This is a genomic window from Streptomyces sp. NBC_01304 (genome assembly GCF_035975855.1).
Classification (GTDB): domain Bacteria; phylum Actinomycetota; class Actinomycetes; order Streptomycetales; family Streptomycetaceae; genus Streptomyces.
This window is the reverse complement of the sequence record NZ_CP109055.1, coordinates 3,678,080-4,139,452: the sequence shown is the minus strand read 5'-3', so window position 1 is coordinate 4,139,452 and position 461,373 is coordinate 3,678,080. Positions and strand designations below refer to the sequence as shown.

Genomic DNA, 461,373 nt, shown 5'->3' with positions numbered 1-461,373 from the left:
AGCCTGCTGTCACTCGAAGGTGCGAATACGCGGCCGTAGAAGCCGTTGAATCATGCGATCGCATCATTCGCCCCACGAACCCGCTCTATTCTCCTGAAGCTTGAGGCTTGAACGCCGAAGGTTCCGGACTGGTTGCCGGTTCATGGGGAGGAGAGCGCCATGCGGTCGGTTCCTCCATGGGCCCGCGCCTATATCGCCTGTGTCGCGCTCGGGGCCATCGGCTGTGTGGCACCCGCTCTGACGTTACGTACCGACTGGGGCGCCGTCGCGCTCCTCGCCTTGCTGTACGCGGGGTGCGAGCAGCTCACCCGGTGCCGCTTCGTCGGCGCCCGCGCGCCCCGGGGGATGGCCGCCTTCTTTCCCGTGCTGCTCGCCGGGGTCTTCCTGCTGCCGCCCGCCGCCGCGGCGCTCGTCGCCGTGCCGGAAGCCCTCCTCGCCCGGGTCGAACAGCGGCCCTCGGGGCCGCGCCGGATCTGGCGGGCGGGCCAGCTCGCGGTCGCCTGCTGGGTGGGGGCCACGGTCCATGTCGGCCTCGGCGGACGGGAGTTGCTCGGCATCGGCGGCCCGGCCGCGCCGGACTTTCCCGCGGTGCTCGCGCCCGCCGGGGCGGCCGCCCTGGTGTTCTGCGTCGTCATCGCCGTGCTCGACGGCGGCATCCTGCTCACCGCCGAACGCCTTCCGGTGCGCACCGCCTGGCGCGGGCTCTTCGTGCGTTCGCTCGCGCCGACCTGGGTGCACGGCCTCGCGGGGCTGATGATGGCGGTGCTGTGGCGCAGCCCGTACGGGCCCCTGTCCGCGCTGCTCGTGCTCCTCCCGATGTACATCTCCTGCTGGGTGTTCGCCCAGTACCACCGCGAGCGCGCCGCCCACCAGGCCACCATCCGGGCCCTCGTCCAGGCCGTCGACATCAAGGACGGCTACACGCGCGGGCACAGCGAACGCGTCGGCAAGGCATCCGTGCTCATCGCCCATGAGCTGGGCATGGCGGACGAGCGGGTGGAGGTCCTTCGCTTCGCGGGCATCCTGCACGACGTCGGCAAACTCGGCGTCCCCACAAGGCTGTTGAGGAAGGACGGGCCGCTCACCCCGGAGGAGCGCCGCATCATCGAGCTGCACCCGGAGTACGGGCACGAGATGGTGCGCGGCATCGGATTCCTGGGCGAGGCCCGCGCCGCGATCCTGCACCACCACGAGCGGCTCGACGGCAGCGGCTATCCGTACGGCCTGACCGGCCGCCAAATCCCGGAATTCGCCCGGGTGGTGGCCGTCGCCGACGCCTTCGACGCGATGACCTCGACCCGTTCCTACCGGCGGGCCCGGCCGATCGCCGACGCGCTGGCCGAGCTCAAGCGGTGCGCGGGGCGGCAGTTCGACCCGCAGATGGTGCGGGCCCTCGCCCGGGCCCTGGACCGGCACGGCTGGCACCCCTCGGTGACCGCCGACGAACCCGAGGTCCCGGCGCCGAGAGGAAACGTACCGCCACCTGGCTCGTCCGACCCCAGGGGCGCCGCGTCCGCCCCCCGGGCCTTCCCCGAGCAGCCCGCAGGCACCGCGGACGACCCGTCGACCGCATTAGCGAACGCCGCCCGCAGCGACGCCCCGATCGGGGACGCCGCCCGGTGAGGCCGACCCTCCTAGGGCGTGTCCGCAAAGTCCCGTCTATGGCGCGACGCCTGGCACGCACTCTCGCCGCACCGGGCAAAGGCCCAAGTACGTCCGGTCCATCGACGGAGCCCTTCGCCCGGCACGCCGAGAGCACGCACCAGACGCCGCTCCGTCCGCCCTTCGGGCGGACGACGGGACTTTGCGGACACGCCCTGGTGGTGTACACGGCCGCGGCCGCGCTCACCGCCCTCGCCCTCGGCCACACCCTCTGGTTCGGCCTCAGCGACCGCTCCATCGCCCTCGCCTTCGGCGCCCTCATCACCGTCGGCGAGCTCACCCGCTGGGGCGGCTCCGGCAGCGAGGAACGGGAGCCCGCACCCCTCGGCGCCGCCGGCGCCCTCGCGTACGCCCTGCTCGGGGAGAACGCGGGGCACGCCACCTACCACGGCGTCCTCGAGGTCGTCGCCGTGGTGGCCGCCGCCTCGCTGGCCGGGTCCGTGCCGCACGTCGCGCTCGGGCGGGGGCCGAGCCTCGACCAGATGGCGCGGCGGGTGCTGACCGTCGCCTTCGCGGCGGTGTGCTTCCAACCCCTGTACAACTCCGGCAAGTTGGCCCAGTGGGTCGGCCACGGCCCCTACTACGCGCTCTGGCTCGTCGCCCTGCTCATGCTCACCGCGCTCTGCGACGCCGTGCTCGCCGCCGCCATGGTGCGCGCCCGCAACCGCTGGCCGCTCGGGCCGCTCCTGCGCGACCAGCTGCGCGCGATGCTCGGCATCGGCTCGGCGGTCGGGGCCACCGGTGCGGTCATGGCGCTCGCCGTCGCGGTCGCGGGGCTGTGGGCGCTGCCCGTGTTCAGCCTGCCGCTGCTCCTCACCCAGCTCGCCTTCCGCCGGTACGCGGCCGTACGCACCACCTACCGCCAGACCATCACCTCGCTCGCCCGGGCCACCGAGATCGCCGGCTACACCCCACCGGGCCACGCCCGCCGCGTCGCCTCGCTCAGCCGCGCCGTCGGACGCGAGCTGGGCCTCGCCGAAACGGAGCTGGATGTCTTGGAGTACGCGGCACTTATGCACGACATCGGCCAGCTCTCCCTGCTCGACCCCGTCCCGGCCGGCGCCACCGCCGCCCTGCCGCCCGCCGAGCAGCGCCGGATAGCCCTGCTCGGCGGGGCCGTGGTGCGCCAGACCGGGGTTCCGGCCGATGTCGCGGTGGTCGTCGAGCGCCAGGCGGATCCGTACCGTGACCAGCCCCTCACCGCCCGGATTGTGCGTACCGCCAACGCATACGACGAGATGGCCCGGGGAGAAGGCCCTGGCGGGCCGCTCACCGCTCTGGAGCGGCTGCGCCTGGGCACCGGGCACGACTATCAGCCCGAGGTCGTGGAATCCCTGGCGAGAGTCCTTGCCAGGGGTGGTCTCACCACGGTGTGAACGTGCTGCACAAGGGCATGGGACCGTTGGCCCCCAAGGGCTGCACGGCCCTTGTCTGACCCGGTCCCGGCCTGGGTAACCCATGGGTAATGAGCGGGCGTCCGATCCGGCATGGTTGGATGCGAAGAGGCAGGCTGTCCGGGGGCACAGGCCCGGCACAGCCACTGAATCCGGCACACCTGGCAGGCGGGAATCGTGAGGATCTTCGGCAAGGGACGGCACCGGCCCTCCGCCTCCTGGCGGCAGGCGACCGACCGCGCCTTCACGCTGATCGGCGACGGCCGGTACGAGGACGCGGGCGCACTTCTCACGCGCGCGGCGGACCTCGAACCCTGGCTGTCCGAGTCCTGGTTCAACCTCGCACTGCTCCACAAGTTCCGGCACGACTGGGAGCAGGCGCGCGCCGCCGGCCTCAGGGCCGTCGCGCTGCTCGACCGCGAGACCGGCGCCCCCGACTGGTGGAACGTCGGCATCGCGGCCACCGCCCTGCAGGACTGGCCGCTCGCACGGCGGGCCTGGCAGGCGTACGGACTGAAGGTTCCCGGCGGTGCCGTGGCCGCGGGCGAACCTCTCGGCATGGAGCTGGGCAGCGCCGCCGTCCGGCTCTCGCCCGAGGGCGAGGCCGAGGTGGTGTGGGGCCGCAGGCTCGACCCCGCCCGCGTCGAAGTGCTCTCCATCCCGCTGCCGTCCTCCGGGCGCCGCTGGGGCGAGGTCGTGCTGCACGACGGCGTCCCGCACGGCGAGCGGACCACCGCCGCCGGACAGTCGTACCCCGTCTTCGACGAGATCGAGCTCTGGGCGCCGTCCCCGGTCCCGACCTGGGTGGTCCTCCTGGAGGCCGCCACCGAGGCCGACCGGGACGCCCTGGAGCGCCTCGCCGCCGAGGCGGGCTTCGCGGCCGAGGACTGGTCGTCGTCCGTACGGCTCCTGTGCCGGATGTGCTCCGAGTCCCGGATGCCCTCCGACGAGGGCGACGGCGAGCACCTGGACCCGCACGACCACAGCGAACCCGGCCACCCCGGCCCCCTCGGCCACCGCACCGCCGGCGCCCTGTGGGTGCCCGAGCGCGAGTGCGGCATCGCCGCCCCCGCCGGCCTCGTACGCGGGCTGCTCGACGGCTGGGTGGCGGACAGCCCGGACTCCCGTGACTGGCGGGATCTCGAGGAAGTCTGCTGAGACCCCGAGATGGGGGCCCCGCGCTGCCCTTAGGCTGTATGCGGATTGACCACTTGGGTTTGCTGAGGAAGGCGTACGGCGGAATGAGCGAGCAGCAGCAGGCGGCAGCCGGGGTTCTCCCGGTCGACGACGAGGGCTTCGTCATCGACACGGAGGACTGCGAGGAGCGCGAGGCGGCCTACCGTGAGCGCGGCACCGCCCGCCCGATCACGACCGTCGGCAACCCCGTGCTGCACAAGGAGTGCAAGGACGTCACGGACTTCGACGACGAACTGGCCAAGTTGGTCGACGACATGTTCGCCAGCCAGCGCGCCGCCGAGGGCGTCGGCCTCGCCGCCAACCAGATCGGCGTCGACCTGAAGGTCTTCGTCTACGACTGCCCGGACGACGAGGGCAAGCGGCACACCGGCGTCGTCTGCAACCCCGTGCTGCAGGAGCTCCCGGCCGACCAGCGCTCGCTCGACGACTCGAACGAGGGCTGCCTGTCCGTCCCGACGGCGTACATGTCCCTCGCCCGCCCTGACTACGCGGTCGTCAAGGGCCAGGACGAGAAGGGCAACCCGATCACGGTGCACGGCACCGGCTACTTCGCGCGCTGCCTGCAGCACGAGACGGACCACCTGTACGGCTACCTGTACATCGACCGCCTCTCCAAGCGGGAGCGCAAGGACGCCCTGCGCCAGATGGAAGAGGGCACGCCGCGTTACGAGACGGTTCCCAACGCCTAGTCCTTCCTGGCCAGTTGGGCATCGCCGTCGCTGATGGCGGTGGCGTAGGCGCTCCAGATCTGCTGCGGGAAGGCATTGCCCCGCTCGGATCCGCTGCCGCCCACGCCCTGCATCGGCAGCAGCTGGGGCGTACCCGGCTTGCTGCGGAACATCGCGACGGCGGTGGTCAGTTCGTCCGTGGTGCCCATCGACGCCGTCCCGATGAACCACGCCGACTTCATGCGATCGCCCGCCCCGGTCCCGCCCGCCGCGACCGGGGCGAGCCGTTCGGCGGTCCTGGGTGCCAGGGTCTTCCAAGCGGTCGTTCCCAGCGCGGAGTTGACGTTCCCGGCCACCTCGGGCGTGAGGACCCGGCGGACCGTCGGCTTGTCGAAGCCGGGGAGCGGCTGATCGTCCAGGAGCACCCGGGTCACCGAGTACGGTTCGGCCCGCTTGCCGTCGTTCGCGAACGTCCCGTAGGCGTGCGCCATACGGATCGCGCTGGGCGTCGAGGTGCCCAGCGAGAACGTCGGCTCCAGTTCGGCCAGGCTCCCCTCGCGCAGCCCCGCCGAGATCGCCGTGCGCCGCACGTTCGCGAGGCCCGCGCGGAGTCCGGCCTCGCGGAACGCCGAGTTGGGCGCCGCCGTCAGATCCATGGCCGACAGGGGAGTGCGTACCGCTCCGGCACGGGGGAAGTCGTCGGGCTTCGGGCCCTGGTGGGCCAGATCCGCTGCCAGCACGAAGGGCTTGAACGCCGAACCCACCGGCACCCCTGACGTGTCCGCGTTGTTGGTGAAGTGCTTGACCGCGTCGGAACCTCCGTACGCGGCGACGACGGCCCCGTCCTCGGGGCGTACCGATGCGGCGCCCACTTCCACGTACGTATCGGTCTTGGCCCGCTTCTTCGGGTCGATGTTCTTCTTGCGGACCTGCTCGACGGCCTTCGTCAGTTCCTGGACCTTCTTCTTGTCGAAGGTCGTGTGAATGCGGTAGCCGCCGTGGGCGATTTCCTTGTCGGTGAGGCCTGTTCGCGCCTTGATGTATTTGTTGGCGATGTCGAGGAGATAGCCGGTCTGGCCCGCCTGGCTGGTCGGCTTGGCGGGCTTCTTCGGCTCTGGGAAGGTGCGGTACCGGTCGCGTTTCTCCTTGCTCAGGGCGCCCGTTGCGACCTGCCGGTCCAGAATCCACTCCCAACGCTCCTCGGCCCGCTTGTGATTGGCCGCGCTGAGCCCCGGATCGTACTCCTCGGCGCCCTTGAGCAGGGCCGCGAGCAGGGCCGACTGGCTGGGGTCGAGTTTCGAGGCGGGGATTCCGTAGTACGTGTACGCGGCTGCCTGAATGCCGTACGAACCACGCCCGAACCAGCTGGTGTTGAGATAGCCCTGCAGAATCTCCTGCTTGGACTTCTGATTGCTCAGCTTCAGCGCGATCACGAATTCGCGGGCCTTGCGGGTGACCGTCTGTTCCTGCGAGAGATGGGTGTTCTTCACGTACTGCTGGGTGATGGTCGAGCCGCCCTGGGTCTCCTCGCCGGTCGCGATGGAGACGGCGGCGCGGGCGATTCCCTTCGGGGAGACACCGGAGTCGCTGTAGAAACTCTCGTTCTCGGCCGCGATCACCGCGCTCTCCAGGGAGTCGGATATCTCGTCCAGCGTGACGTTCTGCCGGTTCACCGCGCCCACGCTCACCATCGGCGAGCCGTCCGACCAGTAGTAGACCGACGCCTCCTGGCGGGCCTCGGCGTTCTCGTCGGGGATGTCGACGCTGACGTACACCGCGACGAAGAGGCCGGTGAGGGTGAGCACGAAGAACGCGAACGTGCCCAACTGCAGCCGCCAGGACGGCAGCCAGCGCCGCCATCCGGTGCGGCCCCGTCTCGGGTAGTCGATCCGCCGCTTGCGCCGGCCGGCACGGGCATGGCTGCGTTGCGCCATGCTTCCCACCTCCTCGATCCGGCGAGGAAGAGGGCGAGGCTCCGGTTCCGGTTGTCCGGGTGTCTGCTTGATCCACTTATGCTGCGCGTGTCGGTCCCGGTTCGGTCATGCGGTGTGTGTCGGCCTCAGTTCGGTCATGCGACGCGTGTCGGCCCTTGGAACGTACGCCGGTACGCATTCGGCGTGGTCCCCAGCGTCCGCAGGAACTGATGGCGCAGCGCCGCCGCCGTGCCGAAGCCCGCGCGGCCCGCGATCGCGTCGATCGTCTCGTCCGTCGACTCGAGCAACTGCTGTGCGAGCAGCACGCGTTGGCGCAGGACCCAGCGGTACGGGGTCGTCCCGGTCTCCTGCTGGAAGCGGCGGGCGAAGGTACGCGGCGACATGTGGGCACGGATCGCGAGCTCCTCGACCGTGACCTCCTCGTCGAGGTGGCGCTCCATCCAGACCAGGACGTCACCGACGGTGTCGCACGACGAGATCGGCACCGGCCGCTCGACGTACTGCGCCTGCCCGCCGTCGCGGTGCGGGGGGACGACCATGCGCCGGGCGATGGCGTTGGCCACCTGAGTGCCGTGCTCCTGGCGGACGATGTGCAGACAGGCGTCGATGCCGGCCGCGGTGCCGGCCGACGTGATGACCGGGCCGTCCTCGACGTAGAGCACATCGGCCTCGACCCGGGCCCGCGGGTACTCGATGGCCAGCTCCTTGGCGTACCGCCAGTGCGAGGAGCAGCGCCGCCCGTCCAGGAGTCCGGCCGCGCCGAGGACGTACACGCCGTTGCAGACCGAGAGGACGCGGGCCCCGCGGTCGACCGCCCGGCGCAGGGCGTCGAGGAGTTCCTCCGGGAAGGCCCGCTTCGCGAAGTTCTCGCCGGCCGGGACCGCGATGAGGTCGGCCTCCTCCAGGCGCTCCAGGCCGTGCGCGACCGTCATGGTGAACCCCGCGTGGGTGCTCAGGGTCGGGCCCTCGGCGGAGGCCACCGCGAAGTCGTACACGGGCAGCCCCTGATCGCTCCGGTCGAGGCCGAACACCTCGCAGACGACGCCCAGTTCGAAGGGATGCACGCCGTCGAGCAGTACTGCGACCACGTTTTTCAGCATGCTCCGCAGTCTGCCGCAGAGTTGGCAGGATGTCGAGGTTGTATGGCAGTCCTGCCACTGCCCCCGCGGGGCTCCGAGCGGGAAAGTAGAGCCATGAACACATTCGCAAGCACCGCAGCCGAACTCCTCGTCGTCGCCGGGATCTTCCTCCTCCTGGCCCTCCCTTCCCTCGTCGGTCACGCCCGCGACCGCCGCATCGACCGCGAGCTGCGCGCCGCCGAGCAGGGCCGGGCGGCCGTCTCGCACGAGCCCGTCGCTCCCGTCTCCGTGCCCCTGCGGAGCGCCGGCCGCCGTGCGGAGCACCTTGCCGCCTGAGGCCGCGTGCGGCCGGCCGTCATCGAGGAGGGCACGCCCCCGACACTAGATGTGGGTGTGCCCTCAACTCCCCGCCACAAGATGTATGCTCGTGCTCGCTGTCGCCGCAGGGGAATCCGGTGCGAATCCGGAACTGTCCCGCAACGGTGTACATGTGCGTATCTGTGAACCCCGAGGGTCGTGCACCCCCGGGCCCCGCAGCTCCGCACTCCCCAGTCCGAGCACCTGCCGGCAGCGCACCCGTACCGACCGGTCCGGGTGCCGATGACGTCCGGGCCTCGCGGAATGGGCCGGTGGACGCGACGCCGTGCGCTGCCCGAGGCAGTACGTACCGCCCGTGTGCCCCTCCTCCCCGCGATGGCCCCGAGCCGAGCGAGGGAGTGCTCCACGTGACCATCGCGCCAGTCGACCCTGTCTCATTGCAGGCCGAACAGGCCCGAGCGGAAGACGGCCCCGGTACCGCGCTGCTGCGGACCCTGACCAGCCTCACCGCCGACCTCCCCGACACGGACCCCGGCAAGGTGGCCGCCAGCGCCCTCCGCGGCCGCAACGCCGCATCGGACGAGGCCGAACTGCGCGAGCTCGCCACCGAGGCCGCCGCCGGCCTCATCTCCGAGGACCCGGCCTACGCCCGCCTCGCCGCCCGGCTCCTGACGATCACCATCGCCGAGGAAGCCGCGTCCCAGGGCGTGCGCACCTTCACCGAGTCGGTCTCGCTCGGCCACCGCGAGGGCCTGATCGCGGACCGCACCGCCGAATTCGTCTGGGTCCACACCGCCCGGCTCGACGCGCTCATCGCCGCCTCGTTGGACGAAGGTGCCGACGACCGCTTCGGCTACTTCGGCCTGCGCACCCTGCACTCGCGCTACCTCCTGCGGCACCCGATCACCCGCAAGGTCATCGAGACGCCGCAGCACTTCATGCTGCGCGTCGCCTCCGGCCTCGCCGAGGACGAGTCGGACCGCGCCGTCGACCAGGTCGCCGCGCTGTACGGCCTGATGAGCCGCCTCGACTACCTGCCGTCTTCGCCGACGCTCTTCAACTCCGGCACGCGCCACCCGCAGATGTCGTCCTGCTACCTCCTCGACTCCCCGCTGGACGAGCTCGACTCGATCTACGACCGCTACCACCAGGTGGCGCGGCTCTCCAAGCACGCGGGCGGCATCGGACTCTCGTACTCCCGCATCCGCTCCCGGGGTTCGCTGATCCGCGGCACCAACGGGCACTCCAACGGCATCGTCCCGTTCCTCAAGACCCTCGACGCCTCGGTCGCCGCCGTGAACCAGGGCGGCCGGCGCAAGGGCGCGGCCGCGGTCTACCTGGAGACCTGGCACTCCGACATCGAGGAATTCCTGGAGCTGCGCGACAACACCGGCGAGGACGCCCGGCGCACGCACAACCTCAACCTCGCGCACTGGATCCCGGACGAGTTCATGCGCCGGGTCGCCGCCGACCAGGACTGGTCGCTGTTCTCGCCGGCCGACGTGCCGGACCTCGTCGACCTGTGGGGCGACGAGTTCGACGCCGCGTACAAGAAGGCCGAGGCGGCCGGACTGGCCCAGAAGGCCATCCCCGCACGGGACTTGTACGGCCGCATGATGCGCACCCTCGCGCAGACCGGCAACGGCTGGATGACCTTCAAGGACGCCTCGAACCGTACGGCCAACCAGACGGCGGAGCCGGGCCACACGGTCCACTCCTCCAACCTCTGCACGGAGATCCTGGAGGTGACGGACGACGGGGAGACGGCCGTCTGCAACCTGGGCTCCGTCAACCTCGGCGCGTTCGTGGACGGTTCGGCTCCCGAAGGCATCGACTGGGAGCGGCTCGACGCGACGGTACGCACCGCCGTGACCTTCCTCGACCGGGTCGTCGACATCAACTTCTACCCGACCGAGCAGGCCGGCCGCTCCAACGCGCGCTGGCGCCCGGTCGGCCTCGGCGCGATGGGCCTGCAGGACGTCTTCTTCAAGCTCCGCCTGCCCTTCGACTCGCCCGAGGCACGCTCCCTCTCCACCCTGATCGCCGAGCGCATCATGCTCGCCGCGTACGAGGCCTCCACGGACCTCGCCGAGCGCAGCGGCCCGCTCCCGGCCTGGGAGAAGACCCGCACCGCGCGCGGCGTCCTGCACCCCGACCACTACGACGTGGACCTGCACTGGCCCGAGCGCTGGGCCGCCCTGCGGGAACGCATCGCGGTGACCGGCATGCGCAACTCGCTCCTGCTCGCCATCGCACCGACCGCCACCATCGCCTCGATCGCCGGCGTCTACGAGTGCATCGAGCCCCAGGTCTCCAACCTCTTCAAGCGCGAGACGCTGAGCGGGGAGTTCCTGCAGGTCAACGCCTACCTGGTGGACGAGCTCAAGCGGCTCGGCGTCTGGGACGCGCAGAGCCGGGAGGCGCTGCGCGAGGCCAACGGGTCGGTGCAGGGCTTCGGTTGGATCCCCGCCGAGGTGCGCGAGCTGTACCGCACGGCGTGGGAGATCCCGCAGCGGGCGCTGATCGACATGGCGGCGGAGCGCACGCCGTTCCTCGACCAGTCGCAGTCGCTGAACCTGTTCCTGGAGACGCCCACCATCGGCAAGCTCAGCTCGATGTACGCGTACGCCTGGAAGCAGGGCCTGAAGACCACGTACTACCTGCGTTCACGGCCGGCCACGCGCATCGCGCGTGCGGCGTCCGGGGCCCAGTCCGGGGCGTCGGCCAACCCCATCCCCGTACAGGCGAACACGCCCGATCCCGAGGCGATCGCCTGCTCCCTCGAAAACCCCGAGTCCTGCGAGGCATGCCAGTAATCATGAGTAACAAGAACCTGCTCGACCCGGGCTTCGAACTCACCCTGCGCCCCATGCGCTACCCCGACTTCTACGAGCGCTACCGGGACGCGATCAAGAACACCTGGACCGTCGAGGAGGTCGACCTCCACTCGGACGTCACCGACCTCGCCAAGCTCTCGCCGGGGGAGCAGCACATGATCGGCCGCCTGGTCGCGTTCTTCGCGACCGGCGACTCGATCGTCGCGAACAACCTCGTCCTCACGCTCTACAAGCACATCAACTCCCCTGAGGCGCGGCTGTATCTCTCGCGCCAGCTGTTCGAGGAGGCTGTGCACGTCCAGTTCTATCTGACGCTGCTCGACACCTACCTCCCCGACCCGGAGGACCGCAACGCCGCCTTCGCCGCCGTCGAGAACATCCCCTCGATCAAGGAGAAGGCCGACTTCTGCTTCAAGTGGATGGACTCGGTCGAGTCGATCGACCGCCTGGAGTCGAAGGCCGACCGCCGCCGCTTCCTGCTGAACCTGATCTGCTTCGCGGCGTGCATCGAGGGGCTGTTCTTCTACGGGGCGTTCGCCTATGTGTACTGGTTCCGGTCGCGGGGGTTGCTGCACGGGCTCGCCACGGGGACGAACTGGGTCTTCCGGGACGAAACCATGCACATGAACTTCGCCTTCGAGGTCGTGGACACCGTCCGCAAGGAGGAGCCCGAGCTCTTCGACGACGAGCTCCAGCAGCAGGTCGTCGACATGCTGAAGGAAGCCGTCGAGGCGGAGCTGCAGTTCGGGCGCGACCTGTGCGGCGAGGGCCTGCCCGGCATGAACACCGAGTCCATGCGCGAGTACCTGCAGTGCGTCGCCGACCAGCGCCTGCAGCGGCTCGGCTTCGCTCCGGTGTACGGCTCGGAGAACCCCTTCTCCTTCATGGAGCTCCAGGGCGTCCAGGAGCTGACCAACTTCTTCGAGCGCAGGGTGTCGGCGTACCAGGTGGCGGTGGAGGGCTCGGTGTCGTTCGACGACGAGTTCTGAGGGGACCCGGGCTCAGCAGGCAGCTGCTACAGGCTCAACAGATAGGTGAGCAGCGTGACGTCGGAGACGGGCGACCAGTCCCGCTCCGGCGTCCGTACGAAACCGAGCCGTGCGTAGAGCCGGTGGGCGGCTCGCATGTCGGGTGCCGTGGACAGTCTGACCCCCGAGCACCCGGCGTCCCGCGCCCGCTGCACGCAGGCCTCCACCAGCGCCGCCCCCACGCCCCGGCCGCGCCCCGCCTTCGCCACCGCGAGGGCGCGGAACTCGGCCTCGCCCGGCTCGGAGACCTGCGCCTGCACGCTCCCGGCGAGGGCGAAGGCCACGCCGCCGAGGAGGCTGCCCGCTTCGTCCACGGCGACCAGGGTCTCGGCGCCCTCGGCGCGGGCCGCCACATCGCGCAGCACCATCACGTACGGGTAGTCGGGGCCGGGGAAGAGGCAGTCGTCGAGGTAGGCCTGCACGGTGAGGTCGCCGAGTGCCGGGAACTCCTCGGGGTCGGCCTGTCTGATCACGTAGTCCATCCCGGCAGTGTGCCGGACGGGTACGACAACCGTTCGGCCAGGTACGGCAGGTACGGCAGGTACGGCAGGTACGGCAACGGGCCGTCGGATTTCTCCGACGGCCCGTTGCCGTAAGGGGGTTGAGCCCCCGAGCTCAGTGCCCGATGTCAGTGCCCGGCGCCCGCCGTCGCCTTCGGCAGCTCCGTCTTGACGCCCGGGTCGCCCGCGTCCGCCGTGTAGTCCGACGGCGAGGTCTCGTCGATTCCGTCCGGGGCCTTGACCGCCTTGAGGACGAAGGTCAGGACCACCGTGACGACGACGTTGAGCACGAAGGCCGTCAGACCGATGTAGCCGATCTCGCCGATGCCGGGGATCTCCTTCGAGGAGCCACCGAAGTGCTTCTGCGTGGGCGAGGCGACTCCCCAGGCGGCCAGCGTGCCGTAGACCATGCCGACCGCCCAGCCCGCGAGCAGCGCCCAGCGGTGGAACCAGCGCGTGAACAGGCCGCCGACCAGGGCCGGGAACGTCTGCAGGATCCAGATGCCGCCGAGCAGCTGGAAGTTGATCGCGACCGTCTTGTCCATGGTCAGGACGAAGACCAGCGCGCCCACCTTCACCAGGAGCGACACCAGCTTGGAGACCTTGGTCTCCTGCGCGGGCGTGGCGTCCGGCTTGATGAAGTCCTTGTAGATGTTGCGCGTGAAGAGGTTCGCCGCCGCGATGGACATGATCGCCGCCGGCACCAGCGCGCCGATGCCGATCGCCGCGAAGGCCACACCCGCGAACCAGTCCGGGAACATAGTCTCGAAGAGCTGCGGGATCGCCAGCTGCCCGTTAGCGACCTTGACCCCGGCCGCGATCGCCATGAAGCCGAGCAGCGCGAGCAGGCCCAGCATCAGCGAGTACAGCGGCAGGATCGTGGTGTTGCGGCGGATCACCTCGCGGCTGCGCGAGGACAGCGTCGCGGTGATCGAGTGCGGGTACATGAACAGCGCGAGCGCCGAGCCGAGCGCCAGCGTGGCGTACGTCCACTGACCCGCCTCGGGCGGAGCAATCGCTCCGGTGGGCTTGCCGGTGGCCGGGTTCGGCGTCGCGAACTTGTCCTGCGCCGCGCCGAAGATCGCGTCGAACCCGCCCAGCTTGATCGGGATGTAGATGATCGCGACCACGATGACGATGTAGATCAGCGTGTCCTTGACGAACGCGATCAGCGCCGGGGCCCGCAGGCCGGACGAGTAGGTGTACGCGGCCAGTACGCCGAAGGCGATGAGCAGCGGCAGGTCCTTGATGAACCAGTGGGTGCCCTCGCCGCCGCCGACGCCCATCACGTCCAGGACGGCCTGGATGCCGACGAGCTGCAGCGCGATGTACGGCATCGTGGCGAGGATGCCCGTGACCGCGACGGCCAGCGACAGGCCCTTCGAGCCGAAGCGCCCACGGACGAAGTCCGACGTGGTGACGTACCCGTGCTTGTGCGACACCGACCACAGACGCGGCAGGAAGGTGAAGATCAGCGGGTAGACGAGGATCGTGTACGGAACGGCGAAGAAGCCCGCCGCGCCCGCCGCGTAGACCGCCGCGGGGACGGCCACGAAGGTGTAGGCCGTATACAGGTCGCCGCCGAGCAGGAACCAGGTGACCCAGGTGCCGAACGAGCGGCCGCCGAGGCCCCATTCGTCCAGGCTGTCGGTCTCGGCCTTGCGCCAGCGCGAGGCGAGGAAGCCCATGACCGTGACGGCCAGGAAGAAGAAGATGAAGACGGCGAGTGCGACGCCGTTCACGCCGTCCTTCATGCCGACGCACCCCCGCCCTGAGTCTGGGCCTGAGCGGCCTGAGCGGCGGCCTTGCGGGCGCGCTGGTCACGGTTCCACAGCGTGTACGCGGTCATCGTCAGCACGGTGGAAATCAGCACCCACAGCATCTGGTACCAGTAGAAGAACGGGATGCCGCCGACCGTGGGCTCGGTCTTCGCGTACGAACCCACCCAGAGCATCGCCACGAACGGCGCGAACAGGCAGAGCGCGATGACGACGCGCACCGGTGTCACCACCGGCGCTGGTCTTGTCACTTCAGGCGAACCTGACTCTTCGGGCATTCCGTGGCTCCGTCCCCTCGCTGATCACCTGTGTAATGCGCAGGCAATCTAGGGGACGCTTTCGCGCCACGGAACCCCCTGTCCGCATATCGGTCGCTGGTTTCTGAAGTCGCGTTCCCGCGTCGACGTCGCCGAGTCCGCTAACAGCAGCGGAAGCCCCGCCTGGGGTCGGCCTCCTGCATCTTCGTACGCATCCGCTCGAACTCCCGCCGTGACGGCACAGAAGCCCCCGGATGCCCCTTCCGGAGATGCGCGACATACCTGTCGTATGCCGACTCATCAGTCAATTCCCGTACGTACCAACGGACGTGCCTAGCTGCCCGGCGGAGCACCGACAGCATCGCGTGCCTCCTCCCGCTTCTCCTCGGCCGTGGCCCAGAGCCCGGCCGGTGCCTTCAGCTTCGACTCGACGTACGGCGCCTCACTGAGCCGGGACGCGTCCGGATTGCGGACGTGCCGGATGCAGACGCGGGTCGCGTCGGCGATGACGATCACGATGAGGAGCGCGAGCACGGCGGAAAGGACGCCGTCCACCGTGGAGTTGGTGACGATGGTGCGTGCCTTCTCGGCAGTCATGCCCGGCGGGAACTTCCCCGAATCGAGCATGCCCTGGTACAGGTCGCGCTGGGCGAAGAAGCCCAGCCTGGGGTCGCCCGAGAAGACCTTCTGGAAGCTCGCCGTCAGGGTCACTGTCGCGTCCCAGGCGAGCGGAATCCCGGTGATCCAGGCCCACTTGAGCCGGCCGGACTTGATCAGCAGGGTGGTGCAGACGGTCAGCGCGACCGCCGCGAGCAGCTGGTTGGAGATGCCGAAGATCGGGAAGAGCTGGTTGATCCCGCCGAGCGGGTCGTTCACGCCGGCCCACAGGAAGTAGCCCCACAGGCCCACCACGGCCGCGCTGCTGATGAGCAGACCGGGCTTCCAGCTCACGTCGCGGAAGGGCTTGACGACGTTGCCGAGCATGTCCTGCAGCATGAACCGGCCGACCCGGGTGCCGGCGTCGAGCGCGGTCAGGATGAACAGCGCCTCAAACATGATCGCGAAGTGGTACCAGAAGGCCTTCATGCCGGACCCGGTGACCTTGGAGAAGATCTCCGAGACCCCGATCGCGAGCGTGGGCGCGCCACCCGTGCGGTGGTTGAGCGAGGCCTCCTCGACGTCCGCCGCGGCCTTGGCCAGGTCGGCGGGGGAGATGGAGTAGCCGAAGTTCGCGACCGCCTGCGAGGCGGACTTGACCGTCTCCCCGACGACCCCGGCCGGGGCGTTCATCGAGAAGTAGAGCCCCGGGTCGATGATCGAGGCCGCCACGAGCGCCATGACCGCGACGGACGACTCCATCAGCATGGAGCCGTACCCGATCATCCGGATCTGCGACTCCTTCTCGATCATCTTCGGGGTGGTGCCCGAGGAGATGAGCGCGTGGAAGCCGGAGAGGGCACCGCAGGCGATGGTGATGAAGACGAACGGGAAGAGCGAGCCCGCGAAGACCGGCCCGTCGCCGCGGCTCGCGAAGTCGGTGATCGCGTCCATCTTCAGGGTCGGCGCCGCGATGACCACGCCGATCGCGAGCAGCGCGATGGTGCCGACCTTCATGAAGGTGGAGAGGTAGTCACGCGGGGCGAGCAGCGTCCAGACCGGCAGCACGGAGGCGACGAACGCGTACCCGATCAGCCACCAGACCAGCGTCTTGGCGTCCAGCGTGAACGTATCGGCGAGCGACGACTCGGCGACCCACCGGCCCGACACGATCGCGAGCAGCAGCAGCCCGACGCCGATCAGCGAGACCTCGGAGACCCGGCCCGGCCGGATCACCCGCAGGTAGAAGCCCATGAACAGCGCGATCGGAATGGTCATCGCGATGGAGAAGGTGCCCCACGGCGACTGGGCGAGAGCACCGATGATCACAAGCGCGAGCACCCCGAGCAGGATGATCATGATGGAGAACGCGGCGAGCAGCGCGGCGGCCCCGCCGAACGGCCCGATCTCGTCGCGTGCCATCTGGCCGAGGGACTTGCCGTTGCGCCGAGTTGAGAAGAACAGGACGACCATGTCCTGTACGGCCCCCGCGAAGATCACGCCGACGATGATCCAGATGGTGCCGGGCAGGTATCCCATCTGGGCGGCGAGCACCGGTCCCACCAGCGGCCCGGCGCCCGCGATCGCGGCGAAGTGGTGCCCGAGCAGCACCCGGCGGTCGGTCGGGTGGAAGTCGATGCCGTTGTCGAGGCGTTCGGCCGGGGTGGCGCGGGTCTTGTCGACCTTGAGCACCCGGTCGACGATGAACTTCGAGTAGAAGCGATAGGCGATCGCGTACGAGCCGAGGGCGGCGGCGACCATCCAGGTGGCCGACACCTCCTCGCCCCTCGACAGCGCGAGCACGGTCCATCCGGCGGCGCCGACCAGCGCCACGAGCGACCAGATCACGATGGTTCTAGGACTTGCAGTGCGCACCGGGCAGCCCTCCCGTTCATGCGACGACGTACGCGCCTCATGTGACGACGTACGCGTCGTGCGTCATGCCATGCCGGAAGGAACGTAGAGCAGTGAGGTCAACTGCGCTACGGGGTACGCAAGTTCAGGTTGCTTATCAGTCGTTCGGGCGCTTCAGGCGCGTCACGAACCGGTAGCGGTCGCCCCGGTACACCGACCGCACCCACTCCACCGGCTGCCCCTGTGCGTCGAGCGAGTGCCGCGACAGCATCAGCATCGGAAGCCCGACGTCCGTGCCGAGCAGGCCGGCCTCGCGCGGGGTCGCGAGGGACGTCTCGATCGTCTCCTCGGCCTCCGCGAGCCGTACGTCGTACACCTCGGAGAGTGCCGTGTAGAGAGAGGTGTACTTGACGAGCGAGCGGCGCAGGGCGGGGAAGCGCTTGGCCGACAGATGGGTGGTCTCGATCGCCATCGGCTCGGCGTTCGCGAGGCGCAGGCGCTCGATGCGCAGGACGCGGCCGCCGGTGGTGATGTCGAGCAGTTCGGCGAGGCGGTCGTCGGCGGTGATGTAGCCGATGTCCAGGAGCTGCGAGGTGGGTTCGAGGCCCTGTGCCCTCATGTCCTCGGTGTACGAGGTGAGCTGGAGCGACTGGGAGACCTTGGGCTTGGCGACGAAGGTGCCCTTGCCCTGGATCCGCTCGAGCCGGCCCTCGACGACGAGCTCCTGCAGGGCCTGGCGCACGGTGGTGCGCGAGGTGTCGAACTCGGCGGCCAGGGTGCGCTCCGGCGGGACCGGTGTGCCGGGCGGCAGCGTCTCGGTCATGTCCAGCAAGTGCTTCTTGAGCCGGTAGTACTTGGGCACGCGCGCGGTGCGCCCGGCGGTCGCGGACTCACCCGATGCGCCGCTCGCGGTGTTCACTTCGGGCTGCGTCCTGCCAGCGTCGGTGCCCATGCCCCGCCTTCCCGGCTCTTGGGTTGTTGCCGTCACCGGCTCCTCCGTCTGTTGCGGCTCACATGGTGGCACGGCCCGGCCCGGACCGGCCGCGCTCGCTCAGGTGTCGGTCAGGTAACGGGATGTGGGACCCCTCTTATACACCCTTGACACCCCTAAAGGTCTAGGCCAAGCTCCCCGTACTGGTCTACACCATTAAAGACCAGGTCCCGGCCCCACGGGCAGTACTTGGCGTATGTCACCGCGGTGGGCAGGGGGGTAGGCGGGGTTTCCCTTGAGGAGAGTGGCATGAAGCGCAAGCTCATAGCGGCCGTGGGTGTCGCGGCGATGATGACCGGAATCGCGGCCTGTGGTGACGACGGTGGCAGCAACTCGTCGAAGAACCCGAAGGACCGCGACGAGACCCTGACCGTCTGGCTGATGGTCGACGCGCAGAGCACCTGGCCGGAGCTGGTCGAGGACGTCAACGCGCAGTTCAAGAAGAAGTACCCGAACGTCAAGGTCAAGGTGCAGTACCAGCAGTGGGCCGACAAGGCCAAGAAGCTGGACACCGCGCTCGGCGGCGACAAGTTCCCGGACGTCGTGGAGCTCGGCAACACCGAGACCATGCAGTACATCCTGAACGGCGCGCTCGCCGAGGTCGACCCCAAGAAGTACGACAACTCGGATACCTGGATCCAGGGCCTCAAGGACACCTGCTCCTTCGAGGGCAAGCTCTACTGCGTCCCGTACTACGCGGGCGCCCGAGTGGCCATCTACAACAAGGACATGCTCAAGAAGTCGACCGGCAAGGACACCCTGCCGACGACCGAGGACGAGTTCCTCAAGGCGATGGACAAGGTGCAGGCCGAGTACGGCGCGAAGGACAAGCGCTTCTCCTCCCTCTACCTGCCGGGTCGTTACTGGTACGCGGCGCAGTCGTACGTCGCCGCGTACGGCGGCAAGATCGCCGAGTACGACGAGGGCGCCAAGGAGTGGAAGGCCACGCTCTCCAGCCCCGAGGCCAAGAAGGGCCTCGAGCACTACATCAACCTGGTCAAGAAGTACAACAAGGCCGACCAGACGAAGGACGAGCAGGACCACGCCAACGTCATGGCGAACGAGAAGGCCGCCGTGCTCTACGGCAACGGCTGGGAGGCCGGCTCCGTCATCGACGGCAAGAACAACGGCAACCCGAAGCTCAAGGACAAGATCGCCACGACCGGTATGCCGGGCCCGAACGGCAAGGCGCTGCCCTCCTTCATCGGCGGCTCCGACCTCGCGGTGACCAGCAAGTCCAAGGTCGCCGACCTGGGCGAGGAGTGGGTCTCGATGTTCACCTCGGAGAAGTCCGAGGGAGTGCTCGCGTCCAAGAACATCCTGCCCAACAACACCAAGCAGCTCGAGCCGCTGAAGACCAAGCCGGAGACCGCCGCGGTCGCCAACGCGGTGCCGGACGCCTGGTTCACGCCGATCGCCCCGGGCTGGACCGCGATCGAGAAGTCCAACGTTCTGGAGAACGTCCTCCTCGACATCCTCAAGGGTGACTCGATCGACGACGCCACCAAGAAGGCGGACGCGAAGATCAACGAGCTGATCAACAAGGAGTAGCACTCCTGGAGCCGTGAGCGGACGCAGGGCAACCTGACCCGCAGGCTCCCTGGCGGCGGGCGGGTCCGGCATCAACGGGCCCGCCCGGCCGCCCCTTTCGGTGCACCGCGTCCGCTCAGCGACCGGTGCAGAGAGACAAACGGAAGGTCAGCCACCGTGACTGCCGCCGATACCAAGGCCGCCGGTCCGCCGGTTCCGGTACCCCGCACCACCAAGGAGAACAGCCCGACGCCGTCGGGAAAGAGCACCAAGAGCAAGAGTGGCAAGAGCCCCTCGCGGCGCCGCATGAAGGGCGCGCTTCTCCCGTACCTCCTGATCCTGCCGGCGATCGTGGCCGTGGCCGCGGTGTACGCCTACCCGCTCTGCAAGACCGTGATCATGTCGTTCCAGGACATGGGCCGGCGCGAGCTGTGGACGGGCGACGACCCGCCGTGGGTGGGCTTCGAGCAGTTCACCAACATCTTCAAGGACCCCGAGTTCTGGGATGTCACCGGCCGCACCGTCCTGTTCATGGGCGTGTGCGTGACCCTGACCATGGCCCTCGGCCTGCTGATCGCGCTGCTGATGATGCGGCTGACCACCTGGGTCCGGCTCGTCCTGACCGTCGCGCTGATCGCCGCCTGGTCGATGCCGCTGATGGTCGCCACCTCCATCTTCCGCTGGATGGCCGACTCCGACTACGGCCTGGTCAACACCCTCATCGCCAAGGTCGTGGGCGAGGACTGGCTCGGCCACAACTGGTTCCTCGACCCCTGGCAGGGCTTCGGCGTCATCACGGCCCTCGTCGTGTGGGGCGCCATCCCGTTCGTGGTGATCACGCTGTACGCGGCCCTCACCCAGGTCCCGAAGGAACTGGAGGAGGCCGCCTCGCTGGACGGCGCGGCAGCCTTCGGTGTCTTCCGGTTCGTCACCTGGCCGGTCATCAAGCCGGTCTTCACCATGGTCGCCACGCTCTCGGTGATCTGGGACTTCAACGTCTTCGGCCAGATCTGGCTGCTGCGCGGCAACGAGCCGGAGCCCGAGTACCAGACCCTCGGTCTGTACTCCTACTCCAAGGCGTTCGAGTCCACCTCGTTCAGCCAGGGCACCGCGCTCGCCCTGATCACCGTGCTGCTCCTGGCCGGCGTGGCCGTGTACTACCTGCGCCAGCTCATGAAGACAGGAGAGGTCGAATGAGCACCTCCACCTCCACCGCCCCCGCCGGCAAGACCGGCGACGCCGCCGAGCAGCAGGTACTGCGCCCCGACCGCAAGAAGACCCGGCTCAGCTACAACATCCTGGGCCTGCTCATCTCCGTGGTGATGGCCTTCCCGGTGTACTGGCTCGTCATCAGCTCGGTGCGCCCGAACCACGAGATCCGGTCGTACGACCAGACGCTGTGGCCCTCGTCGTTCACCTTCGACAACTTCGCGCGTGCGGTGAAGCAGCCGAACTTCGGCACCGCGGTCGAGTCCAGCCTGATCGTCTCGGTCACCGCGGTGGTCGGCGGCATGGTCATCGCGACGCTCGCGGCGCTGGCCATCGGCCGGTTCCGCTTCTTCGGCCGCAAGTCGCTGCTCATGGTCCTGATCCTGGTCCAGATGCTGCCGCCGACGGCGATGCTGATCCCCATCTACGCCCAGCTCAACACCATGGGCGGACTCAACGAGTACTGGGGCCTGATCACCGTCTACCTGGTCTCCACGCTGCCCTTCGCGGTGGTCATGATCCGCGGGTTCGTGGTCAACATCCCGGTGGAGCTCGAGGAGTCCGCGATGGTGGACGGCTGCACCCGCATGGGGGCCTTCCGCCGGGTGATCTTCCCGCTGCTCGCCCCGGGACTCGCCGCGGCGTCCATCTTCGCCCTGGTGAACGCGTGGAACGAGTATCTCTTCGCGTACATCCTCATGAACGACAACGAGAAGTACACACTCAATGTGTGGCTGATGACGTTCACCACCGAGCGCGGAACGGACTACGGCGCCCTGATGGCCGCCTCCACCCTGATCGCACTGCCGGTGGTGATCTTCTTCATGGTCATCCAGAAGAAGATGGCCACGGGCCTCACCTCCGGCGCCGTGAAGGGATAACCCCCGCCATATGACGACACTCACCCGCGGCACGGACACGCTGACCCGTGACGCCCTCACCGTCCTGCAGCCGGGCTTCGTCGGCACCAGCGCCCCGGACTGGCTGCTCCGCCGCATCGGCGAAGGCCTCACCTCCGTCGGCCTGTTCGGCCGCAACATCACATCCTCCGAGCAACTGGCCGCCCTGACCGCCCAGTTGCGGGCCGAGCGCGACGACGTGCTCGTCGCCATCGACGAGGAGGGCGGCGACGTCACCCGCCTCGAGGTGCGGGCCGGCTCCTCCTTCCCCGGCAACCACGCGCTCGGCGCGGTCGATGACGCGGACCTGACCCGGGCGGTCGCCCGCGAACTCGGCCGCCGCCTCGCTGCCTGCGGGGTCAACCTCAACTGGGCGCCGTCCGCGGACGTCAACTCCCACCCGGACAACCCCGTCATCGGCGTACGTTCCTTCGGCGCGGACCCGACCCTCGTGGCGCGGCACACCGCGGCCTACGTGGAGGGCCTGCAGTCCTCCGGAGTCGCGGCCAGCACCAAGCACTTCCCCGGCCACGGGGACACCGCCGTCGACTCGCACCACGCCGTGCCCCGCATCGACGTGGGCCTCGACGTGCTGCGCGAGCGGGAGTTGGTGCCGTTCCGCGCCGCGATCGCGGCCGGCACCAAGGCCGTGATGAGCGCGCACATCCTGCTGCCCGCGCTCGACGCGGACCGTCCCGCGACGCTGTCGCCGCGCATCCTCACCGGACTGCTCCGCGAGGAGCTCGGCTTCGACGGCCTGATCATCACCGACGGCATGGAGATGCAGGCCATCTCGGCGACGTACGGCATCGAACGCGGCACCGTCCTCGCCCTCGCCGCGGGCGCCGACGCGATCTGCGTCGGCGGGGGACTGGCCGACGAGGACACGGTCCTGCGCCTGCGCGACGCCCTGGTCGCGGCGGTCCGCGCCGGCGAACTCCCCGAGGAGCGCCTCGCCGACGCCGCCGCCCGGGTGCGCGACCTGGCCTCCTGGACCGCTTCGGCGGTACGTGAACCCGGCACGCCCGACCCTTCGATCGGCCTGGTCGCCGCGCGCCGGGCGCTGACGGTCACCCGCTCCGCCGAGTTCTCAGCCCCGCTCACCGAGGCCCCGTATGTCGCGGCCTTCACCCCGCTCGCCAACATCGCGGTCGGCGACGAGACCCCCTGGGGCGTGGGCGCCGAGCTGGCCCGGGTGCTGCCCGGCACGGAGACGGGGAGCTTCACCGGGGACGGCGCCGGGGGAGAGGCCCTCGCGGCGGCCGGCTCCCGCCGCATCGTCGCGGTGGTCCGCGACGAGCATCGGCACGCGTGGATGGCCGGGGCCCTCGACGCCTTGCTGGCGGCCCGCCCCGACACGATCGTGGTGGAAATGGGCATTCCCCAGGCCCCGGCCCGGGGCCCTCTCCACATCGCCACACACGGCGCGGCCCGCGTGTGCGGTTTGGCTGCGGCGGAGGTCATCGCGGGGGCTTAGGAGCCCCAGGGGCCTCAAACGCCGGACGGGCTGATTCATCTCTGATGAATCAGCCCGTCCGGCGTTTGAGGACATCAGTGACAGTCGTTGAAGCCGGCGGCAGCCTTACGGGAAGGGGTGGGGTGGGGAACAAAAAGACGCCGAGCCCCCACCCACGGGAACCCGGCGTCCAACGCCCAGCGGCGAGGCCGGAGGCCTCAAATACCCTGCCAAGCAGGCTTGTTGTCGAAGGCGTGCCGGAAGTAGTCCGCAAGCTTCAGCTTGGACGCAGCAGCCTCATCAACCACAACCGTCGCATGCTGATGCAACTGCAGCGCCGACGCCGGAACGAGCGCGGAGATCGGCCCCTCCACAGTCTGCGCAACCGCATCCGCCTTGCCCTCACCCGTGGCAAGCAGCACCAGATGCCGGGCCTCGAGGATCGTCCCGATGCCCTGCGTGATCACGTGATGCGGAACCTGGTCGATGTCGTTGTCGAAGAACCGCGCATTGTCGATCCGCGTCTGCTCGACGAGCGTCTTGATCCGCGTCCGCGAAGCCAGCGACGAGCAGGGCTCGTTGAACCCGATGTGCCCGTCCGTGCCGATCCCCAGGATCTGCAGATCCACCCCACCGGCCTCGGCCAGCGCCTTGTCGTACGCCAGGCACGCGGCCTGCACGTCCTCGGCGCCACCGTCCGGCCCCATGAACGATGCCTCGCTCAGCCCGAGCGGCTCGACGACCTGCCGCAGCACCGTGGCCCGGTAGGCCTCGGGGTGCCCGGCGGGCAGGCCGACGTACTCGTCGAGCTGGCAGATCCGCGCACGCGAGGCATCCACGTCACCGGCGGCGACCTTGGCGGTCAGCGCCTCATAGATGGGCAGCGGGGTAGAGCCGGTGGCAACGCCGAGCAGCGCGTCGGGCTTGCGGCGCAGCAGGGCGGCCATGGCCTCCGCGATGAGCTCTCCGCCTGCCTTGGCGTCCGGGACGATGACAACTTCCACGCTGGGGCCATCCGATCTGTTCGAGGGGTCCAGGGCACAGATGTGGTATAGACCAATCTAACAGAACTGGGCCGCCCCCGCGCCCGCTATTGCTCCTCTCGCGCATACCCGCTCGTCAGCAGGATCGAGCCACCTCACGGACCGCGCCTCAGCGGGTCCTCTCGGCGGGTCGCCTCAGCGAGTCGCCTCAGTGGGTCTCCGTCACCTTGGCCAGAGCGCGCGGGGCGTCCGGATCCTGACCGCGCGCGATGGTCACCTCGTACGCGAGCAGCTGCAGCGGGATGATCTCCAGGATCGGCTGCAACTCCTCCCGCACGCCTTCGCTCGGCAGCACGAACCCGGCCGAGGCCTGCTCCACCTGCGCCTTCGGCCCTACCACCACCAGATCGGCACCCCGCCCCCGCAGCCGGTCAAGCACCGGCTGCAGCGCGGCCCCGCCCTTGCCGTCCGTCACCACCGCGATCACCGGCGAGATGTTGTCCACCATGGCCAGCGGCCCGTGCAGCAGATCGGCGCCCGAATAGGACAGCGCGGGGATGTAGCTCGTCTCCATCAGCTTCAGCGCCGCCTCCTTCGCGGTCGGATAGCCATAGCCGCGTGAGGTGATGACCATGCGCTCGGCGAACCGATAACGCGAGGCCAGCTGCTTGATCTCCGCCTGCCGGGCCAGCAGCCCCGCGGCGAGCTCGGGCAGCACCCGCGCGGCGGCCCCGTCGCCGCCCCGCAACCCCTCGACGAAGAGATACAGCGCCAGCAGGGAAGCGGTGTACGTCTTGGTGGCGGGAAGGGCCTTCTCCGGTCCGGCCAGAATGTCGATGTGGAACTCGGAGACCGCGGCCAACGGCGAATCCGGGTTGTTGGTCACCGCCAGCGTGATCGCCCCGGCCTCGCGCGCGGCCTGTGTCGAGGCGACCAGGTCGGGCGAGCCGCCGGACTGGCTGACCGTGATGACGAGGACGTCCCGCAGGTCCGGCTTGGCGCCGTACGCGGTCGTGGTGGACATGGACGCGAGGCCGCAGGGCAGGCCCAGTTGGATCTCGAGCAGATACTTCGCGTACAGCGCCGCGTTGTCCGACGTGCCACGCGCCGTGAGCAGGACGAAGCGCGGCTTGCGGGCGGAGATCTCACCGGCGACGGCACGGATCCTGGGCGCACCCTTGTCGAGGATGCGGCGCAGCACGGCGGGCTGCTCGGCCATCTCGCCGGACATGATCCGGCCCGGGCGCTCGCTCTGCGGGGCCGGTGTCGAGGCGGACATCGGGCTGCCTCCCGAGTGGTGGCGGGGATGGGGCCTGCGTCCGGCACGGCCTGGCGTGACTGCGCCGGGGCGTACCCCAGTCGACCACGCGGTTGCGCCGGCCGCTAGGTGGGGCGGGGTCTGCCGGGGCTTGGCCCCGGGCCCCGTTGGGGGCAACCGCTGAGAGTTTCGGGGCTGGCCCCGGTCCCTGTCGAGGTCGACCCTGGTGGGTGGCCCCGATCCCCGGTCGTGGTCGACCTGGTCGAGGTCGCGGGGGCGCCGCCCCCGGACCCCCGCTCCTCAAACGCCGGAGGGGCTGATTTTTGCCCCGTCTGCCCGTCTGCCCCGCACACCCATCACCCGGAGCCCCCTTTGCTCAAACCCCCAACGCCGACCCCCCAGTCGCATCGATGACCTGCCCCGTCACCCATCGCCCGTCCTCCGACGCCACGAAGGACACGATGTCCGCCACATCCGAGGGCCGGCCTATGCGGTTGAAGGTAGAGTACGCGGCCATGCCCGTCTTCTGCTCGGCGGGGAGCCCGTCCAGTGCCTCGGTGTCGATGATCCCCGGCGCCACCGCGTTCACCGTGATTCCTCGCGGACCCAGGTCCTTGGCGAGCGTGTGCGTAAGCGTGTTGATCGCGCCCTTCGTCATCGAGTACGCCACCGTGATGGGGAAGGCGATCCGGGTCACGCCCGACGAGATGTTGATGATCCGTCCGCCGTCCCGGAGCCGGCCGAGCCCCTCCTGGACGATGAAGAACGGCGCCTTCGCGTTCACCGCGAACACCCGGTCGTAGTCAGCCTCTTGGACGTCCGTGATCGTTCCGTACAGCCCGATGCCCGCGTTGTTCACCAGGACGTCGACCCCGTCCGCATGCTTGTCGAACTCCGCCCACAGCGCAGCCGCGTCCCCCGGCACCCCGAGCTCCGCCCCGATCGCGAACGCGGAACCGCCCGCCGCCTCGATCGCGGCCACGGTCTCCTTCGCGGCCACCTCATTGCTCCCGTAATGCACGGCGACCCGCGCGCCGTCGCGCCCGAGGCGCTCCGCGATGCCTCGCCCGATGCCCCGGCTGCCACCCGTGACCAGTGCCGTCTTGCCTGCAAGCGTGCCCATGGCGACGCCCCCTTATTTCTCTAGCGGTCGCTACAGAAAGAACCGTAACCCGATCCCTCTCCGTTTTTCTAGTGCCCGCTATAGAATTCACTCCATGGTGACGAAGAAGCCCGCTGACCAGGGCCGGGACGTGACGCGGCAGGAGGAGCGGCCTGTGGGGCAACCGGTGAAGCAGCGCGGCCGCCCCCGCTCCTTCGACCGTGAGGCGGCGCTCGTGAAAGCGATCGAGACGTTCTGGGAGCGCGGATACGAGGCCACCTCGGTCGCCGACCTGACCCGCGCCATGGGCATCGGCCCGCCCAGCCTGTACGCGGCCTTCGGCGACAAGCGCTCCCTGTTCGCGGAGGTCGTCGTCGAGTACGGAACGCGGTACGCCTCCTTCGGCCGCCGCGCCCTCGACGAGGAGCCGACCGCCCGCGCCGCCATAGGGCGCATGCTGCACGAGGCGGCGACCGCGTACACCGAATCCGGCCACCCGCACGGCTGCCTGGTCATCCATGCCGCCACCAACTGCACGACGCCCGAGGTCGAGCAGTCCCTGCGGGACCGGCGCAACGCCAACCTCGCCGAGTTCGAGCGCCGCATCCGCGCGGACATCGCCGCCGGTGGGCTCCCGGCGGACGCCGACGCCCAGGGTCTCGCCCGCTACAGCGGGGCCGTTCTGCAAGGAATGTCCCAGCAGGCACGCGACGGCGCGACGCGGCAGGAGCTGGAACGGGTGGCGAACTTTGCCATGCAGGCATGGCCGGCCCCGGTGAGCGCCTAGAGTCGACCCCGGACGGCGTCGACTCGGAGAAAGAAACAAGAACAAACCCCGGCCGACGCATGGACATCGGAGAATGGTCTAGTCCACAATGCACAGGTAAAGCTGTACAGAAAGCTTCCGCTCTTCCCGCACAGAAGGGCGGATCGGGGTTCTCGCGCTCTCTGCCCTGACTGCGCCGAGATCTCCCACCGACCGCACGGGACCGCACACCCGACGGTCGGCAATGCTCCGGGCTGCGGTGCCGGTAGGGCTGAGGGTCCCTCCCAGGCGCCGCGGCCCGCGGGTGTTTGTGGGCCCTGACGAGAGCGCGGGACCGGCTTGTCCGAGCCGACAGGTACGCTCGCACACGTGCCCTCCATGAACGACCTCGTACGCCAGCACACCGCCCTCGGGGACACCGACCTCGAGTGGCTCCATCTGCTGGTCTCGGAGTGGCAGCTGCTCTCCGACCTCTCCTTCGCCGACCTCGTCCTGTGGGTCCCCACGCGCGACGGCACCCGCTATGTCTCCGTCGCCCAGATGCGCCCCAACACCGGCCCCACGTCCTACCAGGACGACATGGTCGGCCACCTGGTCCCGCGCGGCCGCCGCCCCATGCTGGACGCCGCCCTGGACGAGGGCCGCATCGTGCGCGAGGGCGACCCGGAGTGGCGCGAGGAGGTCCCGGTCCGCGTCGAGTCGATTCCGGTACGCCGCGAGGGCCGCGTCCTCGGCGTCATCGCGCGCAACACCAACCTGCTCACGGTGCGTACGCCGAGCCGCCTGGAACTGACCTACCTGCAGAGCGCCTCCGACCTGGCCCAGATGATCGCCGCAGGATCGTTCCCCTTCCCGGGTCAGCAGGTCGACATGGACGCCTCACCCCGCGTCGGCGACGGCCTGATCCGCCTGGACGCGGACGGCACGGTGCAGTACGCCTCGCCGAACGCGCTGTCCGCGTACCACCGCCTGGGCCTCGCCGCCGACCTCGTCGGCCACCACCTCGGCAAGGCGACCGCCGAACTCGCCCCGTCCCGCGGCCCGGTGGACGAGGCCCTGGTCAAGCTCGCCAGCGGCTGGGCCCCGCGCGAGACGGAGGTCGAGGGCAATGACTGCGTCATCCAGCTCCGCGCCATCCCGCTCAAGCCCAAGGGCACCCGCATCGGCTCCCTCGTACTCGCGCGCGATGTGACCGAACTGCGCCGCCGCGAGCGCGAGTTGATCACCAAGGACGCCACCATCCGGGAGATCCACCACCGGGTGAAGAACAATCTGCAGACGGTCGCCGCCCTGCTCCGCCTCCAGGCCCGCCGCATCGACTCCGACAAGGGCCGCGAAGCGCTCGAAGAGGCCGTACGCCGCGTCGGATCGATCGCGATCGTCCATGAGACGCTGTCCCAGAATCTGGACGAGCGGGTCGAGTTCGACGAGATCGCGGACCGTGTGCTCGCGATGGTCGCCGAGATCTCACCGGGCAAGGTCACCGGCCGCCGCACCGGCCGCTTCGGCATCCTGGACGCCGAAGTCGCCACACCGCTCTCCATGGTGCTCACCGAAGTGCTGCAAAATGCCCTGGAGCACGGCTTCCGTGAGGGTGATCAGGGCAACGTCGAGGTCTCCGCGGTCCGCGGCGGCACCGGCAAGGACGGTCGCCTCCTCATCACGGTCCAGGACGACGGCGTGGGCCTGCCCGAGGGCTTCGACCCGCAGCGGGCCGGCAATCTGGGCCTGCAGATCGTCCGCACCCTGGTGGAGGGCGAGTTGGGCGGCACCTTCGACATGGTCCCGGCGCCCGAGCGCGGTACCCAGGTCGTGCTCGACATTCCGGTCCGCAACGACAAATAGGGCGTACGCGCTCTGTGGTGAGCGCCCCGGTCAACTCCCGCACAAATTCACAAAGATCACGGGCACAAGTGCACAAATAAGCGCCCTGTAAAGGGAATTGGCCCGGAACAGCAGTAAGCCCCGGACCTTACTGCGGTCCGGGGCTCAAGGCTCACGTTGCTATGCGCATCGGGGGTACTGCGCGCTGCGGCTCGGGGGCGGGAGATGCGTACCAGCCGTACGCGCCGCCGGGCTCAGGCTCGTTGGGGCTTCAGGCGCTCGCGTTGCGCGCCCGGTTGCGAGCGGCGCGGCGCTTCATTGCGCGGCGCTCGTCCTCGCTGAGGCCACCCCAGACGCCGGAGTCCTGGCCGGACTCGAGCGCCCACTGCAGGCACTGCTCCACAACGGGGCAGCGGCGGCAGACGGCCTTGGCTTCCTCGATCTGCAGCAGCGCAGGACCGGTGTTGCCGATGGGGAAGAAGAGCTCGGGGTCTTCTTCGCGGCAAATGGCGTTGTGACGCCAGTCCATGGCTGCTACCTCTCTTTGGTATTACATGCAGGTTGCTTGTGAATGTGAACGCTTTCACGAATCCCTCCGCAAGGGAAGGGCCGACTGCCAGTTACCTGGTGAAGGTCCTGTGATGTGGAGGAGGATTCGGACTCTCTGTGGGGCCGGTGTTGCGGGCCGCGTCGAGCGCCAAGAAGAGATTCGCAAACCTCGGCTGCGGATACAACCCCTTCTGGAAAGTTTTTTTTGATTCCTCGGTGTCGACTGCCTCACAGCCGTACTTCCATGGGGTGGACCCTGGTCTAAACGTTCGAGTGAAAGGACTTTAGGCCCTTCCACTCACACAATCACACGCAGTGCGCGGCGTACGCCTGTGAACGTCACGCTCGTACGCAGCCCCAGGTGGTCACCGTCCATCTGGAAGGGCAGTGGGGCCTTTGATTGCAAGGTGAAGTCCGTCAGGTCATGCAGCGTGACCGCGTGCTTGCCCTGAGGTCCGCGCTCGGGGGTCGAAGTGAGCAGCTGCGTCGCGTAACGGGTCACCGCGGGGGTGGTCAGTTTGCGCAGACCGAGCACGTCGAGGCCGGTGTCGAAGGAGGCCTGCGGGGAGGCGTACAAGGGGCGATTGCCCAGGTAGCTCCAGGGAGAGGTGTTGCAGACTATCGACATCACCAGGTCGTCCACCGGGTCCTCGCCGGGGCGCTCCAGGGTGACCAGGCCGTGCCGGCGGTTGGGTTCCTCGAGGAACTGCCGGACCACCTGACGCACGTACAGCGCATGGGTCGAGCGCTTGCCGCGTTCCCGCTGCTGTTCGACCCGGCCCACGACTCCCGCGTCGAAGCCGAAGCCCGCGCAGAAGGTGAACCAGCGCTCGGGGACCGCTTCGTCGTCGGTGCCGGGTGTGCCGGCCGCGAGGCCGAGCCCGACCGTTCGTTGACTGCCGCTCCGGAGCGCGTCGAGCAGGGCTCCGGTGGCCTCGACCGGGTCGTTGGGCAGGCCGAGGGCGCGGGCGAAGACGTTGGTGGAGCCGCCGGGGACGACCGCGAAGCCGGGCAGGTTCTCGCGCGGGCCGTGGTGGAGGAGGCCGTTCACGACCTCGTTGACCGTGCCGTCGCCGCCGAGGGCGACGACCAGCTCGATGTCCTTGCTCTCGGCGGCCTGCCGGCCGAGGTCGCGGGCGTGGCCGCGGTACTCGGTGGTGACAGCCTCGAGCTTCATCTCGCTGGCCAGTGCGTGGATCAGTACGTCCCGGGTGCGGGCACTGGTGGTGGTGGCTGCCGGGTTGACCACGAGGAGTGCGCGCATGCGAAGCAGAGTACCTATCGCTCTTTACGTGGCCCAGACCGAGGTTGGTTCGAGTTCGGTCCGCTGGTCAGGGCCGGGGTCGGCTCTCGGGGTCAGGATTCGCGCGGGCCGATGCCCAGCGCCTCGGTGGTGGTGGGGTTCACCAGGAGGACGAGGGTCGTGACGGCCACGACGGCGAGGGCGATTCCGGCGGGGATCATGATGCTGTTCACCTGCAGGAGCTGCCAGGCGACGGGGAGCGCCAGGATCTGCGTGATGATGGCCGGCCCGCGGCTCCAGCTGCGGAGCTTGAGCAGTCCGCGTGCGGCGAGCAGCGGGATGGCGGCGAGCACCATCATCGTGACGCCGCCTGTGGCGGCCTGCTGAACATCGTCGGGGTCGCCCGCGATGCCCACGATCAGCATGTACGCGCCCGCGACGAGCAGCGCCAGGCCCTCAAGGGCGGCAAGGGCCGCCGCGGCGGTCAGCCGGGGCGGTCGCGTGGCTTCGGGGGTGGGGTTCTGATCGGCGCTCACCCCTGCAGGGTAGCCCCGGCCACTGACAGGGCTTCCGTGGAGGTGCGGCCCAGGGGGCCCGTGGAGGTGGGGTCCGGCTTTGTGGCGACGTATGCCTGACGGCATTGCTTCGCAGACGGGCGCAACGACGCCCGCACGGGCCGGACCCGCGCCTCGATCCTCGGCAGGACTCGCGTCCTACTCCTCGACCAGCAGCTTCTCCCGCAGCTGCGCCAGCGTCCGCGCGAGCAGGCGCGAGACGTGCATCTGCGAGATGCCGACTTCCTGGGCGATCTGCGACTGCGTCATGTTCCCGAAGAACCGGAGCAGCAGGATGCGCTTCTCGCGCGGCGGCAGGTCCTCCAGGAGCGGCTTGAGGGACTCGCGGTACTCGACGCCCTCCAGCGCCTCGTCCTCGGCGCCCAGGGTGTCCGCGACGGCCGGGGAATCGTCGTCCGTGTCCGGGACGTCCAGGGACAGCGTGGAGTACGCGTTGGCCGACTCCAGGCCCTCCAGGACCTCTTCCTCGGAGATCCCGAGTTTCTCGGCGAGTTCGTGCACCGTGGGTGAGCGCCCGTTCTGCTGCGAGAGCTCGGCGGTCGCCGTGGTGAGGGCGAGTCGCAGCTCCTGCAGACGGCGCGGGACGCGGACGGCCCAGCCCTTGTCGCGGAAGTGCCGCTTGATCTCGCCGACGACCGTGGGGGTCGCGTACGTCGAGAACTCGACGCCGCGCTCCGGGTCGAAGCGGTCCACCGACTTGATCAGGCCGATGGTCGCGACCTGGGTCAGGTCGTCCAGCGGCTCGCCGCGGTTGCGGAAGCGGCGGGCCAGATGCTCGACCAGCGGCAGGTGCATCCGCACCAGCTGGTTGCGCAGCTCCGCGTACTCCGCGCTGCCGTCGGGCAGCTTGCGCAGCTCGACGAACATCAACTTCGCGCCGCTGCGGTCGTGCGGATCGTGTTTGTGCCCATGTTCTGTCATGTGTCCCGCCCGTCGCCCGCCGCCGACCTGGCCGGTGAGCGCTGTGCGCTCGCCCCTGTCATCGCGCCTCGCCTGCTCCGCCGCACTCGCGTCCGGCTCCTGTGGGTGCGGCCGGGCCTGCTGCTCGGGAATGCCCGCGGTGCGCGGTACCCCGCCCCCGCCGTCGGTGCTCTCGGCGGGGAGACCCCATGCGCTGCGCTCTTCGTCCCGCACCGGACCGTCCCCGTCCCTCACGCCGGCCCGGGTCCGGCGCCGCGCTGTTTGTGCAGGCTGATCGAGACGGTCTTGTCCTCGTCGACGTGCGAGTCGACCTGCCCCGCGAGGGCGGAGAGCACCGTCCAGGCGAAGGTGTCCCGCGCGGGTGCGTGACCGTCGGTGGTCGGGGCCGAGACCGTGACCTCGAGCGAGTCGTCCACCAGCCGGAACACACAGCTGAGTACGGAGCCGGGTACGGCTTGCTGGAGGAGGATCGCGCACGCCTCGTCGACCGCGATGCGCAGATCCTCGATCTCGTCCAGGGTGAAGTCCAAACGCGCCGCGAGACCGGCCGTGGCCGTACGCAGCACCGACAGGTAGGCACCCGCAGCGGGCAGCCGGACCTCCACGAAGTCCTGTTTCCCGGGCTCGCCTGCGAACTGGGACACCCTCACCTCCAAGGCGGTACAAGCACGTTCAGCAATCCGTGCTGTTCTGTTCGGGGTTGTGAACCAACCAGGCCGCCGCTGGGCGGTGGTCCGGCACAGCGTCGCACGGGTAACGCGCAGCGTGGCTCAGCGGTGACGCTATCGCGCTCCCAAGGTCTGTGTCCTGCAGGGGCGGTCCGCGGCCCCCGACCCATATCTGTCACTCATAGTAAGCCTACGGGTACGGACAGTGGCTAGGGGTCTGCGGGCCCAATTGGAAACAGCGCGCGCCGGGTTGACGTACCCAGGCGCCGTACGGTCCAACCTTTTCGGCCTTCTCGGTTGATCGAAACCGTCTTTGGCGTCGGTCGGTCGAACTGTCGCGGACGTCGGTCGGTCGAGCCGTCTCAGACGATCGATCCGTCGGCGAAGCACCAGCGCCAGCTCTGACCCGGCTCGAAGCTGCGCATCACCTCGTGCCCGGTCTCCTTGAAGTGCCCCGTCGCGTGCTGGAACGGCGAGGAGTCGCAGCAGCCCACATGTCCGCAGGCCAGACAGAGCCGCAGCTGCACCGGGTGGCTGCCGGCGGCGTCGCACTCGAGGCAGCTGGGGCTCAGGGGTGCGGGTTCGGGGTGCGGCAGCAGGGAGACGTGCGAGCACTCGTTCATGATTGCCAGGTTACGACGCGTGACTGACACCTGCGGTCGCGCACGAAGGATTGGGGACGGCTCAGCCGATGGAAGCCTTGCCATTGCTGTTGTTGGTCGCGGGCAGTGCGGCCGTCGCCGGGATCGCGCGCCGCACGCCGGTGCCCGCGCCGCTGCTGCTCGTCGCTGCGGGGCTCGTCCTCGCGTACGTGCCCGGGGTGCCGCAGTACGAGCTGGACCCGCACATCGTGCTGCCGCTGCTGCTGCCGCCCCTGCTGTACACGGCGGGCGTCGAGAGCTCCTACCTCGATCTGCGGGCCAACTGGCGCCCGGTGGCGCTGTTGTCGGTCGGCTACGTGCTCTTCGCGACCCTCGTCGTCGGCTACGCGGTGTATCTGATCGTGCCGGACCTGCCGCTCACCGCCGCCCTCGTGCTGGGTGCGGTGATCGCCCCGCCCGACGCGGTCGCGGCGACGGCGATCGCCAGGCGGGTCGGGCTGCCCTCGCGCATCACGACGATCCTGCAGGGCGAGTCCCTGGTGAACGACGCCACCGCGATCACCGCCTACAAGGTCGCGCTCGCCGCCGCGGTCGGCGAGGGCGCGAGCTGGGCGGGCGGCATCGGCGAGTTCGCGCTCGCGGCGCTCGGCGGGATCGGGGTCGGCCTGGTCCTGATGGTGCCGCTGCACTGGCTGCGCACGCACCTCAAGGAAGCCCTGCTGCAGAACACGCTCTCCCTCCTGATCCCGTTCGTCGCGTACGCCGCCGCCGAGGAGGTCCACGCCTCCGGGGTGCTTGCCGTGGTGGTCGTCGCGCTCTACCTGGGCCATCGCTCCTGGCAGGTCGACTTCGCGACGAGGCTCCAGGAGGCGGCGGTCTGGAAAATGGTTGCCTTCGTTCTCGAATCCGCCGTCTTCGCGCTCATCGGGCTGCAATTGCCGGTCGTCCTCAAGGAGTTGGGCGAGTACGAGGGTGCGCGTGCCGCCTGGTACGCGGTGGCCGTCTTCCTGGTGGTCGTGGCGGCGCGCTTCGTGTGGGTGTATCCCGCGACCTTCCTGCCCCGCCTCCTGTTCAAGCGGATCAGGGAGCGCGAGACCAATCCGACCTGGACCGGGCCGCTGATCGTCGGCTGGGCGGGGATGCGCGGGGTGGTGTCGCTGGCTATCGCGTTCTCCATCCCGAAGGTCCTGGACGACGGGTCGCCCTTCCCGGCGCGCAATCTGGTGCTCTTCCTGACCTTCACGACGGTCATCGGGACGCTGGTGGTGCAGGGACTCAGCCTGCCCGGCCTGATCCGCCTGCTGCGCATCCCGGGGCGCGACGAGCACGCCGAGACGCTGGCGGAGGCGCAGGCCCAGAGCGAGGCCTCGCAGGCCGCTGTGGCGCGTCTGGAGGCGCTGCTCGCCGATGAGCGCAACGCGCTGCCGAGCGCACTCGCCGACCGGCTGCGGACCGTCCTCGAGCGGCGCCGCAATGCCGTCTGGGAGCGGCTGGGCGCGCCCAACGCGGTGACGGGGGAGTCGGCCGACGACACCTACCGGCGGCTGTCCCGGGAGACCCTGGAGGCCGAGCGGGAGGTGTTCGTGCGGCTGCGCGACGAGCGGCGCATCGACGACGAGATGCTGCGCACCCTGCAGCGCAGGCTCGACCTGGAGGAGGCCGCGGCCTATCGCGAGGCGTCGGGCTGACCCGTGATCACCGCGGCGAGGCGGGTGCCGGGCGGGAAGGCGCCCTCCTCGGCGAGGACGGTGAGGCCGTAAAGCAGTTTGGCGACATAGAGACGTTCCACCGGCAGGCCGTGGCGCTCCTCGAAGTCGGCGGCAAAGGCGTCGAGTTCGGGTGACGTACGCGCGTACCCGCCGAAGTGGAAGCGGTCCGCCAGGCGCCAGTCGCCCTGCCGATCTCCGAAAGTGGCCACCTGCAGGCGCTCGATTTCGGCCTCCAGGAAGCCGCCCTTGAGCACGGGTATCCCGATCGCCCGCTGTCCGGAGGCGAGCCCCGCCGCGAGGCCGGCCAGGGTGCCGCCCGTGCCGCAGGCGACGGCCGCCGTGTCGGCGGCGCCGCGCAGCTCCTCTCCGAGGGCCGTACAGCCGTGTACGGCAAGGGAGTTGCTGCCGCCCTCGGGGACGACGTACGCGTCCTCTGCGGCCAGGGTGCGCAGGAGGCCGGCGAGGGCCTGGGGGTCGGCCTTGGTGCGGTACGTCGTCCGGTCCACGAAGTGCAGCCGCATGCCGTCGGCCGCGCACCGCGCGAGGGACGGGTTCAGGGGGCGCGAGGCCAGCTCGTCGCCGCGTACGACGCCGATGGTCGGGAAGTCGAGCAGGCGGCCCGCGGCGGCCGTGGCGCGCAGATGGTTGGAGTAGGCGCCACCGAAGGTGAGGACGGGGCGGCCGGCGGCGGCCCGGAGGTTGCGGGCGAGCTTGCGCCACTTGTTGCCCGCCAGCTCCGGATGGATCAGGTCGTCCCGCTTGAGGAGCAGCCGGATGCCGTGGCGGGTGAAACGCTCGTCGTCGGCCTCCTGGAGCGGGGACGGGAGTCTCGGCTGCAAGGAGGCCAGGTCGACGGGGGTGTGCGCGTTCACCCGCCCATTGTCACGCGCGGTTCACTTCAGGCGCTCGCCGATGCGCTCGCGCATCGCGTCCATCGTGAACCCGCGCGGGTCGATCTTTCCGGGCTGCCACTCCAGGTGGCCGATGACCGAGCGTTCCGTCCATTCGTGCACCCGGCAGACAGCGGCCGACACCTGCTCGATCGCGACCAGCTGGGCGTCGGTCCACGGGTCCTCGCCGTCGCCGAGGTTCTCGCACTCGAAGCCGTAGAAATGGCGGTTGCCGTCGGTGTTCGCCTCGTTGTCGGGCGGCAGCCGCTTCTCGGCGATCACCGCCCGCAGCACGTCGTCGTCGCCGAAGCCCGCGTGGTTGGCGCGGCCGTACCCGACGAGGTGGACGCGGCCGTCCTTGGTGATGACGCCGTGGCACAGCGGGCCCGGCAAGGTGGCGTGGCCGTCGCGGCAGATGCGTACCGTCGCCTCGCTGCCCGAGGTCACCGTGTGGTGGATCATCACGCCGTGCACCGGGCCCCAGGGGCCCTTGTGATTGCGGTTGTGCTCCCGCCAGTTGCCCACTTCGACGACGGTGGCGCCTTCGTCCGTGAGTGCTTGCAGAAACCTGTCCGCGGACATGGGTGGGGCCATGCCGCCTCCTTTGTGCCGGATGCGGCGGACGCCCGGCGCGCACCGCCTCTTATGACCTGCTTTTACCGGAACGCCGGTTCCAGAGCCAGTCGTTCGAGGCGCGTGCGAGCCGATCCGGACAGTGCGCGGGAGGGTGGGCTCAGCTGCTGCTCTGCAGGAATCCGTCGCCGTTCGCCGCGATGTGCGACTCGACCGCCTGCAGTGCCTGCTGCGTCACGCGCGGGTCGCCGCTGCCGCGCTGCTCCGCGTAGTACGCGGCGCCCAGCTTCTTGAGGAGGTCCTGGCCGGCGCGCTGCGCCTGGACCTCGTCCACCTTCTGCTTGCCCTGGGCGAGTGCGCTCTGCGCCTGCTCTTTGGCGCGGTCCAGGAAGCCTGCCATGGGTCGTCTCCTGTCGGTGGTGCGGTTCGTACCGTTCGGTGCGATCCGTGTGCTGTGTGAACGGTTGGGGCGATCTTGGGGTTCCCCGTCCGCGCCCGTCCCTACCCGTACCCGTCGGCCGAACGAGTGGACGGAGGGGTGTTCCCCAGCGTGGAGTGATCCATTCCCATTCGTTTGTGTAATAGCGCGGACACGCTCCGTACTGAAAGGGTTGATCACGCACGCTTGCGCACAAAAGCGCAGGTCAGCGCTTGATCTGGAGGGCAATACATGTCGGTAGGCGAAGAGATCCGTACGGATTCGGGCAAGCCGCAGCAGAGTCTCGGTACCGATGCCGCACGGAATCTGGCCACCACCACCAAGTCCACCCCGCAGATGCAGGAGATCAGCTCGCGCTGGCTCCTGCGGATGCTGCCCTGGGTCCAGGTGCAGGGTGGTACGTACCGGGTGAACCGCAGGCTGAGCTACTCCGTCGGTGACGGCCGGGTGACGTTCGTGAAGACCGGCGACCGGGTGCAGGTCATCCCGGCCGAGCTCGGCGAACTGCCCGCACTGCGCGACTACGAGGACCAAGAGGTGCTCGGCGAGCTCGCCCGGCGGTGCCAGCAGCGGGAGTTCGCGCCGGGTGAGGCACTTGCCTCCTTCGGCAGCCCGGTGGACGAGGTGTACCTGCTTGCCCATGGCCGCGCCGAGAAGCTCGGCACCGGCCCGTACGGCGACGACTCGGTGCTCGGCGTGCTTGCCGACGGCGCGTACTTCGGCGACCAGTGCCTGCTCGATGCGGAGTCCATCTGGGAGTACACCGCACGCGCGGTGACCACGTGCACCGTCCTCGCGCTGCCCCGTTCGGACTTCGAGCAGGTCGCGGAGCGCTCCGAGTCGCTCCGTGCCCAGCTCGGGCGGCTGCGCTCCATCCCGGGCCAGCGCACCAACAAGTACGGCGAGAAGGAGATCGACCTCTCGGCCGGCCATGTCGGTGAGCAGGAGATCCCGGGCACGTTCGTCGACTACGACGGGGCTCCGCGCGAGTACGAACTCAGCGTTGCCCAAACGGTTCTGCGCATCCACACGCGCGTGGCCGACCTTTACAACCAGCCGATGAACCAGACCGAGCAGCAGCTGCGGCTGACCGTGGAGGCGCTCAAGGAGCGCCAGGAGCACGAGCTCATCAACAACCGGGAGTTCGGACTCCTCAACAACTGCGAGTACGACCAGCGGCTGCAGCCCCACGACGGCGGCCCGAGCCCCGACGACATGGACGAACTCCTCAGCCGCAGGCGCGGATCGAAGCTCTTCCTCGCCCACCCGCGCGCCATCTCCGCCTTCGGCCGCGAGTGCAACAAGCGCGGGCTCTACCCGGACTCCGTCGAGGTCAACGGCCACCACGTGCCGGCCTGGCGCGGTGTGCCGATCTTCCCGTGCAACAAGATCCCGATCAGTGACGCGCGTACGACGTCCATCATCTGCATGCGTACCGGCGAGGACGACGCGGGCGTCGTCGGACTGCGCCAGTCCGGCATCCCGGACGAGATCGAACCCAGCCTGTCGGTGCGCTTCATGGGCATCAGCGAACAGGCGATCATGTCCTACCTGGTGACGGCCTACTACTCGGCGGCGGTCCTGGTGCCGGACGCCCTCGGCGTTCTGGAGAACGTCGAGATCGGCCGCTGGAGGTGAGCACCGCGGCCCCCGCCGAGGGGCAGGAGGCCGTCGACCTGCTGGAGCGCACCCGGCAGGCCGTCGACCCCGAACTGCGCAGAGCCGTCGCGTCCCTGCCCGGTTCCATACGCCGGATCGCCATGTACCACTTCGGCTGGGAGCACGCCGACGGCCGGCCCTCGACCGGGGCCGGCGGCAAGGCGATCCGTCCGGGGCTCGTGCTCGCCGCGGCGCGGGCCCTGGGCGGAGCGCCGACGATGGCCGTCCGGGCCGCGGCCGCAGTGGAGTTGACCCACAACTTCACGCTGCTGCACGACGACATCATCGACCGCGACCGCACCCGGAGGCACCGCCCCACCGTCTGGACGGTCTTCGGGGACGCGGACGCGATCCTGGCCGGCGACGCGATGCAGGCGCTGGCCCTGCGGCTGCTCGCCGACGATCCGCATCCGGCGGCCCCCGCGGCCGCCGCCCGGCTCGCGGCCTGCGTGATGGAGCTGTGCGAGGGGCAGCACGCGGACACGGCCCTGGAGGGGCGTGCCTGCGACGAGGTGACGCTCGGCGAGACCCTCGCCATGGCCGAGGCCAAGACCGGGGCGCTGCTCGGCTGTGCCTGTGCGCTCGGTGCGCTGTACGCGGGCGCCGGGCAGGACGAGGTGGACGCCATGGACGGCTTCGGTCGCGAGGCCGGGCTCGCGTTTCAGCTCATCGACGACGTGATCGGCATCTGGGGCGACCCGGAGCGCACAGGCAAGCCCGCGGGCGCCGATCTCGCCGCGCGCAAGAAGTCCCTGCCCGTCGTCGCCGCCCTCACCTCGGGCACGGCGGCGGGCGGGGAGCTCGCCGAGCTGTACCGCCGTCCTATGGAGGTGGCCGATCTCGACCGCGCGGCGGACGCCGTGGACCGCGCGGGCGGCCGGGACTGGGCGCAGGCCGAGGCGGCCGACCGGATGTCCCGCGCGGTGCATCTGCTGTCCCGCGCGGTGCCCGATCCGGAGGCGGCGGGCGGGCTGCTCGCGCTCGCGGAGTTCGTGACGCGGCGTACGTACTGATGGTGCGTACGCGGGAGTTGGTGGCCTGCGCGGCAAGAAGGAAAGGCAAGCAGAAGAGGTGACCAGGAGGAGGGAGACGGGGAGCGGCGGGGCGACAGGACGACGAGATGATGACGGGGAAGTGGGCCTGGCGCGCCCACGGGCAGCCCCAAGCGTGGGGGTGAGGGCATTCAGGGGCTAGAACGGCCAGGATTGTTACCCCTGGAAGGAATTGCCATGATTTCCCCCCGGAAGGTTCTGGGCGCCGCCACCTCGGCCGCCCTCGTCGTCCTCGCCGCCCCCGCCGTGGCGCAGGCGGACGATGCCCCGAAGTCCCTTGCCAATGCGACCGTGCCCGCGCTGGCCGAGGTGAAGAACCCGGTTGCCGGCCAGGACGATGCGCTCAAGTCGCTTCCCCAGGCCATGGAGAAGCTTCTGGAGAAGCTGGCCACGAAGCGGGACGACCGCGTCAAGCAGGATGTGTTCGGCGGCTGATACGCATCGGCTGCCGACACCTACAGGCGGAGCCCCGCACACCGGCGTACAGGAGGCCGGGGTGCGGGGCTCCGCCGCGCGGCGGGGGCGGGGCTCGTGGTCGTGGGGCGGGGCCTCTGCCGAGGGTCTGGTCGGCCGGTCGCTGCCGGAATAGCCTGGAGGCATGGCCGAAGAACTGGTCTGCCCGGTCTGTAAACGGCCCGTGCAGACCGTCGTCAAGCGCCGCAAGGTCCTTGGGGCCTTCGTCCCCGTCTGGGGACCCGGGCCCTGTCGGCACGCCGACTGCGCGGCATACGTCGAGGACGAAGAGGCCGGGGCCGGGCACGCCAGGCATTCCCGGAAGCGGCACAAGCGCGGCGGGCTGAGCGGGCTGGGGCAGCGGCAGGCGAAGCCAGAGGATCTCGGGGTGCCAGGGACGGCCAGTACGCCGTCAGAGGCATCGGAGGCCAAGGTGTCCGAGGCTCAGGTGCCCGAGGCGTTGGAAGAGCCCCCGCAGAGTCCCTAGGGCACCCTGGAAGCAGTCCCTGGAGCGACTGCGGAAGATTCTTTCGTGCGCCGTGTCGAGAAGGCCGGGCCCGCTCCGACGTCTCCTGTGAGTCGCCCGCAAGGGGCGGCCGGAATCGAGGAGTGGACCATGAAGTACCTGGTGATGGTGCAGGGCTCGCAGGCCGACTACGAAGCGATGAGCGGCAAGACGTCCGTGCACAGCCCCGCCGCATGGAGCGAGAAGGACCTGCAGGCGATGTTCGCCTTCATGGGCGAGCTCAACAACGACCTGGCGGAGTCCGGCGAGCTCGTCGATGCCCAGGGCCTCAGCGAGCCCGCACAGACCCGCTTTGTCAGCCGGGACAAGGAGGGCAAGCCCGTGGTCAGCGACGGCCCGTACCCGGAGACCAAGGAGCTGCTCGCCGGCTACTGGGTGCTCGACTGCGCCAGCCTGGAGCGGGTCACCGAGATCGCGCTGCGGGTCGCGGAGTGCCCCCAGCCGGAGGGCGCTCCCGACTACCCGGTCGTGATCCGGCCCATCCCGGACGCAGCGGGCGGGGCCTGCTGACCGCCCGCGCGCGACGCCGATTTGCGGGAACCTGGGGGTGATGGGCCCACCCGGGCCCGCAGAGGTGGCGTACCGCCCGTGAGACGACGTACGAGCGACATCGAGGACCTGCTGCGCCTGCACGCGCCGCAGGTCCTCGGCGCGCTGGTGCGCCGGTACGGGCACTTCGACCTGGCCGAGGACGCCGTGCAGGAGGCCTTGCTCGCCGCGGCCGGGCAGTGGCCCGAGGAGGGCACGCCCGGCAACCCGCGCGGGTGGCTGATCAGGGTCGCCTCGCGTCGGCTCATGGACCAGCTGCGCAGCGAGGAAGCGCGCAGGCGGCGCGAGGAGAGCGCGGCCTCGCTCACGCCGCGGGACGCCTTCACCATGCCGGCGCCGGGTGAGGCGCGGGCGCCGTCCGAGGACGACACCCTCACGCTGCTCTTCCTCTGCTGCCATCCGGAGCTCTCCCCGGCGGCGCAGATCGCGCTGACCCTGCGGGCCGTCGGCGGGCTGACCACGGCCGAGATCGCACGGGCCCATCTGGTGCCCGAGGCGACGATGGCGCAGCGGATCAGCCGGGCCAAGGCGAAAGTGCGGGGCGTGCATTTCCGGCAGCCTTCGGGGGCTGACCGTGACCAGCGGCTCGCTGCGGTCCTCCAGGTGCTCTACCTGATCTTCAACGAGGGCCATACGGCGACATCGGGTGCCGCACTGCACCGTGCGGACCTCGCGCGGGAGGCGATCAGGCTGACGCGGGCGGTGCGCCGGCTGCTGCCCGCCGAGGGCGCGGTGACCGGGCTGCTCGCCCTGATGCTGCTGACCGACGCGCGCAGCGCGGCACGCACCGGGCCCGCGGGCGAGTTGATCCCCCTGGACGAGCAGGACCGCTCCCGCTGGGACGCCGCCGCGATCGCGGAAGGCGTGCGGCTCGTCGAGGAGGCGCTGGGGCAAGGGCCCGCCGGGGCCTACCAGTTGCAGGCCGCGATCGCCGCGCTGCACGACGAGGCGGGGCGGGCCGAGGACACGGACTGGCCGCAGATCCTCGCGCTGTACGACCTCCTGGTGCGCCTCGCGCCGGGGCCCATGGCCGAGTTGGGGCGCGCGGTGGCGGTGGCGATGGTGCACGGGCCGGTGGCGGGGCTTGCCGAGGTCGACAAGCTGGAGGCCGGGCTTGCGGGGAACCACCGGCTCGATGCGGTGCGGGCCCATCTCCTGGAGAAGGCGGGGGACGCGGGGGCGGCCCGGGAGGCGTATCGGCTGGCGGCGGGGCGGACGTTGAGCGTGCCGGAGGCCCGGTATCTGCGGATGCGGGCGGCTCGGCTGGGTGGGGGCGAGGGCGGGAGTGTGTTCGGGGAGGTGGAGGGGTCAGGAGGGTCGGGGGAGCGTGGCGGGTCGGAGGAGCTGGAGGAGCCGAGCAAGGTCGGGGAGGTGGAGGGGCAGGAGGGTTGAGGGAGCGTGGCGGGTCGTCGTAGCCGGAAGTGCCAAGCGGGGGCGGGGAGGCGGAACGGTCAAGGGAGCCAGGGAGTGTGGCGGGTCGGAGGAGCTGGAGGAGCCGAGCAAGGTCGGGGCGGTGGAAGGGCCAAGAGGGTTCGGGAGGCGGAGGGGTCAGGAGGGTCGGGGAGCGTCGCGGGCCGGAGAAGCCGGAGGCCCCGGCCGGGTTCGGGGCGGTGGAAGGCCCAGGGGAGTCGGAGGTGCCCAATGGGGTCGGGGAGGTGGAAGGGTCAGGAGGGTTGAAGGAGCCTGGCAGGTCGGAGTAGCCGAGGGGGCCAGGCGGGTCCGGCGAGGTGGCGAGGCAGGGGGCGGAGAAGCCTGGCGGGGCGGAGGGCCATGGTGGTGCTGCCGGGGGGACCGGGCGCGGGGACGGGCATCTTCGACCGGCCCGGGCCCAGCACGCCGGACACGACGGCCGATGGCCGGGCCGGGTCGGCGAGTCAGGCGGGGTTGGGGGCGGCTGCGAGACCGGGGAGTTGAGGGGCCGGGGGGATTGTCAGTGGTGGCCTGCATGATGGACGCATGACCGAACTTGAGATGTCCGATCGGGTGGACGGCACCGTGGTGGGGGCGGAACGGGACCGTGCCGAGCAGGCCGGGCCCGGCGGCGCCGCGTCCGAGCCGGCCGGCCGCGGGTCGCTGCCTGCGGGCGTGGACGCCGAGGGCCTGCTCGCGCTCGCCGAGGGCCATCACGCGCGTGGGGTAAGGGCGTTGGGGATACGTCACCTCGGTGGGCATCTCGTCAAGGTGTACGCCGTCGAGGCCCCGGGCCGCACGATCGGCGAGCCGGTCGAGGCAGCCGCGCTCCGGCTGGCCGGGGCCCAGCTCGAGCTGGACCGGGCGCGCGGGTCGCTCGGGCTCGGGGTGCTGATCCTGCACGCGGGCGGGGACGGCGACTACGTGCTCGTGCACAGCTGGATCGAGGGCCACATGTCGAACCTCGCGATCTTCACAGGACCGGCGGACGACCCCGGCCAACTGCGCCCCGGGCGGCTCGGCCTCGCCCCGTGCGTGTGGGAGGCGGCGGTGTTGACACATGAGCGTGACGCCTACGTCCGGCACGTCCTCGACGGCACGGGGCCGCTCGCCGAGCGCCTCGACGCGTGGGGCGCCGACGCGTTGCAGGGAGAGGTGCGATGAGCGGGGTCAAGGACGGGACTCAGGGGGTCCCGCGGGTCCGGCATGCCCGGGTCGAGGACCTGCCGGAAGTCGCGCGGCTCGCCGCCGAGCACGCCGAGTACGAGAAGGCGGCGCCGCCCGCGGCCGACCTCGCGCAGCGGCTCGCCGGACCTCTCTTCGGCGGCGACGGGCCGCCCCGGCTGTACTGCCTGGTCGCCGAGTCGGCGGACGGGAAGCTGGTCGGATATGCCACTTGCGCACCGGAGTTCTCGACCTGGGAGGGGCGCGCCTACCTGCACATGGACTGCCTCTTCCTGCGATCGGGGCAGCGCGGGCACGGGCTCGGGCCGCTCCTGGTCGAGGCGGTGGTGGCACAGGCGAGGACGCTAGGGCTCGACGAGGTGCAGTGGCAGACGCCCGTGTGGAACGAGGGGGCGATCCGGTTCTACGAGCGGTTGGGGGCCACGGGCAAGGAGAAATTGAGGTATGCGCTGAAGGTGGAGTGAGTGGAGTGTGGAGTGAGCGGAGTGAGGGGGCTCCGGGCTCCCTCAGGGGAACTCATTGATTTGCGCGCGGTGTTGAAGCCCGGTCCGACGGTCTTCCCGTACTGCTCCACAGCCTCGCGGCTCCACGGCCTCGCGGCCTCGCGGCTCCAGAGCCGCGCGGCTTCACGGCGTGCGGGCGGCGACGCCCTTCCGTCGGGCCAGCCGGACCACGATCAGGCAGTACAGCGGCGCGAAGATCAGCTCCAGGACGAGCGCCTGCCAGGCCGCGTCCGCCGCCGAACCCGTGTCGTCCAGCTCACCGGTGACGGCGAGCAGCGAGAAGGCGATGAGGTTGTTCACGACGTGCGCCGCGATCGTCGCCTCCAGGCCGCCCGTCCGCAGACACAGCCAGGCCCACCAGGCCGCCGAGTAGAACAGCAGGGCAAATCCGGAGAGTTCGCCGAACCCGTGCGCGAGGGCGAACAGGAGGGAGCTGATGACGATGCCGGGCCAGGGCGAGTTCCAGTGCGCCCCGAAGATCTGCTGGAACCAGCCGCGGAACACGTACTCCTCGGCCGCCGCCTGGAACGGCACCAGCGCCCACAGCACCACCAGACTCAGCAGCAGCGAGGACCATCCGGGAAAGCTCACCCCACCGGCATCCAGGTCGTCGTCCGCCGTGAAGGAGGCCCACAGGATCAGCAGCCCCGTCTGCAGAACCATCAGCGGCGCCGCCACCCCCGCGCACGTCGCGAGCCACCGCCACCGCAGCCGCCCGGTCACCGACGACAGCGTGCCCGCCGGCCGCAGCTGGAGCCAGCGCGCGGCGAGCATGACGGAGGGGATGAAGAGGGCCAGCGAGACCAGCCCCAGTGCCTGCTCCGCCAGAGGTGCGTCGAAGACCTCCTCGTTGTGCGGGCGCGCCGGCTGCAGCCCGGACTCTTCGGCGAAGGCTTCGGCGGCCACGTACAGACAGAGCGTGACCACCATGGCGCCGAACAGCATCACGACCGTGCCGAGGACCTGCCGCCACCAGCGCTGCAGCCCGTTCCTGGCCTGCCTGTCGTACGGGGTCCCGGGCGGCGCGGGGACCGGGCCGACGGGGCGGCGCCCGGGCAGGCCGGGTGCCCCGGGTGTTCCGGGCGGGACGGCCCAGCCGGGCCACTGGTCGGGGCCTGCGGGTCCAGCGGGTCCGGTGCTCACGCCCCCAGTGAGCCATGGCGGCCCGGCGCCCGCATCTCCGCCCGCCCGCCTGAGCCTGCCCGCGACCCTCTACGGTGACCGCATGCCTGAACTCCTGCACCTCACCGAACGCGCCCTGTGGGACGCCGCCCGCGCGAGTGGCACGTACGAGATGTCCACCCGTGGCCGCACCCTCCAGGAGGAGGGCTTCATCCACTGCTCGGGCCGGCACCAGGTCGCCGCCGTCGCGGCCTTCCTCTACGGGGACTGGACCGGGCCGGACGAGCTCGTGCTCCTCGTCATCGACGGCGAGCGGCTGACGGCGCCCGTGAAGTACGAGGCGATGAAGCCGGGCGGGGAGGAATTCCCGCACATCTACGGGCCGTTGCCGGTGGACGCGGTGGTGCGGGTGGAGCCGTGGACAGCCGGGGGAACGGAGAGGGCGTGACGGTGCGAGGGTGGGGTGTCGCCGCGCTCGCGGTGGGGGCGGCGCTGGTTCTTGGGGCGTGCGGGGCGAAGGGGGAATCGGACTCCCGCGCGGATGGCGTACGCGAACTGCCGTTGGATCGCTACGAGTTGAGTGCCAAGGAGTACCGCCGGGCGACCGAGGCGCAGGCGCGGCTGGCTCAGCGGTGCATGGTGGACCTCGGGTTCGCGGACTTTCCGCGGCATCCGAAGGAACCGAAGAGCCGTGAGCCGGGCAGGGCCCTGGTAGCCATCGGGTGGTCCGCGCTCGGCGGCCAGGATCTGGAACATGCCAGACGCTGGGGCTATGGCTGGAACGAGAAGAAGGGGCTCACGCCCAAGCCCGACGGCCGCCGGATGACCGAGGAGGAGTACGCGGCGTACAACGCCGGCCCCGGCATCCGCGAGCTCCCCGCAGACGGCGAGTCCGGCGGCAGGGCCGTCCCGGAGGTCGGCTGCAACCAACAGGCCGCGCAGCGGATCTACCGGGGCATCGAAGCCGGCAAGCGCCCGTGGACGTACACCCGGGAGCGCACGGCGGCCCTGGAGAAGCAGGCCACGGGGGACCCGCGCATGCGGGAGGCCTTCCGTACCTGGTCCCAGTGTGTGCAGGACAAGGGATTCAAGCGGTACGCCCGCCCCGTCAAGGCCGCCCAGGACCCGGCCTGGAGGCCGAAGTACAGCAACAACACCACTCACGGCAAGCGGGAGTTGGGGACGGCCGTCGCGGACATCGAGTGCAAGCGGGAGCACGGTACGGCCGACGTGTGGTCGACGGTCGTCGCCGAACTCCAACGGGCGGACCTGAAGCGGCACAAGTCCCAGTACGAGGCGGCCAAGCGGGAGCACGACAAGGTGCGTGCCCGGGTGCGGGCGGCCCTTGGAGAGGCCGGCGAGGCGGGCTGAGCGGGGCATTGTCAGTGGCGGGTGCCAGGATCTTCACCAGGGACTCGAATCCGTGTTCCGGTTCATGCGCGTCCGTGTCCTGGTTCACGCAAGTCCGTGTTCTGGTTCATGCAAGGGAGTTGATGATGCACAGCACCGCCGTGACCCCCGAGGGCGACCGGATCCGCTGGGTGGAGCTGCCGGGCGAGGAGCCCGCCCGGGTCTACCTGCACGGACTCGGCGCGACCTCACCGGCGTACTTCGCGGCCGCGGCCGTGCACCCGCTGCTCGCCGGGCGGCGCTCGCTGCTCATCGACATGCTGGGCCACGGTCACAGCGACCGGCCGACCCACTTCGACTACTCCCTCGAGTCGCACGCCGACACCGTGGCCGCGGCCCTGACCTCGGCCGGGGTCACCGGGGCCGAGGTCGTGGCGCACAGCATGGGCGGTTCCGTGGCCATCGTGCTGGCCGACCGGCACCCGGAGTCGGTGTCCCGTCTCGTCCTGGTGGACGCCAACCTCGACCCGCTGCCGCGCGTCCCCGGCTCCGGCGGCAGCAGCGGGATCGCGGCGTACACGGAGGAGGAGTTCCTGGCCGGCGGCCTGCAGGAGACCTTGGACCGGGTGGGACCGCACTGGGCGTCGACCATGCGCCTGGCCGGCCCGGAGGCGCTGCACCGCAGCGCACTCCGACTCGTCAAGGGCACGGACCCGACCATGCGGGAGCTGCTGCTCGACCTGAAGATCCCGCGTACGTTCCTGCTGCCGGAGGCCGACCTGCCGTTCCCGGGGACGGCGGAGCTCGAGGCCGCGGGGGTGGGCGTGGTGCCGATACCCGACTGCGGGCACAACATCATGCTGGACAACCCGGAGGCCTTCGCGCGGGCCACCGCGGAGGGGCTCGGCAGGGACTAGCGGCAGGCGACTGACGGCAGAGGGCAGGGCAGCAAGAGACAGGGCGGCCCGGCTCAAGCGCCAGGGGGGCGGCTCGGCTCAAGCGCCAGGGGGCGGCGGCCCGGCTCAGCCCTTCTTCAGCGCTTCCAGGGCCGCCCGGGTGTCGGTCTCGAGCATCTTGGTGACCTCGGCCTCGGACGGGGGCTTGGTGTCCTCGTCGGAACCGCCGTACCAGCTCCACTGCATCGTGAAGGTGAACCAGCCGTCGCGGACCGCGAGCGTCATGCCGCCGAGGGTGTCCTTGCTCGTGCCGCGCTTCTCGGTGATGAGGTACGCCTCGTCACCGAAGCCGTCGACGGACTTCGTCTTGTACTCGTAGTCGTCGGAGGTCTGGTCCTCGCGGGCCTTGTGCACCGAGGCGAACTCACCCTGCGGATCGGTGACCTTGTGCCACACCGCGTCGGTGTAGATGTAGGCGCTCGAGTAGTCGGTGTCGCTCGCTTCCTTGTCCTTGAAGCTCCGGCTGCACGAGCTCTGGTCGAGCCCCGACTGGCGGGAGCCGTAGTCGTTGTCGGGGTCCCCGCTGTCGTTCTGCTCGTACCGCTCGCGGAACGCCTTCAGCTCGGCGACGCTGCACAGTTCCTTGTCGAACTTGTAGCCCGCGAAGTCCGCCTCGGCCTCGTCCCCGCCCAAGCCGCCGGTCGCGAAGAGCGTCCCGGCCCAGATCGCGGAGGCGAGCACCGCGCCGCCGACGGCCCAGAGCCAGCCCGGCACCGGCTTCTTCGCGGCCGGGCCGGGGCCGACGGGCGGCGGCGGCCCGAAGTGGGGCTGACCGGGCGCCACCGGCTGCCCGGTCGGCATGGTCGGCTGGCCGTAGGGGTTCGGCGGTACCGGGCCCTGGGGCTGGGGCTGCTGGTAAGGGTTGGGGCTGTGCTGGTACGGATTCGGCTCTTGGCCCGGTATCGACATAGCGCGAAATGTAACGCGTCCGGGCGGCGGGCCGTCCGGCGCGTCCGGGCTCAGGCCCGAGGGTGGGCGCAGCTCCAGACGCGGTGAGCGCAACGACCTTGTTCCGCCGGGGAGTCGGAGCCCGGATCACGGCCGGGTCTCACGGGCTCCGCATGCCCTTGATGACGCGAGCCACGTGCGCGGGGGCCTGTGCCGCGTCCAGGGGGGCGTGGCCGACGAGCAGGCGGTACCAGAAAGTCCCGAAGACCTGGTCGACGGCGAGGCCCAGGTCGGTATCGGCGGAGAGCTCGCCCCGCTCGACGCCCTTGTCGAGCAGCTGCCTGACGACGGCGCGGCGGGTCTGCACCCACTGGCGGAAGGGTTCCTCGAAGGCGGGGTCCAGCTGCGCCTCCGCCATGAGGCCGCGAAGTGCCTTGATCCGCAAGGGGTGTTCGGAGACCCGGTAGAGCTCGGTGACGAACGCCGTCAGATCGTCGGCGACGCTGCCGGTGTCCGGAGTGGGCATGCGCTGGTCGACGGTCTGCTGGTAGGCGTCCATGACGAGGGTGGGCTTGGACTTCCACCAGCGGTAGATGGTGCTCTTCGCGACGTTCGCGCGCTTGGCCACGCCCTCGATGGTGACGCCCTGGTAGCCGACCTCTTCCAACAGCGCGGCGGCGGCGGCCAGTACGTCGTCATGCGCGCCCTGACTCCGCACGCGGCCCCCGGTACGCGGGGGTGCGGAGGCGGCCGAGGCGGCTGAGCGGGTTGTAGGGGCTGCAGGGGTTGAGGAGGTTGCGGGGGAGGGGCCGGTGGGGGGCTTCTCTGCGGACACCTCGTCACCGTAGCAGTGTGATACGTTCCTATCGAAACGCGACGCAGCGTTTCGATTAATGGATCTGATGCATGCGTTCGCATTCGGTCGATGAGTCCTAAAAGGTGGGGGAGACCATGAGCAGGATCGTCGTTTCGCACGGGTTCGCCATGAGCAGCACGGACCACTGGTACCCGTATCTGGGCGCGGAGTTGGGCGCTCTTGGCCACGAGGTCGTCGTTCCGCGGCTGCCGGACCCTCAGGCTCCGCAGGCGGATGCCTGGCTCAAGGCCCTGACCGCGCAGGCATCGCAGGGCCCGGCCGCCGACACCGTACTGGTGGGGCACAGCCTCGGCGGCGTCAACGTACTGCGTCTGCTGCAGCAGCACGACGTCGAGGCCGAGGGGCCGTACGCCGGAGTCGTCCTGGTCGCCTCGATGGCGGGAGACGTCGGCTACGACGCGCTGGCCGCGTTCTTCGAGCCGGACGTCGACTGGGCCCGCATCCGCCGGGCCGCCAAGTCCTTCCGGATTCTGCACGCGGCGAACGACCCGGTCACGGGCGCGGCGACCGGCGAGCACATCATGAAGTTCGTGACCGAACTGGGCGCCACGGCCACCGTCCCGGCCGAGGGAGGGCACTTCCCCAGCACGGACGGCACCCAGCAGCAGCTGCCCGAAGCCCTCCGCCTGGTGCGGGACGTCCTGCCTGCTTGACCTCAACTGCGCTTCACATCCCAGGGTGTTGCCCGGAAATCGAAATCAAGACCGGGCAACATCCTGAGGAGTCACCATGAGCGACAGCCGCATCGTTCTCGTCATCGGCGCCACCGGAAACCAGGGCGGCGCCACCGCACGCGAGCTGCTCTCCCGAGGCTGGGCGGTACACGCCCTCGTACGCGATCCGGACAAGCCCGAGGCGCGCGCCCTCGAAGCGCGAGGGGCGGTGCTGGTGCGGGGCGATCTGGACGACGCCGACTCGCTGCGTACGGCGATGCGGGGCGCGTACGGCGTGTTCAGCGTGCAGCCGCTGGCGTACGAGCCCGAGACCCTGGCCAACGAGATACGCCAGGGCAAGGCGGTCGCCGACGCCGCCAAGGGGGCCGCGGTCGCGCACCTCGTCTACAGCTCGGTGGGCGGCGCCGAGCGGAACACCGGCATCGACCACTTCGAGACCAAGGCCGAGATCGAGCGGTACATCGCGGAGTCGGGGTTGCCCGCGACCGTCCTGCGCCCGGTGTTCTTCATGAACAACCTGCTCCACTACGCCGCAGCCGACGCCGACGGGGAGCGGGTCATGCGGCTCCCGGTCAAGGCGGAGAAGCCGATGCAGCTCATCGCCACCGAGGACATCGGCGTCTTCGCCGCCGACGCCTTCGACGAACCGGACGAGTTCATCGGCCGGCAAGTGGAGATCGCCGGCGACGAGATCACCTTCCCCGAGGTCGCCGAGATCTACGAGCGGGTCACCGGAACGCCGACGCGGTTCGAGGCGCAGCCCATCGAGGAGCGCATGTTCGCGTGGTTCGCGGAGGAGGGCTACCGCGCCGATCTGCCCGCCCTGCGCGAGCGGCACCCCGGCCTGCTGACGTTCGAGGAGTTCCTGTCCCGGCGACTGTCCTGACCGGTGCCGCAGGCGGCACCGGTCAGGACAGCACCGGACAGCACCAGGCCCCCTGACCTGCGAAAGCAGGTCAGGGGGCCTGGTGGGTGAAGATCGAGGCGGGTGGTGACCCGTCCTCGAACCTCGAAGGTCCTGGAAAGTCAGGCCTTCTTGGTCTCCCAGAAGATCCGGTCGATCTCGGCGATCAGCTCGAGAGCCTTCTCGCCGGTCTTCGGGTCGACCGACGCCTTGGCGGCCGAGAGGGCCTTCAGGGTGTCGTTGACCAGCTGGTGGAGCTGGGGGTACTTCTCGAAGTGCGGGGGCTTGAAGTAGTCGCTCCAGAGCACCGAAACGTGGTGCTTCGCGAGCTCGGCGCGCTGCTCCTTGATGACAACGGCGCGGGCCTGGAAGTGGGCGTCGTCGTTCGCCGCCATCTTCTCCTGGACGGCCTTGACCGACTCGGCCTCGATACGGGCCTGGGCCGGGTCGTAAACGCCGCAGGGCAGGTCGCAGTGGGCGCTGACCGTCACCTTGGGGGCAAACAGGCGGGAGAGCATTTGAGCCTTCCTTCCTCGTGATCGTCTTCTCAAGGTGGGAGATTACTCCGTGGGGAAGCGCTTTTTGCGAGTGCCCCCATGGGCTTAGGACAAAAGTCCAGGGTCAGACTGGGACCAGTGGATGATTGGACCGGGCCGCTCCGGTGACCGGTCCGGGACGGCCGGGAGGTGTCTGATGCGGGAGCAAGGGCGCGAGCCGGGTCGCGTGGGGGAGGCGAGAGTGCCGTTCGGAGTGGCCGAGGTGTACGGGCCCTCGATGGTGCCCACGCTGCGCCACGGCGACCAACTGCTCGTACGGTACGGAGCCCGGGTGCGCCCGGGTGACGTCGTGGTCCTGCGCCACCCCTTCCAGCAGGACCTGCTGGTCGTCAAGCGCGCCGTGGAGCGGCGCGAGGGCGGCTGGTGGGTGCTCGGCGACAACTCGTACGCGGGCGGGGACAGTACGGACTACGGGACCGTCCCCGAGGACCTCGTCCTGGCGAAGGTGCTCGCCAGGTACCGGCCGCGCGGCGAGGCTCAGCGGTCGTTGCTCCGGTTGGTGCTCTGGGCGCTCTCCGCGCTGCGGCCGGTCTTCTCGGGCAGGGGAGTGCGGGCGGCCTCCTCGCGCTTGCGGGCGCGGTAGGCGGCCACGTTGGCCCGGGTCGCGCAGCGGTCCGAGCAGTAGCGGCGCGAGCGGTTCGTCGAGGTGTCGAGATAGGCGTTGCGGCACGGCGCCGCCTCGCACAAACCGAGGCGGTCGACGCCGTACTCGGTGAGGTGGAAGGCCAGGCCCATCGAGGCGATCGCCGCGTACCCCGCGGTCGCGTTCGAGGGGTGGTCCGCCAGGTGCATGTGCCACAGCGGGCTGCCGTCCTCGTCCCGGTGGTCGTGCCCGGAGATCTGCGGGCTCACCGGGAACTCCAGGAGCAGTGAGTTGAGCAGGTCCACGGCGAGCGTCTGGTCGCCGCCGTCCGCCGCCTCGAAGACCGCGCGCAGCCTCGCCCGCACCGAGCGGAAGCGCGTCACATCGGAGTCGTTCGCGCGCCGCGCCGCCTGCTGGTTGACGCCGAAGAGGTCGCGCACCGCCTCGACCGAGGTCAGCACGTCCTTGTTGCGGGCCGGCTCCTCGCTGTTCACCAGGCGTACCGCGTAATCCGAGTAATAGGCCAGTTCCACTTGTAGTCCTTACGAGGGCGGTCTATCGTCGTCGATGCGTAGTAATGGTCGAATTTTGATTCAGGGTATTACATCAGCGTACGTCGGGAGGGTTCCCCATGACCGAGGCCACGGACCGTGCCGCCCATGAGGCCGTTGCCGCCACCAACTGGCGTGCCTGGCAGGACAGTTGGGACCGGCAGCAGCAGTGGTATCTGCCCGACCGCGAGGAGCGGTTCCGGGTGATGCTGGACATGGTCGAGGCCGTGGTCGGCCCCGCGCCACGGGTACTCGACCTCGCGTGCGGTACGGGGAGTATTACGGACCGGCTGCTGCAGAGGTTCCCGAACGCCACCAGCACCGGAGTGGATCTCGACCCGGCCCTGCTGACGATCGCCGAGGGCACCTTCGCGGGTGACGACCGGGTGACCTTCGTGACGGCGGACCTCAAGGATCCGCGGTGGACCGCGCAACTCCCGTACGACTCCTACGACGCCGTGCTCACCGCCACCGCCCTGCACTGGCTGCACAGCCCGGACCTGTCCGCCTTGTACGGGCAGCTCGCGGGCCTGGTCCGAGACGGCGGCGTCTTCATGAACGCCGACCACATGCCCGACCCGGCGACCCCGCGCCTCAACGCCGCGGACCGGACTCAGCGGCACGCCCGGATGGACCGGGACAAGGCCGCGGGCGTCCTGGACTGGGCCCAGTGGTGGGAGCTCGCCGCGAAGGACCCGGTGCTCGCGGAGCCCACCGCCAGGCGGTTCGAGATCTACGGGGAGCACGCGGACGGCGACACCCCCTCGGCCGAGTGGCACGCGCGCGTGCTGCGCGAGAAGGGCTTCGGTGAGGCCCGGACGGTGTGGGCCTCACCGTCGGACGCGCTGGTGCTCGCGCTCAAGTAGAGCGCCGGACACGGGCACTCAAGTAGGGCTCCGGGCAAGGAAGAAGGGGCGGTACGGATGATCCGTACCGCCCCTTCTCGAACCTGAGCCCCGAAGCGCTAGAGCACCTTCGCCAGGAACGCCTTCGTTCGGTCGTGCTGCGGGTTCGTCAGGACGTCGCGGGGGTTGCCGGACTCGACCACCACACCGTCGTCCATGAAGACCAGCGAGTCGCCGACCTCGCGGGCGAAGCCCATCTCGTGCGTGACGACGATCATCGTCATGCCGTCCTCGGCCAGGCCGCGCATGACGTCGAGGACGTCACCGACCAGCTCCGGGTCGAGCGCCGACGTCGGCTCGTCGAAGAGCATCAGCTTCGGCTCCATCGCGAGCGCACGGGCGATCGCGACGCGCTGCTGCTGGCCGCCGGAGAGCTGCGAGGGGTAGTTCTTCGCCTTGTCGGCGAGGCCCACCCGGGCGAGCAGCCGCTCGGCGCGCTCGCGGGCCACCGCCTTGGTCTCGCCCTTGACCTGGATCGGCGCCTCCATGACGTTCTCGATCGCCGTCATGTGCGGGAACAGGTTGAAGCGCTGGAAGACCATGCCGATGTCCCGGCGCTTCAGGGCGACTTCGCTGTCCTTGAGCTCGTACAGCTTGTCGCCCTTCTGGCGATAGCCGACCAGCTCGCCGTCGACCGAGAGGCGGCCGGCGTTGATCTGCTCCAGGTGGTTGATGCACCGGAGGAAGGTCGACTTGCCGGAGCCGGACGGGCCGACCAGGCAGAAGACCTCACGCGGGGCGACCTCGAGGTCGATGCCCTTGAGGACCTCGACATGGCCGAACGACTTGTGCACGTTCTCGGCCTTGACCATGGGAGTCGTGGTCATCGGATGCCTCCCGACAGGGATCGCGACGGGATGACGGCGGCCTTCAGACGCTGCATGGGCGTCGGCGGGAGCGTACGCAGCGAACCCTTGGCGTAGTAACGCTCCAGGTAGTACTGGCCGATCGAGAAGATCGAGGTCATCACCAGGTACCAGGCGGCGGCGAGGAAGTACATCTCCACCGTGGCGGCCGAGCGTTCACCGATCTGCTGGGTGACTCTGAACAGATCGAGGTACTGCACTGCCGAGACGAGCGAGGTCGTCTTGAGCATGTTGATGACTTCGTTGCCGGTCGGCGGGACGATCACCCGCATCGACTGCGGGATCACGATCCGGCGCAGCGTCTTGCTGTGGCTCATGCCCAGTGCGTGGGCCGCCTCGGTCTGGCCCTCGTCGACCGAGAGCAGACCGGCCCGGCAGATCTCCGCCATGTACGCGGCCTCGTTCAGACCGAGGCCGAGCAGCGCGGTGAGCAGCGGGGTCATGAAGTCCGACCACTGGTCCTTGTAGAACGGACCGAGGTTGACGAACTCGAAGACCAGGCCCAGGTTGAACCAGACGAACAGCTGGACCAGGACCGGGGTGCCGCGGAAGAACCAGATGTAGAACCAGGCGATGCCGCTGGTCACCGGGTTCTTCGACAGTCGCATGACGGCGAGGACGATGCCGCCGACGACGCCGATCAGCATCGACAGGACCGTCAGCTTCAGCGTCTCCACGACGCCGTCGAGGATGCGGTCGTTGAAGAAGTAGTCGGGGAGTGCACCCCAGTTGATCTTCTCCGCCTGTGCGAAGGCGTAGACGATGGCGACGAGTACGCCGAGCGCGACGAGAGCGGAGACGTACCGCCCGGGGTGGCGGACCGGGATGGCCTTGATGGCCTCCGGTGCGCCTCCCTTGGGCGGTGTCGCGTCGTCGGGCCCGTCCGTCTTGTTGGTGTCAACAGTCACGGGTGTTGCCTTTCAACAGCGGGTGACGGGCCGGTTACTTGCCGCCGTTGATGGTGATCTCCTTGATGGCGCCGTCCTCGACGCCCCACTTGGAGATGATCTTGTCGTACTCGCTGCTCTTGAGGACCTTCTCCATGGCGAGCTTGATCGCGTCACGCAGCTGGTCGTTGCCCTTGGCCACCGCGATGCCGTAGGGGCCCGCCTCGACCTGGTCGCCGACGATCTCGTAGTACTTGCCGTCGCCGCCGTGCTTCACGCTGTACGCGGCGATCGGGAAGTCGGCGGACACGACGTCGGCGCCGCCGCCGCGCATGCGGGTCTCGGCCTCCGGGTTGGTCGGGAAGTCCTCGATCTTCAGCTCGGCCTTGCCGTCCGCCTTGCACTTCTTGGCCTGGTCCTTGGCGAGGTCCAGGGAGAAGGTGGTCTGCTGGACGGCGATGGTCTTGCCGCAGAGGTCGTCCCAGGTCTTGATGCCCTGGGTCTTGCCCTTGTTGGTGTAGAGGGAGACGCCGGCCGTGAAGTAGTCGACGAAGTCGACGCCCTGGCCGACCTTCTTGCCGGTGTCGCTGTCGATGCCGTTCTGGCGGTCCTTGGTGTCCGTCATCGCCGACATCGCGATGTCGTAGCGCTTGCCGGCCAGGCCGCCGATGAGGTCCGCGAACTTGCCGTTCTTGAACTCGAACTCGACGCCGAGCTCCTTGCTCATCGCGGCGGCGATGTCGGGGTCGATGCCGACCGTCTTGCCGTCGTCGTCGGTGAACTCCACCGGCGCGTACGCGATGTCCGAACCGACGACGATCTTGCCCTTGTCCTGGATCGCCTTGGGCAGCTTGTCGAACAGCGGGGCGCTCTTCTTCTTGCCCGCGTCGCCGCCCTCGTCCTTGGTCTGGTCTCCACAGCCCGTGAGGATCAGCGCGCCGGCGACCACGATCGCGCCGACCGCGGCTATGCGGGACTTCTTGGCGGTCGGGCGACAGGTGGTGCGTGCGGTCATTGGGGGGCCTCCGGCGGGATGAGAGGAGTGTCCAGATGGTCGGGCACGGGATGTGTCCGGGGTCGAACACGGGGTGTGTCCGGGGTCGGACACGGGGTGTGTCCAGGGTCGGACACGGCGGGTGTCCAGGCGGGTCGGGCACGCGCCTTCGGGTGTCGCGACCTCGTGTGATGACGGCATCTTGCCATTCGGACATGCCACTTCAGGGGGCCAGCCAGGTCAAAATCGGATAACGGGAGCACCTTGTGGGTGACGGGCCCGGTATTGAGGGGCGGGCGCCGGTGTGACGTAAAGCACCACCAACGAGGCAAACGTTGCCTATCTCGCGATGTGGACCCGTCAAGTGGACCTCTAGGGATAATCCGGGCGTTTGACCTAGCCTCGAATGGAATGCGGCTCGTCTGGCACCCGGCCCATCCTGTAAAAAGAACGGTTACACCCCTCATCCGGGGCTCAGGGCGCGTGTGCGGCGCGCCCGCGCGTACGTTCCTCCCCTTGCGGCGGCGGTCCAACCGCCCCACCGCAAGTCACGGACGCGGTGCCCGCCCACCCCTCACCAGGGAGTGGTCACCCTCAACGAATAAGACTTAAGGGGTCAGACAAAAGTGGCAGCGGAGATCGTCAATCCTCGCAGCGACGCCGGTACCGAGGGCACGGAAGAGCCCTTCGACCCGGCCTTCGCGCTGCACCGTGGCGGCAAGATGGCCGTGCAGGCCACTGTGCCGGTCCGGGACAAGGACGACCTGTCCCTCGCGTACACGCCGGGCGTCGCCAAGGTGTGCAGCGCCATCGCCGAGCAGCCCGAGCTCGTGAACGACTACACGTGGAAGTCGAACGTCGTGGCGGTCGTCACCGACGGCACGGCCGTGCTCGGTCTCGGCGACATCGGTCCTGAGGCCTCCCTCCCCGTGATGGAGGGCAAGGCCATTCTGTTCAAGCAGTTCGGCGGCGTGGACGCGGTTCCGATCGCGCTCGCGACGAAGGACACCGAGGAGATCATCGAGACTGTTCTGCGGCTCGCGCCGTCCTTCGGTGGCGTGAACCTCGAGGACATCTCGGCCCCGCGGTGCTTCGAGATCGAGAAGCGGCTCCAGGAGGAGCTGGACATCCCGGTCTTCCACGACGACCAGCACGGCACGGCCGTCGTGACGCTGGCGGCGCTGCGCAACGCGGCGAAGCTGACGAACCGGACGCTGGGTGATCTTCGTGCGGTGATCTCCGGCGCCGGTGCGGCCGGTGTCGCCATCGCCAAGTTCCTGCTCGAGGCGGGCATCGGCGATGTCTCCGTCGCCGACCGCAAGGGCATCGTCTCCGCCGACCGGGACGACCTCACCCCGGTCAAGCGCGAGCTCGCCGAGCTCACCAACAAGGCGGGCCTGTCCGGCTCCCTGGAGGCCGCGCTCGCGGGCGCGGACGTGTTCATCGGCGTCTCGGGCGGTACGGTCCCGGAGCCCGCGGTGGCGTCCATGGCGAAGAACTCCTTCGTGTTCGCCATGGCCAACCCGAACCCGGAGGTCCACCCCGACGTCGCGCACAAGTACGCGGCCGTCGTGGCGACCGGCCGCTCGGACTACCCGAACCAGATCAACAACGTCCTCGCGTTCCCCGGCATCTTCGCCGGTGCGCTCCAGGTGCGGGCCTCCCGCATCACCGAGGGCATGAAGATCGCGGCTGCGGACGCGCTCGCGGCGGTCGTCGGTGACGACCTCTCCGCCGAGTACGTCATCCCCTCGCCGTTCGACGAGCGGGTCGCCCCGGCCGTCACGGCCGCGGTCGCGGCTGCGGCTCGCGCCGAGGGCGTGGCTCGCCGCTAGTCGGTACGTTCATGACGAAGGGCCCCGCCTTTTGGCGGGGCCCTTCGTCATGTCCTGCGCCCCGGGACGCGTGTCACATCCGTGCGCTGTTCCGCCGGGGCCTCGCGCCGTCCTATCGTCATGGTCATGTTCGCTGCCTACGCCGCCCGCATTGACCGTGATCAGCCGCTCAGCGGCCTCGAGTTGGGGGAGCGCCCGGCCCCCTCGGCCCGGGACGGATGGTCGACCGTCAACGTCAAGGCCGCCTCCCTCAACCACCACGACCTGTGGTCCCTGCGAGGCGTCGGCCTCGGCGAGGACAAGCTGCCGATGATCCTCGGCTGCGACGCGGCCGGCATCGACGCCGACGGCAACGAGGTCGTCCTGCACTCCGTGATCGGCCAGTCCGGCCACGGCGTGGGCCCGAACGAGCCCCGCTCGATCCTCACCGAGCGCTACCAGGGCACCTTCGCCGAGCAGGTCTCGGTCCCCACCTGGAACGTGCTGCCCAAGCCGGCCGAGCTCTCCTTCGCCGAGGCCGCCTGCCTGCCCACCGCCTGGCTGACGGCGTACCGCATGCTCTTCACCAACGCCGGTGTACGTCCCGGGGATTCGGTCCTCGTGCAGGGCGCGGGCGGCGGTGTCGCCACAGCCGCGATCGTCCTCGGCAAGGCCGCGGGCCTGCGCGTCTTCGCCACCAGCCGCGACGAGGCCAAGCGCAAGCGGGCGATCGAGCTGGGCGCGGTCGAGGCGGTGGAGTCGGGGGCCCGGCTTCCGCAGCGCGTGGACGCGGTGATCGAGACGGTCGGCGCGGCCACCTGGTCGCACTCCATCAAGTCCCTGAAGCCCGGCGGCACCCTGGTCATCTCGGGCGCCACCAGCGGCGACCGCCCCTCGCACGCCGAGCTGACCCGGGTCTTCTTCCTGGAACTGAAGATCGTCGGCTCGACGATGGGCACGAAGGACGAGCTGGAGGACCTGCTGTCGTTCTGCGCGGCCACGGGGGTACGTCCCGTCATCGACGAGGAGCTGCCGCTGGACCGGGCGCGCGAGGGTTTTGCTCGGATGGAGTCGGGCGACCACTTCGGGAAGATCGTGCTCACGGTCTGACGAGAGCTGGTCTCCAGCGCCATCCGGCCGGGGCTCAGAACAGCCCCTGCAGCCACCACACTCCGGCGCCGACGAGCGCACTGCCTGCCGCGTACGCGGCGCCCGTGACGAGGGCGAATAGGGCAGTGTGGATTAGTCGGCGGCGGAGTTTTGTGGTTTCGGTGGGGGACATCGGGGCCTCCGTCGGGCTTGGAACGGGGTCGCTGTGCTATGGCACCTCCATGGGAGGCCAGGAATAATTGATGCGCCAGCGGCATCTCATTCTTGCGCCAGGCACATTTAATCTGGGCGGGGAGGGCCTCATGGGGCCGTCTGAGGGCGGATCGCGCGAGCGGCCGGAGTTCATCCCGAAAAAGGAAGTGCCGTCAGGTACGGAAGACTTGACCCCTGACGGCAAGTCGACTTCTGAGCTGCACATCGACTACGAGGCGGGCAAGCCCAAGAAGTTCACGGGGTTCAAGAAGTTGACGGACGGCCTGGAGCCGAGCCCGGCGCCCCGGCAGGGGCGGCGTCTCGTTGAGCCCAACCGGGAGAGCGACGCATTCAAGCAGAAGCCGCACGTCTACGAGCTGAAGTACCACGTCTACAACCTGTTGGCGGACCTGAGTCGTGCTGAGGTTGCCGACCGGTTGCCTTGCGACGCGAGCACGCTGAGCCGATACGTGACCACCGCAACGTGGTGGGAGTGGGAGGCCGTGGAGCGGCTGGTCCGCGCCGCAGTGGAGCTTCATGGCGCAGAGGGCGAAATTCACACTGCGTACGGGCGTCTGCGCGAGGCCTTCGACGAGGCGGAGAAGATCGTTGCCCCGCAGAGCCATGAGATCAAACAGCTGCGGGCCAAGGTTGACTGGCAGGCGCAGCGACTGGCGGACGCGAACAGTCGCCTGGCCGCCGCACAGCAGCAGGCCGCGGCAGCTGGATCCGCGGAGGAGGAGGCGGCGCAACGGCAGCGCATCGCGGAACTCGAGGACGAGCGGGACCGGGCGCGGGCCGAAGTCGGCAAGTTGATGGCGGAGTTGGCCGTACTCCAGGCCAGGCTCAGTGCGGCGGGCGACCCGGACGCCGTACTGGAGGCGGCCCGGTACGCGGCCGACGGGGTGGCCGGGACCGCCGATCCGGAGGAACGGCGAAAGCGGGCCCTGGAAGTGGTCGCGGACCTCGACCGACCGGATGAGACGGCGGAGTTCATCGGCAGGCTTGGTAGACGCGGGTGCGGGGATGCTGCCAAGGCGGTCGTCGAGGACATCGTGCAGCGCCTGCCGGCAGCCCGCCTCGCGGAACTGCTCACCACGTTCGACGAGCGGGTGGGCGGGGACCCGCTGGCACGGGAGGGCGCCGATGCCGGCGGCCTGAGGATGCCGGCCGAGGCCGAGCTGTCCCGCATATACCGGGCGAGCACGGAACGTGACCTGCGCATGGCCGTGTTGAGCCTTCTGGACGCGGAGGGTTTCGCGAGCCTCGTGCATGTACTGCACGCCCGAAGGGCCCCCGAATTTGTTGTCGCGCTGTTGGGCGAGCGGGTGGCGCAGCGCGCTGTCACGGGGATGCAGGAAGACGCGTACGCCCTGCGGCAGCGCGCTCAGGACTATCTGATGCTGGCCCACCGATGCTCGCCCCAGGAGATCGCCGACCTGGTGACCGCACTGCGGGCGGCGGACCAGGACCAGGAGGCGGCCTGGGTCATCGAAGTGGCCGGGGAGCTGCTGGTCGACGTCGTGTACCAGCAGCTGGAGACCCTATTGCTGGCTGCGGGCCGGATCCATGACCTGCGCATCCTGCGGGAGTGCCGGGACCGCCGGAGGCAGGACTGAGCGGGACAAGGCAGGACCAGGCAGCTGACGTCAACCAAAGTTGACGAGCCATGCTTCGTCAACGTAAGTTGACGTCATGACCGAAGCAACGGATCTCGCCGAGCGCGCGGGTGACCGTGATCCACGGGTCGGGCTGCGAGCGGTTGCCGCGCTGCGGCGGCTGCTTGAGCAGCTGGAGGCCGTGCAGGTGCGGGGTGCGCGCAATCAGGGCTGGTCGTGGCAGGAGATCGCCGCGGAGCTCGGGGTGAGCAGGCAGGCCGTCCACAAGAAGTACGGGAGGCAGTGATGTTCGAGCGGTTCACGCAGGGCGCCCGGGAAGTGGTGGAGGGTGCCGTGGCGCACGCCGAGCGGCAGGAGTCGGGGGCCGTCACCGACGAGCACGTGCTCCTCGCGCTCCTCGATGCCCGGGGCAGCAAGGCGGCCTTCGTGCTGTCCGCGCTGGGGGCCGATGCGCAGAAGGACGCCCTGGTACGGGAGTTGGCGGAGGTGCGCCGGCGCGGCGGGGTGTCCGAGGCGGACGCGGAGGCCCTGGCCGGGCTCGGGATCGATGTCGGGCAGATCGTTGCGCGGGTCGAAGAGGCGCACGGGGCCGGGGCGTTGGCGGGGGACCGGAGGGACCGGCGGTGGTGGGGCGGGAAGCACCGGTCCTTCTCGCGGGAGGCCAAGGACACGCTGGAGAAGTCGTTGCGGATTGCGGTGGGGCGCAAGGACCGGTTCATCGGGGATGAGCATCTGTTGCTCGCGTTGGCCTCGCGGCCGGGGGTGGTGCGGGATGTTCTCGGCTCGCACGGGGTGTCGGTCGAGGCGGTGGAGCAGGTGCTCGGCGGGAGTGGGGCAGGTGGGGTGGCTCAGGCGGGGTGACCGCGCGGGGGCGGGGAGGGATTTCCTCCCCGCCCCGCCCCTTCCCGGCTGCGACATCAGCGGCTGCCGCCGCGGGCTGCGCCGCCTTCCGCCCTGCGGGCGGTGTCCTCAAACGCCGGACGGGCTGAAGGAGGAGGCCACGATCACTTCGTGCGCAAAATCGCGCCGATGTGGGCCGCCGCATCCGACAAGTGGCGTCGTGCCTCGTGTAGTTGGGACTCCGTCACCCCGTGGTCGCGGGCCGCGTCCCTGATGTCGTCGCGGAAGCGGTCGAGGAGGCGGTCCAGGTCGCGCGGGGGGTTGCCGGTCGGTGGCTCGTCGGTCCAGTCGGGGGCGGGCGGGGTGTTCGGCTCGGCCTCCTTGTCGAGGTCCACGACCACGGTCGGCTCGGGCGCGGGCTTGCCGAAACGGCCGAACTCCTTGGTGATCTCCGCGAGGCCCTCGCGGAGACCGGTCGGCCAGTCGCCCCGCGAGAAGTGGTCCTGGACCCGGTCCTGCACCTGCTTGGCGATGCGCTGCATCTCCTCGCGCGCCTCGTCCTGCGCGTCCTTCGCCGCGCGGCGGGCCCGCTGGGCCTCCTCGCGGGCCCGGCGCGACTCGTCCTTGGCCCGGCGGGCCTGGTCCTTCATCTCCTGCTTGGCGCGGCGCAACTCCTCCTTCGCGGAGCGCCAGGCCTCCTTGTCGCCGAAGACGGACTCCCAGTCGCCGCCCTGGCCGGACGACTTGGCCTGGCCTGCGGCTGCCCGCATTTCCCGGCGCAGATCGCCGGCGGCACCGCGTACGTCATCCCGTATTTCGGAGGCGAGCTCCGCCACCGACTCCCGGATCTCCAGCTCAAGGTCGGCCAACTCGCCTCTGCGGTCGGCCAGTTCGGCCCGTCCGGCGTCCGTGATCGAGTAGACCTTGCGGCCCCCCTCGGTGGCGTGCGTGACCAGGCCCTCGGCCTCCAGCTTGGCGAGGCGCGGATAGACGGTGCCCGCGGAAGGCGCGTACAGCCCCTGGAAGCGCTCCTCCAGGAGCCGGATCACCTCGTACCCGTGCCGCGGCGCCTCGTCGAGCAGCTTCAGCAGGTACAGGCGGAGGCGGCCGTGGGCGAAGACGGGGGGCATGTCAGAGCACCTTTCCGGTCGGGGCGTCACCTTCGGGGGCTGCGCGGCCCGGGGCTTCGTCGGCGTACCGATCATTCTCGCCCTTCGCGGCCGCCGCCTCGTCCACGTCGTCGAGGGGCGGCCGCAGCAGCAGGGCGACGGAGCCGGAGATCGTCGTCGCCCTGAGCCGGCCGGCGCCCGTTCCGAGCTGTCCGGTGATGCGCTTGGCGCCCCACGTGCCGCCGATCCGGAGGTCGTCGAAGCCGTTGGAGACGGCGCCGGTCGCGGTGCTCGCCTCGATCTGGGCGTCGGTCGGCTGGGCGAGACGGATCGCGATCTCGCCAGAGACGGTGGTCAGCCGGACGTCGGTCGAGCCCGTCGGGTCGAGGTCCAGGATCATGTTGCCGCTCACCGACTCCGCGCGTACGGAGGGGCCCGCGCCCTCGATCACGGTCAGATCGCCGGTGACCGACTTGAAGGACAGCTCACCGCCGACGGCCTGCGCCTCGAGCGCGCCGGAGACCGTCTCGGCCTGGATCTGCCCCGAGGTCCCGACCAGGGTGGTGTCGCCGGTGACGCCCCGCACCGTGGTCGGCCCTTCGATGCCGGAGACCATGGCGGCCGCGCCGACCACACCGACCTCGACGGCCGCGGCGGCCGGGACGGCGAGCGAGATGACCGCGCTGCGGCCGTGGCCCTTGCGGTCGAGCCACTTGCCGATCAGGAAGCCCTTCCAGGGCAGATCGTCGTACGCGACCGTCAGTACGCCGTCCTCGAGGCTCACGGTCAGCGGGGGACCGTCCAGCTCGGTCACCTCCAGGCGGGCCGGGCCCTCCTCGACCCCGACGACATTGACCGTTCCATTGACGCTGCGTACGTGGAGCGCCGTCACGGGTTCGTCGAAGGCGAGCTTCTGTGGCTCGGCGACTGTCCACGGTGACTCTGGCATGGTGCTGACCTCCTCCGGTCCGGTGACGCGCCATATCGCGTATCTCGCAATACACGATATATCGCGGGCTTCGGAAGTCAAGCGCGTCTGTTGGCGGGCGTGCGGGGTGGGGGTGGGCGGCCTAGCGTGAGGGCATGCCCGACATGACTGGCATGTTCCATGACGCGTCATCCGGCGCGCTGCTCCTGTGCGGGGCCGAGCCCGCCGCGGTCGGCCCCGCCGCCCAACTGCTGCGCGAACGCATGCTGCTCGCCCCGGCGGGCCGCGACTGGAGCGTGCTCGTGCCGGACACCGCGCCCTGGCAGGGCGACGCCTCCGCAGAGCCGGTCGACGCGGTCCTCGCGGGCTGGGCCGCGGCCCTCGCGGTGGGCGCGCCCTGGCCGGTGCTCGCGCTGTGGTGGGACGCGGACCGCAGCGGGTTCACGCTCGCGTCGGGGTTCCGGCGCACGGTCGGCTATGTGTGGCTGGCGAACGGGACGCCGGTGGGGGAGGAGGAGGCGATGCGCAGCTTCGCCTCTCGGCTCGGGCTCGATCCGGTGCTCGACATGCAGTCCCTCGAGGCGCTGACGCGGGACGATTCCGCTGCGGACGGGCGGGCCAGGCTGTTGGGGCTCGTGGCCGTTCTTACGCGGACGGGGCTTGCGCTGCCTGCGGGGCTCGGGCCGGGTCCAACTGCCGCTGACCTGCGAGCGGTTGCTCGCGGGCTGCCCGACGCGTCGGTGGTCGAGTGGACCGGGTGGCGGGAAGTGGTGCGGGCCGAGCTCGATGTGGTCGAGGGCGGGCGGTTGGGGCCGTGGATGCGGGGGCCGCGGGCGCGGGCTCTGGCCGGGGTTCAGCTTGCCGCCGGGCTGCCGCTCGCGGCTTTCGGCGTACGCCGCCGAAGTGGTGGCTGGGTTGTGGCGGGAGCCCTGCTTGTGGTGCACGGGGTGCTCGGGCTCGCGTATGACGTGGTGCGGGCGAAGGACTGATTCCCCAGCCCGCCCCTTCCCGAAATCCTCCGGAGGCCGGGGGCTGCGCCCCCAGACCCCCCTTGTCCTCAAACGCCGGACGGGCTGATAAATCAGCCCGTCCGGACTACTCGTCCTCGTCCTCGTCGTCCAGCCGAGCCAGCCACGTCGCCAACCGCTCCACCGGAACCTCGAAGTCCGGGTTCAGGTCCACGAAGGTGCGCAGCTGCTCCGCCAGCCACTCGAAGGTGACCTCCTCCTCGCCACGCCTCTTCTCCAGCTCTTCGATGCCACGGTCCGTGAAGTACATGGGTCCAGGATATGGCGCCGGGCCCGCACCCCGAAAAGGGATGCGGGCCCGGCGACGTACAGCCAGAAGCGGCAGCGACTACGCGTCGAAGACCTCGGTCAGGAGCTGCTGCTGCTCGGCCTGGTGCCGCTTGGCGGAGCCGACGGCCGGCGAAGACCCGTGCGGACGCGAAATGCGGCGCAGGCGCTCACCGTGCGGGACGTCGGCGCCGACCGCCAGGTCCAGGTGGTCGATCAGGTTGAGCGCGATGAAGGGCCATGCGCCCTGGTTCGCCGGCTCCTCCTGGACCCACAGGTACTTCTCGGCGTTCGGGTACTTGGCGATCTCCGCCTGGAGCTCCGCACCCGGCAGCGGGTACAGGCGCTCGATGCGGATGATCGCCGTGTCCGTGGCGCCGCGCTTCTCGCGCTCGGCTTCGAGGTCGTAGTAGACCTTGCCCGCGCAGAAGACGACCTTGCGGACGGCCGCCGGGTTGGTGGTCGCGTCGCCGATGACCGGACGGAAGCCGCCCGTCGTGAACTCCTCCGCCTTGGAGGCCGCGGCCTTCAGACGCAGCATCGACTTCGGCGTGAAGACGATGAGCGGCTTGTGGTGCGGGTTGTGCACCTGCCAGCGCAGCAGGTGGAAGTAGTTCGACGGGAGGGTCGGCATCGCGACCGTCATGTTGTCCTGCGCGCACATCTGCAGGAAGCGCTCGGGGCGCGCGGACGAGTGGTCCGGGCCCTGGCCCTCGTAGCCGTGGGGGAGGAGCAGGGTGACGCCCGAGTGCTGGCCCCACTTCTGTTCCGCCGACGAGATGAACTCGTCCACGACCGTCTGGGCGCCGTTGACGAAGTCGCCGAACTGCGCCTCCCACATGACGAGCGCCTCGGGACGGGCCAGCGAGTAGCCGTACTCGAAGCCCATCGCCGCGTACTCGGAGAGGAGGGAGTCGTAGACGTTGTAACGCGCCTGGTCGTCCGAGAGGTACAGGAGAGGCGTGTAGTCCTCGCCCGTCTCACGGTCGATCAGGACCGCGTGGCGCTGGCCGAAGGTGCCGCGGCGCGAGTCCTGGCCCGCGAGGCGCACCGGGGTGCCCTCGAGGAGCAGCGAGCCGATGGCGAGGGTCTCGCCCATGCCCCAGTCGATCGTGCCGTCCTCGACCATGGCCGCGCGGCGCTGCAGCTGGGGCAGCAGACGCGGGTGGACGGTGACGCGGTCGGGGATGTTGACCTGGGACTCGGCGATGCGCTTGACGACCTCCTGGGAGATCGCGGTGTTCACCGTGACCGGGAACTGCGCCTGGGCGACCGGGACTTCGGCCGGGGTGGAGGCGGCGGTGGCCTCGCGGACCTCGGTGAAGACCTTCTCCAGCTGGCCCTGGTAGTCCTGCAGGGCCTGCTCGGCCTCTTCCAGGGTGATGTCGCCGCGACCGATGAGGGACTCGGTGTAGAGCTTGCGCACCGAGCGCTTCTTGTCGATCAGGTCGTACATCAGGGGCTGGGTGAACGCCGGGTTGTCCGACTCGTTGTGCCCGCGGCGGCGGTAGCAGATGAGGTCGATGACCACGTCCTTGTTGAACGCCTGCCGGAACTCGAAGGCAAGGCGGGCAACGCGGACGACGGCCTCGGGGTCGTCGCCGTTCACGTGGAAGATCGGGGCCTCGATCATCCGGGCCACGTCGGTCGAGTACATGGAGGAGCGCGAGGACTCGGGCGCCGCCGTGAAGCCGACCTGGTTGTTGATGACGATGTGGACCGTGCCGCCGGTGCGGTAGCCGCGCAGCTGCGACATGTTGAGCGTCTCGGCCACGACGCCCTGGCCCGCGAAGGCCGCGTCACCGTGCAGGGCGACGGGCAGGACCGTGAAGTCCGTGCCGCCCTTGTTGATGATGTCCTGCTTGGCGCGCGAGATGCCCTCGAGGATCGGGTCGACCGCCTCCAGGTGCGAGGGGTTGGCGGCCAGCGAGACCTTGATCTGCTCGCCGTCGAGACCGGTGAAGGTGCCGTTGGCGCCCAGGTGGTACTTGACGTCGCCGGAGCCGTGCATCGACTTCGGGTCGAGGTTGCCCTCGAACTCCCGGAAGATCTGCGCGTACGACTTGCCGACGATGTTCGCCAGGACGTTCAGGCGGCCGCGGTGGGCCATGCCGATGACGACCTCGTCCAGGCGCGACTCGGCGGCGGAGTCGATGACCGCGTCGAGCAGCGGGATGACGGACTCGCCGCCCTCCAGGGAGAAGCGCTTCTGGCCGACGTACTTCGTCTGCAGGAAGGTCTCGAAGGCCTCCGCCGCGTTCAGGCGGCGCAGGATGCGCAGCTGCTCCTCGCGCTCCGGCTTGGTGGAGCCGCGCTCGATCCGGTCCTGCAGCCACTTGCGCTGCTTCGGGTCCTGGATGTGCATGAACTCCAGGCCGGTGGTGCGGCAGTACGAGTCGCGCAGCACGCCGAGGATGTCGCGGAGCTTCATCATCGACTTGCCGGCGAAGCCACCGACCGCGAACTCCCGCTCCAGGTCCCACAGGGTGAGGCCGTGCTCGGTGATGTCCAGGTCGGGGTGCTTGCGCTGGCGGTACTCCAGCGGGTCGGTGTCGGCCATGACGTGGCCGCGTACCCGGTAGGAGTGGATCAGCTCGAAGACGCGCGCCGCCTTGGTGACGTCGTCGTCGTGCGAGGCGTCGATGTCCTTGAGCCAGCGGACCGGCTCGTACGGGATCCGCAGCGCCTTGAAGATGTCGTCGTAGAAGCCCTCCTCGCCGAGGAGGAAGTTCGCCACGACCCGCAGGAACTCGCCGGAGGCGGCGCCCTGGATCACGCGGTGGTCGTACGTCGACGTGAGGGTCATCACCTTGGCGATGCCCAGCTTGTTCAGGGTGTCCTGCGACGTGCCCTGGAACTCGGCCGGGTAGTCCATGGAGCCGACGCCCATGATGACCGACTGCCCGGGCATCAGACGCGGCACCGAGTGGACCGTGCCGAGGCCGCCGGGGTTGGTCAGCGAGCAGGTGACGCCGGTGAAGTCGTCCATGCCGAGCTTGCCGTTGCGCGCGCGGCGGACGATGTCCTCGTAGGCCTGCCAGAACTCGAAGAAGTTCAGCGTCTCGGCCTTCTTGATGCCCGCTACAACCAGTTGGCGGTCGCCATTGGGCTTCACCAGGTCGATGGCCAGACCGAAGTTGATGTGCTCCGGCTTGACCAGGGTGGGCTTGCCGTCCTTCTCCGCGAAGGAGTAGTTCATCGACGGCATGGCCTTGATGGCCTGCACCATCGCGTACCCGATGAGGTGCGTGAAGGAGACCTTCCCGCCCCGGGCGCGCTTGAGGTGGTTGTTGATGACGATGCGGTTGTCGAAGAGCAGCTTCACCGGGACCGCGCGCACGGACGTGGCCGTGGGCACCTCCAGCGAGGCGTTCATGTTCTTCGCAACGGCGGCGGCGGGGCCGCGCAGGGTCACGAGCTCGGGGCCGGCCGGGGCCTCGGCCGCGGGCGCTGCCTGGGCGGCGGCGGGCTTCGCGGCAGGGGCGGCGGCCTGAGCCGGAGCGGCGGGCGCGGCAGCAGGGGCCGCGGGCGTCGCCTGGGCGGGCGCAGCCGGGGCTGCGGCGGGGGGCGCGGCCTGAGCTGCGGGCGCCGCCTGGGCAGGTGCGGGAGCGACCGGCGTCGAGGAGCCTGCGGGAGCGCTCGTCGCGGTGGTCGGGGTGCCCGCAGCCCCCGCGGCTGCGGTACCGGAGGCGGGGCTTGCGGCCGGCTTCGCCGGGGCGGCGGCGCCGCCCGGCTTGTAGTCGGCAAAGAAGTCCCACCAGGCTCGGTCTACCGAGTTCGGGTCCTGGAGGTACTGCTGATAGATCTCGTCGACGAGCCACTCATTGGGACCGAACGCGGCTGCAGGGTTCTTGCCCTGCCCCGTTTGGTCGGTCGAGACGCTCGAGTTACTGGGGGACTGTGGCGACACGGCGGTAACCGCCCTCTTCCGCTTCACAAGGTGATGGACAGCGGGAATAAAGGCTACGCCTCATGGGCCGAGAGGTGCAGACCGGGCGGGCCTTTGGTCGTGCAAGTCACATCGAAAATCGCGTTTCGCGCCCTGAAATGGCGGGAAGCAGATGGGGTTCCGATGCGAAAAGGCATGCACGGCCTGCGGGTCGCGGTCCCCAGGACCACGCCCTTGCCGAAGACCGCCCGACCTTTGTACTAGGTGTTCTGCGGGTTGCCCGATCTTGCGGCGCCGCCTCGAACTGCCTCGCACTGGATGGCCTCTGCTTCGAACCCTACGTCAACCTTGTGCCCTGGTGAGGCCCGGAAGTGTGACTTGGATCCGGCAGCCCCGAGCGGATTCGGCCACCCCGATCCGGCCGCCGTGCAGATCCACCGCCCAGCGCGCGATGGCGAGCCCGAGCCCGGTCCCGCCGTCGCTCCCCGGGCCGTGCGGGGACGAGTCGTTGCCCCGGTTGAACCGCTCGAAGACCCGGTGCCACTCCGACTCCGGGATGCCCGGTCCCTCGTCCAGGACCTCCAGGTGCAGCGACTCCGGGGCGGACCCGCGCCGCGCCTTCACCGTGACCCGGCCGTGCGGCGGCGAGTGCTTGACCGCGTTGTCGATGAGGTTGGCGACGACCTGGTGCAGTCGCTCGGCGTCCGCGTGCGCGGTCAGCTCGGGCGGCGACACGTCGAGGTGCAGATGGACGTCCGTACGCGTGTGCCGCCCCGACCCCGAGGCCATGCCCTGCCGCTGCGAGGCGGCGGCGCCCGGCAGCTGGGCCTCCTTGAGGACACCCGACAGATAGGGCCAGACCTCGAAGCGGCGGGCGCGCAGCGGCACCACGCCGTTGTCGAGCCGGGACAGGTCGAGCAGCGTCTCCACGAGCCGGCCGAGCCGCTCGGTCTGCTTCAGGGCGGTCCGCATGGTCTCGGGGTCGGCGGCGGAGACGCCGTCCACCACGTTCTCCAGGACGGCCCGCAGCGCCGCGATCGGGGTGCGCAGCTCGTGCGAGACGTTCGCCACCAGCTCCTTGCGGTGCTGGTCCTGGTCCTCCAGGTCGTCCGCCATGCGATTGATGGTGGACGCGAGGTCGCCCAGCTCGTCGCGCCGGTCGGCGCCGCGCACCCGCCGGGTGTAGTCACCGTGCGAGATCGAGCGGGCCACGTGATTCATCTCATCGAGCGGCGCGGTGAGCGAGTGGGCCACGAACTGGGTGATCAGCAGCGTCGCGATCACCGAGAAGACCGTGATGAACCGGAACTCGGTCTTGGTCTGCACGGCGATCATCAGCAGACCGGTCGTGATGAACACCGAGACCACGACGAGCATGCCGAGCTTGGTCTTGATCGAGAAGGGCCGCAGCCCCTGCAGCCCGAGCAGCAGCCCCTTGTCGAACTTCTCGATCCGCCACGCCTGACTGCCCCAGTACCGGCGTGACTTAAGCGACTTGCGAGGCCCGCGAGACTCACGGGGCTCGCGGGGCTCACGCGGCAAGCTCACGGGGTCGGGGTCTCCAGGGCGTACCCCACGCCGTGCACGGTGCGGATGCGCTCGGCACCGATCTTCCGGCGCAGGGCCTTGATGTGGCTGTCCACGGTCCTGGTGCCGGACGCGTCCGCCCAGTCCCACACCTCGGCGAGCAGCTGCTCACGGGAGAGCACGGCACGCGGGGTGTTCGCGAGGCAGACCAGCAGGTCGAACTCGGTGGGCGTGAGGTGTACGTCCTCACTCCTGACCCGGACCCGCCGCTGGGCGTGGTCGATCTCCAGCTCGCCGAGCCGCAGGATGCCCGAGCGCGGAGTGGTCGCGGCCAGGGCGGCCCGCTCGACCCGCCGGAGCAGCACATGCACCCGCGCCGCCAGCTCACGCATCGAGAACGGCTTGGTCATGTAGTCGTCCGCGCCGACCCCGAGCCCGACCAGCATGTCGGTCTCGTCGTCACGCGCGGTCAGCATCAGCACCGGCACCGGCCGCTGAGCCTGAACCCGGCGGCAGACCTCGAGCCCGTCGAAGCCCGGCAGCATGATGTCCAGGATCAGCAGGTCGGGCTGCCAGGCCTCGGCGGTGTCGACGGCCGAGGGGCCGTCCCCGGCCGTCTGCACCACAAAGCCCTCGGCGCGCAGCCGGGCGGCGATGGCCTCGACGATCGTCAGATCGTCCTCGACCACCAGAACCCGGCGCTGAGCACCCGGTGTGGGCGCCTGTCCGTTGTGGGAGGTGTGTGTCTGCTCCATCGCCCGCCCCTGAGAAGATCCGCGTGTCCGGTCAGCAGAGTACGGGGAGTTACCGTGCCTCGGCTATGTGCCCCTGACCGCGAGATGGACCACGTCCGGGACGCCTCGGGCAACCGGGATCTCTTCGGTACGTACGTTCCGGAATCCGGCATTCCGCAACGACTCTTCGAAATCGCCGGAGGGCTGAGCGGACCAGACGGCGAGCACACCGCCCGTGTTGAGCCTGGCCTTGCAGGCCGCGAGGCCGCTCGGGGAGTAGAGGCTGTCGTTGTCCTCGGTCACGGTCCAGTCCGGGCCGTTGTCGATGTCGAGACAGAGTGCGTCGTACGTCACTGGGGATTGTTGTACGTACGTGACGAGGTCGGCCCGCACGATCTCCGTGCGCGGGTCGTCGAGAGCCGGGCCGGAGATCTCCTTGAGCGGTCCGCCGCGGTGCCAGCCGATGATGGCCTCTTCACGCTCGATGACCGTGATCGCGGCCCAACGCGGGTCCGCCGCGGCGTGTGCGAGGGAGAAGCCGACGCCGAGGCCGCCGATCAGCACGCTGGGTTCTTGCCCGTCGTCGAGGGCGTCCCTCGCGGCGTCGATGAGCAGGCGCTCGCTGCGGCCGTCCGAAGTGTCCATCAGGAACGTGCCGTTGGCGATGATCTGGAGCAGGTCGCCGTGGCGGCGCAGGACCACTTCGCCGTACGGGCCTTCGCGGCGGTCGAGGACGACGGGGGGTTCTGTGTGCGCGTCGTGCATGGGGCCATTTTGCATCCCCGCCCCGCCCCTTCCCGAAAGTCCTCAAACGCCGGACGGGCTGATAAATCAGCCCGTCCGGCGTTTGAGGACAGTCTTTGAAGCCGGCGGCAGCCTTACGGGAAGGGGCGGGGCGGGGAAGAAATCAGACCTGCAACCCGTGCCCCACCGCGAACACCGGATCCACCGTGTCGTTCGGAACGTCCGGGCGCGAAGCGTGAACTGCCGCCATGGACGAGGGCAGTTCGAAGGGGAGCCGTCCCTCGGGGCGGGCCTTGCCGAATGCCACGTCCAGCAGCGCCGCGTCACTCGCCCCGTAGTCCGCGACCAGCGCAGCCGCCCGAGAGGCGATCTCGGGGATGACCGCCGCCCGCTCCAGATTGATGCAGACCAGCGTGGGCACCGCGTCAAGCAGAGCCAGGATCTCCTTCAACTCGGCCTCGTCGAAGGCCAGTGAGCCCGAGTGGAAGAAGGCCTCGAACTTGTTGGGGCGCTCCTCGTACGGAGTGCGGAGCTTGAGGATCGCGAAGTCGGCGGCGGCGGGATCCGGCACGACCTCGGCGTACTCACCGGCCACCGATGCGTCCACGTTCTGCACGTACACCTTGGGCCGCCCGCTCACCGGCAACAGCGAGTCATTGCTCAACACCGTCAGCGAGCGCCGCTGCGCCGCAGCCCCCGCCGCCTTGAACTCGGCCGCGCCCACGATCTCTTGGGCCGCATCCGGGTCGACGTACCGCTGTGCGTCGAAGAGGCCGAGGACGAACTTCTCGCGCAGGAGGCGACGTACCGATGAATCGATACGCGATTCCAGGATCCGCCCGGAGCGCACCAGTTCCACGATGACCTCCGGACACTGCTCGCCCCCGAACTGGTCCGACCCGGCGTCCAACGCCTTCGCCGCCCGCTCGGCCACCGTCAGGTGCTCGCAGCCCCAGGCACGCGCGGAGTGCGGCTCGCCGAAGATCGTGGAGTCGGTGAGCAGGCCCCAGTCCGTGCAGACGATGCCGTCGAAGCCCAGCTCGTCCCGCAACAGCCCTTGGATGACGCCCTTGTTGAAGCCGAAGCCGACCTCTTCCCAGTCCGTGCCGACCGGCTGGCCGTAGTACGGCATCATTTGCGCGCACCCGGCCGCGATCGCCGCCTTGAAGGGCTCCAGGTGGTGCTCGCGCAGACCGCCGGGGTACACCTGCTCCTTGCCGTGCGGGAAGTGCGGGTCCTCGCCGTCCTTCTGCGGGCCGCCGCCGGGGAAGTGCTTGACCATCGCGGACACCGAGTGGGTGCCGAGCTCGTCGCCCTGCAGGCCGCGGATGTACGCCGCCGCCAGTTCGCCGGTCAGTTTCGCGTCGGAGCCGAAGGTTCCGGTCTGCCGGGACCAGCGGGGCTCTGTCGCCAGGTCGATCTGGGGATGAAGCGCCAGGCGGAAGCCGACCGCCAGGTACTCGCGGCGCACCGTGTCCGCGAAGCGGTGCACCAGCTCGGGGTCGCCGATCGCCGCCATGCCGAGCGGCTCGGGCCAGGCGGAGAAGGCACCGGCGTTGAAGGAGGCGCCGACGTTGTCCGTGAAGGAGTGGCGGGGGTCGGTGGAGAGCGTGACCGGGATGCCGAGGCGGGTCGCGGCCGCCATCTCCTGGACGGCGTTGTGCCACTGGGCCATCTCGCGGGCGCCGTACGTACCGAGGAGGTTGAAGTGCGTGAGCTTCTTGTCCTCGATGAGCTCGGGGGTCGCGTACGGCAGCATCGAGCCGTCGGTCTCCATGACGGGCGTGCCGTCCGGGTTCATCATCAGCATGCCGTGGAACATCTGCCCGGCCTTCTCCTCCAGGGTCATCCGGGCCAGGAGGTCCTCGACGCGTACGTCGACGGGGAGGGCGGCGTCCTTGTAGGCGGGGGCGGTGTCGCGGGTGTCGCTCATGGGGTGCGTACTCCTGAAGTCATGGGAGGGGAGGGCTACTTGACCGAGCGGATCAGCTGGACCAGGACCGCGCCGACCGCCGCCGCGATGCCGCCGAAGAGGAACAGCGCGCCGTAGTTCTGGGTGCCGCCGCCGATGCCGAGCAGGAGAGGGGCCATCATCGGGACGAGGGACTGGGGGAGTGCGTTGGCGATGTTGAGTACGCCCATGTCCTTGGCGGTGGTCTCCGGGTCGGGCAGCACCGCCGCCGCGAGCGCCACGTCCACCGCGAGGTAGAGGCCCTCGCCGAAGCCGAAGACGGCGACCGCGAGCAGGAAGGCGTTGAAGGAGCCGGCCGTCGCGATCAGGACGAGGCCGACGCCGATGACGGCCGCGGAGGCCAGGACGAACGGTTTGCGGCGGCCCGCGTTGTCGGAGAGGAAGCCGCCGAGCAGCGAGCCGGCGACCACTCCGCCGACCGTCACCAGGGTGGTGGTGAACATCCTCGACGCCACATCGCCCTCGGCGACGCCGAGCTTGTCCATCAGGAAGTACACCTGGTAGCTGGTGACACAGGCGATGCCGATGAAGACCAGGAAGCGGCTGACGAAGTTCCAGGCGTAGTCGCTGTGCTTGCGGGGGTTGACCCAGAAACTGCGCAGGAACTCCTTGAAGCTGTACGGGGCGAAGGCGCCGGGCCGGGCCGGGCGGTCCCGCATCACGGCGGCCAGGACGCAGGCGCCGACGACGCCGATCAGGGCCGGGACGATGAAGGCCACCGCGATGTTGCCGCTGAAGACCTTCGCGAGGAAGGTGCCGCAGACCATCGAGACCGACAGCATCATGCCGACCAGGCCGGAGACGCGGCCGCGCTGGTGGTCGGGGATCAGGTCCGGGATGCAGGCCGTGACCATGCAGAGCGCGGCGTTGCAGCCGACCTGCGCGATGGCCCAGCCGATCAGGAGCATCGTCACGCTGTTCGCGAGGCCCACGATCGTCAGTCCGCCGAGGGCGACCAGCGAGCCGCCGATCAGCCAGGGGCGGCGGCGGCCGAAGCGGCTGGTGGTGCGGTCGGACAGGGCGCCGAAGAGCGGGTTGCCGATGAGCGCGAGGAGGGCGCCGACGGAGAGGACCTTGGCCAGGGCCGCGTTGCGCTCCGCCTCCGGGGCGATCTGGGCGACCCGCACCTGCAGGGTCACGATGATCGGGGTGAAGACCGCGATGCAGACGCCGAGTTGAGCGGCGACGAGACCGAAGATCAGCTTGCCGGGGGCGTTCGGCGGCTGCGGGGCGCCGTGCGGCTCGGTCCCCGGGGCGCCGGCACTCGGGGATGCGGCCGCGCCGGGCGGGGCGTCGTGGACCAGGGCCATGGCGGCCTCCTGTCGGGGACGGGGGCGGCTTCGTCGCCGCTCCTGTGTCCAAAGGTTAAACACGAAAACCGCGTAGGTACTAGGTTTTGGTTTTGTGGCCTGGATCACGGGCCCGCAGCCTCCCCGGCAGTGCCCCGGTGGGGGCGATTAAAGTGGCTCACATGTCGCAGAGCCAGGGCCCTAAGTCCCAGAAAACCGCAGCTAGAGGCACCTATGCGGTGGGCGATGAGCGACGCGCCCGGATCCTCGACACCGCCGTCGAGCACTTTGCCCAATGGGGCTTCCACGCCTCCTCGTTGGCCCGGATCGCGAAGGATGTCGGGATCACCCAAGGTGGGCTGCTGCACCACTTCCGCAGCAAGGAAGACCTTCTGTTTTCAGTTCTTGAACGCAGCGAAGAACATGACGTGGAGCAGATCTTCCGCACCGAGACCCATCCGACCGAGACCCATCCGGCGAGGGAGCTCTGCGCGGCCGTGCTCGCGCTCGCCGAGGTCAACACCCGGCGCCCCGGCCTGGTGAAGATGTTCAACGTCCTGGTCGGCGAGTCCGGAAACCCGGGCCACCCCGCGCACGCGTACTTCACGGCGCGCTACGACCGGGTGATCGACCAGACCACCGAGGCGCTGCGCCGCGCGGTCGCCGGCGGAGAGCTGAAGGCGGACACCGACTGCCGGGCCGTCGCGCAGGAAATGATCGCGGTGATGGACGGGTTGCAGATCCAGTGGGCGCTGAATCCGCGGGCCATCGACATGATCGGCTCGTTCCGCGGGTACCTGGACCGCTTGCTGCGGTCGATCACGGTGGAGGAGGCGGGACTGTAGTGCGGGACCTGGTCGGGGCCGTGACACGGCGCGAGGAAGTCCGCCCCTGGCGGCAGTTCCTCCGACGCCTGCTGCCCACCCCCACCGCGACGCCCTTCACCTTCGGCTACGCCCTCGTCCTGGCCGTGACCTCGCTGTTCACCGAGTACGCCGACCCGCACCTGGTCGACCGGCTGCTCCAGGTCTCCAGCACGGACGTCGAAGGCCTGGCCCAGGCCCCGGCCCTGGTCATGGTCGCCAGCGCGCTGTGGATCGCCGGCGGACTCACGTCCCCGTACGCCCTCGCCTTCCTGGTCGTCCTCACCGCCCTGGAGCGCCGCATCGGCGGGTGGCGTACCGCCGGGATCTTCCTCCTCGGTCATGCCGCGACCACGCTGGTCACCGAAGTCCCCATCGCCCTCTCGGTGTTGACCGGCCATCTGCCCGACAGCTCCCTGCACCGCCTCGACTACGGCATCAGCTTCGGCGTCACGGCGGCCGTCGGCTCCCTGGCCGGGCTGCTCGTCCCGTGGGCGCGGCTGCTGCTTGCCGGCGGCACGGCGCTCGTCCTCGTGAACGAGCTGATCGCGTTCGCCGACCCGATGGCCGACTGGGGGCATCTGTTCGCCCTGCTCATCGGGGTCGCCTCCTGGCCGCTGGTGCGCCGGTGGCGGCGCGAGCGGGGCGGGCCGGCGAGGGACGTGGGCCAGGTCAGGCGCGTACAGAAGGTGTAGCCGCCCCGTGGGGCGAATTGGCATCCGGTGCCGTCCGCCACCGATACTGCTTCCCTGAAGGGGAGAGGTCGCACGTGAACACGATCCACTGGACGGACGCCGACGACGAGCGGCGCACGGCCCGCTGGTACACCCAGAACGCCACCCCGCCCCCCAAGCGCGTCATCACCGCAGGCGCCCGCATCAGCGTCGCCGCCGCGTATCGCCACGTCAGCGAGGGGACCGCGCTGCTCTGGCAGGGCGACTACCCGTCCGCGCGCCGTCTGCTCACCTCCCTGCGCCGCAAGCTCGACGGCATTGCGCAGCCCAAGTCCGACTCCCTGGCCCAGGCCTTCCACCTGCAGCGCCGTGAGCAGGCGAGGCGGTCCCGGGTCCTCGGCATGCTGCTGATCCCGTACGCCGACGACTGGGCGATCGGCCTGCGGCAGGCGCCCGACGTCCGGGAGGCGTGCGTCCAGGCGTACGGGGAGTGGCCGGGCGGCGACGAGCCCGTGGTGGGCTCGCTGCGTGAACTGCTCGGCATCGTGGGCGCGTACGAATGGCGTCGCAAGGGCGTCGAGATCCCGGCGCTCGGCGCGGGCGCCCGGATCCACCCGCACTACGGGGTCTTCTCGCCGGTCCGTGGCGAGTACGTCGACCTGGTGGCGAAGGCCCCGCTGCCGGCCGGCGCCGACTCGGCCTTCGACATCGGCACCGGCACCGGTGTGCTCGCCGCGCTCCTGGCCCACCGGGGTCTGCGCCGCGTCGTCGCCACCGATCTGGACCCGCGCGCGGTGGCCTGCGCCCGGGACAACGCGGAGCGGCTCGGGCTTCCGGTCGAGGTGCGGGAGGCCGACCTCTACCCGGCCGGCCGCGCCCATGTCGTCGTCTGCAACCCGCCCTGGCTGCCGGCCCGCCCGCGCACCCCGCTCGACCACGCCGTGTACGACCCGGGCAGCCGCATGCTGCACAGCTGGCTCGACGGTCTCGCCGACCACCTCGAACCGGGCGGCGAGGGCTGGCTGATCATCTCGGACCTCGCGGAACGGCTCGGCCTGCGCGGCCCCACGGAGCTGAGCGACGCCATCGACAAGGCCGGGCTGCGGGTGGTCGGGCGCCTGGACACGCGGCCCCGGCACGGGCGGGCGGCGGACCGGGACGATCCGCTGCACGAGGCCCGCGCGGCGGAGCTCACCACCCTCTGGCGGCTGGCGCCGCGGGCTACGTGAGGCGCAGCAGGGTGTGCGGCTCCGGGCGGGCCTCCTGGCGAAGCAGCAGGGTGACGAAGCCGAGCGTGCCGCGGTAGCCGCCGAGCCATTGGGTGCGGTGCTGCTTGGCGGTCGCCAACACCTCTTCGCTCTCCGGGTGTTGGGGGTTGTCCAGGGCCCAGCGGGTGAGGGAGCCGGTCCACGACCACTCGTAGTCGTCCCACTCCTCCTGGGTGCTCACATGCCCGTGGAGCGGGATCCAGCCGTTCCGCTCGACGAGCTCGACGGTGCCGGCGAGGTCGGTGTACTCGTCCTCGGTGAAGCCGACCTGGAGGGTCTCCTTCGTCGGGGGCCGCTCCCAGAAGCCGTCGCCGACGAGGACGGCGCCGCCCGGCGCGAGGTGTTTGCGGGCGGCTTCGAGCGTGGGCAGGAGGCCGCCGAAGGCGTGCGTGGAGCCGACGCAGAGGACCAGGTCGTACGGGGCGTCGCCGTTGAAGTCGGCCGCGTCCTGGTGGTGCAGCGTGATGCGGTCGGCCAGGCCGGACTGGGCGATGTGCTCGCGGCCCCGGGCCAGGGCGGGCTCGCTCAGGTCCACGCCGTCGGCCCGCACGCCTTCGCGGTTGGCCACGGCCCAGATCAGCCACTCGGCCTCGCCGCAGCCGAGGTCCAGTACGCGCTCCGTTCCCCGGGGGAGGGCGTGGGCCAGGAGTTGGTCGACCCTCTGGTCGCTGAGGGGGGCAGCAATGGGGTGCTCGCTGTGGGCGAGGCTGCTGAGGTCGTCGCGGTGCATGGGGGGATTTTGGCCCCTCCCCGCCCCTTCCCGAAAGTCCTGACGGACAGCTTCGGGGGCTGCCGCCCCCGGACCCCCGCCTGGATTACGGCCTTCGGCCTCGTCCTCAAGCGCCGGACGGGCTGGGTTGGCCGAACGGGCTCATCAGCCGAACTGCACGCTCGCCATCGCCGCATGAGTCCGCCACCCCACCGCCTCGTACATCAACCGGCCCTCCAGCGTCCCGACCAGAATCCCGGTCGAGGCCCCGGCGTCTAGCGCGGCGTTCTGCAGCACCCGCATCACCAAGGACCCGAGCCCCTTGCGGCGGTGCAGCGGCGACGTCTCGATCTGGTCCGCCACCGCCGTGGCGCCCGTCGCCGCGATCTGCCCCCGCGCGGCCAGTGACCCGTCCGCGGCCGTGACCATCACGCGCACGACCCCGCCCCGATGCCAGACCCGCATCCGATACCCCTCGGGCACGGCCACCGCGGCCGACCGTTCGAGGTCGAGCGTCATCAGGAACCCGGGCAGGTCCACGCTCCAGCCCGACTCCGCCCCGCCGAGCCACGGCATGATCAGCTCCTCCGCCGCGTCGGGCTGCGCGAGGTCGAGCGTCACCTGGGGCAGGAACACCTTCAGCCAGCGCCCGGCCACCGCCGAGTCCACCGCGAGCTTGCGGATGACGGCCTCGTCGCCGTCGGGAATCAGATGCCGCGCCGTCTCCTTGAAGTTACCGACGGCCACGGTCCAGCCCCAGGGCTCCTCGTCGGGTTCGGCGGCACCGCGGGACACGACCCAGCCGTCGATCCAGGACTTGACCAGCGGTGTAATGGATGAAGTAGGCATGCGTGCATTACATCGTTCTCGACAGCGGCCTCGCGACCCCTGATCGCTCAGAGCGAACACCCTCTGGGGAACATCTCCAGGCTCACAAGCATTGAGTCGGCATAGCTCAACTTGATTGCCGAAGGGGAGATCATGGCATCGACGTCCGCATCCGCATCGCTCACCCTGCCCGTGCTGCCGCTCGACGACGAGGTCGTGCTGCCCGGAATGGTGGTCCCGCTCGACCTCAACGATCCCGATGTACGCGCCGCGGTGGAGGCCGCCCAGGCCGCCGCCCGCAGCGAGCCCGGGAAGCCAAAGGTGCTCCTGGTCCCGCGCATCGACGGGACGTACGCCGCGACCGGCGTGCTCGGCACCGTCGAGCAGGTCGGCCGGCTGGCCGACGGCGACCCCGGCGCCCTGATCCGCGCCCGCAAGCGCGTCAGCATCGGCGCGGGCACCACCGGTCCGGGCGCCGCCCTGTGGGTCGAGGGCCTCGAAGTCGACGAGCCCGTGCCCGACCCGCTGCCCGGCTCGGTGACCGAACTGGTCAAGGACTACAAGGCACTTGCCACCAGCTGGCTGCGCAAGCGCGGCGCCTGGCAGGTCGTCGACCGCGTACAGCAGATCGAAGACGTGTCGGCCCTGGCCGACAACTCCGGCTACTCGCCGTTCCTGACCGTCGACCAGAAGATCGAACTCCTGGAGACCGCAGACCCGGTGGCCCGCCTCAAGCTCGCCATCCAGTGGCTGAGCGAGCACCTCGCCGAGCAGGACGTCGCCGAGTCCATCGCCAAGGACGTCCAGGAGGGCGTCGACAAGCAGCAGCGCGAGTTCCTGCTCAGGCGCCAGCTGGATGCCGTACGCAAGGAACTGCGCGAGATCAACGGCGAGCAGGAGGGCGAGGAGTCCGACGACTACCGGGCCCGCGTCGAGGCCGCCGACCTGCCCGAGAAGGTCCGCGAGGCCGCCCTCAAGGAGGTCGACAAGCTGGAGCGGTCCAGCGACCAGTCGCCCGAGGGCTCCTGGATCCGCACCTGGCTGGACACCGTCCTCGAACTCCCGTGGAGCGAGACGACGGAGGACCAGTACGACATCCAGGGCGCCAAGGCGATCCTCGACGCCGAGCACGCCGGCCTGGACGACGTGAAGGAGCGCATCACCGAGTACCTGGCCGTACGCAAGCGCCGCTCCGAGCGCGGTCTCGGCGTGGTCGGCGGCCGTCGTGGGGGAGCGGTGCTCGCGCTCGTCGGCCCGCCCGGCGTCGGCAAGACCAGCCTCGGCGAGTCCGTCGCGCACGCCATGGGCCGCAAGTTCGTGCGCGTCGCACTCGGCGGCGTACGCGACGAGGCGGAGATCCGCGGCCACCGGCGTACGTACGTCGGCGCCCTGCCCGGACGCATCGTCCGCGCCATCAAGGAGGCCGGCTCGATGAACCCGGTCGTCCTCCTCGACGAGATCGACAAGGTGGGCTCCGACTTCCGCGGCGACCCGGCCGCAGCCCTCCTCGAAGTCCTCGACCCCGCCCAGAACCACACCTTCCGCGACCACTACCTGGAGGTCGAACTCGACCTCTCCGACGTGGTGTTCCTCGCCACGGCCAACGTCCTGGAGGCCATCCCGGAGGCCCTGCTCGACCGCATGGAGCTGGTCCGCCTCGACGGCTACACCGAGGACGAGAAGGTCGTCATCGCCCGCGACCACCTGCTCCCGCGCCAGCTGGAGCGGGCCGGTCTCGAAAAGGACGAGGTGACGCTCGACGAGAGCGCGCTGCGCAAGCTCGCCGGGGAGTACACCCGGGAGGCGGGCGTCCGCAACCTGGAGCGGTCGGTCGCCCGGTTGCTGCGCAAGGTCGCGGCGCAGCACGAACTCGGCGAGCGGGGGCTGCCGTTCACCATCAAGGACGAGGATCTGCGCGGTCTCATCGGGCGCCCGCACCACGTCCCGGAGTCGGCCCAGGACCCGGCCGAGCGGCGCACCGCGGTACCGGGTGTCGCGACGGGTCTGGCCGTGACCGGCGCGGGCGGCGACGTCCTCTTCGTCGAGGCCTCGCTCGCCGACCCGGAGACGGGCGCGGCCGGACTGACCCTCACCGGCCAGCTCGGCGACGTGATGAAGGAGTCCGCGCAGATCGCGGTGTCCTTCCTGCGGGCGCACGGAGCCGAACTCGAGCTCCCCGTCACCGACTTGAAGGACCGGGGCGTGCACATCCACTTCCCGGCGGGCGCGGTGCCGAAGGACGGCCCGAGCGCGGGCATCACGCTGACGACCGCCCTGGCCTCGCTGCTCTCCGGCCGCCTCGTCCGCACGGACGTGGCCATGACCGGCGAGGTGTCGCTGACGGGACGCGTCCTGCCCATCGGCGGCGTCAAGCAGAAGCTGCTCGCCGCGCACCGGGCGGGCGTCACCACGGTGATCATCCCGAAGCGGAACGAGGCCGACCTGGACGACGTACCGGCCGAGGTCCTTCAGAAGCTGGAGGTCCACCCGGTGACCGACGTCCGCCAGGTCCTCGAACTGGCCCTCGCCCCGGCGACCAACGGGGCGAGCCCCAAGGTCCCGATCGCGGCGTGACGGGCGCGATCAGGAGCGGACGGCCCTCCCCCTCGACCGACGAGGGGGAGGGCCGTTTCGTACGCGCACACAGCCGGATGCGTACGCACACGTCCTGAGGGCGGCGGTGGACGTCAGCCGTTGGCGAGGGCCACCACGCGGTCGAGGGCGCCGTTGAACTTGTTGTGGTCGCCGACGATCGGGCCGGACGACGTGTACTGCCAGATCGTCTGGAAGCCCCAGCCGGCCGGGAGTTCACCGGGCGTCGTGTTGTAGCGGGCGATCCACAGCGGGTTGGTGGCACCGAAGCCGCCGTAGTTGCCGGTGCAGTCCTTCCACCAGCTGGTGGCCGTGTAGATCACCGCGTCGCGCCCGGTGCGGGCCTTGTAGCGGTTCAGGAAGTCCCTGATCCAAGTGACCATCGCCGACTGGCTCTTGCCGAAGCACTGCGCCCCGTACGGGTTCCACTCGATGTCCAGCGCGCCGGGCAGCGTCTTGCCGTCACGCGACCAGCCGCCGCCGTTGTTGACGAAGTAGTCCGCCTGGGTGGCACCGCTCGTGGTGTCGGGGGTCGCGAAGTGGTACGAGCCGCGGATCATGCCGACGTTGTACGAGCCGTTGTACTGCTGGGCGAAGTAGGGGTTCTTGTAGTACGTCCCCTCGGTGGCCTTGACGTAGGCCCACTTCACGCCGCTGGACCAGAGGCCGGACCAGTTGACGTTGCCCTGGTGGCTGGAGACGTCGACGCCCTCGGTCTGGACGGCGTTGGGGTCGGCGGGCGGCAGCTGGCCCTGGCCGTCGTGGCCGACGACGCCCATGCCCATGCGGGCCGAGCCGCGGGTGGGCGCGTCGGCGGCCTGGGCGCTGGTGGGGAGGGAGACGAGGAGCGAGAGGGCGGCGAGCAGAATGCCGACCGCGGTGAGGCGCGAGCGGCGTGGTCCGGATCCGGGTCTGTGCACGGGCATTGCGTGCCTCCGAAGGCCTCGGTGGTGCACTGGGTGATGCACTTGGGGGGAACCTGTCGACATACGGACATGCCCTCATGTCGCTGGTGCAGATCTTTGGCTCAGATCCCTGGTGTGGGCATGTCATCCGGTGCAGTAATGAAGCTACGCACGTAGAAGAGGGGTAGGGAAGGGGGCCTTGGGGCTGCCGTTGGTCTACTCCTGCGAAATACTGGCCCAGCTGCGGCAATGGCCGCCGCTGAAAGAAACTTTCAGGATCGGGAAAGCGTCGAATGGGTGCTGACGTGCACGAGAGCGAAGGGGCCCCGGGGGATCACCCGGAGCCGGGAAGTGGTGTGGACCACGAATTCCTCGCCCTGGAGCGGGAGTTGACGGTCTTTCTGCGCCGCGCCCGCGCCTCGTCCGGCGAGATGGCCAGGGAGGTCCACCCCGAACTCGAACCCGCCGCATACGGCCTGCTCGTACGCCTGGAGGAGGCCGGCCCGCAGCGGGCCACCGAGCTCGCCGCGTACATCGGAGTCGGCAAAGCGACGATGAGCCGACAGCTGCGCGCCCTGGAGGAGTTGGGCCTGGTCGCGCGCACCCCGGACCCGCTGGACGGCCGCGCCTCCCTGCTGCACCTCACGGAGGAGGGCCGGGCCCGCTACCGCGTCGTCCGGGACGCCCGCCGCGGCCAGTACGTGCAGCGGCTCGCGGGCTGGGACCGCAGCGAGGTGGCGGAGCTGGCCCGCCTCCTCGGCCAGCTGAACGCGCGCTCGGAGAGCTGAGGGGGGGGCGGGGCGGGCTGGAGCGGGGCCGGGCGGGGCGGACTGGAGCGGGGCCGGGGCGGGCCGGGACCGGGCGGGGGCCAGGGCCGCGGGCCGGGCGGGTGCTCGTGGGGGAAAAGGGGCGTATACGCGACCGAAATGCCCCTTATTGCTGACCCTTTCGCCCCAGTAGCCCCCTACAGCTCGACGAGCGCCGCCGCTGCGTCGTCGTGGGGCTTGCCGCGCGGGAAGGTGGCGCCCTCCGGGTCCGTTCGCTCCAGGGTCCGGACGCGGTCGATCAGGGCCTGGGGGCCCTCCTTACGGAGGACGGCGAAGCACTCCGGCCAGTCGCCCTCGCGGAAGGTCTCGACCCAGCGGGTCACCCCGTCCGTGAGGGCCGCGAGCGAGCGGACCTCCGAGCGGCGCAGCTCGCCCGTCACCGCGCGTTCCGCGACCGAAGGGTCGGCCGCCGCCGTGTAGAAGCCGCCCTCGGCGTTGCGTAGCGCCTCGACCGCGGCGCCGTACTCGCGGCCCAGCGCCGCCCGCTCCGCCGAGCCGCGCGGCAGCGCCCGTACCCGGTCGCGGAAGGCCCGCACCTCGGACGGGAGTTCGTCCAGGCGGCGGTCCAGGACTGCGCTCACCGTGCCGTCCGGGGCCTCGATCAGCAGTGCCGAGTCGGACAGGACCAGATGCTCGACCCGGTCCGTGTCCCAGCGCACGACGACCGCAGTCGCCTGCGGAGTTCGCTGGTGAGAAAGGTCACAGGTGTCCCGGTGGGCGTCCGCCGTGCGGGAGATGGCCGTACTCAGTACGTCGGTCAGCGGCATATCTCGCCGTGAAACCGACAGTTCACCCAGCGCCCCGCCGAGCCGCGCCGTGAACCACGGAACGGAATGCACACAACCGTCGTCGCCCGCCGGTGGTGTCACGCCGTCGAGGAGTACGAGCACCCCGCCCTGTCCTGACGCGGGCAGGGCCACCGACACGTAGTCCTCGTTGGGGCGGGCGGGGTCACCGGGTTCCGTGGCGAGTTCGATGCGCATCCGGCCAGTCTGCACGAGGCCTTCACGACGTCTGTACAAGGGCGTGGGGTGGGGGTGCGTGGCCGGATCCAGCCGCTCCTCGGCCGGTCGGGCCGGACTCGGCGGGCGGGCCCGAGGCCCCCGGGAGGGGTGGCGGGGCATCCTGCCAAAGCGGAGCAGGCCCGTCCAACCGGCGCTCCGTGGACGCCCCCTGAGCCTCACGGGAGAACTTGCCCCCCAACTCCCGTCGATGTTCACTCCTTCGGGTGGCCGCGCAGCTTGTGTGCGGTTACTGCCCAACCTCGCTGGAATGGTCATAAGCCGTACCAGGGGGGCGCTTGGGGGTGCTTGTGGCGATCCATGGGCTGTTGACCATGCGTCACCCAGGGCGTCTCGGGCGAGAACGAGAACATCGAGAATGCGAGCACCGGTGCAGATGCGGCGTCGTTCCGGGGGGAAGACCCCTGAATCCCGGCCGGACCAGCAGCAGGAAGCGGGTCGCGGCGAGGGCGCGGGGAGCGACCCGGACGCCGTACGCACCGAAGGCGCCCGCGTACGCACCGAAGGCTCCCGCACCGAAGGTTCCGGCCGCCGCGCGCGCGTGCGCAACCGGCTGATCATCGCCGTCGCGGTCGTCGCCGCCACCGTCGCCGGCGCGGGCACCCCCGGCATCATGGCTTCCTCCTCCCAACTGGCCGAGTCCCAGCGCCTGGTGACCCTCTCGGAGCTCACCCAGCAGGCCGTCACCCTCGCCCACTCACTGGCCGACGAGCGCGACGAGGTCACCTCGTACATCGCCGCCGGCCGCCCCAAGGGCAAGGCCGCGCAGGGCATCTCGGGCGACAGCACCAAGCGGAGCGGCCGCGTCGACCGCCAGATCGCCGAGCTGCGCGCCGACGCCCCGGCCGCCGTACGCAAGGACCTGGACGCCGTCGCGGACGTCCGCCGCGCCGCCCTCACCGGCCGCGGCTCGGCGCTGGACGCCCACACCGCGTACTCCCGCACCATCGGCGAACTCCACGCCCTCGCCGGGAAGCTCGCCGACCGGCTGCCGCCCCGCGCGGGCACCGGCGCCCGCGCCCTGGCCGACCTGGACCGCGCCGTGGAACAGGCCGGGGCCGCACGCGGACTGCTGCTCGCCGCGCTCGCCACGCCGCAGGCCGCCGCCCGGAGCGTGATCGACCCGGTCACCGGCCTGCCCCGCCTCAGCACCGAGAAGACCCCGGACGACCGCCGCCGCGACGCCCTCAGCTCCGCCGCCCAGCAGGCCCGCCTCAGCGAACAGGCCGCGCTCGCCGACTTCGTACGCTCCGCACCCGAGGCCTCCCGCACCAAGCTCAGCTCGACCGTCACCGGCCCCGAGGTCGCCACCGCCGAGAAGTACCTGGCCCACCTCACCGACCAGCCGGCCCTCAGCCAGGCCGAACTCCGCTACAACCGCGGCAAGGTCGACGCCGCCCTCTCCGCCCGCGTCGAGCAGCTGCGCAGCGTCGAGAACACCCTCGCCACCGACCGCACCGAGCAGCTCGGCCTGCTCCGCGACGACGACGTCACCGCCCTGGAGCTCCGCGTCGCCCTCGTCGGCGTACTGCTCCTGGTGGCCGTCGGCGTCTCCATGGCCGTCGCCCGTACGCTCACCCGCCCGCTGGCCGTCCTGCGGCTCGGCTCGGCCCGGCTCGCCAAGGACCCGGGGACCGGGGAGCCGATCCGCTTCACGGGCCGCGACGACGAGTTCGCGGCGGTCGTCCGGTCCGTCAACGCGCTGCACGACCACGCCGTCAAGCTGCACGAACGCCTCGGCCTCCTGGAGGGCGACCGCAAGCACCTGATCGGGCAGCGCGAGAAGCTCGCCGACGAACGCGAAGAGCTGCGCACTCAGCTCGCCGACGCCACGGCCCGCCTGGAGCGCACCCAGGCCGGTCTGCAGGGCACGTTCGTCAGCCTCGCGCTGCGCACGCTCGGCCTGGTCGAGCGTCAACTGGCCGTCATCGAGAGCCTGGAGGAGCGCGAGCAGGACCCCGACCGCCTCGCCACCCTCTTCAAGCTCGACCACCTGGCGACGGTCATGCGCCGGCACAGCGAGAACCTCCTGGTCCTCGCCGGCGCCGAACACCGGCACACCCACCCCGGCCCGGTCCCGCTGATCGACGTGCTGCGCGCCGCGGTCAGTGAGATCGAGCGGTACGAGCGTGTCCGCATCGCCGCACTGCCGCCGCACGCGCATCTCGCGGGCTTCGCGGCGGACGACGTGAGCCATCTGGTCGCCGAACTCCTGGAGAACGCGACCGCGTTCTCGCCGCCGGACGTCTCCGTCGAGGTCTCCGGGTGGCTCATGGAGAGCGGCGAGGTGATGCTCTCGGTGCAGGACGGCGGCATCGGCATCACCGCCGAGCGGCTGCAGGAGCTCAACTCCCGCCTGGCGGAGTTCGATCCGGACAACCCGGAGGCGTCGTACGACACCGACGGCGAGGACGGCCTCGGGCTCGGCCTCTTCGTGGTGGCCCGGCTCGCGGCACGGCACGGCACGCGGGTCGAGCTGCGCGAGCAGAAGCAGGGCGGGGTGGCGGCGCTCGTGGTGCTGCCCAAGTCGATCCTGGCCGCGGCTCCCGCTGCCGCGGTGGCTCCGCAGCGCACTGCCCCGGTGGTCGGGGCGGCGCCCGCGGTGCATCTGCCCGGGTCCGAGGCGGAGGCCAACTCCAATGTGCTGCCCGGGCGTTCGGGGGGTGAGGCGGCGGGGCCGAAGGCGGTCGAGGATCCGGTGATCGCGGCTGCGGAGCGGGCACTTCGCGAGGCGGAGGCCGAGGTTGTCGTCGAGGCCAGCCCCGAGCCCGTGGAGGTTGCGACCGAGGTCGAGCTTCCCGAGCCCCCCATCGCAGCCGATCCGGCACCTTCGCCTGTGCCCACCCGTCCCGCCCTGCGGGACGACTGCCCACAGGGTGGGCAGGAAGGTGAGCCCGAGCCTGTCGCCGAGCCCGAGCCTGCCGAGGAGCCCGAGCCTGCCGAGGAGCCCGAGCCCGAGTCCTCGACGACGATGGAGCTCCTCGCACCGGCCCCCGCCCCGGCCCTCGACCCCGACCCAGGGCTCGCCCCGCCCCCCACCCCCGAGCCCGAAGAAGCCCACGAGCGCACCCCGGACCCCACCCCCACCCCGGCCCCAACCCCCCGTCCCCCCAAGTGGGAACGCGTCGTCACCGACAAGGGCCTCCCCAAGCGCACCCCCAAGATCGCCGCTCCGGCCCAGGCCCCGACCAGGCCGGCCCCCGGAGCGGTCGACCCCGAGGCCCTGCGCAAGCGCCTCGGCAGCTTTCACCAGGCGGCGAAGGACGGCCGCCGCGACGTACAGGCCGAACTGGCGGAACGTACCGACGAACGTTCCGACGACGGGCCCGCAGCACCCGAAGCACCGGCAACGCAACCGATCACGGACCAGGGGGACCCAGTAGAGGAGGCACGCAGTTGACCGCCGCAAGCGCAGCAAGCACCTACCGCCTCAGCAGTGAAGCCCGCAATCTGCACTGGCTGCTGACCAATCTCGTGGAGGAGGTGCCGGGCCTCCACTCGGTCGCGGTGGTCTCCTCCGACGGACTGCTCCTGCTGTCCTCCGACCCGGGCCACCAGGCAACGGCCGGACCGGCAACCGCCGACGGCCCCAAGGGCTCCAGCGCCGACCTCGCCACCATCGTCTCCGGCATCGGCAGCCTCACCATCGGCGCCGCACGCCTCATGGACGGCGGCGGCGTCAAGCAGACGATGGTCGCGATGGACGAGGGCAGCCTCTTTGTCATGTCGATCAGCGACGGCTCCCTGCTCGGCGTGCACGCCACTCCTGACTGCGACATGAGCGTCATCGCGTACCACATGGCGCTCTTCGTCGGCCGTGCCGGGCACGTCCTCACCCCCGAACTCCGCAGCGAGCTGCGCCAGTCGATGGAGAGCACTAAGTGACCTCGGCGAGACTTCCGGTACGCGGCGGCGATCGCAAACCCGCCCGCGTACGCCCCTATTCGCTCACCGGGGGCCGCACCCGCTTCGGGCACGTGCTGCTGGTGGAGACCTTCGTGGCGAGCACGGCCGGCACGGCCGCGCTCGAAGGGCCCGGTGAACGGCCGGAGTTGATGAAGGGCGCGGCCCGCGTCATGCCGGAGATGCGGGCGATCGTCGAGATCTGCCGCCGGATGCGGACGGTCGCCGAGATCGCCGCGCTGTTGAAGATGCCGCTCGGAGTCGTCCGGGTCCTGCTCAGCGACCTCGCCGACCAGGGCCGGATCCGGGTGTACGGAACAGGTCATGGCCCAGGACAGCCGGACCGCGCACTGCTCGAAAGGGTGCTCAGTGGACTCCGCCGTCTCTGACCTGCTGCCTCCCGCGCTGATAGCGGACGCCGAAGAGGGCGCACAGCCCTGGCAGACCGACCGGACCCGGGCTCCCGTCGCCACGAAGATCGTGGTCGCGGGCGGCTTCGGGGTCGGCAAGACCACGCTCGTCTCCTCGGTCTCGGAGATCACTCCGCTGCAGACCGAGGCGCTGATGACGCAGGCCAGCGAAGAGACCGACGATCTCAGCGCGACCCCGGACAAGGCCACGACCACGGTCGCCATGGACTTCGGCCGGATCACGCTCGACGACGACCTGGTGCTCTATCTCTTCGGTACGCCGGGTCAGCAGCGCTTCTGGTTCATGTGGGACGACCTGGTGCGCGGCGCGATCGGCGCGGTCGTGCTCGCCGACACCCGGCGCCTGGACGACTGCTTCCCCGCGCTCGACTACTTCGAGAGCTGCGGACTGCCGTACGTCGTCGGGGTCAACCACTTCGAGGGCACCGAGGAGTTCGAGGTCGCGGACGTGCGCGAGGCGCTCACGATCCCCGACCGGATACCCGTCGTGATCATGGATGCGCGCCGCCGGTTCACGGTGCTCGAGACGCTCCTCGCGCTGGTCGCCCACGCGCTCGACGCGACACCCGCATAGGCAAGGAGAGCCACCCGCATGCGAAAGATACTGATAGTCGGAGCCGGCCAGTCCGGACTCCAGCTCGCCCTCGGACTGCAGTCCCAGGGGTACGAGGTCACCCTGATGTCCAACCGCACGGCGGACGAGGTCCGCAGCGGGCGGGTCATGTCCACGCAGTGCATGTTCGACACGGCGCTCCAGCACGAGCGCGATCTGAACATCAACTTCTGGGAGTCCCAGGCCCCGCGCATCGAGGGCCTCGGCGTCTCGGTCACCGGCCCCGACTCGGGGCGCGTCATCGACTGGGTCGGCCGCCTCGACGGCCACGCCCAGTCGGTCGACCAGCGCGTCAAGATGGCAGGCTGGATGGAGACCTTCGCCCAGCGCGGCGGCCAGTTGGTCATCCACGGCGCGGCGGTCTCGGACCTCGACTACTTCGCGCAGCGCTACGACCTGGTGCTCGTCTCGGCCGGCAAGGGCGAGCTGGTCTCGATGTTCGGCCGCGACGCCGCGCGCTCCCCGTACGCCGAGCCGCAGCGGGCCCTCGCCGTCGCGTACGTCCACGGGCTCGGCCCGCGCCCCGAGCACCCGGACTTCGACGCGGTGCGCTGCAACCTCGTGCCCGGTGTGGGCGAGCTCTTCGTCATGCCGACCCTGACGACCTCCGGCCGGGCGGACATCCTCTTCTGGGAGGGCATCCCGGGCGGCCCGCTGGACGTCTTCCGCGGAGTCAAGGACCCGGCCGAGCACCTGTCGCTCACCCTGGAGCTGATGGAGAAGTTCACGCCCTGGGAGTACGCGCGGGCGACGAAGGTCGAACTCACCGACGCGGGCGGCACTTTGGCGGGCCGCTACGCCCCCACGGTCCGCAACCCCATCGGCCGCCTCCCCGGCGGCGGTGCGGTCCTCGGCGTCGCCGACGTGGTCGTGGCCAACGACCCGATCACCGGCCAGGGCTCCAACTCGGCCGCCAAGTGCGCCGCTTCGTACCTCGACTCGATCGTGTCCCACGGCGACGGCGCCTTCGACGAGGCCTGGATGCAGTCGGCGTTCGACCGCTACTGGGCCACCGCCCAGCACGTCACCAAGTGGACGAACGCGATGCTGGCGCCGCCGCCGGAGCACATCCTGAACCTGATCGGCGCGGCGGGCGACCTCCAGCCGGTGGCGGACCGCTTCGCGAACGGCTTCAACGACCCGTCGGACTTCGAGAACTTCTTCTACGAGCCGGAGAAGGCGAACGCGTACCTCGGCGAGGTGGCGGCGGCAGCCCACGCGTGACCTTCGCGGCAGCCCACGCCTGACCGCGCGGCTGGAACATCCGGGCCGCCTTATACGTTGTACAGGTCATGGTCTGGGGTCTGCTGCTGTCGTCGGTCCTGGTGATGCTGCCGTTCGTGCTGGCCGTCATCAGGCACCTGGTGCTGCGCACGGGCCGTCCCGCCCGGCTCCGCCGCGCCCTGGCCCGCCGGGCCCGGCCCGGGCAGGGGGTGGGCGTCTCGGTGGCGGACGAGCTGATGGCCGCGCTGAACCCGAACAAGCGGGTCGAGCAGGAGCAGCGCCGGACCGAGCGGATCGTGAAGCACGATGCAGAGGACGGGGCGCCACCCCGCGTGGGCGTCGACCTCGCGTCCGGGAAGGCGGTGATCAGGCGGAAGGCCTGATCACCGCCGCACCCGGGGGTCCGCTCAGACGGCACCTTCCGCGACCGCCTCCGCCACCTCCGCGACCCGCTCCGCCTCCTCGGCGGCGAACCGCTCCGCGTCCAGCTTCTCCGCGATCTCCTCGTCCTCGGCCATCAGCTGATCGAGGTTGGAGTTGCCCATCTCGAAGACGCCCATGTCCAGATACGCCTGCTGCAGCCGCTTCCCCCACAGCCCGATGTCCTTGACGCACGGCACGATCCGCGAGAACAGCAACTGCCGGAACAGCGCCAGGTATTCGGACTGCTCGCTGTACTCATCGGCCTCGGCGGCCGAGATCCCGAAGTTCTCCAGGACCTCGACCCCGCGCAGCCGGTCCCGCATCAAGTAGCAGCCCTCGATGACGAATTCCTCGCGCTCGCGAAGCTCCGCCTCGGTCAGCTGCTTGTAGTAGTCGCGAAGCGCCATCCGGCCGAAGGCCACGTGCCGGGCCTCGTCCTGCATGACGTACGCCAGGATCTGCTTGGGCAGCGGCTTGTCGGTCGTGTCCCGGATCATGCCGAAGGCCGCAAGCGCGAGCCCCTCGATGAGCACCTGCATGCCCAGGTACGGCATGTCCCAGCGTGAGTCCCGCAGCGTGTCGCCCAGCAGGGACTGCAGGTTGTCGTTGATGGGATACACCATGTCGATCTTCTCGTGCAGAAAGCGCCCGAAGATCTCCGCGTGCCGCGCCTCGTCCATGGTCTGCGTCGCCGAGTAGAACTTGGCGTCCAGGTCGGGCACCGACTCCACGATCCGCGCCGCGCACACCATCGCGCCCTGCTCGCCGTGCAGAAACTGGCTGAACTGCCAGGAGGCGTAGTGCCGGCGCAGGTCGCCCTTGTCCCGGTCGGTCATCTTCGCCCAGTGCCGGGTGCCGTACAGCGTCATCGCCTCGTCGGGCGTGCCGAGCGGGTCGTGCGGATCGACCTCGAGACCCCAGTCGATGCGCTTGGCGCCGTCCCACTGCTTGTCCTTGCCCTTCTGGTAGAGGGCGAGAAGGCGCTCGCGGCCGTCGTCGTACTCCCAGCTGAAGCGGGCGTCTCCGCTCGCGGGGACCTCCCAGAGCGGTTCTTGCGGTGCGCGCGTGTAGCGGTCGTACGTCGACACGGAGAGCTCCTCACTACCAGTAACTACCCGTCAGATCCCGATAGTTGGCAGGTTCACACGTTGGTAGACCAGCGGTCAACAAGTGGTGCGCAGGGGATTGACGGCCTTGCTGACAGGCAGTCTCATAAGAAGAAGCATCAGGCGTGACCCCCGGTAACCCCCTGGCAACACCGATCGCGAGGTGGCAGCAGCCATGACGACCACGACGGAAGCCGGTGCGCTCGAAGGACTGCGGGACGCACTCGGCCTGCTCAAGGACCGGGAGCAGGTGGCCGAGCGCTTGCTCGAGTCTTCCGCCAAGCACTCCTTCGACCCGGACACGGAGCTCGACTGGGACGCCCCGGTCGAGGACGGGAAGTGGTTCTGGCCGCCGGAGCTGGTCTCCCTGTACGACACCCCGATGTGGCGCCGGATGTCCGAGGAGCAGCGGATGGACCTGGCCCGCCACGAGGCCGCGTCCCTCGCCTCGCTGGGCATCTGGTTCGAGATCATCCTCATGCAGCTGCTCGTGCGCCACATCTACGACAAGTCGCTGACCAGCAACCACGTCCGCTACGCGCTCACCGAGATCGCGGACGAGTGCCGGCACTCCATGATGTTCGCGCGCATGATCAAGAAGGGCGGGGCGCCCACGTACCCCGTCTCCTGGCTCAACCACAACATGGCCCGCATCCTCAAGACGGTCTCCACCACCCCCGGCTCCTTCGCCTGCACCCTGCTCGGCGAGGAGATCCTCGACTGGATGCAGCGCCTGGTCTTCCCCGACGAGCGCGTGCAGACCCTGGTGCGAGGCGTGACCCGCATCCACGTGGTCGAGGAGGCCCGTCATGTGCGTTACGCCCGCGAGGAGTTGCGCCGCCAGATGGTGACCGCGCCCCGCTGGGAGCGCGAGTTGACCCGGATCAGCAGCGGCGAGGCGGCCCGCGTCTTCTCCATCGCCTTCGTCAACCCCCAGGTCTACACGGACTGCGGCCTGGACCGCCGCGAGGCCCTGGCCCAGGTCAAGGCGAGCGGCCACCGCCGCGAGGTCATGCAGACCGGGGCGAAGCGCCTGACGGACTTCCTGGACGACATCGGGGTGATGCGGGGCGTGGGGCGCAGGTTGTGGCGGGCCTCCGGCCTCCTCGCCTGACCGTGCTGCCGGACTGCCGTACTCCTGACACGGTCGTACGAAACTACGGTTACCCTGCGACCATGTCTCCGGCAGCAACCACGCGCACCCCCGCCTACCGACGCCTCGGCGTCGAGGAGCGGCGTGCCCAGCTCCGCGAGGCGGCCCTCACGCTGTTCGCGCACCGTGCGCCGGAGGATGTCTCGCTCGACGACGTGGCGGAGGAGGCCGGCGTCTCCCGGCCGCTCGTCTACCGCTACTTCCCGGGCGGCAAGCAGCAGTTGTACGAGGCCGCGCTGCGCTCCGCCGCCGACGAGCTGCAGAAGTGCTTCGCCGAACCGCCCGCCGGACCGCTCACCGAGCGCCTCGGCCGCGCCCTGCACCGCTACCTCACCTTCGTCGACGAGCACGACACCGGCTTCAGCGCGCTCCTGCAGGGCGGCTCCGTCGCCGAGACCTCGCGGACGACGGCGATCGTGGACGAGGTGCGCCGGGAGGCCGCCGCGCAGATCCTGGCCCATCTGGGCGTCGACGAGCCCGGGCCGCGCCTGCGCATGATGGTGCGGACCTGGATCACCGCGGTCGAGGGCGCCTCCCTGATCTGGCTCGACGAGGAGAAGCAACCGCCCCTGCCGGAGCTGCACGCCTGGCTCCTCGACCACTTCATCGCCCTCACCACGGCGACCGCCGCCTCGGACGAGCAGACGGCGGGCGCCCTCAAGGACGCCCTCGCCCTCGAACGCCCCGACGGCCCGGCCGGCTCCCTGGCCCGCCGGGTCCTGCCCGTGGTCAGCGAGGCCGCCCACCTGCTCTGACCTTCGCACTCTCCGCGGGCCTGGGGGAGACTGGCCGCATGAGGAGCGAGGACACCCCCTTCGTCGGCGGCCCCCTGGACGGCAGGAAGCTGCCCGTCCTGACCGGCGCGACCGGCCATCCGCCGAAGGTGTACGAGGTTCCGGTGCCGGATCCGGACGGCGGATCCCCGACCGTCCTGGTGTACCGGCGGGTGCCGGCGGGTCACCCGCGGCGGCTCGGCCTCACGCAGGGATGGCGCTACGAGTACGACCCGTCCGGGCGGGCGGGCGGCGGCCTGAAATGGCCGTGGTCCAAGCCGAATCCGACGACCGGGACCGACGAGCCCCCGTCAAGCGGCCACTCCGGGGACACCCGGGACGAGTGACGGATTGGGGCCGCATCGCCCAGTTGTCGGGTGCTCGCATCATCACGCCGTTGCATGCTCCCCCTGTGGGGCGGAGGGCCTGACCCCGCGGCGGAGGTGATGACGTGTCAGTCGGACGGCTCTCCCTGGCCTGTACGGCGACGGCGGCGGCTGTGGCGATCTCCACCCTCGCCGCGCCGCCCACCGCGCGGGCCGTGCCCGGCCCCGGCGGGGAACGCTCGATCACCAAGCTCCTCACGGACCTCCAGACCCTCTACCGCAAGGCCGAGGAGGCGACGGAGGCGTACAACTCCGCCGAGGGGAAGCTGAAGACGAAGGAGACCGAGAACAAGAAGCTCGGCGACGAACTCGGCAAGGCCCGCCTGGCGCTGGGCGCCAGCCGAGCACTGGCCGGCCGCATGGCCCGCCAGCAATACCAGGGGGAGAGCCAACTCTCCGCGTACGTCCAGCTGTTGCTGGCCCGCAACCCCCGCACCGTGCTCGACCAGAGCCACCTCATCCGCCGGGTCGCGGCCGAACGCATGCGGACGCTCGACCGCCTCGCCGCAACCGAGCAGAAGGCGGACGACCTGGCCACCAAGGCCCGTAAGTCCCTGGACGCACAGCAGGTCCTCGCCGCCAAGCAGAAGAAGCAACGGGACGCGGTGGCCAAGCGCCTGAAGGCGGTGGAGAAGCTGCTCGCGGGCCTGAGCATGACCCAGCTCGCCGAGCTGCGAAAGCTGGAGGAGGCCGGAATGGCCGACGCCCAGCGCAAGTTCATGGCCTCGGGCGCCCTGAGCTCGGTCCGCGCCCAGGCCCCTTCGCAGGCCGGCGACAAGGCCCTGCGCTACGCCGTCCGCCAGATCGGCAAACCCTACGAGTGGGGCGCGGAGGGCCCGGCGACCTACGACTGCTCGGGCCTCACCTCCCAGGCCTGGACCCGGGCCGGCCACGAGATCCCGCGCACCTCCCAGGAACAGTGGGCAACACTCCCGCGCATCCCCCTGCGCGATCTCCGCCCCGGCGACCTGGTCATCTATTTCCCCAAGGCCACCCACGTGGCGATGTACCTGGGCGACGGCATGGTCATCCAGGCCCCCCGCCCCGGCGCCCGGGTCAAGGTCTCCCCGATCGCCTCCAACCCCCTCCTCGGCGCGGTCCGCCCCGACCCGGGGGGTACGGCCTTCACGGGGTACCAGCCTCCGAGGCTGCCGAAGGGTGCGATGGAGGGATCGGACCTGGGATACGGGTCGGCGACGGCCCCCATCAGCCCGTCCGGCGTTTGAGGACAATCTTTTGAAGCCGGCGGCAGCCTTACGGGAAGGGGCGGGGAGGGGCAAATATCAAGCGGAGGGCACCCGCAGAGCCGCCGCCATGACCTCCCGGGCCACGGGCCCCGCAATCCCACCCCCACTGATATCCGCCCGATCCGCCGCCGCGTCCTCGACCACCACCGCCACAGCAACCCCCGGCACCGGAGAACCCTCGGCCTGGGCCCACGAGATGAACCAGGCGTACGGCAGCCCCGAGTTGCCGACCCCGTGCTGGGCCGTGCCCGTCTTACCCCCGACCACCGCCCCGGGAATCGCCGCATTGCTGCCCGTCCCCTTCTCGACCACGCCGACCATCAGCTCGCGCAGCAGCGTCGCCGTACCCGGATTGAAGGTCTGCCGCAGCGATTGCGACGCGGCGGTCCCGATCGCGTTGCCCGCGGCGTCCGTGGTGCGCTCGACCAGATAGGGCGCCCGCAGATCACCCCCGTTGGCCACCGCCGCGGCGACCATCGCCATCTGCAGCGGCGTGGCCGTGGTGTCGTACTGCCCGATGGACGAGAGCGCGAGCTGCGCCTTGTCCATCGAGGTGTCGAAGTTGGACCGGGCCACGGGTGAAGGGATGCGCAGCGACCCGTCGTTGAAGCCGAAGCGCATCGCCGTGCCCGCCATCCCGCCGAGCCCGACCTCCACCCCCAGCTTCGCGAAGACGGTGTTGCAGGAGAACAGGAAGGCGTCCCGCAACGAGGCGTCGTCGCACCCGCGGGCGTCATTGACCAGATCGGTCGTGGTCCCCGGCAGCCGGTACGGCGAAGGCGACTTGGTCCGCGCGTCGACATCCGTGATCACCCCGGCGTCGAGCGCCGCCGCGGCCGTCACCACCTTGAACGCGGAGCCCGGCGGATACGTCTGCCGGATCGCCCGGTTCAGCATCGGCTTGCTCGGGGCCCCGTTGAGCCGCTGCCAGTTCCGCGCCACCGAGCGCTCGTTGCCCGAGAGCAGTTCGGGGTCGTACGACGGTGTGGAGACGAGCGCGAGGATCCGCCCGGTCGCCGGATCGAGCGCCGCCACCGCGCCCTGCTTCCCGGCGAGCCCGTCGTACGCCGCCTGCTGCACGGAAGGCTCGATGGTGGTGTGCACCGCCCCGCCGGGCTGCTGCGCGCGCGTGAAGTCCTCCCACAGGGGGAGTGGGGAGAGCAGCGGCGAGGTGCCGGCCAGGAGGCGGTCCTCGGCGGCCTCCAGGAAGGTCGTGCCGTACACCTGGGAGGCGAAGCCGGTGATGGGCGCGTACAACGGACCGTTCTTGTAGGTGCGTTCGAAGCGCAGCTGCTGCCCCGTGTCCTTCGATCCGGTCACCGGCCGCCCGCCGACCAGGATGTCCCCGCGCGGCTGGTCGTAGCGGGCGATCACCCCACGGCGGTTGGCCGCGTTGGCCCCGTACTCGTCGGCCTGGAACACCTGGATCCGGGAGGCGTTGACGAGCAGCGCCAGGATCAGCAGCAGACAGAAGGCGGCGGCCCGCCGGATGTAACGGGTCACGCCCCGTCCTCCCCGTACGCGTCGGGCGGCAGACTGCGGGCCGAGTCGCTGACCCGGATCAGCAGCGCCACGATGAGCCAGTTGGTGACCACCGAGGACCCGCCCTGCGCCAGGAACGGCATCGCCATGCCGGTCAGCGGAATCAGCCCGGTCACCCCGCCCGCGATCACGAACACCTGCAGCGCGAGGATCGAGGCGAGCCCGATCGCGAGCAGCCGCCCGAAGGGATCCCGCAGGGCGAGCCCCGCCCGGCACCCCCGCGCGACGAGCACCGCGTACAGCAGGAAGATGGCGGACAACCCCGCAAGTCCCAGTTCCTCTCCGGCAGTTGCGAGGATGAAGTCCGACTTGGCGGCGAACCCGATCAGGATGGAATGCCCGTCACCGAGCCCCGTCCCGAGCAGCCCGCCGGACGCGAACGCGAAGAGGGACTGGGCGAGTTGGTTGGGTCCCTCGCCCGCGTCGATCGAGGCGAAGGGGTGCAGCCAGTCCTCGACCCGGCGGTGCACATGGGGTTCGAGCGTGCCCACCGCGAAGGCCCCGAAGCCCGCGAGCAGCAGCCCCACGGCGATCCACCCGGTGCGCCCGGTGGCGACGTACAGCAGGATCACGAAGAGGCCGAAGAACAGCAGCGAGGTGCCGAGGTCCCGCTCCAGGATCAGCACGCCCACACTGGTCAGCCAGATCGCCACGATCGGCCCGAGCACCCGCCCGGTGGGCAGCTGCAGCCGCCAGATCCGGCGGCCGGTGTACGCGAGCGCGCTGCGGTTCGCCGCGAGATAGGCGGCGAAGAAGATCGCGAGCAGCACCTTCGCGAACTCGGCGGGCTGGATGGAGAATCCGTCGACCCGGATCCAGATGCGGGCGCCGTTCACGGCGGGGAAGAGGATCGGCACGACGAGCAGGACGAGCGCGCCGACGACACAGAGGTACGCGTACCGCTGCAGCACCCGGTGATCGCGCAGCAGCAGCACCGCCACGATGAAGAGCGCGACCCCGACCGTCGACCACACCAGCTGGGCCAGGGCCGCCTCGTGCTGCGGGGTCTCCTGGTCGAGGCGGTAGATCAGGACCAGGCCGAGCCCGTTGAGCAGCACCGCGATCGGCAGCAGCAGCGGATCCGCGCAGGGGGCCCGCAGCCGTACCGCCAGATGGGCGACAAGGGCGAGGAGCCCGAGCCCGGCGCCGTAGCCGGCGGCGCCGGGCGGGATCGCGTCGTACTTGGCCAGGCCCACGGCGAGATAGCCGTAGACGCTGAGCAGGACGGCGAGGACGAGCAGGGCGAGTTCGGTGCCGCGGCGGCGGGGCACGCGGACGGCGGGGAGGGGCGCTTCCGGCCGGCCGGTGACGCTCTTGACGTCGGCCGCCGCTCCGGTCATCCCCGTACCCGTCATGCCGGGGACCGTAGCAAGCCCTATAGGCTTTTATCCCGCTAAATCGCCGCAAACCACTTGTGTGGGCGACCCTTGCACGGAGCTCCGCGGGCCGCGCTCAACACCAGCGCGGCACCCGCCCGATGTTGTCGATGTACGCCGCCGAACCCCAGGCCCAGGTGCCGTCGGTGAGCAGGTACCAGAGCTCGTTGTTGTTGACCCAGTCGCCCCGTGACTTGCAAAAGATGTGCACGATCTCGCCGTACCCCCGCTTGCCGACGATCCGGCTGCCCCGCGTCGGCTTGTCCCGCAGCAGCAGCCCCGACTTCGCGGTGACCCGCCCGGTGTACGACGGCGGCGGGTTGCCCGGCGCCTCGGCGAGCGCCGGTCCGGCCGCGGTCAGAGCGGTGAGGACTGCTGCGGCGGTGCCTATCGCGAGCCGGCCGGTGATGGAGCGGGGTGAAGCCATGGGGCCTCCTTGGCGAATGCCGCGGCCGCCGCTCGAACGCGACGAGTGCGGCGCCTGGTGCGGCTCACGCTAAGAGCGGCCCCAGGTGATCGCAAAAGGTCACTCTGTGTGCGTACGAGAGGCGTCGTCGCCCGGTCCGACACCGGGAAGCCCCAGGTCAGCGGGGTCACTGGCCTGCGTCCCGCAGCCGGCCTCCGAGCCCTCGGCATAGGGCAGCGTCAGCTGTGCGAGCGCCCCGCCGTCCGGTGCGTTGCGCAGCTCCAGCGAGGCGCCGAGCACCTTCGCCTGGCCGACCGCGATGGTCAACCCGAGGCCGTGACCACGCGCGCCGCCCTCCGTGCGGAAGCGCTGCGGGCCGTGCTCGACCAGGTAGTCCGGGAAGCCGTCACCGTGATCGCGTACGGACACGACCGGCCCGTCGACCGTCAGGATCACCGGAAGGCGGCCGTGCTTGTGGGCGTTGGCGATCAGGTTCCCGAGCACCCGCTCCAGGCGCCGCCGGTCCGTCTCGACGCACACCTCGCGTACGACCCGGACCTGCGTCTCGGTCCCGGAGCCCCGCACCACCCGCTCGGCGAGCGGCGCCAGCGGATGGCAGTCCAACTCGACCTGCTCGCGCTGCGAGTCGAGCCGCGAGATCTCGAGGAGGTCCTCGGTCAGCGTCCGCATCGCCTGCACCCGGTCCCGCACCAGCTCGGCGGGCCGCCCCGGCGGCAGCAGCTCGGCGGCCGCGTGCAGCCCGGTCAGCGGCGTACGCAGCTCATGGGCCACATCCGCGGTGAACCGCTGCTCGCTCTCCAGCTTGCCCTGCAGCGAGGACGCCATGGTGTCCAGCGCTCCGGCGACCGCCGCGACCTCGTCCTGATGACGTGAAGGGTCCTTGGTGCGAGGGTCGTTGACGCGCGCGTCCAGGTCGCCGGCGCTGATCTTCCGCGCGACGGTCGCGGTCAGATGCAGCCGCCGCGTCACCCGCGTCACGGCGAACGCGCCGACCAGGAGCGTCGCGCCGATCGCGAGGACGGACGAGCCCGCGATGGCCCGGTCCAGGCCGTCGATGGTCTTGGCGCTCTGCGCGTAGTCGATCTCCGCGGCGATCGCCTGGCCGCCGTCCGCGGGGCCCGCGGCCCACATCGTCGGCCGGCCGTTGTCGTCGGCGACCATCGTGGCGCGCTTGCCGCTCACGGCGAGCTTGCGCAGCGACTCGGGCAGCCCCGGCGGGTCGACGCCCGCGCCCGGCGGCAGCCGGTCCCCGGCTTCGTACAACCGGGTGACGTCCTGCAGCTTGGTGAGCGCCTTGTCACGGGCGTTGCCGACGGTCTGGCCGGTCACCGCGACATGCACGAAGGCGCCGAGCAGCGCCGCGAGCGCACAGCACATGACCGTGATGAAGACCGCGGCCTTCCAGGTCAGCGTCGCGGTCCAGGCGGGCAGCCGTGGCCTCATGGCTTGGCCGCCGGAGCGCTGGGGGAGGAGCCGGGCCGCACGGGCGAGGGGGCCGGCTTCGGGGTCGGGCTGCCGCTCGGCAGCGAGCGGATGATCTCCATCCGCTGGGGGAGCAGCGCATGCTGGTCCGCGGACCAGGACCAGGCGTCGCGGTACTCGTAGCCGGGGATGTGGGCGGGCGAGCGGATGATGAGGTCGCGGCCCGCGAGCTCCACGCTGAGCACCGGCTGCGACATGCCCATGATCCGGATCAGCTTGCCCTGGTCGAGGCTGTAGACGCGGATGCCGATCGTGCCCTGTTCCTCACCGTCGAACTTGATGCCGACGATCAGCTCGTCCTTGCCGTTGCCGGTCAGATCCCGGTAGTACGCCTCCAGCACCGGGCACGCCTTGTCGTCCGCCTCGCCGGTGCACGCCTTGATGGCCTTGGCGGTCTGCTCGGGCAGCGCGTCGGGGCCGGTGTAGGTGTCCGGGTGGGCCTCGGCCTCGGCCTTGATGATGTCGAGCGGGTCCACGTTGTGCAGATCGGCCTTGGGTACGTCGATGCCCTTGACGACCTCGATCGTCACCTCGTTGAGGCCGCTCTCCTCGTCCGGCCGGGCCGGCTTCAGCTCCGGCCAGAGCCGGGCCGGGCCCACGGCGCTGGGCGTGGGCCCGCCGCTCTTGAGGCCGCCCGCATTGCCGCAGCCCGTCAGGGACAGGGCTGCGGCGAGCAGCGGGACGGCTGCTGCGGCCACGCGGCGTCGGGACACGACTGAGGCACTCCTTGCCTGCCGCGCCGATGCGCGGACGGCTTACTTCACGAGGTCGGCATAGAGAATGATGTTGTCGGTACGGTGGCCGCCTTCGAGGCCGCCGCCGCAGGTGAGGAGCCGCAGCTCGGCGCGGTTCGTCTCCCCGTACACCTTATTAGTGGGGAAGTCCTTCTTGTTCACCTGCTGAACTTCGCGGATCTTGAACTTGGCCGTGGAGCCGTCGGCCCGCGGGACGTCGATCTCGTCGCCGACCTTGACGTTCTTGATGTTCTTCATCAGGGCCGGGCCCTTGGCGGTGTCGTAGTGCGCGACGAGCACCGACGCCCCCTTCTCGCCGGGGGTCGGGCCGTCCTTCCACCAGCCGGGCTGATCGGCCTTGTCCACGGGGGGCACGCCCAGCTCGCCGCTCGCGTCGGTGGTCAGGTCGAGCATCGACTTGGAGTCGACGCCGGCCGAGGGGATCTTGAGGCCGGTCGGCTTGGACGCCTTCAGCGGCTCGGCCACGTTCTTGGCCTGGCTGGTGGCCGAGTTGTCGACCTTGACGTCGGGGCCGGGCTTGTCGCCGCCCTGGCCGCAGGCGAGCAGGCCGCCGCCGAGGGCGACGGTGAGCGCGGACGCGGCGACGACTCGGGAGGTGCGGGCCTTGCGGGACAGGGTGGCGGTGCTCACGGGGACTCCAGTGGGGGCGAGGTGGCGCAGGGGTGGCCGCCGGACGGACGGGGGTCCGCTCCGGCGGCCGGAGATGGGGGGAAGGGAGCGGCGGCCGCGGGGACGGCGCGGCTGCCGCAGGTCTGTGGGAGGTGGGGCTCCCGGTGCGGTCCGCTCTCGGTGCGGTCCGCTGCCGATGCGGTCAGCTGTCGGTACGGCCGCGGCGCAGCATCGCGAAGCCGAGGCCCGCGGCACCGGCGGCCGCCATGCCGCCGCCGGCGGCGAGCAGTGCGGGGTTGTCGCCGGACGTGACGCCTTCGGCACCGGCCTTGACGCCGCCACGGGGGGTCTTCTCGGCGGTGGCGACCCCCTTGCCGTGCTTCTTCTCGCCCTTGGCCTTGTCGCCCTTGTCGCCCTTGATGTCCTTGGCCGGAGTGGTGACCGAGGCGGACGGCGCGGGAGCCGGGGAGTCGGCGAAGGCGGCAGCGGCGGGCATCAGCAGGGCACCGCTGACGGCGCTGACGGCGGCGATGCGGACGAGGGTGCGGCGACGGGTGCTCACGAAAGTTCCTCACGGCTCGGCTGACGGGTCGTGCCGTGCGCTGTGCTCCGGCGACATATACGAAGCTAGGTGGCCGCCATTGCGGCAATTCGGCGGCTATGTAACAGCGGGCCATAGCTGTGCAGGCAGTGCCGTTACTGATTCAAAGTTCAAAGGGCTGAAAACGCTCGCACCCCACCACAACCGGGATATTGCCCCCGGCGTGCGGGCCTGCTCCCATGGTCTGGGGGTGATGCGGCATGGCCGGACTACGCGTCGTACCGACATGGCGGCACGGTCAGGAGCGCTACTACGTACTGCTGCCGGACGGCAGGAACATCGCCTGGTACGACCGCGAGGCCGGCCGCGTGAACCTGCTCGGCCAGGGCCGCCGCGAGGCGGTCCTCAGGGCGCTGGCGCCCTACCTCTCCGGTCCCGTCACCGTGGGCCCGCCCCCTGTGCCGACTCCCTCGGAACTCGTGGGCCTCAGCCTCCACCCGGACGACGACCTGGCCCCCAACCGCCCCGGCGAGGCCCTCCTGGTCGACCTCGACCGCGACCCGGCACCTCCCCGCAGGCTCCGCCCCGACCCACGACGCCGCGAACTGACGGCCGAACAGGCGGTGGGCGACGCCCTGGACCGCCTGGAGCCGGCGGGCTGGCGCATCCTGCACTCGCTGCCGCTGCCCGGCGGCGCCCGCATCCACCACCTGCTGATCGGCCCCGGCGGACTCTTCTGCGTCCACTCCCTCTACGCCCGCAAGCAGCGCGTCAGGATCGGCGACCCCCACATCACGGTGGGCCGAGCCGCCCCGACTCCCCTGCTCCGTCACCTGCGCCACCTCTGCGACCGCGCCTCGCTCGCCCTCACGGCGGAGACCACCCCGGTCCTGGCCCTGGCAGGCCCGGCCGAACTGGACATGGACACCCCGCCCAGGGCAACCCTCGTCGTCCAGGACGAGGACCTGACGGCCCTGGCCACGCTGGCCGGCGTACTGAAACCGGCCGACGTCGAGTCCCTCTACACCCACGCCCGAGATCGCCACGCATGGCTGAGGGTGTGAATTCCCGCCGGCCTCTGGTGTTCTTGGCCTTTGGGCCCCGCCTAGAGCGGCAAACGGAACCGGACCACAGCAACCGTCGCATGCCGAGTCGTCCGCTGCCGCACTTCGACCATCACCTCGGCGGGCACCGTCGTATACGTGATGTCCCCGAGCCCGATCGCATTGATCGGCGCCTCCCCGTCGGGCTCCGGCAACCGGGCGACCGCCTCCGCCCGCACCCCCGCCCCGAGCGGACTGGACAACACCGGGGCGTCGTCCCCCGCCACCACGACCACCAGCGCCTGCGGCCGGGCCCGGCTCCCGGTGAACCCCACGACCACCGCATCCCGGGTATCGCTGTGCCGCAGTTTCAGCCACGACCGCCGCCCGCTCGGATAGGGCTGGTCGACCCGCTTGATCACCAACCCCTCGATGCCACTGGCAGGCAGGGTCTCGTACCAGGTCAGAGCCACCGCCCGGTCCCGCGTCATCGGCACCGGCTGCAGCGGCGGCCCGAGCGGCACCAGCAGATCGACCAGCAGGGCCCGCCGCCGCTCGTACGGCAGCGCCCGCAGATCGGAACCCCCCAGCGCCAGCAGATCGAAGGCGGCGTACGAGGCGGGCCGCGTCCGCGCCAGCTCGGCCGCCCGTGCGGCGGTGGACGCGGCCCGCTGCTGCACGGCGGCGAAGTCGATCCGCCCGCCCGTCCACACGACCACCTCCCCGTCAAGGACGGTCCCCTCGGGAAGCTCCCGCGCGGCCTCGGCCAGATCCACGAAGGCGCTGGTCACCACCCGCCCGGACCGGGCCTGCAGATCGACCCCGGACCCCGCCGCAAGGACCACCATCCGATGCCCGTCGAACTTCGGCTCGTACGCCCACCCGTCCCCGTCCGGCAACGCGTCCACCGACTCCGCGAGCGCCACCCTGACCGGGGCCTCGACCGGTACCTTCGCCCCGGTCACCGATGCCCCCGGGGCAGCTTCCCGGCCCGGTTGAGATTGATCAGCGGCCCGAGCAGATCCCCGTGCTCCCGCAGCCGCGGCGCGATGTCCGTCGCGAGGAACACCAGGTCCTGCGGCGACGCACACCCCTCGACCTCGTCCCAGGTCACCGGCGCCGACACGGTGGGCAGCGGCCGCGCCCGCAGCGTGTAGGGGGCGGCGGTGGTCTTCGCGGCGGCGTTCTGGCTGTAGTCGACGAAGACCTTCCCGGGCCGCAGGCTCTTGGTCATCCGGTGCACCGCGAGCTCCGGCATCTCCTGCTCGGCCTCGACGGCCAGCTGTTTCGCGTACGCGGTGACCTTCTCGGAATCCGTCGGCTCCAGCGGAACCAGCACATGCAGCCCCTTGGACCCCGAGGTCTTGGCGTACACATGCAGCCCGTCCGCCTCCAGCCGCTCCCGCAGCCAGAGCGCGACCTCGCAGCACTCGACGATGCTCGCGGGCTCCCCGGGGTCGAGGTCGAAGACCATCCGGTCGGCCCGCCCCGGGGCGTCGGCCTGCCATTGCGGAGTGTGGAATTCGGTCACCAGATTCGCGGCCCACATCAGCGTCGCCATGTCCTGGACGACAACCTGTTTGGCCGTACGTCCCTCACTGCGCCGGGGCACGTCGGCGGTCCGCACCCAGGCCGGCGTCCCGGGCGGCACGTTCTTGGCGAAGAAGCGCTGGCCGTCGGGCCCGTCCGGAAAGCGGAGAAACGAAACGGGCCGGTTGTACAGATGCGCGAGCAGCGACCCCGCGGTGGTCGCGTAGTAATGCAGCACCTCACCCTTGGTGAAGCCGCAGGCCGGATAGAGCACTTTCTCCAGATTGCTGAGCGCCAGGCGCCGCCCCTCCACCTCTGTGATCGGCGTCATAAGATAAGAATCCCACGCATTCCGCCACTGATCCCTACTTAAGGGGCGAAACGTGCGATCCATATGGAACGGCGCCATCTCCTTCGGCCTGGTCAGCATCCCGATCAAGCTGGTGAACGCGACCGAGAACCACTCGATCTCCTTCCGCCAGATCCACACCTCGGACGGCGGCCGGATCCGCTACCGCAAGGTCTGCGAGCTGGAGGAGAAGGAGGTCACCTCGGCCGAGATCGGCAAGGGGTACGAGGACGCGGACGGCTCGATCATCCCGATCACGGACGAGGACCTGGCGGCCCTCCCGATCCCGACGGCCAAGACCATCGAGATCGTCTCCTTCGTGCCGGAGGAACGCATCGACCCGCTCCAGATGGACGCCGCGTACTACCTGGCGGCGAACGGCGTCCCCGCGGCCAAGCCCTACACCCTCCTGCGTGAGGCCCTGAAGCGCAGCCAGAAGGTGGCCATCGCGAAGTTCGCCCTGCGTGGCCGCGAACGCCTCGGCATGCTCCGCGTCGTCGACGACGTGATCGCCATGCACGGCCTGCTCTGGCCGGACGAGATCCGGGTCCCGGAGGGCGTGGCCCCGGACACCCATGTGACCGTCCGCGACGCCGAGTTGGACCTCGCGGACGCGCTGATGCAGACGCTGGGCGAGGTCGACATCGAGACCCTGCACGACGACTACCGGGTGGCGGTCGAGGAGATGATCACGACGAAGACCTCGGGCGGCACCCTGGCCCCCGCCCCCGAGGCGCCGGCGGGCGGCGGCAAGGTGATCGACCTGATGGCCGCGCTGGAGAACAGCGTGCGCGCGGCCCAGGCGGCCCGCGGCGAGTCCCCGGCGGACACGGACACGGATACGGGCGCGGTCGCCGAGGTGACCCCGCTCCCCACCCGCAAGGCGGCGCCGGCCCGCAAGGCGGCACCCCGCAAGACGGCCCCCGCGGCCCCGAAGGCGGTGGGCGGCAAGAAGTCGACCGCGGCGGCGACAAAGAAGACCGCCGCGAAGAAGACGGCGTCGACCAAGACGGCGTCAACCAAGACGGCGACGGCATCCACCGCGAAGAAGGCGTCGGCGAAGAAGACTCCCGCCAAAAAGAGGGCGTCGGCCTGACCCGAGCCACCCCTCCCGCCATGCCTCGTCAGCCGGACCGGATGGACACGGTTCGGTGACGCCCGGGAACCTTACGCCCAAAACACCCCCATGCAAACCACCACATTTCCGCCCCAATCCTTACGAACAGATGCTTGCCCGTACACAGATCCACTCCCGTCACCGCTCCGGCCCCTGACCGAACACCCCGGATGAGGCGCATACTGAGGTCAATGACGAAGTCACCCGCGCCCCGGCGCCACCTGGCCACCAGCCCCTTCAAAGCACCGGTAGTCCCGCCGGTGAAGCAGTTCGCCCTCGGCGACCGCGTCTCGCACGACCAGTACGGCCTGGGCAGGATCATCGGCATCGAAGAGGGCATCGCCACCCTCGTCGACTTCGGCTCCCGCCAGGCCCGCATCGCCAGCCCGTACACGGGCATGGACAAACTCTGACCGAGCGGCCTGTTCGCTCCCGACGCAACGCACGATGCCCGGCACGCGCGCGTGCTGGGCTGTGCACATGACGAACCTGCCGGCGTCCCGGACCGCCCTGTTGCGGCAGATGTACGAGGCCTTCAACGCCCAGGACCTGGACGCCCTGATCCCCGCCGCCCTCGCCCCCGACGTGAACTGGCCCAACCTCCTCGACCACACCCGCGCCCACGGCCACGAGGAGGTCCGGGCCTACTGGGCCCGCCAGTTCGCCGTCACGCACCCCCTCGTACGCCTGGAAGCCCTGCGCCCCGACCCCGACGGGCACCGCATCATCGCCACGGTCCTCCCGGGCCTGCGAGACGAGTCGGGCGACCACTGGTCCGAGTCGCCCGTCGAACACGTCTACACCTTCGGCGACGACGGCAAGGTGCGCCGAATGGACGTCCGCACCCCCTGATCCGCCCACCAAATACCTGTTCCTGGGCACCCCCTCCGAGCTGGTAGGGTTCTACCCGTCGCCACTCATTCGCGACGAACACGCCCCCGTAGCTCAGGGGATAGAGCAACGGCCTCCGGAGCCGTGTGCGCAGGTTCGAATCCTGCCGGGGGCACTTCGCAGCAAGTGCCCAAGACCCCGTAAACAGCGAAGACGCTGAGTGCGGGGTCTTCGTGTATGCGCGGTGCGGGCCGACTCTGGCGGCAAAGTACGGTGCGCTCATGCCTCCGTCCGAGTCCCCGCCCGCGTGCCCTGAGTGCGCTCGGCCCATGCGGTCCGGCGGTTTGGTGCTCTGCGTGCGCGAGGAAGACGGCAAGCGCACCTGCCGCGGCATCTGGAGGTGTCCTGGGCGGCATGCCTGGTGGCAGTGGGCCGACCGGCCGGGTGAGCCGCTGGAGGTCTGCTCGTACCCTCAACTCTTCGGCCGCTGAGGCTCGCTGCGTCCCTGGCAGGCGGGCCGGCAGGCCCGCCGGCTCACCCCGAACTCCCCACCGGCGGCGCCCGCCCAGCCACCTCCCGAGCCTCTTCGGGCGGCAGTCCGCGCATGCGCAGGATCAGGGCCGCCATCTGCTCGCCCGCCTCGGGGCCCGTGATCTCGCGGCGTATCGACTGCAGTTGCAGCGACCCGCGACTTCCTCGGCACCACCCCCCACCGGCCAGGCTCCGCCAGGTCCTCGCGGCCCTGAGGGAAGACAACGAACTCGATGCCGGCCGGCTGCGCGCACTCATGCGTGCGATGCGTGCATGAGCCCGGGCCCGGCCGGATCGCGTACCCCGCGGGGGGCGGAAGTGGGGAAAACCCGGACGCGACGGTGTGCGCGGACCTACTCTCGAGTTGTGCCAGGGGCGTCCGGCCGGGTGCTTGTTGTGGACGACAACAAGGTCATCCGGCAGCTGATCAGGGTCAACCTCGAGCTGGAGGGCTTCGAGGTCGTGACCGCGGCTGATGGTGTCGAGTGTCTGGAAGTCATCCATCAGGTCAGCCCCGATGTCGTCACCCTCGACGTGGTCATGCCCCGCCTCGACGGCCTGCGCACCGCCGCGCGCCTGCGCTCCGACCCGCGCACCCGGCACCTGCCGCTGGTGATCGTCAGTGCCTGTACGCAGTACGAGGTGGAGAGCGGCCTGGACGTCGGCGTGGACGCCTTCCTCGCCAAGCCCTTCGAGCCGGCCGAACTGGTCCGGATCGTCGCCCAGTTGAGGGAGCGCGGCCGCACCCCGGGCCTCGGCGGCGAGCAGCCGACGGGCCACACCGAGCGAGCGGGCCGCACCGGAGGCTAGTGCGGGGGCCCGCCCCGCCCTGTCCGCATCGCGAGAAGTCCCCGAAACCGGTTCGCCTACCCACCCCCCTCCTCGCCTACGCTTGTCCCGTGACCCCCGCCGATCTCTCCCGTACCGTGCTGCGCGCCGTGCGCCACGCTGTCGCGGAGGGCGAGCTGAGCGTGCCGGTCCCGGAACGGATCGTGGTCGAACGCCCCCGCCCGGGCGGTTCCGGCGACTACGCCACGAATGTGGCCCTGCAGCTGGCCGGTCCGGCCGGAAGCACACCCCGCGAGGTCGCCCGGCTGCTCACCGCCGCACTCGTACGCGAGCCGGGCATCGCAGCAGTCGAGATCACCGGCCCCGGTTTCCTCAGCATCACGTTGGAAGGCGACCAGCAGGTCTCGCTCGTACGCGACGTACTGAGCCGGGGCGAGTCGTACGGCCACACCGAGTCCCTTGCCTCTGAGCGCATCGAGCTGCGCATCCCGGACGAGACCCGGGCCCGGCTCGTCGCCGAGGCCGTCGCCCGCATCGCCGCCACTCAGGGTGCCACCACGGAGATCACCCACGCCGAGCCGGCGAATCTCCGCCCGGTCCCCGCGGACATCGAGGGCCTCGGCCCGGACGCCACCCGCTGGGCCCTGCTCCACCCCGCACCCCACGACCACCCCCGCCTCACCAAGGACCACCTGGTCCAGCGCGAGACCAACCCCCTCTTCCGCGTCCGCTACGCCCACGCCCGCACCCGGGCCCTCGGCCGCAACGCCGCCGACCTGGGCTTCGCCGCCACCCCCGGCGACGTAGGAGACGTACAAGAAGCAGCGAACCTGCTGGCCGCACTCGCCGACCACCCCCGCGTCCTAGAGGCCGCCGCCCGCCACCGCGCTCCCGACCGCCTCGCCCGCCACCTGGTCGCCACCGCCGACGCCTTCCTCGCCTTCCAGGGCGCCGTCCTCCCGCTCGGCGACGAGAAACCCGAGGCCGCCCACCGCGCCCGGCTCGCGCTCGCCGAAGCCGCCGGGACGGTGCTCGCAGGCGGCCTGTCCCTGCTCGGCATCACCGCCCCTGACTACCTGTGATCGCGAGAGAAACATGAGCCGTTCCGCACACCCCGCCGGGCCCCGGCACGCCGATGTCCTGCCCGAGGGGCACTACTCCGCGCCGCCCGCCGACCTCAACACCCTCGACGAGAAGGTCTGGTCGCGCACCGTCAGCCGCAGCGCCGAAGGCATCGCCACCGTCGGCGGCATCGAAGTGACGCGCCTCGCCGAGGAGTTCGGCACCCCCGCGTACTTCATGGACGAGGCCGACTTCCGCGCCCGCTGCAAGGCCTGGCGCGACGCGTTCGGTACCGACGCGGACGTCTTCTACGCGGGCAAGGCGTTCCTCTCCCGCGCCATCGTGAAGTGGCTGTACGAGGAGGGCCTGAACCTCGACGTCTGCTCCGGCGGAGAGCTCGCCACCGCGCTCAGCGCCGGCATGCCCGCCGAGCGCATCGCCTTCCACGGCAACAACAAGTCCGAGGAAGAGATCGAGCGCGCCGTGAGCGTCGGCGTCGGGCGGATCGTCCTCGACTCCTTCCAGGAGATCGTCCGCGTCGCCCACATCGCCGACCGGCTCGGCAAGCGCCAGCCCGTGCAGATCCGCGTGACGGTCGGCGTCGAGGCGCACACCCACGAGTTCATCGCGACCGCGCACGAGGACCAGAAGTTCGGCATCGCGCTCGCGGGCGGCCAGGCCGCGGAGGCCGTACGCCGCGCCCTCAAGCTCGACGGCCTCGAACTCATCGGCATCCACAGCCACATCGGCTCCCAGATCTTCGACATGGCCGGCTTCGAGGTCTCCGCCCGCCGCGTCGTCCAGCTCCTCGCCGAGGTCCGCGACGAGCACGGCGTCGAGCTGCCCGAGATCGACCTCGGCGGCGGCCTCGGCATCGCGTACACCAGCGACGACGACCCGCGCGAGCCGCACGAGATCGCCAAGGCGCTCGGCGAGATCGTGACGAGGGAGTGCGAGTCGGCGGGGCTCAGCACCCCGCGCATCTCGGTCGAGCCGGGCCGCGCCATCGTCGGCCCGACCGCCTTCACGCTCTACCGCGTCGGTACGGTCAAGCCGCTCGAAGGACTGCGGACGTACGTCTCCGTCGACGGCGGCATGTCCGACAACATCCGTACCGCGCTCTACGACGCCGAGTACTCGGTCGCCCTCGTCTCGCGCACCTCGGACGCCGAGCCGATGCTCGTCCGCGTCGTCGGCAAGCACTGCGAGAGCGGCGACATCGTGGTCAAGGACGCCTTCCTGCCGAGCGACCTGGCGCCGGGCGACCTGATCGCGGTGCCCGCGACGGGTGCGTACTGCCGCTCCATGGCCAGCAACTACAACCATGCTCTTCGCCCGCCCGTCGTAGCCGTCAACGACGGTGCGGCCCGGGTGATCGTCCGGCGCGAGACGGAGGAAGATCTCCTGCGTCTCGATGTCGGGTAATGAAATTCACGTCTCAGAATCCGGACGAGGGATAGAAACCCCGTTCCGGTGGGTGAGACTGGACCAACCGTAGAAGTACCGAGAAGTGAGGTCGGATGATGCGTACGCGTCCGCTGAAGGTGGCGCTGCTGGGCTGTGGAGTCGTCGGCTCTGAGGTGGCCCGCATCATGACGACGCACGCCGACGACCTCACGGCGCGCATCGGTGCCCCGGTCGAACTGGCCGGGGTCGCCGTGCGCCGCCCCTCGAAGGTCCGCGAGGGCATCGACCCCGCGCTGATCACCACTGACGCGACCGCCCTGGTCAAACGGGGCGACATCGACGTGATCATCGAGGTCATCGGCGGCATCGAGCCCGCCCGCACCCTCATCACCACCGCCTTCGAGCACGGCGCCTCGGTCGTCTCCGCGAACAAGGCGCTGCTCGCCCAGGACGGCGCGGCCCTGCACAAGGCGGCCGAGGACCACGGCGAGGACCTGTACTACGAGGCCGCCGTCGCCGGCGCCATCCCGCTGATCCGCCCGCTGCGCGAGTCCCTCGCCGGCGACAAGGTCAACCGGGTGCTCGGCATCGTGAACGGCACCACGAACTTCATCCTCGACAAGATGGACTCGTCGGGCGCCGGCTACCAGGAGGCCCTCGACGAGGCCACCGCCCTGGGGTACGCCGAGGCCGACCCGACCGCCGACGTCGAGGGCTTCGACGCAGCCGCGAAGGCCGCGATCCTCGCCGGCATCGCCTTCCACACGCGCGTACGCCTCGACGACGTGTACCGCGAGGGCATGACCGAGGTGACCGCCGCCGACTTCGCCTCCGCGCGCCGGATGGGCTGCACCATCAAGCTGCTCGCCATCTGCGAGCGCGCCAGCGACGGCGAGTCCGTCACCGCGCGCGTGCACCCGGCGATGATCCCGCTCAGCCACCCGCTGGCCTCCGTGCGCGAGGCGTACAACGCGGTGTTCGTGGAGTCGGAGGCCGCCGGACAGCTGATGTTCTACGGTCCCGGCGCGGGCGGCGCCCCCACCGCGTCCGCCGTCCTCGGCGACCTGGTGGCCGTCTGCCGCAACAAGCTCGACGGGTCCACCGGACCCGGCGAATCGGCGTACACCCGCCTCCCCGTGAGCCCCATGGGCGAGGTCGTCACGCGCTACCACATCAGCCTCGACGTGGCCGACAAGCCGGGCGTGCTCGCCCAGGTGGCGACGGTCTTCGCCGAGCACGGCGTATCGATCGATACGGTCCGTCAGTCGGGGAAGGACGGCGAGGCCTCCCTCGTCGTCGTCACCCACCGCGCGTCCGACGCGTCCCTGTCCGGGGTCGTGGAGGCGCTGCGCAAGCTCGACACCGTGCGGGGTGTCGCCAGCATCATGCGTGTTGAAGGGGAGTAACCAATGACCGCCACCCGGACCGGCGCCCATCAGTGGCGCGGGATCATCGAGGAGTACCGCGACCGTCTGCCCGTGAGCGAGACGACGCCCGTGGTCACGCTCGGCGAGGGCGGCACTCCGCTCGTACGCGCAGAGGTCCTCTCGGAGCTCACCGGCTGTGAGGTCCACCTGAAGGTCGAGGGCGCCAACCCGACCGGTTCCTTCAAGGACCGGGGCATGACCATGGCGATCTCGAAGGCCAAGGAGGCCGGCGCGCAGGCCGTCATCTGCGCCTCCACCGGCAACACCTCGGCCTCCGCGGCCGCGTACGGCGGCAAGGCCGGCATGGTCAGCGCCGTCCTGGTGCCCTCGGGCAAGATCGCGATGGGCAAGCTGGGCCAGGCCCTGGTGCACGGCGCGAAGATCCTGCAGGTCGACGGCAACTTCGACGACTGCCTGGTTTTGGCGCGAAACTTGTCCGAGAACTACCCGGTGGCGCTCGTCAACTCGGTCAACCCGGTGCGCATCGAGGGCCAGAAGACCGCCGCGTTCGAGATCGTGGACCGCCTGGGCGACGCCCCGGACATCCACGTCCTGCCGGTCGGCAACGCGGGCAACATCACCGCGTACTGGAAGGGCTACAAGGAGTACGCGGCCGACGGTCTGGCCACGCACACCCCGAAGATGTGGGGCTTCCAGGCCTCCGGCTCGGCCCCGATCGTGCGCGGCGAGATCGTCAAGGACCCCTCGACCATCGCCACCGCGATCCGCATCGGCAACCCGGCCTCCTGGGCCTTCGCCGAGGCCGCGCGGGACGAGTCGGGCGGCTTCATCGACGAGGTGACGGACCGTCAAATCCTTCGCGCCTACAAGCTGTTGGCGTCCCGCGAGGGCGTCTTCGTGGAGCCCGCCTCGGCCGCGTCGGTCGCCGGTCTCCTCAAGGCGACCGAGGACGGCAGGCTCGCCAAGGGCCAGCGGATCGTCTGCACGGTGACCGGAAACGGCCTCAAGGACCCCGACTGGGCGGTCGCGGGAGCCCCGCAGCCCGTCACGGTCCCGGTCGACGCGGCCGCCGCGGCGGAGCGTCTCGGCCTCGCCTAGGCCGAATACCGCCATTCCTTAGCGGGGTAAATCCCCCCAAGCCTGTGCAGGGGTGCACAGGGGGCTTGCGACACGCATCGTGCGCCTCCTGTGCGCCCTATGTCGCCACAGAACCTTCCTTCGATAGGCTGTACCGAACCCGCCCGCCGCATATGCCATTCGTCGGCGGCCAGCGCCGCCCGCAGCGGCCTTCGGGTGTTCGCACGTCTAGCCGTACCTCTTGCGAAACCTCTACACATTCGCAGCTCAACAAGGAGAGTCATCGAGCGATGGCCGGTCCCGCCTTCCGCGCCGCCGCCGTCAGGGTGCGCGTCCCCGCCACCAGCGCCAACCTCGGCCCGGGCTTCGACGCCCTGGGCCTGTCGTTGGGGCTGTACGACGACGTCGTCGTCCGGGTCGCAGACTCCGGGCTGCACATCGACATCGCGGGAGAGGGCTCCGAGACCCTCCCGCGCGACGAGAAGCATCTGCTCGTACGTTCCCTGCGCACGGCCTTCGACCTGCTCGGCGGACAGCCGCGCGGCCTCGAGATCGTCTGCGCCAACCGCATTCCGCACGGCCGCGGCCTCGGCTCCTCATCTGCCGCCATCTGCGCGGGAATTGTGGCCGCGCGCGCGGTGACGATAGGCGGCGACGCCAAGCTCGACGACGAGGCGCTGCTCGAACTCGCCACCGAGATCGAGGGGCACCCCGACAATGTCGCGCCCTGTCTGCTCGGCGGCTTCACGCTCGCCTGGATGGACGGGGGAGCGGCGCGGGCCATCACGCTGCAGCCCGCGGATTCCATCGTTCCGGTGGTCTTCGTACCGGGTAAGCCGGTCCTGACCGAGACGGCCCGCGGCCTGCTGCCGCGCCACGTCCCGCACGTTGACGCCGCGGCCAACGCCGGCCGGGCGGCCCTGCTCGTCGAGGCCCTGACCAGGCGCCCCGAGCTGCTGCTGCCCGCCACCGAGGACAAGCTGCACCAGGAGTACCGCGCGCCCGCCATGCCGGAGAGCGCCGCCCTGGTGGAGCGCCTGCGCGCGGACGGTGTCCCCGCGGTCATCTCCGGCGCGGGCCCCACGGTCCTCGCGCTGGTCGACGACAGTACGGCCGACAAGGTCGCACAGCTTGCGGGAGAAGGGTGGGCGGCCAATCGCCTGGCCCTTGATTCCGTGGGAGCGAGTGTGCTGCCGCTTGCGCAGTGACACACGGATGCCGGAGTAGGAGAGGGGGAATGTTTGTTGGATCCGGTAGTGTTAATCTCAAGTCTGCACCCGACGCCTACATGGCGTGGTGCTTCGTGTCCCCGCCACCATATTGAGCGCAGCCGTGAATGGCGTGGGACAAAACCCCTCTTCCGGGAGCCCCCCAATCTGCTTCGTGCCTTGCACTGAGCGGTGTCGAGCACGCTCCGGAATTGACGTGACCGAGCCCAGTGACACAGCACTTCTGGTGGCACAGCTCCGGGACTCGTCGTTATCAATGAACTTTTCCGCCGCCTTGGCGGGACCACCGCCCCGGCACGGTTCGTGAACCGCAAGAACCACCGCCGGACAGCACAACCGGTCGCCGAGCCAGACAGGCCGACGTCCGCTCCAGGGAAGGACCCTTCGTGAGCGACACCACCGATCTGATGGGCGTGACTGCCGACAGCACGGTTGAGACCGCTGCCGCGCCCACCACGGACGCTGCTGCCGCGCCTACGCGCCGGCGCCGCGGCACCGGCCTCGAGGGCATGGTGCTGGCAGAGCTTCAGCAGGTCGCCTCCGGCCTCGGGATCAGGGGCACCGCGCGTATGCGCAAGAGCCAGCTGATCGAGGTCATCAAGGAGGCGCAGGCCGGCGGCGGCGCCGGCGCGAAGGCTTCGGGGGACACCGCGGAGGCGCCGGCCAAGCCGAAGCGCCGCGCCACCTCCAAGGCCCGCACCGCTGACGCCGAGACCGCTGAGGCCCCGGCCGAGAAGCCCGCCAAGGCGACCAAGGCCGAGAAGGCCACGGCCCAGCAGCAGATCGACATTCCCGGCCAGCCCGCGAGTGACGACGCCCCGGCCGGTGAGCGCCGCAGGCGCCGCGCCACCGCCGACGCCGGCAGCCCCGAGACGGCCGCCGCCGACACCGAGGCCAAGCAGGCCGTCGAGGCCAAGGCCGACGACAAGGCGGAGAACGCCGCGGACAACGCCGAGGGCCGCGGCAACCGCGACCGCGGCGAGCGCGGCAACCGCCGTGAGCGCGGCCGTGACCGCGAGCGCGGTGACCGTCGTGGCAACAAGGGCGACGAGCAGGGCAACCAGCAGCAGGGCGGCCGCCAGGACCGGCAGGACCGCCAGCAGCAGGGTGGCCGGCCGGACCGACAGGACCGTCAGGACCGGCAGGACCGCAACAACGGCCCGCAGGACGACTTCGACGACGAGGGTGGCCGTCGCGGCCGCCGGGGCCGTTACCGGGACCGTCGTGGCCGGCGCGGCCGTGACGAGATCAACGAGCCGCAGGTCTCCGACGACGACGTCCTGATCCCCGTCGCGGGCATCCTCGACATCCTCGACAACTACGCGTTCATTCGTACGTCGGGCTACCTGCCCGGCCCGAACGACGTGTACGTCTCCCTGGCCCAGGTCCGCAAGAACGGCCTGCGCAAGGGTGACCACGTCACCGGTGCCGTGCGCCAGCCCAAGGACGGCGAGCGCCGCGAGAAGTTCAACGCCCTTGTGCGCCTTGACTCTTCGAACGGCATGGCGGCCGACTCCGGCCGCGGGCGCCCGGAGTTCAGCAAGCTCACGCCGCTGTACCCGCAGGACCGGCTCCGCCTGGAGACCGACCCGAGTGTGCTCTCGACCCGGATCATCGACCTCGTGTCGCCGATCGGTAAGGGCCAGCGCGGTCTGATCGTGGCCCCGCCGAAGACCGGTAAGACCATGATCCTGCAGGCGATCGCCAACGCGATCACGGTCAACAACCCCGAGTGCCACCTCATGGTCGTCCTCGTGGACGAGCGTCCCGAGGAAGTCACCGACATGCAGCGGTCGGTGAAGGGCGAGGTCATCTCCTCGACCTTCGACCGTCCCGCCGAGGACCACACCACGGTCGCCGAGCTGGCCATCGAGCGCGCCAAGCGTCTCGTGGAGCTGGGTCACGACGTGGTCGTGCTGCTCGACTCGATCACCCGCCTGGGCCGCGCGTACAACCTCGCCGCCCCGGCCTCCGGCCGCATCCTGTCCGGTGGTGTCGACTCGACCGCGCTCTACCCGCCGAAGCGCTTCTTCGGTGCCGCGCGCAACATCGAGGACGGCGGCTCGCTGACCATCCTCGCCACCGCGCTCGTGGAGACCGGCTCGCGCATGGACGAGGTGATCTTCGAGGAGTTCAAGGGCACCGGCAACATGGAGCTCAAGCTCGACCGGAAGCTCGCCGACAAGCGCATCTTCCCGGCCGTGGACGTCGACCCGTCCGGCACCCGTAAGGAGGAGATCCTCCTCAACCCCGAAGAGCTGGCCATTGTTTGGAAGCTCCGCCGGGTGCTGCACGCGCTCGACTCGCAGCAGGCGATCGAGCTGCTTCTCGACAAGATGAAGCAGACCAAGTCGAACGCCGAGTTCCTGATGCAGATCGCCAAGACGACCCCTGCGCCGGGCAACGGCAACGACTAGTCGCCGGATCCGTTTCACTCAAAGTCCCGCTCCCGTCACACCTCGTGACGGGAGCGGGACTTTGTGCCTTTTCGGCGGTTACGGAACGGACAAGCCAGTGACCTTGACCACAGGTAAACTGCTGGGTAGCGGTGCTCGGCCCGGCCGCCTCCCGCGTCGAAGTCGCAGGTGAGGAGGGGACGTAGACCCCTCAATGCCCCAGCTGCGGGCGGCCGTGGCACACACGGCGGGCACAGCCCGTTCTTACGGAGCTCTTAATGTCCTGTGCAACCCTTTTTTCGGATTCAACGTCTGACAAGTGACGACGCTTGAGCAGGGGGTACCCGAACCCACCGAGGACTGAGGAGCACATGCCCGACGAGACCGACGAGCCCGCGAACAGCCCGCAACGGCGGCGACGCGGCGGCAATGGCCGCCGACGCAAGCCGCAGAGCGCGCGCCGCAAAGCCCTCGTCATCACGGCCTGGTCGGCAGCGTCCGTCGTCCTGCTCGGTGGCGCAGGCCTCGGGTATCTGTACTTCAAGCTCAACGGCAACATCCACGGCGTCGACATCAACTCCGCCCTGGGCACCGACCGTCCGGAGAACGTCGACAACGGCTCGATGGACATCCTGGTCCTCGGCTCCGACTCGCGCGCCGGCTCCAACTCCAAGTACGGCGGCGGCGACGGCGAGTCCGCCCGCTCGGACACGGCGATGATCCTGCACGTCTACGAGGGCCACAAGAAGGCCAGCGTCGTCTCCATACCGAGGGACACCCTGGTCACCCGCCCCGAGTGCGCGACCACCAAGGGCGGCACCGACCCCGGCGGCGAGCGCAAGATGTTCAACGAGTCCTACTCGGTGGGCGGCCCCGCCTGCGCCGTGAAGACCGTCGAGCAGATGTCCGGCATCCGCATGGACCACTACCTCGAGGTCGACTTCACGGGCTTCAAGAAGCTCATCGACGAGCTCGGCGGCGTGGACATCACCACCACCAAGGCGATCAAGGACCCGGACAGCCACCTCAACCTCAAGCCGGGCACGCACACCCTCAACGGTGAGCAGTCCCTCGGCCTCGTACGGACCCGGCACGCTGTGGGCGACGGCGGGGACCTCGGTCGAATACAGCTGCAGCAGGCCTTCATGAAGGCGCTGATCAACCAGGTCAAGGACGTCGGCGTCTTCACCAGCCCGAAGAAGCTCTACAGCCTCGCGGACACCGCCACCAGCACGATCACCACGGACTCCGAGCTCGACTCGCTGAACGACCTGATGAGCTTCGCGAACGGCCTCAAGGGCATCGAGTCCAACGACATGCACATGGTCACGCTCCCGGTGACGTACGACACCATCGACCCCAACCGCGTGGTTCCCCTGAAGAAGGAGACCCAGCTGGTGTGGGACGCGCTGAAGGCCGACAAGCCCATCCCCGCCGACGCCACCAAGGACTCCGCCGGTGACAAGGGCGATGCGGGCTCGTACGTCGAAGACAAATAGCCGGCGGCGCACCGGAGGGAAACCGTCCGGGGAATAGTTCCGGACCGACCCCGGTTTTGGGAGATACGGCCGGTCCTGGCAGACTGGTACGTCGGCCCCGGTTCACGCCCCCGCAATCCGCGAAGGCGACCCGGAGCCCTCCCGAAACTAGGAGAACCCCTTGAAGCGCGACATCCACCCCGAGTACGTCGAGACCCAGGTCAGCTGCACCTGCGGTGCGTCGTTCACCACCCGCAGCACGATCGAGGCCGGTTCCGTCCGTGCCGAGGTCTGCTCCGAGTGCCACCCGTTCTACACGGGCAAGCAGAAGATCCTCGACACCGGCGGCCGCGTGGCCCGCTTCGAGGCCCGCTTCGGCAAGAAGGCTGCTGCCGACTCCGCCAAGTAGCGAGTCACTGCGCCGGTCCTCGGTCGCCCCCGCCCAGGGGCGATCAGGACCGGCGTTTTTAGTCGTTCGCTCACATCAGTCTTTCTTTACGCACCCCAGGAGCCGGGAATGTTCGAGGCGGTCGAGGACCTCATCGGCGAGCACGCCGATTTGGAGCAGAAGCTCGCCGACCCGTCGGTCCACGCGGACCAGGCGAACGCGCGCAAGCTGAACAAGCGGTACGCCGAGCTGACCCCGATCGTCGCCACGTACCGGTCCTGGAAGCAGAACGGCGACGACATCGAGACCGCGCGCGAGTTCGTGGCCGACGACCCGGACTTCGCGGCCGAGGTCAAGGAGCTGGAGAAGGCACGCGAGGAGATCACCGAGAAGCTGCGGCTCCTCCTGGTCCCGCGCGACCCCAGCGACGACAAGGACGTGCTCCTGGAGGTCAAGGCGGGCGCGGGCGGCGACGAGTCCGCCCTGTTCGCGGGCGACCTGCTGCGGATGTATCTGCGGTACGCGGAGCGCGTGGGCTGGAAGACCGAGATCATCGACGCCACCGAGTCCGAGCTGGGCGGCTACAAGGACGTCCAGGTCGCCGTGAAGACCAAGGGCGGGAACGGCGCGACCGAGCCCGGCCAGGGCGTCTGGGCCCGCCTGAAGTACGAGGGCGGCGTGCACCGCGTACAGCGCGTGCCGTCGACCGAGTCGCAGGGCCGCATCCACACCTCCGCGGCCGGTGTGCTCGTCACGCCCGAGGCCGAGGAGGTCGACGTCGAGATCCACGCGAACGACCTGCGCATCGACGTGTACCGCTCCTCGGGCCCCGGCGGCCAGTCCGTCAACACCACCGACTCCGCCGTGCGCATCACGCACCTGCCGACCGGCGTCGTGGCGTCCTGCCAGAACGAGAAGAGCCAGCTCCAGAACAAGGAGCAGGCCATGCGTATCCTGCGCTCCAGGCTGCTCGCCGCCGCGCAGGAGGCGGCCGAGCAGGAGGCCGCGGACGCCCGCCGCAGCCAGGTCCGCACGGTCGACCGCTCCGAGAAGATCCGTACGTACAACTTCCCGGAAAACCGGATCTCCGACCACCGCGTCGGCTTCAAGGCGTACAACTTGGACCAGGTGCTCGACGGCGATCTGGACGCGGTGATCCAGGCCTGCGTCGACGCGGACTCCGCGGCGAAGCTCGCGGCCGCGCAGTAAGGCCCGCACTTGCTGGAGGGAACAGCGTGAACCTTCTGCTCGCCGAGGTGGCCCAGGCCACCCAGCGGCTGGCCGACGCCGGCGTGCCCTCACCGCGTTTCGACGCGGAGGAGCTCGCCGCGCACATCCATGGCGTCAAGCGCGGGGAACTGCACAACGTCAAGGACGGCGACTTCGACGCCCGCTACTGGGAGGCCATCTCCCGTCGCGAGGCTCGTGAGCCGCTGCAGCACATCACCGGCCGTGCCTTCTTCCGCTATCTGGAGCTCCAGGTCGGGCCGGGCGTCTTCGTGCCCCGGCCGGAGACCGAGTCCGTGGTCGGCTGGGCCATAGACGCCGTGCGCGCCATGGACGTGGTCGAGCCGCTCATCGTGGACCTGTGCACCGGCTCGGGCGCCATCGCGCTCGCCATGGCGCAGGAGGTCCCGCGCTCGCGCGTGCACGCCGTGGAGCTGTCCGAGGACGCCCTGGAGTGGACGCGGAAGAACGTCGAGGGGTCCAGGGTCGACCTGCGCCAGGGCGACGCCAGGGACGCCTTCACGGACCTCGACGGCCAGGTCGACCTGGTCATCTCCAACCCGCCGTACATCCCGCTCACCGAGTGGGAGTACGTCGCCCCGGAGGCCCGCGACTACGACCCGGACCTCGCGCTCTTCTCCGGCGAGGACGGCCTCGACCTGATCCGCGGCATCGAGCGCACCGCGCACCGGCTGCTGCGCCCCGGCGGAGTCGTCGTCATCGAGCACGCCGACACCCAGGGCGGGCAGGTCCCGTGGATCTTCACCGAGGAGCGGGGCTGGGCGGATGCAGCCGACCACCCCGACCTGAACAACCGGCCGCGCTTCGCCACCGCGCGCAAGGCGCTGCCGTAATGGCTTCCGCAATGACCGTCATCAACATGCCGCAGTACGCGTTCGAAGGGGCTGGGGAGTAATGGCACGGCGATACGACACGAACGACGCCACCGACCGCGCCACCGGTCTGCGCGAGGCCGCGTCCGCCGTCCGCCGCGGCGAGCTGGTCGTGCTGCCCACCGACACCGTGTACGGGATCGGGGCGGACGCCTTCAGCTCGGAGGCGGTCGCCGACCTGCTGGACGCCAAGGGCCGCGGCCGCAACATGCCGACCCCTGTCCTGATCGGCTCCCCGAACACCCTGCACGGCCTGGTCACCGACTTCACCGAGCAGGCCTGGGAGCTCGTCGACGCCTTCTGGCCCGGCGCGCTGACCCTCGTCGCCAAGCACCAGCCGTCCCTGCAGTGGGACCTGGGCGACACCCGTGGCACGGTCGCGATCCGGATGCCGCTGCACCCCGTCGCGATCGAGCTGCTCACCGAGGTCGGCCCGATGGCCGTGTCCTCCGCCAACCTCACCGGCCACCCGGCTCCCGAGGACTGCGACGCCGCCCAGGAGATGCTCGGCGACTCCGTCTCCGTCTACCTGGACGGCGGGCCCACGCCCGGCATCGTGCCCTCCTCGATCGTCGACGTGACCGGGAAGGTTCCGGTGCTCCTGCGCGCGGGTGCGCTCGACGCGGACGAACTGCGCAAGGTGGTACCCGACCTCGAGGTGGCCAATTGACGGCCCCAGAGGGGCGTGGCATAACGGGCTCCTGGAGCCCTTCGGAGCACTTCCGCATCCTCCACGTCAGCACCGGCAACGTCTGCCGCTCGCCCATCACCGAGCGGCTGACCAGGCATGCCCTGACCCATCGCATGGGTGACTTGAACGGCCTCATCGTGGAGAGCGCGGGTACGTGGGGCCATGAGGGCGCCGCGATGGAGACCAATGCGGCGGCGGTCCTCGCGGACTTCGGGGCGGACTCGTCCGGGTTCATGGGGCGGGAGTTGCTCGACGAGCACGTCATCCGGGCCGACCTGGTGCTGACCGCTACGCGCGATCACCGGGCGCAGGTCATCTCCATGGGGCACTCGGCGGGGCTCCGCACTTTCACCTTGAAGGAGTTCACCCGTCTTGTACGGGCCATAGATCCGGCCACGCTGCCGGATCCGCTGGGCGAGGGTGTGGTCGAGCGCGCGCGTGCGCTGGTGCGTGCGGCTGCGGCGCTTCGGGGCTGGCTGCTCGCGCCTTCCGCCGAGGCGGACGAGGTGTACGACCCGTACGGGGCGCCGCTTCCGTTCTTCCGCTCGATCGGCGACGAGATCCAGCAGGCGCTGGACCCGGTGGTGACGGCACTGACCGGGTTTCCTGCCGCGCGTAGGTAGGGACTTTCCCCCCCCACCCCGCCCCTTCCCGAAATCCTGCGGAGCTGTGTCCTCAAACGCCGGACGGGCTGATTCATCGAGGCCGGCCTCGATGAATCAGCCCGTCCGGCGTTTGAGGACAGTCTTTGAAGCCGGCGGCAGCCTTACGGGAAGGGGCGGGGTGGGGAGAACAAAAGGCGCGCCACCCACCCCCGGCCTACATTAAGAAGATGCCGGTCAGCACCGAACCAAGCGCCGCCGCCGCAGCGGCCCTCGCGGACTTCGAAGCCCTGCGCAGACAGGACCCCGAGCTGGCCGAGATCCTCAGCGGCGAGCTGAACCGCCAGTCCGACAGCCTGCAGCTGATCGCCGCCGAGAACTTCACCTCGCCCGCCGTCCTCGCGGCCCTCGGATCGGCCCTCGCCAACAAGTACGCCGAGGGCTATCCCGGCGCCCGCCACCACGGCGGCTGCGAGCTCGTGGACGTCGCCGAGCGCATCGCCGTCGACCGGGCCAAGGCCCTCTTCGGCGCCGAGCACGCCAACGTACAGCCGCACTCCGGGTCGTCGGCCGTGCTTGCCGCGTACGCCGCCCTGCTCCGCCCCGGCGACACCGTCCTCGCGATGGGCCTCCCGCACGGCGGCCACCTCACCCACGGCTCCCCGGCGAACTTCTCCGGGCGTTGGTTCGACTTCGTCGGGTACGGCGTCGACGCCGACTCGGGGCTCATCGACCACGAGCAGGTGCGTGCGCTGGCGCGTACGCACAAACCCAAGGCGATCGTCTGCGGCTCGATCTCCTACCCGCGCCACATCGACTACGCGGCCTTCCGCGCGATCGCCGACGACGTGGGCGCCTATCTGATCGCCGACGCCGCGCACCCGATCGGCCTGGTCGCCGGGGGAGCGGCGCCCAACCCGGTGCCGTACGCGGACGTGGTGTGCGCAACGACACACAAGGTGCTGCGGGGGCCCAGGGGAGGCCTGATCCTGTGCGGCGAGGACCTCGCCGAACGGATCGACCGGGCCGTCTTCCCCTTCACCCAGGGCGGCGCCCAGATGCACACGATCGCCGCGAAGGCGGTCGCGTTCGGCGAGGCGGCAACACCGGGATACACGGCGTACGCCCATCAGGTGGTGGCCAATGCGAAGGTGCTCGCCGACTGCCTCGCGGGTGAGGGCTTCCACCTCACCACCGGCGGCACCGACACCCACCTGATCGCCGCCGACCCGGCCCCGCTGGACGCCGACGCCCGTACGGCCAGGGGCCTGCTGGCCGGCGCGGGCATCGTCCTCGACACCTGCGCGCTGCCATACGGCGGAGCCGTATATGTCGGCGTCGGGGACGCGCGGGGCCTGCGCCTGGGCACGGCGGCGCTGACCACACAGGGGATGCGGGAGGCGGAGATGGCGCGTATCGCGGGGCTGTTCTCAGCCGCGTTGCGGGAGGATGGCGGGGAGCGGGCGGTGCGGGTGCGCGAGGAAGTGCGCGACCTCGCACGGCGGTTTCCGCCGTATCCGGACCGGTAGATCCCGAAAGATCCCGACGTATCCGGCCCGTACGGGGGTAGTCGGAGCGGGGGTGGGCGGAACGGATCGGGCCGACGTGCAACCATCGTCGCTACCCGAAAGTCCCCAACCATATGCGCGCAAAGCTAGGGTGTGGGGCTGAGATGGCCAGCGATACCTGTGGGGTAGCCCGTGCGTGAATACCTGCTGACGCTCTGCGTCACGGCTGCGGTCACCTATCTGCTGACCGGGCCGGTGCGGAAGTTCGCGATCGTGGCCGGGGCGATGCCGGAGATCCGTGCGCGAGACGTGCACCGTGAACCGACTCCGCGGCTCGGCGGCATCGCCATGTTCTTCGGCCTGTGCGCGGGTCTGCTGGTGGCCGACCACCTGGACAACCTCAACGAGGTCTTCGAGAACTCCAACGAGCCACGGGCGCTGCTCTCCGGCGCCGCCCTGATCTGGCTCATCGGCGTCCTGGACGACAAGTTCGAGATCGACGCCCTGATCAAGCTGGGCGGCCAGATGATCGCCGCGGGCGTCATGGTCATGCAGGGTCTGACGATCCTGTGGCTGCCCATCCCCGGCTTCGGCTCGGTCGCGCTGACCCAGTGGCAGGGCACGCTGCTCACCGTCGCGCTGGTGCTGATCACGATCAACGCGGTCAACTTCGTGGACGGCCTGGACGGCCTCGCCGCGGGCATGGTGTGCATCGCGGCCGCGGCGTTCTTCCTGTACGCGTACCGCATCTGGTACTCGTACGGCATCGAGGCCGCCGCCCCTGCCACCCTCTTCTCGGCGATCCTGATGGGCATGTGCCTCGGCTTCCTGCCGCACAACATGCATCCCGCGCGCATCTTCATGGGCGACTCGGGCTCGATGCTGATTGGCCTGGTGCTCGCCGCCGGAGCCATCTCCATTACCGGTCAGGTCGACCCGGACGCGATGAATCTGTACGTCGGTTCGGAGAAGGCCGCGGTGCACCAGACGGTGCCGGTCTACATTCCGCTGCTGCTCCCGCTCACCATCATTGCGGTGCCGACCGCGGACTTGGTTCTCGCGGTGGTCCGGCGAACCTGGCGCGGACAATCCCCATTCGCCGCCGACCGTGGCCATCTTCACCACCGACTGCTGGAAATTGGGCATTCCCACAGCCGGGCGGTGCTGATTATGTACTTCTGGTCAGGCGTCATCGCCTTTGGCACGCTTGCCTATTCGGTGCATTCCGCTTCGATGTGGATCGTGCTCGTGGTGGTCGCGCTGAGCGCGGTCGGGCTCGTGCTGTTGCTGCTTCCCCGGTTCACGCCGCGGACTCCGCGCTGGGCGGAGGCGTTCGTGCCGCCGCGCTACCGGCGTCGGCGGGCGGCCGCGGCCGAGGCGGCCCGGGCGGAGACCGCGGCCGCCTCGCAAGAGTCGGCACAGGAGGCCGGTGACGAGCCGCGTACGCCTGTCGCGGCGGGAGTCGGCACCGTCAACGGAGCGACCGCGATCGGCGCCCGTTCACGCTTCACGGACCGCCGCCGCGCGGGCAGTCGTCGCTGAGGTGGGGCTGAAATCGCCCCAATAGCACACAAGTTGCTGGCCTCGATGCACAGACGCGCGCGTTAACTCTCATGTGTGACGGCCAGCACACCGAGCAGGTAAAGACCTCATCAAATAGTTTGTGATACGGTTCACGAGATCCCGGGGTAGGGCCGAAAGACCGTAGTGCGACGGTCTGTTGGCAGGAGATCGCTCTTCTACCCGGGCTTACGCTCGTCCATGACGACAACTCGTCCCCGTTAGCAACAAGCGGAGCTGCCGCCATGCCGTCTCTCGACGCCCGGATTCTCCTCCCAATCGCCGTCCCCACAGCCGCCGTCGGTGCCATCAGCGCCGCCGTCAGTGCCGTGGTCGCCGGTGGCGAGGGAGCGATCGGTGCTGTCGTCGGCACGTTGGTGGTCATCGTCTTCATGGGGGGCGGGATTCTCGGCCTGCAGTACACGGCCAAGAAGTGGCCGCAGCTGTTCCAGGCCATGGGGTTGATGCTCTACACGACGCAATTGCTCGTGCTGTTCATCTTCGTCGCCATCTTCAAGAACACCACGCTCTTCAATCCGAGGACCTTCGCCGCCGGCCTCGTCGTCGCGACCATCACCTGGGTCGTTTCGATGGCGGTCGCTCACAAGAAGGCCAAGATTTTCTATGTCGATCCGGGCTCTTCGGACGCCCGGAAGGACGAGAAGTCGGGGTCGTCGCCGTGAACGGTAGGGCCGGGATAAAGAGCCGTTGGAAGTCCTGCTATCGTCCGGTGCCAACTGCGGCACTGCGGGCGCGGGCATCTGAGCTGACGCCTGTTCCATCGCGAGGCTCACTGCCTGATTGCCGCCCCCACATCCGAAACACCAGTCCGGTGCCGACCCGCGGCTGCGCGCCGCGCCGAGACAACGAGGTTGCCGTACCTATGCGTCACGCCGAAGGAGCCCGCGGTGAGTGCTGACCAAACTGAGCTCGCCTTTGACTGGAGCTGTCGGATCATGTCCGACAACGGCTGTGGCTTCCCGGCTCCGGGTCTGCACTCGTTCCTCTTCAAGCCGATGTTCACCGTCGGCGGGTTCGAGTTCAACAAGGTGATGCTGCTCGCGCTGCTCACCACGTTGGTCGTCATCACCTTCTTCTACGCCGCTTTCGGCAAGGCCAAGGTGGTCCCGGGCAAGCTCCAGCTGATGGGCGAGGCCGGCTACGACTTCGTACGCCGCGGCATCGTCTACGAGACGCTTGGCAAGAAGGAGGGCGAGAAGTTCGTCCCCTTCATGGTCTCGCTGTTCTTCTTCGTCTGGATCATGAACATCTGGTCGGTGATTCCGCTGACCCAGTTCCCGGTGGCGTCGGTCTTCGCCTACCCGGTCGTGCTCGCGGCCATCGTGTACCTGATCTGGGTGCCGCTGACCTTCAAGCGTCATGGCTTCGTGGGCGGCTGGAAGAACGTCACCGGCTACGACAACTCGCTCGGCCCGATCAAGTGGCTCGTGTCGTTCATCGAGCTCTTCTCGAACCTGCTGGTGCGGCCGTTCACCCACGCGGTGCGACTCTTCGCCAACATGTTCGCCGGTCACCTGATGCTGGTGATGTTCACCGTCGCCTCCTGGTACCTGCTGAACAGCTGGATGATCCCGGCGGCGGGCGTCTCCTTCGTCATGACCGTGGTCATGATCCTCTTCGAGCTTTTCGTGCAGGCCGTCCAGGCGTACGTCTTCGTGCTCCTCGCCTGCACGTACATCCAGGGTGCCGTCGCCGAGCACCACTGAGTTCACTTCCCCACCCAGATCGTCCGGTGGCCAACCCCCACCGGTCCGTGTAAGAGAAAGAAGAACTGGCATGTCCCAGATCCTCGCTGCGACCGAAGGTGTCACCGGCAACATCGGTGCGATCGGCTACGGCCTGGCCGCCATTGGCCCCGGCGTCGGCGTCGGCATCGTGTTCGGTAAGGGCACCGAGGCCCTGGCCCGTCAGCCCGAAGCTGCCGGCCTGATCCGTTCCAACCAGATCCTCGGCTTCGCCTTCTGTGAGGCCCTCGCCCTCATCGGCATCGTCATGCCGTTCGTCTACTAATCAAGAGTTTTCCACTCACTGGATACTCTTCGACGAAAGGCACTGATGTGATCGCCAACTTGGTGCAGCTGGCGGCCGAGGAGAAGCAGAACCCGCTGATCCCGCCCGGCCCTGAGCTGCTCGTCGGCACCATCGCCTTCGCCATCGTTTTCTTCTTCTTCTGGAAGAAGCTCCTCCCGACCATCAACAAGGTCCTGGAAGAGCGCCGCGAGGCGATCGAAGGCGGAATCGAGAAGGCCGAGGCCGCGCAGACCGAGGCTCAGAGCGTTCTCGAGCAGTACAAGGCTCAGCTCGCCGAGGCTCGGCACGAGGCCGCGCGTCTGCGCCAGGAGGCGCAGGAGCAGGGTGCTCAGCTCATCGCCGAGATGCGTGCCGAGGGCCAGCGTCAGCGGGACGAGATCCTCGCTGCCGGCCACTCGCAGATCGAGGCCGACAAGAAGGCTGCCTCGCAGTCGCTGCGTCAGGACGTGGGCAAGCTCGCCACCGACCTGGCCGGCAAGCTCGTCGGCGAGTCCCTCGAGGACCACGCCCGGCAGAGCCGCACGATCGACCGCTTCCTCGACGAGATCGAGGAGAAGGCCGAGGCGGCTCGATGACAGCGCACGGAGCGAGCCGTGAGGCGCTTGCTGCCGCACGTGAGCGTCTCGACGCGCTGACGGATAACACGGCCGTCGACGCGGTGAAGCTGGCGGACGAGCTGGCCGGTGTCACCGCACTGCTCGGCCGCGAGGTCTCGCTGCGCCGCGTCCTGTCCGACCCGGCCCAGTCCGGTGAGGCCAAGGCCGAGCTGGCGGGCCGCCTTCTGGGCGGCCAGGTCAGCGGTGAGAGCGCCGACCTGGTGGCCGGACTCGTCCGGTCCCGCTGGTCGCAGCCCCGTGACCTGGTGGACGCGCTCGAGGAGCTGGCGAACCTTGCCGACCTCACCGCGGCGCAGCAGGCGGGCAAGCTCGACAACGTGGAGGACGAGCTCTTCCGGTTCGGCCGGATCGTCTCCTCGAACACCGAGCTGCGTGCCGCACTGACCGACCGCACCGCCACCTCGGCGGCCAAGAGCGAGCTGCTGCGCAGCCTGCTCGGTGGCCGTGCCGAGTCGGCGACGGAGCGTCTGGTGACGCGCCTGGTGACCCACCCCCGTGGACGTAGCCTGGAAGCGGGACTCGAGTCCCTGTCCAAGCTCGCCGCGGACCGTCGGGAACGGATGGTCGCGGTAGTCACCTCGGCCGTGCCGCTGTCCGACGGACAGAAGCAGCGCCTGGCCGGTTCGCTGGCCAAGCTGTACGGCCGGCAGATGCACCTCAACCTCGACGTGGACCCCGCGGTCCTCGGCGGGATCCGGGTGCAGGTCGGCGACGAGGTCATCAACGGCTCCATCGCGGACCGCGTCGATGACGCAAGCCGCAAGATGGCCGGCTGACCGCAAGGTCAACCAACTCAACAAGCATTGCTAGCGGCCCTAGTTGGGCCGTGCAGAGGATTCCTGGGGGTCGACCCCAGACCCCCTTAGAAACTTCGGGCCCAACAAGGAGAGCAGGGAACCCAGATGGCGGAGCTCACGATCCGGCCGGAGGAGATCCGGGACGCGCTGGAGAACTTTGTCCAGGCGTACAAGCCGGACGCGGCCTCGCGCGAGGAGGTCGGCACGGTCAGCGCCGCCGGTGACGGCGTCGCGAAGGTCGAGGGTCTGCCCTCGGCCATGGCGAACGAGCTGCTGAAGTTCGAGGACGGGACCCTCGGTCTTGCGCTGAACCTCGAAGAGCGCGAGATCGGTGCCATCGTCCTCGGTGAGTTCAGCGGTATCGAGGAGGGGCAGCCGGTGCAGCGCACCGGAGAGGTCCTCTCCGTCGCGGTCGGCGAGGGCTACCTCGGCCGCGTCGTCGACCCGCTCGGCGCCCCGATCGACGGCCTCGGCGAGATCGAGACCAGCGGACGTCGCGCCCTCGAGCTGCAGGCCCCCACGGTCATGGACCGCAAGTCGGTGCACGAGCCGATGGAGACCGGCTACAAGGCCGTCGACGCGATGACCCCGATCGGCCGTGGCCAGCGTCAGCTGATCATTGGTGACCGCCAGACCGGCAAGACCGCCCTGGCCGTCGACACGATCATCAACCAGCGCGACAACTGGCGCACCGGCGACGTGAACAAGCAGGTGCGCTGCATCTACGTCGCCATCGGTCAGAAGGGCTCCACCATCGCCTCCGTGCGTGGTGCGCTCGAAGAGGCCGGCGCCCTGGAGTACACGACCATCGTCGCCGCCCCGGCGTCCGACCCGGCGGGCTTCAAGTACCTGGCCCCCTACACCGGTTCGGCCATCGGTCAGCAGTGGATGTACGAGGGCAAGCACGTCCTCATCATCTTCGACGACCTCTCCAAGCAGGCCGACGCCTACCGCGCCGTGTCCCTGCTGCTCCGTCGTCCGCCGGGCCGTGAGGCCTACCCGGGTGACGTCTTCTACCTGCACTCGCGTCTCCTCGAGCGCTGCGCCAAGCTCTCCGACGCCATGGGCAAGGGCTCGATGACGGGTCTGCCGATCGTCGAGACCAAGGCGAACGACGTGTCGGCGTTCATCCCGACCAACGTCATCTCCATCACCGACGGCCAGTGCTTCCTGGAGTCGGACCTCTTCAACGCCGGTCAGCGCCCCGCGCTGAACGTCGGTATCTCCGTCTCCCGAGTCGGTGGTTCCGCGCAGCACAAGGCGATGAAGCAGGTTTCCGGTCGTCTCCGCGTGGACCTCGCCCAGTTCCGTGAGCTCGAGGCGTTCGCCGCCTTCGGTTCCGACCTGGACGCCGCGTCGAAGGCCTCCCTCGAGCGTGGTCAGCGCATGGTCGAGCTGCTCAAGCAGGCTCAGTACCAGCCGATGGCCACCGAGGACCAGGTCGTCTCCGTGTGGGCCGGCACCACCGGCCGACTGGACGACGTACCGGTCGTGGACATCCGCCGCTTCGAGCGCGAGCTGCTCGACTACCTGCACCGCAAGGAGCAGGGCCTGATGACCTCCATCAAGGAGGGCGGCAAGCTGTCGGACGACACCCTCACGGCCGTTTCGGACGCCATCGCCGAGTTCAAGAAGCAGTTCGAGACCTCGGACGGCAAGCTGATCGGCGAGGACGCTCCGGCAGCCGTCGACGTCTCCAAGTGACGACGGAAGGGACCTGACTCATGGGAGCGCAGCTCCGGGTCTACAAGCGTCGCATCCGGTCCGTCACCGCGACGAAGAAGATCACCAAGGCGATGGAGATGATCGCCGCCTCGCGTGTCGTCAAGGCGCAGCGCAAGGTGGCATCCTCCACGCCGTACGCGACCGAGCTCACCCGCGCGGTCACCGCGGTGGCCACGGGTGCGAACGACAAGCACCCGCTGACCACCGAGGCCGAAAGCCCGACCCGGGCTGCGGTCCTGCTCCTGTCGAGCGACCGCGGACTGGCCGGTGCGTTCAACTCCAACGCCATCAAGGCCGCGGAGAAGCTCACCGCGAAGCTGCAGGGCGAGGGCAAGGAGGTCGACACGTACATCGTCGGCCGCCGCGGCATCTCGCACTACAACTTCCGTGAGCGCACGGTCGTGGGGCAGTGGACCGGCTTCACGGACGAGCCTTCGTACGCGGACGCCAAGGCGATCGCGGCGCCCCTGATCGAGACCATCGAGAAGGACACGGCGGACGGCGGCGTGGATGAACTCCACCTCGTCTACACCGAGTTCGTCTCGATGATGACGCAGGAAGCGGTCGCCTCGCGGCTGCTCCCGCTCAGCCTCGACCAGGTTGCGGAGGAGGCGGGCACCAAGGACGAGATCCGTCCGCTGTACGACTTCGAGCCGTCGGCGGAGGGCGTCCTCGACGCCTTGCTGCCGCGCTACGTCGAAAGCCGTATCTACAACGCGCTGCTCCAGTCGGCTGCTTCCAAGCACGCCGCCACGCGCCGCGCGATGAAGTCGGCCACCGACAACGCGGGTGACCTGATCACATCGCTCACCCGACTTGCCAACGCGGCCCGCCAGGCCGAAATCACCCAGGAAATCAGCGAGATCGTCGGTGGCGCTGCCGCCCTGTCCGACGCGACCGCGGGGAGTGACAAGTAATGACCACCACTGTTGAGACGGCGACGGCAACGGGCCGTGTCGCCCGTGTCATCGGCCCGGTCGTCGACGTGGAGTTCCCCGTCGACGCCATGCCGGACATGTACAACGCGCTGCACGTCGAGGTCGCCGACCCGGCGAACGAGGGCGAGAAGAAGACGCTGACCCTCGAGGTCGCCCAGCACCTGGGTGACGGCGTGGTCCGCGCGATCTCCATGCAGCCCACCGACGGCCTGGTCCGCCAGGCTGCGGTGACCGACACCGGCTCGGGCATCACCGTGCCGGTCGGTGACTTCACCAAGGGCAAGGTGTTCAACACCCTCGGTGAGGTGCTGAACTTCCCGGAGGAGAACGGCAAGGAGTCCGAGCGGTGGTCCATCCACCGCAAGGCCCCTGCCTTCGACCAGCTCGAGTCGAAGACCGAGATGTTCGAGACAGGCCTGAAGGTCGTCGACCTTCTCACCCCGTACGTCAAGGGTGGAAAGATCGGTCTGTTCGGTGGAGCGGGCGTCGGCAAGACCGTCCTCATCCAGGAAATGATCATGCGTGTGGCCAAGCTGCACGATGGTGTTTCCGTGTTCGCCGGCGTCGGCGAGCGCACCCGTGAGGGCAACGACCTCATCGACGAGATGGAAGAGTCCGGGGTTCTGGACAAGACCGCTCTCGTCTTCGGTCAGATGGACGAGCCGCCGGGCACGCGTCTTCGCGTCGCGCTCTCCGCGCTCACCATGGCGGAGTACTTCCGTGACGTGCAGAAGCAGGACGTTCTGCTCTTCATCGACAACATCTTCCGCTTCACCCAGGCCGGCTCCGAGGTCTCCACGCTGCTCGGGCGCATGCCCTCCGCGGTGGGTTACCAGCCGACCCTGGCGGACGAGATGGGTGTGCTCCAGGAGCGCATCACCTCGACCCGTGGTCACTCGATCACGTCCATGCAGGCGATCTACGTCCCTGCTGACGACCTGACCGACCCGGCCCCGGCCACCACCTTCGCCCACCTCGACGCGACGACGGTTCTCTCCCGTCCGATCTCCGAGAAGGGCATCTACCCGGCCGTGGACCCGCTGGACTCCACGTCCCGCATCCTGGACCCGCGCTACATCGCGCAGGACCACTACGACGCCGCGATGCGCGTCAAGGGGATCCTCCAGAAGTACAAGGACCTCCAGGACATCATCGCGATCCTCGGTATCGACGAGCTCAGCGAAGAGGACAAGCTGGTCGTCCAGCGCGCCCGTCGCGTCGAGCGCTTCCTGTCGCAGAACACCCACGCCGCCAAGCAGTTCACCGGCCTGGACGGTTCGGACGTGCCGCTGGACGAGTCGATCGCAGCCTTCAACGCGATCATCGACGGTGACTACGACCACTTCCCCGAGCAGGCGTTCTTCATGTGCGGTGGCATCGAGGACCTCAAGGCGAAGGCCAAGGAGCTCGGCGTCTCCTGAGTCGGGGCGCTCGTTTCGAGCGCCGCACTCGCCGCAGGGGGTGGGCCCGTCCCACCCCCTGCGGAACGCCCACTAGAATTTGACCCAACACCCGGCTGAACCGCCGGGTGGTGACCCGAGGAGCCACCCTTGGCTGCTGAGCTGCATGTCGAGCTGGTCGCCGCGGACCGCAGTGTCTGGTCCGGCGAGGCCACGATGGTCGTCGCGCGCACCACGTCCGGCGACATCGGCGTCATGCCCGGTCACCAGCCGCTGCTCGGTGTGCTGGCGTCGGGCCCGGTGACCATCCGTACAAGTGACGGCGATCCCATCGTCGCCGCTGTGCACGGCGGTTTCATCTCGTTCGCGGACAACAAGCTTTCGCTTCTTGCCGAGACCGTGGAACTTGCCGACGAGATCGATGTCCAGCGCGCGGAGCGGGCGCTCGAGCGTGCCAAGTCGGATGCCGATGCGGCAGCCGAGCGGCGCGCCGACGTACGGCTGCGTGCGGTGTCGGCGCGTTAGTCCGCGCTTGCGCCGAGAGATCGGACATATGACTCAGCCGCGGCCAGGCTGGAATTTTCCAGACCGGGTCGCGGCTGAGGCGATGCAGATGCCCTGCCAGTTCCGGAAAGCCTTCCGGGACGCGGACGATGCGAGGAGGTCGGCGTAGATGATCCTCGCTTTGTTTGTGTGCGGAATCGTGGTCGCGCTGGTGTTGCTGGGGCTCTTCGTCTTCGGCCTGCGGCGGCGCTTGATCCAGCGCTCGGGCGGGACGTTCGACTGCAGCCTGCGCTGGGACGCCCCTGCGGCCGGGGACACCTCCGGCAAGGGCTGGAGTTATGGCGTCGCTCGCTACAGCGGGGACCGGATCGCATGGTTCCGTGTTTTTTCCTACGCGATGAGGCCGCGGCGGGTGCTTGAGCGGGCGGCGATCGAGGTCGTGGACCGGCGTGCGCCCGAGGGCGAGGAGGAGCTTGCGCTCCTGTCCGACGCGATCATTCTGGGGTGCCGGCACAAAGGCACGCGCCTTGAGCTTGCGATGAGCGAGGATGCGCTCACGGGTTTCCTTGCCTGGCTCGAGGCTGCGCCTCCCGGGCAACGTGTGAATGTGGCTTAGGTCTTTTTCTTCCCCACCCCGCCCCTTCCCGAAATCCTGCGGAGCTTTCCGCCCTTCGGGCGGTGTCCTCAAACGCCGGACGGGCTGATTCATCAGAGCTTGATGAATCAGCCCGTCCGGCGTTTGAGGACAGTCTTTTCAGCCGGCGCCAGCCTTACGGGAAGGGGCGGGGCGGGGAAGAAAAGAAGCCGGACCGACAGGGGGCGTACCCGTCGATCCGGCTTCGTTCAGCTGGGGCCCCGAAGGGTTAGCCCAGGCCGCTGTTGATGGCGCTCACCAGCTCGCCATTGGTCGTGTCGCCGCTGAACTCCCAGAAGAACGCACCGCCCAGAGCCTGGTTCTTGGCCCAGGTCATCTTCGTGCCGACCGTCGCCGGGGTGTCGTACGACCACCAGTCGCTGCCGCAGTGGGCGTATGCCGTGCCGGCGATCGTGCCGTTCGCGGGGCACTTGGTCTTGAGGACCTTGTAGTCCTCGATGCCCGCCTCATAGGTGCCGGAGGCAGGACCCGTTGCCGTGCCGCCCGGCTCCTTCTGGGTCACTCCGGTCCAGCCCCGCCCGTAGAAGCCGATGCCGAGCAGCAGCTTGGCCGACGGGACTCCCTTGGCCTTCAGCTTCGCGATGGCCTCCGCAGAGTTGAAGCCGGCCTGCGGGATGCCCGCGTACGCGGTCAGCGGGGAGTGCGGGGCGGTGGGGCCGGTCTTGGCCCAGGCGCCGAAGAAGTCGTACGTCATGACGTTGAACCAGTTCGCGTACTGGGCCGCGCCACCGTAGTCGGCCGCGTCGATCTTGCCCCCGGACGAGGCGTCAGCCGTGATCGCGGCTGTGACCAGGTTGTTGGAGCCGAACTGGGTGCGGAAGGCCTGCATCATCGTCTTGAAGATCGCCGGTCCGCTGGTGTCGCAAGACAGACCGCAGGCGTTGGGGTACTCCCAGTCCAGGTCGATGCCGTCGAAGACGTCGGCCCAGCGCGGGTCCTCGACCAGGTCGTAGCAGGACTTGGCGAAGGCCGCCGGGTTCTTCATCGCCTCGGTGAAGCCGCCGGACCAGGTCCAGCCGCCGAACGACCAGATGACCTTGATGTTCGGGTACTTGGCCTTGAGCTTGCGCAGCTGGTTGAAGTTGCCGCGCAGCGGCTGGTCCCAGGTGTCGGCCACGCCGTCCACCGACTGGTCGGCGGTGTAGGCCTTGTCGTAGTCGGCGTAGGCGTCACCGATGGTGCACTTGCCGCCCTGGACGTTGCCGAAGGCGTAGTTGATGTGCGTGATCTTCGAAGCGGAGCCCGAGGTCGCGATGTTCTTCACGTGGTAATTGCGGCCGTAGACGCCCCAGTTGGTGAAGTAGCCCATCTTGACCTTGCCGCCGGGGCCGGGGTCGGTGCCGCCGCCGGTGGTGCGCACCGCGCGGGCGCCGCTCACCGGGCCGGTCTGGTCGGCGGTGTCGCGGGCCTGGACCGTGTACGAGTAGTCGGTGCCGGCGGTCAGGCCGGTGTTCGTGTACGTCGTCCCGGTGACGGTCGCGACCTTGGCGCCGTCGCGCAGCACGTCGTAGTTCTTGATGCCCTTGTCGTCCGTGGCCGCGGTCCAGCTCAGCTTCACCGAGGTGTTGGTGATGTCGGACGCGGTCGGGGTGCCGGGCGCGGAGGGCGGGTTGTCGCCGGGGACGCTCCCGCCGTCACAACTGCCCCCGTTCAGCTTGCAGTTGGAGGGGGAGCCGGGGCCCGCGCCGTTGAAGCCGAAGGAGACGGAGGCGCCGGGGGTGAGGGTGCCGTTCCAGGACTTGTTCTTGGCGGTCCAGTGGGTGCCGGAGTTGGTGACGTCCGCGTCCCAGGCCGAGGTCACCGACGTACCGGAGGGGAAGTCCCATTCGACGGTCCACGCGCTGATCGAGGCGGTTCCGGTGTTCTTGACGGTCCACTTGCCCTCGAAGCCGCTGCCCCAGTCCTGGGTCTTGGCGTAGGTGGCGGTTGCCTCCGCGGCCGCTGCCGCGGGGGCGGGGGAGGCGAGGCCGACGAGTGCGGCGAGGGGGAGGAGCAGGGTGGTGAGCCCTGCCGTGAGTCTGTGCCTGGTTCTGGGGGTGGGCCTGAAGCGCATGGCGCGCCTCCTCCGATGAAGGTTCGGACGTAATGGGGGTGGAACCCTGCGCCGCCCGTGAGCACCAGGACACATGGAGTGCTCACCGCAGTGTGCCGCGAGAGTAGAAAGGTCTGGACCTTACGTCAATAGGTCCAGACCAGTGTCTGATTCCTGTCCCCGTCGTCGCCCGCGCTCCGGACTAGATCCCCAACTCCTGTGCGAGGACGGCAGCTTGGACCCGGCTGCGCAGCTCCAGCTTGCCGAGGAGCCTGCTGACGTGCGTCTTCACGGTGGCCTCGGCCATGTCGAGGCGGACCGCGACCTCGGCGTTGGACAGGCCCTGACCGAGGCAGGAGAGGACCTCCCGCTCGCGCCGGGTCAGTGTGTCGAGGATGGCTGGATCGGCTCCGGATCGCGCCCGCACCGGTTTCGCGGCGAACTCGGCGATGAGCCGGCGGGTGACGGCGGGAGAGATGAGCCCCTCGCCGCTAGCGACGGTGCGTACGGCCGAGAGCAGATCCTTGGCCTCGGTGTTCTTCAGGAGGAACCCGGACGCTCCCGCGCGCAGCGCCCCGAAGACGTACTCGTCGAGGTCGAAGGTCGTCAGGACCAGGACGTCCGCGAGCTGTTCCGCGACGACCTGCTTGGTCGCGGCCACCCCGTCCAGGCGCGGCATCTGGATGTCCATCAGGATCAGGTCGGGGCGCAGTTCCCGTGCGAGCGCGACGGCCTGCTCGCCGTCCTCGGCCTCGCCGACCACCTCAATGTCCGGGGCGCTGCGCAGGATCAGGACGAGCCCGGCGCGCACGGCGGACTGGTCCTCGGCGACGAGGACGCGGATCATTCGGTGGCTCCTTGATCGGGTCGGTCGGGTCGGTCGGGCCTGCCGGATCGCTCGGATCGCTCGGATCGGTCGGTGTCCAGGGGGAGTTGGGCGTGCACGCGCCAGACCTTGCCCGAAGTCCCGGAAGTTCTGTCGATGAGTCCCGCCTCGAAGGACCCGTCGAGCAGCGCCGCCCGCTCGCGCATCCCGACCAGGCCGGCCCCCGAACCGGGAGCGCGCGGGCCCGAGCGCTCGCCGCCGCCCGGACTGCGCACCTCGACGGTCAGGGCGTCCGCGTCCTGGGCGAGGCGGACGGTGACCTCGCCGGGGCCGGCGTGCTTGAGCGCGTTCGTCAGGGACTCCTGCACGATGCGGTACGCGGCCAGCTCGACCGGCGCCGCGAGGCGGTCGGCGTCGGCGGGCCGGGCGTCGTCCAGGGTGACGTCGAGGCCGTTGGTGCGGGCCTGCTCGACCAGGGCGGCCAGACCGTCCAGGGTCGGGGCGGCGGCGGGCTCCTGGTCGCCGCTCGAATCCCGCAGCAGGCCGATCAGGCGGCGCATCTCGGCCAGGCCCTCCACGCTGTTCTCGCGGATGACACCGAGGGCGTCCCGGCTGGTCCTCGCATCGTCCAGGGAGAGCGCCGCCGTGGAGTGGATGGCGATCGCCGAGAGGTGGTTGGCGACCATGTCGTGCAGCTCGCGGGCCATCCGCGCGCGCTCGGCCGTGATGGCCTGGGTGCGGTCCATCTCGGCGAGCAGCGCGGTCTGTTCGGCTCGCAGCGTCGCCGTCTCGGCGGCCTGGCGGTGGGTGCGAACGAGAGCGCCGGTGACGGCGGGCGCGAACGAGACCAGGCCGGTGACGACACCGACGAGCAGCGCCTGGGGCTTGTGGAACCAGGCCAGGAAGCCGACGGTCATGGCCACCGTGATCAGGCCGCTGGTCACCGGGATCCGCTTGGCCGCGGCCGGGGTGCCGTACACGACAGCCGCGTAGATGACGTCCGTGAACATCAGGATGGTGACCAGATTGCCCAGCGTGAACTGGTCCGCGACCAGCGCGAGCGTGGCGACGGGCAGCGCGATGTGCGGCTTCGTGCGGCGCAGCAGCTCGGTACCGGCCATCACGAAGAGCGGCACGAGCACCCAGCCGGGGCCGATCGGACGGTCCCCGCCCTGCAGGGTGTGCAGGCCGAGCCCCCACAGGAGCAGCCCGCCGAGCAGCCCGATGCCCGCGATGAGGGCGTCGTCGCGGTGCGGGCGCGGGAAGGTCATGCCTCCATCCAACACGCTGGACGGGGCCCTGACCTCCGCGCGCGGGCCGAGGTCCGCGTACATCGAAGGATGCAGTCGCACTTCGTCACTGGCGACGACGATCCGGCCGGTCGGGGGCGGGACGCTGGAAGTGTTCCGAGGGGTTCGAAAGGGGAAGTCCCGTGATCGTCACGCTCATCATCATCTGCGAGGTCGGCTTCTGGGTGCTGCTCGCGGCGGGTCTGGCGCTGCGGTACTGGGCGAAGATGCCGCGTGCGAGCGTCGCCGTGCTGCTGTGCGAGCCGCTGCTCGAGGTCGTCCTGTTCGTGGTCACCGCGATCGATCTGCGAAATGGGGCCGAGCCGGACTGGAAGCACGGGCTGGCGGCCGTGTACATCGGCTACTCCATCGCGCTGGGCCACTACACGATCAAGTGGGTCGACGTCCGCGTCGCCCATCGTTTCGCGGGCGGGCCGAAGCCGGTCACCCCGAAGTACGGCATGCCGCGGGCGATCCACGAGTGGAAGCTCGCGGCCCGCTGGATCCTCGCCGCGGTGATCGCGATGGGGCTGCTGCAGGGCGCGATCTGGTACGTCGGCGGGGACGGACAGACTGCTTCCCTGGAGCAGTGGCAGCAGCGGATGGTCTTCCTGATCGCGATCAACGTGATCATCGCGGGCAGCTACACGCTGTTCCCGAAGAAGGCCCCGGCGGGGGCCGTCGCCCCGGAGCAGGACGAGCGGCCCCTGACGAAGATCTAGCGCTCGCCGCCCGGCACCCACAGCACGTCTCCGACCTCCTTGTTGGCCGTACGGGCCAGGATGAACAGGAGGTCGGAGAGGCGGTTCAGATACGTCGCCGTCAGCGGGTTCATCGTCTCGCCGTGCACTTCGAGCGCGGCCCACGTGGACCGCTCGGCCCGCCGCACCACCGTGCAGGCCTGGTGCAGCAGCGCCGCGCCCGCCGTGCCGCCGGGCAGGATGAACGAACGCAGCTTCTCCAACTCGTCGTTGAAGCGGTCGCAGTCCGCCTCCAGCTTGTCGACGTAGAACTGCTCGACGCGCAGCGGCGGGTACTTCGGGTCCTCGACCACCGGCGTGGACAGGTCCGCGCCCACGTCGAAGAGATCGTTCTGTACGCGGACGAGGACCTGGACGACCTCCTCGGCGAGGGAGCCGAGCGCGACGGCCGTGCCGATGACGGCGTTGGCCTCATTGGTGTCGGCGTACGCGGAGATCCGCAGATCGGTCTTGGCGGTACGGCTCATGTCGCCGAGTGCCGTACTGCCCTTGTCGCCGGTGCGGGTGTAGATGCGCGTCAGATTGACCATGCGGCCAGCGTAGTTAAGCCCCGGCCGTCCTGAAGACGCGTGTGCCCACTGTCACGGCGAGGAGGGCGAAGGCCGCGGCCATCAGCGTGCCGTACAGCATCGACGTACTCGCGTAGTCACCGACGTACGCCGCCCGCACCGCGTCCACGAGATAGCGGAACGGCATGAAGTGCGAGAGCACGTCCAGCCAGCCCGGGGCGAGCGCCATCGGCAGCATCAGGCCGGAGAGCAGCATCGACGGCATGGTCACCGCGTTGATGACAGGCCCGAACTCGTGCGGCTTGCCGACCTTCATGGCGAGCGCGTACGACAGCGCGGCGAGGGACAGCGTCAGTACGCCCACGAACAGGAAGCCGATGAGGATCCCGGCGAGCGGCGCCCGCAGACCCATCGCGACGGCCGCGATGACCAGCAGGACGGCCTGGAAGGTGAACAGGACCGAGTCCCGGAGCACCCGCCCGAGCAGCAGCGCGAGGCGGCTGACCGGAGTGACGCGCATCCGCTCCACGACCCCCATCTGATTCTCGATGATGATCGCGAAACCGGCGAACGAGGCGCCGAACAGGCCGAGTTGGAGGAGCAGGCCGGGCACCAGGACCTGCCAGGAGTCGCCCCGGGCGCCGAGTGGCAGATCGGTCAGGAGCGGACCGAAGAAGAGCAGGTAGAGCAGCGGCATCAGCACGCCGAAGAGCATCTGGAACTTGGAGCGCAGGGTCTGGCGGGCGTAGCGCCCGAAGATCAGTGCGGTGTCGTGCAACAGCATGAGGAAGCGTCCTAAGCGGCGATGGGGGCCGGGGGCTAGACGGCGACGGGCGTCGTGTCCTTGGGCGCGAGGCTGCGCCCGGTGATGGCGAGGAAGGTGTCCTGCAGCGAGGCGTCGAGCGAGCCGCCGTACCGCAGCTTGAGCGCGCTCGGGGTGCCCTCGGCGGCGACCCGGCCCTTGTCGACGACGACCAGGCGGTCGGCGAGCGCGTCGGCCTCGTCCAGGTAGTGCGTGGTCAGGAAGACGGTCGTGCCGTGCTCGTCGCGCAGCTGCCGCACCAGGTCCCACAGGTCGGCGCGGCTGCCCGGGTCGAGTCCGGTGGTCGGCTCGTCGAGGAAGAGGACCTCGGGGCGGTGGGTGAGGCCCATCGCGATGTCGAGACGGCGGCGCTGACCGCCGGACAGGGCCGCGCAGGTCCGGTCCAGGAGGTCGGTCAGGCCGAGGTCGCGGGCCAACTCGTCGGCGCGCGCGGCCGCCTCGGCCTTGGTGAGCCGGTAGAGGCGGCCCTGGGTGACGAGCTCCTCGCGGACGGAGACGGACAGGTCGACGCCGCCGGACTGGGCGATGTAACCGATCTTCTGCCGTACGCCGTCGGGGTCGCGGGCCAGATCGCAGCCGGCCACGGTGGCCGCGCCCGAGGTGGGCGGGAGCAGCGTGGTCAGCATGCGCAGGGTGGTGGTCTTGCCGGCGCCGTTCGGGCCGAGGAAGCCGAGGATCTCGCCGGGGGCCACGGTCAGGTCGATGCCGCGCACGGCTTCGACGGGGCCGGCCTTGGTCCGGAAGGTCTTGGCCAGGCCGGCGGTACTGATGATTGCCATGACCCCAGAAAAACAGAGTCTCTTAAATTTTGCAATGTCCCCAAGTTTTCAGTGAGGCCAGTGACGGGCCTACGATGGGTCCATGACAGAGGTGGCGGAGGAGCAGGTGGCGGCGAAGCCCGAAGGGCTCAGGGAGCGCAAGAAGCGGCAGACCAGACAGCAGATCTCGGACATCGCGACCGGTCTGTTCCTGGAGCGCGGCTTCGACGCGGTGACCATCGCGGAGATCGCACAGGCGGCGGATGTCTCCGTGAACACCGTCTACAACTACTTCCCGGCCAAGGAGGACCTCTTCTTCGACCGCATGGAGGGCATGTCCGGCGGGCTCGCGCGGATCGTGCGCGGCCGGGACGTGGGGGAGTCCGCGGCGCGGGCCCTGCTGCGCGAGCTGCGCTCCGAACTCGTGGCCGTCTCGCCGAAGCTCGGCCTGATCGACGGCTACGACCGCTTCATGCGGGTCATCGAGGGCGCGCACACCCTCAAGGCCCGGCTCTGGTACCTCCAGCAGGAGATCCACGACACCACCGTGCGCACCCTGCGCGAGGAGGTTGCCGCCGATGCGGACGACCCGCTGCCGGTCCTGGTCGGGGGGCAGCTGGTCTGGGTCCAGGGCACCGTGATCACGTACATCGGCCGTGAACTGATGGCCGGGCGCAAGGCCGTCGAGGTCTCGCGCGACGCGCTGGCGATGCTCGAAGAAATCGAGGACCTACTGAGCGAAAAGGTCCTCAACTACGCGGTGCGGACGGGCTGATGGGCCTGGCGTGGCGGCCCGGAGTGTGATGTCCGTCAGGTGAGACGTGACGCGCATCTCGATGTCCCCCATGGGCGCCTCACGGCCGCTATCGTCCGCCGGAGAGCATTCGTAAACAGCGTGTAAGCGCGTACATGCAAGCGTGTAAGGGGATCGCACAGTGGCCAGGAAGCTCGCCGTCATCGGAGCCGGACTCATGGGCTCCGGCATCGCTCAGGTCTCCGCGCAAGCGGGCTGGGACGTCACCCTGCGCGATGTCACCGACGAGGCCCTGACCCGCGGCACCGACGGCATCAAGGCGTCGTACGAGAAGTTCGTGAGCAAGGGCAAGCTCGCGGCCGGGGACGCCGAGGCCGCGCTCGCGCGCATCACCACGACCACCGACCTGGACGCGGTCGCCGACGCCGACATCGTCGTCGAGGCCGTCTTCGAGAAGCTTGAGGTCAAGCACGAGATCTTCCGGGCGCTCGACAAGATCGTCCGCGAAGACGCCGTGCTCGCCTCCAACACCTCGGCCATCCCGATCACCAAGATCGCGGCCGTGACCGAGCGTCCCGAGCGGGTCGTCGGCGCGCACTTCTTCTCGCCGGTGCCGATGATGCAGCTCTGCGAGCTCGTACGCGGCTACAAGACCAGCGACGAAACCCTCGCCACCACAAGGGAGTTCGCCGAGTCCGTCGGCAAGACCTGCATCGTCGTCAACCGCGACGTCGCCGGCTTCGTCACCACCCGGCTGATCTCGGCGCTCGTCGTCGAGGCGGCCAAGCTCTACGAGTCGGGCGTCGCCACCGCCGAGGACATCGACATCGCCTGCAAGCTCGGCTTCGGCCACGCCATGGGACCGCTGGCCACCGCCGACCTCACGGGCGTCGACATCCTGCTGCACGCCACCAGCAACATCTACACCGAGTCCCAGGACGAGAAGTTCGCCCCGCCGGAGCTCATGCGACGCATGGTCGACGCCGGAGATATCGGCCGCAAGAGCGGGCAGGGGTTCTACAAGCACTGAGCCCGACTGAGCCGTGAATGGGCCCCACGGGGGCCCAACCGTTCCCCCGCAGGGGTGAATTCGGTATCGGTTCGCTTACGGACGGCAACTTCTGCCTGCCTTAGCCAGTCAGTTCAGTGAACGGTTCAGTTGAGACGACAGTGACACCAGAGGCATGACCGAGCACTCTCGGGGAGCGCATATGCACATCAGGGGCGACCACGCCGAGCTGACCGTCGGGGGCAGCCTCGACGTCCGAAGCGCGGCGGACGCCCGAACTGTCCTGCATTCCGCCCTCGATGAAGGGCACGGCGACCTCGTCCTCGATCTGGGTGACCTCGCCGCGCTCGACGCGACCGGTCTCGGCGTCATCATGGGTGCCCACCGTCAGGCCGGCCGCTGCGGCCGCCGCCTCGTGCTGCGCAACGTGCCGCCGCAGATGCAGCGCCTCCTCGTCGCCACCAGGCTGCACCGCATTCTGGCGATCGAAGGCGGAATCGGCGCGCACCCCTTGTAAAGACCGGAATCTCCGCGCACCCCTTGTAAGACCCCGGAAGGCCGCCCCGGCGCACAATCCTCACGAGACTGTGACGTCTAGGGCGGTCCGGTACCCCGCCTGTTCCGCGATACTCGTTGAAGGTCTAAGGTTCGGTCGCCCACGTCTGACGGCCCCGTCGGATGGGCACCGGACCAGAAGCGACAGTGGCGTGTGCGAAGGCCGGGGAAGCCTACGCACACGACTGCTTTTGGGGGGCTTTGACCATGGACCCGACGAACCGGGGACCGGAAGAGTACGGCCACGACAGCGACGGATTCGGCGCCGGCAACGGCGGATTCGGTGAGCGTGCCGACAGTTCGGGCCAGGCCGGCCCGCAGCGGCCGCCGCGGGACGCCATCACACCGGACTTCGGCAGCCCCGTGCCCGCCCGCACGGTCCAGCTCGTCTCGGGCGACTTCCTGCTCACCGTCAATCCCGTCGACGGCAGCGAGATAGAACCGTGCCCGCCCGGCGAACTGCCGGCCCGGCCGCAGAAGCACAGCGCCGCCGAACGCCTCGAACTGCGCCGCGCGGCCCGTCCCGCGACGCCGCCCGGACCGTCCCTGCCCAGGCCGCCGCTCCTCGAGCGCCAGGAAGACCGTGAGCGCCTCGTACGGCTCCTCGCGCGGGGGCGCTCGGTGCGGCTCACCGGACCCTCGGGTTGTGGCCGTACGGCCCTGCTCGACGCCGTCGCCGAGGACTGCGCGGACCTCGCTCCGGACGGCGTCATCCGCCTCTCCGGTTTCCGCCGGACGCCGGGCGAGCTGCTCTTCGATCTGTACGCGGCCGTATACAAGTCGCCGCTCCACCGGCCCGACCGCACCCAGCTCCTGGAACTCGTGCACGACATCGGCGCGGTAGTCGTCCTGGACGACCTCGAATTCGGCGGCGCCGCCCTCGAAGAACTCCTCGAGGCGACGCCCGAGTGCGCTTTCCTGGTCGCCGCGACGCCGGACGTCGCCGCACCCTCCGCCGACTCCCACCTCGAAGAGGTCTTCCTCGGCGGGCTCGGCCGCAGCGGCGGCCTCGAACTGCTGGAGCGGGCCGTCGGCCGGGCGCTGACCGACGACGAGGCCGGCTGGGCCGGCGACCTGTGGTTCGAGTCCGAGGGCCTGCCGCTGCGCTTCGTCCAGGCCGGGGCGCTGCTGCGCCAGCGCGACCAGCTGCGCGCCGACCCCAACGCCTTTGACGAGTACGGCTTTTACGAGGGCGCCCCCGTCGACGCGCCCTTCGACGTGGTGGAGGACGGGCACGACGTCCCGCTGCCCACGCTCGCCGAAGGTGCCGCACCCGCGGCGCTGCTCGCATCCCGGCTCAGCGAATCCGCGCGCGCCACACTGAAGTTCGCCGTCGCGCTCGGCGGGGAGCTGCCCCACCAGGCGCATCTGCCCGCCCTCGTCGGCGACACCCACGCGGACGCCGCCCTCGGCGAGCTGGTCGCCGTGGCTCTGGTCACCCCGGTCGGCGCGCGCTACCGCCTTGCCGCGGGGGTGCAGGCCCAGCTGGAGTCGGCGGGGTACGCGGAAGAGGCCGCGGGTCTGGCCCACACCGCCGCGCAGCACTACGCATGGTGGGCGGGGCACCCCTCGGTCACCCCGGAGCGGGCCGCCGCGGAGGCGGACGCCGTTCTCGCCGCGCTGACCGCTCTGGTGCCGGGGGCCGACTCCGGACACCTCAGCGCAGCGGTGCTCCTGGCCCGCACGGCAGCGCCCGCCTTCGCGGCGGGGCTCGGCTGGGGGGCCTGGGAGCGTGCGCTCCGCGCCGGGCAGGAGGCGGCGCGGCTCGCCGGCGAGGTGGCCGAAGAGGCCTACTTCCACCACGAGTTGGGCATCCTCGCGCTCCTCGGCGGCCAGCTCGACCGGGCGCGCGCCGAGCTGGAGGCGTCCATCGGGCTGCGCGGGGCGCTCGCCGACAAGCGGGGCACCGTCTCGGGCCGCAGGGCGCTCGCGCTCGTCGCCGACCGCTCGGGAGGCTCGCCGGCCGGCGGGCGGACACCGGCGGGCGAAGAGGTGCCGGACGCGCGGTACGAGGAGTCGGCGTCGCCGCCCGGTGGCGTACCGGCCGCTCTGCTGCTTCCCGAGCCCGACGAGGAATCGACCGTCGTCACCCGGCGCCAGAGCCCGGCAGGCTCCGGCTCCGGCAGCACGTACGCGACCCCGCCGGTCGGCACCGGCCGCGCCGTGCTCAGCGGCACCCGGCGCAACCTCGTCGCGGCGGCCGCCGGTGCGCTCCTCGCGGCGGTGCTCGGCACCGTCGTGACGCTCGGCGCGACCTCCGACGACGACAACCCGTCGAACAAGGTCCGGCCGGGCCAGACGGCAAGCGAGCAGGGTGACGGCGGCGGTCTGCCCGCGGACCAGCCGGACAAGGGCGACGAGTCGCCCGACCCCGGCAAGGACGGCACGCCCGGCACTTCGGACGACCCGACCGCGCCCGCCACCAGCGGCGACCCGGACGACCCGTCGTCCAGCGGCGAGCCCTCGGACGATCCGACGACCACGCGCCCGCCGACGACCACCCGGCCGCCGACGACCACGCGCCCGCCGACCACGACTCGCCCGCCGACCACGAGCCGTCCGCCGACGGACCCGCCGACGGACCCGCCCACCACGCCGCCCACGACCGATCCCACGACCGCGCCGGGCACCAACTCGGCCAGCGCCCCGGCGAGCAGTTCGGCGGGGAGCTCACCGGCCAGTTCGCCGGCCGGCTCCAGCGCGGGGACGTCGCCCAGCGACACGACCGGGATCATCTGACCCGGCCGAGCACCGGCATACGGCAGCGCCGCCCGGATCACTCCGGGCGGCGCTGTCGTGTCGTACGTACGACTGAAGGGGTCGGGTCGGATCAGAAGCTGAACCGGTTGGCCGGGATCAGAACAGCCGCAGCTTGTCGTCCTCGATGCCGCGCAGCGCGTCATAGTCGAGCACCGCGCAGCCGATGCCCCGGTCCGTGGCGAGCACGCGTGCCTGGGGCTTGATTTCCTGGGCGGCGAAGATGCCCTTCACGGGTGCCAAGTGCGGGTCGCGGTTGAGGAGTTCGAGGTAGCGGGTGAGCTGCTCCACGCCGTCGATCTCGCCGCGCCGCTTGATCTCCACGGCCACGGTCGCGCCGTCCGCGTCCCGGCACAGGATGTCGACGGGGCCGATGGCCGTCATGTACTCGCGGCGAATGAGGGTGTAGCCCTCGCCAAGTGTCTCGATCCGGTCGGCGAGCAGCTCCTGGAGGTGCGCTTCCACGCCGTCCTTGATGAGGCCCGGGTCGACGCCCAGTTCGTGCGAGGAGTCGTGCAGGATCTCCTCCATCGTGATGATGAGCTTCTCGCCCGCCTTGTTCACGACGGTCCACTTGTCGGCTTCGTCGCCCGAGCCCTCCTTGAGCGTGCAGGGCGGCGACATCCAGTTGAGGGGCTTGTAGGCCCGGTCGTCCGCGTGGATGGACACACTGCCGTCGGCCTTCACCAAGATCAGGCGGGGGGCGGACGGGAGATGGGCGGTGAGCCGGCCCGCGTAGTCCACGGAGCAACGGGCAATGACGAGACGCATGGTCGGCAACGCTACTCGACCCGCACCCTTCGGCGCGATTCGCCCACCCGGCGCCCCTCGCGCCCCACGCCGGAGGTCCTGTGCGCCACACCCTTTGTTCCTGTAAAGGTGCGTTCGTTATTGGCCGGTTGTGCGCGCATTCTCCTGGTGCGGGCCGGTCACGTTGCTTACCGTGGATGCAAGAGGTCGCAGCGCGTGCACGCTGCGTTGCGAACCTCTTTCCCGTCCGGCAACCCCCGCTCCCCGGGGGTGCGAGAGGAGAACCCATGTCGCTCGACGTCTCACCGGCACTGTTGGAACAGGCCGAGCGAGGCGAGGTCGACGAAGCTGCCTTCGTCGACTGCGTCCGGACCTCCCTGCCCTACGCATGGGAGATGATCAGCTCTCTGGTGGCCCAGCTGAAGGTTGACGGCGGCGAGTTCGCCGACAACCAGACGCCGCCGCCGAACGAGCAGGCGCGTGGTCAGCTGCTGCGTGCGCTTGCGAGTGACGCGATACGCGGTGCGCTGCAGCGGCACTTCGGAGTGCGCCTCGCATTCCAGAACTGCCACCGCGTCGCGGTCTTTCCGCTCGGCTCAGAGGCCGATGAGCGGCTGTCCCGTTTCACTTCGATACGTGGTCAGCTGCTGAACCAGTCGCCTGAACTCAGGGACTGCTGAGGCCTGTTGCTGCCGCTCCGTACGCGGGAGGTGTTTTCGGGGCGGCAGCCCGCCGTAGACAGTCATGAGTCCGCGATCACCGCAGTTGGGGCAGCACTTCGGCGCCGAGCCGGCGCACATTCTCCTCCGTCGCCGCCAGATCCCCCGATCCCTCCACCAGGAGCGCGAACCGCGTGATGCCCGTCCGCTCCGAGGTCGCCGCGAGCCGGTCGGCGCACAACTCCGGTGTCCCCACCGGGTGGAGCCTCGTCAGGAGTTCGGTGTACGTCACCGGATCACGCATCGCCCGCGCCCGGCCGTCGACCGTGACATGGGCGTCGAGGCCCTGTTTCAGCCAACCAGGCATCGCCTTCAGGAGCGTCTCACAAGCGTCCGCCGGGCGGTCCGAGATCTGGACGACGCCGGCCGACACATGGGCCACCGCGGCCACTTCGTCGGGCGTACGCCCCACCGCCAGCGCACTGGACCGCCACAGCGCGACCATCTCGGCCTTCTCCTGGTCCCCGACGTGCATCCCGAGCAGCATCGGCAGTCCGCGCTCGGCCGCGAGCCGCACGCTCGCGGGGGAGGTGCAGGCGACGACGACCTCGGGGCCCGGGGCGCCGGACAGGTCCTCGGCGGGGCGGGGGACGACCGCGACCTCGCGAAAGCTGAATCGTTCCCCCTCTGCGGCGACGCTCGGCTCGCTCAGCCAGCGGAGCAGCAGGTCGAGCGACTCGGGAAAGGCGTTCTCGTACGCCTCGAGACCGCGCCCGAAGACCTCCAGGTCGACCCAGGGGCCACCGCGCCCCACACCCAGGGAAAAGCGTCCCCCGCTGGTGAGATGGAGCAGCGCGGCCTGCTCGCCGAGGGCGACCGGGTGCTGGGTCGGCAGCACGCTCACCGCGGTGCCGACCCGGATCCGCTGCGTACGCCCGAGCAGCAGGGCCGCGAGCGTCACCGCCGACGGGCAGACTCCGTACGGCACGAAGTGATGCTCGGCGAGCCAGACCGAGTCGAGCCCGGACTCCTCGGCGACCTCGGCGGTGCGCACCGCTCGGTGCAGCGCCTCGCCCTGGCCCTGGCCCGGGAATTGTGCGGCCAGTACAAACGTCCCTACGCGCATCGCACTCCTGCCTCCTTGGCGCCGACGCGGTGCTCCCCACCTACAGGCAACAACGTCTGACACGTGCCAAAGGCACGGCTGGCATAAAGGTTGGCCGATTGTCCTACCAGGAGTCTGAAAGGCGTCCGCATGCGCAAGGTTCGCGGCTGTTTCGCGGCAAGTATGCGGCGGCGTCCGATCAGTTGCCGTCGGCGCGTGTGTGGGGGTTGGTAGGAGGCGTGTACCCCAGTCCGGGCCGCGTAGGCTGGACGTACCCCTGGTCCCCGTACAGCCCGTGAGGTGTCCTGTGTCTCCGCGTCGCAACCGTCCGAAGGGCCCCGGCGGGGCCGGCCGTGGCGAGGACGGGGAGGGCGGCGGCCGGTACGGCGGGCATCAGAGCTCGGAGAGCTGGCAGGGCGAGGACTTCAGCGTGCGCCATGTCGCAGGTGCGAGCGCGGCGGGCAAGACGTACCGTTGCCCCGGCTGCGACCAGGAGATCCCGTCCGGCGTCGCGCATGTCGTGGCGTGGCCGGAGCACGGCGGGGGAGTGGACGACCGCAGGCACTGGCACAAGGCCTGCTGGAACGCACGGGACCGCCGCACCTCGCGGGTGCAGCGGTCCCGTAATGCGCCGAGGTTCTGACCCCGGTCGAGGCGCCGGGGTTCTGACCCCGGTCAAGGTTCCGAGGTTCTGACCCCGGTCGGGGTCACACGTCCCGCGACTCCAGCACGGCGAAGGCGCCGACCAGGCCTGCGGCCGCGAGGCCCAGCATGATCCACAGCGGGTCCCAGCCGGTCGGTCCCGAGTCGCTCAGGGTGCCGCCGTAGAAGGCGCCGAGCTGGTTGGGGATCGAGTACTCGAGCAGGAACTCCCGGAAGTCGTTCATGGACTCCGCGAACATGAAGAGCGCGAGCACCAGCGGGGCGAGCAGCAGGCCGATCATGATCGTGATGCCGCCCGCGGAGTGGCGCAGCAGCGCGCCGATGGAGAGGGCGAGCAGCCCGAGCAGCGCGATGTAGAGGCTCACACCGAGGGTCGCGCGCAGCCACTCGCTGGTGGTGGGATCGGCCGCCCCCATGTCCGACAGGGCCGCCTGCTGTACGACGGCCACGAGGCCGGTGGACAGCAGGGTGATCACGAAGGACACGGCGAAGAAGATGATCGCCTTCGCCATCAGCACCCGGCCCCGGGACGGGCACGCGGTCATGGTCGTCCGGATCATGCCGGTGCCGTACTCGGACGACGTGGTCAGCACGCCGAGCGTGATGATGCAGATGCTGCCGACGAGCAGGCCGAAGAAGCCCAGGGACAGCAGCGGGGTGCCCACGAGGGACCCGTCGGCGGAGGACACGGTCACCGCGATGAGCAGGCCGATGCCGACCACGAGCAGCAGGAAGACCCCGAGCGTCCACATCGTCGAGCGGACCGACTTGATCTTCGTCCACTCGGAGGCGAGGGCATGCCCGAGATGCGTACGCCGGACCGGGATCGGCGAGGTGTACGCGCCGGGCGCGCCCTGCCAGGGGCCCTGCGGAGCCGCCTGCTGCGGGACGGGTGCGGCCTGCGGCTGCGGCGGCTGGGGTGCGGAGGAGGGGGCGGTCATCGGGCGGCGTCCTCGTTGTCGGTGGGCCCAGCGGCCGGCTTGGTCAGGTCGGCGGCGGGCGCCGGGTCGGGCGATGCGACGGGCGCCTGCGGCGGCGCCTCGGGCGCGGGCGGGGCCGGGGCGGCCTGCGGTGCGGCAGCGGCGGGCACCTGCTGCAGGGCCAGGGTCCCCGGAGCGGAAGCCGGGGCCTGCGGGGCGGACGGCACCTGCTGCAGAGCCAGGGTTCCCGGAGCCTGCGGGGCCCCCGCCTCAGGGACCCCCGGCGCCTGCGCGTACGGGTTCGGCTGCGGCTGAGCCGGCGGCTGGCCCTGCGGCGCACCGTACGGCGCCTCCTGCGGCATGGCGAACGGCTGCCCGCCCTGCTGCGGCGACGGCGGCGCGTACCACCCGGGCTGGCCCTGGCCGGGCGCGGCGAGCTGCGGCGGCATCCCGCCGGGAGGCATGGCCATCTGCTGCTGCAGGCCCGCCTTCTGGTCGATGGTGGAGCGGTAGTCCACGGCGCCCTGCGTCATCCGCATGTACGCCTCCTCGAGCGAGGCCTGGTGCGGCGAGAGCTCCCACAGCCGGACGTCCGCCTCGTGCGCGAGGTCGCTGATGCGCGGCAGCGGGAGGCCGGTGACGCGCAGCCCCCCGTCCTGCTCGGGCAGCACATGGCCGCCGGCCTCGGTGAGCGCGGCGGACAGCTTCTCGCGTTGCTGCGGCTCGGTGTCGGGGGTGCGTACCCGCGCGAAGTCCGCGGAGTTGGCGGAGATGAAGTTCCCGATGCTCATGTCGGCGAGCAGCTGCCCGCGCCCGATCACGATCAAGTGGTCGGCGGTGAGCGCCATTTCGCTCATCAGGTGCGAGGAGACGAAGACGGTACGTCCCTCCGCGGCCAGGGACTTCATCAGATTGCGGACCCAGAGGATGCCCTCGGGGTCGAGGCCGTTGACCGGCTCGTCGAAGAGCAGCACCTGGGGGTCGCCGAGCAGGGCGGCCGCGATGCCGAGGCGCTGGCCCATGCCGAGCGAGAAGCCCTTGGAGCGCTTCTTCGCGACGTCCTGCAGGCCGACCACGCCGAGCACCTCGTCGACCCGGCGGGCCGGGATGCCGGACAGCTGGGCGAGGCACAGCAGGTGGTTGCGGGCGTGCCGGCCGCCGTGCACCGCCTTGGCGTCGAGGAGGGCGCCGACGTGCCGGGGCGCGTTCGGCAGCTGACGGTAGGGGTGTCCCGCGATCGTCACACGGCCCGAGGTGGGGTTGTCCAGGCCGAGGATCATGCGCATCGTCGTCGACTTGCCCGAGCCGTTGGGGCCCAGGAAGCCGGTGACGGCACCGGGCCGCACCTGGAAGGAAAGGTTGTACACGGCCGTCTTCGCGCCATAGCGCTTGGTCAGGCCGACTGCCTCGATCATTCTCCGCACCCATCGACAGGTCAGGACGTCGGGGCACTTCCGAACGCCCCCGTAAGGGTTAGGAGGATATCCACAGGCTGACGGTTCCCGTGCGGTGAGGGTTCCGTGCGGGTTCGGCGGATCGTACGGCGAGCAGGATTCGGATCGTACGGCGAGCGGGATCCGCGCGCTCAGGAGCTACGCGTCCCGCTTCTTCAGCAGCCAATAACCGCAGGCCAGCGCCACGACCACCCAAGCGATCATGATGGCGAGCCCGCCCCACGGCCCGTACGGCGTGCTGTCGTCGATGGGCGCGACCACCTGCATCACCTTCTGCCCGGCCTGGTCGGGCAGATAGCGGGCGATCTTCTTGGTGGCCGAGACCGAGCCGAGGATCGGCGACACCAGGAAGAACAGCGGCATCAGGATGCCCAGCGAGAGCATGGGGCTGCGCAGCAGCGAGGCGACCGCCATCGAGAACACCGCGATCAGCGTCATGTAGAGCCCGCCGCCGATCACCGCGCGCAGCACGCCCGGATCGCCGATCGACACCTTGTGGACGCCCATCACGGACTGGCCGAGGAAGAACGAGATGAACGCCGTGATCATGGCGACCACGAAGGCCAGCGCGGTCGCCACCGCGACCTTGCTGAACAGGAACTTCCCGCGCTGCGGAACGGCGGCCAGCGAGGTCCGGATCATCCCGGTGCTGTACTCGTTGGAGACCACCAGCACCCCGAACACGATCATCGCGAGCTGACCGAGACCCATCCCGGCGAAGCTCATCGAGGTCGCGTCGAAGCCGAGCCGGTCCTTCTCGTCCAGATTGTCGAAGTCGCTGCTGGCGAAGTGCGAGATCAGCATGCCGAGGCCGATCGTCACGATCGCGGCCAGGCTCAGCGTCCAGAGGGTCGAGTTGACCGACTTGATCTTCGTCCACTCCGACTTCAGTACCCGCGTCGAGGACATGCTCAGGACTCCTTCTTCTGCGACCACGTCTCGCCCCAGCCGGGCTGCCCCGGCTGTGCGCCCTGGGGCGAGTCCCAGCCGGAGGTGTCCGGGGGCCCGGTCTGCGCGTGTGCGTGGTACTCCACGGACTCGGCGGTGAGCTGCATGAAGGCGTCTTCGAGCGAGGCCTGCTGAGGGCTGAGCTCATGCAGGGTGAGCTGGTGCGCGGCGGCGATCTCGCCCAGCCGGTCCGAGGCCGCGCCGTCCACTTCGAGGGTTCCGTTGCCGGCCTCGACGACCGTCACGCCCTCCTCGTGCAGGACGTCGCGCAGCCGCTCCTGCTGGGGCGAGCGCAGTCGCACGTACGAGCGTGAGTTGTCCTTGATGAAGTCGGCCATCGAGGTGTCGGCGAGCAGCCGGCCCTGGCCGATGACGACGAGGTGCTCGGCCGTCAGCGCCATCTCGCTCATCAGGTGCGAGGAGACGAAGACCGTACGTCCCTGGGCGGCGAGGCCCTTCATCAGATTGCGGATCCAGTGGATGCCCTCGGGGTCGAGCCCGTTGACCGGCTCGTCGAACATCAGGATCTGCGGATCGCCGAGCAGCGCGCCCGCGATGCCGAGCCGCTGGCCCATGCCGAGCGAGAAGCCCTTGGCCTTCTTCTTGGCGACGGCGGTCAGGCCCACGGTCTCCAGGACCTCGTGGACCCGGCTGGTCGGAATGCCGTTGGACTGGGCGAGGCAGAGCAGGTGGTTGAAGGCGCTGCGGCCGCCGTGCATCGCCTTGGCGTCGAGCAGTGCGCCGATGTACCTCAGCGGGTGCTTGATCTGGTCGTAGTGCCGACCGTCGATGAGGACGTCGCCGCCCGAGGGCCGGTCGAGACCGAGCATCATCCGCATCGTGGTCGACTTGCCCGCGCCGTTCGGCCCCAGGAAGCCCGTGACCAGGCCTGGTCTGACGGAGAAGGTGAGGTCGTTGACTGCCACCTTTTCGCCGTACCGCTTGGTGAGGCCGTCGAGCTCGATCATGCGGACCACGCTAAAACGGGACAAAGCCCCCTGCCACTTGGGGTGACAGGGGGCTCTGCCCCGTACACGTACTGCTGTGGATCCCTTACGAGGATCCGCAGGCGGTGCTTACCGGCTCTGCTGGGCCGGAACCCCGCGGGTGACCGGCTCGTCCTCGCCCGGCGCACCGGCGGCGGCGACAGCCGCACCGGTCAGCGTGGCCAGCATCTCGCGGACGTTGGTCAGCTGGGCGTTGATGGAGTCGCGGCGGTTGGTGAGCGCCGCCAGCTCGCGCTCCGATTCGCTGCGGATCCGGTCGGCCTTGGCGTTCGCGTCCGCCACGATGTCCTCGGCCTGGCGCTGCGCGGTCTCCACCGTCTGGCGGGCGCGACGCTCGGCGTCGGTGCGCAGCTTCTCGGCCTCCAGGCGAAGCTGCTCCGCGCGGTGCTCGATCTCCGCGAGGCGCTTCTCGGCCTTGGCCTGACGGGACGCGAGGTCGCGCTCCGACTGCTCACGGCGCTTGGCGAGGTTCGTCTCGAAGTCGGCCGCGGCCTGGGCGGCCTTGGCGCGGGTCTCCTCGAAGAGGGCGTCGGCCTCCTCGCGCTTCTGCTGCGCGTCCTTCTGGGCCTCGGAGCGCAGCGCGCCCGCCTCGCCCTTGGCCTTCTCGACGATCCGGACGCCCTCGTCCTCGGCCTTGGCCTTGCGCTCGGCCGCGAACGACTCCGCGTCGTTGCGCACCTGCTGGGCGGCGGACTCGGCGAGCTCGCGGTGCTGCTCGGCCGCGCGACGGGCCTCCTCGCGCAGGTCCTTGGCCTCCTCCTCGGCGAGGCGGAGGATCTTCTCGACGCGGGCGCCGAGGCCGGCGTACGACGGCTCAGCGTCGGTTACCTGGGCCTGAGCGTTCTGCGTCTCGAGGTGCAGTTCCTCGATGCGCTTTTCCAGAGCAGTGATACGGGCAAGAGCGGAGTCACGGTCGGAGACGAGCTTGGAGATACGTTCGTCCACCTGAGCGCGGTCGTACCCACGCCGCACAAGCTCGAAGCCGTAGGGGGAAGTGTCGCTCATGGGGTTCCTGTCGAATGAGACCGGTGAGGTGATAGGGGGAATCCTAGGGGGCTTTGCGGCGTGTCATCGAGCAGTTGCCCGTTTGATCTGGAGAATGACACCCCTTTTGAGTGGCTAACCGGCGGACCGCTTGCCAGCACCAGGGCCGAACGTCCTTGGCAAGCACGGGAGATGGTGATCTGGCTAGCCCTCGGACGGCTTGCCACCCGATCGGGTACCCCCGGCAGCTGCGCCCGCCTTGACGCCGCCGCCCTCCTTGGAGCCGCCGGTGGACGGAGCCTCAAAAGACTCCAACGCCTCCAGAACGTCCTGGACACGGGAGATCTCGGCATTGATGTCCTCGCGGCGCCGGACGAGCACATCGAGCTCGCGCTTGCCGTCGTCGACGATCCGCTGCGCCTCCGCCTCGGCCTCGGCCTTGACCCGGTCGGCCTCGCGCACCGTGTCCGTTTTCTTCTGTTCAGCCTCTTTGAGGAGCTGCTCGGCCTTCTTGACCGCGGCGATCCGTACCTTGCCGGCCTCGGAACTGGCCTCCGAGACCAGCTCCTTGGCCTTCGCCGTCGACTCGGCCAGCTGCTCCTCGGCGGCCTTGACCAGCGCGTCGCACCGCTCGCCCGCCGTCTTCATCTGCTCGGCCGACTCGCGCCGCGCCCGCTCGTGCAGCTCCTCGATCTCGCCGGTGAGCCGGTCCCGCTGCTCCTCGGACCGTTCCCTTATGGCGGTCGCGTCCCGGCGTGCGCCGATCAGCAGTTCGTCCGCGTCCGTACGCGCCCGCTCCACCAGGGAATTGCCCTCGACGGTCGCCTCGGCGACCAGGCGCTCGGCCTCGACACGGGCGGCGCCGACCATCGTGTCGGCCTGCTGCTCGGCGTCCGTGGCCGCCTTCAGCGCCTGCTCCTGCGCCTGAGACGTGAGCTTCTCGGCCTCCGACGCGGCCTCGGTGATGAGCTTGTCGACCTGCTCGGCGGCCTCGCTGCGGCGCTTGTTGGCCGCCTGCCGGGCCTCGTCCAGGGTCCGCTCGGACTCGGTCCGGGCCTCGCTCCGCAGGCGCTCGGCCTCCGCGTGCGCGTCCGCCTTGATGCGCTCCGACTCGCTGCGAGTGCGCTCCGCGTGCTGCTGCGCGGAGCCGACCGTCTCGGCGGCCTCGGCCCGCAGCCGCTCCGCCTCGCTCGTGGCCTCGCCGATCAGCTGGTCGGCCTGGCCGGCCGCGTCCGTACGGATGCGGTTGGCGTCCTCGCGGGCCTCGGCACGCGTCCGCGCAGCGTCCTGCTCGGACGAGGCGACGCGCTCGGAGGCTTCCGTACGCACCCGCTGGGCGTGGTCGTTGACCTCGCTGCGCAGCCGCTCGGACTCGGCGATCGCCTCCGAAACCGTGCGCTCCGCAAGCGACTTGGCGGCCTCGGTCTCCTCGTGCGCCTCGGTCCGCAGGCGCGTCGCGTCCTCCGAGGCGCGCTCCCGCTCCGCATAGGCGTCCGCACGGACCCGGTCGGCCTCTTCCTGGGCTTCCTTGCGGGTACGTTCCGACGCGTGCTCGGCCGCCGAGCGCAGCCCGGAGATCTCCTCCTGGGCCGACTCCTGCAGGCCGGCGACGGAGTCCCGTACCTGCTGCGCGGTCAGCTCGGCCGCGGCCACCAGGTCGGTCGCCCGCCGGTCCGCCTCCTCGACCAGGCGCTGCGCCTCGACCTGCGCCTCGTCGACTCGCTTACGGGCCGCGGCGAGCAGCTCCTCGCTCTGCTCGCGCGCGCGCTCACGCTCCTGGTCGGCCTCGGTGCGGGCCGAACTCAAGGTCTCCTCGGCCTCGCGGCGACGCCGGGCGGCCTCCTCCTGCGCGGCCGAGAGCGCCTCGGCGGCCTCGGCCCCGACGCGCTCGGCGGCGGCCGTCGCCTCGCCGCGCAGGCGGTCGGCGCTCTCCTGCGCCTCGTTCTTGATGCGCTCCGCTTCGTTCGTCGCCTCGCTGCGCAGCCGTACGGCGACGGCCTCGCCCTCGGCGCGCGACGTCGAGGCGTCCGCGGCGGCCTCGGTGCGCAGCCGCTCGGCCTCGGTCTCGGCCTGCGACTGCAGCGTACGAATGCGCTCGGCGGCCTCGCTGCGGAGCCGCTCCGTCTCCTCGTTCGCCTCGCGCCGCAGCCGCTCGGCCTCCGTGCGGGCCTCGGTCAGGGCGGTCTCGGCGGCGGTGAGGCGCTGCTCGGCCTCGGTGTGCAGCCGGGTCAGTTCCTCGGCGGCCTCGGTCTGGCGCCGGCCGATCGCGAGCTCGGTGTCCTCGCGGAGCTTGCGCCCGGCCTCCTCGGCCTCCGCCTTGGTGACCTCGGCCTGCTCGGCGGCCTCCGTGCGGTGCCGCTCGGCCTCCGTGCGGGTGCGCTCCAGGGTGTCCTCGGCCTGCTTGCGCAGGGTCGTGGCGCGCTCGATGGCCTCGGTGCGGACGCGCTCGGCCTCGGCGGCGGCGGTCGCGCTCAGCTCCTCGGCGTCCGTACGCGCCTTGGCGAGCAGCTCCTCGGCGGAGCTGGCCGCCTCCTCGATCTTCTGGACGGCCTCGCGGCGGGCCTCGCTGCGGATCCGCTCGCCCTCGGCGACGGCCTCCGCGCGCAGGTTCTCGGCCTCGCCGCGCAGCCGGCGGGCCTCCTCCTGCAGCTCGACCGTCTTGGCGCGGTACTCCTTGGTGTCGTCCTTCGCCGCGCCCTTGAGCTCCTCGGCGATGTCGTGCGCCTGGCCGCGCAGCCGGTCCGCCTCGGTCTCGGCCTCGCGGCGGATCCGCTCGGCCTCCTCGGAGGCCGCCTTGGTGGTCGCCTTGGCGTCCTCGGACGCCTTGTTGAGCACTTCCTCGGCGGTACGCGCGGCCGACGACAGCTGGGACGCGGTCTCCTCGGCCGTGACGTTCCTGGCCTTCTCGGCGGCCTCGGCGACGACCTTCTCGCCCTCGGCCTTGGCGTCCGCGAGGGCCTGCTCGGCCTCCGCCTTGGTGGCCTCGGCCTCCTTCGTGGCCTCGCTGACCAGGCGGGCGACCTGCTCCTTGGCGGTACGCGTCCGCGTCTCGTTCGACGCCTCGGCGCTCGACAGGGCCTTGGCCGCGGCCTCCTTGGCCTCGGCGACAACCTTGTCCGCGGCCGTACGCGCCTCGCGCAGCGCCGTCTCCGCCTCGGCCATGCGCTGCTCGGCGGCCCGGCTCAGCTCGGTGGACTGACGGCGGGCCTGGTCCGACTCGGTCGCGGTGGAGGAGCGGAGCTGCTCGGCGTGGTCGGTGGCCTCCTGGGCCTGCGTCGAGGCGGCGTTCAGGAGGCGCTCGGCGTCGGTGCGGGCCCGGCGCAGGATCGCTTCGGCTTCCGCGCGGCCCGACTCGGCCGCGCTGGTCAGCCGCCGGCTGGCCTCGGTGGTGAGGCGCTCGGCCTCCGCGCGGGCGGCGGCCAGTGCCTGGTCGGCCTCGGCGCGGGACTCCTCAAGGAGGCGGCGGGCCTGCTGTTCGGTGCGGCCGCGGAGCTGCTCGGCCCACGCCACGTTCTCGTTGACGTGCGACTCGACGGTCTGGCGGCGCTCGTTGAGCTCCTGGTCGAGCTGCTGGCGGCGGGTGACGGCCTCGGTGTGCAGCTCGGACTGCAGCCGGGCCTGCTGCTCGGCGTGCTCCTGGAGGATGCGCTGCGTCTGGGCGCGGGCCTCTCGCAGCTCGCGCTCGGCGTCGGTGCGCAGCTGGTCGGCCTGGATCTGGGCATTGCGGAGCAGCTGCTCGGCCTGGTAGCCGATGTCAGCGGTGTCATAGGCAGGTCGGGTCGCGAGGTTGCGGCGCGCCTCGTGCAGCTTGGCGCGCAACACCTCGACCTGGTAGCCGAGGTCCTCGGCGTGCTGGACGGCCTTCTCCCGCTCGGTCTTCAGCCGGTCCATCTCGGCCTCGAACCGCGAGAGATGGTCGGCCTCAGCTGGCCTCTGGCTCTCCTGGCGTTCGTAGCCCCGCACTCCGCGGTCCCATCCTTCCCCGAGCTCTCAACTCTGTTCGAGCAGGGGAGACCCCAACCCTGGTCGCAAGTCTCTCCGAACGAGCCCTGTCCATCCGCCGAACGGGGCTCCCGGGGAATGGTGTCAGATCAACGGCGGGGCAGGGGCCGCAGCCCCGACGCTTCTCCCCGCTCGTCCCCCTGAACCCGGACCCCGGAATACGGCCGCCCGAAGAGACGCGGGCGACCGTGCCCACCCTACCGGGCCAGGGATGTGGAGGTCAGTGCTCCGTGGAGTCCTGAGATGCAGAAGTGACCAGTTCCGTGAGGACCCCGTGACAGTCCTTGGGGTGCAGGAACGTGATGCGGGACCCCATGGATCCGATGCGCGGCTCGTCGTAGAGGACGCGTACGCCCTTGTCCTTGACGGCGGCCGCGTCCGCGTCGACGTCCGCGGTGCCGAAGGCGATGTGATGGACGCCCTCGCCGTTCTTGGCCAGCCACTTGCCGACCGCGGAGTCGTCCCTGGTCGGCTCCAGGAGCTGGAGGTAGGAGGCGCCGCCGTCCGACGTCTCATTGATCTTGAGCATGGCCTCACGTACGCCCTGCTCCTCGTTGACCTCCGTGTGGAAGACCTCGAAGCCGTACGTGGACGTATAGAACTCGACGGTCTTGTCGAGGTCGAAGCAGGCGATCCCGATGTGGTCGATGCGTGTCAGCATCCGTCCAGTGCAGCGCCTGAAGCAGTGATTACGCAACGTGCGCGCGATCACACTCGCAGCCCGGTGACCGGGCCCGTACTGCTCAGTACATTGAGGTAAACCCTCGTTCACTCCTCATCCCAAGGGGCATTGCCTCATGTCAGGAACGAAGAGCTCCACCTCCGTGATCGTCGCCGGGGCCCGCACGCCCATGGGACGACTCCTCGGATCCCTCAAGTCGTTCTCAGGTGCGGATCTGGGCGGCTTCGCCATCAAGGCCGCACTGGACCGGGCCGGTATCGGCGGCGACCAGGTGCAGTACGTGATCATGGGCCAGGTGCTCCAGGCGGGGGCAGGGCAGATCCCCGCACGCCAGGCCGCGGTCAAGGGCGGCATCCCCATGAGCGTCCCCGCGCTGACCATCAACAAGGTGTGTCTGTCGGGCCTCGACGCGATCGCGCTCGCCGACCAGCTGATCCGGGCCGGCGAGTTCGACATCGTGGTCGCGGGCGGCCAGGAGTCCATGACCAACGCCCCGCACGTGCTGCCGAAGTCCCGTGAGGGCTTCAAGTACGGCGCGATCGAGATGCTCGACTCGATGGCCCACGACGGCCTGACCGACTCCTTCGAGGGCGTCGCCATGGGCGAGTCCACGGAGAAGCACAACACCCGTCTGGGCATTGCCCGTCCCGAGCAGGACGAGGTCGCGGCCCTCAGTCACCAGCGGGCCGCGGCCGCCCAGAAGAACGGCCTCTTCGAGGCGGAGATCACCCCCGTCGAGATCCCGCAGCGCAAGGGCGACCCGGTGCTCTTCTCGCAGGACGAGGGCATCCGCGCCGAGACCACGACCGAGTCGCTCGGCAAGCTCCGCCCGGCCTTCGCCAAGGACGGCACGATCACCGCGGGCACCGCCTCGCAGATCTCCGACGGCGCCGCCGCGGTCGTCGTCATGAGCAAGGCCAAGGCCGAGGAACTGGGCCTCGACTGGATCGCCGAGATCGGGGCGCACGGCAACGTGGCGGGACCGGACAACTCGCTGCAGTCGCAGCCGTCCAACGCCATCGCGCACGCCGTGAAGAAGGAAGGCATCAGCGTCGAGGACCTCGATCTGATCGAGATCAACGAGGCCTTCGCCGCCGTGTCCGTGCAGTCAATGAAGGACCTGGGCGTTACCCCGGAAAAGGTGAACGTCAATGGCGGCGCGATTGCCCTCGGACACCCCATCGGCATGTCCGGCGCCCGTATCGTGCTGCATCTCGCGCTCGAGCTGAAGCGGCGGGGCGGCGGCGTCGGCGCGGCCGCGCTGTGCGGCGGCGGTGGTCAGGGTGATGCGCTGATCGTGCGGGTCCCGAAGGCCTAGGCCCCCGGGGTCTCTTCGGCACAGGCGTTTCTCGTACGCGTACGAACGAAGTGGAGCTGTGATGCAGGACGTCCCCACGCTGGTGGCTCAGGCACGTGAGGGCCGGCCGCGTGCCGTCGCTCGGCTGATCTCACTGGTCGAGGGGGCGTCCCCGCAGTTGCGCGAGGTGATGGCGGCGCTGGCTCCGCTGGCGGGCAACGCCTACGTCGTGGGGCTCACCGGGTCGCCGGGCGTCGGCAAGTCGACGTCCACCTCCGCGCTGGTCTCGGCGTATCGGCGGGCCGGGAAGCGGGTCGGGGTGCTGGCCGTGGACCCCTCCTCGCCCTTCTCGGGCGGGGCGCTGCTCGGGGACCGGGTGCGGATGTCCGACCACGCGTCCGATCCGGGCGTGTACATCCGGTCCATGGCCACGCGCGGGCATCTGGGCGGCCTCGCGTGGTCCGCGCCCCAGGCGATCCGGGTCCTTGACGCGGCGGGGTGCGACGTCGTGCTCGTCGAGACCGTCGGGGTCGGGCAGTCGGAGGTGGAGATCGCCTCGCAGGCCGATACGTCGGTGGTGCTGCTCGCCCCTGGCATGGGCGACGGGATTCAGGCGGCCAAGGCCGGGATTCTGGAGATCGGCGATGTGTATGTCGTGAACAAGGCCGACCGTGAGGGGGCCGATGCGACCGCTCGCGAGCTGAACCACATGTTGGGGCTCGGGGAGTCCCGGGGCCCTGGCGCTTGGCGGCCGCCGATCGTGAAGACCGTTGCCGCGCGCGGTGAGGGTATTGACGAGGTCGTCGAGGCGCTGGAGAAGCATCGGGCCTGGATGGAGGAGCGGGGCGTGCTGGCTGAGCGCCGGCTGGCTCGGGCGTCCCGCGAGGTCGAGACCATCGCGGTCACCGCGCTGCGTGAGCGGATCGCGGATCTGCATGGGGACCGACGGCTGTCGGCGCTGGCGGAGCGGATCGTCGAGGGTTCCCTCGACCCCTACGCCGCGGCGGATGAGCTGGTTGCCGGGCTGACGGAGCACTGATTTTCACCCCACCCCGCCCCTTCCCGAAAGGCTGCCGCCGGCTTCAAAGATGTCCTCAAACGTCGGACGGGCTGATTCATCAGAGATGAATCAGCCCGTCCGACGTTTGAGGACACAGCTCCGCAGGATTTCGGGAAGGGGCGGGGTGGGGAAAAAGTCTTAGTCGTCGTCGCCATCACGGTCGTCCTGGTCGTCCAGGTCCGCCGTGACCTTGCCCGACTTGAGGTCGACCTTGAAGTCGCCCTTCACCGTCTCGACCTCCCACGCGGCGGCGCCGCGATCGTCGTCAAGGTCGACCGAAGTCACCACGCCCCGCGCGGCAGCGGCCAGTGCCGCATCCCGGGCCGAGGTCTTCGCCCCGCCCAACGCGGCCAGCTCATCGCGGTCGTCGTCGTCCTCGCGGTCCGCCCGCAGCACCTTGCCGGTGGCCGGGTCGACCTCGACGCCGTACTCCGTGCCGTCGGACTTGGCCACGTCCACGTCCCAGACGCCGTCGTCGTCCAGGTCGGCTGAGACGGCCGTGCCCGGGGTGTGCTTCAGGGCCGCGGCGATCGCGTCGGCGGCGGTCACCTTGCCGCTGGGGCGCTCGTCCCGGTCGTCGCGCTTGTCGTCGCGGTCGTTGTGGTCGTCGACGTCGTCCCGGTCGTCGTCCTGCACCTTCAGCGCCACGTTCGACTGCGCCTTCGCCGGCGTCTCGTCGTCACCCGCGAAGGCGAAGGCCGAGCCGCCGGCGACGAGTGCTGCCGCGGCCACGGTGGCGATGACGATGTTGCGCTTCATGAGAGGGACCTCCCGGTCGGTCGGTGACTGGCTGTTCGCCGTGCTCTGTTCGACGAGGACCAATCTGCCGAGTGGAAGCTGAACGCAGCCTGAAGCCGCCTGAAGCCCGCTTCAGGTTCCTTCAGGTTCCATGAGCGACCCTGTACGCATGCGTTTGTTGATCGTCGAAGACGAGAAGCGGTTGGCCCTGTCCCTGGCCAAGGGCCTGACCGCCGAGGGCTACGCCGTGGACGTCGTGCACGACGGCATCGAGGGGCTGCACCGGGCCGCCGAGGGAACGTACGACCTGGTCATCCTCGACATCATGCTGCCCGGCATGAACGGCTACCGGGTCTGCTCCACGCTGCGCGCGGCCGGCCACGACGTGCCGATCCTGATGCTGACCGCCAAGGACGGCGAGTACGACGAGGCCGAGGGTCTGGACACGGGCGCCGACGACTATCTGACCAAGCCGTTCTCGTACGTCGTCCTGGTCGCCCGGGTCAAGGCGCTGCTGCGACGCCGGAGCACGGGGCGGCCCGCGCCGGTCCTCGAGTTCGGCGAGCTGAGCGTGGACACCGCGGCCCGCCGGGTCTTCAGGGGCGGGGCCGAAGTCACCCTCGCCGCAAAGGAGTTCGCGGTCCTGGAGTACCTGGCGACGCGGGCCGGCCAGGTCGTCTCCAAGTCCGAGATCCTCGAGCACGTCTGGGACTTCGCGTACGACGGCGACCCGAACATCGTCGAGGTCTACATCAGCGCCCTGCGCCGCAAGCTCGGCGCCCCGCTCATCCGCACCATGCGCGGCGCCGGCTACAGCCTGGAGGCCCGGTGAGACGCCGTCTCGGCTCGGTACGGGCGAAGGCCACGCTCGGCGCGACCCTGGTCGTCGCCGCGGCCCTGATCGCCGCGGGCATCGCCGTGCTGCTCTCGCTGCGCAGCAACCTCACCGACCAGGCCGACGCGCAGGCCGACTCGGTCGCCCGCAGTGTCGCCCTGAAGATCGCGGGCCGCACCCCCTACAAGGATCTGGACCTCGGCGACTCCGAGGACCACCCGGTCCAGGTCGTGGACCGAGACGGCCGCGTCCTCGCGGTGAGCGACGACCTGGAGGCGATCAGCGGCACCGGCGTGCCCGGCGTCACCCCGGTCGACAACCCGGGCGAGGAGCGCGACAACGAGGCGGACGACGACGACCCCGAGGTCGGCGAGATCGGCGACATCACCTGGCACAGCTCGGGCAAGGCCACCGTGGACGAGGAAACGGCCGAGTACCGCTTCGCGGAGGTCGAGGTCACCGACCTGCGCGACGAGACGGTCCTGGTCTACGCGGGCGCCCCGCTGGAGGCCCAGCACAGCGCGGTCCGCACGGCGGCCACGGTCATGCTGATCGGCCTGCCGCTGCTCCTCGTGGTCGTCTCCGGCACCACCTGGCTGGTCACCCGCCGAGCCCTGCGCCCCGTCGAGGGTATCCGCGCGGAGATGGCCGCGATCACCGCCTCCGAGGACCTGACGCGACGCGTCCCCGAACCGGACTCGCACGACGAGATCGCCCGCCTGGCCCGGACCACCAACGAAACCCTCGCCGCACTCGAAGCGAGCGTCGAGCGCCAGCGCCGCTTCGTCGCCGACGCCTCGCACGAGCTGCGCAGCCCCATCGCGTCCCTGCGCACCCAGCTCGAAGTGGGCGCCGCCCACCCGGAGTTGCTGGATGTGGACGGCGCGGTCGAGGACACCGTGCGGCTGCAGCAGTTGGCGGCCGACCTGCTCCTGCTCGCCCGTCTGGACGCGGGGGAGCGGCCGGGTCAGGCCCGCCTGGACCTGGCGGCGCTGGCCCGCGAGGAGACCTCGCAGCGCCCGGCCGACCGCATCCCCGTCGACGTACGGACGGATGAAGGCCTAGAAGGCGAAGGTCTCGAAGTCGCCGGGTCGCGTGGGCAGTTGGCGCGGGTGCTCGGCAATCTGATCGACAACGCACAGCGGCACGCGCGCTCCCGGATCACCGTGACCGTCCGCGCCGAGGGGGCGTGGGCGGTGCTGGAGGTCGGTGACGACGGGGACGGCGTGCCGCGGGCGGAGCGGGAGCGGATCTTCGAGCGGTTCGTACGGCTCGACGACGCCCGCAGTCGTGACGACGGGGGCGCCGGTCTCGGTCTCGCGATCGGTCGTGATGTGGCGGAGCGCCATGGCGGCCGGCTGACGGTCGGCGAGTCAGCGGACGGTGGAGCGCTGTTCCAACTCAGGCTTCCTACGGGGTAGTTACGGCTTTCCCCGCTGGGCGCGCAGATGCTCCGCGACCGGCGTCAGGGTGTCCCGCAGCTCCTGCAGCGCGGCGGGGTCCATCAGGTCGATGAAGTGCTTGCGCACGGAGGCCACGTGGTGCGGGGCGACCTTCTTCATCGTCTCCATGCCGTGCTCCGTGAGCACCGCGTACAGGCCGCGGCGGTCGGACTCGCAGTTCTCGCGGCGGACCAGACCGGCGTTCTCCATGCGGGTGATCTGGTGCGAGAGGCGGCTCTTGGACTGGAGCGTGGCCGTGGCCAGGTCGCTCATCCGCAGCCGGAGATCCTTGGACTCGGAGAGATTGACCAGGATCTCGTAGTCGTTCATGGTCAGGCCGAAGGGTTGCAGGTCCTTCTCGAGCTGGTACGTGAGCAGCCTGTTGACGTCGAGGTGGGTGCGCCAGGCGCACTGCTCGGCGTCGGTCAGCCAGGGCGTGTCCCCGGACGGAGTCTGGGGGAGGGTGGCCGTCTCGGTCTCCATGAATGGATTCTACCTAAGAAGTTGAATGACGAACTAGGGGCGGGTGTGTGAGTGCGCGCACGTTCGACGTCACACTCCGCAGACTACCGCTCACAAACCGAAGCGCCGCTGGAGGTCTCCGAGCTGGCCGGGAAGCCTCGGTGCCCCCGGTACCCCCGTCTGCTGGGGCACCGCGCCCGTCGGCTGCTCCGCCATCACCAGCTCCGTCGACTGCAGCAGGACCGTGCCGGCGCCCACGAACTCGAACTGGTGCTCCTCGCCCGAGGCCCCGCCGATCCCCGTCAGCGCCCGCAGCCCGCCCATGACGCCCCGCATATAGCCGTGGTCGTAGTGATGGCACGGCGAGGGGCAGTCCGCCCAGCCCACCAGGGCCTGTGGATCGACCCGGATCGGGGGTTCCACGAACACCACCGGGCCGTTCGACGCCGCCACGAACTTGCCCGTCCCGATCAGCGTCAGAAAGCCCGGCACGATCGATTGCTTGAGCGCGAGACTTGGCTGAAATGCGAGCAGGTTGCCGGAGCGAATGGTCAGGTTGCCGTCTTCGAGGTCATAGGAATTGACGTCGAAGGCCCGGTCCGCGAGGAGCATCTTGCCGCTGCCCTCGCCCACCACCCAGTCGCTTGCGTGCAGAGGCGAATGGAAACTCGTGCGCACCAGACGCTCAAGACGGCCGTGCCCGACGCCCTGGAAGTCGATCTGCCCGTAGTAGGCGATCATCTTCCCCTTCTGCAGGAACCACCGGCTGCCCTTGAGTTCCACACAGAAGGTGTACGCGTTGACGTTGTCGTCGGACGGCAGCGTCAACGGGTCGAAGACCACAGGCGTGCTCACAGCTTCTCCTCCGATGCCTGTACGTACACCGCGCCGTTCCCCGACAGCTCCAGCTGGAAGGCCTCACCGGAACCGCGGCCCACCATGTCGCGCCAACCCAGCGCCGTGGACAGCTTGTTGCGTACGTCGCCGTGATGGGCCACGTACGCCTGCGGATCCACGTGCACCGCCCGCTGCGGCGTGATCGGCAGCTCGATGACCCCGCCGTGCGCCATCACGGCGACCGCGCCGTGCCCCTTGAGGGTCGTGGTGAACAGGCCCTGCCCGCTCACCTGGCCGCGCACCATGCCCATCACGCCGCCCTGCGCGCCCAGGAACATCGTTCCCTGCTGCAGCGTCCCGTCGAACGCGAGCAGCCGGTCCGCCTCCACGTAGAGGGTGTCGCCGGTCAGGTCGATCACCTGGATGTGGTGGCCGCCGTGCCCGAACATCACCGTGCCGCTGCCCTCGACCGTCATCAGCGGTGTCGCCTCGTTCGCGACCCGCCGCCCGATCATGGACATCAGGCCGCCCTGCCCGCCCTGGATGTTCGGCGTGAAGGACACCTCGCCCTTGTACGCGAGCATCGCGCCGCGCTGGCTGTACATCTTCTGGCCCGGCACGACGGTCGCCTCGACCATCTTCGAATTGAGCTCACGGAACGGCATGTCAGACGTCCCCTCCGATGGTGTTCCGCTCACTGGGCTGTACGTAGACGAGCCCGTCGCCCTCGAAACGGATCTGGAACGCCTCCCCGGAGCCCTCACCGATGAAGGTCCGGAAGTTCACCCCGGACTGGAAGCTCTGCCGGACATTGCCCTGGTGCGCGACGTACGCCCCCGGGTCCACGGAGAGCGGGTACTGCGGGCTCACCCGCAGCGCCACCGCCGGGCCGTCGGACATGATCGCCGCCTGGCCGGTGCCCTCGACGGTCGTCGTGAACAGGCCGTTGCCCTGCGCGGCGCCGCGGGTCCCGGTGAAGCTGGTGCCGGTGCGCAGGCCCGCATCGGTGCACAGCAGATTGCTGGATTCGACGAACAGCTTGTCGCCGTGCAGGTGCACCAGGCTGATCTCGGACGCGCGATCGGCGAAGTAGCAGGTGCCGTGCCCCCGCGCCTCCATCACGACCATCTGCTCGTTGGTCAGGCGCCGGGTCACCATGCCGCGGATGCCCTCGCCGCCGCCGGACAGCTTCTTGAAGGTGACCTGGCCGTCGTACGCGACCATCGAGCCGTTCTTCGCTTTCACCGCGTCGCCGGTCATGTCGACGGCGAGCACCTTGCTGCCTTGGAGTCGGAACGTAGCCACGCAGTGACGGTAGCGGTGTCGCGACGCCCGCCGACAGTGCCCGAAAGGACGATCCGTACCCTGAAAGGACCCCGATCCCTGATCCCGTAGATCCCGCTCGATCTCGCTCGACCCACCGAAGGTGACCTGTGGACATCAAGACCGCCACCGCCCTGCACCGGCTGCGCCTCATCTCGATTCCCGAGGCGCTGTCGTTCCCGGCCCTCCTGCTCTTCGGCTCGGTCCTGAGCCGGGTCTCGGACATCGATTTCCTGATGATGCCGCTCGGGATCATCCACGGTGTGCTGTTCGTGCTCTACGCGATCTTCCTGCTCGACGTGTGGAACAAGACGAAGTGGCCGCTCAAGCGGGTCGCCTTCTTCTTCCTGCTCGCGCTGCTGCCCTTCGGCGGTCTGTACGGCGACAAGGTCCTCAAGCGGTACGAGTCCGACGGCGTCATCGCCGCGCGCGCCCGCCGCGAGGGGGTCGTCGAGGCATGATCGTCGCCTTCTCGGTCAGTCCGCTCGGCGTCGGTGAGGACGTCGGGGAGTACGTCGCCGACGCGGTCCGTGTCGTACGCGAATCGGGGCTGCCCAACCGGACCGACGCCATGTTCACCTCGATCGAGGGCGAGTGGGACGAGGTCATGGACGTCGTCAAGCGCGCCGTCGCCGCGGTGGAGGCACGGGCGCCGCGGGTGTCCCTGGTCCTCAAGGCGGACATCCGTCCGGGGGTCACGGACGGGATGACGTCCAAGGTGGAGACGGTGGAGCGGCACCTCGCCGGCTGACTCGTGAGACGTACCGAGTACGTCGATTTCTTCTGCGCACCCTCCGCGACTTAGCGCAAGTTGCGGAGGGTTTGCCAAACCCGTTCCAGAAAAAAAGCCCTCGCTCGGCCCCCTCCGTTCGACACGCCCGACTTTCTCCACTTTTGTGTGGGTATCGGCTCGTTCGATCAGCCGTGACGATCGATCAGTAGGAGGGCGCTGTGCGGCCGGAGGGCTACGACTACGACACCCACAGCCGGATAGCCGGGCCGCTTCAGGACCCGGGCGCCGGCGCCTACCGGGTGCAGTACCACAAGCTCCTCTCGCGCGAGCCGCACCGAATACGCGCCGTCCTGCTGATGACGCTCGCCCCGATACTCACCGGGGTGCTGCTCGTCTATCTCGTCTGGCCCACGCACTGGACCACGCGGGAGGGCGGCGACCGCTGGCTCATCGGGCTCGACATCACGATGCTCGTCGCGATCGGACTCATCGAGCTGTTCATGCTCGTCAACGTCATCTCGATCGCCCACGCCACGATGGTCGCGCGGGACCCGATCCCCGTGACCCCCCAGCCCGGCACCAAGGTCGCCTTCCTGACGACGTACGTGCCCGGCAAGGAGCCCATAGCCATGGTGCGGGCCACGCTGGAAGGCGCGGTCGCCATGCACCACGACGGCTCCTTCGACGTCTGGCTCCTCGACGAGGGCGACGACCCGGCCGCCAAGGCGCTCTGCGCCGAGCTCGGCGTACGCCACTTCACCCGCAGCGGGGTCCCCGAGTGGAACCGCAAGAAGGGCGTCCACAAGGCGAAGACCAAGCACGGCAACTACAACGCCTGGCTCGCCATGCACGGCCGTGAGTACGAGTTCTTCGCCTCGGTCGACACCGACCACGTGCCGATGCCCAACTTCCTGGAGCGGATGCTCGGCTATTTCCGCGACCCGGACGTCGCCTTCGTCGTCGGACCGCAGGTCTACGGCAACTACGACACCGCCGTCACCAAGGCCGCCGAGTCCCAGCAGTTCCTCTTCCACGCGCTGATCCAGCGCGCGGGCAACCGCTACCGGGCCCCGATGTTCGTCGGCACCAACAACGCCGTACGCATCTCCGCGGTGCTCCAGGTCGGCGGCCTCTACGACTCGATCACCGAGGACATGGCCACCGGCTTCGAGCTGCACCGCCGCAAGAACCCGAAGACGGGCAAGCACTGGCGATCGGTCTACACCCCGGACGTGCTCGCCGTCGGCGAGGGCCCGGCCTCCTGGACGGACTTCTTCACCCAGCAGCTGCGCTGGTCGAGGGGAACGTACGAAACCCTCTTCAAGCAGTACTGGAAGGCGCCGTTCAGCATGCCGCCGGGCCGGCTGCTCAACTACACGCTGATGCTCGTCTACTACCCCATGACGGCCGTCAACTGGCTGCTCGGCATCCTCAGTTGTGTGCTGTTCCTGTGGTTCGGCGCCTCGGGTACGCAGGTCGCCGCGTCGATCTGGCTGATGCTCTACAGCGACGCCGCGGCCCTGCAGATCGGGCTCTACCTGTGGAACCGCCGCCACAACGTCTCGCCGCACGAGCCGGAGGGCTCCGGCGGGCTCGCGGGCATGGCGATGTCGGCGCTCTCCGCGCCGATCTACGCCAAGTCGCTCGGCGAGGCGGTGCTGCGCAGGCCCAGCCGGTTCGTGGTCACGCCGAAGGGCGGCGACGCGAGCCCCGACCGGCTGCTGACGTTCCGGATCCACCTCTTCTGGGCGGTGCTCCTCGCCACGTCCCTGGTGGCGTCGTTCGTGCTCGGCCACACCCATGTGGCGATGCGGACCTGGGCGGTGCTCGCCCTCGGCATCTCGCTGGCGCCGGTGGCCGTGTGGTGCGGCTCGCTCGTCAGGGAGCGCCGGGCAAGGCAAGCCGTCCGCGTACGAGAGCAGGACGCCGAACCCGCGCCCGCGCTGAGCAGCACAGGAGGTAAGTGAGCATGCCGTACCGGCCGACGAAGCGGATGAAGAAGACGGTGCTCGGCGTCGGAGGGGTGGGCATCCTCGCCGCCCTCAACGCGCCCGCCGCGTTCTCCTTCGCCGAGGAGAAGTACCACGACTACAAGATCTCCCAGCCGGGCTACAAGGCGCAGTACGGCTCCTGGAAGACGGTCGACATCCCCGAGGAGTACCGCACCAACGCCATCCACGCGGCGCTCCTGCACACCGGCAAGGTCCTGATCATCGCGGGCTCCGGCAACAACGAGAAGAAGTTCGACGCGGGCTCCTTCGACACCATCCTGTGGAACCCGAAGGACGACACCTTCAAGAAGGTGGCGACCCCCGAGGACTTCTTCTGCTCCGGGCACTCCCAACTCCCGGACGGGCGGCTCCTGGTGGCGGGCGGCACCGCGCGCTACGAGGTCCTGGACGGCGCGGTCACCAAGGCCGGCGGACTGATGCGGGTCAAGAACGAGAGCCCGGACAAGTCCGTGACCCTGAAGAAGGGCACCCGCTTCCGCTCGCCCAGCGGGGTCCTCTACGTCAGCCAGTTCGACGTGAAGATCCCCAAGGCGAAGCGCACCTTCGACATCACCTACTCCCGCTCCGGGGCGATGCAGCCCTGGAAGACCAAGGTCAAGGCCGCCGAGGAGCGGGTCTTCGTACAGGCCGCCGAGGAGGGGCCCGCCGCCGTCACCGAGAAGGCCGCGCAGTACGAGATCGAGGGCTTCAAGGGCGAGGACGCGGACAACGTCTACGGCCTCACCGAGAAGATCGACATGGAGAAGCAGGACTTCCAGGGCATCCGGGCGGCGTACGAGTTCGACCCCAAGGCCGAGAAGTACATCCCGGTCGACCCGATGGCCAAGGCCCGCTGGTACCCGACCCTGGTCGGCCTTCAGGACGGCAAGGTGCTCGCGGTGTCCGGTCTCGACGAGGTCGGCGTGGTCGACCCCGGCGACAACGAGATCTACGACCCCAAGACCAAGAAGTGGTCCAAGGGCCCGTTCCGCTACTTCCCGACCTACCCGGCCCTCTACCTCACCAAGGGCGGCAAGCTCTTCTACCCCGCGTCCAACGCCGGGTACGGGCCCGCCGAGAAGGGCCGCGAGCCGGGCCTGTGGGACCTGAAGACCAACAAGTTCACCAAGGTGCCCGGCCTGGAGGACCTCGACCAGACGGAGACCTCCAGCTCGCTCCTGCTGCCCCCCGCGCAGGACCAGAAGGTCATGGTCCTGGGCGGTGGAGGCGTCGGCGAGTCCGACAAGGCGACGAAGCGTACGGCCGTGATCGACCTCAAGGAGGAGAACCCGGCTTTCAAGACCGGGCCCGAACTCCCGCAGGGCACGCGCTACTTGAACAGCGTGATCATGCCGGACGACTCCGTCTTCACCAGCGGCGGCTCCGCCGACTACCGGGGCCGCGGTGCCTCCAACATCCTCCAGGCCCAGTTCTACGACCCCAAGCAGAACGCCTTCCGCGACGCGGCCGAGCCCCGGGTGGGCCGCAACTACCACTCGGAGGCGCTGCTCCTGCCCGACGGGCGGGTGGCGACGTTCGGCTCGGACTCGCTCTTCGGCGACAAGGACAACACCAAGCTGGGCAAGTTCGAGCAGCGTATGGAGGTCTTCACGCCGCCGTATCTGCACAAGGCCAAGGACGCGGACCGGCTTGCGCTGGGCGAGGGGCCTTCGGAGCTTGACCAGCGGGGCCGGGCCACGTTCAAGATCTCGCACCCCGAGCGGGTCGCGAAGGCCCGGCTGATGCGGCCGAGTGCGGTCACGCACACGACGGATGTCGAGCAGCGGTCGCTCGACCTCGCCCTGACGAAGGGCAAGGACTCGATCACGATCGATGCGCCCACGGATCGGGCGCTGGTTCCTCCGGGGTGGTACATGGTGTTCGTGTCGGACCAGGAGGGGATTCCGTCCGAGGCGAAGTGGGTGCAGGTGAAGGGCTAGCAGCTTCCCCACCCCGCCCCTTCCCGAAATCCTGCGGAGCTTTCCGCCCTCCGGGCGGTGTCCTCAAACGCCGGACGGGCTGACAAAGTCAGCCCGTCCGGCGTTTGAGGACAGAATCACTTGCTGTTGCGAGCCAGGCCCAACGCATAGTCGGGCCACCACTTCCCGGCCGAAGGCCCACCCCGGCACTCCCCGTCCGACTCACCGGGTCGCTTGACCCAGAGGAAGGCGTCGACCAGCGGATCACCGGTCTTGGTCGTAGGCCGAGTCCCCAGGGCGCGACCGGGAGGGTTGCACCAGGACTCCCCGCGCCCCCCGGCCAGGGGCCCGTTGCCGTTCCGGCTCGTATCCACCACGAAGTGCTTCCCGCCGAGCAGCTTCGACAGCTCGCGGCCGTACGCGATGTTCTCCTGGTCCGACTGGAAGTTGGACACGTTCAGCGCGAACCCGTCGGCCTTGGCGATGCCGGAGCGCCACAGCGGCTGGGCGAGGTTGCCCGGGTTGCGGATCCACTCCGGGTTGCCTGCGTCCAGGTAGACCTTGGTGTGCGGCTGCTTCTTCAGCCGGGCCACGGCCTCGCTCAGCAGCCGGTAGCGCTGCTCGTGGTACTCGGCGGGGGTGCAGCCGTCCGCGATGTGCGGGATCGCGTCCGGCTCCAGGACGACGATCGCCTTCTTGTCCTCGATGTTGTCGGCGAAGGCCCCGATCCACTGCCGGTAGAAGTCCTCGCTGTGCGCGCCGCCCGCGGAGTGCTGGCCGCAGTCGCGGTGCGGGATGTTGTACGCGACCAGGACCATGGTCCGGTTGTTCTTCGTGGCGCCCTCCCGGGCCGCCTTGATTTGCCAGCCGGGTTCGTCGCCCGCGGGCCACACGGCCAGCGGCTGCTCGGCGATGCGCTGGAGCACGGCGGCGTCCGAGGCGCGGCCCTGCTCCTTCCACTGCGCGATCTGCTGCGCGGCCGGGCTGTTCGGGTCGACCCAGAACGGGGAGCCGGGCGTCGGCTTGGCGGGCTCCCGTACGAGGGCGGCCTCGGCCGCGTCGGAGGAGGAGCCGGGGCCGCCGCCGGAGGAGCAGCCGAGGGCGAGGGTCAGCGTGGCGGCCGCGGCGGTGAGGCGGCGGGTGGTGCGCGTGAACCGGACGGATCGGGAAGACCGGGAAGACCGGGTGGACATCCTGCCCCCTTGGGCGATGTGCACAGTTGGGACCGGGCAATCCTGACATAACGGACTTCGGTCGGCCCGGCGCGACACCGGTTCGGGATGCCCGCCCGCCGGTGGCTCAGGCGCCGGTCGCCAGGGCGATCCCCAGCGGCGTCCGCTCGTACAGCACCTGGTGCCCGTACCGCCGCGACACGAGGAGTCCCGCACCCCGCAGCGTGGACAGGTGCGCCGACACCGAGGACGGGGCGAGCCCCAGGCGGTGGGCCAGGGCCGTGGTGCCGGCCGGTTCGTCCAGGGCGCACAGGACGTCGGCGCGGGCCCGGCCGAGCAGGTGGGCGAGGGCGTCCGGGGTGCGGTCGGCCGCCTCGGTCCACAGGCCGCCGATGCCGCGCGCCGGATAGATCACGGCAGGCTGCCAGGGCTCCTCCTGGCCGCCGACGATGTCGGGCCAGGTGAACACCGACGGCATCAGGACCAGGCCCTGCCCGTCGAGGACCCGCAGATGGTCGCCGTGCGTCCCGCCGATGGTCAGCGTCGAGTCCGCCCAGGTGATCCGGGGGCTCAACTCCCCGAGCAGCCGCTCGAACCCGAGCTCCGCGAGGCGGCGCGAGTGGTACGCGACATCCGCCTCCAGAAGCGCCCGCAGGCGGGGCCAGTCCGGCTCGACCAGCGCCTGCCAGGCCTGCTCCATGAGGGCCGCGAGGTCCCGTACCGCCTGCGCGGGATCGTCCAGGAGGCGTCGGCCGACGGCGGACTCGCGGGCCCCGGTCCGGCCGGCCAGGCACATCTCGATGTCCTGGCGGGCGGTGTCCGCGGGGGTCGCCCGGAGCGCCGCGAGCTCCTCGTCGAAGGAGGCGGAAGGGCCCAGCGGGGGCGGGCAGATGAGGTCCGAGCCGTGCCCCTGCGCGGGCATCAGGAGCAGGAGTGGTGCGAGGTCGAGGCCGGCGGCGGCCCGGCGGATGCGGCGCAGCCAGGGGGCGTGGTAGCCGGGGTTCTCGGGGCGGGCGAGCGTGCGGATCGCTGCCTGCGTCTCGAAGAGGGGGGATATCGCGAAGCGGCAGCGCAGGAGGTCGGCCTCGCCGAAGTGCAGTTGCAGGGGCATGCGGGTCGGGCCCTCCGGTGAATGATTCGGCTCCGGCCGAAAGTCTGGAGCCCCAACTGCCGCGGCGGCAACCTGCTGTACATGTCGACCGCAGCCGAAAGCCCCGAAGAAGGCTCTCCACGCACGAGCTACGCCGCCGTGTTCCAGGTCCGCGAGTTCCGGGCCGTGTTCGCCGCGCACACACTGTCCCTGCTCGGCGTCGTCGTCTGCGAGATCGCGCTGACCGTCCTCGTCTACCAGCTCACCGGGTCGCCGCTGCTCAGCGCCCTCACCTTCGCGCTCGGCTTTCTGCCCTATCTGGTCGGCGGCACGCTCTTCGCCTCGGTCGCCGACCGCTATCCGGCCCGCCGCGTCCTCGTCGTCTGCGACCTGGTGTGTGCCGCCTGCGTGGCCGTGATGGTGCTGCCCGGCACACCCGTCGGCGGGCTGCTCGCGCTGCGCTGCGTCGTCGCCTCGATCTCGCCCGTCTTCACCGGGACGCGGATGGCGGCCCTCACCGACATCCTCGGCGAGGGCGACCTGTTCGTCCTCGGTCGCTCGCTCCTGCGGATCGTGTCGCAGAGCGCGGTGCTCGCCGGGTTCGGTGCGGGCGGACTGCTGCTCGCGGCTCTGTCGGCGCGCGGCGCCATCACCGTCACCCTCGTCACCTTCCTGCTCTCCGCGACCCTGCTGCGCCTCGGCACGAAGGCGCGCCCCGCCCGGTCCTCGGGCGGCGGCACGCTGCTGCGGGAATCGCTCACCGGGGCCCGGCGGGTCTTCGCCGACCGGCGGATGCGCGCGCTGATGCTGCTCCTGTGGGTGCCGACCGGCTTCGTCGTCGCCCCCGAGGCGCTCGCCGCGCCCTACGCCGACCGCATCGGCGCGGGCCCGGCCGCCCTCGGCCTGATGATGTGCGCGATGCCCGTCGGGCACATCGCCGCCGAGCTCTACGTCGGCTCCCGGCTCAGCCCGCGCTCCCGCTCGCGCGTGACGCTCCCGCTGGCCGCGGCCGGACTGCTCCCCTTCCTCGTGTACGTCCTCACGCCCGGCCTCGCCCTCACCTCGTTCGTCCTGCTGCTCGCGGGGGCGGCGGGCGCGTATGTGATGGGCGTCGACGCGTGGTTCGTCGCGGCGGTGCCCGAGGACCTCAAGGGCAGCGCGATGACGCTGATGGCGGCGGGCCTGATGACGATCCAGGGCGTGGGCATGGCGCTCTCCGGGCTCGCCGCGGAGTTCTTCCCGGTGTCGTACGTCGTTGCCGGGGCCGGAGTCCTCGGAACGCTCTGCTCACTCCTGCTCGTACGAGAGGTGAAGCAGGCCCAAGAGGCCGCCGGGCGGACGGAGCCGACCGAAGAGCGAGACGGGGCTGACCAGCATGTGACCGCCGGGTAAGGTCGGTGCCGTGCCCAAGCCGCTCAGCCTCCCCTTCGACCCCATCGCCCGAGCCGACGAACTCTGGAAGCAGCGCTGGGGGTCCGTGCCCTCGATGGCCGCGATCACCTCGATCATGCGCGCCCACCAGATCCTGCTCGCCGAGGTCGACGCGGTCGTCAAGCCGTACGGGCTGACCTTCGCGCGCTACGAGGCGCTCGTCCTGCTCACCTTCTCCAAGGCCGGCGAGCTGCCGATGTCGAAGATCGGCGAGCGGCTGATGGTGCACCCCACCTCGGTGACGAACACCGTGGACCGCCTGGTGAAGTCGGGCCTGGTGGCCAAGCGCCCCAACCCCAACGACGGCCGCGGCACCCTCGCCTCCATCACGGACAAGGGCCGCGAGGCGGTGGACGCGGCGACCCGCGACCTGATGGCGATGGACTTCGGGCTCGGGGTGTACGACGCCGAGGAGTGCTCCGAGATCTTCGCGATGCTCCGCCCGTTGCGGGTGGCCGCCGCCGATTTCGAGGACCAGTAAGGCCCGGCCGGCCCGGCTGACCCTCGCGAAGATCGCCCAAAGCGGACGGTTACGCTCGTACGCATGAAGAAGAGCGTCCTGACCCGCTATCGCATCATGGCCTACGTCACCGGTGTCCTCCTGGTCCTGCTGACCCTCGGCATGATCGGCAAGTACGTCCTGGGCATGGACGGTGCCGCGGACTTCACCAAGATCGTGGGTATCGCGCACGGCTGGCTGTACGTCCTCTACCTCGCCTTCGCCTTCGACCTGGGCTCCAAGGCCAAGTGGCCGGTCGGCAAGCAGCTCTGGGTGCTCATCGCGGGCACGATCCCGACGGCCGCGTTCTTCGTCGAGCGCAAGGTCTCCGCCGAGGTCGAGCCGCTGGTCACCGAGGACGGCACCGCGGTCGCCAAGGCCTGACCGACGCCCGGACCTCCCCGCCGTGTGCCAAGCCACGGCGGTTGTCCATCGACATTTACTAGGACGTCCTAGTAAATTCAGAGGCATGGACGCTGACGCGATCGAAGAGGGCCGCCGTCGCTGGCAGGCCAGGTACGACAAGGCCCGCAAGCGGGACGCCGACTTCACCACGCTCTCCGGCGATCCGGTCGACCCCGCCTACGGGCCCCGCCCCGGGGACACGTACGAAGGGTTCGAGCGGATCGGCTGGCCCGGCGAATACCCCTTCACGCGCGGCCTCTACCCCACCGGCTACCGCGGCCGGACCTGGACCATCCGCCAGTTCGCGGGCTTCGGCAATGCCGAGCAGACGAACGAGCGCTACAAGAAGATCCTGGCCAACGGCGGCGGCGGCCTCTCGGTCGCCTTCGACATGCCGACCCTGATGGGCCGCGACTCGGACGACGAGCGCTCGCTCGGCGAGGTCGGGCACTGTGGCGTCGCGATCGACTCGGCGGCCGACATGGAGGTCCTCTTCCAGGGCATCCAGCTGGGCGACGTCACGACCTCGATGACGATCTCCGGGCCGGCCGTCCCGGTCTTCTGCATGTACCTCGTCGCCGCCGAGCGGCAGGGCGTCGACCCGGGGGTGCTCAACGGCACCCTCCAGACGGACATCTTCAAGGAGTACATCGCGCAGAAGGAGTGGCTGTTCCAGCCCGAGCCCCATCTGCGCCTCATCGGCGACCTGATGGAGCACTGCGCCCGGGACATCCCCGCGTACAAGCCGCTCTCGGTCTCCGGCTATCACATCCGCGAGGCCGGGGCGACGGCCGCGCAGGAGCTGGCGTACACCCTCGCCGACGGCTTCGGGTACGTGGAGCTGGGCCTCTCCCGCGGGCTCGACGTGGACGTCTTCGCCCCGGGTCTGTCCTTCTTCTTCGACGCGCACGTCGACTTCTTCGAGGAGATCGCCAAGTTCCGCGCCGCGCGCAGGATCTGGGCGCGCTGGATGAAGGACGTGTACGGCGCCCAGACGGACAAGGCCCAGTGGCTGCGCTTCCACACGCAGACCGCGGGGGTCTCGCTGACCGCTCAGCAGCCGTACAACAACGTCGTCCGTACGGCGGTGGAGGCCCTGGCGGCGGTCCTCGGCGGAACCAACTCGCTGCACACCAATGCCCTGGACGAGACGCTTGCGCTGCCCTCGGAGCAGGCGGCCGAGATCGCGCTGCGTACGCAGCAGGTGCTGATGGAGGAGACCGGGGTCGCCAACGTCGCGGACCCGCTGGGCGGTTCCTGGTACATCGAGCAGCTGACCGATCGCATCGAGGCCGATGCGGAGAAGATCTTCGACCAGATCAAGGAGCGGGGTACGCGGGCGCACCCCGACGGGGTGCATCCGATCGGGCCGATCACGTCCGGGATCCTGCGGGGCATCGAGGACGGGTGGTTCACCGGGGAGATCGCGGAGTCGGCCTTCCAGTACCAGCGGTCCCTCGAGAAGGGGGACAAGAGGGTGGTCGGGGTCAACTGTCACCACGGGTCGGTGACGGGGGACCTGGAGATTCTGCGGGTCTCGCACGAGGTGGAGCGGGATCAGGTTCGTGAGCTTTCCGCTCGGAAGGCCGGGCGGGATGACGCGCGCGTCCGGGCTTCTCTTGATGCGATGCTCGCGGCGGCCCGGTCCGGGGCCAACATGATCGCGCCCATGCTGGACGCGGTGCGGGCCGAGGCCACGTTGGGCGAGATCTGCGGGGTGCTCCGCGACGAGTGGGGCGTGTATACGGAGCCGGCCGGGTTCTGATTTCTTCCCCACCCCGCCCCTTCCCGAAAGACTGCCGTCGGCGTCAAGGGCTGTCCTCAAGCGCCGGACGGGCTGATATATCAGCCCGTCCGGCGTTTGAGGACTTTCGGGAAGGGGCGGGGAGGGGAATCAAAAGGTCAGCCGGAACAGCGCCCCACCCCCCGGCGCCCCCTCCGCCACCAGCTCCGCCCCGTGCGCCCGCGCGATCTGGCGAGCCATGGCCAGACCCAGCCCCGACCCCGGCAGGGCCCGCGCCGCGTCCGCGCGGTAGAAGCGGTCGAAGACGTGGGGGAGGTCCGACGGGGAGATCCCCGGACCGTGGTCCCGCACCGTCAACTCCCGCGCGGACAGCGCGACTTCGACAGGCGAACCCGCCGGGCTGAACTTCGCCGCGTTGTCGAGCAGGTTCGTGAGGAGGCGGGAGAGGCGGGCCGGTACCCCGGCGATGACGAAGGGTGTCTCGTCGACGGTCAGCGTGAAGGGCGTCCCGGGCCAGTGCGAGCGGGCCACGTCCACCACGTGCCGCGTGAGCGAGGCCAGGTCGACCTGTTCCAGCAAGGGATGCGGCTCCTCGTCACGAGCGAGCTCGATCAAGTCGTTGACCAGACCGGTGACTTCCCGCAGCTGGCGGGAGAGAGCCCCAGAGGCTCGGTCCCTCTGGGCCGCAGAAAGCCGATCGGCCCGCGCCAACAGCTCCGCGTTCGTGCGCAGCGCGGTCAGTGGCGTACGCAGCTCGTGCGAGGCGTCGGCGACCAGCCGGCGCTGGGCCGTGACGGACTGTTCGAGTTCTCCGAGCATGGTGTTGAAGGTGGCGGCGAGGCGGGTCACCTCGTCCTCGCGCCCCGGCGGGCCCGGCGGGAGCTCGATGCGGTGGCGGGCGTCGCGGGTCGCGGCGATGCGTTCCGCGGTGGCGGTGAGCCGGGTGAGCGGGGACAGGCCGGTGCGCGAGACCCAGTAGCCGAGCCCCGCGGCGACCAGCACGCCCCCGGCGCCGGTCAGCGCGAGCAGCGACGCGGCCTGACGTACGCCCCGGTCCGCGATGTCCGCGCGCAGGGCGACCTGGATGGCCTCTCCCTTGCCGTACGTGGTGGTGTACATCCGGGCCGGATGCCCTTCGAGCGTGAAGTTCGTGTAGTACGGCCGCTGTTGGGCGGCCGCGACCTGACGGGTCGCCGGGGCGACCGGCAGCAGGTAGGGCTTCGACGGGTCGTCGGCGGGGGACGCCGGGACGATCTGGGCGCAGGCGGGGGCGCCGAGGAAGTGGCACTCGCCGGTGACGACTCCGGCCCCGGTGTCCTGGTGCTGCTGCCGGATCAGCGTCGCCGACTGGGCGAGGTTCTGGTCGAGTTGTTGGTAGAGCTTGTAGCGGATCACGAAGAACGCGGCCGCGCAGATGCCCACCGCGACCAGCGCGACCGCCGCGGTCGTGGCGAGCGCGAGCCGCGTACGCAGCGGCCGTCGGCGGCGCCAGCGGGCACCGAGCCTGCGCCCGCCGCTCACGCCAGGTCCAGGCGGTAGCCGACGCCGTGCACCGTGTGGACGAGACGGGGTTCGCCGTCCGCCTCCAGCTTCCGGCGCAGATAACCCACGTACACGGCAAGGGAGTTGGAGTCCGGACCGAAGTCCTGGCCCCAGACCCGGTCGAGCAGCAGCTCGCGGGGGAGTACCTGGCGTGGATGCATGAGCAGCTGTTCCAGTAGCGCCGACTCGGTGCGGCTGAACTCCAGGGAGCGCCCGCCCCGCTGCCCGGTCCGGGTCTCCGGGTCGAGGGTGAGGTCCGCGAAGGCCAGCCCGGCGGGGGCGTCGGCCTCGGGGGCGGCCCGGCGCAGCAGCGCGCGGACCCGGGCCGCGAGCTCGTCGAGGGCGAAGGGCTTGGTCAGATAGTCGTCGGCGCCCGCGTCCAGGCCGTCCACCCGCTCGCTCACCGAGTCGAGCGCGGTCAGCACGAGGACGGGCGTACGGTCCCCCATGGCGCGCAGCCGCCGGCACAGGCCGAGACCGTCCAGGACCGGCATCATCACGTCGAGCACGATCGCGTCCGGCTCCCACGCGGCGATCTCGCTCAGGGCCGAGAGCCCGTCCGCCGCGCCGCGCACCGCGTACCCCTCGACCGCGAGACCGTCCTCCACGGCCGCCCGGACCTCCGGCTCGTCGTCGACGACCAGCACCCTGGCCGCGGCAGCCCCCGTGGCCCCATGGGCCCCTGCGTTCACGCTCATTCGTCAAGAGTGCCAAATCATGCTCTTAGAACCCTCTTAAGCCGTTTCGCGAGTGTGGCGGCCATGCGCACACCACACTTCGCAGCCACCACGACAGGCCCTGCCGCGCCCCTCTCCGTCGTGATCGGCGCGGGCGGCACCGGTGGCCACATCTATCCGGGTCTCGCCCTCGCCGACGCGCTCCGCCGGGCCGTGCCGGACGCGGTGATCTCCTTCGTCGGTACGACGCGCGGCCTTGAGGGCCGCCTCATACCCGAGGCCGGTTACCGCCTGCACACCGTCGACATGATCCCCTTCGACCCGGCGCTCGGCGCGCGCCGCTACCTCCTGCCGGCCGCGCTGCTGAAGTCGGGCGCGCAGTGCCGGACCATCCTGCGCGAGCAGCGCGCCCAGGTCGCCGTCGGCATGGGCGGCTACCCGAGCGCGCCCGTCATCCTGGGCGCCCGCATGGCCAAGCTGCCCAGCGTGATCCACGAGTCCAACGCGGTGCCGGGCCGCGCCAACCAGTTCGCCGCCCGCCTCACCCCGAACGTCACGGTGGCCTTCGACCGCTCCTGCGCCCATCTCTCGGGCGGCGAGCACGCCCGCACGGTCGGCATGCCCATCGCGGCCGCCCTGGCCCGCCTGGACCGGACCGCCCTGCGCGCCGAGGCGCGGCGCGAGCTGGGTGTGCCGGACGGGGCGCGGCTCGTCCTCTTCAACGGGGGCAGCCTGGGCGCGGCCCGCCTCACCGAGGCGGCGGTCGGCCTGGCGGAGCGCTGGCGCGGACGTGGCGACGTACATCTGCTGATCAAGACGGGACCCGCGGCGCTCGACGAGACGCGGCGGCTGCTCGGCGACTTTCCCGTCGCGCGGGCCGTCCCCTATCTCGACCGGATGGATTACGCGTACGCCGCCGCCGATCTGGTCGTCTGCCGGGCGGGCTCCGCGACGGTCGCCGAGCTCGCCTCGACCGGGGTGCCCGCGGTCCTCGTGCCGTACCCGCACGCCCCCGGCGACCACCAGACCCACAACGCGCGCGTGCTCTCCGACGCCGGGGCGGGACTGCTCCTGCCGGACGCGGAGACCACGGCCTCGCGGCTTGCCGCGCTGATCGAGCCGTTGCTCGCCGACCCGGCACGCCTCGCCTCGATGTCCGGGGCCGCGGACCCGGGCCCGCACGCGCACGCGGCGGAACTGCTCGCCGCGGAAGTCATCGAACTCGCCCACCACCGACGCCACTTGGAGCACGCAGCATGACCACCGACGCAACCTTCGCCTGGAATGGCCGGACCGTCCTCGTCACCGGAGCCGAGGGCTTCATCGGCTCGACGCTCGTCGACCTGCTGGTCGAGGCGGGCGCGCGAGTGCGGGCCTTTGTGCACTACAAGCCGTACGCGGAGAAGGGCCATCTCGCCCAGTACCTCGGGGACTCCCGGGTGGAGATGATCGCCGGCGACGTCCGTGACGCGGGGCGGGTGATGGACGCGGTGGCCGGGTGCGACACGGTCTTCCACCTCGCCGCGCTGATCGGGATCCCGTACAGCTACGACTCTCCCGGTGCGTACGTCGCCACGAACGTGGTCGGCACGGAGAACGTGGCGGAGGCCTGCCGTCGCCACTCCGTGCGGCGGCTCGTCCACACCTCCACCTCGGAGGTGTACGGCACCGCGCTCACGGCGCCCATCAGCGAGGCACACCCGCTGCAGCCGCAGTCGCCGTACTCCGCGTCGAAGATCGGGGCCGACATGATGGCCCTGTCGCACTGGCACGCCTTCGAGCTGCCGGTGACGGTGGTGCGGCCCTTCAACACGTACGGGCCCAGGCAGTCGGCCCGTGCCGTCATTCCGACAATCCTGGCCCAACTGCACGCCGGGGCACGGGAGATCAAGCTGGGGTCGCTGACCCCGACCCGTGATTTCACCTATGTCACGGACACCGCTCGGGGGTTCATGGCTCTGGCCGCGTGCGAGCGGGCGCTGGGGGACGTGGTGAACCTGGGGTCGGGGCAGGAGATCTCGATCGGGGATCTGGCGGGTGCGCTGATCGCGGCGTCGGGGCGTTCCGCCGAGGTCGTGGTGGATCCGGCCCGGCTTCGCCCTTCGGGCAGCGAGGTGGAGCGGCTCCTTTCGGACAACTCCCGGGCGCGGGAGTGGGCTTCTTGGACGCCGTCCGTCTCTTTGTCGGAGGGGCTGAAGCGGACGTCTTCGTGGGTTGCGGAGAACTTGCACCTGTTCGCCGTCGATCGCTACCAGGTCTGATTTCTCCCCGCCCCGCCCCTTCCCGTAAGGCTGCCGCCGGCTTTCGGGGTGGGGGTGGGTGGGTACCCGTCCGTCACTGATGTCCTCAAGCGCCGGACGGGCTGATTTCATCAGCCCGTCCGGCGCTTGAGGACACAGCTCCGCAGGATTTCGGGAAGGGGCGGGTAGGGGACAAAATCGTTCACCCCTGAGAAGCCGCGCTCAACCCGCCCAGCAGCAACGCGGTAAAGCGGCGGGCCCAAGCCGCGTCCACCGGCTCCGCGCTCACCAGTGAGCGATGCACCACCGCCCCGGCCACCACATCGAAGATGAGATCGGCGGTCTCGGCCGCGGCCGAGGTCGATGCCTCGGCGGGCAACTCCCCACGGGCCTGGGCCCGTTCACGGCCAAGCAGCACCAGCCGCTTCTGGCGATCGACGATCGAGGCCCGGATACGCACCCGCAGCGCCTCGTCCCGAGTCGACTCGGCCACCACCGCCATGAGCGCCGTCCGCGTCTCGGGCCGCTCGAGCAGCGCGGCGAATTGCAGGACCACGCCCTCCACATCCGCCGCAAGGCTCCCCAGATCCGGCAGCGTCAGCTCGTCGAAGAGCACCGCGACCGCATCGACGACCAGCTCGTTCTTGCCCGCCCAACGCCGGTAGAGCGTCGTCTTGGCGACCCCGGCGCGGGCCGCCACGTCGCCCAGCGTCAGCTTGGACCAGCCGAGCTCGACCAGTGCGACGCGGGTCGCCTCCAGGATCGCGGCATCGGCCTCGGCGCTCCGGGGGCGTCCCTTCCGCCCAGAGCTCGTGGTTGTGCACATGCCCGCGACCATACCGGTCGGTAAGTCGGGCGCAGGAAGCCCGAAGGTGCGCTCAGTGGCGCAGATCACCAAGGAAAGCAGGACAGGTGGATCACGGCAGAGATACGCTACGACCCGTAGCGAAAGCTCGTACGTGAGACTGCACGGGGAATCTCAACCGCGAGCGGCAACCACACAGTGCCGGGTGGGGACCCGGCACGAACTCAGGAGAAACAAGGTCCTCCTCGGGACCGAGGCCGTGACCTGTCCGTACGCCCCGCAAACCGGCGGGGGGCCTGCGGACGGGCCGCGGCCCGCAAGGAGTCGGCCATCGAAAAGGCCGGGGGCTTTTCACACGCGCGCGCGGAGGGGGGAGACTGTACGCATGCAGCCACGGAACATGTCCATGAGCGGAGTCGTCGACCTCGCCGCGGTGAAGGCGGCCCAAGAGGCCAAGGCGAAGGCCGAGCAGGCCCGCGCGGAAGCGGCGCGGCAGGGCGGGGGCGCCCCGGCGGCCGTCTCGCCCGCGAGTCTCGTCTTCGACGTCGACGAGGCCGGATTTGAGAACGAGGTCCTGCAGCGGTCCGCCGAAGTGCCCGTCGTCATCGACTTCTGGGCCGAGTGGTGCGAGCCCTGCAAGCAGCTCGGCCCGCTGCTCGAGCGTCTCGCGGTCGAGTACAACGGCCGTTTCCTCCTTGCCAAGGTCGACGTCGACGCCAACCAGATGCTGATGCAGCAGTTCGGGATCCAGGGGATCCCGGCCGTCTTCGCGGTGGTGGCCGGGCAGGCGCTGCCCCTCTTCCAGGGCGCGGCTCCCGAGTCCCAGATCCGGGGCACCCTCGACCAGTTGGTCCAGGTCGCCGAGGAGCGCTTCGGCCTGACCGGGATCCAGGTCGACCCGAACGCGCAGGGGGCCCCGGCCGCTCCCGCCGAGGCGCCGGCCGGCCCTTACGACGCGATCCTCGAGGCGGCCGTGCAGGCGCTGGACGCGGGTGACCTGGGCGGTGCGGTCCAGGCGTACAAGAACGTGCTGAGCGACGACCCGGCCAACACCGAGGCCAAGCTCGGCCTCGCCCAGGCCCAACTCCTGCAGCGCGTCGAGGGCATGGACCCGAACCAGGTGCGCCAGGACGGTGCCGAGAAGCCGGCCGACCCGGCCGCGCAGATCGCCGCCGCCGACCTGGACCTGGTGGGCGGCCATGTCGAGGACGCCTTCGGCCGGCTCGTCGAGACGGTCAAGCGCACCTTCGGCGACGACCGCGAGGCCGTACGCGTACGCCTTCTCGAGCTCTTCGAAGTGGTCGGCGCGGACGATCCGCGGGTGGCCAAGGCGCGTTCGGCGCTGGCCCGGGCGCTGTTCTAGGCCACTTCTAACAGCGGGGCAAGCCCGGCGCGAGGCTGGGTTCCGACGGGTCGGTTCCTGACCAGTCGTTAAACCGGGGCCTCGGATGTGGCCTTGTGAAAATTTGGCGACAGAACGACTTGGCGGCCGCGCTTTACCAAATCTTGGTAATCGCGGCCGCTGTTACTTGGAGTAAAGCAACCCGCCCGTTCTGACCGCTTAAGCACCGGCATATCCGGATGTGAGACGGGGGTGAGGGGCACCCTGTGTGGCCGCCCGGTGTCGAGCCGTCGTGACGCGGTTATCCAGCCGTTACCAGCGAGTAACGAACCCCCTTGTGCGGGCGCTCCGAATGGACCACGATCGGCCACGCTCGGTCCATTCCCGTACCCCCGACAGCCAGCTCGGGGCTCGGTTCTTCTGGGTCCCCACCGAGTGGCCGAAGGCGCCGCCGACGGTCTTGGACAGGGGGGTCTCTGCCATCCGGCAGGGCCTGTCCGCAAGGTTGCGCGGGAATGCACGTTTTTGGACGTCAGAGCCAACGCAGCCAGTGGTTGTCGCTCGGGGGTGATCGCCGGTGATTTCTGGTCGCGGTTCTGCGCCTGGATGTGCCACAGGCGCTCTCCTTCCCGAGGACGTAGCACTTCTCCCATCCCTGCCCGGCTGAGCCGCTTCGGGCCAGTCAGGGTCAGGAGATGTACGTCCGAGAAGGAGGAAAGTCATGGAATCCGTGGCTCGTGGCGGAACCAGATGGAAGCGGTTCGCCGTAGTCATGGTGCCGAGCGTCGCGGCTACTGCCGCGATAGGCGTGGCCCTCTCGCAGGGTGCGCTCGCGGCATCGTTCAGTGTGTCCGGCCAGTCGTTCAAGGTCAGTGTCGATGAGCTCGACGGCCACGACATGCTCCAGTACGGCGGCGTCGATGTCGGCGTCGACATGGAGGGCAAGAAGGCCGCCCACCCGGTCTCGATCTCCGCGTTCAAGAACGCGAAGCTCACCAACATGTGCCAGTCCGTCGTGACGCACGTGCCGCTGCTCGGTGATGTCACCCTGCAGCTCACGGCGGGTGGCAAGGGCAAGCCGGTCGAGGCCGAGAACATCTACATCGATGTGGCTCAGCTCGACTCGTCCCAGGCCATCTTCACCAACGTGGACATCGGCGTCGCCGCCGGACACGGCACCAAGGGCCCGGGCATGAAGGGCGGCAAGGAGCAGGCGAGCCCCAACGGCTTCGCCCAGCAGGCCGACCGTGCGGTGATCAAGGACGTCAAGCAGACGGCCTGGGCGACCAGCGCGGGCACCTTCAAGCTCAACGACTTCGGCATGTCGCTGAAAAAGGGCAAGCAGGAGTGCTTCTAAGCACTCGCTGAGCCCGGCGGCCGCGCATCGCGATGCAGAGCCGCTGGGCACCTGGCCCCGGCGGGCGTGGGGCACCGTCTCCCCGCCCGCCACCACAGATCGATCTCCTCAGATCATCTCCTCCACGTACTGCGTACCACCGGTTCCAAGGAGCTGTTTCCCATGAGCGCCGACTCTGCCGGGACGAACGAACACTTTCTCACCGTCTACAGGGAGAGGTTTCGGGTCTGGCGGGGTGCCCGTCCCTTCTGGGCGGGACTCCTCACGGCCCTCGGCGGCATCCCGATTGCCTACTTGCCCTACGGCAACATCAAGCTCGGCAATATGACGCTTGCCATGGCCACGACGGCGGGGGCCGGTTCGCTGATCATCGGCGTACTGCTGATCGTGCTCGGACTGACCATGTGGTTCCAGCAGCACTCCCGGATCTTCGCGGGTGTCGCGGCGATCCTGCTCGCGCTGGTCTCCCTGGTGGTGTCCAACATCGGTGGCTTCCTGGTCGGGTTCCTGCTGGCCCTGATCGGTGGCGCGCTCGGCATCTCCTGGGTGCCGGCCGGTTCCGGGCAGGCGAAGGGCGCGCGGCACGGGCGCAAGGCCGAGGAGTCTGCCGCGGACGGTACCGAGGAGCCCGCAGTGGCGGGTGCCGCGGGCGGGGCGAGTGAGGACCTGCAAGGAACCAGCTCGATGAACGAGACGAACGGGAGGCACAGTGCCGGCTGACGAGGCGCAGCGGGACGGCGCCGCGGGCGAGCTCCGTGCGAGAACCGGGCCGCGGCATGCAGCCCCCAGGAAGCCGATCCTCACGAGGCTGAGCATGCCCGCGGGCAAGGCGGTGTCCCTCGCGGCGATACCCAGCGCCATCCTCATGGGCATGGGTCTGACTCCGACTCTCGCGGTGGCCAAGCCGCTGCCGAAGAACCCCTTCCAGGACGGCCCGTGTGTCACGGCGCCGGACAAGGAAGTTGAGGACGAGAAGAAGGACGACGCCAAGAAGGACGAGGAGAAGAAGGACGAGGCCACGCCGACTCCTTCGGCCTCCGAAGGCGCGGATGCCGGCAAGGGTGACGAGCCCGGGGCGACCCCGTCGCCGTCCGCCGGTGACTCCGGTTCCGGTGAGTCCGCCGAGGACGAGAAGGCTGCCGAGCCGGAGCCGACCCCCTCGCCGTCCGAGACCAAGAACCCGCTCGACCCGCTGGGCGTCGGCGAGAAGATCAAGGACTTCTTCACGCCCGACGAGCCGGAGGCCGAGCCGTCGCCCTCGGCGAGCCCGTCGCCGTCGGAGTCTGCCGGGGACTCCGGGGACAAGGACACCGACAAGCCGGCCGGCGAGGCCGGTGACCCGGTCAAGGACGCCGTCGACGGCGCCAAGGACGGTGTCGAGGACGCGGCGGACAAGGCCAAGAAGGAACTGGAGGACGCGGCCGACAAGGCCGAGGCCTCCGCGGGCGCCGAGTCCACCGACCCGATGGCCCCGGACGAGAACGGCAAGAAGCCCTTCCCGTGCGTGGTCGAGAAGAAGGTCGCGGGCGACGAGGAGATCCCTCCGGCGCCGATACCCGACCAGCCGTGGTACCTCGAGGCCAGCTCGCTGCTGCTCAAGGGCGCGGACTACGAGGGCGTCTTCAACATCACCACGGCCGGCGGCAAGACCAAGCAGGTCCTGAAGTACGTGATCAAGAACGGCACGGACATCGGGGACCTGCACCAGAAGGTCGACGCTCCGGGCGGGAAGACGGCCCACATCCAGGCCTCGAAGGGCTCCACGTCCACGATCCGTGACGGGGAAACGATCATGTACACGGAGAGCATCTCCGGCAAGCTCTTCGGTCTGATCCCGATCACCTTCGACCCCGAGCACCCGCCGCCGCTGAACATCCCGCTGATCTACTTCACCGATGTGAAGGTGACGCAGGCGGCACAGTTCGGCGGGACCCTGACGGTGCCCGGCCTCAAGAACTACATCGACTGATCTCCGGGACGTACGACTTCTCCGGGAGCCGCGAGAACGCCGAGGGCGCCCCCTGATTCAGGGGGCGCCCTCGGCGCGTACGTACTGCCAACTGGCAGCGGGGGAGCGTCAGTCGCGCTCGCCGCCACCGAGGTGGTGCACCCGGACCATGTTGGTGGTGCCGGGGATGCCGGGGGGCGAACCGGCGGTGATGATCATGGTGTCGCCCTTGTTGTAGCGCTTGAGCTTGAGCAGCTCGGCGTCGACCAGCTCGACCATGGCGTCGGTGTTGTCGACGTGCGCGACCACGCGGGTCTCGACGCCCCAGCTGAGCGCCAGCTGGTTGCGGGTGCCGGCGTCCGTGGTGAAGGCCAGGATCGGCTGACCCGTGCGGTAGCGCGACAGACGGCGGGCCGTGTCACCGGAGTGCGTGAACGCGACCAGTGCCTTGGCGTCCAGGAAGTCCGCGATCTCGGCTGCGGCGCGGGCCACCGCACCACCCTGGGTGCGCGGCTTCTTGCCCGGGACCAGCGGCTGCAGGCCCTTGGAGAGGAGCTCCTCCTCGGCCGCGACGACGATCTTCGACATCGTCTTGACCGTCTCGATCGGGTACGCGCCCACCGAGGACTCGGCGGACAGCATGACCGCGTCCGCACCGTCCAGGATCGCGTTGGCGACGTCGGACGCCTCGGCGCGCGTGGGGCGGGAGTTGGTGATCATCGACTCCATCATCTGGGTCGCGACGATCACCGGCTTGGCGTTGCGGCGGCACATCTCCACGAGGCGCTTCTGCACCATCGGGACCTTCTCGAGCGGGTACTCGACGGCGAGGTCACCACGGGCCACCATCACCGCGTCGAACGCCGCGACGACGCCCTCCATGTTGGCGACGGCCTGCGGCTTCTCCACCTTGGCGATGACGGGGACCCGGCGGCCCTCCTCGTCCATCACCTTGTGGACGTCCTTGACGTCGTTGGCGTCGCGCACGAAGGACAGGGCGACCATGTCGCAGCCCATCTTCAGGGCGAAGCGCAGGTCTTCGATGTCCTTCTCGGAAAGGGCCGGGACATTTACCGCCGCACCGGGCAGATTGATGCCCTTGTGGTCGGAAATGACACCGCCCTCGATGACGACGGTCTTGACCTGGGGGCCCTCGACGGAAACGACCTTGAGCTCGACATTTCCGTCATTGATCAGAACCGGGTCGCCCTTGGAGACATCTCCGGGCAGGCCCTTGTAGGTCGTACCGCAAATGGACTTGTCGCCCGGAACGTCCTCGGTGGTGATGGTGAACTCGTCACCACGGACCAGCTCGACGGGTCCCTCGGCGAAGGTCTCCAGGCGGATCTTCGGGCCCTGCAGGTCGGCGAGGACGCCCACGGCCTGGCCGGTGTCCTCGGCAGCCTTGCGGACGCGGTCGTACCGCTCCTGGTGCTCTGCCTGGGATCCGTGGCTGAAGTTGAATCGGGCCACGTTCATGCCAGCCTCGATGAGAGCCTTCAGCTGCTCATGCGAGTCGACGGCGGGGCCCAGCGTGCAAACGATTTTGGAACGGCGCATGAGGCGGATCCTATCGGTTTGTTTCTCTACGGAATAATCCGTCTGGCGGAAAGTCCAAATGGGCGAACGTGCGCTCAGGTGTGGCTAATTCGAGGTCAAGAAGAATTCACCGCACCAGCGCGTACACCTGGTTCGCGATCTCCAGTTCTTCGTCGGTCGGCACGACGGCCACGGCTACTCGCGCGTAATCGGCAGAAATCAGCCGTGGCTCGTCACCGCGTACGGAGTTGCGCTCGGCGTCGAGCGCCAGGCCCAGTTCCTCCAGGCCCGCGATCGCAGCTTCGCGCACGGTGGCCGAGTTCTCGCCGACCCCGGCGGTGAAGGCGACCGCGTCCACCCGGCCGAGTACCGCGGCGTAGGCGCCGATGTACTTCTTCAGGCGGTGGATGTAGACGTCGAAGGCGAGCGCGGCGGAGGCGTCGCCCTCGGCGCGGCGGCGCTCGACCTCGCGCTGGTCGTTGTCGCCGCACAGGCCGAGCAGGCCGCTCTTCTTGTTGAGCAGGTTGTCGATCTCGTCGACCGACTTCCCGCCCACGCGCGCCAGATGGAAGAGGACGGCCGGGTCCAGGTCACCGGAGCGGGTGCCCATGACCAGGCCCTCCAGCGGGGTCAGACCCATCGAAGTGTCCACGCACACCCCGCCCTTGACGGCGGACGCCGAGGCGCCGTTGCCCAGGTGCAGGACGATGACGTTGGCCTCTTCGGGGGTCTTGCCGAGCAGCTTCGCGGTCGCGCGGGAGACGTAGGCGTGCGAGGTGCCGTGGAAGCCGTAGCGGCGGATGGAGAGCGCGTCGGCCGTCTCGCGGTCGATGGCGTAGCGGTACGCGGCCTCCGGCATCGTCGAGTGGAAGGCCGTGTCGAACACCGCGACCTGGGGCAGGTCGGGGCGGATCGACTTGGCGACCTCGATGCCCGTGACGTTGGCCGGGTTGTGCAGCGGCGCCAGCGGGACCAGGTTCTCCAGCTCGGTGAGGACCTCGGCGTCCACCACCGTGGGCTGGGTGAACTTGGTGCCGCCGTGCACGACGCGGTGGCCGATCGCCGCGAGCTCGGGGGAGTCGAGGCCGAGGCCGTCCTTGGCCAGCTCGGTGGCGACGGCCTTGAGGGCCGCCTCGTGGTCGGGGATCGGACCGTTCTGCTCCCGGGACTCGGCGCCGCCGCCGAGCAGCGGGGTGTGCTTGAGCCGGGAGGTCTCCTCGCCGATGCGCTCGACCAGGCCGACGGCGAGACGCGAGCTGTCGGCCATGTCGAGCAGCTGGTACTTCACCGACGAGGAGCCGGAGTTGAGGACGAGAACGCGGGTGGCGGTCACAGCGGAGAGGCTTTCTGTGGGGGAGGGGGAGGTCATACGTTGCTGGGGGTCTGGGCCTGAATGGCCGTGATGGCAACGGTGTTGACGATGTCCTGGACGAGGGCGCCGCGGGACAGGTCGTTGACCGGCTTGCGCAGACCCTGCAGGACCGGGCCGACGGCGATCGCGCCGGCCGAGCGCTGCACGGCCTTGTAGGTGTTGTTGCCGGTGTTGAGGTCCGGGAAGATCAGCACGGATGCCTGGCCGGCCACCTCGGAGTCCGGCAGCTTGGTCGCGGCCACGGACGGCTCGACGGCGGCGTCGTACTGGATCGGGCCCTCGATCTTCAGGTCGGTGCGGCGCGAGCGCACCAGCTCGGTGGCCTCGCGCACCTTGTCGACATCGGCGCCCGAGCCGGAGGTGCCGGTCGAGTACGACAGCATCGCGATCCGCGGGTCGACGCCGAACTGCTCGGCGGTGGCGGCCGACTGGACCGCGATGTCCGCGAGCTGTTCGGCGTTGGGGTCCGGGTTGACCGCGCAGTCGCCGTAGACCAGGACCTTGTCGGCCAGGCACATGAAGAAGACCGAGGAGACGATCTTCGCGTCCGGCTTGGTCTTGATGATCTCGAAGGCGGGGCGGATGGTCGCCGCAGTGGAGTGCACCGAGCCGGAGACCATGCCGTCGGCCAGACCCTCCTGGACCATCAGCGTGCCGAAGTAGTTGACGTCGGTGACCACGTCGTGGGCCAGCTCGACCGTCATGCCCTTGTGGGCGCGCAGCTGCGCGTACGCGGCGGCGAAGCGCTCCCGCAGCGGCGAGGTCTGCGGGTTGATGACCTCGGCGCCGTCCAGGCTGAGGCCCAGGTCCGCGGTCTTCTTGCGGACGGCCTCCTCCTCGCCGAGCAGCACCAGCTCGCACACGCCACGGCGCAGCAGCACGTCGGCGGCGCGCAGCACGCGCTCCTCGGTGCCCTCGGGCAGTACGACCTTGCGCAGGTTGGTGCGGGACTGCTCGATCAGCTTGTGCTCGAACATCATCGGCGTGACGCGGCCGCTGCGGGCCACCGAGAGCCGGTCGGAGAGGGTCGAGGCGTCGACGTACCGCTCGAAGAGACCGAGCGCGGTCTCCGCCTTGCGGGGCGTCGCCGCGTTCAACTTCCCCTCCATCGCGAAGAGTTCCTGCGCGGTCGGGAAGCTGTTGCCCGGCACCGAGAGCACCGGGGTGCCCGGCGCGAGACGGTCGGCCAGGCGCAGGATGTCCTTGCCGGGACGCTCGTTGAGGGTGAGCAGCACGCCCGCGATGGGCGGCGTACCGGCGCTGTGCGCGGCCAGCGAGCCCACCACCAGGTCGGCGCGGTCGCCGGGGGTGACGACCAGGCAGCCGGGGGTCAGGGCGTTCAGGAAGTTCGGCAGCATGGCGCCGCCGAACACGAAGTCCAGGGCGTCGCGGGCCAGTCCGGCGTCGTCGCCGAGCAGCACCTCGGCGCCGAGCGCGTGGCCGATCTGCGCGACGGTCGGCGCCGACAGCGCGGGCTCCTCGGGGAGCGCGTACACCGGCACCGGGATCCGGGCGTCCAGGCGCTCGGCGATGATGTCGCGGTCCTCGGGGTTCACGCGGTTCACGACGAGCGCGATGACGTCGCAGCCCTGCGCCTCGTACGCCCGGTAGGCGTTGCGCGCCTCGGCCCGTACCGACTCGGCGGACTGCGTACCGCCACCCACCACGGGCAGCACGGAGGCCCCGAACTCATTGGCGAGGCGGGCGTTGAGACCCAGCTCGTCCGGGAGCTGCGTGTCCGCGAAGTCCGAACCGAGGACGAGCACCACCTCGTAGTCGCGGGCCACCTCGTGGAACTTGCCGACCAGCGTGGAGACCAGCTCGTCGGTGCCCTTCTCGGCCTGCAGCGCGGACGCCTCGTGGTAGTCCATGCCGTACACGGTCGCCGCGTCCTGGGTGAGCCGGTAGCGCGAGCGCAGCAGGTCGAAGAGCCGGTCGGGACCGTCGTGCACGAGCGGGCGGAAGACACCGACCCGGTCGACCTGACGGGTCAGGAGCTCCATGACTCCCAGCTCGATCACCTGGCGGCCGTCGCCGCGGTCGATCCCGGTCACGTACACGCTGCGCGTCACGCGTGCTCTCCGTTCCATCTCAGTGCCACTGCTTGACTGGCTCACCTGTACGACCCGGCTCGTTCTGTACGAGTCGGGCCCGGACAAAATTACCCGTTATGGTGGGCTTGCCCTCTTGACAATACCCCTGTGGGTGGATAGAGCGCCCGCCGGACAAAGGCCCCGGAGGGCGGGCCATAGGGCCCATGGAACCCCATGGAAGTGCCTTCGGGTGGAGTACGGGAAGCGGCGGGCCGAAGAGGCCCGTGGAACAATTGGGACCCGGCTCACGCGTACGACTAGCGAGCAGGAGAAACAGCACGATGCGTATCGGAGTTCTCACCGCAGGCGGCGACTGCCCGGGGCTGAACGCAGTGATCCGGTCGGTCGTGCACCGCGCCGTCGCGGCCCATGGTGACCAGGTCATCGGCTTCGAAGACGGCTACAAGGGATTGCTCGACGGCTACTACCGCCCTCTCGACCTGGTCGGAGTGAGCGGCATCCTCTCTCGCGGCGGCACCATCCTCGGCTCCGCCCGCCTGGAGAAGGGCCGGCTGCAGGAGGCCGTGGCCAACGCCCCGGCCCTCACCAAGAAGTTGGGCATCGACGTCCTCATCCCGATCGGCGGCGAGGGCACGCTCACCGCGGCCCGGATGCTCTCCGACGCGGGCATGCCGGTGGTCGGCGTACCGAAGACCATCGACAACGACATCAACGCCACCGACCGCACCTTCGGCTTCGACACCGCGGTCGGCGTCGCCACCGAGGCCATGGACCGCCTCAAGACCACGGCCGAGTCGCACCAGCGCGTCATGGTCGTCGAGGTCATGGGCCGGCACGCGGGCTGGATCGCGCTGGAGTCCGGCATGGCCGGCGGTGCGCACGGCATCTGCCTGCCGGAGCGGGCCTTCGACCCGGCCCAGCTGGTCAAGATGGTCGAGGAACGCTTCGCGCGCGGCAAGAAGTTCGCCGTCATCTGCGTCGCCGAGGGCGCCCACCCCGTCGAGGGCACGATGGACTACGGCACCGGCGAGATCGACCAGTTCGGCCACGAGCGCTTCAAGGGCATCGGCACCGCCCTCGCCCAGGAGCTGGAGCACCGCCTCGGCAAGGAGGCCAAGCCGGTCATCCTCGGCCATGTGCAGCGCGGCGGCACCCCGACCGCGTACGACCGGGTGCTCGCCACCCGCTTCGGCTGGCACGCCGTGGAGGCCGCGCACCGCGGGGAGTTCGGCAAGTTCACCGCCCTGCGCGGCACGGACATCGACATGGTGCCGCTCGCGGACGCCGTCACCGAGCTCAAGACGGTGCCCGAATACCGCATGGACGAGGCCGAGTCGGTGTTCTGACCGCTCTCCGGCCGGTCTTCCGACCCGGTTGGGCGTACGTCTCAAAGCCCCGCTGCCCCAGGACTTCGGTCCCGGGGCAGCGGGGCTTTGTGCTTCAGTTCCGGCGACTCAGGTCCCGGCTCGGGCCTCGGGCCTCCGGCTCCGGCGTCTCAGGCCCCGGCCTCGCGGACCTCGGCCCAGAAGACCGGCACGATCTCCGCGAGGAACTCCCGCCCCGAGTCCCCGCCGTCCTCCGCACTGCTGTCGCCCCAGCCGAGGGTCGATGCCATCCGGGCGTGGTAGTCGTCGTGCATGTGCTCCAGCACGTCCTCCAGACGGTGCCGGTCCACCGGCAGGAGCTTGGAGATCGGGCGGACGTACGCCTGCCAGCGCGTGGACACCGCGCTGCGCAGGAGGTCGGCCAGCTTCTCGTCGAGGCCGGTCACCGTCGCGAAGTCCTGCGGGGACAGGCCGAGCACCTGGGCAAGGGCGGCCGACTGCCGGTCGTTGCCGCGCCACTGGCCCGAGTCCTCCATCCGCAGATACGACTCGTGGTCGAAGCCCACCGCCCGTGCCACGTCCTCCGGCGCGAGGCCGCGCGCGAGGCGGTGCTCCCGCAGGGTGGTCGCGGCCCCGAGCAGCTCACCCGGCGCACACCACAGCGCCCCGGCGAGCGCGCTCAGCTCGGCCGCGGTGGGCGCGGCCGTCCCGCGCTCCCAGGCCGAGATGTGGTCCGGGGTGATGTGGTTGAGCCCGTAGCTGGCGCGGATGCCGTACGCGACATGACCGGGGGCCATCCCCAGCGCCTCGCGCAGCCGGCGGGCGGCTGGGGCGTTGAAGGGAGGTGTGGGCTGACTCTGCTGGTGCACGAGCACACGCTAGGGGGCTACTCGTCGGTCGACTACGGTGCGTTCTGCTGAGATCACCTCTCGTAGGAACGCACGGCGTCTACGCCCTCACCTGGGAAGTCGTGGTGGGGCGTCCATCATCTGGGCGGTGTGTGGACGTTGTGTGTGCAGGCCCTGACGGGGGTGGGGCGGCTGGTAGCGTGCGCCGCCGGATCGGGCGAGGGGGAGCCGGGTGGCGGGGGACTATCGGTACGGGTGGCGGCTGTGGGTGCCACGGTGCGTGGCGCTCGTCGTGGTCGGAGCCGTGATCGCGTGGTGGGCCGTTTCGTGCGAGGAGCGCGGGGACCGGCGCGACGACCTGAAGGCTGCGAACAAGGCGCACCTGGCGGCCTGCGAGGGATTGCTGCCGCAGAAGTACCTGGCCGCCTTCGTGCCCGACGGCACCCCGGTGCACGGCGAGGAGTTCGGCTCGATGCTCGATCCCCGCCAGGAGAGCCGGGCGCTGCTCGACTGCCGGCTCGACCTGGGGGTGCAGGTGCGGGCGGAGGGGCTGCTCGGGGCGCCGCGTGCCTCCGCCGACGACACGTACCCCTTCCCGTTCCGGCTGCCGTCCGGCACCAGGGGGCTGCTGGCGGACGACAACGGAGCGCGCGCTTCCCTGGTCGTGGAGTGCCCCGGCGGGGTGCAGGGCCGGGTCCGCGAGAGCAAGGACTTCGAGGTGACCGTCGACCTGCCGACGGGGGACGACTCCTACGGGGACCCCTCGAAGGCGAACCGGTACCGGGTGGCGCGCACCGCAGTGCGGGTCGCCAACTGGGTCGCCGCGCGGCAGAAGTGCGGCACCGACCCGCTGACCACGAAACCCTCGCACGAGGCCGAAGCCGTCATGGCGGGGAAGCCGTCCGGCCTCTGTTCCTGGCTGAAGCCCGGTGCGCTGGGGATCGGCGCCGACGACTGGATCCGTTCCGGGGACGCGTCCTTCTACCGGCAGCAGGGGAGTTGCCTGGTGCGGCGGGATTCCGGCTCGTCCGTCGAGGGAGTCCCCGTCATCGAGGCGGGGGTGGAGAGCCGCTCGGGTCTCTTTCTGGCGGACGGCGAGCGGGAGTACCGCAAGGCCGTGGCCGAGCTGGCGTTCCGGCACCGCGAGCAGGTGCCCGGCCTGACACCGGGGCAGATCGTGTTCAGCAGCGAGAGCCGGCTCGAACTGTGGGCCCGATCGGTGTGCGACGGGGGCACGGCCTATCACCGGGCCGCCCTCCGGCCCGACTTCACGCTCGGCTCCGAGGACGGGTACGGCGACGAGGCGTACGTCTTCGAGAAGGGCGAGCGCAAGAAGCTCTCGACACAGGTGCGCGCCCTCCTGGACCGCTACCTGACGGCCGACGGCGGCTGGGCGAAGAAGGCCCACTGCCGGGACACCGAAATTCTGCAGGAGGCCGAGTCGTGGGACAGCTGACGCAACTGCGGCCGTACGCAGGGAGGTTGGCGGTGGTCGTCTGCGCGCTGGTCCTCGCTGCGGGCGGCTGGCTCGTGTTCGGTGGCGGATCGCCACAGGCGGACGCGTTCGACGATGCCTGCGAAGGAGTCGTCGCCCAGCGTGAGACGAAGGCGGTCCTGGGCGCCGGGGTGCAGGCCGACGAGGACGAGGAGGCCTTCTCCGAAGGATCGCTCGACGGCAGCAAGGGCACGCTTCAGGTGGGCTGCGACCTCGTCGGGGAAGCGCCCCACGTGGGAGAGGTCTCGGTGGACATCTATGCAGTACCCACCCCGAAGTACGAACGCGCCGACCAAGCGGGCGGCCGGGGACTGTACGGCGACCTCAACACCTCCAGATCCGTGCCGCTCGGCCGGGGTTGGCACGGCGTCTTCGCCGAGGAGGCCGACGGGGACGACGCCGTGGCGACCCATGTGCTGCTCGACTGCCGCAAAGGACGCAACGATCTGCTCGTCAAGGTGAAGGTGGAGCTGGAGGAGAGCACCACGGACAACCCGGACCGGCGCACCGCCTTCGCCCGGATCGCCACTGCCACCGCCGCGAACGCCTCCGAACACTGGCGCTGCGACGCCCCGTTGGGCACACGCCTGCGCACCGTCGCCCAGCCGGTGAACGAGGACGAGCACATCGCCCTGGCGGGCGCCGACGGCACGTGTGCCGGTGTGCCCGTCCGGAGCCGGGACGTCACCCGTGCGTGGGAGAGCGCCCGGGCGGGTGCGCCCGCCGAGGTCTGCGAGGTGGGTGACGTGCTGGGCGAGCAGCGCTTCAGGCTCAGCGCCCGCTACGGCCCGTACGCCGAGGCGGAGCGGTACGGCGCCGAGCAGGACGACTACGACTACGAGGAGCCGACCCCGTTCCAGGGCGCCAAGGGCAAGCTGCGCGAAGGGTATTGGGGCACGGCCAAGTGCCCCGGCAGTGCCGGATCCGCCACCTTCGCCGTGCTCGACAGCACGGGGTGGGACCGCGAGTCCGCCGCACGCGGGGACTACACGAAGGCCGACCAGACCTACGCCCGAGCCGCCCTCAAGGCCTTCGCCACCCGCTCGGCCAAGGCCCACGGCTGCAAGGCCCCGGTCACGCCCTGACCGGTGGGGGCGCCGCGGTTCAGCCCTTGACCGCCCCGCCCAGCGCGAAGCCTCCACCCAGCCGCCGCGCGACGAGCATGTACAGCACGATCACCGGCGTCGAGTAGATGATCGAGAACGCGGCGAGCTGCCCGTACACGACCGTCCCGCGGTTGCCGAAGAAGTCGTTGATGCTCACCGCCGCGGGGAACTGGTCCGGGCTCAGCAGGAGCATGAAGGGGACGAAGAAGTTGCCCCACATCATCACGAACGAGAAGACCGTGACGACCGCGACGCCCGGTCCCATCAGCGGCAGCACGATCCGCAACAGGGACTGCAGCGGGGACGCGCCGTCCGTCCAGGCCGCCTCCTCCAGTTCCTTGGGGACGCCGTCCATGAAGTTCTTCATCAGCCAGATGGCGAACGGCAGTTGGGACGCGGCGAAGAGGAAGATCACGCCCTGCATGGTGTCGATCAGCTCGACCTGAACGAACATCGCGTACACCGGCACCATGATCGCGGTGATCGGCAGACACGTGGCGAAGAGGATCGTGAGCAGGAACGGGCGGTTCAGGCGGGAGCGGTAGCGGGAGAGGGGATACGCGGCGAGTGCCGCGCAGACCACCGTGAGGAGGGTCGCGACGCCGCACAGGAGGAGGCTGTTGAGGAGGGGGGTGAAGGTGATCTCGTCGGTCAGTACGGCGTCGAAGTTGGCGAAGGACGCCTCCTTCGGCCACTGCACTCTCAGGTCGGCCTTCTCGTCCAGGGACGACAGGACCACCCAGGCGAGCGGCAGCACGAAGGCGGCGGCCAGGGCGAGCAGGCCCAGGTCGGCGGCGAGGCGGCGGGCCGTGCGCGGGGTCAGGAACGGGCCGCGTGACCGGGCGGCGAACGTGCGCGTCGCCATGTCAGATCTCCGTCCGCAGCAGGCGCATATAGACGACCGAGAAGAGCGAGCCGACCACGAGCAGGAGCAGGGCCACGGCGGTCGCGTACCCGATCATGCTGTTCTGGAAGGCCTGCTCGTACATGTACAGCGGCAGCGTCTGGCTGTCGTTGCCGGGTCCGCCGCGGGTCATCACCCAGATCAGGCCGAAGACCGACAGGGTCTGCAGGGTGTTCAGCATGAGGTTGGTGCCGATGGAGCGGCGGATCATGGGCAGGGTGATGTGCCAGAGACGGCGCAGGCCGCCCGCGCCGTCCATCTGGGCCGACTCGACGATCTCCTTGGGGATTTCGTTGAGCGCGGCCGAGTAGACGAGCATCGAGAAGGCCGTGCCGCGCCAGACGTTCGCGAACGACACCGCGAGGATCGGCAGCGCGAACAGCCAGTTCTGGGTGGGCAGATGGAGCCAGTCGAGGACCGCGTTCAGGGTGCCGTCGCGTTTGAAGAACGCGTACAGCAAGAAACCCGCGACGACCTCCGGCAGCACCCACGCCGTGATCACGATGCCGCCCGTGAGGGTGCGTACCGCCTTCGACGCGCGCTGCATCAGCAGGGCGAGGCCGAGGCCCAGGGTGTTCTGCCCGATGAGCGAGGACAGCACCGTGAACACCAGCGTCAGCCAGACGGCGTTGAGGAAGTCCTCGTCACCGAACGCGTCCAGGAAGTTGTCGAACCCGACGAAGCTCGACTCGGCCTGGCCGGTCAACTGCAGGTCGGTGAAGGCCAGATAGACGCAGTAGCCGATCGGTCCTGCAAGGAACGCCAGCATCACGAGGACGGCGGGGGTGAGGGGCAGGGCGCGGAGGACGCGGGGGCGGCGACGCGGGCCGCCGCCCCGGTGAGCTGTTTTCACGTACGGACGCTCACTTCTTGATCACTTCGCCGTTGGTCGCCGATTCGAGCTCCTCGTCGTAGCCCTTCGCCGCGTCGTCGACCGAGGCATCGCCCGTCGTCACGCCCTCCATCGCCTCCTGGATGGCGACCGAGACCTTCGGGTACGCGGGGAACGCGGGCCGGTAGTGCGTCGTGGCGACCAGGTCCGTGAAGAACTTGATGCCGGGCTGCGCCTTCACGTACGCCGGGTCCTTCGCCACGTCCTCGCGCACCGAGATGCCGGAGTTGGCGATGTACCACTTCTGGGCGTTGGCCTTGGTCTGCATGGTCTCGATGAACTTGAACGCGAGATCCGGGTTGGCGGCCTTCGACGGGATCGACCAGGTCCAGCCGCCGGACATGGAGACCTTGCCGGGCGCCTGGCCGTTCTGCGTCGGCATCGCGGCGAGGCCCAGCTCCTTCGACCAGGTCGGCCACTCGTGGCCCGCGCCCTCCTGCCAGTCCTGCGGCAGCCAGGAGCCGTCGAGGTTGATCGCCAGCTTCTCCTTGGGGAGGAGGCTGCCGCGGACCGTGGTGCCGAAGTTGGGATCGAGCGCGTCCTCGACGTCCGGGCCGAGCTTCTCCTTGTAGACGGTCTCCACGAACTTCAGCGCGTCCTTGAAGCCCTGCCCGCCCTGCACCCACTTCTTCGACTTCGCGTCGTACAGCGGGTCGGTGTCCGCGCCCGTGCTCACGCCTTCCGTCCCGTACAGGAGCATCTGGAAGCCCTGCATGGTGGCGGCCTCGCCGGCGGGCTTGCCGGTGTAGACGTTCAGCGGGGTGACGCCGGGGACCTTCTCCTTGATGGTCCGGGCCGCGTCAAGCACCTCGTCCCAGTTCTTGGGCTGCCAGTCCTCGGGCAGTCCCGCCTTCTTGAAGAGGGCCTTGCTGAACCACAGCCCGCGGGTGTCCGTGCCGTCCGGCACGCCGTACGTCTTGCCGTCCTCGCCCTTGGCCGCCGCCTTGGCGGTGTCGATGAAGTTGGGCCATTCCTTCCACTTGTTCAGGTACGGGTCGAGCGGCTTCAAGTACCCGCTCGTGATGTCCGAGTTGATGAGGAAGGTGTCCTCGTAGACCAGGTCCGGCGCGGTCTTCGAGGAGCGGAGCATCTGCTGCAGCTTGGTGTAGTACTCGGAGTCCGGCGCCTTGATCGGGACAAGCTTCACCTTCTTGCCCGGGTTCGCCTTCTCGAACTGCTTGGTCATCTCGCCGAGATAGGTGTCCATGACCTTGACCGAGTTGTCCATGGACTGCTTGTACGAGACCTTCACGACATCCGGATCACTCCCGGAGTCCGAGCCGCACGCGGTGAGCGCGGTGCCGGCGACGAGCACGGTGGCGACGAGCAGTGGGGCGGTGGGGCGCACGGGTACGACCTCCCAGGGCCTTCGTTGGCTGCTCGGTGAACGTAAGCGCCCAGTCTGGCCAGGTCAATGCCCGTGCGTCCAGGCCGCGAGCCTGCAGGTGAAGTCAGTGGCAGCTGATCGCGCTGTGGCCGCTGCCCCATGTGCAGGAGTCCCGCTGGGTGCCGGTCGGCCTGATCAGGCGGGCCTTGTCGCCGGTGTTGTTCCATACGTACCAGCCGCGGTCCCAGTAGACGACGCCGGACGCGTTCGTGCCCACGCCTGTGCGGACCTTGACCGTCTTGCCGGCGCCGATCCTGTAGCTGCCGAAGGTGTAGGTGTAGCCGGTGTTGTCCTTCAGCTTGTAGCCCTTGAGCTGGACGGCCGAGCTGCCGCTGTTGTGGATGTTGACCCACTCGTCGTTCAGGGAGCTGTTCGAGCCGGTGTCGCTGCCCCGTGAGTCGTAGTGGATGTAGCCGAGGTGCAGCCCGCTCTGGTGGAGGGGCGCTGCGGCCGGGGCCGCGGAGGCCGGGGACATCGCCAGGCCGGTGGCGGCGACGGCGGTTGCGGCTATGAAGCCGGTGATGGGATGGATCTTCATGGATTCCCCCCTGGGAAGTCGAGGGGGATCAGATCCCACTCGAGTGTTCCCTCGAACCCTATGGGCCGGGCCACCCTGGTACGTAGATGCTTCTGGCCCTATGCATCAACTGCCGCTATTTGGCCGGTATTACGGCAGATGCCGCGATTATTTGGCTGCAGTGGTCCACCGATAGTTCAGCTCCGGCCGCCCCACCTGCCCGTACTGCGGACTGCGTGCCGCGAGCCCGGCCGTGACCAGGTGCTCCAGGTAACGCCGGGCCGTGATGCGGGAGATGCCCGCGGTCTCGGCGGCGGCGGTCGCGGTCACGCCCTCCGGGGTCGTCCGCAGAATGTGGGTGACGCGGTCCAGGGTGGGCGCGCTCAAGCCCTTGGGCAGGGCCGCCGGCTGGGGTGAGCGCAGTGCGGCGAGGGCGCGGTCGACCTCGTCCTGGCCGCTGGCCTCGCCGGCGGCGCCGTGGCGGAACTCGGCGTAGCGGACGAGGCGGTCGCGCAGGGTGGCGAAGGTGAAGGGCTTCAGGACGTACTGGACGACGCCCAGGGAGACGCCTTCCCGTACGACGGCCAGGTCGCGGGCCGAGGTGACGGCGATGACGTCCGCGTGGTGGCCTGCGGCGCGCAGGGAGCGGGCCAGGTGGAGGCCGTGGCCGTCGGGGAGGTGCAGGTCGAGGAGGAGCAGGTCGACCTCGCACTTGGCCAGTGCGCGGCGGGCTTCTGCTGCGGAGTGGGCCTTGCCGACGGTTTCGAAGCCGGGGATGCGGTTGACGTACATGACGTGGGCGTCTGCTGCCACGGGGTCGTCTTCGACGACGAGGACGCGGATGGGGGCTTGCTCGGTCATCGGTTGGCCTCCGCGTCTTTTGATTCCCCTACCCGCCCCTTCCCGAAAGGCTGCGCCGCTTGGGGTGGGTGGGGGGCGGTTCTGGGGGCTTCGGCCCCAGGGCCCGTTTCGGGGGCTGTGCCCCCGGGCCCCCCTTTTCGCGCTTCGCGCTCGTCCTCAAACGCCGGACGGGCTGGATCAGGGAAGCCCGGATGGGCCGGACGGGCCGAAAGTGGCAGCCGTACCGTGAACTCCGCACCCGAGGCGGGCGGTTCGGGTGAGCCGGACTCCGCCGAGCCCCCATGCCGCTCCGCCGTCTGCCGCACCAGGGCGAGCCCGAGCCCCCGCCCCTCGCCCTTGCCGGACCAGCCGCGGCGGAACACGTCCTGGCCGGGTGGGACGCCCGGGCCCGTGTCGGTCACCTTGAGCAGGAGTTCGTCGGATGCGGCGAGTGCCGTCACCGTGACCTTCGCGCCGGGGGTGCCGACGGCGGCGTCCACCGCGTTGTCGATCAGGTTGCCGAGGACGGTGACCAGGTCGCGGGCCGGCAGGGAGGCGGGCAGCAGTCCGTCGTCGAGGCGGCTGTCGGGGGAGACCTCCAGCTCGACGCCCCGCTCGTTGGCCTGTGCCGCCTTGCCGAGCAGCAGCGCCGCGAGGACGGGTTCGGAGACCGCCGCGACCACCTGGTCGGTGAGGGTCTGCGCCAGTTCCAGCTCCGCCGTGGCGAAGTCGACCGCCTCGTCGGCGCGCCCCAGCTCGATCAGTGAGACGACCGTGTGGAGCCGGTTGGCGGCCTCGTGGGCCTGTGAGCGCAGGGCCTGGGTGAAGCCCCGCTCGTGGGTCAACTCGCCGGTCAGGGACTGCAGTTCGGTGTGGTCGCGGAGGGTGACCACGGTGCCGCGCCGCTCGCCGCCGGAGACCGGGGAGGTGTTGACGACCAGGACACGGTCGGCCGTGAGGTGCACCTCGTCGACGCGGGGCTCGGTGGCGAGGAGGGCGCCGGTCAGCGGGGCGGGCAGGCCGAGGTCGGCGATGCCGCGGCCCACCACGTCGCCCTGGACGGCGAGGAGTTCGCGGGCCCCGTCGTTGATCAGGGCGATCCGCCGGGTGCCGTCCAGCATCAGCAAGCCCTCGCGCACGGCGTGCAGCGCGGCCTCGTGGTAGGCGTGCATCCGGCTGAGTTCGGCCGCGTTCATGCCGTGGGTGTGGCGGCGCAGCCGGGCGTTGATGACGTACGTTCCCAGGCCGCCCAGGGCCAGCGCCCCGGCCGCGACGCCGAGCAGCCCGGCCAGCTGCTTGCCGACCTGTTCGCTGATGCTCCGTACGGTGATGCCCGCGCTCACCAGGCCGGTGATCCGCCCGCCGTCCAGGATCGGCGTGACGACCCGCACGGACGGGCCGAGCGTGCCGGTGTAGGTCTCGCTGAAGGTCTCGCCGCGCAGCGCGCGGGCCGTGTTGCCGAGGAAGTGCTCGCCTATCTCGTCCCGGTGCGGGTGCGTCCAGCGGATGCCGTCCGTGTCCATGATCGTGACGAAGTCGACGCCGGTGTCCTTGCGTACCCGCTCCGCGTACGGCTGCAGCCGGGCCGACGGATCGGCGGAGCGTACGGCCGTGCGTACCGACGGAGAGTCCGCCACCGCCCGCGCGGTGGCCCCGGCCTGGCGGCCCGCCGCCTCCTCGGCCCGGTCGTGCGCGGTGACGTACGCGAAGACCGCGCACCCGGCGACCACCACGGCGACAAGGACGACCTGCATGGCGAAGAGCTGGCCGGCCAGGCTGCGGGGTCGGGGGATGCGGACGGCAGGGGGCATGCGGCCAGTGTGCCTGGGCAGATAAGCGCGAACTAAATGAACGCAAGGGTGACCGTGCTCACAGGGCGGGACATAGTCACGGCATCCCCCACCCCGGACGTGAGCCGCACGCCGGTGATGCCGACGCAGACGTCAAGGAGGGCAGCCGTGGCCGCCAGCACCCCCGAACCGGCACCCGCAGTCAGTAAAGAAACCAGACGGGACCGCACCCACTACCTGTACATCGCGGTGATCGTCGCAGTCGTCCTCGGTATCTCGGTGGGCCTGATCGCCCCCGACTTCGCGGTCGAGCTGAAGCCCATCGGCACCGGCTTCGTGAACCTGATCAAGATGATGATCTCGCCCATCATCTTCTGCACGATCGTGCTCGGCATCGGCTCGGTGCGGAAGGCCGCCAAGGTCGGTGCCGTCGGCGGTATCGCCCTGGTCTACTTCACGGTCATGTCGCTGGTCGCGCTCGGCATCGGCCTGGTCGTCGGCAACATCCTGGATCCGGGCACGGGCCTCGCGGTGACCGACGCGGTCAAGGACGTCGGCCATGCGCAGGTCGACGCGGAGGCCAAGAACACCACCGAGTTCCTGCTCGGCATCATCCCGATGACGTTCGTCTCCGCCTTCACCTCGGGCGAGGTGCTGCAGACGCTGCTCATCGCCCTGCTCGCGGGCTTCGCGCTGCAGGCCATGGGAGCGGCCGGAGCGCCGGTCCTGCGCGGTGTCGAGCACATCCAGCGCCTGGTCTTCCGCGTCCTCGCCATGGTGATGTGGGCCGCGCCGGTCGGTGCCTTCGGAGCGATGGCCGCCGTCGTGGGCTCCGCGGGCGCGGACGTCCTCAAGGACCTCGCCATCCTGATGCTCGGCTTCTACACCACCTGTTTCCTGTTCGTCTTCATCGTCCTCGGCACGCTGCTGCGGGTGGTCGCGGGGCTGAACATCCTCACGCTCTTCAGGTACCTGAGCCGCGAGTTCCTGCTGATCCTGTCCACCTCGTCGTCCGAGTCGGCGCTGCCGCGGGTCATCGCGAAGATGGAGCACATGGGCGTCAGCAAGCCGGTGGTCGGCATCACGATCCCGACCGGCTACTCCTTCAACCTCGACGGCACCATGATCTACATGACCATGGCGTCGCTGTTCATCGCCGACGCCATGGGTACGCCGATGTCGATCGGCGAGCAGATCCCGCTGCTGCTCTTCCTGTTCGTCGCCTCGAAGGGCGCGGCGGGCGTGACCGGTGCGGGTCTCGCGACCCTGGCCGGCGGCCTCCAGTCGCACAAGCCCGCCCTGGTGGACGGCATCGGCCTGATCGTCGGCATCGACCGCTTCATGAGCGAGGCGCGCGCGCTCACCAACTTCGCGGGCAACGCCGTGGCCACGGTCCTGATCGGCACCTGGACGAAGGAGATCGACAAGGAGCGGGTCGGCCAAGTCCTCGCGGGCAAGCTGCCGTTCGACGAGAAGACGCTGCTCGACGAGCACGCTCCGGACGGGTCCGCCGACGTGCCGCCGCAGGGTGGCGCGAAGGAGCCGGCCGGAGTCTGATCCGCACTCCGCCGTACGCACGCACGGGAGCCCGGGACCTGTTGAGGTCCCGGGCTCCCGTGCGTGGCCGTGTCCGGCCGGCCGGCCAGTCATGCGCGGCGGCCGGTCGGCCGGGCGCTCACGCCTCCGTACAGCTGAAGTCCTCCGGCGCCGTACGCAGCTTGCCGAGGATCCTGCGCAGCGCGGTGAGGTCCCGCTCGGAGAGGTCGGCGAACAGTTCGCGCTCCACCGTGTCGAGCGCCGTGCCCGACTTCTCGAGCCGAGCCGTGCCTTCGGGCGTGATCTCCACGATGTGCCGGCGCCGGTCGGCGGGGTCGCGGCGGCGGCTCACCAGGCCGTCGCCCTCCAGGTCGTTGAGCAGCGAGACGAGCACGCTCGGGTCGACCTCGAGGGTCTCGATGAGCGCCTTCTGGGTGACCGGGCCCTCGGCGAGCTGGATCAGCGTCATCGCATGCCGGGGCGCCAGTCCGGTCGTGGCGAGCGCCCGGCGGATCAGGGTCTCGGTGCTGCTGCCGTGGTACGCGAGCAGGAAGCCGAGACGGTCCTTCGCGGACGCGTCCGGGGTGCCTTCGTCCTTTGCTGCCATGGCTCCACGGTAGCAGTGAGCCGATGATGGATGCGTAAAAATCGTTGATGTGCTTCAATCATTTAACGGTGCACATCATCGGCGTCCCAAAACTTTGGAGTGATTCCTCATGTTCATCGCCTACGCCGCCGTCGGCACCCTGCTCGCGCTCGTCCTGTCCGCATCGGCCTTCCTGACCTTCACCAGGAACGACGGAATCACCGAGTCCATGGCCAAGGTGGGCGTGCCCGACTCCTGGCTGCCGCGCCTGGCCACGCTCAAGACGGCGGGGGCGATAGGCCTACTTGTGGGCCTCGCGGTGGCGCCGATCGGCGTCGCGGCCGCGATCGGCGTCGTCCTCTACTTCGTGGGCGCGGTCGTCACCCATGTCCGGGCGAAGAACTACGAGATGGCGCCGGCGGTCGTGCTGGCCCTGATCGCGGCGGCCGTGCTGGTGCTCAGGCTGGTCTCGGCCTGACGAGGGCGGTTACGGGGCCGGTGCCGCGTCGACGGCGGCGACCAGTTCCACGGCGCGCGAGGCGGGTACGCCCGCCGCGGTCAGACAGGTGACCGCGGCCGAGCGGCCCGCCTCTTCGCTGGGCAGGACGCCGTCGTTCACCGCCTCCAGGAGGCCGAAGAGCACCTGCTCATGGACGTACGCCAATGCCTCGGGCGGCAGCGGTGAGCTGAACGCGCCCTGGTCCAGGCCGCGTTGGAGCAGCTCGGCGCACTCCTTGCGGACCGGGGCGAGGCGGGTGCGGATGCCCTCCATGGTGACGCTGCGCTGGGCCATCGAGACAAGCAGCCGGTAGCGGTCCGCGATCCGCCAGACCGCGAGGGTGTCGCGGGCCAGGGTCGCCGCCGGGTCGGGGGAGGTCGCGCGGTCCGTGCCGTGCGCCGCGGCGACCGCTTCCACCGCGTCGTCGACCAGGGCGCCGACCAGGATCTCGCGGCTGGGGAAGTGGCCGTAGACGGTGCGCCGGACCACCCCGGCCGCCCGTGCGATCTGGTCCATCGATGCGTCCGGGTCGCGCAGCAGCTCCGCGAGGGCGACATCGAGGATGCGGCGGCGGTTGGCGTCGGCTCGGCTCATGCGCTCATTGTCCATGCCCTTCGAATTGCACACCACTGTGCAGTGGCGTAAATTGCACACGGTTGTGCAGTTGCACAGTGATGTGCAAGATCGTGTGCGCCCGGGACCGTGTGCGTACGCCGAGGAGAAAGGCAGGCCACCCCCCCGATGAGCCTCGTCATGAAAGAGCCCGTCGACTCGATGGACCGGCCCTACGCCCGGCGCTGGTGGGCCCTGCTCGTCCTGTGCCTGAGCCTCTTGATCATCGTCATGGCCAACACCGCGCTCACCGTCGCGGCCCCGGACATGACCAAGGACCTGCACCTCAGCAGCTCCGACCTGCAGTGGGTCATCGACGGCTACACCGTTCCGTACGCGGCGCTGATGCTCCTGCTCGGGGCGATCGGTGACAAATACAGCCGGCGCGGCGCGCTCATCCTCGGCCTGCTCGTCTTCGGCGGCGGCGCGGTGGCCGGGTCCCTGGTGGACAGCTCCACCGGGGTCATCGCGGCCCGCGCGGTCATGGGCGTAGGTGCCGCCATGATCATGCCTGCCACCCTCTCCCTCCTCGCCGCGACCTTCCCCAAGAAGGAGCGCGCCAAGGCCATCGTGATGTGGACGGCCACCGCCGGACTCGCCATCGCCGCGGGCCCGTTGGTCGCGGGCCTGCTCCTGGAGAACCACGGCTGGGCCTCGACGTTCCTGATCAACGTGCCCATCGCCGCGCTCGCGATCGTCGGCGCACTCGTCCTCGTACCGCCGTCCAAGGCCGCGCACCACGGCCGGATCGACTACGTCGGCGGCATCCTGTCCGTCGTCTGGGTCGGCGCGCTCGTCTACATGATCATCGACGGTCCGCACTTCGGCTGGGGAGTCGGTGCGATCAGCGCGGCCGTCGTCGCGGGCGTCGCCCTCGTCCTCTTCGTCGTCTGGGAGCTGCGCCACCCGCGCCCGGTCCTGGACGTCCGCCGCTTCGCGAACCGCGGCTTCGCCGGCTCGAACCTCGCCGTCGCGCTGTTCTTCCTCGCGGTCTTCGGCGCCTTCTACTACCTGACCCAGCACCTGCAGTTCGTCCTCGGCTACAACCCCCTGGACACGGGCATCCGGATGCTGCCGCTGGCCGGTGCCGTCTTCGTCGGCTCCGCGCTCACCGGCGTCCTGACCCCGCGCCTCGGCATGAAGGTCACGGTCACGGCCGGCATGGTCGCCGGTACGGCGGCCCTCGCGCTCCTCGCGCAGGTGGACGCGTCGTCGACGTACAGCGCCTTCGTCGCCCCGTTGATCATCCTCGGCCTGGCGATCGGCCTCGCGCTCTCGCCCTGCACCGACGCCATCATGGGCGCCTTCCCCGAGTCCGAACTGGGCGTCGGCGGCGCGGTGAACGACACCTCCCTGGAGCTCGGCGGCTCGCTCGGCATCGCGATCCTCGGCTCGGTCCTCGCGAACGCCTACTCCTCGAACCTGGCCGACGCGGCGTCCGGCACCAAGCTCCCGGCCGACGCGCTGACCACGGCGCAGGACTCGGTCGGCGCCGGATACGCGGTCGCGCAGGGCGTCGGCGACCAGGCTCGCGCGCTTACCGCCAAGGCGGCGCAGGCCGGCTCGCCCGAGCAGGCCGGCCAGCTCAAGGGTCAGGCCGAGCAACTCGCCCACGGAGCCCAGCAGATGGCCGACGCGGTCGGCTCCGCCTTCTCCGACGCGGTCGCCCACACGAGCCTGATCGGCGCGGTGATCCTCGGGGCCGGGACGCTGCTCGTGGCGTTCCTGCTGCCGCGGCGCCGGGGTGCGGGCTCGCGGGTCGTCACCGAATCGGCCGCGCAGCCGGCCGCCGACCGCGAACTCGTCTGATCCCGCGCGGTCCTGACCGCGCCAAGTGTGACTCCCCGACCGCCGGACGGCCGCGCACAGCCGTCCGGCGGTCAGGGCTTTACGCCGTCACATCCCGCCCCCGCTACAGCGGGCAGGCGGCCCCCGCGGGCACGGGGTAGATGCGGTCCACCGTCTGCCTGGCGGTGAGGATCTTGCCGGGCGCCACACCGGTGTTGGGGTTCGCGTCGATGCAGTACGACACGGTCGTGGAGTTCGACACCTCCAGGATCGTCTTGGCCGGGGTGAAGGTGCGTGCCTCACCCTCGGGAAGCATGATCACGACGGGGTTGCCGTACTCCGTGAGACAGACGTAACCCCGCTGGCAGACGAGGGCGCGAGAGTCGTCGCCCGCCGCGGAGGCGGTGCTGACGGTCGCCGCGCTGAGCGCTCCCACGGCGGCGAGGACGGCGCCGGCCGCGACGGCACGGCGCAGATACGTGCTGGGCATGATGCTGAGCCTCCAAGGAGGGGGAAAGGGGGAAGGAGGGGGGCGATCCGGGACGTCGCAGTGACGCGTCAGAGCGACGAGGCGCCAGAGCGACGACGCGTCAGCCCAGACAGCCCTCGCCCGTCGGGTGCAGGCTGAGGCTCACGACGCCCGTACGGACGGACAGGGAGTAGGACTCGCCGGGCTTGATGCCGAAGTTCGGGTTCGCGTCGGCGCAGAAGCCCATGTCCGAGTTGTTCACGTACTCGGTGACGTCGACCGCCTTGCCGAAGCTGTAGGGGCGGTCGGCCGGGATGCTGACGGGGAACAGCTGGCCGACGACCTTCATGCACAGGTGGCCGGACTCACAGCTGAGGGCCGCCGGGGTCACGCTCTGCGCGCTCGCCGTACCGGTGGTGCCCGCGCCGAGTGCTCCCAGTGCGGTGATGACGGTGCCGGCCGCGACGATGCGGCGCTTGATGATGCTGGACATGCTGCAGGGCCTCCACGAATCGGAGCTGGGGGGTGGGGCCGGGGATCACTGTGCCAGCTCAACTCCCCCTTGAACAGGGGGAATTCACGCTCCGATCATGGAAAGCAAGGTCGATGCGGGTAACTGTCTGCTGTTGTGCGGGGATGTCGGCCCCGCACCGGTTTCGGCCCCGCACCGGGTCCTTCCGGTGCGGGGCCTGTCGTCGGCCGGTCCGGGATCAGCCGAAGGGGATCCGTACGAGCGACTGATTGCCGGTGCCGAGGGTGCTCGCGCCGTTGCCGATGGCGTTCCACACCTCGACGCGCACCTTGCCGTTCGTCATGGTGCCGAGCGAGCCGGTGGCCGATTTGAGGCCCCGGGCCTGCGTGTAGTGCTCGTATCCGGCCACCGGATCGGTCGCGAAGTAGGCGTACGTCTCCACCCGCTCCCATGTCCCGTCGCCCGTACGGTCATAACTCACCTGCACCTGCTGCCCGTTGGCCACTGTCGTGCCCGCGTCGACCAGGAGGTCGAACTGCGTCGAGCCGCCCGCGTAGGTGCCGTTCACGCCGCTCGCGGTGAAGGTCTTCGGGTTGTGCGGGGTGCCGTCGTGGTTGGCGCCGCCCGCCGAGGAGAGGGTCGTCGTGGCCGCGGAGCCGGTGCCCGCGCCGAGCGTGCCGTCGCCGCGCAGATGCAGGGTCGACGGGGTGCCGGGGCCGGGGTCGCCGCCCCCGCCGCCGCGCGTCCACACCGCGACGTAGTCCACGGCCATCGCGCGGCCGGACACGGTGGCGGCGGTCGGGGTCTTGCCCGCGAGGGCGTCCGGGAAGGCGCCGCCCATCGCGACGTTGAGCAGCAGGAAGTACCCGGCGTGGCTGGTCATGTTGGCCCAGGCCTCGGCGCCCACGCGGTTCTCGTCGACGCTGTGGAAGAGCTGGCCGTCCACGTACCAGCGCAGGGCGTTCGGGCTGACTGCACGATCCCATTCGAAGCGGTACGTGTGAAACGCGGACTGACAACTGGCCTGGGGGCAGGCACGGTTGGCACCAATACCGGTGGTCTCATTGCACGGTCCGCCGGGGTTCACCCCACAGTGCAGCACGCCCCACACGCTGTTGATCCCATTGACGTTCTCCATGATGTCGAACTCGCCGATGCCCGGCCAGTTCCAGTAGTTCCCGCGGTACGGGGCACCGAGCGCCCAGAACGCGGGCCAGTAGCCGAGCGCCGCGTCGCCGGTGACGTTGGGCATCTGGATGCGGCCCTCGATGGCGAGGGTGCCGCCCGCGGGTGCCTTGAAGTCGGCGCGACGGGACTCGATGCGGGCCGAGGTCCAGTTGCCCGCGCCGTCCTTCAGGGGCGTGATGCGCAGGTTGCCGCTGCCGTCGAGGCTCAGATTGTCGGGCGACGCCGTGTAGTTCTGGACCTCACCGGTACCCCAATTCGCGGGCCCGCCCGGGTAGTTGTGCCCGGTGTCGATCTGCCAGTTGGCCTCGGAGGGCAGCGAGCGCGCCGCCCCGTTGAAGTCATCACTCCACTGCAGGGTCCAGCCGGCCCCCGGTGGCGGTACGTCGCCGCGCGCGCTGCCCGGCGCCATCAGGCCGGTGAGCAGGGCGACCGCGGCCCCGGCCGCGAGAACGGCGGCCCGCCACCGTCTGCGGCGGGGGCACGGTATGGGGTCCATGGGGCGGGGGTGGGCTGTGCTCATGGTGCGCCTCCGTGGGGACGGGGTAGCTTTGAGAGCGCTCTCAGAGTTATCTAGTTGCAGCCATGCGGGCCGTCAATGGCTGCATTGCGTCAAGTTCCTGAAGATGCACGCGAGGCCCGCCCCATGGGCCGCCGAGAGGGCGCCCGCTGGTCGCACAGCGAGCGGGTTCATGCTTACTTTTTGGTGAGTACCTGACTTAATAGTCCGTACTTGTGGGGAAGTTGGCGGCCACAAAGAATAATGACCATGACGAACAACACCACCCAGACAGCCACAAACAATCCCAAGACCCCTGTCACTGTCCTGGGCCTCGGCTCCATGGGCCAGGCTCTCGCCGCCGCATTCCTCCGTGCCGGGCACCCCACCACCGTCTGGAACCGCTCGGCGGGCAAGGGCGAGCAGCTCATCGCCCAGGGCGCGGTCCGCGCCGCCACCGCCGCGGAGGCCGTACGCGCCTCCGAACTGATCGTCGTCTGCCTGGTCGACTACGACGCCTCGGGAGCCGTACTCGCCCCGCTGGCCGCCGAGTTCGAGGACCGGGTCCTGGTCAACCTGACCTCGGACACCCCCGAGCGCGCCCGCGAGGCCGCTGCCTGGGCCGCCGAGCACGAGATCGCCTACCTCGATGGCGCGATCATGGTGCCGACACCGGTGATCGGATCGCCGGAGGCCCTGTTCTTCTACGCGGGCCCGAAGGCCGCGTACGACAAGCACGAAGCAGCCCTCAAGGCGCTGGGCGGCAACGCCACCCACCTCGGCGACGAGCACGCCCTGGCCGGCGTCTACGACCTGGCCCTGCTCGACCTCTTCTGGCACACCATGTCCGGCGTGGTCCACGCCTTGGCCCTGGCCGGCGCCGACGGGGTGAAGGGCGCACACCTGTCCCCGTACCTGACCGGGTTCCTGAGCATCATGCCCGCGATCATCGAGGGCATGGGCACCGAGGCGGACGACGGCAAGTACCCCGGCGCCGAAGCCAACCTGACGATGGAGGTGGCCGCGATCGACCACATCATCCACGCCGCCGACCACCGCAACCTCGACACGACGGCCCTGCGCGCGATGAAGGCCGTCGCGGACCGGGCGATCGCCAAGGGCCATGGCGCGGACAGCTGGACGGCCACGATCGAGGCAGTACGCCCGCAGGCCTGACCTGAAGCCCTTCTCTCTCCCCCCGCCAGGGGGAACTTGTCACATCGATCACCCCCACCGGCGATCAGCCGGGTACGCACCGCCCACCGGCGATCAGCCGGGTACGCGCCTGACCACTGACCGGCGGCGCACGACGAACGAACGCGAGGGGTCGGGTCGGTAGGTGCGTGCTCGACGCATACCGGACCACCTGCAATTGCCCGCGGCGAGCACGTACCTACCGACACGGCCCCGCCTTGACCAACGGCGCTGAGCCACAACCGGGTCAGCAGGGCCCCTCCTGAACCAAAACCGGGTCAGCAGGGGCACGCCCCAAAGCCCCGCCTGCCCCAAACCCAGCCCGTCCGGCGCTTGAGGACCGGGGGCCCGGGGGCAGAGCCCCCGCGACCTAAGCAAAAGACACCCAGCCGCCCCCGCCCAGGGACACGCTAGCCATGACCCCGACGTCAAGGTCTACCGTCGAGGCATGCGAATCGGCGAGCTCGCGGAGCGGGCGGGGACGACCACCCGGACTCTGCGCTACTACGAGTCCCGGGGCCTGCTCTCCGCACGCCGCACGGGCAACGGCTACCGCACCTACGACGAGTCCGACCTGCGGCTGCTCCGGCAGATCCGGACCCTGCAGGACTTCGGGTTCGAGCTGGAGGAGACCCGCCCGTTCGTGGAGTGTCTGCGGTCGGGGCACGACGAGGGAGACGCCTGTCCGGCCTCGCTCGCCGTGTACCGCCGCAAGCTCGACGAACTCGACGGGCTCATCGGGCAGTTGCAGTCGGTGCGGGCCCAGGTCGGGGCGCAGTTGGAGCGGGCCGAGCAGGCGCGGGACGCGCTGGCGGTCGAGGCGGAGGTGCCGGGGGAGGCCCGGTGCGAGCTGAGCGATTCCGTGAACGGCGGAGAGGGTGAGGGGCTGTGAGCCACAAGGCTGAAGGCGTGGCCGAGGTGACGGACGAGGACTTCGCGAGCGAGGTGCTCGGGGCGGACCAGCCGGTCCTGGTCGAATACACGGCGTCCTGGTGCGGGCCGTGCCGGCAGCTCGCGCCGGTGCTGAGCCAGATCGCGCAGGAGGAGAGCGAGCGGCTGAAGGTCGTACAGCTCGACGTGGACGCGAACCCCGGGACGACGACGGCGTACGGCGTGCTGTCGATGCCGACGCTGATGGTGTTCAAGGGCGGTGAGCCGGTCTGGTCCGTCGTGGGCGCACGGCCGAAGCGCAAGCTGCTCGCAGAGCTGGCGGAAGTCCTCTAGCAGTCTTCCTCGCAAGGCACCCTCGATATACGGAAATACCCCGGACGACTTGACGTCCGGGGTATTTCGGCGCGTATATTGAGTGTTTCTGTGCAAACAGAAAAGGCCCCGCAACTGGGGGCCAACAAGAGGAACTCTACCTTGCGGGGAGCTGAATTGTCAACCGGCGAATTCAAAGAATTGGGCGACGAGCAGGAATTCGTCGCCGGGCTCTATGAGCGCCTGGGGGAGCTGCAGGCGCGCGCCGAGCAGTCGACGCAGGCCGCGCTCGCGCAGGCGGGAGGCACGTTCCAGTCGCGCCTGGAGCGGGACGTGACGGTCGCCGAGCAGGGCCGTCTCGCGGCCGAGCTGAACGGCGTGGAGAACGGACTTTGCTTCGGCCGAATCGATCTCCAAGAAGGCGGCACCGAAGAAGGCGGCACCCAAGAAGGCGGCACGCACCACATCGGCCGCATCGGAATCCGAGAGGACAACACGGACCGCACCCCGATTCTGATCGACTGGCGGGCCGATATCGCCCGCCCCTTCTATCTGGCCACCAGCCACACCCCGATGGGCCTGCGCCGCCGCCGGCACATCACCATGCAGGGGCACGAGGTGGTCGCGCTGCACGACGAGATCCTCGACCTGTCCGACGCCGAACGCACCGGCTTCGAGGACCCGAACGGCGACGCCGTGCTGCTCGCCGCCCTGAACGCCGCCCGCACCGGCCGCATGGGCGACATCGTGCAGACCATCCAGGCCGAGCAGGACCGCATCATCCGCGCCCCGCACCGCGGCGTCATGGTCGTCGAAGGCGGCCCGGGCACGGGCAAGACCGCGGTCGCCCTGCACCGGGCCGCGTACCTCCTCTACGCCCACCGGGAACTCCTCGCGAAGCGCGCCGTGCTGATCGTCGGCCCCAACCCGGCGTTCCTCGGCTACATCGGCGAGGTGCTGCCCTCGCTCGGCGAGACGGGCGTGCTGCTCGCGACGATGGCGGAGCTGTACCCGGGCGTGCACGCCACCGGCACGGAGAGCCCCGCGGCCGCCGCGATCAAGGGCCGGGCGGACATGGCGGAGGTACTGGCCGAGGTCGTCGCCGACTGGCAGGCCCTGCCCGACCCGGTGCTCGCGGTCGCGCACGACAACGACACCCTCCTGCTGGACGACGCCACGGTGGCGGACGCCCGCGAAAAGGCCCGCTCGACCGGCCTCCCGCACAACCTGGCCCGCGAACACTTCGAGGGCTTCGTCCTCAACGCGCTCACGGACCAGCTCGCGGACCGCCTCGGCGCGGACCCGTACGGCGGCCCGAACCTCCTCGATGCCTCCGACGTCTCCCAGCTGCGCTCGGAGCTCGACGCCAACCCGGACGTGCACTACGCGATCGCCTCGCTGTGGCCGGTCCTCGCCCCCGAGCAGCTGGTCGCCGACTTCCTGGCCGACCCGACCCATCTGCCCGCCCACGAGGCCGAGTTGATCCGCCGCCCCGCCCGCATCGACGCCACCGGCCTGCGGGTCGCCGAGCCCGAGTGGACCCCGGCCGACGTCCCGCTGCTCGACGAGGCGGCCGAGCTGCTCGGCCACGACGACCGGGCCGCGCGGGCCGCCGCCGACGTCGAGCGGCAGGAGCAGATCGCCTTCGCGCAGGGCGTCCTTGACGTCTCGCGGGCCTCGCGCACCTATGAGTTCGAGGACAAGGAGGAGCTCGACGAGGACGGCTCCGAGGTCCTGTCCGCGCACGACATCATCGACGCCGAGCGCATGGCCGAGCGCCACGAGGAGGCCGACCACCGCAGCGCCGCCGAGCGTGCGGCGGCGGACCGGACCTGGGCGTTCGGGCACATCATCGTGGACGAGGCGCAGGAGCTGTCCCCGATGGCATGGCGCCTGCTGATGCGGCGCGTCCCGACCCGCTCGATGACCCTCGTCGGCGACCCGGCCCAGACCGGGGACGAGGCTGGGTGCGGCTCCTGGGAGGAGATCCTCCGGCCGTACGTCGACGACCGCTACGAGCTGGTCCGCCTCGGGGTGAACTACCGCACGCCCGAGGAGATCATGGACCTCGCGGCGGGGGTGCTGCGCGCGCAGTCCCCGGAGTTCGAGCCGCCCCGGTCGGTGCGTTCGACGGGCGTACGGCCCCTCGTCGAGGCCGTATCGCCCGCAGAGCTCCCGGCATTGGTCGGCAAGTTGGCGCTGGACCTCACCCCGTCGGAGGGCCGCCTCGCGGTGATCGCGCCGCGCGCCCTGCACGCCGCGCTCGCCGAACACCTCGACGGCGTGACGGCGGGGGCGGAGCCGGACCTGACCCACCAGGTGGTGCTCCTCGACGCGCGGCAGTCGAAGGGGCTCGAGTTCGACTCGGTGATCGTGGTGGAGCCGACGGCGTACAAGACGAGCGACCTGTACGTCGCCCTGACCCGGGCCACGCGCACGCTGGGGGTGGTGCACACCGGTCAACTGCCGCCCGGGCTCGGGTAGGCGGCGGCCGCCCGGCCCGCCCCTGCGGACAGGGCATCACGCCGGCCGCAGCCACACCGTGGAAAGCGGCGGCAGCGCGAGCCGCAGGCTGGCGCCCCGGCCGTGCGAGGCGTGGGCGTCCGGCTTGAGGGTGCCGGGGTTGCCGACCCCGCCCCCGCCGTAGCGGACCGCGTCCGTGTTCAGGACCTCGTGCCAGGCGGGGACCTCCTCCGGCACGCCCAGGCGGTACTCGTGGCGGACGACCGGCGAGAAGTTGCACACCGCGAGCAGCGGTGAGTCGTCCGCGTCGAGGCGGAGGAAGGCGAAGACGTTGTCCTCGGCCGCGTCGCCCTCGATCCAGGCGAAGCCGCCGGGGTCGGTGTCGCGCTGCCACAGGGCGGGCTGGTCCCGGTAGCCGGTGTTCAGGTCGCGCACCAGGTCGCGGATGCCCCGGTGGTCGGCCTCCGCACCGTAGGACGGGTCGAGCAGCCACCAGTCGGGGCCGTGCTCCTGGGACCACTCGGCGCCCTGCGCGAACTCCTGCCCCATGAAGAGGAGTTGCTTGCCCGGGTGGGCCCACATGAAGCCCAGGTAGGCCCGGTGGTTGGCGCGCTGCTGCCACCAGTCCCCGGGCATCTTGGAGACCAGGGCCCGCTTGCCGTGCACGACCTCGTCGTGGGAGATGGGCAGGACGTAGTTCTCGCTGTACGCGTACACCATCGAGAAGGTCATCTCGTTGTGGTGGAACTTGCGGTGCACGGGCTCATGGCTGACGTAGCCGAGGGAGTCGTGCATCCAGCCCATGTTCCACTTCAGGCCGAAGCCGAGCCCGCCGAAGCCGCCGGGGCCGATGTGGTGCGTGGCGCGGGTGACGCCGTCCCAGGCGGTGGACTCCTCGGCGATGGTGACGACGCCCGGCGCGCGCCGGTACACCGTGGCGTTCATCTCCTGCAGGAAGGCCACCGCGTCCAGGTTCTCGCGGCCGCCGTGCTCATTGGGCGTCCACTGGCCGTGCTCGCGCGAGTAGTCCAGGTAGAGCATGGACGCCACCGCGTCGACCCGCAGGCCGTCGATGTGGAACTCCTCGCACCAGTACACGGCGTTGGCGACCAGGAAGTTGCGTACCTCCTTGCGCCCGTAGTCGAATTCGAGGGTCCCCCAGTCGGGGTGCGCGGACCGCAGCGGGTCCTCGTGCTCGTACAGGGTCCGGCCGTCGAACTCGGCGAGGGCCCAGTCGTCGCGCGGGAAGTGCGCGGGCACCCAGTCCATGAGCACGCCGATGCCCGCCCGGTGCAGCGCGTCGACGAGGAACTTGAAGTCGTCGGGGGTGCCGAGCCGGGCCGTCGGGGCGTAGAAGCCGGTGACCTGGTAGCCCCAGGATCCGCCGAAGGGGTGCTCGGCGACCGGCATCAGCTCGATGTGCGTGAAGCCCAAGTCGTTGACGTACGCCGGGAGTTGTTCGGCGAGCTGGCGGTACGTGAGCCCGGGACGCCAGGACGCGAGATGCACCTCGTACACCGAGAACGGCGCCTCGTGCACCGGCCGGGCGGCCCGCCCCGCCATCCACTCCTGGTCCCGCCACACGTGGTGCGAGTCCGTGACGACCGAGGAGTTGGCGGGCGGCACCTCGGTGCGCCGGGCCAGCGGATCGGCGCGCAGGGTCTTGCCGCCGTCCGGCTTGGTGATCTCGTACTTGTAGACCTCGCCCTCGCCGACGCCGGGTATGAACAGCTCCCAGACGCCGGAGCCGCCCAGCGAACGCATCGGGAAGCCGGTGCCGTCCCAGAAGTTGAAGTTCCCGACGACCCGCACGCCCTGCGCATTGGGTGCCCACACGGCGAACCGGGTGCCGGTCACCCCTTGGTGTTCCATGGGCCGCGCGCCCAGGGCCCGCCACAGCTCCTCGTGCCGGCCCTCGCCGATGAGATGCAGGTCGAGGGCGCCGAGGGAGGGCAGGAAGCCGTACGGGTCATCGGTTTCGAGCTCCGTGCCCTCGTACGCGACGAGCAGCCGGTAGGACGGAACCTCGCGCAGGGGGAGCACGCCGGAGAAGAACCCGTCCCCGTCGTCGCGCAGTTCGGCCCGCAGGTCCTCGGTGAGGACGGTGACCTTCAGTGCGTACGGCCGCAGCACCCGGAAGACGACACCGCCGTCCACGGAGTGTGCGCCGAGTACGGCGTGGGGTTCGTGGTGGGAGCCGTGGAGGAGCCTGGCGCGGTCATGGATGTCCAACCGGTCAAGCTCGGCAGGCTGGTTGGGCACCTCCGGAGGTTCGGGCAAAATCAGCCCCTCCGGCGTTTGAGGAGCGGGGGCGGAGCCCCGGGGCTTGGGGACATCCGGGCTCGTCTTCTTGGCCGGGCTCTTCTTCACAGCCTTGGCCGTCTTGGCCGACTTCGTGGTCTTGGCACCCTTGGCAGGCTTGGCCGGTCCGGCAGGATCACGCGGGGTCACAGGTGGAGCCTCCTCAAAAGAGAGATCACGCCTCGCCAAAAGCGAGGCGACGTATCGCGGCCATGGGCACAGGAAGCCAGTCCGGCCGATGCCGGGCCTCGTACAGCACTTCGTAGACGGCCTTGTCGGTCTCGTACGCCCGCAGCAGTTCGGGCCGCTCCCGGGGATCGCCCCCGCCGGCCTCCGCGTACCCGGCGCAGTACGCGTTCCGGCAGCCCGCTGCCCAGTCGGGCGACCACGGCCGGTGCGAGCGGGCCGCGTAGTCGAAGGAGCGCAGCATGCCTGCCACGTCCCGTACCGGCGGCTGCGGCCGGCGGCGCTCGGCGAGGGGCCGGGCCGGCTCCCCCTCGAAGTCGATGACCGACCAGACCCCGTCCGGCGCCCGCAGGAACTGGCCCAGGTGCAGGTCTCCGTGGACCCGTTGGGCACGCCCGCCGTCCGTATCACCCAGGTCGGCCAGCGCGTCGAAGGCGACCGCGAGCCCGGGGGCGTACGGCCGCAGCGCGGGCACGGCCTGCGCCGCCGCCTCAAGGCGCTCCAGCATTCCGGCGGCGATCAGCTCGGTCTGGGCCCGCCCGAGGGACACGGTGGGCAGCGCCCCGGCGAGCGCGGAGTGCACCTCGGCGGTGGCCCGCCCGAGCGCCCGCGCCTCGGCGGTGAAGTCGTCTCCCTTGGCGAGCCGGCGCAGCGCCAGCTCCCAGCCGTCCTCGGCCCCGGCCAGATAGGGCACGAGCACCCCGAGGACGTGCGGCCCCTGCCGGAACCAGGCGACCGGTGCGGGCACCCGCGCACACCCGGCGCGGGCGAGCGCGAGCGGCAGTTCCAGGTCCGGCTGGTCGCCGGGGACGACCCGGCGAAAGAGCTTCAGGATGAACGTATCGCCGTACACCAGCGAGGAGTTGGACTGTTCGGCGCCCAGCATCCGGGGGGTGAGCCCGGCCGCGATCTCGCTGTCCGGGTCCCGCTCGAAGAGCAGTCCGTCGGCACGGCCGGGCATCCGCAGCCGCTCCAGGAGCAGCCCGGCGAGCCGGGGGTCGCGCAGCCCTTCGTACACCGTGCTGCCCGCCAGTGGCCCGGACCCCAGATGCCCGATCAACGCGGGCGCCAGATGCGGCGGCAGCGTGCGACGCACCCCGAGGAGCAGCTGGTAGCAGTCCGCCGGACCGGCCGCCGACTGGCCCGGAACGAGGGGCTGTTGGGCCTCTACGAGGAGGTGCAGGAACCCGGTGGCCGAGCCCGGCGGCAGTAGCTCGGTCGCGGAGACGAGGGCGAACCCGGTCACCGGTCGGCCCTTGCCGGAGAACCACCGCTGCCTCGGCAGCCACTCCCTGAGCAGCGGATCCAGCGATTCGATCAGCTCGGGGTGCCCGGTGGCATGGGTGACCGCTTCCGACATGGCGTCGCGTCCTTCCGCGCAGCGGACGGGGGAGGGTGTGCCGTGCGGGGCGAGTGCCCGGAGCGGACCGACGAAAACTGCCGGCCCGCGTCCGGTCAACTCGACTGATCTGAACTCACCAGCTGACCTGAACTCACCAGCTGATCCAAACTCACCAACTGATCTGAACTCACAACCTACGCCGCATCCCGCCGCAGCCGGAACCAGTAGAACCCATGCCCCGCGAGGGTCAGGAGATACGGCAGTTCACCGATGGCCGGAAAGCGCACCCCGCCGATCAGTTCCACGGGGTGCCGCCCGTTGAAGGCCTGGAGATCCAATTCCGTGGGCTGTGCGAAACGCGAGAAGTTGTGCACGCACAGCACCAGATCATCGCCCTCCTCCTCGGTCGGAGGGGCCTCGCGCAGGAATGCGATCACCGCGGGATTGGACGAGGGGAGTTCCGTATACGAGCCGAGCCCGAATGCCTTGTTCTGCTTGCGGATCTCGATCATGCGGCGGGTCCAGTGGAGCAGCGAGGACGGGGACGCCATCGACGCCTCGACGTTCGTCACCTGGTAGCCGTAGACCGGATCCATGATGGTCGGCAGGTAGAGCCGCCCGGGGTCGCAGGACGAGAAGCCCGCGTTCCGGTCGGGGGTCCACTGCATCGGGGTGCGGACGGCGTCCCGGTCGCCGAGCCAGATGTTGTCGCCCATGCCGATCTCGTCGCCGTAATAGAGGATCGGTGATCCCGGGAGCGAGAGCAGCAGTGCCGTGAACAGCTCGATCTGATTGCGGTCGTTGTCCAGGAGGGTGGCGAGCCGCCGGCGGATGCCGATGTTGGCGCGCATCCTCGGGTCCTTGGCGTACTCCGAGTACATGTAGTCGCGCTCTTCGTCGGTGACCATTTCGAGCGTCAACTCGTCATGATTACGAAGGAAGATGCCCCATTGGCAGCCGGACGGAATGGCCGGAGTCTTCGCTAGGATCTCCGAGACCGGATACCTGGACTCCCTGCGTACCGCCATGAAGATCCGCGGCATCACGGGGAAGTGGAAGGCCATGTGGCATTCGTCGCCGCCCTCCTCGAAATCCCCGAAATAGTCGACGACGTCCTCCGGCCACTGGTTCGCCTCGGCGAGCAGTACCGTGTCCGGGTAGTGCGTGTCGATCTCCTTGCGGACCCTTCTAAGGAGCTCGTGGGAGCGAGGAAGGTTCTCGCAGTTGGTGCCCTCCTCGGCGAACAGATAGGGCACGGCGTCCAGGCGGAAGCCGTCGATGCCGAGGTCGAGCCAGAACCGCAGCGCCGAGATGATCTCCTCCTGGACGGCCGGGTTCTCGTAGTTGAGGTCCGGCTGGTGGGAGAAGAAGCGGTGCCAGAAGTACTGCTTGCGCACCGGGTCGAAGGTCCAGTTGGACGTCTCCGTGTCGACGAAGATGATCCGGGCGTCCTGGTACTGCTTGTCGTCGTCCGCCCAGACGTAGTAGTCGCCGTAGGGGCCTTCCGGATCGCTGCGTGACTCCTGGAACCACGGGTGCTGGTCGCTGGTGTGGTTCATCACGAAGTCGATGATCACGCGCATGCCGCGCTGGTGCGCGCTGTCCACGAACTCCACGAAGTCCGCGAGATCCCCGAACTCCGGCAGCACGGCCGTGTAGTCCGAGACGTCGTAACCGCCGTCGCGCAGCGGTGACTTGAAGAACGGCGGCAGCCACAGGCAGTCCACGCCCAGCCACTGGAGATAGTCCAGTTTGGCGGTGATGCCCTTGAGGTCGCCGATGCCGTCGCCGTTGCTGTCCTGGAAGGAGCGGACGAGCACCTCGTAGAAGACGGCGCGCTTGAACCACTCGGGATCACGGTCCTTGGCAGGGGTGTCCTCGAAGGTGTCCTGGACTGGCTCGTTGACGATCATGGTGTGGGTGACCCTCCGATCGACGGTGAGGACGGTCGCAGGACGTGAAGGATGTGCGCGGGCGTCCGGCCCGGTTCGAGGCGCACGTAGTTCGTCCTGCCCCAGTGATAGGTCTCTCCGGTGAGTTCGTCGCACACCGGCACGGAGTCGTGCCATTCAAGGCCGAGTTCCGGCATGTTCAACGAGACCGTGGCCTCCTGGGTGTGGTGGGCGTCGAGGTTCACGACCACCAGAACCGTGTTCGAGCTCTCTTGTTTCGAGTACGCGAGCACCGCGTCGTTGTCCGTGTCGTGGAAGCGGAGCGGGCGCAGCCGGCGCAGGGCCGGATGGTCGCGCCTGATCCGGTTGAGCGCGGTGATGAGCGGGGCGATGGTGCGCCCCTCGCGTGCGGCCGAATCCCAGTCCCGCGGCCGCAGTTGGTACTTCTCCGAGTCCAGATACTCCTCGCTACCGGGGCGTAGAGATACGTTTTCGCACAGCTCGTATCCGCTGTAGACGCCCCAGGTCGGGGAGAGCGTCGCGGCGAGCACGGCCCGCACCTCGAAGGCCGGACGGCCGCCTTCCTGCAGGTATGCGTGCAGGATGTCCGGAGTGTTCACGAAGAAGTTGGGGCGCATGTACGCGGCTGCGTCGCCGGCGAGTTCGGTGCCGTAATCCACCAGCTCCTGGCGGGAGTTGCGCCAGGTGAAGTAGGTGTACGACTGCTGGAAGCCGGCCTTGGCGAGCGAGTGCATCATGGCCGGACGGGTGAACGCTTCGGCCAGGAACAAAACATCGGGATCCGTGCGACGGATGTCACCGAGCACCTGCTCCCAGAAGACCACCGGCTTGGTGTGCGGATTGTCCACGCGGAAGATGCGTACGCCGTGCTCCATCCAGAACCGCAGGACCCGCAGCGTCTCGCGCACCAGGCCCGGCATGTCCTTGTCGAAGGCGATCGGGTAGATGTCCTGGTACTTCTTGGGCGGGTTCTCCGCGTAGGCGATCGTGCCGTCGGCGCGGTGGTGGAACCACTCGGGGTGCTTCTCCACCCAGGGGTGGTCGGGGGAGCACTGCAGGGCGAAGTCGAGGGCGATCTCCAGGTCCAACTCGGCTGCCCTGGCCACGAATCGATCGAAGTCGTCGATCGTGCCGAGGCCCGGGTGGACCGCGTCGTGGCCGCCCTCGGGGGAGCCGATCGCCCAGGGCACGCCCACGTCGTCCGGGCCCGGCGAGAGCGAGTTGTTGCGGCCCTTGCGGAAGGTCGTGCCGATGGGGTGGATCGGCGGCAGGTACACCACGTCGAAGCCCATCGCGGCGATCGCGGGCAGCCGCTCGGCGGCCGTGGCGAAGGTGCCGTGCACGGGTGGCCCGGCGGCCGGGACGACCGCGCCCTCGGACCGCGGGAAGAACTCGTACCAGGAGCCGAACAGCGCCCGCTCCCGCTCCACGAGCAGCGGCAGCGGCCGGGACGCGGTGACGTGCTCCCGCAGCGGATGCCTGCTCAGCGCCGCCTCCACCTCGGGGGTGAGCGCCGCCGCGAGCCGCGCCGCGACCGGCCTCCCGGTGTCGCGCAGACCGTCGACCGCGCCCAGGACCGCCTCGCGCCCCGCGCTGGCCGGCACGCCCGCCGCCGCCCGCTCGTACAGCTGGGCGCCCTCCTCGAGGACCAGCTCGGTGTCGATCCCGGCCGGGATCTTGATCTGTGCGTGGTGCCGCCAGGTGGCGACCGGATCGCCCCAGGCCTCCACGGCGTACGTCCACGTCCCCACGCCGTCCGCGACGACCTCGGCGCCCCACCGGTCGGTGCCGGGGGCCAGCTCGCGCATCGGGGTCCAGGGGCCGCTGCGGCCCTGGGGATCGCGCAGGACCACATTGGCGGCGACCGCGTCATGGCCCTCGCGGAAAACGGTGGCGCTGACCTGGAAGACCTCGCCCGTCACGGACTTGGCGGGGCGGCGCCCGCAGTCGACGACGGGGTGGACGTCCAGGACGGGGATGCGGCCGAACCGGCCCGGGGGCGGGGCGGAGGCGTGCGCATGGGTCCGTATGTGTTCGGTGCCGTGCTCGTGCTCACGATCGTGGTCGTGAGCACGTGCGTTCGGCACGTTTGAGCTTCGGTGCTTTGCGGGCATGACCGCTCCTTGTCGCTTCATGCAGTCGGCGACTTACGGGGTTGAGAGGGGTCCTGCGATGCTCTTGCGGATGCTCCGGAGATCGTCCTGCGCGAGGTCGGGCGACGCGCGCACAGGCGCGTACCGGAGGAGCCTTCCCCCGCTTCTCGGGTGGGCAATCCGGCTCTTTGTTAACTACTAGCGCGTAACGGCTCAGACAAGACGGCCGGCCCTGTCGATTGGCCGGACTCGATGGGCGATGACGGCCAGTCGCGCTGTCGTGCGCCGTGGTTGGAGACGCCCGGCCCGGCTACCTTCGAGGGTGCCCCTGCCGATGCACCCCTGTGAAGGTGGTTGTCGTGAAGGCCATCCGTCGGTTCACCGTACGTCCCGTACTCCCCGAACCCCTGCGCCCCCTGAGCGACCTGGCCCGCAATCTGCGCTGGTCATGGCATACGGAGACCCGTGAGCTCTTCGAGTCGGTCGACCCCGGGCGGTGGTCGGGCGACCCGGTTCAACTGCTCGGGAGCGTGCCGCCCGCGCGGCTGGCCGAGCTTGCCGAGGACCAGGACTTCCTGCGCCGGCTGCGTACGGCCGCCGAGGAGTTGCAGACCTATGTGGGCGGGGACCGCTGGTACCAGGAGCAGTCCGCCGAACTGCCCGCCGCCATCGCCTACTTCTCGCCCGAGTTCGGGATCACGGCCGCGCTGCCCCAGTACTCCGGCGGCCTCGGCATCCTGGCCGGCGATCATCTGAAGGCGGCCAGTGACCTGGGGGTTCCGCTCATCGGTGTCGGGCTGCTCTACCGGCACGGGTACTTCCGGCAGTCCCTGTCGCGGGACGGCTGGCAGCAGGAGCACTACCCCGTGCTCGACCCCAACGAGCTGCCGCTCTCCCTGCTCAGGGACGCCGACGGGACCCCGAGCCAGGTGGCGCTCGCGCTGCCGCACGGGCGCAGTCTGCGGGCGCACATCTGGCTGGCTCAGGTGGGGCGGGTGCCGCTGCTGCTTCTCGACTCGGACGTCGAGGAGAACGCTCTGGGGGAGCGCGACGTCACCGACCGGCTGTACGGCGGGGGCAGTGAGCACCGGCTGCTGCAGGAGATGCTGCTGGGCATCGGTGGGGTGCGTGCGGTGCGTATGTACTGCGCGTCGACGGGGCATGCGGCCCCCGAGGTGTTCCACACCAACGAGGGGCATGCGGGGTTCCTCGGCCTCGAACGCATCCGTGAACTCTGCGAAGGCGGGCTCGACTTCGACGCCGGCCTCGAATCGGTGCGCGCGGGCACCGTGTTCACCACGCACACGCCCGTCCCCGCCGGCATCGACCGCTTCGACCGCGAGCTGGTCGCCCAGCACTTCGGCGAGGGCGCCGAGCTGCCCGGGATCGACCTCGGCCGGGTTCTCCAGCTGGGCATGGAGACGTACTCGGGAGGCGAGCCGAACGTCTTCAACATGGCGGTGATGGGCCTGCGGCTCGGGCAGCGCGCGAACGGTGTGTCGACGCTCCACGGGCGGGTGAGCCGCGAGATGTTCGCGGGGCTGTGGCCGGGGTTCGACCCCGAGGAGGTGCCGATCGGCTCAGTCACCAACGGGGTGCACGCGCCGACCTGGGTCGCCCCCGAGGTGTTCCGGCTCGGCGCCCGGCAGATCGGCGCCGAGCGCACCCAGCACGCCCTGAGCGTCGGCGGCTCCGAGCGCTGGGACGCGGTGGCGGACATCGCGGACCGTGACGTGTGGGAGCTGCGCCGGACCCTGCGGGCGCAGCTCGTCGACGAGGTGCGCGGCCGGCTGCGGGCCTCCTGGCTCCAACGGGGCTCCGGGACCGCCGAGTTGGGGTGGATCGACTCCGTCCTCGACCCGGACGTCCTCACCATCGGCTTCGCCCGCCGCGTCCCCTCGTACAAGCGGCTGACCCTGATGCTGCGCGACCGCGACCGGCTCATGGAGCTGCTCCTTCACCCCGAGCGCCCGGTCCAGTTCGTGATCGCGGGCAAGTCGCACCCGGCGGACGACGGCGGCAAGCGCCTCATCCAGGAGCTCGTCCACTTCGCCGACGACCCGCGCGTGCGCCATCGCATCGTCTTCCTGCCCGACTACGGCATGGCGATGGCCCAGAAGCTCTACCCCGGCTGCGACGTATGGCTCAACAATCCACTCCGTCCTCTGGAGGCTTGTGGCACGAGCGGGATGAAGGCCGCGCTCAACGGCTGCCTCAACCTCTCGGTCCTGGACGGCTGGTGGGACGAATGGTACGAGCCGGACTTCGGCTGGGCGATCCCCACCGCCGACGGCTCCGCGATGGACGACGAGCGCCGCGACGACCTGGAGGCGGGCGCGCTCTACGACCTCCTGGAGCAGCGCATCGCGCCCCGCTTCTACGAGCACGGGCAGGAGGGCCTGCCCGACCGCTGGATCGAGATGGTCCGCCGCACCCTCGCCTCGCTCGGCCCGAAGCTGCTCGCGGGGCGCATGGTGCGCGAGTACGTCGAGCGGCTGTACGCGCCCGCCGCCCGCGCCCACCGGGCGCTGGATGCCGACGCCGCACGGGAGTTGGCCACCTGGAAGGCGCGGATCCGTGGGGCCTGGCCCCAGGTGGTCGTCGACCATGTGGAGGCCGCGGCCCCTGCGGTGGCCGCGCCCGCCGGCCGGTCCGGCGGCTCCACGGCGGAGCTGGGCGCGACGCTCGCGCTGCGGGTGCGGGTCCGGCTCGGCGCGCTCGGGCCGGACGACGTGGAGGTGCAGGCGGTCACCGGCCGGGTCGACTCCGAGGACCGCATCACGGACGCGCACACCACGGCCCTCAAGCCGACGGGCGGGCCGGACCTGGAGGGGCGCTGGGTGTACGAGGGGCCGCTCGCGCTGGACCGGACGGGGCCGTTCGGCTACACGGTCCGTATCCTTCCGGCGCATCGACTGCTCGCGGTCGGGGCCGAGTTGGGGCTCTTGGCCGTTCCATCCGAGGCGACGGGGGAAGCGGCAGGGGTGCTGATGCGGTAGCGGCGATTTTCGGCCAGCCCGGCGCGATTCGGCCCGACCGTTGAACGAGGGCCGGGCCGAGCGCCGAAGTGGGGGGTTGGGGTCGGATTCCCCGAGGGTCCGGCCCCGATGCGGCACGGGCGGCTGTTCGCATATCGGGCTCGGGCCTCCGGGCAACGGACGATTTCCGGCCAACCTATTGGCGCGCTCCTGACAACCCCGCGCCCAACTGCCACTCTTCCCTCGGTCGAGACACAGCAACCCCACAGTTCCGCGCTGGTCATCGGCTGATCCCCCCACGTGCACTTTGCTCTGCCCCGCTCTGCCCGGATGGCCACCCTCTGTCCGGTACCCCACGGCCGTGACCCCGCGGCCCGCAGAAGGAGTCAGTGTTGAGACGCACCTCCCACAGACGTGTCACCGCCGCCGGAGCTCTCGCCACGGCAGCAGCCATGCTCGTCCTCGGCGTCCAGTCGGGAGCGGCAACCGCCGGTCCCAGCTCGGCCCCCGTCGCCGGCAAGGTCGACAAGGGCGCTCTGCCCGCCAAGCTCAGCCCCGCCCAGCGCGCCGAACTGCTCCGTGATGCCAACGCCACCAAGGCCGAGACGGCCAAGGATCTCGGGCTCGGCGCCAAGGAGAAGCTCGTCGTCCGCGATGTCGTCCAGGACCGCGACGGCACCACCCACACCCGCTATGAGCGCACCTACGACGGACTCCCCGTCCTGGGCGGCGACTTGGTGGTCGCCGAATCCAAGGCCGGCAAGACCGAGGCCGTGACCAAGGCCTCGAAGTCGCAGCTCAAGGCCATCGACCTGAGCGCCGAGGTCAAGCCCGCCGCAGCCGAGAAGCAGGCCCTGGGCGCCGCCCGCGCCGAGGGCTCCAAGAAGGCCGAGGCCAACCGTGCGCCCCGCAAGGTGGTGTGGATGGCGAAGGGCACGCCGACACTCGCGTACGAGACCGTCGTCGGCGGCCTGCAGCACGACGGGACCCCGAACGAGCTGCACGTCGTCACGGACGCGCAGTCCGGCAAGAAGCTCTGGGAGTACCAGGCCGTCGAGACCGGCACCGGCAACACCATGTACAGCGGCCAGGTCACCGTGGGCTCCTCGCAGTCGGGCAGCACCTACAACCTGACCGACACCGGGCGGGGCAACCACAAGACGTACGACCTCAACGGCGGCTCCTCCGGCACCGGCACGCTCTTCTCCGGGCCCGACGACGTCTGGGGCAACGGCAGCCCGTCCAACCGGGAGACCGCGGGCGCCGACGCCGCCTACGGCGCGGGTCTGACCTGGGACTACTACAAGAACGTGCACGGTCGCACCGGTATCCGCGGCGACGGTGTCGGGGCGTACTCGCGCGTCCACTACGGCAACGCGTACGTCAACGCCTTCTGGCAGGACAGCTGCTTCTGCATGACGTACGGCGACGGCACGGGCAACACCAAGCCGTTGACCTCCATCGACGTGGCGGCGCACGAGATGACGCACGGCGTCACCGCCGCGACGGCGAAGCTGGTCTACAGCGGTGAGTCCGGCGGTCTGAACGAGGCGACGTCCGACATCTTCGCGGCCGCCGTCGAGTTCAACGCCAACAACGCCAGCGACAAGGGCGACTACCTGGTCGGCGAGAAGATCGACATCCGGGGCAACGGCACTCCGCTGCGCTACATGGACAAGCCGAGCAAGGACGGCTCGTCCAAGGACTCCTGGTACGCGGGCATCGGCAACATCGATGTGCACTACTCGTCGGGTCCGGCCAACCACTGGTTCTACCTGCTCTCCGAGGGCAGCGGCGCCAAGGACATCAACGGCGTGCACTACGACTCGCCGACCGCCGACGGTCTGCCCGTCACCGGGATCGGCCGGGCCAAGGCCGAGTTGATCTGGTTCAAGGCGCTCACCACGAAGTTCAGCTCCTCGACGAACTACGCGGGTGCGCGCTCCGGCACCGAGGCCGTCGCGGCCGAGCTGTACGGCACCTCCAGCGCCGAGTACAAGTCGCTGCAGGACGCCTGGGCGGCCATCGCGGTGGGCCCCCGCCCCGGCGGCGGCGACCCGGGCGGCAAGGTCTTCGAGAACACCGCTGACGTCCAGATCCCGGACAACGCCGGGGCCGTCACCTCGTCGGTCACCGTCTCCGGAGTCACCGGCAACGCGCCGTCGACGCTCAAGGTCGGCGTGGACATCATCCACACCTGGCGCGGTGACCTGGTCGTCGACCTCGTCGCCCCGGACGGCTCGGTCTACAACCTGAAGCCGTTCAGCTCCTCCGACTCGGCGGACAACGTGCAGACCACGTACACGGTGAACGCCTCGTCCGAGGTGGCCAACGGCACCTGGAAGCTGCGGGTGCAGGACAAGGCGGCGCAGGACGTCGGCTACATCAACAGCTGGAAGTTGACCTTCTGAGTCACGCATAAGGTCGTACGCCAGTGAATCCGGGCGTCGTCCGGGGCAACCTGCCCCGGGCGGCGCCCAGTTCGCATTACGGACCCTGATCTTCGCCAGGCGGACGATTTTCGGCCAACCTGCGTACGCCCTCCTGACATGTACGCGGCTGGGATGGCACTCTTCCCCCGCACGGCACACCCGCACCAGCACTTCCCCCGTCCGGATGCCCCCCCACGGCACCCGGACGGTTCCCCCCACTACACAGGGAGTCTTTGCGTGTCGCCTCGAATATCCCGCACCACCGCCCTCATCGGCACCGCGGTCACCTCCGCTGCTCTGCTCGCCGCCGGTATGACCACCGGCGCATCCGCCAACACCGCCCCGGAGCCCACCGCCTCCGCGGCCTCCTCCGCGGCCCCCGCCAAGCTCTCCGCCTCCCAGCGCGCGGAGCTCCTGCGCGACGCCGACGCGGCCAAGGCCGCGACCGCCAGAGAGCTGGGCCTGACCGCCCAGGAGAAGCTCGTCGTCCGCGACGTCATCAAGGACCGCGACGGCTCGACCCACACCCGCTACGAGCGCACCTACGGCGGACTCCCGGTCCTCGGCGGCGACTTGGTCGTCCACGAGACCAAGGCCGGCAAGACCGAGGGCGTCACCAAGGCGACCGGCAAGTCCCTCAAGGTCGACACCGCCGCCACCCTGGCCGCCGCCCCCAAGGGCGCCCGCAAGGTGGTCTGGGCCGCGCAGGGCACGCCCACGCTGGCGTACGAAAAGGTCGTCACCAGCACGAAGAAGGACGGCACGCCCAGCAGGCTGCACGTCATCACCGACGCGAAGAGCGGCAAGAAGCTCTTCCAGTGGGACGCCATCAAGACCGAGGACACCGGCACCGGCCACACCATGTACAGCGGTGACGTGAAGCTCGGCACGACGCCCTCGTACACGCTGACCGACGCCGACCGCGGCGGCCACAAGACGTACGACCTGAAGCACGGCAGCTCCGGCACCGGCACGCTGTTCTCCAGCACGGACAACGTGTTCGGCGACGGCACCGCGGCGAACGCCGCGACCGCCGGCGCGGACGCCCACTACGGGGCGGCGGTGACCTGGGACTACTACAAGAACGTGCACGGCCGCAGCGGCATCAACGGCGACGGCAAGGGCGCCTACTCCCGCGTCCACTACGGCAACGCGTACGTCAACGCCTTCTGGGACGACAGCTGCTTCTGCATGACGTACGGCGACGGCGAGGGCAACGCCAAGCCCCTGACCTCGATCGACGTGGCCGCCCACGAGATGTCGCACGGCGTCACCGCGGCCACCGCGAACCTCACCTACAGCGGTGAGTCCGGCGGCCTCAACGAGGCGACCTCCGACATCTTCGGCTCCACCACGGAGTTCTACGCGAACAACGCCAAGGACGTCGGCGACTACCTCATCGGCGAGAAGATCGACATCAACGGCGACGGCTCCCCGCTGCGCTACATGGACAAGCCGAGCAAGGACGGCTCGTCCAAGGACAGCTGGTACTCGGGCATCGGCGGCATCGACGTCCACTACTCGTCGGGCGTCGCCAACCACTTCTTCTACCTGCTGTCCGAGGGCAGCGGCGCGAAGGAGATCAACGGTGTCCAGTACGACTCCCCGACCTCGGACGGCGTGGCCGTCACCGGGATCGGCCGGGACAAGGCCGAGAAGATCTGGTTCAAGGCCCTGACCACGTACATGACGTCCAACACCAACTACGCCGCGGCCCGCACCGCGACCCTGAGCGCCGCCAAGGACCTGTACGGCGACGGCTCGGCCGAGGTCACCGCGGTCGACAAGGCATGGGCCGGGGTCAACGTCAAGGCGGCGGCCACGAAGCCGCACAAGCCGAAGCCGTAACCCACACCGCACACAAGCTGTGAGCACCACTGCACAGCCGTGAGCAGCACCGCACGAAACGGCGCCCGGGGCCTCAACAAGGCCCCGGGCGCCGCCCGTTCACGCACTTCGCTCTCATCCCACGACGAGCACGACCAGCATCGCCACCCAGCACAGCGCCACCAGGACCGGCAGCGCGGCCATGATCAGCCCGGTCGGTGAACGCTCCAGCCAGGCATTGCACTCATGGCCCGATCCCGCCGGAACCGAGCCGCAAACGACGGCACGAGAGCCCGGACCCAGGCGCCGCAAGCGTGCCGCCATGGAGCTCGAGGAGCACATGGCGTGGCACGGCGGGCAGCGGATAGTGGGGCGTGAGGTGGCCCGGGACGGCGCATTCTGGAGCAGGTCGCGACAGGTGAAGAGGTCGTCATCAGTAAGGCCGGTGAGCCGGTCGCCAAGGTCGTACCACTGCGGCCCAAGGTGCGCCGGACGGGACGGGGCTCGCTCCGGGGACGGATTCACATCCCGGACGACTTCGACGCGCTCCCTGACGACATCGCTGACGCCTTCGGGATGCGCCGATGCGCCTGCTGCTCGACACCCATGTGGTCCTGTGGTGGTTGGACGACTCCCCGGAGCTGGGCGACGACATCAAGGAGTTGCTGGACACGGAGCCGGCCGTCTACCTGAGCGCGGTTTCGCCGTGGGAAATCGCCATCAAGCAGTCGCTCGGCAAGCTGGAAGGGCCGGACGACCTCGCCGAGCGCGCCCGCGACAGCCAGTTCACCGCGCTGCCGATCACGGCTGGGCACGGGGTGCGGGCGGGCAGGCTGCCGCAGCACCACCGTGACCAGTTCGATCGGCTCCTTGTTGCGCAGGTGCAGATCGAGGGTATGACGCTGGTGACCCGCGACAAGTGGATCCCGCACTACGACGTGCGGGTCATGCAGGTGTGAGACCCAGCCGCAGTGCTGTGGCCTGTCGCGTGAACGCCCCGCACCTGCCCGGCGTCGGCTGCTTCGACGCCCGCCCGCACGCTACGTGGACGACCCCGCCGACTTCGGGGCCTGCCTCGGCTTGATCCACAACGCCTCGCCGAGCGCGCACAGCTCGCCCTCCGCGGTGGCGAGCGCGACCCCGGCCGTGAGCTTGCGCCCCTCGGACCCGATCACCCAGGAGTACGACACGTAGGGCTCCCCGGCGACCACCGGCCGCAGCTGCGTCCCGGTGAGCGCCGCCGTCAGCGCGCCCGAACCCATCTTGCCGATCCGCACCCCGGCCCAGCCGCTCGGACAGTCGAGGGCCGCCCAGACCATCTCGGGCGGGAGCAGGCCCTCGGCGTCGGCGAGGCCGGCGTCCGGCACCCAGGCCCCGGCGACCAGGTCCCGGCCCGGCACCGTCGAGGGGAAGATCCGCAGGCCGACCCCCGCCGCCGTGTCCGGGCCGCAGCCGAAGCAGCGCAGCAGGGGCGGCGGGTTCTCGCGGTGGTAGGCCAGATAGTCCTCGGTCGCGGCCTGCGCCTCCTCGAAGGACGGCATGTCCGGCAGGTCGAGGGCGAGCTCGGCGGGGCTCGCCGCCACCAGGAGGTCCCCGCGAGCGGTGCCCAACCTGCCGCCCCCGTCAAGGGTCTTGGTGAAGTGCACCGGGGCGCCGACCGGCACGGTGCCGCGGAAGTCGACCCGTACCTCCTTGGCATCCGTCCGCGCGGCGAGCAGCCCCGCCACATAGCCGCCGAAGGCGACCTCGGGATAGCCCGTCACATGGCCGGGGACGGTGAGCGTCTCGGCGCCGGAGCCGGAGTCGGCGGCAGAGGGGGTGGCCCCCGATATCGGTGTCATAGCCACTCACCCCACCACACTGTCCCGCCAAGCGCGATGCAGATCGGCGAACCGGCCGTCCCCGCCGATCAGTTGATCCGGCGTCCCGTCCTCGACCACACGCCCGTCCTCCATCACCAGGACCCGGTCGGCGATCTCCACGGTGGACAGCCGGTGCGCGATGACGACGGCGGTACGTCCCCGCAGCACGGTGTCCATCGCCCGCTGCACCGCCCGCTCGCCCGGGATGTCGAGCGAGCTGGTCGCCTCGTCCAGGATCAGCACGGCCGGGTCGGCCAGCAACGCCCGCGCGAACGCCACGAGTTGGCGCTGACCCGCGGAGATCCGCCCGCCCCGCTTGCGTACATCCGTGTCGTACCCGTCGGGGAGCGCCACGATGAAGTCATGCGCACCGATGGCCTTCGCGGCGCGCTCGATGTCCTCGCGGGTGGCCTCGGGGCGGCCGATGGCGATGTTCTCCGCGACCGTGCCGGAGAACAGGAAGGCCTCCTGGGTGACCATGACGACCCCGCGCCGCAGCTCGGGCACGGCCAGCTCGCGCAGATCGGTGCCGTCCAGGCGGACCGTGCCCTCGGTGGGGTCGTAGAAGCGGGCCAGGAGCTTGGCGAGGGTGGACTTGCCCGCGCCCGTGGAGCCGACGACGGCGACGGTCTGGCCCGCCGGGACGGTGAGATCGAAGCGGGGGAGGACCTCGCCGCCCGTGCGGTAGGCGAAGCGCACTCCCTCGAAGGCGACTTCGCGCCCCGGATGTTCCCCGTCGAGGACCGGCAGCTGCGCGGGCTTCGCGGGCTCCGGCACCGAGGGGGTCTGGGCGAGCAGGCCCGCGATCTTCTCCAGCGAAGCGGCCGCCGACTGATACGAGTTGAGGAACATGCCGAGCCGGTCGATCGGGTCGTACAGCCGTCGCATGTACAGCACGGACGCGGCGAGGACGCCGAGCGCGAGCGTGCCGCCGGCGACCCGGTACGCGCCCCACAGCACCATCCCCGCTACCGCCGTGTTCGCCACGAGCCGGGAGCCGATCACATAGCGGGCCATCTCCAGGATCGACGAGCCGTTGACGCGCTCATGGGTGTGGTTGAGGGCGGCGAACTCCGCGTCGTTCGCCGCCTCCCGGCGGAAGGCGCGCACCGGGCGGATGCCGTTCATGGTCTCCGCGAACTTCACGATCACCGCCGCGATGGCCGTCGACCGGCTCCGGAAGAGCCGGCCGGCCCGCCGCTGGTAGAGCCGGATCAGCAGATACAGCGGCCCGAACGAGGCCACCGCCAGCGCGCCGATGCCGAGATCCAGCCACAGCAGCATGGCCGAGATGTACGCGAACGACAGGACCACGGTGAGCAGTTCCTGCAGGCCCTCGCTCAGCAGCTCCCGCAGCGACTCGACATCGGTGGTCGAGCGGGAGATCAGCCGGCCCGAGGTGTAGCGCTCGTGGAAGTCGACGGAAAGCGCCTGCGCGTGCCGGAAGATCCGGCCGCGCAGATCGACGAGCACGTCCTGGTTGACGCGTGCGGAGGCCCGGATGAAGCCGTAGTGCAGGGCGCCCGCGGCCACCGCGCACAGCGCGTAGCCGACGCCGACGACGATCAGCGGCCCGTAGTCGTCGGCCCGCACCGCGGGCACCCCGCGGTCGATGGCGTACGCGACGATCAGCGGCCCCGCCTGGACCGCGGCCTGCTGCAGCAGGAGCAGCAGCGCGGCGAGCGCGACGCGGCCCTTGAGCGGGGCGAGCAGCGAGCGCAGCAGGGCGCCGGTGGCGCCGTCGGGCGCGGGCAGGGCGTCCTGGTCGAAGGCGTCGTCGTGCGTGGGGCCCGGCTCGGCCTCGACTCCTGCCCCGGCCTTGGTCCTGTCCTCCGGCTTCCCGTCCACCGTGGTGGTCATCGAGTCTCCCCCTGCTCGGCGCCCGACATCAGCCAGGCGTACTCGGCGTTGGAGCGCAGCAGCTCCTGATGCGTACCCACGGCCGCTATCCGCCCCCCGGACAGCAGCGCCACCCGGTCGGCGAGCAGCACGGTCGACGGCCGGTGCGCGACGACCAGGGCGGTGGTGTCCGCCAGCACGTCCCTGAGCGCGGCCTCGACGAGCGCCTCGGTGTGCACGTCGAGCGCCGACAGCGGGTCGTCGAGCACCAGGAACCGGGGCCGCCCCACCACGGCCCGGGCCAGCGCGAGCCGCTGCCGCTGCCCGCCGGACAGGCTCAGGCCCTGCTCGCCGACCTGGGTGTCGGTGCCCTGCGGCAGCGCATGCGCGAAGCCGGCCTGCGCGACGTCCAGGGCGCGGCCCAACTCGGGCTCTCCTGCCCCTTCTTGAGCTCCCATGAGTACGTTGCCGCCGACGCTCGCGGAGAACAGCGTGGGCTCCTCGAAGGCGACCGCGACGAGGGCGCGGAGCTCTTCGCGGGGCATGGCGGTGATGTCGGCGCCGTCCAGGGTGATGCGGCCGGCGGTGAGTTCATGCAGCCGGGGGACGAGCGCGGTGAGGGTGGTCTTGCCGCTGCCGGTCGCGCCCACGACGGCCATCGTCTCGCCCGGTGCGATGTGCAGGTCGATGTCCTGCAGGACCGGGACTGCGTCCGGCTCGGCGTCGGGGTAGCGGAACTCGACACCCTCGAACCGAAGCCCGCCGCACTCCTCATCCAGCTCATCCAGCTCATCCAGCTCATCCAGCTCATCCAGCCCGTCCGGCGTTTGAGGACAATCCTTTGAAGCCGGCGGCAGCCTTTCGGGAAGGGGCGGGGTGGGGGAAAAGTCTTCGGGCTCCGCGTCCAGCACCTCGAAGTACCGATCCGTAGCGGTCGCCGCCTCCTGGCTCATGGCAAGCAGAAACCCGATCGATTCCACCGGCCACCGCAGCGCCAAAGCTGTGGAAAGGAACGCCACCAACGTCCCGGCCGACAGGCCCCCGTCGGCCACCTGCACCGTCCCGAGCACCAGCGCCGCGCCGATGGCCAACTCCGGCAACGTAGAGATGACGGCCCAGATCCCGGCCAGCATCCGCGCCTTGTGCAACTCCGTCCCGCGCAGCGTCCGCGACAGCTCGTGGAAGGCCCGGGCCTGCGCCCGGTGCCGCCCGAACCCCTTGATGATCCGGATGCCGAGCACGCTCTCCTCGACCACGGTCGTCAGATCCCCGACCTGGTCCTGCGCCCGCCGCGACAGGTCCGCGTACCGCGACTCGAAGACCCAGCAGATGACCACCATCGGCACGACGGGCGCGAGCAGCACCAGGCCGAGCGACCACTGCTGCACCAGCAGGATGCCCACGCCGACCGCGATGGTCACGCCATTGACCAGCAGAAAGGTCAGCGGAAACGCGAGGAACATGCGCAGCAGCATCAGATCGGTGGTGCCCCGCGAGAGCAACTGCCCCGAGGCCCACCGGTCGTGGAACGCCACGGGCAGCCGCTGCAGATGCCGGTACAGATCCCCGCGCATCGACGCCTCGACCCAGGCGAGCGGCCGCGCCACGAGCCACCGCCGCAGCCCGAACAGCCCCGCCTCCGCGAACCCGAGCAGCAGCAGGCAGAGCGCGCCCAGCCACACCCCGCCCTGATCCCGGCCGGCGACCGGGCCGTCCACGATCCACTTCAGGACGAGCGGGATGACCAGGCCCACGCAGGAGGCCGTGACGGCGACGGCTGCGGCGGTGGCGAGGCGGGTGCGTACCGGCTTCACGTACGGCCACAGGCGCAGGAGGGAGCGTACGGCGGAGCGGTCCTGGGTGGGGGTGTGTGAGGGAGGCATCAGCAGCGAGCCTAGGGTTCGCCACTGACAGTCCCCAATGGGTTTTTGGTCCTACGACCGGTGGGGTGTGTGGGGGAGAGCGGGCGGTTGGGCGGTACGCAGGACATCGCGCAGCGCGTTGTCGAGCATCTCGTCGATACGGATGGCCATGAAGACGCACCCGAGGGCTGTCCCGACCAGGAGCGCGACGGGCGCGACCGCCAAGGGCCAGCCGATCAGCTCGGCGGCGGCGACCATGGCCAGGGTGGCCGTATAGATCAGGAAGGCCAGCCACAGCGCCAACCCGCTGACGAGCAGGATGTCTTCGAAGGTCGACTGGATCTTGTCCCATTCCATGAGATAGAGCAGCACCCCGCCGAGCCCCGCGACACCGAGGGCGGCGTACGCGAGCCAGTGGGGTCCCCAGCCCGCCTGCCCCCAGGGGTGCCACCAGCCCGAGGTGGCAAGGAGCCTCGCACCGCCGAAGATCGCCCAGAACGCGAGCAGGGCGATCCCCGCGGCCCCCGCGAGCCGGTTGAAGAAGTGCGGCGGGCCCGGCTCCTCGTGCACGTGGCGCCACTTGGCCTGCAACGTGAGCAGGGACGCGTCCACGTGCTTCCCGAAGCGGACGCTCACCATCATGGCCTGCACGGGCCAGGGGAGGCAGCGCAGGACGGCCTTGCGGATGAGCGGGACCTCCAGCTCGTGCAAGAGGGTCTCCGTCAGGGGCGTGAGGACGGAGGCCCCGTACTCCGTGGCAGCCCGGTCGTCCTTGAACAGGGTGTTGAGCGCCGCCGCGTCGTCCCACATGCCCGGAGTCACGCGGCGCAGGCGGATGCCCAGCTCGTCGGCCGCCGCTTCGCACCGCACTCTGAGCCGGGCCCATTCCTCGGGGGAGTTGGCCGGATTGACCGAGAGGTGGTCCGTGCAGGAGAACAGGGGGATGCCGATGAGCGGGTGGATCGCGGTGACTCCCGCACTTGCCTCGCGGTCCTCGGCGGTGGACACCGACGGCCGGCCGTCACCGGTCCCTTCGGCGGTCTGCCCGCCGTCCATCAGCCACGCCACGCGCCCCGCGAGCCTGGCCAGGCCGCGCGGCCGGAAGGCCTCCGAGACCCAGGTGTAGCCGCGCGTCAGGGCGGTGGGCAGCTCCTGCGCGGCCACTTCGTTGCGTACCTCCGGATTGCGCAGCAAGGACGCCAGCTGCCACGCCGCGCTGCGGGCCGCCAGGTCGTCCGCGTCCCAGAGCATCCGGTAGAGGCTGGCCGCCGCCGCCGGAGTGCCGATCGCGCCTAGCGAGCGCACGGCCCACAGGTGGCGTAGGCGCTGCGCCTCCGCCGCGAGTGCGGGCACCGCGACGTCCCCCATGTCCTGCAGCGCCCTGCGTGCCCCGTCGTCGGACAGCCGGGCGAGGGTCTGCGCGGCCTCCTGCCGGCAGGAGGCGGTCAGCGCGCGCAGGGCGGCCGCGCGGCGTTCCGACACCGGCCCGCCCGCGATGTCCATGAGCGCCCCGAGCACCCGCCGCCCCCGGGGGCCGCTGCTCGCCGCCAGCGCGCCGAGGCCCCTGGCCACCCCGGCCCCGGTGACACCGGGAGTACCGAGCAGGCCGAGGAAGTGGTCGATGATCTCCTCGGCCAACTCCTCGTCGATGTGCACCGCGTCGGCCAGACACTGCAGTGCGAGCACCTTGTGCCGCAGCTCATCCGCCTCGAACACCTCGCGCACCACCCGCGTGCAGCTGCCTCGGGTCTCCGCGCACCACATGCGCAGGGTCTCCCGCCAGGGGCCGGGGTCCCTGCGGTAGTTCTCCATCAACTGCGCCTCGTCGGTACGGAGTTCACACGCGGCGAGATATTCGAGCAGGGTCAGATGGGTGAACTGGAAGTGCCGCCCCCGGTCGATGTCCTTGATCAGCTCGCTGCGGGTGACGATCTCGTTGAGCAGCGGCTCCAGATCAGGCCCGCGCTCCAGGTCGAAGCCGGGCAGCAGCTCGTCGATCACGGCCTCGAAGTCCGCCCGCGCGATCTCCTGCCGGTCGCCGCGCGCGGACGAGGCGCGCAGCCGGCTGAGCGCGAGCCGCTGCAGCACGAGGGTCTTGCGGCCGGCGTTGTACTTGCCGATCGCGTCGCTCCGGTTCAACAGGCGGTCCCGGTCCAGGAGATGGGCGACCGCCAGGTCGTAGAACTTGGCCCGCGAGTTGGGCAGCGGGCCGACACTGTCCGGCCTCTTCCCGGACTGCAGGTAGGCGATCATCGTCAGCATCAGCGGGCTGCGGGCCAAGACCATGAGCTCGGGGTCGTCCTGCAGGGCACGAAAGATCCGCGCGGCCGCCGCCCTCGTCAGCTCCGGCCACTGCGACAGGAACCGCAGGATCGACGCATCGTCGAACTCCGAGATGCGGATCCCCTGGTCGAAGATGTCGTCCAGGCGGCCGTCATAGGCGGCGGTCCTGCAGGACACCACCATGTCGCACGCGTGATGGTCGGAGACGAACTGCCGCAGGCTGCGGACGACCTGCTCCAGTCGCTCGCGGCCCACCTCGTCGAGGCCGTCGAAGAAGATCCGCAGCTCTCCGGCGTCGAGGCGGTCCTTGACCATGTCCGCGGCGCTGCCGATGCGTGCCCCCTGGAACTGCTCGGCGATGAGCTCCTCGAAGGACTCGCCACGGGTGTTGCACCCGTGCAGGTCGATCATCACCGGGATCTGCTTGTCGCCGCCCTTCTCGGCCCACTCCAGCATCTCGTAGCGCAGCAGCAGCGACTTGCCCGCGCCGGGCGCCCCGAGCAGCACCGTCCGGTCGGCGGCGCGCAGTTGGGTCGTGGCATCGGTCCGTCCCGCGCCGTTCTCGCACTGCAGCGGTACGTAGACGTCCCGCAGGCCCGGGGTCTTCCCGCTCTCGCCCTCGCCGGACAGGCCGAGGCGTACCCCGCGATGCTGGAGCTGCACCGACTTGCGGTACTGCGCGAGCCGTCGCCCGCCCACCGGGCGCAGGAGCCGGTAGAGCTTGCGGACCGCACCCGGCGTAGCCTTCGCCGCCTCGGTGGCCAGCGTGCTCAGATAAGGCCGGGCGAAGAAGAGGACGACGGCCAACAGGGCTATCGCGCCGAATCCATAGGGCAGAAGTTCCTTGACCTGTGCACTCACCTCAGCAGGTTAGCGCCGAACCACCCCAACTCGCCCTGAACCAACAGCAGTTGGTCAGCCCAGAATCCCCTGCTCGTACCCCGTCGCCACCGCCGCGGCCCGATCCTTCACGCCCAACTTCCCGAAGATGTGCGTGAGATGGGTCTTGACCGTCGCCTCGCTGATGAACAGCGCCCGCGCGATCTCCCGGTTCGAGGTCCCCTTCGCCACCAGAACGAGCACCTCCCGCTCCCGCCCGGACAGCCCCTCCGAGCCCGCCGCAGGCGTACGCACCCGGGACACGAGCCGCGATGCCACCGCGGGGGACAGCACCGTGCGGCCCTCCGCCGCGGCCCGCACCGCGAGGAACAGCTCGTCCCGCGGTGCGTCCTTCAGCAGGTAGCCGGTCGCGCCCGCCTCGATCGCCTGGATCGTGTCGGAGTCCGTGTCGTACGTCGTGAGGACGAGCACCCGGGACCGGGCCCCCTGCCGGACCAGCGACGCGATCGCGTCGACGCCGCCACCGCCGGGCATCCGCAGGTCCATCAGGACGACGTCCGGGGCGAGTTGCAGGGCCAGGGCCACGCCCTGCACCCCGTTCGACGCCTCGCCGAGCACGGTGAAATCGGGGGACGACTCGAACATGCCGCGCAGGCCGTCGCGTACGACAGGGTGGTCGTCGACGAGGAGCAGGGTGATGGGGCGCTCGGCGGCGGGCTGATCAGTCATGGCGCACCAACGGTACGCGAGCCGACACCGCCGTACCGCCGCCGGGCTCCGACTCGATCTCGACCGATCCCGCGACCCGCGCCGCGCGGGCCCGCATCCCGTCGAGGCCGAAGCCGCCCGTGCCGGAGCGGGGCGCGGTGGCGAGGGGGTCGAAGCCGGAGCCGTCGTCGCGTACGTCCAGCGCCACCTCGTCGCCCATGAAGGAGAGGGTGACGCCGACCCGTCCCGCGCCGGCGTGCCGGGCCGTGTTGGACAGGGCCTCCTGGGCGATGCGCAGCAGGGTCGCCTCGATCTCCTCGTGCAGGGGCTCGACGGTGCCGGTGACCGTCAAGTCGGCGCGTACGGCGTTGCGTTCCGACCATTCGGCGACCGTCGCCTTCAGGGCGGTCGGCAGGGCGCTGTGCTCCAGGGCGGCCGGGCCGAGGTTCTGCACGGAGCGCCGGGCCTCGCCGAGGCTGGTGCGGGCGAGGGCGGCGGCGCGGTCGAGGTGGGTGCGGGCCAGCGCCGGGTCCTCGGTGTTCGCGACGACCTGGAGCTGGGCGATGATGCCGGTGAGGCCCTGTGCGATGGTGTCGTGGATCTCGGCGGCGAGCCGGCGCCGCTCGTCCGCGACCCCGGCTTCCCTTGCCTGGAGCAGGAGTTGGGTGTGAAGTTGGGCGTTCTCGTCCATCGCCTGGTGGAGGGCGGCGTTGGCCTGCGCCAGCTCCTGGATGGTGCGGGCCTGGGCGCGGGCGCGCTCGTCCTCCTTCACTTGTACGTGTCCCATCACGCCGACCAGGACCATGTTGACGGCGAGCAGCGCGCCGAACACGACCCAGCCGAGCGACCCGTGCGGCGGCAGCCCGCCCGACTGGGAGCCCGCCACGACGACGACCGAGGCGAACAGGGCGGGCTTGTGCAGCCGGCGTGGCAGCAGCCGGTCCGCGTCGAAGTAGCCGACGGCCGCGAAGAACGCGTAGAACGGGTTGATCCAGGAGACGACGAAGGCGATCGCCCAGCGCACCCAGTAGACGAAGACGCCCGCGCCGGACGGGCCCGGCCGGGTGCGCTCCACGTGGGTCCACCACAGCTGCAGGGCGAGCGCGGCGGCGCTCAGGCTCAGCAGGACGGTCCACTCGGTGCGGTCCATGCCGACCAGTCCCGCGGTGGCGACGGACAGCACGAACCCGGTGCCGAGCAGAACGTAGGGGCCGTAGCGGTGCACGGTGCCCCAGCGCTCCTCGACGCCGGCGGCAGCGGCTTCGGCGGCGCTCGGGCCGGGCCTGGTTCCCGTGGTCATGTCTTCAGTCTGCATGGTGGCCCCGGTGCTCACTCCCAGCGGAACCAGCGCACCGCCGCGCCGGTCAGCAGCGCCGCCCACAGCGCGGTCACGCCCAGGTGGACGAGGGACGGGAAGTGGCCGGTGGCCGCCTGGTCGAGGGCCTGGGACGCGGCACCGAGCGGGGTCAGCTCGACGATGTGCCGGAGCGCGTCGGGCATCGTCTGGACCGGCGCCCACACGCCCGCGGTGAACATCATCGGGAAGAAGACGATGGTGCCGAGGGTCTGGGCGACCTTGGTGGTCCGGGACAGCGCCGTGATCGTCGATCCGAGGGCGAGGGACGCCAGCGCGGTGAGCAGCAGCGCGAGCACGTATCCGAGGGGCTGCCCGGGAAGTCGTACGTCGAAGGCGAGGCGCCCGACCGTCAGCGCGAGCAGCACCGATACCAGCATCGCGGCGCCGTGCAGCACGTACTGCGCGGTGAGCAGCGATCCGGGCCGGGCGGGCGTGGTCCGCAGCCGGCGCAGGATGCCGCGCTCGCGGTAGCCGGTGAGCACGCCCGGCATGGACTGGACGCCGGCCACGATCATCGGAAGGAGCACCGCGACGGGCACGTACAGGTCGATCACCCGCCGCCCGCCGAGCTCGGGGTCGGCCTCCCGGAAGGCCGGGATGAGGCCGAGGATCGTGAGCAGCGCGGTCGGAAAGACAATGATCCAGAAGATGGCCCCGGGCTCCCGGCTCATCAGCCTGGCCTCGGTCTTCAGAAGCGCGGCGGCGGGGGCGGCGGGCCGCACGGGGGCAGCGGTGGCAGCCATGTCAGGCCTCCTGCGGGGTTGCGGCGGTGGCGGGTGCGGTGGTGGTGACGTCGAGGGAGGCGTGGGTCAAGGTGGCCTCCACCGCGTGGAGCTGACCGGACGCGGTGTGGTGGCGGCCGGGCGGGGAGGGTGTCGCGGAGGTGGTGGCGGTAGCCATGTCAGGCCTCCTGGGCGGTTGCGGCGGTGGCGGGTTCAGTGGCGGCCGCGGTCGCGGTCAGGTCCAGGAACGCGTCGTCCAACGTCGCGTCCACGACGCGGAGTTGGCCTGCCGTGATGTGGTTGCGGGCGAGCAGCGAGAGCACCGCGTTGACCGTGTCGTCGGTGCCGCTGATGACGAGCCGGCCGTCCCGCTCGGTCACCGAGGTCGCCGCGGGCAGCTCGGCCAGGTCGCGCGGATCCAGCGGCGCGGACGGCGTGAAGGAGATGACGGTGGAGCTCGCGGCGGTCGCGATCAGCCCGGCCGGGGTGTCGAGGGCCGCGACCCGGCCCTGGTCGATCACGGCGATCCGGTCGCAGAGGCGCTGGGCCTCCTCCATGAAGTGGGTGACCAGGAGGACCGTGACCCCGTTGTCGCGTACGTCCTCGATCAGCTGCCAGGTGTCGCGGCGGGCCCGCGGGTCGAGCCCGGTGGTCAGCTCGTCGAGCACGACCACCTTCGGGTCGCCGATCAGCGCGAGCGCGATGAAGAGGCGCTGCTTCTGACCGCCGCTGAGCTTGGCGAAGCGGTCGCCCAGCTTGTCGGTGAGCCCGAGCCGTTCGGCGAGCGGGCGCCAGTCGGCCGGCCGGTCGTAGAACGCGCTGTACAGCTCGAGCGCCTCGCGCACGGTGAGCTTGGGCTGCAGCTCGCTCTCCTGCAACTGCGCGCCGAGCAGCCGGGCGACCCGGTCGTGGTCGGCGACGGGGTCGAGCCCCGCGATCCGCACCGACCCGGCGTCGGGGATGCGCAGGCCCTCGACGCACTCGACGGTGGTCGTCTTGCCGGCGCCGTTGGGGCCGAGGATCCCGAAGATCTCGCCCTGCTCGACACGGAACGTGACCCCGTCGACCGCCGCCCGGCCCCCGTAGACCTTGCGCAGGTCCTTGACCTCGATGATTGACATGCCTCAAGGGTCGCGGCGGGGCCCGCACCCGGGCATCGCCCATCGCGCTCGAAGCGGCATCAACCGATCGGTTGATCGGGCCTACGACCTGAAGACGGGCCTACGACCTGAAGAGGAGTTCCCCCGCCCCGACAAGCAGCAGCGGCGCGATCCCGAGCCCGGCCGCCAGCCAGGCCATGCCCATACGGATCTCCCGCTTGGCCCGGAAACCGAGATAGCCGGCCAGAGGCGGCAGGACGGCGAGGAAGAGGAAGCTCCAGTGCCAGCCTTCCTCCTTGGCCCAGAACGCCAGGAGCCCCCAGTAGGCGGGCACGCACGCGGCCGTGGCATTGCGCACGCGGGAGAGGAACACCTCAAGACCGTCGACGCTGTCGCTGTACAGGAAAGACATCCCTATACCGCCTGGTGGTCGTAGCCGCTGGAGCTCACCTCGGGGAAGCCGTCCGCCGACGAGAACCCGTTGGCCGCCGCCGCGATCGCCGTGGCGACGAGGCTCAGCGCGGTGGCCGTCGCGTCGAACGCCTTGGACGCCTCCGCCCACAGCTCCATGATCCGGATGGCCTGCGCCGCCGCGAGGGCGAACAGGGCGATCGAGGCCACCTGCCCGCCGACCGGAATCAGGTTGGCGGCCTCCGCCGCAGCCAGGTTCACCAGCCAGATGACCAGCGCGTCCGCGAGGATCACGATGAACGACTTCAGGACCTCGGCGAGCTGGAACGCGAGGTGCGCGCCCTGCGTGTAGCAGGTCTGCAGGGACTCGAAGGTCTCCTTGAAGTCGCCCAGCTTGTTGCTGAACTCGTCGAAGTACGCCGAGGCCGCGTCCGCCGCGTTGCCGCCCCAGGTCACGACGACATTGCTGTTGCCCTTGCGCACATTGGCGGCCACCGCGTCGCAGAACGAACCGAGGTTTCCCCAGATCTCCGCGCAGTCGTTGTACTTGTTCCAGTCCCCGACGACCCAGTTGGTGATCTCGCCGAACGGGTCGAAGCCGAACAGCAGCTTCGAGGCTTCCACCGCCATGGCCGACGGGCTGCCCAGGTCGAGGATGGTGCCCATCGTCTTCTGGACGGGGTTCATCTTGTATTCGTCCGCGTGGCCCGTGCCGTACTTGACCAGCCCGTTGTCGGACTCCGTGGGCTTCTTCAGGAGGCTCGCCGCGTCGCTCGTGTCGGAGAAGTCGGATCCGTTGGCACCCCCGGAGCCGCCCCCGATCCCCTTGGACCCGGGATAGGTGGCGTCCATCTTGGCCGCCTCGCCCAGGTCCGTCTCGCTGTAGTACTTGGCGGCCTTGGCGAGCTCCTCCTTGGAGGAGTCGAGGACCTTCTGCGCCTTGCCGAGGGCTTTCTTCGCCTCGCTCACATAGTGGTCGTGGTCGCCCGCGACCGTGTCCCAGAGGCTGCCGCCGAGCGCCGTGTCGATCTTCGCCTCGCCCGTGAACGTGACGGCCTGTGTGCTGCCCTCCGCGGCGCGCTGCACGAGCTTCGAGAAGCCTTCGAGCGCACCGGGTTCCACTCGGAAGTTCATGTCAGTACACCGACCATCCGCGTCCGTCGTGCCGGGTCTTGTTGGCGCTCTCCTTGAGCGCCTCCCGCTGCTCCGCCTCGGCCCGCTCCCGCTCCTCGGCGAGCTGCCGCTCGCCCTGGGCGGCCAGGGCGTCGCGCTCCTCCTCGGAGAGCGCGGCCCACTTCTCGATCATCGGGGCCGCCTGGGCGAAGAGCTGGTCGGAGTACGCGGACACCTCCACCGACTCCCGCAGCCCGGCCCGCCCGGCGAGGACGTCCTGGGCCATCTCCTTGAGCGCGTCCCCGGCCCGGCCGGAGGACAGGTGCTCCAGGGACTGGCGCAGCAGGCGCGCCTGCGCGGGGTCCTGCTCGGTCATCTCCAGCAATTCGGAGTCGTCGAATCGCTGCTCGGACCGATGGTCCTCGCTCACATGCCCTCCTGAGGCGGCCGTTCCGCTTGTGTAGTGACCGGATCGAACCTACCCAGCTCCGGACAACGCCCCGAATCCGCTGCCGTCACAGAACGGTCACAGAGCCACGTTTCACCGCACGCGCAGGTGAGCCGCGCACCCGCCCCCGGCCCCTCACCGCACCCGAAGCAGCAGCACGGACCGAGCCGGCACCGTGACCGCCGACCCCGCCGCATACCGCGTGTCCGGCTCCGCGGACTGCTCCTCCCGTGAGGTGTCCACCACCAGCTCGTACGCGTCCGCCCAGGGCTCGCCGGGCAGCACGAAGCTCCCCGGCCGGTCCGCCGCGTGCAGCACGGCCAGGAAGCTGTCGTCCACCACGGCGGCCCCGCGCGCGTCCCGCCCGGGAATGTCCCGCCCCGACAGATACATCCCGAGGGTCGCCGCGGGCGCGTACCAGTCCCGCTCGGTCATCTCCGTACCGCGTGCCGTGAACCACGCGAGGTCCCGCAGCCCGTCCGCCGACCGGGCCCGCCCGGAGAAGAAGGCCCGCCGCCGCAGCACGGGATGCGCGTGCCGCAGCGCGATCAGCCGCGACGTGAGGGAGAACAGCGACCGCCACCCGGGTTCGTCGAGCAGCGACCAGTCGACCCAGCTGACGTCCCCGTCCTGGCAGTACGCGTTGTTGTTGCCGCCCTGCGTACGTCCCATCTCGTCGCCCGCGACCAGCATCGGCACGCCGGTCGACAGGAGCAGCGTCGTCACGAGGTTGCGCAGCTGGCGCCGGCGCAGGGCGAGGACGCGGTCCTCGGACGTCTCGCCCTCGACGCCGCAGTTCCAGGAGCGGTTGTCGTCGGTGCCGTCGCGGTTGCCCTCGCCGTTCTCCTCGTTGTGCTTCTGCTCGTAACTCACCAGGTCGCGCAGGGTGAACCCGTCGTGCGCGGTCACGAAGTTGACCGAGGCGTACGGCCGCCGCCCGCCCCACGCGTACAGGTCGCTGGAGCCCGACAGGCGGTAGCCGAGGTCCCGCACATCCGGCAGCGCGCCCCGCCAGAAGTCCCGTACGGCATTGCGGTACCGGTCGTTCCACTCCGTCCACAGCGGTGGGAACGAGCCCACCTGATAGCCGCCCGACCCCACGTCCCAGGGCTCCGCGATGAGCTTCACCCGGCGAAGCACCGGGTCCTGGGCGATCACCGCCAGGAACGGCGACAGCATGTCGACGTCGTGCATGGAGCGGGCGAGCGCCGCGGCCAGGTCGAAGCGGAAGCCGTCGACGCCCATCTCGGTGACCCAGTAGCGCAGCGAGTCCGTGATGAGCCGCAGCACATGGGGCTGGACCACGTGCAAGGTGTTGCCGCAGCCGGTGTAGTCCGCGTACCGGCGGGTGTCCGACTGCAGCCGGTAGTAGCCGCGGTTGTCGATCCCGCGCAGCGACAGCGTCGGCCCCAACTCACCTGCCTCCGCCGTGTGGTTGTAGACCACGTCGAGGATGACCTCGATGCCGGCCGCGTGCAGTGCCTGCACCATCCGCTTGAACTCGCCGACCTGCTGCCCCGTCGTCCCGCTCGCGGCGTATCCCGCGTGGGGCGCGAAGTAGCCGATCGAGTTGTAGCCCCAGTAGTTGCGCAGCCCGCGCCGCAGCAGATGGTCCTCGTGCGCGAACTGGTGGACCGGCAGCAGCTCGACGGCCGTCACGCCCAGCTGGACGAGGTGATCGATGGCGGCCGGGTGTGCGAGACCCGCGTACGTCCCCCGCAACTCCTGCGGAATCCCGGGGTGCAGCTTCGTAAAGCCCTTTACGTGCAGCTCGTAGATGACCGAGTCGGCCCAGGGCGTCTTGGGCCGGTGGTCCTCCGCCCAGTCGTCGTCGTCATGCACGACCACGCCCTTGGGCACGTACGGCGCCGAGTCGCGGTCGTCGCGCACCGTGTCCGCGACATGCTGCTCGGGCCAGTCCCGGACGTGCCCGTAGACCTCGGCGGGCAGCACGAAGTCGCCGTCCACGGCGCGCGCGTACGGATCCAGTAGCAGCTTCGACGGATTCCAGCGGGCCCCCGTCCACGGGTCCCAGCGGCCGTGCACCCGATAGCCGTACCGCTGCCCGGGGTGCACGTCCGGCACGAAGCCGTGCCAGATCTCATGGGTCAGCTCGGCCAGCTCGCAGCGCGTCTCGCGCCCCGCGTCGTCGAAGAGGCACAGCTCGACCGACTCGGCCCCGCCCGCCCACAGCGCGAAGTTGGTCCCCGCTACCCCGTCGGGACCGACCCGGTAGCGCGCCCCGAGCGGGGTGGGCGCCCCTGGCCACACGGGCAGCCGCACCGGCGGACTCCCGCCGTTCTTCCGTACGTCCCCGATGACGGTCCGGGACGCATCCGAGTGCCCGTTCCCCTGGCCACGAGCCTGCTGAACTCCTTGCTGTACCACTTCACGCTCGGGTGCCCTCGACACCTGACCAGCCTCCCGCGGCTCGATGGGACCGGTGACTCATCGGCGGCAGGAAGGCATGCGACGTCCCGGCCGCGGCTCCCCAGAGACAGGTCCTCCCCATGGTTCTGCCCTCAACTGGCCCCGCACTCACGTTTCCCTTGACGGGCGGCGGTCGTTGTGGACCACGTGAGACAGGACAAAAGACGCGCTCCGCGCGCCGGGGCCGCCTTGGCCGCCGTAATGACATGGGCAGGACTGTGCGTCGCGCTGGCGGCCCTCACCGGCTGCTCCGGTGACGGAGTCGGCGCGATCTTCGGGAAGGGCGGGCCGGAAGACGCCATCCACGTCTCGCCGGACGACGGCAGACGCAGTGTGAGCCCGGACCAGCAGCTGGAGGTGGAGGTCGGCAGCGGGCGCCTCGAGGAGGTGCGCGTGGTCCGCATCCAGGACGCCCAGGAGTACCCGGTGCCGGGCCGCATCACCGACGACGGGCTGAGCTGGGAACCGGCCGACCCGAAGCTGGCGCTGGCCGCCAAGTACACGGTGGACGCGGTCGCCCTGGACGGTCACGGCCGCCGGCACGCCCGGCACACCACGTTCACGACGTACGTTCCCGACGAGCGGTTCGTCGCGTACGTCACGCCCGAGAACCGGTCCACCGTCGGCACCGGCATGATCGTGTCCCTGGAGTTCAACCGCGAGATCGAGGACCGGGCCGCCGTCGAGCGCGCCATCAAGGTCAGCGCCCAGCCGGCCGTCGAGGTGGTCGGCCACTGGTTCGACAACACGCGTATCGACTTCCGGCCCAAGGACTACTGGAAGCCGGGCACGAAGGTCACGGTCGGCCTCGGCCTCAGGGACGTACAGGCGTCTCCCGGTGTCTACGGCCTGCAGCAGAAGACGTTCGGCTTCACGGTGGGCCGCAGCCAGGTCTCCCTGGTGGACGCCCGCGACCACACCATGGAAGTGCGCAAGGACGGCGAGCTGATCTCGACGGTGCCCATCACCGCGGGCGCCCCCAAGACCACCACGTACAACGGAAAGATGGTGGTCACCGAGATGTACGACGTGACGCGGATGAACGGCGCCACCGTCGGCTTCCGCAAGGCCGACGGCAAGGGCGAGTACGACATCAAGGACGTCCCGCACGCCATCCGCCTCACCAGCTCGGGCACCTTCCTGCACGGCAACTATTGGGCGGCGTCCTCCACCTTCGGCTCCACGAACGTCAGCCACGGCTGTGTCGGCCTGCGCGATGTGAAGGGCGGCAGCGACAAGACGCCGGCCGGCTGGTTCTTCGACCGCAGCCTGATCGGCGACGTCGTCGAGGTGCGCGGGTCCGCCGACAAGACCGTGGAGGCGGACAACGGCCTGGGCGGCTGGAACCTCGACTGGAACAAGTGGCGGGCGGGGTCGGCCCTGCGCCGCTGACCTGCGGCACCTCCCCGATCGGCACAAAGGCCGGAAAGGGCCTGCACCCACAGCTACTTGAGACTGAACGGTGACAAACCAGGGGAGTCATCGTCCCGAGTGGTGTGGTTATCTAACGCAGTGCGCGGGATGCGCTGGGGTGCAGGCCTGACCAGGGCCGTGCGAGGGGAGACACATCTTGAACGGGCGACCGATATCGGGGGCATCGGTTGGTGCGCGGCGGCGGGTTTCCAGGGGGAGGGGCCCATTGGCCCTGGTCCTGGGCACGATGCTGCTGGCCGTCACGGCATGCGGTGGCGGCGGCGACGGGGACGACAAGGGCAAGGGCGGGGGTGCCGGCAAGGCCGGTGGGAATGAGCCGTCCGTGGCGGTCGTGACGATAGCGCCCAAGGACGGCGCCAAGTCGGTCGCGACGAGCGGGGCCCTGAAGGTCTCCGCCGACAAGGGCAAGCTGACCGAGGTGTCCGTCGAGGACACCAAGGGCAACGACGTAGCCGGCAAGATCACGGACGGCGGCGCCGGCTGGACGCCGGAGCACCACCTGGCGGCCTCCACCAAGTACAAGGTGCACGCCGTCGCGAAGGACTCCGAGGGCCGCGAGTCGGCGAAGGACTCCTCCTTCACCACACTCACTCCGCAGAACACCTTCGTCGGCCACTTCACGCCCGAGGACGGCTCGAAGGTCGGCGTCGGGATGCCGTTCTCGGTCAACTTCACCCGCGGGATCACCAACCCCGAGGACGTGGCCAAGGCCATCCAGATCACCACGGAGCCCAAGGTCGAGGTCCGCCACAAGTGGTACGGCAACGACCGCCTGGACTTCAGGCCCGAGGAGTACTGGAAGGCCGGCACCAAGGTCACCGTGAAGCTCAACCTCGACGGCGTCGAGGGCCGCCCGGACGTCTACGGCGAGCAGAGCAAGACCGTCACCTTCACCGTTGGCCGCAGCCAGGTCTCCACCGTCGACGCCAAGTCCAAGAAGATGACGGTCGTGCGGGACGGCAAGACCATCAAGACCATCCCGATCACCTCGGGCGCCCCCGGCACCACGACGTACAACGGCCAGATGGTCATCACCGAGAAGCACACCGTGACCCGGATGAACGGCGAGACGGTCGGCTTCGGCGGCGAGTACGACATCAAGGACGTGCCGCACGCGATGCGCCTGTCCACGTCGGGCACGTTCATCCACGGCAACTACTGGGCGGGCGCCGGAGTCTTCGGCAACCAGAACGCCAGCCACGGCTGCGTCGGCCTGCGCGACGTGCGCGGCGGCTACGACGGCAAGACCCCGGCCGCCTGGTTCTTCAAGCAGTCGATGATCGGCGACGTGGTGGTCGTGAAGAACTCCGAGGACAAGACGATCCAGTGGTGGAACGGGCTCAACGCCTGGAACCTCGCCTGGGACAAGTGGGAGAAGTAGCCTCGAAGTAGCGCACTTCGGGACACACTTCAGACGTACGTACGCGGGGCCTCATGCTGTGAGCAACGGCATGGGCCCCGCTGCGTGAACGGCCATTAACCTGCCCCCATGACCGTGAATCTCGAAGTCTCCGAAGGCGTCGGCACCATCCGCCTCGACCGTCCGCCGATGAACGCCCTGGACGTCGCGATCCAGGACCGGATGAAAGAGCTCGCCGAGGAGGCGACCCGCCGGGACGACGTACGCGCCGTGATCCTCTACGGCGGCGAGAAGGTGTTCGCCGCCGGCGCGGACATCAAGGAAATGCAGGCCATGGACCACGCGGCCATGGTCAAGCGCTCCGGCGGCCTGCAGGCCGCCTTCACCGCCGTGGCGAAGATCCCCAAGCCCGTCGTCGCGGCCGTCACCGGGTACGCGCTCGGCGGGGGCTGCGAGTTGGCGCTCTGCGCGGACTACCGCATCGCCGCCGACAACGCCAAGCTCGGCCAGCCCGAAATACTGCTCGGCCTGATCCCGGGCGCGGGCGGCACCCAGCGCCTGGCCCGGCTCATCGGACCGTCCCGGGCCAAGGACCTGATCTTCACCGGACGCATGGTCAAGGCCGACGAGGCCCTCACTCTCGGCCTGGTGGACCGGGTCGTGCCGGCCGCCGAGGTGTACGAGCAGGCGCACGCCTGGGCGGCGAAGCTCGCGCAGGGACCGGCGCTCGCGCTGCGCGCCGCGAAGGAGTCCATCGACGCCGGTCTGGAGACCGACATCGACACGGGCCTCGCGATCGAACGCACCTGGTTCGCGGGGCTGTTCGCGACCGAGGACCGCGAGCGGGGCATGCGAAGCTTCGTGGAGGAGGGGCCGGGCAAGGCCAAGTTCGTCTGATGCGGGCCGAGTTGGTCGCCTGATCCGGCCGACTTACCGCACTGAATCAGCGTCAGTTGACCGTGTACTCCCCAAGTGGCGGATTATCTGCGGCTTAAGGCAGCCTTAAGCCTGTCTTGCCCTCAACCGTGAGTGATCATCCATGAACGGGCGGTTATCGCAGGTCAGTTGAGGTGCAAGGGACCCTTAAGTGCCTTAGGCATATGCCGATCAGGCCCTCCGGAACCGGTGGTTCCGGGGGGCGTATTCCGCCGTAAGGCCCCCGCGAGGCGCGAAACGCGGCCATGATGGGTGACATGGCGGGGCTGGAGGAAAGTCAACAACCACAGCGGCACGGCAGTGCGACCGTGGTGCGGTGGACGCCGGCCGTCGAGGACGAACAGGCTCTCAAGGCCCTTGAGTTGTTCGGCAACCCGACGGAGGCGGAGGTCCCCCTGCCCTCGCGCCCCGAGTCCGCGGGCACCGCGCGCCGCCTCACCCAGGTGGTCGTCCTGCGCCAGTGGGCGCTCTCCCCGCAGATCGCCGAGGCCGCCGTGCTGCTCGTCTCGGAGCTCGTGGGCAACGCCGTGCGGCACACCGGGGCCCGCGTCTTCGGCCTGCGGATGCTGCGCCGGCGCGGCTGGATCCGGGTCGAGGTCCGCGACCCCTCGCGCGGCCTGCCCTGTCTGATGCCGGTCCAGGAGATGGACACGAGCGGCCGCGGCCTCTTCCTGGTGGACAAGCTGTCGGACCGGTGGGGCGTGGATCTGCTGCCGCGCGGCAAGACGACGTGGTTCGAGATGCGGATCGCCGACCGCTGAAGCTCCCGCCTCCCGGCCCCGTATGCACAGAAGCCCCCTTGCGTCGTAGTGCGACGCCACGGGGGCTTCTGTGTGGTGCACCGCAGATCTTCGGGGGTGTGATCCGCGGTTGCTAGGTCGACCGAACTCGGGTCAATGAGGGTCGATGCATTGACTATGGCAGAGATATTGCGGCAACGCCAATTGAATCAAAGGTGATCCGGCCCACTTGCCTTGTAAGTGTCGAGTAAGCTCAAGAGAGGCTCAAGGGAACCCGACTTCGAGGCCGCGCACCACAAACGACCTAATTTGGGTCAATCATTACCTTTTGCGATTCAAGCCCCTTAAATGACGATGTGACGCCAATCGATCGTCGTGGTGCGCTGCTCGCGCTCACCGGAGCCCTGACTGCCGCCTGCTCCCGGGCCGAACCCGGCCCGCGCCCCGCCGCGCCCACCCCGGCCAAGGCGCAACGGCCCGCACCCCACGGCCCGGCCCCGGCCCCCCGCAGGTTCCCGGGCCTGCCCGCCCAGATCGAGCACGGCCCCCGCACCGCGCAGCGCGTCGCCCTCACCTTCCACGGCCAGGGCGACCCCGCCACCGCCCGCGCCCTGCTCGGCCAGGCCGAGCAGGCGGGCGCCCGCGTCACCGTGCTCGCCGTCGGGCGCTGGCTGGACGAGCACCCCGCGATGGCCCGCCGCATCCTCGACGGCGGACACGAGCTGGGCAACCACACACAGCGCCACATCGACATCAACTCCCTTCCCGGCAAGGAGGCCTACGCCGAAATCACCGGCTGCGCGGACCGGCTGCGCCGCCTCACCGGGTCCATCGGCACCTGGTTCAGGCCCTCCCGCGCCCAGGGGGCGAGCCCGCTCGTGGCGGAACTGGCGCGCCGTGCGGGCTACCCGCACGTCCTCTCGTACGACACCGACTCACTCGACTTCACCTCGCCGGGCGCCCCGACCGTCGTCAGCAATGTGACCGGGCAGATCAGAAACGGCTCGGTGGTGAGCCTGCACTTCGGGTACGCGGACACGGTCGCCGCGCTGCCCGCCGTCCTGGAAGAACTCGACCGCCGCGGCCTGCGCGCGGTGACGACCACGGAGCTGTTGACCTGATGCTGCACCTCACCAAGCGAACCAGCGCGCTGCTGTGCGGCGCCGTCCTCGTCGCGGGAGCCTCCCTGGCCGGCTGTGCGACCCCGGCCGACCAGACCACGGACGCGGCCTTCGGCAAGAAGGCCCCGGTCAAGCCGGCCCAGCCGAAGGGCATCTACGGGCTGCCCGGAATGCCACCGGTCCTCGATGCCAAGGACGTCTACGCGGCGGACCGGCCGAACAAGCTGTCACCCGTGGTCAAGGACTTCCCGCAGCGCGTGTACGTCCCCAACACCAACTCCAACACGGTCACCGTCATCGACCCCAAGACGTACGAGGTCGTCGACACCATCGACGTCGGGGTCCAGCCCCAACACGTCGTGCCCTCCTGGGACATGAAGACCCTCTGGGTCAACAACAACCGCGGCCACACGCTCACCCCCATCGACCCGAAGACAGCCAAGCGCGGCGGCCCGGACGTCGAGGTGCACGACCCGTACAACCTCTACTTCACGCCCAACGGCAAGCACGCCATCGTGATGGCCTCGCTCGACCGCGAGCTGGTCTTCCGCGACCCGCACACCATGAAGCGGGTCAAAACCGAGCCGGTCAGCTGCTACGGCGTCAACCACGCCGACTTCTCGCTCGACGGCCGCTACTTCATCGTGTCCTGCGAGTTCTCCGCCGAGCTCCTCAAGGTCGACACGGCGAACATGAAGGTCGTCGGCCAGCTCAAGCTGCCCTTCGAGGGCGCGATGCCGCAGGACGTGAAGATCTCGCCCGACGGCAAGACCTTCTACATCGCCGACATGATGGCGCACGGCATGTGGGTCCTGGACGGCGACAAGTTCACCACCCCGAGGCTGCTGCCCACCGGCAAGGGCTGCCACGGCCTCTACATCAGCCGTGACTCCAAGGAGATGTACGTCCCCAACCGGGGCGAGGGCTCCATCTCCGTCTTCGACTTCGCCAAGAACAAGCTGACCAAGAAGTGGTGGCTCCCGGACGGCGGCAGCCCCGACATGGGCGGCGTCTCGGCGGACGGCAAGGTCCTCTGGCTGTCCGGGCGTTACGACTCCGAGGTGTATGCCATCGACACCAGGTCCGGTGTCCAGCTGGCCCGCATCCCGGTGGGCGGCGGCCCGCACGGGCTCGCGGTCTATCCGCAGCCGGGGCGTTACTCGCTCGGCCACACGGGCATCTTCCGCTAGGAGACTGCCAGTTGGCCGCTGCCTGGGAGACGATGGTCACCGGGCAGCGGCCAAGGGGTAGGAATGGCGGTCTTCGCGCAGATCCGCAGCGACTTCGCACAGCGCAAGAACCTCGATGTGTACGTCACGATCGTGGCCGGGATCGTGGTCTGTGTGCTGTCCCTGGTGGACGTCGTACCGGTCGACAAGACCCCCAGCATCGTCCTCGGCCTGCTCGCGATCCTGGCCTTCAATGTGCTGGCCACGCGGGCCGCGGTGGAGCGGTCGGCGGCGGCGCATGCCACGCTCGACCGGTTCACCGAGCACTTTCCGCCCGACATCAACGACGTACGCGAGGCCTCGGCCGACACTCTGCTCATCGGTGTCGACCTGGCACGTACCATCGAGCAGTCCTACGGGGCCTTCGAGCGGCGGCTTCGGGAGGGTGCCCGGCTGCGGATCCTGCTCACCGACCCCGAGGCCGGGAGCGCGGCCCTGCACGCGCGGCACCAGCGCAGCAATCCGGACGACGAGACGATCCAGGCCGGTATCACGGCCTCCCTGCGGACCCTCCGCCGGCTGAAGCAGGACGTCGGTGGCGACCTCCAGGTGCGCACCACGCACACGGCCCTCACCTTCGGTCTCAACTTCACTGAGGGAAAGCGCCATTCGGGCACCCTGTTCGTCCAGCTCTACGGCTACCGTCTGCACGGCGAGAGCCGACCCCACTTCCGGCTGACTCGCCGCGACGGCCCTTGGTACGAGTGCTACGAGCATCAGGCCGAGACCCTGTGGGCAGACTGCGCCGACTTCGACTTCGACCGGCTGGGAGCGTGAGGCTCGATGACGGATGCCGGGATCGGAGGCCTGCTGGAATCGCTCCTCGGGGAGCGCGCGGTCAGCACGGAGGAGTACGCGAAGCGGCTCGCGGATTTCGACGTCGGGGCCCTCCTCGACGCGGCCCTCGACCACGCCACCCCCGCCGAACTGACCACCACGTGCGAGGAGTCGTACACCCACGCCAACGGCTTCGAGAAGGTCAGCTTCCCGCCCGTGCCCGGCCGTGCCGAGCGCCTGCGTCTGCACCTGTGGCGGCGGGCCCCGCTCCAGGCCGACCCGCACAACCACCGCTGGGCGCTGACCTCCCGCGTCCTCGCCGGCGCCCTGCGCAGCACCACCTTCGAGGCGGGCGCCACCGGTACGGTCCACCGCCACTACCGGCACCGCCCGCACACCCCGCCGCCCGGCTGCACCTTCGACGAGCTGGGTTCCGCCACCCTCCAACTCGCCTCTGTGATCGACCACTTGGCGGGTCAGACCTACGCGCTGCCGCCCGAGACCGTGCACGTCGCCGGTCCCGCGCCCGGCCGGATCGACCCCACGGTGACGCTGGCCCTGGAGCTGGCCCCGGTCACCCAGGACACCGATGTGTACACCCCGGCAGGTGCCGCCAAGCCGGTCGGCACCCGTGTGATGCCGCCCTGCTACACCCCCGACGAGGTGCGCGCCCGGCTGGGTGAGGTGCGGCAGCTGGTCGCGGTCTCCGCGTTCCGGGAGGTGATGCGCCGGGCCTATACGGCCCCGACGTTCCGGCACCACCGCTGGTACGTCCCGTACCACCTGGAGCTCGTGGAACGCCTCGCCGCCGAACTCCTCGACCACTACCCGGGGGCCGACCGCGCCAAGGTCTCGGCGCTCGTGTGGCTGCACGACTACGGCAAGGCCCTGCACAACAGCCCGAGTCACCAGGTCACCCTCAGCGAAGGCGCGCTGCGGTTGCGGGAGGCGGGGCTCGACGAGCCATTCGTGGCCGACGTGGTGGCGTACGCCCGGATGCTCGACCGCGCCCCGGAGCTCGATCTCTCCCGCGCCCCGGTGGAGGTGCGCATCGCCTCGTCCGCGGACGGCTGCGCCCATCTGGTCGGGCCCTTCTTCCACCTCTACTGGTGGGAGAACCCGGATCGCCCCCATGACCAGCTGATGGCGGAGAACCTGCGCAAGCTCGACAAGGACTGGCACCGCAAGATCGTGCTGCCCGAGGCGCGCGCCGCCTTCGAGGGGCGCCACCGGATGCTGCGCGAGCAGGCGGGCGAGCTGCCGGAGCGGTTCCTGACGTGAGGGTCCCTGAAGCGCGGGATCCCGATGCAAATGACGGGAGTTCCCCGGGCGCCGTCCACCTGGGGTACTCCCGTTTCAGACAAGGAGAACGTTAGTCCTGAGGGGGGCGGTGTGCCGTAGGGGTGACGGGGGAAATGGCGCGATCAGGTCTGCCTCTGTCCGGAACTGAATCCCTGATTCCGCTTTACGGAAGTAGCAGCGCCTCCGAGCCGATCGGCCGGTACCCCGCCACCTGGAAGGCCCGCACGCTGCGCGCGTTCCCCGGCGACTGCTGCGCCCACACCAGATCGCCGTCCGGCACGAGATGCCGCGCCGCCACCGCGAGGGCCCGGCCGAGCCCCTGGTGCCGGACCGCCTCGTCCACCTCGATGGCCGCCTCCCAGCGCCCGGCCACGCCGCGGCCGAGCACGAGCACCCCGCCGTCGGCCGACCAGACGCGGACCCCGTCGCGGCGGCGCCTGGCCCGCACGACCCGCGGGTGCTCCGGGTCCTCGATCTCCCGCAGGTCCAGCGGGGGAGCACCGGGCAGCCGGTCGGCCACGGTCAGCAGGTCGATGGTGTCGATCGTGCGGCCGGTGCGGTCCAGGAGGGCCGCGAGGAAGCGCGGGTTCATCGTCGCGGACAGCGCGTCGCAGTCGAGGGACGCCAAGGTGGCGCGTACCCAATCCGGATCCTCGTCCGTGAAGACCACGGAGTGCGCGGTACACGCGAGCACTCCCGCATCGCGCGGGCCGGGCTGCGGTACGACGGTGGTGGTGCCGTCCATGGGCGGGAACTTCCCCCGGGCCGCCGCCTCCAGCGTCTCGCTCAACGTCATCTGCATAGTCGCACCTTTCCTTGCTTCCAGCCCTTGCTGCCGGCCCCGGCCGCAGCTGCCCGCTGCACTGAGCGCGGACCACGGCCGTTAATCTGACCATTGCCGAGGACACGGCAGTCAACAAAGCAATGATCAAGGGGAGGCTCCTGTGGCGACCATCGACGAGGCGCGCGAGACGTTCAAGAAGTTCGACGCGAACGGCGACGGGTTCATCACCGCGGACGAGTTCGCGCAGGCCATGGCGAGGATGGGCGACTACCACGTCACCGGGTCGGTGGCGGCCGCGGTCATATCCGACAAGGACCAGAACGGCGACGGCCTGCTGTCCTTCGACGAGTTCTGGGCCCACGTCAGCAAGTCCTGACCCCAGGCCAGGGCCCGGCACGCGCACCGTCACGAGCCGGGCCCGGCGTCTTCGGGTCCTGGGGGCTTCCCTCTCAAGCCTTGAGCCTTAAGGGGGATTTGCCCCTTTTCGCCCTACGATGGGCAGCCCGAGGAAAGGCCCAGCCCGATGTCGCATGCCCGCCCCCTGGTCGAGCAGACCGCAGACCGGCTGCGCGACCGGATCGCCGCAGGGGAGTGGCCCGTCGGCAACCGGCTGCCCGGTGAGACCGACCTGGCCAAGGAACTCGGCGTGGGCCGCTCCACCGTCCGCGAGTCCCTGCGCGCCCTCACCAGCGAGGGCCTTGTGCAGCCCAGGCAGGGTGCGGGCGTCTTCGTCATGGCCACCGAGCCGGTCGCGGACTGGCCGACCCGCCTGCGCAAGGCGGCAGTTGCCGACGTCCACGAGGTCCGCCTGCTCATCGAGGTCCAGGCCGCGGCCCTCGCCGCCGAGCGCCGCACCCCCGAGGACCTCGACGCACTCGACGCCACGCTGGCGGCCGGGCACGCGGCGGCCCACGGAGCCGACTTCGCACTGCACGCGGCGGTGGTGCGGGCCGCGCACAACCCCGTACTCGCCGACCTCTTCGACGAGTTGGCGCCCGTGCTGCGCCAGGCGGCGCTCGACCTGGTGGACCCGCCGGCACCGCCCACCGACGACCCCGGCCCGGCGCACGCCGCCCTGGTCCAGGCGATCCGGGACGGCGACGCGACGCGGGCGGGCAAGGAGGTCCGGGCCGAGCTGGAGCGGACCTTGGCGCGGCTGAGGGGCACCGGAGGGGCAACTGAGGGCCACCTGAGGGGCTAGGGCGTGTCCGGCGGATCTTCGCGGAAGAGCCCGCGGCGTCTGGTGCGTGCTCTCGGCGTGCGCCCGGATCGCCCTCGTACTGGACGTACTTGGGTGATTCGGGCGTGCGGCGAGAGTGCGTGCCAGGCGTCGTGGGCCCGCGAAGATCCGCCGGACAGGCCCTAGGGCGTCGCCCACTCCCGCAGCGCGTCCCGGCTCGCGAAGTCCGCCACGTTCTTGTCGAGCGGCTGGTCCGTGTACTGGTGGAAGCGCCAATCGGCCTTGATGCGCGGCTTGCCGGCCGTGACGTAGTCGGCGATCCAGAGACCGTCGCCCGCGTAGCTCGTCGTGTCCACGTTCAGCCAGTAATTTCGATTGGTGTAGAGCAGGACGCGATGGTTCGGCCGCAGCCGCTTCACTTCCTTGATGAACTGATCCTTCTGCGCATTGCTCGCATGCGTCCCCTCCCCGGTCGTCTCCCAGTCGCAGGCCAGCAGATCCCCGCCGTGCTCCGCCGCCTTCGTCACGAAGTACTCGGCCTGGGCCGCGATGTTCCCCGGCCAGAGGAAGTGGTAGAAGCCCACCACGCACCCCGCGTCCCGCGCCTTCTTGGCCTGGGCGTTCATGCGGGGGTTGATGTAGGAGCGGCCCTCCGTCGCCTTGACGATCACGAAGTCGACGCCGTCCGTGCCGAACGAGGACTGGTACGAACTGACGTCTATGCCACGCAACATGAGGGCCGCCTCCCGTTGTGCCGCGACGCCTAGGGTTGCGCCGCGGCCAGATAGCCGTGTTCAAGGAGCCACTTCACATTGAGCCGCTGCCCCTCGCCCGGGTCCAGGAACACGGAGTCGAGCTTGATCTGTTGCCCGCCCCCAGGCTGTTCAAACCAGGGCGCGATGCCGCCCTGCCACACCCAGAAGGGCTTGGTCACCTTGTACACGTGATAGTTGCAAGGCTCCGCCGGGGAGGGGGAGTTGAGGTTCGTCGGGGGAAGAGCGCGTTCCTTGTACGGGTCCCCGGCCGGGGCCAGGAACGCGCCGTACTCGGAGCCGAAGCGGTCCAGGCGCTGTCCGGTGCGCAGCTTGGCCGGTTCCTTGTCGATCTCGCCGTTCACCTCGGCGAAGCCGTCGTTGGGCGGGTACTTCCAACTGCCGGTGTCGGCGGGGCCCTCCCAGTACTTGGTCACGAAGGCCGCGTCGTTCAGCTTCCCGGTGCGCTTCCACTTCTTGAGCAGGGGACCGACCGGCGCCTCGGACTTGGCGGGCAGATGCCGGGGGCCGAGCCGCTTGTCGCCGTGGAACTCGCCCGTGCAGGGGGCGGGGCGGGCCGTGGTGGGCCGGTCGTCAGGGGTGGCGGCGCTCGCGGTGGTGGGGACCGCGACCAGGGCGGCGGTGATGCCCAGGGCCGATAAGGAGCGGCGGATTCGGTTCAACTCGGATGTCTCCTCACATTTCTGATGTGCCATCAGCAACGCAAGGTAATGGATCGACACCAGTGCGTGGTGGTCCGTGGTGCGCTTTTGGCCACCGCGGCCCGCGCCCGCGTCCCGGTCCCGCGCCCGCGTCCCGGTCCTGGTCCCGCGCCCGCATCCCGGTCCCGCGGGGCGGGCTAGTCGAGCCCCGACACCTTGAAGAGCAGGTGCGCGGTATCGCTGTCGATGCGCCGCGACAGCTGCCGCAGCGCGGTTGCCCCGCAGGTCAGCAGGCCGCGCTCGGTGGACGTACGGGCGTCCCGTTCGAGCCGGTGCCACAGGTCGGGGTTGGCCGTGAGGACCTTCGGGTCGAGTTCGACGCGTACGCCGTAGAGGTCGCGCAGGACCAACCGCTGGGCGACCCCGTCGAGCCAGCGCACCGACACCAGGCAGTCGGTCCGCACGCTCTGGGTGCGCAGCATCCCGCGCGAGGTCAGCCAGCCCTCGCCCGCGGTGACCAGGGGTGGCCGGAGCACGGCGAAGAGCAGCAGGGCGAGCCCCGCCCACAGTGCGGTGCGGCCCGGGTCGAGGCCGTTCGCGGCGGTGTCGATCAGGAGCAGCAGGGCGAGCAGCGCGCCGGCGCAGAGCAGTGCCTCGCGGCGCTCACTGGCCCAGTTCCGGTCGTGGAGCACGGCTTCGGGGGCGCCTTCGGGGGCGGTCATGGATCCGACCATAGGAAGGGTGCGGGCCGTCGACCAGGGCGTTGACACGAAGCTGACGCGTCGGAAATCCAACTTTGACGGCGCTCGCCGCCGTGTCGTGGGGAGAGCGGTCGCCGCCAACCGTGCACCGTATGGGGAAAACCACCGCAAGTAGTGCTAAACCCCTTAATTCGGGAGCTCAGGATGGCCGACGTGCTCTTCGTCGTCACCACGGTCGCGGTCTTCGCGCTGGTGGCCCTCATCGCCAAGGGGGTGGCCAAGCTGTGAGCGCAGAAAACATCATCGGGCTGATCGTCGCCGTCGCCCTCCTCGGCTATCTCGTCCTCGCCCTCGTCAAACCGGAGAGGTTCTGAGCGATGAGTCCCGTACTGGCCGACGTCCTTCTGGTCGCCACGCTGATCGCCGCACTGGCCCTGGCACATCGCCCGCTGGGCGACTACATGGCCCGTGTCTACGAGCCCGAGTCGAAGCGGCACCTCCGCCTCGAAAAGTGGATCTACAAATCCATCGGCGCCCGCCCCGACGTGGAGATGCACTGGCCCGCCTATCTGCGCGCCGTCCTCGCCTTCTCCCTCGTGGGCGTCCTCTTCCTGTACGTGCTCCAGCGCGTCCAGGACAAGCTGCCGCTGTCGCTCGGCTTCCCGGCGATCAGCGCGGACCAGGCGTTCAACACCGCCGCATCCTTCGTGTCGAACACCAACTGGCAGTCGTACTCGGGTGAATCGGCGATGAGCCACCTCACCCAGACCGGCGGCCTGGCCGTGCAGAACTTCGTCTCGGCGGCGGTCGGCATGGCGGTCGCCGTCGCCCTGATCCGAGGCTTCGCCCGCGCCCGCACCGGCGAGCTCGGCAACTTCTGGGCGGACCTGGTGCGCGGCACCGTACGCATCCTGCTCCCGCTCTCGATCCTGGCGGCGATCCTGCTGGTCGCCGCCGGCGCCATCCAGAACTTCTCCGGCATCCAGCACCTCACCACGCTCACCGGCGAGCAGCAGGCGATCAGCCCGGGCGCGGTCGCCTCGCAGGAAGCCATCAAGGACCTGGGCACCAACGGCGGCGGCTACTTCAACGCCAACTCCGCGCACCCCTTCGAGAACCCCAACGGCTTCACCAACCTCCTGGAGATCTTCCTTCTCCTCCTGATCCCGTTCTCGCTGCCGCGCACCTTCGGCAGGATGGTCGGCTCGGTCCGCCAGGGGTACGCGATCGTCGCGGCGATGGGCCTCATCTGGTTCGTCGGCGTCGTCCTGGTGACCTGGATCGAGTACGCGCACCCGGGGACTGCCTCGCAGCTGGCGGGCGGCGCGATGGAGGGCAAGGAGCAGCGCTTCGGCGAGGGCCCGTCGGCGCTGTTCGGGGTGTCCACCACGATGACGTCGACCGGCTCGGTCAACTCCTTCCTCGACTCCTTCAGCGGCCTGTCCGGCGGGGTGCTGCTGCTCGGCATGATGCTCGGCGAGATCGCGCCCGGCGGTGTCGGCTGCGGCCTGTACGGCATGCTCATCATGGCGATCATCGCGGTGTTCCTGGCCGGGCTGATGGTCGGCCGTACCCCGGAGTACCTGGGCAAGAAGCTGGGCACGCGCGAGATCAAGCTGGCCGCCTGCTACATCCTGATCACCCCGGCCCTGGCACTGGTCGGCACGGCCCTCGCGATGGCGCTCGGCACGGGCGAGTCCTCGATGACGAACATCGGCCCGCACGGCTTCTCGGAAGTCCTGTACGCCTACACCTCGGCGTCCAACAACAACGGCTCGGCCTTCGCCGGCTTCGACGGCAACACCACCTACCACAACACCGCGTTGGGCCTGTGCATGCTGCTCGGCCGCTTCCTGCCGATGGTGTTCGTGCTCGCGCTGGCCGGTTCGCTGGCGGAGCAGACCCCGATCCCGGCCACCGCGGGCACGCTGCGTACCGAAAAGCCGCTGTTCACCGGCCTGTTGGTCGGCACGATCCTGATCGTCACGGGCCTCACCTTCTTCCCGGCCCTGGCCCTCGGCCCGCTCGCGGAAGGACTGGCGGCATGAGCACACACACGCACACGGGGGAACACGACGGAGGAAGCCGGGTCGGTGCGGGCGTCTTCGACCCCAAGGCCCTGGTCGATTCGCTGCCGGACGCGGTCCGCAAGCTGGACCCCCGGGTGATGGTCAAGTCCCCGGTGATGTTCGTGGTGTTGGTCGGCTCGGTCCTGACGACCGTGCTCGCCGTCAAGAACCCCGGGGACTGGTTCGGCTGGGTCATCGCGGCCTGGCTGTGGCTGACGACGGTCTTCGCGAACCTGGCGGAGGCGGTCGCCGAGGGCCGGGGCAAGGCGCAGGCGGACACCCTGCGCAAGGCCAAGACGGACACGGTGGCGCGGCGGCTGTCCAAGGACGGCACGAGCGAGGAGCAGGTGCCGGGTACGGACCTCGGCATCGGTGACCTGGTGGTGTGCGAGGCGGGCGACATCATTCCCGGCGACGGTGACGTCGTCGAGGGGGTCGCTTCCGTCGACGAGTCCGCGATCACCGGTGAATCGGCGCCGGTCATCCGGGAGTCGGGCGGTGACCGCAGTGCCGTCACCGGTGGCACGAAGGTCCTTTCCGACCGCATCGTCATCAAGATCACGACGAAGCCGGGCGAGACCTTCATCGACCGCATGATCAACCTGGTCGAGGGCGCCGCCCGCCAGAAGACGCCCAACGAGATCGCGCTCAACATCCTGCTCGCCTCGCTGACGATCGTCTTCCTGCTCGCGGTCGTCACGCTGAAGCCCTTCGCGATGTACGCGGGTGCCGACAAGCAGACCTCCCTGATCGTGCTCACCGCGCTCCTGGTCTGCCTCATCCCGACGACGATCGGGGCGCTGCTCTCGGCGATCGGCATCGCGGGCATGGACCGCCTCGTCCAGCGCAACGTACTGGCCATGTCCGGAAGGGCAGTTGAGGCCGCAGGTGACGTGTCGACGCTGCTTCTCGACAAGACCGGGACGATCACCCTGGGCAACCGTCAGGCCGCCGAGTTCGTGCCGGTACGGGGGACGACGGAGGCCGAGGTCGCCGATGCGGCCCAGCTGTCCTCGCTGGCCGACGAGACCCCGGAGGGCCGCTCGATCGTCGTTCTGGCGAAGGAGAAGTACGGCCTGCGCGAGCGCCACCAGGGCGAGCTGACGCACGCGACCTGGATCGAGTTCACCGCCCAGACCCGCATGTCGGGCGTGGACGTGGACGGGCGCAAGGTCCGCAAGGGCGCGACCGGTTCCGTCATGGCCTGGGTGACCGAGCAGGGCGGTGCGGTCGCCGACGACGCGGCCACGGTCTCCGACTCCATCTCCGAGGCGGGCGGTACGCCGCTGCTCGTGGCCGTCCACGACGGGGAGGGGGCACGGATCCTGGGCGTCATCCACCTCAAGGACGTGGTGAAGGACGGGATGCGGGAGCGGTTCGACGAACTGCGCCGCATGGGCATCAAGACCGTCATGATCACGGGTGACAACCCGCTGACGGCGAAGGCGATCGCCGAGGAGGCGGGCGTCGACGACTTCCTCGCGGAGGCGACCCCCGAGGACAAGATGGCCCTGATCAAGCGCGAGCAGGCCGGCGGCAAGCTGGTCGCGATGACGGGCGACGGCACCAACGACGCGCCCGCCCTCGCGCAGGCCGACGTGGGCGTCGCCATGAACACCGGAACTTCCGCAGCCAAGGAAGCCGGGAACATGGTCGACCTCGACTCCAACCCGACCAAGCTCATCGAGATCGTCGAGATCGGCAAGCAACTCCTCATCACCCGAGGCGCGTTGACGACCTTCTCCATCGCCAACGACGTCGCCAAGTACTTCGCGATCATCCCCGCGATGTTCGCCGTGGCGTACCCGTCGCTCGGCCGGCTCGACATCATGCATCTGCACAGCACACAGACCGCGATCCTCTCCGCGGTCGTCTTCAACGCGCTGATCATCATCGCCCTGGTCCCGCTCGCCCTGAAGGGCGTCCAATACCGGCCGATGAGCGCGGACAAGATGCTCCGGCGCAACCTCGGGATCTACGGCCTCGGCGGCCTGATCTCCCCGTTCATCGGCATCAAGCTCATCGACATGCTCATCTCCCTCATCCCCGGGATCGGGTGACGTACGCCATGAACACCTCCCTGCACAGCACCGGCCGCCTCCTGTGGGCCGCCCTCCGCGCCCTGCTCGTCCTCACCGTCGTCACCGGCGTCGTCTATCCGCTGCTCATCACCGCCTTCGCACAGGCTGCCTTCCACGACAAGGCCAACGGCTCGAAGATCAAGGCGGGCGGGAGGGTCGTGGGCTCCGAACTGATCGGCCAGTCCTTCCACTTGAAGGGCACGGACCGGCCCGACCCCCGGTTCTTCCAGCCCCGCCCCTCGAACGGCGACTACGACCCCCTCGCCACGGGTTCCAGCCAGCTGGGAGCCTCCAGCCCCAAGCTGGTGAAGAAGGTGGAGGCGGCGAAGAAGGAGGTCGCCGCCTTCAACGACGTACCGGAGTCCAGGGTCCCCAAGGACGCGGTCACCGGGTCCGCCTCGGGGATCGACCCGCACATCTCCCGTGCGTACGCGCATCTGCAGGCGGCACGGGTGGCCAGGGCGAACGGGCTCGGCGAGGGGCAGGTGCGCAAGCTGGTGGCCCGGCACACCGGGGGGCGTACGGCCGGGTACATGGGGGAGCCGCACGTCAACGTCCTCACCCTCAATGTCGCGGTGCGGGAGCTGGCCGCGAAGTGAGCGGGGCGCGTTCGCGTGGCCGCTCACGCCGGGCGCGTACGTCCGGATCGCTCATGAGCGGGGTTTGACCGGTCGGCCGATCAAGGCCCGTATCTCCTGGGCAGACACCCTCCGACCTGCGCTTCGGCGCACAGGGAAGGTTGAAGGGTGAGGGAGAAAACGATGATCCTCGACGTGTTTCTGCATGCGTGTCTCGGCCTGGGGCTGTTCCTCGGCGTCGGCTGACGGCAACCGGGCACCACGGCAGTGACGAAGCCCCCACCCGGTGGTGGGGGCTTCACCATGACCTCAGGTCCCGACCGGCACATACCGGTAGCCGACCCCGATCACCGTCGCCAGTGCCGCCCGGTAGCTCGGCCCCAACTTGTGGCGCAGCCGGGCGATATGGACGTCCACCGTCCGCCCGCCCGAGTCGCAGCTGGCCCAGAGCTCGGCGAGCAGCTCGCGCCGCGTGAAGGTGCGCAGAGGGTGCCGTGCCAGATGGGCCAGCAGGTCGAACTCCTGTGGCTTCAGGGTCAGGGTGCGGTCGGCGACGCGGGCCGTGCGGCTCTCGTGGTCGATCCGGATGGGGTCGCGCCGGGTCAGTCGGGGCGCATCGTCGATGCGCGTGGCGTGTCCGGCGTCGGACGGGAGCAGGACGACCCGGACCTCGGAACCGGTGCGCTGCACCGATACGGGTACCAGGTCCTCCGCGGCCAACAACCAGCGGCCGTCAGCGATTTGCTCGACGGTGACGGGGGCGTCCTGAATCGCATGTGCGGACATGTGGACTCATCCTCGGGGGGTGACAAGAGTGGATCCCGCGGTCTCCGACACTACACGTGAGGGATTGGATTCGGAAAGTAGCTTCCGTATCGCGGAGCTTGCATCTGCCCTGGTCATGAGGGGTAGTTCGGCCTATTCGCTCGCGAAGAGAGGGGTGGTTCTGGGGTGTTATGCCGGGGACCGTCGCATTCTCGGGCGCCCGGAACCCATGGGTCTCAGCCGTCCGGAACGCACACGGGCCCCCGCCGGAACGGAGGCTCGTGTGCGGGCGCAACGACTGGGCCGCGCCGGGGACTTCACGAAGTGCGGCTACCCGAGGAGGGCCGGGAGCGCGCGGTGACCGTTGACGATGAAGGACTCCATGGGCCGCAGCCCGTCGCGGCCGACGGCCAGGGTCATGTCGGGGAACCGCGTGAAGAGGGCCCGCAGCGCGATGGTGGTCTCCAACCGTGACAGCGGCGCGCCCAGGCAGTAGTGCGGGCCGTGCCCGAAGCCGAGGTTGTCGCGGCGCTTGGTGCGCAGCACGTCGAACTCCGCCGCGTCCGCGCCGTACGCCTCCGGGTCGACGACGGCCGCCGCGAAGGAGACGATGATCGCGTCGCCCTTCTCGATGAGGGTGTCGCCCAGCTCGATGTCCTCCACCGCGTAGCGCAGCGGCATGTAGGCCGAGGGCGCCCGGGTGCCGAGCGTCTCGCTGACCACGTCGTCCCAGTCCGCGCGACCGGCTCGTACATGCTCCAACTGCTCCGGATTCAGCAGCAGTTCGGCGATGGCGTTGCCGATGAAGGTGGTGAGGGTCTCGTGGCCCGCGGCGAGCAGGAGCTTCAGGGTGTCGAGCAGCTCCTCCTCCGTCAGGCAGTCGCCCTGGTCGCGGACCTGGAGCAGCGCGGACGTCAGATCGTCGGCGGGCCGGTCACGCTTCGCGTCGACGAGGCGCTGCAGGACGCCGTCGATGTCGGCCACGGCCCCGGCCATCTCCTGCGCCGTGGCCGAACTGCTGAACCCGATGTCCATCGCATCGCACAGCAGCGCCTCGGCCTCCTTGTCCACCCCTATCAGCCCGGATATCACCCGCATCGGCAGCAGTCGCGCGAACCGCGCCCGCAGATCCACCGGCCGGCCCGCGGGAGCCGCCGCCAGGTCGTCGAGCAGCCCCTCGACCAGCTCCTCGATCAGCGGGCGGAGCTCCTCGACGCGCCGCGAGGTGAACGCTCCCGAGGCCAGCCGCCGCAGCCGCGCACGCCGCTCGCCGTGCGTGGTGAGCATGTTCTCCAGGGCCACCCACGGAAACAGCGGCCACTCGGGAGTGATCCGCCCCTGCGCGAACTCCGGCCAGTGCAGCCGGGCGTCCTTCGACACCCGTGGATCGACGAGCAGTTGCTTGACGTACTTCTGCCGGACGACGGCCCACGCGGCGACCCCGCCGGGCAGTTCGACCCGGACCGCTGCGCCCTGCTGCCGGAGCATCGCGGCTTCCCCCGCCTGGTCGCGCCCGAGCACGTCCAATGCATAAGGACAGACGTCGGTTCCCATCCGTGCACTCCATTCGGTCAGTCTGGCGTGACACGCTCCCACTCGTCCGCACGCCCGGGGACCCCATGGCCTCGCGGACGCCTCGGCAGATCAACACCCATTGTTTTCAGCCGAGTTGAGCGCCGGTCGGGACAATGTACGTGACCGTCCTCCGCTTGGACCGCACGAATGCGCGAATGCCGGCCCGGCACGACCGACGGCCGCCGTCCCCTCCCGGTGCGGGGAGGAAACGGCGGCCGTTTCGGGTGAAGCGGTGCGGCGATTCAGCTCTCGGTGCGGCGGCTCAGCACTCGATGACGTTGACCGCGAGCCCGCCCCGCGCCGTCTCCTTGTACTTGACCTGCAAAAGGTCCGCTGTTAATCATGAGGTTGACCTGCAGTTTTCCCATAAGTCTTCCCTTGGTTTGCGATCAGGGACTTTTCAGGGACATTCCACCTTCCTCCGCTGAGAGCCTGGTATGCCCCTCACGTTGCCCTCAGGGGGCATCTTGCAGGTGGCCTATAGGAGTTCGGGGCAGATGTTTCCCACCCGCCGGTTGGGTGCCGCCCGGTGCTGGAGGTGAGCTTCGGGGCTCTTGGGCTAGGGCGTTCGCGGCGTCGATTTCCGCGGTGAGACGGCGTCTCGCGGATGTCTTGCTCGGTGGGTCGCGGTACGTGTCGGTAGGTGACAGGCGTGGCTGGTTCTGGGGGGATGGGCGATCGATGGGAGTGGGTGAGTTCTCCCTGGTGCACGGACTGTCAGGCGGGCGCCTCTCGCCTGGTGTTGCGTAAGTGCGGCGGCTGGAGTGGCGTATTTGCGCCGTAGCCGATTACGCAAGGTGAAGGGGAGGGGGTTTTGATGAGGGGGCCGCATTCCCGGACATCCCCTGGCGTTTCCCCAGGTCACTCCAAGGAGTGGGCGGATATTTGTGATGCAGTTCACATTGACGGGCGGAACTAGTGCAGCGTTAACTCCCTTCACTCGTGAAAATTTGGTAACTCTGGGGTGGGGACTGTGGAGTTGGGGTGGGGGCATCGTCATGCCCGAATGGCGCATCGCCGCAGAACCGGCCGGGCGCGTGGCGTAGCGGCTGTAGCGCTCATGGGTCTGCTGTCGACAGCTTCGGTCCAGGTGCCTGTGGCACTGGCCGCAGCGTCGGCCGAAGAGGCTCCGGAGTTGTCGGAGGGCCAGAAGGCCCTCGCGGAGGCGCAGGCTTCAGGCAAGCAGATTGAGGTCACCAGCGAGCGCTCCGAGCGCACCACAGTCCTGGCCAACCCTGACGGGTACTCCTTCACCCTGCGCGAGTCGTCGGTGCCGGTACGGGTTTCGAAGCCGGGCGGCGGTTGGCAGGTGCCAGACGCGACGTTGGAGAAGCGCACGGACGGTTCAGTGGCGCCCAAAGCGGCGGCACCGCAGATCGTGTTCTCTGGGGGAGGTGCCAGTGACCCGTTGGCGCGGATTGCCAGCCGTGGCCGGTCGTTGGAGCTGCAGTGGCCCGGGAAGCTGCCCGCGCCGAAGCTGAACGGGGCCAGCGCGCTTTACCCCGAGGTGCTTCCGGGCGTCGACTTGAAGGTGACAGCGACGGTCGAGAGCTTCCAGCATGTGCTGGTGGTCAAGACCCCTCAGGCCGCGGCGAGCGAGGAGCTGAAGGAGCTCACCTTCGGCCTGAAGACCACGGGCCTTGATGTGCGGGAGGGCGCGGCGGGCAATCTGGCTGCGGTGGACGGCGACGGGCAGGCGGTGTTCAAGGCGCCGCGGGCTCAGATGTGGGATTCGGCCGGCCAGGATGCCGTCAAGGCGCCGACCGTGGCCGCCCGAAGCGCAGTTACTGAGACACAGACGCCGGCGGATCCGTCCGAGGCCGCCCCGTCGGGCAAGGGACTGGAGCCGGGTCAGGGCGATGCCGTGGCCCCCATGGACGTCCAGGTCGACAAGGACGCGCTGTCCATCGTGCCGGACACCAAGATGCTGACCGGCACGCCGGAGGCGGCATTCCCGCTGTTCATCGACCCGAGCCACACCTGGAGCGAGACCGAGCGGACCCTGCTGCGCTCGGACGGCTATGAGGACTACGACTGGGGCAATGGCGAGGATGACCTGGGCAAGGGTGTGGGCAAGTGCGGTACCTGGAACGGCTATCCGTGCGGTCCGGGCTATGTGCAGCGCCTGTACTTCGAGTTCTCCCCGGCAGCGTTGAAGGGCAAGAAGGTCCTGGACGCCAGCTTTAAGGTGACCGAGCCGTGGGCGTTCCAATGCGACCCGCGCTGGGTGGACCTGATCCGCACCAAGGACAACATCTCCTCCGCCACCACCTGGGGTTCGCGGCCGGGCGGCTGGGACACCATGGGTGACCGGTATGTGTCGGCGGGACGGGGCTCGTTGTGTGATCCGGATTCTCCGGACGCGCCGATCGAGTTCAACGACAGCCCGGACGAATCGAACGAGAACCTCACCCCCACGGTGCGGGACTTCGCGGCGGGCAAGTTCAAGAACCTCACCTTGATGATCAAGGCGCATGACGAGACGGACACCGCGGCCTGGAAGCGATTCCGCAACGACGCCGTCCTCGAGGTGGACTTCGTCGGCCTGCCGGACAAGCCCACCAGCGTCGGACTGGTCACCGGTGCGGGAACCGTGTGTGAGAAGGATGCCTCCGACCCGGCCATCGTCTCCGATCCGACTCCGGGCCTGGCAGCGACCACGCAGACCAAGCCGGGCGGTGAGAAGGAAGCCGAACTGAAGATCTACTACGACCTGGACCACCAGAACACCGACAACACTTGGTCGGACACACCTGCCGGCAATGGCGACGTCCGCCCGTCGGGCAGTGCGTATGTCGGCGATGGTAAGAAGCAGACGATCACCTGGTCGACACTGGCCGAAGCCAAGCTGTACCGATACCGGGCGTGGGTGCAGTCTTACTACAACGCCGGCAAGAGCCATTTGGCCGGTCCGTCGAACGCGTCGACCACCGGCTGGTGTTACTTCAAGGTCGACAAGACCGCCCCCAAGGCACCCCAGGTCACCCTCGGCGCCCCCTACACACCCTGCCTACCGGACAGTTGTGCTGCCAACGGTGGCCCTGGCCAGAAGTCGACGTTCACGTTCGCCCCGGCCGCCGGCGACACGAACGTGGCCGCTTTTGAGTACAAGATGTCCTCCGAAGCCTCTTGGACCCGCACCACGACCAAGGCGGCCACCTACACCCCGCCACGCTCCGGCACGTACCGCATCTATGTGCGCGCCGTCGACAACGTGGAAGAGGGACGCCCCGGAGCCCAGAGCACTGTCGACTACCTGGTGAAGTCCGGCGAGGGGCCGCTCGGGCGCTGGCGCTTCGACGAGGCCAGCGGTGCGGCGATCGACACCGGCACGGCCAGCGGCACCACAAGGCACAACGCCACCCTGGCGGGCGGTGCTGGGCGCGACGACCGCGGCCGGCGTGGGCAGATCACCCATGACGCCGAGGGGCTTCCGCTGGCGAATGTGATCACGGACAAGGGCCTCGCTCTCAACGGCAGCACCGGATATGCCGCTACCAGCGGCCCGGCTTTCGAGCCTCGCTCGGCATACACGATCTCCACCTGGGTGCGCCTGGACTCGATGGCCAACGACGCAGCCGTCTTGGGGCAGAAGGGGCCCGATGGAAATCCGTTCGCGCTGTGGTACGTAGCCGGTTCGAAGAAGTGGTACTTCGGTGTCCGTAGTGCCGACACCAACAGCTACCAAGGCAGCTACTCGGTCTATGAGGCCCAGCCCAATGTCTGGACGCACCTCGCGGCCTCCTATGACCCGGACAACCAGCAACTGAAGTTCTACGTGGATGGCCGCCTCCAGGGCGGCGCGGTGGCGGTGTCCAAGACGATCGCCTCGGATGCGCCGCTGCAGTTCGGTCGGCTTCAGAGTGCCAGCGGAAGCAGCTACAGCAAGTACTTCCCCGGTTCGATCGATGAGGTTGCGGTGTGGCAGCAGGCGCTGCCGTACGAGTTGATTGCCGATGAAGCGCAGTTGCTGACCTCGGCGCAGTTCGCGGGCGTGGAACTGGTGGCGGACTGGGATGCCACTCGCGGCAGCGGCACCACGGTCGCGGATTCGACCTCCGGCTACGGCAAGAGCCTGACGCTGCAGGGCGGGGCCTCGCTGAGCGGCGGGCAGATTGTGCTCGACGGCGTGGACGATGCCGCCACTGCGCCTGGTCCGTTGGTGTACGACCATGCGGCGTTCACTGTGTCCACTTCGGTCAGTCTGCCCAGTGCTGAGCTTGCCAAGAAGGATGTCGGCTACATCGGCCAAGTCCTCGGCCAGCGCACCGCGGACGGCTCGAGCTGGGGCCTGTGGTTCGAGATGACCGGCAAGAAGACTGAGACCGTTCCGGACCCGGACACCGGCGAGGACATCGAGAAGGTGACCCCCTCGGGCCGCTGGCACTTCGGCCGCCTCAACGCGGACGGCACATTCAGCTCTGTGGTCTCTGACGAGGGCGCCGCGCTGGACAGTCCCGTCAGGCTCACCGGGATCTACGACTCCCTCAAGGGCACGATCAGCCTGTATCTCGGCCACAACCAGAACGGCGACGACACCAAGTACAGCGTCAAACTCGGCACGGGTGACTTCGCTCTCGGCAAGGCCTTTAACGGCGGTGCCTGGAAGCACCATCTGCCGGCACGGATCTCCGACGTACGGCTGTGGGCCGGGGCAATGGCCAGCTCGGAACAGATCGACGCACACGTCGGCGACTGACCGACGCCCTGTGGGCCGCGCGACGGCGCGGCCCACAGAGCGGCCTCGAGGGCCACACAACGACTTGGGCGAACTCCTTTTCATGAACTGGGTGGGGCAGAACTGATGGCTTTTGGCATAGGCACCTCAAAGCGCCGAGGGGCGGGGAGACGGCGCTGGGGCCGCACCGTGGTGGTGACCACGCTGGCGGCCGCGCTGCTGGCCCCGGTCGGGCAGACCACTGTCGCGGTGGCCGAGGACAAGGGCCTGGGCAAGCCGGACCTGCCCAACTCGAAGGTCACCAAGGTCAAGGTCATCGACGAGCTCGGTGCCAAGAAGGCCCGGGACAAGGTTGCCAAGGACCGTAAGGCGGGCGACGCCCAGGAAAAGAAGGCCCGCCAGGAACAGACGGCCACCTGGCCCAAGCAGAGCACCGCCACGCTGGACCTGGACGGAGCCAAGACGGCCGCGCCGAGCGGCATGCCGGTCTCCCTGGACCCCAAGGCGACCAAGAAGGCTCCGGCCGCCGACGGCAAGGCCCGCATCACGGTCCTGGACCAGAAGGCCACCCGCAAGGCCGGCCTGACCGGCGTCCTGCTGACCGCCACCGCCGAAGAAGCCGGCACGGCCACCATCACGGTCGACTACGGCCAGTTCGCCTCTGCCGTGGGCGGAGGCTGGGCTGAGCGTCTGCGTCTCGTGCAGCTGCCAGCCTGCGCGCTGACCACGCCGGACAAGACCCAGTGCCGCAAGCAGACGCCATTGAAGTCGGCCAACGACGTCCATGAGCAGAGCGTCTCGGCACAGGTGGCACTGCCTGCAGCCGAGGAAGGCACGTCGACGCAGCTGACCTCGGCCGGTTCGGCTGCCACGGTGCTGGCGGTGACCGCCGCTGCCTCGGGCGGGCAGAACCCCAAGGGCACCGGCGACTTCTCCGCCACCGCCCTATCGAACTCCTCGGCCTGGCAGGCCGGCGGCAGCTCGGGCTCCTTCACCTGGTCCTATGACTTCACCTTGCCGCCTGCCGCGGCCGGTCCGGCTCCCGGACTATCGCTGGCGTATGACTCCGGCGGCATCGACGGGCGCACCGCCGCCACCAACAACCAGGGCAGCGCCGTCGGCGAGGGCTTCGGTGTCTCTGAGTCCTACATTGAGCGCAGCTACGGCAGTTGCGACAAGGACGGGCATGACGATGTGTTCGACCGCTGCTGGAAGTACGACAATGCCCGGCTGGTTCTGAACGGCAAGGCCAATCGCCTGATCAAGGTGAGTGACGGTGTGTGGCGGCTGGCGGGGGATGACGCCTCGAAGGTGATCCGCTCCACCGGCGCCGACAATGGTGACGACAACGGCGAGCACTGGACCGTGATCACCGGGAATGGCACCAAGTACGTCTTCGGGTTGAACAAGCTCGAGGGCGCCGCCGACCAGCGCACCAACTCCACCTGGACCGTGCCCGTGTTCGGCGACGACAGCGGCGAGCCCGGCTATGACAAAGGCGGCGCGTTCGGCGACCGGGAACTGACTCAGGCATGGCGGTGGAACCTGGACTACGTCGAGGACACCAGCGGCAACGCAGCCACCTACTGGTATGCCAAGGAGTCCAACCACTACAAGAAGAACAAGGCGGCCACCGCGAACGCCTCCTACACCCGCGGCGGTTACCTCAAGGAGATCAAGTACGGGCTGCGCAAGGGCGCCCTGTTCACCGACGACGCCGACGCGAAGGTCACCCTCGAGCACGCCGAGCGCTGCACCGTCTCCGACTGCGCCGAACTGACCAAGGACACTGCCAAGAACTGGCCGGACGTACCGTTCGACGCGATCTGCGCGGACGGCGCCAGCGAATGCAACTCCGCGGGTCCAAACTTCTTCTCCCGCAAGCGCCTGACCGGCATCAACACCTACTCCTGGAACGCCACATCGAAGGCCTACGACGCGGTGGACTCCTGGGATCTCGGCCAGGACTACAAGGACGCCGGTGACATCGGCGACACCTCGGACCACGTGCTGGTCCTGGAGTCGATCAAGCGGACCGCCAAGGCCGGCACCGACATCGCCCTCAACCCGATCACGTTCACCTACCAGCGCCTGCCCAACCGGGTCGACGGCACGACCGACGACATCCTGCCCATCAAGCGGCACCGCATCTCCACCATCACCTCGGAGACCGGCGCCATCACTACGGTGACCATGTCGTCCCCGCAGTGCCAGTACGACGAGGTCCACTCGGCGGCGGAGGACACCAACACCCGTTCCTGCTATCCGCTGTACTGGAACATCAACGGTGGTTCGGTCGCCAAGGTGGACTGGTTCCACAAGTACCGCGTCCTGTCCGTCACGGAGGCCGATCCCACCGGCCAGAACGAGGCGGTCGAGCACCACTACGACTACTCGGATGCGGCCTGGCATTACAGCGACGACCCCTTCACCCCCAAGGACGAGCGGACCTGGTCCGACTGGCGCGGCTACCGGCAAGTCACCGTGCAGACGGGGGCCGAGAGCACCACACGCTCCAAGACGGTCTCGCTCTACATGCAGGGCATGAACGGCGACAAGAAGAAGGACGGCACCACCCGCTCCGTCACCCTCGCCCCCCTCGCCGCACCGGCACTCGGCATCTCCGGAATCACCGACAGCGACCAGTACGCCGGCCAACTGCGCCAGAAGGTCACCTACAACGGCACCACCGCGATCAGCGCGCAAGCGAACGAGCCGTGGTCCAAGGAGACCGCGCGCCAGAGCGTGCCCGATGCAGCCGACCACGCCGCCCGCTATGTGCGCACCAAGGAATCAACCAGCTACACCTACCTGACCACAGCAAAGAAGTGGCGCTCCCGCACTGTCGCCACCACCTTCGACGACTACGGCATGACCTACAAGGTCGAGGACCGAGGCGACGACGCCAAGACTGGGGACGAGACCTGCCAGTTCACCTGGTACGCCCGCAACGACGATGCTGGCCTGACAGGCCTGGCCTCGCGCGTTCGAAGCGTCGGCAAGCTTTGCGCCCTGGGCAACGCCGACCTCAGCCTGCCGGCGGATGACTCCAAGCGGGGCGATGTTCTGTCGGACATCGCCACCGCCTACGACGGCGTCGCCTGGTCCTCCCAGATGAAGCCGACGAAGGGCCAGCCGACCTGGACCGGCCGGGCCAAGGCTTATAGCTCTGCCGCAGTGGTCACCTGGCAGAAGATCTCCGCCACCAGCTATGACGATCTCGGCCGCCCGCTCAGTGTGAGCGGCGCCGACAGCACGGTCCCTGCCGCCATCACCGCATACACCCCCGCCGCATCGGGTCCGCTGACCAAGACCATCGCTACGGACTCCAAGGGCTTCAAGGCCATCAAGTACCTCGATGCACGCCGTGGCTTGGTGCTGCGCAGCTTCGATGCCAACACCAAGAAGACTGAGCAGGCCTACGACGCTCTGGGTCGCCTGACCGATGTGTGGTTGCCCAACCGCGACCGTGGTACCCAGAGCCCCAACAGCACATTCGCCTACCACATCGACAACAAGGACCAGTCCTGGGTGTCGAGTGCGACGCTGAAAAGGGACGGCACCACCTACAACACCAGCTACACGATCTACGACGCGCTGCTGAGGCCGCTGCAGACCCAGTCCCCGACCCCACAGGGCGGTCGAATCCTCACCGATACCCGCTACGACACTCGCGGCCTGGCCTACGAGCAGCACGCGGACATCTTCGACACGACCAGTACCCCCAAGGGCGCCTACGCGCGGGCTGCCTACGGCAAGGCCCCCAAGCAGGCCGAGACCGTCTTCGACGGCGCGGGGCGACCGATCACCAGCACCTTCCTGATCGGCGGCGTCAAGAAGTGGTCCACCTCCACCACGTACACCGGTGACTCCACCGCCACCACCGCCCTGGACGGAGGTTCGTCCACCCGCGCCATTACCGACGCCCGTGGCCGCACCGTCGAAACCCGCGAATACGCGAGCAAGAACCCCACCGACACCGAATACAGCGGCGACGCTCCGAGTGAAGGCTTCACCTCCACCAAGTTCGGTTTCACGCTGGACGACAAGCCGCTGACCATCACCGGTCCGGACCAGGCCAAGTGGAGCAACACGTACGACCTCTACGGGCGCCTGGACAAGGCCACCGACCCGGACAAGGGCACCACCGACACCGACTACGACATCCTCGACCGGGCCATCAAGTCCACTGATGCCGAAGGCAAGTCGGTCCTGACCGAGTACGACGAAATCGGTCGAGCCAAGGGCACCTGGGCCGGCACGAAGAGCGATGCCACCCAACTCAACGGCTACACCTACGACAGCGTCACCAGCGGCAAGGGCTTGCCGGACACTTCCACCCGCTACGTCGGTGGCAAGACCGGCCAGGCGTACACCCAGAGTGTCACCGAATACGACAGCCTCGGCCGGCCCACTGCCACCAAACTGGACCTGCCCGCTGGCGACCCGTTGGTCAAGGCCGGAGCTCCGCAGACGTTGGAGTACACCAGCTACTACAACATCGACGGCACCCTGCAGAACACCAAGGAGCCCGCCCTGGGCGGCCTACCCTCGGAGATCGTCGAGTACGGCTACAACGGCCTCGGCCAGCCCACCACGCTCGGCGGCAGCACCGGCTACATCCTCGACACCCACTACACCGCGCTCGGCCAGGCCGACCTGCTCACCCTGGGCACTGCCAACACCGAGGCGACCAAGAAGAGTTACCTCGCCAGCACCTTCGAAGAGGGCACAGGGCGTCTGACCCGCAGTTACCTCAACGCCCAGGCCCACTCGAGCCCGCTGCAGGACCTCAACTACACCTACGACCAGACCGGCAACGTCACCTCTATCGCTGATACCTCCACCCTTGGCGGCGGCCCGGAGACCCAGTGCTTCGCCTACGACGGCCACCAGCGTCTGACCGAGGCGTGGACGCCCAGCTCACAGAAGTGCGTCGACGCACCCAGCGCCACCAGCCTGTCTGGACCGGCCCCGTACTGGAGCTCCTACGACTACAACGACGCCGGCCAGCGCACCTCGGAGACCGCCCACAAGGGTGCTGGTGACACCAAGACCACCTACTGCTACACCAAGGCCACACAGCCACACGCCCTCACCGGGACCAGCACCAAGGCCGACTGCGCCAGTCCTGAAGACACCTACACCTACGACGACACCGGCAACACCGATAAGCGCCCCGGCCCGAAGACAGCTCAGGACCTGGTCTGGTCAGAAGAGGGCAAGCTCGCCAAACTCACTGAGGACGGCAAGGCAACCGACTACCTCTACGGCCCCGATGGCACACTCCTGATCCGAAACACCCAAGACGGCGAACGCATCCTCTACGCCGGAGCAACAGAGCTGCACCTCAAGGCCAACGGCACCACCTGGGCCCAGCGCTACTACGGAACAGTTGCCGTCCGCTCCAACGAGACCGGCGCCAACAAGCTGACCTACCTCGCCGGCGACCACCACGGCACCCAGTCCCTGGCGATCACCGCCGACAACACCCAAACCCCTAGCAAGCGCTACACGTCCCCCTTCGGTGCCGAACGCGGAAAGCCCACAGGGCCGACCTGGCCCAACGACAAGGGATTTCTCGGCAAGACCAACGACACCACCACCGGCCTCACACACATCGGCGCCCGAGAATACGACCCGGCCATCGGCCAGTTCATCAGCGTCGACCCGATCCTCGAACTCGACAAGCACCAGACGTTCAACGGCTACAGCTACGGCGCTCAAAACCCCGTCTCCAACTCCGACCCCAGCGGTATGGCTTTGGCGTGCGGCGGCGAAGGCGGATCCTACGAGGCCTGTCCGGACGATGGCGATCCAATGCCCGAGCCCGAAGGCCACGATGGGCGAGGCCCGGATGAGACCGGACCCTGCACCCGATGCAAAGACAACAGTGACGCGGCCTACGATGATGCGCCCTCACCCGGACCCTCACCCGAAGACGTCCTCGTCGCGATGGGCCCTGCCAGCAACGATCCCAACTTCCTCATGGGGATGTGGCAGGCCCGAGCCCACTGGGGCGGAGGTGACTTCTGGGACAACCCCGCAGCACGTAAGGGCGACGGCATGGTGCCCACCGGCATGGCCTGTTTCGGAAAGACAGGCTGCATCAAGGCATGGGCATACCTCTCCGCCCACGAAGGCACGCCCGGTGCGGTAGCCACGGCCAAATACATTGCGGCCACCTACTGCCTGCACAACAACTGCAGCATCGACGCAGGACAGTTCAACGCGATGCAGGAGAAGATCGGCGACCTGCCGTACATGCTTGCCGGCTTCGGGGTTTCCAAAGGGGTAGCAACGGCCATCAAGTCATTTGCTGCGAGTGGCTGCAAGTGCTTCCTTGCCGGCACCGACGTCCTCATGGCCGACGGCACAACTAAAGACATTGAGGACGTGGAGCTCGGTGACAAGGTCCTTGCCAAGGATCCCGAAACCGGCGAGCAGGGGCCTCGGGAGGTAACGCGCCTGATCGTCACCGAGGACGACAAGCGTTTCAACACGCTCTCCATCGCTACCGACGATGGAATCGAAACCCTCACAGCAACCTACGAGCACCCGTTCTGGTCACCCTCTGAGGGCGCCTGGGTTGAAGCAGAAGAGCTCAAGGCGGGCATGACCCTGCTGACCGACGACGGTGACACTGTCATCGTTACCGCCAACAAGCCCTTCACCAAGCACGCCCGCACCTACAACCTCACCGTCGACGACCTCCACACGTACTATGTACTCGCTGGACAGACGCCGGTTCTCGTTCACAACAGCACATGCCCCACGCTGACGTCGGCAATTCATGATGATCCGCTTCTTGTTAGGGCTGCACAGAAAGCCGGAAAGAATCAGACGGTTCAGCGGGATCTTGATGCGATGCAGGCGAGGTTGGCGGAAGGCAACTTGAATCCGGGTATCGGAAACGGGTTCTTGACCGGGACGGATGTTGCCTACGCTCGCTCCAAGAACGGGGCGAGGCTGTTCTTCCGGAACACTGAAAGCGGCATTCAGATCGTCGGTAAAGCGGATAAGGGAAATGAGCCTGCGGTGATCGCTAGATTGCAGGGTATTTATGGGCGGTGACTCGTTGATCCAGAGAGAGATTGGTGATGCCACTGCTCTCTTCATGATCGCGCTCGGGCAAGAGTCAGAAGAGGCGTCGAATCTGGATCTGATTCTGACGCTGAGGGATGGATCGCGATGGAGTGCGACCGTTCTCACTTTGGCGGAGGTAGATGCCATCTGGAAGCGATGGGAACTGACAGGAGAGTGCTTCAGCGGCAGATACTTCAACTGCCCCGACCTCCTGCTTGTAAGGGAAGCCGGAATTAACAGTATCTGCGAGGTGCTGGAAGACGTTCTGGCGACGGGGGGGCCGGAGGGGGTCCTCGTGCGCCTTGAAGGCGATGGTGCGATTGATTGACCGCCCAGGCGGTTCTCGTTAGCGAGTTTGAGGCCCCATCGGCCGTCGCCGATAGGGCCTCACGGGTGTCTGACGGCAGTAGTTGACGGCAACGGCGGAGAACACCCGAGGTGTTCGCCGCCGTTGCCGTGTGTCGTCAGGGGCGATTGAGGGCGATGCCGGGTGCGGTCATTGCCTCCCGCTGGTGGCGGAGGCGTACGTGAGCGTAGACGGTGGCGGTGATGCCGATGTGGATCTAGCCCGACAAGTTCCTTGATGACGACGAGGCCCATGCCCTATTGCAGGCGAGCAGAGCGGCCCTTGCGGAGAGCGCGATAGGGGGCCGGAAGAGGTTGGTCTAGCCAAGCACCCCTTCTCCGCGGTGCGGGGAAGACGTACGCGTTGTGCTGACACTCGGCGCGGTCGTGTCCCGGTCGCGCTGCTGCTCTTCGTGACAGTGCTTCAGCGGCTGAGAGCAGTGGTCGGGGAGGGCGACGTGGAGCTCAGGCCTCACCGCTGCGAGCGTTCTGCGCAGAGCGCGACATGAGCACCCTGAAAACACCAGGTCACCGCGTCAATTGGCAGGGATTCCCCATGGACTTTTCAGGGACTTTCAGCTCTGTCACAGGGACCTTTCAGGGACGATCTGCCGTGCAGACCAGAAAGCCCGTGACAGAGCTGAAAGAGTCAAACGTGCAGCTCAGATGGTGTTCTCTCAGCACTCGATGACGTTGACCGCGAGCCCGCCCCGCGCCGTCTCCTTGTACTTGACCTTCATGTCGGCCCCGGTCTCCTTCATGGTCTTGATGACCTTGTCGAGGGAGACCTTGTGCGAGCCGTCGCCGCGCATCGCCATCTTCGCCGCGGTGACGGCCTTGACCGCCGCCATGCCGTTGCGCTCGATGCACGGGATCTGGACCAGGCCGCCGACCGGGTCGCAGGTCAGGCCGAGGTTGTGCTCCATGCCGATCTCGGCGGCGTTCTCCACCTGCTCGGGGGTGCCGCCCAGGACCTCCGCGAGCGCGCCCGCGGCCATCGAGCAGGCGGAGCCGACCTCGCCCTGGCAGCCGACCTCGGCGCCGGAGATGGAGGCGTTCTCCTTGAAGAGCATGCCGATCGCGCCGGCCGCGAGGAGGAAGCGGACGATGCCGTCCTCGTCGGCGCCGGGCACGAAGTTCATGTAGTGGTGCAGGACCGCGGGGAGCACGCCCGCGGCGCCGTTGGTGGGGGCGGTGACGACGCGGCCGCCCGCCGCGTTCTCCTCGTTGACCGCCATCGCGTAGATCGTCGTCCACTCGCCGCGGTGCAGCATCGGGTCGCCCTCGGCGCGCAGCTGGCGGGCCTGGGAGGCGGCGCGGCGGCGTACCTTCAGACCGCCCGGCAGGATGCCCTCGCGGGACATGCCGCGCGAGACACAGGCCTGCATGACGCGCCAGATCTCCAGGAGGCCCTCGCGGATCTCCTCCTCGGTGCGCCAGGCCTTCTCGTTCTCCAGCATCAGCGAGGAGATCGACAGGCCGGTCTCGCGGGCGAGGCGCAGCATCTCGTCGCCGCTGCGGAAGGGGTACTTCAGCACCGTGTCGTCGAGCTTGATCCGGTCCTCGCCGACCGCGTCCTCGTCGACGACGAAGCCGCCGCCGACCGAGTAGTACGTCTTCTCCAGGAGCGGGTTGCCCGAGGCGTCGTAGGCGAAGATCGTCATGCCGTTCGCGTGGTACGGCAGCGAGCGGCGGCGGTGCAGGATCAGCTGGTTCGGCTCATCGAAGTCGATGACATGGGCATCGCCTATCTCGGCGCCCATCAGCCGCAGCTTGCCGGTCTGGCGGATGCGCTCGACCTCGTCGTCGGCCTTCTCCACGTCGACGGTGCGCGGAGAGTGGCCCTCGAGGCCGAGCAGGACCGCCTTCGGAGTGCCGTGGCCGTGCCCGGTGGCGCCCAGCGAGCCGAAGAGCTCGGCACGCACGGAGGCGGTCTGGGCGAGCAGACCGTCCTTCTTCAGGCGGCCCACGAACATCCGGGCTGCCCGCATCGGACCGACCGTATGGGACGAGGACGGGCCGATGCCGATGGAGAAGAGGTCGAAGACGGAGATGGCCACGGTGGCGGACTCCCTTGTCTGCTCGTGGGGTGTGCGGGGCAGGCGATCAGCCGGGTGGCTGAGGGGTGTAAACAAGTGTGCGGATTTTGTCCGGTGAACGAGCCTAACGCGCCAAGCGCCGGGCTCGTCCACCGAAGCGGCCTCAGGCCGGGGTGAGCTCGCGTTCCTGCTGGTCAGCGGCGGGAACATCGTCAGTGGCCGGGGCATCGAGGATCGGGTCCGGGCCGGGCAGCCCGGCCATGTGGGCCCTGATGCCGGAGCTTACGGCCCAGAAGTAGAAGCCCAGTGCGGAGACGCCGACCAGCGCGATGGCCACGCCGCCCGGGATGTACCCGCGGCCGCCGAACTCCTCGCCGCCGATGTACGACAGGACGCCGATCCAGAGCAGGAAGGTGATCAGCCACCAGGCCGGGGCGAACTGCTTGGCCAGGTTCTTCTCGCCCTTGCGCTTCAGGACGACGGCCGCGATCGGGGCGGCGACCAGCGTGAGCAGCACGACCTTGCCGGTGTCCGGCCACTTCGTCCAGTACAGCGCGCAGGCCGCGAAGGCGAAGGTGAGCGGGCACAGGATGCGTGCCGCCGGGAGACGGAACGGACGCGGCAGCTCCGGCTTGGTCTCGCGGAAGACGCCGACGGCGATCGGGCCGATCAGGTACGAGACGACCATCGCGGCGGAGACGACGGCGGCGAGCGCCTCCCAGCTGTGTCCCACGGTGAAGAGCAGGATCAGCGAGAAGCCCAGGTTCAGCCACATCGCGGGACGCGCGGTGCCGTACTTGGGGTGCACCTGGCGGATCTTCTTCGGGAAGAAGCCGGTGTCGGCGAGGTTCTGCGCCATGAAGGAGGCGGAGGCGACGTTGCCGATGTTGGCGCCGGACGGCGAGATGAACGCGCCGAACTGCAGCGTCATGACGACCCAGTGCAGGGCGAGGATCTTGGCCAGGTCGGCGAACGGCGAGGCGAAGTTGATGCCGCTCCAGCCGCCGGCCTCGGCGAGCTGGGCCGGCGGGACGGCGCCGATGAAGGTGATCTGCAGGGCCATGTAGATGACCAGGCCGAGCGAGAGCGCGCCGACGAGGGCGAGCGGGATGGCGCGGCCCGGGTTCTTGGCGGCGCCGCCGAGGTTGACCACGGCCTGGAAGCCGTTGAAGGCGAAGACCACACCGGAGGTGGTGACGGCGGTCATCACCGCGGACCAGCCGTTGGGCGCGAAGCCGCCGTGGTTGGTGAAGTTGCCGGTGTGGAAACCGGAGGCGATCAGCGCGACCACGGCGAGCACCGGGATGGCGAACTTGACCAGGGTGAGCAGGTTGTTGGCCTTGGCGAGCAGCGCCACCGACCAGTAGCAGGCCAGCCACAGGACGACGGTGAGGACGAACGCCATCACCATGCCGGAGGTCGTCAGACCGCCGTTCTCGACCAGGCCCTTGGCCCAGCCGAAGTTCCAGGACGCCATGTACTGGGTGGAGGCGATCGACTCGATCGGGATGAGCGCCGCGATCGCGATCCAGCAGGCCCAGCCGGTCATGAAGCCGAGCACCGGGCCGTGCGAGATGGAGCCGAAGCGGGCCATCGAGCCGGGCAGCGGGTAGGCCGCGCCCACCTCGGCGTACGACATGGCGATCATGCCGATGAAGACGGCACCGATCACCCAGGCGATGATGGCGGCGGGCCCCGCGACCGTTGCGGCCTGGCCCGCTCCGAAGAGCCAGCCGGAGCCGAAGATCGAGCCGAGGCCGATCATGATGAGGGCGAAGAGGCTCAGCCCCTTGCGATTCGCCGCACTCATATCCATGGGTTGCGTACCGTCCTAGTCCGTCGTGGCTCCGCCCAGGAGACGGAGCCTTATATAGACCGTATTTGCGCTCTTTTGAGGATTGCTCCGCTCTTCGGCCAGGATCCGTGGGTCCAAGGTCACAGCAAAGGGCCCGCCCTGTGGATAACCACCGGGCGGGCCCTTGTGCCCATGCGTCTTACGGCAAGGCGTTTTACAGCGAGGTGTTCTACAGCGACGGGTACAGCGGGTGCTTGGCCGCCAGCGCCGACACCCGAGCGGCCAGCGCCTTCGCGTCGTACGTCGGCTTCAGCGCCTCCGCGATGACATCCGCGACCTCACGGAAGTCCTCGGCCTGGAAACCACGGGTCGCCAGCGCCGGCGTACCGATGCGCAGACCCGAGGTCACCATGGGCGGCCGCGGGTCGTTCGGGACCGCGTTCCGGTTGACCGTGATGCCGACCTCGTGGAGCCGGTCCTCGGCCTGCTGGCCGTCGAGCTCCGAGTTGCGCAGGTCGACGAGGACCAGGTGCACGTCCGTACCGCCGGACAGCACGTCGACGCCCGCCTCGCGCGCGTCCGGAGCCGTAAGCCGCTCGGCGAGGAGCTGCGCGCCCTCGATCGTGCGGGCCTGGCGCTCCTTGAAGTCGTCCGTGGCGGCGACCTTGAAGGAGACCGCCTTGGCCGCGATGACGTGCTCCAGCGGACCGCCCTGGAAGCCCGGGAAGACCGCCGAGTTGAGCTTCTTCGCGAAGGTCTTGTCCCGGGCCAGGATGATGCCGCCGCGCGGACCGCCGAGGGTCTTGTGCGTGGTGGAGGTGACCACGTCCGCGAACGGCACCGGGTTGGGGTGCAGACCCGCGGCCACCAGGCCGGCGAAGTGCGCCATGTCGACCCAGAGGTACGCCTCGACCTCGTCCGCGATCCGGCGGAACTCGGCGAAGTCCAGCTGGCGCGGGTACGCCGACCAGCCCGCGATGATCACCTTGGGGCGGTGCTCCTTGGCGAGGCGCTCGACCTCGGCCATGTCCACCAGGCCGTTGTCGTCGACGTGGTACGCGACCACGTCGAACTGCTTGCCGGAGAAGTTCAGGCGCATGCCGTGCGTGAGGTGACCGCCGTGCGCCAGGTCCAGGCCCAGGATCGTGTCGCCGGGTTGGGCGATGGCGAACAGCGCGGCCTGGTTGGCCGAGGCGCCCGAGTGCGGCTGCACATTGGCGTACTCGGCGCCGAACAGCTCCTTGACCCGGTCGATCGCGATCTGCTCGGTCACGTCCACGTGCTCGCAGCCGCCGTAGTAGCGGCGGCCCGGGTAGCCCTCGGCGTACTTGTTGGTGAGGACGGTGCCCTGCGCCTCCATGACCGCGACCGGAGCGAAGTTCTCCGAGGCGATCATCTCGAGCGTGGACTGCTGACGGTGCAGCTCGGCGTCGACCGCGGCGGCCACTTCCGGGTCGAGCTCGTGCAGCGGGGTGTTGAGAACAGACATGGGCTCGGTCCTCACTCGCCGGTCTCGGCGAACTTGGTGTACTCGTCCGCGGAGAGCAGGCCCTCCGGCTCACCGGAGATGCGCACCTTGAACAGCCAACCACCCTCGAACGGGGCGGAGTTGACCAGCGCCGGGTCGTCCACGACGTCCTGGTTGATCTCGGTGACCTCGCCGTTGACGGGGGAGTACAGGTCGCTGACCGACTTGGTGGACTCCAGCTCGCCGCAGCTCTCACCGGCCTCGACTTCGGCGCCGACCTCGGGAAGCTGCACGAAGACCACGTCGCCGAGCGCGTTCGCCGCGTGCTCCGTGATGCCGACCGTCGCCACGCCGTCCTCGGCGGGCGTCAGCCACTCGTGCTCCTTGCTGTAGCGCAGCTGCGCGGGGTTGCTCATGGCCTGAATTCTCCTGTACGCGGGGGAGTGCTGGTGGACGAGGGAAAAGTACGGAAGCTGTGGAAGGTCAGGGTCACTTCTGGCGCTTGTAGAAGGGCAGAGCGACGACCTCGTACGGCTCGTGGGTGCCGCGGATGTCGACGCCGACGCCCTTGCTGCCCGGCTCCGCGTGCGCGGCATCGACGTACGCGATGGCGATCGGCTTGCCGAGCGTCGGGGACGGGGCACCGGACGTGATCTCACCGATGACCTCGCCGTCGGCTCCGCCCATGGCAGTTACAGACATGCCCGCGCGCGGGACCCGGCGGCCCTCGGCGATCAGGCCGACGAGCTTGCGCGGCGGCGCCGTCTCGGCACGCTCGGCGGCGGCCGCGAGCGCCGCCCGCCCCACGAAGTCCTCGGAGTGCGAGGTCTTCTCGAACTTGACGACCCGGCCGAGCCCGGCGTCGAACGGCGTCAGCTCCGCCGTCAGCTCGTGCCCGTACAGCGGCATGCCCGCCTCCAGGCGCAGCGTGTCCCGGCAGGAGAGGCCGGCGGGCACCAGGCCCACGGGCGCGCCCGCCGCCATCAGCGCCTGCCACAGCTGCTCCGCGTGCGCCGGGTCGACGAACAGCTCGAAGCCGTCCTCGCCGGTGTACCCGGTGCGGGCGATCAGCGCGGGCACGCCCGCGACGGTGCCGGGCAGGCCCGCGTAGTACTTGAGGCCGTCCAGATCGGCGTCCGTGAGTGACTTCAGGATGCCGGGGGACTCGGGGCCCTGGACGGCGAGCAGCGCGTACGCGTCGCGGTCGTCGCGGACCTCGGCGTCGAAGCCCTCGACGCGGGCGGTGAGCGCGTCGAGCACGACCTGCGCGTTGGAGGCGTTGGCGACGACCATGTACTCGGTCTCGGCGAGGCGGTAGACGATCAGGTCGTCCAGGATGCCGCCGTCCTCGGCCACGATCATGGTGTAGCGGGCGCGGCCGACACCGACCGAGCCGATGTTGCCGACGAGCGCGAAGTTCAGGAAGTCCGCGGCGGCGGAGCCGATCACGGCGATCTCGCCCATGTGCGAGAGGTCGAAGAGTCCGGCCTTCGTACGGACGGCGTTGTGCTCGTCACGCTCGCTGCCGTACCGCAGCGGCATGTCCCAGCCCGCGAAATCGGTCATGGTCGCGCCCAGTGCACGATGCACGGCATCGAGGGCGGTGAGACGGGGGACAGTGCTCATAAGTGTGGCTCCCAGGGCATGACTGGCGAGGTCGATCCTCCCCATCTGTCATAAACCTGAGAGGTTCACCACGCCCGCACGTATCAAGTACGCATCTGGGGGCGCGGCTTGCACCTTGGGTGGAGCCACGGCTGCGGCCCGCTTTTCAGATCTGCCTCGCCCGCGCGGTAACTGGGCCTGAGAGATTCAAGGGAGGGACTTGCTCCTTCGGCGCCCCAGCCCGACGACGTCTGGGGGCTCTCCCGCGCGGATTCAAGCGGCCGGTATGCAGTTGGCGGGCACATCATTGCACGTCTTCGGGGGACGTAATGAGGTTGTGCCGCATTACCGGCTCTTTACACTCGTCGTCAGAGAGTTACGTGAACGGCATCGGGGAGGACGATCACGTTGCAGAGAACCAGCGCGTACGCGACCACCACCGGGGTCGCCATACCGAAGCAGGCGGGCGCGCCCGCACGAGAGGCCGTGGGCGGCGCTGGCCCTGTGGTGCGTGACCTCCGGGACAGGGCGGGACGCACCCCCCGCCGGCTCTTCTTCGCCGAGGGCGACCTGGTCGTCGTCTCCGGACTGCCCGGCAGCGGCAAGACCACCTTGATCAAGCGGGCGGTCGCCGCTCCTCGTCTCGACTCGCAGGACGCCCGGGACCGCTGGGCGGACCGCATGCCCAGGCTCCTTCCGTACGCCGTCTACCGTCCGCTGGTCCGCCTCGCCCACTTCGCCGGACTGCGCCGGGCACTGCGCTCGGGCGCGAGCGTCGTCGTGCACGACTGCGGTACGCAGACGTGGGTGCGGCGGTGGCTGGCCCGGGAGGCCGCCCGCCGGGGCAAGGGCCTGCACCTGCTGCTGCTCGACGTGGACAAGACCACCGCACTGGCCGGGATGCGCGAGCGCGGCCGGGGCGTCTCGCGTTACGCCTTCGCCCGCCACCGCAGGGCGGTCCGCCGCCTGGTGGGCGACGCCGAGCGGGGCCGGATCCCGGCGGGCTGCGCCTCGGCGGTGCTGCTCGACCGCGATGCGGTGGACACGCTGCAGGGGATCACCTTCGGCGGCTGACCGGACGCCGGTGACGTACCGGCAGCAGGCAGAAAACCAACGACAAGGGACCCCGCACCTGTCAGGTGCGGGGTCCCTGCGTTCAGCGGCTGCCGCTACTTCAGGCCCGGGATGAGCCCCGCCAGCGGGTTGGCCGGCGGCGTCAGGCCCGGGATGGCGGGCGTCGCGGCCGGCGGCATCAGGCCGGGGATGGGCAGCAGGTTGGGCAGCGCGGGCAGGCCGGCCGGCGGCTTCAGGCCGCCCAGGATCGCCGACAGGTCGATGCCGAGGTTGCCGAGGCCGACCTGGAGCACCAGGTCGATGGCGAGCTTCGGGACCAGCTGGAGGGACGCGACGAGCTTCAGGACGTCGCCGCCGGTCGCGGCCTTCACCAGGACGTCGACCTCGGTCTTGAGGGCCGCCTTCGCCTTGGCGATGGCCTCCTTCTTCTTGTCGTCGTCCGCCTTCTTGGCGGCGGCCGCCGCGTCCTTGGCCGGCTCGGCCGCGGTGTCGGCGGGCGGCATGGCGGCGGGGTCGGTGACCGGCGGCTCCGGCTCGGCGTCCTTGGTGGTGGAGAACACCTCGTCCAGGGCGGCGTACACCGCACGCTGGTCGCCGGCGTCGGCCTTGCCGGAGGAGGTGCGCGAGGCGAACTTCTCGATCGCGGAGTAGAGCTTGTCGATGCTCCGCTCGACGCGCACCGCGCGCTCGTCCTCACCGGCCCGGGCGGCGGCCACGCGGTCGGGGTCGTTGGCCGCCATGGCGGGGGCCGCGGCGAGGGCGACCGTGCCGGCGGAGAGGGACACGGAGACGGCGAGGGCGACGAGGGTTCTGCTGACCTGCATGGTGAATTCCCTTCAGGGGGTGGGGGGTTGGGGTGTTTCGGGCGTACGGAGGATCAGTGCAGGCCGGGGAAGGCCGGGGGGAACGCGGGCGGCGCGGGCGGCAGGCCCGGCCAGGCGGGAGGCGGCGTGGCCGGCAAGGAAGGCCAGGCGGGCGGTGTGGCGGGCAGGGACGGCCAGGCGGGCGTCGACGGGGGAGTGGGCGTGGCCGGCCATGCGGGCAGGGCGGGCGGCACGGTCGGCGTCTGAGGCGTCTGAGGCGTCTGAGGCGTCGTCGCGGGAGCGGTCGGAGTCGTGGGCCCGGTGGGGTCCGCCGGGTCGGGCAGCGTGGGCATCTTGTCGATGTACTCGTCGAGCCCCACCGCGCTCAGCAGGTCCGTGACGAGCTTCGGCACGGCCGCCTGGGAGATCCCGGCCGCGAGCCAGTCGCCCTCGCCCGCGGCGTTCACCAGGCGGTCGACCTCCTTCTTCAGCGCGATGCGCGCCGTGCCCGCGGGCCAGTCGCCGGGCCGCTGTCCGGGCGGCGCCTCGGCCAGCAGGCCGTCCGCCTCCGTCATGACCTGGTCGAGCTTGTCCTCGTCGACGATGTTGATGGCGGTCAGCGGCGAGTTCATGAGCTCGTCGATCGCCGCGAGCAGCGACTCCATGTCCCGCGCGGTCCGGGGCATCGAGGGACGCCCGGCCACGCTCGAGTCGCCGGTGGCGGCGGGTGCCGCAGCCATCGCCGGTGCCGTGCCCATGACGCCGAGGGCGAGCGCGCCGCACAGGGACGCGCTGACGGCGAGCGAGGCGGCGGTGCGCGGTCCCGGCGATCTCCGCGCCGATGCCGACGCCGATCTCTGCGCTCTCATCAGAGAGTCCCTTCTGAGGTTGATCTGTGATGGGGATCTGCGGTTGATATCTGCGGTTGGTACTACGCACACCCTCGAAGCGCCCACCACGCACCGCAACCGGACAGCAACTCAGCGTGTCCATTTGGGTGCACCCCGGCGCCGCCCGGGGGTGCGGCGTTAGGGTTTCGGCGCAGGCAAGGCGGTCGCGAGCAGGTGGTTGAAGAGATGGACATTCCCGGGCAGGGCGCACACGCCCATCCGTACGGCGGCTGGCCCGCCAATGAGCTGGAAGAGGTCCTCGCGGCCTCGGTGGGCGCCGGTCCCTCGGCGGGCGGCCGGCTCGTCGAGGTGCTCGGCCGCAGCCGGGTCTGGATCCCGCTGCCGAACGGCGGCTCGCAGGACAGCCCGAACCTCGACCTGCCCACCATGGACATCGGGGGAGCGGCCTACGTTCCCGTCTTCAGCTCCGAGCAGCAGTTCCGCCAGGTCGTCGGCGAGCACATGGCCTGCACCGTGGCCCCCGCCGTCGAGTTCGCCCGCGGTCTGCCCCCGCTGCTCGGCATCGCCGTGAACCCGGACGGCACCGTCGGCGTCCCGCTGCCCCCGCCCGCCGTGGCCGAGCTGTGCCGGGCCGGGCGGACCCCGCTGGACGGTCCCGCGAGCGGCGGCCGCGTACGCCTCTTCGAACCGGACTGGCAGCACGACCCGATGGACTTCCTGTCGGCGGCCGCCGAGGAGTTCGCGGCGACCGGCGTGGTCACCAGCGCCCGGCGGTGCCTCGCGAGCGTCGAGGGCGGGGAGCCGGTCATGTTCGTCGGCGTGGAGCTCTCGCAGTGGGAGGGCTCCGCCCGTAACCTCCCCATGGACGCCCTCGGCCGGGCGCTCGGCCGCACCCCGGTGGCCTGGCCGGTGAATCTGGTGCTGCTCGACGTGGCCCAGGATCCGGTGGGCGACTGGATGCGCGAACGGGTGCGGCCCTTCTACCAGCGGTAGCCGTCGGCCGTGAGCCGTCGGCAATCAGCTGTCAGCGGCAGCGATCGGCGCGAGCGCCGATCCGGTGCCGGTGCGGCCGCATAAGCTGGTTTCCTCACCCGGGTATCCGGGCCGCCGGGGCGATCCGGCCGGGGAGATTCGACGATTGTGTACGGGACACCATTCCAAGGGGGCAGGTCTTCGGTGAGTGCGTCGCCCACGGCTGCGGCCGGGCAGGTCGAGCACATGCTGCGCCAGGTGACACCGGGGCGTTACGACGCGTACGAGTCGCTGCTCGCGGCCCTCGCGGACGGCCGGCTCTGGATGCTGCTCCTGCACGGGCAGGCCGGCTCGCCCGACGCCCAGTACGGCAACCGCGAGGTCGACGGGTACGGCTACGCGCCCTGCGTGACCTCCGCCCAGGAGCTCGCCGCCTCCGGCTGGACACGGGCGTACGAGGTCGTCGGCGGCCGCGATGTGGCCGCCATGCTCTACCCCGCCCAGTACGGCCTCTGGCTCAACCCGCACGACCCGGCCGGTGGCGTCGGCATCCCCTGGCTCGATCTGCGACGCATCGCCACGGGACTGGACAAGGTGCCCGCAGGACCACTGCGCATTTCCGAACCCACCATTGAAATCCCGCAGTTCTACGCTCAACTCACTCAAAACGCCCACCGCACACCGGCGTTGCGCTCGCTCCGTCGTGCCTGGGTGCAGCCCGCGCTCGGTGCCCCTTATCTGGCGATCGGTCTGGATGTGTACGACACCGGGCCGTCCGCGGTGGATGCGGTGCGCGCGATGATGCAGCAGTCGATCGCCTCGGTGCCGGACGGGCTGCCGGTGTCGACCGTCGCGATGTTCGACGAATTCGACCCGGTCGCGATGTGGCTGCGCGCCAATTCCCGCCCGTTCTACGACCGGGATGCGCACGGGGCGCCTGCGCCGGCCGGGGGCTATGGCTATCCGCCGTCTGCCCCGCGCGCGTACTGACGGTTCACGTCACCTCACGCAAACGCTCGTAAAAGCGCCCAACTTGCGTCCGTCAAGGGCGATTTGCGCCCTCTTGGTCAGGGCTTTGTATTCCGCTCAAGGGATCAACGCGTCCGGATAACGGAAGCCTCCTGGCCACATCACGGTTGCGCAAACATTCCCCGTCAGGTCTGGCGACTGATCGCTGCGCCGATGAAGACTCCCCCGACAAGAGAAGTTCGGACAGGTGTGCAGCATGCGTGTGCAAGCTCAACATCGGTACCGCACGCACCACCTGGACCACCTGAACCACCCGGCACTACGGCAGCAGCGGACCGCACCGCAGACCCGGGCGGCCGCCAAGCACTGTCGGCAACCGCCGGCACGGGCAAGCACGAGGGACGATGACCGCACCCATTGAGACCACCGGATCGCAGGCCGAGGTGCCGCCCGAGGCGGTACTGGAGGGCGCCAAGTCCAAGCAGATCGAAGGGCGTTCGCTCGGACAGATCGCTTGGAGCCGCTTCAAGCGGGACAAAGTGGCGGTGGCAGGTGGAATCGTCGTCATCCTGCTCATCCTGGCCGCAGTGTTCTCGCGGGTCATCCAGTCGATGCTCGGCCTCGACCCGGACGCCTTCAACCAGGACCTGCTCGACCCCAATACTTCGCTCCCCAAGGGCGATTGGGGCGGGATGAGCGCGGACCACCCGCTCGGTGTCGACCCGAGCTTCGGGCGCGACATCCTGTCCCGCATCCTCGAGGGCTCCTGGGTCTCCCTGGTCGTGGCCTTCGGCGCCACACTGCTCTCGGTCACCATCGGCACCGTGCTCGGCCTGATGGCGGGGTACTACGGCGGCCGCGTCGACGCCGTGATCAGCCGGCTGATGGACAGCTTCCTCGCCTTCCCGCTGCTGCTCTTCGCGATCGCCATCTCGGCCACGCTGCAGGGCGGCGCCTTCGGGCTCGAGGGGCTTCCGCTGCACATCGGCGTACTCATCTTCGTCATCGGATTCTTCAACTGGCCCTACATGGGCCGCATCGTCCGCGGACAGGCCCTCGCCCTGCGCGAGCGGGAGTTCGTGGACGCCGCGCGCGGGATGGGAGCCAAGGGCCCCTACATCCTCTTCCGGGAGCTCCTGCCGAATCTCGTCGCGCCGATCATCGTGTACTCGACGCTGCTGATCCCGACCAACATCATCTTCGAGGCCTCGCTCAGCTTCCTCGGCGTCGGAATCCAGCCGCCGCAGGCGTCCTGGGGCGGAATGCTCAACCAGGCGCAGGCCTGGTTCGAAGTGGACCCGCAGTTCATGATCGTGCCTGGTCTTGCAATCTTCGTCACCGTGCTGGCGTTCAACCTGCTCGGTGACGGCCTCCGGGATGCACTCGACCCTCGCAGCAAGTGAGGGCCCACCCATACCGGGCTGAATCTCAATCAAATTTCCGATAGTGGAGGGGAACCCGACCATCATGCGAAGGTCAGCAGTGGCCGCAGCCGCGGTCCTCAGCAGCGCTTGCCTCGTGCTCAGCGCCTGCAGCAAGGCAGATGACGGCAACGAGGACGGCAACGGCAACAAGTCCGTCGCCAACGCCGCCACCACGGGGACTGTCAACGAGTCGACCCAGAAGGGCGGCACGGTCACCTACGCGATGGCCGACGTCCCCGAGTCGTTCGACCCCGGCAACACGTACTACGCGTTCATGTACAACTTCAGCCGGCTGTACGCCCGCCCGCTGATGACGTACAAGCCCGCGCCGGGCGAGAAGGGCAACGAGATCGTGCCCGACCTCGCTGCCGAGCCGGGCAAGATGTCCGACGGTGGCAAGACGTGGACGTACAAGCTCCGCGAGGGTCTGAAGTACGAGGACGGCACCCCGATCACGTCCAAGGACGTGAAGTACGCGGTGGAGCGCTCCAACTTCGCCCGTGACGTGCTCTCTCTCGGTCCGAACTACTTCCAGACGCTTCTGGAGGACAAGGACAAGTACAAGGGCCCGTACAAGGACAAGAGCGAGAAGGGCCTCGCGTCCATCGAGACGCCGAGTGACACCGAGATCGTCTTCCACACGAACAAGCCGTTCATGGACTTCGACTACCTGGTGACCGCCCCGCAGACGGCGCCGGTGCCGCAGGCCAAGGACAAGGGCCAGGACTACACCAAGTCCGTGCTCTCCTCTGGCTCGTACAAGTTCACCAAGTACGACGAGGGCAAGCAGGTCGTCCTCGAGCGCAACGCCAAGTGGGACGCGAAGACCGACCCGCTGCGCAAGCAGTACCCGGAAAAGATCGTCCTGAACCTGAAGGTCGCGCAGACGACCATCGACCAGGACCTGATGGCCGGCACGATCCACGGCGACCTCAAGGGCGCCGGTGTCGACCCGGGTACGCAGGCCAAGCTGATCAAGGGCGGCAAGCAGGACGCCAACACCGACAACACCCTCGGTGGTCGCCTCAGCTACATGGCGATCAACACCAAGGTCGCGCCGTTCAACAAGCTCGAGTGCCGCAAGGCCGTGCAGTACGCGGTCGACAAGGTCTCGGTGCAGACGGCGATGGGTGGCCCCATCCGCGGTGACATCGCCTCCACGGTGCTGCCCACCGACATCAAGGGCTACGAGAAGAGCGACCTGTACGCCACCGAGGGCAACAAGGGTGACGTCGCCAAGGCCAAGGAGCAGCTGAAGGCCTGCGGCGAGAAGAAGATCTCGACCTACATCTCCGCGCGCAGCGAGCGCAAGGCGGAGGTCGACGGCGCGACCGCGATCATCGCCGCGCTGAAGAAGGTCGGCATCGACGCCAAGCTCAAGCAGTACCCGGGCGGCAAGTACTTCTCGGACTTCGCGGGCAACCCGAAGTTCACCGAGAAGGAGAACATCGGCCTGATCATGATGCAGTGGGGTTCCGACTGGCCCTCCGGCTACGGCTACCTGAACCAGATCCTCAACGGCAAGGCCATCAGCCAGTCCGGTAACACCAACCTGGCGCAGATGGACGACAAGGAGATCAACGGTCTCCTCGACGGTGCCATCTCCAACCCGGACGAGGCCCAGCGCACCAAGGCCTACACCGAGGTCGACAAGAAGACCATGGAGACGGCCACCATCGTCCCGCTGACCTACTTCAAGGTCCTGCTGTACCGCAACCCGAAGGCCACCAACGTGACCTCCTCGGCTGCGTGGAGCGGTCAGTACGACGTCCTCAACATCGGCACCACGAAGTAGTAGAAGCAGCCCCGGAAGGCAGGTGAAGGCATTGGTGGCCGCGGGCCGAAAGGTCCGCGGCCGCCAGCGCCGATCCCCGTGATCTCGTACCTCATCCGCCGGTTGATCGCAGCAGTGATCCTGCTGTTGGTCGTCACCGCGGTCACCTTTGCCATCTTCTTCCTGTTGCCGAGACTGGCCGGGCAGACGCCCGATCAGCTCGCGGTGCAGTACCTTGGCAAAAACCCCTCGCCGGCGGACATCGCGGCGGTCAAGCGCAACCTCGGCTTCGACCAGCCCCTGTATGTCCAGTACTGGGACTTCATCAAGGGGATCGTCTCTGGGGCCACCTATGAGCGTGGCCCCACCACCGTGCAGTGCGATGCGCCCTGCCTCGGCTTTTCCTTCAAGAACGGCACCGAAGTCTGGCCGCAGTTGACTGACCGTATTCCGGTCACCTTCTCGCTGGCCGTGGGCGCCTCCGTGATCTGGCTGATCGGCGGTGTCTTCGCGGGCGTCGTCTCTGCGCTCAAGCCCGGTTCGGTCTTCGACCGTTCCGCCATGAGCGTGGCTCTCGCCGGCGTCTCGCTGCCGATGTTCTTCACCGGTCAGCTGATGCTCCTGCTCTTCAGCTACAAGATGGAGATCTTCGGCCGCACCTATGTGCCGTTCACCGAAAACCCGGCCCAATGGGCCAACACCCTCTTCCTGCCGTGGATTTCGCTCGCGTTGCTGTTCTCCGCGATCTACGCCCGGCTGACCCGCTCCGGCATGCTGGAGACGATGAACGAGGACTTCATCCGCACCGCGCGGGCCAAGGGCCTGCGGGAGCGCACGGTGGTGTCCCGGCACGGCATGCGCGCCGCGCTCACCCCGATCATCACGGTGTTCGGCATGGACGTCGGCCTGCTGCTCGGCGGCGCCGTCATCACCGAGTCCGTGTTCTCCCTGCACGGCATCGGCGAGTACGCGGTCCAGGCCATCCGGGACAACGACCTTCCGCCGGTACTTGGTGTGACGCTCACCGCAGCGGTCTTCGTCATCATCGCCAACCTCCTGGTTGACGTTCTGTACAGCTTTGTAGACCCGCGGGTGAGGATCTCGTGACTGACCTTTCCAAGACCGGTGCCGCCGTCGGAGAGCCCGTGGGCTCCGGCCCCGCGCCCGACGCGTTCCTCGAAGTCCGCGATCTCAAGGTGCACTTCCCGACCGACGACGGCCTGGTCAAGTCCGTCGACGGCCTCTCCTTCCAGTTGGAGAAGGGCAAGACCCTCGGCGTCGTCGGTGAGTCGGGCTCCGGCAAGTCCGTCACGTCGCTCGCCGTCATGGGCCTGCACCGGCTAGGGGCACGCGGCAAGAACGTACAGATGTCCGGAGAGATCTGGCTGAACGGCAAGGAGCTGATCTCCGCGTCCCCGGACGAGGTGCGCAGGCTCCGCGGTCGCGAGATGGCGATGATCTTCCAGGATCCGCTGTCCGCGATGCACCCGTACTACAAGGTCGGCAACCAGATCGTGGAGGCCTACCGGGTCCACAACTCGGTCAGCAAGAAGGAGGCGCGCAAGCGCGCCATCGAGATGCTGGACCGGGTCGGGATCCCCGAGCCGAACAAGCGCGTCGACAGCTACCCGCACGAGTTCTCCGGCGGTATGCGCCAGCGCGCCATGATCGCTATGGCGCTGGTCAACAACCCCGAACTGCTCATCGCGGACGAGCCGACCACCGCCCTGGACGTCACCGTCCAGGCGCAGATCCTCGACCTGATCAGGGATCTGCAGAAGGAGTTCGGCTCGGCGGTCATCATCATCACGCACGACCTGGGCGTCGTCGCCGAGATCGCCGACGACATCCTCGTGATGTACGGCGGCCGCTGCGTGGAGCGCGGACCGGCCGACAAGATCTTCTATGAGCCGCAACACCCGTACACCTGGGGTCTGTTGGGCTCGATGCCGCGCATCGACCGGGACATGACGGACCGGCTGATCCCGGTCAAGGGCCAGCCTCCGAGCCTCATCAACGTGCCGAGTGGCTGCGCCTTCAACCCGCGTTGCCCGTACGCCGACATCCCCAAGGGCGGCATCACCCGCACCCAGCGGCCCGAGCTGCAGTTGGTCGGCGAGCGGCACCACTCCGCCTGCCACATGGCCCAGGAGGACCGCACGCGGATCTGGACCGAAGAGATTGCGCCGAAGCTGTGAGTGAATCGAAGGACGCCAAGGTGACGATCCCCGAGCAGGCCGCCCCCGCCGGGGCCCCAGGGGAGTCCAGCGGGGCCCGCGAGGTCCTGCTCAAGGTCGAGGGCCTGCAGAAGCACTTCCCCATCAAGAAGGGGCTGCTGCAGCGCAAGGTCGGCGCGGTCAAGGCCGTCGACGGCATCGACTTCGACGTGCGCAAGGGCGAGACCCTCGGCGTCGTCGGCGAGTCCGGCTGCGGCAAGTCGACGATGGGCCGGCTCATCACGCGGCTGCTCGAACCGACCGGCGGCAAGGTCGAGTTCGACGGGCACGACATCACGCACCTCGGCGCGGGCGGCATGCGGCCGTACCGCAAGGACGTGCAGATGGTCTTCCAGGACCCGTACGGCTCGCTGAACCCGCGGCACACCGTCGGCACGATCATCTCGGCGCCGTTCAAGCTGCAGGGTGTCCAGCCCGAGGGCGGTGTCAAGAAGGAGGTTCAGCGCCTCCTCGAGACCGTGGGCCTCAGCCCCGAGCACTACAACCGCTATCCGCACGAGTTCTCGGGCGGTCAGCGCCAGCGCATCGGCATCGCGCGGGCGTTGGCGCTCCGGCCGAAGCTCGTCGTGGCGGACGAGCCGGTCTCCGCGCTCGACGTGTCGATCCAGGCCCAGGTGGTCAACCTCCTGGACGACCTGCAGGAAGAGCTCGGTCTCACGTACGTGATCATCGCGCACGACCTGTCGGTCATCCGGCACGTGTCGGACCGGATCGCGGTGATGTACCTCGGCAAGATCGTGGAGCTGGCGGACCGTACCTCGCTGTACGAGAAGCCGATGCACCCGTACACCAAGGCGCTCCTTTCGGCGGTGCCGGTGCCGGATCCCCGCCGCAAGGCCGGGGTCGAGGGCGGGCGCATCCTGCTGCGCGGCGATGTGCCCTCGCCGATCTCGCCGCCGAGCGGGTGCCGGTTCCACACGCGGTGCTGGAAGGCCACGGAGATCTGCAAGGTGCAGGAGCCGCCGCTGGTCGCTCTCGAGACCGGGCATCAGGTGGCGTGCCACCATCCGGAGAATGCCGAGGACCAGGCGCCCTCGGACACGGTGCTGCTGACTGCGGCGGTGAAGGCTGCCGAGGTGGCGGGGGTCGAGGTTTCGGAGGCTCAGGCTCCTGAGGCCGCCGATGCTCCCTCGGCTTCCAAGGCTGCCGAAGCCCCCTCGGCCTCCGAGGACGCCGAAGCCCCCTCCGCCTCCGAGAACGCTGAAGACTCTGAGGCTGCTGAGGTATCCGAGGCTTCGGATGCCGGCGAGGCTGCTGAGGCTTCGGACGCGACCGAGGTTGCTGAGGCTTCGGATGCTGAGGTCGAGGCGCCGGGCAAGGACTGATCCCCTATCCGCCCCTTCCCGTAAGGCTGCCGCCGGCTTCTGGGGTGGGGGTGGGTGGGAATCCATCCGTCACTGATGTCCTCAAACGCCGGACGGGCTGACTTTGTCAGCCCGTCCGGCGTTTGAGACGGGTGGGGGAGGAAGCCCGCCGTAGGCGTACGGCACCATGTCCAGGTGTTCCCTGACATCACCGACCTCTTCTCGCCCAGCGTCCAGCACGGCCTCGACCTCGCCGGGATCTTCGTGTTCGCGATCTCCGGCGCGCTGCTCGCCGTGCGGAAGAACTTCGACGTCTTCGGGATCGCCGTCGTCGCCGAGGTGACCGCGCTCGGGGGAGGGCTGTTCCGGGACCTGATGATCGGGGCCGTGCCGCCCGCGGCGTTCACGGATCTCGGGTACTTCGTGACCCCGCTGTTCGCCGCCGGCATGGTGTTCTTCCTGCACCCCGAGGTGGAGCGGATCAACGGCGCCGTGAACGTCTTCGACGCCGCCGGGCTCGGGCTGTTCTGTGTCACCGGCACGGTCAAGGCGTACGAGTACGGCCTCGGCCTCACCGCCTCCGCCGCGCTCGGCATGGCGACGGCCGTGGGCGGGGGAGTGCTGCGCGACATCCTGGCCAATGAGGTGCCCTCGCTGCTGCGCTGGGACCGGGACCTGTACGCGGTGCCCGCCATGGTCGGGGCCGCCATCGTGGTGCTCTGCATCCGGTACGACGCCCTGAACAGCGTGAGCAGTGGCATCGCCGTCGTCATCGCCTTCGCGCTGCGGCTGCTCGCCATCAAGTACCACTGGCGGGCCCCGCGCGCCTGGAACCGCCGGTCCGCCGCCACCGAGGCCGATCCACCGCCGACGAAAAAGCTACCGCTTAGTAGCTGAATGTTGTAGCGTGCCGGGCATGACTCAGGGCACGACACAGGCAGCCATAGGCGACAGCGAATTCGACCGCGACACCGCGGTGACGCTGCGCGAGCCCGGCGTCTACGACGTCGAGCTCTCGGCGGGCTGGACCATCATCAACGCCGTGAACGGCGGCTATCTGCTCGCCGTCCTCGGCCGTGCCCTGGCCGACGCCCTGCCGCACTCCGACCCCTTCACCGTGTCGGCCCACTACCTGACCGCGTCCCAGCCCGGCCCGGCCGTCGTCCGCACCGACGTCGTCCGCTCGGGCCGCACCCTGTCGACCGGCCAGGCCTCCCTCTTCCAGCAGGACGAGACGGGCCGCGAGGTCGAGCGGATCCGCGTACTCGCCTCGTACGGCGACCTCGACGCCCTGCCCGACGACGTGCGCACCACCGCCACGCCCCCCGCCATCCCGCCGATCGAGCAGTGCTTCGGGCCGCAGGACGCCCCCGAGGACACCCCGGTGCAGGGCAGCACCGCGATCACCGAGCGGCTCTGGCTCAAGCTCGACCCGGCGACGCTCGGCTGGGCGCTCGGGGCGCCGTCCGGGAAGGGCGAGATGCGGTCCTGGTTCGGGCTCGCCGACGGGCGCGACGCCGATCCGCTGTCGCTCCTGCTCGCCGTGGACGCGCTGCCGCCGACCGCCTTCGAGCTCGGGCTCAAGGGGTGGGTGCCCACCGTCGAGCTCACCGTGCACGTACGCTGCCGGCCCGCGCCCGGACCGCTGCGGGTCGCCATCACCACGCGGAACCTCGCCGGCGGCTTCCTCGAGGAGGACGCCGAGGTCTGGGACAGTGCGGACCGACTGGTCGCACAGTCGCGGCAGTTGGCCAGGACCGCGCTCGGCCGGTAGGCCCCTGCCGGGACCGGCTGTGCGAATCTTGGTCGGGTGAAGTCCGACCGGCTGCTCTCCATCCTGCTGCTGCTCCAGACCCGTGGCCGGGTGCCCGCGCACGAGCTGGCCGAGCGGCTCGAAGTGTCCGTGCGCACCATCTACCGGGACGTGGAGGCGCTCTCCGCGAGCGGCGTGCCCGTCTACGCCGAGCGCGGCCGGCACGGCGGCATCGCCCTCCTCCCCGGCTTCCGTACGGACGTCACCGGGCTCACCTCGGACGAGTCCCGCGCCCTGTTCATCCTCGCCGCCGAGGGCGCGCACGCCGCGCTCGGCCTGGACGCCGCCCTCGGCTCCGCGCTGCGCAAGGTCATGGCCGCGCTGCCCGAACCACACCGCCCCGCCGCCGAGTTGACCTCCCGGCGCATCCTCGTCGACCCGGCCCGCTGGCTGGGCGGACCGCAGCCCGATGTCGACCTCGACGCCCTGCAGGACGCCGTCTTCAGCGACCGCAGGCTCAGACTGAGCTACCGGCACAGCGACCGCCCCGAGCCCCGCACCTACACCGTCGATCCGTACGGCCTCGTCCTCAAGGCCGGCGTCTGGTACCTGGTCGCCGACCACCGCGGCCGCCCCCAGCTGTACCGGGCGGACCGGGTCGTGCGCGCCACCGTGACCGACGCGCCGGTCCAGCGGCGGGCGGGCGTCGAACTCGGCGACGTATGGGAGCAGTTGCGACGGCGGGTCGAGGACCGGACCGGTGCGATCGTCGTGTCCGCGCGGGTGCGGCGGGACCGGCTCGACATGTTCGTCCGCATGAACGGCGCCTACCTGACGGCGCCCCCCAGCGGCGACGGCGAGTGGGCCGCGGTCGAACTCGCCTACTCCGACGTGCGCGAGGCGCGCTCGCTCCTTTCCTTCGCCGACCGCGTGGAAGTCCTCTCCCCGCCCCAGGTGCGCGAGGAGCTGGCCCGGGCGGCCGCCTCGATCACGGCGCTGTACGCAGAAAACGGCCGAGCTCCGCGGTGAGCCGCGCCGGGGCGTCCTCCTGCACCAGATGCCCGGCCCCCTCGATCACCCGCAGCTCGGCCCCCGGTATCGCCTTCGCCAGCTCATGGGCCTTCGCCACCGGGATCCAGGTGTCGTCCGCACCCCAGCAGATCAGCACGGGCAGCGCCAACTCCCCGTACCTGTCCTGGATTTCATCGGTGAACCGCTGGTCGTTCTGCGCGATCTGCCGGTAGAAGGCGGCCTGTCCCGCCTCGGTGCACCAGGGCGCGACAAGGCGGTCCAGCGTCGTCGGATGGAGGCCGTGGTGGCTCGCCGAGGAGACGTACTCACGGACCAGGGCCTCGTGCAGATTCGCCGGGAGCGCGGAGAACACCTCCTGGTGCGCGCCGAGCAGGCGGTACGTCGGTGAGCCCCAGGGCGCCAGGGCCACCGGGTCGACCAGCGCGAGGCGGTCGTACCTCGCCCCGTGCAGCAGGTGGGCGCGCAGCGCGACGCAGCCGCCGAAGTCATGGGCGAGGACGGCCGGGCGGTCCGGGCCCCAGTGCTCCAGGAGCTCCGTGAAGACCTGGGCCTGGGCGCGCAGGGTGACGTCCTGGCCCGCGCGCATCTCGGAGCTGCCGTAGCCCGGCAGATCCCAGACGTACACCCGATGGTCGGCGGACAGGGCATCCGCTATGTCGCGCCAGACGTACGACGAGAAGGGCGTGCCGTGCACGAGCACGACCGGCGGGTGGTCCGGCAAGCCGAGTGCGGCCCACCGGACCTCGCCGGACGAGCTCGGGAACGTACGGTCGAGAAGCCAGTCGGAATGCCAGTCGGAGAGCCGGTCGCAATGCCTGTCGGTGACCATGGATCCAAGGCTAGGTCCCGGCACTGACAATCGGCCTCGGAGCGCCTTTGGCCTGCGGCTCAGCCCATCGTGGGCGGTTGGGCCAGGCCCAGCTGGATCAGCTGCGTGAGGGCGTCGTAGTAGAGCTCGCCCCCGGTCACCTTGCCGGCCTCGTCGTAGTGCATGACCTCGCAGAAGGCCACGTCCATACGCTTGTTGGTGGCGGGCTGCTGCTCGCCGAGCGGGCCGTCGTTGATGCCGCGGCCCTGGAACAGGGCGACCGTCGTGGCGCCGCCGTCGATGTAGCGGATCTGCTCGGCTCGGGCGTCGGAGAAGCCGCGGACCCAGTTCTGCATGTCGGCGACGGCTTCCTGGATGCCCTTGCTGGTGTGGGCGCGCGGCTGGTCGGTGAAGGCGCAGTCCGGGTGGAGCAGCTTCTTCACGGTCTCCCAGTCGCGTTCGTTGAAGGCGCGGTCCATTGCTTTGTGCGTGGAGATGTTGCTCATGTCGCCCTCCGTGGGCGGTGGTGCGCGGAGGTGCTGGACGGGGACTCGGGGACACCAGAGGGTCCGGCCCGGAATACATGTCCGGGGGCAGCGCGCTGACGTCAGCATTGCACCGGGGGTGGGGCCGTCAAGGTCTGGGGCGCGACGTGGCCCCGGGCGGTGGATGTACTCGCCCGCGGTCGTCGGTGCGCCGATGCGCCGGACGTACTCCCCCACCCCCGAACCTGCTTCGCAGGCTCGGGCGGGAGGTACCCCCTCCCGTACGGCTCGTAGAATCGACTCCACCATGGCCTATCTCGACCACGCAGCGACCACTCCGATGCTCCCGGAGGCCGTCGAGGCGATGAACGCCCAGCTCACCGTCGTCGGCAACGCCTCCTCGCTGCATGCTGCGGGGCGGCGGGCGCGGCGTACCGTCGAGGAGTCCCGCGAGACGCTCGCGGAGGCACTCGGCGCGCGGCCCAGCGAGGTGGTCTTCACCTCCGGCGGCACCGAGGCGGACAACCTCGCGGTCAAGGGCCTGTACTGGGCCCGCCGCGACGCCGACCCCGCCCGCACCCGGGTCCTCGCCAGCCCCGTCGAGCACCACGCGGTGCTCGACGCGGTCGACTGGCTGGCCACGCACGAGGGCGCGACGGTCGAGTACCTGCCGGTGGACGCCCACGGCCGGGTGCACCCCGAGGCGCTGCGCGAGGCGATCGCCCGCAACCCCGACGATGTCGCGCTCGCGACCGTGATGTGGGCCAACAACGAGATCGGCACGGTCATGCCGGTACGCGAACTCGCCGAAGTCGCCGCGGAGTTCGGGGTTCCGCTGCACGCGGACGCCGTGCAGGCCGTCGGTCAGCTGCCGGTCGACTTCGCCGCCTCCGGGCTAGCCGCGATGACGGTCAGCGGCCACAAGGTCGGCGGGCCGTACGGCATCGGCGCGCTGCTGCTCGGCCGCGAGTACAGCCCGGTGCCGGTGCTGCACGGCGGTGGCCAGGAGCGGCACGTGCGCTCCGGCACCCTCGACGTGCCCGCGATCGCCGCCTTCGCGGTGGCCGCGCGGATCGCCGCCGAGCGCCGCGAGTGGTTCGTGCGGGAGATCGGCGGACTGCGGGACGCGCTGGTCGCGGCGGTGCTCGAGGCGGTGCCGGACGCGCTGCTCGGCGGCGACCCGGCGCCCGGGGCCCGGCTGCCGGCCAACGCGCACTTCACCTTCCCCGGCTGCGAGGGCGACTCGCTGCTGCTGCTCCTGGACGCGCAGGGCATCGAGTGCTCGACCGGCTCCGCGTGCACGGCGGGCGTGGCCCAGCCCAGCCACGTACTCCTCGCGACGGGGACGGACCCGGATCTGGCACGGGGGACGCTGCGGTTCTCGCTCGGTCATACGTCGACGAAGGCGGACGTGGACGCGGTGGCGGCGGCGATCGGGCCTGCGGTGGAGCGGGCTCGGTCGGCGGGGCTCTCCTAGGCTTCGGCGGGGCTCTCCCGAGTTCTTCCGGGGGCTTTCCCAGGCTTTCGCGAGGGGCTTTGCTAAGCCTTCTTCGCTGCGGCCTTCCGTACGAGGTCCATGTAGCGGTCCCAGTCCCAGTGGCGCCCCGGGTCGGTGTGCGTGGCCTCCGGGACCTCGTTGTGGCCGATGATGTGCTCCCGGTCCACCGGGATGTCGTACCGCGCACAGATGCCGGCGGTCAGGCGGGCCGACGACCGGTACATCACGTCCGTGAAGGACGACGGTTTGTCCACGAAGCCCTCGTGCTCGATGCCGATGCTCCGCTCGTTGTACTCCCGGTTGCCCGCGTGGAAGGCCACGTCCAGCTCGCGGGCCATCTGCGCGATGTGGCCGTCCTTCGCGCGGATCACATAGTGCGCGGCGGCGGCGTGCAGCGGGTCCTTGAAGACCCGGACCGCCGTGTCGTAGCTGCCCTGGACGACATGGATGACGACGCGGTCGATCGTGTAGTCCGCGGGCCGGTCGGCGTACCGCAGATTGGCCCGGGACGCCGCGATCCACTGGGCGCCGGGCTGGTCCACCTCACCCTCGGTGCGCTGCTTGTCGATGCCGGGGATGCGCCAGTACAGGCGGGCCAGCTCCTCCTGCCAGACGAGGGCGGAGGTGCCCGCGGCGACGGTGGCGGCGCCGGTGATGAGGAGCCCGCGGCGGCTCATGCCCTTGCCGGACTTCTCGCCGCCGCTGCCCGTTTTTCCTTCGGCCACTGGTTTCTCCCCCGTGTTTCTCCCCCGTGCTTCCCCGCGATCATAGAAACGCTTTAGGGGCCGTCCGGGGTTCCGCTTACCCTGGAAGGGTTATGACTGAGACTCCTGCCGAGCCCCGCCGCCTCCGCGTCCTCGCCGCCATGTCCGGCGGGGTCGACTCCGCCGTCGCCGCCGCACGCGCTGCCGAAGCCGGGCACGACGTCACCGGCGTACACCTGGCACTCTCGGCGAACCCGCAGTCCTTCCGCACCGGCGCCCGTGGCTGCTGCACCATCGAGGACTCCCGCGACGCCCGCCGCGCTGCCGACGTCATCGGCATCCCCTTCTACGTCTGGGACCTCGCCGAGCGCTTCCGTGAGGACGTCGTCGAGGACTTCATCGCCGAGTACGAGGCCGGGCGCACCCCGAACCCGTGTCTGCGCTGCAACGAGAAGATCAAGTTCGCGGCGCTGCTCGACAAGGCGCTCGCGCTGGGCTTCGACGCGGTCGCCACCGGGCACTACGCCCAGGTCATCGTCCGCGAGGACGGCTCGCGTGAGCTGCACCGCGCGTCCGACATGGCGAAGGACCAGTCGTACGTCCTCGGGGTTTTGGACGACCGCCAGCTGGCGCACGCCCTGTTCCCGCTGGGCGACACGGTGACGACCAAGGACGAGATCCGCGCGGAGGCCGAGCGCCGGGGCCTGGCCGTCGCCAAGAAGCCGGACTCGCACGACATCTGCTTCATCGCGGACGGCGACACCCAGGGCTTCCTCGCTTCCCGGCTGGGGAAGTCGGAGGGCGACATCGTCGACGAGGCCGGCGCCAAGCTGGGCACGCACGAGGGCGCCTTCGGCTACACCATCGGCCAGCGCAAGGGCCTGCGGATCGGGCACCCGGCGCCGGACGGGAAGCCGCGGTACGTGCTTGACATCTCGCCGGTGAACAACACCGTGACGGTGGGGCCGGTGGAGGCGCTGGACGTGGTGGGGCTGACGGCGATCAAGCCTCGGTGGTGTGGTTCGGCTCCGCCTGTCGGGGTGGCTCCGTACACGGCTCAGTTGCGGGCTCATGGCGATGAGACGCCGGTCTCCGCGGAAGTCGTGGGGGATGAGCTGAAGGTTTCCTTCAGCGAGCCGGTACGCGGCGTTGCTCCGGGCCAGGCCGTGGTGCTGTACGACGGCACGCGCGTGGTCGGGTCGGCGACGATCGCCACGACTGTGCGGCGGAGTGTGGCCGGGGTCTGAGTTCCCCCCTCCCCGCCCCTTCCCGAGAGGCGCCGCCGGCTTCAAAGACTGTCCTCAAACGCCGGACGGGCTGACTTGGTCAGCCCGTCCGGCGTTTCAGGAGTCAGCCGACGACCTCCACCTCGTAGAAGCAGAAGTACCCCTCGATCTCGCCCACTTCGGGCTTCGGGTCCGGGTACGCCCACACCGCGTCCTTCGCGTCGGGCAGCGACCAATAGGAGGCCGTTCCCTTGAAGGGGCAGTACGTCGTCGTGTCCGACGGCGTCAACAAGTCGCTGCGTACGTCCTCCGGCGGCAGGTAGTACCGCACCGGACAGCCCGTCTCCCGCAGCACCAGGGGGCGCCCGCTCTCCGCGATCAGCTGTCCTCCGTGTCGCACCCGCACCTGAACTGCGCCCTGCTCGACGGTGATCCGGTGTCCCTCGGTCATGGACCTGCCTCTCATTCCATTACTCTGTGCGCGCAATTGATGACTGAATGTCACTCTTGGTGACTCGTACCGTGGAGGTCTCATGGGGCACAGCGACCTGAACAGAAACCGCAAGAGCCTGCTGCACAAGGCCCGTTATGCCCTGAGCCATCCTGGCAGGGTGCCCGCCTACGTGCGCCGCTCCACGCGCGACGCCTGGCTGCGCGTCAAGCACCGCCGGGACCATGTCGCGTACTACCGGGCCGTGATGGCCTCCGACGCGGCGCGCAGCGCGGAAGCCGCGGTCGGTGGTGGGCCCCGGGTGGACGTGTGGAGCCAGATCGGGCAGCTGCAGTTCGACTATCTCGTCGAGCACGGGCTGCGGCCCGAGCAGCGGATGCTGGACATCGGCTGCGGGAACCTGCGCGCCGGGCGGCTCTTCATCGACCACCTGGAGCCGGGCCACTACTACGGCATCGACATCTCGCCCGACATCCTGATCGCCGCCAAGCACACCCTCGTACGGTCCGGACTGCAGCCGAAGCTGCCGTACCTGACCATCGCGGACAACCTCACCTTCGACTTCCTGCCGGACGCGCACTTCGACGTGGTGCACGCGCACAGCGTGTTCTCGCACTCGCCGCTGCACGTCATCGAGGAGTGCTTCCAGCACGTGGGGCGGATCCTGGCGCCGGGCGGTTTCTTCGACTTCACCTTCGACCGGACCGAGGGCAAGGAGCACCACGTACTGCGTGAGGACTTCTACTACCGGACCGAGACGCTGACCCGACTCGCCGCCCAACACGGCCTGGAGGCCCGCTTCATGGAGGACTGGGAGGCCAAGGACCACCGTCAGTCGAAACTGCGCCTCACGCGTGCGTGCGTGGCGGAGCTGCCGCACGCGCGCGTGGAGGGTGAGCAGACCGTCGGAACGGCCGGGGCCGGGGGTCGTACCGTGGCTCCATGAACATCTGCGTCTTCCTCTCCGCCGCCGACCTGGACGAGCGCTACACCGGGCCCGCCCGTCAATTCGCCGAACTCCTCGGCAAGGGCGGGCACACGCTCGTCTGGGGCGGCTCGGACGTCGGCCTGATGAAGGTCGTCGCGGACGGAGTGGAGGGTGCGGGCGGGCGGCTCGTGGGGGTCTCGGTGGACTTCCTGGCCGCCAAGGCGCGGCCGGTCGTCGCACCGGACGAGATGGTGATCGCACGCGATCTGGCCGAGCGCAAGGCGCTGCTCCTGGAGAAGGCCGACGCCGTCGTGGTCATGGTGGGCGGTACGGGCACGCTGGACGAGGCCACCGAGATCCTGGAGCTGAAGAAGCACGGGAAGGCCGAGCAGCCGGTGGTGCTGCTCAATACGGCAGGTTTCTACGACGGGCTCAAGGAGCAGTTCCGGCGCATGGAGGACGAGGGATTCCTGCCGGTTCCCCTCACCGAGCTGGTGTTCTTCGCGTCGGAGCCGGTCGGGGCGCTGGCTTATTTGGAAGAGGTCGCGGGAACCCGCTGACCCCCTGGTGGGATCATGGCGGGCATGGCTACACATGTGATCACCGGAGCAGGTTCGGGTATCGGCGCCGCCGTCGCGCGTCGACTGCACGCGCGGGGCGACGACCTCGTCCTCTTCGCCCGCAACGCCGGCCGCGCCAAGGAGCTGGCCGCCGAGTTCCCCGGTGCGAGCACCGTCGTCGGCGACCTCGCCGAGCCGGAGCGGCTCTCCTGGGCCTTCTCGCACCAGACGCTGCCGGACCGGGTCGACACCCTGCTGCACATCGCGGGCGTCGCCGACCTCGGCTCCGTCGGCGAGCTCACGCCGAAGATCTGGCAGGCCCAGCTCAACGCCAACCTGGTCTCACCGGCCGAGATCACCCGGCACCTGCTGCCCCAACTCCGCGTCTCCCAGGGGCAGGTGCTCTTCGTGAACTCGGGCGCGGGTCTGGCGGCGCACGCCGACTGGTCCGCGTACGCGGCCTCCAAGCACGGCCTGAAGGCTCTCGCCGACTCGCTGCGCCACGAGGAGAAGCCGAACGGCGTCCGCGTCACCTCGGTCTACCCGGGCCGCACCGCGAGCCCCATGCAGGCCAAGATCCACCAGCAGGAGGGCAGGGAGTACGACGCCGCACGCTGGATCGACCCGGAGTCGGTGGCGACCACGATCCTCATGGCGATCGATCTGCCGCGGGACGCCGAGGTCAACGACCTGACGGTGCGGCCCGGGAAGCCGTAGGACCGAAGGCGCGGACCCGTCGCGGGGCCCGTCCGCCCCGCCCTGCCCGCGCGGCATTCCGTACGCTTCCCGAGTGAGCGACGAAAGCAAGATCAACTGGGGTCCGGCCACCGGCATCGGCTCGATGCCCGGCGGTGACGCCCGTGAAGCCGCGAAGACCGTGACCGGGACCTTCGAGGACTTCCCGTATCTCCCCGAGCTGCCCGCCCGAGGGCCCGGTGCCGACATGATCGGGCGGACCGCCGGGCTGCTCGTCGAGGTGTACGCGCGCGTGGAGCCCAGCGGGTGGCGGATCGGGGACCGGCCCGGGATGGACACCCGGCGGGCCCGGTCCTGGCTGCGGGAGGACCTCGACGCCCTCGAAGAGTTCACGCAGGGGTACGAGGGCCCGTTGAAGGTCCAGGCCGTCGGGCCCTGGACGCTCGCCGCCGCCCTGGAGCGCAGGAACGGCGAGGCCGCGCTCGGCGACCCCGGCGCCTGCCGTGATCTCGCGGGCTCGCTGGCCGAGGGCCTCGGCGCGCATCTCGCCGACGTACGCAGGCGGATCCCCGGCGCCCGGCCCGTGCTGCAGCTCGACGAGCCGTCCCTGACGGCGGTCCTGCGCGGGCACATCAAGACCGCCAGCGGCTACCGCACCCACCGCGCCGTCGACCGCCAGGTCGTCGAGGACACCCTGCGCGAGTTGATCGAGGCGAGCGGCGTCCCCGTCGTCGTCCACTCCTGCGCGCCCGACGTGCCGTTCGCACTGCTGCGCCGGGCCGGTGTCGAGGGCGTCTCGTTCGATGCCGGACTTCTCACTGAGCGTGACGAGGACACCATCGGCGAGGCCGTGGAGGCCGGCACGCAGCTGTTCGCGGGAGTCGTGCCGTCCACCGACGCCGCATTGTCAGACCCTGCCAGTAACGTCAGTGGTGTCAGGACGCTGTGGCGCAGGCTGGGGCTGAATCCGGGATCGCTCGCGGGATCGGTCGTGGTCACGCCGTCGTGCGGACTCGCGGGGGCCTCTCCCGCGTACGCCCGCAAGGCGCTCGCGCAGTGCGTCCGGGCGGCGAGATCACTCGCGGACAACCCTGAGTAACGGGAGGACCAATAAAGGTGGCCGGCGAACAGCACGCACAGAGCACATCGGTGCCCAGCGAGGCACGCGAGAAGCACGCGCAGCTCGCTGAGCAGATCGAGGAGCACCGCTTCCGGTACTACGTGAACGACCAACCGGTCGTCAGCGACGCCGAGTTCGACAAGCTGCTGCGCTCCCTCGAGGCCTTGGAGGAGCAGTACGGCGAACTGCGCACCCCCGACTCACCGACCCAGAAGGTGGCCGGTGCGTACGAGACCGAGTTCACCTCGGTCCAGCACCGCGAGCGGATGCTCTCCCTGGACAACGCCTTCGACGACGAGGAGCTCGCCGCCTGGGCCGAGCGCGTCGCCAAGGACGTCGGCACCCCGGACTTCCACTTCCTGTGCGAGCTGAAGGTCGACGGCCTCGCGGTCAACCTCACCTACGAGGACGGCAAGTTGACCCGCGCCGCCACCCGCGGCGACGGCCGCACCGGCGAGGACATCACACCGAATGTCCGGACGATCTCCGACATCCCGGACCGCCTCAAGGGTGACCGGATTCCGCCCCTCGTCGAGATCCGCGGCGAGGTCTATTTCCCGATGGAGAAGTTCGAGGAGCTCAACGCCCGCCTGGTGGAGGGCGGCGACAAGCCCTTCGCCAACCCGCGCAACGCCGCGGCGGGTTCGCTCCGCCAGAAGGACCCGCGCGTCACCGCGACCCGCCCGCTGCACATGGTCGTGCACGGCATCGGCGCCCGCGAGGGCTTCGACATCGACCGCCTTTCGCAGGCCTACGACCTGCTCCAGGAGTGGGGACTGCCGACCGCACAGCACAACAAGGTGGTGAACTCCGTCGAGGAAGTGCGGGAGTTCATCGGCTACATCGGTGAGAACCGGCACTCCGTGGTGGAGCACGAGATCGACGGCGTCGTCGTCAAGCTCGACGAGATCCCGCTGCAGGGCCGCCTCGGCGCCACCTCGCGCGCCCCGCGCTGGGCGATCGCCTGGAAGTTCCCGCCCGAGGAGGTCAACACCAAGCTGGTCGACATCCGCGTGGGCGTCGGCCGCACCGGCCGCGTCACGCCGTACGCGGTGGTCGAGCCGGTCACCGTGGCCGGCTCGGAGGTCGAGTTCGCGACCCTGCACAACCAGGAAGTCGTGAAGGCCAAGGGCGTGTTCATCGGCGACACCGTCGTGCTGCGCAAGGCCGGGGACGTCATCCCGGAGATCCTCGGGCCGGTCGCCGACCTGCGCGACGGCAGCGAGCGCGAGTTCGTGATGCCCGCCGAGTGCCCGGAGTGCGCGACTCCGCTCAGGCCGATGAAGGAGGGGGACATCGACCTGCGCTGCCCCAACTCCCGGTCCTGCCCTGCCCAGTTGCGCGAGCGCCTGTTCTATCTGGCGGGCCGCAAGTGCCTCGACATCGAGAACTTCGGGTACGTCGCCGCCACCGCCCTCACCCAGCCCCTGGAGCCCTCCGACCCGCCGCTGCGCGACGAGAGCGACCTCTTCGACCTCACCGTCGAACAGCTCCTGCCGATCAAGTCGTACGTACTGGATCAGGACACCGGCATCCCCAAGCGGGACCCGAAGACCGGCGAGGAGAAGGTCGTCACCTTCTTCGCCAACCAGAAGGGCGAGCCCAAGACCAACACCCTCGCGATGCTGAAGAACATCGCGGAGGCCAAGGACCGCCCGCTCGCCCGCGTCCTCACGGGCCTGTCGATCCGTCATGTCGGCCCCGTCGCCGCCGAGGCGCTGGCCAGGGAGTTCCGCTCCATGGAGCGCATCGAGGAGGCGGGCGAGGAGGAGCTCGCCGCCGTCGAGGGCGTCGGACCGACCATCGCCGCCTCGCTCAAGCAGTGGTTCGAGGAGGACTGGCACCGCGAAATCATCCGCAAGTGGCGGGCCGCGGGCGTCCGTATGGAGGAGGAGGGCGCAGAGGACGAAGGACCGCGCCCGCTCGAAGGTCTGACAGTGGTTGTCACAGGCACTCTGCAGGGCCATACGCGCGATGGCGCGAAAGATGCGCTGCAGAGCCGTGGCGCCAAGGTGACCGGATCCGTGTCGAAAAAGACGTCATTTGTGGTCGTCGGCGACAACCCCGGCTCCAAGTACGACAAGGCGATGCAGGTCAAAGTGCCGGTTCTGAACGAAGAGGGCTTCGCCGTCCTGCTCGAACAAGGACCCGACGCCGCGCGGGAAGTTGCGCTTCCGACCGAGGAGTAGCGGTTGAAGGCCACCCGTTCAGCGCATACCAGATGCATACGGGTGGCCGGGTCGCATTCGGGCAACCGTAGACGACCGCTGCCCCTGGAAGCCTTCTGCGGCCTACTGTTGAGGTGTGCGCCTGCCGTGCCCCGATGCGTTTGGGGCATCCCCTGCTCATCACGGGCTCGGGGAAGGGTTTTCAGACGCGGTTACTTCTGGCATGGAGCCGTGTGGCGTGGGCACCGCCGGCTGTGAGAGGGACGGGAATGAAACCGACCGAGAGCGCCGATCCGGTGTCAGGGCTGCGCCGGTTGACGGTGCCCGCACTGCCGGCCGGGATCGTGGCCGTAGCCGCGGCTGTCCTCGCCGTTGGGTTCTTCCGCGCCCTCACCGGCGACCAAGCGTTGTTCCCCGGCGGGGTGGTGGGCTGGTCGCTCGCCGTGCTGACCGGTGTCATCGTCGGCCATCTGGTCGCACTCGGCCGTGAGCGCTGGTGGGGCGGCACCGGTTCGGGCGCCGCCCTCACCCTGGCGGTCCTGCTCCTGTACGGCTGGGTGCCGGCCGGCCTGGTCAGCCTCACCGTCGTCGTCCTGACCGGCGCGGCCCGCAGACGCCGCTGGCGGCAGGGCGTGCTGCACGGCGCCATCGACATCCTCGGGATCGGCGCCGGCGCCCTGGTGCTCGCGGCCTTCGGCCAGTCGCCCACGGTCGAGGGCCCCTGGGACCCGGAGACCTGGGACCTGTGGACGGCCCCCGAAGTCGCCCTGACGGCGGCCGCGTACCTCTTCGTCACCCGCCTCCTGATCTGGTACGCACACGCGCCGCACGGCGCGGGGCTCCCGACGGTCGCCCGCACCGCCCTGGTCAGACAGGGGCTCCTCGGCGTCGCCCTCCTCGGCATCGCCCCGCTGATCTGCGTGGTCGCCCTGGCCGAGCCCGTGCTCCTTCCGCTCTTCTCGATCCCGCTGATCGCGCTCGACTCCACGCTGTGGATCGCCCGGGCCCGAGCCGAGGAGCAGTTGCGCGATCCGCTCACCGGACTCCCCAACCGGCAATGGCTGTTGGAGCGCACCTGGACCGCGCTCGACGACGCCGAACGCATCGGGGCGCGCTCCGCCCTCGTACTCATCGACCTCGACCGCTTCCGCTCGGTCAACGACACCCTCGGGCACCTGGCGGGCGACCGCCTGCTCCTGCAGATCGCCGACCGGCTGCGGGAGGCGCTGCCGCGCGGGGCGGAGGCGGCGCGGCTCGGCGGCGACGAGTTCGCGGTGCTGCTGCCGACGTGTGACTCGACCACGAGTGCGCAGCGGGTCGCGCGGGCCCTGGTCGCCGAGCTCTCCTCGCCCCTGGACCTGGACGGACTGACCCTCGTCCTGGAGGCCAGCGCCGGTCTGGCCGTCTTCCCGGACCACGCGCTGGACGCCGAAGGGCTCCTTCGGCGGGCCGACGTGGCGATGTATCAGGCCAAGCGGGACCGTACGGGCGTGGAGGTGTACGAGTCCAAGCGGGACTCCAACACCCCTGACCGCCTCGGCCTGTTGGGCGATCTGCGCCGCGCCCTCGACGCCGGTGACGTGGAGCTGCACTACCAGCCGAAGGTCCGCTTCGACGGGCAGGTCGCGGGCCTCGAGGCGCTCGTACGGTGGGTGCATCCCGAGAGAGGGAAGGTTCCGCCTGACGAGTTCATCGCGATCGCCGAGTCCTCCGGGCTGATGCCTCACCTGACCGAGTACGTCCTGGAGACCGCCCTCGCGCAGGTCGCGCGCTGGCAGGCGCAGGGTCTGACGGTGCCGGTCGCGGTGAATGTGTCGCCGCGCGACGTGCATACGCCGGGGTTCGCGGGGGCGGTCGCGGCGCGGCTTGCCCGGCACGGGGTGCCGGCCGGTTCGCTGCAGCTGGAAATAACGGAACACGTGCTGCTCGAGGACCCGCAGCGCGCCGCGGACACTCTGGCCGGGCTGACCGGGCACGGGGTGAAGATGTCGCTCGACGACTTCGGGACGGGGTATTCGTCGCTGGTGCATCTGCGGCGGCTGCCGGTGAGCGAGCTGAAGATCGACCGGTCCTTCGTGGCGCGGCTTGCCGTGGACAACGAGGACGCGGAGATCGTGCGCTGCACGGTGGACCTGGCCCATTCGCTCGGCCTCCTCGTGGTCGCGGAGGGTGTCGAGGACGACGAGACGTGGGAGCGCCTTCGCGATCTGGGCTGTGACGCGGTCCAGGGCTGGCTTGTCGCTGCGGCGATGCCGGCCGATGAGACCACCGCTTGGCTGCGGGCGCGGGGCTCTCGTGGGTGGCAGCGGCCTGCTGAGATCGCGGCTGCGGCTGCGCTGGCCGCTGAGGAGTCCGATCAGGCGTCGGGGCACGTGGTGAAGTGATTTTTGCCCCTCCCCGCCCCTTCCCGTAATCCTGCGGAGCTGTGTCCTCAAGCGCCGGACGGGCTGACAAAGTCAGCCCGTCCGGCGCTTGAGGACACAGGGGGTCTGGGGGCGCAGCCCCCAGGAGCGGCGAGAACCGGGCCAGGGGGCCGCCCCGGATAACCGTTTCACGGGCATGGGGCCGCGCCCCATAGGATTGGGCCAACACCATCACGCTCACCCCAGTGAGGATCTGCATGCCTGGCATCACGCGCGAGGAGGTCGCCCACCTCGCCCGGCTGGCGCGTCTGGAGCTGAAGGACGAAGAGCTCGACCACTTCGCCGGACAGCTCGACGACATCATCGGCGCGGTAGCCCGCGTGTCCGAGGTCGCCGACCAAGACGTACCGCCTACTTCGCACCCGCTGCCGCTGACGAACGTCATGCGCAAGGACGAGGTCCGTCCGTCGCTCACCCCCGAGCAGGCGCTCTCCGGCGCCCCGGCCCAGGAGCAGCAGCGTTTCAAGGTGCCGCAGATCCTGGGGGAGGACTAATCACCATGACGGAGAGCAACGTCAACATCATCAAGCTCACGGCTGCCGAGATCGCCTCGAAGATCGCCTCCGGCGAGCTCACCGCGGTCGAGGTCACCGAGGCCCACCTGGCCCGCATCGAGGCCGTCGACGAGAAGGTGCACGCCTTCTTGCACGTGGACAGGGAAGGCGCTCTCGCGCAGGCCCGCGCGGTCGACGCCAAGCGGGAAGCCGGCGAGAAGCTCGGCCCGCTGGCCGGCGTGCCGCTCGCGCTGAAGGACATCTTCACCACCGAGGGCGTACCGACCACGGTCGGTTCCAAGATCCTCGAGGGCTGGATCCCGCCGTACGACGCCACCGTCACCAAGCGCCTCAAGGCCGCCGACGTGGTCATCCTCGGCAAGACCAACATGGACGAGTTCGCCATGGGGTCCAGCACCGAGAACAGCGCGTACGGGCCGACGGGCAACCCGTGGGACCTCACCCGCATCCCCGGTGGATCGGGTGGTGGCTCCAGCGCCGCCCTCGCCTCCTACGAGGCCCCGCTCGCCATCGGCACGGACACCGGCGGATCGATCCGCCAGCCCGCGGCCGTCACCGGCACGGTCGGCGTCAAGCCGACCTACGGCGGCGTCTCCCGCTACGGCATGGTCGCCTTCTCCAGCTCCCTAGACCAGGGCGGCCCCTGCGCCCGTACGGTCCTGGACGCGGCCCTCCTGCACGAGGTCATCGCCGGGCACGACGAGCTCGACTCGACGTCCATCGACGCCCCGGTCCCGCCGGTCGTCGAGGCCGCGCGCAACGGCAGCGTGCAGGGCATGCGCGTCGGCGTCGTCAAGCAGTTCCGCGGCGAGGGCTACCAGGCCGGCGTCGTCCAGCGCTTCGACGAGTCGGTCGAGCTCCTGAAGTCGCTCGGCGCCGAGATCGTCGAGCTGGACTGCCCGACCTTCGACCTGGCGCTGTCCGCGTACTACCTGATCGCGCCCTCCGAGTGCTCGTCCAACCTGGCCCGCTTCGACGCCATGCGTTACGGCCTGCGGGTCGGCGACGACGGCACGAAGTCCGCCGAGGACGTCACCGCGCTCACCCGCGAGGCCGGCTTCGGCGACGAGGTCAAGCGCCGCATCATCCTCGGTACGTACGCCCTGAGCTCCGGCTACTACGACGCGTACTACGGAAGCGCCCAGAAGGTCCGCACGCTCATCACCCGCGAGTTCGAGGCGGCCTTCGAGCAGGTCGACGTGATCGTCTCCCCGACGACGCCGACCACCGCCTTCCCGATCGGCGAGCGCGCCGACGACCCGATGGCGATGTACCTCGCGGACCTGTGCACCATCCCGACCAACCTGGCGGGCAACTCCGCCATGTCGCTGCCCTGCGGCCTCGCGCCGGAGGACGGCCTGCCGGTCGGCCTGCAGATCATCGCCCCCGCCATGAAGGACGACCGCCTGTACAAGGTGGGCGCTGCCGTCGAGGCCGCCTTCGTGGAAAAGTGGGGCCACCCGCTGCTTGAGGAGGCTCCGTCGCTGTGAGTGCTGTGACCAAGGCCAAGGGCTTCAAGAAGTCCAAGACCGGTACGTATCTGTCGATCGGCACCACCGCCTTCGGTGCGCTGAGCGTGATCAAGCAGGCCAAGAAGGCCAGGGGCGAGCACGACACCCTCCGCCTGGTCGACGCCGCGGTGTCCGCCGCCGCCATCATCACCGGCGTGGCGCTGCTCCTGCGGGAGCTCAAGCGCCTCGGCGACGACGACGTCCTGCTGGGCTGAGAGGGAAAGTTTCACCGTGACCACCACGACTGACCTGGTGTCGTACGAGGACGCTCTCGCGACGTACGACCCCGTCATGGGCCTCGAGGTCCATGTCGAACTCGGCACCAAGACCAAGATGTTCTGCGGCTGCTCCACCGAGCTCAAGCAGGACGCCAACTCCCAGACCTGCCCGACCTGTCTCGGCCTCCCCGGCGCGCTGCCGGTCGTGAACGAGATCGGCGTCGAGTCGGCCATCAAGATCGGCCTCGCGCTCAACTGCGAGATCGCCGAGTGGTGCCGTTTTGCCCGGAAGAACTACTTCTATCCGGACATGCCGAAGAACTTCCAGACCTCCCAGTACGACGAGCCGATCGCCTTCAACGGCTATCTGGACGTCCAGCTGGAGGACGGCGAGATCTTCCGCGTGGAGATCGAGCGCGCCCACATGGAGGAGGACACCGGCAAGTCCACGCACGTCGGTGGCGCGACGGGCCGTATCCACGGCGCCTCGCACTCGCTCCTGGACTACAACCGCGCCGGCATCCCGCTGATCGAGATCGTCACCAAGCCGATCGAGGGTGCGGGCGAGCGTGCTCCCGAGGTCGCGAAGGCGTACGTCGCCGAGCTGCGCGAGGTCATCAAGGCGCTCGACGTGTCCGAGGCCCGGATGGACAAGGGCCAGATGCGCTGCGACGTGAACCTGTCGCTGCGGCCGCACGGGCGCGAGCAGTTCGGCACCCGCAGCGAGACGAAGAACGTCAACTCGCTGCGTTCCGTCGAGCGTGCCGCCCGCTTCGAGATCCAGCGGCATGCCGCTGTCCTCAACGGCGGCGGCACGATCATTCAGGAGACCCGTCACTTCCACGAGGAAGACGGCTCCACGACGTCCGGCCGCATCAAGGACAACGCCGAGGACTACCGTTACTTCCCCGAGCCGGACCTGGTGCCGGTGGCCCCCGCGCGCGCGTGGGTCGAGGAACTGCGCGGCGGTCTCCCGGAGATGCCGCGCGTGCGCCGCAACCGGCTCCGCGAGGAGTGGGGCGTCAGCGAGCACGACATGCAGTCGATCCTCAACGCGGGCGCGGTCGACCCGATCGTCGCGACGATCGAGGCCGGCGCCGACTCCGTCGCGGCCCGCAAGTGGTGGATGGGCGAACTGGCCCGTAACGCCAACGAGTCGGGCAAGGCCCTGGAAGAGCTCGACATCACCCCGGCGCAGGTCGCCCGGGTCTGCGAGCTCGTCACCTCCGGCGACCTCAACGACAAGCTGGCCCGCCAGGTCATCGACGGCGTCCTCAAGGGCGAGGGCACCCCGGACGAGGTCGTCGAGAAGCGCGGCCTGAAGGTCGTCTCGGACGAGGGCGCGCTCACCGCCGCCGTCGACGAGGCCATCGCGGGCAACCCGGGCGTCGCGGACAAGATCCGCGGCGGCAAGGTGGCCGCGGTCGGCGCCCTGGTCGGCGCGGTCATGAAGGCGACCCGGGGTCAGGCGGACGCCGCGCGCGTCAAGGAGCTGATCCTGGAGAAGCTGGGCGTCGAGGGCTGACCTCGACCTCCACGCTGCCGCAGTACGTGAGGGCGGACCCGGAATTTCCGGGTCCGCCCTTCTGCGTTCCTTCTGCGTTCCTTCTGCGTTCCTTCTGCGTTCCGTCTGCGGCTGTGTCTGCGTCTGCGGTCGCGGGCAAAGGTCGCCAGGGTGAACTCCTGGCCATTCACGCGGACTTCGGCGCACCGTCTTCCCAGCGAAACCAATTGTCACTAACGTCCCAGCGCAGCAGGCCAATGGATCAGCAGGGAACCATTGGATGGCGACTGGGAGGTCGGACGTGGCTCCGGAGATTTCACGCAGACGGTTGCTCGCGCTCGGCGGCGGCGCGCTGGGCGTCGCCACGGCGGGCTCGCTGCTGCCGCCCTCGCTGCAGGACGCGCTCGCCGCCGAACCGCCGCGGGGCGGGCTGCGCGCCATCAAGCACGTGGTGATCCTCATGCAGGAGAACCGGTCCTTCGACCACTACTTCGGCGCCCTGCGCGGCGTACGCGGCTTCGGCGACCGCAACGCGATCAGCCAGCCCGACGGCAAGTCGGTCTTCGAGCAGCCGGTGCTCCTGAACACGGTGCTGCCCTTCCCGGTGCGCGGCGCGGCCGAGACGCAGCAGAAGGACCTGCAGTACATCGGCGCCCTCGACCACTCCTGGTCGGGCGGCGCCAAGGCCTGGAACAACGGCTGGATGAACAACTGGATCTCCGCCAAGTCCGCGGCCACGATGGCGTATTACACGCGCGAGGACATCCCGCTGCACTACGAGCTCGCGGACACCTTCACCATCTGCGACGCGTACCACTCGTCCATCCATACGTCGACGAGTCCCAACCGCAACCACTTGTGGAGCGGCAAGACCGGCTACGAGGCGAATGGCAACCGCGCGGTGGGCAATGACGCCTACGACGAGGGCAGTCACCCCGGATACGACTGGGGGACGTACGCCGAGCGCCTGGAGAAGGCGGGGCGCAGCTGGAAGACGTACACCGAGTGGGAGAACTTCACCGACAACCAGATCGAGTTCTTCACGACCTTCAAGGCCCTCGCGCGCAAGGCGCTCGCGAAGACCGGGACCGGGGGCACGGCCCCGTACACGTACATGGAGGCCTTCTACGCCAAGGTGCGCGACACTGCCGATGAGGCGGAGCGGACCAGGCTGCTCGGGCTCCTGGAGGAGGGCGTCAAGTCGCTGACGGACGGCGAGCGTTCGCTGTTCGAGCGGGCGCTGCGGCGGGTCCCGACGGGCAAACTGGCGGACGAGTTCGCGGCCGACGTGGCCTCCGGGGAACTGCCCGCGGTGTCCTATCTGGTGCCTTCGGCGATCGACTCCGAACACCCGGGCACCTCCTCGCCGATCCACAGCGCGACGCTCGTCTACAAGGTCCTCGACGCGCTCGCCTCGCACCCCGAGGTGTGGCGGCACACCGCCGTCTTCATCAACTACGACGAGAACGACGGCTTCTTCGACCACGTCCCGCCGCCCGTGCCGCCCGCAGGCGAGGCCGACGAGCACTGGCAGGGGCTGCCCACCGGGCTCGGGATCCGGGTTCCGATGCTGGTCGTCTCCCCGTGGACGGTCGGCGGGTACGTCACCTCCGAGGTCTTCGACCACACCTCGGTGATCCGCTTCCTGGAGAAGTGGACGGGCATCAAGGAGCCGAACATCGGCGCCTGGCGTCGCAAGGTCACCGGCGACCTCACCGGCGCCTTCGACTTCACGCGCGGCCGCCCGCAGCCGGAGGTCGAGCAGCCGGGCACCATCCCGCCGTTCTCGGGGCGCTGGCAGCCCCTGCCGCCGCTCAAGCAGTCGATGCCGGAGCAGGAGCCGGGGCGGCGGCGGGCGAGGGAGCTGCCCTATCAGGCGGATGCGTACGGGGCCGTGAAGGGCGGCACCTTCCGGCTGTCCCTGCTGAACACCGGGCGGTCGAGCGCGCACTTCGCGCTCTATCCGTACGCGGGGGAGTACGCGGCCCCGCAGCACACCGATGTAAGGGGCAAGGCGCAATGGGACGTGCCCCTTACCTCGAGTGCCTACAGGTTCACCGTCACCGGGCCGAACGGCTTCCGCCGCGAATTCGCCGGCACGGCCGCGGGCAAGGCCGCCCTGTCGACACACCTCGACGCACGCGCGCGTGAAGTCCGCCTCACGTTGCGCAACACAGGCAACAGCCCGCTGACCTTCACGCTGAAGTCCCTCGCGTACGCCGACACCAAGCCCCGCACCGTCACCGTGCAGCCGGGCAAGGGCCGGACCGTCGTGCACCGGGCCGCGAAGGCGCACGGCTGGTACGACCTGGAGGTGGTGGCCGACGGGGACAAGGAGTTCCGGCGCCGCCTGATGGGGCACATCGAGAACGGCCGGCCGAGCGTCTCCGGCTGACGACGGCCGTTGGTCCCGGGCCCCGGCGCACACCTGCGAGCCGGGGCCCGGGACCAACGGCACCTGACCCTCCGGTAGTCCTGTGAGTCAGGACACGAAAGGGACAAAGGATCATTTCTGGCTGTAAGAGTGACTCCCTGGACGTGATCCCCTAGGGGATCGGTCCTCCGCAAGAGGTAAGCGTTCTTTCCGGGCCGTTCCCGAAAGAGATCCTCGCAAGACTCCAGGGAGCAGCTCGTGGCCGCACTCGCACGGTGGTGCGTCAGGAACCGCCTTGCCACCGTCCTGCTGTGGCTGCTCGCCCTGGGCGGTGTCAGCGCCGCGGCGGCCGTCGCGGGTTCCGCGTACTCGAACAACTACGAGGTCCCCGGCACCGAGTCGGGCCGCGCCACGAACCTCCTCAGGGAGGGCTTCAAGGACCTCGGCGGCGACACCGACACGGTCGTCTGGCACACCAGCGGCGGCACCGTCGACGAGGCGGGCGTCCAGCAGACGATGACCCGCACCCTCGACAAGATCGCCGAGCTGCCCGGAGTGGCCTCCGTCACCAGCCCCTATCGCGCCGAGGGCGCCGGCCAGATCAGCAAGGACCGGCACACCGCCTACGCCGCCGTCACCTTCGACAAGCCCGCCCACGACATCGCCAGGGCCGACGCCCAGCGCGTCGTGGACACCGCGCAGGACGCGCGGGCCGACGGCCTCCAGGTCGAACTGGGCGGCACCGCCGTAGGGCTCACCGAGGCGCCGCAGGGGCACATCGCCGAGGTCGTCGGCGTGGTCGTCGCGGCCGTCGTGCTCTTCCTCGCCTTCGGCTCCCTCGCGGCCAGTGTGCTGCCGATCGCGACCGCCCTGGTCAGCGTCGGCACCGCCTATGCGGGCATCGTGCTGCTCGGGCATGTCATGACGGTCGCCGACTTCGCGCCGATGCTGGGCATGCTGATCGGGCTCGGCGTCGGCATCGACTACGCGCTGTTCATCGTGACCCGGCACCGCCGCGGACTGAAGCGTGGCCTGTCCGTGGCCGAGGCGGCTTCGAGCGCCGTCGCCACCACCGGCCGCGCCGTCGTCTTCGCGGGCGCCACCGTGTGCATAGCCCTGCTCGGCATGCTGATCCTGCGCCTGAGCTTCCTCAACGGGGTCGCGATCGCCGCCTCGCTGACCGTGGTGCTCACGGTCGCCGCCTCGGTGACGCTGCTGCCCGCCCTGCTGTCCTTCATCGGCACGCGCGCGTTGTCGCGAAGGGAGCGCCGCAAGCTCGCCGAACACGGACCGCAGCCCGAGCCGCCCACCGGCTTCGCCGCCCGCTGGTCGGCCTTCGTCGAGCGCCGCCCCAAGCTGCTCGGCGCGATCGCTCTGCTGGTGATGGCGGGGCTTGCCCTGCCCACGCTCTCGCTCCGGCTCGGCACGTCCGACCAGGGCAACGGCCCCACCTCGTCGACCACGCGACAGGCGTACGACCTCCTTGCCGACGGTTTCGGGCCCGGCGTGAACGGCCCGCTCACCCTGGTCGGCGAGGTGCACGGCGCCGAGGACAAGCTCGCGCTCGACAAGCTCGCCACCACCCTTCGCGGCACGGACGGCGTCTCGGCCGTGACCCCGGTGACGTACGACCGAACCGGCGAGATCGGTTTCCTCACCGTCGTACCGGACTCGGCCCCGCAGTCGGCCGCCACCAGCGACCTGGTCGACAAGCTGCGCGGCGAGGTGCTGCCGAAGGCCGCATCAGGGTCCTCGCTCGAGGTGTACGTCGGTGGCATCACGGCCGGCTATGACGACTTCGCCGAGATCATCGTCGGCAAGCTCCCGCTGTTCGTGGGCGTCGTGATCGGCCTCGGCTGTCTGCTGCTCCTGCTCGCCTTCCGCTCGATCGGCATACCCCTCAAGGCCGCCGCGATGAACGTCGCCGCGGTCGCCGCCGCCTTCGGGGTCGTCGTCGCGATCTTCCAGTGGGGCTGGGGGAGCGAGCTGCTCGGCCTCGGCCGGGCGGGCCCGATCGAGCCCTTCCTGCCCGTGATCATGGTGTCGGTGCTGTTCGGGCTCTCGATGGACTACCAGGTCTTCCTGGTCAGCCGCATGTACGAGGAGTGGCTGGAGACCGGTGACAACCGGCGGGCCGTCCGGGTCGGGCTCGCCGAGACCAGCCGCGTGATCAACTCCGCGGCGGTGATCATGATTTCGGTCTTCCTCGCCTTCGTGCTCAGCGGGGACCGGGTGATCGCGATGTTCGGCATCGCGCTCGCCGCCGCCGTCGCCCTGGACGCTTTCGTCCTGCGTACGTTGCTGGTGCCGGCCCTGATGCACATGCTGGGCGGCGCCAACTGGTGGCTGCCGCGCCGGCTCGACCGCTGGCTGCCGCGCATCAGCATCGAGCCGCCGGAGTGCCGGGCGGGGGCTGCGGTGCCCGGGCAGCGTACGGGGGAGCCGGAGGTTCCGGCGGCCCACCTCCGTTAGCTTCCGGCTGTCCGCCTCCGTTAAGGAAGTTCTCATTTACGCAAAGGGAGCTCTCAGACTCGGCACCTAGCGTGCGCAAGATGAGCACTGAGACCAAGACGGACAAGCTGCAGAAGCCCGACGCGACGGCGGACGCCGCCACGTCCGAGGAGACCACCGCGGCGGCCGGGGCGAAGAGCGCCGAGGGCGAGACGGCCCCGGCCGCGCCGCTGTCGAAGGGCGACGCCGATGCCGACGCCGGGCAGGGGAAGCAGCCCGAGCTGAGCGACGGCGACCTGGAGGACGACGAGCTCGACGACCTCGACGACGCCGAGCTCGCCGCCGAGGCCGCTCCGGCCTCCGCCGGGGTCGGCCAGGGCGCCGCCGCGATCGTCTCCGCGGGGCTCGGCATCGTCGCGCTCACCGGCAGCTGGGTCGGCACCGTCGCCGCCGCCCGCTCCAACCTGGTCGGCCAGCTGGAGACCGCCCAGACCGCCGGTGTCGCCAAGCAGATCGAGGCGCTCTACGGCAACCAGTGGCACCTCACCGCCCTCATCGGCGGCGCCTTCGCGCTGGCGGCCCTCCTCATCGGCGCCTTCGTCCTCGCCCGCCCCGCCTTCGGTGCGCCGGGCCGGATCCAGGCTCCGTGGATCAAGTCCGTGGCCTGGGCCGGGGTCGCGCTCGGCGTCATCGGCGTACTCCTCGCCCTCGCCAAGTACACCGACCTCCTGCTCGGCCTCCCGTCCGCGCCTTCCTAAGGCAGCCGAGACCCGACACCTGAGGGGCCTTGGGGCTTCGTAAGGCAGCACCGCAGCTGCCTTACGTCGCCCTAAGGCCCCTTCGCCTTAGGAGCCTTAGACCTAAGTCCCCTGTGACCTCAGAGATGCGGCGAACTCCCGATGTGGCGACACCCCCTGGGACGCGAAAGTAGAGACATCGCAAAGAGCGAGGGCGACGCGGAGAGCGAAGCCCCAACCTCCAGGGGAGAACAAGATGTTCGCCAACGAAATGCAGCAGGCCAAGGTCCTCCACACCGAGCGCGTCCGCCAGGCCGCCGAGCACCGCCTGGCCAACGAGGTCCGCGGCGCCCGCAAGGCCCGCCGGTCGGCCGACCACGAATCGGAGAGGCGGGTGACCACCACCCTGCGGTCCCGCTTCGCCCGCGCGGCGTGACGAGGGATGTCCCGGCCGGGACAGTGCAGTCGGTTTCCCCCGCCGGGGGAGGCGGGACCACGGCCGTCGCGGCCGAGGCCGTGCAGCCGATCGCCCCGGCCGGGGACCGCGTGACGACGGTCGCTCCGACAGGCGGCGACCGCGTGACGACGGCCGTTTCGACGGCAGGGGATCGCGTGACGACGGTCATTCCGACCGGTGGGGACCGCGTGACGACGATCATTGCGGGCACGGGTGCCGCACTGTCGGACCCCTGTGCGATGCTCCGTGCTGTGGAGACCAGGTCCCTGAGCCCCGTGTTCGTCGGCCGTGCCGGCGAACTGGCCGTCTTGAACGATGCGCTCGCCCGCGCCGCCGCGGGCGAGCCGCAGGCGTTGCTGCTCGGCGGCGAGGCCGGCGTCGGAAAGACCCGGCTCGTCGAGGAGTTCCTTGCCGCGTCCTGCCGCGAGGACGCCGTGGTGGTGCTCGGCGGCTGTGTCGAAGTGGGGGCCGACGGATTGCCGTTCGCCCCGTTCTCCACCGCTTTGCGTGCTTTGCGGCGTCAGTTGCCGGACGAAGTGGCCGCCGCGGCCGCGGGCCAGGAGGAGGAGCTCGCCCGGCTCCTGCCAGAGCTCGGCGAGACCGGTGCCAACGCCCCGGGCAGACAGGGCCGGCACGACGAGGAGGGCATGGCCCGCCTCTTCGAACTCACCGCCCGCCTCCTGGAGCGCATCGCCGCGGACCGCACCGTGGTGATCGCCCTCGAAGACCTGCACTGGGCCGACGCCTCCACCCGCCACCTCCTCGCCTACCTCTTCCGCACCCTGCGCAGCGGCCGCCTCGTCGTGATCGCCACCTACCGCGCGGACGACATCCACCGCCGCCACCCCCTGCGCCCCCTGATCGCCGAACTCGACCGGATGCGCACGGTCCGCCGCATCGAGCTCGCCCGCTTCACCCGCACGGAAGTAAGCCGCCAACTCGCCGGCATCCTGGCCGCCGAGCCCGAACAGTCCCTGGTGGACCGCGTCTTCGACCGCTCGGACGGCAACGCCTTCTTCGTCGAGGAACTCGCCTGCGCCTGCGGCGACGACAGCGCCATGGGCCTGTCCGACTCGCTGCGCGACCTGCTGCTCGTCCGCGTCGAGGCGCTGCCCGACGACGCCCAGCGAGTGGCGAGGATCGTCGCCGAGGGCGGCTCCGCCGTCGAGTACGAACTCCTCGCCGCCGTCTCCCGGCTCGCCGAGGACGACCTGATCGAGGCCCTGCGCGCGGCCGTCGGCGCCAACCTCCTGCTCACCACCCCCGAGGGCGACGGCTACCGCTTCCGGCACTCCCTGGTACGCGAGGCGGTCAGCGACGACCTGCTCCCCGGCGAGCGCTCCCGGCTCAACCGGCGGTACGCGCAGGCCCTGGAGCAGACCCCCACCCTGGTCCGCGCCGACGAACGCGCACCCCGGCTCGCCAGCTACTGGTACCACGCGCACGACGCGGCCAAGGCCCTGCCCGCCGTCCTGAGCGCGGCGGTCGAGGCCCGGCAGCGGCACGCCTACGCCGAGCAACTGCGCCTCCTGGAGCGCGCGATGGAGCTGTGGGAGGAAGCCCCCGACGACGTACGCGGCCGCCTGCGCCCCGCCGACTACGCGGGCGCCTACCCGCCCTGCGGCTGCGACCCCGAGACCCACCCGCTGAACTACCTCGACCTGATGGCCGAGGCCTGCGTCGCCGGCCGCCTGGCCGGAGAGCGGGAACGCGCCCTGAAGACCACGAAGCGGGCCCTGCAGTCGCTCGAGGAGGAGACGGGGGAGCCCGATTCGCTGCGCATGGCCTGGTTCTGGATCCAGCGCTCCCGTCTGGTGTCGACCCTCGGGCGGGGCAACGGCTGGGACGAGATAGCCAAGGCGCAGGAGCTGGTGCGCGGCCTCCCGCCGTCCGCGGTGCACGCGGATGTGCTCACGCACCGGGCCTCCTGGGGCATGCTGCACGACCCGGGCCCGGAGACGCTGGCCGCGGCCGAGCAGGCCGTGGAGTACGCGCGCATGGTCGGCGCCGCCGACATCGAGCTGAACGCCCGGCTCACCCGGGGCGGGCTCCTCGTCGACTCGGGGGACGCCGAGGCCGGGTTCGCGGAGATGTACGAGATCCGGGATCGCGTCTTCAGGCACGGCATGGTCGGGGACCTGTCCCGCATCCACATCAATCTGCCCTCGAACCTGGAGGGCAACGGCCGCTCCGCGGACGCCGTGCGGGTGGCGGACGAGGGCATCGAATTCTGCCGCAAGTACGGCCTGTTGGACACGGCGGGCTGGGTCCGGGCGAACCAGGCCGAGTCGCTGATCTCCGTCGGCCGCTGGGACGAGGCGATCGAGGCCGCTGCGGAGGCCGAGCGCATCACCCTCAGCATCAAGCCCCGCGGCTCCGCCTCCGAACGGCGGGCCCGGATCGCCCTGTTCCGCGGCGACCTGGCCGCTTCGGCCGGCCATCTGGCCGCGGCCCTCGAGCACTACGGCAGTCACGACCCCCAACCCCAGTACTCCCTCCCCCTGAACCGCATCTCCATCGGGATCGCCGCAGCCGAGGGCCGTGTCCTCGACGCCCGCGCCGAGCTGCAGCGCGTCCTCGACCGGGGCCTGCCGGCCGGTGAACAGCGCTACCACTGGCCCCTGTTCCTCGCCGCCGCCACCGCGGAGGCCGAGGCCCGCGGGCTGCCCGCCGCCGAGGCGGGCCGTGCCGAGACCCTCGACCGGATCCGGGCGGCCGCGAAGCGCCTGGTCGTGTCGGCGCCCATCTGGGCCGCCCACGACCGGTGGCTGCGCGCCGAACTGCTGCGCGCCGAGGGCCGGGACACCCCCGACGACTGGACCGAGGCCGCCCACGCGTTCGCGCCCCTCGGCCGTCCCTACGACCTCGCCCGCGTCCGGCGCCACCTGGCCGAGGCCCTTCTCGCCGCGGGCCAGGGCGAGGCCGACCGCACCCGCGCGGCCCAGCTCCTTCGCGAGGCCAAGGCCACGGCCGACCGCCTGAGAGCCCGCCCGCTGGCCGAGGACATCGCCCTGCTCGCCCAGCGGGCCAGGCTGCCCCTGACCGATGCGACGTACGGCTCCGGCCCTCGGGTGAACGGCGCCCCGGCCGAGCCCGCCCAAGCCGCCCTGCCCGACCCGGTCGAGGAGTTCGGCCTCACCAGCCGGGAGCGGGACGTCCTGCGCCTGGTCGCGGCGGGCCGCAGCAACCGTCAGATCGCGGAGGAGCTCTTCATCTCCCCGAAGACGGCGAGCGTCCACGTGTCCAACATCCTTGCCAAGCTGGGTGTTTCAGGCCGCGGCGAGGCAGCGGCACTGTCCCACCGCCTCCGCCTCTTCCCGGCGGAACGCGTCTGACCCCGCGTTTGGGCTGCCCGCACCGGCCGGCCTCTTCCCGCCGCCCGGTCATCCGCGCGGCGGGCCGCCGGAGCGGGGCGCGGCTGCGAGCGAGTGGGGGAAACCGGGCAAGCAAAAGCGACATATGGGCCTAGTTTGTGCCCGTTTCCCCCCACATCCCTCGGCCCCCGCCGCGGGCCCGCCCTCGCAGGGGCGGGGGCCCTCCTCGCGGCCCCTGCCTCGCCCTGCCGGGCCTGCGCTTCGCCCTGCCGGGCCTCCGCCTCGCCCTCCTCGCGGCCCCTGCCTCGCCCTGCCGGGCTCCCGTTCCGCCCCGCCTCGCCCCGCCGCACCTCCGCCGCGCCCTCCTCGCCCCCGCCGCGCCCTCCTCGCCCCCGCCGAGCCCGCCCCCGCCGAGCTCGCCGAGCCCCACCCGGGCCAGGCCCACCCACCCAGCTCAGGCCAGCCCAGCCCAGCCCTACCGAACCTCCACCCGCAAAATCCGATCGTCCCCCGCCTCAGGCGTCCCCCGGCTGTCGGTCTCGCTCGTCACCAGCCACAGCTTGTCCCCGCCGGCCGCGACCACGGTCCGCAGCCGTCCGTACTTGTCCTCCAGGAAGGCCTCGGGCTCGGCCAGTGGCTTCGTGTCGTTCAGCGGGATCCGCCACAGTCGCTTGCCGCCGAGCCCCGCCATCCAGATCGAGCCCTTGGTCCAGGCGATTCCGCTGGGTGAGGCGTCGTCCGTCTTCCACTGGGCCACCGGGTTCACGAACTCCGGGGAGCCGTCCTCGCCCTTGCCCTCCACGTCGGGCCAGCCGTAGTTCTTGCCCGGACCGATCAGGTTCAGCTCGTCCCAGGTGTCCTGCCCGAACTCCGAGGCCCACAGGCGCTGCTTCTTGTCCCAGGCCAGGCCCTGGACGTTGCGATGGCCCAGTGAGTAGACGACCGAGTCGGCCTCTGGATTGCCCGGGGAGGGTTGGCCCTCCGGTGTCATCCGCAGGATCTTCCCGCCGAGGGACTTCTTGTCCTGAGCGAGCCCTGTCTCACCCGTCTCGCCCGTGCCCGCGTACAGCTGCTTGTCCGGGCCGAAGGCGATCCGCCCGCCGTTGTGGTTCATCCCCTTGGGAATGCCCCGCAAGATCGTGTCGGGTGCGCCGAGTTGCTGACCGGCGGGCTTCTTCTCGTCGTAGAGGAAGCGGGCGATGCGGTTGTCGGAGGCCGTGGTGAAGTACGCGTACACCATGTGGTCCGAGGCGTACTCGGGAGACAGGGCGAGGCCGAGCAGGCCGCCCTCGCCGCCCGGGGCCACGCCGGGCACGGAGCCGAGCTCGGTCTTCTTGCCGCTCTCCTCGTCGATCCGGGTGATCGTGGCCTCGTCCCGCGAGGAGACGAGCAGGCCGCCGTCCGGCAACGGGGCCAGGCCCCAGGGGGACTTGAGGTCCTCGGTCACCGTGCCGAGCACCTTCACCGAACCCTTGGCGGGCGGGGCGTCCGGATCGGCCGGGGGAGAGCTGCTCTTGTCGGGCTTGGCCGGGCTCGACGAAGGGCTCTTGCCGCTCTTCGGCTCGCCGTCCCCGCCCCCGGAGCAGGCGGACAGGAGTAGCGCGGCCGCGGCCAACACGGCCGTCACAGCTGCACGTTGCACGATCTCGATCCCTTCGACGGCGAACAGTTCCGCGAAGCCCCGGATGGCTCGGACCGGGCAGGAGTCCAGCCCGCCCCACCCGCCTCGCGGCACTTCCACTGTTCATACACCGCAGCCGCCGCGCAGGTTCCCACTTGCCGACAGGAAAAGCCGACGAACCGCAAAGCACCGGACGCTCCGTCGGCCGGAAGCCCCGAGGCCCGCGGGCCTCCTGACTCCCCGGCGGCCCAACTCCCCGGCCATCGGGCTTCCTGGCCCCTCAACTACGCAGCCCCTAACCTTGCGGCCTTTCAGCTCTCAGGCCCCCAAATCCGCGGGCCCCCCAACTCCGCGGACCCCCAACTCCGCGGACCCCCAACTCCGCGGACCTCCGGCTCCGCGGACCCCCAGCTCCCAGGCCCTCAGCCATGCGGCTCGGCAGCTCCAACTTTGCGGCATCCAACTTTGCGGCCTCCAGCTCCGCGGGCCCTCAGCTCCGTGGCCCTTCAGTTCCCCGGCTCGCAACTTCGCGGCCTCCGGCCCCGCGGACCTCCGGCCACCCGGCTCTCCAGCTCCTCGGACCGCGGCTCCCCGGACCTCGGCTCCCCGGCCCCCCAACTCCCCGGCCCCCAACTCCCCGGCCCCCAACTCCCCGGCCCCCGACTCCCCAGCCCTCCGACTCTCAGGCCCTCAGGCCCTCAGGCCCTCAACTCCCCTACTCCCAAGACCCCACAGCCCCGGGCAACCCCGCGATCTCCGTCAGATCCTGCTCCGTCAGCTCCAACGACCATGCCCCCGCCCCCGAGTTCTCCCGCACCCACCGCTCCCGCTTGGCCCCCGCCACCGCCACCACGTGCGGCCCGCGCGTAAGTACCCAGGCGAGGGCCACCTGAGCCGGAGTCACCCCGGTCCCGTGCCGCTCGGCGATCCGGCGAAGGCCCGCCACGATCGGCTGGTTGGCCGCCATCATCTCGGCCGTGAACCGCGGATGCCTGGCCCGTACGTCCTCGGGCTCGAAGCCCTGGCCCGGCGTCAGCGTGCCCGTGAGGAAACCGTTCCCCAGCGGCATCGCGGCCAGGAACCCCACGCCCCGCGCCGAGCACCACGGCAGCAGTGCGTCCAGGGCCTCCGGCGACCACACGGACAGCTCGGCCTGGATCGTGCTCACCGGGAACACTTGTTGTACGCGCTCCAGTTGGCGGATCGTCCCGTCGTGCAGGGCCGCCCCGGACCTGCGGCCCGCGCGTGCGCCCACCGCGCACAACCCCAGCGACCGCACCTTGCCGGCCGTCACCAGCTCCGCCATCGCGCCCCAGGTCTCCTCGACCGGCACCTCGGGGTCTGCCCGGTGTAGTTGGTAGAGGTCGATGACATCCGTCTGCAGGCGGCGCAGCGACGCGTCGCACGCCCGCTTCACATACCCCGGACGTCCGTTGGCCACGATGTGCTGCTCGCCCACCAGAAGACCGACCTTGGTCGACACGAAGGCATCCGCGCGGCGCTCCTTCAGCACCCGCCCGATCAGCAGTTCATTGGTGAACGGCCCGTACATGTCGGCGGTGTCGAGCAACGTCACACCCGTGTCGAGCGCCGCGTGCACGGTGCGCAGCGACTCCTCGCCGTGCTGCTGCGACGCGGTGTACGCCCAGCTCATCGGCATGCAGCCGAGTCCTACCGCGCCCACTTCGAGCGCCGCAGCCCCGATCGTCCTGCGCTCCACCTGCCGGTTCCCTCCCGCTGTCACGTCCGCCGCCGTCATCGGTGCGCGCCCCCACCGATGCGCGCCCCAAAACTAACCTCTCCCGTCCCGCGTCCCGCGGCCAGCCTCCTTCCGATTAGCCTCCTGACCATGACCGACGACGTGAACGCAGACGTGAACCCAGCCGTGGACGCAGAGGTATGGCTCCCCATTCCGGCCGAGGAGATCGAAGGCCTCCCGAAGGGGCTCGTCTACCGTTTCTGGGACGGCGGGGCCGACTTCCCCGCCGATCCTGCCGACTGCGCCTTCTACGTAGTCCCCTATATGAAGGGCGCGGCCGTCTCGGTGCGCCCCCTGTCCGCGATGACGTCGGTACGTGTCGTGCAGACCCTCACCGCGGGAATGGACCACGTCCTGCCGGGAGTCGGCGCCCTCGGCCCCGGTGTGCGCCTCTGCAATGCGCGCGGGGTGCACGAGGCGTCCACCGCCGAGCTCACGCTGACGCTGATCCTCGCCTCGCTGCGAGGCATCCCCGGCTTCGTACGAGGACAGCAGAAGGAGGAGTGGAGGTCCGGCTTCTATCCCGCGCTCGCCGACAAGGAGGTGCTCATCGTCGGATACGGCTCCATCGGTGCGGCCATCGAAGACCGGCTCGCGCCCTTCGAATGCGCGCGGGTGACGCGCGTCGCGCGCTCTGCCCGCACGACGGAGCGCGGCGCCGTGCACCCGCTGAGCGCCCTGCCCGAACTGCTGCCCACAGCCGACGTGGTGGTCCTGTCCACGCCGCTCACCGAGGACACCTTCCACCTGGTGAACGCCGACTTCCTGGCCACGATGAAGGACGGCGCCCTCCTGGTGAATGTCGCGCGGGGCCCCGTCGTCGACACCAAGGCGCTCCTCGCCGAGCTCGAGGCCGGCCGCCTGAGCGCCGCCGTCGATGTGACCGACCCGGAACCGCTCCCCGCGGGCCACCCGCTGTGGCATGCTCCGAACCTCCTCATCAGCCCGCACGTGGGTGGCAGTTCCTCGGCTTTCCTGCCGCGCGCCAAGCGACTGCTCGTGGCGCAGCTGGAGCGGTACGCCGCCGGAGAGGCCCTCGACAACGTCGTCCTCACCACCGCGGAGTCGCCGCAGTAGGCGCACACAATCGCCACGTTCGCGCACCCTCTGCCACGGCTCACGTGCACCCAGTGTCCATAACAGTCCTGGTCGTCACGGAGAGTAGAGGAACTATGTCCCTGAGTGACGGGACTGGTGTATCGTCCCGACAGGGGCTGCGCCGTGCACCGTTCGGCGCCGGTAAGAGCCGGGGACTGTGTCTTTTCACAGACCCGAGGACTTGCGAGGGGGGCGACGGGCGATGCACGGCCTATGGACGAACGATCCGACGCGGCAGGGCCGCCGGCGGCGACCCTTGCGCACGCCGACCGGACTCAGGCGCAGGAGGACCTGCCGAACCGGACTGCCGAGCCGGGCGGCCCGGTGAGCGCCCCCGGGGCGGTGCTGGCCCGCCCCCCGATGTCCGGTGGCGGCCGGTCCGGTCTGGTCTCGCAGCTCATGCTCGCGCTGGTGTGCGGCGGCTATGCCGCCGGCTCCGCGCTCGGCTGGGGTTCGGAACAACTGTCGTTGTTCATGGGCGACTTCGGCCTGAGCATCGCGGCGGCCACCGCCGCCGTCTCCTGTTTCCTCTACGCGCGCAGTCGGCAGAGCCGTTTTCGACCCGCGTGGCTCCTGTTCGCGCTCTCCTCCGCGATGGCGGCCCTGGGGAACGCGGTCTGGGGCTGGTACGAGGTCGTACTCGACCAAGAGGTGCCCAGCCCGAACATCGCCGACCTGTTCTTCCTGTGCTTCGCGCCGCCCGCGATCATCGGCCTCCTCGTCCTCGCCAAGCGGCCCGTCACCCGCGCCGGCTGGGTCTGTCTCGCGCTCGACTCCTGGCTGATCGGCGGCTCGCTGCTCACGCTCTCCTGGAGCCTGGCCCTCGCGCACACCGCCGAGTTCGACGACCGCAGCGTGGCGCAGGCCGCACTCTCCCTCGCGTACCCGCTGCTCGACATCGTCCTGGTCAGCATGGTCCTCGCGCTGCACTTCCGGCGCTCGTCGGCGAACCGCTCGGCGGTCAACACCGCCATCGCCGCGCTGGCCCTGACCGTCGTGTGCGACGCGCTGTTCACCTCGCCGCTGCTGCGTGAGAGCTATCGCTCGGGCCAGATCCTGGATGCCGGCTGGTTCGCCGGTTCGCTGCTCCTCGCGTACGCGCCGTGGGCCGCGACCCGCCCCGGCCACCCGGCCCTCGAGTCGCCGGGCGACCAGGACGGGGCCGACAAGCCCGGACCGGGCGACCGGCCCTGGGGGAGCGACGCCGCTCCGCAGTCGCCTCGCGACGGGCGCGCCGCCCGCGCCAACCGGCAGATCGCCGGCTCACTGGCGGCGCTCACCCCGTATCTGGCCGCGGCCGTCTGCACGTTGGGGATTCTCTACAACACGCTGAACGGCCACAGCGCCGACCGCGTCGTCCTCTTCACGGCCTGCACCGTGGTCCTCGCCCTCGTGGTGCGCCAGGCGATCATGCTGATGGACAACCTCACGCTGACCCAGGAACTCGCCCAGAAGGAGAACCACTTCCGCTCCCTGGTGCAGGGCTCCAGCGACGTCATCATGATCGCCGCGCCGAACGGCATTCTGCGGTACGTCAGCCCGGCGGCCGCCGGCGTGTGGGGGAGGGACGCCGAGGAGCTGAAGGGCTCGGAGCTGGCCTCGCTCATCCATCCCGAGGACCTCGGCCGGGTCGTCCACGAGGTCCGCAGGTTCCTCGCCGCCAGCCTCGCCGACGAGCCCACGACGCGCATCGAGTGCCGCTTCAAGTCCGGCACCGGCGCCTGGCTCAATGTCGAGTCGACGGTCAACCGCCACCACGGCGGCCTCATCTTCAACAGCCGGGACGTCACCGAACGCGTGCGCCTGCAGGCACAGTTGCAGCACAACGCCGAGCACGACCCGCTCACCGACCTGCCCAACCGGGCCCTGTTCACCCGGAGCGTGGGCCAGGCGCTGAACGGCCGGCGCATCACCGACCGCGGCACGGCCGTGCTCTTCATCGACCTGGACGGCTTCAAGGCGGTCAACGACACCATCGGCCACCAGGCGGGCGACGAACTCCTCGTCCAGGCCGCCCGAAGACTGGACGAATCCGTGCGCGCGGGCGACACCGCGGCCCGGCTCGGCGGCGACGAGTTCGCCGCGCTCATCCTCGGCGACGGCACCCGCGACCGCACCGCCCGCGAGCACCACATCCACGAGCTGGCCGACCGTCTGCGCCTCAGACTCTCGCAGCCGTACGACATCGACGGCAGCGAGGTCCGGGTCGCGGCCTCCATCGGCATCGCCTTCGCCGAACCAGGCGTCACCGCGGGCGAGTTGCTGCGCAACGCCGACCTGGCGATGTACCGGGCCAAGGCCGCAGGCAAGGGCCGGGTCGTGCTGTACGCGCCCCAGATGCAGGCCGAGGTCGTCCGCAAGGCGGAGCTCGCGACGAGGCTGCGTACCGCCCTGCACGACGGCGAGTTCGCGCTCCTCCACCAGCCCGTGGTCAGCCTCGACACCGGCCGGATCAACGCGGTCGCCGCCCAGGCCCGCTGGCGCTCGGCCCAGGGGATCCTCTTCACCCCGGCCGAATTCCTGCGCGTCGCCGACGACAACGACCGCACCGCCGAGCTCGGCCGCTGGATGTTGGAGGAAGCCGTCGAACAGGCCGCCGAGCGCGCCGGTACGGGGCATGCCGTGCCCGTGACCGTCCGCATGAGCGCCCAGCGGCTCCTGGACCGCTCCATGCCGCTCGGCTCCATCGAGGCGCTTCTGACCCGGCACGGGCTGCCCTCGGGGGCGCTGATCATCGAGCTCGCGGACAGCGACGCGCGCGTTGCGCTCGACGAGCTGGAGCGTCGCTTGACCACGCTGCGCCGGCTGGGCGTCCGGATCGCCCTGGATGGCTTCGGTAACGGTCATGCGGCGATCACCGCACTGCGCCGCCTCCCCGTGGACGTACTGAAGCTCGACCGTTCACTCATCGAGGGCGTGGTGGAATCGGCCAGACTCCACAAGATCACCAGTGGTCTGCTGAGGATCGCCACCGACCTCGGACTGCAGTCCGTGGCGGATGGTGTGGACCTTCCCGAGCAGGTCATCGCGTTGCGCGCGATGGGGTGCACCCATGGTCAGGGCATGGCGTTCTCCGGGCCGCTGGACGAATACCGGCTGCGCCGGGCGCTGTCCGGCGGGCACTATCCGCTGCCCGGTGCGCCGGTCGAACCGGCCTTCGCGGGCGGTGCCCCGCGCCGCTCACATAATGAGACGGCCGTCCCACCTACTTGACACATCCGGGGGGCCGGGGAGAGGGTCATTGCCATGCGCACCCGAATTCTCGTACTTGGAAAGCGCGTCGGCTAGCCGCTGAGGTCACGCACTCAGCCGCACCATTCCGACGCGCTCCCCTCGCTTGCCTCCGGGCACGAGGGGTTTTTTGTTGCACTGGCACCTCACATACCCTCGCAAAACCCCCTTAGCTTCGAGAAGAGACGCCGATGACCGAGCAGGCCACCGGGGCCCATCCGCAGCCGCGGCCCCGATCCGGAGGACAGCAGTCCGCCCCCGTCGAGCACATGACGGGTGCGCAGTCCCTCATTCGTTCTCTCGAAGAAGTCGGGGCCGAGGTGGTATTCGGTATCCCCGGCGGCACGATCATGCCCGCCTATGACCCGCTGATGGACTCCAAGAAGGTCCGGCACGTCCTCGTCCGCCACGAGCAGGGCGCGGGCCACGCCGCAACGGGTTATGCGCAGGCCACCGGCAAGGTCGGCGTCTGCATGGCGACGAGCGGTCCCGGTGCGACCAACCTGGTCACACCGATCGCCGACGCACACATGGACTCCGTCCCGCTGGTCGCGATCACGGGGCAGGTCAATTCCAAGGCGATCGGGACCGACGCCTTCCAGGAAGCCGACATCATGGGCATCACGATGCCGATCACGAAGCACAACTTCCTGGTCACCAAGCCCGAGGACATCCCGCACACGATCGCGGAGGCCTTCCACATCGCCTCCACCGGCCGTCCGGGACCGGTCCTCGTGGACATCACCAAAGACGCGCAGCAGGCGATGACCACCTTCAGTTGGCCGCCGCAGACCGACCTGCCCGGCTACCGCCCGGTGACCAAGCCGCACGCCAAGCAGATCCGCGAGGCCGCGAAGCTGATCACCCAGGCCAAGCGCCCCGTCCTGTACGTCGGCGGCGGCGTCCTCAAGGCCGGCGCGACCGCCGAGCTGAAGGTCCTCGCAGAGCTCACCCAGGCGCCCGTCACCACCACACTGATGGCGCTTGGCGCATTCCCCGACAGCCACCCGCTGCACGTGGGAATGCCCGGCATGCACGGTGCGGTCACCGCCGTCACCGCGCTGCAGAAGGCGGACCTGCTCATCGCCCTGGGCACCCGCTTCGACGACCGCGTCACGGGCAAGCTGGACAGCTTCGCCCCGTACGCCAAGGTCATCCACGCCGACATCGACCCGGCCGAGATCGGCAAGAACCGCGAGGTCGACGTCCCGATCGTGGGCGACGCCCGCGAGGTCATCGCCGATCTGGTGCAGGCCATCCAGGCCGAGCACAGCGAGGGCAACACCGGTGACTACAGCGCCTGGTGGGCCGACCTCAACCGCTGGCGCGAGACCTACCCGCTCAGCTACGACCAGCCCGCGGACGGCAGCCTCGCCCCGCAGCAGGTCATCGAGCGGATCGGCAAACTCGCCCCGGAGGGCACGATCTTCGCGGCGGGCGTCGGCCAGCACCAGATGTGGGCCGCCCACTTCATCGACTACGAACAGCCCTCGACCTGGCTCAACTCCGGCGGCGCCGGAACCATGGGCTACGCCGTGCCGGCCGCCATGGGCGCCAAGGCCGGCCGGCCGGAACGTACGGTCTGGGCGATCGACGGCGACGGCTGCTTCCAGATGACCAACCAGGAACTGACCACCTGCGCCCTGAACAACATCCCGATCAAGGTCGCCATCATCAACAACGGCGCCCTCGGCATGGTCCGCCAGTGGCAGAACCTGTTCTACGACGGCCGCTACTCCAACACCGTCCTGCACAGCGAGGACACCGGTGAGAACGCCGGTTCCCAGCGCGGCGCCAGCGAGGGCGCGCGCAAGGGCACCCGCGTCCCGGACTTCGTCAAGCTGTCCGAGGCCATGGGCTGTGTCGCGATGCGCTGCGAGGACCCGGCCGACCTCGACGCGATCATCGCCAAGGCGAACGAGATCAACGACCGCCCCGTCGTGATCGACTTCATCGTCCACGAGGACGCCCAGGTCTGGCCGATGGTCGCCGCCGGCACCTCCAACGACGAGGTCATGGCCGCGCGGGGCGTGCGCCCCGACTTCGGCGACGGCGCGGACGACTGAGAACCGAGAGAACTGAGAGAGAAGACATGTCCAAGCACACGCTCTCGGTCCTGGTCGAGAACAAGCCCGGCATCCTGGCCCGGATCGCCGCCCTGTTCTCGCGCCGCGGCTTCAACATCGACTCGCTCGCCGTGGGAGTCACCGAGCACCCCGACATCTCCCGCATCACCATCGTGGTGAACGTCGAGTCGCTGCCGCTCGAGCAGGTCACCAAGCAGCTCAACAAGCTCGTCAACGTACTGAAGATCGTTGAACTCGAGCCGAGTTCGGCCATCACCAGCGAGATCGTCCTGGTGAAGGTCCGCGCCGACAACGAGACCCGCGGCCAGATCGTGGAGATCGTCCAGCTGTTCCGCGCCAAGACCGTGGACGTCGCACCCGAGGCGATCACCATCGAGGCGACCGGCACCAGCGACAAGCTGGAGGCCATGCTGAAGATGCTGGAGCCCTACGGCATCAAGGAACTCGTGCAGTCCGGCGCGGTCGCCATCGGCCGCGGCTCGCGGTCCATCACCGACCGCTCGCTGCGCGCCCTGGACCGTTCCGCCTGATCGACCGGGCAGGGCCCAAAGCCCGACGCCCGCGGGCCGTTGGTCACGGACCACCGTGACCTTCGGCCCGCATCCCGAGACTCCAAAACCCCGCACCCCCGCCCCCACGTACTGTGAGGGCAACCCGCCAGACCAAGGAGAGACCCGAAGTGGCCGAGCTGTTCTACGACGCCGACGCAGACCTGTCCATCATCCAGGGCCGCAAGGTCGCGGTCATCGGTTACGGCAGCCAGGGCCACGCCCACGCGCTGTCCCTGCGCGACTCGGGCGTCGACGTCCGCGTCGGTCTGCACGAGGGCTCCAAGTCCAAGGCCAAGGCCGAGGAGCAGGGCCTGCGCGTGGTGACCCCCGCCGAGGCCGCCGCCGAGGCCGACGTCATCATGATCCTGGTCCCGGACCCGCTGCAGGCCAAGGTCTACGAGGAGTCCATCAAGGACAACCTGAAGGACGGCGACGCGCTGTTCTTCGGCCACGGCCTCAACATCCGCTACGGCTTCATCAAGCCGCCGGCCGGTGTCGACGTCTGCATGGTCGCCCCCAAGGGCCCGGGCCACCTGGTCCGCCGCCAGTACGAGGAGGGCCGCGGCGTTCCGTGTATCGCGGCCGTCGAGCAGGACGCCACCGGCAAGGGCTTCGAGCTGGCGCTCTCCTACGCGAAGGGCATCGGCGGCACCCGCGCCGGCGTCATCAAGACGACCTTCACCGAGGAGACCGAGACCGACCTGTTCGGCGAGCAGGCCGTGCTCTGCGGCGGCACCGCCGCGCTGGTCAAGGCGGGCTTCGAGACCCTGACCGAGGCCGGCTACCAGCCGGAGATCGCGTACTTCGAGTGCCTGCACGAGCTCAAGCTCATCGTGGACCTCATGTACGAGGGCGGCCTGGAGAAGATGCGCTGGTCGATCTCCGAGACCGCCGAGTGGGGCGACTACGTCACCGGCCCCCGGATCATCACGGACCAGACCAAGGCCGAGATGAAGAAGGTCCTCGCCGAGATCCAGGACGGCACCTTCGCCCAGCAGTGGATGGACGAGTACCACTCGGGCCTGAAGAAGTACAACGAGTACAAGACCCAGGACGAGAACCACCTCCTGGAGACCACCGGCAAGGAGCTCCGCAAGCTCATGAGCTGGGTGAACGAAGAGGCGTAAGCCTCAGCGCGACAGGGCCGGACCGGAAGGTCCGGCCCTGTTGTACACGGTGGCCGACCACGGACGAGTGATCCTTCCGATACGGAGGAAAACCACCCCGTGTCCGCCACTACACTTCTCAACACATACGCGTCAGGCCCACAGCGTCGTGCGTCTTCCACGCGGCACAGCGACCCCGAGGAATTGCAGGCACGCCCCCACGCCGCCCGGCACGCACTCTCGCCGCACCGGCCAAAGGTCCTAGTAGCTCCGCTACGAGGACCTTCGTCCGGCACACCGAGAGCACGCACCGAACGACGCGAGGACGCACCCGCAATCCCCCGGCGCCGCTTCCCCTCCACCGCCTGCGGCCGTCGGGACGGCCGTCCGCACTGGACTTGTGAGGACCCACGTGAGCTCGAACCCTGCCACCGCTGCCAAACCCGTCGTACTGATCGCGGAGGAGCTTTCCCCCGCGACCGTCGACGCTCTGGGCCCGGATTTCGAGATCCGGCACTGCAACGGCGCGGACCGCGCCGAGCTGCTCCCCGCCATCGCCGACGTCGACGCCATCCTGGTCCGCTCCGCGACCAAGGTCGACGCCGAGGCCATCGCGGCCGCCAAGAAGCTGAAGGTCGTCGCCCGCGCAGGCGTCGGTCTGGACAACGTGGACGTGTCCGCCGCCACCAAGGCCGGCGTCATGGTCGTCAACGCCCCGACGTCCAACATCGTGACCGCCGCCGAGCTCGCCTGCGGCCTGCTCATCGCCACCGCGCGCAACATCCCGCAGGCCAACACCGCGCTCAAGAACAGCGAGTGGAAGCGCTCCAAGTACACGGGCGTCGAGCTCAGCGAGAAGACCCTCGGCGTCGTCGGCCTCGGCCGCATCGGCGTCCTGGTCGCCCAGCGCATGTCGGCCTTCGGCATGAAGATCGTCGCGTACGACCCCTACGTACAGCCCGCGCGAGCCGCGCAGATGGGCGTGAAGCTGCTGACCCTCGACGAGCTGCTCGAGGTCGCCGACTTCATCACCGTGCACCTGCCCAAGACCCCCGAGACCCTCGGTCTCATCGGTGACGAGGCGCTGCACAAGGTCCAGCCGCACGTCCGCATCGTGAACGCCGCGCGCGGCGGGATCGTGGACGAGGCCGCGCTGTACGCGGCCCTCAAGGAAGGCCGCGTGGCCGGTGCGGGCCTCGATGTGTACGCGAAGGAGCCCTGCACGGACTCCCCGCTCTTCGAGCTCGACCAGGTCGTCTGCACCCCGCACCTCGGCGCCTCCACGGACGAGGCGCAGGAGAAGGCGGGCATCGCCGTCGCCAAGTCGGTGCGCCTCGCGCTCGCCGGCGAGCTGGTGCCGGACGCGGTGAACGTCCAGGGCGGGGTCATCGCCGAGGACGTACGTCCCGGCCTTCCGCTCGCCGAGAAGCTGGGCCGGATCTTCACCGCGCTCGCCGGTGAGGTGGCCGCCCGGCTCGACGTCGAGGTCTGCGGTGAGATCACCCAGCACGACGTCAAGGTGCTCGAACTCTCCGCGCTCAAGGGCGTGTTCGAGGACGTCGTCGACGAGACGGTGTCGTACGTGAACGCTCCGCTGTTCGCGCAGGAGCGGGGTGTCGAGGTGCGCCTGACGACTTCGTCGGAGTCGCCGGACCACCGCAACGTGGTCACCGTGCGCGGCACGCTCACCGGTGGCGAGGAGATCGCGGTCTCCGGGACGCTGGCCGGGCCCAAGCACCTGCAGAAGATCGTGGCGATCGGGGAGCACTCGATCGACCTCGCGCTCGCGGATCACATGGCGGTGCTGCGGTACGCGGACCGGCCGGGTGTGGTCGGCACGGTGGGCCGGGTGCTCGGTGAGGCGGGCCTCAACATCGCCGGTATGCAGGTGTCCCGTGCGGACGTCGGGGGCGAGGCGCTTGCCGTGCTCACGGTGGATGACGTGGTGCCGGCGGGTGTCCTTGCGGAGCTGGGCGAGGAGATCGGTGCGACCTCTGCTCGCTCGGTCAACCTGACTGCGTAGCTTGTACGTTGACGGGGCCGGGGTTCGCCGTGTGGGCGGGCCCGGGCCCCGTTTTCTTTTCCCCACCCCGCCCCTTCCCGAAAGTCCTGCGGACGGCCTGGGGCTTCGTCCCTAGCCCCCTTTGTCCTCAAACGCCGGACGGGCTGACCAAGTCAGCCCGTCCGGCGTTTGAGGGAGAAGGTTCCTACGCCGGCACCTTCTCCGGCTCAGCCTCGACACGCTCCGAGGACGCAGCCACCGAGACCTTGCGCAGCGTCACCCCGGCAAGCACCGCGGCGGCGAGGAGCAGCACACCCCCGGCCAGCGCGGCCACATGCATCCCCGAGGTGAAGGCCTCCCGTGCTGCGCCGAGCAGCGCTTCCCCGGCACGCCCCGGCGTCTGCCCGGCCAGGGCGACCGCCCCGCCCAGCGTCTCCCGGGCCTCAGCCGGGGCGGAAGAAGGCATCTCGGCCCGGTACACCGCCGTACCGATCGACCCGAGCACCGCCATCCCCAGCGCCCCGCCGAACTCCGTCCCCGTCTCCAGGAGGGACGACGCGGCCCCGGCCTTCGCGGCCGGCGCCGCCCCGAGCGCCAGGTCGGTGAGCTGGGAGCCGATGATGACCGCGCCGGATGCGAGGACGCCCGCCCCGGCGAGCACCGTCCACAGCGACGACGTACCGGCGAGGGCCAACAGGCCGTAGCCGCAGGCGGAGATGGCGAAGCCCGTGGCGACGACGTACGCCCGGTTCACACCCCGCTGGACGAGCACGGTCGCGACCGGAGCAGCGAAACCGATGAGGACCGAGGGGAGCAGCGCCCACAGGGCCGCCTCCATCGCGCTCTTGCCGAGCACCGACTGCAGGTACTGCGTGGTGAAGAAGGCCGAACCCATCATGCCCAGGGCCGAGATGAGGTTCAGGGTGATGGCGGAGCCGAAGCCGCGGCTGCGGAAGAGGTCGGGGGAGATCAGGGGCGAGGCGATCGTGCGCTGGCGGTGGATGAAGAGGGCCGCGAAGAGCAGGCCGACCGCGATCGAGGCGGCGTAGGAGAGCTTGAAGCCCTCGGCCGGGATCTCCTTCAGGCCCCAGACGACCGGCAGCACGGCGGCCATGGACAGCGGCACGCTCAGCAGGTCGAAGCGGCCGGGGGCCGGGTCCTTGAACTCCGGGATCAGCAGCGGTGCGAGGGCCAGGAGCAGCACCATCGCGGGCAGGTTGACCAGGAAGACCGAGCCCCACCAGAAGTGCTCGACGAGGATGCCGCTCATCACCGAGCCGAGCGCGATGCCCGCGACCATCACGCCGGACCAGATGCCGATCGCCTTCGCGCGCTGACCGGCGTCCTTGAACATGTTGCGGACCAACGCCATCGTCGACGGCATCAGGGTCGCCCCACCGATGCCCAGGAGTGCGCGGGACGCGATCAGCATCTCGGCGCTCTGTGCGTACGCGGCCGTAAGTGACGCCGCTCCGAAGGCGGTTGCGCCGAAGAGCAGCAGCTTGCGGCGGCCGATGCGGTCGCCGAGCGAGCCCATGGTCATGAGGAGACCCGCGAGCACGAACGCGTAGATGTCGAAGATCCACAGCTGCTGGGTGGCGCTCGGTGCCAGGTCCGCGTCGATGGCGGGGACGGCGAAGTAGAGGACGGAGACGTCCATCGAGACCAGCATCAGCGGCAGCATCAGGACGCCGAGTGCGGTCCATTCCTTGCGGCCGGCGCGCTCCGGGCTGCCGGTGGCCGCGCTGTCGGTGTCGTGCTTCGGGTTCGTCATGAGCAGGACTGTACGCATGTCCCATACGCTTGTCTAGAACGAGTGTGTAAAACGTAGGTATAGGACGTGGGTCTAGGACACTTGTCTGTGCGAGAGGTAGGCTGCCGGGCATGGGACACCGTGAGGATCTGCTCGAAGGCGCCAAGCGCTGCCTGCTGGAAAAGGGCTTCGTGCGCACGACCGCGCGCGACATCGTCAAGGAGTCGGGGACGAATCTGGCGTCCATCGGCTATCACTACGGTTCCAAGGACACGCTCCTGGCCGAGGCGTACATCGCCCTGGTCGAGCAGGCGTCCGAGGACTTCGACGGATCCGGGCGGTCGGGCCTGTCGGCGCCGCCCGGATCCGTCGAGCGGTTCGAGGAGGTCTGGACGAACGTCATCGCCGGCATGAAGGGGCCGGACTCACTGTGGCGGCTCAGCATGGAGATCGTCGTCATGGGCGACCAGGTGCCCGCGGTCCGCGATCACTTGGCCAAGGCCCAGGCCGAGGGTTCGCGTGGCTTCATCTCCATGCTGATGGGCGTCGAGGAGTCCGCGATCCCGGACGACGACGTGGCCACCCTCGGCAAGTTCTATACGACGCTGATGATGGGCCTCATCGCCCAGTGGACCTTCGACCCGGGCACGGCGGCCAGCGCTCAGGAGCTCACCGAGGGGCTGCGGCGGGCCGTGTCGCGCATGGGCGGGAACGGCACCTCCGCGAGCACGGGGATCAGCCACTCCTCCTCGTAGTCGAGGTGGGCGGTCAACTCCTTTGACATGCGGGCCAGTTCGGTACGGAAGCGCTCCGGGTCGGCCGTGCCGATGTCGGCGAGGAGGGCCACCAGGCCCTCCTTGATGCGGGCGACCGTGCGGTGCTCCTCGGTGAGGCGGTCCAGGGTCTCCCGCAGGTGCGGGTGGTGGGCCGCGATGCCCGGGAAGACGCCCGCGTCCTCGCCGTTGTGGTGGTGGCTCAGGGCCTCGCAGAAGGCCAGGCAGTGCTGGCGGATCTGCAGGCCCAGGGGTGCCCCGGAGCCGTTCGGGGAGGCGAAGTGCGCCTCGGACTCCGCGGTCACGTGGGCGAGTTGGGCCCGCAGCCAGGCGTGGATCTCCAGGAGCTTGTCGGCGAGGGTGCGGACCTCGGCGGGGGCCGCGCCGTTCTCGCCCGGGGCGCGTTCCAGGGCCACGGTGCGGCCGTCCTCGGACGGGACCGCGATCAGCCCCAACTCCTGCTCGTCGAGCCGGACTTCGACGAAGGGGTGGTCGAGCAGGTCCCGGTACCAGCCGGGGGAGCCGGGGCCGGGGACGACGACCGTGAGGCGGCCTTCGCTGCGTACGTAGTCGAGCTCTGTGGTGCGCTTCGCGCCGGACTCCGCTTCGGTGGTGGTCAGACGGAGGCGGCCGTGCGTGGGCATGCTGATGGGAACTCCAAGGGTGCGCGTACGCGGAGGCGAGGGCCTACGAGGCGTACGGAAGGAAGAGGAAAAGAAGACAGCGAGGGCGCGCGACGGGGCGGCGCGCTCGCGTCAGAAGGCGCAGTGCGCGGAGTGTGAACTCAAGGCGGATCCCTTGGTGAAAGGTGCTCGCTCGGCTGCCGGCCTGCCCACTTCTCTTCGGCCGGCGCCGCGCTGCACGTTCCCCATTAGAACCAGCGGCCCAGCGGCTGTCAACGCGCGCTGACCGGTGGTTGTCAACGTGTGCTGACCGGCGGCTGCCAGCGCGCGCTGACCGGCGGCTGCCAGCGCGTACGGGGACCGCGACTCAGCCGGTGAACCCCGGTACCACCAGACCTGATTCGTACGCGATCACCACCGCGTGGGTCCGGTTCTGCGCACCGAGCTTGGTCAGCACGTTCCCGACGTGCGTCTTCACCGTCTCCAGGCTCACCCTGAGCGACTGCGCGATCTCCGGGTTGGACAGACCGGTGGCCATCAGCCGCAGCACCTCCTCCTCCCGCTCCGTCAGCGCCGCCTTCGGCAACGCCTCGGCGGAGCCCAGCGGGCGGGCGGCGACCATCCGGCGCAGGGCCGCCGGGAAGAGGATCGCCTCGCCCGCCGCCGCCACGCGTACCGCCTCGGCGATCTGCCGGACCGGAAGCCGCTTGAGCACGAACCCGCTGGCCCCCGCGCTGAGCGCCGCGGTGACGTAACCGTCGTTCTCGAAGGTGGTGATCACCACGACTTTCGGCGGTTCGGCCGACGCCACTGACTCGGCCGACTCGGCGAGGAGTTGCCGGGTGGCCTCGATCCCGTTGCGGCGCGGCATCCGTACATCCATCAGGACCACGTCAGGGCGCAGCCGCAGCGCCTGCTCGACCGCCTCGACGCCGTCGGCTGCCTCCCCGACCACCGTGATCCCCGGTTGCGCCGCGAGCAAGGTGCGTAGACCGCTGCGGGTCACCTCGTCGTCGTCCGCGATCAAGAGGGTGACGGGGGTGCCGGCAGGGCTGGTGGGGGCGGGGTGGGAGCCGGCGTGGGTCATGTCGGCCGAGCTCGCGTCGGAGCCGGTCATGCCGACACCCGTACCGGCAGTCGGACCGCCAACCGCCAGTGCCGCGGCCCGTCCGGGCCGACCTCGATCTCACCGTGCAGCAACCGCACGCGCTCGGCGAGGCCGGGCAGGCCGTGCCCGGATGTCCTGAAGACACCCGCGCCCGTACGCGTGCCCGCGCCCGCGCCATTGACCACGCCGAGCTCAAGGCGGTCCGGCAGCGCCGCCACCCGGACCGCGACCGGACCGCCCGTCCCGTGCCGCAACGCGTTCGTCAGCCCTTCCTGCAGAATCCGGTACGCGGCCCGGGAGAGCGTCCCCTGCACCTGTGCCAACTCGCCCGACAGCTCCACCTCGAGGACCGCGCCCGCGTGCCGCAACCGGTCGAGCAGCTCGGGCAGGTCGGCCAGGGTCCGGGTCGGTGCCGTCTCCGCCTTCTCCTCGCGCAGTACGCCCAGTACGTAGTCCAGGTCCTCAAGGGCGGCCCTGGCCGACTCCTCGATGCTGCGCAGCGCGGCCCGTGCCGCCCCCGGGTCGGCGGAAAGCACTTCGCCCGCCACCGCCGCCTGGATCGTGGTCGCGGTCAGCGTGTGCCCGATCGAGTCGTGCAACTCGTGGGCCAGCCTGTTGCGTTCGGCAAGGCGCTGCTCCCGCTCGGCCATCAGCGCGAGCCGCTCGGCCGACGAAGGACCGAGCAGCCTCGGCGCCAGCCACCGCAGCACGCTCGTCACCACCGCGCACACAACTGCCGCGAGCAGCAGGCAGCCGAGCGCCACGACCCAGCTCTGCCATCCGCCGTCGGACCGCAGCGACCTGCCGAACAGACTCAGCCCGGCTTCGGCACCGAGCCAGTCCCCGGGAAGGGCGATCCCCATGAGGATCAGCACGCCGCTCGTCAGAGCCCCTGTCCACCCCAGCGCCACGTGCAGCAGCAGCCAGAGGGGAGTCCGCCAACGGTCGGCGCCGGACGGCACGGCGGCAGGGTCCGGCAACGGCACCCTCAGCATGTGGCGGGCGAACGCGATCAGTGCCCGCCGCGTGGTGCGGGCAAGACCGACCGAGCCGATCAGTGCTGCCCAGGCCAGGAGGACCAGGACGGCCTGCACTCCATAAGGAGCGGATGGCCGCGCCAGTGTCGGCAGCAGAGCGAAAGGCAGCAGCGGAAGGCTCGCCAACGCGCCGCAATAGGCGAACAGCATCCCCGAATACGTGGAGCCGCGCAGCAGCGGCCGGATTCCCCTGATCATTGTCGCCCCAGTATGTCCGGGCAGCTCACGGGCGGCCTCCCCCGATCGAGGGAGCACCTTCTCCCGCCTTCCCGCGATGTGCATCCGCGACCCCGAAGTCAGGATCGTGCCCTGAGCAGTTGACCGGAGGACGTTTGATGAACACGCAAGGAACAGAGATGCGGCCGCATGACACGGCATCGGCCAACCGCCCGGCCGGGGCCGCCATGGTGCTCGGCGTCATCGGCTTGAGCACGTCGCTCTTCTTCATCGGCGGCCTGCTCGGCGCCATCGGCCTGATCCTGGGCATCGTCGCCCTGACGACGGCCAGGCGGACCGGTACCGGCCGGGGCAAGGCCCTCACCGGCGTGGTGACGTCGGCCCTCGCGATCGTGGTGTCCGTCCTGGTCGCCGTCTTCTTCGTCTGGTACGCCAACAAGACGCAGGAGTGCTACCGGCCCGACAGCTTCCGGCAGTACAAGCAGTGCGTCCACGAGCAGCTCACCGGGAATTGACGACTTTCCTTCACGCGCTACAGCCGCGCCGCCTTCAGTGCCATGTGCAGCAGCAGCCGGTCCTCGCCCTCGTCCAGGTCGAGGCCGGTGAGCTTCTCCACGCGGGACAGGCGGTAGTAGAGCGTCTGGCGGTGGATGCCGAGGGCCGCGGCGGTGCGGCCGGCCTGGCCCGCGTGGTCGAGGAACACCTCGGCGGTGCGGGCGAGTTCGGGCTGTGCGAGCAGTTCGCGCACGGTCGGGTCGTGGGCGGCGCCCGGGGGGAGCGCGGTGAGCAGGCGGTACGGGCCGAGGGTGGCCCACTCCTCGATCGCCGGAGCGGTCGCAAGGCCGCTCCCGCGCGCCGTCGCGGCACGGGCGGCGGCCACCGACTCCCGCCAGGCGTCCGGGAGTTCGGCGAGCCCACGGCGCGGGACGGCGATGCCCGCGGCGCAGCGCCCGCCGCCGGCCTCGATCAGGCGGGCCGCGCCGGTGCGTGCCGGGTCCAGGGCGTCGGTCGAGCGCAGCCGGATCAGGGCGGCGAGGGCGATCCCGGCGTCGGGTCCCGTGAGTTGGTCGGGCGAGCCGCCGGCCGCGGACCAGGGCACGGGGCACAGGGCCGCCGTGCCCGGCACCCGTCGTGAGCTCGGGGCGTCCGCGGTCGGCCAGGGCGCCACGCACACCACGACGTGCAGATCGTCCGCACTCGGCCCGAGCGCCGCCCGCAGCGCCGCCAGGGCCATGTCGCGCTGCCAGCCCCGCCCCGCCGTGAGCACGGCCCGGAACTCCCGGGCCACGTCGTCCCCCGCCGAGGCCTCGTCCGCGAGCAGGACCCCGATCCGCTCGGTCACCTCCATGGCGGCGGCCAGGCGCTCATCGGTGGGGCCCGTCTCGGCGTCGGTGGCGAGCAGCCATACGTAGCCGTGGACGACGCCCCGATGGCGTACCGGAAGACAGAGCCGGCCCCGGTTGACGCCCGCCTCGGGCGCGGCCGGGATCCGTACCGGGCCGGTCGCCCGGGCGATGCCGAAGCCCTCGAACCAGGCGCGGACCGCCGCGGTCGACTTCCGGGTCAGGATCGATCGCGTACGGACCGGATCCAGCTCGAACCCGCCGAGATCGCTGTCGCTGTCGTGCGCGCCGAAGGCGATCAGTCCGAAATCGCGGTTCTCCAGCGTCGCGGGGGCCCCGAGCAGCACGGAGATCTCGTCGACCAGGTCCTGGTAGTCGCCCTTCACAGAGCCATTGTGCGGCACCGGAGCGCTGATCTCATACATATGTCTGAGATGTGGGGCACGGATGCGTGACACCTGTCGATGGTTCAGGATCGAAGCAATCCTTAGTTTTCACGGTGGTTCCACGTGCCGTTCCGAAGGGATCTCCCGCCTCGGACACCCGACCCGGATACGGCCCCCTTCAACTCCTGCTCCTTGGAGGTGCCCCGTGCTGGGTCCCGTGATCCTCGCCGCGTCCCGCAGCGACAAGATGCGCCGCTTTGTGTCCGCCGCCCCGGGCACCAAGCAGGTCGTCGGCCGTTTCATCGCCGGCGAGGGCGTCGACCAGGTCGTCCCGATCATCAAGGAGACCGTGGGCAAGGGCCTCGAGGTCACCCTGGACGTGGTCGGCGAGGACATCACCACCCGCGAGCAGGCCTACGCGGCGCGCGACGCGTACATGGAGCTGATCGAGCACCTGGAGGACCTGGGCCTGGGCGCCAAGGCCGAGATGTCCGTGAAGCTGTCCATGTTCGGCCAGGCGCTCGAAGGCGGCCACGAGCTGGCCCTCGCCAACGTCCGCCCGGTCGTCGAGGCCGCCGCCTCCATCGGCACCACGGTCACCCTGGACGCCGAGGACCACACCACCCTCGACTCGATGTTCGCCATCCACGAGGAGCTGCGGAAGGACTATCCGCAGACCGGCTGCGTCATCCAGGCCTACCTCTTCCGTACGGAGGACGACGCCCGCCGCCTCGCCGCGGCCGGCAGCCGGGTGCGCATCGTGAAGGGCGCCTACAAGGAGCCCGCCGAGGTCGCCTTCCAGGACAAGGCCGAGATCGACAAGGCGTACGTCCGCATCATGAAGATCCTGATGGAGGGCTCGGGGTACCCGATGATCGGGTCCCACGACCCGCGCCTCATCTCCATCGCCCAGGAGCTCGCGCGGCGCGCCGGGCGCAAGCTGGACGAGTACGAGTTCCAGATGCTGTACGGCATCCGCAGCGAGGAGCACGTGCGGCTCGCCGCCGAGGGACACCGGATGCGTGTGTACACCGCGTACGGCACGGACTGGTACGGCTACTTCATGCGCCGCCTCGCCGAGAAGCCGGCGAACCTGCTGTTCTTCGTACGCTCGATGATCACCAAGAACTAGCCCCAGGGCTGAGCCCCTTCCACTCCCACCCCTCTCAAAAGGAGTTCAGGAACTCATGGACGCTGTGACCCAGGTCCCCGCCCCGGTCAACGAGCCGGTGCACAGCTACGCCCCGGGCTCGCCCGAGCGTGCCCGCCTCGAAGCCAAGCTCAAGGAGCTGGCCGAGAACCCCATCGACCTCCCGATGACCATCAACGGTGAGCAGCGGATGGGCGGCGGCGAGGCCTTCCAGGTCGTCCAGCCGCACAACCGCAAGGCCGTCATCGGCACCTACCGCAACGCCACGCAGCAGGACGCGCAGGACGCCGTCGACGCCGCGCTCGCCGCCGCCCCGGCCTGGCGCGCGATGTCCTTCGACGACCGCGCCGCGATCATCCTGCGCGCCGCCGAGCTGCTTGCCGGTCCCTGGCGCGAGACGCTGGCCGCCTCGACGATGCTGGGCCAGTCGAAGACCGCCCAGCAGGCCGAGATCGACACCCCCTGCGAGCTCATCGACTTCTGGCGCTTCAACGTCAAGTACGCGCGTGACATCCTCGCCGAGCAGCCCCCGGCGAACTCCCCGGGCGTGTGGAACCGCATGGACCACCGCCCGCTCGAGGGCTTCGTCTACGCGATCACGCCCTTCAACTTCACCGCCATCGCGGGCAATCTGCCGACCGCGCCCGCCCTCATGGGCAACGTCGTCGTGTGGAAGCCGTCCCCGACGCAGACCCACGCGGCCGTGCTGCTGATGCAGCTCCTGGAAGAGGCGGGCCTCCCCAAGGGCGTCATCAACCTGGTCACGGGTGACGGTCTGGCCGTGTCCGATGTCGCCCTTGAGCACCCCGAGCTCGCCGGTATCCACTTCACCGGTTCGACGAAGACCTTCCAGCACCTGTGGAAGACCGTCGGCAACAACATCGAGAAGTACCGCTCCTACCCGCGCATCGTGGGCGAGACCGGCGGCAAGGACTTCGTCGTCGCGCACCCGTCGGCGGACCGCGCGATCCTCAAGACCGCGCTGACCCGTGGGTCGTTCGAGTTCCAGGGCCAGAAGTGCTCGGCGTCGTCGCGTGCGTACGTTCCGGCCTCGATCTGGAACTCCGGGTTCAAGGAGGAGTTCGCGGCCGAGGTCGACGGCATCACCATGGGTGACGTCACGGACCTCGACAACTTCATGGGCGCCGTCATCGACGACCGTGCCTTCGCGAAGAACAAGGCCGCGATCGACCGGGCCGCGGCGGACGCGTCCTGCACGATCGTGGCCGGTGGCACGTACGACGACTCGGTGGGCTACTTCGTCCGGCCGACGGTCATCGAGTGCTCCGACCCCTCGAACGAGGTCTTCACGACCGAGTACTTCGGCCCGATCCTGGCCGTGCACGTGTACGAGGACGACAAGTACGAGGAGATGCTGGCGCAGATGGAGTCCGTCTCGGCGTATGCCCTGACCGGCTCGATCATCGCGTCCGACCGTGCGGCGGCTGCCGATGCGATGTCGAAGCTCCGCTATGCGGCGGGCAACTTCTACATCAATGACAAGTCGACGGGTGCGGTTGTCGGGCAGCAGCCGTTCGGTGGTGGGCGCGCCTCCGGCACCAACGACAAGGCCGGTGCCCCGCAGAACCTGATGCGCTGGACCCTTACTCGCGCCATCAAGGAGACCCTGGTCCCGCCGACCGATTACCGCTACCCGCACATGGGCTGAGGTTCCTCTTTCACCCCACCCCGCCCCTTCCCGAAATCCTGCGGAGCTTGGGGTGGGCGGGGGTGGGTGGTGACCTGACGGTCAAAGATTGTCCTCAAACGCCGGACGGGCTGATTCATGGCTGATGCATCAGCCATGCATCAGCCCGTCCGGCGTTTGAGGACACAGCTCCGCAGGATTTCGGGAAGGGGTGGGGTGGGGGAAATTCACGCCCCGACGGCCCGCGCCAGGAAGTCCGAGATCAGCCCGGCGGCAGCCGACGCCTGCGACTCCAGTGCAAAGTGCCCGGCCGGCAGCAAGTGCACCTCCGCCGACGGCAGGTCACGCTTGAAGGCCCGTGCCCCCTCCGGCACGAAGACCTCATCGTGCTCGCCCCACACCGCGAGCAACGGCACCTGCGACTCCCGGAAGTAGGCCTGGAACGCCGGGTACAGCTCGAAGTTGGAGCCGTAGTCGCCGATCAGGCCGAGCTGGATCTCGTCCTGGCCGGGGCGCGCCATCAGCGCCGCATCGTGGTGGTACCCGTCGGGCGAGACCAGCGAGGGGTCGGGCTCCCCGTGCAGGTACTGCCACTTGATGCCCTCCAGCGAGCGGATGCCACGGACCGGCTCGGCCGTCGCCTCGCTCGGATCCGCGATGTACGCGAGCACCGGCGCCCACGCGTCCGCGCCCAGCCCCTCCTCGTACGCGTTGCCGTTCTGCGAAATGATCGCCGTGATCCGCGAGGGGTCCGCGAGCGCGAGCCGCAGGCCGATCGGGGCGCCGTAGTCCTGGATGTAGAGCGCGAAGCGGTCGAGCCCGAGCGCTTCGGTGAACTCCCCTGTGACCGCGGCGAGTTCGGCGAAGGTGTACGAGAAGTCCGAGGCGGCGGGCGCCGCGGAGCGGCCGAAGCCGATGTGGTCCGGGGCGATCACGCGATAGCGGTCGGCGAGCAGCGGGATCAGGTCGCGGAACATGTGCGAGCTGGTCGGGAAGCCGTGCAGGAGGAGCAGGACGGGGGCCTCCGCGGGGCCCGCCTCGCGGTAGAAGACCTCCAGGCCGCGGACCTCGACGGTGCGGTGGTGGACCTGGTGCCGGAACTGCTGTGGCGTGCTGCTCATCCCTCTGCCCTACCTAACCCTTAAAAGTTCGTTTGGCGGTTGTGATGCAATGAAGTACAGCATGATCGGCATTAACTGGTCAACTGCAAGTAGGGGGTTAGGTGAATCGGGACCTGGACTGGGACGGCTGCCACAACGTCCGTGACCTCGGCGGCCTGGGCGACATCCGCCCCGGCGCCCTGGTGCGCGCCGACAGCTTGGACAAGCTCACCGCCAAGGGATGGCGACAGGCGCACGCGTACGGGATACGTACCGTCATCGATCTGCGCAACGAAGACGAGTACGGCACCGACACCGCCCCGAGACCGGATGGGATCACCACGCTTCGCGTCCCGATCGACGGCATCGAGGACCGTGAGTTCTGGGACAAGTGGTGGGGCGGCTGGGAGTACGGCACTCCGGTCTACTACCGGCCGTTCCTGGCGCACTTCCCCGAGCGCGTCGCAGTGGTCGTCACCGCCCTCGTGGAGGCCGGCGAAGGCGGCATCGCCTTCCACTGCGCGGCGGGCCGTGACCGTACCGGCCTGATGGCCCTGGTCGTCCTGGCGGCCCTGGGCGTCGAGCCCGAGGCGACAGCCGCCGACTACGCGCTCGGCTACGCACGCGCCCAGGTCGAATCCGCCGACTGCGACGCGGGCCTGGCCGAGCGCGGGCTCACCCCGCACTCGGCCGCCCTCGAAGTGCTCGACTGGTTCAAGGCGGAGGACTATCTGCGGGTCGCCGGGATCACCGACGAGCAACTGACCGCCCTGCGCCTGCGGGCGCGTACCGCTCAGACCTCGACCAGCACCTGATCCAGCGACTTGCGCACCAGGTCGGGTACTTGGCAGTCATCGGCCGGGTACCCGACCGGGATCACCGCGAAGGCCTTCTCGTTCGACGGTCGCCCGAGGGCCTGCGACAGGAACTTCATCGGGCTCGGCGTGTGGATCAGCGCCGCGAGCCCGGACAGGTGCAGCGCGGACAGCAGCATGCCGACCGCGATGCCGACCGACTCGTCGACGTAGTAGTGCTTGTGCTTGGTGCCGTCCTCGCCGAGCCAGTACCGCTGTTGGAAGACGACGATCAGCGCGGGCGCGTCCGTCAGATGGGGCTTGATCTCGTCGGTGCCGATCGGGCGCAGCGCGGCCAGCCACTCCTCGCCGAGCCGCCCGTCGTAGCTGATCTGCTCCTCGTGCTCGGCGGCCTCGCGGATGGCGCGGCGCACCTCCGGGTCGCGTACCAGGACGAAGGTCCAGGGCTGCTGATGCGCGCCGGAGGGCGCGGTCGCGGCGCAGGCTATGGCGTCGCGTACGGCCTGGTCGGGGACCGGGTCCGGGGCGAACTGCCGTACCGTGCGGCGCTCTTGCATGCGTTCCCGGAGCTCGGCCGCCCGCGCGAGGGACTCCTCGTGGGACATCCGCGCGGGGTGGTAGGGGACGGGGCGGTAGGGGGTGCCATGGATGGGCGTCCACGCCTCAGTGGTGGGTGACATGGTGCCGAGTCTGCTGCGGGGGTGCCGGACCGCGCCAGGGTCCGGCATGATCAAGCACGTGATCACCATTCATCTGCGGTACGAGATCGACCCCGACCGGCTGGCCGACTTCGAGGACTACGGCCGCCGTTGGGTCGACCTCGTCAACCGCTTCGGCGGCAACCACCACGGTTACTTCCTGCCCAGCGGGGAGGGCGACAGCGACATCGCGTACGCCCTGTTCTCGTTCCCGAGCCTGGCCTCGTACGAGCGCTATCGCACCGACAGCATGGCCGACCCCGAGTGCCAGGCCGCCTTCGAACTGGCCCGGCGCACCAAGTGCATCAAGCGGTACGAACGCCGGTTCCTGCGGCCCTTGGACTGAATTGCCGCCCGCCTGAGTACCTTGTCCCGGTGACCACGTTGCGTACCGCACACACCGCGGACCTCACCCGGGCCGAACTCGCCGCCGTCCGGGCCCTGTTGGACGACGCCTTCGAGGGCGACTTCAGCGACGAGGACTGGGACCACGGCCTCGGCGGCATCCACGTCTGCGTGCAGGACAACGCGGGCGTGTTCCTCGCCCACGGCTCGGTCGTCCAGCGCCGGGTGCTGCACGCCGGGCGCTCGTACCGCGTCGGGTACGTCGAGGCGGTCGCGGTCCGCGCGGACGCCCGGCGGCGCGGGCTCGGCGGGCAGGTGATGGCCGCCCTGGAACGGGTCGTCGAGGGCGCCTACGCCTTCGGTGCGCTCTCCGCGTCCGAGGAGGGGGCCACGCTGTACACGGCCCGCGGCTGGCAGGTGTGGCCCGGCCGGATCGCGGCGCTGAGCCCCTCCGGCATCCACCGCATGCGCGAGGAGGAGGGCACCACGTTCCTGTGGCCCGGCCGGGCCGAGCTGTCCCCGCCGGACGAGCTGGTCTTCGACTGGCGGGACGGGGACGTGCTCTAGGGGACCTCCAGATGACCTTCGGGGTCACGCGCGGACGATCATCTTCCCCACGTTCCCGCCCCGCAGCATCGACGAGAACGCGTCCACGATCGACTCGAACCCGTCCACCACCGTCTCGTCCAGGCGGAGCCGCCCCGCCTGCAGATGCGGCACGGCGAATTCGTACAACTCCTGCTGTACGTCGTAGTGGTTGCGCACCAGGAACCCCTCGATGCGCAGGCTCTTCTCCACCACGTCGGCGTGGTTGAAGAGCACGGGCGGCGAGTCCGGGGTGTTGTACTGGCCGACCGTGCCGATCCGCACCACCCGCCCGAACTCGCGCAGCGCCGTGATCCCGGCAGCCAGGTGTTCTCCGCCGACGTTGTCCACCATCAGGTCGATCCCGTCGGGCGCCACCCGCGCCAGCTGTTCGCCGACCGGCCCGGCGCGATAGTCGAAGGCGGCGTCGTAACCCACCTCGTCCGTCAGGTACTCGACCTTCTCAAGGGTGCCCGCGCTGCCGACCACCCGGCCGGCACCGAGCAGCTTCGCGAACCGGCCGGTCGCCGTCCCGACCCCGCCCGCCGCGGCCGACACGAACAGGTCCTGCCCTTCCCGCAGTTGGGCGATCCGGGTGAGCCCCACATAGGCGGTCAGGCCGGTCCCGCCGAAGACGCTCAGGTGCGCGTTCAGCGGCACCCCGTCGAACGCGGGGATCCGGCGCACCTCGTCCGCCGCGACCAGCGCGTGCGTACGCCAGCCCTGCCGGTGCAGCACGATCTCGCCCTCGCGCAGCGACGGTTCGCGGGACGCGATGACCCGGCCGAGCGTGCGGCCCTCCAGCGGCGCGTTCAGCTCGAAGTCGCCGTCCATCATTTCCCGGTGGTACGGGTCCACGGACAGGTACAGCGTCTCCACCAGGGCCGTGCCCGGCGTGGGCGCGGGGATCTCGGACTCCACGAAGGCGAAGTGCTCACGGGTCGGGAAGCCGTCCGGACGGGCCGTCTGGTGCACGGTGAGGGCGGTGGTGCGGGCGGTGAGGGGCGCGGGCGCGGAGGCCCCGGCCGTGGTGCTGTTCGTCATGATCAGGAACGTACGGGGGAATCAGGCGCGGAAGTAGAGGGTTGCGCTCATACAACGGCCGCATCCATGAGCGGCCCTCATACGACGAGGTGAGACCAGGTGTCAGCCGGCAGGTTCGACCAGGATCTGGCGCCGCACGAGCTGCGCGTTCTCGTCGCGGTCGAGCGCGAGCGCGGCTTCTCGGCGGCGGCCGCGGCGCTCGGCCTGACCCAGTCCGCGGTCTCGCATTCGGTACGCGGCAGCGAACGCAAGATCGGAGCAGTGCTCTTCCAACGCGGCCGCAGCGGCGCCACCCCGACCCCCGCCGGTGAACGCGCGGTCGCCCACGCCCGCCGCATCCTGCGCCTGTACGAGTCCCTGGCCACGGAGGCGCGGGCCGCCTCCGCCGCCTCCGCGGATGCCACGGACGAGACCCTGACCGGGCCCCTGCGCATCGCCGCGTTCCGCAGCGCGGCCCTGTATCTGCTGCCGGCCGCGCTTGAGCGGCTGCGCGCCCGGCACCCCGGGATCACGCCCGAGGTGCGGATCGTGCGCGAGGTGGGGCGCGGCACGGCGGGCGAAGTGGCCGATGGGCACGCCGACTTGGGGATCGCCACGATCGGGACGAGCACACCGGTGCCGCCGGAGCTGATCGCGAGCGTGCTCGTCGAGGAGCCGTACTTCCTGGTGCACCCGGTCGGCCACCCCGATCCGCGCTCGCTGCCCCTGGTCGACTGGCTGGAGAACTGCAGCTCGTACACCCGCGACTGGTGGCGGGACCAGGAGTGGCTGCCGCCGGCGCAGGTACGGGCCGAGGACGACGGAGCGGTGCTCTCGATGGTGAGCAGCGGTCTCGGTATGGCGGTGATGCCGCAACTGTCCCTTACCGGAGCACCGCTCACACTCGAGATCACCGATCTCGGACCGGAGCGCCCGACCCGCTCCGTCGGCTACGTCACCACCCCTGAGCTGGCCCGGACCGCCTCCGTGCGGGCCCTGATCCGGGAGCTGCGGGCGGCGGCGAAGGGGCCGCTCCAGTGAGACCCGTCTCAGATAGTAGGAAGTCCAAGTAATTGTGGAGACAGGAGCCTGAAGCTGGCTTAGCTTTGTAGAAGCCGAACGTCTCGCTGGACCCAGCGAACGCGGATGTGAGCCCCGGCCGTCAAGCAGGCAACCCCTGCGGCCTGAAGCTCCCCGCCCCTTCCGGCACCTCGAAATTCAGCGTTCCCCTTCCCCCTGTCTGAACGCCTGATCTCAAGGAGTCGATCACCATGTCCGCAGAGACGATCACCCGCCGCCGCGTCCGCCGTGCCAGCCGCCCGAGCGAGACCGAGCGCAAGAACGCCGCCGCCGCCCTGCAGCGCGCACTGGACCGCAGGGACAACGGCGGCGAGACGGGTCACTGACCCGAACTGCTGCTTACGAGTTACTGCTTGCGCGCGGCTCCTTACGAGCTGCTGCTCCGCACGACCTCGAAGTAGTCGACGCGCTTGCCGCTCTCGGCCAGCGCAGACACCTTCAGCTTGGGCCTCGTCCCCGTCTCGGCCTCCACCGCGAGGAACGAGAACCCGGTGAACCGCACCCGCGACCACTCCACGGTGTCCGGGTCCGGCAGCCGGGACTTGGTCCAGTGGAAGGACAGGATCGAGTCGCGGTCGTTGACCGCGCCCTCGTAGCTGTCCTTCACGCCGACCCCGAAGCCGTACAGATCCTTGCCCGCGCCGCCGGCCGTCACATAGACGATGCCGTCCCGCGTGGAGTCCGTCGTGGCCCCGATCGGCACGGGCTTGCCGACCTCGCCGTTCTTGATGGCGTCGGTCCGCTCGTAGACGTGGTTGTGGCCATTGATCACCAGGTCCACCTGGTACTTGGTGAACAGCGGCAGCCATGCGTCGCGCACCCCGCCGTCCGAGGCGTGCGTCGACGTCGAGTACATGCAGTGGTGGAAGAAGACGACGACGAAGTCGATGTCCTCGGACGCCCGGAGTTCCTTGAGCCGCTTGTCGAGCCAGGCCGTCTGCTTGCCGTCCGTGTAGCCCTTGTTGGCGGGAATCTCGTACGAGACGTCATTGGCGTCGAGCGCCACCACGCCCACATTGCCGTACGTGAACGAGTAGACCCCCGGTGCGTTCTTGGGGTCGAGCCCGCTCTCCGGCAGTGACCAGCGCGCGGACTGCCCGCCGTAGCCGTTCGGCGAGTACCAGGCCTCCATGTCGTGATTGCCGGTCGTCACCATCCACGGCACCGACTTGGCGACCGACTCGGTCTGCGCCAGGAACTGGTCCCACACGCGCGCGTCGTAGGTGTCCGACTCCTTGCCCTGGCCGCTGGAGTCCGCGTAGCAGATGTCGCCCGCGTGCAGATGGAACGACGGGTTCTGGCCGAGGATCAACTGGTCGTTGGCGAGCGCGTCATAGCTGACGCCCTGGTCGCCGAAGGCGGTGAAGACGAACTTCTCCGGGCGAGCGGGAGCCGTCCGGAAGGAGCCGAGCGTCGCGAGCCGCTGTGGCGACGCGGGGTCGAAGCCGTCGTGGCCGACGCCGTAGTAGTACGTCGTGCCGGGCTTGAGGCCGTCCAGGGCCGCGTGCAGGTAGTACTGCTCGACCTCCGGCAGCTTCTTCGACAGCGAGGGCGTGTGCAGCGGGCGCACCTCGGCCTCGATCTTGCGGCTCAGCTCCCACGGGGCCAGGCCCACGCGTACGTACGGCCGCTTCACCGCGAACGGGACCTGCCAGGAGATCCGCATCTGGGTCTTCGGGTCGGCGCCGAACGCGAGATGGCGGCCGAAGGGGGCGACGAGCGAGCCGTCCACCTTGACGGGAGCGGCCGCGTTCTGCGGTCCGGGCAGGGCGGCCGGGGCCTGGCCCGCGCTCGCGGTGCCACTGCCGAGCAGCAGCCCGCCACCGCCCGCGACGCCCGCCACCGCCACACCACCGGCCAGCGCACTGCGCCGGCTGACCTTGGGGCGCGCGTGCCTGGCACGCAGATACTCGTGCTGTTCCGGCATGCTCATCCGGCTGGCGAGGGGCTCCGGAATGCCGACGTTCGGGGTCTCCATGGGAGGAAAACTTCCCAGTAACTTCTAACTGAGGCCAGACCTTGGGGTGAACAGAAACTGTCCGTGTCGTGTGCAGGGAAACTGTCCGTGTCGTGTGCAGGGAAACTGTCCGTGTCGTGTGCAGGGAAACTGTCCGTGGCGTGTGCGTCCACATTCTGGACCTCAAGTGTCACTCCATGGGACGCCCGCTAGGGTTCCTACATGTCTCGCAGCATCAATCTCGCAGTCATCCCCGGAGACGGCATCGGCCAAGAGGTCGTGGCCCAGGGGCTCAAGGTCCTCAACGCCGTGCTTCCGCAGGACGTGAAGCTGGAGACGAAGGAATTCGACTTCGGCGCCAAGCGGTACCACGCCACCGGTGAGACCCTCACCGACGCCGACGTGGACGCGCTCAAGAAGCACGACGCGATCCTGCTCGGCGCGATCGGCGACCCGAGCGTTCCCTCCGGCGTCCTGGAGCGCGGCTTCCTGCTGAAGCTCCGCTTCCTCTTCGACCACCACGTGAACCTGCGTCCGTCGAAGCTGCTGCCCGGCGTCGCGACCCCGCTCAAGGGCCAGCCGGAGATCGACTTCATCGTCGTCCGCGAGGGCACCGAGGGCCCGTACACCGGCAACGGCGGTTCGATCCGCACCGGTACGCCGCACGAGGTCGCCACCGAGGTCTCGGTCAACACCGCCTTCGGCGTCGAGCGCGTCGTCCGTGACGCCTTCGCCCGTGCCCAGGCCCGCCCGCGCAAGAAGCTGACGCTGGTCCACAAGAACAACGTCCTGAGCTTCGCCGGTCACCTGTGGACCAACATCTTCAACACCGTGGCCAAGGACTTCCCCGAGGTCACCACCGACTACCTGCACGTGGACGCGGCGACGATCTTCCTCGTCACCGACCCCGCGCGCTTCGACGTGATCGTCACCGACAACCTCTTCGGCGACATCATCACCGACCTCGCCGCGGCCGTCTCCGGCGGCATCGGCGTCGCGGCCTCCGGGAACATCAACCCGAGCCGCGAGTTCCCCTCGATGTTCGAGCCCGTGCACGGCTCGGCCCCGGACATCGCCGGCCAGGGCAAGGCCGACCCCTCGGCCACGATCCTGTCCGTCGCGCTGCTCCTGCGTCACCTCGGCTTCGAGGCCGAGGCGGCCCGCGTCGAGACGGCGGTCTCCGCCGACCTCGCCGAGCGCGGTGAGTCGGTGCGTACCACCGAGGAAATCGGTGACGCGCTGGCCGTACGAGTAGCCTGCTGACCCAGCGGTAACCACCAGAGCCGCCGGGTCGCGCAAGCACCCGGCGGCTTTCGGTATGCGCCCCCAGGTGCCACCATCTGTCTCCTGGGCCGCATCATGCGGGATCACGCCGTTTCGTCCACGGCTCCACAGGAGCGATAATCGAACGTGGGGCCGCGGCATGCGGAAGCTCGGACGTCCTAGTAGGCAGTGGCGTGAGCGCGGTCCATCTCCACACAACCGGTGAAGGACAAGCACTCATGACGACGACCGAGACGCCATCGAATCCCTCGATCGAGCTCAAGCCCTCCTCGAACCCGCTGTCCGACGCGGAGCGCGAGGCGATCCTGGCCAGCCCCGGATTCGGCCGCCACTTCACCGATCACATGGTGACGATCCGGTGGACCGAGGGCCGCGGCTGGCACGACGGCCAGCTCGTGCCGTACGGCCCGTTCTCCTTCGACCCGGCCACGATGGTCCTGCACTACGCGCAGGAGATCTTCGAGGGTCTCAAGGCGTACCGCCAGGCCGACGGCTCGGTGGCCTCCTTCCGCCCCGAGGCCAACGCCAAGCGCTTCCAGGACTCGGCCCGCCGCCTGGCCATGCCCGAGCTGCCCGTCGAGACCTTCATCGAGGCCTGTGACGTCCTGGTCCAGCAGGACAAGGACTGGGTTCCGGCGCACGGCGGCGAGGAGTCTCTCTACCTGCGCCCGTTCATGATCGCGACGGAGGTCGGGCTCGGTGTGAAGCCGGCCAACGAGTACCTTTTCGCCGTCATCGCCTCCCCGGCCGGCGCCTACTTCGCCGGCGGCGTGAAGCCCGTCTCCATCTGGGCCTCCCAGGACCACGTGCGCGCCGTCCCCGGCGGCATGGGCAACGCCAAGACCGGCGGCAACTACGCCGCGTCCCTCCTCGCCCAGGCCGAGGCCGCGTCCAAGGGCTGCGACCAGGTCTGCTACCTCGACGCGGTCGAGCACCAGTGGGTCGAGGAACTCGGCGGCATGAACCTGTACTTCGTGTACGAGGACCGCATCGTGACGCCGACGCTGACGGGGTCGATCCTCGAGGGCATCACGCGTGACTCGTTGTTGACCGTGGCCCGTGACCTCGGTTACGGCTCGGCGGAGGAGCGCGTCTCCCTCGACCAGTGGCGCCGCGACGCGGAGAGCGGTGAGCTGAAGGAGGTCTTCGCCTGCGGCACGGCCGCGGTGATCACTCCGGTGGGTACGGTCAAGACGGACGGGGCGGAGTTCACCATGGGTGACGGGCAGCCGGGTGAGGTCACGCTGAAGCTGCGTGAGGCGCTGCTCGACATTCAGCGGGGCGTGGCTGTGGACAAGCATGGGTGGATGCACGAGCTGGGCTGATTTTTCCCCGCCCCGCCCCTTCCCGTAATCCTGCGGAGCCTTCCGCCCTGCGGGCGGTGTCCTCAAACGCCGGACGGGCTGATTTATCGAGGCCGAGCTCGATGGATCAGCCCGTTCGGCGTTTGAGCTCGTGCTCGTGGAGGTCGGTGCCGAGGCCGTACGCGCCGATCGCGAGGGGTCCTAGCGATGTAGTAGCCGCCCAGACGTGGCCGACTCGCAGGATCTCGAACGGGACCGGCTCGCCGTCGACGCTGATGCCGAGCGTCTGCCCGTGCCTGCGGCCCAGGGGCAGGAACGCTGCCGCCGTGCTGTGGAAGTCGGCCTCGATCTCCCACTGTTTCGCCGTGCGGTCGAGGTGTGGGAACGCGAGGTTCAGGGCGCCTGCGAGGCTGTCCACGCGGGCGTGCGTGAGGGCCTCCGCCGGAGTGTGCTTGCCGATGTGGCTGCCGGTGCTCCGCCAGGTCGAGATGACGAGGGTGGCCCCGCTCTCCCGCATGCGGTGCCCGTGGCTCACGTGGCCCAGTGGCTGCTCGCCCCTGCGCTGGATGGTGCCCCACGCTTCGGGCCAACGCTCCTCGACGCCCTGCGTGATCCCGTAGACGGGGAAGTCCACCCGCTCTTGCGGCAGTTGGGGATGTACGCCGGGTCCGCGCAGGCCGGCCAGGCGGTGCAGCGCGTAGATCCGGTCCCCGGGCGTGACGACCTCGCGGTGATCCGTGACGCTGTGGCGCAGCCACCAGGACGCCTCGCTGACGTACTCCGGTGCGAGCTTCGCCAGGGCGTAGGCGCCGTCTATGTTGTCGGACTCCTCGACGTAGCCCCGGTATTCGAGCATCACGCTGCGGAGTGCGGCTGCGGCGCGGCGGACATCCATACCGCCGAGGCTCGCGAGAATGTGGGCCGCCTCGATGCGGCTGTCGGCCCCGAGTCGCCCGTTGTCGCCGAACACGAACCCGAGGCGGTTGCTCACTTCGTAGAAGTGCTGCGGGCCCAGGGCGACCAGGCGCCGGGCGCCTTCGAGGATCGTGCTTGGGCCGGTGCCGGTACGCCAGTCGGCGTTGAGGAGTTGCCGCGCCTCCTGGAGCTCTTCCGAGTCCTCGCCGCTCATTTTGCGAGGCGGAGGAATGTGGTCCAGGTGGTGGGGGTGACGGTGAGCATCGGGCCGTCGGGGTTCTTGGAGTCCCGGATGTGTACGGCGGAGGGGTGGGTGGCGATCTCTACGCAGGAGCCGCCTTCACTGCTGCTGTAGCTGGACTTGTGCCAGTCGTAGGCGACTTCGACGCAGGACCCGCCTTCGTCGCCGCTATAGCTCGACTTGAACCAGTTCATGTCTCTCCTAGCAGGTCGTCCAGAAGGCGGGCGCTGTCGTCCGGGGGCAGGGCCTGCGACTGCAGCATTCCATATTTGAGCTGATAGAAGCTGACCTCGTCGGGGTCCTCGATCTGGGCGCTGAGCCGTTGGACTTCCAGGTACGCCAGGCGTTCGTTCTCGGTGGTCTCCAGGAGGATGAACGGGCCGTTGATGCCCGCGTGCGGAATGACCTGGAGTCCCACGGAGCGAAGTTCGCCGATCTCCCGCATCCGGCGCAGGGTCCCGCGCCATGCGTCCTGGCCACCCCACTGCTTCTTCAGGGCGGCTTCCTCCACGATGAAGTGCGCCCATGGAGGCCACTGCCGCTCCCAGATCTTCTGCCGTTCAAGACGGCCGGCCACCCACTCGTCCGCCTCGTCCCGGTCGACCGGTGGATAGCGGTTCTTGAAGACCGCGCGCATGTAGTCCTCGGTCTGGAGCAGGCCGTCCACGACCTGCGTTTGGTACGACTGGATCGTCTTCGCCTCCTGCTCGTATTCCACGAGGTCCTGCACCGGCAGCGGAAACTTTTCCTTCTCAGGCATCCTCGATACGAATGTCTCCAACGCCCGCTTGGTGTCCAGCAGTTCGTCGATCTTCGTGGCGAGGGAAAGCTGCAGCGGGCGCCGCCCCTGCTCGATCGACGCCATTTTGTCCTCGCTGACGCAGAGCTGCGCGGCCAGCTCGCCCTGGTTCATCCCCGCGTATCGACGGAAGTTGGCGATCATCGCCCCGATCGCATGCCAAGAGGTGACCCTCTTCTTCGCTGGGTTCATGCGTCCCCCATTCCCTGCGAAACGTCCCGAGCGCCCCGACAAGCGTCGTACAAACCCGATGTACGACCCGACTCACTGCACAAGCGTAGTCACTGCCAGTGACAGTCGTCTCATGAACGAAGAACGCCAACCACCCAGCCCTCGCGAGCGGTTCTATCCGAGGGAGCGCAGGTCCGTGCCGCTGGCCCGTGCGTTTACTCGCCGAGCCCTGACTGATTGGAAGGCGACCTCCCGGGCCGACGACATCCTGCTCTGCGTAAGCGAACTGGCCACCAACGCCCTGCTTCACGGCGTCCCGCCCGGCCGAGGCTTCCGGCTGCACCTCTACTTGCACGACGGCGGCGGCGTACGCGTAGAGCTCCACGACCCCGGCCCGGACGACGTCCGCCTGCCCGCACCCCACGCGGACGCGGAGAGCGGTCGAGGCCTGCTTCTGGTCGGGGCCCTCGCCGACAAGTGGGGCGTCGGGGAGCGCGTACTCGGGAAGATCGTGTGGTGCGAGTTCGGGGCGTGTGGGTAGGAGCGGGATCGCGTGGCTGGTGAGGGTGGGTGGTGCAGGTGGCCTCCGCTTCTTTCGTCGTCGGCTGCGGCTGATCCGGGGCTGACTTTCCCCGATGGCGGTCAGAGCGGGGGAGGGGGAGCCGGGGGAGGGAAGGCCGGGTGGGGAAAAAAAGGGGCGCCAGCGGCACCTATATGCCCGTTTCGTCTGCCCCTTTCGCCCCACTTAGGTTTCGTGCTCAGCCTTCGCGCTCAGCTCCAGGAGCTCCTCGGCCCGTACTGACCGGTATCGGGGAAAGCCGGCCCACGAGCCGCTGCAGTCGACAGCGAGAGGGGCGGAGATCACCTGCACCACCCACCCCCACCAGCCACGCAATCCCGTCTTTGAGCAGTGACCTTCCGGACTCCCGGTGCAGGCCTGGGGCCGCCTGATTTGCCTGCCCGGCACCCCGGCGCTCCGCCGCCGTGGGATGGTGGATTCGGCAAGCTGCCCGGTGGGGACGGGGGTGGGGCGGGCCGTGGGCACACTCGACTTCCAGGCCGAGATCGGCGCCGCAGGACCCGGCGCCTATCAGGTGACGCTGCGCGCGCCCGACGGCGCCGAGGCGACCTTCGACGGGCTGCGGCTGCCGATCACCCCGGACGAGCTGCGCATCCTCTCCGCCCGAATCCCCGACGCGATCCTCGCCTCCTCGGCCGTGGTCCGGCGCAGCGTGCCGCCCGAGGAGCGGCCCGTGCAGGAACTGGGCCGGATCCTCTTCGACGCCCTGCTGGCGGGGGAGGGGCGGGCGCTGTTCGCCTCGGCCCGGCATCGCGCCGCCGAGGAGGACCGGCAGCTGCGGCTCGTGCTGCGCGTGCGGCCTCCCGAACTGGCCCGGCTGCCCTGGGAGTTCCTTTTCGACAGTGGCGAGAACGGCTATGTCTGTACGACGATGCCCTTGGTCCGGAGGCCACAAGTAGCCCAGCCCCAGCGTCCGTTGACGGTGGCGGCACCCCTGCGCATCCTGTGCATGGCCGCCCGCCCCGACGACCTGGAGCCGCTGGCCGTCCAGGCCGAGCGGGACCGGCTCAGCAGCAACCTGGCGGGCCTGGAGCGGGCCGGGCTCGTCGAGCTGGGCTGGGTCGAGGGCGAGACCTGGCGCGACCTGCGGACGGCGCTCGCCGCGCGGAACGGCCCCTGGCACATCCTGCACTTCATCGGCCACGGCGGCTTCGACCCCCTCGCCCAGGAGGGCACGCTGGCCCTGGCGGGCGAGGACGGGGGAACGTACCAGCTGGGCGCCGAGAACCTGGCGATGATGCTGCACGACCACCGTTCGCTGCGCCTCGTCGTGCTCAACGCCTGCGAGACGGGCCGCTCGGCGGCGGCGGATCCCTTCTCCAGCATGGGCGGGGCGCTCCTTCGCGCGGGGGTGCCGGCCGCGCTGGCCATGCAGTACGCGATCTCCGACCGGGCGGCGGTCGAGTTCGCGCGCACCTTCTACGAGGGCCTGGCCCACCAGCTGCCGGTCGACGCGGCGGTGACGGAGGCCCGGCAGGCCATCCGGCTCGCGCTGCCGGGGACGCTGGAGTGGGGGACTCCGGTGCTGTACATGCGGTCGGCGGACGGGGTGCTCTTCGAGGTCGCGGAGCCTTTGCGGGCCGAGCGCGTGCGGGCCGAGCCCGCGCCCGCCGATCGGGTGCAGACCGAGCCCGCACCCGTCGAACCCGTGCAGGCGGGGCCGCCACCCGTGGCGCCGCCACGTGCGGACCGGCCGACGGTGCCGCAGCGCCCGGCTTCCGTGCCGTCCACGGCGCGTCGGGCGGCCTTCACGAGAAGGTTCGCGCTGCACGCCGGCGGCTTGGCGCCGCAGCCTCGAGTCACGCCCGTCAGGGTGCCCAACTGGCCCTGGTCGCTGGCGTTCAGCCCGGATTCCAGCCGGCTCGCCATCGGTTGCGAGAAGTGGCTGACCGTGGTCGTCGATCGCAGGGGCGAGCGCGTGTGCCGGGTGCGAGCCGGTGGCTACTTGTCCGACGCGGCCGACGCCGTCCGGTCGTCGTTCTTCTACCAGGACCGCGTACTGGCGGTGTCCTTCGACGGGGCGGGAAACACCTTCGCGACCGTCACGGGCGACTCGGTGCGCGTCTGGCAGACGGCGAGCGGGGCTGGGGTGTCGAAGCGACGGCTCGGCATGCACAGCACCTCGGTGGTGGCGGTCAGCGAGGGCGGCCGGATCGCCGCGGCCGCTCCCCCCGGCTCCCTGCTGCTCTCCGGCCCGGCGGGCCAGACCGTGATTTCCCGCAGCGAGGCGCCGGTAAAGACGCTGGCGTTCTCGCCGGGCGCCGCCTGGATCGCCGTCGCCGGTGACGGGATGCTCGCGCCGACCCCCCAGTCGTCCGGGCGATCTCTGGGGGAGGCCCGGGTCTGGAGCGTGGTGTCCGGCGAAGAACTCCTGTGCCTGCCCCATGACTTGCCCGTGCTCGCGGTGGCGTTCAGCCGGGACGGCACCCGCCTCGCCACCGGGAGCGGCAAGCTCGCTCACCTCTGGGAGTTCCCGTCTGGCGAGCCCGTCCAGCAGCTCGCGCATCGCGCGGGCATCAGCGGCCTCGCGTTCGGCCCGGACGGCACCCGGCTCGCCGCCGCCCACGGGCTGGGCGCCACGGTGTGGGACCTGCCGAGCGGGAACGCCGTGTGCGAGTACCGGCCCCAGGCGCAGGCCCCGCACGGCATCGCCCCACTCGGGCCGAGCCGGATCGCCTACAGCGATGACGGCACCCTCCTCGCCGTCATCGAAGGCAAGGAAGTCCAGCTCCTAGACCTCACGCATGCCTCATGACGGAAGACGGGTCCGCAGCCATGACCGAAGAACTCCCGCCCCACGCCGACGTGTTCGTCGACGAGAAGGACACCTCCGGCACGGAGGTCCCCTTGGTCGGGGCCCTCAGCGGCCTCGGCCTCACCACGCGCGTCAAGGCCGTCCCCGTCCGCCGCGGTCCCGAGCAACTGGAGTGGCTGATCCTCGCCACCCTGCCGCTGCAAGCGTTCCTCGGCGGCCTCGGCAGCAAGCTCGCCGACGACGCGTACCGAAAGCTGCGCGACGCGGTCCGGCGTACGCCCCCTGCTCCCACCCCGCGCCCGGTCGTCATCGAGGACAGGGACACCGGGGTCCGCGTCCTCCTCACCCCGGACCTCGACGAGGCGGCGTACCGCCAACTCCGGGAGATCGACCTCGCGTTGGTGCGCGGCACGATCCGCTACGACACCGTCGCCCGCGCCTGGCGGTTGGTCGAGGACGCCGAGGGGACCGCCTGAGGAGTGCGCAGGATCAGGGCCGCATGGACCAGCCCGCCGACCACCCCGGACAGGACGAAGCTGCAGTCGACCCCGCCCGTCAGGGCGAGCAGCGGACCCTCGTACAGGGGAGTGGAGACCGCCGCGAGCCCGACCGCCGCGCCCACCGCCCAGGCCGCCGTGGCCCGCGGCTCCCAGCCGGCCCGGTACCAGTAAATGCCGCCCCGGGAGCGCCTGTTGAACACCTGCAGCGCATCCGCGTCGTACAGTCCGCCCGCCCGCACATGAGTGGTCAGCGTGATCACGGCCCACGGCGTGCCGATCGCCGTCAGCAACAGCACGAACGACGTCATCGCCGACTGTGCGTCCCACGCGAAGTGCCCCGCGAAGACGAACGCCGTGGCCACGACCGCCACCAGGACCGTGGCCCGCACCCGCGAGGCCCGCGGCACGATCGCGTCCAGGTCGAGGCCCATCGAGTACAGCATCAGCCCGGCGTTGCCCACGGAACCGGCGCAGGCCGCGAGCAGCAGCGGGACGAGGTACCAGCCGGGTGCGGCCGAGACCAGCGGCCCGGCGTAGTCGAGCCCCGCCCGTGCCGCCAACGCCGTGAACGTACCGAAGAGTTGGGGCAACAACAGCCCCACCGCGAGCCCCACGCACGTGGCCCGCAGCACGCTCCGAGAGGAGTGCCGCAGCGGTGACACGTAGCGCGTGTAGTCCCCGAGCAGCGTGATGAACGCGACCGGCCCGCTCAGCCCCGCCGCCACCGCCGCGAGCAGCCAGGTCGGCCAGAACGATCCCAGCAACAAAGGCGTGTCCGTCGGTGCGGCGGTCGTGAAGTCACCGGCGTACGCGATGAGCCCGATCCCGAGCAGGACCGTCATGCCGATCGCGAGCACCTTCGACAGGCGCAGCAGCAGCTGGTAGCCGAAGACCGCGCCGACCACCGTGGCGCCGGCGAGGAGCGCGTACACGAGGCCGTGCGTGAGGCCGTTGTCCGGCAGGTCGGTGAGCCGGGCCAGCGTGCCGATCATGACGTCGCCGCCGATCCACAGCGTCAGCGCGGTGTAGCCGAGGGACAGGAGCAGGCCCACGACCGAGCCGATGAGGCGCCCTCGCACACCGAAGGCCGCACCGCTCGACGTGGACAGATTGGTCGCCGTGCGCAGCGAGACCAGCGCGAGCGGCGCGGTGACCGCGACGCCGACCGCCGTGCCCGCCAGGATCGAGGTCACCGAGGCCCACCAGCCGAGCCCGAAGGACGGCGGCAGCCAGCCGAAGACGATCACGCCGAGGCAGAGGTTGGAGCCGAGCAGGATCGAGATGAGGTCGCGAGGGCCGCTGGTGCGTTCCTCGTCCGGGATGGTGTCGACTCCGCGCTGTTCTATCGGCATGTCTATCGGCATGGGTGGGCCCCCTGTCGGATCACGCATAGATTTGAGTGACAGATTTGAGTGACGCTCAATGTGACGGATTTCAAGCTGACAGGTCAATGTTTCTGGCTTATTAATCTTCTACGCCGACTCAGTTAGAGTGAAGCTCTAAATCTTTCGCCAGGCCCGGACTGAGGGAGTGCCGTGCGACTCACCCCGACCGAACGCGACCGGCTGCTGCTCTTCGGCGCCGCCGAGCTGGCCCGCGCCCGCCGCGCCCGCGGCCTGCGGCTCAACGTCCCCGAGGCCACCGCGCTGATCGCCGACACGGTGTGCGAGGCGGCCCGGGACGGGCTGCGGCTCGCCGAGGCGATCGAGCGGGCCCGCGCCGTCCTGGGCCCGGACGACGTCCTGCCGGGCGTCGCCGACGTGGTGACCGAGGTGCATGTCGAGGCCGTCTTCGACGACGGGTCCCGGCTGGCCGTCGTCTCCGCGCCCCTGAGCGGGGGCTCGCTGGGGGATGCCGCCCCCGGTGCGGTGCTGCCCGGCCCCGCCCACGCGGAGCCCGCGCCGAGGGTGCGTATCCGCGTACGCAACACCGCGACCGTGCCCGTCAGCGTGACCTCGCACTTCCACTTCTTCGAGGCCAACCCCCGCCTCGACTTCGACCGTTCGGCCGCGTACGGCATGCGGCTCGCGGTGCCCGCCGGGTCGTCGGTGCGCTTCGATCCGGGCGGGGAGGCCGAGGTCGGCCTGGTGCCGATCGGCGGCGAACGGGTCGCGATCGGGTTCGCGGGGCTCGTGGACGGGGAGCTGGACGCGCCGGGCGCGCGGGAAGAGGCGCTGCGCAGGGCTGTGGCCTGCGGTTATCTGGGAGCTGAGGCACGATGACGATCGATCCCCGCGAGTACGCCTCAGTCCACGGCCCCCGGCAAGGGGACCGCGTCGTCCTCGGTGACTCCGGCCTCGTGGTCCGCGTCGAGGCCGACTCACAGGCGTACGGCGACGAATTCCTCGCCGGCTTCGGCAAGACCGCCCGTGACGGGCTGCACCTCAAGGCCGCCGCCGTGCGCGAGACCTGTGACGTCGTGATCAGCAACGTCCTCGTCATCGACGCCGTGCAGGGCATCCGGAAGGTGTCCATCGGGATCAGGGAAGGCCGGATCCACGCGATCGGGCGGGCCGGGAATCCCGACACCCTCGACGGCGTCGATGTCGTGGTCGGCACGGGTACGTCGATCGTGTCCGGCGAGGGCATGATCGCCACCGCCGGGGCCGTGGACACGCACGTCCACCTGCTCTCGCCGCGCGTCATGGAGGCCTCGCTCGCCTCCGGCGTGACCACGATCATCGGCCAGGAGTTCGGCCCGGTGTGGGGCGTCGGGGTCAACTCGCCCTGGGCGCTGAAGCACGCCTTCAACGCCTTCGACGCCTGGCCGGTCAACATCGGCTTCCTGGCGAGGGGTTCGTCCTCCGACCCGGCGCCCCTGGTCGAGGCCCTTGCCGAGGGCGGGGCGAGCGGCTTCAAGGTGCACGAGGACATGGGCGCGCACACCCGCGCCCTGGACACCGCGCTGCGCGTGGCGGAGGAGTACGACGTCCAAGTCGCCCTGCACAGCGACGGGTTGAATGAGTGCCTGTCGGTCGAGGACACCCTCAGCGTGCTCGACGGGCGGACGATCCACGCCTTCCACATCGAGGGCTGCGGCGGCGGGCACGTACCGAACGTGCTCAAGATGGCCGGCGTACGCAACGTCATCGGGTCGTCGACCAATCCGACCCTGCCCTTCGGCCGGGACGCCGTCGCCGAGCACTACGGGATGATCGTCTCCGTCCACGACCTGAAGACCGACCTGCCCGGCGACGCCGCCATGGCGCGCGACCGGATCCGGGCCGGGACGATGGGCGCCGAGGACGTGCTGCACGACCTGGGCGCCATCGGGATCACCTCGTCCGACGCGCAGGGGATGGGGCGGGCGGGGGAGACGGTCCGGCGTACGTTCGCGATGGCGGGCAAGATGAAGGCCGAGCTCGGGCCGCTGGACGGGGACGGCGCGAACGACGACAACGCGCGCGTGCTCCGCTACCTCGCCAAGCTCACCATCAACCCGGCGATCGCCCACGGCCTCGCCCACGAGATCGGCTCCCTCGAGGTCGGCAAGCTCGCGGACATCGTGCTGTGGAAGCCCCAGTTCTTCGGGGCCAAGCCGCAACTGGTCCTCAAGTCCGGCTTCCCGGCGTACGGCGTCACCGGCGACCCCAACGCCGCGACCGACACCTGTGAACCCCTGGTCCTGGGACCGCAGTTCGGGGCGCACGGCGCGACTCCGGCCGAGATCTCCGTGGCCTTCGTGTCCCAGGCGGCCGCCGCCCTGGACGGCGACCGGATGCCCACGCGCCGGCGCCGCGTCGGGGTGCGCGGGACGCGGGGGATCGGGCCCGGCGATCTGCTGCTCAACTCCCGGACGGGCGCGGTCGATGTGGACGCCCGCACCGGTCTGGTCACGCTCGACGGCGCCCCGATGCGCTCGCACCCCGCCGACTCCGTCTCCCTCAACCGTCTCTACTTCCTTTAGATCCCTACTTCCTCCAGATCCCTACTCCTCTGAGGTGCACGTCATGACCGCAGCCGCCGACGGCTTCCGCATGCCCGCCGAATGGGCCCCGCACGAGCGCACCTGGATGGCGTGGCCGAGCCCCAACCCGACGTTCGCCGACGAGACGTGGCTGGCGGACGCCCGCCGCGCCTGGGCCTCGGTCGCCCGCGCCGTGCGCCGCTTCGAGCCGGTGACCGTGGTCGCGGGGCCGGGCCAGTCCGCGTACGCCCGTGAGCTCCTGGGCGACGGCATCGAGGTCGTCGAGCGCGAACTCGACGACGCCTGGATGCGCGACATCGGGCCCACCTTCCTCACCGACGGCAAGGGTCAACTGGCCGCCGTGGACTGGACGTTCAACGGCTGGGGCGCCCAGGAGTGGGCCCGCTGGGACCACGACAGCAAGATCGGGGCGTACGTCTCCGATCTCGCCGGAGCGCGTACGTACCCCTCGAAGCTCGTCAACGAGGGCGGCGGCCTGCACATCGACGGCGAGGGCACCGTCCTGCTCACGGACACGGTCCAGCTCGGCCCCGAGCGCAACCCCGGCTGGACCCGCGCCGAGGTCGAGGCCGAGGTGCACGCGCAGCTCGGCACCAGCAAGGCGATCTGGCTGCCGCGCGGCCTGACCGCCGACTACCCGGGGCACGGCTTCGGCACCCTCGGGCACGTCGACATCGTCGCCGCCTTCGCCGCGCCCGGCGTGGTCGTGGCCCACTCGCAGCAGGACCCGGCGCACCCCGACTTCGAGGTCAGCCGGGAGATCATCGCCCTGCTCCGCGCCCAGACGGACGCGCGCGGCCGGACCCTGGAGGTCGTCGAGGTACCGGCACCGAAGGTCCTTCAGGACGAGGACGGCTGGGTCGACTACTCCTACATCAACCACTACCTCTGCAACGGCGGCGTCGTCCTGTGCGGCTTCGACGACCCGAACGACGAGCTCGCGGCGGGCATCTTCCGCCGGCTGTTCCCGCGGCGGACGGTGACGCTGGTGGACGCGCGGACGATCTTCGCGGGCGGCGGGGGCATCCACTGCATCACACAGCAGCAGCCGAAGGTCTGACCTGTGGCCGGGCTCGGCGATCAGGTAGAACGTACGGGTGAACGTACTGCTCTGCGCCGAGCGACCCCCCGGCGGCGACCGCGGGGCGGAGGCCGCCCGATGAGCCCCGCCGCGCGTCGCCGCAACACCGCCCCGCCCCGCGAGGAAGTCCTCACCGCCGCCATGGCGATGATCGCCGAGGGCGGGCTCGACCGGCTCACGATGGCCGCGCTCGGGCGGGCCGTCGACATGAGCAGCGGGCATCTCCTCTACTACTTCAAAACGAAGGACGAACTGCTCTTCCAGACTCTGGAGTGGAGCGAAGGCCGCCTCGGCGAGCAGCGCCGCGCCCTGCTCGCGGGGCCCGGCAGTGCGCGCGAACGCCTCGACGCGTATGTCGACCTGTACGTCCCCGACGCGGCCCGCGACCCGCACTGGACGCTCTGGCTGGAGGTCTGGAACCGGTCCCAGTACGCGGACGAGCAGGCCGCCGCCCGCCCCCGCCAGGCCGCGATCGAAGGTGCCTGGCACCGGGACCTGGTGGCGCTGCTCGCGGAGGGGATCTCGCGGGGCGAGTTCCGCAAGGCGGTCGATCCGGAGCGGTTCGCGGCCCGGCTGCGGGCGCTGCTCGACGGGTTCTCGATCCATGTGGCGGTCGGGATTCCCGGTGTGGACAGGGGGCAAATCCTGCTCCACGTAAGGGAGTTCGTGGAGGAAGGGCTGGGGCGCGCGGACGCCTGAGGGGTGTCGCGGGTTGTACGGCAGGCTGCGGATTGTCCCTGGCGCGGGGGGTGCGCTTGGATCGAGGGGAGTCCTCGGTACGGGGCCGGGGAATCGAGTGTCTTGGGGGAGACATGGGGATGTTCGCGCGCGCGGCGACGGGGGTGGCCGTGACGGCGGCCCTCGCGATGGCAGTACCTACGGCTTCCGCGCAACCCGGGCCGCAGGGTGTGCAGCGGCTTAGTGCGGCGGTGGACGGCAACCAGGCGGACGGGGACTCGTACGAGCCGTCGATCAGCCGCAACGGCCGCTTCGTGGCCTTCAGTTCGACGGCCGCCAATCTCGTGCCCGGTGACACCAACGGCAGCAGGGACCTCTTCGTGCGCGATCTGCGCGCGGGCACCCTGCAGCGCATCGAGCTGGAGCAGGGCGCGCTGCCCGGCGCCTCGTTCAGCGCTTCGGGCAGGCGGCTCGCGTACGTCTCGGGCAGCCACGTCTTCGTACGGGATCTGCGCACGGGAGAGACGGAGCAGGTGGACACCGGCCTCGGCGACGGATTCGAGGGCGGCACGGCCTTCCAGGTGTCGCTCAGCGGCAACGGCAGGCACGCGGTCTTCGCGGTGCGCCGGCCCACCGGGGTACCCGCGGCCGAGGGCTCGCGGGTGTATCTGCGCGACCTCGAAGCCGGGACGACCGAGCTGGTGAGCCAGGCCAACACCGCGGCGGAGACGTACTACGCGGGCGATCCCGTGGTCAGTGACGACGGCGCGCGCGTCGCCTACACCTACACGAGGCAGATCCCCAAGGGGCCCATGGTCGGCCACGTGTTCCTCCTCGACCGGCCGACCGGCGGGCGCCAGGTGGTCGACGTGTCGACCGACGGCTCCACACCGGACCGGGTCGTCGCCGACCCGTCCCTGACCGCCGACGGCGAGCGCGTGATGTTCTCGGTCTACGGCGGCCCGCTGCCGGTCACCTGGGACGGCAAGAGCTTGAACGCCTACGTCCGTGACGTGGGCGAGGGCACCACCCGGTCGATTCCCGTCTCGGGGTCGCAGGGCGGGTCCGGCGCCGCCTGGATGAGCGCCGACGGCCGGCACGCCGTCTACCGCGGGGCCGTCGCGGACCCGGACAGTCCCGGCGGCTCGGTCTGGTCCGTCCAGGTCCAGGACCTGGAGACGGGCGAGGTGCGCATCGCGAGCACCGCACCGGACGGCAGCCCGGCCTACGCCGACAACGGACCCGCGGCGCTCGCGGGCGACGGCCGCACCGTCGTCTTCCACTCGCAGGAGGCCGGCCTCGTCCCCGACGACACCAACGGCGTGGCCGACGTCTTCCTCAGCCGCGTCCGCTGAACGCGCCACACGGGAACCACGACCACCGCAATCACCGTCTGACGTACTGAAGTACCGTCAACCGGGGGAAATCACAATGAAGTTCACCTTGCGCGCCGCGGCCCTGACCACCGCACTCGGCGCCGCACTCGCCCTGCCCACCGCCCACGCCGCCGAGGCCCCGCACACCACCAGAGTGAGCAGCGCCACCGACGGCACCCAGGCGGACGCCGCCTCCGAGGCCCCCGTGATCAGCCGCGACGGCCGCCTCGCGGTCTTCGCGTCCGAGGCGTCCAACCTGGTCCCGGGCGACACCAACAAGCTCAGCGACATCTTCGTACGCGACCTGCGCACGGGCGGCGTCAAGCGCATCGCCGTCCCGGGCAGGGCCTCGACGCAGCCGGCGATCAGCGCCAACGGCCGGTACATCGCGTTCAGTTCGGCCGAGGACTACAAGGGGCACATCTACGTCCACGACCGAGTGACGCGCAAGACCGAGCGCGTCGACGTACAGGTCCCCGAGGGCTATCAGGACGGCGCCGCGAGCCACCCGGCGATCAGCGGCGACGGCCGCTTCGTCGCCTTCAGCGCGGACCACCCCGTCTACGGCGAGGGCGACGGTGCCCACGTATACCTGCGCGACCGCAAGGCGCAGAAGACCGAGCGCATCAGCCACAAGAACCCCGACTGGCAGTCCCGCAACGCCTTCTCGCCGACCATCAGCGACGACGGCCGCCGTGTGGCCTACCAGTTCAACTACGACCGGCCGACGATCCCGTCGGACTGGGGCGACGTGTACGTCCGCGACCGCGCCACCGGAAAGCTCACCCAGGCCGACGCGGCGACCGACGGGGCGGCCACCACGCGCGAGTCGATGAACCCGTCGATCAGCGCGGACGGCCGCCGCGTCGTCTTCGAGTCGGCCGACACCCACCTCGTGCCCGGCGACGACGACGACAGCTGGAACGTCTTCGTGCACGACCTCGCGACCGGCAAGAACCAGCGGCTGCACGGCCCGCAGGGCGGGGACGGCGCCGAGTACACGCGCGACGGACGCATCAGCGCCAACGGCCGCTACGTGCTCTTCATGTCCGAGATCGACGACAAGAACTCGGAGTTCGGCAAGGAGTACCCCGTCTATCTGCACGACCTGACCACCGGCAAGGCCCGCATGGTCAGCGAGGACCTGCGCGGCGAACCCGCCTACGCGGTGACCGCCCCCGGCGCGATCTCCGGGGACGGCCGGGTCGTGGGCTACTCGTCGAACGCCCGGGACGTCGTGGCGGGCGACACGAACGAGGAGTACGACGCGTTCGTACGCACCCTCAACTAGGGCCTGTCTCCCCGATCTCTGTGGATCAGCCTGCGGCGTCTGGTGCGTGCTCTCGGCGTGCCGGGCGGAAGTCCTCGTACTGGACGTACTTGGGCTTTCGCCCGGTGCGGCGAGAGTGCGTGCCAGGCGTCGCGGGCCCGCAGAGATCGGGGAGACAGGCCCTAGCCCCGATCATGCGGTAGTCGGGGGCTAGTAGACGTTCACGCCGTACGCGGACAGGGCCTCCCGGACCGGCTGGAAGATCGCCGAGCCGTTGACCCCGTCGCTGCAGCCCCCGCTGCCGGAGTGGATGCCGAGAGCGGTGGTGCCCGCGAAATGGGCGCCGCCGCTGTCCCCGCTGCCCGAGCAGACGGTGGTCTTCACCATGCCGTAGACGGTCTTGCCGCTGCCGTAGTTGACCGTGACGTTCGTCTGGGTGACCTTGCCCGAGGTCACCTTCGTGGTCGAGCCGCTCTTCTTGACCGCCTGGCCGACCACCGGGTCCGCGGCCGAAGTGATGTCCTGGTAACTGCCGTTGTAGAGATCGACGTTGCCTGCGGGCGCGGAGCCGTCGGTGTACTTGACGATGCCGTAGTCGTTGGTGGGGAAGCTGGTGCCCGTACGCTGCCCGATCACCGCGCCGCCGGAGGTGGCCCGCCAGTCGGTGCCGGCGTTGGTGCAGTGGCCCGCGGTGACGAAGTAGCGGGTCGACCCGGCGGACACGTTGAAGGCCGACGAGCAGCGGTAGCCGCCGCCGTAGATGGCACCGCCGCCCGCGACCTCCTCCCGGAAGGTGCCGGTCACGCGCTTGACCTGCACCGCGCCGCCCTGTGCCGCGGCGATGTCCGCCAGGCGCCGCAGGCCGGCCCGGGACACGGTGGAGTCGGCCTCCACCACCACCTGGTTGCGTCTGGGGTCGATGCCCCAGCTGGTGCCGGGGACGCTCGCGTCCTGCTGCAGCGCGTCGATCGCCGACTGCAGCCGGGCGCCGCTGCGGGCGACCAGCTCGGCCCGCCCGCCGGCCGCGCGCACCTTCGCGGCGTCGGCCTCGCCGGTGACGGTGGTGATCAGCTCACCGGTCTCGGCGTCCAGGTAGCTGCCCGCGCTGCGGGTGCCCAACTCCCGCTTGAGCTGGGCGTTCTGGCTGTACGTGGAGCTGCTGGCGGTGACGCCCGGGCCGGGCTCGGCAGCGGCGGGCGCGGCCCCGGAGGGGGCAGGGGAGAGGAGGGAGAGGGGGAGCGCGGCGAGGGCCGCGAGCAGGGGTGTGGTGCGCTTCACGAAGTGCCTCCCGATAGGGGGATTCCGACCGACAGTGGGGTGTCGTGCACACGACAGAGAGCGCTTGCAGTGTGAAGGTCTGAACCAGGGAGGCACAAGAGCGCGTACGAGGCACGGCCGAGCGAAGGCTGTCCGTAAGAGCGAAGACTGTCCGTAAGGGCGACCGGATCCTGAGACGGCTTCTCGCGGCGCCGCGAACGTGTGGAAGACTGCCGCCGTGCTCTCGTTCGCCACGATTATTGGCAACAGGCGCGCCGGTCCGCAGTGACCGCCACGTACCACCACGTACGGGCGGACATCGTCGTCCCAGACCCGCGCGCTGACCTCTCGCACCCGCGAGAGGTTTTTTCGTTTTCCGGCCCACCTCAAGCCGGGTGCGAGCGCAGGGGACCATATTGGGGACGGTGGAGCCGGTCATCCGGTAGACCGAGATCCGACACAGGAGCCTGATCAGCATGACGGAAGCCAAGGAAGCCAAGGGAAATCCCGGCACCTCCGACGACTCGTTCCACGTCTTCGACACCACGCTGCGCGACGGCGCGCAGCGCGAGGGAATCAACCTCACCGTCGCGGACAAGCTGACCATTGCACGGCACCTGGACGACTTCGGCGTGGGCTTCATCGAGGGCGGCTGGCCCGGGGCCAACCCCCGGGACACCGAGTTCTTCGCCCGCGCCCAAAAGGAGATCGACTTCAAGCACGCGCAGCTGGTCGCCTTCGGCGCGACCCGCCGCCCGAACGCCAAGGCCGCCGAGGACCTGCAGGTCAAGGCGCTTCTCGACTCCGGCGCCCCGGTGATCACGCTCGTCGCCAAGTCGCACGACCGGCACGTCGAGCTCGCCCTGCGCACCACGCTCGACGAGAACCTCGCGATGATCGCCGACACCGTCTCCCACCTGCGCGAGCAGGGCCGCCGCGTCTTCATCGACTGCGAGCACTTCTTCGACGGCTACCGCGCCAACCCCGAGTACGCCAAGTCCGTGGTGCGTACCGCCGCGAAGGCCGGCGCCGACGTCGTCATCCTCTGCGACACCAACGGCGGCATGCTTCCCGCCCAGGTGCAGGCCGTCGTCGCCACCGTCCTCGCGGACACCGGCGCCCGCCTCGGCATCCACGCCCAGGACGACACCGGCTGCGCCGTCGCCAACACCCTGGCCGCCGTCGACGCGGGCGCGACCCACGTCCAGTGCACGGCCAACGGCTACGGCGAGCGCGTCGGCAACGCCAACCTCTTCCCCGTCGTCGCGGCCCTGGAGCTCAAGTACGGCAAGCAGGTCCTGCCCAAGGGCGCCCTCGCCGAGATGACCCGGATCTCGCACGCGATCGCCGAGGTGGTCAACCTGACCCCCTCCACGCACCAGCCGTACGTCGGTGTCTCGGCCTTCGCCCACAAGGCGGGCCTGCACGCCTCCGCGATCAAGGTCGACCCGGACCTCTACCAGCACATCGACCCCGAGCAGGTCGGCAACACCATGCGGATGCTCGTCTCCGACATGGCCGGCCGCGCCTCCATCGAGCTCAAGGGCCGCGAGCTGGGCATAGAGCTGGGCGGCGACCGGGAGCTGGTCGGCCGGGTCGTGGCACGCGTCAAGGAGCGCGAGCTCGCGGGCTACACGTACGAGGCCGCGGACGCCTCCTTCGAGCTGCTGCTCCGCGAGGAGGCCGAGGGCCGGCCGATCCGCTACTTCCGCATCGAGACCTACCGCGCGATCGTCGAGGACCTGCTCGACGGGACGCACGCCAACGCCGCCACCGTGAAGCTCTGGGTCGGCGACGAGCGCATCATCTCCAGCGCCGAGGGCAACGGCCCGGTGCACGCCCTCGACTGCGCGCTGCGCGAGGGCCTGGAGCGCTTCTACCCGCAGCTCGCCAAGTTCGAGCTGGTCGACTACAAGGTCCGCATCCTGGAGGGCAAGCACGGCACGTCCTCCACGACCCGGGTGCTCGTCACCACCAGCGACGGTGCCGACGAGTGGTCCACGGTCGGCGTCGCGGACAACGTCGTATCGGCGTCCTGGCAGGCCCTGCAGGACGCGTTCACCTACGGGCTGCTGCGGGCGGGCGTGACGCCCGTCGAGACCGAGGGCGCGAGCTGAGCGGGTGCTCGGTGCGGGGGCGGGGCTCAGGGGGGACCAAGGTCCCGGCCCGAAGGGCTGACTGACCCAGTCGTTCTGCCCTGGACTGCCTTAGCCTCGAAGTATGAGGAACTGGACGAAACCTATTACGGTCGCCCTTTCCGGACTGCTTCTGGTCATGGGCGCCATCCTCGCGATGGCGCCCGGGGCACAGGCGGCCACGACGGTCTCCGACGTGGCCGAGCAGCTGCGCAAGAGCCCGGTGTACGTCGATCCGGGCATGCGCGGCGAGCTGTCGTCCGCGGATGCGGACGCCCTGGCCAAGAAGATCAAGGACGCGGGCAAGCCCGTGTTCATCGCCGTACTGCCCGCGGACTTCCCCGCGCAGAACGGCATCCCCGAGCAGAACCTCTTCCGCAATCTGCGCACCGAGACCGGCATCACCGGCCTGTACGCGGTACGCCTGGGCGACAAGTTCGGCGCCGCGGCCGACAAGAGGGTGCTCTCGTCGAACGCGGTGAACAACCTGCGCACCGCAGCTCAGGGCAAGGACACCAAGGCCCAGCTCGACAGCTTCGTCGACGACGCCCTGGCCGGCAGCATCCGTGGCAAGGCCCCGTCCGCCTGGGGTGGCGGCGCCGGCTCGGACGGCGTCAACACCGGCGCCCTGATCGGGCTCGGCGCGGTCGCCGTGGCCGGTGGCGCGGGTGCGTACGCCCTGGTCAAGCGCAACAAGCGGAAGAAGGCCGAGGAGGAGCGGGCCGCCCTTCAGAAGGTTTCGGTGGTGGTCGACGAGGACATCACGGCCTTCGGCGAAGAGCTCGACCGGCTCGACTTCCACCCCGCCGAGCCCGGCGCGGACGACGCCATGCGCGCCGACTACGAGCGAGCCCTCGACTCCTACGAGAAGGCCAAGTCGATGATGGCCTCGGCCGAGCGGCCCGCCGATGTGCGGGGCGTGACCCAGGCCGTCGAGGACGGCCGCTTCTCGCTCGCCGTGCTCGCCGCGCGCCGCGAGGGCCGCGAGCTGCCGGAGCGCCGCTCGCCCTGCTTCTTCGACCCCCGGCACGGGCCCTCGGTGGCCGACGCCTCCTGGGCACCGCCGGGCGCCCCCGCGCGCCAGGTCCCGGTCTGCGCGGCGGACAAGGCCCGCATCGAGGACGGCGAGAACCCCGCGGTGCGCCAGGTCGACACGGAGTCGGGGCCCCGCCCCTACTACGAGGCCGGTCCGGCCTACGGTCCCTGGGCCGGCGGCTACTTCGGCGGGGGCATCCTGCCGGGGCTGCTCATGGGCACGATGCTCGGCTCGATGATGTCGTCCCCGGCGTACGCGGCCACGGAGTCCGGTGCCTTCGGTGGTGGCTGGGAGGGCGGCGACCAGTCCGGGGCCGACTTCAACTCCGATGACTTCGGGGGTGGGTTCGGCGGCGGGGACTTCGGCGGGGGAGGCGACTTCGGTGGCGGCGGGGACTTCGGCGGTGGAGGCTTTTAGTTCCCCAGCCCGCCCCTTCCCGTAAGGCTGCCGCCGGCTTCAAGGGCTGTCCTCAAACGCCGGACGGGCTGACAAAGTCAGCCCGTCCGGCGTTTGAGGACACAGCTCCGCAGGATTTCGGGAAGGGGCGGGGCGGGGAAAGAGATGCCCTACCTCAGCTCGCGGAAGAACCCCCGGATGTCCTCGGACATGACCCGAGGCTGCAGGTGGGCCGCGTAATGCCCGCCCGGCTCCTTGTACGTGTGCCACTGCACGATGTTCGCGTGATCCCGCTCGGCGAACGTGCGGAAGGGCTTCATGTCCCCTTCGAACGACGCCAGCCCGAGCGGCACCCGAGTCGGCTCGGCCGCTGCCTCCCCCTTGGTCGAGAGCGCCTCCTTCGCCATCTCGAAGTAGAACCGGATCGACGATCCCGCGGTCCGGGTCAGCCAGTACAGCGCCACGTTCGTCAGAACGAAGTCGTCATCGGGTGCGATCTCCCCCTCCGCGCCGGAGACGAACAGCTGGGCGTTCCACCCCAGCAGCCCCGCAGGCGAGTCCGCCAGCGCATGCGCCAGCGTCTGCGGCTGCTGCGAGTGCAGCGTGTTGAAGGACAGCTTGTTCTCCACGAACCACTGCAGCACCTCCATCGCCGCCAGCTCCTCCTGCGTCAGCTTGGCGAACTCGGCGGGGTCGCCCGACGGGTAGGAGAAGATCTGCGTGACGTGGACGCCGGCCACATGCGCGGAGTCGATCCGGCCCAGCTCGGGCGAGATGAACGAGCCCCCGTCGTTGCCGTGCGCGCCGTACCGCTCGTACCCGAGCCGCCGCATCAGCTCCGCCCAGGCCTTGGCCGTACGCCCGATGCCCCAGCCCTTCTCCTTCGTCGGCCCGGAGAAACCGAAGCCGGGGATGGACGGGATGACCAGATGGAACGCGTCGGACGCCGAACCGCCGTGCGCGACCGGGTTGGTCAGCGGGCCGATCAGCTTGAGGAACTCCACGAACGACCCGGGCCAGCCGTGCGTCAGGATCAGCGGGAAGGCGCCCGGCTCGGGCGAGCGGACGTGCAGGAAGTGGATGTTCTGGCCGTCGATCTCGGTGGTGAACTGGGGATATCCGTTTATCTTGGCTTCCCATGCACGCCAGTCGTAGCCGGTGCGCCAGCGCTCGGCGAGGCGCTGCACCAGAGCGAGGTCGACTCCGTACTCACTCGGCTCGCCAGGGCCCGCGTCGGTCCAACGGGTCCTGGCAAGCCGGGTGTTCAGGTCATCGAGCTGGTCCTGCTGTATGTCGATGCGGAACGGCTTGATCTCGTCGGTTGCCATGGCGCACAGCCTGCCCGGACTGCTCCCGGCGGACCACAGGACCGGGGTCGTCCGTTTGTGACTTCGCCCCGCTTCGCGCGCGTGACTCCGCCCAGGCCCGAACGGCTCAACCCAGGTGCTCCTTCGCGTACTTCACGAGACTAGCGAAATCGATCGCACCGGGATCTCCGTGATCGTTCTCGGGGACATGCATATGCCCGCACACCCCGTTGAACGCATTCCATCGCGCCCCCGACATCCGCTGCCGCCCACCGTTCGCGTACGACTTCGGATAGGCAGGCCACAACTCCGGCCCCCGCAAGGGCACATCGTGCTCCTCGTGCATCCACGCGAGGAACCGCGCCACCCCGCGCAGCGCCCAGCCGGGCGCGTCCGGCCAGTACACGTGGCGATGGTCGCCGGCCTTCCACTTGGCGTGCGTCTTCGGATCGCAGGTGCCGACGAGCTCGATCTGGCACACGTTCAGGGTGTTGGTCTGCACCCCGCCAGGGTCGTTCTCGAGCGCCCGGGACGAGGTCTCGATGTCGAAGTGCTGGTACCACTTGAGCTTCTGGGCGCCGAAGTCCGGCACCGCCGTGAGGTTCGGGGCCGAGGAGCCGCCGCCGTAACCCGGCAGGGTGCGGCCCTCGGTGGTGTGCAGGACGACGGCGTTGACCTCCATCGCCGTGCCGCCGAAGTTGTCCTGGTACCAGTGGGTCCGGCTCGCGCCGGGGTACCGCTGGGGTCCGGTCTTGGTGCTCACTGCGCCTCCTGGAACTGGAATTCCCCCGTGCCCGGTCGGCAGAGGGCGCAAGAACTTGGGGAAGGAGACGCCATGCCGGGGCCGGGAGTTCCCGATTCAGCCGCGATCCCGCGCAGGAGGCTCGATCGGCTGCCGCCCCGGATGCCCCGGCGGCAACGCCAAGTCGACCCTGGCCGCCGCGTAATACCGCTCACGCGCCACGCGTTGTTGCTCAAGGAGCGCCGACCAGCGCACCGGATCGGTGATCTGCTCGCGCAGGAAGCTCTCCATCGCGTTGGCCACCGCCGCCCACCGGCGCCCCTGCGCGACCACCTCCGGCGCCCCGAGCAGCAGCAGCGCCTCCCACGCGGGATCCCGGGCGTCGCTCGCGTCGGCGAGCAGGGCCTCTGCCGCCTCGGGGGCCAGCGGATGCGGATGCGGATCGTTGCCGAGGTGGGCGGCGACCCGGTAGGCCGGTGTCACGGTCGCCTTCACCGAACGTGCGTAGTCGCCGTACACCGAGAGCCGTCGCTCCTCCCAGCGCGCCGCCTGCTCGCGGCGGAAGCGGGCCTGGTCGCCCCGGGTTATCGCCAGATAGGAACCGAGCGCGCCAATCATGACGCCGAGGAGGGCGGGAAGCTGTTGTATGAACTCGGACACCGGCGCATCGTATGCGGTCAACTGCGCTACAGGGATGGGGAGATCAATGGCTGAGAACGGCACCACAGGCAAGTGGCAGGTACTGGACGCGGCGCACGGCGCGCTGCGTGCCGTCGTGCGCGGCATCCCCGTGGACCGGCTCGACGCCCCCACGCCCTGCGCCGAATGGAACGTCACTCAGGTCCTCCAGCACGCGGCCGGCGACCAGATCGGCTACGCCGCCTTCCTCACCGGCGGGCCGGGCCCCGCGGAGAACCCCTTCGAGCCCTCCGGGAAGCTGGCGGACACCCCCGAGGCCGTGGTCGAGGCGGCCCTGACGGCGTCCTTCGAGGCCTGGGAGACGGTCGACCCGGCCGCCGAACAGGTCGGCGTCCCGCTCCCGCCGCACAGCATGACCCCCGCCCTCGGCGTCGGGGCCTGCGCCCTGGACGCGGCCGTGCACGCCTGGGACATCGCCGTGGCCACCGGCCAACCCTCCCCGCTCACCGACGAGTTGGCGCGCGAGCTGCTCCCGGTCGCGCACGCGACGGTCGAGGCGGTACGCGCCTTCGCCTTCGCCCCGGCCCTGGCAGAGCAGGCCGGTGAGGGCGAGGCGGCCCGGCTGCTGCGCTATCTGGGGCGCCGTCCCGACTGGGCGTCGAACTAGGACGAAACTTGTCCTAGTCGGCCCGTACCTTGGCGTCATGAACTCACCCACCGGAGCAGAGATCACGACGATGACGTGCGAGGACGCGGGGGCCCTCGACGCCTGGCTGGCCGGCCACCACACCCTGGACGGCGGCGTCTGGCTGAAGCTCGCCAAGAAGGGCTCGGGCATCGCCTCCGTCCGGTGGGACGAGGTGGTCGACGTGGCCCTGTGCTGGGGGTGGATCGACGGGCAGCGCAAGGGCTTCGACGACACGTACTTCCTGCAGAAGATCACGCCCCGCCGCGCCCGCAGCAGGTGGTCGCAGGTCAACGTCCGCAAGATCGCGGCCCTCACCGAGGCGGGCCGGATGCGCCCGCCCGGCGTCGCGGAGGTCGAGCGCGCGAAGGCGGACGGGCGCTGGGAGGCCGCGTACGTCTCGCAGAAGGAGGCGAAGGTCCCGGACGATCTCGCGGCGGCGCTCCAAGGGGACGACCGGGCAAGGGAGTTCTTCGAGAGCCTCGGCAAGACGGACCGGTACCAGGTGATCCTGCGCCTGGAGTTGTCGACCGGCGCCCGGATGCGGGCGGCCCGGCTGACCGCGGTGATGGGCAAGCTGGCGGCGGGGGAGAAGGTCGCCGCGTAGGGCCACGGACCGTCAGAAGGCAGGTGGGCAGGGCCTGTTCAGTACGTCCCCGCCGAGCTGACCTCCCGAGCCGACCCGACCGCCTCCTCCAGGCTGAGCCGCGCCCCCAGTGCGAACGCCGCCTCGTACTCCGCCGCCCCCAGGTCGGCCACGGCGAGCCCGACGGCCGTGTCGTGCGGCGCGTTGAAGTACGCCGAGCCGAACAGGGGCAGGCCGACCTTGCGCCAGATCCGCTGGGCGGCGCCCTGCAGCACGGCGGCCTGTCTGCTGCGGCCTCGGGAGGCCTGGAGCAGGGCGATGACCTCGATGGGCAGGACCATGCCGACCAGGTCGCGGAACTCGTAGTTGATGCTCAGGCACTCCCGGGCCAGCTCGTCGGCCTCCTCGTGCCGGCCGTCCGCCCAGGCCGCGAAGGCGAGGACGTACAGGGCATAGGCCTTGGCCCAGCGCTCGCCGTGCAGCTCGCACAGGTCGCGGGCCTTCTCGACGAGGCCGACCGCCGTCTCCAGGTCGCCCTGGAAGGCGAGGGACATGGCCAGTTCGATGCGGGCCATCATGACGTTGCTGTTGAGCTCGTCGAGGTCCGCGTACCGATCGAGCGACGCCTCGAAGTAGCGCTGCGCGACGCGATGGTCGTCGCGCATGAGCGCGGCGCAGCCGAGGCGGTGGGTGGAGTAGGCGTACGCGGTGTCGTCGCCGGTGCGCAGGGCCTGGGCCCGGCAGTCGGTGAGCATTTCGACGGCCGTGGCGGAGTCGCCCTGGAGGATGGCCACATAGCCGTTCACCCACAGGGCCTTGAGCCGCTCGGGGCCGGGCCCGCGCGCGTGCACGAGGGCCCGGTCGAGCCAGTAGCGCCCGTCGCCGAGGAGGCCGCAGCCCACCCAGTAGAACCAGAGGGTTCCGGCGAGCCGCATCCCGGCGCGCTGCTGCTGGGGGGTGGCGAGCCCGGACAGGGCGAAGTCGAGGGCGGCGCACAGCTGGGCGTGCTCGCGCTGGGTGGCGCGGAAGACCGCGGCCTGGCCCGGGCCGAACCAGTCCCGCTCGCCGCGCTCGGCGAGGGACTGGCACCAGGCGAGGTGCCGGGTGCGCCGGGCGGCCTCCTCGTCGAGGCGGTGCAGCCACTCGGCGCCGTACGCGCGCACGGTGTCGAGCTGGCGGAACCGGTCGTCGCCCGGGCCCTGTTCGGATGCGCTGCCGGACTCCTGCTCGCGCCCTTGGCCGCCCGGACCCGGATCACGTACGAGCAGCGACTTGTCGACGAGTCCGGCGAGCAGGACGGGGATGTCCGCCGGGTCCAGTACGGCGTCGCCGCACACCTCCTGGGCGGCGGCGAGCGAGAAGTCCCCGGTGAAGACGGAGAGCCGGGCCCACAGCAACCGCTCCTGGGGCCTGCAGAGTTCATGGCTCCAGCCGATCGCCGTACGCAGGGTGCCGTGGCGGGAGTCGTCGCCGGACGAGATCAGCAGCTGGAAGCGGTCGGCGATGCCGCTGAGCAGGTCGTCCAGGGTGGCGACGCCGAGGAGGCCCGCGGCGAGCTCGATGGCGAGGGGAAGGCCGTCGAGCCGGGTGCAGATGCGCTCGACGACCAGCTGCTCCGCGGCGGAGAGGGCGAAGCCGGGCAGCGCGGCCTCGGCGCGCCGGGTGAAGAGTTCGACCGCGTCCGCTGGGTCGGTCAACGGGCCCAGGGCGAGCGGGCGTTCCTCGTCGAGGCCGAGGGGCTGCCTGCTGGTGGCGAGGATGTGCAGGCCGGGGGCGGCGCGCAGAAGTTGCTCGGCGAGCGTGGTGACGGGGCCGAGCAGGTGCTCGCAGGTGTCCAGGACGAGCAGCAGGCGCTTGTCCTGGAGATGGGCGGCCAGGACCTCTTCCTGGGAGCGGGTGGTGTGGTCGGTGGCGCGCAGGGTCGCGGCGACGGCGTGCACAAGGAGCTCGCCGTCGTACAGCCCGGAGAGCTCGACCAGCCAGGCTCCGTCGGGGAAGTCGGGGGCGGCCCGGGCGGCGGCGCCCAGGGCGGTGCGGGTCTTGCCGACCCCGCCGAGGCCGGTGACGGTGACCAGACGCGAAGTGGTCAACATCTGTCGCAGCGCGGCGAGTTCCTGTTGGCGGCCGATGAGGGTCTTTTGCTCCGCGGGGATATTTCCGGGAGAGCCGCTTGATGCCGTGGCGCCGGTGGTTCCGATCTCCTCCGGCGGAATTCGCGCGATGTTCTTGTCGGGATCGCTTTCCGGGTTGCCCGGGTTTTTCCCCGGTCGATTGCCAGCCACAATCGCCTCATCTCAAGAGATACGTACGGCGGATATATCTACGGTGGATATATCTACGGCAGCTTCGGCTTCGGCATGGAGAGCCTTTACGTACCTATCGTAGGGGGCGGGCAGAGAGGCCCTGGAGCAGATGGCCATTCTCCGCCCGGGGTTGACCCTGCGGTGACCGAATGTCTCCGTAATCGACCAGCAAGAGTGCGGCGTCGTCCTTCAATTGACCCATTCCATGCCGAAGCAGATCGCTGGTGAGCGCGTCGAGGAAGGCCGCCGGATCGGCGTCGTACAGCAGCGTCGCGCGCTCGGCGAGCGGATAGAAGGTGCCCCGCGCGTCCCGGGCCTCGGTGACCCCGTCGGTGTAGAGCAGCAGCCGGTCGCCGTCGGACAGGGGCACCGAGGCGGACCGGCACCACTGGTCGAGCAGGTGGAACAGGCCGAGCGGCGGCGCGGGCGGGATCGCGTCCAGGAAGGTGCAGCGGCCGGCCCGGATGAGCAGCGGCGGCGGATGGCCGCAGCAGACCAGCTCGGCGTGGCCCTCGCCGTCGGTGATGGCGAGGAGCAGCGCGGTCACGAACTCCTCGCTGCCGTCCCGGCCGGTCAGGCAGGCGTCCATGCGCTGGGCGATGGCGGGCAGCTGCTTCTCGTGCGGGGCGAGCTCGCGGAAGGCGCCGAGGGCGTCCATGGCGGTGCGGACGGCGGGCAGGCCCTTGCCCATCACGTCGCCGAGGAGCAGGCGTACGCCGAAGGGGGTGTCCACGACCTCGTACACGTCCCCGCCGACCGTGGCCTCGGCCGCCGATGCCACATAGCGGACCTCGGTGCGCAGCCCGCCGACCCGGCTCGGGGGCGGCTGCAGCATGCTGTGCTGCACGGTGTCGGCGATGCTGCGGGTGGCTCTGAGGGCCAGGGACTGACGGACGAAGACGGCGACGATGACCCCGAGTCCGGCCAGCATCAGGGCAATGCGGATGCCGCTCTCAGGTGCGCGATGGGTTTCCCAGCTGAGAGCGGCGACGATTACCGAAGCGGCCAGACAGGCGGCCGCGGGAAAACACCACGGGTTGTTCCGAGGACTCTTCATGGCAGTGCAACTCTGCTCGCCGACAAGGGAACACTTCCCCGGAATTCTAAGGCACACACCGAAGTCAACGGTGCGACATTCGGTAGAAGCAAAGGCCCGAACTCCGCTGACTCACATGCCCATTCCGCCGTCGACGGGCAGACCGGCCCCGGTGATGAACCGCGCCGCGTCGGAGGCGAGGAACACCACCGCGTCCGCCATCTCGGCGACTTCGCCGAGCCGCCCGAGCGGCGTCCGCCCGACGACCTCGCCGACGGCCGCCTCGGCGCTCGGCCAGAGCCCCAAGTCCTGCATGTCCTGCGCCAGTTGAAGCCCCATCGGGGTCGGCACCAGGCCGGGGTAGACGCAGTTGACCCGCACTCCGTACCCGAGCTTGCCGGACTCGAGGGCGGCAGTCCGGGTCAGCCGGTCGACCGCGGACTTGGTGGCGGCGTACCCCGCGATGCCCGGGAAGGGGATCGTCGCGGCGACCGACGAGACGTTGACGACCGCGCCGCCGCGCCCGGCCCGCCCGCCCGGCCGCATCGCGCGGAAGGCGTGCTTGAGTCCGAGCGCGACGCCCACGACGTTGACGTCCAGCATGGTGCGCAGATCGCGGGCGTCGAGGTCGGCGACGAGGGCGGAGATCTCGACGCCCGCGTTGTTCACGACGATGTCGAGGCCGCCCAGGGCGTCGACGGTCTGCCCGACGGCGGCTTCCCAGCTGTCGTCGTCGGTGACGTCCAGCGCCACGAAGCTCGCGGTGGCGCCGCCCTTCTGCAGGGCCTCTGCGGTGGACCGGCCCGCCTCTTCCTGTACGTCGCCGATCACGACGGCGGCTCCGGCGGCGGCGAGGGCCTCGGCCATCCCGGCCCCGAGCCCCTGGGCACCGCCCGTCACGAGTGCCTTGCGCCCGGTCAGGTCGTACGTGCTCATGGGCGTCTCCTTGTCGAGGGCGCGCCGGTCCCCTGGGGTCGGCCGGTCTGCGCGGAGCTCATGTTAGGTACGCCGGGGTGGACGGCCCCGCAGGTTTCCCGAACAACTCACCTTCGAGTGGCGGTACTTGACAGCGGCATGGCTTAGTGGGTATGTCACGCGACCTTGCCGCGCCGCACGCGGACCAGTCGCGACGCCCTGTCCCTGCGCAGCTCCAGGCGGCGCAGCGGGCACTCCACGACGGGTCCCGGGTCCACCCGGCGCACGGCGAGCACCGCCATGTCGTCGCGGGTGCTGCCGGTCGACCAGCGCCGGACGTCGTCCATCAGTACGTCGACGGCGGTGGCCGGGTCGTCCCACGGGCCGTGTCCCGCAAGGCGCTCGGCCGGGTCGTAGAAGGCTCCCGCACCGTCGCGCGCCTCCGTCACTCCGTCCGTGACCAGGAGCAGTACCGCCCCGTACGGCAATGGATACGCATCCGGCACCGCGCGCCGGTCGCTCAACCGGCCCATGCCGAGCGGGAGATCGGGCTCGGCCGGGTGCAGCGCCCGCACCTCGTCGCCGTGCAGGAGGTAGGGGGCGGGGTGGCCGCGGTTGAGCAGGCGCAGCGTCGCACCGTCCGGCGTGACCTCGCCGAGCAGCGCCGTGGTGAAACCCTCCACGCGCCCCTCGCCCGGATCGTGCGCGGCCTCCCGGAGCAGGGCGTGCTCCAGGCGGTCGGCGAGCCGGGGGAGCGAGGCGGCCTGCTCGGCGGCCTCGCGGAACGCCCCGAGCGCCACGGCGGCGGCACCGACCGCGTCCATGCCCTTGCCGCGTACGTCGCCGATGAGCAGCCGGGTGCCGAACCGGGTCTGCTGCACCGCGTAGATGTCGCCGCCGATCCGGGCCTCGCGCTGGGCCGGCCGGTAGCGGACCGCGACGGACAAGGGTCCGAGCCGTTTCGGCGGGGTGGGCAGGATGGCGCGCTGGGCCTCCTCGGCCACCGCGCTGACCGCGCGCATCCGGCGGCCGTACCGTCCGAGCAGCCGGTTCAGGTAGAGCCCGACCGCGCCTCCGAGCGGCACGGCGGCCTCGATGTCGAACCCGCGGAACTCGTCGAACGAGCCGTGCCGCGCGGCGAGCAGCACATCCGCGACGAACGCGAGGGTGAGCAGCAGCGAAGCGCTGCGGAAGGAGAGCGTGACCCCGGCCGTCACGCAGGCCATCGCCACCAGCGGTCCGGCCGAAGTCGCCTCGCCGGACAGCAGGTTGGGCAGGAGGCCGGCAGCCAACAGGGCGACGGCGAGCCGGCCCACGTCGCCGGATCCGAGCGGGCGCAGCCACGGGGCGCGCCCGGTCGGCCGAGTGGGCGAGGGGAACACGCGCCGGGCCGACCGCCCGCTCACGCGCTGATCAGGGCGTCGATCACGGCGTCCGGCACCGCGTCATGCCCCCGGCCGGCCACGGTGTCCGGGCCCGGCAGCACCCGCCGTGGCGGCACCGCCTCGCCCCCGCGCGACGCCGCCGCGAGCGCGACCTCGGCGATGCGCTCGGCGGCGAGCCCGTCGCCGAAGGGCGAGGCCACCTCGGCGAGCCGGTCCAGCGCCTCGGGCAGCCGCGCGAGGTGGCGGCGTACCGCGGAAGCCAGTTCCTCGGGTGCCGTCAGCTCCGCGAACTCGCCCAGGGATTCCGGCAGTTCGGTGCTCGTACGCACCACCAGATGCGGCCGCCCGAGCACGGTGGCCGTCTCCTGCACGGTGCCCGAGTCGGTCACCAGGAGCGCCGCCCGGCTCGCCAGCGCGAGGAACGACCGCTCGTCCGGCGCGTCCACGACCCGCAGCCGGGCGAGCAGCGGCCCGAGTCCGTGCCGGACGACGGCGTCCCGGGTGCGCGGCTGCAGCGCGAGCACGACCGGGCAGCCGCCGTCCTGTGCGTCGCCGAGCGAGGTGAGCGCGGCGCTCAGCCGCTCGGGATGCCAGGTGTTCGCGGGGCTGTCGAGGGCGGCGAGGACATAGCGGTCGCGCGGCAGGGCGAGCACGTCGATGAGCTCGGCGGTCCGCGCGGGCGGCGGCAGCCGGCGCGCGACGGCCTCGACGGTGGCGGAGCCCGTCAGCACGATGCGGTGCGGCTCGTAGTCCTCGTCGATCAGCTGGGTCACGTTCTCCGGCGTCGCCGCGCACAGCACGTCGGCCAGCCGGTCGGCGATGACCCGGCGGTGCTCGCTCGCTTCCCCCCGGTTGTGGCTGCGCGCCCCGGCCCCCACATGGATCAGGGGTATCCCGGCGCCGTGCGCGGCGAGGGCCCCCGCCGCGGCGGAGGTGCCGCCGCCGAGGACGACGATCGCGGCGGGCCGGTGCTCGGCGAAGGCGTCGCTCAGTGCGGTGAGGATCCGGCCGAGCCGCTCGCTGCGGCCCGGCCCGCCCGCCGCCAGCGCCACGTCCGGTCCGCCCAGACCCCACTCGGCCAGCAGGTCGGCGCCGAACAGCGGGTCGTGGTGCGCCGCGGTGTGCACGACCGCGGCGGCGTCGCCGAGCTGGTGCAGGACGGGCGCGAGCCGGGTGACCTCGGAGCGGGTGCCGAGGACGAAGGCGATACGGCCGGCCAGGCGGGGGAGGTTCGCGGGGCGCGGGGCGGGGCGGGGGGTGCAGGGGGTGGGGGCGGTGCGGGGCATGGTCTCTCCTCCACGAGCGGTGCGGAAACGAGCGCGTTGCGAGCGCCGGTCCGGGGGTCGGCGAGAAGCGCTCCGTGAAAGAGAATGCCTGTCCGTGATGCCCGGATTTGGTCACTTATGTCTTGGGTGCTGCAACGAAAGTCTCGAAGGTCCCGAACGCCGGGTCCGGGCGGCGTACGACATGCGCGCCCCCCGGTGCGCGGCGAGCATGAGGTGACGTCGAGGTGACAGGGAGTGAGTGCGGATGCCGGTCAATGTGCTGCTGGTGGATGACGAGCCGCTGGTCAGGGCCGGGATCAAGGCGTTGTTCGACACCACGGACGAGATCCGGGTGGTGGGCGAGGCGGGCGACGGGACCGAGGTGGTCGACCTCGCGGCGCGGCTGCGGCCCGATGTGGTCGTCATGGACGTCAACATGCCCAAGGTCTCGGGCATCACCGCCGCCCGCCGCCTGCAGGACCTCTCTCCCCGGCCCCGCATCATGATGCTGACGGCGCTCGGCGACGACGAGAAGGTGGTCGCGGCGTTCCGGGCCGGGGCGGACGGCTTCGCCCTGAAGAGTGCGCGTACCGGCGAGCTGATCCGGTCGGTGCTCGCGGTCGCCGAGGGCGATCCCGTGGTGCCGCCGGAGATCATGCGGCTGATGATCCGGCGGACCGTGGAGCAGGACACCCCCGAGGTGGCCGCGGCCAGGGAGCGCGTGAGCGGGCTCGGCGGGCGGGAGCGGCAGGTCCTCGCGCTGCTCGGCAGCGGGGCGAACAACGCGCGGATCGCCGAGGCCCTGTTCATGGCCGAGGGGACCGTCAAGGCCTATGTGTCGCGGGTGCTCGCCGAGCTGCACGTGGAGAACCGGACGCAGGCCGCCCTGCTCGCCCACCAGATCGGGCTCACGCCGAAGGACGGGGCGGACGCGGCGGGTGCCGAGCCGCGGCCGACGGTCTGATCAGGGGCTCAGGGGCTCAGGGGCTCAGGGGGGTCCGGGGCTCAAGGGCTCAAGGGCTCAGGGGGTCCGGGCCGACGGCCCGGACCCGGCGCGCACCCGGCTCAGGTCCGCTTCACCCGGGCGTCCTGCGCGGCACCGTCGCCCGCACCTCGAACCCGCCGTCCGCCGTCGCGCCGCCGGTCAGTTCGCCGCCGAGCCGCCGCGCCAGCTCGGCCAGGCCCTCGAGACCGTTGCCGCCGCTCACCGCGTGAGGGCCGGGCTCGACGGGTGGCGCCGCGTTGCGGACGGAGACCCGGGCCGAGGTGTCGTCGGAGGCCATCGTGACGACGATGTCCGCGCAGGGCGCGTGCTTGACCGCGTTGGTCAGCCCCTCCTGGGCCACCCGGAAGCAGAACTCGGCCACCGCGGGCGGCAGCAGGCCCTTTCCGAAGTCCCGCTGATCCAGTCGTACGGGCGCACCGCTGCGCCGTACGTCCTCCACCAGGCGCTCGATGCGCCGCACGTCGGACGGCGACGCGGCCCGCTCCTCGGGGTCCTTGAGGGTGGCCACGATGTTGTGCAGCTCATGAATGGCCCGCTGGCCGCGCTCCACCAGGCCCTCGGCGGCCTCCCGTGTCCTGTCGTCGGGTGCGTGCGCGGACAGCAGATTGGCCTGCAGGACCATCAGGGTCACCTCGTGCCCGACGTGGTCGTGCGCATCCCGCGCGATCCGGCGGCGCTCCTGCTCGGCCCGGTGCTCGGCCGCGGCCTCGCCCTTGGCCAGGGCCTCCTCGCGGTCGAGCCGGGCCCGGAACGAGGCGAGCAGCTCGCCGACGCGGAACACCCGGACCACGGCGCCGGCGGAGGCGGGGCCGAGGACGCTCATCAGCGAATACCGGAAGGTGACGACCAACAGCTCCCAGACGGCGGCGTCCGAGTGTTTGTCGACGATGAAGACGACGATCACGAGGCGGACGAAGACCACCCCGATCGCGAACCAGGTCGCGTAGCGCAGTCGCCGGTAGCGGCCCACCGCATAGAGCCCGAAGCGCAGCAGCGCGTCGTCCGAGGTCAGCGCGAGGACGATCAGCCCGGCGACCGCCGGCACCTCCGGCCACTTGCGCCGCATGAGCAGCGAGAGCGTGCCGAGCGCCGAGACCGCGAGCGGCCAGCTGAGCCATGGATTCCAGCCCGGGTCGTCGGGCCGGATCAGCACCCTGGGCAGGCTGAGCAGAAAGACCAGCGCGATCGCGATCCAGTCCCCGGTACGCGAGCCGAGGAGCCGTCCGACGCGTGACCAGCGGGCGTACTGCTGAGCGTCGGTGGGCAGCGGAAAGGCGCTCTGCGGCGCGCTGCGCTGATGATCTTGCATGCCTCGACCATGCCCCGGACCAGGCAAAACGCCGACAAGGCGCACCAGCGGCACACCCGGTCAACGTAAAAGTTGAAACTTGAATCAGATAGGGCTACTCTCAATGTTGTTGAAGGTTAAACCGAACCGCTTCCGGCGAAGGCCGCCAGCGCGTCCCCCTCCCAAGGAGCAGTCATGGGCATCTTCGGCCGCAAGAACGACACCGCCGATACCGCCGCCGTGCGCGACGTGAACCCCGAGCTCGCCGCGCTCACCGGTGACTACACGATCGACCCGGCGCACACCGCGATCGGCTTCACGGCCCGGCACGCCATGGTCACCAACGTCAAGGGCGGCTTCCTCGGCTTCGAGGGCTCGCTGCACCTGGACGGTGCCGACCCCGCCAAGTCCACCGCTTCGATCGACGTCAAGATGGACAGCATCGACACCGCCAACGGCGACCGCGACGGTCACCTCAAGAGCGCCGACTTCTTCGACGTCGAGCAGTTCCCGGAGATGACGTTCCGCTCGACCGGGGCCGAGGCCCTGGGCGGCGACGACTACCGCCTCACCGGCGACCTGACCATCAAGGGCGTCACCAAGCCGGTAGCCATCGACCTGGAGTTCAACGGTGCCGCCACGGACCCGTTCGGCAACGAGCGCGTCGGCTTCGAGGGCAAGGCCGAGATCCTGCGCTCCGACTGGGGCCTGACCTACAACGCCGTGCTGGAGACGGGCGGCGTGCTGGTCTCCGACAAGATCAAGCTGGTCCTCGACGTCTCGGCGATCCGCAACGCCGCGTGAGCGAGACGCACCGGCACGTACACATACCTGAAGGTGTGCGGGACTTGGACTAACGCGCGGGGCTTCTTGGACTTCAAGTCACCGAAGCCCCGCATCCGTTGACCACCTCGGTCGGCGCCGGATAGCCAGTCCCCATGTCGCGAAGAATCCGTACGGTCTGCGCCGCAGCCGTCGCCTCGTCCCTAGCCCTGGCCCTGCCGGCCGTCGCCCAGGAACGGGCGGCCCCCGCGGCCGCCGAAGGGCCGGTGCTCACGTCCGACCGGCTGAGCGTGGCCGTCGCCGAGGACTTCCCCCGGGTGGTCTCGTACACCGACAGGGCCTCCGGGGCCAGGCTCCTCGGCAGTACGCGCCCGGTCACCGAGGTCACCTTGAACGGCAAGGCCTACAAGGTGCAGGTCAAGGGCGCCCCCGAGGCCGAGTCCGGGAGCGCCGCGTACACCCTGGCCTTCCCCGACCTCGCCGGCGTCGAGATCGACGCCGAGCTGTCGGTGCGCGGGCGGGCCACCACCTTCAAGGTCACGGCGGTCCGGGACACCGAGGCCTTCAGGGTCGGCACGATCGACATCCCGGGCCACGACCTGGTGTCGGTCGGCAGCGACGAGCAGGGCGCGGAGACCGCGTTCACCAAGCTGGACGTCGACTCGACGAAATCCTCGGACCAGTTCGGCAAGGTGACGGGTCAGACCCCGGCCGACGAGAAGGCGCTCGGCGCCACGTACGCGCTCGTCAACACGGGCACGCTCGCGGCCGCAGTCGAGTCCAACGCGACGAACGACAAGCCCGGCGGCGCCACCGCCGGCGACGACGCCCGCTTCTGGCACCAGGCCCGCAAGGCCGCCGACGGCTCGACCCGGGTCGGCGTGTGGTCGGGCCAATGGACGTATCGCGGCGAGGGTGCGCCCGCGCCCGACAAGGACAACCTGCCGTGGGCCAAGGTCGTCGTCACCCCCGACGCCAACGGCGACCAGAAGGTCGACTGGCAGGACGGCGCCGTCGCCTTCCGCACCATCGGCGTCAAGCCCAAGGGCGGCGAGGGCACCGCGGACCGGGTCATCACCCACATCCCGTTCAACTTCGCGAGCCAGGCTCAGCACCCCTTCCTGCGCACCCTCGACGACGTGAAGCGGATCTCGCTCGCCACCGACGGACTCGGCCAGCAGGCCGTCCTCAAGGGGTACGCCTCCGAGGGGCACGACTCGGCCCACCCGGACTACGGCGGCAACATCAACTCCCGCGCGGGCGGCCTGAAGGACCTCAACAAGCTGCTCAAGGAGGGCGAGAAGTGGAACGCCACCTTCGGCGTCCACACCAACGCCACCGAGGCCTACCCGGAGGCCGACGCGTTCGACGAGCAACTGGTCGACAAGACCAAGCCCGGCTGGAACTGGCTCAACCAGAGCTACTACATAGACCAGCGCGGCGACCTGAACAGCGGCAACCTCGCCAAGCGCTTCAAGCAGCTGCGGGACGAGACCGACGACAACCTCTCCTTCATCTACATGGACGTGTACTACACGCACGGCTGGATCGCCGAGCGCACGGCGGACGCCATCAAGGACCAGGGCTGGAACCTCTCCACCGAGTGGGCCGACAAGTTCGAGCGGGATTCGCTCTGGTCGCACTGGGCCAATGACCTGGACTACGGGCCCAAGACCAACAAGGGCCTGAACTCGCAGATCATCCGCTTCATCCGCAACAGCGAGAAGGACGTCTGGAACGACGACCCGGTCCTCGGCCAGAGCGCCATCAGCGAGTTCGAGGGCTGGACCGGCGAGACCGACTGGAACGCCTTCTACGCCAACGTCTGGCAGCGCGACCTGCCCGCCAAGTTCCTCCAGCAGGAGAAGATCACCCGCTGGGCGAAGGACGACATCACCTTCACCGGGGGCCTGCGCGGCACGGTCGAGGACGGCAGGCGCACGTTCTACGACCACGGGCGCAAGGTCCTCGACGGGGACGCGTACCTGGTCCCCTGGAGCGGCCACCGGAAGCTCTACCACTACAACAAGCAGGGCTGGACGACCAGTTGGGACGCCCCCGCCGGAGCCGCGTACGACGTCTACAGGCTCACCGACAACGGCCGGGTGAAGACCGGCCGGGTCACGGCGACCGGCGGCAAGGTCACGCTCAAGGCCGACAAGGCCCAGCCGTACGTCCTCTACCCGGTCGGCACCACCCCCGGACAGGCCGACGCCGACTGGGGCCGGGGCACGCCCGTCGACGACCCCGGCTTCAACGACGCGGGCCTCGACGACTGGTCCACGACCGGCACGGCCAAGCGCGACACCGACGGACAGGGCCGCAACAGCGCCGCCCTCTCCGGTGCCGCGGAAGCCTCGATCTCCCAGCAGATCACCGGACTCGAGCCGGGCAAGCGCTACAGCGCCTCCGCCTGGATCGAGGTCGAGCCGGGCAAGCAGCGGCACACGACCCTTTCCGCGGGCGGCGCCCGGGCCACGGTCGAGCGCTCCACGGTGGCGAACACGGTCGCCGGAAGCGACTGGCACAGCACGTACATGCAGCGCGCCAAGGTGACCTTCACCGCGCCCGCGAGCGGCCGCACGACCTTCAAGGTCGAGGCGGAGAAGGGGAGTTCGGCCGGCGGTGGAGCGGCCGAGGTCAGGATCGATGACGTACGCATCGTCCGCAACGCCCCCGCCACCAAGGGCGGCACGATCGCGTACGAGGACTTCGAGGACGTCGACCAGGGCTGGGGGCCCCTCGTGAAGGGCGACGCGGGTGACATCACCGACCCGCGCACCAGCCTCGCCAAGAAGCACGCCCCGTACACCCAGGCTGGCTGGAACGAGAAGCTCACCGACGACGTCCTCGACGGCGACTGGTCGCTCAAGTCCCACGAGGAGAACGCGGGCCTGGTGTACCGCACCGCGCCCTGGACGGTGCCGATGCGCGACGGGCGCCGCTACAAGGTCGAGTTCGACTACCAGAACAGCCATGCCGGCGCCTATCAGTGGACCAGCGGCTACGACCGCATCGGCGCGGACGGCAAGCCCGACTCGGTCGAGACCAGGCAGACCGACCTCGCGGCGCAGCACACCACGGCCCACTTCAGCGACATCGTCACCGCGGGCTGCGGCGACACCTGGACCGGTCTGCGCAAGCTGGAGAGCGCTCCGGAGGCGGCGGACTTCTCGCTCGACAGGTTCACGGTCACCGACCTGGGCCCGGCCGAGGAGCAGGCCGCCTGCGGCACCCTGGCCGTGCAGTCCGCCGAGACGCTGGAGCCCGGCCAGAAGAACGAGGTCAAGGCCGTCTTCACCAACTACGAGGCCAAGGAAGCGACTTCGGTGAAGGTCGGTCTGAAGCTCCCCGAGGGCTGGTCGGCCGAGCCCGCCGGTGACGTGACCTTCGACTCCGTCGCGGTGGGGGAGAAGGCCACCGCGACCTGGCAGGTCACCCCGCCGGTCGACGCCAAGTACCATCCGTACGAGCTGAGTTCGACGGCTTCGTACGGCATAGACGGTACGCAACGTACGCTCGCGGCGGCCACCACCGTCCGCACCCTGCCGCCCCCGCCCACCGTCGACACCTGGGCCAGCGACCTGGACTGGACGGCGTCCGACAACGGCTGGGGCCCGGTCGAGAAGGACCTCTCGAACGGTGAGCAGGGCGAGGGTGACGGCACACCGCTGAAGATCGGCACGGCGTCGTACGAGAAGGGGCTCGGCACACACGCGCCCGCCACGGTCCGCTACTACCTGGGCGGCAAGTGCACCTCCTTCACCGCGGAGGTCGGCATCGACGAGGCGCAGCCGACGCGGGGGAGCGCGGAGTTCAGCGTGCGGGCCGACGGGACCGAGAAGGTGAAGTCGCCGGTCCTGAAGGCGGCCGACGCGGCGTGGTCGCTCACCGCGGACGTCAGCGGCGCCAAGTACGTCGACCTGGTGGTCGGCGAGGGCGGCGACGGGAACGGCAACGATCACGCGGACTGGGGGAGCGCCCGGTTCCACTGCGGTGGCTAGCGTCCGGTGCCGCCGGGGAGCGCACATCGGTGTGAGGTGGCGCTCACCTGCCTCTTGTAGGGCTTCTACAACGCAGCACCCCTCTGGGTAGTCACTTCAGCTGCACTGAAGAGCTCGTATGTCAGGGGGTACCAGGAAAACGGGCCGGAGACTGTACGGAGTCGACGGCCCGTTTTGCTTGGCGGGCTTCGTAAGGTCGCTACATGACCGTTGTGGACGAGACCCCGGGCGAGCCCGCAGACGCCCGTGGCCGGGTGGCCGAACTGCACGCGATCCGTGCGGCGGCGCTGCGCGGACCCAGTGACAAGGCGACCGAGGCGCAGCACGCCAAGGGCAAGCTGACCGCGCGCGAGCGCATCGAGCTGCTCCTTGATCCGGACTCGTTCAAGGAGGTCGAGCAGCTCCGCCGCCACCGCGCGACGGGCTTCGGCCTGGAGAACAAGAAGCCCTACACCGACGGTGTCATCACCGGCTGGGGCACGGTCGAGGGCCGCACGGTCTTCGTCTACGCGCACGACTTCCGGATCTTCGGCGGCGCCCTCGGCGAGGCCCACGCCACGAAGATCCACAAGATCATGGACATGGCCATCGCGGCCGGTGCGCCGCTGGTCTCCCTGAACGACGGCGCCGGCGCCCGTATCCAGGAGGGCGTCTCCGCCCTTGCCGGTTACGGCGGCATCTTCCAGCGCAACACCCGGGCGTCCGGCGTGATCCCGCAGATCAGCGTCATGCTCGGCCCGTGCGCGGGCGGCGCGGCCTACAGCCCCGCCCTCACCGACTTCGTGTTCATGGTCCGCGAGACCTCGCAGATGTTCATCACCGGCCCGGACGTCGTCAAGGCGGTCACCGGTGAGGAGATCACGCAGAACGGCCTCGGCGGCGCGGACGTGCATGCCGAGACCTCTGGTGTCGCGCACTTCGCGTACGACGACGAAGAGACCTGCATCGCCGAGGTCCGCTACCTGATCTCGATGCTCCCGTCGAACAACCGCGAGAACCCCCCGGCCCACCCCTGTGAGGACCCGGCCGACCGCCGCTCGGACGTCTTGTTGGACCTGGTGCCGGCCGACGGGAACCGCCCGTACGACATGCACAAGGTGATCGAGGAGCTCGTCGACGACGGCGACTTCCTGGAGATCCACGAGCGCTGGGCCCGCAACATCGTCTGCGCCCTGGCCCGCCTGGACGGCCAGGTCGTCGGCATCGTCGCCAACCAGCCCCAGTCGCTCGCGGGCGTCCTGGACATCGAGGCCTCCGAAAAGGCGGCCCGCTTCGTCCAGATGTGCGACGCGTTCAACATCCCGATCGTCACTCTCCTGGACGTCCCCGGCTTCCTGCCCGGCGTCGACCAGGAGCACGGTGGAATCATCCGCCACGGTGCGAAGCTGCTGTACGCGTACTGCAACGCAACGGTCCCGCGGATCTCGCTGATTCTCCGCAAGGCCTATGGAGGTGCGTACATCGTCATGGACTCCCAGTCCATCGGTGCCGACCTCACCTACGCCTGGCCCACCAACGAGATCGCCGTGATGGGCGCCGAGGGCGCTGCCAACGTCATCTTCCGTCGGCAGATCGCCGAGGCCGAGGACCCCGAGGCGATGCGCGCGCGCATGGTCAAGGAGTACAAGGCGGAGCTGATGCACCCGTACTACGCGGCCGAACGCGGCCTCGTCGACGACGTCATCGACCCGGCCGAGACCCGCTCCGTCCTCATCGCCTCCCTCGCGATGCTCCGCAACAAGCACGCCGACCTGCCGTCCCGCAAGCACGGCAACCCCCCGCAGTAACCCTGCCGCCACGACTTACGGAGACCCCGCCACCATGAGCATCACTCCTGCCGAGAACCTGCTCCGCGTCGAGAAGGGCCACGCCGAGCCCGAGGAGCTCGCGGCCATCACCGCGCTCCTCCTGGCCCGCGCGGCCGCCCAGCCGGAACCCGCCCCCGCCCGCGGCCGCTCCACGGCCGGCTGGCGCCGCCTGGAGCGCACACCGGGCTTCCGAGCGCCGCACAGCTGGCAAGGCTGACTTCCCTTCGCCGTTCCCCTGGGGGCTGCGCCCCCAGACCCCCTGTCTTGGCCCCTCCCCGCCCCTTCCCGTAAGGCTGCCGCCGGCTTCAAAGACTGTCCTCAAACGCCGGACGGGCTGACTTTGTCAGCCCGTCCGGCGTTTGAGGACACCGCCCGGAGGGCGGAAGGCTCCGCAGGATTTCGGGAAGGGGCGGGGAGGGGCGAAAAAGCCGAAGGCTCCGGCCCCCCTCCGCAGGGGGACCGGAGCCTTCAGCAACGTACGAACGACGGCTAGGCGGAAAGCTTCGCCAGCGCCGCATCGATCCGAGCCAGCGTCCGCTCCTGCCCAAGGATCTCGAGGGACTCGAAGAGCGGAAGGCCGACCGTCCGGCCCGTGACCGCCACCCGGACCGGCGCCTGCGCCTTGCCCAGCTTCAGCCCGTGCTCCTCACCGGCGGCCAGAACCGCGTTCTTCAGCGACTCCGGGTCCGACCAGTCGGCAGAGACCAGCTTCGCCCGCGCTGTGGTCAGCAGAGCCGCAGGCTCACCCTTCATCGCCTTGGCCCAGGACGCCTCGTCCTCGACCGGCGACTTCAGGAAGAGGAAGTCGACATTGGCCGTGATGTCGGAGAGGACCTGCACACGCGTCTGCGCGTGCGGCGCGATCGCCTCCCAGGCGGCACGGTCGAAGTCCTCCGGCGCCCAGTTCGCGTGCGGCGCCTGCAGCCACGGCTCGCAAGCAGCGGCGAACGCCTTCGAGTCGAGCAGCCGGATGTGGTCCGCGTTGATCGCCTCGGCCTTCTTCAGGTCGAAGCGCGCCGGGTTGGCGTTGACGTCCGCGATGTCGAACTTCTCGATCAGCTGGGCGACCGTGAAGATGTCCTGGTCCGCGGAGAACGACCAGCCGAGCAGGGACAGGTAGTTGATCAGCCCCTCCGGCAGGAAGCCACGCTCGCGGTACACGTTCAGCGAGGCCTGCGGGTCACGCTTGGAGAGCTTCTTGTTGCCCTCGCCCATGACGTAGGGGAGATGCCCGAACTCGGGGATGGACTTCGCGACGCCCAGCTCGATCAGCGCCTTGTAGAGCGCGATCTGGCGCGGGGTCGAGGAGAGCAGGTCCTCGCCGCGCAGGACGTGGGTGATCTCCATCAGGGCGTCGTCGACCGGGTTGACCAGCGTGTAGAGCGGCGCGCCGTTGGCCCGGAGGATTCCGTAGTCCGTGACGTTCTCCGGCTGCACGGTGATCTCGCCGCGCACCAGGTCGGTGAAGGTGATCGCCTCGTCGGGCATCCGGAAGCGCACGATGTGGCTCCGGCCCTCGGCCTCGTACGCGGCCTTCTGCTCGGCCGACAGGTCGCGACAGGCGCCGTCGTACCCGGAGGGCTTGCCGGCCGCGCGCGCGGCGTCGCGGCGGGCGTCCAGCTCCTCGGTGGTGCAGTAGCAGGGGTACGCGTACCCGCCGTCGATCAGCTTGGTCGCGACATCCTTGTAGATGTCCATGCGCTGCGACTGCCGGTACGGCGCGTGCGGGCCGCCGACCTCCGGGCCCTCGTCCCAGGTCAGACCGAGCCAGCGCATCGAGTCGAGCAGCTGGTTGTACGACTCCTCGGAGTCGCGCGCAGCGTCGGTGTCCTCGATGCGGAAGACCATGGTGCCGCCGTTGTGCCGGGCGAAGGCCCAGTTGAACAGGGCGGTGCGGACCAGACCCACATGGGGGTTGCCGGTCGGCGAGGGACAGAAACGAACCCGGACGTTGGGGTTAGCCACGCTTGATCACCTTGTTGGTGAGAGTGCCGATGCCTTGGATGGTGACGGCGACCTCGTCGCCGACGTTGAGCGGGCCGACCCCTGCCGGGGTGCCCGTGAGGATCACGTCTCCGGGGAGGAGCGTCATGGCCTCGGTGATGTTGACGATCAGGTCCTCGATGGAGTGGATCATCTGGCTCGTGGAGCCGAGTTGCCGCTGCTCGCCGTTGACCGTGCACTGGATCGCCAGGTCACGGGTGTCGAGCTCGGTCTCCACCCAGGGGCCGATCGGGCAGGACGTGTCGAAGCCCTTGGCCCTGGCCCACTGCTTCTCGCGCTTCTGTACGTCACGCGCGGTGACGTCGTTCGCGCAGGTGTAGCCGAAGATGACGTCCTTGACGCGCTCGCGCGGGACCTCGCGGCACATCCGGCCGATCACGACGGCGAGCTCCGCCTCGTGGTGCAGCTCGTTCGAGAAGGACGGGTACTCGATCGCGTCGCCGGAGCCGATCATCGAGGTGGTCGGCTTGAAGAAGGCGAACGGGGCCTCGGGGACCTCGTTGCCGAGCTCCTTGGCGTGGTCCGCGTAGTTGCGGCCGTACGCCACGATCTTGTTGCCGATCACCGGGGGCAGCAGCCGGACCTTGCTCAGCGGGACCTTGACACCGCTGAGCTCGAAGTCGGCGTACGGGATGCCCTTGATGATGTCGAGGACGAGATCGTCGGGGCCTGCCCCCTCGACCGCGCCGAAGGCGACATTGCCGTCGATGGAGAACCTGGCGATACGCACGGAAACGCGTGCCCCTCTGCTTGCACTGAGCCGGAGACTGACGCTCCAGGCTAACGCGCGTCACGGGGCGCGGCCGCGCGCATTACTCGGCGGCAGCGGTCTCCGGGGCGTCCATCAGGATGGTGCGGCGCGGGTTGGCCGTGACGGCCGGGAGGTCGAGGGAGGCTTCCGGGAGAGCGGGGGCGGCCTGCAGCTCGTCGGCGTCCTTGAGGTGCATCAGGGTGGTGCGGCGCGGGTTCGCTATGCGGAGCATCGACGCTGTCGTCTTCATCGGTGGTTCAGACCTCTGGTCTCAAGTTGTCGGATCGGCCATCCCTGTAAAGCGTCAGGCTAAACATTCGAATTCCCCGCGAAGACGTGAACTGCCCTTGATCTGCGTGTGAGTTTGCTCACGGATCAGCGGGCAAATCGGTTAATTCGACCCCTCAACTCCCTTTCCCGGAACGGACATTCCGCCATTGAACCGCCGATTCCGCTCCCGATCATGGCGACTGGGACACCCCCGGCGCGTAAGTAGCTCGTAAGCAAAAGTCCGTTATGTACGAGATCACGCTCTACGTCTGGTGACACGGCACTCACATGGCGTCACTGAGGTCACGGGCGGGTGTCTGGCCCTTGTTGGAGATCCGGCACTGTGCTGGAATTCGCGGAACCGCCGCAGGTATGAACCGGCGCGCATGGGCGCAACGCAGCGCCGAGTGGCGGTGCGAGAGGGGGAGACGCGCCGGTCACTCAAGACCACCACGGGACCCTTCGGGGCCCCGATTACGCCGACACCGTCCCGCCGCTTCGCCGCGGAGGGACGCCTGGTCCAGAGGTTGCGACGCTAGTGCAGGGACGTTTCAAGAGGGAAGGCAGCGCTGCGGCGGAGCCGGAGCTGCGCGGTGGGACCGGTCCCGCCGCAAACAGCTCCTCTCCTCAGCACGCCCCGGGCTCAGGACCGGCAGGAGCCGGCGACGGCAAGGGCCGCGCCGGCGGCACGGCCGCGCCCGGCGCCGGCACGCCCGAGGCCAAGAAGAAGGGCCCGACGGGCCCCGGCTCACGAATAGCCCTGCGCAACTGGCGCATCTCCACCCGCCTGGTCGCCCTGCTCGCCCTCCCCGTGGTCGCCGCGACCTCGCTCGGTGCGATCCGCATCAGCGACTCCATGGAGGAGATGGAGCAGCTCGACCAGATGAAGCTGCTCACCGACATGACCACGCAGGCGACCAAGCTGGCGGCCGCCCTGCAGAAGGAGCGCGACCTCACGGCGGGCCCCCTCGCCAACGGCGCCAAGGAATCGGCGTACGACGTCAAGGGCCCCCGGGACCAGACGGACCTGGCCAAGCAGGTCTTCATGGAGGGCACCCGCGACATCGACGCGAACGCGTCGGCCCTGCGGGGCGTCCGGGGCAACGTCGAGCAGATCGCCTCCTCGATCAACAGGATCAAGGGGATCCGGGACCACGCGTACCAGGACTCGAAGTCCTACTCGCAGACCATCAACGGGTACAACCAGCTGATCGAGCAACTGCTCTCGCTGTCCCTGGACATGGCCCAGGCCACCAGTAACCCGGAGATGATCCAGCGCACCCGCGCCCTGGCCGCGTTCTCCAGCTCCAAGGAGAACGCGTCGATCCAGCGCGCCCTGATCGCGGCCGCGCTGCCGGACAACAAGAAGGAGTACGGCAAGCTCTCCGAGAGCGACCGGCTCTACGGCCTCTCCGCGCAGCAGAAGGAAGAGGCCGACTTCTCGTCCTTCTCGGGCATCTACAACACCTACTCGAGTCAGACCGCCCAGGAGCTGACCCGGTCGATCGGCGACTCGAACGCGGTCATCAAGTCCGCCGACGACTACGCCCATCGCGTGCTCATGACCGCCAAGGGGTTGGAGAGCCGCGAAATGCGCTCCTACCCCGACTGGACCGACGACGCCACGTCGAAGTTCGTCGAGATGTCCAAGATCGAGCTCACCCTGCTCGACGAGATGGAGCAGGAAGCCCGCAAGCTCCGCAGCGAGTCCGAGACCGAAGCCATCGTCAGCGGTGCGCTGATCCTCCTCGTCCTCGGCGTCTCCCTGGTCGGCGCCTTCGTCGTGGCCCGCTCCATGATCCGCTCGCTGCGCCGGCTGCAGGACACCGCGACCAAGGTCGCCCAGGACCGCCTGCCCGAGCTGGTCAAGCAGCTCTCCGAGGCCGACCCGCAGGACGTCGACACCTCCGTCGAGTCCGTCGGTGTGCACTCGCGCGACGAGATCGGCAAGGTGGCCGCGGCCTTCGACGACGTGCACCGCGAGGCCGTCCGCCTCGCCGCCGAGCAGGCCCTCCTGCGAGGCAACGTCAACGCGATGTTCACCAACCTCTCGCGCCGCTCGCAGGGCCTCATCCAGCGCCAGCTCTCGCTCATCTCCGAGCTGGAGTCCCGCGAGGCCGACCCGGACCAGCTCTCCTCGCTGTTCAAGCTCGACCACCTCGCGACCCGCATGCGCCGTAACGGCGAGAACCTCCTGGTCCTCGCCGGTGAAGAGCCCGGCCGCCGCTGGACCCGCCCGGTCCCGCTGGTCGACGTGCTCCGCGCCGCCGCGTCCGAGGTGGAGCAGTACGAGCGCATCGAGCTCGCCGCGGTGCCGACGACCGAGGTCGCAGGGCGCGTCGTCAACGACCTCGTGCACCTGCTCGCCGAGCTGCTCGAGAACGCCACCTCGTTCTCCTCGCCGCAGACCAAGGTCAAGGTCACCGGTCACGCGCTGCCCGACGGCCGCGTACTGATCGAGATCCACGACACCGGCATCGGCCTCTCGCCCGAGGACCTCGCGGCGATCAACGAGCGGCTGGCCTCGCCGCCCACCGTGGACGTCTCGGTCTCGCGCCGCATGGGTCTGTTCGTGGTCGGCCGCCTCTCGCAGCGCCACGGCATCCGCATCCAGCTGCGTCCCTCGGACTCCGGCGGTACGACGGCGCTGGTCATGCTTCCCGTCGATGTCGCCCAGGGCAACAAGAAGGGCCCCGGCGCACCCGGCGGCCCCGCCGCCGCGCAGGCCGCGGCCGGTGTCGCCGCCGCGCGCCGCGGTGTCCCGGGCGGACCCGGTCCGGCCCAGGGCGGTGCCCTCGGTGGCGGCGCTCCCGCGGCGGGCCGGCTCGGTGCGGCCCCGACGCGCGGCCAGGTCACCGGTGCGGGCCCGCGGGCCGCGTTGCCGGCCCGTGACTCCGGCCAGGGCGGCCAGGGTCAGGCCCCGCGTGCCGGGCTGCCGCAGGGCGGCGGTCCCGCCCAGCGCGGACCGGGGGCCTCGGCCCCGCAGGACCGGGCCGGTGCGGGTGACGCCTTCAGCGGCGGCCAGCGCTCCGACGTCTTCGGCGGACCCCGCAATGCCGGCAGCCGGGGCGGCGCCCCCGTCCCGCCCCAGCAGCGCACGCACTCCGCCGACGGCGGCCCGCAGGACCGCCAGCCGCAGCTGCCGCCGCGCGGTGCTCCGCGCGGCGAGCTCCCCGGCGGCCCCGGCGCGGGCAACTCGCAGCCCCGCGTGACCAGTTGGGGCAACGAGAACGCGCAGCCGCCGGTCGGCCGCAACTCCCCTGACAACCACGACACCCCGCGCGAGCACCAGGAGCCGGACTCCGGTCAGTTCCGGATGCCGCCCGCCCAGGGACAGGGGCAGGGACAGGGGCAGGGACAGGGGCAGGGACAGGGACGTACGGGCTACCCGCAGCCCACCGCGGGCGACGCCGACCGTCAGGGTCCCGGCTCGACCGCCGAGTTCGCCCGCCCGGACTTCAACGGCCCGCGGCCGGAGGGGATACCCGCCCGCGGCGAGGACCTTCCGTCGCGTCCGAACCCCGCGGCGCCGCAGGCCGGCCGCCCGCAGGGCCCCGAGTCGACCGGGCAGTTCGACACGGGCCAGTTCGCCACCGGGCAGTTCACCGCGGGCCCGGCGGACACCGGGCAGTTCACCGCGGGCCCGGCCGACACCGGCCAGTTCGCCCGCCCGGACGAGCAGCGCCCCGTGCCGCCGCGCGGTGCCGCCCGCAACGGTGCCCGGGAGAACACGGACTACTCGATCCCGCGTCCGCCTCAGCAGCAGCGCCCCGTTCCGCCGCAGCCGCAGGCCCCCGAGGCCCCGCAGCAGCAGGCCCTCGGGGAACTGCCCCCGGCCGGGCCGGGCGACGGCCGCACCCCGCTGTTCGACACCCTGGAGACCAACTGGTTCCGGGGCCAGCAGCAGAACGCGGCGCAGCAGAACGCCTCGCAGCAGAACGCCGGGCAGCCGGCCGGCCGGCAGCAGAACGGCCTGCCTGCCCGCCCGCCCGTCCAGCCGCAGGCAGGCCACCCCCAGCAGTCCCCCGCGATGCCGCAGACGCCCCCCGCGCCCTCGGCACCGCCGGCCGCCCCCGCCCAGGCCAACTGGCGCACCTCGCCGAACGACGAACTCGTCCGGCAGGCCGAGCGGGTCAAGCAGCCTTCGGCCGGTGGGGTCACCACCTCCGGTCTGCCGCGCCGGGTACCGCGAGCGAACCTCGTGGCCGGCACGGCCGAGCAGCAACAGCAACAGGGCGGTCCCCAGGTCTCGCGTGCGCCCGAAGAGGTACGCGGCCGACTGACCAACCTTCGTCGGGGCATCCAGCAGGGTCGCGAGGCCGGTACAGGCCAGACCGGCAGCTTCCCCAGCCCCTCTCACCAGCAGGAGCGTTAGTTGAGTCCGAGCCAGGCGGCGCAGAATCTGAACTGGTTGATCACCAACTTCGTGGACAACACCCCCGGGGTGTCCCACACGGTGGTGGTGTCGGCCGACGGACTGCTTCTGTCGATGTCCGAAGGTTTCCCGCGCGACCGCGCCGACCAGCTGGCGGCCGTGGCCTCCGGTCTGACCTCCCTCACCGCCGGGGCCTCCCGGATCTTCGAGGGCGGCCCGGTCAACCAGACGGTCGTGGAGATGGAGCGCGGCTTCCTGTTCCTCATGTCCATCTCGGACGGCTCGTCCCTCGCGGTGCTCGCGCACCCCGAGTGCGACATCGGCCTCGTCGGATACGAGATGGCGCTCCTGGTCGACCGTGCGGGCACCGTCCTCACCCCCGACCTGCGCGCCGAACTGCAGGGCAGCCTGCTGCACTAGCCCTGCCGTACGACCCCGCCCACAACTTCACCGCCCGCCACCCGACCACCGCCCCTCAAGGACGCGCTCCGCGCGACCCCTGCCTGACGCCGCCCCCGATCCCCCCACCGGCCACGTCAGACGGCACGCCGACAACTTGCTGTCCAGCCCGGAGGATTCATGACCCCGCCCACCGCCTCTCACGATCCGTACGGAGCTCAGCAGCACGCCTCGTACGCGATGGAAGGCGACCAGCCGCTGGTGCGTCCGTACGCGATGACCGGCGGCCGGACCCGGCCGCGCTACCAGCTCGCCATCGAGGCGCTGGTCAGCACCACGGCCGACCCGGCCCAGCTGATGGGGCTGCTCCCCGAGCACCAGCGGATCTGCCACCTGTGCCGCGAGGTCAAGTCGGTGGCCGAGGTCTCCGCGCTCCTGAGCTTGCCCCTCGGTGTGGCCCGGATCCTCGTGGCGGACCTGGCGGAGGCCGGACTTGTGGCCATTCACCAGGCCGGCGGCGACGAGAACGCCGGCGGCCAGCCTGACGTAACACTGCTCGAGAGGGTGCTCAGTGGACTTCGCAAGCTCTAACGACCCAGGTTCATCGGGTCGTTCCACCACTTCCGCCAAGATTGTGGTGGCGGGCGGCTTCGGCGTGGGCAAGACCACGTTCGTCGGCGCCGTGTCCGAGATCAACCCGCTGCGTACCGAAGCCGTCATGACCTCCGCCTCGGCGGGCATCGACGACCTCACCCACACCGGGGACAAGACGACGACCACCGTCGCCATGGACTTCGGCCGCATCACCCTGGACCAGGACCTGATCCTGTACCTCTTCGGTACGCCCGGTCAGGACCGCTTCTGGTTCATGTGGGACGACCTCGTACGCGGCGCCATCGGAGCCATCGTCCTCGTCGACACCCGCCGTCTCGCCGACTGCTTCCCCGCGGTCGACTACTTCGAGAACAGCGGCCTGCCCTTCGTCGTAGCCCTCAACGGCTTCGAGGGGCACCAGCCCTACAACCCCGAAGAGGTCCGCGAGGCGCTGCAGATCGGCCCGGACACCCCGATCATCACGACCGACGCCCGCCACCGCGCGGACGCCAAGAGTGCCCTGATCACCTTGGTTGAGCACGCCCTGATGGCCCGCCTGAAGTAGAGCTTCCGGCCCGTCCGAAATAAGCCATTCACACGCCTCAAGTCGGCCATGGCATACGGAAGTTGTCGTAGTTTCCGCGGAGCGGACTGTGTCCTTTGACACGGTCCGCACGTGTGTTCATAACGTTTCGACAGAGAATTCCGGGGCGTCCGACACACCTCGCGTTCACCTGGTGCCGCTGTGCTCACATCAGCCCCGCCTTTTGGCGGGGCTCGTTCTTTATGACCGTTTTATCTGAGGCTTCCATCACGTGGAAGTTCTGCTTCCAACTGTTTGGAACACGCCCGGCTGACGTGCTGGAATGCGCTGAACTGCCCAGTAGCGGCGGCTGAGAAGACGACAGCGGCACACGCGTAGGTGCCGACGCCGAGAGGTTGTTGGTCGAGTGAGGCGAAGCAAGAACAGCCCCGAGCAGGCGGAGCGGGGCAACTTCACCCCGCCGTCGCGCGGAGCGGCGTCCCCCGCGCAGGTGCCGGCCCCCGAGGCCGCACCGACCAGCAGCGGCAGCAAGATGTCGCCGCGCAACTGGCGCGTGCCGGTCCGTCTGAACGCGATCCTGCTCATACCCGTGGCGCTCGCGATCGTCATGGGTGGCTTCCAGGTCAAGGGTTCCATTGACACGTGGAGCGAGGCGCAGGACGCCGAGAAGACGGCCCTCATCGTGCGCGCGGCCGAGGACTACGGCCAGGCACTGCTCAACGAGCGCGACCTCTCCGCCGTCCCGCTGCTGCTCGGCAAGGGCGAGACCGCCGAGGTCAAGAAGGTCCGCGACGACACGAACGCCGCCCGCAAGACCTTCGAGGACGTCACCTCGGACATGCCCGCGAAGCAGGGCCTGGAGCGTCGCCTCAAGCTCGTCCAGGAAGGCGAGAAGAAGCTCGAGGACCTGCGCAAGACGGCCTTCACCCGCGCCATGGACCCGGTGAAGACCGAAGAGGGATACGTCACCGTCCAGCACTCCCTGATGGAGTTCGCCAACGAACTCGGCCTGGGCACCGGCAACATCACCAGCTACGGCCGTACCGTCTACGCCGTCTCGCTGGCCAAGGCCTCCGTCTCGCTGCAGCGCTCCATCGGCACGCACCTGATCCTGCGGCCGAACGCGAAGCCCACCGTCCTCAAGGCGCAGACCACCGCCTTCGGCTCGTACGCCTATCTCGAGAAGATCGCGATCGGCGAGTACGTCTCCGCCGGTACCCAGGCGGACTTCGAGAACCTGCAGAAGGTCCTCAAGGGCAAGCAGGAAGAAGGCAAGCTGCGGCTCGCCGAGGCCGCCAAGCAGGCCAAGGCGCAGAACAAGAAGTTCGTGCCGCCGCCGTCCTACGACAAGATGGTCGAGGCGATCTCCTCGGGCGCCTTCACCCAGGACGAGCTGGCCCGGCAGGGCATCACCGCCCAGACCTGGATGGCCGCGACCACCGCCAAGTTCGACGGCTACCGCGAGATCGAGACCCAGCTCGTCGACAAGGCCGTGGCCGAGGCCGCGCAGATCTCCGACGACGCCAAGCGCGACGCCTACATCAACGGCGGCGCCGTGGTCGCCGCGGTCCTCGCCGCCTTCATCATCGCCGGCCTCATGGCCCGCCAGATGAGCCGCAACATGCGCCAGCTGCGCAACGCCGCCTTCAACATCGCCGAGCAGCGCCTGCCGATGCTGGTCGACCAGCTCTCGCGCACCGAGCCCGGCCGCGTCGACACCCGCGTCCAGCCCATCCCGATCACCACGCAGGACGAGATCGGCGAAGTCGCCCGCGCCTTCGACCAGGTCCACCGCGAGGCGATCCGGCTCGCCGCCGAGCAGGCCCTGCTGCGGGGCAACGTCAACGCGATCTTCACCAACCTGTCGCGCCGCAACCAGTCCCTGATCGAGGGCCAGCTGACCCTCATCACCGACCTGGAGAACAACGAGGCCGACCCGGACCAGCTGGAGAACCTCTTCCGCCTGGACCACCTCGCGACCCGTATGCGCCGCAACGGCGAGAACCTCCTGGTCCTCGCCGGCGAGGAGCCCGGCCGCCGCTGGGACCAGCCGGTCCCGCTGGTCGACGTGCTGCGCGCCGCCTCCTCCGAGGTGGAGCAGTACGAGCGCATCGAGCTCACCGGCGTCCCGGACGCCGAGATCCACGGCCGCTCCGTGACCGACCTCGTGCACCTGCTCGCCGAGCTCCTGGAGAACGCCACCACGTTCTCCTCGCCGCAGACCAAGGTCCGCGTCACCGCGACCCGTCTTCCCGACGGCCGCGTGATGATCGAGATCCACGACAAGGGCATCGGCCTCACCGCCGAGGACTTCGCGGACATCAACCACAAGCTGGCCAACCCGCCGACCGTGGACGCCGCGATCTCCCAGCGCATGGGCCTGTTCGTGGTCGGCCGCCTCGCCGACCGGCACGGCGTCCGCGTACAGCTGCGCCCCTCGGGCGAGCAGGCGGGCACCACTTCGCTCGTCATGCTGCCGGACGCGATCACGCACGGTGGTGGCGGCAGCGATCTGCCCGAGAGCGAGTTCACGGTCTCGCAGATCATCCCCGAGCAGCACCACCAGCCGGCCGTGCAGCAGTCGTACGAGGCCCCGCCCCTGCGCACCGCCGCCGAGCTGGGCTTCGACGACAGTCGCTACGACGACGGGGCAAGCCCCGCCCCCGAGTTGGACCCCGTCGGCCGCTCGCTGCTCCGCGAGGAGCGCCGCGCAGCCCTCGAGGCGCAGAGCACCGAACGCCCGCTGTTCCGCGACGAACTGGAGCAGGCGCCCGCGTACGACCAGCAGTCGTACGCGCCGGCCCAGCAGTTCGAGGCACAGGAGGGTGCGTACGACGACGCCCAGCAGGGTGCGTACGAGCAGCAGCAGGGCGCGTACGACGGCCAGTACGCCCCTCAGCAGGGCGGCTTCGACGCCTTCCCCGCGCAGGGCGGCGGCTACCAGAACCGCGGCTATGCGGAGCCCGGCTTCGACGATCACGCCGCCCACCAGGCATCCCCGCAGGAGGGCTACGCCGACTACGACGGCCAGTCCCACCAGGGGGAGTGGCCGGACCAGTCCGGTTACCAGGACTCCTACCAGGGCGGATACGCTCCGGAAGCGGAATCTGCGCAGGCCGCTCCCGCGAGCGACCAGGACCGCGTAGGCTTCGACCGCCCGGGACCGGCACCGTCCGCCGTCCACGACCTCACCGAAGCCGGCCTTCCCCGTCGCGGATCCACCGCGGCGAACAACGTCGGCAACGGGCAGCCCACCTCCACCACCGCATCGGCCGCCACCGGTGACGACGACTGGCGGTCGTCCAACGACGAGCGCTGGCAGCGAGCCGAACAGCTGAAGCAGCCCAAGGCGGGCGGGGTCACCACCTCGGGCCTGCCGCGCCGGGTCCCGAAGGCCAACCTGGTCGAGGGCACGGCGGAGCAGACCCCGCAGGGCGGCCCCCAGGTCTCCCGCGCCCCCGAGGACGTCCGGGGCAGGCTGAGCAACCTGCGCCGCGGAGTCCAGCGAGGGCGCGACGCAGGCAGTGACTCGAACGGCCAGGGCACTGGAGACAGTGACTTTGGCGGCACCTACAACCAGGAGCGTTAGTGTGAGCCCGATGAGCCAGGCGGCGCAGAACCTGAACTGGTTGATCACCAACTTCGTGGACAACACCCCTGGGGTGTCCCACACGGTGGTGGTCTCCGCCGACGGACTCCTTCTGGCGATGTCCGAAGGCTTCCCGCGCGACCGAGCCGACCAGCTGGCGGCCGTCGCCTCAGGTCTGACCTCCCTCACCGCCGGGGCCTCCCGGATTTTCGAGGGCGGCCACGTGAACCAGACAGTTGTGGAGATGGAGCGAGGATTCCTCTTCCTCATGTCCATCTCGGACGGTTCCTCGCTCGCCGTACTTGCCCACCCGGAAGCGGACATCGGCCTCATTGGGTACGAGATGGCGCTCCTGGTCGACCGCGCGGGCACGGTTCTCACACCGGACCTGCGCGCCGAGCTCCAGGGGAGCCTTCTCAACTAACAGACAGGCAGTGCGTTTTCGCGCTCCGTGCCTTTAAAGTTTCGGGACGCGGCTCCACATGATGGACGCCAGGCAAGTCGGAGGAGGAGCACGTGGCAGGTCAAGGAACGCCCCAGGACGGTTCGTCCTCGGGCAACTGGTCGTACGGCCAGGGACAGGGCGACGCCACGCCCAACCGCTACAACTTCCCCTCCGCGCCGAGCGCTCCCCGCCGTGGCCCCTACTCGCAGCCTCCGCAGCGACAGCAGCAGCCGTACGCGCCGCAGCAGTCGCCGCAGCAGCCGTCCGCCCCGCGGATCCAGCCGGTGCAGCCGCACCGGCCCAGCCCGGAGCCGTCGACCAGTGGTCACAACCCGCTGGTGCGTCCGTACGCCATGACCGGCGGCCGGACCCGGCCCCGCTACCAGCTCGCCATCGAGGCGCTGGTGCACACCACCGCTCAACCGCATCAGCTGCAGGGCCAGTTGCCCGAGCACCAGCGGATCTGCAACCTGTGCCATGAGATCAAGTCCGTCGCGGAGATCTCGGCACTGCTCACCATCCCTCTCGGGGTGGCCCGAATCCTCGTCGCCGACCTGGCGGAGGCCGGACTCGTGGCCATCCACCAGCCCGGCGGCGACGAGAACGCCGGCGGCCAGCCCGATGTGACACTGCTTGAAAGGGTGCTCAGTGGACTTCGCAAGCTCTAGCGGTGCGACCCGCTCTACCACCAGCGCGAAGATTGTGGTGGCGGGCGGCTTCGGCGTGGGCAAGACCACGTTCGTAGGCGCCGTCTCGGAGATCAACCCGCTGCGTACCGAAGCCGTCATGACCTCCGCCTCCGCGGGCATCGACGACCTCACGCACACCGGGGACAAGACCACCACCACGGTGGCCATGGACTTCGGCCGCATCACCCTGGACCAGGACCTGATCCTGTACCTCTTCGGTACGCCGGGCCAGGACCGCTTCTGGTTCATGTGGGACGACCTGGTACGCGGTGCCATCGGCGCCGTCGTCCTCGTCGACACCCGCCGCCTGGCCGACTGCTTCCCGGCGGTCGACTACTTCGAGAACTCCGGCCTCCCGTTCGTGATCGCGCTGAACGGCTTCGACGGCCAGCAGCCGTACAACCCCGACGAGGTCCGCGAGGCGCTGCAGATCGGCCCGGACACCCCGATCATCGTGACGGACGCCCGCCACCGCGCCGACGCCAAGTCGACGCTGATCACCCTGGTCGAGCACGCCCTGATGGCGCGCCTGCGCTAGTCGGCACCTTCCCGAGGGCCCGGAAGCCTGCACGGATTCCGGGCCTTTCGCATACCCGCGAAGCCCTTTCGCGTACGTTCGGTGCCATGGGGACGCCGATCAAAGAGGCCGTGAAGGCCGTCGTCTGGGACATCGACGACACGATCTTCGACTACGCCACCGCGGACGCCGCCGGCATGCGGGCGCACCTGGAAGCCGAGGACGCGCTGGCCCGCTACGACACCGCCGAGGCCGCCCTCGCGCTCTGGAAGCAGATCACCGAGCGCCACTGGGCCCGCTTCGGCGCCGGCGATGTCGACTTCCTCACCCAGCGCCGTGACCGCGTACGGGAGTTCCTTCAGGCGCCCGCACTCACCGACGCGGAGACGGACGCCTGGTTCGGACGTTACGTACGTCACTACGAGGCCGCCTGGTCGCTGTTTCCCGACACCGTCCCGGCCCTGGAGGCCCTCGCGGACACCCACCGGCACGCGGTCCTCTCCAACTCCGCGACCGCCCTGCAGGAGCGGAAACTGCGCACCCTGGGCGTACGCGACCGCTTCGAGGCCGTCCTGTGCGCGGTGGAGCTCGGGGTGTCCAAACCGGCCCCCGAGGCCTTCCTCGCAGCGTGTGACGCCCTGGCGCTGGCACCGGGCGAGGTCGCCTATGTAGGGGACCAGCCGGAGATCGACGCGAGGGGCGCCCGTGACGCGGGGCTCCTCGGCATCTGGCTCGACCGGGGCCGGGGCCGCACCATGATCGAAACTCCGCCGGGCGTGCACCGGATCGCCACTCTCGCCGAGCTTGTCGGGCTCCTGAGCCCCGATACCCGTTTTGGAGCGCCGTCCACCTTCGGGTAATGTTCTTCCTGCGCCGCTCGCCGGGCCAACAGGCCGGGCAGGGGGCGCAAGATTCAAATCAAAACCCCCAGTACTGGGGGTTGCGTTTTGATGGCCTATGGTGTAATTGGCAGCACGACGGTTTCTGGTTCCGTTAGTCTAGGTTCGAGTCCTGGTAGGCCAGCTCGCAGAGCTCATCTGCAACCGCGGGGAATCTCTCCGCAAGGCCCCCGTTGTGTAGCGGCCTAGCACGCCGCCCTCTCAAGGCGGTAGCGCCGGTTCGAATCCGGTCGGGGGTACAGATCCTTCCCGTGAGGACAGTTCGGGTCGCACCCACTGACTTCAATGCAGGATCGCTAGGGCCCCCGTTGTGTAGCGGCCTAGCACGCCGCCCTCTCAAGGCGGTAGCGCCGGTTCGAATCCGGTCGGGGGTACTGTGGTCTGGTCTAGACCACTAGTGGGCTATGGTGTAATTGGCAACACGAAGGTTTCTGGTTCCTTTGTTCTAGGTTCGAGTCCTGGTAGCCCAGCTTGATCAAGTGGAAACACATGGTCGTGCCCCCGTTGTGTAGCGGCCTAGCACGCCGCCCTCTCAAGGCGGTAGCGCCGGTTCGAATCCGGTCGGGGGTACAAAAAGAAGAGGCCCTCCCCGTCAGGGGAGGGCCTCTTCGCGTTGGTCGAGTTGCGGTGCAACGGTGTTTCAACTCCGGCCGCGCGCTGCGGCGTTGAAGCGCACGGCCGGAGTAACTGAACTTCAGGAGGCAGACCGGGAGCGGACCGGTCAGCCGGTGCGGCGCAGCGCCTCGCTGAGGCGGGCCGCGGCATCGATCACTGCCTGGGCGTGCATCCGGCCGGGATGCCGGGTCAGGCGCTCGATGGGTCCGGAGACCGAGACGGCGGCCACGACGCGGTTGGACGGACCGCGTACGGGCGCCGAGACCGAGGCGACGCCCGGCTCTCGCTCACCGATCGACTGGGCCCAGCCCCGGCGACGTACGCCGGAAAGGGCCGTGGCGGTGAACCGCGCGCCCTGCAGGCCCCGGTGGAGCCGCTCGGGCTCCTCCCAGGCCATCAGGATCTGCGCGGAACTGCCGGCCTTCATGGTCAGCGTCGAGCCGACCGGGACCGTGTCCCGAAGACCGGACAGACGCTCCGCCGCGGCGACACAGATGCGCATGTCGCCCTGGCGGCGGTAGAGCTGGGCGCTCTCGCCCGTCACGTCCCGCAGATGCGTGAGCACCGGCCCGGCGGTCGCGAGAAGGCGGTCCTCGCCCGCGGCCGCGGCCAGTTCGGCGAGGCGCGGGCCGAGAATGAACCGGCCCTGCATGTCACGCGCCACCATCCGGTGGTGTTCGAGGGCCACCGCGAGGCGGTGAGCCGTAGGTCTTGCGAGTCCTGTGGCCGCGACCAGTCCCGCGAGGGTGGCCGGACCGGACTCCAGGGCGCTCAAGACGAGAGCCGCCTTGTCGAGAACGCCGACGCCGCTAGAGTTGTCCATGCGTCGATATTCGCGTCTCACTCTGTGAAACGCAAGTTCAATTTTCCAGAGAACTTGCCACCCTGTACGGACGCTGCGCATCAAGCGGCGCTTCAAGCAGTACTTGAGCGGCACATCCGGGACGAGGGGTACGGATGAGCCCTCACACAATCTCTAGTTGGGCCGGCCAACAGGCCGGTCGGAGGGAAAGCGATGGCCAGGACACTCGCGGAGAAGGTCTGGGACGACCACGTCGTCAGGCACGCCGAAGGCGAGCCGGACCTCCTCTACATCGATCTCCACCTGCTCCACGAGGTGACCAGCCCGCAGGCCTTCGACGGCCTGCGGCAGGCGGGCCGGCAGGTCCGCAGGCTCGACCTCACCATCGCCACCGAGGACCACAACACCCCCACCCTCGACATCGACAAGCCGATCGCGGACCCGGTTTCGCGCGTCCAGCTGGAGACGCTGCGCAAGAACGCGGCCGACTTCGGCGTACGTCTGCACTCGCTCGGCGACGTCGAGCAGGGCGTCGTCCACGTGGTGGGACCGCAGCTGGGCCTGACCCAGCCGGGCACCACCGTGGTCTGCGGCGACTCGCACACCTCCACCCACGGCGCCTTCGGCGCACTGGCGTTCGGCATCGGCACCTCGCAGGTCGAGCACGTCCTTGCCACCCAGACGCTGCCGCTGGCCCGCCCGAAGACCATGGCCATCACCGTCGACGGCGAACTGCCCGACGGCGTAACCGCCAAGGACCTGATCCTCGCCATCATCGCGAAGATCGGCACCGGCGGCGGCCAGGGCTACATCCTCGAATACCGCGGCTCCGCCATCGAGAAGCTCTCGATGGAAGCCCGCATGACGATCTGCAACATGTCGATCGAGGCCGGCGCCCGTGCGGGCATGATCGCGCCCGACGAGACGACCTTCGAGTACATCAAGGGCCGTGCGCACGCCCCCGAGGGCGAGGACTGGGACGCGGCGGTCGCGTACTGGAAGACGCTGAAGACCGACGAGGGCGCCGCATTCGACGCCGAGGTCGTCATCGACGCGCCTTCCCTGTCGCCGTTCGTCACCTGGGGCACCAACCCGGGCCAGGGCGCGCCGCTGTCGGCGAACGTCCCCGATCCTGCTTCGTACGAAGACGCTTCGGAGCGCCTGGCCGCCGAGAAGGCCCTGGAGTACATGGGTCTTGAGGCCGGACAGCCGCTGCGCGACATCAAGGTCGACACCGTCTTCGTCGGCTCCTGCACCAACGGCCGTATCGAGGACCTGCGTGCGGCCGCCTCGCTCGTCGAGGGCCGCAAAGTCGCCGACGGCGTACGGATGCTGGTCGTCCCCGGCTCCGCCCGGGTCGGTCTGCAGGCCGTTTCCGAGGGCCTGGACAAGGTCTTCAAGGAGGCCGGCGCCGAATGGCGGCACGCGGGCTGCTCGATGTGTCTGGGCATGAACCCCGACCAACTGGCGCCCGGTGAGCGCTCCGCGTCCACCTCGAACCGCAACTTCGAAGGCAGGCAGGGCAAGGGCGGCCGCACCCACCTGGTGTCGCCGCAGGTCGCCGCCGCCACCGCGGTCCTCGGCCATCTGGCCTCGCCCGCCGACCTGTCCGACGCCGACGCCCGTACGCCCGCTGGAGTCTGATCAGCCATGGAAGCTTTCACCGCACACACCGGCCGGGCCGTCCCGCTGCGCCGCTCCAACGTCGACACCGACCAGATCATCCCGGCCCACTGGCTGAAGAAGGTCACCCGCGACGGCTTCGAGGACGGGCTCTTCGAGGCCTGGCGCAAGGACCCGGAGTTCGTCCTCAACAAGCAGGAGCGAAAAGGGGCCACGGTCCTGGTCGCCGGTCCCGACTTCGGCACCGGTTCGTCCCGTGAGCACGCGGTCTGGGCGCTGCAGAACTACGGCTTCAAGACCGTCATCTCCTCCCGTTTCGCGGATATCTTCCGCGGCAACTCGCTCAAGAACGGCCTGCTGACGGTGGTTCTGGACCAGGGAGTCGTGAACGCGCTGCAGGAACTGGTGGAGCAGGACCCGCAGGCCGAGATCACCGTCGACCTGCAGGACCGCCAGGTTCGCGCCGAGGGCATCACCGCGGACTTCGAACTCGACGAGAACGCCCGCTGGCGCCTGCTGAACGGCCTTGACGACATCAGCATCACGCTGCAGAACGAGGGCGACATCGCAAAGTACGAGGCAAAGCGCCCCGCGTACAAGCCACGCACCGTCCAGGTCTGAACAGACTGTTTCCGGCCGCATCCACAAGGCCCGATGCGCCATTCGGGCAACCGAATCAGCCACACCCGCCGAACCGCGGTCTGCTTGCAGGCCGCGGTTCGGCTTTTGAGCTCCTACGCTCCCCAACTCGCGCCACGCCCGGACAAGTTGACGAATTCCGCAGGTGGCCGGGGGAGTCCCTGCCGAGCTCCGACTTAAGGGTCCGCCGGTCCCCGAAACCCCCTTCTGGACGGCACGCTGAGACCTCGTGAGGCGACAACTCGACCCAGATGGCACAATCGGTGCATGGAACGCGACGGCCAACTAGAGCTCTACCGGCTCGTCGCGGACCGGCTGAAAGAAGCGCATCAAACGGTGCGCACACTGCAAGTCCCGGAGGGCGTACGGATGGCGCTGACCCGGAAGCTGCTGGCCGTAACGGCCGTGGCCAAACACGATCTCACCGATGCCGCAAGGCGTCTGGACGGGTTCATGAAGGACCTCGATGAGGGGCGTTTTCCCCAAGATCCCACCGCCGATGGAACTCCGTGATGGTCGAGTTCGTTGCGGCACAAGGGTGATTAGCCCGTTTCGTGTTTGATTTGCGGTATATATCTGCCTAACGTGCGAAAAAGCCAGAACAGATTCGTTCCGGCAATGTCTCCGAAGGGGAAGACGTGAACAAGGCGCAGCTCGTAGAAAGCATTGCCGACAAGGTCGGTGGCCGTCAGCAGGCCTCCGACGCCGTCGACGCTGTACTCGACGCCATCGTCCGCGCAGTTGTCGGCGGAGACCGTGTCTCGGTCACCGGCTTCGGCTCGTTCGAGAAGGTCGACCGCCCGGCCCGTTACGCCCGCAACCCGCAGACGGGTGAGCGCGTCCGGGTCAAGAAGACCTCCGTGCCCCGCTTCCGCGCGGGCCAGGGCTTCAAGGACCTGGTGAGCGGCTCCAAGAAGCTCCCGAAGAACGACGTCGCGGTCAAGAAGGCGCCCAAGGGCAGCCTTTCGGGCGGCACCAAGACCACCGCCAAGGCCGCGACCAAGAAGGCCACCGCCAAGAAGGCGACGGCGAAGAAGGCTGCGGTCAAGAAGACCACGGCGGCGAAGAAGACCACCGCCAAGAAGACCACCGCCAAGAAGGCCACGGCGAAGAAGACCACGGCCAAGAAGGCGACGGCGAAGAAGGCTGCGGTCAAGAAGACCACGGCGGCGAAGAAGACCACGGCCAAGAAGGCGACGGCGAAGAAGACCGCCCCCGCCAAGAAGGCCACCGCCAAGAAGGCTCCGGCCAAGAAGTCCACGGCGCGCAAGACCACCGCCAAGAAGGCGACGGCCAGGAAGAAGTAAGGCCGCAAGGGCTTGACTCACTCGCCGGGCCGGGCTTCCCCACGGGGAGCCCGGCCCGCGGTGCGTTCACCTGGCCTCGGGCGGGCCGATACGCTGCGGGCATGCAGGCGACCGCGTACACGTACGACTCCGATTCCCGCAGCGGCAGTGTGCTGTTGGACGACGGCACCCCGGTGTCCTTCGACGCCCCGGCCTTCGACGCCGGCGGGTTGCGGCTCCTTCGCCCCGGGCAGCGGGTGCGCATCGAGGTCGAGGGGGACGGCGAGGCCCGCCGGATCACTCTGGTGACGCTGCAGACCTTCTGAGAGGTCCCGGCCCCGGGCCCTGCCCCGCGAGACGCACCTGTTCCACCGCCGCTGCCGTACGCGGCCCCACGCCGAGGGCGAGTGCCGCCTCAAGGTCGTCCCAGGTATCCACGTCCTGGCGCACCCCCGGAACGTCGGAGAGCGGGATTTCCACCGCCCCGGACGCGCCGTGCCGGGCCCTCGAAGGGCCCTCGAAGGCCGGAGCCAGCGAGATTCCCGGGCCCGCACTGAGCAGTGTTGTGCCGATTCCGGCGGCATCCGCCAGAAATGCGCGGGGAAATGCGGAAGCGTAATCAAGAACTCGCTGCAATTCCGTGGGCCGCAGCGCCGGCAGATCGGCGTTGAGGGCCGCCACGGCGCTTGACGGCCGTATTACCCGCGCGGCGCGGGCTCCGTGCGCCAGCGCGGCGTTCAGGCCCCCTGACGGTTCGTCCCGCACGATGCGTGCCCCGAGCGCCGCCAGTGCGCGTCCGGCCAGGTCGTCGTCCGTGACGACCACCACATCCCGTACGCCCGCGCACGCCACCGCGGCGGCCACCGTGTCCTGCGCGAAGGCCAGCGCGAGGGAGGGCCGCAGGGCGTCGCCCGCGGTGTCCGCGAGCCTGCTCTTGGCCCGCACCAGGGGCTTCAGGGGTATGACCAGGGTCCATGCGGGGAACACCGGCCGGTCTGCATCTGTGCGCACCGGGCCCATTCTTGCCTGACACAGGCCGTACGCACCGGCTGTGGAGGCAGATCCGTGGGCGTACGGTGTTCTCGACAGACGGGGGACCTGGGGCGACACTTGTGCGGCGCACGAGCGCGCGTCAGGACCAGTAGAGGAAGGTGTCCGAGTGTCCCGCCGCAGAATCGGCTTCTGGTACCGCCTGGCGGCGGTCATCGCCAAACCGCCGCTGGTGGTTTTCTTCAAGCGGGACTGGCGTGGAATGGAACACATTCCGGCCGACGGCGGATTTATTACCGCGGTCAATCACAACTCATATGTGGACCCGCTCTCCTACGCGCACTGGCAGTACAACACCGGACGAGTCCCGCGTCTCCTGGCCAAAGCGGGCCTCTTCAAGGTGCCTTTCGTCGGAATGATCCTGCGCGGTACGGGCCAGATTCCCGTCTACCGCGAGACCGCGAATGCGCTGCATGCCTTCCGCGCCGCCGTCGACGCCATCGAGCGCGGCGAGTGCGTGGCCTTCTATCCCGAAGGCACCCTCACCCGTGACCCGGACATGTGGCCGATGACGGGGAAGTCCGGGGTCGCCCGCGTCGCCCTCGAGACCAAGTGCCCGGTCATTCCGGTGGCCCAGTGGGGCGCCAACCTCGCGATGCCGCCGTACGCCAAGGAGAAGAAGGTCCGCCTCTTCCCGCGCAAGACCCTTACGGTGCTTGCCGGTCCGCCGGTCGACCTCGCGCGCTTCCACGACAAGGAGCCGACGCCGGAACTCCTCAAGGAGGTGACCGAGGTCATCATGGCCGCGATCACCCAACTCCTTGAGCAGATCCGCGGCGAGAAGGCCCCGGCGACGCCGTACGACCCGCGCCAGGCCCGTATCGAGCAGCGCCGCAAGGCCGCCGAAAGCAGCAACTCCCGGGAATCCGGGGGCTCAGAGCAAGCAGCGACATCCGTGGAGGACGACAAGTGACTCGGCCGGTGAAGGCAGCCGTCTTCGGTACGGGCTCCTGGGGCACGGCCTTCGGCATGGTGCTCGCCGACGCGGGCTGCGACGTGACCCTGTGGGGCCGCCGCGCGGAACTCGCCGACGCCATCAACTCCACGCACACCAACCCGGACTACCTGCCGGGAGTTGAGCTTCCCGAGGGGATCCGGGCGACCACCGATGCCGCCGAGGCCGCGGCCGGCGCACAGTTCACCGTGCTCGCCGTGCCTTCGCAGACGCTGCGCGCCAACCTCGCCGAGTGGGCGCCGCTGCTTGCTCCCGACACCGTGCTCGTCTCCTTGATGAAGGGCGTCGAGCTCGGCTCCGCGATGCGGATGAGCGAGGTCATCGAGGACGTGACCAAGGTTCCCGCCGACCGCATCGCCGTGGTCACCGGGCCCAACCTGGCGCGCGAGATCGCCGCCCGGATGCCGGCCGCCGCCGTCGTCGCCTGCCGCGACGAGGCCGTGGCCCAGCGGCTCCAGGCCGCCTGTCACACCCCGTACTTCCGCCCGTACACCAACACCGACGTGGTCGGCTGTGAACTCGGCGGCGCGGTCAAGAACGTGATCGGTCTCGCCGTCGGCATCGCGGACGGCATGGGCCTCGGCGACAACACCAAGGGCTCGCTCATCACCCGCGGCCTCGCCGAGACCACCCGGCTCGGCTTCGCCATGGGCGCGGACCCGCTGACCTTCTCCGGACTCGCGGGCCTGGGCGACCTGGTGGCGACCTGTTCCTCGCCGCTGTCGCGCAACCACACCTTCGGCACGAACCTGGGCAAGGGCATGACGCTGCAGGAGACCATCGCGGTCACCAAGCAGACCGCAGAGGGCGTCAAGTCCTGTGAGTCCGTGCTGGATCTGGCCCGCAGGCACGGCGTCGACATGCCCATCACCGAGACCGTGGTGGCCATCGTGCACGAGGGCAAGCCGCCGGTCGTCGCGGTCAAGGAGCTGATGTCGCGCAGCGCCAAGCCCGAGCGGCGCTGAGTCACGGGGCACGGCACATGGGCAAGGCGGGGCCTGACTCGGCACGTACCAACAGGTACCCTCAACGCGATATGAGCAGCGAGAACCCCTCCCAGAGCCCGGTCCCCTCCCAGCCCGGAGGGGAGTCCCGCAAGCCGCGCGTCGCCGTCGTCTTCGGCGGCCGCAGCTCCGAGCACGGCATCTCGGTCGTCACGGCCGGCGCCGTCCTTCGCGCCATCGACCGGTCCAAGTACGACGTCCTGCCCATCGGCATCACCACCGACGGCCGTTGGGCGCTGACCGCCGACGAGCCCGACCGGATGGCGATCACCGAGCGGCAGGTGCCGAACGTCGAGCAGCTCGCCGAATCCGCTGACGGCGGCGTCGTGATGCCCCTCGACCCGGCCAACCGCGAGGTCGTGTACGCCGAGCCGGGCTCCGTGCCCAAGGCCCTCGGCGAGGTCGACGTGGTCTTCCCGGTGCTGCACGGTCCGTACGGCGAGGACGGCACCCTGCAGGGGCTCCTCGAGCTGTCCGGGACGCCGTACGTCGGCTCCGGTGTGCTCGCCTCGGCCGTCGGCCAGGACAAGGAGTACATGAAGCGGGTGTTCACCTCCTTCGGGCTGCCCGTCGGTCCGTACGTGGTGATTCGCCCCCGCGAGTGGGCCGCCGACCAGAACGCCGCCCGCAAGAAGATCGTGGACTTCGCCGGTGAGCACGGCTGGCCGCTCTTCGTGAAGCCCGCCCGGGCCGGCTCCTCGATCGGCATCACCAAGGTCGACTCCTTCGAGGGCCTGGACGAGGCGATCGAGGAGGCCCAGCGGCACGACCCGAAGATCCTGGTCGAGGCGCTGCTCAAGGGCCGTGAGATCGAGTGCGGCGTCCTGGAGTTCGAGGACGGGCCGCGGGCGAGCGTGCCCGCCGAGATCCCGCCGGTGCAGTCGCACGCGTACTACGACTTCGAGGCGAAGTACATCGACTCGACGCCCGGTCTGGTGCCCGCCCCGCTGACGCCGGAGGAGACCGCCGAGGTGCAGCGGCTCGCGGTGGCCGCCTTCGAGGCCGCCGCCTGCGAGGGTCTCGTACGCGCGGACTTCTTCCTCACCGAGGACGGGGAGTTCGTGATCAACGAGATCAATACGATGCCGGGCTTCACCCCGATCTCGATGTACCCGAAGATGTGGGAGGCCAGCGGCGTCGGCTACGCGGAGCTGGTGGACCGCCTGGTGCAGGCGGCGCTGAACCGACCGACCGGGCTGCGCTGATTCTGAGCCCCCGCAGATCCAGCAGATCTAGTTGGCGATCCCTTTGGGGATCGCCTTCTTGATCTCCCGCCCGAGGACGACGAGCGAGGCCGCGCCGCTCTGCTTCTTGTGGTCCGAGCCGATGGTGACCTCGACGTACGCCTCGCGCAGCGCGCTCGTGAATCGGTACGAACCGTCCCCGGGCTCCTCGATCAGCCAGCCCAGACCGTCGACCTCGGTGGTCGGGGCCGTCAGGTCGCCCATCTTGGCGGGCTTGGGGACACCGCAGCGCAGTATGATCGCCGAGCTTCCCCATCCCGCGGTCAGCTCGGAGCGCGGCTCGGGATCGGTGCGTTCGAGACCGTCGAGCTCGTCCGGCAGCTGCTGGTGCAGCTTCCGGCACAGCTTCGCGGTGTACGCGTCGGGGGAGGGAACCACGACCGTCGCGGTGTCGTCCGTCGAAGAACAGCCCACGGTCGCCATGAGCAGGCCGAGGACGGGCAGACAGACGAGCCGGCGACGTATCGAGTTCACCGGCAAAGCGTAGACGGGGGCTACAGGTGCACGACCGGGCAGGTCAGGGTTCGCGTGATGCCGTCCACTTGCTGGACTCTGGCAACCACCATGCGGCCGAGTTCGTCGACCGTCTCGGCCTGGGCGCGCACGATGACGTCGTAGGGACCGGTGACGTCCTCGGCCTGTATCACTCCTGGGATCTTGCCGATGAGCTCGGCGACTGTCGACGCCTTGCCAACCTCGGTCTGAATCAGGATGTAAGCCTGTACCACGGAACCTCCAGGGCGGCCACGAGGATCATGTGGGGGAGAAGGGACGCCACGGTATCGCGTCGCCGCACATCGCGGGGAGACCCGCGGAGCCGGTGGCGCCAAGACGGTGGTGGAGCCCGCCACGGCACGGCAGCTGTACGGCAGCACGACCATGCGAAGTTGACGTATTCATTGACGGTACCCGTGGCCGAAAAGGCCCGCGACCGCAAGCGCAGTGGGGCAGAAGGGGTAATCGGATGAAGGGCACCGTCGGCGAGCTGGGGGAGTTCGGGCTCATCAGGGAGCTCACCTCGCGGCTCACCACCACTCCGGCGGTGCGGCTCGGCCCCGGCGACGACGCCGCGGTCGTGGCCGCGCCCGACCGCAGGGTCGTGGTCAGCACGGACATCCTCCTGGAAGGGCGGCACTTCCGCCGCGACTGGTCCACGGCGTACGACGTCGGGCGCAAGGCGGCCGCGCAGAACCTCGCGGACATCGCCGCGATGGGCGCCGTGCCGACCGCGCTCCTGCTCGGCCTGGTCGTCCCCGCCGAACTGCCGGTGACCTGGGCGACCGAGCTGATGGACGGCCTGCGCGACGAGTGCCAGGTCGCGGGCGCGGCCGTGGTCGGCGGGGACGTCGTACGCGGCGACACCATCACCGTGTCCATCACGGCGCTCGGCGACCTCCGCAACCACGAGCCGGTGACCCGCGCGGGCGCGCAGCCCGGCGATGTGGTCGCGTACACCGGCTGGTTGGGCTGGTCCGCGGCCGGGCACGCCGTGCTCTCGCGCGGCTTCCGCTCGCCGCGCGCCTTCGTCGAGGCGCACCGCCGCCCGGAGCCGCCGTACCACGCGGGCCCCGCGGCGGCCGGGCTCGGCGCGACCGCCATGGCCGATGTGAGCGACGGACTGATCGCCGACCTCGGGCACATCGCCGAGGCCAGCAAGGTGCGGATCGACGTCAAGTCCGGTTCCATCGACGTGCCTTCGCAGATGAACGACATCGGGCAGGCCGTCGGTGTCGACCCGCTGCAGTGGGTGCTCAGCGGGGGAGAGGACCACGCGATCGTGGCGACCTTCCCGCCGGACGTGAAGCTGCCGGCCCGCTGGAAGATCATCGGCGAGGTGCTCAACCCGTCCGCGTTGCCGCAGGTCACCGTGGACGGGGCGCCCTGGACGAACAAGGGTGGCTGGGACCACTTCGGCGGGGACATCGAGTCGTGACGGCCCCGATATCCCCGCCGGCATCCGCGCGTCAGGCGCCCCCGCTGGTGCTCACCGTCGCCGGCTCTGACTCGGGCGGCGGGGCCGGGATCCAGGCCGACCTCAAGACGATGCTGGCACTCGGTGTGCACGGCATGAGCGTGATCACGGCGGTCACCGCGCAGAACTCCCTCGGTGTGCAAGGCGCTTGGGAGCTTCCCGTGGAGGCCGTGCGGGCCCAGTACCGCAGCGTCGTCGACGACATCGGCATACAGGCCGTGAAGACCGGAATGCTGGCCTCGGCCGAACTGGTCGAGGCCGTCGCGGAGTTGCTGGCCGGGACCGAGGCGCCCGCCGTGGTGGATCCGGTCGGGATCTCGAAGCACGGCGACTCGCTGCTCGCCGCTTCCGCGCTCGATTCCGTACGTACGAAGCTGCTCCCGGTGGCCACCGTCGCGACGCCCAATCTCGACGAGGTCACCCAACTGACCGGCCTGCGCGTCGAGTCGGAGTCCGACATGCGGCGGGCGGCGGCCGCGGTGCTCGCGTACGGGCCCCGGTGGGCGCTCATCAAGGGCGGACACCTGGAGGGCGAGCCAGGGCGGGTGGGCGGGAACCAGGCGGTCGACTTCCTCACCGACGGCTCCGAGGAGCACTGGCTGCGCGCCCCGCGCCACGACAACCGGCACACCCACGGCACCGGCTGCACGCTGGCAAGCGCGATCGCCTCCGGCCTCGCCAAGGGGCTTGCGGTGCCGGAGGCGGTGCGCGAGGCGAAGGCGTACGTCACCGGGGCCGTCGCCGCCGGGTTCGCGCTCGGGGGCGGGATCGGGCCGGTGGATCACGGCTGGGCCTTCAGGCGGGATAGTCCCCGAGCTTGATGCCCGTCGCCGCTTTCTCGGTGAGCCGCTTGAAGAAGGCCGCCAGATAGCGCGAGCTGAGGATCCGGTACGCCCGGTTGCGGCTGCGGATCTTCTTCTCGGTCGGCGGGGCGAAGAACGGCCCGGCGTTGCCCGAGATCTTCTGGCAGCCCTTGGCGAAGTCCCGGACCCGCGCCTCGTACGCGGCGAACGCGGTGCGGTGGTCGCCGTGTGCGAGGGCCAGCTCGCCGGCGAGCACATAGCCTCCGACGATGGCGACGCCCGTGCCCATGCCGCCCATCGTGGCGCCGTACCCGGCATCGCCGAGCAGCGCCACCCGGCCCTTGGTGAGCCGGTCCACGTGGATCTGCGCGATCGCGTCGAAGTACAGGTCGTCGGCGTCCTCCAGCGCCTTCAGGACCGCGGGTGCCTCCCAGCCCATCCCGGCGAACCGGTCGGCGAGGATCCGCTTCTGCTGCTCGATGTCCCGCCGGTCGTACGTCAGTTGCTCCGAGGTGAACACGAGCAGGGCGCCGCCGCGGTCGGGGTCCCCGTCGTAGTTGGACACGGCCACCGCGCGCCCGGGGTCGCTGTGGATGAGGCCCGTGCGGTTCAGGCCGAGGTGGTTGGGCACGCTGAAGCCCGCCACGTAGTGGTGCAGGAAACGCAGGTACTGGGACTCCTCTCCGAAGACGAGGCGCCGGGTGTTCGAGTGCAGTCCGTCGGCGGCCACCACGAGGTCGAAGCGGCGCGGGGCGCCCACCTCGAAGGTGACGTCGATGCCCTCGGCGTCCTCCGTGAGCGTGGCGATGGAGTCGCCGAAGACGTACTCGACCTCGTCCTTGGTGCGCTCGTACATGATCTTGGACAGTTCGCCGCGGAAGATCTCCACGTCGCCGCTCATCAACGCGGCCGGCAGATCGACCTGTTCGGTGCCGTCGGCGTCGACGACGCTCTGCCGGCCCATGTGGGTCTGCCGCCGGTGGATCTCGTCCCAGATGCCCATCTCGGTGAGCACCTTGCGGTGGATGTGACCCCGGAAGTCGACCGCGAACCCGCCCTCGCGCAGGGCGGGCGTCCTTTCGACGACGGTGACCTCGGCGCCGTACCTGGCGAGGTTGAGGGCGAGGGCGGGGCCGGCGATGCTGGCGCCGGAGACCAGGACGGTGAGGTGGGCGAGGGGGCCTTGGGCGTGCGCTGTGTTCGTCATGTGGATGAGCTTCGGGCCGGGCGCTGACCGCCGGCTTACCGCTCGCTGACGGCCGCTGACACCTCTTTGCGGCTAAACCGCCGCCGCTCTCGCGGACCTGGTTGCTCGCCGTCGCGGTTTCTCAATTGATGGTTGCGGCCGTTCTCCCCAGTTCAAAGGCCGTCTTGTACGCCGCCGGGGAGAGCTCCGCGCGCACCGCCGCCCGGGTGCGGGCCACGTCCAGGTCGCCGAGGAGTTCGGTGCCGCGCAGCCCGGCGGCCGCGCCGAGCAGTCGGGCCGCCTGCTCCGGAGGCTCGACGGACGCCAACGCCTCGGCGGCCTCGGCCAGTTCGAGCGGGGCGTCGTCGGCCAGCGTGCGGGCCTGGGCGAACCAGTCGCGGGCCTCGTCCGGGGCGCCTTCGGCCAGCGCGGTGCGGCCGAGGCCGATGAGGATGCGTACGCTCTCGCCGACGCTGAACCAGTTGTCCGAGCAGGTCGCCAGGGCCGCTTCGTACCGGTCACGCGCGCGTGCGGTGTCGCCCGCCATGCGGGCCGTGTCGCCGAGACCGCGGAGGGCGCCGGCCTCCTTGTCGATCACGCCGGCGGTACGCGCGTACCGGCACGCGCGCGTGAAGTGCGATTCGGCCTCGACCGGGCGTCCCGCGTGCAGCAGGACCGTGGCCTTGCGGTGCAGCAGATCGGCCGTTTCCTCCGGTGCCTCCAGCTCCCGTACGTGCACGAGGGCCTCGTCCAGAAGGCGCAGCGCCCGCTCGCTGTCACCGCGCCAGAACGCGAAAACACCCAGCGGATCAAGGGAGTTGGCCATGCCCCAGCGGTCACCGGCCGCACGGAAACCGGTGACCGCGCGGGTGAACGACGCCTCCGACTCCTCGGGCCGACCCGCGAACCACTCCTGGAAGCCGCGCCCCAGCTCGATCAGGGCGGGCGCCCATGGGTCGCCATCGTGCCGCGCGGTCCTCAGCAGGGCGTCGTCGATGTGCCGCGGCCCCGCCGCCACCGACCACAGGACCATCGTGAACGGCAGCCGCAGCGGCCACTCCAGCGCCTCCATCACCGGGCGCGCGCGTGCGAGGCGCTCCTGCTCGCGCGGATCGCTGCCGCCACCGGTGAAGGTGTTCACCACACACAGCACGAACTCCTCCTCCAGGCCGGCCGGGGGCTCCCCGCCCACCGCAGCGAAGAGGGCGCGGGCATGCGGGGCCAGCGCGCCGTAGCCGCCGCGCAGGCGCCCGTACCAGGACAGGGCGGCCACCAGGCGCAGGGCGTCCTCGGGGGAGGCGGCCACGAGGTGGCGCAGGGCGGCGTCCAGATTGCCGTGCTCGGTGGCGAGGCGGGCCAGCCAGTGCAGCTGCTCGTGGCCGCGCAGGAACGGTTCGGCCTCGGTGGCGAGGCGCAGGAAGTACGCGGCGTGCGCGGCCCCCAGCCGGTCCGTCTCGCCCGCCTCGGTGAGCTGCTGCGCACAGAAGGCACGGATCGTCTCCAGCATGCGGTACCGGCCGTCGGTCACCTCCAGGAAGGACTTCTCGGCCAAGGAGGCCAACAGATCGTCCGGGTACGGCACTTCGCAGACTTCCTCGACCGCACCGAGGTCCGCACCGCCCGCGAACACGGTGAAGCGCCGGGCCAGCTCCCGCTCCTCCTCGTCGAGCAGTTCCCAGCTCCACTCGACCACCGCGCGCAGGGTGCGGTGCCGGGGCGCCTTGGTGCGGTCGCCGCGGGAGAGCAGCCGGAAGCGGTCGTCGAGGCGGTTCGCGAGCTCGTCGAGGGTGAGGGTGCGCAGGCGGGCGGCGGCCAGCTCGATGGCGAGGGGGAGCCCGTCGAGGGCCGCGCAGATCTCGGCCACGCGCGCGTGGCCGTCAGCGGAACCCGGGGGACCGGCATCGCCGTTCACGCGCGCGTGGAGCTCGATGTCCGGGCGCACCGCCGCCGCCCGGTCGGCGAAGAGCTGCTCGGCGGTGCGCGGCGGCAGCGGCGGCACCGGGCACTGCGCCTCGCCGGTGATGCCCAGCGCCTCCCGGCTGGTGGCGAGGACGCGCAGGCCCGGGCAGGCCCCGAGCAGACGGCCGGTGAGGAGTGCCGCCTCCTCGACGAGGTGCTCGCAGTTGTCCAGCACGAGGAGCAGCTCACGCCCTTCGAGCGCGGACACAAGGCGCTCGTGCGCATCGCCCGCGGGGTGCCGGGCGCCCTCGCGCACGCCGAGCGCGGTGAGGATCGCGTACGGAACCTGAGCACCGTCGGCCAGGGGTGCGAGCTCCACATAGGCGACCGGTGCCTTGTCCGGCGCGTGCCTCCCGGCCGCCTCGACGGCGAGCCGGGTCTTGCCCGCGCCCCCGGGGCCGGTGAGGGTGACGAGCCGCTCCGTGCGCAGCAGCCCGGCGATCCGCGCCAGCTCCTCGGCGCGGCCCACGAAGCGGGTGAGCTGGGCGGGAACCCCGCGCGGGGCCGTGTCCGAGGTGCCCTGCAGCAGCTCCAGGTGCAGGGCGGCCAGCTCGGGGGACGGGTCGGCGCCGAGCTCGTCGGCGAGGGTGCGACGGGCCTCCTCGTAGACGGCGAGGGCGTCGGCGGGCCGCCCGGCCGTCCGCAGGGCCCGCATCAGCTGGCCGTACAGGCGCTCGCTCAACGGGTGCCCGGCGATCAGCTCGCGCAGCTCGGGCACCAGCTCGGGGCCGCCGCCGAGGGCGAGGTCGGCCTCCACGCGGTCCTGGTGGGCGGCGAGCCTGAGCTCCTCGTAGCGAGCGGCCCGGGATCCGGCGAGGTCGGGGAGTGCGGGGCCCCGCCACAGGGCGAGCGCCGCACGCAGTACGTTCGCCGCCTCGGCGTGCGCCCCCGCGGTGAGCGTCCGCCGGCCTTCGCGGGCCAGCCTCTCGAAGCGGTGCGCGTCGACGTCCTCGGGGTCGGCGGCGAGCCGGTATCCGGCAGGACCGGCCTCGATGGCGACGTCCAGGCGCTTGCGCAGCCGGGATATCTGGGACTGCAGGGCATTGGCGGCACCGGCCGGCGGCGCATCGCCGTACAGGCCGTCGAGCAGTCGCTCGGCCGGGACGGTGCGACCCGCTTCCAGGAGCAGCAGGGTGAGCAGCGTACGCGGCCGCTGTCCGCCCGGATCGAGCGCGCTGCCGTCGTCGTCACGGATGTCGAGGGGACCGAGGATGCCGAATCGCACCGGGCCGATTCTGGCAGCTCGCGGACGGGACCGGGCCGATTCCGGCAGCTCGCGGACGGGACGGGTGGGTACAGCAAAAAGCCGACCCACCGTGAGGTGGATCGGCTCCCTGCAGCAACCAGCTAGGTGGCCGCGCTTCGTTGCGTCAGCGCGAGACCTTGCCGGCCTTGATGCACGAGGTGCAGGCGTTGAGGCGCTTCGGCGTCCCACTGATCACGGCACGCACGCGCTGGATGTTCGGGTTCCAGCGACGGGGCGTACGGCGGTGCGAGTGGGAGATGCTGTTGCCGAAGCCCGGCCCCTTGCCGCAGACGTCGCAGTTGGCAGCCACGGGTCACTCCAAAGACTTCAGATGCACTGAATGCAATGCACTTACGGTTAAACCCGGCATGCCGGATTCAGTTCAGTGACCTGAGTGGCGGTGCCAGGGGGGATGTCCCGATTTCTATCGGGCAACCGGAGCAGCATACAACGACTGCCTCGGTACAACGAAACTACCATGGCTGCCTCGGCCCCTGACCGGGCCCTCGGCTGCCGCCGGACTACTCTGCGGTACTTACCCCGCAGCTAGGAGGCACAGGTGCCGCAGCCCGTCCATGCCGACGCAGCCGTGGTGCGCACCTGGTGCGGGCTGGCTCTGGAGGCACTCGGCAGGGCCCGCGCGGAGATCGACGCGATCAACGTCTATCCGGTCGCGGACGGGGACACCGGGACGAACCTCTATCTGACCGTGGAATCCGCCTCCCAGGCGGTGGAGGCGGTGTTCGCGGGCCACGAGGCGGCGGGCTCCGGCGACGGGCCCTCGCTCACGGAGGCGGTGCGCGCGATGGCGCACGGAGCGCTCATCGGGGCCCGCGGGAACTCCGGGACGATCTTGGCGCAGCTGCTGCGCGGGGTGGCCCAGGTGGTCGCGGGCGAACCCGAGAAGAGCGATCGAGGGCGGGTCGAGGACGCCTCGGAGCGTGACGAGGCTCACGCCCCGGGTGCCGGTGACGGGGAGCTTTTGAGGCTGGCGCTGGTACGGGCCGCCGAGTCCGGCTACCAGGCGGTCGCGCACCCGGTGGAGGGCACCGTGCTGACGGTGGCCACGGCGGCGGCACAGGCCGGGGCCACGGCCGAGGGCGACTGTGCGGCAGTGGCCGAGGCGGCCTACGCGGGCGCGAGTGCGGCACTGGACGCGACCCCGGAACAGCTCGCGGTCCTGGGGCGCGCGGGGGTCGTGGACGCGGGCGGGCAGGGCCTGGTGGCAGTGCTCGGTGCGCTGGTGCAGGCGCTGACGGGTCAGGCGCCCGCGCATCCCTGGCACCGGTCGGCGGACGGGCACGCGCGCGTCGATCGTGTGGACGTCGATCGTGTGGACGGGGAGGGGCACGCGCGCGTGGATGGCGATGCGGTGCACGTACGCGTGCAAGCCGGCGCCGGCGATCCGGCGCTCGTGGAGGATTGCCCGGCCGACGGGGAGGACGGCACCGGGCCGGCCTTCGAGGTCATCTACCTCCTCGAGGCCGAGGACGCCGCCGTCGCCCGGCTGCGCACCCGGCTCGACGCGCTCGGCGACTCCCTCGTCGTGGTCGGCGGCGACGGTCTGTGGAACGTCCATGTGCACGTCGACGACGCGGGCGCCGCGGTGGAGGCGGGTGTCGAGGCGGGCTGGCCGTACCGCATCCGCATCACCCACTTCGGCTCCGCGGACGCGCACAGCGCGGGCTTCGCGGCGCCGCCCCGCGAGCGGGCGCAGCGCGCCATCGTCGCGGTCGTACCCGGGGACGGTCTCGCAGCGCTGTACGCCGAGGCGGGCGCCACCACCGTGCTCGCCCGCCCCGGTGAGCCCCCGGCCAGCGGCGAACTCGTCGACGCGATCCGGCGCGCGCACGCCCGCGAGGTCGTGCTGCTGCCCAACGACGCCGAGCTGCGGCACACCGCCGCGGCCGCCGCCGAGCAGGCCCGCACCGAAGGCGTACGGGTCTCGCTCATCCCCACCCGCTCCGCGGTCCAGGGCATCGCGGCGCTCGCCGTGCACGAACCCGACCGCCGCTTCGACGAGGACGTCGTCGGCATGACCTCGGCGGCCGGGGCCACCCGCTACGCGGAACTGGCCGTCGCCGAGCGGCAGTTCTGGACCACGGCCGGCATCTGCCAGGCCGGGGACGTACTCGGCCTCATCGACGGCGACGTCGCCGTGATCGGCACCGACGTCGCGGCCACAGCGACTTCCGTGCTCGACCGGATGCTGGCTGCCGGCGGCGAACTGGTCACGCTGGTCCTCGGGGACGAGGCCCCGGAGGCCGTCGCCGAGCGGCTCGAGGACCACGTGCGCGAGGCGCACCTCGCCGTGGACACGGTCGTCTACCGCGGCGGGCGGCAGTCGGCGCTGCTGCTCATCGGGGTCGAATAGCCGGGGGCGTCCGGCAGCCGGGTGCCGCGAGGGTGGCGTGAGGGTTTTCCACAGGCACGTCGGGACCGGTTTTCCACAGGCTCCCGCCGATGTCAGTCGTGTGGTGTGCAATGGATCGCGTGCCCGTGCTCGAAGAACCTCTGAAGAAACTGCTCGGCCCCGCCACCGCGAAGGTGATGGCCGAGCACCTCGACCTGCACACCGTCGGCGACCTGCTGCACCACTATCCGCGGCGGTACGCGGAGCGGGGCGAGCTCACCCAGCTGGCAGACCTGCCCCTGGGCGAGCACGTGACCGTGGTCGCCCAGGTAGCCAGTGCCCGCATCCTGAAGTTCAACGGCGGCCGCGGCCAGCGCCTCGAAGTCGTCATCACCGACGGCAGCGGCCAGTTGCAGCTCGTCTTCTTCGGCCGCGGCATCCACAAGCCGCACAAGGACCTGCTGCCCGGCACCCGCGCGATGTTCGCCGGCAAGGTCTCGGCCTTCAACCGCAAGCTGCAGCTCGCCCACCCCGCGTATGAACTCCTGCGCGGCGGCAGCGACTCGGACGCGGTCGACGCCTGGGCGGGAGCGCTCATCCCGATCTATCCGGCCACCGCCAAGCTGGAGTCCTGGAAGATCGCCAAGGCGGTCGACGCCGTGCTGCCCAGCGTCCAGGAAGCCGTCGACCCCCTGCCGCCCGCGCTGCGCGACGGCCGCTCCCTGGTGCCGCTGCCCGAGGCTCTGCTCAAGATCCACCGCCCGCACACGAAGGCGGACATCGCCGATGCCAAGTCCCGCCTGAAGTGGGACGAGGCCTTCGTCCTCCAGGTCGCCCTGGCCCGCAGGCGGTACGCCGACACCCAACTCCCCGCCGTGGCACGGCGACCCGCGCCGGACGGTCTGCTCGACGCCTTCGACGCCAAGCTGCCCTTCACGCTCACCGAGGGCCAGCAGAAGGTCTCCAAGGAGATCTTCGACGACCTCGCGACCGAGCACCCGATGCACCGGCTGCTGCAGGGCGAGGTGGGCTCGGGCAAGACCATGGTGGCCCTGCGCGCGATGCTCGCCGTGGTCGACGCGGGCGGGCAGGCCGCGATGCTCGCGCCCACCGAGGTCCTGGCCCAGCAGCACCACCGCTCGATCACCGAGATGATGGGCGAGCTCGCCGAGGGCGGCATGCTCGGCGGCACGGAGCACGCCACCAAGGTGGTGCTGCTCACCGGCTCGATGGGCGCGGCCGGCCGCCGAAAGGCACTGCTCGACCTGGTCACGGGTGAGGCCGGGATCGTCATCGGCACGCACGCGCTGATCGAGGACAAGGTCCAGTTCCACGACCTCGGCCTGGTCGTCGTCGACGAGCAGCACCGCTTCGGCGTCGAGCAGCGCGACGCCCTGCGCTCCAAGGGCAAGCAGCCCCCGCACCTCCTGGTGATGACCGCGACCCCCATTCCGCGTACGGTCGCGATGACCGTCTTCGGCGACCTGGAGACCTCGGTCCTCGACCAACTCCCCGCCGGACGCTCGCCGATCGCCACCCATGTCGTGCCCGCCGCGGACAAGCCGCACTTCCTGGCACGCGCCTGGGAGCGGGTCCGCGAGGAGGTCGAGAAGGGCCACCAGGCGTACGTCGTGTGCCCGCGGATCGGTGACGACCTGGACGACAAGGCCGACGCCAAGAAGAAGAAGTCGGCCGAGGACGAGGCGGAGAAGCGCCCGCCGCTCGCCGTCGTGGAAGTCGCGCAACAGCTGACCGCCGGGCCGCTGAAGGGCCTGCGCGTCGAGATCCTGCACGGCCGGATGGCGCCCGACGACAAGGACGACGTGATGCGCCGCTTCGCCGCCGGAGACGTGGACGTACTGGTCGCCACGACGGTCATCGAGGTCGGGGTGAACGTCCCGAACGCCACCGCCATGGTGATCATGGACGCGGACCGCTTCGGTGTCTCCCAGCTGCACCAGCTGCGCGGCCGCGTCGGCCGTGGCTCGGCCCCCGGCCTGTGCCTCCTGGTCTCCGAGATGCCTGAGGCGAGCCCGGCCCGGGCCCGCCTCGGCGCGGTGGCGGCCACGCTGGACGGCTTCGAGCTCTCCCGGATCGACCTCGAACAGCGCCGCGAGGGCGACGTTCTCGGCCAGGCGCAGTCCGGGGTCCGCTCGTCGCTGCGGGTGCTCGCGGTCATCGAGGACGAGGAGGTCATCGCCGAGGCCCGTGAGGAGGCGGTGGCGATCGTCACCGAGGACCCGGAGCTGGAGGGGTATCCGGAGCTGCGGATGACGCTGGACGCGCTCCTCGACAAGGAACGGGAGCAGTACCTGGAGAAGGGATGAAGCCCTACGGCGGCCCTACGACGGCCCTACGACGGCCCCGTGACTGCCCCGCGACGGCCCCGTCGCCCGACTCCGGTCGGCGCCCAGCCATGACCACCACCGGGGCCCACGCCATATCGTGGGGGTGGAACCGAAAGACCGACGCCGAACCCGAAGGACCCAGATGACCCGCGTGATCGCCGGCCGCGCCGGCGGCCGCCGCCTGGCCGTACCACCGGGCAACGGCACCCGCCCCACCTCCGACCGCGCGCGCGAGGGCCTGTTCTCCACCTGGCAGTCGCTCCTCGGCGGCCCGCTGGACGGCGAGCATGTGCTCGACCTGTACGCGGGCTCCGGCGCCGTGGGCCTGGAGGCGCTGTCCCGGGGAGCGGGCCACACCCTGCTCGTCGAGTCCGACGCCCGCGCGGTGCGCACCATCAGGGACAACGTCCGCGCGCTCGGCCTCCCCGGCGCCGAGGTCAGAGCGGGCAAAGCGGCCCAAATCATTGCAGGTTCGGCTCCCGGTGACCCGTATGACCTGGTCTTCCTCGACCCTCCGTACGCCGTGAGCGACGACGATCTTCGGGAGATCCTGCTCACACTCCGCACCCAGGGCTGGCTCGCCGACGAAGCGCTCGTCACCGTGGAGCGCAGCACCAGAGGCGGCGAGTTCGGCTGGCCGGACGGGTTCGAGGGGCTCAGGTCCCGGCGCTACGGCGAGGGCACGTTTTGGTACGGTCGCGCCGCCTCCACCTGCGAAAACGCAAGTGACGCAAGTGAGGGCAGCACCGCAGACACCGTCCCGGGCCGCACCCCGGACGCCATCTCATGACCGCACCGGAGAGTGAGGGACTTCAGTTGCGCCGCGCCGTCTGTCCGGGGTCGTTCGACCCCGTCACCAATGGACACCTCGACATCATCGCCCGCGCCTCGCGCCTCTACGACGTCGTGCACGTCGCGGTGATGATCAACCAGTCCAAGAAGGGCCTCTTCGAGATCGAAGAGCGCATCGACCTGATCCGCCAGGTCACCGCCGAGTTCGGGAACGTGGAGGTGGAGTCCTTCCACGGCCTCCTCGTCGACTTCTGCAAGCAGCGCGACATCCCGGCCATCGTGAAGGGCCTGCGCGCCGTCAGTGACTTCGACTACGAGCTGCAGATGGCCCAGATGAACAACGGCCTCTCGGGCGTGGAGACCCTCTTCGTCCCCACCAACCCGACCTACAGCTTCCTGTCCTCGTCGCTGGTCAAGGAGGTCGCGGCCTGGGGCGGCGACGTGTCGCACCTGGTCCCGCCGATCGTCCTGGAAGCCCTCAACGAGCGCCTCGCGAAAGGCTGATGGGGCTACAGTCGACCCGTCCGTCTCCCAATCAGGCTGAGACACCCAGGCAGGAAGTGGCGAGCACACGGTGGACGTGCAGAAGAAACTGGACGAGATCGTCGAGGCGGTCATGGGCGCCAGGTCCATGCCCATGTCGGCCTCGTGCGTGGTCAACCGCACCGACCTGCTCTCGATGCTCGAAGACGTGCGCGGGGCCCTGCCCGGCTCCCTCGCCCAGGCCCAGGAGCTCATCGGCGGCCGCGAGCAGATGGTCGAGCAGGCCCGCCTGGAGGCGGACCGCATCATCGAGACGGCCCGCGCCGAGCGCGGCTCGCTGATCTCGGACACCGCGGTCGCCCGCCAGTCCCAGGACGAGGCGGAGCGCATTCTCGCCAAGGCCCGCCAGGAGGCCGAGGAGATCCAGCAGGAGGCCGACGTGTACGTCGACTCCAAGCTGGCCAACTTCGAGGTCGTCCTCACCAAGACCCTCGGTTCGGTCGGCCGCGGCCGCGAGAAGCTCCTCGGCACCGGCGAGGGCCTGGACGCGCAGGGCTACGAGGACCCCGACTTCACCGAGGCTCCCGAGCGCAGCCAGGACCCGGAGACCTTGCGCCGCCGGGCCGACGAGTACGTGGACGGCAAGCTCGGCGCCTTCGAGGCCGTGCTCTCCAAGACGCTCGACGCGGTCGGCCGCGGCCGCCAGAAGCTGCAGGGCCGCGTGGCCACGGACGACCTCGGGCAGCTGGGCGAGGGCACCTCGCAGGGGTACGGCAGCGACGCCGACTTCCTCGCGGACCTCGCCGACCCGCAGGCGGCGCAGATCACCCCCGAGCAGGACCCGCCCCAGCAGGCCCCGGCCGGCGTGCCCGCGCAGCCCCAGTACGCCCAGCAGGACCCGTACGCGTACCAGCAGCAGGACACGTACGGCTATCAGCAGCAGTCGTACGCGGGCCACCAGGACCAGCAGCCGTACGGGACCCAGCAGGACCCCTACGCGGCCTACGGCCAGCAGGACCAGTACGGGTACCCGCAGCAGCAGGGCTACGACCAGAGCGGCGGCTACGCCGAGACCCACGGCGGCCAGCAGCCCCAGCACGATCCTTCGGTCCTCGACGAGACCAGCCTCTTCGACACCAGCATGATCAGCGTCGACCAGCTGCGTCAGTACGAGCAGGGCCGCGGCCAGGGGCAGAACTAGCCATCGCGGACCGGGGCCCGAGCACCGGATTGGGCCGAGAGCGAAAGGTCCAGTATCCTGGCTCTTCGGTCGCGTGTACGCCCGCGATCAAGGCTGCCCACCCAGTGGGTGAGAGCGGCCTCCCCACGACTTCGATGATCGAAAGCAGGAACAGCCCTGAGCACGCGCCTTGACCACCGCAACCCCCTCGTGTTCGACACACACGAGCTGGGGCGGCGTCCGGGTGCCATGCAGCGGCTGACCCGCACCATCGAGGCTCCCAAGGACTTCGGTATCCAGGGAGTCATCGGGACGCCGGAAGGCGCCCCGGTGGAGATCGAGCTCCGGCTCGAGTCGGTCATGGAAGGGGTGCTTGTCACAGGCACCGCCCGTGCACGGGTCGACGGGGAGTGCGTAAGGTGTCTGGAGCCGCTCGAGCGAGAGCTCGATGCGGACTTCCAGGAGATGTACTCGTACCCTGACGCCGACGACCGGGGCCGCAGCAAGCAGGCGGAACCGGCCGACGACGCCGAGGACGACGAGGACATGATCCCCCTCGAGGACGGCATGTTCGACCTCGAGCCCGTGCTGCGTGATGCGGTGGTGCTCGCACTGCCGATGCAGCCGGTGTGCCGGGAGGACTGTGCGGGTCTGTGTTCCGAATGCGGAATCAACCTGAACGACAATCCGGGCCACCACCACGACGTCGCCGACATCCGTTGGGCGGCACTGCAGGGACTCGCTGGTTCGCTCCAGGACGGCGAGAAGGACGAGATGAGCGGCGCCGAAGCTGGCGTCGACGAGAAGCAGGAGAAGTAGCCGTGGCTGTTCCGAAGCGGAAGATGTCGCGCAGCAACACGCGCCACCGCCGGTCGCAGTGGAAGGCTGCGGTCCCCACCCTGGTTTCGTGTGAGCGTTGCCAGGAGCCGAAGCTGCAGCACATCGCGTGCCCCAGCTGTGGCACCTACAACAAGCGCCAGGTCCTCGAGGTCTGAGCGGCTGGTGAGAGGCACGATGTCTGACGCCAAGGCGGAAAACGCCAAAAAGCAGGCGGAGAACACGGCCTCGTCCCACACGCTTCTGGAAGGGCGGCTCGGGTATCACCTCGAGTCCGCCCTTCTGGTGCGTGCACTGACCCACCGTTCGTACGCGTATGAGAACGGCGGTCTGCCGACGAACGAGCGGCTGGAGTTCCTCGGGGACTCCGTGCTCGGCCTCGTCGTCACGGACACGCTGTACACCACCCACCCCGACCTGCCCGAAGGCCAACTGGCCAAGTTGCGGGCCGCGGTGGTCAATTCGCGTGCGCTCGCCGAGGTGAGCCGTGGGCTCGACCTCGGCGCCTTCATCCGGCTCGGCCGCGGTGAAGAGGGCACAGGTGGCCGGGACAAGGCATCCATCCTCGCCGACACCCTTGAAGCGGTGATCGGCGCGGTCTATCTCGATCAGGGTCTGGACGCGGCTTCCGAGCTGGTCCACCGCCTTTTCGACCCCCTGATCGAGAAGTCCTCGAACCTCGGGGCCGGCCTGGACTGGAAGACCAGCCTCCAGGAGCTCACCGCGACCGAAGGGCTCGGCGTACCCGAGTACCTGGTCTCGGAGACGGGCCCCGACCACGAGAAGACCTTCACCGCTGCTGCCCGCGTCGGAGGCGTCTCGTACGGCACCGGCACCGGCCGCAGCAAGAAGGAGGCGGAGCAGCAGGCCGCCGAGTCCGCGTGGCGTGCGATTCGCGCTGCCGCGGACGAGCGGGAGAAGGCCGAGGCTGCTGCCTCCGCCGCCTCCGCATCCGCTTCAGCCCCGGCTGAGGCTGAGGCAGATACCGCTACTGCCTGACGCTCTTCGCGTCTGAGCCGTATAGCTGTACGACGGTCCGTCCCGCCCATTACGCGGGACGGGCCGTCGCTTTTTCCTGCGGTACGTTGCACGCCTTTGCGCCCCCTTGCAGGCGATCCGGCACCGGGGGTGTGCCCACCCGTTCCGCCCTGCGGAACGACTGCCCACACGGTGTGGCGGCAGCGAGTCTGCCCGCACGGTGACGTGAACTGGGGGTTCCCGTGCCTGAGTTGCCCGAGGTCGAAGTCGTACGTCGTGGGCTCGAACGCTGGATCAGCGGTCGCGTCGTCAACGAGGTCGAGGTGCTGCATCCGCGCGCCGTACGCCGCCACCTCGCCGGTGGTGGGGACTTCGCGGCGCAGCTCAAGGGGCATCGGATCGGGCTCGCCCAGCGGCGCGGGAAGTATCTGTGGCTGCCGCTCGCGGATTCGCCGAGCTCCGTGCTCGCGCACCTCGGCATGAGCGGCCAGCTCCTGGTCCAGCCGAACGACGCCCCCGACGAGAAGCACCTGCGGATCCGGGTCGGCTTCGACGATGCGCAGGGAACCGAGCTGCGCTTCGTCGACCAGCGCACCTTCGGCGGGCTCTCGCTGCACGAGAACACTCCGGACGGGCTGCCCGACGTCATCGCGCACATCGCCCGCGACCCCCTGGACCCGGTCTTCGACGACGCGGCCTTCCATGAGGCGCTGCGGCGGAAACGTACGACCATCAAGCGGGCCCTGCTCGACCAGTCCCTGATCAGCGGCGTCGGCAACATCTATGCCGACGAGGCCCTGTGGCGTGCGAAGCTGCACTACGAGCGGCCCACCGCCACCTTCACGCGGCCGAAGACCGCGGAACTCCTGGGCCACGTCCGGGACGTGATGAACGCGGCGCTCGCTGTCGGCGGCACCAGCTTCGACAGCCTCTACGTCAATGTGAACGGGGAGTCCGGCTACTTCGAGCGCTCCCTGGACGCGTACGGCCGGGAGGACGAGCCGTGCCGGCGCTGCGGAACACCGATGCGCCGACGGCCGTGGATGAACCGCTCCAGCTATTTCTGCCCGCGCTGCCAGCGACCGCCGAGGTCAGGGGCGTAACGGCTAGAAGCCGAAGTCCTGGGTCCACCAGGGACCGCCGGACCCGAAGTAGGCGCCGACGCCGAGGGTCTTGTAGTCGCAGTTCAGGATGTTGGCTCGGTGGCCGGTGCTGTTCATCCAGGAGTCCATCACCGACTGGGCGTTGGCCTGGCCCCTGGCGATGTTCTCGCCGCCGAGGTTGGCTATGCCGACCGAGTCGGCGCGGTCCCAGGGGGTGGCGCCGTCCGGGTCGGTGTGGTCGAAGAAGCCCCGGTCGGCCATGTCCTCGCTGAAGGCGCCGGCCAGTGCGGACAGGTCGCCGTCGGCGCGGACCGGGCTGCAGCCGACCTTGGCGCGCTCCTGGTTGACCAGGGCGAGCACCTGGGCCTCGGCGGACGTCTCGCCGCTCGACGGCTTCGAGGGCGAGGACGACTGCTTGGGCTCCGGCGAAGTGTCACGGGACGGGGTAGAGGCCTTGTCCTTGCCGCTGCCGGCCTTGTCCGAGTCGTCCGAGGACGGCTCCTTGGAAGGCGTCTTGGAGGGCTTCGCGGACGGCTCCGAGGAGGGCGACTTGGACGCTTCGGGGCGCTCGGAGCCACGGCTCGCGGCCGTCTCCCTGCGCTCCTGGTCCGTGTCGGCGCCGCCCTGCGACTCGAGGTCGTTCGGACTGCTCGCGGCCCGCACCTTGCCGGGGTCGCTGCCGCCGCCGAGCTGGTAGTTGTCCCCGCCCGGCAGCAGGCCGGAGGCGACGGCCACGGCACCCAGGGCCACGGCGGCGGAAACACCGAGCAGGCCGGTGCGCACGGGGGCCGCGGGGCGCTTGGCGCGGCGGTGCGAGCTCGCGCTCCGCTGACCGGGGATCCCGGCCTGGTGGGGAGCTTCGGCGGCAGGGCCGGCGTCGGAGCGTCGGTGGCGTCCCATCTCCTGGCCTTCCTCGTCCTAGCGGCTCGTTCTTACGGCCGTTCTCGACTGCTGTAACACTCACTACAGAAGCTCACCCAAACGGGTGAGCTTATCTTTTCGCGACTGTACGCGATGACGGATGGGGGTGAAGTGCTCCCAGAGCAATTGGCCGGTTAGCTTGCACACATGAACGAAGAGGCTCGGCTCGTCGCCTGGGTGCGCGGCCATGTACAAGGAGTGGGCTTTCGTTGGTTCACCAGGGCAAAGGCACTCGAGCTCGGTGGCATCACCGGCTTCGCGCTCAATCTCGCCGACGGACGGGTGCAGGTCGTGGCGGAGGGATCGAGGGTCGGCTGCGAGAAACTGCTCGACTGGTTGGAACGCGGCGACACACCCGGCCGGGTCGACGGTGTCACCGAGATCTGGGATGCCCCACGCGGCATTTATGACGGATTCGCCATCCGTTGACGGGACCGGCTCCATATCAGATGCCCGGGGCATGTGTGCGGGGCAGAAATGACCTGGTGGTTGCCAACAAAGCCTTGCCGTGCCAGGCTGCGCAAGTAAGGATGATCTCCACGCCCCTGGGCCCTGCAGGAGAGCCGCGCGAGAGCGTGTGCCCCCAGGTTTGCCCGCCAATACGGGGTGTGATCGTGTTGACCGTCAAACATTTTGGTGAGACGCTGGAAGTCCCCGCGCACCCTAGCTGTTTGGCATGTGAGAACACGCAGAACAACAAGCAGTGCCAATCACCGCGGGTGCTTCCCTCACGACCCACACCGCTTCGGTCGGTCACTCAGTGTGGAGGACCATCCATCATGGCAAAGGCGCTTCTCGGTTACGTCGGCGGCTCAGACCCGCGACTTCTCGCCGAGATGCGACGGCTTCAGCAGCGCGTCCAGGACCTGGAATCAGAGCTCGTACGCATCCAGGCCGAAAATGACGCGTTGGCTACTGCTGCCGCTTCTCACCCCGGCGACTCGCTCGTGGAGAGCATCGACGTACCCCAGGCGGAGCCTGCGCTTGCCTGACCCCGCCGCGTAAGGCAAATGGGTCGGGCTGCTCATGTCAGCCGCTTGTGAAGAAGATCTGCAAGGGACGCTTCGGCGTCCCTTCTTTCTTTCGACAGGGCTCCTGGAAGGGCTTTCTCACGTCTGGTGTGCCCTGCACCTTGTTCGGTGAAACCGCGGGTTCATGGAGTGAGACAGGACCGATAGGTAGAGTCCGGGCGTGCACCTCAAGGCCATGACCCTCCGCGGGTTCAAATCCTTCGCCTCGGCGACGACGCTGCGTTTCGAGCCCGGCATCACCTGCGTCGTCGGTCCCAACGGTTCCGGCAAGTCCAATGTCGTGGACGCGCTGAGCTGGGTCATGGGCGAGCAGGGCGCCAAATCGCTGCGCGGCGGCAAGATGGAGGACGTCATCTTCGCCGGCACCACCGGGCGGCCGCCGCTCGGCCGGGCCGAGGTGTCCCTCACCATCGACAACTCCGACGGCGTGCTGCCCATCGAGTACGCCGAGGTCACCATCACGCGGATCATGTTCCGCAATGGCGGCAGCGAGTACCAGATCAATGGAGACACCTGCCGACTCCTGGACATTCAGGAGCTGTTGTCCGACTCGGGCATCGGGCGCGAGATGCACGTCATCGTCGGGCAGGGCCAGCTCGACTCCGTGCTGCACGCCGACCCCATGGGGCGCAGGGCCTTCATCGAGGAGGCCGCGGGCGTCCTCAAGCACCGCAAGCGCAAGGAGAAGGCGCTGCGGAAGCTCGATGCGATGCAGGCCAACCTCGCGCGCGTGCAGGACCTCACCGATGAACTGCGGCGCCAGCTCAAGCCGCTCGGCAGGCAGGCCGCGGTGGCGCGGCGGGCCGCCGTCATCCAGGCCGATCTGCGCGACGCCCGGCTGCGGCTGCTCGCCGACGATCTCGTACGTCTCCAGGAGGCGCTGCGTACCGAGGTCGCGGACGAGGCGGAACTGAAGCGGCGGAAGGATTCAGCGGAAGCCGATCTGAAGGCCGCGATCACGCGCGAGGCCGCGCTGGAGGACGAGGTGCGGCGCCTCGCCCCACGCCTGCAGCAGGCCCAGCAGACCTGGTACGAGCTGTCCCAGCTGGCCGAGCGGGTGCGCGGCACGATCAGCCTCGCGGACGCCCGGGTGAAGAGCGCGACGCAGGCGCCCGCCGAGGAGCGGCGCGGGCGCGACCCCGAGGACATGGAGCGCGAGGCCGCCCGGATCCGGGAGCAGGAGGCCGAGTTGGAGGCCGCGCTCGAAGCGGCCGAGCGGGCCCTGGACGACACCGTCGCGCACCGGGCCGAGCTGGAGCGGGAGCTCGCCGTCGAGGAGCGGCGCCTCAAGGACGTGGCGCGGGCCATCGCCGACCGGCGCGAGGGCCTTGCCCGGCTGCACGGACAGGTCAACGCGGCCCGCTCCAAGGCCGCTTCGGCCAAGGCCGAGATCGACCGGCTCGCCACCGCCCGGGACGAGGCGCAGGAGCGGGCGGTCGCCGCGCAGGAGGAGTACGAGCAGCTCAAGGCCGAGGTCGACGGGCTGGACGCGGACGACACCGCCATAGGGGAGCAGCACGACGCCGCCAAGCGGGAGCTCGCCGAGGCCGAGGCCGCGCTGAGTGCGGCGCGCGAGGCGGTCACCGCGGCCGAGCGGAAGCGGGCGGCGACCTCGGCCCGGCATGACGCGCTGGCCCTCGGGCTGCGCCGCAAGGACGGCACGGGCGCGCTGCTCGCGGCCAAGGACCGGCTTGCCGGGCTGCTCGGGCCAGCCTCCGAACTGCTCAGCGTGGCCCCCGGGTTCGAGGTGCCGGTCGCGGCCGCGCTCGGCGCCGCGGCGGATGCCATCACCGTGGCCAATCCGGGGACGGCGGCCGAGGCGATCCGGCTGCTCCGCAAGCAGGACGCGGGGCGGGCGGCGCTCCTCCTTTCCGGGGCGCCCGACACGGGGGACGTGCCTCAGCAGAACGACGGGCCGCCGTACGCCGCCGATCTGGTGCGCTGCCCCGACGAGTTGAGGCCCGCCGTACGCAGGCTCCTGCGCGGGGTCGTGGTCGTCGGCACGCTGGAGGACGCCGAGGATCTTGTCTACGCGCAGCCCGAGCTGACCGCGGTGACGGCGGAGGGCGACGTGCTCGGGGCGCACTTCGCGCAGGGTGGATCCGCCGGGGCGCCCAGCCTGTTGGAAGTGCAGGCCTCCGTCGACGAGGCGGCGGCCGAGCTGGAAGAGCTGGCCGTACGGTGCGAGGAACTGGCCGGGGTGCAGCGCGCCGCCACCGAGCGGCGGCGTGAACAGGCCGCCCTGGTCGAGGAGTTGGGGGAGCGGCGGCGGGTCGCCGACCGGGAGAAGAACGCCGTTTCGCAGCAGCTGGGCCGGCTCGCGGGCCAGGCGCGCGGGGCCGCGGGGGAGGCCGAGCGCATGACGGCCGCCGCGGCCCGGGCGCAGGACGCGCTCGACCGGGCGATGCAGGACGCCGAGGAGCTGGCGGAGCGGCTCGAAGTCGCCGAGGAGGCCGCCCCCTCCGGGGAAAGAGGGGACGAGGAGCCGGACACGTCCGTACGCGATCGCCTCGCGGCCGACGGTGCCAACGCCCGCCAGACCGAGATGGAGGCCCGACTCCAGGCGCGTACCCACGAGGAGCGCGTCAAGGGACTCGCGGGCCGCGCCGACGGCCTGGACCGGGCCGCCCGCGCCGAACGCGAGGCACGCGCGCGTGCCGAGCAGCGCAGGTCCCGGATGCGGCACGAGGCCGCCGTCGCCGAGGCCGTCGCGTCCGGCGCCCGCCAACTGCTCGCCCACGTCGAGGTGTCCCTGGTCCGGGCCGAGGCCGAGCGGGCCGCCGCCGAGCGGGCCAAGGCCGGGCGCGAGCTGGACCTGACCGCCGAGCGCACTGCCGGGCGTGACCTCAAGGCCGAGCTGGACAAGCTGACGGACTCCGTCCACCGGGGCGAGGTGCTCGGCGCCGAGAAGCGCATGCGGATCGAGCAGCTGGAGGCCAAGGCCCTGGAGGAGCTGGGCGTGGAGCCGGCCGGGCTGGTCTCCGAGTACGGCCCGGACCAGCCGGTCCCGCCGTCGCCGCCCGCCGAGGGCGAGGAGCTTCCGGAGGACCCGGACCACCCGCGGAACCGGCCGGTCGTGTTCGTACGGGCGGAGCAGGAGAAGCGGCTCAAGTCAGCCGAACGGGCGTACCAGCAGCTCGGAAAAGTCAATCCGCTCGCGCTTGAGGAGTTCGCCGCGCTGGAGGAACGTCACAAGTTCCTGAGCGAGCAGCTCGAGGACCTGAAGAAGACCCGCGCCGACCTGCTGCAGGTGGTGAAGGAGGTCGACGAGCGCGTGGAGCAGGTGTTCACCGAGGCCTTCCGGGACACGGCCCGCGAGTTCGAGGGCGTCTTCTCACGGCTCTTCCCGGGTGGTGAGGGGCGGCTGATTCTGACCGATCCCGACAACATGCTCACCACGGGCGTGGATGTCGAGGCCCGGCCGCCGGGCAAGAAGGTCAAGCGCCTTTCGTTGCTTTCGGGCGGTGAACGCTCGCTGACGGCCGTGGCGATGCTGGTGTCGATCTTCAAGGCGCGGCCGAGCCCGTTCTACGTGATGGACGAGGTCGAGGCCGCGCTCGACGACACCAATCTGCAGCGGCTGATCCGGATCATGCAGGAGCTGCAGGAGTCCTCGCAGCTCATCGTGATCACGCACCAGAAGCGGACCATGGAGGTCGCGGACGCGCTGTACGGCGTGTCCATGCAGGGCGACGGCGTCTCCAAGGTGATCAGCCAGCGGCTGCGCTGAGCGGCCCAACCCTCATGCCTTCAAGAGTTGAACCTCAATGACTCTCGGTTGCCTAAAAGTTCATAGTCACTCACCTATTGACTTCGAAACTTGAAGGCATAGTGTCTGCAACGTTGTTTTTACCTTCAAGTGGTGGGCCGCCGGATGTTGTGCGCCACTTAGAGGGCCTCCCCCACATGCCCGGACACCGCAGCCCGGGTACCCAGGAGTACACGTGACCAGCACAGCGAAGGTTCCGGGATCCGGAGCCCGAGAGGCTCAGCCCGAGCACCTCGGCCATGTCATCTTCATTACGGCCGCGGCTGCCATGGGCGGCTTCCTCTTCGGCTACGACAGCGCTGTGATCAACGGCGCCGTCGGTGCGATCGGCAGCAAGTACGACATCGGCTCCGGCGCGCTCGGCCAGGTCATCGCCATCGCCCTGCTCGGCTGCGCCATCGGCGCCGCGATCGCGGGCCGCCTCGCCGACCGTATCGGCCGTATCCACGTGATGCGGATCGCCGCCGCGCTCTTCACCATCAGCGCCGTCGGCTCGGCGCTGCCCTTCGCGCTCTACGACCTCGCCTTCTGGCGGGTGCTCGGTGGTGTCGCGATCGGTATGGCCTCGGTCATCGGCCCGGCCTATATCGCCGAGGTCGCGCCGCCCGCCTACCGCGGCCGGCTCGGGTCCTTCCAGCAGGCCGCGATCGTCATCGGCATCGCGGTCTCGCAGCTGGTCAACTGGGGCATTCTGAACGCCGCGGGCGGCAACGACCGCGACAAGATCATGGGCCTCGAGGCCTGGCAGGTCATGCTCGGCGTGATGGTCGTCCCGGCCGTGCTCTACGGAGTGCTGTCCTTCGCGATCCCCGAGTCCCCGCGCTTTCTGATCTCGGTCGGCAAGAACGAGAAGGCCAAGCAGATCCTCGAAGAGGTCGAGGGCAGACACGTCGACCTGGACGCCCGCGTCACCGAGATCGAGCACGCGATGCGCAGCGAGCACAAGTCCACCTTCAAGGACCTGCTCGGCGGCAGCAGCTTCCTCTTCAAGCCGATCGTCTGGATCGGTATCGGCCTCTCGGTCTTCCAGCAGTTCGTCGGCATCAACGTCGCGTTCTACTACTCCTCGACGCTGTGGCAGTCCGTCGGCATCGACCCGAGCGACTCGTTCTTCTACTCGTTCACCACGTCGATCATCAACATCATCGGCACCGTGATCGCGATGGTCCTGGTCGACCGGGTCGGCCGTAAGCCGCTCGCCCTGGTGGGCTCCGCCGGTATGGCGATCGCCCTCGCCCTGGAGGCCTGGGCGTTCTCCGCCAAGCTGGACGCCGCGGGCAAACTCCCCGACACCCAGGGCCTCGTGGCGCTGATCGCCGCCCACGCCTTCGTGCTCTTCTTCGCCCTGTCGTGGGGTGTCGTGGTCTGGGTCTTCCTCGGCGAGATGTTCCCGAACAAGATCCGCGCCGCCGCGCTCGGTGTCGCCGCCGCCGCGCAGTGGCTCGCCAACTGGGCCATCACGGCCAGCTTCCCGAGCCTTTCCGACTGGAACCTCTCGGGCGCGTACCTCATCTACACATTCTTCGCCGTGCTCTCGATCCCCTTCGTGCTCAAGTTCGTGAAGGAGACCAAGGGCAAGGCGTTGGAGGAGATGGGCTAACCCCCCGCTGCCCCTCTCCTCTCGTGCTGCCTCGGCTCAGTTGTTGAGCCGGGGCAGCACGTCTTCCCGGCTCAACAGGTTCGGCCGGCTCAGCCGGTGAGCCGGGGGAGCACGCTTTCCGCGAGCAGGTGCAGGCTGCGCCAGCCCTCGTCGATGGGCATGCCGCCGCACAACGGGTGCAGGACGAGGCTGGTCATCGGGTCGTCCGAGTTGTTGGCGAAGTCGACGCACTCGTCGGGCGTGAGGATCCGGTAGACGCCCTCCTCGCGCAGCTCCGCCACGGTCGTGGCGTGGGATCGTACGGCCGACTTGATGTCCTTGGACCCCCAGGAGGCGTACATCTGCGCCTCGTGCAGGAAGTGTTTGCCGTACGTCGCCCAGGTGTGGTCCGGGTCCTCGGAGAGGTGCAGGAGCGGGGTCTCCTTGGCGGGCATCATGGTCCAGCCCTCGGTGCCGTACTCCTCCAACTTCGCCTTGTAGTAGGCCTCCAGCTCGGGCATGTGCGCGCTGGGGAAGAACGGCAGGCCGAGGCGGGCCGCGCGGCGGGCCGCCGCCTGGGAGGAACCGCCCACCAGGAGAAGGGGGTTGGGCTGGGTGTACGGGCGCGGGGTGACCCGGACCGTGCGGCCCTGATAGTCGAAGGGCTCGCCCGTCCAGGCCTTGAGCAGCGTCTCCAGGAGCTGGTCCTGGAGCTTGCCGCGCCGGCCCCACTCGACGCCGAACGCCTCGTACTCGGCGGGCCGGTAGCCGATGCCGGCGACCGTCACCAGACGGCCCTTGCTGATCAGGTCGAGGACCGCGATCTCCTCGGCGATCCGCAGCGGGTCGTGCAGCGGGCCGATGATCGCGGAGACGGTGACCGCGATGGTCCGGGTGGCGCCGAAGACCGCTCCCGCGAAGTGGAAGGGGGAGGGGATCCAGTTGTTGTCGGCGCCGTGGTGCTCCTCGGTCTGGATCGAGTTCACCCCCGCGCCGTCGCAGTACTTGGCCATCTCGACCGCGGCGCCGTAGCGGTCGGCGAGCGACTCGGGCGTCCCGTCGGGATCGACGAGGTTGAAGCGTACGACCGTGACGGGCATGGAAAACGTCCCCCTTCGACCGGACCGTGGGTTGGCGAAGGGGGACGGTAGTTGACGCGGCGTCAGATAGTAAGGGCCGCGACCTTCTCTTCCTCATCCGCCTCGGCAGCGGCGGGAGTCGCGACCTCCGGCGTCCGCGGCAGCACCGCGTACAGCACGCCGGAGAGGACGATCGTGGCTGCCCAGCCCAGACCGTTCTCGCCGATCCAGGAGGTGGCGAGCGGGCCCGCGAACCAGTCGACCTTGGTGAACAGCAGGCCGGTCACCAGCGCCACCGCCCAGGCGACCATGGCCTGCCAGGCGAAGCCGCCCTTGTACCAGTAGGCGCTGGTGCGGGTGGTGTCCATGAGCGCCGCGGCGTCGTACGACTTGCGGCGCAGCATGTCGACGCCGAAGACGCCGATCCAGGCGGAGAACGCCACCGCGAGCAACGTGAGGAAGGAGATGAACGAGCCGATGAAGCTCGTCGCCACGAGCATGAGCAGGCATCCGAAGGCCAGGCTGATCACGGCGTTCACGCTGACCGCCCAGTGGCGCGGGACACGGATGCCGAGGGTCTGCGCGGTGAAGCCCGCCGAGTACATCGACATCGAGTTGATCAGCACCATGCCGACCAGGGCGATCACCAGGTACGGCACCGCGATCCAGTTCGGAAGGAGCGTGCCGATGAAGGAGACCGGGTCCTGCGCCTCGGCCAGGCCCGGGGTGGCGACCGCCATCACGGCGCCCATCAGGACCATCGGAAGGACGACGATGCCGGCGCCGCCGATCGTCGTGCCGACCAACTTCTTCGCGGAAGCCTCCCGAGGCAGGTAGCGCGTGAAGTCCGGTCCGGTCGGCACCCAGCTGATGCCGCCCGCGCCGATCATGCCGACGCCCGCGACGACCATCGCGGCGGAGCCGGCCGGCTTGTCGAAGACGGCGGACCAGTCGGTGTTGGCGGCCAGGTAGATGAGGACGAGGACGCTGAAGGCGCCGAAGAGGTACGTCGACCACTTGCTGCACACCCGCAGCGCGTTGATGCCGAGGCCCGACACCACGAACGTACCGGCGACGAAGAGCAGCAGCGTGACCACGATCAGCGGGGTGTTCGACTTGATGCCGAAGAGCAGGTCGAGCACGGTCAGGATCGCGTACGCACCCGTGACCGCGTTGATCGTCTCCCAGCCCCAGCGGGCCACCCAGATCAGCGAGCCGGGGAAGAGGTTGCCGCGCTGGCCGAAGACCGCGCGGGAGAGCGCCATGCCCGGGGAGCCGCCCCGCTTGCCCGCGATCGAGATCAGACCGACGATCCCGTACGAGACGATCGGCGCCACGGCCGCGACGATCAGCACCTGCCAGATGTTGAGGCCGTTGAAGACCACCAGGCCGGCGCCCATGGTGAGCAGCAGCACGCTGATGTTGGCGGCGACCCAGGTGGGGAACAGCTCGCGGACCTTGCCGGTGCGCTCGCTGTCCGGGACGGGCTCGAGGCCGCGGGTCTCTATCGCGCTCTCGCCGGCCGGGGCAGCGCTGGGGGACTCGGTGGGCATGCGGTGACTCCGTGGGGGAGGAGTGGGGGCTCCGGCGGGGGACGCTCTTCGCGCGGTGGAGCCCCGGAGGGAGGGGCGCCCCTGGGGACAGGTGGGGCCAGACAAGTGTCGTACGTTTGCCCTAAATAAATCAAATGTCCAGGTATGTGTGATCCCACACAGGGTGTCCCGGTCGCCGAGCGCCTGGCTCGTGCGATCGCACGGGGATGCGCCCGCAGCGGGAGGCGTGGCCGATACTGGTCCCGTTATGGAAATCGTCATCCTTGCTGTAGTCATCGCTCTGGTCGCGGTCGGCGCCATCAGCGGGCTCGTGGTCAGCAGCCGCAAGAAGAAGCAGCTGCCGCCCTCCGCGCCCTCGACCACGCCGACCATCACCGCGCCCCCGGCCGAGCCGCATGTCGGCGACGAGGCCGAGGAGCCGCGCGAAGAACCGCGCCGCACGATCGAGGAGGTCGAGCTCCCCGAGGCCGAGGCCCCGGTCGTCGAGGAGCCCGAGGTCATCGAGCCCGCGGCGCCCGAGATCGAGATCCCCGAGCCCGCCGCCGGCCGGCTCGTCCGGCTGCGCGCCCGTCTCGCCCGGTCCCAGAACACGCTCGGCAAGGGGTTGCTCACGCTCCTCTCGCGCGAGCACCTGGACGACGACACCTGGGAGGAGATCGAGGACACCCTCATCACCGCCGACGTCGGCGTCGCGCCCACCCAGGAGCTGGTGGAGCGCCTGCGCGAGCGCGTGAAGGTGCTCGGCACCCGCACCCCCGCGGACCTGCGCGCCCTGCTCCGCGAGGAGCTGCTCACGCTCGTCGGCACCGACTTCGACCGTGAGGTCAAGACGGAGTCCGACCCGTCGTCGAAGGTCCCGGGCATCGTCATGGTCGTCGGCGTCAACGGCACCGGCAAGACCACCACCACCGGCAAGCTCGCCCGCGTCCTCGTGGCCGACGGCAAGACCGTCGTGCTCGGCGCCGCGGACACCTTCCGTGCCGCCGCCGCCGAGCAGCTGACCACCTGGGGCGAGCGCGTCGGCGCCTACACGGTGCGCGGCCCCGAGGGCGGCGACCCCGCCTCCGTCGCCTTCGACGCGGTCAAGGAAGGCAGCGAGATGGGCGTCGACGTGGTGCTCATCGACACCGCGGGCCGACTGCACACCAAGACCGGCCTCATGGACGAGCTCGGCAAGGTCAAGCGCGTCGTCGAGAAGCACGGCCCGCTGGACGAGATCCTGCTCGTCCTGGACGCCACCACCGGCCAGAACGGCCTGGTCCAGGCCCGCGTCTTCGCCGAGGTCGTCGACATCACCGGCATCGTCCTCACCAAGCTCGACGGCACCGCCAAGGGCGGCATCGTCGTCGCGGTCCAGCGCGAACTGGGCGTTCCGGTCAAGCTGGTGGGCCTGGGCGAGGGGCCGGACGATCTGGCTCCGTTCGAGCCCGAGGCGTTCGTGGACGCGCTGATCGGGGACTAGCTGTCTCCCCGCTCTCTCTCGTACGCCGCTGAACCCGGCGTCGTACGCACCAGATGCGAACCAAGAAGGGCCCGCTTCCCGGGGTGCAGCCGGAAGCGGGCCCTTCGGCATGCGTGCCCCCGGCTAGGCCGTCGCCGACCGGTGGCACACGTACGCCAGTGTCCCGAGCAGCAGCCGTGCCTGCGGCGGGTTCGTCGCCGAGTCCGGCTCCGGCGCGCGCAGCCAGCGCACCGGGCCCCGGCCCCCGCGGTCGGACGGCGGGGCCGTGATGTGGTCCCCGCGCCCGAGTCCGCGCAGGTCCAGATCGGCGTCGTCCCAGCCCATCCGGTAGAGCAGCTCGGGCAGCTCGGCGACGGCGCCGGGGGCGACGAAGAACTGGGCGCGGCCCTCGGGGGTGGCCGCGACCGGGCCGAGCGGGATGCCCATGCGCTCCATGCGGACCAGGGCGCGCCGCCCGGCGGGCTCGGCCACGTCCAGGATGTCGAAGGTGCGGCCCACCGGGAGCATGACCGCGGCGCCGGGGAACTCGCCCCACGCGGTGGTCACTTCGTCGAGGGTGGCGCCGGCCGGGATCTCGGCGGCGAAGTCCAGCGGGTGGGCGCCGGGTGCCCGGCAGTCGGCCTTGCCGCAGGAGCAGTGTCCGTCGGCGGCGCGTGCGCCGGGGCGCACGACCCAGCCCCACAGTCCGGTGAACTCGGCCACCGCGGTGCAGTCCGAGCTGCGGCCGCGGCGTCGTGAGCCGGGCCGGCCGGACGGTGTTGCGGTGCGGATCCCACGGCTGCCGCCGATCGTGAAGCCCATGCCCCCTCCAACGGGTCGAGCGGATCGCTGGTTACGTGCCGGAGTGAAACCGTGACCCTGCGTCGCCGGAGGTCGTCGATGCCTCAACTCGGCGGCGCCCAGGGGTGGTTCGGGTGGTGCGAGCGGATGCGTGCGCCCCGGTGTGCACCGCTCCGCCCACTCGCGGCTGGCCTGTGTCAAGTGAATCGCGTGTAGCCGTCCATGAGTTCATTCGAAGGGGTGGCGAATGGTGGCGTTTCACGGATCGCCCTCGCCGGAAGGGTGATCGTAGGATTACTTTCAGTGCACGAACGCAGGGATGTGTGCGCTCGTGGGTATGCCGGAGGCAAGTCGCTTTCCTGTTCGACGGGTGAGATTCGCCGGACGCAAGGCAGTAACTCGCGGCATTCTGTAGGGGCTTGGCGTATCCAGCGCACAAGCGACACCTAGGGATGGGGGCGTTCCAGTGGGCGGCAGCAGCGGCAGCGGCGCGAACGCCGACAAGCGCCCCAACGAGCAGCTGACTTCGTGGTTCGTCCGCAGCGGCTGGTCGAAGGGCGAACTCGCCCGCCAGGTGAACCGCAGGGCGCGCCAGCTGGGTGCCAATCACATCTCCACCGACACCTCGCGCGTGCGCCGCTGGCTGGACGGCGAGCAGCCGCGGGAGCCGATCCCGCGGATCCTGTCCGAGCTGTTCTCCGAGCGCTTCGGCTCCGTCGTCGCCATCGAGGACCTCGGCCTGCGCACGGCCCACCAGTCGCCGTCGCTCTCCGGCGTCGACCTGCCCTGGACCGGTACCGGCACCGTCGAGCTGATCAGCGAGTTCTCGCGCAGCGACCTGATGCTCGCCCGCCGCGGCTTCCTCGGCACCTCGCTCGCGCTCTCCGCGGGCCCCTCCCTGATCGAGCCCATGCAGCGCTGGCTGGTCCCGAGCCCCGCCTCGCCCGCGCTCGAGGCGCCCACTCCGATAAGGCGGGCCTCGCGCCTGTCCAAGCCGGAGCTGGACCTGCTCGAGTCCACCACGATGATGTTCCGGCAGTGGGACGCCCAGTGCGGCGGCGGCCTGCGCCGCAAGGCGGTGGTCGGGCAGCTGCACGAGGTGACCGACCTGCTGCAGGAGCCCCAACCCGAGGCCACCGCCCAGCGATTGTTCAAGATCGCGGCCGAACTGGCGGAACTGGCCGGGTGGATGAGCTACGACGTGGGTCTGCAGCCCACCGCCCAGAAGTACTTCGTGCTCGCCCTGCACGCCGCCAAGGAGGCCGGCGACAAGCCGCTGGGCTCGTACATCCTCTCCGGCATGAGCCGCCAGATGATCCACCTCGGCCGCCCGGACGACGCCCTGGAACTCATCCACCTCGCGCAGTACGGCAGCCGTGACTGCGCCACCGGCCGCACCCAGGCCATGCTGTATGCGATGGAGGCCCGCGCGTACGCCAACATGGGCCAGCCCAGCAAGACCAAGCGGGCCGTGCGGATGGCCGAGGACACCTTCGAGGACGCCGTCGAGGCCGGTGACCAGGAGCCGGACTGGATCCGCTTCTTCTCCGAGGCCGAGCTGAACGGCGAGAACGCCCACTCCTACCGCGACCTCGCCTACGTGGCGGGCCGCAGCCCCACCTACGCCTCACTGGCCCAGCCCGTGATGGCCCGCGCGGTCGAGCTGTTCAGCAAGGACAGCGAGCACCAGCGTTCGTACGCACTCAATCTCATCGGCATGGCCACCGTGCACCTGCTGCAGCGCGAACCCGAGCAGAGCGCGGTCTACACCGAGCAGGCCCTGACCGTCGCCAAGCGGGTCCGCTCCGAGCGGGTCAACACCCGCCTGCGCAAGACCGTGGACACCGCGATGCGGGACTTCGGGGACGTCGCCGAAGTCGTGCACCTCACCGACGAGCTCGCCGCCCAGCTGCCCGAATCGGCAGAAGCGGTCTGACACCGGGGCCCTTCGGGGCCGCGGAGCATCCCCCAGAACCCCGGCCGCGGCCGGCCCATCCCGACAGCCCGACTCGGCTCCCCCACGCCAGGTCAATCGGATGGCCGACCGCGGTCGGCTGCGTTGTGCGCACAGGGTAGAAAGCCGCACCCCGCGCCATCCGGCAGTTCATTCACGCGTAACACGCACGACGTCTTCGTCACTGCGGCGAAACATCGAGGGGCGTCCGCCGAAACCGCGCTACGCCAATCTCGGCGTCCATAAGGCCCACCCCTCATAAACCGCTCAGGCTCCGCCCGCACGGGCCGCATACGACGAGGAGACGCCGATGCCTCCAGGCATCATGCTCGCTGCGGAAGAGGCACCCAAGCTCTCTTCCGCCAACACCGGATTCATGCTCATCTGCTCCGCACTGGTGATGCTCATGACGCCGGGCCTGGCCTTCTTCTACGGAGGCATGGTCCGCGTCAAGTCCACCCTGAACATGCTGATGATGAGCTTCATCAGCCTCGGGATCGTCACCATCCTGTGGGTGCTCTACGGCTTCTCCGTCGCCTTCGGCACCGACAAGGGCTCCCTGATCGGCTGGGACTCCGACTACGTCGGCCTCAGCGGGCTCGGCATCACCGAGCTGTGGGACGGCTACACCATCCCGGTGTACGTGTTCGCGGTCTTCCAGCTGATGTTCGCGATCATCACGCCCGCCCTGATCAGCGGCGCCCTCGCGGACCGCGTGAAGTTCACCGCCTGGGCCCTCTTCATCACCCTCTGGGCCACGATCGTGTACTTCCCGGTCGCGCACTGGGTGTGGGGCACGGGCGGCTGGGCCTTCGAGCTGGGCGTCATCGACTTCGCGGGCGGTACGGCCGTCCACATCAACGCCGGTGCCGCGGCCCTCGGCGTCATCCTCGTCATCGGCAAGCGGGTCGGCTTCAAGAAGGACCCGATGCGGCCGCACTCCCTGCCGCTCGTGATGCTCGGCGCCGGGCTCCTGTGGTTCGGCTGGTTCGGCTTCAACGCCGGTTCCTGGCTGGGCAACGACGACGGCGTGGGCGCCGTGATGTTCGTCAACACCCAGGTCGCCACCGCCGCGGCGATGCTCGCCTGGCTCGCGTACGAGAAGATCCGGCACGGCGCGTTCACCACGCTCGGCGCGGCCTCGGGTGCGGTCGCCGGGCTCGTCGCCATCACCCCCTCGGGTGGCTCCTGCTCGCCGCTCGGCGCCATCGCCATCGGTGTGATCGCCGGTGTGCTGTGTGCCATGGCGGTCGGGCTCAAGTTCAAGCTCGGGTACGACGACTCGCTGGACGTCGTCGGCGTCCACCTGGTCGGCGGTGTCGTGGGCTCCCTGCTCGTCGGCCTCTTCGCCACCGGTGGTGTGCAGTCCAAGGCGCAGGGCCTCTTCTACGGCGGCGGCCTCGAACAGCTCGGCAAGCAGGCAGCGGGAGTTGGCGCGGTCCTCGCGTACTCCCTCGTCGCATCTGCCATCCTCGCCTTCGTCATCGACAAGACGATCGGGATGCGGGTGCCCGAGGATGACGAGGTCTCCGGCATCGACCAGGTCGAGCACGCCGAGACCGCGTACGACTTCAGCGGCGCGGGCGGGGGTACGGCGCCGCGTACGACCGTGCCCGCACCGCCCGCGCAGGACCAGCCGGCGGCGAAGAACAAGAAGGTGGACGCATGAAGCTCATCACCGCGGTCGTGAAGCCGCACCGCCTCGACGAGATCAAGGAAGCCCTGCAGGCCTTCGGCGTCCAGGGACTCACCGTCACCGAGGCCAGCGGCTACGGACGCCAGCGCGGGCACACCGAGGTCTACCGGGGCGCCGAGTACACCGTCGACCTCGTGCCCAAGATCCGCATCGAGGTCCTCGTGGAGGACGATGACGCCGAACAGCTCATCGATGTGGTGGTCAAGGCGGCCCGTACCGGCAAGATCGGGGACGGCAAGGTCTGGAGCGTCCCGGTCGAGACGGCCGTCCGGGTCCGCACCGGCGAGCGCGGCCCCGACGCCCTGTAGACAGTGCGCCCTGACCGCGCGCTCTGAACAGTGACGAACACGCAAGGAGCTGCTGGGTGACCAGTGTGGATGTGCCTAGGGAAACCGAAGACTCACGCCCCAGCGGCTATGCGGCGGCCCGGCTGCGTCTCCTCCAGGAGGAGACGCGGTCCGGGCCGCCGCGCCGTTCGGCCCTCGCCGAGCTGACCGACGACTGGCTGGCCGGGCTCTTCACGGGCGGCGCGGGTCCGTCGACGAGCGGCATGGCACTCGTAGCCGTCGGCGGGTACGGGCGCGGCGAGCTCTCCCCGCGCAGCGACCTCGACCTGCTGCTCCTGCACGACGGCAGCGCGGACGCCAAGACGGTGGCCGCCCTCGCCGACCGGATCTGGTACCCGGTGTGGGACCTCGGGCTCGCCCTCGACCACTCCGTACGCACCCCCGGCGAGGCCCGCAAGACCGCCGGCGACGACCTCAAGGTGCAGCTCGGACTGCTCGATGCCCGGCATGTCGCGGGCGACCTCGGGCTCACCACGGGTCTGCGCAGCGCGGTCCTCGCCGACTGGCGCAACCAGGCGCCCAAGCGGCTGCCCGAGCTCCGCGAGCTCGGCGAGGAACGCGCCGCGCGCCAGGGCGAGTTGCAGTACCTCCTCGAACCCGACCTCAAGGAGGCCCGCGGCGGTCTGCGCGACGCCACCGTGCTGCGCGCCGTCGCCGCCTCCTGGCTCGCCGACGCGCCCCGCGAAGGGCTCGCCGAGGCGCGCCGCCACCTCCTTGACGTACGCGACGCCCTGCACCTGGCCACCGGACGCGCCACCGACCGGCTGGCGCTGCAGGAGCAGGACCAAGTCGCGGCAGATCTCGGCCTGTTGGACTCCGACACGCTGCTTCGGCAGGTGTACGAGGCCGCGCGCACGGTGTCGTACGCGAGCGATGTCACCTGGCGCGAGGTGTCGCGGGTCCTGCGGGCCCGTTCGGTACGTCCCCGGCTGCGGGCCATGCTCGGCGGCAACAAGCCCGTTCCCGAGCGAACTCCCCTTGCCGAAGGGGTGGTTGAGCAGGACGGCGAGGTGGTCCTTGCGAAGGCCGCGAAGCCGGAGCGGGATCCCGTGCTGCCGCTGCGCGCCGCCGCGGCCGCCGCCCAGGCCGGACTGCCGCTGTCCCTGCACGCCGTACGCCACCTCGCGGCCACCGCCCGGCCGCTGCCCACGCCCTGGCCGGCCGAGGCCCGCGAGCAGCTGGTGACGCTGCTCGGCGCGGGCCGCTCGACCGTGGACGTCTGGGCCGCCCTGGAGGCGGAAGGCCTGATCAGCCGCGTACTGCCGGACTGGGAGCGGGTCCGCTGCCGCCCCCAGCGCAACCCCGTGCACACCTGGACCGTCGACCGCCACCTCGTCGAGGCCGCCGTCCAGGCCGCCGAACTCACCCGCCGCGTCGGCCGTCCCGACCTGCTCCTCGTCGCGGCGCTGCTGCACGACATCGGCAAGGGCTGGCCCGGCGACCACTCGGTGGCGGGTGAGACGATCGCGCGCGACGTGGCGTCCCGGATCGGGTTCGACCGTACGGACGTCGAGGTCGTCGCCACTCTCGTACGGCATCACCTGCTGCTCGTCGAGACGGCGACCCGGCGCGACCTGGACGACCCGGCGACCATCCGCTCGGTCGCCGAGGCCGTGGGCTCCGCCTCCACGCTGGAGCTGCTGCACGCCCTGACGGAGGCGGACGCGCTGGCCACCGGGCCGGCCGCCTGGTCGACCTGGCGGGGTTCGCTCGTGGCCGACCTGGCC

At 70.0% G+C, this 461,373-nt stretch carries 400 protein-coding genes, 6 tRNA genes, 2 pseudogenes and 3 riboswitches (1 of these 411 running past the window's edge); of the genes and pseudogenes, 242 read left to right on the top strand and 166 right to left on the bottom strand.

Going from position 1 to position 461,373, the window contains the following annotated elements; translation table 11 throughout:
- Window positions 1-159 precede the first annotated feature (159 nt).
- The 4 genes from OG430_RS17960 (at window position 160) to def (ending at window position 4,942) form a co-directional block, all read left to right on the top strand.
- Window positions 160-1,623, top strand: coding sequence for an HD-GYP domain-containing protein (locus OG430_RS17960; RefSeq protein ID WP_327353535.1), 1,464 nt, complete (start codon window positions 160-162; stop codon window positions 1,621-1,623).
- A gap of 38 nt (window positions 1,624-1,661) precedes the next feature.
- Window positions 1,662-3,038, top strand: a complete 1,377-nt coding sequence (locus tag OG430_RS17955) for an HD-GYP domain-containing protein (RefSeq protein WP_327353534.1) — start codon at window positions 1,662-1,664, stop codon at window positions 3,036-3,038.
- A gap of 195 nt (window positions 3,039-3,233) precedes the next feature.
- Entirely contained in the window at window positions 3,234-4,214 is a 981-nt protein-coding gene (locus tag OG430_RS17950) for a tetratricopeptide repeat protein (RefSeq protein ID WP_327353533.1), read from the top strand.
- An 83-nt stretch (window positions 4,215-4,297) separates the two neighbouring features.
- Entirely contained in the window at window positions 4,298-4,942 is a 645-nt protein-coding gene (gene def / locus OG430_RS17945) for a peptide deformylase (RefSeq protein WP_327353532.1), read from the top strand.
- Here def and OG430_RS17940 read toward each other — a convergent pair.
- Both OG430_RS17940 and OG430_RS17935 read right to left on the bottom strand, forming a co-directional pair.
- On the bottom strand, window positions 4,939-6,855 hold the full coding sequence (locus tag OG430_RS17940; RefSeq protein ID WP_327353531.1) for a transglycosylase domain-containing protein: 1,917 nt from the start codon (window positions 6,853-6,855) through the stop codon (window positions 4,939-4,941). The genes def and OG430_RS17940 overlap by 4 nt on opposite strands.
- A 134-nt stretch (window positions 6,856-6,989) precedes the next feature.
- The gene (locus OG430_RS17935) at window positions 6,990-7,955 is read right to left on the bottom strand and encodes a GlxA family transcriptional regulator (RefSeq protein ID WP_327353530.1); all 966 of its coding nucleotides are present in this window, start codon (window positions 7,953-7,955) and stop codon (window positions 6,990-6,992) included.
- 93 nt (window positions 7,956-8,048) lie between these two features.
- On the opposite strand from OG430_RS17935, the gene OG430_RS17930 reads away from it, so the two are divergent.
- From OG430_RS17930 to OG430_RS17920, 3 genes are all read left to right on the top strand, one after another.
- Entirely contained in the window at window positions 8,049-8,270 is a 222-nt protein-coding gene (locus OG430_RS17930) for a hypothetical protein (RefSeq protein ID WP_327353529.1), read from the top strand.
- 85 nt (window positions 8,271-8,355) lie between these two features.
- A riboswitch (cobalamin riboswitch) is annotated at window positions 8,356-8,517 on the top strand.
- A 142-nt stretch (window positions 8,518-8,659) separates the two neighbouring features.
- Window positions 8,660-11,068: a ribonucleoside-diphosphate reductase subunit alpha gene (locus OG430_RS17925; RefSeq protein WP_327353528.1), complete on the top strand. Its 2,409-nt coding sequence runs from the start codon at window positions 8,660-8,662 to the stop codon at window positions 11,066-11,068.
- Window positions 11,059-12,078 (top strand): ribonucleotide-diphosphate reductase subunit beta, encoded by a 1,020-nt coding sequence (locus OG430_RS17920; RefSeq protein WP_327353527.1) that lies wholly within the window; start codon window positions 11,059-11,061, stop codon window positions 12,076-12,078. The genes OG430_RS17925 and OG430_RS17920 overlap by 10 nt, the downstream gene beginning before the upstream one ends.
- Before the next feature lie 26 nt (window positions 12,079-12,104).
- Here OG430_RS17920 and OG430_RS17915 read toward each other — a convergent pair whose 3' ends face one another.
- The 6 genes from OG430_RS17915 to OG430_RS17890 form a co-directional block, all read right to left on the bottom strand.
- Window positions 12,105-12,599, bottom strand: a complete 495-nt coding sequence (locus OG430_RS17915; protein ID WP_327353526.1) for a GNAT family N-acetyltransferase — start codon at window positions 12,597-12,599, stop codon at window positions 12,105-12,107.
- 146 nt (window positions 12,600-12,745) lie between these two features.
- Entirely contained in the window at window positions 12,746-14,371 is a 1,626-nt protein-coding gene (mctP, locus tag OG430_RS17910) for a monocarboxylate uptake permease MctP (protein WP_327353525.1), read from the bottom strand.
- On the bottom strand, window positions 14,368-14,673 hold the full coding sequence (locus tag OG430_RS17905) for a DUF3311 domain-containing protein (RefSeq protein WP_327353524.1): 306 nt from the start codon (window positions 14,671-14,673) through the stop codon (window positions 14,368-14,370). The genes mctP and OG430_RS17905 overlap by 4 nt, the downstream gene beginning before the upstream one ends.
- 140 nt (window positions 14,674-14,813) lie before the next feature.
- Window positions 14,814-15,014 carry a YbdD/YjiX family protein gene (locus OG430_RS17900; RefSeq protein WP_327353523.1) on the bottom strand — a complete coding sequence of 67 codons (201 nt, stop codon included), beginning with the start codon at window positions 15,012-15,014 and terminating at the stop codon, window positions 14,814-14,816.
- Entirely contained in the window at window positions 14,986-17,124 is a 2,139-nt protein-coding gene (locus OG430_RS17895) for a carbon starvation CstA family protein (protein WP_327353522.1), read from the bottom strand. The genes OG430_RS17900 and OG430_RS17895 overlap by 29 nt, the downstream gene beginning before the upstream one ends.
- A 136-nt stretch (window positions 17,125-17,260) precedes the next feature.
- Window positions 17,261-18,055 carry a GntR family transcriptional regulator gene (locus OG430_RS17890; RefSeq protein ID WP_327353520.1) on the bottom strand — a complete coding sequence of 265 codons (795 nt, stop codon included), beginning with the start codon at window positions 18,053-18,055 and terminating at the stop codon, window positions 17,261-17,263.
- 288 nt (window positions 18,056-18,343) lie between these two features.
- Here OG430_RS17890 and OG430_RS17885 point away from each other — a divergent pair, with 288 nt between their 5' ends.
- From OG430_RS17885 to OG430_RS17870, 4 genes are all read left to right on the top strand, one after another.
- Complete coding sequence (locus OG430_RS17885; protein ID WP_327353519.1) at window positions 18,344-19,645, top strand: sugar ABC transporter substrate-binding protein; 1,302 nt, start codon at window positions 18,344-18,346, stop codon at window positions 19,643-19,645.
- Between the two features lie 156 nt (window positions 19,646-19,801).
- Entirely contained in the window at window positions 19,802-20,821 is a 1,020-nt protein-coding gene (locus OG430_RS17880) for a carbohydrate ABC transporter permease (RefSeq protein WP_327353518.1), read from the top strand.
- Window positions 20,818-21,714, top strand: a complete 897-nt coding sequence (locus tag OG430_RS17875) for a carbohydrate ABC transporter permease (protein ID WP_327353517.1) — start codon at window positions 20,818-20,820, stop codon at window positions 21,712-21,714. The genes OG430_RS17880 and OG430_RS17875 overlap by 4 nt, the downstream gene beginning before the upstream one ends.
- Before the next feature lie 10 nt (window positions 21,715-21,724).
- Window positions 21,725-23,209 (top strand): glycoside hydrolase family 3 protein, encoded by a 1,485-nt coding sequence (locus OG430_RS17870; RefSeq protein WP_327353516.1) that lies wholly within the window; start codon window positions 21,725-21,727, stop codon window positions 23,207-23,209.
- A gap of 197 nt (window positions 23,210-23,406) precedes the next feature.
- On the opposite strand, the gene nagB is transcribed toward OG430_RS17870, so the two are convergent.
- From nagB to OG430_RS17855, 3 genes are all read right to left on the bottom strand, one after another.
- Window positions 23,407-24,192 carry a glucosamine-6-phosphate deaminase gene (gene nagB / locus OG430_RS17865; protein WP_327353515.1) on the bottom strand — a complete coding sequence of 262 codons (786 nt, stop codon included), beginning with the start codon at window positions 24,190-24,192 and terminating at the stop codon, window positions 23,407-23,409.
- 187 nt (window positions 24,193-24,379) lie between these two features.
- Complete coding sequence (locus OG430_RS17860) at window positions 24,380-25,450, bottom strand: SIS domain-containing protein (RefSeq protein WP_327353514.1); 1,071 nt, start codon at window positions 25,448-25,450, stop codon at window positions 24,380-24,382.
- A gap of 355 nt (window positions 25,451-25,805) precedes the next feature.
- Window positions 25,806-26,552: an SDR family oxidoreductase gene (locus OG430_RS17855; protein WP_327353513.1), complete on the bottom strand. Its 747-nt coding sequence runs from the start codon at window positions 26,550-26,552 to the stop codon at window positions 25,806-25,808.
- Window positions 26,553-26,646: 94 nt separating this feature from the next.
- Here OG430_RS17855 and OG430_RS17850 point away from each other — a divergent pair, with 94 nt between their 5' ends.
- Entirely contained in the window at window positions 26,647-27,318 is a 672-nt protein-coding gene (locus OG430_RS17850) for a TetR/AcrR family transcriptional regulator (RefSeq protein WP_327353512.1), read from the top strand.
- Between the two features lie 357 nt (window positions 27,319-27,675).
- Window positions 27,676-29,142, top strand: a complete 1,467-nt coding sequence (locus tag OG430_RS17845) for a sensor histidine kinase (RefSeq protein WP_327359135.1) — start codon at window positions 27,676-27,678, stop codon at window positions 29,140-29,142.
- Window positions 29,143-29,392: 250 nt separating this feature from the next.
- Here the strand turns inward: OG430_RS17845 and OG430_RS17840 are convergent, their stop codons facing one another.
- The 6 genes from OG430_RS17840 to OG430_RS17815 all read right to left on the bottom strand — a co-directional run bounded on the left by OG430_RS17840 (window position 29,393) and on the right by OG430_RS17815 (window position 33,700).
- Complete coding sequence (locus OG430_RS17840; RefSeq protein ID WP_327353511.1) at window positions 29,393-29,650, bottom strand: WhiB family transcriptional regulator; 258 nt, start codon at window positions 29,648-29,650, stop codon at window positions 29,393-29,395.
- A 318-nt stretch (window positions 29,651-29,968) separates the two neighbouring features.
- Window positions 29,969-30,934, bottom strand: a complete 966-nt coding sequence (locus OG430_RS17835) for a diacylglycerol/lipid kinase family protein (protein ID WP_327353510.1) — start codon at window positions 30,932-30,934, stop codon at window positions 29,969-29,971.
- 92 nt (window positions 30,935-31,026) lie between these two features.
- A complete protein-coding gene (locus tag OG430_RS17830) occupies window positions 31,027-31,449 on the bottom strand; it encodes a hypothetical protein (RefSeq protein ID WP_327353509.1) in 423 nt (140 codons plus the stop codon).
- A gap of 177 nt (window positions 31,450-31,626) precedes the next feature.
- The gene (locus OG430_RS17825; RefSeq protein WP_442816508.1) at window positions 31,627-32,643 is read right to left on the bottom strand and encodes an RNA polymerase sigma factor SigF; all 1,017 of its coding nucleotides are present in this window, start codon (window positions 32,641-32,643) and stop codon (window positions 31,627-31,629) included.
- Window positions 32,640-33,053, bottom strand: a complete 414-nt coding sequence (locus OG430_RS17820; protein WP_327353507.1) for an anti-sigma regulatory factor — start codon at window positions 33,051-33,053, stop codon at window positions 32,640-32,642. Before OG430_RS17820 ends, OG430_RS17825 begins: the two co-directional genes overlap by 4 nt.
- 386 nt (window positions 33,054-33,439) lie before the next feature.
- On the bottom strand, window positions 33,440-33,700 hold the full coding sequence (locus OG430_RS17815; protein WP_327353506.1) for a UBP-type zinc finger domain-containing protein: 261 nt from the start codon (window positions 33,698-33,700) through the stop codon (window positions 33,440-33,442).
- Window positions 33,701-33,768: 68 nt separating this feature from the next.
- Between OG430_RS17815 and OG430_RS17810 the strand changes: the two genes are divergently transcribed.
- On the top strand, window positions 33,769-35,367 hold the full coding sequence (locus OG430_RS17810) for a Na+/H+ antiporter (RefSeq protein WP_327353505.1): 1,599 nt from the start codon (window positions 33,769-33,771) through the stop codon (window positions 35,365-35,367).
- Here the strand turns inward: OG430_RS17810 and OG430_RS17805 are convergent.
- The 3 genes from OG430_RS17805 to OG430_RS17795 all read right to left on the bottom strand — a co-directional run bounded on the left by OG430_RS17805 (window position 35,346) and on the right by OG430_RS17795 (window position 37,251).
- Complete coding sequence (locus OG430_RS17805) at window positions 35,346-36,260, bottom strand: 1-aminocyclopropane-1-carboxylate deaminase/D-cysteine desulfhydrase (RefSeq protein WP_327353504.1); 915 nt, start codon at window positions 36,258-36,260, stop codon at window positions 35,346-35,348. The two genes, OG430_RS17810 and OG430_RS17805, sit on opposite strands and share 22 nt — an antisense overlap.
- Window positions 36,261-36,281: 21 nt before the next feature.
- Window positions 36,282-36,872, bottom strand: coding sequence for an N-acetylmuramoyl-L-alanine amidase (locus OG430_RS17800; RefSeq protein ID WP_327353503.1), 591 nt, complete (start codon window positions 36,870-36,872; stop codon window positions 36,282-36,284).
- A 139-nt stretch (window positions 36,873-37,011) separates the two neighbouring features.
- Window positions 37,012-37,251, bottom strand: coding sequence for a hypothetical protein (locus tag OG430_RS17795; protein ID WP_327353502.1), 240 nt, complete (start codon window positions 37,249-37,251; stop codon window positions 37,012-37,014).
- A 270-nt stretch (window positions 37,252-37,521) separates the two neighbouring features.
- Here OG430_RS17795 and OG430_RS17790 point away from each other — a divergent pair, with 270 nt between their 5' ends.
- The 8 genes from OG430_RS17790 (at window position 37,522) to OG430_RS17755 (ending at window position 44,588) form a co-directional block, all read left to right on the top strand.
- Entirely contained in the window at window positions 37,522-38,928 is a 1,407-nt protein-coding gene (locus OG430_RS17790; RefSeq protein WP_327353501.1) for a family 2B encapsulin nanocompartment shell protein, read from the top strand.
- Entirely contained in the window at window positions 38,925-39,962 is a 1,038-nt protein-coding gene (locus tag OG430_RS17785; RefSeq protein WP_327353500.1) for a family 2 encapsulin nanocompartment cargo protein polyprenyl transferase, read from the top strand. The genes OG430_RS17790 and OG430_RS17785 overlap by 4 nt, the downstream gene beginning before the upstream one ends.
- 216 nt (window positions 39,963-40,178) lie before the next feature.
- On the top strand, window positions 40,179-40,436 hold the full coding sequence (locus OG430_RS17780; RefSeq protein ID WP_327353499.1) for a hypothetical protein: 258 nt from the start codon (window positions 40,179-40,181) through the stop codon (window positions 40,434-40,436).
- A 163-nt stretch (window positions 40,437-40,599) separates the two neighbouring features.
- The gene (locus OG430_RS17775) at window positions 40,600-40,941 is read left to right on the top strand and encodes a hypothetical protein (protein ID WP_327353498.1); all 342 of its coding nucleotides are present in this window, start codon (window positions 40,600-40,602) and stop codon (window positions 40,939-40,941) included.
- A 129-nt stretch (window positions 40,942-41,070) separates the two neighbouring features.
- Entirely contained in the window at window positions 41,071-41,490 is a 420-nt protein-coding gene (locus OG430_RS17770; RefSeq protein ID WP_327353497.1) for a YciI family protein, read from the top strand.
- A gap of 78 nt (window positions 41,491-41,568) precedes the next feature.
- Window positions 41,569-42,921 carry an RNA polymerase sigma factor gene (locus OG430_RS17765; protein ID WP_327353496.1) on the top strand — a complete coding sequence of 451 codons (1,353 nt, stop codon included), beginning with the start codon at window positions 41,569-41,571 and terminating at the stop codon, window positions 42,919-42,921.
- 564 nt (window positions 42,922-43,485) lie between these two features.
- Complete coding sequence (locus tag OG430_RS17760; RefSeq protein ID WP_327353495.1) at window positions 43,486-44,103, top strand: hypothetical protein; 618 nt, start codon at window positions 43,486-43,488, stop codon at window positions 44,101-44,103.
- Window positions 44,100-44,588, top strand: a complete 489-nt coding sequence (locus OG430_RS17755) for a GNAT family N-acetyltransferase (protein WP_327353494.1) — start codon at window positions 44,100-44,102, stop codon at window positions 44,586-44,588. Before OG430_RS17760 ends, OG430_RS17755 begins: the two co-directional genes overlap by 4 nt.
- Window positions 44,589-44,750: 162 nt before the next feature.
- On the opposite strand, the gene OG430_RS17750 is transcribed toward OG430_RS17755, so the two are convergent.
- Entirely contained in the window at window positions 44,751-45,770 is a 1,020-nt protein-coding gene (locus OG430_RS17750; protein ID WP_327353493.1) for a CPBP family glutamic-type intramembrane protease, read from the bottom strand.
- Between the two features lie 82 nt (window positions 45,771-45,852).
- Here OG430_RS17750 and OG430_RS17745 point away from each other — a divergent pair, with 82 nt between their 5' ends.
- The 3 genes from OG430_RS17745 to OG430_RS17735 all read left to right on the top strand — a co-directional run bounded on the left by OG430_RS17745 (window position 45,853) and on the right by OG430_RS17735 (window position 48,016).
- Window positions 45,853-46,197: a DUF952 domain-containing protein gene (locus OG430_RS17745; protein WP_327353492.1), complete on the top strand. Its 345-nt coding sequence runs from the start codon at window positions 45,853-45,855 to the stop codon at window positions 46,195-46,197.
- The gene (locus OG430_RS17740; protein WP_327353491.1) at window positions 46,194-47,120 is read left to right on the top strand and encodes a hypothetical protein; all 927 of its coding nucleotides are present in this window, start codon (window positions 46,194-46,196) and stop codon (window positions 47,118-47,120) included. The genes OG430_RS17745 and OG430_RS17740 overlap by 4 nt, the downstream gene beginning before the upstream one ends.
- Window positions 47,121-47,245: 125 nt before the next feature.
- Window positions 47,246-48,016: an alpha/beta fold hydrolase gene (locus OG430_RS17735; protein WP_327353490.1), complete on the top strand. Its 771-nt coding sequence runs from the start codon at window positions 47,246-47,248 to the stop codon at window positions 48,014-48,016.
- 105 nt (window positions 48,017-48,121) lie between these two features.
- Here the strand turns inward: OG430_RS17735 and OG430_RS17730 are convergent, their stop codons facing one another.
- Together OG430_RS17730 and OG430_RS17725 are read right to left on the bottom strand one after the other, a co-directional pair.
- Complete coding sequence (locus OG430_RS17730; RefSeq protein ID WP_327353489.1) at window positions 48,122-48,964, bottom strand: hypothetical protein; 843 nt, start codon at window positions 48,962-48,964, stop codon at window positions 48,122-48,124.
- A 139-nt stretch (window positions 48,965-49,103) separates the two neighbouring features.
- Window positions 49,104-49,661 (bottom strand): TetR/AcrR family transcriptional regulator, encoded by a 558-nt coding sequence (locus OG430_RS17725; protein ID WP_327353488.1) that lies wholly within the window; start codon window positions 49,659-49,661, stop codon window positions 49,104-49,106.
- A gap of 233 nt (window positions 49,662-49,894) precedes the next feature.
- On the opposite strand from OG430_RS17725, the gene OG430_RS17720 reads away from it, so the two are divergent.
- Window positions 49,895-50,473, top strand: coding sequence for an RBBP9/YdeN family alpha/beta hydrolase (locus tag OG430_RS17720; protein ID WP_327353487.1), 579 nt, complete (start codon window positions 49,895-49,897; stop codon window positions 50,471-50,473).
- Between the two features lie 76 nt (window positions 50,474-50,549).
- Window positions 50,550-51,380, top strand: a complete 831-nt coding sequence (locus tag OG430_RS17715; protein ID WP_327353486.1) for an NmrA/HSCARG family protein — start codon at window positions 50,550-50,552, stop codon at window positions 51,378-51,380.
- Window positions 51,381-51,520: 140 nt separating this feature from the next.
- Here OG430_RS17715 and sodN read toward each other — a convergent pair whose 3' ends face one another.
- Window positions 51,521-51,916 carry a superoxide dismutase, Ni gene (sodN, locus tag OG430_RS17710; RefSeq protein ID WP_327353485.1) on the bottom strand — a complete coding sequence of 132 codons (396 nt, stop codon included), beginning with the start codon at window positions 51,914-51,916 and terminating at the stop codon, window positions 51,521-51,523.
- Between the two features lie 175 nt (window positions 51,917-52,091).
- On the opposite strand from sodN, the gene sodX reads away from it, so the two are divergent.
- On the top strand, window positions 52,092-52,538 hold the full coding sequence (gene sodX / locus OG430_RS17705) for a nickel-type superoxide dismutase maturation protease (protein WP_327353484.1): 447 nt from the start codon (window positions 52,092-52,094) through the stop codon (window positions 52,536-52,538).
- On the opposite strand, the gene OG430_RS17700 is transcribed toward sodX, so the two are convergent.
- Window positions 52,433-53,071: a CGNR zinc finger domain-containing protein gene (locus tag OG430_RS17700; RefSeq protein ID WP_327353483.1), complete on the bottom strand. Its 639-nt coding sequence runs from the start codon at window positions 53,069-53,071 to the stop codon at window positions 52,433-52,435. The genes sodX and OG430_RS17700 overlap by 106 nt on opposite strands.
- A gap of 98 nt (window positions 53,072-53,169) precedes the next feature.
- Between OG430_RS17700 and OG430_RS17695 the strand changes: the two genes are divergently transcribed.
- Window positions 53,170-53,955, top strand: a complete 786-nt coding sequence (locus OG430_RS17695; RefSeq protein ID WP_327353482.1) for a class I SAM-dependent methyltransferase — start codon at window positions 53,170-53,172, stop codon at window positions 53,953-53,955.
- A 98-nt stretch (window positions 53,956-54,053) separates the two neighbouring features.
- On the opposite strand, the gene OG430_RS17690 is transcribed toward OG430_RS17695, so the two are convergent.
- The 3 genes from OG430_RS17690 to OG430_RS17680 are packed head-to-tail and all read right to left on the bottom strand — an operon-like array spanning window position 54,054 to window position 56,762.
- Entirely contained in the window at window positions 54,054-54,821 is a 768-nt protein-coding gene (locus OG430_RS17690) for an amino acid ABC transporter ATP-binding protein (protein WP_327353481.1), read from the bottom strand.
- Window positions 54,818-55,768 carry an amino acid ABC transporter permease gene (locus tag OG430_RS17685; RefSeq protein ID WP_327353480.1) on the bottom strand — a complete coding sequence of 317 codons (951 nt, stop codon included), beginning with the start codon at window positions 55,766-55,768 and terminating at the stop codon, window positions 54,818-54,820. The genes OG430_RS17690 and OG430_RS17685 overlap by 4 nt, the downstream gene beginning before the upstream one ends.
- Before the next feature lie 34 nt (window positions 55,769-55,802).
- A complete protein-coding gene (locus tag OG430_RS17680; RefSeq protein WP_327353479.1) occupies window positions 55,803-56,762 on the bottom strand; it encodes an ABC transporter substrate-binding protein in 960 nt (319 codons plus the stop codon).
- A 605-nt stretch (window positions 56,763-57,367) separates the two neighbouring features.
- Between OG430_RS17680 and OG430_RS17675 the strand changes: the two genes are divergently transcribed.
- Window positions 57,368-58,576 carry an NAD(P)-dependent malic enzyme gene (locus OG430_RS17675; protein ID WP_327353478.1) on the top strand — a complete coding sequence of 403 codons (1,209 nt, stop codon included), beginning with the start codon at window positions 57,368-57,370 and terminating at the stop codon, window positions 58,574-58,576.
- Between the two features lie 126 nt (window positions 58,577-58,702).
- The gene (locus tag OG430_RS17670; RefSeq protein WP_327353477.1) at window positions 58,703-59,665 is read left to right on the top strand and encodes a zinc-binding dehydrogenase; all 963 of its coding nucleotides are present in this window, start codon (window positions 58,703-58,705) and stop codon (window positions 59,663-59,665) included.
- Between the two features lie 34 nt (window positions 59,666-59,699).
- On the opposite strand, the gene OG430_RS17665 is transcribed toward OG430_RS17670, so the two are convergent.
- Window positions 59,700-59,837 (bottom strand): hypothetical protein, encoded by a 138-nt coding sequence (locus OG430_RS17665; protein ID WP_327353476.1) that lies wholly within the window; start codon window positions 59,835-59,837, stop codon window positions 59,700-59,702.
- Between the two features lie 70 nt (window positions 59,838-59,907).
- On the opposite strand from OG430_RS17665, the gene OG430_RS17660 reads away from it, so the two are divergent.
- The 3 genes from OG430_RS17660 (at window position 59,908) to OG430_RS17650 (ending at window position 62,337) form a co-directional block, all read left to right on the top strand.
- The gene (locus tag OG430_RS17660; RefSeq protein ID WP_327353475.1) at window positions 59,908-61,476 is read left to right on the top strand and encodes a hypothetical protein; all 1,569 of its coding nucleotides are present in this window, start codon (window positions 59,908-59,910) and stop codon (window positions 61,474-61,476) included.
- Between the two features lie 76 nt (window positions 61,477-61,552).
- A complete protein-coding gene (locus OG430_RS17655; protein ID WP_037745578.1) occupies window positions 61,553-61,762 on the top strand; it encodes a helix-turn-helix domain-containing protein in 210 nt (69 codons plus the stop codon).
- The gene (locus tag OG430_RS17650) at window positions 61,762-62,337 is read left to right on the top strand and encodes a Clp protease N-terminal domain-containing protein (protein ID WP_327353474.1); all 576 of its coding nucleotides are present in this window, start codon (window positions 61,762-61,764) and stop codon (window positions 62,335-62,337) included. Before OG430_RS17655 ends, OG430_RS17650 begins: the two co-directional genes overlap by 1 nt.
- A 143-nt stretch (window positions 62,338-62,480) precedes the next feature.
- On the opposite strand, the gene OG430_RS17645 is transcribed toward OG430_RS17650, so the two are convergent.
- The gene (locus OG430_RS17645) at window positions 62,481-63,446 is read right to left on the bottom strand and encodes a helix-turn-helix transcriptional regulator (protein ID WP_327353473.1); all 966 of its coding nucleotides are present in this window, start codon (window positions 63,444-63,446) and stop codon (window positions 62,481-62,483) included.
- Window position 63,447: 1 nt separating this feature from the next.
- Window positions 63,448-64,374, bottom strand: a complete 927-nt coding sequence (locus OG430_RS17640; RefSeq protein ID WP_327353472.1) for a DUF4097 family beta strand repeat-containing protein — start codon at window positions 64,372-64,374, stop codon at window positions 63,448-63,450.
- Window positions 64,375-64,508: 134 nt separating this feature from the next.
- Here OG430_RS17640 and OG430_RS17635 point away from each other — a divergent pair, with 134 nt between their 5' ends.
- Entirely contained in the window at window positions 64,509-65,342 is an 834-nt protein-coding gene (locus tag OG430_RS17635; RefSeq protein WP_327353471.1) for a hypothetical protein, read from the top strand.
- 106 nt (window positions 65,343-65,448) lie between these two features.
- Here the strand turns inward: OG430_RS17635 and OG430_RS17630 are convergent, their stop codons facing one another.
- From OG430_RS17630 to OG430_RS17600, 7 genes are all read right to left on the bottom strand, one after another.
- The gene (locus OG430_RS17630) at window positions 65,449-65,631 is read right to left on the bottom strand and encodes a DUF6104 family protein (protein ID WP_003961784.1); all 183 of its coding nucleotides are present in this window, start codon (window positions 65,629-65,631) and stop codon (window positions 65,449-65,451) included.
- 78 nt (window positions 65,632-65,709) lie between these two features.
- Complete coding sequence (locus OG430_RS17625; RefSeq protein WP_327353470.1) at window positions 65,710-69,558, bottom strand: multifunctional oxoglutarate decarboxylase/oxoglutarate dehydrogenase thiamine pyrophosphate-binding subunit/dihydrolipoyllysine-residue succinyltransferase subunit; 3,849 nt, start codon at window positions 69,556-69,558, stop codon at window positions 65,710-65,712.
- A gap of 321 nt (window positions 69,559-69,879) precedes the next feature.
- Entirely contained in the window at window positions 69,880-70,914 is a 1,035-nt protein-coding gene (locus OG430_RS17620; RefSeq protein ID WP_327359134.1) for a HAMP domain-containing sensor histidine kinase, read from the bottom strand.
- Between the two features lie 167 nt (window positions 70,915-71,081).
- Complete coding sequence (locus OG430_RS17615) at window positions 71,082-71,819, bottom strand: response regulator transcription factor (protein ID WP_327353469.1); 738 nt, start codon at window positions 71,817-71,819, stop codon at window positions 71,082-71,084.
- 63 nt (window positions 71,820-71,882) lie between these two features.
- Window positions 71,883-72,563 (bottom strand): spermidine synthase, encoded by a 681-nt coding sequence (locus tag OG430_RS17610; protein WP_327353468.1) that lies wholly within the window; start codon window positions 72,561-72,563, stop codon window positions 71,883-71,885.
- A gap of 142 nt (window positions 72,564-72,705) precedes the next feature.
- Window positions 72,706-74,475, bottom strand: a complete 1,770-nt coding sequence (locus tag OG430_RS17605) for a glycoside hydrolase family 3 protein (protein ID WP_327353467.1) — start codon at window positions 74,473-74,475, stop codon at window positions 72,706-72,708.
- Window positions 74,476-74,510: 35 nt separating this feature from the next.
- Window positions 74,511-75,824, bottom strand: coding sequence for an MFS transporter (locus OG430_RS17600; protein ID WP_327353466.1), 1,314 nt, complete (start codon window positions 75,822-75,824; stop codon window positions 74,511-74,513).
- Between the two features lie 161 nt (window positions 75,825-75,985).
- Here OG430_RS17600 and OG430_RS17595 point away from each other — a divergent pair, with 161 nt between their 5' ends.
- The 3 genes from OG430_RS17595 to OG430_RS17585 all read left to right on the top strand — a co-directional run bounded on the left by OG430_RS17595 (window position 75,986) and on the right by OG430_RS17585 (window position 78,569).
- On the top strand, window positions 75,986-76,648 hold the full coding sequence (locus OG430_RS17595) for a TetR/AcrR family transcriptional regulator (protein WP_327353465.1): 663 nt from the start codon (window positions 75,986-75,988) through the stop codon (window positions 76,646-76,648).
- Window positions 76,648-77,361: a rhomboid-like protein gene (locus OG430_RS17590; RefSeq protein ID WP_442816507.1), complete on the top strand. Its 714-nt coding sequence runs from the start codon at window positions 76,648-76,650 to the stop codon at window positions 77,359-77,361. The genes OG430_RS17595 and OG430_RS17590 overlap by 1 nt, the downstream gene beginning before the upstream one ends.
- A 74-nt stretch (window positions 77,362-77,435) precedes the next feature.
- On the top strand, window positions 77,436-78,569 hold the full coding sequence (locus OG430_RS17585; protein ID WP_327353464.1) for a class I SAM-dependent methyltransferase: 1,134 nt from the start codon (window positions 77,436-77,438) through the stop codon (window positions 78,567-78,569).
- Here OG430_RS17585 and OG430_RS17580 read toward each other — a convergent pair.
- Together OG430_RS17580 and OG430_RS17575 are read right to left on the bottom strand one after the other, a co-directional pair.
- Window positions 78,562-79,338, bottom strand: a complete 777-nt coding sequence (locus tag OG430_RS17580; RefSeq protein ID WP_327353463.1) for an SAM-dependent methyltransferase — start codon at window positions 79,336-79,338, stop codon at window positions 78,562-78,564. The genes OG430_RS17585 and OG430_RS17580 overlap by 8 nt on opposite strands.
- Before the next feature lie 144 nt (window positions 79,339-79,482).
- The gene (locus OG430_RS17575; RefSeq protein ID WP_327353462.1) at window positions 79,483-80,166 is read right to left on the bottom strand and encodes a GNAT family N-acetyltransferase; all 684 of its coding nucleotides are present in this window, start codon (window positions 80,164-80,166) and stop codon (window positions 79,483-79,485) included.
- 132 nt (window positions 80,167-80,298) lie between these two features.
- On the opposite strand from OG430_RS17575, the gene lon reads away from it, so the two are divergent.
- Window positions 80,299-82,719, top strand: a complete 2,421-nt coding sequence (gene lon, locus OG430_RS17570) for an endopeptidase La (RefSeq protein WP_327353461.1) — start codon at window positions 80,299-80,301, stop codon at window positions 82,717-82,719.
- 113 nt (window positions 82,720-82,832) lie between these two features.
- Here the strand turns inward: lon and OG430_RS17565 are convergent, their stop codons facing one another.
- A complete protein-coding gene (locus OG430_RS17565) occupies window positions 82,833-83,663 on the bottom strand; it encodes a lysozyme (protein WP_327353460.1) in 831 nt (276 codons plus the stop codon).
- Window positions 83,664-83,935: 272 nt separating this feature from the next.
- Between OG430_RS17565 and OG430_RS17560 the strand changes: the two genes are divergently transcribed.
- Window positions 83,936-84,430 (top strand): MarR family winged helix-turn-helix transcriptional regulator, encoded by a 495-nt coding sequence (locus OG430_RS17560; protein WP_327353459.1) that lies wholly within the window; start codon window positions 83,936-83,938, stop codon window positions 84,428-84,430.
- A gap of 176 nt (window positions 84,431-84,606) precedes the next feature.
- Here the strand turns inward: OG430_RS17560 and OG430_RS17555 are convergent, their stop codons facing one another.
- Window positions 84,607-85,452, bottom strand: coding sequence for a protein phosphatase 2C domain-containing protein (locus OG430_RS17555; protein WP_327353458.1), 846 nt, complete (start codon window positions 85,450-85,452; stop codon window positions 84,607-84,609).
- Window positions 85,453-85,849: 397 nt separating this feature from the next.
- On the opposite strand from OG430_RS17555, the gene OG430_RS17550 reads away from it, so the two are divergent.
- The 6 genes from OG430_RS17550 to OG430_RS17525 all read left to right on the top strand — a co-directional run bounded on the left by OG430_RS17550 (window position 85,850) and on the right by OG430_RS17525 (window position 92,045).
- Window positions 85,850-88,891, top strand: coding sequence for a sensor histidine kinase (locus tag OG430_RS17550; RefSeq protein WP_327353457.1), 3,042 nt, complete (start codon window positions 85,850-85,852; stop codon window positions 88,889-88,891).
- A complete protein-coding gene (locus OG430_RS17545; RefSeq protein ID WP_327353456.1) occupies window positions 88,888-89,376 on the top strand; it encodes a roadblock/LC7 domain-containing protein in 489 nt (162 codons plus the stop codon). Before OG430_RS17550 ends, OG430_RS17545 begins: the two co-directional genes overlap by 4 nt.
- Entirely contained in the window at window positions 89,373-89,783 is a 411-nt protein-coding gene (locus OG430_RS17540; RefSeq protein ID WP_327353455.1) for a DUF742 domain-containing protein, read from the top strand. Before OG430_RS17545 ends, OG430_RS17540 begins: the two co-directional genes overlap by 4 nt.
- Window positions 89,764-90,399 (top strand): GTP-binding protein, encoded by a 636-nt coding sequence (locus tag OG430_RS17535; RefSeq protein ID WP_327353454.1) that lies wholly within the window; start codon window positions 89,764-89,766, stop codon window positions 90,397-90,399. The genes OG430_RS17540 and OG430_RS17535 overlap by 20 nt, the downstream gene beginning before the upstream one ends.
- A gap of 18 nt (window positions 90,400-90,417) precedes the next feature.
- Window positions 90,418-91,662: a styrene monooxygenase/indole monooxygenase family protein gene (locus OG430_RS17530; RefSeq protein ID WP_327353453.1), complete on the top strand. Its 1,245-nt coding sequence runs from the start codon at window positions 90,418-90,420 to the stop codon at window positions 91,660-91,662.
- A gap of 68 nt (window positions 91,663-91,730) precedes the next feature.
- Window positions 91,731-92,045 carry a DUF6191 domain-containing protein gene (locus tag OG430_RS17525; RefSeq protein WP_327353451.1) on the top strand — a complete coding sequence of 105 codons (315 nt, stop codon included), beginning with the start codon at window positions 91,731-91,733 and terminating at the stop codon, window positions 92,043-92,045.
- Between the two features lie 24 nt (window positions 92,046-92,069).
- Here the strand turns inward: OG430_RS17525 and OG430_RS17520 are convergent, their stop codons facing one another.
- Window positions 92,070-93,173, bottom strand: a complete 1,104-nt coding sequence (locus OG430_RS17520; RefSeq protein WP_327353450.1) for a ferritin-like domain-containing protein — start codon at window positions 93,171-93,173, stop codon at window positions 92,070-92,072.
- A 193-nt stretch (window positions 93,174-93,366) separates the two neighbouring features.
- Between OG430_RS17520 and OG430_RS17515 the strand changes: the two genes are divergently transcribed.
- From OG430_RS17515 to OG430_RS17500, 4 genes are all read left to right on the top strand, one after another.
- The gene (locus OG430_RS17515) at window positions 93,367-94,305 is read left to right on the top strand and encodes an AurF N-oxygenase family protein (protein WP_327353449.1); all 939 of its coding nucleotides are present in this window, start codon (window positions 93,367-93,369) and stop codon (window positions 94,303-94,305) included.
- 62 nt (window positions 94,306-94,367) lie between these two features.
- Window positions 94,368-95,099 carry a TetR/AcrR family transcriptional regulator gene (locus OG430_RS17510; protein ID WP_327353448.1) on the top strand — a complete coding sequence of 244 codons (732 nt, stop codon included), beginning with the start codon at window positions 94,368-94,370 and terminating at the stop codon, window positions 95,097-95,099.
- 38 nt (window positions 95,100-95,137) lie between these two features.
- Complete coding sequence (locus OG430_RS17505) at window positions 95,138-95,464, top strand: hypothetical protein (RefSeq protein WP_327353447.1); 327 nt, start codon at window positions 95,138-95,140, stop codon at window positions 95,462-95,464.
- A 104-nt stretch (window positions 95,465-95,568) separates the two neighbouring features.
- Window positions 95,569-96,729, top strand: coding sequence for a C40 family peptidase (locus OG430_RS17500; protein WP_327353446.1), 1,161 nt, complete (start codon window positions 95,569-95,571; stop codon window positions 96,727-96,729).
- A gap of 57 nt (window positions 96,730-96,786) precedes the next feature.
- Here the strand turns inward: OG430_RS17500 and OG430_RS17495 are convergent, their stop codons facing one another.
- The 7 genes from OG430_RS17495 to OG430_RS17465 all read right to left on the bottom strand — a co-directional run bounded on the left by OG430_RS17495 (window position 96,787) and on the right by OG430_RS17465 (window position 103,503).
- A complete protein-coding gene (locus OG430_RS17495) occupies window positions 96,787-98,253 on the bottom strand; it encodes a penicillin-binding transpeptidase domain-containing protein (RefSeq protein WP_327353445.1) in 1,467 nt (488 codons plus the stop codon).
- Window positions 98,250-99,647 carry an FtsW/RodA/SpoVE family cell cycle protein gene (locus OG430_RS17490; RefSeq protein WP_327353444.1) on the bottom strand — a complete coding sequence of 466 codons (1,398 nt, stop codon included), beginning with the start codon at window positions 99,645-99,647 and terminating at the stop codon, window positions 98,250-98,252. Before OG430_RS17490 ends, OG430_RS17495 begins: the two co-directional genes overlap by 4 nt.
- A gap of 97 nt (window positions 99,648-99,744) precedes the next feature.
- The gene (locus OG430_RS17485) at window positions 99,745-100,095 is read right to left on the bottom strand and encodes an SH3 domain-containing protein (RefSeq protein WP_442816506.1); all 351 of its coding nucleotides are present in this window, start codon (window positions 100,093-100,095) and stop codon (window positions 99,745-99,747) included.
- A gap of 99 nt (window positions 100,096-100,194) precedes the next feature.
- Window positions 100,195-101,538, bottom strand: a complete 1,344-nt coding sequence (locus tag OG430_RS17480) for a HAMP domain-containing sensor histidine kinase (protein WP_327353443.1) — start codon at window positions 101,536-101,538, stop codon at window positions 100,195-100,197.
- The gene (locus OG430_RS17475) at window positions 101,535-102,290 is read right to left on the bottom strand and encodes a hypothetical protein (protein WP_327353442.1); all 756 of its coding nucleotides are present in this window, start codon (window positions 102,288-102,290) and stop codon (window positions 101,535-101,537) included. Before OG430_RS17475 ends, OG430_RS17480 begins: the two co-directional genes overlap by 4 nt.
- A gap of 42 nt (window positions 102,291-102,332) precedes the next feature.
- A complete protein-coding gene (locus OG430_RS17470) occupies window positions 102,333-102,962 on the bottom strand; it encodes a class F sortase (RefSeq protein WP_327353441.1) in 630 nt (209 codons plus the stop codon).
- A 181-nt stretch (window positions 102,963-103,143) separates the two neighbouring features.
- Window positions 103,144-103,503, bottom strand: a complete 360-nt coding sequence (locus tag OG430_RS17465; RefSeq protein WP_327353440.1) for a hypothetical protein — start codon at window positions 103,501-103,503, stop codon at window positions 103,144-103,146.
- 239 nt (window positions 103,504-103,742) lie between these two features.
- Between OG430_RS17465 and OG430_RS17460 the strand changes: the two genes are divergently transcribed.
- Entirely contained in the window at window positions 103,743-104,546 is an 804-nt protein-coding gene (locus OG430_RS17460) for a nuclease-related domain-containing protein (RefSeq protein WP_327353439.1), read from the top strand.
- A 41-nt stretch (window positions 104,547-104,587) separates the two neighbouring features.
- On the opposite strand, the gene OG430_RS17455 is transcribed toward OG430_RS17460, so the two are convergent.
- Together OG430_RS17455 and ligD are read right to left on the bottom strand one after the other, a co-directional pair.
- Entirely contained in the window at window positions 104,588-105,490 is a 903-nt protein-coding gene (locus OG430_RS17455) for an ATP-dependent DNA ligase (RefSeq protein WP_327353438.1), read from the bottom strand.
- Window positions 105,487-106,386, bottom strand: coding sequence for a non-homologous end-joining DNA ligase (gene ligD / locus OG430_RS17450; protein ID WP_327353437.1), 900 nt, complete (start codon window positions 106,384-106,386; stop codon window positions 105,487-105,489). Before ligD ends, OG430_RS17455 begins: the two co-directional genes overlap by 4 nt.
- Window positions 106,387-106,438: 52 nt before the next feature.
- Between ligD and ku the strand changes: the two genes are divergently transcribed.
- The 29 genes from ku (at window position 106,439) to OG430_RS17305 (ending at window position 135,227) form a co-directional block, all read left to right on the top strand.
- Window positions 106,439-107,500: a non-homologous end joining protein Ku gene (gene ku, locus OG430_RS17445; protein WP_327353436.1), complete on the top strand. Its 1,062-nt coding sequence runs from the start codon at window positions 106,439-106,441 to the stop codon at window positions 107,498-107,500.
- 212 nt (window positions 107,501-107,712) lie between these two features.
- Window positions 107,713-107,934 (top strand): hypothetical protein, encoded by a 222-nt coding sequence (locus OG430_RS17440; RefSeq protein ID WP_327353435.1) that lies wholly within the window; start codon window positions 107,713-107,715, stop codon window positions 107,932-107,934.
- 67 nt (window positions 107,935-108,001) lie between these two features.
- Window positions 108,002-108,373, top strand: a complete 372-nt coding sequence (locus tag OG430_RS17435; protein WP_327353434.1) for a nuclear transport factor 2 family protein — start codon at window positions 108,002-108,004, stop codon at window positions 108,371-108,373.
- Between the two features lie 82 nt (window positions 108,374-108,455).
- Window positions 108,456-108,527 (top strand) — tRNA-Arg (locus tag OG430_RS17430).
- 629 nt (window positions 108,528-109,156) lie between these two features.
- Complete coding sequence (locus tag OG430_RS17425; protein WP_327353433.1) at window positions 109,157-109,693, top strand: response regulator; 537 nt, start codon at window positions 109,157-109,159, stop codon at window positions 109,691-109,693.
- A gap of 89 nt (window positions 109,694-109,782) precedes the next feature.
- Window positions 109,783-110,754 carry an ArgS-related anticodon-binding protein NrtL gene (nrtL, locus tag OG430_RS17420; RefSeq protein ID WP_327353432.1) on the top strand — a complete coding sequence of 324 codons (972 nt, stop codon included), beginning with the start codon at window positions 109,783-109,785 and terminating at the stop codon, window positions 110,752-110,754.
- A gap of 13 nt (window positions 110,755-110,767) precedes the next feature.
- Window positions 110,768-112,159, top strand: coding sequence for a diaminopimelate decarboxylase (lysA, locus tag OG430_RS17415; protein ID WP_327353431.1), 1,392 nt, complete (start codon window positions 110,768-110,770; stop codon window positions 112,157-112,159).
- Between the two features lie 95 nt (window positions 112,160-112,254).
- Window positions 112,255-113,547 (top strand): homoserine dehydrogenase, encoded by a 1,293-nt coding sequence (locus tag OG430_RS17410; protein ID WP_327353430.1) that lies wholly within the window; start codon window positions 112,255-112,257, stop codon window positions 113,545-113,547.
- A 3-nt stretch (window positions 113,548-113,550) separates the two neighbouring features.
- Window positions 113,551-114,627: a threonine synthase gene (gene thrC / locus OG430_RS17405; RefSeq protein ID WP_327353429.1), complete on the top strand. Its 1,077-nt coding sequence runs from the start codon at window positions 113,551-113,553 to the stop codon at window positions 114,625-114,627.
- A 269-nt stretch (window positions 114,628-114,896) separates the two neighbouring features.
- Window positions 114,897-115,814 carry a homoserine kinase gene (thrB, locus tag OG430_RS17400; RefSeq protein ID WP_327353428.1) on the top strand — a complete coding sequence of 306 codons (918 nt, stop codon included), beginning with the start codon at window positions 114,897-114,899 and terminating at the stop codon, window positions 115,812-115,814.
- Window positions 115,815-116,221: 407 nt separating this feature from the next.
- Window positions 116,222-118,252, top strand: coding sequence for a transcription termination factor Rho (rho, locus tag OG430_RS17395; RefSeq protein ID WP_327353427.1), 2,031 nt, complete (start codon window positions 116,222-116,224; stop codon window positions 118,250-118,252).
- A 350-nt stretch (window positions 118,253-118,602) separates the two neighbouring features.
- Entirely contained in the window at window positions 118,603-119,730 is a 1,128-nt protein-coding gene (locus OG430_RS17390) for an LCP family protein (RefSeq protein WP_327353426.1), read from the top strand.
- Window positions 119,731-119,890: 160 nt separating this feature from the next.
- Window positions 119,891-120,118 (top strand): 50S ribosomal protein L31, encoded by a 228-nt coding sequence (gene rpmE, locus OG430_RS17385; protein ID WP_327353425.1) that lies wholly within the window; start codon window positions 119,891-119,893, stop codon window positions 120,116-120,118.
- 108 nt (window positions 120,119-120,226) lie between these two features.
- Complete coding sequence (gene prfA / locus OG430_RS17380) at window positions 120,227-121,306, top strand: peptide chain release factor 1 (protein WP_327353424.1); 1,080 nt, start codon at window positions 120,227-120,229, stop codon at window positions 121,304-121,306.
- A 26-nt stretch (window positions 121,307-121,332) separates the two neighbouring features.
- On the top strand, window positions 121,333-122,178 hold the full coding sequence (gene prmC / locus OG430_RS17375) for a peptide chain release factor N(5)-glutamine methyltransferase (protein ID WP_327353423.1): 846 nt from the start codon (window positions 121,333-121,335) through the stop codon (window positions 122,176-122,178).
- Between the two features lie 61 nt (window positions 122,179-122,239).
- Complete coding sequence (locus OG430_RS17370) at window positions 122,240-122,887, top strand: L-threonylcarbamoyladenylate synthase (RefSeq protein ID WP_327353422.1); 648 nt, start codon at window positions 122,240-122,242, stop codon at window positions 122,885-122,887.
- Window positions 122,884-123,531, top strand: coding sequence for an arsenate reductase/protein-tyrosine-phosphatase family protein (locus tag OG430_RS17365; RefSeq protein WP_327353421.1), 648 nt, complete (start codon window positions 122,884-122,886; stop codon window positions 123,529-123,531). Before OG430_RS17370 ends, OG430_RS17365 begins: the two co-directional genes overlap by 4 nt.
- A 209-nt stretch (window positions 123,532-123,740) precedes the next feature.
- Window positions 123,741-125,039 carry a serine hydroxymethyltransferase gene (gene glyA / locus OG430_RS17360; RefSeq protein ID WP_327353420.1) on the top strand — a complete coding sequence of 433 codons (1,299 nt, stop codon included), beginning with the start codon at window positions 123,741-123,743 and terminating at the stop codon, window positions 125,037-125,039.
- A 171-nt stretch (window positions 125,040-125,210) separates the two neighbouring features.
- A complete protein-coding gene (locus OG430_RS17355) occupies window positions 125,211-126,560 on the top strand; it encodes an MraY family glycosyltransferase (protein ID WP_327353419.1) in 1,350 nt (449 codons plus the stop codon).
- Between the two features lie 263 nt (window positions 126,561-126,823).
- Complete coding sequence (locus OG430_RS17350) at window positions 126,824-127,261, top strand: hypothetical protein (RefSeq protein ID WP_327353418.1); 438 nt, start codon at window positions 126,824-126,826, stop codon at window positions 127,259-127,261.
- A gap of 273 nt (window positions 127,262-127,534) precedes the next feature.
- Window positions 127,535-128,305 (top strand): F0F1 ATP synthase subunit A, encoded by a 771-nt coding sequence (atpB, locus tag OG430_RS17345; protein ID WP_327359132.1) that lies wholly within the window; start codon window positions 127,535-127,537, stop codon window positions 128,303-128,305.
- 70 nt (window positions 128,306-128,375) lie between these two features.
- Window positions 128,376-128,609 carry an ATP synthase F0 subunit C gene (gene atpE / locus OG430_RS17340; RefSeq protein ID WP_327353417.1) on the top strand — a complete coding sequence of 78 codons (234 nt, stop codon included), beginning with the start codon at window positions 128,376-128,378 and terminating at the stop codon, window positions 128,607-128,609.
- A gap of 47 nt (window positions 128,610-128,656) precedes the next feature.
- Window positions 128,657-129,205: a F0F1 ATP synthase subunit B gene (locus OG430_RS17335; RefSeq protein ID WP_327353416.1), complete on the top strand. Its 549-nt coding sequence runs from the start codon at window positions 128,657-128,659 to the stop codon at window positions 129,203-129,205.
- Window positions 129,202-130,023 (top strand): F0F1 ATP synthase subunit delta, encoded by an 822-nt coding sequence (locus OG430_RS17330; protein ID WP_327353415.1) that lies wholly within the window; start codon window positions 129,202-129,204, stop codon window positions 130,021-130,023. The genes OG430_RS17335 and OG430_RS17330 overlap by 4 nt, the downstream gene beginning before the upstream one ends.
- Before the next feature lie 126 nt (window positions 130,024-130,149).
- Entirely contained in the window at window positions 130,150-131,748 is a 1,599-nt protein-coding gene (atpA, locus tag OG430_RS17325; protein ID WP_327353414.1) for a F0F1 ATP synthase subunit alpha, read from the top strand.
- A gap of 20 nt (window positions 131,749-131,768) precedes the next feature.
- Complete coding sequence (locus OG430_RS17320; RefSeq protein ID WP_327353413.1) at window positions 131,769-132,686, top strand: F0F1 ATP synthase subunit gamma; 918 nt, start codon at window positions 131,769-131,771, stop codon at window positions 132,684-132,686.
- Window positions 132,686-134,128, top strand: a complete 1,443-nt coding sequence (gene atpD / locus OG430_RS17315) for a F0F1 ATP synthase subunit beta (protein WP_327353412.1) — start codon at window positions 132,686-132,688, stop codon at window positions 134,126-134,128. Before OG430_RS17320 ends, atpD begins: the two co-directional genes overlap by 1 nt.
- Window positions 134,129-134,257: 129 nt before the next feature.
- Entirely contained in the window at window positions 134,258-134,632 is a 375-nt protein-coding gene (locus tag OG430_RS17310; RefSeq protein WP_327353411.1) for a F0F1 ATP synthase subunit epsilon, read from the top strand.
- A gap of 148 nt (window positions 134,633-134,780) precedes the next feature.
- Window positions 134,781-135,227 carry a DUF2550 domain-containing protein gene (locus OG430_RS17305; protein ID WP_327353410.1) on the top strand — a complete coding sequence of 149 codons (447 nt, stop codon included), beginning with the start codon at window positions 134,781-134,783 and terminating at the stop codon, window positions 135,225-135,227.
- Window positions 135,228-135,474: 247 nt separating this feature from the next.
- Here the strand turns inward: OG430_RS17305 and OG430_RS17300 are convergent, their stop codons facing one another.
- From OG430_RS17300 to OG430_RS17290, 3 genes are all read right to left on the bottom strand, one after another.
- On the bottom strand, window positions 135,475-137,319 hold the full coding sequence (locus OG430_RS17300; protein WP_327353409.1) for a glycoside hydrolase family 18 chitinase: 1,845 nt from the start codon (window positions 137,317-137,319) through the stop codon (window positions 135,475-135,477).
- 181 nt (window positions 137,320-137,500) lie between these two features.
- Window positions 137,501-138,145 (bottom strand): response regulator transcription factor, encoded by a 645-nt coding sequence (locus tag OG430_RS17295; RefSeq protein WP_327353408.1) that lies wholly within the window; start codon window positions 138,143-138,145, stop codon window positions 137,501-137,503.
- On the bottom strand, window positions 138,142-139,395 hold the full coding sequence (locus tag OG430_RS17290) for a sensor histidine kinase (RefSeq protein ID WP_327353407.1): 1,254 nt from the start codon (window positions 139,393-139,395) through the stop codon (window positions 138,142-138,144). The genes OG430_RS17295 and OG430_RS17290 overlap by 4 nt, the downstream gene beginning before the upstream one ends.
- A gap of 161 nt (window positions 139,396-139,556) precedes the next feature.
- Here OG430_RS17290 and OG430_RS17285 point away from each other — a divergent pair, with 161 nt between their 5' ends.
- Entirely contained in the window at window positions 139,557-140,135 is a 579-nt protein-coding gene (locus tag OG430_RS17285) for a hypothetical protein (RefSeq protein WP_327353406.1), read from the top strand.
- Here the strand turns inward: OG430_RS17285 and OG430_RS17280 are convergent.
- From OG430_RS17280 to OG430_RS17270, 3 genes are read right to left on the bottom strand one after another with little or no spacing between them, the layout of a single operon-like run.
- The gene (locus OG430_RS17280; RefSeq protein WP_327353405.1) at window positions 140,132-140,704 is read right to left on the bottom strand and encodes a cob(I)yrinic acid a,c-diamide adenosyltransferase; all 573 of its coding nucleotides are present in this window, start codon (window positions 140,702-140,704) and stop codon (window positions 140,132-140,134) included. The genes OG430_RS17285 and OG430_RS17280 overlap by 4 nt on opposite strands.
- Window positions 140,705-140,717: 13 nt before the next feature.
- Complete coding sequence (locus OG430_RS17275) at window positions 140,718-141,467, bottom strand: ABC transporter permease (RefSeq protein ID WP_327353404.1); 750 nt, start codon at window positions 141,465-141,467, stop codon at window positions 140,718-140,720.
- Between the two features lie 35 nt (window positions 141,468-141,502).
- Complete coding sequence (locus OG430_RS17270) at window positions 141,503-142,285, bottom strand: ABC transporter ATP-binding protein (RefSeq protein WP_327353403.1); 783 nt, start codon at window positions 142,283-142,285, stop codon at window positions 141,503-141,505.
- A gap of 82 nt (window positions 142,286-142,367) precedes the next feature.
- On the opposite strand from OG430_RS17270, the gene OG430_RS17265 reads away from it, so the two are divergent.
- The 4 genes from OG430_RS17265 to OG430_RS17250 all read left to right on the top strand — a co-directional run bounded on the left by OG430_RS17265 (window position 142,368) and on the right by OG430_RS17250 (window position 147,321).
- Window positions 142,368-143,039 (top strand): TetR/AcrR family transcriptional regulator, encoded by a 672-nt coding sequence (locus OG430_RS17265; protein ID WP_327353402.1) that lies wholly within the window; start codon window positions 142,368-142,370, stop codon window positions 143,037-143,039.
- Between the two features lie 160 nt (window positions 143,040-143,199).
- Window positions 143,200-144,048: a 3-hydroxyacyl-CoA dehydrogenase family protein gene (locus OG430_RS17260; RefSeq protein WP_327353401.1), complete on the top strand. Its 849-nt coding sequence runs from the start codon at window positions 143,200-143,202 to the stop codon at window positions 144,046-144,048.
- Window positions 144,049-144,229: 181 nt separating this feature from the next.
- Complete coding sequence (locus tag OG430_RS17255; protein ID WP_327359131.1) at window positions 144,230-144,544, top strand: STAS domain-containing protein; 315 nt, start codon at window positions 144,230-144,232, stop codon at window positions 144,542-144,544.
- Window positions 144,545-144,789: 245 nt separating this feature from the next.
- Entirely contained in the window at window positions 144,790-147,321 is a 2,532-nt protein-coding gene (locus OG430_RS17250; RefSeq protein WP_327353400.1) for an ATP-binding protein, read from the top strand.
- Window positions 147,322-147,438: 117 nt separating this feature from the next.
- Here OG430_RS17250 and nucS read toward each other — a convergent pair whose 3' ends face one another.
- Window positions 147,439-148,110 carry an endonuclease NucS gene (gene nucS, locus OG430_RS17245; RefSeq protein WP_327353399.1) on the bottom strand — a complete coding sequence of 224 codons (672 nt, stop codon included), beginning with the start codon at window positions 148,108-148,110 and terminating at the stop codon, window positions 147,439-147,441.
- A gap of 266 nt (window positions 148,111-148,376) precedes the next feature.
- On the opposite strand from nucS, the gene OG430_RS17240 reads away from it, so the two are divergent.
- Complete coding sequence (locus OG430_RS17240) at window positions 148,377-148,769, top strand: SCO5389 family protein (protein WP_327353398.1); 393 nt, start codon at window positions 148,377-148,379, stop codon at window positions 148,767-148,769.
- 76 nt (window positions 148,770-148,845) lie between these two features.
- On the opposite strand, the gene OG430_RS17235 is transcribed toward OG430_RS17240, so the two are convergent.
- The gene (locus OG430_RS17235; protein ID WP_327353397.1) at window positions 148,846-149,874 is read right to left on the bottom strand and encodes an LLM class flavin-dependent oxidoreductase; all 1,029 of its coding nucleotides are present in this window, start codon (window positions 149,872-149,874) and stop codon (window positions 148,846-148,848) included.
- A gap of 286 nt (window positions 149,875-150,160) precedes the next feature.
- Here OG430_RS17235 and OG430_RS17230 point away from each other — a divergent pair, with 286 nt between their 5' ends.
- The gene (locus OG430_RS17230) at window positions 150,161-150,496 is read left to right on the top strand and encodes an ATP/GTP-binding protein (protein ID WP_327353396.1); all 336 of its coding nucleotides are present in this window, start codon (window positions 150,161-150,163) and stop codon (window positions 150,494-150,496) included.
- 64 nt (window positions 150,497-150,560) lie between these two features.
- Here OG430_RS17230 and OG430_RS17225 read toward each other — a convergent pair whose 3' ends face one another.
- The 7 genes from OG430_RS17225 to mce all read right to left on the bottom strand — a co-directional run bounded on the left by OG430_RS17225 (window position 150,561) and on the right by mce (window position 160,492).
- Window positions 150,561-151,457 carry an ABC transporter permease gene (locus OG430_RS17225; protein WP_327353395.1) on the bottom strand — a complete coding sequence of 299 codons (897 nt, stop codon included), beginning with the start codon at window positions 151,455-151,457 and terminating at the stop codon, window positions 150,561-150,563.
- Window positions 151,454-152,851 (bottom strand): ABC transporter ATP-binding protein, encoded by a 1,398-nt coding sequence (locus OG430_RS17220; protein WP_327353394.1) that lies wholly within the window; start codon window positions 152,849-152,851, stop codon window positions 151,454-151,456. Before OG430_RS17220 ends, OG430_RS17225 begins: the two co-directional genes overlap by 4 nt.
- 177 nt (window positions 152,852-153,028) lie before the next feature.
- Window positions 153,029-153,799 (bottom strand): ABC transporter permease, encoded by a 771-nt coding sequence (locus OG430_RS17215; RefSeq protein ID WP_327353393.1) that lies wholly within the window; start codon window positions 153,797-153,799, stop codon window positions 153,029-153,031.
- A 2-nt stretch (window positions 153,800-153,801) separates the two neighbouring features.
- Window positions 153,802-154,806, bottom strand: coding sequence for an ABC transporter ATP-binding protein (locus tag OG430_RS17210; RefSeq protein ID WP_327353392.1), 1,005 nt, complete (start codon window positions 154,804-154,806; stop codon window positions 153,802-153,804).
- Between the two features lie 108 nt (window positions 154,807-154,914).
- Window positions 154,915-155,850 (bottom strand): cellulose-binding protein, encoded by a 936-nt coding sequence (locus OG430_RS17205; protein ID WP_327353391.1) that lies wholly within the window; start codon window positions 155,848-155,850, stop codon window positions 154,915-154,917.
- A gap of 183 nt (window positions 155,851-156,033) precedes the next feature.
- Entirely contained in the window at window positions 156,034-159,792 is a 3,759-nt protein-coding gene (gene scy, locus OG430_RS17200) for a polarized growth protein Scy (protein ID WP_327353390.1), read from the bottom strand.
- A gap of 259 nt (window positions 159,793-160,051) precedes the next feature.
- A complete protein-coding gene (gene mce, locus OG430_RS17195) occupies window positions 160,052-160,492 on the bottom strand; it encodes a methylmalonyl-CoA epimerase (RefSeq protein WP_327353389.1) in 441 nt (146 codons plus the stop codon).
- Window positions 160,493-160,628: 136 nt separating this feature from the next.
- Between mce and OG430_RS17190 the strand changes: the two genes are divergently transcribed.
- A complete protein-coding gene (locus OG430_RS17190; RefSeq protein WP_327353388.1) occupies window positions 160,629-161,831 on the top strand; it encodes an acetyl-CoA C-acetyltransferase in 1,203 nt (400 codons plus the stop codon).
- 61 nt (window positions 161,832-161,892) lie between these two features.
- A complete protein-coding gene (gene meaB, locus OG430_RS17185) occupies window positions 161,893-162,849 on the top strand; it encodes a methylmalonyl Co-A mutase-associated GTPase MeaB (RefSeq protein ID WP_327353387.1) in 957 nt (318 codons plus the stop codon).
- Between the two features lie 159 nt (window positions 162,850-163,008).
- Here meaB and OG430_RS17180 read toward each other — a convergent pair whose 3' ends face one another.
- Window positions 163,009-163,629, bottom strand: coding sequence for a PepSY domain-containing protein (locus tag OG430_RS17180; RefSeq protein WP_327353386.1), 621 nt, complete (start codon window positions 163,627-163,629; stop codon window positions 163,009-163,011).
- 148 nt (window positions 163,630-163,777) lie between these two features.
- Here OG430_RS17180 and OG430_RS17175 point away from each other — a divergent pair, with 148 nt between their 5' ends.
- On the top strand, window positions 163,778-164,440 hold the full coding sequence (locus OG430_RS17175; RefSeq protein ID WP_327353385.1) for a response regulator transcription factor: 663 nt from the start codon (window positions 163,778-163,780) through the stop codon (window positions 164,438-164,440).
- The gene (locus tag OG430_RS17170; RefSeq protein WP_327353384.1) at window positions 164,437-165,864 is read left to right on the top strand and encodes a sensor histidine kinase; all 1,428 of its coding nucleotides are present in this window, start codon (window positions 164,437-164,439) and stop codon (window positions 165,862-165,864) included. The genes OG430_RS17175 and OG430_RS17170 overlap by 4 nt, the downstream gene beginning before the upstream one ends.
- Here OG430_RS17170 and OG430_RS17165 read toward each other — a convergent pair whose 3' ends face one another.
- From OG430_RS17165 to OG430_RS17150, 4 genes are all read right to left on the bottom strand, one after another.
- Window positions 165,865-166,368, bottom strand: a complete 504-nt coding sequence (locus tag OG430_RS17165) for a MarR family winged helix-turn-helix transcriptional regulator (RefSeq protein ID WP_327353383.1) — start codon at window positions 166,366-166,368, stop codon at window positions 165,865-165,867. It abuts the gene before it with no gap.
- A 90-nt stretch (window positions 166,369-166,458) separates the two neighbouring features.
- Window positions 166,459-167,202, bottom strand: coding sequence for an AIM24 family protein (locus OG430_RS17160; protein ID WP_327353382.1), 744 nt, complete (start codon window positions 167,200-167,202; stop codon window positions 166,459-166,461).
- Window positions 167,199-167,849, bottom strand: coding sequence for an AIM24 family protein (locus OG430_RS17155; protein ID WP_327353381.1), 651 nt, complete (start codon window positions 167,847-167,849; stop codon window positions 167,199-167,201). Before OG430_RS17155 ends, OG430_RS17160 begins: the two co-directional genes overlap by 4 nt.
- Before the next feature lies 1 nt (window position 167,850).
- The gene (locus OG430_RS17150) at window positions 167,851-168,489 is read right to left on the bottom strand and encodes an AIM24 family protein (protein ID WP_327353380.1); all 639 of its coding nucleotides are present in this window, start codon (window positions 168,487-168,489) and stop codon (window positions 167,851-167,853) included.
- A gap of 128 nt (window positions 168,490-168,617) precedes the next feature.
- Between OG430_RS17150 and OG430_RS17145 the strand changes: the two genes are divergently transcribed.
- The 4 genes from OG430_RS17145 (at window position 168,618) to OG430_RS17130 (ending at window position 173,171) form a co-directional block, all read left to right on the top strand.
- Complete coding sequence (locus tag OG430_RS17145) at window positions 168,618-168,968, top strand: DUF3817 domain-containing protein (protein ID WP_327353379.1); 351 nt, start codon at window positions 168,618-168,620, stop codon at window positions 168,966-168,968.
- Window positions 168,965-169,258, top strand: coding sequence for an MTH1187 family thiamine-binding protein (locus tag OG430_RS17140; protein ID WP_327353378.1), 294 nt, complete (start codon window positions 168,965-168,967; stop codon window positions 169,256-169,258). The genes OG430_RS17145 and OG430_RS17140 overlap by 4 nt, the downstream gene beginning before the upstream one ends.
- A gap of 200 nt (window positions 169,259-169,458) precedes the next feature.
- Window positions 169,459-171,207, top strand: a complete 1,749-nt coding sequence (locus tag OG430_RS17135; RefSeq protein WP_327353377.1) for a glycosyltransferase family 2 protein — start codon at window positions 169,459-169,461, stop codon at window positions 171,205-171,207.
- A 2-nt stretch (window positions 171,208-171,209) separates the two neighbouring features.
- Entirely contained in the window at window positions 171,210-173,171 is a 1,962-nt protein-coding gene (locus OG430_RS17130; RefSeq protein WP_327359130.1) for a kelch motif-containing protein, read from the top strand.
- A gap of 116 nt (window positions 173,172-173,287) precedes the next feature.
- On the opposite strand, the gene OG430_RS17125 is transcribed toward OG430_RS17130, so the two are convergent.
- Both OG430_RS17125 and OG430_RS17120 read right to left on the bottom strand, forming a co-directional pair.
- Entirely contained in the window at window positions 173,288-174,343 is a 1,056-nt protein-coding gene (locus OG430_RS17125; protein WP_327353376.1) for a glycoside hydrolase family 6 protein, read from the bottom strand.
- 106 nt (window positions 174,344-174,449) lie between these two features.
- Window positions 174,450-175,433 carry an ArsR/SmtB family transcription factor gene (locus OG430_RS17120; protein ID WP_327353375.1) on the bottom strand — a complete coding sequence of 328 codons (984 nt, stop codon included), beginning with the start codon at window positions 175,431-175,433 and terminating at the stop codon, window positions 174,450-174,452.
- An 81-nt stretch (window positions 175,434-175,514) separates the two neighbouring features.
- Here OG430_RS17120 and OG430_RS17115 point away from each other — a divergent pair, with 81 nt between their 5' ends.
- From OG430_RS17115 to OG430_RS17100, 4 genes are all read left to right on the top strand, one after another.
- Window positions 175,515-176,804: an MFS transporter gene (locus OG430_RS17115; protein ID WP_327353374.1), complete on the top strand. Its 1,290-nt coding sequence runs from the start codon at window positions 175,515-175,517 to the stop codon at window positions 176,802-176,804.
- A gap of 10 nt (window positions 176,805-176,814) precedes the next feature.
- Window positions 176,815-177,324 (top strand): MarR family winged helix-turn-helix transcriptional regulator, encoded by a 510-nt coding sequence (locus tag OG430_RS17110; RefSeq protein WP_327353373.1) that lies wholly within the window; start codon window positions 176,815-176,817, stop codon window positions 177,322-177,324.
- 63 nt (window positions 177,325-177,387) lie between these two features.
- Window positions 177,388-177,726 carry a DUF3817 domain-containing protein gene (locus tag OG430_RS17105; RefSeq protein WP_327353372.1) on the top strand — a complete coding sequence of 113 codons (339 nt, stop codon included), beginning with the start codon at window positions 177,388-177,390 and terminating at the stop codon, window positions 177,724-177,726.
- 85 nt (window positions 177,727-177,811) lie between these two features.
- Window positions 177,812-179,512: an acyl-CoA mutase large subunit family protein gene (locus OG430_RS17100; RefSeq protein ID WP_327353371.1), complete on the top strand. Its 1,701-nt coding sequence runs from the start codon at window positions 177,812-177,814 to the stop codon at window positions 179,510-179,512.
- A 129-nt stretch (window positions 179,513-179,641) separates the two neighbouring features.
- Here OG430_RS17100 and OG430_RS17095 read toward each other — a convergent pair whose 3' ends face one another.
- Complete coding sequence (locus OG430_RS17095; protein WP_327353370.1) at window positions 179,642-181,012, bottom strand: sensor histidine kinase; 1,371 nt, start codon at window positions 181,010-181,012, stop codon at window positions 179,642-179,644.
- Window positions 181,009-181,731, bottom strand: a complete 723-nt coding sequence (locus tag OG430_RS17090; RefSeq protein ID WP_327353368.1) for a response regulator transcription factor — start codon at window positions 181,729-181,731, stop codon at window positions 181,009-181,011. Before OG430_RS17090 ends, OG430_RS17095 begins: the two co-directional genes overlap by 4 nt.
- A 63-nt stretch (window positions 181,732-181,794) precedes the next feature.
- Here OG430_RS17090 and OG430_RS17085 point away from each other — a divergent pair, with 63 nt between their 5' ends.
- Both OG430_RS17085 and OG430_RS17080 read left to right on the top strand, forming a co-directional pair.
- Complete coding sequence (locus OG430_RS17085) at window positions 181,795-182,970, top strand: UDP-N-acetylglucosamine--N-acetylmuramyl-(pentapeptide) pyrophosphoryl-undecaprenol N-acetylglucosamine transferase (RefSeq protein ID WP_327353367.1); 1,176 nt, start codon at window positions 181,795-181,797, stop codon at window positions 182,968-182,970.
- Window positions 182,967-183,971, top strand: coding sequence for a GDP-mannose 4,6-dehydratase (locus OG430_RS17080; protein WP_327353366.1), 1,005 nt, complete (start codon window positions 182,967-182,969; stop codon window positions 183,969-183,971). The genes OG430_RS17085 and OG430_RS17080 overlap by 4 nt, the downstream gene beginning before the upstream one ends.
- 181 nt (window positions 183,972-184,152) lie before the next feature.
- On the opposite strand, the gene OG430_RS17075 is transcribed toward OG430_RS17080, so the two are convergent.
- Window positions 184,153-184,776, bottom strand: coding sequence for a TetR/AcrR family transcriptional regulator (locus OG430_RS17075; protein ID WP_327353365.1), 624 nt, complete (start codon window positions 184,774-184,776; stop codon window positions 184,153-184,155).
- A 364-nt stretch (window positions 184,777-185,140) separates the two neighbouring features.
- Between OG430_RS17075 and OG430_RS17070 the strand changes: the two genes are divergently transcribed.
- The 4 genes from OG430_RS17070 (at window position 185,141) to OG430_RS17055 (ending at window position 189,423) form a co-directional block, all read left to right on the top strand.
- The gene (locus OG430_RS17070; RefSeq protein ID WP_327353364.1) at window positions 185,141-186,118 is read left to right on the top strand and encodes a tetratricopeptide repeat protein; all 978 of its coding nucleotides are present in this window, start codon (window positions 185,141-185,143) and stop codon (window positions 186,116-186,118) included.
- A gap of 700 nt (window positions 186,119-186,818) precedes the next feature.
- Entirely contained in the window at window positions 186,819-187,454 is a 636-nt protein-coding gene (locus OG430_RS17065; RefSeq protein WP_327353363.1) for a DUF6230 family protein, read from the top strand.
- A 162-nt stretch (window positions 187,455-187,616) separates the two neighbouring features.
- On the top strand, window positions 187,617-188,174 hold the full coding sequence (locus OG430_RS17060) for a DUF6114 domain-containing protein (protein WP_327353362.1): 558 nt from the start codon (window positions 187,617-187,619) through the stop codon (window positions 188,172-188,174).
- A gap of 94 nt (window positions 188,175-188,268) precedes the next feature.
- Complete coding sequence (locus OG430_RS17055; RefSeq protein ID WP_327353361.1) at window positions 188,269-189,423, top strand: hypothetical protein; 1,155 nt, start codon at window positions 188,269-188,271, stop codon at window positions 189,421-189,423.
- A gap of 108 nt (window positions 189,424-189,531) precedes the next feature.
- Here the strand turns inward: OG430_RS17055 and pyk are convergent, their stop codons facing one another.
- The 3 genes from pyk to pta form a co-directional block, all read right to left on the bottom strand.
- On the bottom strand, window positions 189,532-190,962 hold the full coding sequence (gene pyk, locus OG430_RS17050; RefSeq protein WP_327353360.1) for a pyruvate kinase: 1,431 nt from the start codon (window positions 190,960-190,962) through the stop codon (window positions 189,532-189,534).
- Between the two features lie 106 nt (window positions 190,963-191,068).
- Entirely contained in the window at window positions 191,069-192,310 is a 1,242-nt protein-coding gene (locus OG430_RS17045) for an acetate kinase (RefSeq protein WP_327353359.1), read from the bottom strand.
- Window positions 192,307-194,385, bottom strand: coding sequence for a phosphate acetyltransferase (gene pta / locus OG430_RS17040; protein ID WP_327353358.1), 2,079 nt, complete (start codon window positions 194,383-194,385; stop codon window positions 192,307-192,309). Before pta ends, OG430_RS17045 begins: the two co-directional genes overlap by 4 nt.
- A gap of 302 nt (window positions 194,386-194,687) precedes the next feature.
- Here pta and OG430_RS17035 point away from each other — a divergent pair, with 302 nt between their 5' ends.
- Window positions 194,688-195,713 (top strand): ATP-dependent 6-phosphofructokinase, encoded by a 1,026-nt coding sequence (locus tag OG430_RS17035; protein ID WP_327353357.1) that lies wholly within the window; start codon window positions 194,688-194,690, stop codon window positions 195,711-195,713.
- Window positions 195,714-195,862: 149 nt separating this feature from the next.
- Here OG430_RS17035 and OG430_RS17030 read toward each other — a convergent pair whose 3' ends face one another.
- On the bottom strand, window positions 195,863-196,561 hold the full coding sequence (locus tag OG430_RS17030; protein WP_327353356.1) for a helix-turn-helix domain-containing protein: 699 nt from the start codon (window positions 196,559-196,561) through the stop codon (window positions 195,863-195,865).
- A 211-nt stretch (window positions 196,562-196,772) separates the two neighbouring features.
- Here OG430_RS17030 and OG430_RS17025 point away from each other — a divergent pair, with 211 nt between their 5' ends.
- Both OG430_RS17025 and OG430_RS17020 read left to right on the top strand, forming a co-directional pair.
- Window positions 196,773-197,996, top strand: coding sequence for a hypothetical protein (locus OG430_RS17025; RefSeq protein WP_327353355.1), 1,224 nt, complete (start codon window positions 196,773-196,775; stop codon window positions 197,994-197,996).
- A complete protein-coding gene (locus OG430_RS17020) occupies window positions 197,984-199,120 on the top strand; it encodes a hypothetical protein (RefSeq protein ID WP_327353354.1) in 1,137 nt (378 codons plus the stop codon). Before OG430_RS17025 ends, OG430_RS17020 begins: the two co-directional genes overlap by 13 nt.
- 19 nt (window positions 199,121-199,139) lie before the next feature.
- Here OG430_RS17020 and OG430_RS17015 read toward each other — a convergent pair whose 3' ends face one another.
- The 6 genes from OG430_RS17015 to OG430_RS16990 form a co-directional block, all read right to left on the bottom strand.
- Window positions 199,140-200,006 carry a carbohydrate ABC transporter permease gene (locus OG430_RS17015; RefSeq protein ID WP_327353353.1) on the bottom strand — a complete coding sequence of 289 codons (867 nt, stop codon included), beginning with the start codon at window positions 200,004-200,006 and terminating at the stop codon, window positions 199,140-199,142.
- Window position 200,007: 1 nt separating this feature from the next.
- Window positions 200,008-200,898, bottom strand: a complete 891-nt coding sequence (locus OG430_RS17010; protein WP_442816505.1) for a carbohydrate ABC transporter permease — start codon at window positions 200,896-200,898, stop codon at window positions 200,008-200,010.
- Window positions 200,899-200,908: 10 nt separating this feature from the next.
- Entirely contained in the window at window positions 200,909-202,285 is a 1,377-nt protein-coding gene (locus tag OG430_RS17005; protein WP_327353352.1) for an extracellular solute-binding protein, read from the bottom strand.
- 103 nt (window positions 202,286-202,388) lie between these two features.
- On the bottom strand, window positions 202,389-202,862 hold the full coding sequence (locus OG430_RS17000; RefSeq protein ID WP_442816504.1) for a lamin tail domain-containing protein: 474 nt from the start codon (window positions 202,860-202,862) through the stop codon (window positions 202,389-202,391).
- A 147-nt stretch (window positions 202,863-203,009) separates the two neighbouring features.
- Window positions 203,010-203,702 carry a response regulator gene (locus OG430_RS16995; RefSeq protein ID WP_327353351.1) on the bottom strand — a complete coding sequence of 231 codons (693 nt, stop codon included), beginning with the start codon at window positions 203,700-203,702 and terminating at the stop codon, window positions 203,010-203,012.
- Entirely contained in the window at window positions 203,699-205,492 is a 1,794-nt protein-coding gene (locus OG430_RS16990) for a sensor histidine kinase (RefSeq protein ID WP_327353350.1), read from the bottom strand. The genes OG430_RS16995 and OG430_RS16990 overlap by 4 nt, the downstream gene beginning before the upstream one ends.
- 117 nt (window positions 205,493-205,609) lie before the next feature.
- On the opposite strand from OG430_RS16990, the gene OG430_RS16985 reads away from it, so the two are divergent.
- On the top strand, window positions 205,610-207,028 hold the full coding sequence (locus OG430_RS16985) for a cation:dicarboxylate symporter family transporter (RefSeq protein ID WP_442816717.1): 1,419 nt from the start codon (window positions 205,610-205,612) through the stop codon (window positions 207,026-207,028).
- Window positions 207,029-207,146: 118 nt separating this feature from the next.
- Here the strand turns inward: OG430_RS16985 and OG430_RS16980 are convergent, their stop codons facing one another.
- Entirely contained in the window at window positions 207,147-207,614 is a 468-nt protein-coding gene (locus OG430_RS16980; RefSeq protein WP_327353348.1) for a MarR family winged helix-turn-helix transcriptional regulator, read from the bottom strand.
- Window positions 207,615-207,723: 109 nt separating this feature from the next.
- Here OG430_RS16980 and OG430_RS16975 point away from each other — a divergent pair, with 109 nt between their 5' ends.
- Window positions 207,724-208,071, top strand: coding sequence for a DoxX family protein (locus OG430_RS16975; protein WP_327353347.1), 348 nt, complete (start codon window positions 207,724-207,726; stop codon window positions 208,069-208,071).
- Between the two features lie 9 nt (window positions 208,072-208,080).
- Here OG430_RS16975 and OG430_RS16970 read toward each other — a convergent pair whose 3' ends face one another.
- Entirely contained in the window at window positions 208,081-208,686 is a 606-nt protein-coding gene (locus OG430_RS16970; protein WP_327353346.1) for a TetR/AcrR family transcriptional regulator, read from the bottom strand.
- Between the two features lie 147 nt (window positions 208,687-208,833).
- On the opposite strand from OG430_RS16970, the gene OG430_RS16965 reads away from it, so the two are divergent.
- Window positions 208,834-210,513 carry an MFS transporter gene (locus tag OG430_RS16965; protein ID WP_327353345.1) on the top strand — a complete coding sequence of 560 codons (1,680 nt, stop codon included), beginning with the start codon at window positions 208,834-208,836 and terminating at the stop codon, window positions 210,511-210,513.
- A 103-nt stretch (window positions 210,514-210,616) separates the two neighbouring features.
- Here the strand turns inward: OG430_RS16965 and OG430_RS16960 are convergent, their stop codons facing one another.
- The 3 genes from OG430_RS16960 to OG430_RS16950 all read right to left on the bottom strand — a co-directional run bounded on the left by OG430_RS16960 (window position 210,617) and on the right by OG430_RS16950 (window position 213,117).
- Window positions 210,617-210,982, bottom strand: a complete 366-nt coding sequence (locus OG430_RS16960) for a hypothetical protein (protein WP_327353344.1) — start codon at window positions 210,980-210,982, stop codon at window positions 210,617-210,619.
- 100 nt (window positions 210,983-211,082) lie between these two features.
- Window positions 211,083-211,454, bottom strand: coding sequence for a hypothetical protein (locus OG430_RS16955; protein ID WP_327353343.1), 372 nt, complete (start codon window positions 211,452-211,454; stop codon window positions 211,083-211,085).
- A 217-nt stretch (window positions 211,455-211,671) separates the two neighbouring features.
- Window positions 211,672-213,117, bottom strand: a complete 1,446-nt coding sequence (locus OG430_RS16950) for a glycoside hydrolase family 16 protein (protein ID WP_442816716.1) — start codon at window positions 213,115-213,117, stop codon at window positions 211,672-211,674.
- Between the two features lie 270 nt (window positions 213,118-213,387).
- Between OG430_RS16950 and OG430_RS16945 the strand changes: the two genes are divergently transcribed.
- From OG430_RS16945 to OG430_RS16930, 4 genes are all read left to right on the top strand, one after another.
- Window positions 213,388-214,293 (top strand): NAD(P)-dependent oxidoreductase, encoded by a 906-nt coding sequence (locus OG430_RS16945; RefSeq protein WP_327353342.1) that lies wholly within the window; start codon window positions 213,388-213,390, stop codon window positions 214,291-214,293.
- 466 nt (window positions 214,294-214,759) lie between these two features.
- Window positions 214,760-215,203 (top strand): MerR family transcriptional regulator, encoded by a 444-nt coding sequence (locus OG430_RS16940; RefSeq protein ID WP_327353341.1) that lies wholly within the window; start codon window positions 214,760-214,762, stop codon window positions 215,201-215,203.
- Window positions 215,200-215,535 (top strand): thioredoxin, encoded by a 336-nt coding sequence (gene trxA, locus OG430_RS16935; protein WP_327353340.1) that lies wholly within the window; start codon window positions 215,200-215,202, stop codon window positions 215,533-215,535. Before OG430_RS16940 ends, trxA begins: the two co-directional genes overlap by 4 nt.
- 156 nt (window positions 215,536-215,691) lie before the next feature.
- On the top strand, window positions 215,692-217,998 hold the full coding sequence (locus tag OG430_RS16930; RefSeq protein WP_327353339.1) for a HelD family protein: 2,307 nt from the start codon (window positions 215,692-215,694) through the stop codon (window positions 217,996-217,998).
- A gap of 36 nt (window positions 217,999-218,034) precedes the next feature.
- Here the strand turns inward: OG430_RS16930 and glgB are convergent, their stop codons facing one another.
- The 4 genes from glgB to OG430_RS16910 all read right to left on the bottom strand — a co-directional run bounded on the left by glgB (window position 218,035) and on the right by OG430_RS16910 (window position 225,833).
- Entirely contained in the window at window positions 218,035-220,428 is a 2,394-nt protein-coding gene (gene glgB, locus OG430_RS16925; RefSeq protein WP_327353338.1) for a 1,4-alpha-glucan branching enzyme, read from the bottom strand.
- 25 nt (window positions 220,429-220,453) lie between these two features.
- The gene (locus OG430_RS16920) at window positions 220,454-221,824 is read right to left on the bottom strand and encodes a maltokinase N-terminal cap-like domain-containing protein (RefSeq protein ID WP_327353337.1); all 1,371 of its coding nucleotides are present in this window, start codon (window positions 221,822-221,824) and stop codon (window positions 220,454-220,456) included.
- A gap of 176 nt (window positions 221,825-222,000) precedes the next feature.
- The gene (gene treS, locus OG430_RS16915; RefSeq protein ID WP_327353336.1) at window positions 222,001-223,719 is read right to left on the bottom strand and encodes a maltose alpha-D-glucosyltransferase; all 1,719 of its coding nucleotides are present in this window, start codon (window positions 223,717-223,719) and stop codon (window positions 222,001-222,003) included.
- Window positions 223,716-225,833, bottom strand: coding sequence for an alpha-1,4-glucan--maltose-1-phosphate maltosyltransferase (locus tag OG430_RS16910; protein WP_327353335.1), 2,118 nt, complete (start codon window positions 225,831-225,833; stop codon window positions 223,716-223,718). The genes treS and OG430_RS16910 overlap by 4 nt, the downstream gene beginning before the upstream one ends.
- A gap of 338 nt (window positions 225,834-226,171) precedes the next feature.
- Here OG430_RS16910 and glgP point away from each other — a divergent pair, with 338 nt between their 5' ends.
- From glgP to OG430_RS16895, 3 genes are all read left to right on the top strand, one after another.
- Window positions 226,172-228,811: an alpha-glucan family phosphorylase gene (gene glgP, locus OG430_RS16905; protein WP_327353334.1), complete on the top strand. Its 2,640-nt coding sequence runs from the start codon at window positions 226,172-226,174 to the stop codon at window positions 228,809-228,811.
- A gap of 371 nt (window positions 228,812-229,182) precedes the next feature.
- The gene (locus tag OG430_RS16900) at window positions 229,183-231,201 is read left to right on the top strand and encodes a M4 family metallopeptidase (RefSeq protein ID WP_327353333.1); all 2,019 of its coding nucleotides are present in this window, start codon (window positions 229,183-229,185) and stop codon (window positions 231,199-231,201) included.
- Window positions 231,202-231,459: 258 nt separating this feature from the next.
- Entirely contained in the window at window positions 231,460-233,070 is a 1,611-nt protein-coding gene (locus OG430_RS16895) for a M4 family metallopeptidase (protein ID WP_327353332.1), read from the top strand.
- A 114-nt stretch (window positions 233,071-233,184) separates the two neighbouring features.
- On the opposite strand, the gene OG430_RS16890 is transcribed toward OG430_RS16895, so the two are convergent.
- Window positions 233,185-233,373 (bottom strand): hypothetical protein, encoded by a 189-nt coding sequence (locus OG430_RS16890; protein ID WP_327353331.1) that lies wholly within the window; start codon window positions 233,371-233,373, stop codon window positions 233,185-233,187.
- 72 nt (window positions 233,374-233,445) lie between these two features.
- Here OG430_RS16890 and OG430_RS16885 point away from each other — a divergent pair.
- Together OG430_RS16885 and OG430_RS16880 are read left to right on the top strand one after the other, a co-directional pair.
- A pseudogene (locus tag OG430_RS16885) lies at window positions 233,446-233,631 on the top strand (type II toxin-antitoxin system Phd/YefM family antitoxin); the annotation flags it as partial.
- Between the two features lie 2 nt (window positions 233,632-233,633).
- On the top strand, window positions 233,634-234,008 hold the full coding sequence (locus OG430_RS16880; RefSeq protein WP_327353330.1) for a type II toxin-antitoxin system VapC family toxin: 375 nt from the start codon (window positions 233,634-233,636) through the stop codon (window positions 234,006-234,008).
- 81 nt (window positions 234,009-234,089) lie between these two features.
- Here OG430_RS16880 and OG430_RS16875 read toward each other — a convergent pair whose 3' ends face one another.
- From OG430_RS16875 to glgX, 13 genes are all read right to left on the bottom strand, one after another.
- Window positions 234,090-234,890, bottom strand: coding sequence for a hypothetical protein (locus OG430_RS16875; RefSeq protein WP_327353329.1), 801 nt, complete (start codon window positions 234,888-234,890; stop codon window positions 234,090-234,092).
- 6 nt (window positions 234,891-234,896) lie between these two features.
- Entirely contained in the window at window positions 234,897-236,771 is a 1,875-nt protein-coding gene (locus OG430_RS16870; protein WP_327353328.1) for an ABC transporter ATP-binding protein, read from the bottom strand.
- Window positions 236,768-238,633, bottom strand: a complete 1,866-nt coding sequence (locus OG430_RS16865) for an ABC transporter ATP-binding protein (RefSeq protein ID WP_327353327.1) — start codon at window positions 238,631-238,633, stop codon at window positions 236,768-236,770. The genes OG430_RS16870 and OG430_RS16865 overlap by 4 nt, the downstream gene beginning before the upstream one ends.
- A gap of 51 nt (window positions 238,634-238,684) precedes the next feature.
- The gene (locus OG430_RS16860) at window positions 238,685-241,756 is read right to left on the bottom strand and encodes an NACHT domain-containing protein (RefSeq protein WP_327353326.1); all 3,072 of its coding nucleotides are present in this window, start codon (window positions 241,754-241,756) and stop codon (window positions 238,685-238,687) included.
- 54 nt (window positions 241,757-241,810) lie between these two features.
- Window positions 241,811-242,464, bottom strand: a complete 654-nt coding sequence (locus OG430_RS16855; RefSeq protein ID WP_327353325.1) for a response regulator transcription factor — start codon at window positions 242,462-242,464, stop codon at window positions 241,811-241,813.
- Window positions 242,457-243,743 carry a sensor histidine kinase gene (locus OG430_RS16850; RefSeq protein ID WP_327353324.1) on the bottom strand — a complete coding sequence of 429 codons (1,287 nt, stop codon included), beginning with the start codon at window positions 243,741-243,743 and terminating at the stop codon, window positions 242,457-242,459. The genes OG430_RS16855 and OG430_RS16850 overlap by 8 nt, the downstream gene beginning before the upstream one ends.
- 29 nt (window positions 243,744-243,772) lie before the next feature.
- Window positions 243,773-244,543, bottom strand: a complete 771-nt coding sequence (locus tag OG430_RS16845; RefSeq protein ID WP_327353323.1) for an ABC transporter permease — start codon at window positions 244,541-244,543, stop codon at window positions 243,773-243,775.
- 1 nt (window position 244,544) lies between these two features.
- On the bottom strand, window positions 244,545-244,700 hold the full coding sequence (locus tag OG430_RS16840) for a hypothetical protein (RefSeq protein WP_327353322.1): 156 nt from the start codon (window positions 244,698-244,700) through the stop codon (window positions 244,545-244,547).
- A 1-nt stretch (window position 244,701) separates the two neighbouring features.
- Window positions 244,702-245,643, bottom strand: a complete 942-nt coding sequence (locus OG430_RS16835) for an ABC transporter ATP-binding protein (protein ID WP_327353321.1) — start codon at window positions 245,641-245,643, stop codon at window positions 244,702-244,704.
- 100 nt (window positions 245,644-245,743) lie between these two features.
- Complete coding sequence (locus OG430_RS16830) at window positions 245,744-246,034, bottom strand: hypothetical protein (protein WP_327353320.1); 291 nt, start codon at window positions 246,032-246,034, stop codon at window positions 245,744-245,746.
- Window positions 246,035-246,036: 2 nt separating this feature from the next.
- On the bottom strand, window positions 246,037-247,167 hold the full coding sequence (locus OG430_RS16825) for a hypothetical protein (protein WP_327353319.1): 1,131 nt from the start codon (window positions 247,165-247,167) through the stop codon (window positions 246,037-246,039).
- A 1-nt stretch (window position 247,168) separates the two neighbouring features.
- Window positions 247,169-247,576: a hypothetical protein gene (locus tag OG430_RS16820; protein ID WP_327353318.1), complete on the bottom strand. Its 408-nt coding sequence runs from the start codon at window positions 247,574-247,576 to the stop codon at window positions 247,169-247,171.
- A gap of 153 nt (window positions 247,577-247,729) precedes the next feature.
- Window positions 247,730-249,913, bottom strand: a complete 2,184-nt coding sequence (glgX, locus tag OG430_RS16815; protein ID WP_442816715.1) for a glycogen debranching protein GlgX — start codon at window positions 249,911-249,913, stop codon at window positions 247,730-247,732.
- Window positions 249,914-250,225: 312 nt separating this feature from the next.
- Between glgX and OG430_RS16810 the strand changes: the two genes are divergently transcribed.
- From OG430_RS16810 to OG430_RS16775, 8 genes are all read left to right on the top strand, one after another.
- Complete coding sequence (locus tag OG430_RS16810; protein ID WP_442816503.1) at window positions 250,226-251,416, top strand: L,D-transpeptidase; 1,191 nt, start codon at window positions 250,226-250,228, stop codon at window positions 251,414-251,416.
- 178 nt (window positions 251,417-251,594) lie between these two features.
- On the top strand, window positions 251,595-252,839 hold the full coding sequence (locus tag OG430_RS16805) for a L,D-transpeptidase (RefSeq protein WP_327353315.1): 1,245 nt from the start codon (window positions 251,595-251,597) through the stop codon (window positions 252,837-252,839).
- 108 nt (window positions 252,840-252,947) lie between these two features.
- Window positions 252,948-253,715: an enoyl-CoA hydratase/isomerase family protein gene (locus tag OG430_RS16800; protein WP_327353314.1), complete on the top strand. Its 768-nt coding sequence runs from the start codon at window positions 252,948-252,950 to the stop codon at window positions 253,713-253,715.
- Between the two features lie 296 nt (window positions 253,716-254,011).
- Window positions 254,012-254,515, top strand: coding sequence for an ATP-binding protein (locus tag OG430_RS16795; protein ID WP_327353313.1), 504 nt, complete (start codon window positions 254,012-254,014; stop codon window positions 254,513-254,515).
- A gap of 335 nt (window positions 254,516-254,850) precedes the next feature.
- Complete coding sequence (locus tag OG430_RS16790) at window positions 254,851-255,615, top strand: polysaccharide deacetylase family protein (RefSeq protein ID WP_327353312.1); 765 nt, start codon at window positions 254,851-254,853, stop codon at window positions 255,613-255,615.
- Window positions 255,615-256,805 carry a YncE family protein gene (locus OG430_RS16785; RefSeq protein WP_327353311.1) on the top strand — a complete coding sequence of 397 codons (1,191 nt, stop codon included), beginning with the start codon at window positions 255,615-255,617 and terminating at the stop codon, window positions 256,803-256,805. Before OG430_RS16790 ends, OG430_RS16785 begins: the two co-directional genes overlap by 1 nt.
- Before the next feature lie 63 nt (window positions 256,806-256,868).
- Complete coding sequence (locus OG430_RS16780; protein ID WP_327353310.1) at window positions 256,869-257,621, top strand: hypothetical protein; 753 nt, start codon at window positions 256,869-256,871, stop codon at window positions 257,619-257,621.
- Window positions 257,622-257,627: 6 nt separating this feature from the next.
- Window positions 257,628-258,902, top strand: coding sequence for a hypothetical protein (locus OG430_RS16775; protein ID WP_327353309.1), 1,275 nt, complete (start codon window positions 257,628-257,630; stop codon window positions 258,900-258,902).
- A 184-nt stretch (window positions 258,903-259,086) separates the two neighbouring features.
- Here OG430_RS16775 and OG430_RS16770 read toward each other — a convergent pair whose 3' ends face one another.
- On the bottom strand, window positions 259,087-259,725 hold the full coding sequence (locus tag OG430_RS16770; protein WP_327353308.1) for a GNAT family N-acetyltransferase: 639 nt from the start codon (window positions 259,723-259,725) through the stop codon (window positions 259,087-259,089).
- A 142-nt stretch (window positions 259,726-259,867) separates the two neighbouring features.
- On the opposite strand from OG430_RS16770, the gene OG430_RS16765 reads away from it, so the two are divergent.
- The gene (locus OG430_RS16765; RefSeq protein WP_327353307.1) at window positions 259,868-260,083 is read left to right on the top strand and encodes an EF-hand domain-containing protein; all 216 of its coding nucleotides are present in this window, start codon (window positions 259,868-259,870) and stop codon (window positions 260,081-260,083) included.
- 147 nt (window positions 260,084-260,230) lie between these two features.
- Complete coding sequence (locus OG430_RS16760) at window positions 260,231-260,908, top strand: FadR/GntR family transcriptional regulator (protein ID WP_327353306.1); 678 nt, start codon at window positions 260,231-260,233, stop codon at window positions 260,906-260,908.
- A 161-nt stretch (window positions 260,909-261,069) separates the two neighbouring features.
- Here the strand turns inward: OG430_RS16760 and OG430_RS16755 are convergent, their stop codons facing one another.
- From OG430_RS16755 to OG430_RS16745, 3 genes are all read right to left on the bottom strand, one after another.
- Entirely contained in the window at window positions 261,070-261,621 is a 552-nt protein-coding gene (locus OG430_RS16755) for a glycoside hydrolase family 25 protein (RefSeq protein WP_327353305.1), read from the bottom strand.
- A gap of 29 nt (window positions 261,622-261,650) precedes the next feature.
- The gene (locus OG430_RS16750; RefSeq protein ID WP_327353304.1) at window positions 261,651-262,322 is read right to left on the bottom strand and encodes a TNT domain-containing protein; all 672 of its coding nucleotides are present in this window, start codon (window positions 262,320-262,322) and stop codon (window positions 261,651-261,653) included.
- 176 nt (window positions 262,323-262,498) lie between these two features.
- Complete coding sequence (locus tag OG430_RS16745) at window positions 262,499-263,023, bottom strand: hypothetical protein (protein ID WP_327353303.1); 525 nt, start codon at window positions 263,021-263,023, stop codon at window positions 262,499-262,501.
- 263 nt (window positions 263,024-263,286) lie between these two features.
- Here OG430_RS16745 and kdpF point away from each other — a divergent pair, with 263 nt between their 5' ends.
- From kdpF to kdpC, 4 genes are read left to right on the top strand one after another with little or no spacing between them, the layout of a single operon-like run.
- Window positions 263,287-263,376 carry a K(+)-transporting ATPase subunit F gene (kdpF, locus tag OG430_RS16740; protein ID WP_327353302.1) on the top strand — a complete coding sequence of 30 codons (90 nt, stop codon included), beginning with the start codon at window positions 263,287-263,289 and terminating at the stop codon, window positions 263,374-263,376.
- Window positions 263,377-263,379: 3 nt separating this feature from the next.
- A complete protein-coding gene (gene kdpA / locus OG430_RS16735) occupies window positions 263,380-265,050 on the top strand; it encodes a potassium-transporting ATPase subunit KdpA (protein WP_327353301.1) in 1,671 nt (556 codons plus the stop codon).
- A complete protein-coding gene (gene kdpB / locus OG430_RS16730) occupies window positions 265,047-267,131 on the top strand; it encodes a potassium-transporting ATPase subunit KdpB (RefSeq protein ID WP_327353300.1) in 2,085 nt (694 codons plus the stop codon). Before kdpA ends, kdpB begins: the two co-directional genes overlap by 4 nt.
- Window positions 267,132-267,139: 8 nt before the next feature.
- The gene (gene kdpC / locus OG430_RS16725) at window positions 267,140-267,751 is read left to right on the top strand and encodes a potassium-transporting ATPase subunit KdpC (protein ID WP_327353299.1); all 612 of its coding nucleotides are present in this window, start codon (window positions 267,140-267,142) and stop codon (window positions 267,749-267,751) included.
- 288 nt (window positions 267,752-268,039) lie between these two features.
- Here kdpC and OG430_RS16720 read toward each other — a convergent pair whose 3' ends face one another.
- Both OG430_RS16720 and OG430_RS16715 read right to left on the bottom strand, forming a co-directional pair.
- Window positions 268,040-268,516 (bottom strand): winged helix-turn-helix domain-containing protein, encoded by a 477-nt coding sequence (locus tag OG430_RS16720; RefSeq protein WP_327353298.1) that lies wholly within the window; start codon window positions 268,514-268,516, stop codon window positions 268,040-268,042.
- A 309-nt stretch (window positions 268,517-268,825) separates the two neighbouring features.
- Complete coding sequence (locus tag OG430_RS16715; RefSeq protein WP_327353297.1) at window positions 268,826-270,049, bottom strand: cytochrome P450 family protein; 1,224 nt, start codon at window positions 270,047-270,049, stop codon at window positions 268,826-268,828.
- A 1,081-nt stretch (window positions 270,050-271,130) separates the two neighbouring features.
- Here OG430_RS16715 and OG430_RS16710 point away from each other — a divergent pair.
- From OG430_RS16710 to OG430_RS16700, 3 genes are all read left to right on the top strand, one after another.
- Window positions 271,131-274,769, top strand: coding sequence for a LamG-like jellyroll fold domain-containing protein (locus OG430_RS16710; RefSeq protein WP_327353296.1), 3,639 nt, complete (start codon window positions 271,131-271,133; stop codon window positions 274,767-274,769).
- A gap of 174 nt (window positions 274,770-274,943) precedes the next feature.
- Window positions 274,944-281,822 (top strand): polymorphic toxin-type HINT domain-containing protein, encoded by a 6,879-nt coding sequence (locus OG430_RS16705; protein ID WP_327359126.1) that lies wholly within the window; start codon window positions 274,944-274,946, stop codon window positions 281,820-281,822.
- Between the two features lie 4 nt (window positions 281,823-281,826).
- Window positions 281,827-282,162, top strand: coding sequence for a hypothetical protein (locus OG430_RS16700; RefSeq protein WP_327353295.1), 336 nt, complete (start codon window positions 281,827-281,829; stop codon window positions 282,160-282,162).
- 694 nt (window positions 282,163-282,856) lie between these two features.
- On the opposite strand, the gene OG430_RS16695 is transcribed toward OG430_RS16700, so the two are convergent.
- The 5 genes from OG430_RS16695 to gcvT all read right to left on the bottom strand — a co-directional run bounded on the left by OG430_RS16695 (window position 282,857) and on the right by gcvT (window position 289,107).
- Entirely contained in the window at window positions 282,857-284,239 is a 1,383-nt protein-coding gene (locus OG430_RS16695) for an L-serine ammonia-lyase (RefSeq protein ID WP_327353294.1), read from the bottom strand.
- Window positions 284,240-284,381: 142 nt separating this feature from the next.
- Window positions 284,382-286,034, bottom strand: a complete 1,653-nt coding sequence (locus OG430_RS16690; RefSeq protein ID WP_327353293.1) for an APC family permease — start codon at window positions 286,032-286,034, stop codon at window positions 284,382-284,384.
- Between the two features lie 208 nt (window positions 286,035-286,242).
- Window positions 286,243-287,502: a serine hydroxymethyltransferase gene (gene glyA / locus OG430_RS16685; protein WP_327353292.1), complete on the bottom strand. Its 1,260-nt coding sequence runs from the start codon at window positions 287,500-287,502 to the stop codon at window positions 286,243-286,245.
- A gap of 11 nt (window positions 287,503-287,513) precedes the next feature.
- The gene (gene gcvH / locus OG430_RS16680; protein WP_327353291.1) at window positions 287,514-287,897 is read right to left on the bottom strand and encodes a glycine cleavage system protein GcvH; all 384 of its coding nucleotides are present in this window, start codon (window positions 287,895-287,897) and stop codon (window positions 287,514-287,516) included.
- 73 nt (window positions 287,898-287,970) lie between these two features.
- Complete coding sequence (gene gcvT / locus OG430_RS16675) at window positions 287,971-289,107, bottom strand: glycine cleavage system aminomethyltransferase GcvT (RefSeq protein ID WP_327353290.1); 1,137 nt, start codon at window positions 289,105-289,107, stop codon at window positions 287,971-287,973.
- Window positions 289,108-289,142: 35 nt separating this feature from the next.
- Window positions 289,143-289,262, bottom strand: a riboswitch (glycine riboswitch).
- Window positions 289,263-289,362: riboswitch (glycine riboswitch) on the bottom strand.
- Between the two features lie 126 nt (window positions 289,363-289,488).
- Between gcvT and OG430_RS16670 the strand changes: the two genes are divergently transcribed.
- On the top strand, window positions 289,489-290,160 hold the full coding sequence (locus OG430_RS16670; RefSeq protein WP_442816714.1) for an AAA family ATPase: 672 nt from the start codon (window positions 289,489-289,491) through the stop codon (window positions 290,158-290,160).
- A 95-nt stretch (window positions 290,161-290,255) separates the two neighbouring features.
- Here the strand turns inward: OG430_RS16670 and OG430_RS16665 are convergent, their stop codons facing one another.
- Both OG430_RS16665 and OG430_RS16660 read right to left on the bottom strand, forming a co-directional pair.
- Complete coding sequence (locus tag OG430_RS16665; protein ID WP_327353288.1) at window positions 290,256-290,984, bottom strand: hypothetical protein; 729 nt, start codon at window positions 290,982-290,984, stop codon at window positions 290,256-290,258.
- 53 nt (window positions 290,985-291,037) lie between these two features.
- A complete protein-coding gene (locus OG430_RS16660; RefSeq protein WP_327353287.1) occupies window positions 291,038-291,832 on the bottom strand; it encodes a hypothetical protein in 795 nt (264 codons plus the stop codon).
- A gap of 207 nt (window positions 291,833-292,039) precedes the next feature.
- Between OG430_RS16660 and OG430_RS16655 the strand changes: the two genes are divergently transcribed.
- The 10 genes from OG430_RS16655 to OG430_RS16610 all read left to right on the top strand — a co-directional run bounded on the left by OG430_RS16655 (window position 292,040) and on the right by OG430_RS16610 (window position 303,276).
- Window positions 292,040-292,807 carry an enhanced serine sensitivity protein SseB gene (locus OG430_RS16655; protein WP_327353286.1) on the top strand — a complete coding sequence of 256 codons (768 nt, stop codon included), beginning with the start codon at window positions 292,040-292,042 and terminating at the stop codon, window positions 292,805-292,807.
- A gap of 183 nt (window positions 292,808-292,990) precedes the next feature.
- The gene (locus OG430_RS16650; RefSeq protein WP_327353285.1) at window positions 292,991-293,776 is read left to right on the top strand and encodes an enhanced serine sensitivity protein SseB C-terminal domain-containing protein; all 786 of its coding nucleotides are present in this window, start codon (window positions 292,991-292,993) and stop codon (window positions 293,774-293,776) included.
- Window positions 293,777-294,159: 383 nt separating this feature from the next.
- On the top strand, window positions 294,160-295,158 hold the full coding sequence (locus OG430_RS16645) for an ABC transporter permease (RefSeq protein ID WP_327353284.1): 999 nt from the start codon (window positions 294,160-294,162) through the stop codon (window positions 295,156-295,158).
- Between the two features lie 64 nt (window positions 295,159-295,222).
- A complete protein-coding gene (locus tag OG430_RS16640) occupies window positions 295,223-296,974 on the top strand; it encodes an ABC transporter substrate-binding protein (RefSeq protein ID WP_327353283.1) in 1,752 nt (583 codons plus the stop codon).
- A 78-nt stretch (window positions 296,975-297,052) separates the two neighbouring features.
- Window positions 297,053-298,060 (top strand): ABC transporter permease, encoded by a 1,008-nt coding sequence (locus OG430_RS16635; RefSeq protein ID WP_327353282.1) that lies wholly within the window; start codon window positions 297,053-297,055, stop codon window positions 298,058-298,060.
- A complete protein-coding gene (locus tag OG430_RS16630) occupies window positions 298,057-299,151 on the top strand; it encodes an ABC transporter ATP-binding protein (RefSeq protein ID WP_327353281.1) in 1,095 nt (364 codons plus the stop codon). Before OG430_RS16635 ends, OG430_RS16630 begins: the two co-directional genes overlap by 4 nt.
- A complete protein-coding gene (locus OG430_RS16625) occupies window positions 299,148-300,515 on the top strand; it encodes a dipeptide ABC transporter ATP-binding protein (protein WP_442816502.1) in 1,368 nt (455 codons plus the stop codon). Before OG430_RS16630 ends, OG430_RS16625 begins: the two co-directional genes overlap by 4 nt.
- A 174-nt stretch (window positions 300,516-300,689) precedes the next feature.
- A complete protein-coding gene (locus OG430_RS16620) occupies window positions 300,690-301,391 on the top strand; it encodes a trimeric intracellular cation channel family protein (RefSeq protein ID WP_327353280.1) in 702 nt (233 codons plus the stop codon).
- 19 nt (window positions 301,392-301,410) lie between these two features.
- Entirely contained in the window at window positions 301,411-302,268 is an 858-nt protein-coding gene (locus tag OG430_RS16615; RefSeq protein ID WP_327353279.1) for a thioesterase family protein, read from the top strand.
- Between the two features lie 36 nt (window positions 302,269-302,304).
- The gene (locus OG430_RS16610) at window positions 302,305-303,276 is read left to right on the top strand and encodes a helix-turn-helix transcriptional regulator (RefSeq protein WP_327353278.1); all 972 of its coding nucleotides are present in this window, start codon (window positions 302,305-302,307) and stop codon (window positions 303,274-303,276) included.
- On the opposite strand, the gene OG430_RS16605 is transcribed toward OG430_RS16610, so the two are convergent.
- Together OG430_RS16605 and OG430_RS16600 are read right to left on the bottom strand one after the other, a co-directional pair.
- Window positions 303,236-304,108, bottom strand: coding sequence for an alpha/beta fold hydrolase (locus OG430_RS16605; RefSeq protein ID WP_327353277.1), 873 nt, complete (start codon window positions 304,106-304,108; stop codon window positions 303,236-303,238). The two genes, OG430_RS16610 and OG430_RS16605, sit on opposite strands and share 41 nt — an antisense overlap.
- Window positions 304,109-304,167: 59 nt before the next feature.
- Window positions 304,168-304,593, bottom strand: coding sequence for a nuclear transport factor 2 family protein (locus OG430_RS16600; RefSeq protein ID WP_327353276.1), 426 nt, complete (start codon window positions 304,591-304,593; stop codon window positions 304,168-304,170).
- 286 nt (window positions 304,594-304,879) lie between these two features.
- On the opposite strand from OG430_RS16600, the gene OG430_RS16595 reads away from it, so the two are divergent.
- Complete coding sequence (locus OG430_RS16595; RefSeq protein ID WP_327353275.1) at window positions 304,880-306,049, top strand: cysteine desulfurase family protein; 1,170 nt, start codon at window positions 304,880-304,882, stop codon at window positions 306,047-306,049.
- 62 nt (window positions 306,050-306,111) lie between these two features.
- Here OG430_RS16595 and OG430_RS16590 read toward each other — a convergent pair whose 3' ends face one another.
- On the bottom strand, window positions 306,112-306,747 hold the full coding sequence (locus OG430_RS16590) for an N-acetylmuramoyl-L-alanine amidase (protein WP_327359124.1): 636 nt from the start codon (window positions 306,745-306,747) through the stop codon (window positions 306,112-306,114).
- Window positions 306,748-306,887: 140 nt separating this feature from the next.
- On the opposite strand from OG430_RS16590, the gene mnmA reads away from it, so the two are divergent.
- Window positions 306,888-308,021 carry a tRNA 2-thiouridine(34) synthase MnmA gene (mnmA, locus tag OG430_RS16585; RefSeq protein ID WP_327353274.1) on the top strand — a complete coding sequence of 378 codons (1,134 nt, stop codon included), beginning with the start codon at window positions 306,888-306,890 and terminating at the stop codon, window positions 308,019-308,021.
- Between the two features lie 103 nt (window positions 308,022-308,124).
- Here mnmA and OG430_RS16580 read toward each other — a convergent pair whose 3' ends face one another.
- The gene (locus OG430_RS16580; protein ID WP_327353273.1) at window positions 308,125-308,451 is read right to left on the bottom strand and encodes a DUF427 domain-containing protein; all 327 of its coding nucleotides are present in this window, start codon (window positions 308,449-308,451) and stop codon (window positions 308,125-308,127) included.
- 82 nt (window positions 308,452-308,533) lie between these two features.
- Here OG430_RS16580 and OG430_RS16575 point away from each other — a divergent pair, with 82 nt between their 5' ends.
- From OG430_RS16575 to OG430_RS16505, 15 genes are all read left to right on the top strand, one after another.
- The gene (locus tag OG430_RS16575; RefSeq protein WP_327353272.1) at window positions 308,534-309,397 is read left to right on the top strand and encodes a class I SAM-dependent DNA methyltransferase; all 864 of its coding nucleotides are present in this window, start codon (window positions 308,534-308,536) and stop codon (window positions 309,395-309,397) included.
- Entirely contained in the window at window positions 309,394-309,939 is a 546-nt protein-coding gene (locus tag OG430_RS16570) for a TIGR00730 family Rossman fold protein (protein ID WP_327353271.1), read from the top strand. The genes OG430_RS16575 and OG430_RS16570 overlap by 4 nt, the downstream gene beginning before the upstream one ends.
- Before the next feature lie 24 nt (window positions 309,940-309,963).
- Window positions 309,964-310,656, top strand: a complete 693-nt coding sequence (locus OG430_RS16565) for an SDR family oxidoreductase (protein ID WP_327353270.1) — start codon at window positions 309,964-309,966, stop codon at window positions 310,654-310,656.
- A gap of 73 nt (window positions 310,657-310,729) precedes the next feature.
- Window positions 310,730-311,734, top strand: a complete 1,005-nt coding sequence (locus tag OG430_RS16560; protein WP_327353269.1) for a methionine synthase — start codon at window positions 310,730-310,732, stop codon at window positions 311,732-311,734.
- Window positions 311,735-311,751: 17 nt separating this feature from the next.
- A complete protein-coding gene (ligA, locus tag OG430_RS16555) occupies window positions 311,752-313,944 on the top strand; it encodes an NAD-dependent DNA ligase LigA (protein ID WP_327353268.1) in 2,193 nt (730 codons plus the stop codon).
- Between the two features lie 233 nt (window positions 313,945-314,177).
- Complete coding sequence (locus OG430_RS16550) at window positions 314,178-316,307, top strand: putative bifunctional diguanylate cyclase/phosphodiesterase (protein WP_442816501.1); 2,130 nt, start codon at window positions 314,178-314,180, stop codon at window positions 316,305-316,307.
- Between the two features lie 236 nt (window positions 316,308-316,543).
- Window positions 316,544-316,840 (top strand): Asp-tRNA(Asn)/Glu-tRNA(Gln) amidotransferase subunit GatC, encoded by a 297-nt coding sequence (gene gatC, locus OG430_RS16545; protein ID WP_327353266.1) that lies wholly within the window; start codon window positions 316,544-316,546, stop codon window positions 316,838-316,840.
- Between the two features lie 5 nt (window positions 316,841-316,845).
- Complete coding sequence (gatA, locus tag OG430_RS16540; protein WP_327353265.1) at window positions 316,846-318,351, top strand: Asp-tRNA(Asn)/Glu-tRNA(Gln) amidotransferase subunit GatA; 1,506 nt, start codon at window positions 316,846-316,848, stop codon at window positions 318,349-318,351.
- A complete protein-coding gene (locus OG430_RS16535; protein ID WP_327353264.1) occupies window positions 318,348-318,587 on the top strand; it encodes a hypothetical protein in 240 nt (79 codons plus the stop codon). The genes gatA and OG430_RS16535 overlap by 4 nt, the downstream gene beginning before the upstream one ends.
- A 16-nt stretch (window positions 318,588-318,603) precedes the next feature.
- A complete protein-coding gene (gatB, locus tag OG430_RS16530; protein ID WP_327353263.1) occupies window positions 318,604-320,115 on the top strand; it encodes an Asp-tRNA(Asn)/Glu-tRNA(Gln) amidotransferase subunit GatB in 1,512 nt (503 codons plus the stop codon).
- A gap of 259 nt (window positions 320,116-320,374) precedes the next feature.
- Entirely contained in the window at window positions 320,375-322,489 is a 2,115-nt protein-coding gene (locus OG430_RS16525) for a phosphocholine-specific phospholipase C (RefSeq protein WP_442816500.1), read from the top strand.
- 237 nt (window positions 322,490-322,726) lie between these two features.
- A complete protein-coding gene (locus OG430_RS16520; protein WP_327353262.1) occupies window positions 322,727-324,940 on the top strand; it encodes an MMPL family transporter in 2,214 nt (737 codons plus the stop codon).
- A gap of 80 nt (window positions 324,941-325,020) precedes the next feature.
- The gene (locus tag OG430_RS16515) at window positions 325,021-325,677 is read left to right on the top strand and encodes a hypothetical protein (RefSeq protein ID WP_327353261.1); all 657 of its coding nucleotides are present in this window, start codon (window positions 325,021-325,023) and stop codon (window positions 325,675-325,677) included.
- Window positions 325,678-325,912: 235 nt separating this feature from the next.
- Window positions 325,913-326,092 (top strand): hypothetical protein, encoded by a 180-nt coding sequence (locus tag OG430_RS16510; protein WP_327353260.1) that lies wholly within the window; start codon window positions 325,913-325,915, stop codon window positions 326,090-326,092.
- A 260-nt stretch (window positions 326,093-326,352) separates the two neighbouring features.
- Window positions 326,353-329,448 carry a helix-turn-helix transcriptional regulator gene (locus OG430_RS16505; RefSeq protein ID WP_327359122.1) on the top strand — a complete coding sequence of 1,032 codons (3,096 nt, stop codon included), beginning with the start codon at window positions 326,353-326,355 and terminating at the stop codon, window positions 329,446-329,448.
- Window positions 329,449-329,902: 454 nt separating this feature from the next.
- Here OG430_RS16505 and OG430_RS16500 read toward each other — a convergent pair whose 3' ends face one another.
- Both OG430_RS16500 and OG430_RS16495 read right to left on the bottom strand, forming a co-directional pair.
- Window positions 329,903-331,069 carry a PQQ-dependent sugar dehydrogenase gene (locus OG430_RS16500; protein WP_327353259.1) on the bottom strand — a complete coding sequence of 389 codons (1,167 nt, stop codon included), beginning with the start codon at window positions 331,067-331,069 and terminating at the stop codon, window positions 329,903-329,905.
- A gap of 694 nt (window positions 331,070-331,763) precedes the next feature.
- Window positions 331,764-332,768, bottom strand: coding sequence for an aldo/keto reductase (locus OG430_RS16495; protein WP_327353257.1), 1,005 nt, complete (start codon window positions 332,766-332,768; stop codon window positions 331,764-331,766).
- A 129-nt stretch (window positions 332,769-332,897) separates the two neighbouring features.
- Between OG430_RS16495 and OG430_RS16490 the strand changes: the two genes are divergently transcribed.
- From OG430_RS16490 to serA, 6 genes are all read left to right on the top strand, one after another.
- Window positions 332,898-333,884: a 2-hydroxyacid dehydrogenase gene (locus OG430_RS16490; protein WP_327353256.1), complete on the top strand. Its 987-nt coding sequence runs from the start codon at window positions 332,898-332,900 to the stop codon at window positions 333,882-333,884.
- A gap of 381 nt (window positions 333,885-334,265) precedes the next feature.
- Window positions 334,266-337,118 carry a putative bifunctional diguanylate cyclase/phosphodiesterase gene (locus OG430_RS16485; protein WP_327359121.1) on the top strand — a complete coding sequence of 951 codons (2,853 nt, stop codon included), beginning with the start codon at window positions 334,266-334,268 and terminating at the stop codon, window positions 337,116-337,118.
- Between the two features lie 209 nt (window positions 337,119-337,327).
- Window positions 337,328-339,202: an acetolactate synthase large subunit gene (locus OG430_RS16480; RefSeq protein WP_327353255.1), complete on the top strand. Its 1,875-nt coding sequence runs from the start codon at window positions 337,328-337,330 to the stop codon at window positions 339,200-339,202.
- A 26-nt stretch (window positions 339,203-339,228) separates the two neighbouring features.
- Window positions 339,229-339,753 (top strand): acetolactate synthase small subunit, encoded by a 525-nt coding sequence (gene ilvN / locus OG430_RS16475; RefSeq protein WP_327353254.1) that lies wholly within the window; start codon window positions 339,229-339,231, stop codon window positions 339,751-339,753.
- Window positions 339,754-339,902: 149 nt separating this feature from the next.
- Window positions 339,903-340,901, top strand: a complete 999-nt coding sequence (ilvC, locus tag OG430_RS16470; protein ID WP_327353253.1) for a ketol-acid reductoisomerase — start codon at window positions 339,903-339,905, stop codon at window positions 340,899-340,901.
- A gap of 391 nt (window positions 340,902-341,292) precedes the next feature.
- Window positions 341,293-342,903, top strand: coding sequence for a phosphoglycerate dehydrogenase (gene serA / locus OG430_RS16465; RefSeq protein ID WP_327353252.1), 1,611 nt, complete (start codon window positions 341,293-341,295; stop codon window positions 342,901-342,903).
- A gap of 184 nt (window positions 342,904-343,087) precedes the next feature.
- Here serA and OG430_RS16460 read toward each other — a convergent pair whose 3' ends face one another.
- Window positions 343,088-344,656, bottom strand: coding sequence for an MFS transporter (locus tag OG430_RS16460; RefSeq protein ID WP_327353251.1), 1,569 nt, complete (start codon window positions 344,654-344,656; stop codon window positions 343,088-343,090).
- 110 nt (window positions 344,657-344,766) lie between these two features.
- Between OG430_RS16460 and OG430_RS16455 the strand changes: the two genes are divergently transcribed.
- On the top strand, window positions 344,767-345,390 hold the full coding sequence (locus OG430_RS16455; protein WP_327353250.1) for a TetR/AcrR family transcriptional regulator: 624 nt from the start codon (window positions 344,767-344,769) through the stop codon (window positions 345,388-345,390).
- Here OG430_RS16455 and OG430_RS16450 read toward each other — a convergent pair.
- The 3 genes from OG430_RS16450 to OG430_RS16440 all read right to left on the bottom strand — a co-directional run bounded on the left by OG430_RS16450 (window position 345,297) and on the right by OG430_RS16440 (window position 348,374).
- Window positions 345,297-346,052 (bottom strand): nitroreductase/quinone reductase family protein, encoded by a 756-nt coding sequence (locus OG430_RS16450; RefSeq protein ID WP_327353249.1) that lies wholly within the window; start codon window positions 346,050-346,052, stop codon window positions 345,297-345,299. The genes OG430_RS16455 and OG430_RS16450 overlap by 94 nt on opposite strands.
- A gap of 346 nt (window positions 346,053-346,398) precedes the next feature.
- The gene (locus tag OG430_RS16445; RefSeq protein ID WP_327359120.1) at window positions 346,399-347,118 is read right to left on the bottom strand and encodes a response regulator transcription factor; all 720 of its coding nucleotides are present in this window, start codon (window positions 347,116-347,118) and stop codon (window positions 346,399-346,401) included.
- A gap of 26 nt (window positions 347,119-347,144) precedes the next feature.
- The gene (locus OG430_RS16440) at window positions 347,145-348,374 is read right to left on the bottom strand and encodes a sensor histidine kinase (RefSeq protein ID WP_327353248.1); all 1,230 of its coding nucleotides are present in this window, start codon (window positions 348,372-348,374) and stop codon (window positions 347,145-347,147) included.
- 158 nt (window positions 348,375-348,532) lie between these two features.
- Between OG430_RS16440 and OG430_RS16435 the strand changes: the two genes are divergently transcribed.
- Complete coding sequence (locus tag OG430_RS16435) at window positions 348,533-348,868, top strand: DUF4190 domain-containing protein (protein WP_327353247.1); 336 nt, start codon at window positions 348,533-348,535, stop codon at window positions 348,866-348,868.
- Between the two features lie 17 nt (window positions 348,869-348,885).
- Here the strand turns inward: OG430_RS16435 and OG430_RS16430 are convergent, their stop codons facing one another.
- Window positions 348,886-350,121 (bottom strand): PucR family transcriptional regulator, encoded by a 1,236-nt coding sequence (locus tag OG430_RS16430; RefSeq protein WP_327353246.1) that lies wholly within the window; start codon window positions 350,119-350,121, stop codon window positions 348,886-348,888.
- Between the two features lie 166 nt (window positions 350,122-350,287).
- Between OG430_RS16430 and OG430_RS16425 the strand changes: the two genes are divergently transcribed.
- On the top strand, window positions 350,288-351,214 hold the full coding sequence (locus OG430_RS16425) for a proline dehydrogenase family protein (RefSeq protein ID WP_327353245.1): 927 nt from the start codon (window positions 350,288-350,290) through the stop codon (window positions 351,212-351,214).
- 55 nt (window positions 351,215-351,269) lie between these two features.
- Complete coding sequence (pruA, locus tag OG430_RS16420; protein ID WP_327353244.1) at window positions 351,270-352,901, top strand: L-glutamate gamma-semialdehyde dehydrogenase; 1,632 nt, start codon at window positions 351,270-351,272, stop codon at window positions 352,899-352,901.
- 206 nt (window positions 352,902-353,107) lie between these two features.
- Here the strand turns inward: pruA and OG430_RS16415 are convergent, their stop codons facing one another.
- Entirely contained in the window at window positions 353,108-354,001 is an 894-nt protein-coding gene (locus tag OG430_RS16415) for an alpha/beta fold hydrolase (RefSeq protein WP_327353243.1), read from the bottom strand.
- Window positions 354,002-354,102: 101 nt separating this feature from the next.
- On the opposite strand from OG430_RS16415, the gene OG430_RS16410 reads away from it, so the two are divergent.
- On the top strand, window positions 354,103-354,795 hold the full coding sequence (locus OG430_RS16410) for a tyrosine-protein phosphatase (protein WP_327353242.1): 693 nt from the start codon (window positions 354,103-354,105) through the stop codon (window positions 354,793-354,795).
- On the opposite strand, the gene OG430_RS16405 is transcribed toward OG430_RS16410, so the two are convergent.
- Window positions 354,774-355,475, bottom strand: a complete 702-nt coding sequence (locus OG430_RS16405; protein WP_327353241.1) for a nitroreductase family protein — start codon at window positions 355,473-355,475, stop codon at window positions 354,774-354,776. The genes OG430_RS16410 and OG430_RS16405 overlap by 22 nt on opposite strands.
- 58 nt (window positions 355,476-355,533) lie before the next feature.
- Here OG430_RS16405 and OG430_RS16400 point away from each other — a divergent pair, with 58 nt between their 5' ends.
- Window positions 355,534-355,839, top strand: a complete 306-nt coding sequence (locus OG430_RS16400; protein ID WP_327359119.1) for an NIPSNAP family protein — start codon at window positions 355,534-355,536, stop codon at window positions 355,837-355,839.
- Window positions 355,840-355,868: 29 nt separating this feature from the next.
- Window positions 355,869-356,405 carry a GNAT family N-acetyltransferase gene (locus tag OG430_RS16395; RefSeq protein WP_327353240.1) on the top strand — a complete coding sequence of 179 codons (537 nt, stop codon included), beginning with the start codon at window positions 355,869-355,871 and terminating at the stop codon, window positions 356,403-356,405.
- 24 nt (window positions 356,406-356,429) lie between these two features.
- On the opposite strand, the gene OG430_RS16390 is transcribed toward OG430_RS16395, so the two are convergent.
- Entirely contained in the window at window positions 356,430-357,467 is a 1,038-nt protein-coding gene (locus OG430_RS16390; protein WP_327353239.1) for an NADP-dependent oxidoreductase, read from the bottom strand.
- Window positions 357,468-357,566: 99 nt separating this feature from the next.
- Here OG430_RS16390 and OG430_RS16385 point away from each other — a divergent pair, with 99 nt between their 5' ends.
- Together OG430_RS16385 and OG430_RS16380 are read left to right on the top strand one after the other, a co-directional pair.
- Window positions 357,567-358,487: a LysR family transcriptional regulator gene (locus tag OG430_RS16385; RefSeq protein ID WP_327353238.1), complete on the top strand. Its 921-nt coding sequence runs from the start codon at window positions 357,567-357,569 to the stop codon at window positions 358,485-358,487.
- 230 nt (window positions 358,488-358,717) lie between these two features.
- Window positions 358,718-358,852, top strand: coding sequence for a hypothetical protein (locus OG430_RS16380; RefSeq protein WP_327353237.1), 135 nt, complete (start codon window positions 358,718-358,720; stop codon window positions 358,850-358,852).
- Window positions 358,853-358,893: 41 nt separating this feature from the next.
- Here the strand turns inward: OG430_RS16380 and OG430_RS16375 are convergent, their stop codons facing one another.
- The gene (locus OG430_RS16375) at window positions 358,894-360,504 is read right to left on the bottom strand and encodes a purple acid phosphatase family protein (RefSeq protein WP_327353236.1); all 1,611 of its coding nucleotides are present in this window, start codon (window positions 360,502-360,504) and stop codon (window positions 358,894-358,896) included.
- Window positions 360,505-360,705: 201 nt separating this feature from the next.
- On the opposite strand from OG430_RS16375, the gene OG430_RS16370 reads away from it, so the two are divergent.
- The gene (locus tag OG430_RS16370; RefSeq protein ID WP_327353235.1) at window positions 360,706-361,746 is read left to right on the top strand and encodes a 3-isopropylmalate dehydrogenase; all 1,041 of its coding nucleotides are present in this window, start codon (window positions 360,706-360,708) and stop codon (window positions 361,744-361,746) included.
- A 239-nt stretch (window positions 361,747-361,985) separates the two neighbouring features.
- Window positions 361,986-363,092, top strand: coding sequence for a branched-chain amino acid aminotransferase (locus OG430_RS16365; RefSeq protein ID WP_327353234.1), 1,107 nt, complete (start codon window positions 361,986-361,988; stop codon window positions 363,090-363,092).
- A gap of 106 nt (window positions 363,093-363,198) precedes the next feature.
- Here the strand turns inward: OG430_RS16365 and OG430_RS16360 are convergent, their stop codons facing one another.
- From OG430_RS16360 to OG430_RS16350, 3 genes are read right to left on the bottom strand one after another with little or no spacing between them, the layout of a single operon-like run.
- Window positions 363,199-364,200: a hypothetical protein gene (locus OG430_RS16360; RefSeq protein ID WP_327353233.1), complete on the bottom strand. Its 1,002-nt coding sequence runs from the start codon at window positions 364,198-364,200 to the stop codon at window positions 363,199-363,201.
- Complete coding sequence (locus OG430_RS16355; RefSeq protein ID WP_327353232.1) at window positions 364,197-364,421, bottom strand: DUF397 domain-containing protein; 225 nt, start codon at window positions 364,419-364,421, stop codon at window positions 364,197-364,199. The genes OG430_RS16360 and OG430_RS16355 overlap by 4 nt, the downstream gene beginning before the upstream one ends.
- The gene (locus OG430_RS16350; RefSeq protein WP_327353231.1) at window positions 364,418-365,218 is read right to left on the bottom strand and encodes a helix-turn-helix domain-containing protein; all 801 of its coding nucleotides are present in this window, start codon (window positions 365,216-365,218) and stop codon (window positions 364,418-364,420) included. The genes OG430_RS16355 and OG430_RS16350 overlap by 4 nt, the downstream gene beginning before the upstream one ends.
- 112 nt (window positions 365,219-365,330) lie before the next feature.
- Here OG430_RS16350 and OG430_RS16345 point away from each other — a divergent pair, with 112 nt between their 5' ends.
- The 3 genes from OG430_RS16345 (at window position 365,331) to OG430_RS16335 (ending at window position 369,008) form a co-directional block, all read left to right on the top strand.
- The gene (locus OG430_RS16345; protein WP_327353230.1) at window positions 365,331-365,738 is read left to right on the top strand and encodes an ATP-binding protein; all 408 of its coding nucleotides are present in this window, start codon (window positions 365,331-365,333) and stop codon (window positions 365,736-365,738) included.
- A gap of 496 nt (window positions 365,739-366,234) precedes the next feature.
- Complete coding sequence (locus OG430_RS16340) at window positions 366,235-368,532, top strand: CHAT domain-containing WD40 repeat protein (protein WP_327353229.1); 2,298 nt, start codon at window positions 366,235-366,237, stop codon at window positions 368,530-368,532.
- Window positions 368,529-369,008 (top strand): hypothetical protein, encoded by a 480-nt coding sequence (locus tag OG430_RS16335; protein ID WP_327353228.1) that lies wholly within the window; start codon window positions 368,529-368,531, stop codon window positions 369,006-369,008. Before OG430_RS16340 ends, OG430_RS16335 begins: the two co-directional genes overlap by 4 nt.
- Here OG430_RS16335 and OG430_RS16330 read toward each other — a convergent pair.
- Window positions 368,951-370,384 (bottom strand): cytosine permease, encoded by a 1,434-nt coding sequence (locus OG430_RS16330; protein WP_327359118.1) that lies wholly within the window; start codon window positions 370,382-370,384, stop codon window positions 368,951-368,953. The genes OG430_RS16335 and OG430_RS16330 overlap by 58 nt on opposite strands.
- A 183-nt stretch (window positions 370,385-370,567) precedes the next feature.
- Between OG430_RS16330 and ureA the strand changes: the two genes are divergently transcribed.
- From ureA to OG430_RS16300, 6 genes are all read left to right on the top strand, one after another.
- Complete coding sequence (gene ureA, locus OG430_RS16325) at window positions 370,568-371,254, top strand: urease subunit gamma (protein ID WP_327353227.1); 687 nt, start codon at window positions 370,568-370,570, stop codon at window positions 371,252-371,254.
- Window positions 371,251-372,939, top strand: a complete 1,689-nt coding sequence (locus tag OG430_RS16320) for an urease subunit alpha (RefSeq protein ID WP_327353226.1) — start codon at window positions 371,251-371,253, stop codon at window positions 372,937-372,939. Before ureA ends, OG430_RS16320 begins: the two co-directional genes overlap by 4 nt.
- A 43-nt stretch (window positions 372,940-372,982) precedes the next feature.
- A complete protein-coding gene (locus OG430_RS16315; protein WP_327353225.1) occupies window positions 372,983-374,020 on the top strand; it encodes an agmatine deiminase family protein in 1,038 nt (345 codons plus the stop codon).
- A 99-nt stretch (window positions 374,021-374,119) separates the two neighbouring features.
- Window positions 374,120-374,740: a TetR/AcrR family transcriptional regulator gene (locus tag OG430_RS16310; RefSeq protein ID WP_327353224.1), complete on the top strand. Its 621-nt coding sequence runs from the start codon at window positions 374,120-374,122 to the stop codon at window positions 374,738-374,740.
- A gap of 113 nt (window positions 374,741-374,853) precedes the next feature.
- Window positions 374,854-376,074 (top strand): TolB family protein, encoded by a 1,221-nt coding sequence (locus OG430_RS16305; protein WP_327353223.1) that lies wholly within the window; start codon window positions 374,854-374,856, stop codon window positions 376,072-376,074.
- Window positions 376,075-376,150: 76 nt separating this feature from the next.
- Complete coding sequence (locus OG430_RS16300; protein ID WP_327353222.1) at window positions 376,151-377,386, top strand: TolB family protein; 1,236 nt, start codon at window positions 376,151-376,153, stop codon at window positions 377,384-377,386.
- Window positions 377,387-377,575: 189 nt separating this feature from the next.
- On the opposite strand, the gene OG430_RS16295 is transcribed toward OG430_RS16300, so the two are convergent.
- Window positions 377,576-378,643 (bottom strand): S1 family peptidase, encoded by a 1,068-nt coding sequence (locus OG430_RS16295; RefSeq protein ID WP_327353221.1) that lies wholly within the window; start codon window positions 378,641-378,643, stop codon window positions 377,576-377,578.
- Window positions 378,644-379,098: 455 nt separating this feature from the next.
- Between OG430_RS16295 and cimA the strand changes: the two genes are divergently transcribed.
- Both cimA and OG430_RS16285 read left to right on the top strand, forming a co-directional pair.
- Entirely contained in the window at window positions 379,099-380,739 is a 1,641-nt protein-coding gene (gene cimA, locus OG430_RS16290) for a citramalate synthase (RefSeq protein ID WP_327353220.1), read from the top strand.
- A gap of 157 nt (window positions 380,740-380,896) precedes the next feature.
- Window positions 380,897-382,210 (top strand): hypothetical protein, encoded by a 1,314-nt coding sequence (locus tag OG430_RS16285; RefSeq protein ID WP_327353219.1) that lies wholly within the window; start codon window positions 380,897-380,899, stop codon window positions 382,208-382,210.
- Between the two features lie 149 nt (window positions 382,211-382,359).
- Here the strand turns inward: OG430_RS16285 and OG430_RS16280 are convergent, their stop codons facing one another.
- From OG430_RS16280 to OG430_RS16270, 3 genes are all read right to left on the bottom strand, one after another.
- On the bottom strand, window positions 382,360-383,517 hold the full coding sequence (locus OG430_RS16280; RefSeq protein WP_327353218.1) for an epoxide hydrolase family protein: 1,158 nt from the start codon (window positions 383,515-383,517) through the stop codon (window positions 382,360-382,362).
- Window positions 383,518-383,623: 106 nt separating this feature from the next.
- The gene (locus tag OG430_RS16275) at window positions 383,624-384,259 is read right to left on the bottom strand and encodes a hypothetical protein (protein ID WP_327353217.1); all 636 of its coding nucleotides are present in this window, start codon (window positions 384,257-384,259) and stop codon (window positions 383,624-383,626) included.
- Between the two features lie 96 nt (window positions 384,260-384,355).
- Entirely contained in the window at window positions 384,356-384,898 is a 543-nt protein-coding gene (locus OG430_RS16270) for a hypothetical protein (RefSeq protein WP_327353216.1), read from the bottom strand.
- Window positions 384,899-384,944: 46 nt separating this feature from the next.
- Between OG430_RS16270 and OG430_RS16265 the strand changes: the two genes are divergently transcribed.
- Window positions 384,945-385,544: a TIGR03086 family metal-binding protein gene (locus tag OG430_RS16265; protein ID WP_327353215.1), complete on the top strand. Its 600-nt coding sequence runs from the start codon at window positions 384,945-384,947 to the stop codon at window positions 385,542-385,544.
- 37 nt (window positions 385,545-385,581) lie between these two features.
- The gene (locus tag OG430_RS16260) at window positions 385,582-386,169 is read left to right on the top strand and encodes a YdeI/OmpD-associated family protein (RefSeq protein ID WP_327353214.1); all 588 of its coding nucleotides are present in this window, start codon (window positions 385,582-385,584) and stop codon (window positions 386,167-386,169) included.
- Between the two features lie 38 nt (window positions 386,170-386,207).
- Here OG430_RS16260 and OG430_RS16255 read toward each other — a convergent pair whose 3' ends face one another.
- The 5 genes from OG430_RS16255 to OG430_RS16235 all read right to left on the bottom strand — a co-directional run bounded on the left by OG430_RS16255 (window position 386,208) and on the right by OG430_RS16235 (window position 393,073).
- Window positions 386,208-388,430 carry an ATP-binding protein gene (locus OG430_RS16255; RefSeq protein ID WP_327353213.1) on the bottom strand — a complete coding sequence of 741 codons (2,223 nt, stop codon included), beginning with the start codon at window positions 388,428-388,430 and terminating at the stop codon, window positions 386,208-386,210.
- Window positions 388,431-388,524: 94 nt separating this feature from the next.
- Window positions 388,525-389,508, bottom strand: coding sequence for a PP2C family protein-serine/threonine phosphatase (locus OG430_RS16250; protein ID WP_327353212.1), 984 nt, complete (start codon window positions 389,506-389,508; stop codon window positions 388,525-388,527).
- 111 nt (window positions 389,509-389,619) lie between these two features.
- Window positions 389,620-390,423, bottom strand: coding sequence for an SDR family NAD(P)-dependent oxidoreductase (locus tag OG430_RS16245; protein ID WP_327353211.1), 804 nt, complete (start codon window positions 390,421-390,423; stop codon window positions 389,620-389,622).
- 155 nt (window positions 390,424-390,578) lie between these two features.
- The gene (locus OG430_RS16240) at window positions 390,579-391,808 is read right to left on the bottom strand and encodes a PP2C family protein-serine/threonine phosphatase (RefSeq protein ID WP_327353210.1); all 1,230 of its coding nucleotides are present in this window, start codon (window positions 391,806-391,808) and stop codon (window positions 390,579-390,581) included.
- Window positions 391,805-393,073: a UDP-N-acetylglucosamine 2-epimerase gene (locus OG430_RS16235; protein WP_327353209.1), complete on the bottom strand. Its 1,269-nt coding sequence runs from the start codon at window positions 393,071-393,073 to the stop codon at window positions 391,805-391,807. Before OG430_RS16235 ends, OG430_RS16240 begins: the two co-directional genes overlap by 4 nt.
- Window positions 393,074-393,317: 244 nt before the next feature.
- Here OG430_RS16235 and OG430_RS16230 point away from each other — a divergent pair, with 244 nt between their 5' ends.
- Window positions 393,318-394,016, top strand: coding sequence for a response regulator transcription factor (locus OG430_RS16230; RefSeq protein WP_327353208.1), 699 nt, complete (start codon window positions 393,318-393,320; stop codon window positions 394,014-394,016).
- Window positions 394,017-394,128: 112 nt separating this feature from the next.
- Here the strand turns inward: OG430_RS16230 and OG430_RS16225 are convergent, their stop codons facing one another.
- Window positions 394,129-395,367 carry a sensor histidine kinase gene (locus OG430_RS16225; RefSeq protein ID WP_327353207.1) on the bottom strand — a complete coding sequence of 413 codons (1,239 nt, stop codon included), beginning with the start codon at window positions 395,365-395,367 and terminating at the stop codon, window positions 394,129-394,131.
- Window positions 395,368-395,541: 174 nt separating this feature from the next.
- Between OG430_RS16225 and OG430_RS16220 the strand changes: the two genes are divergently transcribed.
- The 4 genes from OG430_RS16220 (at window position 395,542) to OG430_RS16205 (ending at window position 402,158) form a co-directional block, all read left to right on the top strand.
- Complete coding sequence (locus OG430_RS16220) at window positions 395,542-396,150, top strand: YceI family protein (RefSeq protein ID WP_327353206.1); 609 nt, start codon at window positions 395,542-395,544, stop codon at window positions 396,148-396,150.
- Between the two features lie 134 nt (window positions 396,151-396,284).
- Window positions 396,285-400,133 (top strand): endo-alpha-N-acetylgalactosaminidase family protein, encoded by a 3,849-nt coding sequence (locus tag OG430_RS16215; protein WP_327353205.1) that lies wholly within the window; start codon window positions 396,285-396,287, stop codon window positions 400,131-400,133.
- 203 nt (window positions 400,134-400,336) lie between these two features.
- Window positions 400,337-401,920, top strand: a complete 1,584-nt coding sequence (locus tag OG430_RS16210; RefSeq protein WP_327353204.1) for an acyl-CoA carboxylase subunit beta — start codon at window positions 400,337-400,339, stop codon at window positions 401,918-401,920.
- Between the two features lie 34 nt (window positions 401,921-401,954).
- The gene (locus OG430_RS16205; protein ID WP_327353203.1) at window positions 401,955-402,158 is read left to right on the top strand and encodes an acyl-CoA carboxylase epsilon subunit; all 204 of its coding nucleotides are present in this window, start codon (window positions 401,955-401,957) and stop codon (window positions 402,156-402,158) included.
- 272 nt (window positions 402,159-402,430) lie between these two features.
- Here OG430_RS16205 and gltX read toward each other — a convergent pair whose 3' ends face one another.
- The 3 genes from gltX to OG430_RS16190 all read right to left on the bottom strand — a co-directional run bounded on the left by gltX (window position 402,431) and on the right by OG430_RS16190 (window position 404,946).
- Window positions 402,431-403,906, bottom strand: coding sequence for a glutamate--tRNA ligase (gltX, locus tag OG430_RS16200; RefSeq protein ID WP_327353202.1), 1,476 nt, complete (start codon window positions 403,904-403,906; stop codon window positions 402,431-402,433).
- Window positions 403,899-404,675 carry a fumarylacetoacetate hydrolase family protein gene (locus OG430_RS16195; RefSeq protein WP_327353201.1) on the bottom strand — a complete coding sequence of 259 codons (777 nt, stop codon included), beginning with the start codon at window positions 404,673-404,675 and terminating at the stop codon, window positions 403,899-403,901. Before OG430_RS16195 ends, gltX begins: the two co-directional genes overlap by 8 nt.
- An 82-nt stretch (window positions 404,676-404,757) precedes the next feature.
- Window positions 404,758-404,946, bottom strand: coding sequence for a hypothetical protein (locus tag OG430_RS16190; protein ID WP_327353200.1), 189 nt, complete (start codon window positions 404,944-404,946; stop codon window positions 404,758-404,760).
- A 558-nt stretch (window positions 404,947-405,504) separates the two neighbouring features.
- On the opposite strand from OG430_RS16190, the gene OG430_RS16185 reads away from it, so the two are divergent.
- The 14 genes from OG430_RS16185 to OG430_RS16120 all read left to right on the top strand — a co-directional run bounded on the left by OG430_RS16185 (window position 405,505) and on the right by OG430_RS16120 (window position 417,587).
- Window positions 405,505-409,341, top strand: a complete 3,837-nt coding sequence (locus OG430_RS16185) for a nitrate- and nitrite sensing domain-containing protein (protein WP_327353199.1) — start codon at window positions 405,505-405,507, stop codon at window positions 409,339-409,341.
- The gene (locus tag OG430_RS16180) at window positions 409,342-409,761 is read left to right on the top strand and encodes a roadblock/LC7 domain-containing protein (RefSeq protein WP_327353198.1); all 420 of its coding nucleotides are present in this window, start codon (window positions 409,342-409,344) and stop codon (window positions 409,759-409,761) included.
- A gap of 159 nt (window positions 409,762-409,920) precedes the next feature.
- Window positions 409,921-410,331 (top strand): DUF742 domain-containing protein, encoded by a 411-nt coding sequence (locus OG430_RS16175; protein ID WP_327353197.1) that lies wholly within the window; start codon window positions 409,921-409,923, stop codon window positions 410,329-410,331.
- The gene (locus OG430_RS16170) at window positions 410,312-410,899 is read left to right on the top strand and encodes a GTP-binding protein (protein WP_327353195.1); all 588 of its coding nucleotides are present in this window, start codon (window positions 410,312-410,314) and stop codon (window positions 410,897-410,899) included. Before OG430_RS16175 ends, OG430_RS16170 begins: the two co-directional genes overlap by 20 nt.
- A gap of 385 nt (window positions 410,900-411,284) precedes the next feature.
- Complete coding sequence (locus tag OG430_RS16165) at window positions 411,285-414,467, top strand: nitrate- and nitrite sensing domain-containing protein (protein ID WP_327353194.1); 3,183 nt, start codon at window positions 411,285-411,287, stop codon at window positions 414,465-414,467.
- A gap of 10 nt (window positions 414,468-414,477) precedes the next feature.
- Window positions 414,478-414,891 carry a roadblock/LC7 domain-containing protein gene (locus OG430_RS16160; protein ID WP_037625176.1) on the top strand — a complete coding sequence of 138 codons (414 nt, stop codon included), beginning with the start codon at window positions 414,478-414,480 and terminating at the stop codon, window positions 414,889-414,891.
- Between the two features lie 92 nt (window positions 414,892-414,983).
- Entirely contained in the window at window positions 414,984-415,580 is a 597-nt protein-coding gene (locus OG430_RS16155; protein WP_327353193.1) for a DUF742 domain-containing protein, read from the top strand.
- The gene (locus OG430_RS16150; RefSeq protein ID WP_327353192.1) at window positions 415,561-416,139 is read left to right on the top strand and encodes a GTP-binding protein; all 579 of its coding nucleotides are present in this window, start codon (window positions 415,561-415,563) and stop codon (window positions 416,137-416,139) included. The genes OG430_RS16155 and OG430_RS16150 overlap by 20 nt, the downstream gene beginning before the upstream one ends.
- A gap of 86 nt (window positions 416,140-416,225) precedes the next feature.
- Window positions 416,226-416,978, top strand: a complete 753-nt coding sequence (locus OG430_RS16145) for an HAD family hydrolase (protein ID WP_327353191.1) — start codon at window positions 416,226-416,228, stop codon at window positions 416,976-416,978.
- Between the two features lie 91 nt (window positions 416,979-417,069).
- Window positions 417,070-417,141 (top strand) — tRNA-Gln (locus OG430_RS16140).
- A gap of 42 nt (window positions 417,142-417,183) precedes the next feature.
- A tRNA-Glu gene (locus tag OG430_RS16135) sits at window positions 417,184-417,256 on the top strand.
- Window positions 417,257-417,318: 62 nt separating this feature from the next.
- Window positions 417,319-417,391: transfer RNA gene (locus OG430_RS16130), tRNA-Glu, on the top strand.
- Window positions 417,392-417,415: 24 nt separating this feature from the next.
- Window positions 417,416-417,487, top strand: a tRNA-Gln gene (locus OG430_RS16125).
- A 27-nt stretch (window positions 417,488-417,514) separates the two neighbouring features.
- Window positions 417,515-417,587: transfer RNA gene (locus OG430_RS16120), tRNA-Glu, on the top strand.
- A gap of 151 nt (window positions 417,588-417,738) precedes the next feature.
- Here the strand turns inward: OG430_RS16120 and ndgR are convergent.
- A complete protein-coding gene (gene ndgR, locus OG430_RS16115; RefSeq protein WP_015036427.1) occupies window positions 417,739-418,455 on the bottom strand; it encodes an IclR family transcriptional regulator NdgR in 717 nt (238 codons plus the stop codon).
- A gap of 192 nt (window positions 418,456-418,647) precedes the next feature.
- Here ndgR and leuC point away from each other — a divergent pair, with 192 nt between their 5' ends.
- From leuC to OG430_RS16090, 5 genes are all read left to right on the top strand, one after another.
- Window positions 418,648-420,078, top strand: coding sequence for a 3-isopropylmalate dehydratase large subunit (gene leuC, locus OG430_RS16110; RefSeq protein ID WP_327353190.1), 1,431 nt, complete (start codon window positions 418,648-418,650; stop codon window positions 420,076-420,078).
- 6 nt (window positions 420,079-420,084) lie between these two features.
- Window positions 420,085-420,678: a 3-isopropylmalate dehydratase small subunit gene (gene leuD, locus OG430_RS16105; RefSeq protein ID WP_327353189.1), complete on the top strand. Its 594-nt coding sequence runs from the start codon at window positions 420,085-420,087 to the stop codon at window positions 420,676-420,678.
- 285 nt (window positions 420,679-420,963) lie between these two features.
- On the top strand, window positions 420,964-421,209 hold the full coding sequence (locus tag OG430_RS16100) for a hypothetical protein (RefSeq protein WP_327353188.1): 246 nt from the start codon (window positions 420,964-420,966) through the stop codon (window positions 421,207-421,209).
- A 125-nt stretch (window positions 421,210-421,334) separates the two neighbouring features.
- Window positions 421,335-422,003 (top strand): HU family DNA-binding protein, encoded by a 669-nt coding sequence (locus OG430_RS16095; protein ID WP_327353187.1) that lies wholly within the window; start codon window positions 421,335-421,337, stop codon window positions 422,001-422,003.
- Window positions 422,004-422,104: 101 nt separating this feature from the next.
- Window positions 422,105-422,308: a hypothetical protein gene (locus OG430_RS16090; protein WP_327353186.1), complete on the top strand. Its 204-nt coding sequence runs from the start codon at window positions 422,105-422,107 to the stop codon at window positions 422,306-422,308.
- Here OG430_RS16090 and cofC read toward each other — a convergent pair.
- Window positions 422,280-422,993, bottom strand: a complete 714-nt coding sequence (cofC, locus tag OG430_RS16085; RefSeq protein WP_327353185.1) for a 2-phospho-L-lactate guanylyltransferase — start codon at window positions 422,991-422,993, stop codon at window positions 422,280-422,282. The genes OG430_RS16090 and cofC overlap by 29 nt on opposite strands.
- 148 nt (window positions 422,994-423,141) lie before the next feature.
- Here cofC and OG430_RS16080 point away from each other — a divergent pair, with 148 nt between their 5' ends.
- The 3 genes from OG430_RS16080 (at window position 423,142) to OG430_RS16070 (ending at window position 426,196) form a co-directional block, all read left to right on the top strand.
- The gene (locus OG430_RS16080) at window positions 423,142-423,945 is read left to right on the top strand and encodes a lysophospholipid acyltransferase family protein (protein ID WP_327353184.1); all 804 of its coding nucleotides are present in this window, start codon (window positions 423,142-423,144) and stop codon (window positions 423,943-423,945) included.
- Entirely contained in the window at window positions 423,942-424,952 is a 1,011-nt protein-coding gene (locus tag OG430_RS16075) for an NAD(P)H-dependent glycerol-3-phosphate dehydrogenase (protein WP_327353183.1), read from the top strand. Before OG430_RS16080 ends, OG430_RS16075 begins: the two co-directional genes overlap by 4 nt.
- 71 nt (window positions 424,953-425,023) lie before the next feature.
- Window positions 425,024-426,196, top strand: coding sequence for a D-alanine--D-alanine ligase family protein (locus tag OG430_RS16070; RefSeq protein ID WP_327353182.1), 1,173 nt, complete (start codon window positions 425,024-425,026; stop codon window positions 426,194-426,196).
- 27 nt (window positions 426,197-426,223) lie between these two features.
- Here OG430_RS16070 and OG430_RS16065 read toward each other — a convergent pair whose 3' ends face one another.
- Entirely contained in the window at window positions 426,224-426,709 is a 486-nt protein-coding gene (locus tag OG430_RS16065; RefSeq protein WP_327353181.1) for a DUF3515 domain-containing protein, read from the bottom strand.
- A gap of 20 nt (window positions 426,710-426,729) precedes the next feature.
- Complete coding sequence (locus tag OG430_RS16060; RefSeq protein ID WP_327353180.1) at window positions 426,730-426,963, bottom strand: Lrp/AsnC family transcriptional regulator; 234 nt, start codon at window positions 426,961-426,963, stop codon at window positions 426,730-426,732.
- A gap of 236 nt (window positions 426,964-427,199) precedes the next feature.
- Here OG430_RS16060 and OG430_RS16055 point away from each other — a divergent pair, with 236 nt between their 5' ends.
- Window positions 427,200-428,168: a thiamine-phosphate kinase gene (locus OG430_RS16055; RefSeq protein ID WP_327353179.1), complete on the top strand. Its 969-nt coding sequence runs from the start codon at window positions 427,200-427,202 to the stop codon at window positions 428,166-428,168.
- Window positions 428,165-429,028, top strand: coding sequence for a bifunctional hydroxymethylpyrimidine kinase/phosphomethylpyrimidine kinase (thiD, locus tag OG430_RS16050; RefSeq protein WP_327353178.1), 864 nt, complete (start codon window positions 428,165-428,167; stop codon window positions 429,026-429,028). The genes OG430_RS16055 and thiD overlap by 4 nt, the downstream gene beginning before the upstream one ends.
- On the opposite strand, the gene OG430_RS16045 is transcribed toward thiD, so the two are convergent.
- The 3 genes from OG430_RS16045 to rpmB form a co-directional block, all read right to left on the bottom strand.
- Window positions 429,003-430,217 carry an FAD-dependent monooxygenase gene (locus tag OG430_RS16045; RefSeq protein ID WP_327353177.1) on the bottom strand — a complete coding sequence of 405 codons (1,215 nt, stop codon included), beginning with the start codon at window positions 430,215-430,217 and terminating at the stop codon, window positions 429,003-429,005. The genes thiD and OG430_RS16045 overlap by 26 nt on opposite strands.
- A gap of 121 nt (window positions 430,218-430,338) precedes the next feature.
- Window positions 430,339-433,380, bottom strand: a complete 3,042-nt coding sequence (locus OG430_RS16040; protein ID WP_327353176.1) for a BTAD domain-containing putative transcriptional regulator — start codon at window positions 433,378-433,380, stop codon at window positions 430,339-430,341.
- 145 nt (window positions 433,381-433,525) lie between these two features.
- On the bottom strand, window positions 433,526-433,711 hold the full coding sequence (rpmB, locus tag OG430_RS16035; protein ID WP_266714523.1) for a 50S ribosomal protein L28: 186 nt from the start codon (window positions 433,709-433,711) through the stop codon (window positions 433,526-433,528).
- Between the two features lie 249 nt (window positions 433,712-433,960).
- Between rpmB and OG430_RS16030 the strand changes: the two genes are divergently transcribed.
- The 9 genes and pseudogenes from OG430_RS16030 (at window position 433,961) to mutM (ending at window position 443,475) form a co-directional block, all read left to right on the top strand.
- The gene (locus OG430_RS16030; protein ID WP_327353175.1) at window positions 433,961-435,775 is read left to right on the top strand and encodes a DAK2 domain-containing protein; all 1,815 of its coding nucleotides are present in this window, start codon (window positions 433,961-433,963) and stop codon (window positions 435,773-435,775) included.
- 110 nt (window positions 435,776-435,885) lie between these two features.
- Window positions 435,886-438,081 (top strand): ATP-dependent DNA helicase RecG, encoded by a 2,196-nt coding sequence (gene recG / locus OG430_RS16025; protein ID WP_327353174.1) that lies wholly within the window; start codon window positions 435,886-435,888, stop codon window positions 438,079-438,081.
- Between the two features lie 163 nt (window positions 438,082-438,244).
- Window positions 438,245-438,826, top strand: a pseudogene (gene rsmD, locus OG430_RS16020) (16S rRNA (guanine(966)-N(2))-methyltransferase RsmD); the annotation flags it as partial.
- Window positions 438,827-438,918: 92 nt separating this feature from the next.
- Entirely contained in the window at window positions 438,919-439,398 is a 480-nt protein-coding gene (gene coaD, locus OG430_RS16015; RefSeq protein ID WP_327359117.1) for a pantetheine-phosphate adenylyltransferase, read from the top strand.
- Between the two features lie 70 nt (window positions 439,399-439,468).
- Window positions 439,469-440,578 (top strand): ATP synthase F0 subunit B, encoded by a 1,110-nt coding sequence (locus OG430_RS16010; RefSeq protein WP_327353173.1) that lies wholly within the window; start codon window positions 439,469-439,471, stop codon window positions 440,576-440,578.
- Window positions 440,579-440,734: 156 nt separating this feature from the next.
- Complete coding sequence (locus OG430_RS16005; protein WP_327359116.1) at window positions 440,735-441,376, top strand: YceD family protein; 642 nt, start codon at window positions 440,735-440,737, stop codon at window positions 441,374-441,376.
- Between the two features lie 2 nt (window positions 441,377-441,378).
- Window positions 441,379-441,552: a 50S ribosomal protein L32 gene (gene rpmF, locus OG430_RS16000; protein ID WP_003965982.1), complete on the top strand. Its 174-nt coding sequence runs from the start codon at window positions 441,379-441,381 to the stop codon at window positions 441,550-441,552.
- Window positions 441,553-441,571: 19 nt separating this feature from the next.
- Window positions 441,572-442,393: a ribonuclease III gene (rnc, locus tag OG430_RS15995; RefSeq protein ID WP_327353172.1), complete on the top strand. Its 822-nt coding sequence runs from the start codon at window positions 441,572-441,574 to the stop codon at window positions 442,391-442,393.
- A 221-nt stretch (window positions 442,394-442,614) separates the two neighbouring features.
- The gene (mutM, locus tag OG430_RS15990; protein ID WP_327353171.1) at window positions 442,615-443,475 is read left to right on the top strand and encodes a bifunctional DNA-formamidopyrimidine glycosylase/DNA-(apurinic or apyrimidinic site) lyase; all 861 of its coding nucleotides are present in this window, start codon (window positions 442,615-442,617) and stop codon (window positions 443,473-443,475) included.
- Between the two features lie 3 nt (window positions 443,476-443,478).
- Here the strand turns inward: mutM and OG430_RS15985 are convergent, their stop codons facing one another.
- Complete coding sequence (locus tag OG430_RS15985; protein ID WP_327353170.1) at window positions 443,479-444,375, bottom strand: CAP domain-containing protein; 897 nt, start codon at window positions 444,373-444,375, stop codon at window positions 443,479-443,481.
- Window positions 444,376-444,543: 168 nt separating this feature from the next.
- On the opposite strand from OG430_RS15985, the gene OG430_RS15980 reads away from it, so the two are divergent.
- The 4 genes from OG430_RS15980 (at window position 444,544) to OG430_RS15965 (ending at window position 450,796) form a co-directional block, all read left to right on the top strand.
- Entirely contained in the window at window positions 444,544-444,825 is a 282-nt protein-coding gene (locus OG430_RS15980; RefSeq protein ID WP_327353169.1) for an acylphosphatase, read from the top strand.
- 350 nt (window positions 444,826-445,175) lie between these two features.
- Window positions 445,176-445,388, top strand: coding sequence for a hypothetical protein (locus tag OG430_RS15975; protein ID WP_327353168.1), 213 nt, complete (start codon window positions 445,176-445,178; stop codon window positions 445,386-445,388).
- Between the two features lie 199 nt (window positions 445,389-445,587).
- A complete protein-coding gene (smc, locus tag OG430_RS15970) occupies window positions 445,588-449,157 on the top strand; it encodes a chromosome segregation protein SMC (protein WP_327353167.1) in 3,570 nt (1,189 codons plus the stop codon).
- Between the two features lie 214 nt (window positions 449,158-449,371).
- Window positions 449,372-450,796 carry a sugar porter family MFS transporter gene (locus tag OG430_RS15965; RefSeq protein ID WP_327353166.1) on the top strand — a complete coding sequence of 475 codons (1,425 nt, stop codon included), beginning with the start codon at window positions 449,372-449,374 and terminating at the stop codon, window positions 450,794-450,796.
- 89 nt (window positions 450,797-450,885) lie between these two features.
- Here OG430_RS15965 and OG430_RS15960 read toward each other — a convergent pair whose 3' ends face one another.
- Window positions 450,886-451,875, bottom strand: a complete 990-nt coding sequence (locus tag OG430_RS15960) for an LLM class flavin-dependent oxidoreductase (RefSeq protein ID WP_327353165.1) — start codon at window positions 451,873-451,875, stop codon at window positions 450,886-450,888.
- Between the two features lie 62 nt (window positions 451,876-451,937).
- Entirely contained in the window at window positions 451,938-453,407 is a 1,470-nt protein-coding gene (locus tag OG430_RS15955) for a cytosine permease (protein WP_327353164.1), read from the bottom strand.
- A 247-nt stretch (window positions 453,408-453,654) separates the two neighbouring features.
- On the opposite strand from OG430_RS15955, the gene ftsY reads away from it, so the two are divergent.
- Entirely contained in the window at window positions 453,655-454,869 is a 1,215-nt protein-coding gene (gene ftsY, locus OG430_RS15950) for a signal recognition particle-docking protein FtsY (protein ID WP_327353163.1), read from the top strand.
- Window positions 454,870-454,992: 123 nt separating this feature from the next.
- Here the strand turns inward: ftsY and OG430_RS15945 are convergent, their stop codons facing one another.
- Window positions 454,993-455,670: a bifunctional DNA primase/polymerase gene (locus OG430_RS15945; protein WP_327353162.1), complete on the bottom strand. Its 678-nt coding sequence runs from the start codon at window positions 455,668-455,670 to the stop codon at window positions 454,993-454,995.
- A gap of 445 nt (window positions 455,671-456,115) precedes the next feature.
- On the opposite strand from OG430_RS15945, the gene nsdA reads away from it, so the two are divergent.
- From nsdA to OG430_RS15925, 4 genes are all read left to right on the top strand, one after another.
- On the top strand, window positions 456,116-457,585 hold the full coding sequence (gene nsdA / locus OG430_RS15940) for a transcriptional repressor NsdA (protein WP_327353161.1): 1,470 nt from the start codon (window positions 456,116-456,118) through the stop codon (window positions 457,583-457,585).
- A 328-nt stretch (window positions 457,586-457,913) separates the two neighbouring features.
- Entirely contained in the window at window positions 457,914-459,272 is a 1,359-nt protein-coding gene (locus tag OG430_RS15935; RefSeq protein WP_327353160.1) for an ammonium transporter, read from the top strand.
- Window positions 459,269-459,607, top strand: coding sequence for a P-II family nitrogen regulator (locus tag OG430_RS15930; protein WP_101390346.1), 339 nt, complete (start codon window positions 459,269-459,271; stop codon window positions 459,605-459,607). Before OG430_RS15935 ends, OG430_RS15930 begins: the two co-directional genes overlap by 4 nt.
- Window positions 459,608-459,663: 56 nt before the next feature.
- A protein-coding gene (locus OG430_RS15925; protein WP_327353159.1) for a [protein-PII] uridylyltransferase crosses the window boundary here: on the top strand, window positions 459,664-461,373 show its 5' portion. 744 nt of this gene lie beyond the right edge of the window; the window shows 1,710 of its 2,454 coding nt (coding positions 1-1,710); it begins with the start codon at window positions 459,664-459,666; its stop codon lies beyond the right edge, outside the window.

Coding starts and splice junctions, on each gene's coding strand:
- OG430_RS17480 (WP_327353443.1), bottom strand. CDS start 101,538: ATGAGGCCACGGCTGCCCGCCTGGACCGCGACGCTGACCTGGAAGGCC.
- OG430_RS17605 (WP_327353467.1), bottom strand. CDS start 74,475: ATGAGCGACACCCGCGACACCGCCCCCGCCTACAAGGACGCCGCCCTC.
- ilvN (WP_327353254.1), top strand. CDS start 339,229: ATGTCCAAGCACACGCTCTCGGTCCTGGTCGAGAACAAGCCCGGCATC.
- OG430_RS17850 (WP_327353512.1), top strand. CDS start 26,647: ATGGTGACGAAGAAGCCCGCTGACCAGGGCCGGGACGTGACGCGGCAG.
- OG430_RS17440 (WP_327353435.1), top strand. CDS start 107,713: ATGACGAAGTCACCCGCGCCCCGGCGCCACCTGGCCACCAGCCCCTTC.
- OG430_RS17300 (WP_327353409.1), bottom strand. CDS start 137,319: ATGCGCTTCAGGCCCACCCCCAGAACCAGGCACAGACTCACGGCAGGG.
- atpE (WP_327353417.1), top strand. CDS start 128,376: ATGTCCCAGATCCTCGCTGCGACCGAAGGTGTCACCGGCAACATCGGT.
- OG430_RS17320 (WP_327353413.1), top strand. CDS start 131,769: ATGGGAGCGCAGCTCCGGGTCTACAAGCGTCGCATCCGGTCCGTCACC.
- OG430_RS16360 (WP_327353233.1), bottom strand. CDS start 364,200: ATGAGCGGCGAGGACTCGGAAGAGCTCCAGGAGGCGCGGCAACTCCTC.
- nucS (WP_327353399.1), bottom strand. CDS start 148,110: ATGCGTCTCGTCATTGCCCGTTGCTCCGTGGACTACGCGGGCCGGCTC.
- OG430_RS17120 (WP_327353375.1), bottom strand. CDS start 175,433: ATGCCCCTGCAACTGCACTTCGGCGAGGCCGACCTCCTGCGCTGCCGC.
- OG430_RS17615 (WP_327353469.1), bottom strand. CDS start 71,819: ATGGAGCAGACACACACCTCCCACAACGGACAGGCGCCCACACCGGGT.
- OG430_RS17505 (WP_327353447.1), top strand. CDS start 95,138: ATGAGGAGCGAGGACACCCCCTTCGTCGGCGGCCCCCTGGACGGCAGG.
- OG430_RS17350 (WP_327353418.1), top strand. CDS start 126,824: ATGCCGTCTCTCGACGCCCGGATTCTCCTCCCAATCGCCGTCCCCACA.
- OG430_RS17155 (WP_327353381.1), bottom strand. CDS start 167,849: ATGCCGTTCCGTGAGCTCAATTCGAAGATGGTCGAGGCGACCGTCGTG.
- OG430_RS17290 (WP_327353407.1), bottom strand. CDS start 139,395: ATGACCTTCCCGCGCCCGCACCGCGACGACGCCCTCATCGCGGGCATC.
- OG430_RS17140 (WP_327353378.1), top strand. CDS start 168,965: ATGATCGTCGCCTTCTCGGTCAGTCCGCTCGGCGTCGGTGAGGACGTC.
- OG430_RS17800 (WP_327353503.1), bottom strand. CDS start 36,872: ATGGCCCCACCCATGTCCGCGGACAGGTTTCTGCAAGCACTCACGGAC.
- OG430_RS17220 (WP_327353394.1), bottom strand. CDS start 152,851: ATGATCGAGGCAGTCGGCCTGACCAAGCGCTATGGCGCGAAGACGGCC.
- OG430_RS17875 (WP_327353517.1), top strand. CDS start 20,818: ATGAGCACCTCCACCTCCACCGCCCCCGCCGGCAAGACCGGCGACGCC.
- OG430_RS17510 (WP_327353448.1), top strand. CDS start 94,368: ATGTCTCCGGCAGCAACCACGCGCACCCCCGCCTACCGACGCCTCGGC.
- OG430_RS17755 (WP_327353494.1), top strand. CDS start 44,100: ATGAGCGGGGTCAAGGACGGGACTCAGGGGGTCCCGCGGGTCCGGCAT.
- OG430_RS17370 (WP_327353422.1), top strand. CDS start 122,240: ATGGCACGGCGATACGACACGAACGACGCCACCGACCGCGCCACCGGT.
- OG430_RS17390 (WP_327353426.1), top strand. CDS start 118,603: ATGCCCGACGAGACCGACGAGCCCGCGAACAGCCCGCAACGGCGGCGA.
- OG430_RS16810 (WP_442816503.1), top strand. CDS start 250,226: ATGACATGGGCAGGACTGTGCGTCGCGCTGGCGGCCCTCACCGGCTGC.
- OG430_RS17115 (WP_327353374.1), top strand. CDS start 175,515: ATGTCGACCGCAGCCGAAAGCCCCGAAGAAGGCTCTCCACGCACGAGC.
- OG430_RS16720 (WP_327353298.1), bottom strand. CDS start 268,516: ATGTCCGCACATGCGATTCAGGACGCCCCCGTCACCGTCGAGCAAATC.
- OG430_RS17515 (WP_327353449.1), top strand. CDS start 93,367: ATGACGACCACGACGGAAGCCGGTGCGCTCGAAGGACTGCGGGACGCA.
- OG430_RS17840 (WP_327353511.1), bottom strand. CDS start 29,650: ATGGACTGGCGTCACAACGCCATTTGCCGCGAAGAAGACCCCGAGCTC.
- ligD (WP_327353437.1), bottom strand. CDS start 106,386: ATGACGCCGATCACAGAGGTGGAGGGGCGGCGCCTGGCGCTCAGCAAT.
- OG430_RS17680 (WP_327353479.1), bottom strand. CDS start 56,762: ATGACCGCACGCACCACCTGTCGCCCGACCGCCAAGAAGTCCCGCATA.
- OG430_RS17630 (WP_003961784.1), bottom strand. CDS start 65,631: ATGTACTTCACGGACCGTGGCATCGAAGAGCTGGAGAAGAGGCGTGGC.
- kdpB (WP_327353300.1), top strand. CDS start 265,047: ATGAGCACACACACGCACACGGGGGAACACGACGGAGGAAGCCGGGTC.
- OG430_RS16265 (WP_327353215.1), top strand. CDS start 384,945: ATGGCTGAGAACGGCACCACAGGCAAGTGGCAGGTACTGGACGCGGCG.
- OG430_RS17180 (WP_327353386.1), bottom strand. CDS start 163,629: ATGAAGCGCAACATCGTCATCGCCACCGTGGCCGCGGCAGCACTCGTC.
- OG430_RS16485 (WP_327359121.1), top strand. CDS start 334,266: ATGTCCGGTGGCGGCCGGTCCGGTCTGGTCTCGCAGCTCATGCTCGCG.
- OG430_RS16350 (WP_327353231.1), bottom strand. CDS start 365,218: ATGAACCCAGCGAAGAAGAGGGTCACCTCTTGGCATGCGATCGGGGCG.
- OG430_RS17775 (WP_327353498.1), top strand. CDS start 40,600: ATGGCCGAAGAACTGGTCTGCCCGGTCTGTAAACGGCCCGTGCAGACC.
- OG430_RS17270 (WP_327353403.1), bottom strand. CDS start 142,285: ATGGCAATCATCAGTACCGCCGGCCTGGCCAAGACCTTCCGGACCAAG.
- thrB (WP_327353428.1), top strand. CDS start 114,897: ATGGCCGGTCCCGCCTTCCGCGCCGCCGCCGTCAGGGTGCGCGTCCCC.
- OG430_RS16505 (WP_327359122.1), top strand. CDS start 326,353: ATGCTCCGTGCTGTGGAGACCAGGTCCCTGAGCCCCGTGTTCGTCGGC.
- atpD (WP_327353412.1), top strand. CDS start 132,686: ATGACCACCACTGTTGAGACGGCGACGGCAACGGGCCGTGTCGCCCGT.
- OG430_RS16100 (WP_327353188.1), top strand. CDS start 420,964: ATGGAACGCGACGGCCAACTAGAGCTCTACCGGCTCGTCGCGGACCGG.
- OG430_RS16690 (WP_327353293.1), bottom strand. CDS start 286,034: ATGGATATGAGTGCGGCGAATCGCAAGGGGCTGAGCCTCTTCGCCCTC.
- pruA (WP_327353244.1), top strand. CDS start 351,270: ATGGACGCTGTGACCCAGGTCCCCGCCCCGGTCAACGAGCCGGTGCAC.
- thrC (WP_327353429.1), top strand. CDS start 113,551: ATGACCGCCACCCGGACCGGCGCCCATCAGTGGCGCGGGATCATCGAG.
- OG430_RS16245 (WP_327353211.1), bottom strand. CDS start 390,423: ATGAGCACGTACGACCTGACCGGGCGCAAGGCACTCGTGACGGGCGGT.
- OG430_RS16090 (WP_327353186.1), top strand. CDS start 422,105: ATGCAGGCGACCGCGTACACGTACGACTCCGATTCCCGCAGCGGCAGT.
- OG430_RS16335 (WP_327353228.1), top strand. CDS start 368,529: ATGACGGAAGACGGGTCCGCAGCCATGACCGAAGAACTCCCGCCCCAC.
- OG430_RS16460 (WP_327353251.1), bottom strand. CDS start 344,656: ATGACGAACCCGAAGCACGACACCGACAGCGCGGCCACCGGCAGCCCG.
- OG430_RS16205 (WP_327353203.1), top strand. CDS start 401,955: ATGAGCATCACTCCTGCCGAGAACCTGCTCCGCGTCGAGAAGGGCCAC.
- OG430_RS16220 (WP_327353206.1), top strand. CDS start 395,542: ATGGGCATCTTCGGCCGCAAGAACGACACCGCCGATACCGCCGCCGTG.
- OG430_RS16525 (WP_442816500.1), top strand. CDS start 320,375: ATGGCGACTGGGAGGTCGGACGTGGCTCCGGAGATTTCACGCAGACGG.
- OG430_RS16490 (WP_327353256.1), top strand. CDS start 332,898: ATGACCGACGACGTGAACGCAGACGTGAACCCAGCCGTGGACGCAGAG.
- OG430_RS16600 (WP_327353276.1), bottom strand. CDS start 304,593: ATGAGCAACATCTCCACGCACAAAGCAATGGACCGCGCCTTCAACGAA.
- OG430_RS17090 (WP_327353368.1), bottom strand. CDS start 181,731: ATGAGCGTGAACGCAGGGGCCCATGGGGCCACGGGGGCTGCCGCGGCC.
- OG430_RS16665 (WP_327353288.1), bottom strand. CDS start 290,984: ATGCAGGTCAGCAGAACCCTCGTCGCCCTCGCCGTCTCCGTGTCCCTC.
- atpA (WP_327353414.1), top strand. CDS start 130,150: ATGGCGGAGCTCACGATCCGGCCGGAGGAGATCCGGGACGCGCTGGAG.
- OG430_RS17490 (WP_327353444.1), bottom strand. CDS start 99,647: ATGACGGGTACGGGGATGACCGGAGCGGCGGCCGACGTCAAGAGCGTC.
- OG430_RS17620 (WP_327359134.1), bottom strand. CDS start 70,914: ATGCTCGTCGTGGTCTCGGTGTTCATCACGACCGGTCTGCTGATGATC.
- OG430_RS16435 (WP_327353247.1), top strand. CDS start 348,533: ATGCGGCCGCATGACACGGCATCGGCCAACCGCCCGGCCGGGGCCGCC.
- OG430_RS17795 (WP_327353502.1), bottom strand. CDS start 37,251: ATGGCAGGCTTCCTGGACCGCGCCAAAGAGCAGGCGCAGAGCGCACTC.
- OG430_RS17735 (WP_327353490.1), top strand. CDS start 47,246: ATGCACAGCACCGCCGTGACCCCCGAGGGCGACCGGATCCGCTGGGTG.
- OG430_RS17070 (WP_327353364.1), top strand. CDS start 185,141: ATGCAGCCACGGAACATGTCCATGAGCGGAGTCGTCGACCTCGCCGCG.
- OG430_RS17265 (WP_327353402.1), top strand. CDS start 142,368: ATGACAGAGGTGGCGGAGGAGCAGGTGGCGGCGAAGCCCGAAGGGCTC.
- OG430_RS17650 (WP_327353474.1), top strand. CDS start 61,762: ATGTTCGAGCGGTTCACGCAGGGCGCCCGGGAAGTGGTGGAGGGTGCC.
- OG430_RS17060 (WP_327353362.1), top strand. CDS start 187,617: ATGAGCGCCGACTCTGCCGGGACGAACGAACACTTTCTCACCGTCTAC.
- OG430_RS16760 (WP_327353306.1), top strand. CDS start 260,231: ATGTCGCATGCCCGCCCCCTGGTCGAGCAGACCGCAGACCGGCTGCGC.
- OG430_RS16315 (WP_327353225.1), top strand. CDS start 372,983: ATGACCGCAGCCGCCGACGGCTTCCGCATGCCCGCCGAATGGGCCCCG.
- leuC (WP_327353190.1), top strand. CDS start 418,648: ATGGCCAGGACACTCGCGGAGAAGGTCTGGGACGACCACGTCGTCAGG.
- OG430_RS16215 (WP_327353205.1), top strand. CDS start 396,285: ATGTCGCGAAGAATCCGTACGGTCTGCGCCGCAGCCGTCGCCTCGTCC.
- OG430_RS17295 (WP_327353408.1), bottom strand. CDS start 138,145: ATGATCCGCGTCCTCGTCGCCGAGGACCAGTCCGCCGTGCGCGCCGGG.
- OG430_RS16300 (WP_327353222.1), top strand. CDS start 376,151: ATGAAGTTCACCTTGCGCGCCGCGGCCCTGACCACCGCACTCGGCGCC.
- OG430_RS16225 (WP_327353207.1), bottom strand. CDS start 395,367: ATGCAAGATCATCAGCGCAGCGCGCCGCAGAGCGCCTTTCCGCTGCCC.
- OG430_RS17065 (WP_327353363.1), top strand. CDS start 186,819: ATGGAATCCGTGGCTCGTGGCGGAACCAGATGGAAGCGGTTCGCCGTA.
- OG430_RS17435 (WP_327353434.1), top strand. CDS start 108,002: ATGACGAACCTGCCGGCGTCCCGGACCGCCCTGTTGCGGCAGATGTAC.
- OG430_RS17555 (WP_327353458.1), bottom strand. CDS start 85,452: ATGCGCATCGAACTCGCCACGGAACCCGGTGACCCCGCCCGCCCCAAC.
- OG430_RS15930 (WP_101390346.1), top strand. CDS start 459,269: ATGAAGCTCATCACCGCGGTCGTGAAGCCGCACCGCCTCGACGAGATC.
- OG430_RS17660 (WP_327353475.1), top strand. CDS start 59,908: ATGCGCCAGCGGCATCTCATTCTTGCGCCAGGCACATTTAATCTGGGC.
- OG430_RS16510 (WP_327353260.1), top strand. CDS start 325,913: ATGTTCGCCAACGAAATGCAGCAGGCCAAGGTCCTCCACACCGAGCGC.
- OG430_RS16595 (WP_327353275.1), top strand. CDS start 304,880: ATGGCCTATCTCGACCACGCAGCGACCACTCCGATGCTCCCGGAGGCC.
- OG430_RS17955 (WP_327353534.1), top strand. CDS start 1,662: ATGGCGCGACGCCTGGCACGCACTCTCGCCGCACCGGGCAAAGGCCCA.
- OG430_RS17810 (WP_327353505.1), top strand. CDS start 33,769: ATGGAAGCCTTGCCATTGCTGTTGTTGGTCGCGGGCAGTGCGGCCGTC.
- OG430_RS17890 (WP_327353520.1), bottom strand. CDS start 18,055: ATGGGCACCGACGCTGGCAGGACGCAGCCCGAAGTGAACACCGCGAGC.
- OG430_RS17210 (WP_327353392.1), bottom strand. CDS start 154,806: ATGATCGAGCTCGACGGCCTCACCAAGCGGTACGGCGAAAAGGTGGCA.
- OG430_RS17460 (WP_327353439.1), top strand. CDS start 103,743: ATGGCCGGACTACGCGTCGTACCGACATGGCGGCACGGTCAGGAGCGC.
- OG430_RS17125 (WP_327353376.1), bottom strand. CDS start 174,343: ATGTCCACCCGGTCTTCCCGGTCTTCCCGATCCGTCCGGTTCACGCGC.
- OG430_RS16645 (WP_327353284.1), top strand. CDS start 294,160: ATGACCGCACCCATTGAGACCACCGGATCGCAGGCCGAGGTGCCGCCC.
- OG430_RS16455 (WP_327353250.1), top strand. CDS start 344,767: ATGGGACACCGTGAGGATCTGCTCGAAGGCGCCAAGCGCTGCCTGCTG.
- OG430_RS17580 (WP_327353463.1), bottom strand. CDS start 79,338: ATGCACCGCGACGACCTCAGCAGCCTCGCCCACAGCGAGCACCCCATT.
- OG430_RS16975 (WP_327353347.1), top strand. CDS start 207,724: ATGTTCATCGCCTACGCCGCCGTCGGCACCCTGCTCGCGCTCGTCCTG.
- OG430_RS17870 (WP_327353516.1), top strand. CDS start 21,725: ATGACGACACTCACCCGCGGCACGGACACGCTGACCCGTGACGCCCTC.
- OG430_RS16950 (WP_442816716.1), bottom strand. CDS start 213,117: ATGGACCCCATACCGTGCCCCCGCCGCAGACGGTGGCGGGCCGCCGTT.
- OG430_RS17960 (WP_327353535.1), top strand. CDS start 160: ATGCGGTCGGTTCCTCCATGGGCCCGCGCCTATATCGCCTGTGTCGCG.
- OG430_RS16945 (WP_327353342.1), top strand. CDS start 213,388: ATGACGAACAACACCACCCAGACAGCCACAAACAATCCCAAGACCCCT.
- OG430_RS16830 (WP_327353320.1), bottom strand. CDS start 246,034: ATGTCTTTCCTGTACAGCGACAGCGTCGACGGTCTTGAGGTGTTCCTC.
- OG430_RS15945 (WP_327353162.1), bottom strand. CDS start 455,670: ATGGGCTTCACGATCGGCGGCAGCCGTGGGATCCGCACCGCAACACCG.
- OG430_RS16870 (WP_327353328.1), bottom strand. CDS start 236,771: ATGACCACCACGGTGGACGGGAAGCCGGAGGACAGGACCAAGGCCGGG.
- OG430_RS17035 (WP_327353357.1), top strand. CDS start 194,688: ATGCGTATCGGAGTTCTCACCGCAGGCGGCGACTGCCCGGGGCTGAAC.
- kdpC (WP_327353299.1), top strand. CDS start 267,140: ATGAACACCTCCCTGCACAGCACCGGCCGCCTCCTGTGGGCCGCCCTC.
- OG430_RS16800 (WP_327353314.1), top strand. CDS start 252,948: ATGACCGTGAATCTCGAAGTCTCCGAAGGCGTCGGCACCATCCGCCTC.
- OG430_RS16230 (WP_327353208.1), top strand. CDS start 393,318: ATGCCGGTCAATGTGCTGCTGGTGGATGACGAGCCGCTGGTCAGGGCC.
- OG430_RS16775 (WP_327353309.1), top strand. CDS start 257,628: ATGACGGATGCCGGGATCGGAGGCCTGCTGGAATCGCTCCTCGGGGAG.
- ftsY (WP_327353163.1), top strand. CDS start 453,655: ATGGAAATCGTCATCCTTGCTGTAGTCATCGCTCTGGTCGCGGTCGGC.
- gcvH (WP_327353291.1), bottom strand. CDS start 287,897: ATGAGCAACCCCGCGCAGCTGCGCTACAGCAAGGAGCACGAGTGGCTG.
- OG430_RS17330 (WP_327353415.1), top strand. CDS start 129,202: ATGACAGCGCACGGAGCGAGCCGTGAGGCGCTTGCTGCCGCACGTGAG.
- lon (WP_327353461.1), top strand. CDS start 80,299: ATGGCATCGACGTCCGCATCCGCATCGCTCACCCTGCCCGTGCTGCCG.
- OG430_RS17240 (WP_327353398.1), top strand. CDS start 148,377: ATGTCGCTCGACGTCTCACCGGCACTGTTGGAACAGGCCGAGCGAGGC.
- OG430_RS17930 (WP_327353529.1), top strand. CDS start 8,049: ATGAACACATTCGCAAGCACCGCAGCCGAACTCCTCGTCGTCGCCGGG.
- OG430_RS17665 (WP_327353476.1), bottom strand. CDS start 59,837: ATGTCCCCCACCGAAACCACAAAACTCCGCCGCCGACTAATCCACACT.
- OG430_RS17305 (WP_327353410.1), top strand. CDS start 134,781: ATGATCCTCGCTTTGTTTGTGTGCGGAATCGTGGTCGCGCTGGTGTTG.
- OG430_RS17075 (WP_327353365.1), bottom strand. CDS start 184,776: ATGTGCACAACCACGAGCTCTGGGCGGAAGGGACGCCCCCGGAGCGCC.
- OG430_RS16570 (WP_327353271.1), top strand. CDS start 309,394: ATGAACATCTGCGTCTTCCTCTCCGCCGCCGACCTGGACGAGCGCTAC.
- OG430_RS17600 (WP_327353466.1), bottom strand. CDS start 75,824: ATGGCCCTGGTCCACGACGCCCCGCCCGGCGCGGCCGCATCCCCGAGT.
- OG430_RS17055 (WP_327353361.1), top strand. CDS start 188,269: ATGCCCGCGGGCAAGGCGGTGTCCCTCGCGGCGATACCCAGCGCCATC.
- OG430_RS16955 (WP_327353343.1), bottom strand. CDS start 211,454: ATGTCCAGCATCATCAAGCGCCGCATCGTCGCGGCCGGCACCGTCATC.
- OG430_RS17715 (WP_327353486.1), top strand. CDS start 50,550: ATGAGCGACAGCCGCATCGTTCTCGTCATCGGCGCCACCGGAAACCAG.
- OG430_RS16320 (WP_327353226.1), top strand. CDS start 371,251: ATGACGATCGATCCCCGCGAGTACGCCTCAGTCCACGGCCCCCGGCAA.
- OG430_RS17000 (WP_442816504.1), bottom strand. CDS start 202,862: ATGAAGATCCATCCCATCACCGGCTTCATAGCCGCAACCGCCGTCGCC.
- OG430_RS16355 (WP_327353232.1), bottom strand. CDS start 364,421: ATGAACTGGTTCAAGTCGAGCTATAGCGGCGACGAAGGCGGGTCCTGC.
- OG430_RS16770 (WP_327353308.1), bottom strand. CDS start 259,725: ATGCAGATGACGTTGAGCGAGACGCTGGAGGCGGCGGCCCGGGGGAAG.
- OG430_RS17780 (WP_327353499.1), top strand. CDS start 40,179: ATGATTTCCCCCCGGAAGGTTCTGGGCGCCGCCACCTCGGCCGCCCTC.
- OG430_RS16175 (WP_327353197.1), top strand. CDS start 409,921: ATGACCCCGCCCACCGCCTCTCACGATCCGTACGGAGCTCAGCAGCAC.
- OG430_RS17190 (WP_327353388.1), top strand. CDS start 160,629: ATGTCAGGAACGAAGAGCTCCACCTCCGTGATCGTCGCCGGGGCCCGC.
- OG430_RS16055 (WP_327353179.1), top strand. CDS start 427,200: ATGAAGGGCACCGTCGGCGAGCTGGGGGAGTTCGGGCTCATCAGGGAG.
- OG430_RS16845 (WP_327353323.1), bottom strand. CDS start 244,543: ATGGCTGCCACCGCTGCCCCCGTGCGGCCCGCCGCCCCCGCCGCCGCG.
- OG430_RS16285 (WP_327353219.1), top strand. CDS start 380,897: ATGGGCGCCATCCTCGCGATGGCGCCCGGGGCACAGGCGGCCACGACG.
- OG430_RS16375 (WP_327353236.1), bottom strand. CDS start 360,504: ATGGAGACCCCGAACGTCGGCATTCCGGAGCCCCTCGCCAGCCGGATG.
- OG430_RS16160 (WP_037625176.1), top strand. CDS start 414,478: ATGAGCCAGGCGGCGCAGAACCTGAACTGGTTGATCACCAACTTCGTG.
- sodX (WP_327353484.1), top strand. CDS start 52,092: ATGCGGGAGCAAGGGCGCGAGCCGGGTCGCGTGGGGGAGGCGAGAGTG.
- OG430_RS16910 (WP_327353335.1), bottom strand. CDS start 225,833: ATGCCCGCAAAGCACCGAAGCTCAAACGTGCCGAACGCACGTGCTCAC.
- OG430_RS17045 (WP_327353359.1), bottom strand. CDS start 192,310: ATGACCTCCCCCTCCCCCACAGAAAGCCTCTCCGCTGTGACCGCCACC.
- OG430_RS16345 (WP_327353230.1), top strand. CDS start 365,331: ATGAACGAAGAACGCCAACCACCCAGCCCTCGCGAGCGGTTCTATCCG.
- gatA (WP_327353265.1), top strand. CDS start 316,846: ATGACGGAGAGCAACGTCAACATCATCAAGCTCACGGCTGCCGAGATC.
- OG430_RS16280 (WP_327353218.1), bottom strand. CDS start 383,517: ATGGCAACCGACGAGATCAAGCCGTTCCGCATCGACATACAGCAGGAC.
- OG430_RS17205 (WP_327353391.1), bottom strand. CDS start 155,850: ATGAGCGACACTTCCCCCTACGGCTTCGAGCTTGTGCGGCGTGGGTAC.
- OG430_RS16985 (WP_442816717.1), top strand. CDS start 205,610: ATGCCGACGCAGACGTCAAGGAGGGCAGCCGTGGCCGCCAGCACCCCC.
- OG430_RS16980 (WP_327353348.1), bottom strand. CDS start 207,614: ATGGCAGCAAAGGACGAAGGCACCCCGGACGCGTCCGCGAAGGACCGT.
- OG430_RS17235 (WP_327353397.1), bottom strand. CDS start 149,874: ATGCGCGTAGGGACGTTTGTACTGGCCGCACAATTCCCGGGCCAGGGC.
- OG430_RS17280 (WP_327353405.1), bottom strand. CDS start 140,704: ATGGTCAATCTGACGCGCATCTACACCCGCACCGGCGACAAGGGCAGT.
- OG430_RS17410 (WP_327353430.1), top strand. CDS start 112,255: ATGATGCGTACGCGTCCGCTGAAGGTGGCGCTGCTGGGCTGTGGAGTC.
- pyk (WP_327353360.1), bottom strand. CDS start 190,962: ATGCGCCGTTCCAAAATCGTTTGCACGCTGGGCCCCGCCGTCGACTCG.
- OG430_RS16960 (WP_327353344.1), bottom strand. CDS start 210,982: ATGCCCAGCACGTATCTGCGCCGTGCCGTCGCGGCCGGCGCCGTCCTC.
- mctP (WP_327353525.1), bottom strand. CDS start 14,371: ATGAAGGACGGCGTGAACGGCGTCGCACTCGCCGTCTTCATCTTCTTC.
- OG430_RS17610 (WP_327353468.1), bottom strand. CDS start 72,563: ATGCACGACGCGCACACAGAACCCCCCGTCGTCCTCGACCGCCGCGAA.
- leuD (WP_327353189.1), top strand. CDS start 420,085: ATGGAAGCTTTCACCGCACACACCGGCCGGGCCGTCCCGCTGCGCCGC.
- OG430_RS16825 (WP_327353319.1), bottom strand. CDS start 247,167: ATGAACTTCCGAGTGGAACCCGGTGCGCTCGAAGGCTTCTCGAAGCTC.
- OG430_RS17640 (WP_327353472.1), bottom strand. CDS start 64,374: ATGCCAGAGTCACCGTGGACAGTCGCCGAGCCACAGAAGCTCGCCTTC.
- OG430_RS15935 (WP_327353160.1), top strand. CDS start 457,914: ATGCCTCCAGGCATCATGCTCGCTGCGGAAGAGGCACCCAAGCTCTCT.
- OG430_RS16875 (WP_327353329.1), bottom strand. CDS start 234,890: ATGACACCGATATCGGGGGCCACCCCCTCTGCCGCCGACTCCGGCTCC.
- OG430_RS16365 (WP_327353234.1), top strand. CDS start 361,986: ATGACGACGACCGAGACGCCATCGAATCCCTCGATCGAGCTCAAGCCC.
- OG430_RS17175 (WP_327353385.1), top strand. CDS start 163,778: ATGCGTTTGTTGATCGTCGAAGACGAGAAGCGGTTGGCCCTGTCCCTG.
- OG430_RS17085 (WP_327353367.1), top strand. CDS start 181,795: ATGCGCACACCACACTTCGCAGCCACCACGACAGGCCCTGCCGCGCCC.
- OG430_RS16370 (WP_327353235.1), top strand. CDS start 360,706: ATGTCTCGCAGCATCAATCTCGCAGTCATCCCCGGAGACGGCATCGGC.
- OG430_RS17255 (WP_327359131.1), top strand. CDS start 144,230: ATGCACATCAGGGGCGACCACGCCGAGCTGACCGTCGGGGGCAGCCTC.
- OG430_RS16970 (WP_327353346.1), bottom strand. CDS start 208,686: ATGAGCCGAGCCGACGCCAACCGCCGCCGCATCCTCGATGTCGCCCTC.
- OG430_RS17425 (WP_327353433.1), top strand. CDS start 109,157: ATGAGCCCGGGCCCGGCCGGATCGCGTACCCCGCGGGGGGCGGAAGTG.
- OG430_RS16305 (WP_327353223.1), top strand. CDS start 374,854: ATGGGGATGTTCGCGCGCGCGGCGACGGGGGTGGCCGTGACGGCGGCC.
- OG430_RS17690 (WP_327353481.1), bottom strand. CDS start 54,821: ATGACCACGACTCCCATGGTCAAGGCCGAGAACGTGCACAAGTCGTTC.
- OG430_RS17250 (WP_327353400.1), top strand. CDS start 144,790: ATGGACCCGACGAACCGGGGACCGGAAGAGTACGGCCACGACAGCGAC.
- OG430_RS15985 (WP_327353170.1), bottom strand. CDS start 444,375: ATGGGACGCCACCGACGCTCCGACGCCGGCCCTGCCGCCGAAGCTCCC.
- OG430_RS16580 (WP_327353273.1), bottom strand. CDS start 308,451: ATGACCGAGGGACACCGGATCACCGTCGAGCAGGGCGCAGTTCAGGTG.
- OG430_RS17530 (WP_327353453.1), top strand. CDS start 90,418: ATGCGAAAGATACTGATAGTCGGAGCCGGCCAGTCCGGACTCCAGCTC.
- OG430_RS17635 (WP_327353471.1), top strand. CDS start 64,509: ATGCCCGACATGACTGGCATGTTCCATGACGCGTCATCCGGCGCGCTG.
- OG430_RS16995 (WP_327353351.1), bottom strand. CDS start 203,702: ATGACCGAGCAAGCCCCCATCCGCGTCCTCGTCGTCGAAGACGACCCC.
- OG430_RS16260 (WP_327353214.1), top strand. CDS start 385,582: ATGAACTCACCCACCGGAGCAGAGATCACGACGATGACGTGCGAGGAC.
- OG430_RS16480 (WP_327353255.1), top strand. CDS start 337,328: ATGACCGAGCAGGCCACCGGGGCCCATCCGCAGCCGCGGCCCCGATCC.
- OG430_RS16445 (WP_327359120.1), bottom strand. CDS start 347,118: ATGACCCACGCCGGCTCCCACCCCGCCCCCACCAGCCCTGCCGGCACC.
- OG430_RS16965 (WP_327353345.1), top strand. CDS start 208,834: ATGAGCCTCGTCATGAAAGAGCCCGTCGACTCGATGGACCGGCCCTAC.
- OG430_RS17525 (WP_327353451.1), top strand. CDS start 91,731: ATGGTCTGGGGTCTGCTGCTGTCGTCGGTCCTGGTGATGCTGCCGTTC.
- gcvT (WP_327353290.1), bottom strand. CDS start 289,107: ATGAGCACTGTCCCCCGTCTCACCGCCCTCGATGCCGTGCATCGTGCA.
- OG430_RS16755 (WP_327353305.1), bottom strand. CDS start 261,621: ATGTTGCGTGGCATAGACGTCAGTTCGTACCAGTCCTCGTTCGGCACG.
- OG430_RS16780 (WP_327353310.1), top strand. CDS start 256,869: ATGGCGGTCTTCGCGCAGATCCGCAGCGACTTCGCACAGCGCAAGAAC.
- kdpA (WP_327353301.1), top strand. CDS start 263,380: ATGAGTCCCGTACTGGCCGACGTCCTTCTGGTCGCCACGCTGATCGCC.
- OG430_RS17565 (WP_327353460.1), bottom strand. CDS start 83,663: ATGCCCGTGCACAGACCCGGATCCGGACCACGCCGCTCGCGCCTCACC.
- OG430_RS16795 (WP_327353313.1), top strand. CDS start 254,012: ATGGCGGGGCTGGAGGAAAGTCAACAACCACAGCGGCACGGCAGTGCG.
- OG430_RS17760 (WP_327353495.1), top strand. CDS start 43,486: ATGACCGAACTTGAGATGTCCGATCGGGTGGACGGCACCGTGGTGGGG.
- OG430_RS16715 (WP_327353297.1), bottom strand. CDS start 270,049: ATGGGAACCGACGTCTGTCCTTATGCATTGGACGTGCTCGGGCGCGAC.
- OG430_RS15960 (WP_327353165.1), bottom strand. CDS start 451,875: ATGCCCGTCACGGTCGTACGCTTCAACCTCGTCGATCCCGACGGGACG.
- OG430_RS16575 (WP_327353272.1), top strand. CDS start 308,534: ATGGGGCACAGCGACCTGAACAGAAACCGCAAGAGCCTGCTGCACAAG.
- mnmA (WP_327353274.1), top strand. CDS start 306,888: ATGACTGAGACTCCTGCCGAGCCCCGCCGCCTCCGCGTCCTCGCCGCC.
- OG430_RS16430 (WP_327353246.1), bottom strand. CDS start 350,121: ATGTATGAGATCAGCGCTCCGGTGCCGCACAATGGCTCTGTGAAGGGC.
- meaB (WP_327353387.1), top strand. CDS start 161,893: ATGCAGGACGTCCCCACGCTGGTGGCTCAGGCACGTGAGGGCCGGCCG.
- OG430_RS17920 (WP_327353527.1), top strand. CDS start 11,059: ATGCCAGTAATCATGAGTAACAAGAACCTGCTCGACCCGGGCTTCGAA.
- OG430_RS16615 (WP_327353279.1), top strand. CDS start 301,411: ATGACTCAGGGCACGACACAGGCAGCCATAGGCGACAGCGAATTCGAC.
- cimA (WP_327353220.1), top strand. CDS start 379,099: ATGACGGAAGCCAAGGAAGCCAAGGGAAATCCCGGCACCTCCGACGAC.
- OG430_RS17560 (WP_327353459.1), top strand. CDS start 83,936: ATGGGTGCTGACGTGCACGAGAGCGAAGGGGCCCCGGGGGATCACCCG.
- OG430_RS17645 (WP_327353473.1), bottom strand. CDS start 63,446: ATGCCCCCCGTCTTCGCCCACGGCCGCCTCCGCCTGTACCTGCTGAAG.
- OG430_RS17130 (WP_327359130.1), top strand. CDS start 171,210: ATGCCGTACCGGCCGACGAAGCGGATGAAGAAGACGGTGCTCGGCGTC.
- OG430_RS16640 (WP_327353283.1), top strand. CDS start 295,223: ATGCGAAGGTCAGCAGTGGCCGCAGCCGCGGTCCTCAGCAGCGCTTGC.
- OG430_RS16940 (WP_327353341.1), top strand. CDS start 214,760: ATGCGAATCGGCGAGCTCGCGGAGCGGGCGGGGACGACCACCCGGACT.
- OG430_RS17215 (WP_327353393.1), bottom strand. CDS start 153,799: ATGTCCTCGACGCGGGTACTGAAGTCGGAGTGGACGAAGATCAAGTCG.
- OG430_RS17940 (WP_327353531.1), bottom strand. CDS start 6,855: ATGGCGCAACGCAGCCATGCCCGTGCCGGCCGGCGCAAGCGGCGGATC.
- OG430_RS17550 (WP_327353457.1), top strand. CDS start 85,850: ATGCGAGCACCGGTGCAGATGCGGCGTCGTTCCGGGGGGAAGACCCCT.
- OG430_RS17885 (WP_327353519.1), top strand. CDS start 18,344: ATGAAGCGCAAGCTCATAGCGGCCGTGGGTGTCGCGGCGATGATGACC.
- OG430_RS16190 (WP_327353200.1), bottom strand. CDS start 404,946: ATGAAGACGACAGCGTCGATGCTCCGCATAGCGAACCCGCGCCGCACC.
- ndgR (WP_015036427.1), bottom strand. CDS start 418,455: ATGGACAACTCTAGCGGCGTCGGCGTTCTCGACAAGGCGGCTCTCGTC.
- OG430_RS15975 (WP_327353168.1), top strand. CDS start 445,176: ATGGCAAAGGCGCTTCTCGGTTACGTCGGCGGCTCAGACCCGCGACTT.
- OG430_RS16565 (WP_327353270.1), top strand. CDS start 309,964: ATGGCTACACATGTGATCACCGGAGCAGGTTCGGGTATCGGCGCCGCC.
- OG430_RS17915 (WP_327353526.1), bottom strand. CDS start 12,599: ATGGACTACGTGATCAGACAGGCCGACCCCGAGGAGTTCCCGGCACTC.
- OG430_RS17745 (WP_327353492.1), top strand. CDS start 45,853: ATGCCTGAACTCCTGCACCTCACCGAACGCGCCCTGTGGGACGCCGCC.
- OG430_RS16655 (WP_327353286.1), top strand. CDS start 292,040: ATGGACATTCCCGGGCAGGGCGCACACGCCCATCCGTACGGCGGCTGG.
- OG430_RS16070 (WP_327353182.1), top strand. CDS start 425,024: ATGAGCAGCGAGAACCCCTCCCAGAGCCCGGTCCCCTCCCAGCCCGGA.
- OG430_RS16415 (WP_327353243.1), bottom strand. CDS start 354,001: ATGAGCAGCACGCCACAGCAGTTCCGGCACCAGGTCCACCACCGCACC.
- OG430_RS17845 (WP_327359135.1), top strand. CDS start 27,676: ATGAACGACCTCGTACGCCAGCACACCGCCCTCGGGGACACCGACCTC.
- prfA (WP_327353424.1), top strand. CDS start 120,227: ATGTTCGAGGCGGTCGAGGACCTCATCGGCGAGCACGCCGATTTGGAG.
- lysA (WP_327353431.1), top strand. CDS start 110,768: ATGAGCCGTTCCGCACACCCCGCCGGGCCCCGGCACGCCGATGTCCTG.
- OG430_RS16710 (WP_327353296.1), top strand. CDS start 271,131: ATGGGTCTGCTGTCGACAGCTTCGGTCCAGGTGCCTGTGGCACTGGCC.
- glyA (WP_327353420.1), top strand. CDS start 123,741: ATGCCGGTCAGCACCGAACCAAGCGCCGCCGCCGCAGCGGCCCTCGCG.
- OG430_RS15955 (WP_327353164.1), bottom strand. CDS start 453,407: ATGCCCACCGAGTCCCCCAGCGCTGCCCCGGCCGGCGAGAGCGCGATA.
- sodN (WP_327353485.1), bottom strand. CDS start 51,916: ATGCTCTCCCGCCTGTTTGCCCCCAAGGTGACGGTCAGCGCCCACTGC.
- OG430_RS16850 (WP_327353324.1), bottom strand. CDS start 243,743: ATGACCACGGGAACCAGGCCCGGCCCGAGCGCCGCCGAAGCCGCTGCC.
- OG430_RS17655 (WP_037745578.1), top strand. CDS start 61,553: ATGACCGAAGCAACGGATCTCGCCGAGCGCGCGGGTGACCGTGATCCA.
- OG430_RS17575 (WP_327353462.1), bottom strand. CDS start 80,166: ATGCCTACTTCATCCATTACACCGCTGGTCAAGTCCTGGATCGACGGC.
- OG430_RS17595 (WP_327353465.1), top strand. CDS start 75,986: ATGTCGCAGAGCCAGGGCCCTAAGTCCCAGAAAACCGCAGCTAGAGGC.
- treS (WP_327353336.1), bottom strand. CDS start 223,719: ATGATCGTCAACGAGCCAGTCCAGGACACCTTCGAGGACACCCCTGCC.
- OG430_RS16785 (WP_327353311.1), top strand. CDS start 255,615: ATGCTGCACCTCACCAAGCGAACCAGCGCGCTGCTGTGCGGCGCCGTC.
- OG430_RS16865 (WP_327353327.1), bottom strand. CDS start 238,633: ATGCCTCCCTCACACACCCCCACCCAGGACCGCTCCGCCGTACGCTCC.
- mce (WP_327353389.1), bottom strand. CDS start 160,492: ATGCTGACACGCATCGACCACATCGGGATCGCCTGCTTCGACCTCGAC.
- OG430_RS16515 (WP_327353261.1), top strand. CDS start 325,021: ATGAGCACTGAGACCAAGACGGACAAGCTGCAGAAGCCCGACGCGACG.
- OG430_RS16235 (WP_327353209.1), bottom strand. CDS start 393,073: ATGCCCCGCACCGCCCCCACCCCCTGCACCCCCCGCCCCGCCCCGCGC.
- OG430_RS17815 (WP_327353506.1), bottom strand. CDS start 33,700: ATGAACGAGTGCTCGCACGTCTCCCTGCTGCCGCACCCCGAACCCGCA.
- OG430_RS16045 (WP_327353177.1), bottom strand. CDS start 430,217: ATGACGAACACAGCGCACGCCCAAGGCCCCCTCGCCCACCTCACCGTC.
- OG430_RS17225 (WP_327353395.1), bottom strand. CDS start 151,457: ATGACCGCCCCCTCCTCCGCACCCCAGCCGCCGCAGCCGCAGGCCGCA.
- def (WP_327353532.1), top strand. CDS start 4,298: ATGAGCGAGCAGCAGCAGGCGGCAGCCGGGGTTCTCCCGGTCGACGAC.
- OG430_RS17100 (WP_327353371.1), top strand. CDS start 177,812: ATGGACGCTGACGCGATCGAAGAGGGCCGCCGTCGCTGGCAGGCCAGG.
- OG430_RS17015 (WP_327353353.1), bottom strand. CDS start 200,006: ATGGCGACGCGCACGTTCGCCGCCCGGTCACGCGGCCCGTTCCTGACC.
- OG430_RS17275 (WP_327353404.1), bottom strand. CDS start 141,467: ATGCTGTTGCACGACACCGCACTGATCTTCGGGCGCTACGCCCGCCAG.
- OG430_RS16380 (WP_327353237.1), top strand. CDS start 358,718: ATGTCCGCAGAGACGATCACCCGCCGCCGCGTCCGCCGTGCCAGCCGC.
- OG430_RS17860 (WP_327353514.1), bottom strand. CDS start 25,450: ATGTCCGCCTCGACACCGGCCCCGCAGAGCGAGCGCCCGGGCCGGATC.
- glyA (WP_327353292.1), bottom strand. CDS start 287,502: ATGTCTGTTCTCAACACCCCGCTGCACGAGCTCGACCCGGAAGTGGCC.
- rnc (WP_327353172.1), top strand. CDS start 441,572: ATGTCTGACGCCAAGGCGGAAAACGCCAAAAAGCAGGCGGAGAACACG.
- OG430_RS17855 (WP_327353513.1), bottom strand. CDS start 26,552: ATGGGCACGCTTGCAGGCAAGACGGCACTGGTCACGGGTGGCAGCCGG.
- OG430_RS16880 (WP_327353330.1), top strand. CDS start 233,634: ATGCGCCTGCTGCTCGACACCCATGTGGTCCTGTGGTGGTTGGACGAC.
- OG430_RS16840 (WP_327353322.1), bottom strand. CDS start 244,700: ATGGCTACCGCCACCACCTCCGCGACACCCTCCCCGCCCGGCCGCCAC.
- OG430_RS16920 (WP_327353337.1), bottom strand. CDS start 221,824: ATGTCGGAAGCGGTCACCCATGCCACCGGGCACCCCGAGCTGATCGAA.
- OG430_RS16605 (WP_327353277.1), bottom strand. CDS start 304,108: ATGGTCACCGACAGGCATTGCGACCGGCTCTCCGACTGGCATTCCGAC.
- OG430_RS17935 (WP_327353530.1), bottom strand. CDS start 7,955: ATGCTGAAAAACGTGGTCGCAGTACTGCTCGACGGCGTGCATCCCTTC.
- OG430_RS17670 (WP_327353477.1), top strand. CDS start 58,703: ATGTTCGCTGCCTACGCCGCCCGCATTGACCGTGATCAGCCGCTCAGC.
- OG430_RS15980 (WP_327353169.1), top strand. CDS start 444,544: ATGAACGAAGAGGCTCGGCTCGTCGCCTGGGTGCGCGGCCATGTACAA.
- OG430_RS17905 (WP_327353524.1), bottom strand. CDS start 14,673: ATGCCCGAAGAGTCAGGTTCGCCTGAAGTGACAAGACCAGCGCCGGTG.
- OG430_RS17900 (WP_327353523.1), bottom strand. CDS start 15,014: ATGCTGTCGGTGCTCCGCCGGGCAGCTAGGCACGTCCGTTGGTACGTA.
- recG (WP_327353174.1), top strand. CDS start 435,886: ATGGATCGCGTGCCCGTGCTCGAAGAACCTCTGAAGAAACTGCTCGGC.
- OG430_RS17485 (WP_442816506.1), bottom strand. CDS start 100,095: ATGGCTTCACCCCGCTCCATCACCGGCCGGCTCGCGATAGGCACCGCC.
- OG430_RS16835 (WP_327353321.1), bottom strand. CDS start 245,643: ATGTCAATCATCGAGGTCAAGGACCTGCGCAAGGTCTACGGGGGCCGG.
- OG430_RS16590 (WP_327359124.1), bottom strand. CDS start 306,747: ATGAGCCGCCGCGGGCTCCTCATCACCGGCGCCGCCACCGTCGCCGCG.
- OG430_RS17695 (WP_327353482.1), top strand. CDS start 53,170: ATGACCGAGGCCACGGACCGTGCCGCCCATGAGGCCGTTGCCGCCACC.
- OG430_RS16210 (WP_327353204.1), top strand. CDS start 400,337: ATGACCGTTGTGGACGAGACCCCGGGCGAGCCCGCAGACGCCCGTGGC.
- OG430_RS16660 (WP_327353287.1), bottom strand. CDS start 291,832: ATGAGAGCGCAGAGATCGGCGTCGGCATCGGCGCGGAGATCGCCGGGA.
- OG430_RS17835 (WP_327353510.1), bottom strand. CDS start 30,934: ATGCGCGCACTCCTCGTGGTCAACCCGGCAGCCACCACCACCAGTGCC.
- OG430_RS17770 (WP_327353497.1), top strand. CDS start 41,071: ATGAAGTACCTGGTGATGGTGCAGGGCTCGCAGGCCGACTACGAAGCG.
- OG430_RS16990 (WP_327353350.1), bottom strand. CDS start 205,492: ATGCCCCCTGCCGTCCGCATCCCCCGACCCCGCAGCCTGGCCGGCCAG.
- OG430_RS16310 (WP_327353224.1), top strand. CDS start 374,120: ATGAGCCCCGCCGCGCGTCGCCGCAACACCGCCCCGCCCCGCGAGGAA.
- OG430_RS17730 (WP_327353489.1), bottom strand. CDS start 48,964: ATGTCGATACCGGGCCAAGAGCCGAATCCGTACCAGCACAGCCCCAAC.
- gatC (WP_327353266.1), top strand. CDS start 316,544: ATGCCTGGCATCACGCGCGAGGAGGTCGCCCACCTCGCCCGGCTGGCG.
- OG430_RS16440 (WP_327353248.1), bottom strand. CDS start 348,374: ATGATCAGGGGAATCCGGCCGCTGCTGCGCGGCTCCACGTATTCGGGG.
- OG430_RS16890 (WP_327353331.1), bottom strand. CDS start 233,373: ATGGCGGCACGCTTGCGGCGCCTGGGTCCGGGCTCTCGTGCCGTCGTT.
- OG430_RS17790 (WP_327353501.1), top strand. CDS start 37,522: ATGTCGGTAGGCGAAGAGATCCGTACGGATTCGGGCAAGCCGCAGCAG.
- OG430_RS16145 (WP_327353191.1), top strand. CDS start 416,226: ATGGGGACGCCGATCAAAGAGGCCGTGAAGGCCGTCGTCTGGGACATC.
- atpB (WP_327359132.1), top strand. CDS start 127,535: ATGTCCGACAACGGCTGTGGCTTCCCGGCTCCGGGTCTGCACTCGTTC.
- OG430_RS16450 (WP_327353249.1), bottom strand. CDS start 346,052: ATGCCCACGCACGGCCGCCTCCGTCTGACCACCACCGAAGCGGAGTCC.
- OG430_RS16855 (WP_327353325.1), bottom strand. CDS start 242,464: ATGACTGATCAGCCCGCCGCCGAGCGCCCCATCACCCTGCTCCTCGTC.
- OG430_RS17105 (WP_327353372.1), top strand. CDS start 177,388: ATGAAGAAGAGCGTCCTGACCCGCTATCGCATCATGGCCTACGTCACC.
- OG430_RS16745 (WP_327353303.1), bottom strand. CDS start 263,023: ATGACCGCCCCCGAAGGCGCCCCCGAAGCCGTGCTCCACGACCGGAAC.
- OG430_RS16330 (WP_327359118.1), bottom strand. CDS start 370,384: ATGCCGATAGAACAGCGCGGAGTCGACACCATCCCGGACGAGGAACGC.
- OG430_RS16390 (WP_327353239.1), bottom strand. CDS start 357,467: ATGACGAACAGCACCACGGCCGGGGCCTCCGCGCCCGCGCCCCTCACC.
- OG430_RS17720 (WP_327353487.1), top strand. CDS start 49,895: ATGAGCAGGATCGTCGTTTCGCACGGGTTCGCCATGAGCAGCACGGAC.
- OG430_RS16405 (WP_327353241.1), bottom strand. CDS start 355,475: ATGTCACCCACCACTGAGGCGTGGACGCCCATCCATGGCACCCCCTAC.
- OG430_RS16250 (WP_327353212.1), bottom strand. CDS start 389,508: ATGAAGAGTCCTCGGAACAACCCGTGGTGTTTTCCCGCGGCCGCCTGT.
- OG430_RS17165 (WP_327353383.1), bottom strand. CDS start 166,368: ATGGAGACCGAGACGGCCACCCTCCCCCAGACTCCGTCCGGGGACACG.
- OG430_RS17080 (WP_327353366.1), top strand. CDS start 182,967: ATGACCACCGACGCAACCTTCGCCTGGAATGGCCGGACCGTCCTCGTC.